Annotated in this window: 431 protein-coding genes, 2 tRNA genes, 1 other RNA gene and 2 riboswitches (1 of these 436 running past the window's edge); of the genes, 157 read left to right on the top strand and 277 right to left on the bottom strand. The window is 68.0% G+C overall.

Going from position 1 to position 447,890, the window contains the following annotated elements; translation table 11 throughout:
* Positions 1-70 carry the final stretch of an OsmC family protein gene (locus tag RALTA_RS02135; RefSeq protein ID WP_012351768.1) on the top strand. 353 nt of this gene lie to the left of the window's left edge, so the window shows 70 of its 423 coding nt (coding positions 354-423); the start codon falls outside the window, past its left edge; the stop codon is at positions 68-70.
* A gap of 55 nt (positions 71-125) precedes the next feature.
* On the opposite strand, the gene rnpB is transcribed toward RALTA_RS02135, so the two are convergent.
* The 5 genes from rnpB to RALTA_RS02115 form a co-directional block, all read right to left on the bottom strand.
* Positions 126-466: RNase P RNA component class A (gene rnpB, locus RALTA_RS28880), an RNA gene on the bottom strand.
* A gap of 23 nt (positions 467-489) precedes the next feature.
* Positions 490-1,329 (bottom strand): DUF3025 domain-containing protein, encoded by an 840-nt coding sequence (locus RALTA_RS02130; RefSeq protein WP_012351767.1) that lies wholly within the window; start codon positions 1,327-1,329, stop codon positions 490-492.
* Positions 1,330-1,333: 4 nt separating this feature from the next.
* Entirely contained in the window at positions 1,334-2,368 is a 1,035-nt protein-coding gene (gene pyrC / locus RALTA_RS02125) for a dihydroorotase (protein WP_012351766.1), read from the bottom strand.
* Between the two features lie 45 nt (positions 2,369-2,413).
* Positions 2,414-3,721: a glycerate kinase type-2 family protein gene (locus RALTA_RS02120; protein WP_012351765.1), complete on the bottom strand. Its 1,308-nt coding sequence runs from the start codon at positions 3,719-3,721 to the stop codon at positions 2,414-2,416.
* Positions 3,718-4,791, bottom strand: coding sequence for a tartrate dehydrogenase (locus RALTA_RS02115; protein ID WP_041232049.1), 1,074 nt, complete (start codon positions 4,789-4,791; stop codon positions 3,718-3,720). The genes RALTA_RS02120 and RALTA_RS02115 overlap by 4 nt, the downstream gene beginning before the upstream one ends.
* 157 nt (positions 4,792-4,948) lie before the next feature.
* Here RALTA_RS02115 and RALTA_RS02110 point away from each other — a divergent pair, with 157 nt between their 5' ends.
* Positions 4,949-5,779 (top strand): class II glutamine amidotransferase, encoded by an 831-nt coding sequence (locus tag RALTA_RS02110; RefSeq protein WP_012351763.1) that lies wholly within the window; start codon positions 4,949-4,951, stop codon positions 5,777-5,779.
* Between the two features lie 81 nt (positions 5,780-5,860).
* Here the strand turns inward: RALTA_RS02110 and RALTA_RS02105 are convergent, their stop codons facing one another.
* From RALTA_RS02105 to RALTA_RS02025, 18 genes are all read right to left on the bottom strand, one after another.
* Positions 5,861-6,595, bottom strand: a complete 735-nt coding sequence (locus RALTA_RS02105) for an amino acid ABC transporter ATP-binding protein (RefSeq protein ID WP_012351762.1) — start codon at positions 6,593-6,595, stop codon at positions 5,861-5,863.
* The gene (gene gltK, locus RALTA_RS02100; RefSeq protein ID WP_012351761.1) at positions 6,592-7,275 is read right to left on the bottom strand and encodes a glutamate/aspartate ABC transporter permease GltK; all 684 of its coding nucleotides are present in this window, start codon (positions 7,273-7,275) and stop codon (positions 6,592-6,594) included. The genes RALTA_RS02105 and gltK overlap by 4 nt, the downstream gene beginning before the upstream one ends.
* Before the next feature lie 9 nt (positions 7,276-7,284).
* Positions 7,285-8,013 carry an amino acid ABC transporter permease gene (locus RALTA_RS02095; RefSeq protein WP_012351760.1) on the bottom strand — a complete coding sequence of 243 codons (729 nt, stop codon included), beginning with the start codon at positions 8,011-8,013 and terminating at the stop codon, positions 7,285-7,287.
* A gap of 62 nt (positions 8,014-8,075) precedes the next feature.
* Positions 8,076-8,975, bottom strand: coding sequence for a glutamate/aspartate ABC transporter substrate-binding protein (locus RALTA_RS02090; RefSeq protein ID WP_012351759.1), 900 nt, complete (start codon positions 8,973-8,975; stop codon positions 8,076-8,078).
* Between the two features lie 266 nt (positions 8,976-9,241).
* Complete coding sequence (locus RALTA_RS02085) at positions 9,242-10,549, bottom strand: Glu/Leu/Phe/Val family dehydrogenase (protein ID WP_012351758.1); 1,308 nt, start codon at positions 10,547-10,549, stop codon at positions 9,242-9,244.
* A gap of 117 nt (positions 10,550-10,666) precedes the next feature.
* Positions 10,667-11,611 (bottom strand): LysR family transcriptional regulator, encoded by a 945-nt coding sequence (locus RALTA_RS02080; RefSeq protein ID WP_012351757.1) that lies wholly within the window; start codon positions 11,609-11,611, stop codon positions 10,667-10,669.
* Between the two features lie 60 nt (positions 11,612-11,671).
* Complete coding sequence (locus RALTA_RS02075) at positions 11,672-12,130, bottom strand: nuclear transport factor 2 family protein (RefSeq protein ID WP_012351756.1); 459 nt, start codon at positions 12,128-12,130, stop codon at positions 11,672-11,674.
* 78 nt (positions 12,131-12,208) lie between these two features.
* Positions 12,209-13,465: a DUF1329 domain-containing protein gene (locus tag RALTA_RS02070; RefSeq protein WP_012351755.1), complete on the bottom strand. Its 1,257-nt coding sequence runs from the start codon at positions 13,463-13,465 to the stop codon at positions 12,209-12,211.
* Between the two features lie 25 nt (positions 13,466-13,490).
* A complete protein-coding gene (locus RALTA_RS02065; RefSeq protein ID WP_242405244.1) occupies positions 13,491-15,077 on the bottom strand; it encodes a DUF1302 family protein in 1,587 nt (528 codons plus the stop codon).
* A gap of 50 nt (positions 15,078-15,127) precedes the next feature.
* A complete protein-coding gene (locus tag RALTA_RS30755) occupies positions 15,128-16,090 on the bottom strand; it encodes an efflux RND transporter permease subunit (protein ID WP_242405243.1) in 963 nt (320 codons plus the stop codon).
* A complete protein-coding gene (locus RALTA_RS30750) occupies positions 16,087-17,505 on the bottom strand; it encodes an MMPL family transporter (RefSeq protein ID WP_242405242.1) in 1,419 nt (472 codons plus the stop codon). The genes RALTA_RS30755 and RALTA_RS30750 overlap by 4 nt, the downstream gene beginning before the upstream one ends.
* Positions 17,506-17,553: 48 nt before the next feature.
* The gene (locus tag RALTA_RS02055; RefSeq protein WP_012351753.1) at positions 17,554-18,519 is read right to left on the bottom strand and encodes a WD40/YVTN/BNR-like repeat-containing protein; all 966 of its coding nucleotides are present in this window, start codon (positions 18,517-18,519) and stop codon (positions 17,554-17,556) included.
* A 114-nt stretch (positions 18,520-18,633) separates the two neighbouring features.
* A complete protein-coding gene (locus RALTA_RS02050) occupies positions 18,634-18,975 on the bottom strand; it encodes a YciI family protein (protein ID WP_012351752.1) in 342 nt (113 codons plus the stop codon).
* Positions 18,976-19,021: 46 nt separating this feature from the next.
* A complete protein-coding gene (locus tag RALTA_RS02045) occupies positions 19,022-20,080 on the bottom strand; it encodes a maleylacetate reductase (protein ID WP_012351751.1) in 1,059 nt (352 codons plus the stop codon).
* Between the two features lie 20 nt (positions 20,081-20,100).
* The gene (locus RALTA_RS02040) at positions 20,101-20,760 is read right to left on the bottom strand and encodes an alpha/beta hydrolase (protein ID WP_012351750.1); all 660 of its coding nucleotides are present in this window, start codon (positions 20,758-20,760) and stop codon (positions 20,101-20,103) included.
* Between the two features lie 51 nt (positions 20,761-20,811).
* Complete coding sequence (locus RALTA_RS02035) at positions 20,812-21,771, bottom strand: VOC family protein (RefSeq protein WP_012351749.1); 960 nt, start codon at positions 21,769-21,771, stop codon at positions 20,812-20,814.
* A 42-nt stretch (positions 21,772-21,813) separates the two neighbouring features.
* Entirely contained in the window at positions 21,814-22,611 is a 798-nt protein-coding gene (locus tag RALTA_RS02030) for a citryl-CoA lyase (RefSeq protein ID WP_041232266.1), read from the bottom strand.
* A gap of 23 nt (positions 22,612-22,634) precedes the next feature.
* Positions 22,635-24,134, bottom strand: a complete 1,500-nt coding sequence (locus tag RALTA_RS02025) for a class I adenylate-forming enzyme family protein (RefSeq protein WP_012351747.1) — start codon at positions 24,132-24,134, stop codon at positions 22,635-22,637.
* A 228-nt stretch (positions 24,135-24,362) separates the two neighbouring features.
* Between RALTA_RS02025 and RALTA_RS02020 the strand changes: the two genes are divergently transcribed.
* Positions 24,363-25,133, top strand: coding sequence for a GntR family transcriptional regulator (locus RALTA_RS02020; RefSeq protein WP_012351746.1), 771 nt, complete (start codon positions 24,363-24,365; stop codon positions 25,131-25,133).
* Positions 25,134-25,151: 18 nt separating this feature from the next.
* Here the strand turns inward: RALTA_RS02020 and RALTA_RS02015 are convergent, their stop codons facing one another.
* The 4 genes from RALTA_RS02015 to RALTA_RS02000 form a co-directional block, all read right to left on the bottom strand.
* Positions 25,152-25,925, bottom strand: a complete 774-nt coding sequence (locus tag RALTA_RS02015; protein WP_172583319.1) for an ABC transporter permease — start codon at positions 25,923-25,925, stop codon at positions 25,152-25,154.
* A gap of 15 nt (positions 25,926-25,940) precedes the next feature.
* Positions 25,941-26,783 (bottom strand): ABC transporter ATP-binding protein, encoded by an 843-nt coding sequence (locus RALTA_RS02010; protein WP_012351744.1) that lies wholly within the window; start codon positions 26,781-26,783, stop codon positions 25,941-25,943.
* Positions 26,780-27,922 carry an ABC transporter substrate-binding protein gene (locus tag RALTA_RS02005; RefSeq protein ID WP_012351743.1) on the bottom strand — a complete coding sequence of 381 codons (1,143 nt, stop codon included), beginning with the start codon at positions 27,920-27,922 and terminating at the stop codon, positions 26,780-26,782. Before RALTA_RS02005 ends, RALTA_RS02010 begins: the two co-directional genes overlap by 4 nt.
* A 200-nt stretch (positions 27,923-28,122) precedes the next feature.
* The gene (locus tag RALTA_RS02000) at positions 28,123-30,021 is read right to left on the bottom strand and encodes an ABCB family ABC transporter ATP-binding protein/permease (RefSeq protein ID WP_012351742.1); all 1,899 of its coding nucleotides are present in this window, start codon (positions 30,019-30,021) and stop codon (positions 28,123-28,125) included.
* Between the two features lie 110 nt (positions 30,022-30,131).
* On the opposite strand from RALTA_RS02000, the gene RALTA_RS01995 reads away from it, so the two are divergent.
* The gene (locus RALTA_RS01995) at positions 30,132-30,536 is read left to right on the top strand and encodes an acyl-CoA thioesterase (protein WP_012351741.1); all 405 of its coding nucleotides are present in this window, start codon (positions 30,132-30,134) and stop codon (positions 30,534-30,536) included.
* A gap of 92 nt (positions 30,537-30,628) precedes the next feature.
* On the opposite strand, the gene RALTA_RS01990 is transcribed toward RALTA_RS01995, so the two are convergent.
* The 7 genes from RALTA_RS01990 to clsB form a co-directional block, all read right to left on the bottom strand.
* Positions 30,629-31,405: an enoyl-CoA hydratase gene (locus tag RALTA_RS01990; protein WP_012351740.1), complete on the bottom strand. Its 777-nt coding sequence runs from the start codon at positions 31,403-31,405 to the stop codon at positions 30,629-30,631.
* A 20-nt stretch (positions 31,406-31,425) separates the two neighbouring features.
* Positions 31,426-32,382, bottom strand: coding sequence for a DegV family protein (locus RALTA_RS01985; protein WP_012351739.1), 957 nt, complete (start codon positions 32,380-32,382; stop codon positions 31,426-31,428).
* A gap of 112 nt (positions 32,383-32,494) precedes the next feature.
* Positions 32,495-33,694, bottom strand: coding sequence for an acetyl-CoA C-acyltransferase (locus tag RALTA_RS01980; protein WP_025583454.1), 1,200 nt, complete (start codon positions 33,692-33,694; stop codon positions 32,495-32,497).
* A gap of 21 nt (positions 33,695-33,715) precedes the next feature.
* The gene (locus tag RALTA_RS01975; RefSeq protein WP_012351737.1) at positions 33,716-36,139 is read right to left on the bottom strand and encodes a 3-hydroxyacyl-CoA dehydrogenase/enoyl-CoA hydratase family protein; all 2,424 of its coding nucleotides are present in this window, start codon (positions 36,137-36,139) and stop codon (positions 33,716-33,718) included.
* Between the two features lie 129 nt (positions 36,140-36,268).
* Entirely contained in the window at positions 36,269-38,056 is a 1,788-nt protein-coding gene (locus RALTA_RS01970; RefSeq protein ID WP_012351736.1) for an acyl-CoA dehydrogenase C-terminal domain-containing protein, read from the bottom strand.
* Between the two features lie 75 nt (positions 38,057-38,131).
* The gene (locus RALTA_RS01965; RefSeq protein WP_025583452.1) at positions 38,132-38,722 is read right to left on the bottom strand and encodes a TetR/AcrR family transcriptional regulator; all 591 of its coding nucleotides are present in this window, start codon (positions 38,720-38,722) and stop codon (positions 38,132-38,134) included.
* A 344-nt stretch (positions 38,723-39,066) separates the two neighbouring features.
* Positions 39,067-40,413, bottom strand: coding sequence for a cardiolipin synthase ClsB (gene clsB / locus RALTA_RS01960; protein WP_012351734.1), 1,347 nt, complete (start codon positions 40,411-40,413; stop codon positions 39,067-39,069).
* 96 nt (positions 40,414-40,509) lie between these two features.
* Between clsB and mobB the strand changes: the two genes are divergently transcribed.
* The gene (gene mobB / locus RALTA_RS01955; RefSeq protein WP_041232263.1) at positions 40,510-41,028 is read left to right on the top strand and encodes a molybdopterin-guanine dinucleotide biosynthesis protein B; all 519 of its coding nucleotides are present in this window, start codon (positions 40,510-40,512) and stop codon (positions 41,026-41,028) included.
* A gap of 66 nt (positions 41,029-41,094) precedes the next feature.
* On the opposite strand, the gene RALTA_RS01950 is transcribed toward mobB, so the two are convergent.
* The 18 genes from RALTA_RS01950 to RALTA_RS01870 all read right to left on the bottom strand — a co-directional run bounded on the left by RALTA_RS01950 (position 41,095) and on the right by RALTA_RS01870 (position 61,227).
* Positions 41,095-41,877 (bottom strand): endonuclease/exonuclease/phosphatase family protein, encoded by a 783-nt coding sequence (locus tag RALTA_RS01950; RefSeq protein WP_012351732.1) that lies wholly within the window; start codon positions 41,875-41,877, stop codon positions 41,095-41,097.
* Positions 41,874-42,383, bottom strand: a complete 510-nt coding sequence (gene nudB, locus RALTA_RS01945) for a dihydroneopterin triphosphate diphosphatase (RefSeq protein WP_012351731.1) — start codon at positions 42,381-42,383, stop codon at positions 41,874-41,876. The genes RALTA_RS01950 and nudB overlap by 4 nt, the downstream gene beginning before the upstream one ends.
* 103 nt (positions 42,384-42,486) lie before the next feature.
* Positions 42,487-43,398 (bottom strand): FliH/SctL family protein, encoded by a 912-nt coding sequence (locus RALTA_RS01940; protein ID WP_025583448.1) that lies wholly within the window; start codon positions 43,396-43,398, stop codon positions 42,487-42,489.
* Between the two features lie 2 nt (positions 43,399-43,400).
* The gene (locus tag RALTA_RS30155; protein WP_145987321.1) at positions 43,401-43,592 is read right to left on the bottom strand and encodes a hypothetical protein; all 192 of its coding nucleotides are present in this window, start codon (positions 43,590-43,592) and stop codon (positions 43,401-43,403) included.
* Positions 43,593-43,607: 15 nt separating this feature from the next.
* Positions 43,608-45,416 carry an aspartate--tRNA ligase gene (gene aspS / locus RALTA_RS01935; RefSeq protein ID WP_012351729.1) on the bottom strand — a complete coding sequence of 603 codons (1,809 nt, stop codon included), beginning with the start codon at positions 45,414-45,416 and terminating at the stop codon, positions 43,608-43,610.
* 65 nt (positions 45,417-45,481) lie between these two features.
* Complete coding sequence (locus RALTA_RS01930) at positions 45,482-46,192, bottom strand: DUF502 domain-containing protein (protein WP_012351728.1); 711 nt, start codon at positions 46,190-46,192, stop codon at positions 45,482-45,484.
* 13 nt (positions 46,193-46,205) lie between these two features.
* On the bottom strand, positions 46,206-46,541 hold the full coding sequence (locus tag RALTA_RS01925) for an FmdB family zinc ribbon protein (protein WP_012351727.1): 336 nt from the start codon (positions 46,539-46,541) through the stop codon (positions 46,206-46,208).
* A 165-nt stretch (positions 46,542-46,706) separates the two neighbouring features.
* Positions 46,707-48,143, bottom strand: a complete 1,437-nt coding sequence (locus tag RALTA_RS01920; RefSeq protein WP_012351726.1) for a sodium:solute symporter family protein — start codon at positions 48,141-48,143, stop codon at positions 46,707-46,709.
* Positions 48,144-48,434: 291 nt separating this feature from the next.
* Positions 48,435-49,055 carry a methyltransferase domain-containing protein gene (locus RALTA_RS01915; RefSeq protein ID WP_012351725.1) on the bottom strand — a complete coding sequence of 207 codons (621 nt, stop codon included), beginning with the start codon at positions 49,053-49,055 and terminating at the stop codon, positions 48,435-48,437.
* Between the two features lie 37 nt (positions 49,056-49,092).
* Positions 49,093-50,670, bottom strand: a complete 1,578-nt coding sequence (gene ubiB / locus RALTA_RS01910) for a ubiquinone biosynthesis regulatory protein kinase UbiB (RefSeq protein ID WP_012351724.1) — start codon at positions 50,668-50,670, stop codon at positions 49,093-49,095.
* Positions 50,671-50,735: 65 nt separating this feature from the next.
* The gene (locus tag RALTA_RS01905; protein ID WP_012351723.1) at positions 50,736-51,428 is read right to left on the bottom strand and encodes a ubiquinone biosynthesis accessory factor UbiJ; all 693 of its coding nucleotides are present in this window, start codon (positions 51,426-51,428) and stop codon (positions 50,736-50,738) included.
* Between the two features lie 126 nt (positions 51,429-51,554).
* Positions 51,555-52,538: a Tim44 domain-containing protein gene (locus RALTA_RS01900; protein WP_012351722.1), complete on the bottom strand. Its 984-nt coding sequence runs from the start codon at positions 52,536-52,538 to the stop codon at positions 51,555-51,557.
* 62 nt (positions 52,539-52,600) lie between these two features.
* Positions 52,601-53,332, bottom strand: coding sequence for a bifunctional demethylmenaquinone methyltransferase/2-methoxy-6-polyprenyl-1,4-benzoquinol methylase UbiE (gene ubiE / locus RALTA_RS01895; protein WP_012351721.1), 732 nt, complete (start codon positions 53,330-53,332; stop codon positions 52,601-52,603).
* 31 nt (positions 53,333-53,363) lie between these two features.
* Complete coding sequence (locus RALTA_RS01890) at positions 53,364-53,780, bottom strand: gamma-butyrobetaine hydroxylase-like domain-containing protein (RefSeq protein WP_012351720.1); 417 nt, start codon at positions 53,778-53,780, stop codon at positions 53,364-53,366.
* An 88-nt stretch (positions 53,781-53,868) separates the two neighbouring features.
* Positions 53,869-55,734 carry an ABC transporter ATP-binding protein/permease gene (locus tag RALTA_RS01885; protein WP_012351719.1) on the bottom strand — a complete coding sequence of 622 codons (1,866 nt, stop codon included), beginning with the start codon at positions 55,732-55,734 and terminating at the stop codon, positions 53,869-53,871.
* A gap of 129 nt (positions 55,735-55,863) precedes the next feature.
* Positions 55,864-56,301, bottom strand: a complete 438-nt coding sequence (locus tag RALTA_RS01880) for an HIT family protein (protein ID WP_012351718.1) — start codon at positions 56,299-56,301, stop codon at positions 55,864-55,866.
* A 189-nt stretch (positions 56,302-56,490) separates the two neighbouring features.
* Positions 56,491-60,465: a DUF3683 domain-containing protein gene (locus RALTA_RS01875; protein WP_012351717.1), complete on the bottom strand. Its 3,975-nt coding sequence runs from the start codon at positions 60,463-60,465 to the stop codon at positions 56,491-56,493.
* Positions 60,466-60,648: 183 nt separating this feature from the next.
* Positions 60,649-61,227: a YqaA family protein gene (locus RALTA_RS01870; RefSeq protein ID WP_012351716.1), complete on the bottom strand. Its 579-nt coding sequence runs from the start codon at positions 61,225-61,227 to the stop codon at positions 60,649-60,651.
* Positions 61,228-61,546: 319 nt separating this feature from the next.
* Between RALTA_RS01870 and RALTA_RS01865 the strand changes: the two genes are divergently transcribed.
* The 8 genes from RALTA_RS01865 (at position 61,547) to RALTA_RS01830 (ending at position 69,877) form a co-directional block, all read left to right on the top strand.
* Positions 61,547-62,050 (top strand): (2Fe-2S)-binding protein, encoded by a 504-nt coding sequence (locus RALTA_RS01865; RefSeq protein ID WP_012351715.1) that lies wholly within the window; start codon positions 61,547-61,549, stop codon positions 62,048-62,050.
* A gap of 12 nt (positions 62,051-62,062) precedes the next feature.
* Positions 62,063-64,441, top strand: coding sequence for a xanthine dehydrogenase family protein molybdopterin-binding subunit (locus RALTA_RS01860; RefSeq protein WP_012351714.1), 2,379 nt, complete (start codon positions 62,063-62,065; stop codon positions 64,439-64,441).
* 105 nt (positions 64,442-64,546) lie between these two features.
* On the top strand, positions 64,547-65,347 hold the full coding sequence (locus RALTA_RS01855; protein WP_012351713.1) for an FAD binding domain-containing protein: 801 nt from the start codon (positions 64,547-64,549) through the stop codon (positions 65,345-65,347).
* Positions 65,348-65,537: 190 nt separating this feature from the next.
* Positions 65,538-66,434 (top strand): AAA family ATPase, encoded by an 897-nt coding sequence (locus RALTA_RS01850; RefSeq protein WP_012351712.1) that lies wholly within the window; start codon positions 65,538-65,540, stop codon positions 66,432-66,434.
* A 9-nt stretch (positions 66,435-66,443) separates the two neighbouring features.
* The gene (locus RALTA_RS01845; RefSeq protein ID WP_012351711.1) at positions 66,444-67,694 is read left to right on the top strand and encodes a vWA domain-containing protein; all 1,251 of its coding nucleotides are present in this window, start codon (positions 66,444-66,446) and stop codon (positions 67,692-67,694) included.
* On the top strand, positions 67,685-68,242 hold the full coding sequence (locus RALTA_RS01840) for a CoxG family protein (protein WP_012351710.1): 558 nt from the start codon (positions 67,685-67,687) through the stop codon (positions 68,240-68,242). The genes RALTA_RS01845 and RALTA_RS01840 overlap by 10 nt, the downstream gene beginning before the upstream one ends.
* Positions 68,215-69,252, top strand: a complete 1,038-nt coding sequence (locus tag RALTA_RS01835) for an XdhC family protein (protein ID WP_012351709.1) — start codon at positions 68,215-68,217, stop codon at positions 69,250-69,252. The genes RALTA_RS01840 and RALTA_RS01835 overlap by 28 nt, the downstream gene beginning before the upstream one ends.
* Positions 69,253-69,271: 19 nt before the next feature.
* Positions 69,272-69,877, top strand: coding sequence for a nucleotidyltransferase family protein (locus RALTA_RS01830; protein WP_012351708.1), 606 nt, complete (start codon positions 69,272-69,274; stop codon positions 69,875-69,877).
* A 217-nt stretch (positions 69,878-70,094) separates the two neighbouring features.
* On the opposite strand, the gene RALTA_RS01825 is transcribed toward RALTA_RS01830, so the two are convergent.
* The 4 genes from RALTA_RS01825 to otsB all read right to left on the bottom strand — a co-directional run bounded on the left by RALTA_RS01825 (position 70,095) and on the right by otsB (position 74,639).
* Positions 70,095-70,448 carry a 4a-hydroxytetrahydrobiopterin dehydratase gene (locus tag RALTA_RS01825; protein WP_041232262.1) on the bottom strand — a complete coding sequence of 118 codons (354 nt, stop codon included), beginning with the start codon at positions 70,446-70,448 and terminating at the stop codon, positions 70,095-70,097.
* Positions 70,449-70,486: 38 nt separating this feature from the next.
* Positions 70,487-71,878, bottom strand: a complete 1,392-nt coding sequence (gene otsA, locus RALTA_RS01820) for an alpha,alpha-trehalose-phosphate synthase (UDP-forming) (protein WP_012351706.1) — start codon at positions 71,876-71,878, stop codon at positions 70,487-70,489.
* A 75-nt stretch (positions 71,879-71,953) separates the two neighbouring features.
* Complete coding sequence (locus RALTA_RS01815; RefSeq protein WP_012351705.1) at positions 71,954-73,819, bottom strand: glycoside hydrolase family 15 protein; 1,866 nt, start codon at positions 73,817-73,819, stop codon at positions 71,954-71,956.
* A gap of 13 nt (positions 73,820-73,832) precedes the next feature.
* Positions 73,833-74,639: a trehalose-phosphatase gene (gene otsB, locus RALTA_RS01810; protein WP_012351704.1), complete on the bottom strand. Its 807-nt coding sequence runs from the start codon at positions 74,637-74,639 to the stop codon at positions 73,833-73,835.
* A gap of 305 nt (positions 74,640-74,944) precedes the next feature.
* Between otsB and ilvA the strand changes: the two genes are divergently transcribed.
* From ilvA to RALTA_RS01775, 7 genes are all read left to right on the top strand, one after another.
* The gene (gene ilvA / locus RALTA_RS01805) at positions 74,945-76,483 is read left to right on the top strand and encodes a threonine ammonia-lyase, biosynthetic (RefSeq protein ID WP_012351703.1); all 1,539 of its coding nucleotides are present in this window, start codon (positions 74,945-74,947) and stop codon (positions 76,481-76,483) included.
* A gap of 29 nt (positions 76,484-76,512) precedes the next feature.
* Positions 76,513-77,346: an NADPH-dependent 7-cyano-7-deazaguanine reductase QueF gene (queF, locus tag RALTA_RS01800; RefSeq protein WP_012351702.1), complete on the top strand. Its 834-nt coding sequence runs from the start codon at positions 76,513-76,515 to the stop codon at positions 77,344-77,346.
* Positions 77,347-77,600: 254 nt separating this feature from the next.
* Positions 77,601-78,332, top strand: coding sequence for a TetR/AcrR family transcriptional regulator (locus RALTA_RS01795; protein ID WP_012351701.1), 732 nt, complete (start codon positions 77,601-77,603; stop codon positions 78,330-78,332).
* Positions 78,329-79,318: an HlyD family secretion protein gene (locus tag RALTA_RS01790; RefSeq protein WP_012351700.1), complete on the top strand. Its 990-nt coding sequence runs from the start codon at positions 78,329-78,331 to the stop codon at positions 79,316-79,318. Before RALTA_RS01795 ends, RALTA_RS01790 begins: the two co-directional genes overlap by 4 nt.
* A complete protein-coding gene (locus RALTA_RS01785; RefSeq protein ID WP_012351699.1) occupies positions 79,315-80,280 on the top strand; it encodes an ABC transporter ATP-binding protein in 966 nt (321 codons plus the stop codon). The genes RALTA_RS01790 and RALTA_RS01785 overlap by 4 nt, the downstream gene beginning before the upstream one ends.
* Positions 80,277-81,434, top strand: coding sequence for an ABC transporter permease (locus RALTA_RS01780; RefSeq protein WP_012351698.1), 1,158 nt, complete (start codon positions 80,277-80,279; stop codon positions 81,432-81,434). Before RALTA_RS01785 ends, RALTA_RS01780 begins: the two co-directional genes overlap by 4 nt.
* Positions 81,435-81,445: 11 nt before the next feature.
* Entirely contained in the window at positions 81,446-82,930 is a 1,485-nt protein-coding gene (locus tag RALTA_RS01775; protein WP_012351697.1) for an efflux transporter outer membrane subunit, read from the top strand.
* Positions 82,931-82,960: 30 nt separating this feature from the next.
* Here the strand turns inward: RALTA_RS01775 and RALTA_RS01770 are convergent, their stop codons facing one another.
* Genes RALTA_RS01770 through RALTA_RS01745 form a run of 6 tightly spaced genes read right to left on the bottom strand, consistent with a single transcriptional unit; the run spans position 82,961 to position 89,463 of the window.
* Positions 82,961-86,230 (bottom strand): pilus assembly protein, encoded by a 3,270-nt coding sequence (locus tag RALTA_RS01770; protein ID WP_012351696.1) that lies wholly within the window; start codon positions 86,228-86,230, stop codon positions 82,961-82,963.
* A gap of 42 nt (positions 86,231-86,272) precedes the next feature.
* A complete protein-coding gene (locus RALTA_RS01765) occupies positions 86,273-86,836 on the bottom strand; it encodes a pilus assembly PilX family protein (RefSeq protein ID WP_085960174.1) in 564 nt (187 codons plus the stop codon).
* Positions 86,837-86,859: 23 nt separating this feature from the next.
* Entirely contained in the window at positions 86,860-87,924 is a 1,065-nt protein-coding gene (locus tag RALTA_RS01760) for a PilW family protein (RefSeq protein WP_012351694.1), read from the bottom strand.
* Positions 87,921-88,553 carry a type IV pilus modification protein PilV gene (pilV, locus tag RALTA_RS01755; RefSeq protein WP_012351693.1) on the bottom strand — a complete coding sequence of 211 codons (633 nt, stop codon included), beginning with the start codon at positions 88,551-88,553 and terminating at the stop codon, positions 87,921-87,923. The genes RALTA_RS01760 and pilV overlap by 4 nt, the downstream gene beginning before the upstream one ends.
* Entirely contained in the window at positions 88,550-89,044 is a 495-nt protein-coding gene (locus RALTA_RS01750; RefSeq protein WP_012351692.1) for a GspH/FimT family pseudopilin, read from the bottom strand. Before RALTA_RS01750 ends, pilV begins: the two co-directional genes overlap by 4 nt.
* Positions 89,045-89,046: 2 nt before the next feature.
* Positions 89,047-89,463 (bottom strand): type IV pilin protein, encoded by a 417-nt coding sequence (locus tag RALTA_RS01745; RefSeq protein WP_012351691.1) that lies wholly within the window; start codon positions 89,461-89,463, stop codon positions 89,047-89,049.
* Between the two features lie 442 nt (positions 89,464-89,905).
* On the opposite strand from RALTA_RS01745, the gene RALTA_RS01740 reads away from it, so the two are divergent.
* The gene (locus RALTA_RS01740) at positions 89,906-90,817 is read left to right on the top strand and encodes a MurR/RpiR family transcriptional regulator (protein WP_050976431.1); all 912 of its coding nucleotides are present in this window, start codon (positions 89,906-89,908) and stop codon (positions 90,815-90,817) included.
* Between the two features lie 43 nt (positions 90,818-90,860).
* Here the strand turns inward: RALTA_RS01740 and RALTA_RS01735 are convergent, their stop codons facing one another.
* The 3 genes from RALTA_RS01735 to RALTA_RS01725 all read right to left on the bottom strand — a co-directional run bounded on the left by RALTA_RS01735 (position 90,861) and on the right by RALTA_RS01725 (position 93,345).
* Positions 90,861-91,220 (bottom strand): hypothetical protein, encoded by a 360-nt coding sequence (locus tag RALTA_RS01735; protein WP_012351689.1) that lies wholly within the window; start codon positions 91,218-91,220, stop codon positions 90,861-90,863.
* 48 nt (positions 91,221-91,268) lie between these two features.
* Entirely contained in the window at positions 91,269-92,741 is a 1,473-nt protein-coding gene (locus RALTA_RS01730) for an HdeD family acid-resistance protein (protein ID WP_012351688.1), read from the bottom strand.
* Between the two features lie 106 nt (positions 92,742-92,847).
* Positions 92,848-93,345: an ion channel gene (locus RALTA_RS01725; protein WP_012351687.1), complete on the bottom strand. Its 498-nt coding sequence runs from the start codon at positions 93,343-93,345 to the stop codon at positions 92,848-92,850.
* Between the two features lie 445 nt (positions 93,346-93,790).
* Between RALTA_RS01725 and RALTA_RS01720 the strand changes: the two genes are divergently transcribed.
* Positions 93,791-94,021 carry a hypothetical protein gene (locus tag RALTA_RS01720; RefSeq protein ID WP_232348008.1) on the top strand — a complete coding sequence of 77 codons (231 nt, stop codon included), beginning with the start codon at positions 93,791-93,793 and terminating at the stop codon, positions 94,019-94,021.
* A gap of 83 nt (positions 94,022-94,104) precedes the next feature.
* Here RALTA_RS01720 and RALTA_RS01715 read toward each other — a convergent pair whose 3' ends face one another.
* Positions 94,105-94,443, bottom strand: a complete 339-nt coding sequence (locus tag RALTA_RS01715) for an RcnB family protein (protein WP_012351685.1) — start codon at positions 94,441-94,443, stop codon at positions 94,105-94,107.
* 396 nt (positions 94,444-94,839) lie between these two features.
* On the opposite strand from RALTA_RS01715, the gene RALTA_RS01710 reads away from it, so the two are divergent.
* Entirely contained in the window at positions 94,840-96,012 is a 1,173-nt protein-coding gene (locus RALTA_RS01710) for a GGDEF domain-containing protein (RefSeq protein ID WP_012351684.1), read from the top strand.
* Between the two features lie 17 nt (positions 96,013-96,029).
* On the opposite strand, the gene RALTA_RS01705 is transcribed toward RALTA_RS01710, so the two are convergent.
* The 5 genes from RALTA_RS01705 to RALTA_RS01685 form a co-directional block, all read right to left on the bottom strand.
* Positions 96,030-96,980, bottom strand: a complete 951-nt coding sequence (locus RALTA_RS01705; protein WP_012351683.1) for a BMP family ABC transporter substrate-binding protein — start codon at positions 96,978-96,980, stop codon at positions 96,030-96,032.
* Entirely contained in the window at positions 96,977-97,948 is a 972-nt protein-coding gene (locus RALTA_RS01700) for a Bug family tripartite tricarboxylate transporter substrate binding protein (RefSeq protein WP_012351682.1), read from the bottom strand. Before RALTA_RS01700 ends, RALTA_RS01705 begins: the two co-directional genes overlap by 4 nt.
* A gap of 36 nt (positions 97,949-97,984) precedes the next feature.
* Positions 97,985-99,031, bottom strand: a complete 1,047-nt coding sequence (locus RALTA_RS01695) for a porin (protein WP_012351681.1) — start codon at positions 99,029-99,031, stop codon at positions 97,985-97,987.
* Between the two features lie 263 nt (positions 99,032-99,294).
* A complete protein-coding gene (locus RALTA_RS01690) occupies positions 99,295-99,831 on the bottom strand; it encodes a single-stranded DNA-binding protein (RefSeq protein ID WP_012351680.1) in 537 nt (178 codons plus the stop codon).
* Between the two features lie 202 nt (positions 99,832-100,033).
* Positions 100,034-101,284, bottom strand: a complete 1,251-nt coding sequence (locus RALTA_RS01685) for an MFS transporter (RefSeq protein WP_012351679.1) — start codon at positions 101,282-101,284, stop codon at positions 100,034-100,036.
* A gap of 228 nt (positions 101,285-101,512) precedes the next feature.
* On the opposite strand from RALTA_RS01685, the gene uvrA reads away from it, so the two are divergent.
* Positions 101,513-104,377, top strand: a complete 2,865-nt coding sequence (gene uvrA, locus RALTA_RS01680) for an excinuclease ABC subunit UvrA (RefSeq protein WP_012351678.1) — start codon at positions 101,513-101,515, stop codon at positions 104,375-104,377.
* A 27-nt stretch (positions 104,378-104,404) separates the two neighbouring features.
* Here the strand turns inward: uvrA and RALTA_RS01675 are convergent, their stop codons facing one another.
* Positions 104,405-104,998 carry a histidine phosphatase family protein gene (locus tag RALTA_RS01675; protein ID WP_012351677.1) on the bottom strand — a complete coding sequence of 198 codons (594 nt, stop codon included), beginning with the start codon at positions 104,996-104,998 and terminating at the stop codon, positions 104,405-104,407.
* Between the two features lie 115 nt (positions 104,999-105,113).
* Between RALTA_RS01675 and RALTA_RS01670 the strand changes: the two genes are divergently transcribed.
* Complete coding sequence (locus RALTA_RS01670; RefSeq protein WP_012351676.1) at positions 105,114-105,599, top strand: adenosine-specific kinase; 486 nt, start codon at positions 105,114-105,116, stop codon at positions 105,597-105,599.
* A gap of 9 nt (positions 105,600-105,608) precedes the next feature.
* Here RALTA_RS01670 and RALTA_RS01665 read toward each other — a convergent pair whose 3' ends face one another.
* The 3 genes from RALTA_RS01665 to RALTA_RS01655 all read right to left on the bottom strand — a co-directional run bounded on the left by RALTA_RS01665 (position 105,609) and on the right by RALTA_RS01655 (position 108,695).
* The gene (locus tag RALTA_RS01665; RefSeq protein WP_012351675.1) at positions 105,609-107,288 is read right to left on the bottom strand and encodes a Na/Pi cotransporter family protein; all 1,680 of its coding nucleotides are present in this window, start codon (positions 107,286-107,288) and stop codon (positions 105,609-105,611) included.
* 182 nt (positions 107,289-107,470) lie between these two features.
* Positions 107,471-108,082 (bottom strand): LysE family translocator, encoded by a 612-nt coding sequence (locus tag RALTA_RS01660; RefSeq protein WP_012351674.1) that lies wholly within the window; start codon positions 108,080-108,082, stop codon positions 107,471-107,473.
* Between the two features lie 40 nt (positions 108,083-108,122).
* A complete protein-coding gene (locus RALTA_RS01655) occupies positions 108,123-108,695 on the bottom strand; it encodes an adenine phosphoribosyltransferase (RefSeq protein ID WP_012351673.1) in 573 nt (190 codons plus the stop codon).
* A 194-nt stretch (positions 108,696-108,889) separates the two neighbouring features.
* Here RALTA_RS01655 and RALTA_RS01650 point away from each other — a divergent pair, with 194 nt between their 5' ends.
* Together RALTA_RS01650 and RALTA_RS01645 are read left to right on the top strand one after the other, a co-directional pair.
* Positions 108,890-109,468: a DJ-1/PfpI family protein gene (locus RALTA_RS01650; RefSeq protein ID WP_012351672.1), complete on the top strand. Its 579-nt coding sequence runs from the start codon at positions 108,890-108,892 to the stop codon at positions 109,466-109,468.
* 99 nt (positions 109,469-109,567) lie between these two features.
* Positions 109,568-109,942 carry a ribbon-helix-helix domain-containing protein gene (locus RALTA_RS01645; RefSeq protein WP_012351671.1) on the top strand — a complete coding sequence of 125 codons (375 nt, stop codon included), beginning with the start codon at positions 109,568-109,570 and terminating at the stop codon, positions 109,940-109,942.
* Positions 109,943-109,989: 47 nt separating this feature from the next.
* On the opposite strand, the gene RALTA_RS01640 is transcribed toward RALTA_RS01645, so the two are convergent.
* Entirely contained in the window at positions 109,990-111,969 is a 1,980-nt protein-coding gene (locus RALTA_RS01640) for a cation:proton antiporter domain-containing protein (protein ID WP_012351670.1), read from the bottom strand.
* The gene (locus RALTA_RS30600) at positions 111,969-112,226 is read right to left on the bottom strand and encodes a hypothetical protein (RefSeq protein ID WP_162098831.1); all 258 of its coding nucleotides are present in this window, start codon (positions 112,224-112,226) and stop codon (positions 111,969-111,971) included. Before RALTA_RS30600 ends, RALTA_RS01640 begins: the two co-directional genes overlap by 1 nt.
* On the opposite strand from RALTA_RS30600, the gene RALTA_RS01635 reads away from it, so the two are divergent.
* From RALTA_RS01635 to RALTA_RS01585, 11 genes are all read left to right on the top strand, one after another.
* Entirely contained in the window at positions 112,113-113,096 is a 984-nt protein-coding gene (locus tag RALTA_RS01635; RefSeq protein ID WP_041232257.1) for a KpsF/GutQ family sugar-phosphate isomerase, read from the top strand. The two genes, RALTA_RS30600 and RALTA_RS01635, sit on opposite strands and share 114 nt — an antisense overlap.
* A gap of 64 nt (positions 113,097-113,160) precedes the next feature.
* Positions 113,161-113,790, top strand: a complete 630-nt coding sequence (gene lptC, locus RALTA_RS01630) for an LPS export ABC transporter periplasmic protein LptC (RefSeq protein ID WP_012351668.1) — start codon at positions 113,161-113,163, stop codon at positions 113,788-113,790.
* A 119-nt stretch (positions 113,791-113,909) separates the two neighbouring features.
* Complete coding sequence (lptA, locus tag RALTA_RS01625; RefSeq protein WP_012351667.1) at positions 113,910-114,554, top strand: lipopolysaccharide transport periplasmic protein LptA; 645 nt, start codon at positions 113,910-113,912, stop codon at positions 114,552-114,554.
* An 8-nt stretch (positions 114,555-114,562) separates the two neighbouring features.
* Positions 114,563-115,363: an LPS export ABC transporter ATP-binding protein gene (lptB, locus tag RALTA_RS01620; protein WP_012351666.1), complete on the top strand. Its 801-nt coding sequence runs from the start codon at positions 114,563-114,565 to the stop codon at positions 115,361-115,363.
* Between the two features lie 125 nt (positions 115,364-115,488).
* Complete coding sequence (locus tag RALTA_RS01615) at positions 115,489-116,967, top strand: RNA polymerase factor sigma-54 (protein WP_012351665.1); 1,479 nt, start codon at positions 115,489-115,491, stop codon at positions 116,965-116,967.
* 48 nt (positions 116,968-117,015) lie between these two features.
* Entirely contained in the window at positions 117,016-117,366 is a 351-nt protein-coding gene (gene hpf, locus RALTA_RS01610; RefSeq protein ID WP_010814386.1) for a ribosome hibernation-promoting factor, HPF/YfiA family, read from the top strand.
* A gap of 351 nt (positions 117,367-117,717) precedes the next feature.
* A complete protein-coding gene (gene ptsN / locus RALTA_RS01605) occupies positions 117,718-118,173 on the top strand; it encodes a PTS IIA-like nitrogen regulatory protein PtsN (protein ID WP_010814385.1) in 456 nt (151 codons plus the stop codon).
* A gap of 81 nt (positions 118,174-118,254) precedes the next feature.
* Entirely contained in the window at positions 118,255-119,226 is a 972-nt protein-coding gene (hprK, locus tag RALTA_RS01600) for an HPr(Ser) kinase/phosphatase (protein ID WP_012351664.1), read from the top strand.
* 171 nt (positions 119,227-119,397) lie between these two features.
* Positions 119,398-119,790: a PsiF family protein gene (locus RALTA_RS01595; RefSeq protein WP_012351663.1), complete on the top strand. Its 393-nt coding sequence runs from the start codon at positions 119,398-119,400 to the stop codon at positions 119,788-119,790.
* Positions 119,791-119,901: 111 nt separating this feature from the next.
* The gene (gene rapZ / locus RALTA_RS01590) at positions 119,902-120,777 is read left to right on the top strand and encodes an RNase adapter RapZ (protein WP_012351662.1); all 876 of its coding nucleotides are present in this window, start codon (positions 119,902-119,904) and stop codon (positions 120,775-120,777) included.
* A gap of 92 nt (positions 120,778-120,869) precedes the next feature.
* On the top strand, positions 120,870-121,529 hold the full coding sequence (locus tag RALTA_RS01585; RefSeq protein WP_012351661.1) for an LON peptidase substrate-binding domain-containing protein: 660 nt from the start codon (positions 120,870-120,872) through the stop codon (positions 121,527-121,529).
* A gap of 42 nt (positions 121,530-121,571) precedes the next feature.
* Here RALTA_RS01585 and mutY read toward each other — a convergent pair whose 3' ends face one another.
* The 3 genes from mutY to mutM all read right to left on the bottom strand — a co-directional run bounded on the left by mutY (position 121,572) and on the right by mutM (position 125,961).
* A complete protein-coding gene (mutY, locus tag RALTA_RS01580) occupies positions 121,572-122,747 on the bottom strand; it encodes an A/G-specific adenine glycosylase (RefSeq protein ID WP_012351660.1) in 1,176 nt (391 codons plus the stop codon).
* 125 nt (positions 122,748-122,872) lie between these two features.
* Positions 122,873-124,825, bottom strand: a complete 1,953-nt coding sequence (locus RALTA_RS01575) for a dynamin family protein (protein WP_012351659.1) — start codon at positions 124,823-124,825, stop codon at positions 122,873-122,875.
* Between the two features lie 263 nt (positions 124,826-125,088).
* Positions 125,089-125,961 (bottom strand): bifunctional DNA-formamidopyrimidine glycosylase/DNA-(apurinic or apyrimidinic site) lyase, encoded by an 873-nt coding sequence (gene mutM / locus RALTA_RS01570; protein WP_012351658.1) that lies wholly within the window; start codon positions 125,959-125,961, stop codon positions 125,089-125,091.
* 155 nt (positions 125,962-126,116) lie between these two features.
* Here mutM and RALTA_RS30955 point away from each other — a divergent pair, with 155 nt between their 5' ends.
* From RALTA_RS30955 to RALTA_RS01530, 8 genes are all read left to right on the top strand, one after another.
* Positions 126,117-128,060, top strand: coding sequence for a tetratricopeptide repeat protein (locus tag RALTA_RS30955; protein ID WP_012351657.1), 1,944 nt, complete (start codon positions 126,117-126,119; stop codon positions 128,058-128,060).
* A gap of 89 nt (positions 128,061-128,149) precedes the next feature.
* Positions 128,150-128,761 (top strand): outer membrane lipoprotein LolB, encoded by a 612-nt coding sequence (locus RALTA_RS01560; RefSeq protein ID WP_012351656.1) that lies wholly within the window; start codon positions 128,150-128,152, stop codon positions 128,759-128,761.
* 31 nt (positions 128,762-128,792) lie between these two features.
* Entirely contained in the window at positions 128,793-129,671 is an 879-nt protein-coding gene (gene ispE, locus RALTA_RS01555; RefSeq protein WP_012351655.1) for a 4-(cytidine 5'-diphospho)-2-C-methyl-D-erythritol kinase, read from the top strand.
* A gap of 59 nt (positions 129,672-129,730) precedes the next feature.
* Positions 129,731-129,807: transfer RNA gene (locus RALTA_RS01550), tRNA-Gln, on the top strand.
* 97 nt (positions 129,808-129,904) lie between these two features.
* Positions 129,905-130,858 carry a ribose-phosphate pyrophosphokinase gene (locus RALTA_RS01545; protein WP_012351654.1) on the top strand — a complete coding sequence of 318 codons (954 nt, stop codon included), beginning with the start codon at positions 129,905-129,907 and terminating at the stop codon, positions 130,856-130,858.
* A gap of 133 nt (positions 130,859-130,991) precedes the next feature.
* Positions 130,992-131,609, top strand: a complete 618-nt coding sequence (locus RALTA_RS01540; RefSeq protein WP_012351653.1) for a 50S ribosomal protein L25/general stress protein Ctc — start codon at positions 130,992-130,994, stop codon at positions 131,607-131,609.
* Between the two features lie 174 nt (positions 131,610-131,783).
* Positions 131,784-132,380 carry an aminoacyl-tRNA hydrolase gene (pth, locus tag RALTA_RS01535; RefSeq protein WP_012351652.1) on the top strand — a complete coding sequence of 199 codons (597 nt, stop codon included), beginning with the start codon at positions 131,784-131,786 and terminating at the stop codon, positions 132,378-132,380.
* Between the two features lie 207 nt (positions 132,381-132,587).
* Positions 132,588-134,447, top strand: a complete 1,860-nt coding sequence (locus RALTA_RS01530; protein ID WP_012351651.1) for a PhoX family protein — start codon at positions 132,588-132,590, stop codon at positions 134,445-134,447.
* 143 nt (positions 134,448-134,590) lie between these two features.
* Here RALTA_RS01530 and RALTA_RS01525 read toward each other — a convergent pair whose 3' ends face one another.
* The 5 genes from RALTA_RS01525 to RALTA_RS01505 form a co-directional block, all read right to left on the bottom strand.
* A complete protein-coding gene (locus tag RALTA_RS01525) occupies positions 134,591-134,851 on the bottom strand; it encodes a YfhL family 4Fe-4S dicluster ferredoxin (RefSeq protein WP_012351650.1) in 261 nt (86 codons plus the stop codon).
* A gap of 67 nt (positions 134,852-134,918) precedes the next feature.
* Positions 134,919-135,404 carry a pantetheine-phosphate adenylyltransferase gene (gene coaD, locus RALTA_RS01520; RefSeq protein ID WP_012351649.1) on the bottom strand — a complete coding sequence of 162 codons (486 nt, stop codon included), beginning with the start codon at positions 135,402-135,404 and terminating at the stop codon, positions 134,919-134,921.
* Positions 135,405-135,644: 240 nt separating this feature from the next.
* Positions 135,645-136,292: a 16S rRNA (guanine(966)-N(2))-methyltransferase RsmD gene (rsmD, locus tag RALTA_RS01515; protein ID WP_012351648.1), complete on the bottom strand. Its 648-nt coding sequence runs from the start codon at positions 136,290-136,292 to the stop codon at positions 135,645-135,647.
* A 61-nt stretch (positions 136,293-136,353) separates the two neighbouring features.
* The gene (locus RALTA_RS01510; RefSeq protein WP_012351647.1) at positions 136,354-137,736 is read right to left on the bottom strand and encodes a M16 family metallopeptidase; all 1,383 of its coding nucleotides are present in this window, start codon (positions 137,734-137,736) and stop codon (positions 136,354-136,356) included.
* A gap of 10 nt (positions 137,737-137,746) precedes the next feature.
* The gene (locus RALTA_RS01505) at positions 137,747-139,294 is read right to left on the bottom strand and encodes a M16 family metallopeptidase (protein WP_041232044.1); all 1,548 of its coding nucleotides are present in this window, start codon (positions 139,292-139,294) and stop codon (positions 137,747-137,749) included.
* Between the two features lie 228 nt (positions 139,295-139,522).
* Between RALTA_RS01505 and ftsY the strand changes: the two genes are divergently transcribed.
* Positions 139,523-140,680, top strand: coding sequence for a signal recognition particle-docking protein FtsY (gene ftsY, locus RALTA_RS01500; RefSeq protein WP_012351645.1), 1,158 nt, complete (start codon positions 139,523-139,525; stop codon positions 140,678-140,680).
* A 69-nt stretch (positions 140,681-140,749) separates the two neighbouring features.
* Here the strand turns inward: ftsY and maiA are convergent, their stop codons facing one another.
* The gene (maiA, locus tag RALTA_RS01495) at positions 140,750-141,397 is read right to left on the bottom strand and encodes a maleylacetoacetate isomerase (protein ID WP_012351644.1); all 648 of its coding nucleotides are present in this window, start codon (positions 141,395-141,397) and stop codon (positions 140,750-140,752) included.
* Positions 141,398-141,401: 4 nt separating this feature from the next.
* Positions 141,402-142,103: a fumarylacetoacetate hydrolase family protein gene (locus RALTA_RS01490; RefSeq protein WP_012351643.1), complete on the bottom strand. Its 702-nt coding sequence runs from the start codon at positions 142,101-142,103 to the stop codon at positions 141,402-141,404.
* A 208-nt stretch (positions 142,104-142,311) separates the two neighbouring features.
* On the opposite strand from RALTA_RS01490, the gene RALTA_RS01485 reads away from it, so the two are divergent.
* The 5 genes from RALTA_RS01485 (at position 142,312) to ybiB (ending at position 147,491) form a co-directional block, all read left to right on the top strand.
* Complete coding sequence (locus RALTA_RS01485; RefSeq protein ID WP_012351642.1) at positions 142,312-142,956, top strand: ANTAR domain-containing response regulator; 645 nt, start codon at positions 142,312-142,314, stop codon at positions 142,954-142,956.
* 376 nt (positions 142,957-143,332) lie between these two features.
* Positions 143,333-144,667: a CmpA/NrtA family ABC transporter substrate-binding protein gene (locus RALTA_RS01480; protein WP_012351641.1), complete on the top strand. Its 1,335-nt coding sequence runs from the start codon at positions 143,333-143,335 to the stop codon at positions 144,665-144,667.
* A 31-nt stretch (positions 144,668-144,698) separates the two neighbouring features.
* The gene (gene ntrB / locus RALTA_RS01475; RefSeq protein WP_012351640.1) at positions 144,699-145,589 is read left to right on the top strand and encodes a nitrate ABC transporter permease; all 891 of its coding nucleotides are present in this window, start codon (positions 144,699-144,701) and stop codon (positions 145,587-145,589) included.
* A 19-nt stretch (positions 145,590-145,608) separates the two neighbouring features.
* The gene (locus tag RALTA_RS01470) at positions 145,609-146,412 is read left to right on the top strand and encodes an ABC transporter ATP-binding protein (RefSeq protein WP_012351639.1); all 804 of its coding nucleotides are present in this window, start codon (positions 145,609-145,611) and stop codon (positions 146,410-146,412) included.
* Positions 146,413-146,498: 86 nt separating this feature from the next.
* Complete coding sequence (gene ybiB, locus RALTA_RS01465) at positions 146,499-147,491, top strand: DNA-binding protein YbiB (RefSeq protein ID WP_025583396.1); 993 nt, start codon at positions 146,499-146,501, stop codon at positions 147,489-147,491.
* A gap of 18 nt (positions 147,492-147,509) precedes the next feature.
* Here ybiB and RALTA_RS01460 read toward each other — a convergent pair whose 3' ends face one another.
* Positions 147,510-148,385, bottom strand: coding sequence for a pirin family protein (locus tag RALTA_RS01460; protein WP_012351637.1), 876 nt, complete (start codon positions 148,383-148,385; stop codon positions 147,510-147,512).
* 344 nt (positions 148,386-148,729) lie between these two features.
* Between RALTA_RS01460 and rpoH the strand changes: the two genes are divergently transcribed.
* Positions 148,730-149,659, top strand: coding sequence for an RNA polymerase sigma factor RpoH (gene rpoH / locus RALTA_RS01455; protein WP_012351636.1), 930 nt, complete (start codon positions 148,730-148,732; stop codon positions 149,657-149,659).
* A gap of 104 nt (positions 149,660-149,763) precedes the next feature.
* On the opposite strand, the gene RALTA_RS01450 is transcribed toward rpoH, so the two are convergent.
* From RALTA_RS01450 to RALTA_RS01430, 5 genes are all read right to left on the bottom strand, one after another.
* Positions 149,764-150,384 (bottom strand): SCO family protein, encoded by a 621-nt coding sequence (locus RALTA_RS01450; RefSeq protein WP_012351635.1) that lies wholly within the window; start codon positions 150,382-150,384, stop codon positions 149,764-149,766.
* A gap of 111 nt (positions 150,385-150,495) precedes the next feature.
* Positions 150,496-151,440 (bottom strand): heme o synthase, encoded by a 945-nt coding sequence (gene cyoE / locus RALTA_RS01445; RefSeq protein ID WP_012351634.1) that lies wholly within the window; start codon positions 151,438-151,440, stop codon positions 150,496-150,498.
* The gene (locus tag RALTA_RS01440) at positions 151,437-152,540 is read right to left on the bottom strand and encodes a COX15/CtaA family protein (protein WP_012351633.1); all 1,104 of its coding nucleotides are present in this window, start codon (positions 152,538-152,540) and stop codon (positions 151,437-151,439) included. Before RALTA_RS01440 ends, cyoE begins: the two co-directional genes overlap by 4 nt.
* Positions 152,541-152,549: 9 nt before the next feature.
* Complete coding sequence (locus RALTA_RS01435) at positions 152,550-153,200, bottom strand: SCO family protein (RefSeq protein ID WP_041232256.1); 651 nt, start codon at positions 153,198-153,200, stop codon at positions 152,550-152,552.
* A 71-nt stretch (positions 153,201-153,271) separates the two neighbouring features.
* Entirely contained in the window at positions 153,272-154,027 is a 756-nt protein-coding gene (locus RALTA_RS01430; RefSeq protein WP_012351631.1) for an SURF1 family protein, read from the bottom strand.
* A 90-nt stretch (positions 154,028-154,117) separates the two neighbouring features.
* On the opposite strand from RALTA_RS01430, the gene RALTA_RS01425 reads away from it, so the two are divergent.
* A complete protein-coding gene (locus tag RALTA_RS01425; RefSeq protein WP_012351630.1) occupies positions 154,118-154,327 on the top strand; it encodes a twin transmembrane helix small protein in 210 nt (69 codons plus the stop codon).
* Between the two features lie 144 nt (positions 154,328-154,471).
* Here the strand turns inward: RALTA_RS01425 and RALTA_RS01420 are convergent, their stop codons facing one another.
* The 8 genes from RALTA_RS01420 to RALTA_RS01390 form a co-directional block, all read right to left on the bottom strand.
* Positions 154,472-155,332: a cytochrome c oxidase subunit 3 gene (locus tag RALTA_RS01420; protein ID WP_012351629.1), complete on the bottom strand. Its 861-nt coding sequence runs from the start codon at positions 155,330-155,332 to the stop codon at positions 154,472-154,474.
* A gap of 144 nt (positions 155,333-155,476) precedes the next feature.
* Positions 155,477-155,701, bottom strand: a complete 225-nt coding sequence (locus tag RALTA_RS01415) for a DUF2970 domain-containing protein (RefSeq protein ID WP_012351628.1) — start codon at positions 155,699-155,701, stop codon at positions 155,477-155,479.
* A 42-nt stretch (positions 155,702-155,743) separates the two neighbouring features.
* Positions 155,744-156,379: a cytochrome c oxidase assembly protein gene (locus tag RALTA_RS01410; protein WP_012351627.1), complete on the bottom strand. Its 636-nt coding sequence runs from the start codon at positions 156,377-156,379 to the stop codon at positions 155,744-155,746.
* Between the two features lie 17 nt (positions 156,380-156,396).
* The gene (locus tag RALTA_RS30735; protein WP_242405241.1) at positions 156,397-156,528 is read right to left on the bottom strand and encodes a cytochrome oxidase small assembly protein; all 132 of its coding nucleotides are present in this window, start codon (positions 156,526-156,528) and stop codon (positions 156,397-156,399) included.
* Between the two features lie 77 nt (positions 156,529-156,605).
* Positions 156,606-158,213: a cytochrome c oxidase subunit I gene (gene ctaD / locus RALTA_RS01405; protein ID WP_012351625.1), complete on the bottom strand. Its 1,608-nt coding sequence runs from the start codon at positions 158,211-158,213 to the stop codon at positions 156,606-156,608.
* Positions 158,214-158,251: 38 nt separating this feature from the next.
* On the bottom strand, positions 158,252-159,514 hold the full coding sequence (coxB, locus tag RALTA_RS01400) for a cytochrome c oxidase subunit II (RefSeq protein WP_012351624.1): 1,263 nt from the start codon (positions 159,512-159,514) through the stop codon (positions 158,252-158,254).
* Between the two features lie 58 nt (positions 159,515-159,572).
* Positions 159,573-160,082, bottom strand: coding sequence for a DUF2244 domain-containing protein (locus RALTA_RS01395; RefSeq protein ID WP_012351623.1), 510 nt, complete (start codon positions 160,080-160,082; stop codon positions 159,573-159,575).
* Positions 160,083-160,351: 269 nt separating this feature from the next.
* Entirely contained in the window at positions 160,352-161,305 is a 954-nt protein-coding gene (locus RALTA_RS01390; RefSeq protein WP_012351621.1) for a methyltransferase domain-containing protein, read from the bottom strand.
* Here RALTA_RS01390 and RALTA_RS01385 point away from each other — a divergent pair.
* A complete protein-coding gene (locus RALTA_RS01385) occupies positions 161,294-162,151 on the top strand; it encodes a ComF family protein (protein WP_012351620.1) in 858 nt (285 codons plus the stop codon). The two genes, RALTA_RS01390 and RALTA_RS01385, sit on opposite strands and share 12 nt — an antisense overlap.
* Positions 162,152-162,236: 85 nt before the next feature.
* The gene (gene trmL, locus RALTA_RS01380; protein ID WP_012351619.1) at positions 162,237-162,707 is read left to right on the top strand and encodes a tRNA (uridine(34)/cytosine(34)/5-carboxymethylaminomethyluridine(34)-2'-O)-methyltransferase TrmL; all 471 of its coding nucleotides are present in this window, start codon (positions 162,237-162,239) and stop codon (positions 162,705-162,707) included.
* 24 nt (positions 162,708-162,731) lie between these two features.
* On the opposite strand, the gene RALTA_RS01375 is transcribed toward trmL, so the two are convergent.
* The 5 genes from RALTA_RS01375 to RALTA_RS01355 form a co-directional block, all read right to left on the bottom strand.
* Complete coding sequence (locus RALTA_RS01375) at positions 162,732-163,709, bottom strand: Bug family tripartite tricarboxylate transporter substrate binding protein (RefSeq protein ID WP_012351618.1); 978 nt, start codon at positions 163,707-163,709, stop codon at positions 162,732-162,734.
* A 38-nt stretch (positions 163,710-163,747) separates the two neighbouring features.
* Positions 163,748-164,764 (bottom strand): NAD(P)H-dependent glycerol-3-phosphate dehydrogenase, encoded by a 1,017-nt coding sequence (locus RALTA_RS01370; RefSeq protein ID WP_012351617.1) that lies wholly within the window; start codon positions 164,762-164,764, stop codon positions 163,748-163,750.
* 114 nt (positions 164,765-164,878) lie between these two features.
* Positions 164,879-165,397 carry a protein-export chaperone SecB gene (gene secB, locus RALTA_RS01365; RefSeq protein ID WP_012351616.1) on the bottom strand — a complete coding sequence of 173 codons (519 nt, stop codon included), beginning with the start codon at positions 165,395-165,397 and terminating at the stop codon, positions 164,879-164,881.
* 196 nt (positions 165,398-165,593) lie between these two features.
* Positions 165,594-165,851, bottom strand: coding sequence for a glutaredoxin 3 (gene grxC, locus RALTA_RS01360; protein ID WP_012351615.1), 258 nt, complete (start codon positions 165,849-165,851; stop codon positions 165,594-165,596).
* Positions 165,852-165,929: 78 nt separating this feature from the next.
* A complete protein-coding gene (locus RALTA_RS01355) occupies positions 165,930-166,343 on the bottom strand; it encodes a rhodanese-like domain-containing protein (protein WP_012351614.1) in 414 nt (137 codons plus the stop codon).
* A gap of 201 nt (positions 166,344-166,544) precedes the next feature.
* Here RALTA_RS01355 and gpmA point away from each other — a divergent pair, with 201 nt between their 5' ends.
* From gpmA to RALTA_RS01325, 7 genes are all read left to right on the top strand, one after another.
* Positions 166,545-167,291: a 2,3-diphosphoglycerate-dependent phosphoglycerate mutase gene (gpmA, locus tag RALTA_RS01350; RefSeq protein ID WP_012351613.1), complete on the top strand. Its 747-nt coding sequence runs from the start codon at positions 166,545-166,547 to the stop codon at positions 167,289-167,291.
* Positions 167,292-167,470: 179 nt separating this feature from the next.
* Positions 167,471-169,078, top strand: coding sequence for a S41 family peptidase (locus RALTA_RS01345; RefSeq protein ID WP_012351612.1), 1,608 nt, complete (start codon positions 167,471-167,473; stop codon positions 169,076-169,078).
* 86 nt (positions 169,079-169,164) lie between these two features.
* Positions 169,165-169,950, top strand: a complete 786-nt coding sequence (locus RALTA_RS01340; protein WP_012351611.1) for a HesA/MoeB/ThiF family protein — start codon at positions 169,165-169,167, stop codon at positions 169,948-169,950.
* 301 nt (positions 169,951-170,251) lie between these two features.
* A complete protein-coding gene (locus RALTA_RS01335) occupies positions 170,252-173,305 on the top strand; it encodes a type VI secretion system Vgr family protein (protein ID WP_012351610.1) in 3,054 nt (1,017 codons plus the stop codon).
* Positions 173,306-173,312: 7 nt separating this feature from the next.
* Positions 173,313-174,974, top strand: coding sequence for an esterase/lipase family protein (locus RALTA_RS28965; RefSeq protein ID WP_012351609.1), 1,662 nt, complete (start codon positions 173,313-173,315; stop codon positions 174,972-174,974).
* Positions 174,971-175,987 (top strand): T6SS immunity protein Tli4 family protein, encoded by a 1,017-nt coding sequence (locus tag RALTA_RS01330; protein ID WP_012351608.1) that lies wholly within the window; start codon positions 174,971-174,973, stop codon positions 175,985-175,987. The genes RALTA_RS28965 and RALTA_RS01330 overlap by 4 nt, the downstream gene beginning before the upstream one ends.
* Before the next feature lie 74 nt (positions 175,988-176,061).
* Positions 176,062-177,042, top strand: coding sequence for a T6SS immunity protein Tli4 family protein (locus RALTA_RS01325; protein WP_242405240.1), 981 nt, complete (start codon positions 176,062-176,064; stop codon positions 177,040-177,042).
* Between the two features lie 7 nt (positions 177,043-177,049).
* Here RALTA_RS01325 and mnmH read toward each other — a convergent pair whose 3' ends face one another.
* From mnmH to RALTA_RS01265, 12 genes are all read right to left on the bottom strand, one after another.
* Positions 177,050-178,156 (bottom strand): tRNA 2-selenouridine(34) synthase MnmH, encoded by a 1,107-nt coding sequence (mnmH, locus tag RALTA_RS01320; RefSeq protein WP_012351606.1) that lies wholly within the window; start codon positions 178,154-178,156, stop codon positions 177,050-177,052.
* Positions 178,156-179,199: a selenide, water dikinase SelD gene (gene selD / locus RALTA_RS01315; protein ID WP_012351605.1), complete on the bottom strand. Its 1,044-nt coding sequence runs from the start codon at positions 179,197-179,199 to the stop codon at positions 178,156-178,158. The genes mnmH and selD overlap by 1 nt, the downstream gene beginning before the upstream one ends.
* Before the next feature lie 184 nt (positions 179,200-179,383).
* Positions 179,384-179,863, bottom strand: coding sequence for a bacterioferritin (gene bfr, locus RALTA_RS01310; RefSeq protein WP_012351604.1), 480 nt, complete (start codon positions 179,861-179,863; stop codon positions 179,384-179,386).
* Between the two features lie 122 nt (positions 179,864-179,985).
* Positions 179,986-180,291, bottom strand: coding sequence for a (2Fe-2S)-binding protein (locus RALTA_RS01305; RefSeq protein WP_025583380.1), 306 nt, complete (start codon positions 180,289-180,291; stop codon positions 179,986-179,988).
* 213 nt (positions 180,292-180,504) lie between these two features.
* On the bottom strand, positions 180,505-182,277 hold the full coding sequence (gene ptsP, locus RALTA_RS01300; protein WP_012351602.1) for a phosphoenolpyruvate--protein phosphotransferase: 1,773 nt from the start codon (positions 182,275-182,277) through the stop codon (positions 180,505-180,507).
* 49 nt (positions 182,278-182,326) lie between these two features.
* Entirely contained in the window at positions 182,327-182,596 is a 270-nt protein-coding gene (locus RALTA_RS01295) for an HPr family phosphocarrier protein (protein WP_012351601.1), read from the bottom strand.
* Positions 182,565-183,020, bottom strand: coding sequence for a PTS sugar transporter subunit IIA (locus RALTA_RS01290; RefSeq protein WP_012351600.1), 456 nt, complete (start codon positions 183,018-183,020; stop codon positions 182,565-182,567). Before RALTA_RS01290 ends, RALTA_RS01295 begins: the two co-directional genes overlap by 32 nt.
* A 78-nt stretch (positions 183,021-183,098) precedes the next feature.
* Positions 183,099-184,064, bottom strand: a complete 966-nt coding sequence (gene gshB / locus RALTA_RS01285; protein ID WP_012351599.1) for a glutathione synthase — start codon at positions 184,062-184,064, stop codon at positions 183,099-183,101.
* Between the two features lie 8 nt (positions 184,065-184,072).
* Positions 184,073-185,368, bottom strand: coding sequence for a glutamate--cysteine ligase (gene gshA / locus RALTA_RS01280; protein WP_012351598.1), 1,296 nt, complete (start codon positions 185,366-185,368; stop codon positions 184,073-184,075).
* A gap of 558 nt (positions 185,369-185,926) precedes the next feature.
* On the bottom strand, positions 185,927-187,474 hold the full coding sequence (gene amt, locus RALTA_RS01275) for an ammonium transporter (RefSeq protein WP_041232043.1): 1,548 nt from the start codon (positions 187,472-187,474) through the stop codon (positions 185,927-185,929).
* A 32-nt stretch (positions 187,475-187,506) separates the two neighbouring features.
* Positions 187,507-187,845 (bottom strand): P-II family nitrogen regulator, encoded by a 339-nt coding sequence (locus RALTA_RS01270; protein ID WP_010814843.1) that lies wholly within the window; start codon positions 187,843-187,845, stop codon positions 187,507-187,509.
* A 52-nt stretch (positions 187,846-187,897) separates the two neighbouring features.
* Positions 187,898-188,680: a TorF family putative porin gene (locus RALTA_RS01265; RefSeq protein ID WP_012351596.1), complete on the bottom strand. Its 783-nt coding sequence runs from the start codon at positions 188,678-188,680 to the stop codon at positions 187,898-187,900.
* 388 nt (positions 188,681-189,068) lie between these two features.
* On the opposite strand from RALTA_RS01265, the gene RALTA_RS01260 reads away from it, so the two are divergent.
* Both RALTA_RS01260 and RALTA_RS01255 read left to right on the top strand, forming a co-directional pair.
* Positions 189,069-189,347 (top strand): accessory factor UbiK family protein, encoded by a 279-nt coding sequence (locus RALTA_RS01260; protein WP_012351595.1) that lies wholly within the window; start codon positions 189,069-189,071, stop codon positions 189,345-189,347.
* 88 nt (positions 189,348-189,435) lie between these two features.
* Entirely contained in the window at positions 189,436-190,977 is a 1,542-nt protein-coding gene (locus RALTA_RS01255) for a YifB family Mg chelatase-like AAA ATPase (RefSeq protein ID WP_012351594.1), read from the top strand.
* Between the two features lie 13 nt (positions 190,978-190,990).
* Here the strand turns inward: RALTA_RS01255 and zwf are convergent, their stop codons facing one another.
* Entirely contained in the window at positions 190,991-192,478 is a 1,488-nt protein-coding gene (gene zwf, locus RALTA_RS01250) for a glucose-6-phosphate dehydrogenase (protein WP_012351593.1), read from the bottom strand.
* Between the two features lie 677 nt (positions 192,479-193,155).
* On the opposite strand from zwf, the gene RALTA_RS01245 reads away from it, so the two are divergent.
* Entirely contained in the window at positions 193,156-193,878 is a 723-nt protein-coding gene (locus RALTA_RS01245; protein ID WP_012351591.1) for a GntR family transcriptional regulator, read from the top strand.
* On the opposite strand, the gene RALTA_RS01240 is transcribed toward RALTA_RS01245, so the two are convergent.
* The 3 genes from RALTA_RS01240 to RALTA_RS01230 form a co-directional block, all read right to left on the bottom strand.
* Entirely contained in the window at positions 193,860-194,051 is a 192-nt protein-coding gene (locus RALTA_RS01240) for a hypothetical protein (protein WP_025583373.1), read from the bottom strand. The genes RALTA_RS01245 and RALTA_RS01240 overlap by 19 nt on opposite strands.
* Positions 194,052-194,128: 77 nt before the next feature.
* Positions 194,129-194,770, bottom strand: a complete 642-nt coding sequence (locus RALTA_RS01235; protein ID WP_012351589.1) for a LysE family transporter — start codon at positions 194,768-194,770, stop codon at positions 194,129-194,131.
* Positions 194,771-194,852: 82 nt separating this feature from the next.
* Positions 194,853-195,455, bottom strand: a complete 603-nt coding sequence (locus tag RALTA_RS01230; RefSeq protein ID WP_012351588.1) for a hypothetical protein — start codon at positions 195,453-195,455, stop codon at positions 194,853-194,855.
* 295 nt (positions 195,456-195,750) lie between these two features.
* On the opposite strand from RALTA_RS01230, the gene RALTA_RS01225 reads away from it, so the two are divergent.
* The 3 genes from RALTA_RS01225 (at position 195,751) to RALTA_RS01215 (ending at position 199,193) form a co-directional block, all read left to right on the top strand.
* Positions 195,751-196,263, top strand: coding sequence for a thioredoxin domain-containing protein (locus tag RALTA_RS01225; RefSeq protein WP_041232252.1), 513 nt, complete (start codon positions 195,751-195,753; stop codon positions 196,261-196,263).
* A 134-nt stretch (positions 196,264-196,397) separates the two neighbouring features.
* A complete protein-coding gene (locus tag RALTA_RS01220) occupies positions 196,398-196,931 on the top strand; it encodes a TlpA disulfide reductase family protein (RefSeq protein ID WP_012351586.1) in 534 nt (177 codons plus the stop codon).
* A gap of 153 nt (positions 196,932-197,084) precedes the next feature.
* Positions 197,085-199,193, top strand: coding sequence for an ATP-dependent helicase (locus RALTA_RS01215; RefSeq protein ID WP_012351585.1), 2,109 nt, complete (start codon positions 197,085-197,087; stop codon positions 199,191-199,193).
* 15 nt (positions 199,194-199,208) lie between these two features.
* Here RALTA_RS01215 and RALTA_RS01210 read toward each other — a convergent pair whose 3' ends face one another.
* From RALTA_RS01210 to RALTA_RS01190, 5 genes are all read right to left on the bottom strand, one after another.
* The gene (locus tag RALTA_RS01210) at positions 199,209-200,405 is read right to left on the bottom strand and encodes a class I SAM-dependent rRNA methyltransferase (RefSeq protein ID WP_041232042.1); all 1,197 of its coding nucleotides are present in this window, start codon (positions 200,403-200,405) and stop codon (positions 199,209-199,211) included.
* Between the two features lie 211 nt (positions 200,406-200,616).
* Positions 200,617-200,925, bottom strand: coding sequence for a YbeD family protein (locus RALTA_RS01205; RefSeq protein ID WP_012351583.1), 309 nt, complete (start codon positions 200,923-200,925; stop codon positions 200,617-200,619).
* A gap of 60 nt (positions 200,926-200,985) precedes the next feature.
* Positions 200,986-202,185 carry a D-alanyl-D-alanine carboxypeptidase family protein gene (locus RALTA_RS01200; RefSeq protein ID WP_012351582.1) on the bottom strand — a complete coding sequence of 400 codons (1,200 nt, stop codon included), beginning with the start codon at positions 202,183-202,185 and terminating at the stop codon, positions 200,986-200,988.
* Positions 202,186-202,247: 62 nt separating this feature from the next.
* On the bottom strand, positions 202,248-202,889 hold the full coding sequence (locus RALTA_RS01195; protein WP_012351581.1) for an alpha/beta hydrolase: 642 nt from the start codon (positions 202,887-202,889) through the stop codon (positions 202,248-202,250).
* A 167-nt stretch (positions 202,890-203,056) separates the two neighbouring features.
* Positions 203,057-203,377, bottom strand: coding sequence for a (2Fe-2S) ferredoxin domain-containing protein (locus RALTA_RS01190; RefSeq protein ID WP_012351580.1), 321 nt, complete (start codon positions 203,375-203,377; stop codon positions 203,057-203,059).
* 390 nt (positions 203,378-203,767) lie between these two features.
* Here RALTA_RS01190 and RALTA_RS01185 point away from each other — a divergent pair, with 390 nt between their 5' ends.
* The 8 genes from RALTA_RS01185 to RALTA_RS01150 all read left to right on the top strand — a co-directional run bounded on the left by RALTA_RS01185 (position 203,768) and on the right by RALTA_RS01150 (position 213,634).
* Positions 203,768-205,069, top strand: a complete 1,302-nt coding sequence (locus tag RALTA_RS01185; protein WP_012351579.1) for a dicarboxylate/amino acid:cation symporter — start codon at positions 203,768-203,770, stop codon at positions 205,067-205,069.
* A 103-nt stretch (positions 205,070-205,172) separates the two neighbouring features.
* Entirely contained in the window at positions 205,173-207,170 is a 1,998-nt protein-coding gene (locus RALTA_RS01180) for a sensor histidine kinase (protein WP_012351578.1), read from the top strand.
* Positions 207,171-207,178: 8 nt separating this feature from the next.
* The gene (locus tag RALTA_RS01175; RefSeq protein WP_041232041.1) at positions 207,179-208,504 is read left to right on the top strand and encodes a sigma-54-dependent transcriptional regulator; all 1,326 of its coding nucleotides are present in this window, start codon (positions 207,179-207,181) and stop codon (positions 208,502-208,504) included.
* A 250-nt stretch (positions 208,505-208,754) separates the two neighbouring features.
* Positions 208,755-209,888 carry an NAD(P)/FAD-dependent oxidoreductase gene (locus tag RALTA_RS01170; protein WP_012351576.1) on the top strand — a complete coding sequence of 378 codons (1,134 nt, stop codon included), beginning with the start codon at positions 208,755-208,757 and terminating at the stop codon, positions 209,886-209,888.
* Between the two features lie 9 nt (positions 209,889-209,897).
* Positions 209,898-210,593 carry a two-component system response regulator CreB gene (gene creB, locus RALTA_RS01165; protein WP_012351575.1) on the top strand — a complete coding sequence of 232 codons (696 nt, stop codon included), beginning with the start codon at positions 209,898-209,900 and terminating at the stop codon, positions 210,591-210,593.
* A gap of 9 nt (positions 210,594-210,602) precedes the next feature.
* The gene (gene creC, locus RALTA_RS01160; RefSeq protein WP_012351574.1) at positions 210,603-212,045 is read left to right on the top strand and encodes a two-component system sensor histidine kinase CreC; all 1,443 of its coding nucleotides are present in this window, start codon (positions 210,603-210,605) and stop codon (positions 212,043-212,045) included.
* A gap of 125 nt (positions 212,046-212,170) precedes the next feature.
* Complete coding sequence (locus RALTA_RS01155; RefSeq protein ID WP_012351573.1) at positions 212,171-213,148, top strand: NAD(P)H-dependent flavin oxidoreductase; 978 nt, start codon at positions 212,171-212,173, stop codon at positions 213,146-213,148.
* A gap of 42 nt (positions 213,149-213,190) precedes the next feature.
* Positions 213,191-213,634: a YbaN family protein gene (locus RALTA_RS01150; protein WP_167330445.1), complete on the top strand. Its 444-nt coding sequence runs from the start codon at positions 213,191-213,193 to the stop codon at positions 213,632-213,634.
* Between the two features lie 220 nt (positions 213,635-213,854).
* Here RALTA_RS01150 and RALTA_RS01145 read toward each other — a convergent pair whose 3' ends face one another.
* The 7 genes from RALTA_RS01145 to RALTA_RS01115 all read right to left on the bottom strand — a co-directional run bounded on the left by RALTA_RS01145 (position 213,855) and on the right by RALTA_RS01115 (position 222,610).
* Entirely contained in the window at positions 213,855-215,105 is a 1,251-nt protein-coding gene (locus RALTA_RS01145; protein WP_012351571.1) for a phenylacetate--CoA ligase family protein, read from the bottom strand.
* Between the two features lie 173 nt (positions 215,106-215,278).
* On the bottom strand, positions 215,279-216,094 hold the full coding sequence (locus RALTA_RS01140) for an ABC transporter ATP-binding protein (protein ID WP_041232039.1): 816 nt from the start codon (positions 216,092-216,094) through the stop codon (positions 215,279-215,281).
* Between the two features lie 107 nt (positions 216,095-216,201).
* Complete coding sequence (locus RALTA_RS01135; protein WP_025583357.1) at positions 216,202-217,539, bottom strand: ABC transporter substrate-binding protein; 1,338 nt, start codon at positions 217,537-217,539, stop codon at positions 216,202-216,204.
* 91 nt (positions 217,540-217,630) lie between these two features.
* Positions 217,631-218,707: a branched-chain amino acid ABC transporter permease gene (locus RALTA_RS01130; RefSeq protein WP_012351568.1), complete on the bottom strand. Its 1,077-nt coding sequence runs from the start codon at positions 218,705-218,707 to the stop codon at positions 217,631-217,633.
* A gap of 26 nt (positions 218,708-218,733) precedes the next feature.
* Complete coding sequence (locus RALTA_RS01125; RefSeq protein ID WP_012351567.1) at positions 218,734-219,648, bottom strand: branched-chain amino acid ABC transporter permease; 915 nt, start codon at positions 219,646-219,648, stop codon at positions 218,734-218,736.
* Between the two features lie 11 nt (positions 219,649-219,659).
* The gene (locus tag RALTA_RS01120) at positions 219,660-220,622 is read right to left on the bottom strand and encodes an ABC transporter ATP-binding protein (protein ID WP_012351566.1); all 963 of its coding nucleotides are present in this window, start codon (positions 220,620-220,622) and stop codon (positions 219,660-219,662) included.
* Between the two features lie 29 nt (positions 220,623-220,651).
* Positions 220,652-222,610: an AMP-dependent synthetase/ligase gene (locus RALTA_RS01115; RefSeq protein ID WP_012351565.1), complete on the bottom strand. Its 1,959-nt coding sequence runs from the start codon at positions 222,608-222,610 to the stop codon at positions 220,652-220,654.
* A 280-nt stretch (positions 222,611-222,890) separates the two neighbouring features.
* On the opposite strand from RALTA_RS01115, the gene RALTA_RS01110 reads away from it, so the two are divergent.
* Both RALTA_RS01110 and RALTA_RS01105 read left to right on the top strand, forming a co-directional pair.
* Positions 222,891-223,559: a Crp/Fnr family transcriptional regulator gene (locus tag RALTA_RS01110; protein ID WP_012351564.1), complete on the top strand. Its 669-nt coding sequence runs from the start codon at positions 222,891-222,893 to the stop codon at positions 223,557-223,559.
* Between the two features lie 25 nt (positions 223,560-223,584).
* Positions 223,585-224,007 (top strand): DUF3293 domain-containing protein, encoded by a 423-nt coding sequence (locus RALTA_RS01105; RefSeq protein WP_041232038.1) that lies wholly within the window; start codon positions 223,585-223,587, stop codon positions 224,005-224,007.
* A 39-nt stretch (positions 224,008-224,046) separates the two neighbouring features.
* On the opposite strand, the gene RALTA_RS30730 is transcribed toward RALTA_RS01105, so the two are convergent.
* The 5 genes from RALTA_RS30730 to RALTA_RS01080 all read right to left on the bottom strand — a co-directional run bounded on the left by RALTA_RS30730 (position 224,047) and on the right by RALTA_RS01080 (position 230,103).
* The gene (locus RALTA_RS30730) at positions 224,047-224,382 is read right to left on the bottom strand and encodes a hypothetical protein (protein ID WP_081479461.1); all 336 of its coding nucleotides are present in this window, start codon (positions 224,380-224,382) and stop codon (positions 224,047-224,049) included.
* 337 nt (positions 224,383-224,719) lie between these two features.
* On the bottom strand, positions 224,720-225,622 hold the full coding sequence (locus tag RALTA_RS01095) for a 3-hydroxybutyryl-CoA dehydrogenase (protein WP_167330451.1): 903 nt from the start codon (positions 225,620-225,622) through the stop codon (positions 224,720-224,722).
* Positions 225,619-226,056 carry an HIT family protein gene (locus RALTA_RS01090; RefSeq protein WP_012351560.1) on the bottom strand — a complete coding sequence of 146 codons (438 nt, stop codon included), beginning with the start codon at positions 226,054-226,056 and terminating at the stop codon, positions 225,619-225,621. Before RALTA_RS01090 ends, RALTA_RS01095 begins: the two co-directional genes overlap by 4 nt.
* 144 nt (positions 226,057-226,200) lie before the next feature.
* Positions 226,201-229,491: a fused isobutyryl-CoA mutase/GTPase IcmF gene (gene icmF, locus RALTA_RS01085; protein ID WP_012351559.1), complete on the bottom strand. Its 3,291-nt coding sequence runs from the start codon at positions 229,489-229,491 to the stop codon at positions 226,201-226,203.
* Between the two features lie 264 nt (positions 229,492-229,755).
* Positions 229,756-230,103 (bottom strand): DUF2917 domain-containing protein, encoded by a 348-nt coding sequence (locus RALTA_RS01080; protein ID WP_012351558.1) that lies wholly within the window; start codon positions 230,101-230,103, stop codon positions 229,756-229,758.
* A gap of 202 nt (positions 230,104-230,305) precedes the next feature.
* Between RALTA_RS01080 and RALTA_RS01075 the strand changes: the two genes are divergently transcribed.
* A complete protein-coding gene (locus tag RALTA_RS01075) occupies positions 230,306-231,715 on the top strand; it encodes an aminotransferase-like domain-containing protein (RefSeq protein WP_012351557.1) in 1,410 nt (469 codons plus the stop codon).
* A gap of 3 nt (positions 231,716-231,718) precedes the next feature.
* On the opposite strand, the gene RALTA_RS01070 is transcribed toward RALTA_RS01075, so the two are convergent.
* The 4 genes from RALTA_RS01070 to RALTA_RS01055 all read right to left on the bottom strand — a co-directional run bounded on the left by RALTA_RS01070 (position 231,719) and on the right by RALTA_RS01055 (position 236,637).
* Entirely contained in the window at positions 231,719-233,116 is a 1,398-nt protein-coding gene (locus RALTA_RS01070) for an amino acid permease (RefSeq protein WP_012351556.1), read from the bottom strand.
* Between the two features lie 176 nt (positions 233,117-233,292).
* On the bottom strand, positions 233,293-233,643 hold the full coding sequence (locus RALTA_RS01065; RefSeq protein WP_012351555.1) for a VOC family protein: 351 nt from the start codon (positions 233,641-233,643) through the stop codon (positions 233,293-233,295).
* A 23-nt stretch (positions 233,644-233,666) separates the two neighbouring features.
* The gene (locus RALTA_RS01060) at positions 233,667-235,184 is read right to left on the bottom strand and encodes a CoA-acylating methylmalonate-semialdehyde dehydrogenase (RefSeq protein ID WP_012351554.1); all 1,518 of its coding nucleotides are present in this window, start codon (positions 235,182-235,184) and stop codon (positions 233,667-233,669) included.
* A 121-nt stretch (positions 235,185-235,305) separates the two neighbouring features.
* A complete protein-coding gene (locus RALTA_RS01055; protein WP_012351553.1) occupies positions 235,306-236,637 on the bottom strand; it encodes an aspartate aminotransferase family protein in 1,332 nt (443 codons plus the stop codon).
* 323 nt (positions 236,638-236,960) lie between these two features.
* Between RALTA_RS01055 and RALTA_RS01050 the strand changes: the two genes are divergently transcribed.
* Positions 236,961-238,421 carry an aminotransferase-like domain-containing protein gene (locus tag RALTA_RS01050; RefSeq protein WP_012351552.1) on the top strand — a complete coding sequence of 487 codons (1,461 nt, stop codon included), beginning with the start codon at positions 236,961-236,963 and terminating at the stop codon, positions 238,419-238,421.
* A 431-nt stretch (positions 238,422-238,852) separates the two neighbouring features.
* Entirely contained in the window at positions 238,853-239,830 is a 978-nt protein-coding gene (gene dmeF, locus RALTA_RS01045) for a CDF family Co(II)/Ni(II) efflux transporter DmeF (RefSeq protein ID WP_012351551.1), read from the top strand.
* Between the two features lie 60 nt (positions 239,831-239,890).
* On the opposite strand, the gene RALTA_RS01040 is transcribed toward dmeF, so the two are convergent.
* From RALTA_RS01040 to RALTA_RS01025, 4 genes are all read right to left on the bottom strand, one after another.
* Positions 239,891-240,334 (bottom strand): GNAT family N-acetyltransferase, encoded by a 444-nt coding sequence (locus RALTA_RS01040; RefSeq protein WP_012351550.1) that lies wholly within the window; start codon positions 240,332-240,334, stop codon positions 239,891-239,893.
* A gap of 315 nt (positions 240,335-240,649) precedes the next feature.
* A tRNA-Cys gene (locus tag RALTA_RS01035) sits at positions 240,650-240,724 on the bottom strand.
* Positions 240,725-240,820: 96 nt separating this feature from the next.
* Positions 240,821-241,300: a bacterioferritin gene (gene bfr, locus RALTA_RS01030; RefSeq protein WP_012351549.1), complete on the bottom strand. Its 480-nt coding sequence runs from the start codon at positions 241,298-241,300 to the stop codon at positions 240,821-240,823.
* Positions 241,301-241,608: 308 nt separating this feature from the next.
* Positions 241,609-242,601 carry a Bug family tripartite tricarboxylate transporter substrate binding protein gene (locus RALTA_RS01025; protein ID WP_012351548.1) on the bottom strand — a complete coding sequence of 331 codons (993 nt, stop codon included), beginning with the start codon at positions 242,599-242,601 and terminating at the stop codon, positions 241,609-241,611.
* 105 nt (positions 242,602-242,706) lie between these two features.
* Here RALTA_RS01025 and RALTA_RS01020 point away from each other — a divergent pair, with 105 nt between their 5' ends.
* Positions 242,707-243,654, top strand: a complete 948-nt coding sequence (locus RALTA_RS01020) for a LysR family transcriptional regulator (protein ID WP_012351547.1) — start codon at positions 242,707-242,709, stop codon at positions 243,652-243,654.
* Between the two features lie 52 nt (positions 243,655-243,706).
* Here RALTA_RS01020 and glmS read toward each other — a convergent pair whose 3' ends face one another.
* Together glmS and glmU are read right to left on the bottom strand one after the other, a co-directional pair.
* Positions 243,707-245,545: a glutamine--fructose-6-phosphate transaminase (isomerizing) gene (gene glmS / locus RALTA_RS01015; RefSeq protein ID WP_012351546.1), complete on the bottom strand. Its 1,839-nt coding sequence runs from the start codon at positions 245,543-245,545 to the stop codon at positions 243,707-243,709.
* A gap of 90 nt (positions 245,546-245,635) precedes the next feature.
* Positions 245,636-247,000 carry a bifunctional UDP-N-acetylglucosamine diphosphorylase/glucosamine-1-phosphate N-acetyltransferase GlmU gene (gene glmU / locus RALTA_RS01010; protein WP_012351545.1) on the bottom strand — a complete coding sequence of 455 codons (1,365 nt, stop codon included), beginning with the start codon at positions 246,998-247,000 and terminating at the stop codon, positions 245,636-245,638.
* A gap of 302 nt (positions 247,001-247,302) precedes the next feature.
* Here glmU and RALTA_RS01005 point away from each other — a divergent pair, with 302 nt between their 5' ends.
* Positions 247,303-248,130: a DUF6279 family lipoprotein gene (locus RALTA_RS01005; protein WP_041232249.1), complete on the top strand. Its 828-nt coding sequence runs from the start codon at positions 247,303-247,305 to the stop codon at positions 248,128-248,130.
* A 69-nt stretch (positions 248,131-248,199) separates the two neighbouring features.
* On the opposite strand, the gene ttcA is transcribed toward RALTA_RS01005, so the two are convergent.
* The 3 genes from ttcA to RALTA_RS00990 all read right to left on the bottom strand — a co-directional run bounded on the left by ttcA (position 248,200) and on the right by RALTA_RS00990 (position 250,565).
* A complete protein-coding gene (gene ttcA, locus RALTA_RS01000) occupies positions 248,200-249,126 on the bottom strand; it encodes a tRNA 2-thiocytidine(32) synthetase TtcA (protein WP_012351543.1) in 927 nt (308 codons plus the stop codon).
* A 108-nt stretch (positions 249,127-249,234) separates the two neighbouring features.
* Entirely contained in the window at positions 249,235-249,636 is a 402-nt protein-coding gene (locus tag RALTA_RS00995; protein WP_012351542.1) for a dihydroneopterin aldolase, read from the bottom strand.
* Positions 249,637-249,707: 71 nt separating this feature from the next.
* Positions 249,708-250,565, bottom strand: a complete 858-nt coding sequence (locus RALTA_RS00990) for an SDR family oxidoreductase (protein ID WP_012351541.1) — start codon at positions 250,563-250,565, stop codon at positions 249,708-249,710.
* 15 nt (positions 250,566-250,580) lie between these two features.
* On the opposite strand from RALTA_RS00990, the gene RALTA_RS00985 reads away from it, so the two are divergent.
* Both RALTA_RS00985 and RALTA_RS00980 read left to right on the top strand, forming a co-directional pair.
* Positions 250,581-251,792: a class I SAM-dependent methyltransferase gene (locus tag RALTA_RS00985; RefSeq protein ID WP_012351540.1), complete on the top strand. Its 1,212-nt coding sequence runs from the start codon at positions 250,581-250,583 to the stop codon at positions 251,790-251,792.
* A 16-nt stretch (positions 251,793-251,808) separates the two neighbouring features.
* Positions 251,809-252,003, top strand: a complete 195-nt coding sequence (locus RALTA_RS00980; RefSeq protein WP_012351539.1) for a DUF2905 domain-containing protein — start codon at positions 251,809-251,811, stop codon at positions 252,001-252,003.
* 46 nt (positions 252,004-252,049) lie between these two features.
* On the opposite strand, the gene RALTA_RS00975 is transcribed toward RALTA_RS00980, so the two are convergent.
* The 4 genes from RALTA_RS00975 to RALTA_RS00960 all read right to left on the bottom strand — a co-directional run bounded on the left by RALTA_RS00975 (position 252,050) and on the right by RALTA_RS00960 (position 257,357).
* Positions 252,050-253,297 (bottom strand): multifunctional CCA addition/repair protein, encoded by a 1,248-nt coding sequence (locus tag RALTA_RS00975; RefSeq protein ID WP_012351538.1) that lies wholly within the window; start codon positions 253,295-253,297, stop codon positions 252,050-252,052.
* A gap of 62 nt (positions 253,298-253,359) precedes the next feature.
* A complete protein-coding gene (locus RALTA_RS00970; protein WP_012351537.1) occupies positions 253,360-254,058 on the bottom strand; it encodes a glutathione S-transferase family protein in 699 nt (232 codons plus the stop codon).
* A 198-nt stretch (positions 254,059-254,256) separates the two neighbouring features.
* A complete protein-coding gene (locus RALTA_RS00965) occupies positions 254,257-255,279 on the bottom strand; it encodes a complex I NDUFA9 subunit family protein (RefSeq protein WP_012351536.1) in 1,023 nt (340 codons plus the stop codon).
* 125 nt (positions 255,280-255,404) lie between these two features.
* Complete coding sequence (locus tag RALTA_RS00960; RefSeq protein WP_012351535.1) at positions 255,405-257,357, bottom strand: lytic transglycosylase domain-containing protein; 1,953 nt, start codon at positions 257,355-257,357, stop codon at positions 255,405-255,407.
* 104 nt (positions 257,358-257,461) lie between these two features.
* On the opposite strand from RALTA_RS00960, the gene RALTA_RS00955 reads away from it, so the two are divergent.
* Positions 257,462-258,049, top strand: a complete 588-nt coding sequence (locus RALTA_RS00955; protein ID WP_012351534.1) for a 5-formyltetrahydrofolate cyclo-ligase — start codon at positions 257,462-257,464, stop codon at positions 258,047-258,049.
* On the opposite strand, the gene RALTA_RS00950 is transcribed toward RALTA_RS00955, so the two are convergent.
* The 5 genes from RALTA_RS00950 to ahcY form a co-directional block, all read right to left on the bottom strand.
* Positions 258,046-258,804, bottom strand: coding sequence for a Mut7-C RNAse domain-containing protein (locus RALTA_RS00950; protein WP_012351533.1), 759 nt, complete (start codon positions 258,802-258,804; stop codon positions 258,046-258,048). The genes RALTA_RS00955 and RALTA_RS00950 overlap by 4 nt on opposite strands.
* Positions 258,805-259,010: 206 nt before the next feature.
* The gene (locus tag RALTA_RS00945; RefSeq protein ID WP_012351532.1) at positions 259,011-259,370 is read right to left on the bottom strand and encodes a TfoX/Sxy family protein; all 360 of its coding nucleotides are present in this window, start codon (positions 259,368-259,370) and stop codon (positions 259,011-259,013) included.
* A 7-nt stretch (positions 259,371-259,377) separates the two neighbouring features.
* Complete coding sequence (gene metF, locus RALTA_RS00940; RefSeq protein ID WP_012351531.1) at positions 259,378-260,208, bottom strand: methylenetetrahydrofolate reductase [NAD(P)H]; 831 nt, start codon at positions 260,206-260,208, stop codon at positions 259,378-259,380.
* Between the two features lie 40 nt (positions 260,209-260,248).
* Positions 260,249-260,599 carry a phage holin family protein gene (locus RALTA_RS00935; protein ID WP_012351530.1) on the bottom strand — a complete coding sequence of 117 codons (351 nt, stop codon included), beginning with the start codon at positions 260,597-260,599 and terminating at the stop codon, positions 260,249-260,251.
* 74 nt (positions 260,600-260,673) lie between these two features.
* Positions 260,674-262,092 carry an adenosylhomocysteinase gene (ahcY, locus tag RALTA_RS00930; RefSeq protein ID WP_012351529.1) on the bottom strand — a complete coding sequence of 473 codons (1,419 nt, stop codon included), beginning with the start codon at positions 262,090-262,092 and terminating at the stop codon, positions 260,674-260,676.
* A gap of 118 nt (positions 262,093-262,210) precedes the next feature.
* Positions 262,211-262,304, bottom strand: a riboswitch (S-adenosyl-L-homocysteine riboswitch).
* Positions 262,305-262,362: 58 nt separating this feature from the next.
* Between ahcY and thiD the strand changes: the two genes are divergently transcribed.
* Both thiD and RALTA_RS00920 read left to right on the top strand, forming a co-directional pair.
* Positions 262,363-263,199: a bifunctional hydroxymethylpyrimidine kinase/phosphomethylpyrimidine kinase gene (gene thiD, locus RALTA_RS00925; RefSeq protein ID WP_050976430.1), complete on the top strand. Its 837-nt coding sequence runs from the start codon at positions 262,363-262,365 to the stop codon at positions 263,197-263,199.
* 8 nt (positions 263,200-263,207) lie between these two features.
* Positions 263,208-263,642: a PGDYG domain-containing protein gene (locus tag RALTA_RS00920; RefSeq protein WP_012351527.1), complete on the top strand. Its 435-nt coding sequence runs from the start codon at positions 263,208-263,210 to the stop codon at positions 263,640-263,642.
* Positions 263,643-263,667: 25 nt separating this feature from the next.
* Here RALTA_RS00920 and RALTA_RS00915 read toward each other — a convergent pair whose 3' ends face one another.
* The 7 genes from RALTA_RS00915 to thiC form a co-directional block, all read right to left on the bottom strand.
* A complete protein-coding gene (locus RALTA_RS00915; protein WP_012351526.1) occupies positions 263,668-264,117 on the bottom strand; it encodes a PaaI family thioesterase in 450 nt (149 codons plus the stop codon).
* Between the two features lie 175 nt (positions 264,118-264,292).
* Positions 264,293-264,799 carry a GNAT family N-acetyltransferase gene (locus RALTA_RS00910; RefSeq protein WP_012351525.1) on the bottom strand — a complete coding sequence of 169 codons (507 nt, stop codon included), beginning with the start codon at positions 264,797-264,799 and terminating at the stop codon, positions 264,293-264,295.
* Positions 264,800-264,806: 7 nt separating this feature from the next.
* The gene (locus RALTA_RS00905; RefSeq protein WP_012351524.1) at positions 264,807-265,940 is read right to left on the bottom strand and encodes a thiamine phosphate synthase; all 1,134 of its coding nucleotides are present in this window, start codon (positions 265,938-265,940) and stop codon (positions 264,807-264,809) included.
* On the bottom strand, positions 265,937-266,773 hold the full coding sequence (locus tag RALTA_RS00900; protein ID WP_012351523.1) for a thiazole synthase: 837 nt from the start codon (positions 266,771-266,773) through the stop codon (positions 265,937-265,939). The genes RALTA_RS00905 and RALTA_RS00900 overlap by 4 nt, the downstream gene beginning before the upstream one ends.
* A 3-nt stretch (positions 266,774-266,776) precedes the next feature.
* Positions 266,777-266,974: a sulfur carrier protein ThiS gene (thiS, locus tag RALTA_RS00895; protein ID WP_012351522.1), complete on the bottom strand. Its 198-nt coding sequence runs from the start codon at positions 266,972-266,974 to the stop codon at positions 266,777-266,779.
* Between the two features lie 12 nt (positions 266,975-266,986).
* Positions 266,987-268,177 (bottom strand): FAD-dependent oxidoreductase, encoded by a 1,191-nt coding sequence (locus RALTA_RS00890; RefSeq protein ID WP_012351521.1) that lies wholly within the window; start codon positions 268,175-268,177, stop codon positions 266,987-266,989.
* A gap of 156 nt (positions 268,178-268,333) precedes the next feature.
* On the bottom strand, positions 268,334-270,214 hold the full coding sequence (gene thiC, locus RALTA_RS00885) for a phosphomethylpyrimidine synthase ThiC (RefSeq protein ID WP_012351520.1): 1,881 nt from the start codon (positions 270,212-270,214) through the stop codon (positions 268,334-268,336).
* A gap of 100 nt (positions 270,215-270,314) precedes the next feature.
* A riboswitch (TPP riboswitch) is annotated at positions 270,315-270,416 on the bottom strand.
* A gap of 201 nt (positions 270,417-270,617) precedes the next feature.
* On the opposite strand from thiC, the gene RALTA_RS00880 reads away from it, so the two are divergent.
* Positions 270,618-272,288, top strand: coding sequence for an acyl-CoA dehydrogenase family protein (locus RALTA_RS00880; protein ID WP_012351519.1), 1,671 nt, complete (start codon positions 270,618-270,620; stop codon positions 272,286-272,288).
* On the opposite strand, the gene RALTA_RS00875 is transcribed toward RALTA_RS00880, so the two are convergent.
* The gene (locus tag RALTA_RS00875; protein ID WP_041232036.1) at positions 272,285-273,964 is read right to left on the bottom strand and encodes a GMC family oxidoreductase; all 1,680 of its coding nucleotides are present in this window, start codon (positions 273,962-273,964) and stop codon (positions 272,285-272,287) included. The two genes, RALTA_RS00880 and RALTA_RS00875, sit on opposite strands and share 4 nt — an antisense overlap.
* Before the next feature lie 298 nt (positions 273,965-274,262).
* Between RALTA_RS00875 and RALTA_RS00870 the strand changes: the two genes are divergently transcribed.
* The gene (locus tag RALTA_RS00870) at positions 274,263-275,666 is read left to right on the top strand and encodes a coniferyl aldehyde dehydrogenase (protein WP_012351517.1); all 1,404 of its coding nucleotides are present in this window, start codon (positions 274,263-274,265) and stop codon (positions 275,664-275,666) included.
* Positions 275,667-275,689: 23 nt separating this feature from the next.
* Here RALTA_RS00870 and RALTA_RS00865 read toward each other — a convergent pair whose 3' ends face one another.
* Complete coding sequence (locus RALTA_RS00865; protein WP_012351516.1) at positions 275,690-276,631, bottom strand: Kdo hydroxylase family protein; 942 nt, start codon at positions 276,629-276,631, stop codon at positions 275,690-275,692.
* A gap of 203 nt (positions 276,632-276,834) precedes the next feature.
* Positions 276,835-277,998: a methionine adenosyltransferase gene (metK, locus tag RALTA_RS00860; RefSeq protein ID WP_025586391.1), complete on the bottom strand. Its 1,164-nt coding sequence runs from the start codon at positions 277,996-277,998 to the stop codon at positions 276,835-276,837.
* 278 nt (positions 277,999-278,276) lie between these two features.
* Between metK and RALTA_RS00855 the strand changes: the two genes are divergently transcribed.
* The 4 genes from RALTA_RS00855 (at position 278,277) to RALTA_RS00840 (ending at position 281,906) form a co-directional block, all read left to right on the top strand.
* On the top strand, positions 278,277-279,191 hold the full coding sequence (locus tag RALTA_RS00855) for a lysophospholipid acyltransferase family protein (RefSeq protein ID WP_012351514.1): 915 nt from the start codon (positions 278,277-278,279) through the stop codon (positions 279,189-279,191).
* The gene (locus tag RALTA_RS00850) at positions 279,188-280,081 is read left to right on the top strand and encodes a lipid A biosynthesis lauroyl acyltransferase (protein ID WP_012351513.1); all 894 of its coding nucleotides are present in this window, start codon (positions 279,188-279,190) and stop codon (positions 280,079-280,081) included. The genes RALTA_RS00855 and RALTA_RS00850 overlap by 4 nt, the downstream gene beginning before the upstream one ends.
* A gap of 52 nt (positions 280,082-280,133) precedes the next feature.
* Positions 280,134-281,000, top strand: coding sequence for a diaminopimelate epimerase (dapF, locus tag RALTA_RS00845; protein WP_012351512.1), 867 nt, complete (start codon positions 280,134-280,136; stop codon positions 280,998-281,000).
* Positions 281,001-281,096: 96 nt separating this feature from the next.
* Complete coding sequence (locus RALTA_RS00840) at positions 281,097-281,906, top strand: polyphosphate kinase 2 family protein (protein WP_012351511.1); 810 nt, start codon at positions 281,097-281,099, stop codon at positions 281,904-281,906.
* Between the two features lie 21 nt (positions 281,907-281,927).
* Here the strand turns inward: RALTA_RS00840 and RALTA_RS00835 are convergent, their stop codons facing one another.
* Complete coding sequence (locus RALTA_RS00835) at positions 281,928-283,235, bottom strand: patatin-like phospholipase family protein (protein WP_041232035.1); 1,308 nt, start codon at positions 283,233-283,235, stop codon at positions 281,928-281,930.
* 90 nt (positions 283,236-283,325) lie between these two features.
* Complete coding sequence (pyrE, locus tag RALTA_RS00830) at positions 283,326-284,018, bottom strand: orotate phosphoribosyltransferase (protein WP_041232247.1); 693 nt, start codon at positions 284,016-284,018, stop codon at positions 283,326-283,328.
* Between the two features lie 30 nt (positions 284,019-284,048).
* On the opposite strand from pyrE, the gene RALTA_RS00825 reads away from it, so the two are divergent.
* Positions 284,049-284,825 carry an exodeoxyribonuclease III gene (locus tag RALTA_RS00825; RefSeq protein WP_012351508.1) on the top strand — a complete coding sequence of 259 codons (777 nt, stop codon included), beginning with the start codon at positions 284,049-284,051 and terminating at the stop codon, positions 284,823-284,825.
* 8 nt (positions 284,826-284,833) lie between these two features.
* Here the strand turns inward: RALTA_RS00825 and RALTA_RS00820 are convergent, their stop codons facing one another.
* Both RALTA_RS00820 and RALTA_RS00815 read right to left on the bottom strand, forming a co-directional pair.
* A complete protein-coding gene (locus RALTA_RS00820) occupies positions 284,834-285,232 on the bottom strand; it encodes a type II TA system antitoxin MqsA family protein (protein ID WP_012351507.1) in 399 nt (132 codons plus the stop codon).
* Positions 285,233-285,264: 32 nt separating this feature from the next.
* Entirely contained in the window at positions 285,265-285,561 is a 297-nt protein-coding gene (locus tag RALTA_RS00815) for a type II toxin-antitoxin system MqsR family toxin (RefSeq protein WP_012351506.1), read from the bottom strand.
* Between the two features lie 171 nt (positions 285,562-285,732).
* Here RALTA_RS00815 and argC point away from each other — a divergent pair, with 171 nt between their 5' ends.
* Positions 285,733-286,680: an N-acetyl-gamma-glutamyl-phosphate reductase gene (gene argC / locus RALTA_RS00810; RefSeq protein WP_012351505.1), complete on the top strand. Its 948-nt coding sequence runs from the start codon at positions 285,733-285,735 to the stop codon at positions 286,678-286,680.
* A gap of 69 nt (positions 286,681-286,749) precedes the next feature.
* Here argC and RALTA_RS00805 read toward each other — a convergent pair whose 3' ends face one another.
* Together RALTA_RS00805 and RALTA_RS00800 are read right to left on the bottom strand one after the other, a co-directional pair.
* Positions 286,750-288,828, bottom strand: coding sequence for a S8 family peptidase (locus RALTA_RS00805; protein ID WP_012351504.1), 2,079 nt, complete (start codon positions 288,826-288,828; stop codon positions 286,750-286,752).
* A 91-nt stretch (positions 288,829-288,919) separates the two neighbouring features.
* Entirely contained in the window at positions 288,920-289,888 is a 969-nt protein-coding gene (locus tag RALTA_RS00800; RefSeq protein ID WP_012351503.1) for a M48 family metallopeptidase, read from the bottom strand.
* 100 nt (positions 289,889-289,988) lie between these two features.
* Here RALTA_RS00800 and RALTA_RS00795 point away from each other — a divergent pair, with 100 nt between their 5' ends.
* Positions 289,989-291,248 (top strand): muropeptide transporter, encoded by a 1,260-nt coding sequence (locus RALTA_RS00795; protein ID WP_012351502.1) that lies wholly within the window; start codon positions 289,989-289,991, stop codon positions 291,246-291,248.
* A gap of 10 nt (positions 291,249-291,258) precedes the next feature.
* Here RALTA_RS00795 and RALTA_RS00790 read toward each other — a convergent pair whose 3' ends face one another.
* Both RALTA_RS00790 and RALTA_RS00785 read right to left on the bottom strand, forming a co-directional pair.
* A complete protein-coding gene (locus tag RALTA_RS00790; protein WP_012351501.1) occupies positions 291,259-292,107 on the bottom strand; it encodes an acyl-CoA thioesterase in 849 nt (282 codons plus the stop codon).
* Between the two features lie 120 nt (positions 292,108-292,227).
* A complete protein-coding gene (locus RALTA_RS00785; protein WP_012351500.1) occupies positions 292,228-293,115 on the bottom strand; it encodes a DMT family transporter in 888 nt (295 codons plus the stop codon).
* Positions 293,116-293,226: 111 nt separating this feature from the next.
* Between RALTA_RS00785 and RALTA_RS00780 the strand changes: the two genes are divergently transcribed.
* On the top strand, positions 293,227-294,141 hold the full coding sequence (locus RALTA_RS00780) for a LysR family transcriptional regulator (protein ID WP_012351499.1): 915 nt from the start codon (positions 293,227-293,229) through the stop codon (positions 294,139-294,141).
* Positions 294,142-294,162: 21 nt separating this feature from the next.
* Here the strand turns inward: RALTA_RS00780 and RALTA_RS00775 are convergent, their stop codons facing one another.
* Positions 294,163-294,750, bottom strand: a complete 588-nt coding sequence (locus RALTA_RS00775; RefSeq protein ID WP_012351498.1) for a TetR/AcrR family transcriptional regulator — start codon at positions 294,748-294,750, stop codon at positions 294,163-294,165.
* A 64-nt stretch (positions 294,751-294,814) separates the two neighbouring features.
* Between RALTA_RS00775 and RALTA_RS00770 the strand changes: the two genes are divergently transcribed.
* Positions 294,815-295,243 carry a VOC family protein gene (locus tag RALTA_RS00770; RefSeq protein WP_012351497.1) on the top strand — a complete coding sequence of 143 codons (429 nt, stop codon included), beginning with the start codon at positions 294,815-294,817 and terminating at the stop codon, positions 295,241-295,243.
* Positions 295,244-295,256: 13 nt separating this feature from the next.
* On the opposite strand, the gene metW is transcribed toward RALTA_RS00770, so the two are convergent.
* The 5 genes from metW to argB form a co-directional block, all read right to left on the bottom strand.
* The gene (metW, locus tag RALTA_RS00765; RefSeq protein WP_012351496.1) at positions 295,257-295,868 is read right to left on the bottom strand and encodes a methionine biosynthesis protein MetW; all 612 of its coding nucleotides are present in this window, start codon (positions 295,866-295,868) and stop codon (positions 295,257-295,259) included.
* Positions 295,865-297,046, bottom strand: a complete 1,182-nt coding sequence (gene metX, locus RALTA_RS00760; RefSeq protein WP_012351495.1) for a homoserine O-succinyltransferase MetX — start codon at positions 297,044-297,046, stop codon at positions 295,865-295,867. The genes metW and metX overlap by 4 nt, the downstream gene beginning before the upstream one ends.
* Before the next feature lie 275 nt (positions 297,047-297,321).
* A complete protein-coding gene (gene slmA, locus RALTA_RS00755; RefSeq protein ID WP_012351494.1) occupies positions 297,322-297,996 on the bottom strand; it encodes a nucleoid occlusion factor SlmA in 675 nt (224 codons plus the stop codon).
* On the bottom strand, positions 297,993-298,943 hold the full coding sequence (locus RALTA_RS00750) for a pyrimidine 5'-nucleotidase (RefSeq protein WP_041232245.1): 951 nt from the start codon (positions 298,941-298,943) through the stop codon (positions 297,993-297,995). The genes slmA and RALTA_RS00750 overlap by 4 nt, the downstream gene beginning before the upstream one ends.
* Before the next feature lie 72 nt (positions 298,944-299,015).
* On the bottom strand, positions 299,016-299,933 hold the full coding sequence (argB, locus tag RALTA_RS00745; RefSeq protein WP_039008462.1) for an acetylglutamate kinase: 918 nt from the start codon (positions 299,931-299,933) through the stop codon (positions 299,016-299,018).
* 336 nt (positions 299,934-300,269) lie between these two features.
* On the opposite strand from argB, the gene RALTA_RS28955 reads away from it, so the two are divergent.
* Positions 300,270-300,530, top strand: coding sequence for a cysteine-rich CWC family protein (locus RALTA_RS28955; RefSeq protein ID WP_012351491.1), 261 nt, complete (start codon positions 300,270-300,272; stop codon positions 300,528-300,530).
* Here RALTA_RS28955 and RALTA_RS00740 read toward each other — a convergent pair.
* Complete coding sequence (locus RALTA_RS00740; protein WP_012351490.1) at positions 300,473-301,033, bottom strand: DMT family transporter; 561 nt, start codon at positions 301,031-301,033, stop codon at positions 300,473-300,475. The genes RALTA_RS28955 and RALTA_RS00740 overlap by 58 nt on opposite strands.
* 93 nt (positions 301,034-301,126) lie before the next feature.
* Between RALTA_RS00740 and RALTA_RS00735 the strand changes: the two genes are divergently transcribed.
* Positions 301,127-302,062, top strand: a complete 936-nt coding sequence (locus tag RALTA_RS00735; RefSeq protein WP_012351489.1) for a LysR family transcriptional regulator — start codon at positions 301,127-301,129, stop codon at positions 302,060-302,062.
* A 25-nt stretch (positions 302,063-302,087) separates the two neighbouring features.
* Here RALTA_RS00735 and RALTA_RS00730 read toward each other — a convergent pair whose 3' ends face one another.
* Complete coding sequence (locus RALTA_RS00730; RefSeq protein ID WP_012351488.1) at positions 302,088-302,579, bottom strand: copper chaperone PCu(A)C; 492 nt, start codon at positions 302,577-302,579, stop codon at positions 302,088-302,090.
* 186 nt (positions 302,580-302,765) lie between these two features.
* Between RALTA_RS00730 and RALTA_RS00725 the strand changes: the two genes are divergently transcribed.
* Positions 302,766-304,160 (top strand): ATP-binding protein, encoded by a 1,395-nt coding sequence (locus RALTA_RS00725; protein WP_012351487.1) that lies wholly within the window; start codon positions 302,766-302,768, stop codon positions 304,158-304,160.
* The gene (locus tag RALTA_RS00720; RefSeq protein ID WP_012351486.1) at positions 304,157-304,768 is read left to right on the top strand and encodes a response regulator transcription factor; all 612 of its coding nucleotides are present in this window, start codon (positions 304,157-304,159) and stop codon (positions 304,766-304,768) included. Before RALTA_RS00725 ends, RALTA_RS00720 begins: the two co-directional genes overlap by 4 nt.
* A 77-nt stretch (positions 304,769-304,845) precedes the next feature.
* Here the strand turns inward: RALTA_RS00720 and RALTA_RS00715 are convergent, their stop codons facing one another.
* The 5 genes from RALTA_RS00715 to RALTA_RS00695 all read right to left on the bottom strand — a co-directional run bounded on the left by RALTA_RS00715 (position 304,846) and on the right by RALTA_RS00695 (position 309,678).
* Positions 304,846-305,139, bottom strand: a complete 294-nt coding sequence (locus RALTA_RS00715) for a hypothetical protein (RefSeq protein WP_012351485.1) — start codon at positions 305,137-305,139, stop codon at positions 304,846-304,848.
* A 211-nt stretch (positions 305,140-305,350) separates the two neighbouring features.
* The gene (gene hslU, locus RALTA_RS00710; RefSeq protein ID WP_012351484.1) at positions 305,351-306,682 is read right to left on the bottom strand and encodes an ATP-dependent protease ATPase subunit HslU; all 1,332 of its coding nucleotides are present in this window, start codon (positions 306,680-306,682) and stop codon (positions 305,351-305,353) included.
* 68 nt (positions 306,683-306,750) lie between these two features.
* Positions 306,751-307,287 (bottom strand): ATP-dependent protease subunit HslV, encoded by a 537-nt coding sequence (gene hslV, locus RALTA_RS00705; protein ID WP_012351483.1) that lies wholly within the window; start codon positions 307,285-307,287, stop codon positions 306,751-306,753.
* Between the two features lie 222 nt (positions 307,288-307,509).
* Positions 307,510-308,496: a tripartite tricarboxylate transporter substrate-binding protein gene (locus RALTA_RS00700; protein ID WP_012351482.1), complete on the bottom strand. Its 987-nt coding sequence runs from the start codon at positions 308,494-308,496 to the stop codon at positions 307,510-307,512.
* A 282-nt stretch (positions 308,497-308,778) separates the two neighbouring features.
* Positions 308,779-309,678, bottom strand: coding sequence for an alpha/beta fold hydrolase (locus RALTA_RS00695; protein ID WP_012351481.1), 900 nt, complete (start codon positions 309,676-309,678; stop codon positions 308,779-308,781).
* A 105-nt stretch (positions 309,679-309,783) separates the two neighbouring features.
* Between RALTA_RS00695 and RALTA_RS00690 the strand changes: the two genes are divergently transcribed.
* From RALTA_RS00690 to RALTA_RS00665, 6 genes are all read left to right on the top strand, one after another.
* Complete coding sequence (locus RALTA_RS00690; RefSeq protein WP_012351480.1) at positions 309,784-310,305, top strand: Fur family transcriptional regulator; 522 nt, start codon at positions 309,784-309,786, stop codon at positions 310,303-310,305.
* A 28-nt stretch (positions 310,306-310,333) separates the two neighbouring features.
* Positions 310,334-311,431 carry a CobW family GTP-binding protein gene (locus tag RALTA_RS00685; RefSeq protein WP_012351479.1) on the top strand — a complete coding sequence of 366 codons (1,098 nt, stop codon included), beginning with the start codon at positions 310,334-310,336 and terminating at the stop codon, positions 311,429-311,431.
* Between the two features lie 610 nt (positions 311,432-312,041).
* Complete coding sequence (gene dksA / locus RALTA_RS00680; protein WP_010813282.1) at positions 312,042-312,461, top strand: RNA polymerase-binding protein DksA; 420 nt, start codon at positions 312,042-312,044, stop codon at positions 312,459-312,461.
* 234 nt (positions 312,462-312,695) lie between these two features.
* The gene (locus tag RALTA_RS00675; protein WP_012351477.1) at positions 312,696-313,985 is read left to right on the top strand and encodes a GTP-binding protein; all 1,290 of its coding nucleotides are present in this window, start codon (positions 312,696-312,698) and stop codon (positions 313,983-313,985) included.
* Positions 313,975-314,388, top strand: coding sequence for a hypothetical protein (locus tag RALTA_RS00670; RefSeq protein ID WP_012351476.1), 414 nt, complete (start codon positions 313,975-313,977; stop codon positions 314,386-314,388). Before RALTA_RS00675 ends, RALTA_RS00670 begins: the two co-directional genes overlap by 11 nt.
* A 157-nt stretch (positions 314,389-314,545) precedes the next feature.
* Entirely contained in the window at positions 314,546-316,741 is a 2,196-nt protein-coding gene (locus RALTA_RS00665; RefSeq protein WP_012351475.1) for a TonB-dependent receptor, read from the top strand.
* A 216-nt stretch (positions 316,742-316,957) separates the two neighbouring features.
* Here RALTA_RS00665 and RALTA_RS00660 read toward each other — a convergent pair whose 3' ends face one another.
* The 26 genes from RALTA_RS00660 to RALTA_RS00535 all read right to left on the bottom strand — a co-directional run bounded on the left by RALTA_RS00660 (position 316,958) and on the right by RALTA_RS00535 (position 342,181).
* Positions 316,958-317,914, bottom strand: a complete 957-nt coding sequence (locus tag RALTA_RS00660) for an MBL fold metallo-hydrolase (RefSeq protein WP_050976429.1) — start codon at positions 317,912-317,914, stop codon at positions 316,958-316,960.
* On the bottom strand, positions 317,884-318,126 hold the full coding sequence (locus RALTA_RS00655) for a DUF1289 domain-containing protein (RefSeq protein WP_085960184.1): 243 nt from the start codon (positions 318,124-318,126) through the stop codon (positions 317,884-317,886). The genes RALTA_RS00660 and RALTA_RS00655 overlap by 31 nt, the downstream gene beginning before the upstream one ends.
* Before the next feature lie 21 nt (positions 318,127-318,147).
* Entirely contained in the window at positions 318,148-318,576 is a 429-nt protein-coding gene (locus RALTA_RS00650; protein ID WP_012351472.1) for a thioesterase family protein, read from the bottom strand.
* Positions 318,573-319,091, bottom strand: coding sequence for a YbaK/EbsC family protein (locus RALTA_RS00645; protein ID WP_012351471.1), 519 nt, complete (start codon positions 319,089-319,091; stop codon positions 318,573-318,575). Before RALTA_RS00645 ends, RALTA_RS00650 begins: the two co-directional genes overlap by 4 nt.
* A 25-nt stretch (positions 319,092-319,116) precedes the next feature.
* A complete protein-coding gene (locus RALTA_RS00640) occupies positions 319,117-320,052 on the bottom strand; it encodes a hydroxymethylglutaryl-CoA lyase (RefSeq protein ID WP_012351470.1) in 936 nt (311 codons plus the stop codon).
* Positions 320,053-320,101: 49 nt separating this feature from the next.
* Entirely contained in the window at positions 320,102-321,043 is a 942-nt protein-coding gene (locus RALTA_RS00635) for a 2-hydroxyacid dehydrogenase (RefSeq protein ID WP_012351469.1), read from the bottom strand.
* Positions 321,044-321,235: 192 nt separating this feature from the next.
* Positions 321,236-323,254 carry an acetyl/propionyl/methylcrotonyl-CoA carboxylase subunit alpha gene (locus RALTA_RS00630; protein ID WP_012351468.1) on the bottom strand — a complete coding sequence of 673 codons (2,019 nt, stop codon included), beginning with the start codon at positions 323,252-323,254 and terminating at the stop codon, positions 321,236-321,238.
* 70 nt (positions 323,255-323,324) lie between these two features.
* Entirely contained in the window at positions 323,325-324,347 is a 1,023-nt protein-coding gene (gene bioB / locus RALTA_RS00625; RefSeq protein WP_012351467.1) for a biotin synthase BioB, read from the bottom strand.
* 19 nt (positions 324,348-324,366) lie between these two features.
* Positions 324,367-325,122 (bottom strand): dethiobiotin synthase, encoded by a 756-nt coding sequence (gene bioD / locus RALTA_RS00620; RefSeq protein ID WP_012351466.1) that lies wholly within the window; start codon positions 325,120-325,122, stop codon positions 324,367-324,369.
* Positions 325,119-326,333: an 8-amino-7-oxononanoate synthase gene (bioF, locus tag RALTA_RS00615; RefSeq protein ID WP_012351465.1), complete on the bottom strand. Its 1,215-nt coding sequence runs from the start codon at positions 326,331-326,333 to the stop codon at positions 325,119-325,121. The genes bioD and bioF overlap by 4 nt, the downstream gene beginning before the upstream one ends.
* Positions 326,323-327,741, bottom strand: coding sequence for an adenosylmethionine--8-amino-7-oxononanoate transaminase (gene bioA, locus RALTA_RS00610; RefSeq protein WP_012351464.1), 1,419 nt, complete (start codon positions 327,739-327,741; stop codon positions 326,323-326,325). The genes bioF and bioA overlap by 11 nt, the downstream gene beginning before the upstream one ends.
* Positions 327,742-327,981: 240 nt before the next feature.
* Positions 327,982-328,770 carry an enoyl-CoA hydratase/isomerase family protein gene (locus tag RALTA_RS00605; RefSeq protein ID WP_012351463.1) on the bottom strand — a complete coding sequence of 263 codons (789 nt, stop codon included), beginning with the start codon at positions 328,768-328,770 and terminating at the stop codon, positions 327,982-327,984.
* A 52-nt stretch (positions 328,771-328,822) separates the two neighbouring features.
* A complete protein-coding gene (locus tag RALTA_RS00600; protein ID WP_012351462.1) occupies positions 328,823-329,719 on the bottom strand; it encodes a dienelactone hydrolase family protein in 897 nt (298 codons plus the stop codon).
* A gap of 31 nt (positions 329,720-329,750) precedes the next feature.
* Positions 329,751-331,358 (bottom strand): carboxyl transferase domain-containing protein, encoded by a 1,608-nt coding sequence (locus tag RALTA_RS00595; RefSeq protein WP_012351461.1) that lies wholly within the window; start codon positions 331,356-331,358, stop codon positions 329,751-329,753.
* Between the two features lie 64 nt (positions 331,359-331,422).
* Positions 331,423-332,100: a glutathione S-transferase family protein gene (locus RALTA_RS00590; RefSeq protein WP_012351460.1), complete on the bottom strand. Its 678-nt coding sequence runs from the start codon at positions 332,098-332,100 to the stop codon at positions 331,423-331,425.
* The gene (locus RALTA_RS00585) at positions 332,097-332,555 is read right to left on the bottom strand and encodes a YchJ family protein (protein ID WP_012351459.1); all 459 of its coding nucleotides are present in this window, start codon (positions 332,553-332,555) and stop codon (positions 332,097-332,099) included. Before RALTA_RS00585 ends, RALTA_RS00590 begins: the two co-directional genes overlap by 4 nt.
* Positions 332,552-333,238 (bottom strand): HAD family hydrolase, encoded by a 687-nt coding sequence (locus RALTA_RS00580; protein WP_012351458.1) that lies wholly within the window; start codon positions 333,236-333,238, stop codon positions 332,552-332,554. Before RALTA_RS00580 ends, RALTA_RS00585 begins: the two co-directional genes overlap by 4 nt.
* Positions 333,235-333,891, bottom strand: a complete 657-nt coding sequence (locus RALTA_RS00575) for a 2-hydroxychromene-2-carboxylate isomerase (protein ID WP_012351457.1) — start codon at positions 333,889-333,891, stop codon at positions 333,235-333,237. The genes RALTA_RS00580 and RALTA_RS00575 overlap by 4 nt, the downstream gene beginning before the upstream one ends.
* A 101-nt stretch (positions 333,892-333,992) precedes the next feature.
* Positions 333,993-335,123, bottom strand: coding sequence for an acyl-CoA dehydrogenase family protein (locus RALTA_RS00570; protein ID WP_012351456.1), 1,131 nt, complete (start codon positions 335,121-335,123; stop codon positions 333,993-333,995).
* A gap of 30 nt (positions 335,124-335,153) precedes the next feature.
* The gene (locus tag RALTA_RS00565) at positions 335,154-335,834 is read right to left on the bottom strand and encodes an SDR family oxidoreductase (protein WP_012351455.1); all 681 of its coding nucleotides are present in this window, start codon (positions 335,832-335,834) and stop codon (positions 335,154-335,156) included.
* Positions 335,835-336,008: 174 nt separating this feature from the next.
* On the bottom strand, positions 336,009-337,187 hold the full coding sequence (locus RALTA_RS00560; RefSeq protein WP_012351454.1) for an acetyl-CoA C-acetyltransferase: 1,179 nt from the start codon (positions 337,185-337,187) through the stop codon (positions 336,009-336,011).
* A gap of 54 nt (positions 337,188-337,241) precedes the next feature.
* Entirely contained in the window at positions 337,242-337,913 is a 672-nt protein-coding gene (gene can, locus RALTA_RS00555) for a carbonate dehydratase (RefSeq protein WP_012351453.1), read from the bottom strand.
* Positions 337,910-339,757 (bottom strand): bifunctional isocitrate dehydrogenase kinase/phosphatase, encoded by a 1,848-nt coding sequence (gene aceK, locus RALTA_RS00550; protein WP_012351452.1) that lies wholly within the window; start codon positions 339,755-339,757, stop codon positions 337,910-337,912. The genes can and aceK overlap by 4 nt, the downstream gene beginning before the upstream one ends.
* A gap of 126 nt (positions 339,758-339,883) precedes the next feature.
* On the bottom strand, positions 339,884-341,065 hold the full coding sequence (locus tag RALTA_RS00545) for an isovaleryl-CoA dehydrogenase (protein ID WP_012351451.1): 1,182 nt from the start codon (positions 341,063-341,065) through the stop codon (positions 339,884-339,886).
* 75 nt (positions 341,066-341,140) lie between these two features.
* Entirely contained in the window at positions 341,141-341,617 is a 477-nt protein-coding gene (locus RALTA_RS00540) for a PaaI family thioesterase (protein ID WP_012351450.1), read from the bottom strand.
* A 123-nt stretch (positions 341,618-341,740) separates the two neighbouring features.
* Positions 341,741-342,181, bottom strand: a complete 441-nt coding sequence (locus tag RALTA_RS00535) for a MerR family transcriptional regulator (protein ID WP_012351449.1) — start codon at positions 342,179-342,181, stop codon at positions 341,741-341,743.
* Positions 342,182-342,387: 206 nt separating this feature from the next.
* Between RALTA_RS00535 and RALTA_RS00530 the strand changes: the two genes are divergently transcribed.
* Positions 342,388-343,464, top strand: coding sequence for an MBL fold metallo-hydrolase (locus RALTA_RS00530; protein ID WP_012351448.1), 1,077 nt, complete (start codon positions 342,388-342,390; stop codon positions 343,462-343,464).
* A gap of 146 nt (positions 343,465-343,610) precedes the next feature.
* Here RALTA_RS00530 and RALTA_RS00525 read toward each other — a convergent pair whose 3' ends face one another.
* From RALTA_RS00525 to argS, 5 genes are all read right to left on the bottom strand, one after another.
* Positions 343,611-344,444, bottom strand: coding sequence for a helical backbone metal receptor (locus RALTA_RS00525; RefSeq protein WP_012351447.1), 834 nt, complete (start codon positions 344,442-344,444; stop codon positions 343,611-343,613).
* Between the two features lie 2 nt (positions 344,445-344,446).
* Positions 344,447-345,250 carry an SDR family oxidoreductase gene (locus RALTA_RS00520; protein WP_012351446.1) on the bottom strand — a complete coding sequence of 268 codons (804 nt, stop codon included), beginning with the start codon at positions 345,248-345,250 and terminating at the stop codon, positions 344,447-344,449.
* A gap of 116 nt (positions 345,251-345,366) precedes the next feature.
* On the bottom strand, positions 345,367-346,002 hold the full coding sequence (locus RALTA_RS00515; RefSeq protein WP_012351445.1) for a thiol:disulfide interchange protein DsbA/DsbL: 636 nt from the start codon (positions 346,000-346,002) through the stop codon (positions 345,367-345,369).
* 138 nt (positions 346,003-346,140) lie between these two features.
* The gene (locus RALTA_RS00510; RefSeq protein WP_012351444.1) at positions 346,141-346,857 is read right to left on the bottom strand and encodes an SPOR domain-containing protein; all 717 of its coding nucleotides are present in this window, start codon (positions 346,855-346,857) and stop codon (positions 346,141-346,143) included.
* Positions 346,858-346,981: 124 nt separating this feature from the next.
* A complete protein-coding gene (gene argS, locus RALTA_RS00505) occupies positions 346,982-348,769 on the bottom strand; it encodes an arginine--tRNA ligase (RefSeq protein ID WP_012351443.1) in 1,788 nt (595 codons plus the stop codon).
* 277 nt (positions 348,770-349,046) lie between these two features.
* On the opposite strand from argS, the gene RALTA_RS00500 reads away from it, so the two are divergent.
* On the top strand, positions 349,047-349,370 hold the full coding sequence (locus RALTA_RS00500; protein ID WP_012351442.1) for a DUF1840 domain-containing protein: 324 nt from the start codon (positions 349,047-349,049) through the stop codon (positions 349,368-349,370).
* 177 nt (positions 349,371-349,547) lie between these two features.
* Here RALTA_RS00500 and RALTA_RS00495 read toward each other — a convergent pair whose 3' ends face one another.
* Both RALTA_RS00495 and RALTA_RS28950 read right to left on the bottom strand, forming a co-directional pair.
* Complete coding sequence (locus RALTA_RS00495) at positions 349,548-349,976, bottom strand: DUF883 family protein (protein WP_012351441.1); 429 nt, start codon at positions 349,974-349,976, stop codon at positions 349,548-349,550.
* A gap of 52 nt (positions 349,977-350,028) precedes the next feature.
* A complete protein-coding gene (locus tag RALTA_RS28950; protein ID WP_010812883.1) occupies positions 350,029-350,196 on the bottom strand; it encodes a DUF1328 domain-containing protein in 168 nt (55 codons plus the stop codon).
* 321 nt (positions 350,197-350,517) lie between these two features.
* Here RALTA_RS28950 and RALTA_RS00485 point away from each other — a divergent pair, with 321 nt between their 5' ends.
* Positions 350,518-351,921, top strand: a complete 1,404-nt coding sequence (locus tag RALTA_RS00485) for a sensor histidine kinase (RefSeq protein WP_012351440.1) — start codon at positions 350,518-350,520, stop codon at positions 351,919-351,921.
* Positions 351,922-351,925: 4 nt separating this feature from the next.
* On the opposite strand, the gene RALTA_RS00480 is transcribed toward RALTA_RS00485, so the two are convergent.
* The 5 genes from RALTA_RS00480 to RALTA_RS00460 form a co-directional block, all read right to left on the bottom strand.
* Positions 351,926-352,333: a response regulator gene (locus RALTA_RS00480; protein WP_012351439.1), complete on the bottom strand. Its 408-nt coding sequence runs from the start codon at positions 352,331-352,333 to the stop codon at positions 351,926-351,928.
* A 55-nt stretch (positions 352,334-352,388) separates the two neighbouring features.
* The gene (locus RALTA_RS00475) at positions 352,389-353,021 is read right to left on the bottom strand and encodes a response regulator (protein WP_012351438.1); all 633 of its coding nucleotides are present in this window, start codon (positions 353,019-353,021) and stop codon (positions 352,389-352,391) included.
* Positions 353,022-353,340: 319 nt separating this feature from the next.
* A complete protein-coding gene (locus RALTA_RS00470) occupies positions 353,341-353,802 on the bottom strand; it encodes a hypothetical protein (RefSeq protein ID WP_012351437.1) in 462 nt (153 codons plus the stop codon).
* A gap of 262 nt (positions 353,803-354,064) precedes the next feature.
* Positions 354,065-356,812, bottom strand: coding sequence for a methionine synthase (gene metH, locus RALTA_RS00465; RefSeq protein WP_012351436.1), 2,748 nt, complete (start codon positions 356,810-356,812; stop codon positions 354,065-354,067).
* Between the two features lie 17 nt (positions 356,813-356,829).
* A complete protein-coding gene (locus tag RALTA_RS00460; RefSeq protein WP_012351435.1) occupies positions 356,830-357,891 on the bottom strand; it encodes a homocysteine S-methyltransferase family protein in 1,062 nt (353 codons plus the stop codon).
* Between the two features lie 196 nt (positions 357,892-358,087).
* Here RALTA_RS00460 and RALTA_RS00455 point away from each other — a divergent pair, with 196 nt between their 5' ends.
* Positions 358,088-358,480: a rhodanese-like domain-containing protein gene (locus RALTA_RS00455; RefSeq protein WP_012351434.1), complete on the top strand. Its 393-nt coding sequence runs from the start codon at positions 358,088-358,090 to the stop codon at positions 358,478-358,480.
* 105 nt (positions 358,481-358,585) lie between these two features.
* On the opposite strand, the gene RALTA_RS00450 is transcribed toward RALTA_RS00455, so the two are convergent.
* The 4 genes from RALTA_RS00450 to RALTA_RS00435 form a co-directional block, all read right to left on the bottom strand.
* Positions 358,586-358,843, bottom strand: a complete 258-nt coding sequence (locus RALTA_RS00450) for a BTH_I0359 family protein (protein ID WP_012351433.1) — start codon at positions 358,841-358,843, stop codon at positions 358,586-358,588.
* 238 nt (positions 358,844-359,081) lie between these two features.
* Complete coding sequence (locus tag RALTA_RS00445; RefSeq protein ID WP_012351432.1) at positions 359,082-359,924, bottom strand: alpha/beta fold hydrolase; 843 nt, start codon at positions 359,922-359,924, stop codon at positions 359,082-359,084.
* A 50-nt stretch (positions 359,925-359,974) separates the two neighbouring features.
* Positions 359,975-360,982: a DUF3108 domain-containing protein gene (locus RALTA_RS00440; RefSeq protein WP_242405238.1), complete on the bottom strand. Its 1,008-nt coding sequence runs from the start codon at positions 360,980-360,982 to the stop codon at positions 359,975-359,977.
* Positions 360,983-361,040: 58 nt separating this feature from the next.
* Positions 361,041-361,874 carry an IclR family transcriptional regulator gene (locus tag RALTA_RS00435; protein WP_012351430.1) on the bottom strand — a complete coding sequence of 278 codons (834 nt, stop codon included), beginning with the start codon at positions 361,872-361,874 and terminating at the stop codon, positions 361,041-361,043.
* Between the two features lie 179 nt (positions 361,875-362,053).
* Here RALTA_RS00435 and RALTA_RS00430 point away from each other — a divergent pair, with 179 nt between their 5' ends.
* The 7 genes from RALTA_RS00430 to rfaE2 all read left to right on the top strand — a co-directional run bounded on the left by RALTA_RS00430 (position 362,054) and on the right by rfaE2 (position 369,178).
* Positions 362,054-363,052 (top strand): Bug family tripartite tricarboxylate transporter substrate binding protein, encoded by a 999-nt coding sequence (locus tag RALTA_RS00430; protein ID WP_012351429.1) that lies wholly within the window; start codon positions 362,054-362,056, stop codon positions 363,050-363,052.
* A gap of 76 nt (positions 363,053-363,128) precedes the next feature.
* Positions 363,129-364,109 carry a fumarylacetoacetate hydrolase family protein gene (locus RALTA_RS00425; protein ID WP_012351428.1) on the top strand — a complete coding sequence of 327 codons (981 nt, stop codon included), beginning with the start codon at positions 363,129-363,131 and terminating at the stop codon, positions 364,107-364,109.
* A gap of 118 nt (positions 364,110-364,227) precedes the next feature.
* Complete coding sequence (locus RALTA_RS00420; RefSeq protein ID WP_041232034.1) at positions 364,228-365,061, top strand: enoyl-CoA hydratase/isomerase family protein; 834 nt, start codon at positions 364,228-364,230, stop codon at positions 365,059-365,061.
* Between the two features lie 65 nt (positions 365,062-365,126).
* The gene (locus tag RALTA_RS00415; protein WP_012351426.1) at positions 365,127-365,936 is read left to right on the top strand and encodes a PhaM family polyhydroxyalkanoate granule multifunctional regulatory protein; all 810 of its coding nucleotides are present in this window, start codon (positions 365,127-365,129) and stop codon (positions 365,934-365,936) included.
* Positions 365,937-365,973: 37 nt separating this feature from the next.
* Positions 365,974-367,251, top strand: a complete 1,278-nt coding sequence (locus RALTA_RS00410) for a patatin-like phospholipase family protein (RefSeq protein ID WP_012351425.1) — start codon at positions 365,974-365,976, stop codon at positions 367,249-367,251.
* Positions 367,252-367,452: 201 nt separating this feature from the next.
* Entirely contained in the window at positions 367,453-368,316 is an 864-nt protein-coding gene (locus RALTA_RS00405; protein WP_012351424.1) for a ferritin family protein, read from the top strand.
* Between the two features lie 367 nt (positions 368,317-368,683).
* Complete coding sequence (gene rfaE2 / locus RALTA_RS00400) at positions 368,684-369,178, top strand: D-glycero-beta-D-manno-heptose 1-phosphate adenylyltransferase (RefSeq protein ID WP_012351422.1); 495 nt, start codon at positions 368,684-368,686, stop codon at positions 369,176-369,178.
* A gap of 16 nt (positions 369,179-369,194) precedes the next feature.
* Here the strand turns inward: rfaE2 and RALTA_RS00395 are convergent, their stop codons facing one another.
* From RALTA_RS00395 to RALTA_RS00385, 3 genes are read right to left on the bottom strand one after another with little or no spacing between them, the layout of a single operon-like run.
* The gene (locus tag RALTA_RS00395; RefSeq protein WP_012351421.1) at positions 369,195-369,407 is read right to left on the bottom strand and encodes a hypothetical protein; all 213 of its coding nucleotides are present in this window, start codon (positions 369,405-369,407) and stop codon (positions 369,195-369,197) included.
* A gap of 33 nt (positions 369,408-369,440) precedes the next feature.
* Positions 369,441-370,292 (bottom strand): type III pantothenate kinase, encoded by an 852-nt coding sequence (locus RALTA_RS00390; RefSeq protein ID WP_012351420.1) that lies wholly within the window; start codon positions 370,290-370,292, stop codon positions 369,441-369,443.
* Positions 370,289-371,122 (bottom strand): biotin--[acetyl-CoA-carboxylase] ligase, encoded by an 834-nt coding sequence (locus RALTA_RS00385; RefSeq protein WP_012351419.1) that lies wholly within the window; start codon positions 371,120-371,122, stop codon positions 370,289-370,291. The genes RALTA_RS00390 and RALTA_RS00385 overlap by 4 nt, the downstream gene beginning before the upstream one ends.
* Before the next feature lie 231 nt (positions 371,123-371,353).
* On the opposite strand from RALTA_RS00385, the gene RALTA_RS00380 reads away from it, so the two are divergent.
* The 5 genes from RALTA_RS00380 to RALTA_RS00360 all read left to right on the top strand — a co-directional run bounded on the left by RALTA_RS00380 (position 371,354) and on the right by RALTA_RS00360 (position 376,270).
* Positions 371,354-372,484 carry an MlaE family ABC transporter permease gene (locus tag RALTA_RS00380; protein ID WP_012351418.1) on the top strand — a complete coding sequence of 377 codons (1,131 nt, stop codon included), beginning with the start codon at positions 371,354-371,356 and terminating at the stop codon, positions 372,482-372,484.
* Positions 372,481-373,341 carry an ABC transporter ATP-binding protein gene (locus tag RALTA_RS00375; protein ID WP_012351417.1) on the top strand — a complete coding sequence of 287 codons (861 nt, stop codon included), beginning with the start codon at positions 372,481-372,483 and terminating at the stop codon, positions 373,339-373,341. Before RALTA_RS00380 ends, RALTA_RS00375 begins: the two co-directional genes overlap by 4 nt.
* On the top strand, positions 373,338-374,282 hold the full coding sequence (locus RALTA_RS00370; protein ID WP_012351416.1) for an MlaD family protein: 945 nt from the start codon (positions 373,338-373,340) through the stop codon (positions 374,280-374,282). The genes RALTA_RS00375 and RALTA_RS00370 overlap by 4 nt, the downstream gene beginning before the upstream one ends.
* A gap of 65 nt (positions 374,283-374,347) precedes the next feature.
* Complete coding sequence (locus tag RALTA_RS00365) at positions 374,348-375,001, top strand: ABC-type transport auxiliary lipoprotein family protein (protein ID WP_012351415.1); 654 nt, start codon at positions 374,348-374,350, stop codon at positions 374,999-375,001.
* Positions 375,002-375,019: 18 nt separating this feature from the next.
* Complete coding sequence (locus RALTA_RS00360) at positions 375,020-376,270, top strand: VanZ family protein (RefSeq protein ID WP_012351414.1); 1,251 nt, start codon at positions 375,020-375,022, stop codon at positions 376,268-376,270.
* A 26-nt stretch (positions 376,271-376,296) separates the two neighbouring features.
* Here the strand turns inward: RALTA_RS00360 and pcp are convergent, their stop codons facing one another.
* The 6 genes from pcp to pxpB form a co-directional block, all read right to left on the bottom strand.
* Entirely contained in the window at positions 376,297-376,947 is a 651-nt protein-coding gene (gene pcp / locus RALTA_RS00355) for a pyroglutamyl-peptidase I (protein WP_012351413.1), read from the bottom strand.
* Positions 376,948-376,963: 16 nt separating this feature from the next.
* Positions 376,964-377,914 carry a DUF979 domain-containing protein gene (locus tag RALTA_RS00350; RefSeq protein WP_012351412.1) on the bottom strand — a complete coding sequence of 317 codons (951 nt, stop codon included), beginning with the start codon at positions 377,912-377,914 and terminating at the stop codon, positions 376,964-376,966.
* A 10-nt stretch (positions 377,915-377,924) separates the two neighbouring features.
* Positions 377,925-378,653 (bottom strand): DUF969 domain-containing protein, encoded by a 729-nt coding sequence (locus tag RALTA_RS00345; protein WP_012351411.1) that lies wholly within the window; start codon positions 378,651-378,653, stop codon positions 377,925-377,927.
* A gap of 107 nt (positions 378,654-378,760) precedes the next feature.
* Positions 378,761-379,501 (bottom strand): 5-oxoprolinase subunit PxpA, encoded by a 741-nt coding sequence (pxpA, locus tag RALTA_RS00340; protein ID WP_012351410.1) that lies wholly within the window; start codon positions 379,499-379,501, stop codon positions 378,761-378,763.
* Between the two features lie 39 nt (positions 379,502-379,540).
* On the bottom strand, positions 379,541-380,560 hold the full coding sequence (locus RALTA_RS00335) for a 5-oxoprolinase subunit C family protein (protein WP_012351409.1): 1,020 nt from the start codon (positions 380,558-380,560) through the stop codon (positions 379,541-379,543).
* Entirely contained in the window at positions 380,557-381,204 is a 648-nt protein-coding gene (gene pxpB, locus RALTA_RS00330; protein WP_012351408.1) for a 5-oxoprolinase subunit PxpB, read from the bottom strand. Before pxpB ends, RALTA_RS00335 begins: the two co-directional genes overlap by 4 nt.
* Before the next feature lie 211 nt (positions 381,205-381,415).
* Here pxpB and RALTA_RS00325 point away from each other — a divergent pair, with 211 nt between their 5' ends.
* Positions 381,416-381,694, top strand: a complete 279-nt coding sequence (locus RALTA_RS00325) for a ribbon-helix-helix domain-containing protein (protein WP_012351407.1) — start codon at positions 381,416-381,418, stop codon at positions 381,692-381,694.
* A 6-nt stretch (positions 381,695-381,700) separates the two neighbouring features.
* Positions 381,701-382,003, top strand: a complete 303-nt coding sequence (locus RALTA_RS00320; protein WP_041232031.1) for a type II toxin-antitoxin system RelE/ParE family toxin — start codon at positions 381,701-381,703, stop codon at positions 382,001-382,003.
* A 101-nt stretch (positions 382,004-382,104) separates the two neighbouring features.
* Here RALTA_RS00320 and lipA read toward each other — a convergent pair whose 3' ends face one another.
* The 3 genes from lipA to RALTA_RS00305 all read right to left on the bottom strand — a co-directional run bounded on the left by lipA (position 382,105) and on the right by RALTA_RS00305 (position 384,401).
* Positions 382,105-383,109, bottom strand: coding sequence for a lipoyl synthase (gene lipA, locus RALTA_RS00315; protein WP_012351405.1), 1,005 nt, complete (start codon positions 383,107-383,109; stop codon positions 382,105-382,107).
* Positions 383,110-383,149: 40 nt separating this feature from the next.
* A complete protein-coding gene (lipB, locus tag RALTA_RS00310) occupies positions 383,150-383,878 on the bottom strand; it encodes a lipoyl(octanoyl) transferase LipB (RefSeq protein ID WP_012351404.1) in 729 nt (242 codons plus the stop codon).
* Between the two features lie 154 nt (positions 383,879-384,032).
* Positions 384,033-384,401 carry a DUF2917 domain-containing protein gene (locus RALTA_RS00305; protein ID WP_012351403.1) on the bottom strand — a complete coding sequence of 123 codons (369 nt, stop codon included), beginning with the start codon at positions 384,399-384,401 and terminating at the stop codon, positions 384,033-384,035.
* A 247-nt stretch (positions 384,402-384,648) separates the two neighbouring features.
* Between RALTA_RS00305 and RALTA_RS00300 the strand changes: the two genes are divergently transcribed.
* Positions 384,649-385,605 carry a transcriptional regulator GcvA gene (locus tag RALTA_RS00300; protein ID WP_050976428.1) on the top strand — a complete coding sequence of 319 codons (957 nt, stop codon included), beginning with the start codon at positions 384,649-384,651 and terminating at the stop codon, positions 385,603-385,605.
* A 1-nt stretch (position 385,606) separates the two neighbouring features.
* Here the strand turns inward: RALTA_RS00300 and RALTA_RS00295 are convergent, their stop codons facing one another.
* The 7 genes from RALTA_RS00295 to RALTA_RS00265 all read right to left on the bottom strand — a co-directional run bounded on the left by RALTA_RS00295 (position 385,607) and on the right by RALTA_RS00265 (position 393,782).
* Positions 385,607-386,683: a tyrosine recombinase XerC gene (locus RALTA_RS00295; RefSeq protein ID WP_041232030.1), complete on the bottom strand. Its 1,077-nt coding sequence runs from the start codon at positions 386,681-386,683 to the stop codon at positions 385,607-385,609.
* Positions 386,684-386,706: 23 nt separating this feature from the next.
* Positions 386,707-387,393 carry a DUF484 family protein gene (locus tag RALTA_RS00290; RefSeq protein WP_012351400.1) on the bottom strand — a complete coding sequence of 229 codons (687 nt, stop codon included), beginning with the start codon at positions 387,391-387,393 and terminating at the stop codon, positions 386,707-386,709.
* A 141-nt stretch (positions 387,394-387,534) separates the two neighbouring features.
* On the bottom strand, positions 387,535-388,677 hold the full coding sequence (rodA, locus tag RALTA_RS00285; protein ID WP_025585497.1) for a rod shape-determining protein RodA: 1,143 nt from the start codon (positions 388,675-388,677) through the stop codon (positions 387,535-387,537).
* An 11-nt stretch (positions 388,678-388,688) separates the two neighbouring features.
* Entirely contained in the window at positions 388,689-390,995 is a 2,307-nt protein-coding gene (mrdA, locus tag RALTA_RS00280; RefSeq protein WP_012351398.1) for a penicillin-binding protein 2, read from the bottom strand.
* Between the two features lie 72 nt (positions 390,996-391,067).
* On the bottom strand, positions 391,068-391,580 hold the full coding sequence (mreD, locus tag RALTA_RS00275; protein ID WP_012351397.1) for a rod shape-determining protein MreD: 513 nt from the start codon (positions 391,578-391,580) through the stop codon (positions 391,068-391,070).
* The gene (mreC, locus tag RALTA_RS00270; protein WP_012351396.1) at positions 391,577-392,542 is read right to left on the bottom strand and encodes a rod shape-determining protein MreC; all 966 of its coding nucleotides are present in this window, start codon (positions 392,540-392,542) and stop codon (positions 391,577-391,579) included. The genes mreD and mreC overlap by 4 nt, the downstream gene beginning before the upstream one ends.
* A gap of 196 nt (positions 392,543-392,738) precedes the next feature.
* Positions 392,739-393,782 carry a rod shape-determining protein gene (locus RALTA_RS00265; RefSeq protein WP_008648066.1) on the bottom strand — a complete coding sequence of 348 codons (1,044 nt, stop codon included), beginning with the start codon at positions 393,780-393,782 and terminating at the stop codon, positions 392,739-392,741.
* 623 nt (positions 393,783-394,405) lie between these two features.
* Here RALTA_RS00265 and gatC point away from each other — a divergent pair.
* The 5 genes from gatC to gatB all read left to right on the top strand — a co-directional run bounded on the left by gatC (position 394,406) and on the right by gatB (position 399,433).
* Positions 394,406-394,705, top strand: a complete 300-nt coding sequence (gene gatC / locus RALTA_RS00260) for an Asp-tRNA(Asn)/Glu-tRNA(Gln) amidotransferase subunit GatC (RefSeq protein ID WP_012351395.1) — start codon at positions 394,406-394,408, stop codon at positions 394,703-394,705.
* 72 nt (positions 394,706-394,777) lie between these two features.
* Positions 394,778-396,283 (top strand): Asp-tRNA(Asn)/Glu-tRNA(Gln) amidotransferase subunit GatA, encoded by a 1,506-nt coding sequence (gatA, locus tag RALTA_RS00255; RefSeq protein ID WP_012351394.1) that lies wholly within the window; start codon positions 394,778-394,780, stop codon positions 396,281-396,283.
* A 2-nt stretch (positions 396,284-396,285) separates the two neighbouring features.
* Positions 396,286-396,744 carry a hypothetical protein gene (locus RALTA_RS00250; protein ID WP_012351393.1) on the top strand — a complete coding sequence of 153 codons (459 nt, stop codon included), beginning with the start codon at positions 396,286-396,288 and terminating at the stop codon, positions 396,742-396,744.
* 26 nt (positions 396,745-396,770) lie between these two features.
* Positions 396,771-397,886 (top strand): dienelactone hydrolase family protein, encoded by a 1,116-nt coding sequence (locus RALTA_RS00245; protein WP_012351392.1) that lies wholly within the window; start codon positions 396,771-396,773, stop codon positions 397,884-397,886.
* An 89-nt stretch (positions 397,887-397,975) separates the two neighbouring features.
* Positions 397,976-399,433, top strand: a complete 1,458-nt coding sequence (gatB, locus tag RALTA_RS00240; protein WP_012351391.1) for an Asp-tRNA(Asn)/Glu-tRNA(Gln) amidotransferase subunit GatB — start codon at positions 397,976-397,978, stop codon at positions 399,431-399,433.
* 199 nt (positions 399,434-399,632) lie between these two features.
* Here the strand turns inward: gatB and RALTA_RS00235 are convergent, their stop codons facing one another.
* Both RALTA_RS00235 and RALTA_RS00230 read right to left on the bottom strand, forming a co-directional pair.
* Positions 399,633-400,334 carry a tetratricopeptide repeat protein gene (locus RALTA_RS00235; protein WP_012351390.1) on the bottom strand — a complete coding sequence of 234 codons (702 nt, stop codon included), beginning with the start codon at positions 400,332-400,334 and terminating at the stop codon, positions 399,633-399,635.
* A gap of 145 nt (positions 400,335-400,479) precedes the next feature.
* A complete protein-coding gene (locus tag RALTA_RS00230) occupies positions 400,480-401,451 on the bottom strand; it encodes a magnesium and cobalt transport protein CorA (RefSeq protein ID WP_025585506.1) in 972 nt (323 codons plus the stop codon).
* A gap of 218 nt (positions 401,452-401,669) precedes the next feature.
* Here RALTA_RS00230 and minC point away from each other — a divergent pair, with 218 nt between their 5' ends.
* The 4 genes from minC to RALTA_RS00210 all read left to right on the top strand — a co-directional run bounded on the left by minC (position 401,670) and on the right by RALTA_RS00210 (position 405,064).
* Complete coding sequence (gene minC / locus RALTA_RS00225) at positions 401,670-402,470, top strand: septum site-determining protein MinC (RefSeq protein WP_041232029.1); 801 nt, start codon at positions 401,670-401,672, stop codon at positions 402,468-402,470.
* A 66-nt stretch (positions 402,471-402,536) separates the two neighbouring features.
* The gene (minD, locus tag RALTA_RS00220) at positions 402,537-403,352 is read left to right on the top strand and encodes a septum site-determining protein MinD (RefSeq protein WP_012351387.1); all 816 of its coding nucleotides are present in this window, start codon (positions 402,537-402,539) and stop codon (positions 403,350-403,352) included.
* Positions 403,353-403,373: 21 nt separating this feature from the next.
* On the top strand, positions 403,374-403,628 hold the full coding sequence (gene minE, locus RALTA_RS00215; protein ID WP_012351386.1) for a cell division topological specificity factor MinE: 255 nt from the start codon (positions 403,374-403,376) through the stop codon (positions 403,626-403,628).
* Between the two features lie 338 nt (positions 403,629-403,966).
* The gene (locus RALTA_RS00210; RefSeq protein WP_012351385.1) at positions 403,967-405,064 is read left to right on the top strand and encodes a porin; all 1,098 of its coding nucleotides are present in this window, start codon (positions 403,967-403,969) and stop codon (positions 405,062-405,064) included.
* 51 nt (positions 405,065-405,115) lie between these two features.
* Here the strand turns inward: RALTA_RS00210 and RALTA_RS00205 are convergent, their stop codons facing one another.
* Together RALTA_RS00205 and RALTA_RS00200 are read right to left on the bottom strand one after the other, a co-directional pair.
* Positions 405,116-405,883, bottom strand: a complete 768-nt coding sequence (locus RALTA_RS00205) for a sensor histidine kinase (RefSeq protein ID WP_012351384.1) — start codon at positions 405,881-405,883, stop codon at positions 405,116-405,118.
* Entirely contained in the window at positions 405,880-406,608 is a 729-nt protein-coding gene (locus RALTA_RS00200) for a response regulator transcription factor (RefSeq protein ID WP_012351383.1), read from the bottom strand. The genes RALTA_RS00205 and RALTA_RS00200 overlap by 4 nt, the downstream gene beginning before the upstream one ends.
* A gap of 230 nt (positions 406,609-406,838) precedes the next feature.
* Between RALTA_RS00200 and RALTA_RS00195 the strand changes: the two genes are divergently transcribed.
* Positions 406,839-407,519: a response regulator transcription factor gene (locus tag RALTA_RS00195; protein WP_012351382.1), complete on the top strand. Its 681-nt coding sequence runs from the start codon at positions 406,839-406,841 to the stop codon at positions 407,517-407,519.
* A 32-nt stretch (positions 407,520-407,551) separates the two neighbouring features.
* On the opposite strand, the gene RALTA_RS00190 is transcribed toward RALTA_RS00195, so the two are convergent.
* From RALTA_RS00190 to RALTA_RS00180, 3 genes are all read right to left on the bottom strand, one after another.
* Entirely contained in the window at positions 407,552-408,535 is a 984-nt protein-coding gene (locus RALTA_RS00190) for a Bug family tripartite tricarboxylate transporter substrate binding protein (protein WP_012351381.1), read from the bottom strand.
* A gap of 113 nt (positions 408,536-408,648) precedes the next feature.
* Positions 408,649-408,912, bottom strand: coding sequence for a hypothetical protein (locus RALTA_RS00185; protein WP_012351380.1), 264 nt, complete (start codon positions 408,910-408,912; stop codon positions 408,649-408,651).
* A 97-nt stretch (positions 408,913-409,009) separates the two neighbouring features.
* Positions 409,010-409,921 carry an EamA family transporter gene (locus RALTA_RS00180; protein WP_012351379.1) on the bottom strand — a complete coding sequence of 304 codons (912 nt, stop codon included), beginning with the start codon at positions 409,919-409,921 and terminating at the stop codon, positions 409,010-409,012.
* Positions 409,922-410,011: 90 nt separating this feature from the next.
* Here RALTA_RS00180 and RALTA_RS00175 point away from each other — a divergent pair, with 90 nt between their 5' ends.
* Positions 410,012-410,563 carry a MarR family winged helix-turn-helix transcriptional regulator gene (locus tag RALTA_RS00175; RefSeq protein ID WP_012351378.1) on the top strand — a complete coding sequence of 184 codons (552 nt, stop codon included), beginning with the start codon at positions 410,012-410,014 and terminating at the stop codon, positions 410,561-410,563.
* 36 nt (positions 410,564-410,599) lie between these two features.
* On the opposite strand, the gene RALTA_RS00170 is transcribed toward RALTA_RS00175, so the two are convergent.
* The gene (locus tag RALTA_RS00170) at positions 410,600-411,847 is read right to left on the bottom strand and encodes an MFS transporter (protein ID WP_012351377.1); all 1,248 of its coding nucleotides are present in this window, start codon (positions 411,845-411,847) and stop codon (positions 410,600-410,602) included.
* Positions 411,848-411,974: 127 nt separating this feature from the next.
* Here RALTA_RS00170 and RALTA_RS00165 point away from each other — a divergent pair, with 127 nt between their 5' ends.
* Entirely contained in the window at positions 411,975-412,847 is an 873-nt protein-coding gene (locus RALTA_RS00165) for an AraC family transcriptional regulator (protein ID WP_012351376.1), read from the top strand.
* Between the two features lie 24 nt (positions 412,848-412,871).
* Here RALTA_RS00165 and RALTA_RS00160 read toward each other — a convergent pair whose 3' ends face one another.
* From RALTA_RS00160 to RALTA_RS00150, 3 genes are all read right to left on the bottom strand, one after another.
* Positions 412,872-414,116, bottom strand: coding sequence for a M20 aminoacylase family protein (locus tag RALTA_RS00160; RefSeq protein ID WP_012351375.1), 1,245 nt, complete (start codon positions 414,114-414,116; stop codon positions 412,872-412,874).
* A gap of 204 nt (positions 414,117-414,320) precedes the next feature.
* Positions 414,321-415,169 carry a fumarylacetoacetate hydrolase family protein gene (locus RALTA_RS00155; RefSeq protein WP_012351374.1) on the bottom strand — a complete coding sequence of 283 codons (849 nt, stop codon included), beginning with the start codon at positions 415,167-415,169 and terminating at the stop codon, positions 414,321-414,323.
* A gap of 32 nt (positions 415,170-415,201) precedes the next feature.
* Positions 415,202-415,921, bottom strand: a complete 720-nt coding sequence (locus RALTA_RS00150; protein ID WP_012351373.1) for a GntR family transcriptional regulator — start codon at positions 415,919-415,921, stop codon at positions 415,202-415,204.
* 190 nt (positions 415,922-416,111) lie between these two features.
* Here RALTA_RS00150 and RALTA_RS00145 point away from each other — a divergent pair, with 190 nt between their 5' ends.
* The 3 genes from RALTA_RS00145 (at position 416,112) to gstA (ending at position 419,004) form a co-directional block, all read left to right on the top strand.
* A complete protein-coding gene (locus RALTA_RS00145) occupies positions 416,112-417,410 on the top strand; it encodes an MFS transporter (RefSeq protein ID WP_012351372.1) in 1,299 nt (432 codons plus the stop codon).
* A 97-nt stretch (positions 417,411-417,507) separates the two neighbouring features.
* Positions 417,508-418,236, top strand: coding sequence for a maleate cis-trans isomerase family protein (locus RALTA_RS00140; protein WP_012351371.1), 729 nt, complete (start codon positions 417,508-417,510; stop codon positions 418,234-418,236).
* Between the two features lie 141 nt (positions 418,237-418,377).
* Complete coding sequence (gstA, locus tag RALTA_RS00135; protein ID WP_012351370.1) at positions 418,378-419,004, top strand: glutathione transferase GstA; 627 nt, start codon at positions 418,378-418,380, stop codon at positions 419,002-419,004.
* A 28-nt stretch (positions 419,005-419,032) separates the two neighbouring features.
* On the opposite strand, the gene RALTA_RS00130 is transcribed toward gstA, so the two are convergent.
* From RALTA_RS00130 to RALTA_RS00105, 6 genes are all read right to left on the bottom strand, one after another.
* The gene (locus RALTA_RS00130; protein ID WP_012351369.1) at positions 419,033-419,662 is read right to left on the bottom strand and encodes a glutathione peroxidase; all 630 of its coding nucleotides are present in this window, start codon (positions 419,660-419,662) and stop codon (positions 419,033-419,035) included.
* Between the two features lie 82 nt (positions 419,663-419,744).
* Positions 419,745-421,331 carry an MDR family MFS transporter gene (locus tag RALTA_RS00125; protein ID WP_407637498.1) on the bottom strand — a complete coding sequence of 529 codons (1,587 nt, stop codon included), beginning with the start codon at positions 421,329-421,331 and terminating at the stop codon, positions 419,745-419,747.
* 211 nt (positions 421,332-421,542) lie between these two features.
* Complete coding sequence (locus RALTA_RS00120; protein WP_012351367.1) at positions 421,543-421,983, bottom strand: CBS domain-containing protein; 441 nt, start codon at positions 421,981-421,983, stop codon at positions 421,543-421,545.
* Positions 421,984-422,137: 154 nt separating this feature from the next.
* Positions 422,138-423,547 carry an ATP-dependent RNA helicase DbpA gene (gene dbpA, locus RALTA_RS00115; protein ID WP_012351366.1) on the bottom strand — a complete coding sequence of 470 codons (1,410 nt, stop codon included), beginning with the start codon at positions 423,545-423,547 and terminating at the stop codon, positions 422,138-422,140.
* A gap of 22 nt (positions 423,548-423,569) precedes the next feature.
* Positions 423,570-424,505 carry a DUF72 domain-containing protein gene (locus tag RALTA_RS00110; RefSeq protein WP_012351365.1) on the bottom strand — a complete coding sequence of 312 codons (936 nt, stop codon included), beginning with the start codon at positions 424,503-424,505 and terminating at the stop codon, positions 423,570-423,572.
* Positions 424,506-424,646: 141 nt separating this feature from the next.
* Positions 424,647-425,855 (bottom strand): DUF4382 domain-containing protein, encoded by a 1,209-nt coding sequence (locus tag RALTA_RS00105; protein ID WP_050976427.1) that lies wholly within the window; start codon positions 425,853-425,855, stop codon positions 424,647-424,649.
* A gap of 301 nt (positions 425,856-426,156) precedes the next feature.
* Between RALTA_RS00105 and RALTA_RS00100 the strand changes: the two genes are divergently transcribed.
* Positions 426,157-427,956 (top strand): methyl-accepting chemotaxis protein, encoded by a 1,800-nt coding sequence (locus RALTA_RS00100; protein WP_012351363.1) that lies wholly within the window; start codon positions 426,157-426,159, stop codon positions 427,954-427,956.
* A gap of 12 nt (positions 427,957-427,968) precedes the next feature.
* Here RALTA_RS00100 and RALTA_RS00095 read toward each other — a convergent pair whose 3' ends face one another.
* Positions 427,969-428,412, bottom strand: a complete 444-nt coding sequence (locus RALTA_RS00095) for a helix-turn-helix domain-containing protein (RefSeq protein ID WP_012351362.1) — start codon at positions 428,410-428,412, stop codon at positions 427,969-427,971.
* A gap of 64 nt (positions 428,413-428,476) precedes the next feature.
* On the opposite strand from RALTA_RS00095, the gene RALTA_RS00090 reads away from it, so the two are divergent.
* Complete coding sequence (locus RALTA_RS00090) at positions 428,477-429,370, top strand: class I SAM-dependent methyltransferase (protein WP_012351361.1); 894 nt, start codon at positions 428,477-428,479, stop codon at positions 429,368-429,370.
* Complete coding sequence (locus RALTA_RS00085) at positions 429,363-429,884, top strand: DUF2938 domain-containing protein (RefSeq protein WP_041232027.1); 522 nt, start codon at positions 429,363-429,365, stop codon at positions 429,882-429,884. Before RALTA_RS00090 ends, RALTA_RS00085 begins: the two co-directional genes overlap by 8 nt.
* A gap of 19 nt (positions 429,885-429,903) precedes the next feature.
* Here RALTA_RS00085 and RALTA_RS00080 read toward each other — a convergent pair whose 3' ends face one another.
* Positions 429,904-430,227, bottom strand: a complete 324-nt coding sequence (locus RALTA_RS00080) for a nucleotide pyrophosphohydrolase (RefSeq protein ID WP_012351359.1) — start codon at positions 430,225-430,227, stop codon at positions 429,904-429,906.
* Between the two features lie 145 nt (positions 430,228-430,372).
* Between RALTA_RS00080 and RALTA_RS00075 the strand changes: the two genes are divergently transcribed.
* From RALTA_RS00075 to RALTA_RS00030, 10 genes are all read left to right on the top strand, one after another.
* Positions 430,373-431,032, top strand: a complete 660-nt coding sequence (locus RALTA_RS00075) for a methyltransferase family protein (protein WP_012351358.1) — start codon at positions 430,373-430,375, stop codon at positions 431,030-431,032.
* A 134-nt stretch (positions 431,033-431,166) separates the two neighbouring features.
* Positions 431,167-431,961 carry an IclR family transcriptional regulator gene (locus tag RALTA_RS00070; protein ID WP_012351357.1) on the top strand — a complete coding sequence of 265 codons (795 nt, stop codon included), beginning with the start codon at positions 431,167-431,169 and terminating at the stop codon, positions 431,959-431,961.
* Between the two features lie 80 nt (positions 431,962-432,041).
* Complete coding sequence (locus RALTA_RS00065) at positions 432,042-432,797, top strand: glutamine ABC transporter substrate-binding protein (RefSeq protein WP_012351356.1); 756 nt, start codon at positions 432,042-432,044, stop codon at positions 432,795-432,797.
* An 18-nt stretch (positions 432,798-432,815) separates the two neighbouring features.
* On the top strand, positions 432,816-433,484 hold the full coding sequence (locus RALTA_RS00060; RefSeq protein ID WP_012351355.1) for an amino acid ABC transporter permease: 669 nt from the start codon (positions 432,816-432,818) through the stop codon (positions 433,482-433,484).
* The gene (locus RALTA_RS00055) at positions 433,481-434,242 is read left to right on the top strand and encodes an amino acid ABC transporter ATP-binding protein (RefSeq protein ID WP_012351354.1); all 762 of its coding nucleotides are present in this window, start codon (positions 433,481-433,483) and stop codon (positions 434,240-434,242) included. Before RALTA_RS00060 ends, RALTA_RS00055 begins: the two co-directional genes overlap by 4 nt.
* Positions 434,239-435,189 carry a formimidoylglutamase gene (gene hutG / locus RALTA_RS00050; RefSeq protein WP_012351353.1) on the top strand — a complete coding sequence of 317 codons (951 nt, stop codon included), beginning with the start codon at positions 434,239-434,241 and terminating at the stop codon, positions 435,187-435,189. The genes RALTA_RS00055 and hutG overlap by 4 nt, the downstream gene beginning before the upstream one ends.
* Before the next feature lie 175 nt (positions 435,190-435,364).
* Positions 435,365-436,759 carry a saccharopine dehydrogenase NADP-binding domain-containing protein gene (locus RALTA_RS00045; RefSeq protein WP_041232026.1) on the top strand — a complete coding sequence of 465 codons (1,395 nt, stop codon included), beginning with the start codon at positions 435,365-435,367 and terminating at the stop codon, positions 436,757-436,759.
* Positions 436,759-437,934 carry a glutathionylspermidine synthase family protein gene (locus tag RALTA_RS00040; RefSeq protein ID WP_012351351.1) on the top strand — a complete coding sequence of 392 codons (1,176 nt, stop codon included), beginning with the start codon at positions 436,759-436,761 and terminating at the stop codon, positions 437,932-437,934. The genes RALTA_RS00045 and RALTA_RS00040 overlap by 1 nt, the downstream gene beginning before the upstream one ends.
* 3 nt (positions 437,935-437,937) lie before the next feature.
* A complete protein-coding gene (locus tag RALTA_RS00035) occupies positions 437,938-438,660 on the top strand; it encodes a hypothetical protein (protein ID WP_012351350.1) in 723 nt (240 codons plus the stop codon).
* 59 nt (positions 438,661-438,719) lie between these two features.
* Entirely contained in the window at positions 438,720-439,118 is a 399-nt protein-coding gene (locus tag RALTA_RS00030) for a DUF350 domain-containing protein (RefSeq protein WP_081479459.1), read from the top strand.
* Between the two features lie 91 nt (positions 439,119-439,209).
* Here RALTA_RS00030 and RALTA_RS00025 read toward each other — a convergent pair whose 3' ends face one another.
* The 5 genes from RALTA_RS00025 to dnaA all read right to left on the bottom strand — a co-directional run bounded on the left by RALTA_RS00025 (position 439,210) and on the right by dnaA (position 447,184).
* Entirely contained in the window at positions 439,210-440,469 is a 1,260-nt protein-coding gene (locus RALTA_RS00025; RefSeq protein WP_012351348.1) for an IS256-like element ISRta2 family transposase, read from the bottom strand.
* A gap of 20 nt (positions 440,470-440,489) precedes the next feature.
* Positions 440,490-440,858 carry a hypothetical protein gene (locus RALTA_RS00020; protein ID WP_012351347.1) on the bottom strand — a complete coding sequence of 123 codons (369 nt, stop codon included), beginning with the start codon at positions 440,856-440,858 and terminating at the stop codon, positions 440,490-440,492.
* A 237-nt stretch (positions 440,859-441,095) separates the two neighbouring features.
* Positions 441,096-443,621: a DNA topoisomerase (ATP-hydrolyzing) subunit B gene (gene gyrB, locus RALTA_RS00015; protein WP_012351346.1), complete on the bottom strand. Its 2,526-nt coding sequence runs from the start codon at positions 443,619-443,621 to the stop codon at positions 441,096-441,098.
* 253 nt (positions 443,622-443,874) lie between these two features.
* Positions 443,875-444,990 carry a DNA polymerase III subunit beta gene (gene dnaN, locus RALTA_RS00010; protein ID WP_012351345.1) on the bottom strand — a complete coding sequence of 372 codons (1,116 nt, stop codon included), beginning with the start codon at positions 444,988-444,990 and terminating at the stop codon, positions 443,875-443,877.
* A gap of 424 nt (positions 444,991-445,414) precedes the next feature.
* Entirely contained in the window at positions 445,415-447,184 is a 1,770-nt protein-coding gene (dnaA, locus tag RALTA_RS00005; RefSeq protein WP_012351344.1) for a chromosomal replication initiator protein DnaA, read from the bottom strand.
* Positions 447,185-447,890 lie beyond the last annotated feature (706 nt).

The following is a 447,890-nucleotide window of genomic DNA, read 5'->3' as shown; positions in this document are numbered from 1 at the left end:
CTGCTCGGCGTCGATCATGCTGGCCAAGACAGCCGAGATCACGCACACGCTGGAAATCGTCGAAGGCTGAGGGAAATTTGGCCGGCCCGGTGCGCCGCGCGGGCGCCGGGTCGTGCCGATGACTGAAGCAAAGCAGGCCGATAAGCCGGATTCTGTGCGCCCCGCCCGCCTTGCGGCGCGCGGCGCGTGACAACCATTCCTCTAGGCCGGCTGTTACCAGCCGGCTCCAGCTCCCTACCCGCAGACTCAGCGGGCCGCTTCATCGCCTGCCTATTTGGGATTGCTCCAGGTGGAGGTTACCGCGTTTCACCCTTCCCGCCGGGCGAACCCGGCGGCAAGACTCGTCTCTGTGGCCCTATTCCGCACGTTGCCGTGGATGGCTGTTAGCCAACACCCTGCCCTGTGGAGTCCGGACTTTCCTCCCCCTGCACCTTGCGGTGCAGGCAGCGGTTGCCTGGCCTGCTTTGCGGGCCGCAGTCTAACACCGATTCAATCGGGTTGCCGCTGTAAATCCCGCATGCGCCCGGGCCGGAACACCGTGATGTCGGCATAGAAATCAGGCGAGGCGTTGTCGTCACACCATCCCGGAATTCCCATGACGGGCAGCGGCGCGAAGCAGCGGCCGCCGCGCAGCGTGCCGTCAGCAGCCGCCTCCTGCAGCGACAATGCCACCGCCTTGTCCAGCGCGCCACCCGCCACCAGCGGCAGCGTCCAGGCATGCGCGGTCACGGCCTTGTACGGCTGCACTAGCTTTTCCAGCAGGGCATGGCCGAACGGCACGACCCTGCAGGCAGTGCCCCATGCGTGGCGCTGCGCGACAAAAAGCTGCTGCCAGGCGAAGCCTCGCAGCGCCTCGGCATGTTCGTCGCCCTCGCTCAGGAACAGCACCGCGTTCTCGTCGAACAGCGTGGCCGCGTCGCGCACGCCGCCGCGCGCGGTCCGCACGCCTTCGCGCGCGATCACGGCCGCCTGGATCTGGTTGAGCACGCGCTTGGCCCGGGGGAAATGCAGCCAGACCAGCGCGTTGAAGAAATCATGGAGATTGTCGCGCGTCGGGACTTCGCCCGTGGCGTCGATATGCGCTTCGTAGGCGCGCCCCTCGGGCAAGGCCTGCTGGGGGACAAAGCGCAGCGGCAGGCCGCGCGCGTTGTGCAGGCCCGACGCAACGGACTGGGCATCGAGCAGTGCGCGCAGGTCTGCCCCGCCTTGCACCGCCTCGGCCAGCGCTGCGCCGCGCGGCGCAAAGGGTTGAAACCACGGCCGGGACCAGTCGATCCCGGCCAGTGCGGCGGCGAAAGGCTCGCCGGCCGCTGTCTGCTGGGTGCGCAAGGCGTCAGCGTGCCTTCCAGCGCAGCGTTTCGCCGCCGCGCAGCGGCACCAGCGTGGTGTCGCCGTAGGGCAGCTCGGCCGGCAGTTCCCAGTCTTCGCGCTCCAGCGTCAGCGTGCCGGTGTTGCGCGGCAGGCCGTAGAAGGCCGGGCCGTTGAAGCTGGCGAAGGCCTCCAGCTTGTCGAGTGCGCCGGCGGCATCGAAGGCTTCGGCATACAGCTCCATCGCATGCAGCGCGGTATAGCAGCCGGCGCAGCCGCAGGCATGTTCCTTCAGCCCGCGCGCGTGCGGCGCGCTGTCGGTTCCCAGGAAAAAGCGCTCGCTGCCCGAGGTGGCGGCCGCCACCAGCGCCTCGCGGTGGGTTTCGCGCTTGAGCACCGGCAGGCAGTAATAGTGCGGGCGGATGCCGCCGGTGAAGATGGCGTTGCGGTTGTAGAGCAGGTGGTGGGCGGTGATGGTGGCGCCGACCGGGCCGCTGGCGTCGCGCACATACTGCGCCGCATCCTTGGTGGTGATGTGCTCGAACACCACTTTCAGTTCAGGCATGTCGCGGCGCAGCGGCGTCATCACGCGCTCGATGAAGACGGCCTCGCGGTCGAAGATATCGATCGCGGGATCGGTCACTTCGCCGTGCACCAGCAGCGGCAGGCCGGCGCGCTGCATCGCTTCCAGCGCGGGATAGCAGCGGCGGATATCGGTCACGCCGGCGTCGCTGTTGGTGGTGGCACCCGCCGGATACAGCTTCACGCCGTGCACGAAGCCGCTGGCCCTGGCCGCGGCGATTTCCTCGGGGCCGGTGTTGTCGGTCAGGTACAGCGTCATCAGCGGCTCGAACTGCATGCCGGCCGGCAGCGCCGCCAGGATGCGGGCGCGATAGGCCTGCGCCTGCGCCACCGTGGTCACCGGCGGCTTCAGGTTGGGCATGACGATGGCGCGGGCAAACTGGCGGGCGGTATCGGGCAGCACGGCGGCCAGCGCCGCGCCGTCGCGCAGGTGCAGGTGCCAGTCGTCCGGGCGGGTGATGGTGAGCTTCTGGGTCATGGCTAGCTTGGGCCTGCCGCGGGCGGCGGCTGGCGTTCGTCGAAATCAGAGAATCAGGATGGCGCGGTAATCGTTGACATTGGTGCGCTTCGGGCCGGTGACCACGAGGTCGCCGATGGCATCGAACAAGGCCCAGGCGTCGTGCGCGTCCAGCTGGCGCTGGCCGGGCATGCCGGCGGCCTCGGCGCGCGCCAGCGTGGTCGGGTCGGCCAGCGCGCCGGCGTTGTCCTCGGAGCCGTCGATGCCGTCGGTGTCGGCGGCGATCGCGTACACATCGGGCATCCCGGCCAGTTCGACCGCCAGCGACAGCAGGAACTCCGAGCAGCGCCCGCCGCGCGCCTTGCTGGCGCCGCCGCCGGCCGGCAAAGTGACCGTGCACTCACCTCCGGAAATCAGCGCCACGGGCGTGGCGAACGGGGCATTGTACGCGCGAATCTCGCGCACCAGCGCGGCATAGACGCGGGCGACTTCGCGCGCCTCGCCGGTCACCGTGTCGCCCAGCACCACCGGCGTGATGCCGCGCTGGCGGAACAGCGCGGCGGCGGCCTCGAGGCTGCCGTGGGCGGTGGCGATCATGATGTTGTCGACGCGATCGAACAACGCATCGCCAGGCTTGGGCGTTTCCGGCACCTCGCCGCGCGCGCCGCGTTCCAGGTGCGACTGCACGCTGGCCGGCACCTCGGCGCCATAGCGGCGCAGTATCTGCAGCGCGTCATCGAAAGTGCTGGGATCGGCCACGGTCGGGCCCGAGGCGATCGCGCTGGGATCGTCGCCGGCCACGTCCGAGACGATCAGCGTGGTCACCGGCGCCTGGCTCGCCTGCGCCAGCCGGCCGCCCTGGATGCGCGAGATGTGCTTGCGCACGATATTCATGTCGGTGATCGGCGCGCCACAGCGCAGCAATTCCCGGGTGGTCGCCTTTAGGTCGGCCATCGGGATGCCCTCGGCCGGCAGCGACAGCAGGCTCGAGCCGCCGCCCGAAACCAGCACCAGCAGCCGGTCCTGCGGCGTCAGCGACTGCACCGCGGCCAGGATCTCCGCCGCGGCCTGCTCGCCTGACTCATCGGGCACCGGGTGGCCGGCCTCGATCACGCGGATATGGTCGGTCGGCATGCCGTGCGCGTAGCGCGTGACCACCAGTCCTTCCAGCGTGGCCTTGCCGGCGTAGGCGCGCTCGACCGCCGCGGCCATCGAAGCGGCCGCCTTGCCCGCGCCGACCACCAGCGTGCGGCCACCGGCGTGCGGCGCCGGCAGGTGCTGCGCGACGATCTGCAGCGGATCGGCCGCCGCCACGGCGGCCTGGAAGGTTTCGAGCAGCAGTGCGCGGGCGTCCCCCGCGAACGCGGCGCTCACAGCGCCTCCGCTATGGCGCGGCCCAGGTCGGCGGTACCGGCCTTGCCGCCGATGTCGCGCGTCAGCGGCGCGTGCTCCGGCCCGGCGGCCAGAACGTTCTCGATCGCGCCCAGCACCGCGGCGCCGGCTTCGTCATGGCCGAGGTGTTCCAGCATCATGGCGCCGCACCAGATCTGGCCGATCGGGTTGGCCACGCCGCGGCCGGCGATGTCCGGGGCCGAGCCGTGCACCGGCTCGAACAGGCTGGGGAAGGTGCGGTCCGGATTGATGTTGCCCGACGGCGCGATGCCGATGGTGCCAGTGCAGGCCGGGCCCAGGTCGGACAGGATATCGCCGAACAGGTTGCTCGCCACCACCACGTCGAACCAGTCCGGATGCTGGACGAAATGCGCGGTGAGGATGTCGATGTGGTACTTGTCGACCTTGATGCCAGGATAATTCGCCGCCATCGCCTCGACCCGCTCGTCCCAGTACGGCATCGTGATCGAGATGCCGTTGGACTTGGTCGCCGAGGTCAGGTGCTTTTTCGGACGCTTCTGGGCCAGTTCAAAGGCGAACTTCAGGATGCGGTCGACGCCGGTGCGGCTCATCACCGTTTCCTGCACCACGATCTCGCGCTCGGTGCCGGGGAACATGCGCCCGCCGATGCTGGAATACTCGCCCTCGGTGTTCTCCCGCACCACGTAGAAATCGATGTCGCCGGGCTGGCGGCCGGCCAGCGGGCTGCGGATGCCCGGCATCAGCCGCACCGGGCGCAGGTTCACGTACTGGTCGAACGAGCGGCGGAACTGCAGCAGCGAACCCCACAGCGAGACATGGTCGGGCACCGCGTCAGGCCAGCCGACCGCGCCGAAATAGATGGCGTCGTACTTGACCAGCGTGTCGAACCAGTCGTCCGGCAGCATCTTGCCGTGGCGGGCGTAATAGTCGCAGCTGGAAAAATCGAAATGATCCCACTGGAAGTCGATGCCGAAGCGGCGCGCCGCGGCGTCCATCACCCGGATGCCCTCGGGCATGACTTCCGTGCCGATTCCGTCTCCGGGAATTACGGCAATCTTGTATTGACTCATCGTTCTCGGGATTGCTAGCAGGTATGGCGACGCCCATGGCTGGCCCATTGGCACCGCACGGGAGCGCCCGCGGGTTGCTTGGCAGCGGCGCGGGGGCGCGGGATAATGTCTGCATTTTATTGCAAAGCGGCAGCCCGCTGCCGACCGGTGCCCCGATATGTGCCAGTTGCTAGGCATGAACTGCGCCACGCCGACCGACGTGACGTTCTCCTTCACCGGCTTCGCCGCCCGCGGCGGCGTGACCGACCACCACGCCGACGGCTTCGGCGTCGCCTTCTTCGAGGACAAGGCCTGCCGCCTGTTCATCGACAACCAGTCCGCCGGCACGTCGCCGGTGGCCGACCTGATCAAGCGCTATCCGATCAAGTCGAAGAACGTCATCTCGCATATCCGCAAGGCCACGCAGGGCACTGTGCTGCTGGAGAACTGCCACCCGTTCATGCGCGAGCTGTGGGGCCGGCACTGGATCTTTGCCCACAACGGCGACCTGCACGGCTTCACCCCGTTCCTGTCCGGCGTCTACCAGCCGGTGGGCGATACCGACAGCGAGCTGGCCTTCTGCACACTGATGCAGGGCCTGCGCAAGCGTTTCCCGGGCTCGCAGCCGCCGCTGAACGAGCTGGGGCATGCGCTGGCCGACATCACCCGCGAAATCACGCTGCACGGCGTGTTCAACTACCTGCTGTGCAACGGGCAGGCGCTGTTCGCCCACTGCTCGACCCGCCTCTACTACATCGTGCGGCAATGGCCGTTCTCGACCGCGCACCTGATCGACGCCGACCTGTCGATCGATTTCGCCCAGGTCACCACGCCGGACGACCGCGTCGCCGTGATCGCCACCGCGCCGCTGACCGACAACGAGACCTGGACCCAGTTCGCCCCGGGCGAGCTGATCATGTTCGAGGACGGGCGCCCGACCATGACGCTGAGCGTGCCGATCCCGCCCGAGGTGCAGGCCAAGAACGCGGCCAATACTGCCTGTACCTGAGCGGCCTGCACCGGAGCAGATCCGCGCCAGGAAAAAAGGGACGCCGAAGCGTCCCTTTTTTTTCATGAGTGGGCAATCCGCTCAGTGATGCAGGATCTTCGACAGGAACTGGCGCGCGCGCTCCGAACGGGCGTCGATATTGCCGAAGAACTCTTCCTTGTCGGCGTCCTCGACGATCTTGCCCTGGTCCATGAAGATCACGCGGTTGGCCACCTTGCGCGCGAAGCCCATTTCGTGGGTCACGCACATCATGGTCATGCCTTCCTGCGCCAGCTGAACCATCACGTCCAGCACTTCGTTGACCATTTCCGGGTCCAGCGCGGAGGTGGGCTCGTCGAACAGCATGCAGATCGGGTCCATCGACAGCGCACGTGCAATTGCCACGCGCTGCTGCTGGCCGCCCGACAGCTGGCCGGGGTACTTGTCGGCCTGGCTCTTCAGGCCCACGCGCTCGAGGTACTTCAGGCCCTTGGCCATGGCCTCGTCCTTCGAACGGCCAAGTACCTTCATCTGCGCGATGGTCAGGTTCTCGGTGATCGACAGGTGCGGGAACAGCTCGAAGTTCTGGAACACCATGCCCACGCGCGAACGCAGCTTGGGCAGGTTGGTCTTGGGATTGCCCACCGAAGTGCCGTCGACCAGGATGTCGCCCTTCTGGAACGGCTCCAGCGCGTTGACGGTCTTGATCAGCGTGGACTTGCCCGAACCCGACGGGCCGCACACCACCACCACTTCACCCTTGGCAACCTTGGTGGTGCAATCGGTCAGCACCTGGAAGGAGCCGTACCACTTGGAAACGTTATTGATTTCGATCATACAGCCACCTTTTTCTGGTAACGCTTGACCAGCAGCGAAGCGGAAAAACAAATGATGAAGTACACCAGGCCGGCGAACAGCAGCATCTCGACGATACGGCCGTCGCGCTCGCCGATGCCGTAGGCCTGGCCGAAGAAGTCCGCCAGCGCGCTCACGTACACCAGCGACGTATCCTGGAACAGGATGATGCCCTGGGTCAGCAGCAGCGGCACCATGTTGCGGAACGCCTGCGGCAGGATCACCAGCCGCATCGACTGCCCATAGGTCATGCCCAGGGCCTGCGCGGCAAACATCTGTCCGCGCGACACGCTCTGGATGCCCGCCCGGATGATCTCGGAGTAGTACGCCGCCTCGAACAGCGCGAACGCCACCAGCGCCGAGGTCATGCGCAGGTCCGTCGCCGGCGACAAATTGAAGATGCTCTGCAAGACCTGCGGGATAATCAGGAAGAACCACAGCAGCACCATCACCAGCGGGATGGAGCGGAAGATGGTCACGTACCCCTGCGCGAACCAGTTCAGCAGCCGGAACGACGACAGCCGCATCATCGCCAGGATGGTGCCCCAGATGATGCCGACCACCACCGCGGTGACGGTGATTTTCAGCGAGACCATCATGCCCTCGCCCAGCACGTGCAGCGTGGCCGGGTTGATCGAGGTGAAATCGAAGGAATAAGCCATGGCGCCCCCTTACTTGCCGCCGATGAAGCCGGGCACGCGCGTGCGGGCCTCGACCCAGCGCATCAGCAGCATCACCGTGACGTTGATCAGCGCGTACATCAGCGTGACCGCGATGAACGACTCATACGGACGCGCGGTGTAGTCCACCAGCTGGCGCCCCTGCGCGGCCAGCTCCAGCAGGCCGATGGTCGACGCCACCGCCGAGTTCTTGAAGATGTTCAGGAACTCCGAGGTCAGCGGCGGCACGATCACGCGGAACGCCATCGGCAGCAGCACGTGGCGGTACGTCTGCGGCAGCGTGAAGCCCATCGCCAGGCCCGCGTTCTTCTGCCCGCGCGCCAGCGAGTTGATGCCCGAGCGCACCTGCTCGCAGACCCGCGCGGCGGTAAACGTCCCCAGGCACAGCATGGCGGCCAGGAACTGCTGCGCGAACGGGTTCATCTGCTTGATCGCCTCGCCGCCGGGCAGCAGCTCGGGCATGACGAAATACCAGATGAACAGCTGCACCAGCAGCGGGATGTTGCGGAAAATCTCGACATAGGTGGCGGCAATGCCGGCCAGCCATTTGTTCGGCACCGTGCGCAGCACGCCGAGCACCGAGCCGATGACCAGGGCAATGACCCAGGACGAAAGCCCCAGCGCGAGCGTGACCTTCAGGCCGGAGATCATCCAGTCCAGGTAGGTCTCGTTCTGGGCGGCCTGTTCGAGGAAAACTCCCCAATGCCAGTTGTAGTTCATATTGCGTCCTCAAAAAGAAACGGAAGGACATGCCTTCCGTTTCGCTCGCTGTCCCGGTCAGATCAGTCCAGCGCCTTGTCGTTGGGCGCCTTGATCAGCGCCTTCATGTCTTCGGACAGCGGGAAGTCCAGGTTCAGGCCCTTCGGCGGCACCGGTTGCATGAACCACTTGGTGTACAGCGTATTGATCGAGCCGTCCTTCATCATGCCGGAGATGACGGTGTCGGACAGCTTCTTGAATTGCGGATCGTCCTTGCGGATCATGCAGCCGTAGGACTCGCGCGATTGCGGCTTGCCCACGACGATCCAGTCGGCCGGGTTCTTGGCCTTGGCGCGCTCGCCGTACAGCAGCGCGTCGTCCATCATGAAAGCGACCGCACGGCCCGATTCCAGCGTCAGGAACGACTGGCCATGGTCCTTGGTGCTGATGATGTTCATGCCCAGCTTCTGGTCGTCGTTCATCTTGCGCAGCAGGCGCTCCGACGTGGTGCCGGCGGTGGTGACGACGTTCTTGCCCTTCAGGTCGGCCCAGTCCTTGATGCCGGCATCCTTCTTCACCATGATGCGCGTGCCGATGATGAAGATGGAATTGGTGAAGGCAACCTGCTTCTGGCGTTCCAGGTTATTGGTGGTCGAGCCGCATTCGATATCGATGGTGCCGTTCTGCAGCAGCGTGATGCGGTTCTGCGAGGTAATCGGAATTTCCTTGACCTGCAGGTTCGGCAGCTTCAGCTGGTCCTTGATGGCTTCCACGATTTTCATGTTGATATCGTAGGAATAGCCGACCTGGCGCACGCCGCCCAGGTTGTAGTTGAACGGAATCGACGACTCGCGCACGCCGAGCGTGATGACGCCCGTGTCCTTAATCTTCTTCAGCGTGCCCGTCAGTTGTTCGGCTGCCTGTGCCGTCCCGCACATTACGCCCCCGGCAATCATCAGGGCAGCCAACTTGGCGAAATTCATAACATCTCCTTGACCATGAAGAGAAAGCGGGATTCCAGAAACAAAACCCCCACTGGTGAAACAGTATTGCGCAGCATCCGGCGCAATACAACTGGGTTTTCTCCTAGAACCTCACTTCGGGGCAATCCGTGCGCACCGCGTCCGGATACGACAACGCGGCCTCCGGCGCTTGCCGGAGACCGCGTCTGACGGTCATGAAGCCGTGGACCGGGACGATTATTGCACTGCACCATACCAGTGCCTCGCCCCAGGCCTGCCTGCCCCGATCAGGGGTACAGGCCGCGCATCTCGCGCGCCTGCAGGATCCGCGTACAGGCCACGATAAACGCCGCCGTGCGCAGCGTCACCTTGTTCTCCTGTGCCACCTGCCAGATTGCCCGGAAGGCTTCTTGCATGATCCGTACCAGGCGCTGGTTGATCTCTTCCTCGGTCCAGAAGAAGCTGGAGAAGTCCTGCACCCACTCGAAGTAGGACACGGTCACGCCGCCGGCGTTGGCGATCACGTCCGGGCAGACCAGGATATTGCGCTCGCGCAGGATATCGTCGGCCTGCGGCGTGGTCGGGCCGTTGGCGCCCTCGATCACCAGCTTTGCCGTGATCTTCGGCGCGTTTTCGGCGGTAATCTGGCCTTCCAGCGCGGCCGGGATCAGGATGTCGCAATCGACTTCCCAGAACTGCTCGCTGCGCAGGACTTCGCCGCGGAAGCCGTCGATGGTGCCGCTGTGCGAGGCGTGTTCCATCATCGCCGGCACGTCCAGGCCGGCCGGGTCGAACAGCGTGGTGCGATGGTCCTGCACCGCCACCACCTTGGCGCCGGCCTCATGGAACAGCTTGGCGGCGACCGCGCCGACGTTGCCGAAGCCCTGCACCGCCACGCGCGCGCCCTTGACCTCGAGGCCGATATTGCGCGCGGCCTCGGAGCCGACCACGAACACGCCGCGGCCGGTGGCCTCGTGGCGGCCCAGCGAGCCGCCCAGCGAGATCGGCTTGCCGGTCACGACGCCGGTCGAGGTGCTGCCCGAGTTCATCGAATAGGTGTCCATCATCCACGCCATCACCTGTGCGTTGGTGTTGACGTCCGGCGCCGGGATGTCCTTGCTCGGCCCGATGATGATGTTGATTTCGCTGGTGTAGCGGCGCGTCAGGCGTTCCAGCTCGGCCTGCGACAGCGTGCGCGGGTCGACGCGGATGCCGCCCTTGGCACCGCCGTACGGCACGTTGACCGCGGCGTTCTTCACCGACATCCAGGCCGACAGGGCCATCACCTCGGACAGCGTCACGTCCTGGTGGAAGCGCACGCCGCCCTTGCCCGGACCGCGCGACAGGTTGTGCTGCACCCGGTAGCCCTCGAAATGGGCGATGGTGCCGTTGTCCAGTTCGATGGGAACGTCGACGACCAGGGCGCGCTTGGGGCGCTTCAGGGTTTCGACCCAGCGCGCCAGCGAACCCAGGTAGGGCGTGACGCGGTCGACTTGCTGCAGGTAGATGCCCCAGGGGCCGAGGTTGTCGGCGTTGAGGTAGGACGGGAGTGCGTGCTTTTGGCCAGCAGTGTTGGTCGGTGCTGCGGAAGACATCGGGTGGATTCCGGGGTGGAAGATGGGCGCAAGCTTAGGCTTGGCGGCCGCCAGGAATCCAATGCCGTTTGTTCATCGGGTTATGCAAGACACGCATAACGTTGGAGAAAACCGCCGCTACGCCGAGGTCAGGGTCCCCCACACCTGGTCCACCAGTTGCCGCTTGCGCCGTGCCCCGGCGCGCCGCTCTCCGCCGTTCTCGCCCGGCTTCTCGCGATACAAGCGGATCTCCATGTCGATCGACAGCGGCAGGCTGCGCGCGGACTCGGCCCGCACCAGCCGCCCCGCCGCGACCTCGTCGCGTACCGCGCTTTCGGGCAGGAAGGCCATGCCGTGGCCGGACAGCGCCATCACCTTCAGCGCCTCGGCCATGTCGGTCTCGTAGCATTTGTCGAGCTTGAGCGCCTCGGCGGTTTCGGCCAGCAGCAGGTCGACCATGCGGCCGAGGAAGGCGTTGGGCGTATAGCTGAGGAACGGCACCGGCTTCTTGTCGGTGCCCGGCAGCCGGAACAGGGGCTTGCCGGCGGCATCTGGCACGCTGTAGGGCGACAGCCGTTCGGTGCCGAGCACCAGCATGTCGTACCGCGCCGGATCCAGCTGGATGGCCTGGCGCGCGTGGTGGTAGACCATCACCAGGTCGCAGCCGCCCTCGACCAGCATCAGCACCGCGTCGTGGACATTGAGCGCTCGCAGCCGGCACGGCAGCGTGCCGAGCTTGCGTTCCAGCGCCTTGAGCCACTCCGGAAAGAAGGTCAGCGACAGCGTATGCGGCACCGCGAATTCCAGCACCTGCGCGTTGGCCGAGCGCTGGCCGCGCATCAGCGCGCGGGTCTCGCTGACCTGCGCCAGCATGGCCAGCGCCTGCTCGTAGAACACCTTGCCGGCCGGGGTCAGGCTGGTGGGATAGCTCGAGCGGTCGATCAGCTCGGTGCCGACCCACGCCTCCAGCGACTGGATCCGGCGCGAAAACGCCGGCTGCGTGACGTGGCGCAGTTCGGCCGAGCGCGAGAAGCTGTGCGTCTCGGCCAGGCTGACGAAGTCTTCAAGCCATTTGATTTCCATGGCGCGCATTATCCACCGGCGCGCGGTGCTTCGTCACCTGGCCCCGGTGAGCCGCCGCCACTAGGCGAAGCCGGCCTTGCCTCCGTGCCGCTGGCGCAGCCAGGGATAGCGCCCGACATCCTGCCCGCCGTAATCGGGGTCCAGGTAGACGTAGCAGCGCTGGATGCGGAAGTTGCGGATCTCGAACACGTCGCACCAGCGCCCGGCGTGGCTGATGTCAGCACGCCAGGTTTCGCCGCTGACGAGGCTGCCCGCGGAGGTCCCTTCCACCACCAGCAGATCGCCCTGCTGGATGTAGTTGGCATGGGCGATATCGTGGCGCACCGATGCCACGATCCCCATCAGGTCGCCGAACAGTTGTTCGATCTGCGCGCGCCCGCGCGCCACGCCCCATTTGGGAAAGCAGAACTCGGCGTGCTCGTCGAACAGGTCGAGCACGCTCTCGCCCCGGTCCATGCGCCTGAAGTACTCCAGCGCCACGGCCTTGCGCTGCTCATCCGTCATTGTCTTGATTTCCATGATCCTCCTCGCCCGGGCCAGCCCGCCAAGCAGGCCGAGCCCGGAAAACGCGCGGTCGTACCGCGCTTGCGAATGGCACTACTTGGCGATGGACTCCAGCGCGCTGTAGTTCATGTCGGCCTCCTTGATCTTCGCCTCGTTGAGCTTGTAGCCGCGGAACAGGTAGATCGAGGCGTGGCGGGCCTTGAAGTCGATGATGTCGCCCTGGATCGAGGAAGAGTACTTGGTACCGTCCTCTCCGGTCGACGGCGTCATATGGAAGTTGATGAACTTCCAGAATTCGCCCTTCTTGTCATAGGCCTCGCCCATGTAGACGCGCGGGTAGTTCACGTCCATATAGACCACCTTCTTGCCGTAGGGGTGCTCGCCCGGCGGCGTGCCTTCGATCACCCACACCTCGCGCGGCTGCCAGGTCTGCACCGGGTTCCAGTACGGCGCGTTCTTCAGGTCCACGGTCTTCCACTCGTCCGGCGTGCCCTTCTTGGACGGCGTGTAGCCCAGCTTCGCGTCCGAGATCGCCAGGATCCAGCGCTTGCCCACCAGCCTGATCTTCGGGTACCAGGACGGCCTGGCGTTCCAGACATAGATGTCGTCGTTGAGCACGTCCAGCCCGCCGACCGGGTCCATCCACGCGCCGCCAGACAGCCGCCGCGTGCGCCGGGCCGACTTGATATAGGCCCAGCTGTCTTCCAGCTTGGGGCTGTCGTAGCGGATGGTGAAGGTGCCCAGCCCGCGGATGTCCTCCGGCGCGGTCGCGGCGAACAAGGTCTTGCTGAGCACGCTGCCGTCGCCCAGCACGGGCTTGTCGCCGCTGAGCCGGCCCTTCATGTAGTAGCGCTGGAACACCCAGTCCTGCGTCGACTCCAGGCCCTTGTCGCCGCTGATCATCAGGAAGGTGACCTTGTTGTTGATGACGTCGCCTTCCGGCGAGGCGTAATAGAAGTTCCAGATCAGCTTGTCGCCGGCGAAGGGATCGTTCTGGCTGACCTGCGGGAACGGAATGCCGGCCTCCCAGCCGGTCACCTCGCGGGTCTTCTCGTCGAACTGCGCCTTGCCGGCGTTCTTGCGCGTCGCCTCCAGGTACTTGGGATCGAGCTGCACCGGCTTGGCGTGGCCCAGCGGGATCTTCAGGCCGGTATTGCGGATCTGCCACTCCAGCTTTTCGGTAAGCAGGCTGGCGATGGTATGGCCGTCGAAGGTGTCGCTTTTGATCTTGTCTAGGTTGTCCTTGTCGATCACGGTGCCGGCCGGCAACTCGGCCGCCAGGCTGGCGGCGCTGGCGCTGCCGAGCACCGCCAGCAGGCACAGCGCGATGGTCTTGCGGATGCGAATCATGTGGTGTCTCCTCACTTGGGATGCATCAGAACTGGCGCGTCAGCCGCGCCAGGAACTGACTGTTGTTGGCAAAGGTGCCGAACAGGCGCGTGGATCCTTCCACCTGGCCGGCGCTGCGCTTGTTCTTGGCAAAGAACAGGTCCGCTTCCAGCACCAGGCGCCAGTGGTCGCCGTAGACGAATTCCACGCTCGGGATCAGGAAGCCGCCGCGGCCCTGCAGGTCCACGCCCGCCGCCAGCTGCGGATTGATCTTGTCGTTGCGGTAGTTCAGCCCGAGGATCACCGTGGCGATGGTCGAATGCTCCTTCGCCGCGGCGCCATAGCCGACGAGATTGACGATATCGTCGGAACGCCTGAAGTTCTGGATCCACTTGTCGAACACCTGCACCGAGAAGAACGACGGCCGGCTGGTCCCCAGCAGGCGGCTCAGGTTCAGGTTCTTGTCCATGCGGAACATGGTGGTGACCACGTCCTTCTTGATGATGCCGCCGAAGCCCGGCAACGCGCCGCCAAAGAAGTTGGTGCCGATGTTGTAGGGCGCGTTGCGCGTGTAGACCAGTTCGGTGCTCAGCACGGCATCGATGGCGGGGACATAGCCGCTGGCGGTCGCGCCGAACAGGTCGAGCTTGGGGAAGATGAAGTCGCCCAGCGTGCCGGTCGGCGCCTGTCCCGACGGCGCGAAGGCCGAGTTCACCACCGGGTCGTTGCTGAACGTCTTCAGGTAGGCCAGCGAATAGTTAACCGGGCCGGCGATGCCCTCCCAGCGCACGCCGCCGGTCTGGTCGCTGACATTGGCGCCGGGCTGCCGGTAGTTGTAGTTGAGCGCGCCGGGCGCGAGGAAGTCGACGCCCTTGTACGGCTGGCCCGCCCAGCGGCCGCCGTACAGGTCGTAGCTGTTGCCGATGTCGCGATTGCGGTCGAGGCCCGGCCGGTACAGCAGCTGCAGGCTGCCGTCGGCTTCGGGCACGTTGACCTTGGCCTTGACCAGGAACAGCGGCTTGCGCAACTCGTCGCCCTCGCGTTCCAGGAACGAGCGCCAGCGGTAATCGAAGCCATGCACCAGGTCGAGCGCGCGGAAGAAGTCGGTCTCGCCCCAGACCACCTGCTGCTTGCCGATGCGCAGGTTGACCCGCTCCACCGGCGAGAAGTCCATGTAGTACTCGCGCAGGTCGGCGTTGTCGTACTGGTCCATCAGCCGGCTGCCCGGGCCGCCCGGCGAGTTGGTGCGGTTCAGTTGCTCGAGGTCCTTCAGGTAGCGCGTCTTGTATTCACCATCGGCCCGGCCCACCACCTTCCATGTCACCGGCCCGGTCTTGGCATCGGCATTGAGCAGCAGCGAGCCGCGCAGCATGGACGGCGCGAACCTGTCGTCGCGGCCGGTCTCCGGCGGATTCTGCAGGTTGAACGAGGCCCACGTGCGCGCATAGCCGCCCACGCGGAAGCTGTAGTCCTCGCCTTTCGCGTCGCCGCCGGCGTCTTGCGCGGCGGGCGCCGCCGCATTCTCGGCCTCCGCGGCCTCCGCGGCCAGCAGCTGCGGCGTGGCCGCCAGCAGCGCCAGCGCCAGGCCCGCGGCGCTGGTGCGCCGGCGCCGCCCCCTCCAATGCATTGTCATGGTCTCCTCCTGTTGGTCTTGTCTGTCTGGCTCTTTTCGATATCTGGCCGCTATGCCTCGGGCACCGGATGCATCGGGATGTCGCGCTCGCCGGCGGCGTGGCCCGCGCCCGCCCGCTTCACGATGAACGCCGGCCGGAACACCAACACCATCGCAGGCATGATGAACAGCGCACTCAGTGCCGACACGAACAGCCAGATCGCCATCAGCACGCCCATGTCGGCCTGGAAGCGCAGCGACGAGGCGCACCACAGCACCACGCTGGTGGTCAGCGTCAGCGCCGTCACCACCACGCCGCGGCCCGCGCCCAGCAGCGATGCCACCGTGGCCGTGCGCAGATCCTTGCCCTCGGCGATCTTTTCCTTGATGCCGTCGACGATGTAGAAGGCGTAGTCGACGCCGAGGCCGATGCCCAGCGCCGCCACCGGCAGCGTGCTGAGGTTCATGCCGATGCCCTTCCACGCCATGTAGCTGAAGGTGATGGTGTTGGACAGGATCACCGGCACCATGAAGAAGATGCCGGCCGTGACCGAGCGGTACGCGACCGCGCAGCACAGCACCAGCACCAGCAGCGCCAGCGCGATGCTCTCGATCTGGCCGGCGAGGATCACCTCGTTGACCGCGGCCAGCACCCCGACCAGGCCGCCGGCGAGCTGGTACGTGCCCTGTGCCAGCGGATGGGCGTCGACATATTCCTTGAGGCGCGCCATCGCGGTGCGGATGCTGTCGCCCTGGTGGTCGCGGAAGTAGAACGTCACCGAGGCATTGCGCGCCTGCGCATCGGTGAAGCGGGCCATGTCGCCGGGATCGGAGCCCGACACGAACATGTACATGAGCTCGCCGTTCTCCTGCGCGGTGCCGCCGAGTTCCTGGTAGCGCGGGTTGTTCTCGTTGAGCACGCGCCGGACCATCGGGATGACGTCGGCGATCGAGGCGCTGCCGCCAATCTCCGGCTGCGCCGCCATATAGCGCTGCATTCCCGCCATGCTTGCCAGCACTTCGGGCGACTTCACCGCATTGGGCTGGTGTCCCGCAAACACCGCATAGAGTCGGTCGGCTCCCTGGAACTGGCGGTTGATGGCGGCGGCATCCCGGTTGTAGGTCGAATCGGGCCAGAGGATGGGCGAGCCCGGCTGCGCGTCGCCGACCTGGATCCGGGTTGCGTACCAGGCCGAGACGGCGAACACCGCCAGCGCGACGGCCAGCGCGACGTCGCGCTGCGCACGCACACGCCGAGGATGCGGTCCAGCGCCGGGCCCAGGTCCAGCCGGTGCGCGTGGCCGCGCGGATCGCGCACCCACGACAGCATCACCGGCGTCATCACGCATGCGCTCAGCGCGATGGTCATCACCCATATCGTGCCGATGATCGACACCTTGTGCATCAGCGGGATCGGCGTCAGCACTACCACCACCATGCAGCCGGCGTCGGCGACCACGCCCAGCATGCCGGGCTTGAACAGCTGCAGCATGCTGGCCCGCGCCGCCGCGCGCGGGGTGTCGGCGCCCGCGGCCAGCTCCTCGTCGAAGCGCGACACCAGCTGCACCGAATGCGAGATCGCGCGCGCGGTGATCAGGAACGCAATCACGATCACCAGCGGGTCGAGGTTATAGCCGAGCAGCCGCGCCGCGCCCAGCGCCCAGATTGCGCTGCTCAGCCCCGCCAGCAAGGGCAGCAGCGTGCCGCGCCAGGTGCGCGCGACGATAAACAGCAGCAGCACCAGGCAGCCGACCGTCAGCATGAAGATGTGCAGCGTCTCGGGCAGGAAGTGGCTGACCCAGCCATACAGGATGGGCTCGCCGGTCACGCGCACGCGCACGCCGTCGCCGCGCGCGGCGTCGGCAATCGCCTGCACCTGCGGGAAGATCTTGTTGTAGTCGGCCGAGCCCTCGTAGAAGTCGACAGTCACCAGCGCGGCGCGCAGGTCCTTCGAGACATAGGCGCCATAGACCAGCGGGTTGTTGAGCACCGCCTGCTTCAGCGCGTTCAGCCCGGCTGCGTCCTGCGGCACGTCGGGCCACATCAGCGGCGACGAGTCGATGGCCTCGGTGGAGCCGCGGATGTCCTTGAGCTTGCGCGACGCCAGCGAGACGATCTGGAACTGGTTGGCACCGTCGACGCGCTGCAGCGCCGACGTGACCGTCTTGACCTTGGTCAGGAAGGCCGTGTTGAAGATATCGCCCTGTTCGGCCTCGAGCACGAGGCTGACCACGTTGGAGCCGCCGAAGGCTTGCTTGTACTGCTCGTGGACCTGGATATACGGATGGCTGCGCGGCAGCAGGTCGTCGAAGACGGTCCTGACCTCCACCCGCAGCGCGGCCACCAGCATCAACGCGGTGACCAGCAGGAATATGCCTGCCACATAGGCCCGTTGCCGTATGCAGGCCTCGGCAAAGCGTTCGAGCCTGCCCGGTTGTGTCGTGTTCATGATCTCCTCCAGATTCTTCTTGTGCGCGCCGCCGGGCCATCCCGGCGCTTACAGCGCCTTGGCCGCGCCGGCCGCCAGCCGCGAGCCCGCGGCGTAGTACTTGCCGCCATGCGCGAGCACGCGCGTGTACCAGCCGCGGTCCATCGCATCGAAGCGCGTCGCGCGCCAGGCGGCGCCGTCTGAGCCGCCCAGTAGCACCACGCCCTTGTCGCCCACGGCAACCCACTGGCTGCCGTCCCAGGCCACGTCGAACAGGTCTTCCTGCGTCGCGCTGGCGACGGCTCTCCAGCTGGTGCCCGCATCGCTGCTGACCAGCACGGTGCCGCGCAAGCCCACCGCCACCGCGTGGCCGTCGTCGCGCATGCGCACCGACATCAGGCTCTGCCGGGCCGGGCTGGTGACGGTGGTCCAGTGTTCGCCGGCATCGCGCGTCACGCGGATGCGGCCGAACTCGCCCACCACGCAGCCACGGGCGCCGTCGAAGGCAACGCCGTTCCAGGCGGTGTCCTCGACCGGCGCGGCGGACTCCCAGCTGTTGCCGTAATCGAGCGAACGCAGCAGCACGCCGCCGCTGCCCACCGCCCAGGCACGTCCATCCTGGCCCGCCTGCACCCGCATCAGCTTGTTGCTGATCGAGGAGCGCGGCGCGCGCGCGGCCTGCCAGTTCACGCCGCCGTCGGCGGTGGCCAGGATGACGCCGTCGTTGCCGACCGCGACGGCACGGCGCGCATCCCAGGCGGCGATGTCCTGCAGGGTTGCGCGCTGCGCGGCGCGCTGCAGGCGCCAGGCCTGTCCGGCGTCGTCGCTGTGGAGGATCTTGCCGTTGGTGCCGACGGCCCACATGCGGCCGTCGGGCAGCACGGCCATGCCGTAGAACGCGTCGCCGCGTTCCACCAGCGGCTGCGGCAGCGCCTTGCCGGCCGGCTTCGGCTTGATGAACAGGCCCGCGTACAGCAGGCCGCCGATCACTGCCACGGCCGAACCGGACAGCAGGTAGCGTTTGATGCGTTGCATGTTGTGGTCCTTCTTGGAATGTCGCGCTGCGCCGGCCGCGGGCGCACGGCGCCCTGCAGGGTTTCACTGCGAGACAGGTTCAGGCGGGCTTGCCGGCTGCCGCCGGCGGCGGCTTTATGTGGCGGCTGCGGCGGCGCTCTGCAGCGCGCGCTCCAGTTCCTCGTCGAGCAGGCGCGGATTGGCGTGCGGAACGAACTGCAGGAAGGGCTCGGTCTCGACGCGCTCGAACAGGCCGGCGCGGTGGTACGGGTCCGATTCGATCAGCGCGCGCGCCTGCGCGCTGTCGCCCTGCACGGCAAGGAACAGGCCCCGCGGCGCCTGCGCTTCGTCGCACAGCGCGCCGGCACAGACGATTTCCGGCAGGTGCGCGGCGATGTGGCGGATATGGTCCGGACGGTGCTGCAGGCGCGCGGCGGCGATGCCGGTGCGGAAGTAGGCGCGAATGACTGTTGGCATGATGGGGGCCTCGTTTGGCGGAAGCGCTACCGGTTGCGGCGCGCGCTCAGGCGGGAGCGGCACCGTCGTAGGCGCGCTGCAGCAGGTCGCGGACCGCTGCGCGCTCGAGCGGCCGCGGATTCGGGTACGGCGCCGCGACCACCAGGTCGGCCGCATGGTCGAGGCCATGCGCCGGCATGCCGATCTCGCGCAGCGAGCGCGGCACGCCGAGCGCGGCGCCGAGCTCGCGCAGCCCTTCGGGCGCGGTGGCGCTGCCCAGCGCGCGCGCAATGCGCACCATCGCCTGCGGCGCCGCCGCGGCGTTGTAGGCCATGGCATAGGGCAGCACCACGGTGTGGACTTCCGCATGCGGCAGGTTGAAGCTGCCGCCCAGGGTATGGCACAGCTTGTGGTGGATGCCCATCTGCAGGTTGCCCAGCACCATGCCGCACAGCCAGGCGCCGTACAACGCATCGCCGCGCGCCTCGGCGTGGCAGGCATCGCGCTTCAGGCATCGCAGCGCGCCGGCCAGCGCGCGGATGCCTTCTTCGGCCATCAGCGCGTAGACCGGGTTGCCGTCGCTGGCGTAAAGGCCCTCGGCGGCGTGCGCGATCGCGTTCATGCCGCTGGTCATGGCCAGCCCCGGCGGCAGCGACAGCGTCAGCTCGGGGTCGTAGATCACGGTGCGCGGCGCCACGCGCCAGTCTCGGCCGGTGTGCTTGAGGCCGCCTTCGGTGATGGCGTACAGCGGCGTCATCTCCGAGCCGGCGTAGGTGGTCGGCACGGCGATGAACGGCAGTCCGGCCTCGAGCGCGATGGCCTTGGCCAGGCCCATGGCCGAGCCGCCGCCTGCCGCCACGCAGCCATCGGCGCCGGCACGCCGCACCGCGTCGACGGCGTTTCGCACCACATCGGCCGGTACATGCATCACGGCATGGCCGTAGACGCCGACGCTGCGCTCGCCGATCAGCTCGGCCATCTGCCGGCCCAGCGCGAACTGCTCCGGCGAGGTCAGCACCAGCACGCGCCGCAGGCCGAGCTGTTCCACTTCGCGCAGCAGGTGCTCGCGCGCACCGGTGCCGAACACGATGCGCGATTGGCGTGTTTCATGGATAAAGGGTTGCATGCCGCAAGACTCCTTGGCGTTCAACTGGCATCTGGCACGCAGGCGGCCAGGAAAGAATTGGCGTAAGCGATCTCGCGGTCGCGGATGCCATGCTCGGTGCCCGGCTCGACCCGGATGCTGACGTCGGCGCCGGCGGCTCGGAACCAGTGCGCCGACTCGCGCACGCTGTCGGCGGGCACATGCGGATCCTCGTCCCATGTCGACAGCAGCACCGGCATGCCGGCCAGCCACGGCCGCGCGCACTCGCGCGGCGCGCCCGGCGGGCCGATCAGCCCGCCGGTAAAGGCGATCAGGCCCGCATACCGGCGCCGCTGGCGCCAGAGGTATTCACTGCAGAGGCAGGCGCCCTGCGAGAACCCCACCAGCACCTGCGAGGTGTAGGGAAAGCCCATCGCCAGCAACGCCTCAGACAGCACCTCGATGCGCGCCAGCGCCTGTGAGAGGCGCGGCTCGTTGGCCTCGAGCGGAGCGATGAAGCGCGCCGGATACCAGGTGTTTTCCGCGGCCAGCGGGGCGAACCATGCCACCTGGGGGCAGTCGAGCCGGTCGACCAGCAGTTCGCGCATCAGTGCCGGCGATTGGCCGCGGCCATGGACCAGGATCGCGGCCAGCCGGGCGTTGCCCGCCGGCGCGTCGAACACGCTCAGCGGCGTGTGCAGGTGGGGATTGAGGACAGGCATGATGTTTCCGGCTTCGGGCCAGGCAGGGTCATACGGTGCGACGCGATCGCTTCAGTAGTGCAGGCTTTCCAGCGATTGCAGGATGGTTGCGCGCTGGCTCTCGAACTGCGGCGCGATCTGCAGCGTCGAGCCCAGGCTTTCATAGGGCTCGTCGACCAGGAACGCCTGCGGCTTCGACACGGTCGCCTCGAACATCGCGCCGCTGGGAGTACGCACGTAGATCGATTCAAAGTAGCCGCGATCCTTGCGTTCGGAGGTGTCGGTCAAACCCAGCCCCTCGAGCCGCGCCTTCACCATGTCCTGCACCACGCGGTCTTCGACCTGGAATGCGCAGTGGTGCACGGTGCCCTCGCCGTAGGTCCAGCTCGCCTGGGGCAGGCCGGGCTCGAGCGCAAAATCGACCAGCTTGCCGGAGGCGCCGTCGCCGAAGGCATAGCGCAGGTACTTGCCATCGCGCCCGACTTCGCGCCCCGACCATCCTTCCTGCATGAATTGCTGCGACGATTCCATCTCGCGCACGTTCACCGCGATGGTATGCAGGCCGCGGATCGCGAACTCGGCCGGCACCTCGCCGTTGGAATAAGGCGTGCGCGCGTCGTCGGCGATGCCGATCAGCTCGTACTCGACTCCGCACGGGTGGGCGAAGGCCAGCACGACTTCGCCGAAGCGCTCGGTACGGCGCACCTCAAAGCCGTGGTCGGTCAGGCGCTTGTGCCAGAACGGAATCGCCGAGACCGGCACCGACAGCGCCAGGCTGCCGATCTGGCCCGTGCCCCGGGTGCCCTTGCGGCCGAAGTGCGCGACCGGGAAGCAGGTGATCAGCGTGCTTTCCTCACCCAGGTCGTTGCCGTAGTACAGGTGATAGAACGGCGTGCCGCCGTCATAGATCAGGGTCTTCTTGACGCTCTTCAGCGAGAGCACCCTGGTATGGAAGTCATAGTCCTGCTGCGCGGTTCCCACGCTGAGGGTGATGTGGTGGTGCCGCTGGATGGCTCGGTCGGCTGTTGTCATGGCGTCTCCTTGTCTATTCTGTTAATCGATTTGCGGCGGGGGTCAGTCCGGCCCGCCTGCGCTGCGCGCAGGTGTCATGGCCTCGTCAACGAGGCGCCACACGAAGCGCCCCGAAGGTTCGCGCTGTTCCTCGGCGATATGGGCAATCAGCCCGGCGGCGCGGCTCAGCACCGCAAAGCCGCGCATCAGGCGGGCCGGGATGCCGATGTCGCCCAGCACCGCCGCCACCGCGCCGGTGGCGTTGATGGTGATATGGCGGCCGGCGGCGGCGTCGACCTCGGCGGCCAGCTGCTCCAGCGCGGCACAGCGCGCGCCATGGGTGCCCAGTTCGCGCGCCAGCGCCAGCAGTGCCAGCGCGCGCGGATCGTCGGGACGGTGCAGGTGATGGCCGAAGCCGGGCACGGGCTCGCGCCGCGCGCGATATTCGCGCGCGATGCGCCGTGCCTCGGCTGCGCCGTCGGCGCCCGCCGCCGCGATCTGGTCGAGCAGCCCGGCCGCCGGTTCCATGGTGCCGATGAACTGGCTGGCCACCGCCAGCAGGCCCGCCGCCACACCGGCCTGCAGGTTTTCCGGCGAACTCGAATAGATCATGCGCGTGGCGATGGCGCTGGGCGTCATGCCATGCTCCATCAGCGTCACCAGTACCGCTTCGGCGATGCGGCGCTGCGCGGGGCCGGGCACGCTGCCGAAGGTCTGCTTCATGAAGACATCGATGAAGCTGGCCTGGCCGAGCAGGTCCGCCACCAGGTCGTCCTCGCCGTAGTAGACCGCTTGCTCGGTGTAGCGGCACAGCCGCGTGCGCGGGGTGGCGGAGGGATTGGGCGAGATATCGGGCGCCATATCGGGCGAGATATCGGGCGAATTCATGTCGCGCTCCAGGTGGACAGGATCGACTCGCGCACCGCCGGCTTCAGCACCTTGCCGACCGCGCTGCGCGGCAAGGCCTGGAACACGTGGATGTGCTTGGGCGTCTTGACCGAGCCCAGTTCGCGCTTGACCAGCGCGATCAGCTCGTCGGCGGCTACCTGCATGCCGGGGCGCAACTGCACCGCGGCGTGCACGGCCTCGCCCCACTTGGCGTCTGGAATGCCGACCACCGAACAGTCGGCCACCGCGGGGTGGGCGGACAGCACCACCTCGACGTCGCCGGGATAGACGTTGAAGCCGCCGGTGATGATCACATCGCGGATGCGGTCGCGCAGGAACAGGAAGCCGTGCTCGTCTAAGACGCCGGCGTCGCCGGTGCGCAGCCAGCCGTCGACCAGCGTCTTGCGGGTTTCTGTCTCCGCCTTCAGGTAGCCGCTCATGACCAGGTCGCCGCGCACCGCGATCTCGCCCTCTTCCCCGGCGCCGAGCACGTTGCCGGACTTGTCGACGATGGCTACCCGGGTCAGCAGCGACGGCCTGCCAACCGAAGCGAGCCGCTCGCCGTGCATCTCGCCCGGCGGCAGGAAGGTGATGATCTGCGGCGCTTCGGTCTGGCCGAACGAGGTGCACAGCACCGGGCCGAACACCGCCTGCGCGTCGCGGATCTGCTCAGGGCGCATCGGCGCGCCGCCATAGACCAGGTAGCGCAGCGCCGGCAACGCGCGCGGGGCACGGCGCTGCTCTTCGACCAGCGCCAGGATCAGCGTCGGCGGCGCAAAGAAGAGCGTCGCGCCGTGGGCCTGGGCCGCGTCGAGCAGCCCGGCAGGCTTGGCCGATTCCGGGAACACCAGCGCCCCGCCGGCACCGAGCAGCGGCAGCATGTAGGTGGAGGTGCCATGCGTGATGGGCGCCGCCACCAGATAGCGGTCCGCCGGCGTCAGGCCAAGTTCGTGGATCTGGGTGGCGATATTGGCGTTCCATGCCCGCAGCGGCTGGATCACGCCCTTGGGAAAACCGGTCGAACCGCCGGTGAACTTGACGGCCTGCGCCGCCTCCAGCGGCACGCCACCGCGGCCGCGCGGGCCCATCACCACCGCCGCGGGATCGCCGCCATCGGCGCCGAGATCGGACAGCAGGCGCAACGGCGGCGCGATGCCGGCGAGGCGACCGGCCATGCCGGCATCGGCCAGCACCAGCGAGGGCTCGACGAAATCGACGATGCGGCGCAACTCGGGATCGCCGTTGCGCGGATTCAGCGGCACCCAGACCTTGCCGGCGGCCAGGATCGCCAGGATCGCCACCAGGTGGTCGACCGTGTTGGCGGCGCCGACGCAGACGCGGCTGCGCGGCACCGGATCGAGCGCCACCAGGGCCGCGGCGCGACGCAGCACCGTGTCGGCAAGCACCCGGTACGACAACTGGCCATCGGGGCTGAAGATGGCGGTCCGCTCGGGATGGCGGTGGGCGGCGCGCCACAGGAAATCAATGGGATACATGCGGGAGGCTTCTCCGGAATCGAGGAAAGATGCGTGGTTGCCGGATGCGCCGGATGCAGGCAGCGGGGCAGGTCAGGCATCGCCATGGCTCGAACTATATGAGTTTGTTCGAACATTCGAATATTAGGAAAAACCCTGCGCGCAATGCTAAAATCCGATCCGCGTCGCGGCGGATGTCACGGGCACCGGCCGCGGCGCCGACGCCGTTGCTGCAGACCTTCCCACTCCATGCAAAGAGACATCGACCCCGTTTCCGCCGCCCTGGGCGCGACCTCGCCGCGCCATCTGGACCTGGCGCGCACGCTGATGCAGGAAATCGTCAACGGCAACCCGCCCGTCGGCGCGCTGCTGCCGACCGAGGCGGAGTTGTGCGAAACCTGGAACCTGAGCCGGTATGCGGTGCGCCAGGCGGTGCAGAAGCTGACCAACCTGGGCATGGTCTCGCGCCAGGCCGGCGTCGGCACGCGCGTGATCTCGGATCGTCCGCAAAGCCGCTTCACGCAGCTGATGGATTCACCGGCCGATCTGGTCAGCTATGCCAAGGGAACGACGCTGCGCACCTCGGCGTTCGGCACGGTGGAGGCCGATGACACGCTGGCTGCATTGCTGCGCTGCGCGCCCGGCGCGAGCTGGCTGCATATCGGCGGCACCCGCTTCGACAGTGCGCCCGGCCACGAGCCGATCGCGCTGGTCGACATCTATGTCGACCGCGCTTACGGCGACCTGCCCCCGCCCGGCGAGACGCTCGACGTGCCGGTGTACACGATGGTGGAGAAGCAATACGGGATCAAGATCACCCGCGTGGAGCAGGAGGTGCAGGGGTGGCTGGTCGAAGGCGCGCAGGCCGCTGCCTTGCAGGTGCCGGACAAGTCAGCGGGCCTGCGCATCATCCGCACCTACTTCCTGCGCGACCAGGCGATCATCGTGACCACCGGCGTGCATCCGGCCAGCCGCTTCAGCTACTGCTCGACTTACCAGCTGCAGCAGGCCGGCGGCTAGCGCGGCGCTGAACCCGGCTCAGCCCCGGTGGGCCCAGCCGGTCATGCGCTTCTCGACCACCGCGAACAGTTCGTACATCGCCATCGCCATCACCGCGATCACCACCAGCCCGGCAAAGGCCAGCGGCATCTTCATGGCGGAGCCCGCCGACACCAGCAGGTAGCCGATGCCCTCGTTGGCGGCATTCATCTCCGACACCGTGGTGCCGACAAAGGCCAGCGTGATCGCGACCTTCAGCGAGGCGAAGAAATATGGCAGCGCGCGCGGCAGGCCGACCTTGAACAGCACGTCGCGCCGTTTGGCGCCGAGCACGCGCAGCACGTCTTCCAGTTCCGGCTCGAGCGTGGCCAGTCCGGTGGCGATATTGACCATGATCGGGAAGAACGAGATCAGGAACGCGGTCAGGATCGCCGGGCCAGCGCCCAGCCCGAACCACACCACCAGGATCGGCACGAAGGCGGCCTTGGGCAGCGCGTTGAAGGCGGTCATCAGCGGGTAGCTGGCGGCGTAGAGCAGCCGCGACGAGCCCATCGCCAGCCCGAGCAGCACGCCCACGCCGATGGCCACGCCAAAGCCCACCATGGTGGTCCAGAAGGTGCGCCACGCATGGCCGGCGATCACGTCCGCATAGTCCGCCAGCGCGGCCACGATGGCGGACGGCGTCGGCAGGATGAAGTCGGATACGTCAAAGGCCATGCACGCGCCCTGCCACAGCAGCAGCACCGCGGCCAGCAGCAGCCACGGCGCCACGCGCTGCACGCGGCGCTCCTGCGCGGAAGTCAGGGTCATCATCATCGTCAGGTTGTCTCAGTGTTGGCGCACATGGCCGATCTTCTCGCGCAGCGCGTGCACCAGCCCGGCAAAGGGCTCGGTATAGGTCAGCTCCAGATCGCGCGGGCGCGGCAGGTGAATTTCCTTGCGCAGCAGGATGCGGCCGGGGCGCTGGCTCATCACGTAGACGGTGTCGGCCAGGAACACGGCCTCGCGCAGGTCGTGCGTGACCAGGATCACGTTGAAGCGCTGCGCCTGCCACAGGTCGCGCAGCACGCACCACAGTTCCTCGCGGGTAAAGGCGTCGAGCGCGCCGAAGGGCTCGTCGAGCAGCAGCATGCGCGGCTGGTGGATCAGCGCGCGGCAGATCGAAGCGCGCTGCTGCATGCCGCCGGAGAGCTGCCACGGGTACTTGTCCTCGTAGCCGCCCAGGCCCACGGTATGCAACAGCCGGCGGGCCCGGTCGACGTACTCGTCGCGCCTGGCACGCAGCGTCGAACGGTAAGGCTCGACGATCTCCAGCGGCAGCATGACGTTGTCGAGCGTGGTGCGCCACGGCAGCAGCGTGGGCGCCTGGAACGCCATGCCGACCTGCTTGAGCGGCCCGCTCACCTTCTGCCCGGCCACCTTCACGGTACCGTGCGTGGCGGGCCTGAGCCCGGTCGCCAGCTTCATGAAGGTGGACTTGCCGCAACCGGACGGGCCGACGATAGCGATGAACTCTCCGGGCGCGGCCTGCAGCGACAGGTCTTCCACGGCAAACTCGCCCTGGCGCGCGAGCGCGTCGTCATAGGCCAGCCAGACCCGGTTGAAATCGACGAAGGGCTCGACGGGCGCGGTCGCGGCGGCCGGCATGGATTCAGCCAGGTGCGCCATCATCGCAGCACATCCAGTTCGGCCGCGCTCGGCAGGTACGCGTCGGTCCACAGCGCATCGGCGTTGATGCGGCCCTTGGTGCCGAAGGCATCGGCCACCTGCGAGGCCATCAGCGACAGGCGCGGCTTGCTGACGCGGCCAAAGCCCTCGGCCTTCGCGTCGGGGGAACGTACCACGCTGTCCAGCGCCAGCTTCAGCCGGCGCGTTTCCAGCTTCTCGTCAATGATGCCGTCGCGCGCCTTGAGCGCGCGGATGCCCTCTTCCGGACGGGCGATCACGTCGCGCGCCGACTTGCTGAAGGCGCGCAGGAACGCCTTCACCGCCTCGGGGTTCTGCCTGATGAAGGCCTCGGACGCGATCACCGCGTTGCCGTACAGCTTCACGCCAAACTGCGGGTACGGCAGCACCACGATGTCCTCGTCCTTCACGCCGCGCGCGTTCAGGTTCAGGATCGACGTGAACGAAAACCCGGTGATGGCATCGAGGTCGCCGCGCACCAGCATGGTTTCGCGCAGCGTCGGGTCCATCGCCTGCCAGTTGAAGGACGACGCCTGCAGGCCGTTGGCCTTCGCGAAGATCGGGAAGGCGCGGCGGCCGGCGTCGAATACCGGCGCGCCCATGCGCTTGCCGGCCAGGTCCTTGGGTGCGCGGATGCCCGACTTCTTCAGCGCCAGGATGGCCGCGGGCGTGTTGTTGTAGACCATCATCACGGCCACCGGCTTGTTCTTCGCGTCCGGGTTGTTGCCGTAGAACTCCATCACCGACGACATGTCGGCGAAGCCCATGTCATAGGTGCCCGAGGCCACGCGATTGACCACGTTGCCCGAGCCGTTGCCGGCATCGATCGCGACCTCCAGCTTCTCGGCCTTGTAGTAGCCCTTCTGCTCGCCGAGCAGGAACAGCGCCGCCGGCCCTTCGAAGCGCCAGTCGAGCTGGAACCGGACCCTGGTGGACGCAGCCTGCGCGTGGGCCGCGCCGGCGAATGATGTCGACAGCACCAGGCTGGTGCCGAGCATGGCGCCCAGCTTCAGCAGGCGGCGGCGTGCCGCGGCGGGGGCCGGACGCGCACCGGCATGGCCAGCGCCTTCGGTGGCAGCCGTGAAAACGCCGGGCAACACTTGCGCAGCGCGGGATTTGGGCATGGCATCTCTCCGTGGATCGTGATTTCGGAGGGATTCGTCCGCAAGGGACATGCCAGCCTTGCGGGCCCTGTTTCAGGGCGTGTCCGCACGCGATTGTCGAACCAGAAATGGGCGCGGCGATTGCCGCAGCGGCATCGTCGTCGGCGATTGCCGACAATCCGCGCCGCGCGCTGGTGCAGGCCGGCGCCGCCGATGGCGGCTCAGGCGTCCTGCGTGGCGTCGCCCACGTCGAGCGCCAGCGCGTCCGCGCCGATGGCATCGCCGCCCCTGGCGGCGGCGCGCGCCTGGATGTCCCACATCCCGGCATAGCGCCCGCCCGCGCGCATCAGCTGCGCATGCGTGCCGCGCTCGACGATGCGGCCGTGGTCCATCACCAGGATCTGGTCGGCATGGACCACGGTGGAGAGCCGGTGCGCGATCAGCAGCGTGGTGCGGTTCTGCGCCAGGCGCATCAGCTCGGCCTGGATCGCCTGCTCGGTGCGCGAATCCAGCGCGGAAGTCGCCTCGTCGAACACCAGCACCGGCGGGTTCTTCAGCAGCGTGCGCGCGATCGCCACGCGCTGCTTCTCGCCGCCGGACAGCTTCAGGCCGCGCTCGCCCACGGGCGTGTCATAGCCCTGCGGCAGCTCGCGGATAAAGGCATCGATCTGCGCCGCCTGCGCCGCGGCGATGACTTCGTCGCGGGTCGCGTCCGGGCGGCCGTAGGCGATGTTGTAGTAGATGCTGTCGTTGAACAGCACGGTGTCCTGCGGCACGATGCCGATGGCGCGACGCAGGCTGTCCTGGGTGATGGCGCGGATATCCTGGCCGTCGATCTCGATCGCGCCCCCGCCCACGTCGTAGAAGCGGAACAGCAGCCGCGCCAGCGTCGACTTGCCCGAGCCGCTGTGGCCCACCACCGCGGTGGTGGTGCCGGCGGCGATGGTGAAGTCGACCCCGTCCAGGATGGTGCGGTCCGGCTCGTAGCCGAAACGCACGTCGCGGAAGCGCACCTGCGCCCCGCTGACCCGCAGCGGCGGCGCGCCCGGCGCGTCGGCCACCTCCTGGTGCGTGCCCAGCAGCACGAACATGCGGTCCATGTCGGTGGTGGCCTGCTTGATCTCGCGGTAGATCACGCCGAGGAAGTTCAGCGGGATATAGAGCTGGATCATCAGCGTGTTGACCAGCACCAGGTCGCCCAGCGTGAGCTTGCCGTCGACCACGCCCACCGTGGCGCGCCACAGGATCAGGATCAGGCCGATGGCGATGATGGCCTGCTGGCCGAAGTTCAGGAACGACAGCGAGTTCTGCGAGCGGATCGCCGCGGTGCGGTACTTGCGCAGGTTCTCGTCATAGCGTTGCGCCTCGTAGGCTTCGTTGCCGAAGTACTTGACGGTTTCGAAGTTCAGCAGCGAATCGATCGCCTTCTGGTTGGCGCGCGAATCGAGTTCGTTCATGCGGCGGCGGAAGTGCGTGCGCCATTCCGTCACCACGATGGTGAAGACGATATAGCCCACCAGCGCGCAACCAGTGATGGCGGCGAACCAGATGTCGTAGTGCAGGATGAAGAAGCCGATCACCAGCGCCATCTCCACCAGCGTGGGCAGGATGCTGTACAGCGAATACGAAATCAGAGACTGGATGCCGCGCGTGCCGCGCTCGATGTCCCGGCTCATGCCGCCGGTCTGGCGGTCCAGGTGGAAGCGCAGCGACAGCGCATGCAGGTGCCGGAACACCTGCAGCGCAATCTCGCGCACGGCGCTCTGCGTGACCTTGGAAAAGAGGATTTCGCGCAACTCGGTGAACAGCGTCGCGGACAGGCGCAACATGCCGTAGGCGACGATCAGCCCGACCGGCACCGCCAGCAACGCGCGCGGATCGCCGGCCGTGATGTTCATGCTGTCGATCAGCCGCTTCATCAGCACCGGCACGCCCAGGTTGGCCACCTTGGCCGCCACCAGGCAGGCCAGCGCCAGCATCACCCGCCACTTGTAGTGCCAGACATAGGGCAGCAGGTTGCGTACGGTCTGCCAGTCGCTGCGGGGGGCGCGCTGGCCGGGAAAGAGCTTCACCGAGGCCGGGTCGGGGGCCTGCTCGGCGGTCGTGGAATAGCGGCGCATACGTTAGAATCCGGGCCAATGCGCGATTGTCGCAGAGATCGCGTTGCGCGGCTGGCGAAGGGTTTTTCGCCGCCACGCCCCACCCTTCAGCAGTCCACCCGCATACCGCCATGAACGCTCCCCATACCGTCCCCGCCCTGCCCGCCGGCAAGAACCCCGCGCTGCGCGTGGTGCCGATGCCCGCCGACGCCAACGTGCACGGCGATGTGTTCGGCGGCTGGATCATGTCGCAGGTGGATATCGCCGGCTCGATCCCGGCGGTCGAGCGCGCCCAGGGACGCGTGGCGACCGTGGCGGTGAATTCCTTCCTGTTCAAGCACCCGGTGTTCGTCGGCGACCTGGTGAGTTTCTACGCCGATATCGTCAAGACCGGGCGTACCTCGATCACCGTTGCGGTGGAGGTCTATGCGCAGCGCATGCGGCATAGCAATGAGATCGTCAAGGTGACGGAGGCGACCCTGACGTATGTGGCGACGGATGAGTCGCGGCAGCCCCGGGTGTTGCCGACGGCTTGAGCGGCACGGTCGAGCTTGCTGGCTGTTTGCTCCCCTCTCCCGCTTGCGGGAGAGGGGCGAAAACAAGCGGTAGACGAAAGTCTGCCGTCCCCTCACACAAACTTCATAAAGTCCGGCTTCCGCTTTTCAAAGAACGCGCTGAACGCCTCCTTCGCCTCCGGCGCCACCAGCATGCGCCGGAACACCGCGCCCTCGTCGGCCATCTGCTTCTCCACCTCGGCCATCGCGCCGGCCTTCATCAGGAGCTTGGTCTCGCGCAGCGAAGACGCCGGCAGGGCCGCCAGCTTGCGCGCCTGCGCCAGCGCAAAGTCATGCAGCTCGGCCACCGGCAGCACCCGTGTCACCAGCCCGATCTCCAGCGCCTCCTGCGCGCTGAACGCCTCGCCCAGCATCAGCTTCTCGGCCGCGCGCTGGTAGCCGACCAGCCGCGGCAGCAGCAGGCTGGATGCTGCCTCGGGGCACAGCCCGAGCTGCACGAACGGCAGCGACAGCTTGGCGGTGTCGGATGCATAGACCAGGTCGCAGTGCAGCAGCATGGTGGTGCCCACGCCCACCGCGGCGCCGCTGACCGCGGCGACCACCGGCTTGCTGGCATGGCTGATCTGGTACAGGAACTGGAACACCGGGGCGGCTTCGGCGCCCTCGCCCCCGCTGGGCGGGCGCTGCATGAAATCTTCGAGGTCATTGCCGGCAGTGAAGACTTTAGGTTTGCCGCGCAACAGGATGGCGCGCACGGCCGGATCGGTCTGGGCCGCGCGCAGCGCGTCGGCCAGCGACTGGTACATCGCCGCGGTGATGGCGTTCTTCTTGTCGATGCGGTCGAATTCGAGCGTCAGGATGCCCTGCTCGATGCTGGTACGGATGCTCATGGTGTCCTCGTCTGTGGGAGTTATTCGAAAGGCGGCGGCGACTCGGCGAGATAGCTGAGCCCGAACGCGCGCGCGCCGACATTCAGTGCCACCGTCAGGCTCATCGGCGCCAGCATCAGCTCGACGCCCTGGTCGCGCGCGGTGCGCGCCAGCGACTGGAATGCCGGCATCGCGCGCACGGCGTCGAGCGGGCCGGCATGGCAGACCGAGATCGTTGGCACCATCAGGTCGCCGCCGCGGATGCACTGCTCGGCATGCTGCAGCACGCGGCGCGCGCCCTCCTCGGAGCCGCGTGCCTTGGCGATGGCCTCGGTGTGCCCGCGGTGCATGCGCACCACCGGGCGAATATTGAACGCGCTGCCCATCGCATAGCGGCCCCAGGTGATGCTGCCCTCGCCCTTCTGGCGCGCGCGCGTGTACAGGTAGAGCAGCTCGTCGGGCACCAGGAACATGTGGGCGGCATCGCGCAGGCGCGTCTCGACCGCTTCCCGCACCGCTTGCGGGCTGGCGCCCGCGGCGGCCATCCGCGCGGCCTCGCGCACGATCAGCGCCTGGCCCGGACCGATCGCGCCGGTGTCGACCACGGTCAGGTCGAACAGTCCCGAGCGTCCCGCTTCCTTGCGCAGGCGCACGCTGCGCGCCACGGTGCCGATCACCGCGCCGCTCGCATGCGCATACAGCTTGCTGCGCGAACTGGCGATGGTGAACAGGATGGCGCGGTCGCAGTGGGCCACCACGTTGCGCAGCAGGTGTTCTTCCAGCTCGCGTTCCAGCAGCGGGATCGATTCGGCGTAGTGGTCCTGGCGGCCGACCAGGTATTGCTGGTAGAGCGTGGGCAGCGCGTCCTCGTCGCGCGTATCGGCGACGAAATGCTCGCCCGCGCGGATGCGGAACGGAATCGTGTGGACCTTCAGCTGGGCCATGACGTCGCGAGGCAAATCGCACGCGGCATCGGCCAGGATGGCTGTCTCCTGCATATTATTGTCTCCCCTACCTGGTGACCCGCGTCGCGGGCGGCAGCCCCCGGTACTGCTTTCTTCACCTGACAGAAGGGCGGGACAGTTCCGAAGAACCGTCCCGCAGGCGCGTTTAGACGCGCTCGAAAATACCTGCGGCGCCCATGCCCGTGCCGACGCACATGGTGACCATGCCGTACTTCAGGTTGTGGCGGCGCAGCGCGTGCACCACCGTGGCCGAGCGGATCGCACCGGTGGCCCCCAGCGGATGGCCCAGCGCGATCGCGCCGCCCATGCGGTTGACCCGGGCCGGATCGAGATCCAGGTCTCGCATCACCGCCAGCGACTGCGCGGCGAACGCTTCGTTCAGCTCGATCCAGTCGATCTGGTCCTGCGTCAGGCCTGCCGCCTTCAGCGCCGCTGGGATCGCTTCCTTCGGGCCGATGCCCATGATCTCGGGCGGCACGCCGCGCACCGCGAACGAGACGAAGCGCGCCAGCGGCACAAGGTTGAACTGCTTGAGGATCTTCTCCGAGACCAGGATCAGCGCGCCGGCGCCGTCCGAGGTCTGCGAGCTGTTGCCGGCGGTCACGCTGCCCTTGTTGGCAAACACCGGGCGCAGCTTGCCCAGGCCTTCCAGCGAGGTTTCGGGGCGCGGACCTTCGTCCAGCGAGATCGTGCGCGTCTTCACGCTGACCTGGCCGCTGGCGAGGTCGGGGAAGCGCTCGACGATCTCGATCGGTGTGATCTCGTCCTTGAACTCACCGGCCTGCTGCGCCGCGATGGCCTTCTGGTGCGAGGCCAGCGAGAACGCATCTTGGTCCTCGCGGCTGACCTTCCACTGCTGCGCCACCTTCTCGGCGGTCAGGCCCATGCCGTAGGCAATGCCCACGTTCTCGTCGCGGGTGAAGATCTCCGGCGACATCGACGGCGAGTTGCCCATCATCGGCACCATGCTCATCGATTCCACGCCGGCGGCGATCATCACGTCGGACTCGCCCACGCGGATGCGGTCGGCCGCCATCGCCACCGCGCTCACGCCCGAAGCGCAGAAGCGGTTGACGGTGATGCCGCCCACGGTATTCGGCAGGCCCGACAGCAGCGCGCCGATGCGCGCCACGTTCAGGCCTTGCTGCGCCTCGGGAATGGCGCAGCCGACGATGGCGTCCTCGATCAGCTTCGGGTCCAGGTTCGGCACCTGTGCCACCGCGGCCTTCAGGATGGTGGCCAGCAGGTCGTCCGGGCGCGTGTTCTTGAACGCGCCCTTGGGCGCCTTGCCGATCGGCGAGCGGGTGGCCGCAACGATATATGCGTCTTGCAGTTGTTTCATGATGTCGGTTCCTCGCTTGCCCTGTTAGTTACGCACCGGCTTGCCGGTCTGCAGCATGCCCATGATGCGCTCCTGCGTCTTGGCGGTGCCGAGCAGGTCGACGAAGGCCTTGCGCTCCAGCGCCAGCAGCCAGTCTTCGCTGACCAGCGAGCCGGCCTCGACGTCGCCGCCGCACACCACTTCCGCGATGCGGGTGGCGATCAGGAAGTCATGCGCCGAGATAAAGCCGCCGTCGCGCATATTGACCAGCGACGCCTTGATGGTGGCGATGCCCGAGCGGCCAGCCACCGGGATCAGTGCCGGCAGCGGCGCACGGTAGCCGGCATCGGCCAGCGCGCGCACTTCGTTCTGCGCCACGTGCAGCAGTTCGTGCACGTTGAAGACGATCCGGTCGGACGGCTGCAGGTAGCCCATCTGGCGCGCTTCTAGCGCCGATGCGGAGACCTTGGCCATGGCCGCGCTCTGGAAGCGGCCGGTCAGGAATTGCAGGTAGTTGGTGCTGCCTGCCGCCTGCGCGGCGCGTGCCGCGGCCAGCGCGGCTTCCTTCAGGCCGCCGCCGGCGGGGACCAGCCCCACGCCGACCTCGACCAGGCCCACGTACGTTTCCAGCGCAGCCACGCGCGCGGCCGAATGCAGCATCAGTTCGCAACCGCCGCCCAGCGCGATGCCGGACGCCGCCGACACCACCGGCACCGAGGCGTACTTCACGCGCATCATGCCGTCCTGGAATTTCTTCACGAAGGGCTCGATGCCCTTGGCACCGCCCATCATGAAGGCCGGCATCGCCGCTTCCAGGTTGGCGCCGGCGGAGAACGGGCCGCCCGGCGCGCCGAGCTGCAGCGAAGTCGGCTGCCACACCACCAGGCCCTTGTACTGGGCTTCGGCAAGGTCGATGGCACGGGTCAGGCCGTCGATCACGTCCGGGCCGATGGTGTTCATCTTGCTCTTGAACGAGACCACCAGCACGTCGTCCTGGCCTTCGCTGACCCAGATGCGCACGGCATCGTTTTCCTCGACGGTGCGCCCCGCCTTGCGCGGATCGACGGCTTCGGTGCCCTTCAACGCGGCACGGAACACCTGGCGCCGGTACACCGGCAGCGTGCTGCGCGCGACGAACGACTGCGTCGCGGGCGACCACGAGCCTTCTGCGGCATGCACGCCCTGGCGCTCGGCGACGGGGCCGTCAAAGACCCATGCCGGCAGCGGCGCGGCCGACAGCGCCTTGCCGCTTTCCACGTCTTCCTTCACCCACTCGGCCACCTGCTTCCAGCCCGCAGACTGCCAGTCCTCGAACGGACCCGAGTTCCAGCCGAAACCCCAGCGGATCGCCAGGTCGATATCGGCGGCGGAACCGGCGATCTGCTCCAGGTACACGGCGATGTAGTGGAACACGTCGCGGAACACCGCCCACAGGAACTGCGCCTGCGGGTTGGTCGATTCACGCAGCAGCTTGATGCGCTCGGCCGGTTCCTTCTTCAGCATGCGCACGACGATTTCGTCGGCCTTCTTGCCTGCGTCGACATACTGGCCGGTCTTGGCGTCGAGCACCTTGATGGCCTTGCCTTCCTTCTTGTAGAAACCGGCGCCGGTCTTCTGGCCCAGCGCGCCCGCGTCGACCAGGCCCTTGAGCACGGCCGGGGTCTTGTACACCGGCGCGAACGGGTCGTCGTGCAGGTTGTCCTGCATGGTCTTGATCACGTGCGCCATGGTGTCCAGGCCGACCACGTCAGCGGTGCGGAAGGTGGCGGACTTGGCTCGGCCCAGCTTGGACCCGGTCAGGTCGTCGACCACGTCGAACGGGATGCCGAACTTCTCGGCCTCGGCGAACACCGCCAGGATCGAGAAGATGCCGACGCGGTTGGCGATGAAGTTGGGCGTGTCCTTGGCGCGCACCACGCCCTTGCCGAGCGTGGTGGTCAGGAAGGCTTCCAGCTGGTCGAGGATCTCCGGCTGCGTGGTCGCGGTCGGGATCAGCTCGACCAGGTGCATGTAGCGCGGCGGATTGAAGAAGTGCACGCCGCAGAAGCGGGACTTCAGGCTATCGTCAAACCCGTCGGACAGCGCGGTGATCGATAGCCCCGACGTGTTGGTCGCGAAGATCGCGTGCGAGGCCAGGTGCGGCGCGACCTTCTTGTACAGGTCATGCTTCCAGTCCATGCGCTCGGCGATCGCCTCGATCACCAGGTCGCACTCCTTGAGCAGCGCGATATCGTCTTCGTAGTTGGCCGCCTGGATCAGGCCGGCCTCGTCCTTGATGCCCAGCGGCGCGGGCGACAGCTTCTTCAGGTTCTCGATGGCGCGCAGCGCGATGCCGTTCTTGGGGCCTTCCTTGGCGGGAAGGTCGAACAGCACCACGGGCACGCGCGCGTTGATCAGGTGGGCGGCGATCTGCGCCCCCATGACGCCGGCACCCAGCACGGCGACTTTCTTGACGATGAAATTGGACATGCTCGCTCCTGGATTAGTGAGCGTTGAGGTGAGAGTTTCTGTGGGCGCTTCCGTGGGCCGTCGGTTTTCTCCCCTCTCCCTCTGGGAGAGGGGAGCAAACCGGCGGCAACGGAAGCCGCCCGCGGCAGATCAGAACAGATCCGCGTCCAGCGCCATCAGCGACGCCGACCCCGCGCGCGCCTTGCGGATCTCTGCGGCCGTCTCGGGCAGCAGCTTGGCAAAGTAGAAGCGCGCCGTGGCCAGCTTGGCGGTATAGAACTTGTCGCCACTGCCCTGCTTCTCCAGCGCGATCTTGGCCATGCGGGCCCAGAAGTACGCGAACACCAGGTGGCCTACCACACGCAGGTACGGCACCGCGGCGGCGCCGACTTCGTCGGCGTTGCCCATCGCCTTCATGCCGATTTCCATGGTCAGCTTCTGCACCTTGTCGCCCAGGTCGGCCAGCGGGTTGATGAATTCCTGCATGGCTTCGTTGGTGCCTTCGGCTTCGACGAACTCCTGAACGATCTTGCCGAAGGCCTTCATCTTCGCGCCCATGTCGCCCAGGATCTTGCGGCCCAGCAGGTCCAGCGCCTGGATGGTGTTGGTGCCTTCGTAGATCATGTTGATGCGGGCGTCGCGCACGTATTGCTCCATGCCCCATTCGGAGATGTAGCCGTGGCCGCCGAACACCTGCATGCCCTCGTTGGTCGAGGTGAAGGCGTTGTCGGTCAGGAAGGCCTTGATCACCGGCGTCAGCAGCGCGACCAGGTCGCCGGCCTGCTTGCGCACCGCCTCGTCCGGGTGCGACAGCTCGCGGTCGATCTGCAGCGCGGTCCAGTAGCTGAAGGCGCGGCCGCCTTCGGCGTAGGCGCGCTGGGTCAGCAGCATGCGGCGCACGTCGGGATGCACGATGATCGGGTCGGCGGCCTTCTCGGGCGCCTTCGGGCCGGTCAGCGACCGCATCTGCAGGCGGTCCTTGGCGTAGGCGACCGAGTTCTGGTACGCCACCTCGGTCAGGCCCAGGCCCTGAGCGCCGACACCCAGGCGCGCGGCGTTCATCATCACGAACATGGCGTTCAGGCCCTTGTTGGGCTCGCCCACCATCCAGCCGCGCGCGCCGTCCAGGTTCATCACGCAGGTGGCGTTGCCGTGGATGCCCATCTTGTGCTCGATCGAGCCGCACTGGATGCCGTTGCGCTCGCCCGGGTTGCCGCTGGCATCGGGAATGAACTTCGGCACCACGAACAGCGAGATGCCCTTGGTGCCGGCGGGCGCGTCCGGCAGGCGCGCCAGCACCAGGTGGATGATGTTCTCGGCCAGGTCGTGCTCGCCGGCGGAGATGAAAATCTTGGTGCCGGTGATCCGGTACGAGCCGTCGGCCTGCGGCTCGGCCTTGCTGCGCAGGATGCCCAGGTCGGTGCCGCAATGCGGCTCGGTCAGGCACATGGTGCCGGTCCACACGCCGGACACCAGCTTGGGCAGGTAGGTCTGCTGCAGCTCGGGCGTGCCGTGTGCGTGCAGGGCCTCATAGGCGCCGTGCGACAGGCCGGGGTACATGGTCCAGGCCTGGTTGGCCGAGTTCAGCATCTCGTAGACCACGTTGTTGACCACGATCGGCAGGCCCTGGCCGCCAAAGGCCGGATCGCACGCCAGCGCCGGCCAGCCGGCCTCGACGTACTGCTGGTAGGCTTCCTTGAAGCCGGTGGGGGCCTTGACCACGCCGTCGCCGACGTAGGTGCAGCCTTCGCGGTCGCCCACCTGGTTGAGCGGGAACACCACGTCCGAGCAGAACTTGCCGGCTTCCTCGATGACCTGGTTGATGGTGTCCGCGTCGATGTCCGCGTGCGGCGGCATCGCCTTGAGTTCGGCTTCGGCGCCGAGCAGTTCATGGAGCACGAACTGCATGTCGCGCAACGGTGCGGTGTACTGGCCCATCAGAGACTCCTTGGAGTTGTGCGATGCCGCCACGCCGCCCGCCTCGCTCGCGCGAACCGGCCCGACCCGACGGCCTCAGGTACGGTAAGACTGAATCAGTTTGTTGAGCGCGACCATGGCAAGCTCGGCGCTGTCAGGCAGGCGCAGGAAACGGGCGTCATGATGCAAGCCTAGTTCAAGGCTGTACATCTCGAACAGCATCAGGCGCGGATCGCAGTCCGCGCGCAAATGCCCCTCTTCCTTGGCCTGGTTGATGGCGCGGGTCAGCGCTGCCCGCCAGATGGTGACGCTCTTGACCAGCTCGTCACGCACCAGGCTGCCGGCACGGTCGTCGTACTCCACGGCGCCGCTGATGTAGATGCATCCCGTCGTGACTTCCTGGATGCGCTTTTCCATCCAGCGCCGCACCATCGACCATAGCCGGGGCAGTCCGCGCGGCTCCTGCAGCGAGGGATAGAACACCTCCTGCTCGAACCGGCGGTGATACTCCCGCACCACCTCCACCTGCAGGTCTTCGCGCGAACCAAAATGCGCGAAGACGCCGCTCTTGCTCATCTGCATGCGTTCCGCGAGCAGGCCGATGGTCAGACCTTCAAGCCCGTCGCGGGACGACAATTCCAGTGCGGCATCCAGAATCGCCACGCGCGTCATCTCGCCCTTGCGCATGGGCGAGGGCGACGAGGCGGCGGATTCGAGACGGGCTGACTGGTGTCGCATGTTTTTTCTCCGTTCTGCGGCGCCTGCTGTGGCGCCGCGTATGACCCTGACGTTGCATTCATTGCTTGCGGGCGGCCGGCGGATTTGCCGGTGCATACCGCGAATGCACGCAGTCTAAGCCAAAAAAGAACGGTCGTTCAGATTATTCTGGCGCGGCACCTGCCCATCAAGCTTTTAATTAGACCGCTGTTTCTAAACGGACTGCATTGCAGCATGTCCGCCAGCCGCGATGCTGCAACCGGTTTCAGCGCTGGCGTTGCCGCATGGCAGCAAACGCACACCGGCAGGCGGTTTCAGTAGCGGCCTGTGACGCCGGCGATGATTACACCCAGCCGCAGCAGCATATAGGCGGTCCAGTTGCCCAGCCGGTGCAGCGGCGAGCGCCGCGCGTGCACGTCCGGCAGCACGCGCACGCTGCGGTGCGCAATGGCCCGCTCCAGCGCTTCGCGCAGCTCCGCGGCAAAGGCCGCATCATAAACGGCAACGTTGGCCTCGCGCGCGAGCAGCAGGCTGAACGGGTCCATGTTGCTGGAGCCGACCGTGGCCCAGGCCTCGTCCACCACGCCGACCTTGGCGTGCAGGAAGCTCTCGGCGTACTCGTAGATCTCGACGCCGGCCTCGAGCAACGAGGCATAGAGCGCATGGGTGGCGTAGTGCTGCAGCCGGTATTCGACCATGCCCTGCAGCAGCAGCCGCACGCGCACGCCGCGTTGGCGGCAGGCCAGCAACGCGCGCCGCATCTTGTGGCCGGGCAGGAAGTAGGCGTTGGCCAGGATCACGTCGTGGCGCGCCGCGCCCAGCGCGCGCAGGTATTCGCGCTCGATGGTGCGGCGGTTGCGCAGGTTGTCGCGCAGCAGCAGCGCGGCGCGGATGCCGCCGGTGGCTTCCGGGCGCGGCGGCAGGTCGGTCACCAGCGGGTAATCGGCAACCGCCGCGGCACGCTCGCTGCCGCGCGCCTCGCGCAGCGACAGCCGCCACCACAGCCGCTCGGCGGACAGCGCGATGCGGTCCACCAGCGGCCCGCTGACCTGCACCGCGAAGTCGTAGCGCGGCCCCAGGTTGGCGCCTTCGAAGGGACCGTGGTTGTGGTCGTCGATGATATTGATGCCGCCGACGAACGCGATGTGGCGGTCGATCACCGCGATCTTGCGGTGCAGCCGGCGCAGGTGGCGCCGCGCCAGGCGAAAGCCGCGCAAGGCGCGGTAGACGCGCAGCCGCACGCCGCCCGCGCGCAGCCGCTCGGCCAGTTCGGCCGGCATGTCGCCGGCGCCGAAACCGTCCACCGTCACGCGCACCGCGACCCCGCGCGCGGCGGCACGGATCAGCGCGTCGGCGACGGCGCGGCCGACCTCGTCGTCGGCATAGATGTAGGTTTCCAGCATGACCTGGAACGCGGCCTGGTCGATGGCGGCGATCAGCGCCGGAAAGAAGTCCTGGCCGCCGTGCAAGAGCCGCACCGTGTTGCCGGTGGTGGGCTTGCCGCGGCGCCAGGCCCAGCGCAGCATGTGGTGGCGATATAGCGGCTCGCCGGTGGTGGCCGTGTCGCGCACCGGGGCATCCTCGGCCTGGGCGGAGTGAGAGATCCGTGACATGCCGTGATTATCGGACAGATTGCGGCGGGCAAGGCGCCGCCTGCACATTGGCGCGCGGAACTCTGCTATCGTCGATGCCGAAGCCCGCCCGCCGGTACCGCCGGTGCGCGCGGGCAACTCCCGACGCCCCCTACGGAAACCATGGTGAAGGTATTCGGCATTACCGGTTCGTCCGGCAGCGGCAAGACCACGCTGCTGGACCAGCTCATTCCCTGCTTTGTCAGCGCCGGCCTGCGCGTGGCCGGCGTCAAGCACACCCACCACGGCTTCGACCCCGATACGCCGGGCAAGGATTCGTGGCGCATGCGCGCGGCCGGCTGCGCCAACGTCGTGCTGGTCGGCGCGCGCCACCTGACGCTGATGCGCCATTACCCCGAAGCGGTGCCCTCACCCGAGCTCGACGACGCGCTGGCGGTGCTGCCGCCCGACACCGACCTGGTGCTGGTGGAAGGCTACAAGCGCAGCGATTTCCCCAAGCTGGAGGTGTTCCGCCCCGCGCTGGGCCGTGCGCCGCTGTGGGACGAGGTGCCGGGCGTGGTGGCGGTGGCGAGCGATGATCCTGCCGCGGTCGCGGCCATGACCGCGCTGCCGGTGCTGGACCTGAACGATGCGCAGGCGGTGTTCGCCTTTATCCGCGATTACTCCGTGCCCGGCCGCGACTGACCCGGGCGGCCCTGAGGCCGCCCTCAGGCCGCCCTCAAGGCGCACTCAAGCCGCGCCCAAGCCGCCTCACGCGGCCTGGTCCGCGGGCACGTCCCGCTCCACCATCCCGCCCAGCGGATGGCCCAGTTCCGCCACCAGCGGCACGTGGTCGGAACGTTGCGCCCAGTCGCGCCCGGTCAGCGCGTGGGCGCGCTCGATCTCGTAGCCGCGCACATAGATGCGGTCGAGCTGCCACCACGGCATGTGGCTGGGAAAGGTATGCAGGCGCGCGCCGCGCGCGTGCGAGGCTTCGACCGCGCCCAGCGTATTGCAGATCTGCGCGTCGAGCCGGTGGTTCCAGTCGTTGAAGTCGCCGGCGATCACCAGCGGCACGTCGGCCGGCACCACGTTCTTCACCCGTTCCACCAGCGCCTCGGCCTGGCGCGCGCGGCTGCGCGCGAACAGGCCGAAATGCACGCAGATCAGGTGGGTCTCGACGCCATGCACGTCCGCCACCGCGTGCAGCAGCCCGCGCTGCTCGAAGCGGTGGTCGGAGATGTCGAGGTTCTCGGACATCAGGATCGGATGGCGCGACAGGATCGCGTTGCCGTGATGGCCGTAGTCGTAGACCGCATTGCGGCCATAGACCGAATGCGGATAGGCGTCGGTGGCGAGGTAGTTGAGCTGGGTGTGCTCCGGGTCGAACAGCGCCGCGGCCACCAGCCGGTCGTTGCGGTCCTGCACTTCCTGCAGGAAGACGATGTCCGCGTCCATCGCGTGCAGGCCGGCACGCACGTTCTGGATGCGAGGGCGCCGAGCGATGCCGGTCACTCCCTTGTGGATGTTGTAGGTGACCACGCGCAGCTTCATGGCCGCCCTCCGACGGTCGCCTCATGGCCGGCATCGGCATCTGCCGCGGCCGGCGCGCCGGCCTTGCCTGCGCGCCACGCCAGCTGGCGGATGGCTTCGGCATTGCTGCTGGAAAAGCACTGCTGCGCCGCCTGCTGCCATGGCAGCCACTTGTATTGCAAATGTTCGCGTGGCGCCAGCGTCACCGGCAGTGCCGCGGCGACGCGCAGGCCGAACCAATGCTCGGTGTTGCGCGTGACCCCTTCGGCGTAGCGGTGGCGCCACTGCGGGTAGATGTCGTACTGGATGGCATGGCCCCAGTCGGTCAGCTGGTGCTCGCCGGCGATGATGCCGGTTTCCTCGGCGACTTCGCGCGCCGCGGTCAGGGCCAGGGGTTCGTCCAGGGTGTCGAGGCTGCCGGTGACGGACTGCCAGAAGCCGGGGCGATCGGCGCGTTCCAGCAGCAAGACTTGAAGATCTGGCGTGTAAATCACCACCAGCACGGATTCCGGGATCTTGTATGACATGGGTCTGGGCCAAGGAACAAACCCAAGGATAGCGCAGCCGCGCGCGCTTGCCACGGGAAAGCGCCGCGGCGGCTGCGCGCGGGGCGCCGCAGGCGCTGGCCGATCAGGCGGCGCTGCGCGCGCCCGCCATGCTGTGCGGGGCCAGGTAGGGTTCGGTGTTGCCGTGGCGCTGCCAGGTGTCGAACACCTGCGGCGATTCGCCATGGCCCCAGGCCGCGCGCAGCTGCTCCATCAGCGGCGCCAGCGCGTGGCGGTAACGCCTGGAGGCGGCATGCGCGTGCGTGGCCAGGGCCTCGGCGCGCTGCCGCGCTTCGCCCTGCAGCCGCGCGCGCTCCTGCGCGATTTCCTTCTCGCGCTGGCCCAGCGTGTTGTACTTCTGGATCAGGAAGCGCTGGTAATCGCCGCCATCCATGCCCTGCGCCGCCTGCGCGTTGACCTGTTCGAAGCGCAGCACGATGCTGCCGGTTTCCTGTTCGATATGGGCAGCCTCGGCATCCAGCGCCTGCAGCGCTTCCTGCACGCGCTGGGCGTCGCGGCGCAGCGCCTGCACCTGCGCGGCCTCGTCCTCGAATATGCGCTGCGCATCGAGGTAAGCCTGCACCACCGGTTGCGGCGCCACCACCAGCAGCGGATCGGCGCCATCGGCGCGCTGGCCGGCAAGCAGGGCATCGTCGGCCAGGCGCAGGTTGCCGAGCTCGTCCAGCCAGCGCCCGCGCGTCATCACCACGCCGACGGTGTCCAGCGCCAACCGGCGCAGGGCTTCGGCGCGCTGCATCTCGACCGGCTCGGCCACCGCCTGGGGCGACGCCGCCTGCACCGCGTGGGCGATGTCCGGCACGCATGCGGCCACGGTGGTGGCCACCGATTCGGACATGGCCTGCGCCGCGCGGCGTTGGGCGCGGCGCAGCTCGAAACGGGCCAGCAGCATCATGATCAGTCCCGCCGCCAGCCAGGTCAGGATGGTTTCCTGGTGGGCCAGCAGGAACTGGCGGATCAGTTCGGTATCCAGGTTCAGGTTCACGAATTTCCTCCCGAGCGCCGGGAACCTTCATGACAGGGCCCCTCGGCAAATTGCGTGTCAAAGGAAGAAGACCTGACCGCCGCCGGCTTCGTTCCGACCGGTAACAAATCGAAACCAATCGCCGGGCCGCCGATGTTGCGCAAAAAGCAAAAAAGCCGCGCAATCGCGCGGCTTTTCTTGCGGATCATGCGACCCGAAACCGGTCAGGCGTTGGGCTTCGGTTCGGCGGTGCGCAGGCGGATATGCAGCTCGCGCAGCTGCTTCTCGTCGACCGAGCTCGGCGCCTGCGTCAGCAGGTCCTGGGCGCGCTGGGTCTTGGGGAAGGCGATCACGTCGCGGATCGAGTCGGCGCCGGCCATCATGGTGACGATGCGGTCCAGGCCGAAGGCCAGGCCGCCGTGCGGGGGCGCGCCGTACTGCAGCGCGTCGAGCAGGTAGCCGAACTTGGCGCGGGCTTCCTCGTCGTTGATCTTGAGCGCGCGGAACACCTTGCTCTGGATGTCCGAGCGGAAGATCCGCACCGAGCCGCCGCCCATTTCCCAGCCGTTCAGCACCATGTCGTAGGCCTTGGCCAGGCACTTGCCCGGGTCGGTCTCCAGGTATTCCAGGTGCTCGTCCTTGGGGCTGGTGAACGGATGGTGCATCGCCACCCAGCGGGCGTCTTCCTCGTCGTACTCGAACATCGGGAAGTCCACCACCCACAACGGCTTCCAGGCGTCCTCGAACAGGCCGTTGGCCTTGCCGAAGTCCGAATGGCCGATCTTCAGGCGCAGCGCGCCGATCGAGTCGTTGACCACCTTGGCCTTGTCGGCGCCGAAGAAGATGATGTCGCCGTCCTGGGCGCCGGTGCGCTTCAGGATCTCGGCAATGGCGGCGTCGTGCAGGTTCTTGACGATCGGCGATTGCAGCCCGTCGCGGCCCTTGGCCACTTCGTTGACCTTGATCCAGGCCAGGCCCTTGGCGCCGTAGATGCCGACGAACTGGGTGTAGGCATCGATCTCGCCGCGCGAGATGGCGCCGCCGCCCGGCACGCGCAGGCCGACCACGCGGCCGTTGTCGCTGTTGGCCGGGCCCGAGAACACCTTGAAGTCGACGTCCTTCATCACCTCGGTCAGCTCGGTGAATTCCAGCTTGACGCGCAGGTCGGGCTTGTCCGAGCCGAAGCGGGCCATGGCCTCGCGGAACTCCATCACCGGGAATTTCGCGTCGAGGTCGACGTCGATGGCGTTCTTGAACACCGTGCGCATCATGTCCTCGAACAGGTCGCGGATCTCCTGCTCGGTCAGGAACGAGGTTTCGCAGTCGATCTGCGTGAATTCCGGCTGGCGGTCGGCGCGCAGGTCTTCGTCGCGGAAGCACTTGGTGATCTGGTAGTAGCGGTCGAAGCCCGACACCATCAGCATCTGCTTGAAGATCTGCGGCGACTGCGGCAGCGCGAAGAAGTGGCCCGGGTTCACGCGCGACGGCACCAGGTAGTCGCGCGCGCCTTCGGGCGTGCTCTTGCCGAGCATCGGGGTCTCGATGTCGATGAAGCCCTGCGCATCCAGGAACTTGCGCACTTCCATCGCCACCTTGTAGCGCAGGCGCAGGTTGTACTGCATCTGCGGGCGGCGCAGGTCCAGCACGCGGTGCGTCAGGCGCGTGGTTTCCGACAGGTTGTCGTCGTCGAGCTGGAACGGGGGCGTCACCGACGGGTTCAGCACGGTCAGCTCGTGGCACAGCACCTCGATCTTGCCCGAGGTCAGGTTGGCGTTTTCCGTGCCGGCCGGGCGCGGGCGCACCTTGCCGGTGACGCGGATGCAGAACTCGTTGCGGATCTCTTCCGCGGCCTTGAACATCTCGGGGCGGTCCGGATCGCAGACCACCTGCACCAGGCCCTCGCGGTCGCGCAGGTCGATGAAGATCACGCCGCCATGGTCGCGGCGGCGCTGGACCCAGCCGGTCAGGGCTACTTCCTGGCCCGAGAATTGTTCGGTCACCAGACCGCAGTAGTGAGTACGCATGGAGGACATAAGGAGATTCCCGGTAAAACGCGGCTGCCCGACAGCATCGGGCAGCCCGTGATCAGTTTGGAGGCTCAAGGATCGGTGGTCTGGACCGGTTCCTCGTTGCTGGACCTGCCGGCCGGGCTGGTGGCTACCGGCCGGGGCGCGCTGCCGTTCTTGCGCGGCAATTCCGCCGGTGCCACGACGCCCATCGAGACGATGTACTTGAGCGCGGCGTCGACGGTCATGTCGAGTTCGATGGTGTCGGCCTTGGGCATCATCAGGAAGAAACCCGAGGTCGGATTGGGCGTGGTCGGCACGTAGACGCTGACGTACTCGCCCTGCAGGTGGTTCTGCACGTCGCCGCCCGGGCGCCCTGTCAGAAAGGCGATGGTCCACGAGCCCTCGCGCGGGTACTGCACCAGCAGCGCCTTGCGGAAGGCATTGCCCGACGACGACAGCAGCGTGTCCGACACCTGCTTGACGCTGGTGTAGATCGGGCCCACCACCGGGATATGGCCCAGCAGCGCTTCCCACCAGCGCACCAGGCGCTGGCCGATGAAGTTATGCGCGAGCAGCCCGACCAGCAGGATGAACAGCAGCGTCAGAATCGCGCCCAGGCCGGTCACGCGCTTGCCGAACATCAGCCGGTCCGGCCGCCAGGCTTCCGGCAGCAGCGCCAGGCTCTGGTCCATCGTGCCGATGATCAGGCTGAGCACCCACAGCGTGATGCCCAGCGGCACCAGCACCAGCAGGCCGGTCAGGAACCAGGTCTTGAGGGCGGAAGTCTTCTTGGCGACCACGTGGCGATCCGGATCAGTGGCAGGCGCAGGCGCTGCCGCAACCGCCGGCGGCCGGCGCGGCCGCGGTGGTGCTTGCGGCAGGCGATTCGGCGGCGGCCGGGGCGCTGGCCGCTGCCGCGCCCGCCGCCGCGCCGCCCGCGGCCGGCGCGCTGGTGCCGCCGCTGCCGCCGCGGAAGTCAGTCACGTACCAGCCCGAGCCCTTGAGCTGGAACCCGGCAGCGGTCAGCTGCTTCTTGAACGCGCCGGCGGCGCCGCAGGACGGGCAGTCCGTCAGCGGGGCATCGCTCATTTTCTGCAGCACATCGCGCCCGTGGCCGCAGGCGTCGCAACGGTAGGCATAGATCGGCATGGTGTTATTTCGCGAGAAAAACTTGGGAATCGGTTCCGGGGCGGACATCGCCGCCGGCCATGGCGGCCGCGGGAATCTCCCGCGCGGCGATGCAAAGCCTTGAATTATAAACCGTTCCGGGGCTGCCTGATCGGCGGAAATAAGGGGGTGGGCGCCCCCGCGCCGTCAGGCGATATGGACTTCCTTGACCGGCGCGTGATCTGCAATCCACTGCGGTAGCAGCGAGCCGACCACCATGCCGCTGACCGAGAACAGCAGGCCCACCATCTGCGGCGGCACCACGGCATCGGCAAAGGCGATCTCGCAGGTCAGCCAGGACGACAGCCCCAGCAGGATCGCGGCCAGGCCGCCCTGGCGGGTGGCGTGCTTCCAGAACATGCCGAAGGCCAGCGGCACGAACGACGACACCAGCGTGACCTTGTAGGCATTTTCGACCATATGGAAGATCGACAGGTGCGAGTTCAGCGCGAACAGCGTCACCAGCGTGGTGAACACCAGCACCACGCTCTGCATCACGCGCAGGAACTGCTTGTCGTCGAGATGGCGGAAGTACGGCCGCAGGATGTTCTCGGCAAACGTCACCGACGGCGCCAGCAGCGTCGCCGAGGCGCAGCTCTTGATCGCCGACAGCAGCGCGCCGAAGAACATCACCTGGGCAAACATCGGCGCGTGCTGCAGGATCAGCTGCGGCAGGATCAGCTGCGAGTCGGTGTCGATGTATCTGGCCACCATGCCCGGGTCGATCAGGGTGGCCGAATACGCCAGGAACATCGGGATAAAGGCGAAGCAGAAGTACAGCACGCCGCCCAGCACCGAGGCGCGGCCCGCGATCAGCTCGGTGCGCGACGAAGTCACCCGCTGGAACACGTCCTGCTGCGGGATCGAGCCCAGCATCATGGTGAACAGCGCGGCGGCGAAGCCGATGATCTGCACGAAATCCAGCGACGGCAGGAACTCGAACTTGCCCGCCGCGGCCGCGTGCGACACCACCGCGGTCACGCCGCCCGCCTGGCCGCTGACCTCGTAGCCGATATACATCATGCCGATCACGATGATGATCATCTGGATGAAGTCGGTGATCGCCACCGACCACATGCCGCCGAACAGCGTATAGACCAGCACGCTGGCCGCGCCGATCATCATGCCGGCCTCCTGCGACAGAGCGCCGTCCGACACGGTATAGAACACCAGCCCCAGCGCCTTGATCTGCGCTGCCACCCAGCCCAGGTACGAGACCACGATGCAGAGCGTGGTCAGCACCTCGGCCAGCCGCCCGTAGCGGTTGTGGTAGTAGTCGCCGATGGTCAGCAGGTTCATCCGGTACAGCGGCCGGGCGAAGAACAGGCCCACCAGGATCAGGCACAGCGACGACCCGAAGGGGTCCGACACCACGCCCGACAGGCCTTCCTTCAGGAACACGGCGGGGATGCCCAGCACCGTCTCCGAGCCGAACCAGGTGGCGAAGACGGTGGCGGTGACGATATGGAACGGCAGGCTGCGCCCGGCGACGGCGAAATCGGTGGTGTTGCGCACGCGCAGCGCCGCCCACAGGCCGATGCCGACCGAGATTACCCAGTAGATGATGACAAACCAGATCAGCATGCCGCTGCCCTATGCAGAAGGTGCCCTTGTGGCGAAAAACCGAATGCCGGGCGGCTGGGCGCTGGTGCGCGCGCGGGGCCCGGAGTCCAATTCATCGGTCGGGGCCGCATATCGGGGTGCCTGGCGCGTCCCGACGAGGCGGGCAACGCGGCGGGGGCCCGCGGTCGTAGCCGAATCAAAACGCGGATTATAGCGACGCAGACCGGCGCGGGCGAAAAAAATTCCCCGCTGGCGCGAATGCGCCACGCAAGGCACCGGCTTCGCCACAAGCCGGATGTCCGGACGGCAGGTTCAGCCGCCGCGCCGGCGCCATACCTGCCAGCGCTCCTGACCCTGGAACACCGGCAGCGGCGCGGCCGAGGGCCGGTCCTCGATGCGCTCGAAGCCCGGCCCGAGCAGCGCATCCAGCTCCGCCTCCGGCATCGCGAACGGCGGCCCGCCGCGGTTCTCGCCCAGGTAGAAGTAGCCCGCCAGCAGCCCGCCCGGCGGCAGCAGCTCGGCCACGCGAGCGCCATAGGCCGCCCGCAGCGCCGGCGGCAGCGCGCACAGGAAGGCGCGCTCGTAGATCAGTTCGCACGCCGGCTGCGGCGTGAAGGCAAAGAAGTCGCCCTGCTGCACCACCGCCCCGGCCGGCCCCAGCGCGCGCCGCGCCGACGCCACCGCCTGCGCAGAGAAGTCGATCGCCGTCACCGGCCAGCCGCGCTCGAACAGCCACGCCGCCTCCCAGCCGTTGCCGCAGCCGGGCACCAGCGTGGGACACGGCTGGCGGCCTTCGACAAAGCGGCGGAATTCCTCGGGCACGCCGCCCAGGTCCCAGGGCGTGAAGCCCTCCTTGAAGCGCTCATCCCAGAACGCCGGGTCGCCGGCATTGCGCGTGGTGAAGCTTGGCACCGGCCTGGTGGTATCGCCCATGGGTCTGCCTCCGTCCCGTTGTGATCGCGGCATGCGCCTACCAGTATCCCGCCCAGCCCAGCACGTGGGTCAGCACGATGCCGGCGACAAAGCCGCCCGCCAGCAGCACCGCGGTGCCGAGCAGCCGGTTGGTGCGGCGCTGCTCCAGCACCAGCATCGCCAGCAGCTTGTCCTGCTCGCCATTGGTGGTGAGCGCGCGCCGCTCCAGGAACTGGTGCGCCAGGCGCGGGAAGTCGGGCAGCATCTTGGCCCACAGCGGCGCCTCCACCTTGATCCGCTCCCACGCGCCCTGCCAGCCCACCTGCTCGTGCATCCAGCGCTCCAGGAACGGCTTGGCGGTCTTCCACAGGTCCAGGTCCGGGTCGAGCTGGCGGCCCAGCCCTTCGATATTGAGCAGGGTCTTCTGCAGCAGCACCAGTTGCGGCTGGATCTCGACGTTGAAGCGGCGCGAAGTCTGGAACAGCCGCATCAGCACCATGCCCAGCGAGATTTCCTTCAGCGGCTTGTCGAAGTACGGCTCGCAGCAGGCGCGCACCGCGCTTTCCAGTTCCTCGACGCGGGTCTCCGGCGGGACCCAGCCCGATTCCACGTGCAGCAGCGCCACGCGGTGGTAGTCGCGGCGGAAGAAGGCGATGAAGTTCTGCGCCAGGTAGTTCTTGTCGAATTCGGACAGCGCGCCGACGATGCCGAAGTCGAGCGCGATATAGCGGCCGAAGGTCTCGGGCTGCACCGACACCAGGATGTTGCCCGGGTGCATGTCGGCATGGAAAAAGCCGTCGCGGAACACCTGGGTGAAGAAGATCTCGACGCCCTCCTCCGCGAGCTGGTGCATGTCGACGCCGGCGGCCTTGAGCGAGTCGGTGCGCGAGATCGGGATGCCGTGCATGCGCTCCATCACGAACACCGTGCTGCTGCACCAGTCCCAGAACACCTCGGGCACCAGCAGCAGGTTGGTGTCGGCAAAGTTGCGGCGCAGCTGGCTGGCGTTGGCCGCCTCGATCATCAGGTCGAGCTCGTCGTGCAGGTATTTGTCGAACTCGGCCACCACCTCGCGCGGCTTCAGGCGCTTGCCGTCGGCCCAGAAGCGCTCCAGCCAGGTGGCCATGTCGCGCATCAGCGCCAGGTCGCTGTCGATCACCGGCAGCATGCCCGGGCGCAGCACCTTTACCGCGACCTCGCGCCCGTGGCAGGGGCCGCCCTTGAGCGTGGCGAAGTGCACCTGCGCGATCGAGGCGCTGGCCACCGGCTGGTGCTCGAAGGTTTCGAACAGCTGGTCCAGCGGCCGCCCGAGCGAGCGCTCGATGATCCTGACCGCCACCGCCGAATCGAATGGCGGCACCTGGTCCTGCAGCTTGGCCAGCTCGTCGGCAATATCCGGCGGCATCAGGTCGCGCCGGGTCGACAGCACCTGGCCGAACTTGACGAAGATCGGGCCCAGCCGCGTCAGCGCCAGCCGCAGCCGCACGCCGCGCGGCATGTCGAGCTTGCGGCCGATGGTGATGACCCGTACCAGGAAACGGATCCTGCGGCTGCTGAAGCCCGAGAGCACCAGCTCGTCCAGGCCGTAGTAGAGGATGACGAAAAGGATCTTGCCAAGGCGCAGGAGGCGGGTCATTCGGGAGTCTTCACGGGGCCGGGCAGGCAGTCAGTGGATGAGCGGGGGAGCGGGGCGTGGCCGGCTCAGCGGTGCGGCGACGGCAGCTTGCCGGAGGGGCCGGATGACGCGCCCGGCGCGGGCGCTGTGCCGCCCCGCTCCAGGCGCTCCAGCCGCTTCTCCAGCCGCGCCAGGCGGTCGCGCAGATGGCCCACGTCGGCGCCGAATTCGTCCAGCGCGGCGTGGCGCACCAGGGTTGGCTGTTCGTCGAGCAGGTAGTCGGTGACGTTGTCCACCAGCGCCCGGCCCACGCGCGTGGCCTGTTCATGGACCTGGCGCACGCCGTCGACCACGCGCTGGGCCACGCTGTCGCTGACCGGCCCGCCGAGGATGCCGCGCAGCGCGCGCGACAGGTCCTCGGCGGCATCCCAGCGCAGGTTGCGCGCCAGCGTCGACACCGTATTGGCCAGCTCGGCGTCGCCCTCGATGCGCACATGGCGCATGGCGGCGGCCTGGCCGCCTTCGGCCACGTCGGCGGCCACCAGCGGCCACTGCTGCACCGGCACGCGCAGCGTCACCGCGGGCGCCTCGGCCGCGGGCGCCAGTTCCGTGCAGCCGTGTTCGGTCACCTTCAGCGACAACTCGAAGGCGGCGGCATCGAAACGGATCACGCGTCCGGCAAACGGCGCCAGCTGGTTGCGGGCCCACGGCTCCTGCTCGAGCAGGTGGTTCAGTGCCGAGATGGCGGGCGTGGCCAGGGCGGAAGGCAGAGTATTCATGACAGCGCGGTTGGCGGGCAGGCGGCGAGGCGCGGGCCGGCGTCCCAAACAAAAAGGCCCACGCTTTCACGTGGGCCTCCATTCTAAGCTACTCCCCCCGGCGCATCACCGCCGCGGGGTGCGGCATCAGGACTCTTGCTGGATGCCGGCCAGCAGCCAGCCGCCGTTGCCGGAGACCGGCTTGGCCAGGTTCCAGACCTCGCCGAAAGGCTGGGCCGCCTCGCCCGCCTTCTCGCGGATCATGCCGGAGAAACGCACGCTGGCCAGGTGCTGGGCCGGCGACGACTCGATGCCCAGCAGCTGGGCTTCCAGCGTGACCACGTCGGTCTTGTTGACCTCGGCGCCGCGCTCGGCCAGGTCCATCTTGATCTCGGCGAACATCTCCGGCGTAGTGAACTCGCGGATATCGTCCAGGTTGCCGGCGTCCCACGCGGCCTGCAGGCGCACGAAGTGGACCTTGGCGTTACGCAGGAAGGACTCGGTATCGAAATCGGCCGGCACGCCCCACGGCTGCTGCGCCACGGCCCCGGCTGCCACCGGCGCTGCCGATGCCGGCAGCACCGGGCTGGCGGACTGGCTACCGGACGACACCGGCGTCGGCTCGCCGCGGAACATCGGCTCCGCGTTGCGGCCGAGGTTCGGCGCGCCGCCGGCACCGGCGTAGGCCGGCTGGGCCGCGCGCTTGCTGCCGCGGAACTTGCGGATCAGCCAGATCGCGGCAAACGCCACCAGCGCGATGAGGATCAGGTTGGACAGGAAGCTCAGTGCCGCGCCGCCCAGGCCAAAGTGCGACAGCAGCCAGCCGATGCCCAGGCCGGCGGCAATGCCGCCCAGGATCCCGCCCCAGTTGCGCTTGGGCGCGGCGGCGGCCGCGCCGGCGGCACCGGCGGCACCGGCGGTGGCCGGGGCTGCCTGGGTCGGCTGCTGCGCCGGCTGCTGGGTCGGCGAAGTGGGCTGCGGCGCCTGCTGGCGCTGCTGCGTCACCGTCGACGATTGCTTGCCGATGCTGCGCGAACCGCCCATGCGCTTGGCATTGGCGTCGAACACCATCCCGAAGGCAATCGCGGTAATCAGCGACCCAACCAGGAATTTTCCACGAAATGACGACATATTCTGCTATTCCCTGTCAGTTTCACCCCATTTTGGGGCGAGGCATGGCGATTTCAATGCTTCTAATACTTGCGCCCGACGTGGAGCGCCACCACTCCGGCCGTCAGATTGAAGTATTCGACATTCTCCAGGCCCGCATGTTCCATTAAGCGTACAAGCGAAACCTGGTCTGGATGCATTCTGATCGATTCCGCGAGATAGCGATAGCTGGGGGCATCCCCTGCCACGCGCTGGCCCAGCCACGGCAGTACCTTGAAAGAATAGACGTCGTACGCCTTTTCCAGGGGTTTCCACACCTTGGAGAACTCCAGCACCATAACCTTGCCGCCGGGCTTGACCACGCGGCGCATCTCGGCCAGCGCGGCTTCCTTGTGCGTCATGTTGCGCAGGCCGAAGGCCACCGTGACCAGATCGAAGTAGTTGTCGGGGAACGGGATCTTCTCGGCGTCGCACAGCGCCACCGGCGTGACGATGCCCTTGTTCAGCAGCCGGTCGCGGCCCACGCGCAGCATCGACTCGTTGATATCGGTCAGCCAGACCTGGCCGGTCGGGCCGGCCTGCTTCGCGAATGCCTTGGCCAGGTCGCCGGTGCCGCCGGCAATGTCCAGCACCTTGTGGCCCGGGCGCACCCCGGCCTGCGCGATGGTGAACATCTTCCACAGCCGGTGCATGCCGCCCGACATCAGGTCGTTCATCACGTCGTACTTGCTGGCCACCGAATGGAATACGCCGGCAACCTTGCCGGCCTTTTCCGTTTCGTCGACCTTTTCGAACCCGAAGTGGGTTTCACTCATCTTTCAAGACTCCAGGATTGTCGGGGGCGGCTCAGTGATGGCCGCAGGCGTGCCCGCCGCCGGCGGCGGGCATCGGGGTGTCGCGGTCCGCGCCGGCGGCTTCCAGGCGCTGCAGGTAGTCCTGCCACAGCGCGTCCTGGTTGTCGCCCAGGCGGTACAGCAGGTCCCACGAATAGATGCCGGTGTCGTGCCCGTCGGAAAAGCGGATCTGGATGGCGTAGTTGCCGACCGGCTCGACCGCGTCGACGCCGACCTCGCGCTTGCCGGTCTGCAGCACCTCCTGCCCCGGGCCATGGCCCTGGACTTCGGCGGAGGGCGAGTACACGCGCAGCAGCTCGAACGGCAGCCGGAAGCTGCGGCCGTTGTCGAAGCCGATCTCGAGCACGCGCGATTGCGTGTGGACCGTCAGCGCGGTGGGATGGGGAGTGTCTTTTTCCAGGCCTGCCATGGTGATCGCGGCCCGCTGAGGGGCGCCGGTGAGGGTGGTGGTTGCCGCATGATGCCGTGGCCGCGCCGGCTGCCACGGCAGCCCCGCATCACGCTTCGCATACGACCCGATAGCTTACCCCAGGCTCGCCGGCTTGCGCAGCCCGGGCCGCTTCGGCATCCTGCGGCACGTAGCGCAGCCTGCGCTGGTGGAACGCCGCCACGGTGCTGCGGTGCGCAATGCTGACGATGGCCGTTTGCGGCAGCTGCTCCACCATCAGCTGGTACATGGCGCGCTCGGTATCCTCGTCCAGCGCGCTGGTGGCTTCGTCGAGGAACAGGTAATCGGGCTTCTGCAGCAGCGCGCGCGCGAAGGCCAGGCGCTGCTGCTCGCCGGGTGACAACCGCAGCGACCAGTTGTCGAACACGTCGAGCTGGTCCGCCAGCGCGGCCAGGCGGGTCTGGCGCAGGGCCGCCTGCAGGACTTCCTTGCTGTGCTCGGTGCCCGCGTCCGGGTAGGCCAGCGCATCGGCCAGCGTGCCGATCGGCAGGTAGCTGCGCTGCGGCAGGAACAACCGGCGCGCGCCTTCCGGCATGGTCACGGTGCCGCTGCCGTACGGCCAGATCCCGGCGAGCGCGCGGAACAGCACGCTCTTGCCGCAGCCCGACGGGCCGCTGACCAGCCAGCGCTCGCCCGGCGCCACCGTCAGCGAGAACGGCGCCACCAGCGGCCGCTGGCCCACCGCGGCGCCACGCCCGGCACGCACCGGCAGCGCCAGCGCCAGGCTGTCGATGGCGATGCCGTCCTGCGGCTCGCCGTGGTACGCCACCTCGATATCGCGGCTGCCGTCCGGCGACGCTTCCTGGCGCTCGGCCACGCGGATGGCTTCCTGGAAGTCGATCAGGCGGTTGGCCGCCGCCTTCCAGCCCACCAGCGTGGCGTAGTTGTCGACGAACCATGACAACGCACCCTGCACCTGTCCAAACGCGGAACTGATCTGCATCAGCCCGCCCAGCGTCATCTTGCCGGCAAAGTAGCGCGGCGCCGCCACCAGGATGGGGAAGATAATGGCGAACTGCGCGTAGCCCGAGCTGACGAAGTTCAGCCGCCGCGTGTACAGCATCAACTGGTTCCAGTTGGCCCGAATGCGGTCGAAGCGTGCGCGCAAGCCGGCCTTCTCGGTCGGTTCGCCTCGATACAGCGCCACTGGCTCGCTGTTCTCGCGCAGGCGCACCAGCGTGAAACGGAAATCTGCCTCGTACTGTTCTTGCTGGAAGTTCAGGCCGATGAGAGGACGCCCGACGAAGTGCGCCACCAACGACCCCACCACGGCATAGGCCCCTGCAAACCAGACCATGTAGCCCGGGATCACGATCTCGCTACCGCCAAGCGCCAGACTGATCGGGCCAGACAACGCCCAGAGGATCCCGACAAAGGAAATCAGCGTCACCACCGAGTTGAGCAGCCCCAGCGACAACGACAAGCCTCCATCGGTGAACAAGCGCAGGTCGTCCGCGATCCGTTGGTCAGGGTTGTCGGTCGTATGGGTCTGCTCGATACGGTAGTAGGCCTGGTGAGCGAGCCACCGGTCCATGAACCGGCCGGTCATCCAGGTACGCCAGCGCATCTGCAGCATCATCGTGTAGTACTGCCGGGACAGGAAGGCCACGATATAGAAGCCGGCGATCCACGAGAAGCGCAGCAGCAGCACCTTGAACGAGGCATAGTCGCGCTGCTCCAGCGCGTTGTAGAACACGCGGTTCCACTCGTTGAGCAGCACGTTGATATAGACGATGCCCAGGTTGAGCACCACCACCAGCGCCAGCAACCCCAGCCCGGCGACGCGGTCTTCTGATTTCCAGTAGGGCTTGATCAGCGCCCAGGTCGCGGCCATGCGCAGCCGGCTCTGGATCTTGAGGGCCCGGGCGGGAACGGCCGGGCCCGGTACGGTGACGGAGGTCGGGGTCGAGGACATAGCGGCAGCTTTCTGCCCGCCAGCGCGATGCGTGGCCGGGCCTGTTGTTCTGGTGCCGCGGCGCAGGCGCGACCGCGGCGGCATCTGCATTCAGACGGTTGCCGGCGGGCGCGGGTTCCGCGCCCGCCTTCAGGCGTCGCCCGCTTCGACCAGCGCCAGCGCCGTACGCAGCGCCGGCAGCCGGCTGGCCAGTTCCCGCACGCGCACGGCATCCGCCGCGCGCTGCGGCGCGGCCCAGATCGCCTCGGGGAAGTGCGTATCCCAGCGGTAGCGCGGGATGATGTGCCAGTGCAGGTGCGGCACCATATTGCCGAATGCGGCCAGGTTGACCTTGTCGGGCGTCATCACCTCGCGCACCACCCGCTCGACGCGCGCGACCAGCCGCATCAGCCAGGCCTGGTCGCCCTCGTCCAGGTCGCTCAGCTCGGCCACGTGGTCGTTCCAGACGATGCGGCAGAAGCCGGGGAAACGGTCATGCTCGACCAGGATCAGGCGGGCGCGGTCGCCCATCCAGACCAGTTCGCCGCCGTCGGTTTCGCAGAGGGGGCAGTTGGGGCTTTTGATCATGCGGCGCGCTACCTTTCACGCTGAGTGTTGTCCCCCTTTCCCGCCTGCGGGAGAGGGGTTGGGGGAGAGGGCGGGAGCATCCACAAAGTGACCGCCGTCGCCATGCGATGCGCCGGCCCTCTCCCCCGCCCCTCTCCCGCTCGCGGGAGAGGGGAGAAAACCAGCGGCAAGAGTCGGCGCCGTCAGGCCTTACACCAGCACCCGCTCGATACCACCCGCATTGGCCTTCGCCACATACTCGGGCATCCAGTTCTCGCCCAGCAGGTGCTTGGCCATCTCGATCACGATGTAGTCCGCCTGCACCGACGCATCTTCCTTGTAGCGCGACAGGCCCTGCAGGCACGACGGGCAGCTGGTCAGGATCTTGACGTCGCCGGTGAAGCCGTCGGCGCGCAGCTTGTCGGCGCCCCTGGTCATCTCTTCTTCCTTGCGGAAGCGGACCTGCGTCGAAATGTCGGGACGCGTCACCGCCAGCGTGCCCGATTCCCCGCAGCAGCGCTCGTTCTTCTCGATCTTGCCCAGGCCGGCGTTGCCGCCCATCAGGTCGTTGACCAGCTTGGTGGGATCGACGGTCTTGATCGGCGTGTGGCAGGGATCGTGGTACATGTAGCGCGTACCGGTCACGCCTTCCAGCTTGACGCCCTTCTCGAGCAGGTACTCGTGGATGTCGATGATGCGGCAGCCGGGGAAGATCTTGTCGAATTCATACCCGGCGAGCTGGTCGTAGCAGGTGCCGCAGCTGACCACCACGGTCTTGATGTCGAGGTAGTTCAGCGTGTTGGCCACGCGGTGGAACAGCACGCGGTTGTCGGTGACGATCTTCTCGGCCTTGTCGTACTGGCCGTTGCCGCGCTGCGGATAACCGCAGCACAGGTAGCCCGGCGGCAGCACGGTCTGCACGCCCACGTGCCACAGCATCGCCTGCGTGGCCAGCCCGACCTGCGAGAACAGCCGCTCCGAGCCGCAGCCCGGGAAGTAGAACACCGCTTCCGTTTCCGGCGTGGTCGCCTTCGGGTCGCGGATGATCGGCACGATCTCGTTGTCTTCGATGTCGAGCAGCGCGCGCGCGGTCTTCTTGGGCAGGTTGCCCGGCATCTTCTTGTTGATGAAGTGGATCACCTGCTCGCGCACCGGCGGCTTGCCCACCGTCGCGGGCGGATGCGCGGTCTGCTTCTTCGCGATCTTCTTCAGGACGTCGTTGCCCAGGCGCTGCGCCTTGTAACCCCAGTCGATCATGACCTTGCGGGTCAGGTTGATGGTCTCGGGATTGGTGGCGTTGAGGAAGAACATCGACGCCGCAGTGCCGGGGTTGAACTTCTTCTGCCCCATCTTGCGCAGCAGGTTGCGCATGTTCATCGACACGTCGCCGAAGTCGATCTTGACCGGACACGGCGTCACGCACTTGTGGCACACGGTGCAGTGGTCGGCCACGTCGGAGAACTCGTCCCAGTGCTTGACCGAGATGCCGCGGCGGGTCTGCTCTTCATACAGGAAGGCCTCGACCAGCAGCGACGTGGCCAGGATCTTGTTGCGCGGGCTGTACAGCAGGTTGGCGCGCGGCACGTGGGTGGCGCACACCGGCTTGCACTTGCCGCAGCGCAGGCAGTCCTTGACGCTTTCGGCAATGGCGCCGATGTCGCTCTGCTGCATGATCAGCGACTCATGCCCCATCAGCCCGAACGACGGCGTGTAGGCATTGCGCAGGTCGGCGCCCGGCAGCAGCTTGCCCTTGTTGAAGCGGCCCTGCGGATCGACCTTCTGCTTGTAGGCGCGGAAGTCGCCGATCTCTGCCTCGGTCAGGAACTCCAGCTTGGTGATGCCGATGCCGTGCTCGCCCGAGATCACGCCGTCGAGCGAACGCGCCAGGTCCATGATGCGGGCCACCGCGCGGTGCGCGTCCTGCAGCATGTCGTAGTCGTCGGAGTTGACGGGGATGTTGGTGTGCACGTTGCCGTCGCCGGCGTGCATGTGCAGCGCGACGAAGACGCGGCCGCGCAGCACCTGCTTGTGGATCTTCTGCGCTTCGTCCAGGATCGGCTTGAATTCGCCACCGTTGAAGATCTTGCGCAGCTCGGCGCGGATCTCGTTCTTCCACGACACGCGGATGGTGCGGTCCTGCAGCAGGTGGAACACGCTGGCGTCCGGCTGCTGGTGCAGCCGCGCCTCGAATTCCTGGCCCAGCAGGCCCAGACCGTGCCCGATCAGCGAGGCCTTGGCCTGCGCCAGCGGCGTGTCGAGGTGGTCTTGCAGGTAGCGCCAGCGCGCGCGGATCTCGCGCAGCAGCGTCAGCGCGTGCTGCACGCGGTCTTCCAGCAGTTCGGCGCTGGGGATTTCGTTGGCGTCGTCGCTGCGGCCCAGCGGCAGGTTGCCGCGCGCGAAGAACGCTTCCAGCGCGTCGACCAGCTGCAGCTTGCTCTTGATCGACAGCTCGATATTGATGCGCTCGATGCCGTCGGTGTACTCGCCCATGCGGTTGAGCGGGATCACCACGTCTTCGTTGATCTTGAAGGCGTTGGTGTGCTTCGCGATCGCGGCGGTGCGCGAGCGGTCGAGCCAGAACTTCTTGCGCGCCTCCGGGCTGACGGCGATAAAGCCCTCGCCGCTCTTGCCGTTGGCCATGCGGATCACTTCCGAGGTGGCGCGCGCCACGGCGTCTTCATCGTCGCCGACGATATCGCCGATCAGCACCATCTTCGGGAAGGCGTTGCGCTTGCTCTTGGTGGCGTAGCCGACCGCGCGCAGGTAGCGCTCGTCCAGGTGCTCAAGGCCGGCCAGGATGGCGCCGCCGGGCTTTTTGGTCTCGGCGTCGAGGAAGTCCTTGATCTCGACGATGCTGGGGATGGCGTCGCGCGCCTGGCCGAAGAACTCCAGGCACACGGTGCGGATGTGCTTCGGCATGCGGTGCAGGATCCAGCGCGCGCTGGTGATGATGCCATCGCAGCCTTCCTTCTGCACGCCGGGCAGGCCGGCCAGGAACTTGTCGGTGACGTCCTTGCCCAGGCCTTCCTTGCGGAACTTGCGGCCTTCGATGGCGAGCGTCTCGGTGCGCAGCACCTTCTCGCCCGGCGCGCGGTTGCCGTCGGACCACTTCAGCTCGAAGGTGGCCACCGGTACGTCGTGGATCTTGCCCAGGTTGTGGTCCAGCCGGGTAATTTCCAGCCAGTTGCCTTCCGGGTCCACCATGCGCCACCAGGCCAGGTTGTCGAGCGCGGTGCCCCACAGCACGGCCTTCTTGCCGCCGGCGTTCATGGCGACATTGCCGCCGATGCACGAGGCGTCGATCGAGGTCGGGTCGACCGCGAACACCAGGCCCGCCTTGTCGGCGGCATCGGCCACGCGGCGCGTCACCACGCCGGCGCCCGAGAAGATGGTCGCGACCTTGTGCGGCACGCCCGGCAGGTCGGTCTGCTCGACCGGACCCAGCTGCTCCAGCTTCTCGGTATTGATCACCGCGCTCATCGGCGTCAGCGGCACGGCGCCGCCGGTGTAGCCGGTGCCGCCCCCGCGCGGGATGATGGTCAGGCCGAGTTCGAAGCAGCCCTTGACCAGGCCGGCGATCTCTTCCTCGGTGTCCGGCGTCAGCACCACGAACGGGTATTCCACGCGCCAGTCGGTGGCGTCGGTCACGTGCGACACGCGCGACAGCCCGTCGAACTTGATGTTGTCCTTCTGCGTGACGCGGCCCAGCACGCGCTGCGCGCGCTTGCGCAGGTCGTAGGCGGCGGCGAATTCGTTCTTGAAGTCCTCGATCGCCTGCTTGGCGAAGGCGACCAGCTGCTCCACGCGGTGCGAACGGTCCTCGGCGGCGGGCTCGGCGTGCTCGGCACGGTCGGCGGCGCGGCGCTTCTCGATCTCGTTCAGGCGGTGATGCAGCGCGCTGACCAGCATCTGGCGACGCTTGGGATTTTCCAGCAGGTCGTCCTGCAGGTAGGGATTGCGGCGGACCACCCAGATATCGCCCAGCACCTCGTACAGCATGCGGGCGGAGCGGCCGGTGCGGCGCTCGCTGCGCAGCTCGTCCAGTATGCGCCAGGCCTCTTCGCCCAGCAGGCGGATGACAATCTCGCGGTCCGAGAAGGACGTGTAGTTATAAGGAATTTCACGCAGGCGCGGCGGGGCGTCCTGCGCGGCGAGCTTGGCGTCGAGCACGAGTGGGGCGTTCATGGAGGGGACCGCTTCCTGCTGCGCACGGGGACAGTGCGCGAATCGTTCAGTAAAGGGCGATTGTACTGCAAGCCCTGCTTTCGCCGCACCGCAGCATGACGGAATCCTTGTCGGAACAAGGGATTAGCGCCTGTCTGGCGGGTCGGACCCGACGCGCAAGACGGCGCCTGCGCCACGCAGCGATCAGAACCAGGCCTTCACCGTGTGCGCAATGTTCTGCCAAAAAGTGTCCGGAATCCACATCAGGCCGGCAGTCATGACCAGGTAGCGCAGAAACTTGCCGACTGCCATCCAGGCCAGGCTGGGCCAGAACGACAGCCGCAGCCAGCCCGCCAACGTGCACAATGGATCACCCACACCGGGCAGCCACGACAGCAGCAGCGTGGGCGGGCCCAGCCGGCGCATCCAGCGGAAATAGCGGACATCGAGCTTGGGCTTGGGCGGCTTGCGCGCGTGGGCGCGGTGCTCCAGGTGCTCGGCCTCGTGCTCGCGCGCGCGGCGCCGCTTGTGGTAGCGCACCAGCGCCAGCTTGGCGGCGTAGCCCAGCCACCAGTCGATCGCGCCGCCGACGGTGTTGCCTGCGGTGGCCACCACGATCGCCGGCCAGAACATCTGCGGATTGAGCTTGACGTAGCCGAACACGGCCGGCTCGGAGCCGAGCGGCAGCAAGGTGGCCGACACCAGGCTGACCACGAAGATCGCGGGCAGGCCTACCTTGGGCAAGGCAATGGTTTCAAACAGCCAGTCGAAGAAGGCTTCCATGTAAGAGAACAGGGCCGGTGGCGCGGCTCATTCTAGCGGGCCGTGCCCCAAACGGGGCGCGGGCAAACCACATGGCACCTGTGCGGGATTTGTGATTAACTGTTAGAGCCTGTCGCGGCCAAACGTTCGCCGGCCGTGCCGATGCGCCGGCCGCAGCGTTCGCTGGCGCACCTACAGCAGTTGCAGCGGCAGCACCAATATCACGAATTAGCCGTCCTATAGCCGTCTTAAGCGGCAGTACCGCGTCGTGGCCAGTCCCGCGCTTTGCTTTCGGGATCTGGGTATTGGTCATGCGCGTCCACCCCACATGGAGACAAGCATGGCGATTCCGATCCGCCTGACGGTCAACGGCAAGCCCGTTGACGCGCAGGTAGAACCCAACACCCTCCTGGTCCAGTTCCTGCGCGAACAGCTGCGCCTGACCGGCACCCACGTCGGCTGCGACACCGCGCAGTGCGGCGCCTGCACGGTCCACCTGGATGGCCGCGCGGTGAAGTCGTGCAACATCCTGGCGCTGCAGGCGGACGGCGCCACCGTGACCACCATCGAAGGACTGGCCGGCGACCGGGCAGGCAACGCCCTGCACCCAATGCAGGAAGCCTTCCGCGAATGCCACGGACTGCAATGCGGCTTCTGCACGCCGGGCATGGTGATGAGCGCGACCGCGCTGGTCCAGCAGCATCCCGACGCCGACGCCGCCACCATCCGCGCCCACCTTGAAGGCAACCTGTGCCGCTGCACGGGCTACCACAACATCGTGCGTGCGGTGCAGCAGGGCCAGGCGGCCATGCAGGGCACGGCCAGTGCCGCCAGCGCCGAATAAGGGGGATCCGCCATGAACGCACCCGATAACCAGCGCCTGGTGGGCGCTTCCGTCAAGCGCAAGGAAGACTACCGCTACCTGACCGGCAACGGCCAGTACACCGACGACATCGTGCTGCCGCAGCAGAGCTACGCGTATTTCCTGCGCTCGCCGTACGCGCATGCGCGCATCCGCGCGATCGACAAGAGCGCGGCGCTGGCCGCGCCCGGCGTGATCGCCGTGCTGACCGGCGCGGACCTCGCCGCCGACAAGGTGGGCGGCCTGCCCTGCGGCTGGCTGATCCACAGCATCGACGGCTCGCCGATGAAGGAGCCGCCGCACCCGGTGATCGCGCACGACAAGGTACGCCACGTCGGCGACCAGGTGGCTCTGGTGATCGCCGAGACGCTGCAGCAGGCGCGCGACGCCGCCGAACAGATCGACGTCGACTACGAAGAGCTGCCGGCCGTGGTCAGCGCCGCCGACGCCGCGTCGGCCTCGACCCTGGTGCACGACGACGTGCCGGCCAACACCTGCTACACCTGGGGCCATGGCGACAAGGCCGCCACCGATGCGGCCTTCGCCAGGGCCGCGCACGTGACCACGCTGGAGATCGTCAACAACCGGCTGATCCCGAACGCGATCGAGCCGCGCGCGGTCAACGCCAGCTACACGCGCCAGGACGACAGCTACACCGTCTACGTCGCCAACCAGAACCCGCACGTCGAACGCCTGCTGATGGGCGCGTTCGTGCTGGGGCTGCCGGAATCGCGGCTGCGCATCATCGCGCCCGACGTGGGCGGCGGCTTCGGCTCCAAGATCTTCCTGTACCCGGAAGACGTGGCGCTGACCTGGGCATCGAAGAAGGTCGGCCGCCCGGTCAAGTGGACCGCGGACCGCAGCGAATCCTTCCTGACCGACGCGCATGGCCGCGATCATGTGACGCGGGCCGAGCTGGCGCTCGATGCCGACGGCAAGTTCCTGGCGATGCGGGTGCATACGGTCGCCAACATGGGCGCCTACCTGTCGACCTTCGCCAGCAGCGTGCCGACCATCCTGTACGCGACGCTGCTGGCCGGCCAGTACGCCACCCCGGCGATCTATGCCGAGGTGCAGGCGGTGTTCACCAATACCGCGCCGGTGGACGCCTACCGCGGCGCGGGGCGGCCCGAAGCCACCTTCGTGGTCGAGCGCCTGGTGGAGACCGCCGCGCACGAGCTGAACATCGATCCGGCCGAGCTGCGCCGCAAGAACTTCATCCGGCAGTTCCCGTATGCCACCCCGGTGGGTCTGACCTACGACACCGGCGACTACGAGCCCTGCCTGGCGCGCGCGCAGGAACTGGCCGACGTCAAGGGCTTCCCGGCACGGCGCGATGAAGCGAAGCAGCGCGGCAAGCTGCGCGGCCTCGGTTACTCCTGCTATATCGAAGCGTGCGGGCTGGCACCGTCGAACATCGCCGGCGCGCTCGGCGCGCGCGCGGGCCTGTTCGAAGTCGGCGAGATCCGCGTGCATCCGACCGGCACCGTGACGGTCTTCACCGGCTCGCACAGCCACGGCCAGGGCCACGAGACCACCTTCGCCCAGGTGGTGGCCGACCGCCTGGGGCTGCAGCTCGACCAGGTCGAGATCGTGCATGGCGATACCGGGCGGGTGCCGTTCGGCATGGGCACCTACGGCTCGCGCTCGCTGGCCGTGGGCGGCTCGGCCATCGTCAAGGCGCTCGACAAGATCGAGGCCAAGGCCAAGAAGATCGCCGCGCACCTGCTGGAGGCGTCGGACAGCGACATCGAGTTCAGCAACGGCGTGTTCCGCGTGGCGGGCACGGACCGGACCAAGACCTTCGGCGAGGTCGCGCTGAGCGCCTACGTGCCGCACAACTACCCGCTCGACAAGCTCGAGCCGGGCCTGAACGAAAACGCCTTCTACGACCCGACCAACTTCACCTACCCGTCCGGCGCCTATGTGTGCGAGGTCGAAGTCGACCCGGACACGGGCGAGTCGCAGGTGGTCAAGTTCACCGCGGTCGACGACTTCGGCAACATCATCAACCCGATGATCGTCGAAGGCCAGGTGCATGGCGGCATCGGCCAGGGGCTGGGCCAGGCGATGATGGAGCAGTGCGTCTACGACAAAGACAGCGGCCAGCTGCTGACCGGCTCGTACATGGACTACGCCATGCCGCGCGCCGGCGACCTGCCCGACTTCACCGTCGAGACCGCCAGCGGCACGCCGTGCACGCACAACCCGCTGGGCGTCAAGGGCTGCGGCGAGGCCGGCGCGATCGGCTCGCCGCCGGCGTTCATCAACGCGCTGGTCGATGCGCTGTCGCCGCTGGGCGTGAAGGATGTGCAGATGCCCGCCACGCCGCACCGCGTATGGCAGGCGATCCAGGCCGCGCGGACGCCGTGATATGCCGTCGCTCCCGCGAAGGCGGGAGCCCAGCGACTTTTGCAACCGCTGACAAAGACACTGGGTTCCCGCCTGCGCGGGAACGACAAGCAAAAGGAAACCGACATGTACGCATTCAACTTTGAACGCGCCGCGGATGCCAAGGCGGCGGTGGCCAAGCTCAAGGCCGATCCCGACGCCAAGTTCCTCGGCGGCGGCCAGAGCCTGTTGGCGGCAATGAAGCTGCGGCTGGCGTCGCCTTCGACGCTGGTCGACGTGGCGCGTATTCCCGGCATGGCCGAGATCCGCGTCGACGGCAACGAGATCGCCATCGGCGCCGCTGCGCGCCATGCCGACGTGGCCGAGAACGCCACGGTGCGCGAGCGCATCCCCGCGCTGGCCGCGCTGGCCGGCGGCATCGGCGACCGGCAGGTGCGCGCGATGGGCACCATCGGCGGCGCGCTGGCGAACGATGATCCGGCGGCGTGCTACCCCGCGGCGGTGCTGGGGCTGGGCGCCACCGTGGTCACCGACCGGCGCAGCATCGCGGCGGATGACTTCTTCAAGGGCCTCTACGAGACCGCGCTGGAACCCGACGAGCTGATCACCGCGGTGCGGTTCCCGATCCCGGATCAGGCGGCCTATGTGAAGTTCCGCAATCCTGCCTCGCGCTTTGCGCTGGTGGGGGTGATGGTGGCGCGCTCCGGGAATACGGTGCGCGTGGCGGTCACCGGAGCCGCCGACAGCGTGTTCCGGTGCCAGCCGCTGGAGCAGGCGCTGTCGGCCGACTTCAGCGCGCAGGCGGCGCGTGGCGTGAAGGTCGACGCGGGGACGCTGAATACCGACCTGCATGCGTCGGCGGAGTACCGGGCGCATCTGATTCCGGTGCTGGCGGCCAGGGCGGTGGAAGCGGCGGTGAAGGGATAGCGTTTCTCTACTGCCGCATGTTGTCTCCCCTCTCCCGCCTGGCGGGAGAGGGGTTGGGGGAGAGGGCCGGCGCTTGAATCAGGCGTTGTCGCGGGCGAACCTCCTGCCCTCTCCCCCGCCCCTCTCCCGCAAGCGGGAGAGGGGAGCAAACCGACGGCGCGCTGGTTGCGTCGGCACACACAATCGCTTCATGCTCCCAACCTCCATCGACCACACCCTCGCCCAGCTCGCACACCAGCAATACTTCGCCGACCGCGAAACCGCCACGGTGCTCTACCTCGCGCTGCGCATGCAGCGCCCGCTGTTCCTCGAAGGCGAGCCCGGCGTCGGCAAGACCGCGCTGGCGCAAGCCATGGCGGGCGTGCTCGGCACGCGGCTGCTGCGGCTGCAGTGCTATGAGGGCCTCGATGCCGCCAGCGCGCTCTACGAATGGGACTACCCGCGCCAGATCATGGCGCTGCGGCTGGCGGAGGCCCGCGGCGAACGGCCCGAGGCGCAGTCGCTGTACCACGACGACTACCTGCTCAAGCGCCCGCTGCTGGAGTCGCTGCTGCCCGACCCCGCCGCACCGGGCGTGCCGCGCGTGCTGCTGATCGACGAGATCGACCGCGCGGACGAACCGTTCGAGGCCTTCCTGCTCGAGGTGCTGTCCGAATTCCAGGTTTCGATCCCCGAGATCGGCGTGATCCGCGCCGAGCGCCCGCCGCTGATCGTGATCACCTCCAACCGCACGCGCGAAGTCCACGACGCGCTCAAGCGCCGCTGCCTGTACCAGTGGGTGGGCTATCCGGAGCGCGACCGCGAACTGCAGATTGTCGCGGCGCGCGCGCCCGAGGCCGCCGCCGCGCTGCAGGCGCAGGCGATCGACTTCGTGCACCGGTTGCGCGGCATCGACCTGTTCAAGGCGCCCGGCATCGCCGAGGCCATCGACTGGTGCCGTGCGCTGGCGGCGCTGGGCACCACCGAACTCGATCCGCAGTCCGTGCGCGATACGCTGGGCGTGCTGCTCAAGTACCAGGACGACCTGGCGCGCGTCGACGGCCCTACCGTGGCGGAATTGCTGGCGGGCGCCACGCCGGGAGCCTGAGCCGTGCCGATGCTGCACGCCGGCGCGCACGGCGGCGGTCCGCGAACGGCACTGCCGGTGCTGGCGCGCAACGTCACCCACTTCATGCGGCTGCTGCGCGACGGCGGCTTTGCGCTGTCGCCGGCGCACGCGGCCGATGCACTGACCGCGCTGCGACTGGTCGATATCGGCCAGCGCGACGAGGTGCGCGCCGCGCTGGCGGCGCTGGTGCTGTCCGGCCCCGACCAGCGTCCGCTGTTCGATGCGGCCTTCGACCTGTTCTGGCGCGACCCCGACTGGGAAGGCAAGCTGCGTGCGCTGTTGCTGCCGCGCGTGGACGCGGGCACGCCGCCGCCCAAGCGCAGCAACCGACTGGCCGATGCGCTGGCCGCGCGCCAGCCGGAAATGCCATCGCGCCCGGCGCAGGCCGAGGCGGAAAGGATCCACGTGCCGCTGACCTTCTCCGACCAGGAGCGCCTGGCGCAGCGCGATTTCGAGACCCTGAGCGCGCAGGAATGGCGCGCGCTGCAGCACCTGGTGCGCACCCGCCGCGCCCATCTGGCGCTGCAGCGCACGCGCCGGCTGCGCGCCGCCACCTGCGGCACCCACGCCGACCTGCGCGCCAGCGCGCGCCTGGCGGTGCGCCAGCACGGCGAGTGGCTGCGCTGGAAATTCCGCAAGCATGCCGAGCGCAAGCCGCCGGTGGTGCTGCTGCTCGACATCTCCGGCTCGATGAGCCAGTACTCGCGCGCGGTGCTGTACTTCTGCCATGCGCTGATGCAGTCGCGCGAGCGGATGTCGGTGTTCCTGTTCGGCACGCGGCTGACCAACATCACCCGCTCGCTGCGCGAACGCGACCCGGACGAGGCCGTCGCCGTGATCACCGGCCAGGTGCGCGACTGGGCCGGCGGCACCCGCATCGGCGCCGCGCTGGCGAGCTTCAACCGCCACTGGGCGCGGCGCACGCTGTCCGGGCGCGCCACCGTGCTACTGGTCACCGACGGGCTCGACCACGAGCAGATCGACCTGCTCGGCGACGAAATGGCTCGCTTGCGCCGCTTTGCGCACCGCATCGTCTGGCTCAATCCGCTGCTGCGCTACCCTGGATTCACGCCGCAGGCGCGCGGCGTGCAGGCGATCCTGCCGCATGTCGACGCGCTGCGCCCCGCGCACAACCTGGACAGCCTGCTGGCGCTCGAATCCCTGCTGTCCGGCCAGGGCGGCCCCGCGCGGGCCGGTGCCCCCAACCCACCAAGAAAGGAAGCCCCGCCATGGAAATGAACCAGAGCCAGCGCCTGCCGGTCCCGCAGCAGGTGGCATGGGAAGCGCTCAACGACACCGGGCTGCTCAAGCAATGCATCCCGGGATGTGAGAGTATCGAGCCCGACGGCGACCACGCCTACCTGCTGGCCATGACAGCCGCGGTGGGCCCGGTCAAGGCACGCTTCAAGGGCCGCATGGCGCTGGAAGACATCCAGGCGCCCGACAGCTACACCATCCGTTTTGACGGCCAGGGTGGCGCGGCAGGCTTCGGCAAGGGAACCGCCCGCGTGAAGCTGGAACCTGACGGCGACGAGACCGTGCTGACGTACACCGTCGACGCCCATGTGGGGGGCAAGATCGCACAGATCGGCTCGCGGCTGGTGGACGCCGCGGCACGCAAGCTGGCTGACACCTTCTTTGCGCGCTTCACGGAGGCGGTATCACCGGACACCACACAAGAAACGCCAGCGGCCGAGGGCGCCCCCGCCGCAGCCGCAGGCGAGAATGAACAGACAGAGGAACCGAAGCGGAAACGATCATGGACAGCGTGGATCTCGAAGTCCTGAAGAACAGCGTGCAGTGGCAGCAGCAGGGCCACCGCGTGCTGCTGGTGACGGTAGTGCGGACCTGGGGCTCGTCGCCCCGACCCGAGGGTGCGATGCTGGCCGTGCGCGACGACGGCCTGGTGGTCGGTTCGGTCTCGGGCGGCTGCATCGAGGACGACATCATCGACCGCGTGCGCCGGCAGGGCATCACCTCGGACCGCCCCGAGGCGATCAAGTACGGCATCAGCGCCGAGGAGGCCCACCGCTTTGGCCTGCCCTGCGGCGGCACCATCGAGCTGGTCGCCGAGCCGCTCAAGCCGGCCAGCGGCATCGCCGAGCTGCTCGACGCCGTGGAGAACGGCCGCCTGGTCGCGCGCACGCTGGACATGGCCACGGGCGCGGCCACGCTGGGCCCGGCCAATGCCACCGACGGGCTGGCGTTCGACGGCAAGACCCTGCTCACCATCCACGGCCCGCGCTACCGCATGCTGGTGATTGGCGCGGGCCAGCTCTCCAAGTACCTGTGCCAGATTGCCGTTGGCCTGGGCTTCCAGGTCACCGTGTGCGACCCGCGCGAAGAGTACACCGAGACCTGGGACATCCCCGGCGTGACCATGGTGCGCACCATGCCGGACGACACCGTCACCGACATGAAGCTGGACGAGCGCTGCGCCGTGATCGCGCTGACGCACGACCCCAAGCTGGACGACCTGGCCCTGATGGAAGCGCTGCGCACCCGCGCCTTCTATGTGGGCGCGCTGGGGTCGCGCCGCAACAACCAGGCGCGCCGCGAGCGGCTCAAGGAGTTCGACCTGACCGAGCTGCAGCTGGCACGCCTGCACGGCCCGGTGGGCATCTATATCGGCAGCCGCACGCCGCCCGAGATCGCCATCTCGATCCTGGCCGAGGTGATCGCGGCCAAGAACCACGTCTCGCTGCCCGACATCCTGCAGGTGGAAGGCGCCAAGGCCGCGCGCGAGATGGCCGCCAGCACCGGCAGCAGTTGCGACGTGGCGCCCGATCCTGCCTAACGACCCCGCGAGTGCCGCCATGACCGCCGCCCCCAACGCTCCCCTGCTCCGCACCGACCTGCCCACCGGCATCCTGCTGGCCGCCGGCTTCGGCCGCCGCTTCGATGCCGCCGGCCAGCGCAACAAGCTGCTGGAGGTGCTGCCCGGCGGACGCTCCGTCGCCTGGCGCAGCGCCCGCACGCTGGCCGCGGCGCTGCCGGAGTCGATCGCCGTGATCCGCCCCGGCAACCCGGCGCTGGCGGCAGAACTGCGCCGCGGCGGCTGCCGCGTGCTGGAAGCGCCCGAGGCCGAAGCCGGCATGGGCGCGGCGCTGCGCGCCGCCGTGGCGGCGACGCCGGAAGCGCGCGGCTGGGTGGTGGCGCTGGCCGACATGCCGTGGCTGCCGATGGAGCTGATCCGCGCGGTGGCGCTGACCATCACCACGCCCGACACCATCGCCGCGCCGTGGCGCAACGGCCAACGGGGCCATCCGGTGGGCTTCGGCGCGGCCTGGCGCGACGCGCTGCTGGCGCTGGACGGCGACGAAGGCGCGCGCGCGCTGCTGAACGACAAGCCGGTGACGCGAATCCTGACCGAGGACGAGGGCGCGTTCCGGGATATCGATACGCCGGCGGATTTGCGCTGAGCCGCGCGTATATCGCTGTTGCGCTTCGCTGTTCCGCAGGTGTGCTCCCCTCTCCCGCAAGCGGGAGAGGGGCCGGGGGAGAGGGCCGGCGCTGGCAATAGCGACGGCCTTCGCTTCGTTGATGCTCCTGCCCCCCTCTCCCGCAAGCGGGAGAGGGGACCGGCTTGCGGTGGTTCAAGCGCTAACGCCGCGCGCTGTCGTGCAAACAGCGTTGGCCTCAGCCACCGCCCTGCTGCGCCGCGGCCAGCTCTGTAGTCTTCACCGCCATGATGAAATCATTGCGGTGCAAGCCCTTGATCTTCTTGGTGCGCCACGACACCGTCGCATGTCCCCAGCCGAAGCTGATCTCGGGATGATGCCCCTGCGCCTCGGCCAGCTGGCCGACGCCGGTCACAAAGGCCAGCGCCTGCGCGAAATTGCCGAAGCTGAAACGCCGCTCGAGCCGCGTCGCGCCATCGGCCAGTTCCCAGCCGGGCGCCTGCTGCAATAGCGCCTCAGCTTCTTCGGGGGTCAACGGCGGCACACCGCCTCGGCAAGGCGTGCACGATTGCGCTGCCAGGTCTTCACTCATGTCCATGCTATGGCTCCCCGACCGGCAACGCGCCGAACTCACGCGCCCTCGGTCTCGCTCAGTGCGCGCAGGTACTCACGGCTCCACCAGTGCACATCCTGCGCGCGGATGCGCTCCAGCAGTTTCTGGTGACGCTGATGGCGCTCGGCCAGCGGCATGTGCAACGCCTGCTGGATCGCCTGCGCGGTGGCGCGCGTGTCGTAGGGATTGACCAGCAGCGCCTCGCGCAGCTGCTCGGCCGCGCCGGCAAAGCGCGACAGCACCAGCACGCCCGGGTCTTCGGGATCCTGCGCCGCGATGAATTCCTTGGCCACCAGGTTCATGCCGTCGCGCAGCGGCGTCACCAGCGCCACGCGGCTGGCGCGGCACAGGCCGGGCAGCCGCTTGCGCGCGGTGGTGCGGTGGATATAGCGCACCGGCATCCAGTCCAGTTCGCCGAACTCGCCATTGATCGAGCCGCTCAGCTGCTCCATCTCGCGGCGCAGGTCGGCATAGGCGTCGACCGATTCGCGCGAGGGCGCGGCGATCTGCACCAGCGTCGCGCTCGAGCGGTTCTCGGGATACTCGGCCAGCAGCCGGTAGAACGCCTTGAGCCGCTGCGGCAGGCCCTTGGAATAGTCGAGCCGGTCGATGCCCAGCAGCAGCCGGCGGCGCGCATATTGCGCGCACATCATCTCGTAGGTTTCCTGCGCTTCCTCGCCGCGGCCCAGTTCCATGAACTCGTCGACGTCGATGCCGATCGGGAACGCCTGCGCCCGCACCGTGCGATGGAACGCGCGGTAGCGATGCTCGCCCATCGGCTCGGCCTGCGCTTCGGCCTGCACGTAGCGCGAGAAATGCTCCACATCGGCATGGCTCTGGAAACCGAGCAGGTCGTAGGCAAACAGCGCGCGCATCAGCCACTCATGCTGCGGGATCGCGGCCAGGATCAGCGGCGGCGGCAGCGGCACGTGCAGGAAGAAGCCGATCTTCTGGCCGCAGCCGATCGCGCGCAGCTCGGAAGCCAGCGGGATCAGGTGGTAGTCGTGGATCCAGATGATGTCGTCGGGCTGCAGCAGCGGCGCCAGCTTGCGCGCGAACAGCTGGTTCACGCGCCGGTAGCCGTTCAGGAAGTTGGAATCGAAATCCGCGAGGTCCAGCCGGTAGTGGAACACCGGCCACAGCACGCCGTTGCTGTAGCCGAGGTAGTAGGCGTCATGATCTTCGCGGCTCAGGTCGACGGTGGCCAGCGTGACGTTGCCGGCCTGCTGCAGGTGCAGGTCGCCCTCTCCGGGGGTGCCGCCCTGGGCGGTTTGCAGCGCCTTGCCGCTCCAGCCGAACCACAGGCCGCCGGTCTGGCGCAGGGCTTCGGAAAGCGCGACGGCCAGGCCGCCCGCCGCCACGTTGCGGGGATCGGCGACCCGGTTGGATACCGCTACAAGTCTTGGCATAGATTTTCTTCTTCAGTCCTTTGTTCTTTGTGCCGGCCCTGCCGCCGTGCCAGCGTGCCACCCCGCGTTGCGCGATCAGATCACCGTATCCCAGGGCGCCGACAGCCGCATGGCGCCATTGATCAACCCGACCATCGAGTAGGTCTGCGGGAAATTGCCCCACATCTCGCCGGTCACCGGGTGGGTATCCTCGGACAACAGCCCGAGCGGGTTGCGTGCCGCCAGCATGGCCTCGAAGATCTCGCGCGCCTCGTCGCGGCGGCCGATGCGCGCGAGCGCGTCGATGCGCCAGAAGGTACAGATATTGAACGCGGTCTCGGGCTTGCCGAAGTCGTCCGGGGCCTCGTAGCGGCGCATATAGGGACCATCGCACAGCGTGGTCTCCAGCGCCTTGACGGTGGCGATAAAGCGCGGGTCGCGCGGATCGATGAAGTTGACCTCGGCCATCAGCAGCACGCTGGCGTCCAGCTCGCGCCCGCCGAAGCTTTCGGCGAAGGCCTGGCGAGATTCGCTCCACGACTCGGCCAGGATCCGCTCTTTCATGCGGTGGGCGTGGCCGTGCCAGTACGCGGCGCGCTCGGGCAGCACCAGCTTCTCGGCCACCTTCGCAAGCCGGTCGCAGGCGGCCCAGCTCATCAGCGCCGACGAGGTATGCACGCGCGCGCGCGTGCGCAGCTCCCACATGCCGGCGTCGGGCGTGCCGAACACCCGCACCGCCTGCTCGCCCACCGCTTCCAGCCGGCCGAACTCGGCCGGGCCGCCGCGGTGCAGCAGCCGGTGGTCATGGAAGGCCTGCGCCGCCCCCAGCACCACGTTGCCATAGACGTCATGCTGGAAGTGCTCCTGCGCCTGGTTGCCGACGCGCACCGGCCCCATGCCGCGGTAGCCGGGCAGGTGGTCCAGCATGCTTTCGGGCAGCTCGCGCTCCAGGCCGATGCCGTACAGCGGCTGGATATGTCCGTCCTGCGACTGCATCACCACGTTGGAGAGCCAGCGCAGGTAGTCCTCCATGGTGCCGACCTCGGACAGGCTGTTGAGCGCGCGCACCACGAAGAACGCATCGCGCAGCCAGCAGAAGCGGTAGTCCCAGTTGCGGCCGCTGCCCGGCGCTTCCGGAATGCTGGTGGTCATGGCCGCGACGATGGCGCCGGTCTCTTCGTACAGCGACATCTTCAGCGTGATGGCGGCGCGGATCACCGCGTCCTGCCATTCGCGCGGCACCGCCAGCCGGCGGCTCCACAGGCGCCAGTAGGCGGTGGTTTCCTGCTCGAAGTCGCGCGCGGTCTCTTCCACGCCGTGCGCCAGCGTCTCGTCCGGGCCGAGGATGAAGTTATGCCCGCGCGTGACCAGAAACGGCGTGTGCGACAGCACGTAGGCAAGCGGTGCGTCGGTGGTCATGCGCAGGGTCATGTCGTCGCCGATGTAGCGCACGTGGCTGCTGCCGCGCGTGATCTGCGGCGCCTTGCGGCCCCATTCGAAGCGCGGCGCCACCACCACGCGCACGCGCGGGGCGCCGCGCACCGGGCGCATGCGGCGGATCAGCGTGGTCGGGCGGAAATAGCGCCCGAGCCGGAAAAAGCGCGGCGCGAAATCGGTGATCTCCAGGCAGTTGCCATGGATGTCCGTCAGCCGCGTGCGCAGCACCGCGGTATTGGGCTCATACCACTGCCGCGACGAATGGAAGTCCTCGATCTCGATCGAGAAATGGCCGGCGTTCTCGCTCGGGTCCAGCAGCGCATTGAACACCGGGTCGCCGTCGAAGCGCGGCAGGCAGGACCAGACGATGCGGCCGCGGCAGTCGACCAGCGCCGAGATGGCGCAGTTGCCGATCATGCCAAGCGACAGCGACGGGTTGGCGAAGCGCGTGCCGCCGTCCACGGTGCGGTTTACGCCTTCGGTCGGCGGCTTGCCCAGCTCAGCCGGGCTGCTCGGGTTGGTCACGGCAGGTTCTCCCTTACGATGTCGTTGAGCGCCGGCCCGGGCCCGGTCCGGCCTCGTGGGGCACGGCGCGCGGTGCGCCGCCGCTTGCGGACGACGCCAGCGCATGCGCCGAGCGGTGCAGCCAGCTGCGCAGCGCAGCGGGTCCGGGCACGCTCACGGCGGCAACGGACTCGCGCTGGCCGACCAGCACGCCCAGCCCGCCCAGCTTGCGCACCGCGGCGAAGCCGGGCTCGTCGGTCATGTCGTCGCCGGCAAACAGCGGCACGCGCTCGGCAAACGGGGCGGACTTCATGAAGGCGGCGATGGCATCGCCCTTGTCGACACCGGCGGGCTTGATCTCGACCACCATCTTGCCCGGCAGTGCTTCCAGGCCGACGGCATGGCGCAATACGTCAGTGACCGCGGCATCGACGATGCCGGCAAGCTCGGGCGCCTGACGGTAGTGGATCGCGACCGCGACCGACTTGCGCTCCAGCCGCAGCGCCGGGTAGGCGCGCACCAGCGCTTCCAGGTGGGGGATCAGGGGTTCGAGGCCGGGGGCCGGCGTCTTGGACACCATGCCGCCGTCGGTGCGGAATTCGGCGCCGTGGATGCCGGCCGCGGGCAGTTGCAGCGGCTGCAGGAAGTGGTCGAGTTCGATGATCGGCCGCCCCGAGATGACGGCCAGCGCGCCGTCCAGCCGCTGGTACAGCGTGCGTAGCGTGCCGACCAGTTCTGGTTCGACCTGCACCAGTTCGGGCCGCGGGGCCAGGTCGGCCAGCGTGCCGTCGAAGTCGAGAAACAGTGCGGTATTGGGTTCGATTAGCGGTAGCTGTGGCATCGCGTAAAACCGTAACACGTCGTTTTGACCGGCGTCCACCGGGCGCCGTCCTACATGGCGCATGCGCAACCCGGCGCCGATGCAAGCCCGGCGCCGGCCCGGCGGGCCGCCGCGCCATTGCCCGAGTGAATGCCGATCCACTCCACCGGCACGGCATGCGCGTCGCGGCGCCAGCGCCAGGCGGCGGCTGCGTCGCCCCGCCCGGGTGCGCCAGGCCGGCATCCTTTATCATTGACGGTTTCCGCCAGAATTTCCCGGCTTTTTTGCGCGCCTTGCTGCGCGCGCCGCCGGCCAGCCCCGAGACCATGACCCGCCAGTCCGCCGCCCGACCCGATTACCTGAAGAAGATCCTGACCGCCAAGGTCTATGACGTGGCGCAGGAGACCGAACTGACCTATGCGCACCAGCTGTCGGCCCGCACCGGCAACTCGGTCTGGTTCAAGCGCGAGGACACCCAGCCGGTCTTCTCCTTCAAGCTGCGCGGCGCGTACAACAAGATGGCCTCGCTGTCGGCGGAAGAGATCAAGCGCGGCGTGATCGCCGCCTCCGCCGGCAATCACGCCCAGGGCGTGGCGCTGGCGGCGGCCCGGCTGCAATGCAAGGCCATCATCGCCATGCCGGTGACCACGCCGCAGGTGAAGATCGACGCCGTGCGCGAGCGCGGCGGCCAGTGGGTCGAGATCGTGCTGCACGGCGAGTCCTACAGCGACGCGTACAACCACGCCGCGGTGCTGGAGAAAAAGCACAAGCTGACCTTCATCCACCCCTTCGACGACCCCGAGGTGATCGCCGGCCAGGGCACCATCGCCATGGAAATCCTGCGCCAGCATCCGGGCCCGATCCACGCGGTGTTCGTCGCCATCGGCGGCGGCGGGCTGATCTCCGGCATCGCCGCGTACATCAAGGCGGTGCGCCCCGAGATCAAGGTGATCGGCGTGCAGACCGTCGACTCGGACGCGATGAAGCGCTCGGTCGATGCCGGCAAGCGCATCGAGCTGAAGGAAGTGGGCCTGTTCTCGGACGGCACCGCGGTCCGGCTGGTCGGCAAGGAGACCTTCCGCATCACGCGCGAACTGGTCGACGACATCATCCTGTGCGATACCGACGCGATCTGCGCGGGCGTGAAGGACGTGTTCCAGGACACCCGCAGCATCCTCGAGCCGGCCGGCGCGCTGGCGGTAGCGGGCCTGAAGGCGTACGCCGAGCGCGAGAAGCTCAAGGGCCAGCACCTGGTGGCAATCGCCTGCGGCGCCAACATGAACTTCGACCGCCTGCGCTTTGTGGCCGAGCGCGCCGAGGTAGGCGAGGCCCGCGAAGGCGTGTTCGCGGTGACCATCCCGGAAGAGCGCGGCAGCTTCAAGCGCTTCTGCGAGCTGGTGGGCACGCGCAGCGTGACCGAGTTCAACTACCGCATCGCCGACACCAGCATGGCGCATATCTTCGTTGGCGTGCAGATTGCCAGCCGCGCCGAGAACGACAAGATCGCCGCCAGCTTCCGCAAGCATGGCTTCGACACGCTGGACCTGTCCAACGACGAGCTTGCCAAGCAGCATATCCGCTACATGGTTGGCGGGCGCTCGGCGCTGGCGCATGACGAACTGCTGTACCGCTTCGAGTTCCCCGAGCGCCCGGGCGCGCTGATGAAGTTCCTGTCGAGCATGAGCCCGAACTGGAACATCAGCCTGTTCCACTACCGCAACCAGGGTGCCGACACCTCCAACATCCTGGTCGGCATCCAGGTGCCGAAAAACGAGAAGCGCGCCTTCCGCGCCTTCCTTTCGACGCTGGGCTACGTACACTGGGACGAGACCGACAACCCCGTGTACAAGCTGTTCTTGTCCTGATTGCTGTCCCGATTTCCGCCGAGCGTCCCATGAGCCTCCCTGAACACTCGCCGCTGGGCAAGCCCTCGGCCTACAAGACCGAATACGACGCCTCGCTGCTGTTCCCGATCCCGCGCCAGCCCAAGCGCACCGAGATCGGCCTGCCCGAAGGCAAGCCGGTGCCGTTCTTCGGCGTCGACATCTGGAACGCGTACGAGCTGTCGTGGTTGAACCTGAAGGGCAAGCCGCAGGTGGCGCTGGCCACCTTCATCATCCCGTCGGACACGCCCAATATCGTCGAATCCAAGTCGTTCAAGCTCTACCTGAACTCGTTCAACCAGACCCGCATCGCCTCGCCGGAAGCGCTGCAGCAGCTGCTGCACCATGACCTGTCCGAAGCCACCGGCGGCACCGTGCAGGTGCGTCTGGTGACGGAGGCTGACCTCGGCAAGCAGCAGATGGGCGAGCTCGACGGCCTGCTGCTGGACCGCCTCGACATCGAGGTGGACCGCTACGAGCCCGCTCCCGAACTGCTGTTCGCCGACCAGGACGAAACGCCGGTGGAAGAGACGCTGGTGTCGCACCTGCTCAAGTCCAACTGCCTGGTCACGGGGCAGCCCGACTGGGGCAGCGTGCAGATCCGCTACGTCGGCGCGCCGATCAACCAGGAAGCGCTGCTGAAGTACCTGATCTCGTTCCGCAACCACAACGAGTTCCACGAGCAATGCGTCGAGCGCATCTTCATGGACGTGATGCGCCAGTGCAAGCCGGTCAAGCTGGCGGTGTATGCGCGTTACACGCGGCGCGGCGGGCTCGATATCAACCCGTTCCGCACCAACTTCAATACGGCGTGGCCGGATAACAAGAGGAATGCGCGGCAGTAGGAAGCGCTCCCGGTAGTTCTCTCACAGCATCTCCCATCCCCGCTGGTTTGCTCCCCTCTCCCGCTTGCGGGAGAGGGGACCGGCCTTCAGTATTTGGGGCGGCAACGTTGCTTGCTAGCCTCCCTTCGTATCCCCTCAAAACACATTGTCCCTTCGGCCTCCATGACGCAGGCCCAAGTTGTAACCGCCCTTGAATTAATTAACGCGAAAATTAATATTAACTGAACACACCCTGTCCCACCAAGCCATCCGCCATGCCCCGCAAACCCGCCCCCACGAAGCCACCCAGGCGCAGCCCGGGCCGACCCGCGGCGGGCCAGCCCGGACAGCGCGAGCGCATCCTCGACGCGGCCACCGAGCTGTTCTCGCGGCAAGGCGTGGCCGGGACGCCGGTCAAGGCCATCGCGACATCGGCCGGCGTCACCCCGGCACTGGTGCACTACTACTTCGGCGACCGCGACCTGCTGCTCGACGCCGTGATCGAGGAAAAAGTGCAGCCGCTGGTGGCCCGCTTCTTTGCCGGCAGCCCGTCCGACGACGAGCCGCTGGCGATGCTGGTCGGCATCGCGACCCGGCTGATCCACGCCGTCACGGGGGCGCCGTGGTTCCCGGGCCTGTGGATCCGCGAAGTGGCCAGCGATGACGGCGCGCTGCGCGAGCGCGTGCTCAGGCGCTTTGCGCTGGAACGCGCCGGCGCGCTGATGGCGCCGCTGGCGGCAGCGATTGGCCGCGGGCAGCTCAACCCTGGCCTGGAGCCGGCGCTGGTGGTGCCGTCGCTGGTCGGGCTGGCGTTGCTGCCGCTGGCCACCACGCACATCTGGCGCCGGCTGCCCGGCGCCGAGGCGGTCGATACGGACGCGCTGGTGCGCCATGTCACGGCGCTGCTGACCCACGGGCTCTCGCCCGCACCGGCAAGCCCGAAGACGCCCGCAGGCGCCGCCCGACCGAAGGGCCGCACGGCCAGGCATTCTCCGGAGTCCGCATGAACCACGCTGTTTTCCCTGCTTGTCCGCGGCCGCGCGCGGTGCTGCGCGGCACTGCCCTGCTCGGCGCCGCGCTGCTTGCCGCCGCTTGCGGCAACGCGCGCATCGATACCTGGCAGGGCTACGTCGAAGGCGAATTCGTCAGCGTGGCCTCGCCCTTCGCCGGACGCCTGGACACGCTGTCGGTGCAGCGCGGCCAGCAGGTCGCGCAGGGCGCGGCGCTGTTCGCGCTCGAAGCCGACGACGAGCGCGCCGCGCGCCAGCAGGCCGCGGACCAGTTGCGCGCCGCCGAAGCCACGCTGCAGGACCTGAAGACCGGCAAGCGCCCGCTCGAGGTGGAGGTCAGCCGTGCCCAGCTCGCGCAGGCGCAGGCGCAGGCCCAGCGCAGCGCCGCGGCCTGGCGGCGCGACCAGCGCCAGTACGAGATCGGCGGCATCGCCCAGGCGCAGCTCGACGAATCGCGCGCGCAGGCCGGCAGCGACGCCGCGCGCGTGCGCGAACTGCAGCGCGATATCGACGTGGCGCGCCTGCCTGGCCGCGATGCGCAGCAGGCGGCCCAGGCGGCGCAGGTGGCGGCCGCGCGCGCGGCGCTGGCGCAGGCGGAGTGGAAGCTGTCGCGCAAGACCGTGGCGGCGACGCAGGCCGGGCTGGTCTACGACGTGCCGTACCGCCTGGGCGAATGGGTGCCGGCCGGCAGCCCGGTGGTACGCATGCTGCCCCCGGGCAACGTCAAGGTGCGCTTCTATGTGCCGGAAACGGTGGTGGGCGCGCTGCGCAACGGCCAGGCGGTCCAGGTGCGCTGCGACGGCTGCGCCGCGCCGGTGGCCGCCACCATCAGCTATGTCGCCAACGAGGCCGAGTACACGCCGCCGGTGATCTACAGCAACGAGACCCGGCGCAAGCTGGTGTTCCTGGTCGAAGCGCGGCCGTCGGCCGCCGATGCGCCCAGGCTGCGGCCCGGCCAGCCGGTGGAAGTGGTGCGGCAATGAACGCGACCGCCAACGGCACCAGCCTCGGCCTCGCCATCGACGTGCGCGGGCTGAACAAGCACTTCGGCGACAAGCATGTGGTCAACGACCTCAGCATGCAGGTCGCGCGCGGCGAGATCTTCGGCTTCCTCGGGCCCAACGGCAGCGGCAAGACCACCTCGATCCGCATGATGTGCGGACTGCTGACGCCGGACTCCGGCGCGGGCACCTGCCTGGGCTTCGACATCCTGACCGAGTCTGACGAGATCAAGCGCCGCGTCGGCTACATGACGCAGAAGTTCTCGTACTGGGACGACCTGTCGATCCGCGAGAACCTGGATTTCGTCGCGCGCGTGTACGGCATGCCCAACCGGCGCGAGGCCGTCGACCGCGCGCTCGAGGACCTGGGCCTGGCGACGCGCTCGGCGCAACTGGCCGGCGCGCTGTCGGGCGGCTGGAAGCAGCGCCTGGCGCTGGCGGCCTGCCTGCTGCACGAGCCCGAGCTGCTGCTGCTCGACGAACCCACCGCCGGCGTCGATCCCAAGGCGCGGCGCGACTTCTGGGAGCAGCTGCACCAGCTGGCCGCGCGCGGCATCTCGGTGCTGGTCAGCACGCACTACATGGACGAAGCAGAACGCTGCCACAAGCTGGCCTATATCGCCTACGGCAGGCTGCTGGCGCAGGGCACCGCCGATGAAGTGGTGGCAAGCCAGCGGCTCTCGACCTGGAGCGTGGAAGGCGCCGACCTCGCGGCGCTGTCGGCGCAGCTGCAGGGCGCGCCGGGCGTGGAGCAGACCGTGGCCTTCGGCACCGCGCTGCACGTGACCGGGCGCGATGCGCAGGCGCTGGCCGAGACCCTCGCGCGCCTGGCCGGGCCGGGCCGGCGCATCGAGCAGGCGCGGACCAGCCTCGAAGACGTGTTCATCCACATGATGAGCGGCGCCGAGGACAACATGGCGCGCAAGACCAGGGAGGCGCCATGACGCCGGCCACTGCTTCAGCATCGGCGCGCTTCTCGCTGCAGCGCTGGTGGAGCATCGTGCTGAAGGAATTCCTGCAGCTGCGGCGCGACCGCGTCACCTTCGGCATGATCGTCGGCCTGCCGATCATGCAGCTGCTGCTGTTCGGCTTTGCCATCAATACCGACCCGCGCCAGCTGCCGACTGCGGTGATCGCCGCCGACCAGAGCGAGTTCACGCGCTCGTTCATCGCCAGCATGGAGCAGTCGACCTACTTCAAGCTGGTCGGCACGCTGCCCGACGAGCGCGCCGGGCGCGAAGCGCTGATGAAAGGCGAGGTGCAGTTCGTACTGACCATCCCGCCCGACTTCACGCGTCGGCTGCTGCGCGGCGAACGGCCCGCGCTGCTGGTCGAGGCCGACGCCACGGATCCTTCTGCCACCGGCCAGGCCATCGCCGCGCTGCCGCAGCTGCCCTACCGCGTGGCCACGCATGACCTGAAGGGCGCGCTGGCGCCACTGGCGGGTGGCAGGCCGCCTTTCGACGTGCAGGTGCAGCGGCTCTACAACCCGGAAGGCATCACCCAGTACAACATCGTCCCTGGCCTGATGGGCGTGATCCTGACGATGACGATGGTGATGATGACCGGCCTGGCAATGACGCGGGAGCGCGAGCGCGGCACCATGGAGAACCTGCTGGCCACGCCGGTGCGGCCGCTCGAGGTGATGACCGGCAAGATCGTGCCGTACATCTTCATCGGGCTGATCCAGTCCACCATCGTGCTGCTGGCCGCGCGCTGGATCTTCAGCGTGCCCTTTGTCGGCTCGGTGCTGGCGGTGTACCTGGCGGCGCTGCTGTTCATCGCGGCCAACCTGACCGTGGGCATCACGCTGTCGTCGCTGGCGCAGAACCAGCTGCAGGCGATGCAGCTGACGTTTTTCTACTTCCTGCCCAACATCCTGCTGTCCGGCTTCATGTTCCCGTTTGCCGGCATGCCGGGCTGGGCGCAGGCGATCGGCAACATCCTGCCGATGACCTATTTCCACCGCATGGTGCGCGGCATCCTGCTCAAGGGCAACGGCTGGTTCGAGCTGTGGCCCAATCTGTGGCCGATGGCGCTGTTTATCGTGGTGGTGATGGCGATCGCGGTGCGTTTCTACCGGCGCACGCTCGATTGAAGGAGCGGCTCATGCAACGACTGACGTCCCTGTTCGCCGCCGCGCTGCTGTGCGGCTGCGCGGTCGGGCCCGATTTTCGCGTGCCCGCGCCGCCGGACGACGCCGGCTACGTGCCGGGTCCGCAGCCGGTGGCAACCGTTGCCGCGGACGGTGCCGACGCGCCCGGCCAGGCCCACGCGCAGACGCTGGCGGCCGGCGCCGATGTCCCGGCGCAGTGGTGGACGCTGTTCCGCAGCCCGGCGCTGGACGCCACCATCCGCAGCGCGCTCGCGGCCAGCCCGACGCTGGCGCAGGCCCGCGCGCGGCTGCTGGAAGCGCAGGAAAACCTGGCCGCCCGCACCGGCGCGACGCGCTGGCCTGCCATCGACGCGAAGCTGGACACCTCGCGCCAGCAGGTCGATTTCCAGTCGCTGGGCATCACCGCCATTCCCAGCCCCGGCCCGTTCACGCTGTACGGCGCGACGGTGCAGGTGTCGTACGCGCTGGACCTGTTCGGCGGCCAGCGGCGCGAGCTGGAAGGCCTGCAGGCGGTGGTGGACTACCAGCGCTACGAACTCGAGGCCGCGCGCCTGGCGCTGGCCGCCAACGTCGCCACCGCCGCCATCCGCGAAGCCGGCCTGCGCGCGCAGCTGTCCGATACCGCCGCGATGGTCGCGGCGCAGCAGCGCCAGCTCGGCATCACCGAGGCACGCCTGCGCGAAGGCGGCGTCGCGCGCGTCGAGCTGCAGCGCCGGCGCGCCGAGCTGGCGCAAACCCGGGCGCTGGTGCCGGCGCTGCAGCGCCAGCTCGATGCCACCCGGCACCAGCTCGCGGTCTACACGGGCCAGACTCCGGCGTCGGCCGCGCTGCCGGAATTCCATCTCGATGCGCTGCACCTGCCCGACACGTTGCCGGTGAGCCTGCCCGCGACGCTGGCGCGCCGCCGGCCCGATATCCGCGCGGCCGAGGCGCTGCTGCACCAGGCCTCGGCCAATATCGGCGTGGCCACCGCCAACCTCTATCCGCAGGTCACGCTGAGCGCCAGCGGCGGCACGCAGGCCACCGCGGCGCGCGACCTGTTCAGCAGCCTCAACGTCTGGAGCCTGGCCGCGGGACTGGTGCAGCCGGTGTTCCGCGGTGGCGAGCTGCAGGCGCGCAAGCGCGCGGCGGAAGCGGCGTATGAACAGTCGCTGGCCGCGTACCGGCAAGCCGTGCTGCAGGGCCTGCAGGATGTCGCCGATGCGCTGCGCGCGCTCGAGGCCGACGCCGCCGCGCTGCGCGAACGCGCCGACGGCGCGCGGCAGGCGCGCGATACGCTGGCGGTGGTGTCGGAGCAGTACCGGCTCGGCGGCGTCAGCCAGCTGGCGCTGCTGGATGCCGAGCGGCAGTCGCGCCAGGCCGCGCTGGAACTGGCGCAGGCGCGCGCCGACCGGCTGGCGGATTCGGCGGCGCTGCTGCAGGCGCTGGGGGGCGGGTGGTGGGAAGAAGACGCCGCGATGGCGTCAGCGCCACGCTAGCGGCGCGCAGCTTGGCGTCCGGCACCACGCTCAGGTCTTGTCGCTCTGCGTGTACCAGTAGGTGCGCTTGCGCTTGCCGGCGCTGGCGGGTTTCACTTCCTGGCCGCCCAGCGAAGACTTGTCGTCGCCGCCGGTGCCGCCCGCCTTGCCGCCGCCGATCAGCACCGGCACCAGCCGGGTCGAGCCATCGGCCTGCGTGACCGACACCATGCCGAACACCGGAGACGGCGGCAGCCCGCCGTTGTCGAAGGTGACATAGCGCGGCCCGTTGTTCATGCCAAGCCCGGTCAGGAACGACACTGCGTAGCCGCGCGCCACGCCGAGGTCGGGATAGCAGGCGCCGGGCTGGACCTTGGAAGGCGTGTTGGTGCCGAAGTACGTGTAGCCCGCCACGGTCAGCGGCGCATTGACCGCCTTCTCGCCGAATTCCAGCGACAGGTAGAAGCCGCTCGCCACCGCCGAATCGCGATAGGCCACGCTGGTCGCATCGACCAGATCGGCCGCCTTGACCGCCGTCCAGGTCGAAGGCAGCCTGCCGTCGACGTTCGTGTCCTTGACCATGAAGAAGCGGTTGCGCACGTTCTGCGCCGCGCCCGGGGTCTGGCTCAGCGAATACAGCGGCTTCTCGCGGTCGCCCGAGGCGATCATCACGGCATCGTACTTGCCGGTAGCAACCACATCGGGCGGATAGAGGAACTTGCGCGCGTCGTTGGTGTTCACCGCCCCGCCCAGCTGGGCCAGCTTGCCGACGGTCCAGGTCGACGGCACGTCGGTTTCCAGCGCGCCGAAGTCAATGCGCCAGACATTGCCGCCCACGTCGCCGACGTAGGCCTTGTCGGCATAGCCGTCGCCGTTGCGGTCGACCACGGCAACGTCCGAAGGGATCGCGCGGCTGTCGATGGTGACGCAGGTTCCGGTGGTGATGCCGGCGCAACTGCCCAGCGCGGCCCAGACCACGTTGCCCGTGGCGGCGTCGAGCACGAGCACGCCGCGGCCCTGCTTGTTCGCCGCGGTGGGTTCGCCGCCGAGCGCCGGGTCGGAGTCTTCGCCGTCCGGGTCATAGCCCGCTCCCATGATCAGTACCGGCGTGCTGTAGCCGCGCACGCGCATCACGCGCGGCTGAGACCAGGTCTGGCCCAGTTCCGGGATATCGGCACTGGTCTTGCTCCACAGGTACTTCGGCTGCGCCGGATCGCTGACGTCGAGCGCATACACCAGGCGGCCGCCGCGCCGCGCGGTCAGGTAGATGGTCACCTGCGGCGCGGCCGGGTTGCTCAGGTTCTGGTAGACCGTGGTGGTGCCGTCGAAGAAATAGTCGCGCGGCGTGAACTGGACCTCGGCGGTGTCTTGCGGGCTGCCGGTCAGCCGCACCTCGGGCGCGTTGTTGTAAAGGCGTGCCAGCTTGCCGTAGAACTCGGGCGCGACAAAGCCCCACAGCTCGCCGCCGGCGCGCACCTGCCCGGCGCCGGTGGAAATCGCGCCGGTGCGGTTGCCGTTGACGGCATGGAACACGCCGTCATTGGCGCCGTAGAACACTACCACGCCGGTGCTGCCGCCGTAGTCGACCACCACCGGACGCGAATGCAGCACGTCACCGTGGATCGAGCCGCGCACCGTGACGTTGCCGCCGGGGCCGGGCTCGGCTTCCTTTTTCGGATCGGTGCCGGTCAGCGCGGCAAAGACGTCCTTGCCGCGCACCCAGTCGATCATGTTGGCCACGTCGGCCGCCGTGGTTTTCAGCAGCGACGGGCCGTTGCCCTCGGTCAGCGCCTTGTTGGCGGCACTGAAAGCGGCCAGCGGCGTGCCCTTGGTGCATTTGGCGTCGGCACAGGTCAGCAGCCGGCGCGCGCCCTGGCTGGTCAGGTAGTCGGCGCGCAGCATTTCACCGGCACCGCCCTTTTCGACGATCTCGCCATCGGGCGCGTCCTTGGCGTTGCGCAGCTGCGCCGAGGCATTCTTCCAGAAGCCGTCGGCGGGCCAGTCCGTGACGATGCTGGAACTGGCCACCTGCTTCGGCGGATCCTCGGTCCAGTAGCTGCGCGCATTGGGCGAGATAAAGCCGGTGCCGGCATTGCTGATCGCGCTCTTCGACGTCTGATCGGTGCCGCCCGGCACGCCGGCATCGAGCATCACCAGGTTGCCGTTGGTGTCGTAGCCCAGCTTGTATTGCTTGAGGTTGCCGACCCAGCGCGGGCGCGCCTTGCCGTCCGGGCGGAACATGCCGATGTAGACCTGGTTCAGGTACGAGCCCTGCCCGTTCACGCTGACCGGCAGGCTGACCGAGGCGAACACGTTGTTGACCGCCTGCATCTCGTTGAAGATGTCCTTCAGCGCCTTGGCCAGCGCGTCGTCGTCGCCGGCCCGCACCGTGAAGTTGCCACCGCCGCCCTTGGTGGCCATGCTGTTGACGAACTCCAGGTAGTCCAGGCTCTGCTTGCTGCCGTCCGTGACGCCAATGGTGTAGGTGATGATGTTCTGGCGCGTCGCCGTGACCGAACCCGCGTTGTTGGCCGCGTTCAGGTCCATGCCGTTGAGGAAGCGCGCCCACTCATCGCCCCAGTTGTCGATGTTGTTGCCCCGGGACAGCGGAATCGGCGTGAGCTGCGCGGCGGTGGCGCCCGCCTCCCTGAGCTTGTTATAGGCGTCCTGGCCGGTGTCCTGAGGCTTGCCGTTGTTGAGCGCGTTGGCAATGTAGATGATGAAGTTCTTCTGGCACGGATTGCTGATCGGCGACTTGTAGGTGGTGCCAGACAGCCCGGTCTTGCCGGAGAAGAACGCCCAGGCCTCCTGCATGGCACCGCCGACCTGCGAGTTGTTGGAGCTGTCCTTGGTGCGGTCGATGCTCTTGATGAACGCCAGCATCTGCTCGCCGCCCGCCTGGTCCAGCAGCACCAGCCCGGACGGCGCGGTCGGCGGCGTGACGCTGGGGAAGCGGAACTGGGCGCCGGTGTTGTTGCTGCCCCCGAACATCATCACGCCGAGGTTGATCTTGCCGGTGGTATTGGGGTCGCGGATCAGGTCCGACACCGCCTTGTACAGCGCGCACTGCTCGGCGCCGACGTTGTTGTTCAGGTTGTTCGGCCCCACCACGCCCGGGGTTTCGCAATCGACCTGCGCATTGGCGTTCCATGCCGAGGCGTTGTCCAGGATCAGCAGCACATTGGGACGCGCGCCGGCGTTGGCCTGCAGTCCGGTGAACAGGTCGATGTCTTCTGCCTGCGCCGCAGGCGCGGCGGCCAGCCCGAACAGGGCCGTGGCACAGGCAGCATAGGCGCGAAGCCGGCGGGCGGACATGGACATGCTGGTTTTTCCTCTTAAAGATCTGCGGCGCGCCCGTGGCAATCAGGGGCAGGTGGAGCCATACAGCGTGCGCACGGCCACGCCCTGGTGCACCGTCGCGACCGTGCCGGTGTTGGCGTCATTGACTGTGGCGGCGACATCCCACTGCGTATCGTTGCAAAGCGAGCTGACCACGTTGGCGCCGCCCGGGCCCACCACGAGATTGCCGTTGCCGGTACTGCTGCCGAGCGTACATTCGGCATCCTCGGGATGCTTCTCCGGATCGATCACCTTGGCCACCGGCTTGCTGGTCACGCAGGCAGGCACGGCCACCTGCGCCACGTAATCCGCGGTGCCGTCGCCGGTCACGTCGACTGGCACGTCCACCGCCACCGGCGCCTTGGTGAAGTCGTCGCTGATCACCTGCTCGATCGCCTGCTGCGCCACGTCGCGTGCCTCGGCGCTGTGCTGCTGGTTGGATGCCACCTTGACGTTGATCAGGCCGGAATTCACCATGGCCACCGCGATCATCAGGAACATCACCATGAACACCAGCGTCACCACCAGCGTGACCCCGGATTGACTGCGGCGCAGCGCGCCACCGGTTGACTTGATCGTGGTTCTCATCGCAGTGTGGTGCCGGTATGGCGTCATTGCTCGCGCAGGCCGGCCACGTTGACCAGCCGCGCCACCTGGGCGTAGACGTGGCGCTTGTAGCCGTCGTTGAACGGACCCGCGGCCACCGCGCGGCCGATTTCGTAGGTGCGGTTGTCGGTATGGCCGCCGGAAGGCTTCAGCGTGCGCGCCAGCAAGTGCACGCGCACGGTGGTGACATTGGCCAGGTTGTTGATCGCCACGCCCCAGTCATAACCCGGCACGGCGGTGCACACGCCGCTGTTGTTGGCGCGCGGATCGGTCACATAGCAGTCGGCCGAACCGTTGCCGTCCTGGTCCACGCCGTACTGCACATGCATGTCCTGTACGCCCTGTGCCACCGAGCGCGACTGGAACGCGCCGTTGACCAGCTCGGCCATCTTCAGCGTGGGAATGCCGTCGCCGCCGTTGCTGCAGCGGTCGCAGCCGGCCAGGTAGAAGATGCGCACCATGGCCCGGCGCAATTCGGCCGGCTGCGCCGCATCGCAGGCCTTGGTGCGCAGCCCGAAGGCCGCCGCGCCGCTGGCGTCGAAGACGAAGTTCTGCGCGTCCTGCGAACACGCCGACACCTGCAGGTAAGCCGACCCCGGCGCAGGCGCGGCCACCGGCGTGGTCGACACGCGGCGGACCACCAGCACCTCGGAGGTCGCTGCGAGATCCGGCAGGCACGGGGCTGCCACGCCCGGCGCATAGCCGGTCAGCGCCAACGGCACGGTCTCGGCGGTGGGCGAGAAGCCCAGCGCGGCGGGATCGGTCGCGCACAGCGCCGGCTCCGCGGCCTTGTTGCCGCGCGCGATATTGCCCACGCCGAAGAACCCGGCCAGCTCTACTTCGCGCCGGATCTGCTCGAGCGCATAGCGCCCGTTCTCAACCTGTTCGGCAGCCTTGGCGAACTCGGTGCGCGACAGGCTGTTGGCGTAATACAGGCCGGCCAGCGCGGTCAGCAGCACCAGGCCGATGGTGATGCCGATCATCAGCTCGATCAGCGAGATGCCGCGCTGGCGGCGCAGGCGCGTGGCGCCGCGGCGGAAGGCAGGCACAGCGATGCGCGGCGCGGTCATGACACAGTCCCGAGCGTGCCGATGCGGATCTGGGTGCTGACCGCGCGGCGATAGGCGTCGTTGCCATACTGGTCCTTGCCGCATCCCAGCGCCGGTGCGCCCGTGGTGGCCAGGCCCTGCCACGCCACGGTGATGCGGTAGACCTGGTTGACCGCGTCGACGGTCTCGATGCAGCCGCGCGCGCCGATCATGGCGCCCACGGCTTGCGCCGGATCGGCGGCGCTGGCGCCCGGGCGCTTCTCGGCGCTGCCGAGCAAGGCCGCGTTCCAGGCCTGCAGGTCGGCGTCGGCGGTGGCGTTCTGCGCGGCGCTGCCCTGCGTGCACGCGGCCGGCGGCGCGGCCGCGCTGCCCAGCTGCATGCCGGCGGCGCCGTTGGCATAGCACGCCGCCACCTGGCGGTTGGCATTCAGGCGCGCGGCCATGTCCTGCAGCAGCGCCAGCGCCTGCACGCGCTGGTAGGACTCCATCTCGGTCTGCCCCGAGCGCGCCACCAGTCCGGCCGTGCCCAGCAGCGCGACCAGCAGGATCACCACGGCCACCAGCACTTCGATCAGCAGGAAGCCGCCCTGCGCACGGCGCACGGGCAGGCGCCGCCGCGGCGACGGGATGCGCGAAGCGATGCGCGTCATGTGCAGGCTCCGTTGGTGGAGGCGATGCGGCCGGTCTCGCTGACCTGCACGCATACGCGCGCCGTGGCCCCGGTGTCGCCGCTGGGCGCAAGCTCGAAGGTCATCGCCGCGCCGGTCAGCCGGCCGTCGTTGCCAAGCGCCAGGCCGCCGGCCGCACTGGGCGTGATGGTGAGGCCGCCATAGGGCCCGAACGAACGAACCGTCTCGGCGCCCGCGCTGACCGTCCAGCCGGCAGTCCAGGCGGCGCCCGTGGGCGCCAGCGAAACCGTGGCATTGCGCTTGACCGCTTCGCTACGCGCCAGCACCAATGCCGAGGCCAGGTCGAGCGAGGCGCTGCGCACGCGCTGGCCGGCGAGCAGCGCGGCAAAGGACGGCGCCGCCGCGACCGCCAGGATCGCCAGCACCGACAAGGCGCACAGCAGCTCGATCAGCGTAAAGCCGCGCCAGGCGGAAAGCCGCCTGTCATGCGCGTGGGCAGGGGTGGGCCGCATGGTCAGTTCCAGCAGTCGGTGCCGGCGCCCGACGCGGATTTGGCGCCGGCGCTGGTCAGCGTCAGCGTGCCGCAATCGGTGTCGCTGAGCTGGCTGCCCCTGGGCGTGGCCACGATGCGGTAGCCCGGCGGCAGCGCCGCGTTTGGTGTCACCGTGACGTCGTAGCGCGTGGCCAGCCCTGCGGGCACCGACATGCCGAGCGCACCGAGCGTGGCGGCATAGGCGCGGTTGTCGACCAGGAAGCGCTCCTGCGCGCCCGCGACCTCCAGCATGAACGATTCGATCGCCGCGCGGTTCGAGCGCACCACGTAACGGCTGTAGTTGGGAATGGCGACGGCGGCAAGAATGGCGATGACCGCCACGGTGATCATGACTTCGATCAGCGTGAAGCCATGCGGCGGCCTGCCCCGGCATGGCATGCCGGCAGCCCCCTGAGTCCGGCCAGCCTGGACGCCTGTGTGGTATCCGACCCCCGGTTTGACCCTGAATATGACCCGAAACGGCGGGTTGACCCTCCCACCGTGTCGCACTGCCGGGCTTCTATGTCCCATGCTCGCGCTCCGCTACTCATTATGTTCCGGACGACCGAATTCCGGAGGTTATGGCGCGGAGTGTAAGTCACGATGCGTTAAGCGGGTAAGGAAAATACGATGCCGGTTGGCCGGCGTTGTAGCGAAGTGACAGTGGCGCCGCCGGTTGTCGCCAGCGATCAAGAATCCGGCGCGCACGGCCGTTAATCCGCCCGCCCTCGCCACCGACGCGGTGCGCAGGCGGCCGCACCTGTGCAACAATCGTTACAACCTTGAAGCCGGAGCACCCATGCCGTCCGATTCCCACGCCTCATCCCGGCCCGGGCCCCCAATGCCACCGGCGCCACCAGCGCCACCCGGGCCGTCCGCGCCGCCCCACGACCTGGAGGCCTTGCTGGAAATGCTGCGCCGCGGCTTTCCCTCCCTCAGCACGCAATTCCAGGGCGGCGCCCGCTATCTGCTTGACCATCCGCAGGACGTGCCGGTGCTGTCGATGCGCAAGATCGCGGCCAGCGCCGGCGTGCAGCCGGCCACGCTGGTGCGGCTGTCGCAGCATCTGGGCTTCGACGGCTGGCAGGCCATGCGCGAGCTGTTTGTCGACGCGCTGCGCGGCGGCACCCAGCCGTATGCGCGCCGCGCGCGCAAGGTGGTGCGCGAAAGCAGCGCCAGCCGCATGCTGGACGAGATGCTAGAGACCCAGCACCGCAACCTGGACCGGATCGCCGCCAGCAACGAGAAGACGCTGCCGCAAGCCGCAGAGCTGCTGTCGCACGCGGCGTGCGTGCATGTGGCGGGGTTCCGCTCGTGCTTCCCGATCGCCTTCACCTTCCACTATGTCTACCGGCTGTTCCGCAGCACCGTGCACCTGATCCGCGCCGATGCGGGCACGCTGGAGATGGAGCTGCGCGGCCTGGCGCCCAAGGACGCGGTAGTGGTGGTCAGCTTCGCCCCGTACTCGCAGGAGAGCATCCGCGTGGCCGAGGCCGCGCGCGAGTGCGGCTGCAAGGTGATCGCGCTGACCGACAGCACGGTCGCGCCGATCGCGCTGGCCGCCGACTGCACGCTGCTGTTCTCGGTCGAAAGCCCGTCGTTCTTTCCGTCGATTACCGCCGGCGTGGCCGTGGTCGAGGCGCTGGTCGAACAGCTGCTGGCGCGCAAGGGCAAGGGTGCGATCCGCGCACTGGAGCAGGCCGAGGGCGAATTGCACCGCACCGGCGCCTACGTGACGCCCGGCCACAGCTAGGCGCAGCGGCGCGCGCCCGGCCGAAAGCGCGGCCCGGCCGCTATTACTGCGTGCACTTCTCCTGATACGCCTGCTGCAGCGACTTCCGGGGCCGGTCCCGTTCCAGTTCCGGCACCTTGCGGCCCTGCGCGGTTTCGATGGTGGGCTCGGTGGCGCGGTACGTGCGCTTGGGCGCCTGCGCGATCTGTTCGGCCAGCGCACGGCACTCGTCCGAGCGGACGCTGGCCGGCGTTGCCGAAGGGTCGGGCCGGTAAGGGCTGCTGCCCTCCTGCACGGCTTCATTGATGGCGGCGGCGGCGCCGCCCTGGTCCTGCCGCTGCGCATGCGCGCCGCACGCCACCGCCAGGGCGCCAAGGGCGACGAGGGCGGCAATGCGGTTCAGGATTCGCTGGCGTCTTGGCATGATGCGATCTCTCCTCGGGCTCGACGGTTTCATGTAAGTACCGCGAGCTTAATCGTTCCCGCGCGGCCTGGCACTACCGGCATTTGCGGCACCTGCGACCGTACCCGCCGCGGCGCCCTCGCCGGCGCCGGCATCTGCGCCCTGCGCAGTGTGCGCGGCCTCACGCCAGTCCTGCCGCTGGCGCCGCATCTGGCCCAGCGCCATGCGGGTCATGCTGGCCCACCCGGACGGCCGTGGATCGGCCAGCATGCTCAGCGCGCGGGCGTAGTCCAGGGTCAGGCCGGGGGTCCACGCCATGGTCTTGGCGCGCTTGCGGATCTGCGCCGCCACCCATAGCTCCGGCGTGGCGAGCAGGCGCCACAGCGGCCGCCAGCCGCGTGCCTGGCGCCACACCCGGGCCGAAGCGCCTTCCAGCGCCGCCTCGAGCGCGTGCGAAACCGTGCTGGAGCAATTGCGATAGGTCAGGTTGTAGGTGGTGTCCTGCCGGTACGCCTCCCAGAAGCGGCGCAGGCGCTCGGGGTCGTAGTTGCGGATGCGCACCTGTACTGTCGAGGGGCACCAGGCGCGCGCTTCGGTCTCGTAATCCGGCTGGAACTTGCCGGCCACGTCGTTCTCTCGCGTGGCGCGCAGGATGCGGGTGAATTCGTGGGGCGAGCGGTCGATCTCTTCGGCCGGATACAGGCTGATGTAGATGCCCTCGGGCGACTCCAGCGCGGCGTGGCCGGTGGAGATGACCCCGTCGCGGTCCACCGCGGCGATATAGCGGTCGACCAGCGGCTGGCGGCGCGCTTCGCCGCGCGCGGAGCCGACCGGGGTCCAGACGTGCACCGTCAACGCATGCTCGCCGGGCCCGGGCGGACCGTCCCACAGGGTCAGCTCGGGCGCCCCGCCGGCCGCGTGGAGCGCGTGCGCGGTATAGGCGGGCGCCGGGGCCGGCGACGCATCGGCCGGGTCCATGCCGGGGTTATGGTCGAGCCGGCGCAGGCGCGAGGCCAGCAGCAACAGGTTCCAGCCGCCGAAGATCAGCCCCAGCCCAAGGCAATACGGCACGGTGCCGACGTAGTGGGTCGGATACGGCTGATAGAAGAAGATCGCGACCAGGATCTCGAACACGCCGACCGCGACGGCCAGGCGCCAGGTGCGGAAGCGCACCACCCGCGCCGACACGATCTGCAGCAGCCCGTCGGCCAGGAACAGCGTGCCGAAGATCATCGACAGCACGAAATGGCCGTGATGGTGGCCGGCCAGGATCAGCAACGCGGCAAGGCAGAACGACACGCCCTTGACCTGGCGCAGCGTGCGCTGTCCGCCGATGCCGCTGCGCGCCACGACCAGCGTGGCCAGGCCTTCGAGCAGCAGCACCACCGCGAACGGCGTCATCGGGAAATAGATGGCGTTGTCCAGGGCATCGACAAACACCACCAGGCCCAGCAGCACGCTCGCGCAGCCCAGCCACAGCAGGCCGCGCCAGCGCGCGCGCAGGTAGTCAACGCCCAGCAGGATCATTACCAGTCTTGCCATGTCCGGTTATCCCCTCTTGTTGTCGGCCGCGGCGGGCGGCCCTTGGCTTGAGTACAGACGCAATGCCCAGCGCCGCAGCGGCAAGCTGGAACGATGACGCCAGACGCTAGCCGCGGCGATGCCTGCCGCCCTCGTCGTCCAGTTCCCAGTCGCGGCGCATCATGACGTAGGTGAACGAGGTCGACCAGCCGATCAGGATCAGGCCGACCAGCGGCTCGATACTGGCGATCAGTCGGGTCGCGCCCACCGGAACGATATCGCCCAGGCTCTGCGTGGTAAAGGTTTCCAGGGCGAAGTAGGCATAGCGCAGCGCGCCCGGCTGTGCGCGCGCGGCCTCGACACCGGGCACGGCCACGCTGGCCAGCCCGCCCAGCCCCAGCACGCGGTCGGCAAACCAGAAGCCAACGGCGAACACCAGCGCCTCGAGGCAATGGACCAGGATAATGCAGACGATCAGCACGCCGATATTCATGCGCCCGCTCCAGCGCCGCGGGTGCATCGCGGACAGCAGGCGCAACGCCTCGTAGTGGATGCCGACCACCGTCACGGTCAGCACGGCGGTGCACAGCAGGGCCAGCGAGTAATGTTCGGCGGAGGTTTCCATGCGCGGGGCGCTCCCCTCTGGCGTCGATGCAATCGGGATGTACGGACCGGGCCGGTCAAAAAAAAATGACGCCCTCCAAAAATAACACCGGAAGGCGTGGGGGAAAACCAGGACGCGCAGGTGGCCTGCTCGCGTCGTGCGCCGGCGGCCCTGGCAGAGGGTCTGGAAGCGGCATTCATCGATGGGATCCCGGTTCGGTACCGGTTGGCTTCAATCTACAAGGCAAAGCGACGACGAGGAATCGTGCATTCGCATGGGCTGTTTCAACCATGAAGCCCATCCCTGGCAGCATGTATGCCGCGCCGTTGCCGTGCTCGTGCTTGCGGCAGGCCGGCCGAAGGCCTCTTTGCCGTATCGGCCGGCCTGCCGCCGGACGGCGTGCGATGCACTATGCTGAATACTCCAACCGTTCTGCGTGGAGGCTACCGTGCGCAAGTTCCTTCCCATGGTCACGGCGATCGTGCTGTGCGGCGCCACCGGCATGGCATTCGCCCACAATTGTCCCAACGAGATGAAAGCCATCGACGCCAAGCTCTCGACCAAGCCCGCGCTCTCGCCCGAGGATGCCGCCAAGGTTTCCAAGCTGCGCGCCGACGGCGAGGCCTATCACAAGGCCGGCAAGCATGATGAATCGATGAAGTCGCTGCTCGAGGCAAAGAAGATCCTGGGCATCTGACAGACGATGCCGTTCACAAGACAAGACCGCCACGCTTCGAGTGTGGCGGTCTTGCAATACGTGCCGCGGATGCGGCAGCGGCCTCAGGAGCCGGAGCCAACCTGCTGGATCACGCCGTTGGGCGCCACCAGGTAATACTCGGCGCCGATCCCGACCCAGCGCGTACCCTTGCGCGGCGCCGGCAGGTTGTACTGCTTGTAGTCGTCGATCACATACTGGCGGTCGCGGAACTCGGTGGGCAGCCGGTCGCCCTTCTTCCACTGCTGCACCTGCATATACGGCGAGTTCTGCGCCGCCGGCGCGGACGCCGCCATGGGATCGGTCATCGGCTTGGACCTGGCACCGCCCTGCGCCATCGCGAACGGCGCCGCCAGCACGCTTGCCGCCAGCAACAACACTGGCATCGCTTTCTTGGTCTTCATCGTGATCTCCTTGCGTACGGGAAAACCGAACTGCCGGAGGATCCGACAGCATCTACCAGATTAGTCACAAATGCCGGGAAGCGGGCATAAGGAGGCCGCGGCGCCTGGGGCAAGTGCCTGCCCGCGCGTTCACAATTGTTTGCCGGTCCGGCCCCCATTCGGGGGTGCGCCTGCGGCGCCACCCATGTCTAGAATGCTGGCACAGAAACAATTTGTTACCAGCCGGCGCCGTCCAGTCCAATTGCTGCGGGCCGCATTGCGGGACCCGCCGACGGCGCGACATCGTGCAGGCGCGGGGGCATGCCGCTTTCCATGTTCCCTGGCTAGCGCGCTTTGACGCGCTTCGCACGCAGGCTTGATTCCCTGCCAGGGAACACCAAGACAGGGGACGCTTTCGTGTTGCACGATGCCGGTCGATTCCTGGCACTGGTCAATCCCGCCATTGCCTTGCTGCTTGCGCTGTGCTTTCTGTTTGCCTGGCACCACGAGCGCACGCGGCCCCACCTGCTGCAGCTGGGCGCCTGCTATCTGCTGGCCGCGGCGGCCATCGGCCTGCAGGTCTTGTGGCCGCCGCGCGCCGGCGGCGGGCCTGCCACCATCGCCGGCGCGCTCTACCTGGGCAGCGCCGCGCTGCTGTTGCACGGCATGCTGGCCCGCATCGGCGCGCGCCCGGACCGCTGCGCGGGGGTGGCGCTGCCGCTTGCGCTGTTCGGCATGGTGGCGTGGTTCGACCTGGTGCATCCGAGCCTGGTCGCGCGTATCTACGTTCTGAACGTCGGCGTTGCGCTGATCCTGCTGCCGGGGGTGGCGTCGCTGGCACCGCTGCGCACCGGCCGCACAGTGGACCGGGTGCTGCTCTGGGTGTTCGTGGTGTTTGCGCTGCAGTTCCTGCCGCGCACGCTGCTGGCGCTGGCGCCGGGCACCGCGCACGATGCCGCCGCGCTGCTCCCCACTCCCTGCTGGCTGTGGCTGCAGGCCACGCTGGCCTTGCTGCTGCTGGCGCTCGGGCTGGCGCTGCTGGCGGCGACCGCGCAGGACGTGATCGACGACCTGCGCCATGAACGCGATACCGACCCGCTGACCCAGCTGCACACGCGCCGCAGCCTCGAAGCCCTGGCGGCGCGCCAGATCCCGCCGCGCCCGGGCGAGAAGCTCAGCGTGCTGCTGTGCGACCTGGACTACTTCAAGTTCATCAACGACAACTACGGCCACAGCGCGGGCGATGCGGTGCTGACGCAGGTCGGCCGCATCATCGCCGCGGGCATCCGCCGTCGCGATATCGCCGCGCGCCTGGGCGGCGAGGAATTCGTCGTGCTGTTGCCCGACACCCCGCACGAGGCGGCGCTGCAGCTGGCCGAGCGGCTGCGCCAGACGCTGGAGCAGACCAGCATGGACGTGCTGCCCGGCATGGGCAACGTGACCGCCAGTTTTGGCGTGGCCACGCTGCGGCCCGGCGAAGATCTGGAAGCATTGCTGATGCGCGCGGACAACGTGCTGTACGCGGCCAAGAACAACGGCCGGAACTGCGTCGAGTGGGAGCGCGAGGCCGGTGTGCCGGCACTGGTCTGAAGCCTGTGAGCGGCGGCCTACCGGTACTGCGATGCCTGGGCGGACGCTGGCGTGCCGGTCTCGAACTCGGGGCCGGCATAGTCTTCTTCCACGGCCACGCTGCCGTCGAGCAGCCGCTGGCTCCAGTGGTCGAGCGCCACGCGCGCGGCCTGGCTGACATCGCGGCCCAGCGCCAGCCGCACCGCGGCCGGCGTCTCGAGTCCGAACTCGCGCGCCGCCCCCCATGCGATCCGGTCACGCGCAAAATCCGCGATCGCGTGCTCGACGCACAAGCCGCTATCGGCCACGGCCGAAGCCAGGAACACCTCCGGATGCCGGCGCGTCCAGTCCAGCACGTTGCCGATCTGGCGGATGCCGCTGGCACGGCAGGCGGCGATGGCGCCGTCGCGGCCGCCGTCGATCATCGCAAAGACGATATCGGCACCCGCCCGGGCCTGCGCGGTGACCGCGCGGCTGGCGAGTTCGGGATCATGCTGGTTGCCGCAGAAGGTGGTCAGCGCCGTCGCACCTGGCATGGTGCTGCGCACGCCATGGAGGAACGCCGCGCGGCCCTTCAGGCCGGGACGCACCTTCTCGCCGGACAGGTGCGCCACCACCCCGGTGCGTGAATCCGTCGCGGCCAGCACGCCGGCAAGGAACGCGGACTGTTCCTGCAGCACGGCGTAGCTCGCGGTGTTGGCGCACAGCACGCTGCCTTGCGTGACCACGAAGCGGCGCAGCGGATGGCGCGCCGCGGCCACGGCAACCGGATAGTCGCCCTGGCCGCCGTGGGCCACGACCAGGTCCGGTTCGCTTTCGCACAATGCCAGCAGGGCCGCGGCGCGCGCCTGCGGGTCCGGGTCGGCAATCCATGCCACGGCCACGTCATGGCCGGCGTCCCGCGCCCGCACGGCGCCGGCATGTCCGGCTTCGTTGAAGCTGCCGCGTCCCTCCGGCCCGAACAGCACCACCTGGATGCGCGCGCTCATGACAGCGTCGCCCCGGTGGCCGCAACTACCGGCCCCCATGCCTGCACCTGCTGCCGCACATAGGCGGCGAAGGCCTCGGGCCGGCGCTCGGCCAGCACGAAGCCCTGGGCCTCCAGGTGGCCGCGCACGGCGGGTTGTTGCAGGATGCCCTGCAGTGACTGATGCAAGCGTTGCACGATGTCCTCGGGAAGATTGGCCGGCGCCGAGACGCCGACAAAGTTTTCGGCCACCAGGCCGGGATAGCCCGCTTGCCCCACGGTGGGCAGCCGCGGCGCCTGCGGCACCCGCCGGGCCGAGGTCACTGCGAGCAGGCGCAGGTCGCCGGATTGCAGGAACGGCAGGTTCTGCGGCAACGCATCCACCGCGAACGGGATCTGCCCGCCGAGCAGGTCGGTGCGCATGGGCCCCGCGCCCTTGTAGGGCACATGGGTCAGCTTCAGCCCCGCCTGTTGCGCGAACAGTTCACCGACGATATGCGCCACCGACGCCGCGCCGCCGCTGCCGAACGGCACCGGATCGCGCTGCGCGCGGATCCACGCTGCCAGTTCCGCCAGGCTGCGCGCGGGAACCGAGGGGTGCACCGCGAACACCATCGGCACCGCGCCGATGTAATGCACGTGGGTAAAGCTGTGCACGGGATCGTAGCTGGGCCGCCTGAGCAGGAACGGCGAGATGCTCAGCGCCGCCGAGTTCGACATCAGCAGCGTGTAGCCATCGTTCGGCGCGGCGGCGACGGCCGCGGCACCGATGGTGGACCCCGCTCCCGGGCGGTTGTCCGTCACGAACGGCTGTCCCAGCCGCTCCTGCAGCAGCGGCGCCAGCAGGCGCGCGACGATGTCGCTGGACCCGCCGGGCGGGAACGTCACCACCAGCCGCACCGGATGCCGCGGCCATGCCGCGCCGCGCTCCGCCTGCGCCGGCATCGCGGCCAGCGCAGGGAGCGCGGGCAGTGCCAGCAGGCGTGCCATGCATTGTCTTCTGGAAACCACGATGCGCCCTCCGTCTTACAAGCGATGGCGCAGGCCGACACCGCCGCCGAACTTGTTGCCGCGCACGCCCATGAAGGCGGGCAAGGCATAGGCCCCGCTGATGCGGTTGAAGTCGGCTTCGGCGTAGACGCTGGTGCGCCGGGACAGCGCGTACTCGGCCACGCCGGTCAGCATCAGCCGATGGCCGCTGGCCGCGGTCTGCCGGTCATAGCCCGCGGCGAGCGACAGCGCCAGCGCGGGCGTCGCCTGCAGGGTGGCGCCGCCGGTCAGCACATGGTTGCGGGTCGGGGCGAGGCGGTAGCGATGATCCAGGTACCCCAGCGCCAGCTTGACGCGGCCAAGCTGGCTGCTGCCGCCGATGCCCCAGATCGTGCGCGCCTCCGCGGTCGGCAGCGCATCGGTACGCTGCAGCAGCGCCCCGACGTCGATCCGCGCCGTGGTCCAGGCCAGCGCCAGGCCCCGGCTGCTGCCGGCCCTCGCGTCACCAGGCGCTTCGCCGAAGGTGTAGTGCGCGGCCGCCGACAACGCGCCCAGCCTGCCCGCGTACTTGACCATGTTGTCCTGCCGCGGACCGGTGTAGCCGTTCAGGATGGCCACCGCATCCAGGTTGGGATGGCCATAGGGCTGGAAGCGGAATGTGGCATCGTAGGCTGTGGTGAACTGGCGGCCGAAGGTCAGCTTGCCCCACGCCTGGTGCTCGACGCCCAGGTACGACTGCCGGCCGAACAAGCGGCCCGCGCCCTGCGTGCCGACTTGTCCGTAGTTGGAGATCGCCGTCCCCTGCAGCGAGTTGCCGCTGGCAAGATCGAAGCCGCTTTCCAGGGTGAACAGCGCCGCCCATCCCCCGCCCAGCGCCTCGGTGCCGCGCATGCCCCAGCGCGAGCCGCTGAAGTAGCCCTCGCTCAGTTCGGCCAGGCGCTCGTCCCCGCGGTTATTGTCCGAGTACCGCACCATGGTGTCGATCAGTCCATAGACCGAAACCGACGCCGCCGGCTGTGCGCGCACCGGACCGGTGACCCCGCAAGCCATGCCTGCCACCATGCCGGCCATTGCCACGGGCATGGCGTAGCCGCGTCCTGCATTCCACACCCTCACGGGCACCTCCATTTTGCATACAAAATAAGAACGCAAAATATAGGGCTTGCCCGATGCAGCGCATACGAATGTGTGCGCATGAGGTCATGCGGTTTGTGTGGGTTCAGCGCAGCGAGACGGACCTGAATGAAGCTGGCCGCATGGCACGCTTGCATGCGTCGGCTCCAAAAAGCAGAACCCCCGCAGCGCGGGGGTTCGATGGCAATGCTGGCGAGCTAATGTCGCGATACTCAGAACGGAATATCGTCGTCCATATCCTCGAAGCCATTCGAGGCCGGCTGCTGCGGACGGCGTGCCGCGCCGCCCTGCTGGCCGCCGCCGCCCTGGGCACCACGGCCGCCGCCATAGCCGCCGCCCGACGACTCGCGGCTGTAACCGCCGCCGCCGCCGCCGCCGTAGCCGCCTTCATCGCCACCGCCGCCGCCGCCGCCCTGGCGCGAACCCAGCATCTGCATCTGATCGGCAACGATCTCGGTGGAGTACTTGTCCTGGCCGGACTGGTCCTGCCACTTGCGGGTGCGGATGCGGCCCTCGATATAGACCGACGAACCCTTGCGCAGGTACTGGGCAGCAATCTCTGCCAGCTTGCCGAACATCGCCACGCGGTGCCATTCGGTGGCTTCCTTCATCTCGCCGGACTGCTTGTCCTTGTAGCGGTCGGTGGTCGCCAGGCGCAGGTTGGTGACGGCGTCGCCGCTGGGCATGTAGCGCGTTTCCGGGTCTGCGCCGAGGTTGCCGACGAGAATGACTTTGTTGACCGATGCCATGTGAATGTTCTCCAAAAGCCACGCGCGGTGTTGAAAAGCGTGGCAATACGATGACGATGAAAGTAAAGCGGGTGTAGTTTGACGCGATCGTGCCGCGACGTAAACGAACATCGCGCCCCCGCCAGAATGCCGGGTGGCGCGATGATGCTAGGCCTCTTTCCGGCCCGAATGCTTTACGAAATGATGCGAAACCGGCGCCGGCTCAGGCCGCGGTGGCCGGTACGGCTTCCTGTCCGCGCGCCGGCGGCGCCTTCATGCTCCAGGCGATTATAAGCCACAGCAACAGCACCGCCGCGCAGCCCACGAACACGGCGCTGCGGCCCTCGTGCTCGAGCAGCCAGCCGCCGGCGGCACCGCCCAGGAACAGGCCCAGGGCCTGCGTGGTGTTGTAGACGCCGAGCGCCGCGCCGCGCGCGGCCGCGGCGTAGCGTGACACCAGCGACGGCTGCATTGCTTCGAGCACATTGAAGGCAACGAAGAACAGCAGCAAGACGCCGACGATCGCCCACAGCCCGTGCACCGCGGCGAACAGCAGCTGCACCGCGGTCATCAGCGCGACCGCGCCCAGCAGCACCGGGCGCACGCGCCCGTAGCGCTCGGCCGCCATCATCGGCCCGAGCATCAGCACGAAGGACACCAGCACCACCGGCAGGTAGACCTTCCAGTGCTGGTCCAGCGGCATGCCGGCATCGGCCAGCATCGCCGGCACCACCATGAACATCGCCACCTGCGACGCGTGCAGCGCCAGCACGCCGACGTTCAGCCGCGCCAGGTCGCCATTGAGCAGTACCTTGCGGAACGGCAGCCGCACCGGGTGTGGCGGCGGCGGGGTCGGTACCAGGAACACGGTCACGCCGATGGCGACCAGCCCCAGCACCGACATCAGCCCGAAAATGCCGGACATGCCGATGCTGTGCAGCAGCGGCGAGGCAATCACCAGCGACAGCGCAAAGGTCAGCCCGATGCTGCCGCCCACCATCGCCATGGCCTTGGTGCGATGGCGCTCGCGGGTCAGGTCGGCGATGCAGGCGGTGATGGCGGCCGAGATCGCGCCCATGCCCTGCAACGCGCGCCCGGCGATGATGCCGGACAGCGTGTCGGAAAACGCGGCGACCAGGCCGCCCGCGATAAACAGCAGCAGGCCGCCGACCATCACCGGCTTGCGCCCGACGCGGTCGGACAGCCAGCCCAGCGGGATATGAAGGAAGGCCTGCATCAGGCCGTAGATGCCCATGGCCAGGCCCACGCGCTGGGCGTCCTGCCCATCGGCCAGGGTCCGCGCGTATTCGGCGAAGACCGGCAGGATCAGGAACAGGCCCAGCATGCGCAGCGCAAAGATGCTGGCCAGCGAGACCGCGGCACGCAGTTCGGCGCGCGTCATGCGTTCGCGCGCGGGGGCCTGGGATGCGTCGGCGGCACCCGTTTCCGGGGAAGAAGAAGGGATCGACGGCATTGCGATCGTGGGATCGTGTGGATTCGGGGTCGCGCTGATTGCCGCCGGGGCGGCAAGGGTCCTGGGTCCGCTGGTGGCCGGACAACCCCGGAAACCGAAGTTGGGTATATTAACAGGTTTGCTCCTTCGCGCTTCCCGGGTCACCTGGCCATGCCGGTAACCCCCAGGAGGTGCGCCCGGGCGCGCATTCCGGCCGGGGCGGCCTGCCTGGCGACGACTTTTCGGCATATGGAAGAAATCAAGATCCGTGGGGCGCGTACCCACAACCTCAAGAACATCAATCTCGACCTGCCGCGCAATCGGCTGATCGTGATTACAGGGCTGTCCGGCTCGGGCAAGTCCTCGCTGGCCTTCGACACGCTCTATGCCGAGGGCCAGCGCCGCTACGTCGAGTCGCTCTCCGCCTACGCCCGGCAGTTCCTGCAGCTGATGGAAAAGCCGGACGTCGACCTGATCGAGGGGCTGTCGCCGGCGATCTCGATCGAGCAGAAGGCCACCAGCCACAACCCGCGCTCCACCGTCGGCACCGTCACCGAGATCCACGACTACCTGCGCCTGCTGTACGCGCGCGCCGGCACCCCCTACTGCCCCGACCACAACCTGCCGCTGCAGGCGCAGAGCGTGTCGCAGATGGTGGACGCGGCGCTGGCGCTGCCGGAAGACACCAGGCTGATGATCCTGGCGCCGGTGGTGGTCGACCGCAAGGGCGAGCACTCGGACCTGTTCGACAGCATGCAGGCGCAAGGCTTCGTGCGTTTCCGCATCCGCTCGGGCGGCGGCACCGCGCACGAGGCCGAGGCCAAGGTCTACGAGGTCGACCAGCTGCCCAAGCTGAAGAAGACCGAGAAGCACAGCATCGACGTGGTGGTCGACCGCGTGAAGGTGCGCGCCGACATCAAGCAGCGCCTGGCCGAATCGTTCGAAACCGCGCTGCGCCTGGCCGATGGCCGCGCGCTGGCGCTGGAGATGGACAGCGGCAAGGAGCACACCTTCAGCTCGCGCTTTGCCTGCCCGATCTGCTCGTATTCGCTGCAGGAGCTGGAGCCGCGGCTGTTCTCGTTCAACAACCCGATGGGCGCTTGCCCAAGCTGCGACGGACTGGGCCAGATCACGTTCTTCGATCCCAAGCGGGTGGTGGCGTTTCCCAACCTGTCTCTGGCGTCGGGCGCAATCAAGGGCTGGGACCGCCGCAACCAGTTCTACTTCCAGATGCTGCAAAGCCTGGCGGCGTACTACGACTTCGACACCGACACCGCGTTCGAGGACCTGCCCGAAACGGTGCAGCAGGTGGTGCTGCACGGCTCGGGCGAGCAGGAAATCCCGTTCACCTATATCAACGAGCGCGGCCGCGCCACGGTGCGCGAGCATGTGTTCGAAGGGATCATTCCCAACCTGGAACGCCGCTACCGCGAGACCGATTCCGTTGCCGTGCGCGAGGAACTGGCCAAGTACCAGAACAACCAGCCCTGCCCGGCCTGCCACGGCACGCGGCTGCGCACCGAGGCCCGCCACGTCAAGCTGGGCGAGGGCGAGCAGGCGCGTGCGATCTTCGAGATCAACGGCTGGCCGCTGCGCGATGCGCTGACTTACTTCCTGACGCTGGACATGCACGGCGCCAAGCGCGAGATCGCCGACAAGATCGTCAAGGAGATTACCGCGCGGCTGAACTTCCTCAACAACGTGGGGCTGGACTACCTGTCGCTGGAGCGCAGCGCCGATACGCTGTCGGGCGGCGAGGCCCAGCGCATCCGGCTGGCGTCGCAGATCGGCTCGGGCCTGACCGGCGTGATGTACGTGCTGGACGAGCCCTCGATCGGCCTGCACCAGCGCGACAACGACCGGCTGATCGGCACGCTCAAGCACCTGCGCGACATCGGCAACTCGGTGCTGGTGGTCGAGCATGACGAGGACATGATCCGCGCGTGCGACTACGTGGTCGATATCGGCCCGGGCGCGGGCGTGCACGGCGGCATGATCGTGGCCGAGGGCACGCCGCGGCAGATCGAGGCGTCGCCGGCTTCACTGACCGGGCAATACCTGTCCGGCCAGCGCCGCATCGAAGTGCCGAAGCAGCGCACCGCGCCCGACGACGAGCGGCTGCTGCGCATCGTCAATGCCAGCGGCAACAACCTGCGCAACGTCACCGCCGAAGTGCCGGTGGGCCTGCTGACCTGCATCACCGGCGTGTCCGGCTCGGGCAAGTCGACGCTGATCAACGACACGCTTTACCACGCGGTGGCGCGCCACCTGTACGGCTCGACTCCGGAGCCCGCACAGCACGACCGCATCGAGGGGCTGGAGCATTTCGACAAGGTCATCAACGTCGACCAGAGCCCGATCGGCCGCACCCCGCGCTCGAATCCGGCCACCTACACCGGCCTGTTCACGCCGATCCGCGAACTGTTCGCCGGCGTGCCGTCGGCCAAGGAACGCGGCTACGACCCGGGCCGCTTCTCGTTCAACGTCAAGGGCGGGCGCTGCGAGTCATGCCAGGGCGACGGCGTGCTCAAGGTCGAGATGCACTTCCTGCCCGACGTGTACGTGCCCTGCGACGTCTGCCACGGCAAGCGCTACAACCGCGAGACGCTGGAGGTGCTGTACAAGGGCAAGAACATCTCCGAGGTGCTCGACCTGACCGTCGAGCAGGCGCACGAGTTCTTCAGCGCGGTGCCCGTGGTACGGCGCAAGCTGCAGACGCTGCTCGACGTGGGCCTGGGCTATATCCGGCTGGGACAGTCGGCGACCACGCTGTCGGGCGGCGAGGCGCAGCGCGTCAAGCTGTCGCTGGAGCTGTCCAAGCGCGACACCGGGCGCACGCTCTATATCCTGGACGAGCCCACCACGGGCCTGCACTTCCACGACATCGAGCTGCTGCTCAAGGTCATCCACAAGCTGCGCGACCAGGGCAATACCGTCGTCATCATCGAGCACAACCTGGACGTCATCAAGACCGCCGACTGGCTGATCGACATGGGGCCCGAAGGCGGCGCCGGCGGCGGCCAGGTCATCGCGCGCGGCACGCCGGAGGCGGTGGCGAAGAGCAAGGCGAGCTTTACGGGCAAGTATCTGGCGCCGCTGCTCAAGCGCGCGTAACGCGCGCACTGCCCGCCGGGCCGCGGCTCAGTCCAGCCCGGCCGCCGGCAACACCCGCGTGCGCCGCGCCGCACCACCGTGCGGCAACTCGATGACCACGCCGCCACCGCTGTCGGCACCGTGCCCGGTCAGCGCGGTGATCACCACCTGGTGCGTGACCATCAGGTAGGGACCGCCACGCGGGTCTAGACCGTCGATCAGCCGCGACAGCTGCGCGACCTGCGCGTCGCGGCGCTGCGCATCCCCGCCGAAGAATGAATTGAGCAGCGGCTGCACCTGCACCGGTCCCAGCCCGATCAGCCGCGCCGTGTCCTGGCAGCGGCACCAGGCGCTGCTCCACACCTGCGTCGGCCGGAAGCCGGCCGCCTTCCAGCTCGCGCCCAGCCGCGCCGCCTGCTCGCGCCCGCGTGCGTCGAGGTTCCGCTGGGTGGCGCAATCCGCCAGCCGGAACCCCGGCGGATCGCCCACGCCCGGCGCGCTGGCATGGCGCAATACCACCACGACATTGGGGTGCCGCAGTTCGGTCAGCGCGACCTCGTGCTGTGATGCCGGAGCGACCTGTGCGGCGGCAAGCGTCGGGGCGATGGCAAGCACGGCAAGCCATCTGAAAAAGGCGGGCATGTGCGGCTCCGGTGGTGGGCCAACTCGTCCGGTATAGCAGGTGCCGGCTTGCTTTCGCTACCTCGCGCCCTACCATGAAGCGGACGGCGACACACATCGCCACGGGAGCTACGCCATGGAACTGACGGTCGTACCGGTCACCAAGCCGGAAGCCACCAACTTCATCTTTGGCCAGTCGCATTTCATCAAGACCGTTGAAGACCTGCATGAGGCGCTGGTCGGCACGGTGCCCGGCATCCGCTTCGGGCTGGCGTTCTGCGAAGCGTCGGGCAAGCGCCTGGTGCGCTGGTCGGGCACCGACGAGCCACTGATCGACATGGCCTGCGAGAATGCACGCGCCATCGGCGCGGGGCACAGCTTCCTGATCTTCCTGGGCGACGGCTTCTTCCCGGTGAACGTGCTGGGCGCGGTGCGCGCGGTGCCGGAGGTGTGCCGGATCTACTGCGCGACCGCCAACCCGACGCAGGTGATTGTCGCGCAGACCGATGCCGGGCGCGGCGTGGTGGGTGTGATCGACGGCGCCTCGCCGCTGGGGATCGAGACCGAGGCGGATGTGGCCGAGCGCAAGGCGCTGCTGCGCAAGTTCGGCTACAAGCTGTAGCCGTGCCGCTCAGTGCTGCGCCGCCTGCACGCTGGTGACCGGCGCCACATCGTCTTCCTTCATCCGGCTGCGGTTCAGTACGCCGGCCTGCTCCAGCACCGGATAGGCCGTCGCGCAGAACAGCGAATTCAGCCGCTTCAGCTCGCTGATCACGTCCAGGTGCAGCGAGCTGGTCTCGACGCTTTCCGCGGTCTGCACTGCCACGCGCTGCAGATGGGTGCGCGCGTACTTGCGCTCCAGCTCGCGGAAGTTGGCCTTCTCCGCCATCAGCGCCTGTGCGCTCTTGAGGTCGCCGTTGAGAAAGACCGACAAACCCAGCCGCAGGTTGGCGACCAGGCGCGCGTGCATCTCGGCGATCTCCTGCATGCCGGCCTCGGAGAACATCAGGTTGTGGGCGATCTTCTTGTCCTTGGTATCGAGCAGGATGCGCTCGATGATATCGCCGGCATGCTCCAGGTTGATGGTCAGCGAGATGATCTCGGTCCAGCGCTGGCCGTCGCGCTCGTCCAGCGCTTCCAGGCTGATGCGGGTCAGGTAGAGCTTGATCGCGGTGTAGAGGTCGTCGACCTCGTTGTCGATGCGGCAGGTCGCCGTGGCCAGCTTGGCATCGTTGGTGCGCATCACGCGCAGCATGTTGTCGAGCATCTGCTCGACGCGGTCGCCGATGCGCAGCACCTCGCGCGCGGCATTGGACAGCGCCAGCGTGGGCGTCGATAGCGCGGCCGGGTCCAGATGGCGCGGCGTGACCTGGCTGTCGCCGGTATTGCGCCCGGGCAGCACCTTTTCGCACAGGCGCGCCAGCGGCGCCGTGGCGCCGAGCAGCAGCACCGCCAGCGCGACGTTGAACAGCAGGTGGAAATTGACGATCAGCCGTTGCGGCTCATGGTCGACCAGCGCAAGCAGTTCCTCGGCCTGGCCCAGCAGCGGCAGCGCGATCAGGCAGCCCAGCAGGCGCGACAGCAGGTTGCCCAGCGTCACGCGCTTGCCCGGCTGGTTGTTGCCCGAGGTTGTCAGCAGCGCCGAGACGCCCGAGCCCAGGTTGGCCCCCAGCACCAGCGCCAGCGCCACGTGGATCGACACCACGCCGGCGGAGGCCAGCGCGCCGCAGAACAGCACCACCGCCAGGCTCGAATAGCACAGGATGGTCAGGAACGCGCCGACCAGCATGTCCAGCCCCGCATCGCCGGTCAGCGAGGCAAACAGCACCTTGACGCCGGCGGCCTGCACCACCGGGCGGGTCGCGATCGAGATCAGTTCCAGCGCCAGCGTGATCAGGCCCAGGCCGATCAGTACGCGGCCGACGTGGCCGGGCTTGCTGCCCTTCCAGGTCAGGTGGCAGATCACGCCGACGAAGATCAGCAGCGGCGACAGCCACGACAGGTCCAGCGAGAACACCTGCACCATCAGCGCGGTGCCCACGTTGGCGCCCAGCATGATCGCCAGTGCCGGCGCCACGGCGATCAGGCCCTGGCCGACGAAGGAACTGACGATGACCGCGGTGGCGTTGCTGCTCTGGACCAGACCGGTGACGCCCAGGCCGGCAAGGAAGGCGGTGAAGCGGTTGGAGACGCTTGTCGACAGCACATGGCGCAAGTTGGCGCCGTAGACGCGCAGGATGCCGACCTTGACGATGTTGGTGCCCCAGACGAGCAGGGCAACGCCCGATAACAGGTGAAGGAGTACGCCCATGGTGCGCCTTTGCGTGACCGGTGCCGAATACTGAATGGAGGCTCCGCCCGGTCATCATGTCGTTGTCAAGGGCTCATTATGCGCCCGGCCCCCGGTACCGGCAACGGCATGGGCTCGCGCTGCGGGCGGCGGACAACACCGCCATGCGGCCGCACAGGTCGCCGGCTTGCCATCGGCCCGGATCAGGGCAGCGCCACCTTGATCCCGAGCCCGACAAAGATGGCCCCGGCGGCACGGTCCAGCCAGCGCCCGGTGGCCGGCCGGCGGCGCAGCCAGGCGCCCAGCCAGCCCGCGCACAGGCCGAACAGCGAGAACACCACCGCGGTCTGCAGCATGAAGACCACGCCCAGCAGCAGGAACTGCAAGCCCGGATGGGCCGCATCGGCCCGCACGAACTGAGGCAGGAACACCAGGAAGAACAGCGTCACCTTGGGGTTCAGCATGTTGCCCAGCACGCTCTGGCGGAATACGCGCGCGAGCGGCACGGCCTCGACCGCGCCGCCCTGCGCCAGCCCGCCCTTCGCACGCAGCGCCTGGATGCCGATCCAGATCAGATAGGCCGCGCCGGCGTACTTGATCAGTTGGAAGGCCAGCGGCGAAGAACGCAGCACCGCGGCCAGCCCGACCGCGGCAATCACGGTATGGAACAGGCATCCGACCGAAAAGCCCAGCGCCGCCACCAGCCCGGCGCGCCGCCCCTGCGCCATGCCGCGCGCCAGCACCTGCAGGTTGTCGGGCCCCGGGGCCACGGTCACGGCGACCGAGGTCAGCAAGAACAGCAGCAGGTCAGGCATGCACCCTCCTTTGGTGGATCTCCGTGGTGGCCCGCATCGCTCAGTGCCCCTCGAACTTGCACACGGTAAACAGCGGCAGCCCTGCGCCATGCAGCAGCTTCGATCCGCCCAGCTCGGGCAGGTCGACGATGGCGGCGCCCTCCACCACCGTCGCGCCCAGGCGCTCGAGCAGCTTGCGCCCGGCCATCATGGTGCCGCCGGTGGCGATCAGGTCGTCGACCAGCAGCACGCGGTCGCCGGTCTTGCAGGCGTCGGCGTGGATCTCGACGGTGGCGCTGCCGTATTCGAGCTCGTATTCCTCGGCCACGGTCTGGAACGGCAGCTTGCCCTTCTTGCGGATCGGCACGAAGCCCAGGTTCAGCTCGTACGCCACGATCGCGCCCAGAATAAAGCCGCGCGCGTCGATGCCGGCGACCAGGTCCAGCTGCGCGTCCATATAGCGGTGCACGAAGACGTCGATCAGCACGCGCAGGGTCTTGGGATCCTGCAGCAGCGGCGTGATGTCGCGAAACATCACCCCGGGCTGGGGCCAGTCCGGCACGGTCCGGATGCGCTCGCGCAGGTAGCCGGTGACGTCGCCGAGGTCGGGGGACTGGATGATGGAATCTGCCATGGCGGTTAGGGGAGATGGGCGCGCGGCGCGCCGGTCAGAAAGCGGTGGCAGCGGCATGCGGCGGGCGCGGTAGCCAGTTACCACCCGCGCCACCGGGACGCCCAGCACAATGGCCCTGCCGGCCGCACGGGCTGCCGCGCCGGCCTGCCGCGTCCGGCACCCGCCGGACACCCGTAACCATACAGGAGACCACGATGGCGAAAAAGATTCTGATGCTGGTGGGCGACTACGCCGAGGACTACGAAACCATGGTGCCATTCCAGGCGCTGCAGATGGTCGGCCACGCCGTCCACGCGGTGTGCCCCGACAAGCGGGCGGGCGACGCGTGCGCCACCGCGATCCACGATTTCGAGGGCGACCAGACCTACAGCGAGAAGCGCGGCCACAACTTCACCCTCAACGCCACCTTTGCCGAGATCGATCCGGCCAGCTACGACGCGCTGGTCATCCCCGGCGGGCGCGCCCCCGAATACCTGCGCCTGAACGCGCGTGTGCTGGAGATCGTGCGGCACTTCGCCCAGGCCGGCAAGCCGATTGCCGCGGTGTGCCACGGCGCCCAGCTGCTGGCCGCCGCCGGCGTGCTGGAAGGCAAGACCTGCTCGGCCTACCCGGCCTGCGCGCCGGAGGTGAAGCTGGCTGGCGGCACCTATGCCGAGATCCCGGTCGACCAGGCCCACACCGATGGCAACCTCGTCACCGCCCCGGCCTGGCCCGCGCACCCGGCCTGGCTGGCGCAGTTTCTTGCGGTGCTGGGCACGCGGGTCGTACATTAGTGCTTTCCGCACGCGGCGCCCCCACGCGCGATGCATGGCTTGCCGACCCGGCGGGCCATGCACGTCCCGCCGGCCGCGCCGCCCGCCAGGGAGCCCTTGATGTGTGAGATCTTTATCCGCGCCAATCCGGCGTCTTACCAGAGCCAGTCGCGCTCGCTGCGCCTGCATGGCGCAGCCACCAGCATCCGGCTGGAAAGCCTGTTCTGGGAAGTGCTCGAAGAACTGGCGCAGCGCGACGGCATGACCGTCAACCAGTTGATCACGCGGCTGCACGACGAACTGACCGAACACCGCGGCAGCGAAGCCGTGGCCGGCAATTTCTCGTCGTTCCTGCGGGTGTGCTGCCTGCGCTACCTGATGCTGCAGGGCGAGGGCCGCATCCCTGCCGATCGCGACGTGCCAATCCGCTCGCTGGATGCGCGCGCGGTGCTCGACAACCTGCCGGAATCCTGGGTCGAGCCGCGGCCGCACTGAACGCCGTGCCCCCCGGGGCGGCGGCGCGCCCCCTCGCGTTTGAGTGCTCAGCCGTTCAGGATGCGCGTCTCCGCGGCCTCCAGCGCCTCGGGCGGGCCGCGCAGCACGACGATATCGCCGGGCTCCAGCACGGTCTCGGGCTGCGGGTCGAAGGCGCGGATGCCGCGCCGGCGCACCGCGGTCACCTCGACCCCGATGCGCTCCAGCCCCAGCACGCCCAGGCGCCTGCCCACCGCGGTGGATTGCGGCCCGAGCGACACCGAGTGCAGCCGCACCGAGTCGCGCTCGACCATGTCCTCTTCGTCGTCGCGCCCGTGGAAATAGCCGCGCAGCAGGCTGTAGCGCGCGTCGCGCGCCTGCTGCACGCCGCGCACCACGCGCCGCATCGGCACCCCCAGCAGCACCAGCGCGTGCGAGGCCAGCATCAGGCTGCCCTCGATGATCTCCGGCACCACCTCGGTGGCGCCGGCCTTCTGCAGCGTGTCCAGTTCGGAATCGTCGACCGTGCGCACGATCACCGGCAGCGCCGGCGCCAGCTCCTGCACATGGTGCAGCACCTTCAGCGCCGACGGGGTGTTGGCATAGGTAACGATCAGGGCGGCGGCGCGGTGGATGCCGGCGGCGATCAGCGCCTCGCGCCGGCCGGCGTCGCCATAGACCACGGTGTCGCCGGCCGCGGCGGCCTCGCGCACGCGGTCCGGGTCCAGGTCCAGCGCCACGTAGTTGATGCCCTCGCGCTCCAGCATGTGCGCCAGGTTCTGCCCGCTGCGGCCGAAGCCGCAGATGATGGCGTGCTTCTCGGTCTGCAGGCTTTGCGCGGCGATGCGGGTCATGTTCAGCGACTGCATCAGCCATTCGTTGGCGGCGAAGCGCAGCACGATGGCGTCGCTGTACTGGATCAGGAATGGCGCCGCCAGCATCGACAGCAGCATCGACGCCAGGATCACCTGGATCAGCACCGGGTCGACCAGGTTCAGCCCGTCGATCTGGTTGAGCAGCACGAAGCCGAACTCGCCCGCCTGCGCCAGCCCCAGCCCGGTGCGGATGGCCACGCCCTGGCGCGAGCCGAACACGCGCGCCAGCGCCGCGATCAGCACCAGCTTGAACAGCACCGGCACCACCAGCAGCGCCAGCACCAGCCAGAGATGGTCCAGCACCACGCGGATATTGAGCAGCATGCCGATGGTGACAAAGAACAGCCCCAGCAGCACGTCGCGGAACGGCTTGATGTCTTCTTCCACCTGGTGGCGGTAGGGCGTCTCCGAGATCAGCATGCCCGCCATGAAGGCGCCCAGCGCCATCGACAGGCCCAGCCGCTCGGTCAGCGCCGCCATGCCCAGCGTGACCAGCAGCAGGTTCAGCATGAACAGTTCCTGCGAGCGGCGCGCCGCCACCACATGGAACCAGCGGCTCATCAGGCGCTGGCCCAGGAAGAAGATGACACCCAGCGCTACCACGATCTTGAGCGTGGCCAGGCCGAGCGCCATCATCAGGTCACCCGGATCGCGCGACAGCGCCGGGATCACGATCAGCAGCGGCACCACCGCCAGGTCCTGGAACAGCAGGATGCTGATGATGTTGCGCCCGTGCTCGCTTTCCAGCTCCATGCGCTCCGACAGCATCTTGGACACAATGGCGGTGGAGGACATCGCCAGGGCCCCGCCCAGCGCCACCGAGGCCTGCCACGACAACGGGAACAGCCAGTTAAAGGCCCAGCTGGCCGGCACTACCGCCAGCATCGACAGCACCACCTGCGAGCCGCCCAGGCCGAACACCAGCCGCTTCATCGCGCGCAGCTTGGCCAGGCTGAATTCCAGCCCGATCGAGAACATCAGGAAGACCACGCCGAATTCGGCCAGGTACTTGGTCTGCGCGGTGTCGCTGGCCAGCCCGAGCGCATGCGGCCCGATCAGGATGCCGACGGCCAGGTAGCCCAGCATCGGCGGCAGCTGCAGCATGCGGAACCCGACCACGCCGAACACGGCGGCGGCCAGCAGCACCAGGGTCAGTTCCAGCGGAGAATGCATCAGGCGGTCAGGGTGACCGGCGAGGCGCGCGGCCGACCCGGCACGGGCACCCTGCCGGCGCAAATACGGCGAGCACGGGCGAGCACGACGCGCGTCATGGGCCGGCCCAGGTGCGGTCGCATTCGTTGGTATACTTCGTCGCCATGATAGCTAATTTCGATGCGGATCGAGCACTCCGGCTCGCCCGCGACACGCTCCAGACCGAAGCCGATGCGGTTTCCGCACTTTCCGGCCGCCTGAACGGCGACTTTGCCCATGCCGTGCAGCTGATCCTGCAATGCACCGGGCGCGTGGTCGTTTCGGGCATCGGCAAGTCCGGCCATATCGGGCGCAAGGTCGCGGCCACGCTGGCCTCGACCGGCACCCCCGCGTTCTTCGTGCACCCCGCCGAAGCCAGCCATGGCGACCTCGGCATGGTCACGCGCGACGACGTGCTGATCGCCTTCTCCAATTCCGGCGAGACCGGCGAGCTGCTGTCGATCATCCCGATCGTCAAGCGCATCGGCGCGCGCCTGATCTCGGTCACCGGCAATCCGGACTCCAACCTCGCCAAGCTGGCCGACGTCCACCTGGACGCGGCGGTCGAGAAAGAAGCCTGCCCGCTGAACCTTGCGCCGACGGCCAGCACCACCGCCGCGCTGGCGCTGGGCGACGCGCTGGCGGTGGCGGTGCTCGATGCGCGCGGCTTCGGCGAGGAAGACTTCGCCCGCTCGCACCCCGGCGGCGCGCTCGGGCGCAAGCTGCTGACCCATGTGCGCGACGTGATGCGCACCGGCAACGCCGTGCCCGAGGTTCGCGAAAGCACGCCGCTGGCCCAGGCGCTGATGGAAATCACCCGCAAGGGCATGGCCATGACCGCGGTGGTGGATCCCGACGGACGCGCCATCGGCGTGTTCACCGACGGCGACCTGCGCCGCCTGCTGGAAACCCCGCGCGACTGGAAGACCGTGCCGATCGGCGAGGTCATGCACCGCAACCCCCACGTGGTCAACCAGGACCAGCTGGCAGTGGAAGCCGTGCAGGTGATGGAAGCCAACCGCATCAACCAGCTGCTGGTGGTGGACGACGACGGGCGCCTGGCCGGCGCGCTGCATATCCACGACCTGACCCGCGCCAAGGTCATCTGAGCGGGCGCGCCACCGACGTCGCCATCGGCACGAAACCCACACCGGGCACAACGCCAAGGACAACATGCAGGCACTCCTCGCCTCCCTCAGCGGCATCGTCATGCGGCTGCTGCCGCTGCTGCTGATGGCCATCGTGGCGGGCAGCACGTTCTGGCTGGTCCAGATCAACTCCCCCAGGGAAGACCAGGCCGCGCAGACCGCCAAGAAGCACGAGCCCGATTACTTCATGGACCGCTTCTCGGCCACCGAGCTGGCGCCCGACGGCAGCACCAAGATCCGCTTCACCGGCGAGCGCATGATCCATTTCGAGGACGACCAGACCTACGAGGTCACGCGCCCCGCCATGCGCGCCTATGAACCGGACCGCCCGCCGGTGACCGCGCGTGCCGACATCGGCCGCATGAACGCCGAAGGCACGGTGATCGACCTGTACGGCAATGGCTACGTGCTGCGACAGCAGGGCGCGGATCCGTCCAAGGATCCGCAGCTGACCGCGGCGTCGAGCTATTTCCAGCTGCTGGTCAATGACGACATCGTCAAGACCGACAAGCCGGTCAAGCTGACACGCGGCCCGTCGGTCATGACCGCCAACGGCCTGATCTTCAACAACGTCACCCGCGAAGTACAATTGCTCGGCAATGTACGCGGCACCATCATTACCGGGCCGTCCCCCGGCCGCGCGCCGGGGTCCTGAACCCGGTCCGGCGCAGCCCGCGCACGCGGCGCCCGCCCGCGCGGCCCGCAGCGCGCGCGCCGGTGTCCGCGCCAACCGCACCATCACGCATCCCGACGCCCTCAAGCAACCCTGCCAACATGACCGCTTCCCTGACGACTTCGTCCCGTCGACGCACCGCCCCGGCCCTGCTCGCGCTGGCCATGGCCTTCGGCCTGCTGGGCCAGCCTGCCCTTGCCGAGCGGGCGGACCGCGACAAGCCGATGGTGCTCGAGGCGGACAACGCCAGCTATGACGACGTCAAGCAGATCTATACGCTGACCGGCAACGTCGTGCTGACCAAGGGCACCATGATCCTGAAGTCCGACGCCGCCGAGCTGCGCACCGACCCGGAGGGCTACCAGTTCGCCGTGGCCACCTCGAAGCCGGGCCGGCAGGCCTATATCCGCCAGAAGCGCGAAGGCGTCGACGAATATATCGACGGCTGGGGCGACCGCATCGAATACGACGGCAAGCAGGAGTTCTCCAAGCTGATCGGCAATGCCCGCATGGCGCGGCTGCAAGGCGCCAAGCTGCTCGACGAGATCCGCGGCGCGGTGCTGACCTACGACAGCCGCAAGGAACTCTACACCGCTGCCGGCGGCGGCAGCGGCGATGCCGCGGCGGCCAACCCGTCCGGCCGGGTGCGCGCGGTGCTGTCGCCGCGCCAGGACCAGAAGTCCGGCACCGCGGGCGGCTCGCCGCTGGACCTGAAGCCCGCGCCCGCGCCCGCCAACAAACCCTGACCGTACCCATGACCGATACCGCCACCATTGCCGACAAGCCTGTCGTCGAAGCCAACGCCGTCCTGCCCGGCGGCAGCACGCTGGTCGTGCGCCACCTGAAGAAGCGCTATGGCTCGCGCACGGTGGTCAAGGACGTCTCGCTCGACGTGAAGAGCGGCGAGGTGGTCGGGCTGCTCGGGCCGAACGGCGCGGGCAAGACCACGTCGTTCTACATGATCGTCGGCCTGGTGGCGCTGGACGAGGGCGACATCGTGCTCGACGGCGACCACATCAGCGGCCTGCCGATCCACGAGCGCGCGCGCATGGGGCTGTCGTACCTGCCGCAGGAAGCCTCGGTGTTCCGCAAGCTCAACGTCGAGGAAAACATCCGCGCGGTGCTGGAACTGCAGCTGGACAAGGGCAAGCCGCTGGCCAGGGCCGAGATCGAGCGCCGCCTGGACGCCCTGCTCGACGACCTGCAGATCGCGCACCTGCGCAACAACCCGGCGCTGTCGCTGTCAGGCGGCGAGCGTCGCCGCGTGGAAATCGCACGCGCGCTGGCGTCATCGCCGCGCTTTATCCTGCTGGACGAACCGTTCGCCGGCGTCGACCCCATCGCCGTGGGCGAGATCCAGCGTATCGTCAGCTTCCTCAAGGCGCGCAATATCGGCGTGCTGATCACCGACCACAACGTGCGCGAGACGCTGGGCATCTGCGACCACGCCTACATCATCAGCGAAGGCACGGTGCTGGCCGCGGGGCAGCCCGAAGACATCATTGCCAACGACGCCGTGCGGCGGGTCTATCTGGGCGAGAATTTCCGCATGTAACAAGGCGGGCGCCATGCGCGGGCGGCCCATGGCTGCATGGCGGTGAAGAGCCAGCGGCGATCAGAGCGCTTCAGCGATAGCAATTTCCGTTCCAACATCGGAAAGATGCGCATAAAATAGGTCGCATGAAACCGTCGCTACAGCTCCGCCTCTCCCAGCACCTGGCACTGACCCCCCAGCTGCAACAGTCGATCCGGCTGCTGCAGCTTTCCACGCTGGAACTGCAGCAGGAAGTCGAACAGGCGCTGACGGAAAACCCGCTGCTCGAGCGGGAAAACGACTGGATCGAAAGCCCGCTGCGGGTGGCGGCTGACGGCTCGGTCAACGTCCAGAGCGCTCCCGCGCCCGCGCCCGCCGAGCCCCAGGGCAACGGCGATGCGCACGCCGACGGCGCCGCGGAAGACAGCTACGGCGACAACAGCAGCGGCGACGACTACAGCAACGGCGATTGGAGCCTTGACGACTTTGCCCGCCGCCCGCAAGGCGACGAAGACGAAAAGACGCCGATGCAGCTGCGCGATGCCGAGCCCACGCTGCGCGAATACCTGATGGAGCAGCTCACGCCGCTGAAGATCTCGGCGCGGGACAAGGGTCTCGCCATCTTCCTGATCGAGTCCCTCGATGACGACGGCTACCTGAGCGCCTCGCTGGAAGAGATCTGCGCGGAACTGCCGGAAGAGCTCGAATTCGACCCCGACGAAGTCCACGCCATCCTGACGCTGCTGCAGAGCTTCGACCCGCCCGGCGTCGGTGCGCGCAATGCGGCCGAATGCCTGGCCCTGCAATTGCGCCGCCTGACGCACCCGCAGCGCGAGCTGGCGCTGACCATCGTCACCCATCACCTCGAACTGCTTGCGGTACGCGACTACACGCGGCTGAAAAAGGCCTTGCAGGTCGATGAGGTCGCGCTGAAGGCCGCCCATGACCTGATCCGCTCGCTGGCCCCCTACCCGGGCCACGCGTACAGCCGGCCCGAAGCCGATTTCGTCGTGCCGGACGTATTCGTGCGCAAGAGCGGCGGCGGCTGGATCGCGCAGCTCAATCCGGATGTGATGCCAAGGCTGCGCATTAACGACATGTATGCGCAGATTTTGCGCGGCGCCAAGGGCGAGACCGGCACCGCCGGGCTGCAGCAGAAGCTGCAGGAGGCGCGCTGGCTGATCAAGAACATCCAGCAAAGGTTCGACACGATCCTGCGTGTCTCGCAAGCCATTGTCGAGCGTCAAAAGAACTTTTTCACCCACGGTGAAATCGCCATGCGCCCCTTGGTTTTGCGGGAGATTGCCGATACACTGGGTTTACACGAGTCAACCATCTCCCGGGTGACGACCAATAAATACATGGCCACGCCGATGGGTACTTTCGAACTGAAGTACTTCTTCGGCAGCCACGTGTCCACCGAAACCGGTGGCGCGGCTTCATCAACGGCCATCCGCGCCTTGATCAAGCAACTGATAGGAGCCGAAGACCCGAGGAATCCCCTTTCCGACAGTCGCATCGCCGAACTGCTGGGTGAGCAAGGCTTCGTTGTCGCACGCCGCACCGTTGCCAAATATCGCGAAGCCCTGAAGATCCCCGCAGTGAATCTCCGCAAGTCTTTGTAGCCGAGCCCACCGCCTGCCTGGTGAGGCTCTTTCAGAAGGAGAAGCGCTATGAACTTCAAGATCAGTGGACACCACCTGGACATCACGCCCCCTCTGCGTGAGTACGTGGAAACGAAGCTGGAGCGAATCGTCAGGCATTTCGATCAAGTCATTGGCGTTAGCGTGCTGCTCTCTGTCGACAATCACAAGGAAAAGGACCGGCGCCAGTACGCGGAAATCAATCTACATCTCAAGGGCAAGGACATCTTTGTCGAGGCGCATCACGAAGACCTGTATGCGGCGATCGACGCACTCGTCGACAAGCTGGACCGTCAGGTGATTCGCTACAAGGATCGCGTGCAAGGCCACGACCGTGAAGCGGTCAAGTACCAGATGGCCGCAGCGCAGATGCAGCAATAAACCTATGCCCGGCGGCCTCGCAGAAGGCTGCTGAACCAGATTCCACAGGCAAGCCGCGCCGTGAAGCGCGGCTTTTTTGCGCCCTGGCGCCGGCTCGGGCTGTGGCAGCCGAGCCAACGCTGTACACGTGGGGCGGCCCGAAGTGTTCGCAAGCGCAGCGCCAAGGTGTATGCTGCGCCATACAAAGAGAGAGAAATCGTGGCCGCGCCTGCCCGCGCTGCACCGCACAAGGCTCGGGTAGCCGCTGCTCTATAATGGGCCGGGCGTCTCCCCCGCGCCCGCAGTGGTCAGGGAACCAGCCGCTGCCCGGCGGATCGATCCGCCCGCTAACTGAAATCCTGCGCATCGCCCATGAATCGTTTGGCCAAATTGCTGCCACCCGGCAACATCACCCTCGACGTCAGCGTCACCAGCAAGAAGCGTGTGTTCGAGCAGGCCGGGCTCCTCTTCGAGAACAACCATGGCGTGGCGCGCGCCATCGTGACCGACAACCTGTTCGCGCGCGAGTCGCTGGGCTCGACCGGGCTGGGTGCCGGCGTGGCGATCCCGCACGGGCGCATCAAGGGCCTCAAGCAACCCCTGGCTGCCTTCATGCGCCTGGCCGAGCCGATTCCGTTCGAATCGCCGGATGGCAAGCCGGTGTCGCTGCTGATCTTCCTGCTGGTGCCGGAACAGGCCACCCAGCAGCACCTGGAGATCCTGTCCGAGATCGCGCAACTGCTGTCGGATCGCGACATGCGCGAGGGCCTGGCGACCTTGCCCACGCCCGATGCCGTGCATCAATTGCTGATCGCATGGCATCCCTGATCCCCTGATTCCCCAGAGCGGTCCGGCACCAGACCGGGCAGGCGCCACGCGCTTGGCAAACCGCCTTACCAGTCAACCCGCATGGAACTCACCGGCGTCACCTCCCAGTCAATCTTCGACGACAACGCAGCCGACCTGAAACTCTCGTGGGTCGCCGGCCTGGAGGGCGCCGATCGCGCCTTTGACGTCGAATTCGCCCGCGAAGCGACCTCCGCCGCAGACCTGGTGGGCCACCTCAACCTGATCCACCCCAACCGGATCCAGGTACTCGGCAAGCCCGAGATCACGTACTACCAGCGCCTGGACGACGAGACCCGCAAGCGCCAGATGGGCGAGCTGATCCTGCTGGAGCCGCCGTTCCTGGTAATCGCCGACGGCATGGAGCCGCCGCCGGACCTCGAACTGCGCTGCACGCGCTCGTCGACGCCGCTGTTCACCACGCCGGTGTCGTCCGCCGCGGTGATCGACCACCTGCGCCTGTACCTGTCGCGCATCTCGGCGCCGCGCGTCACCATGCACGGCGTGTTTCTCGACATCCTGGGCATGGGCGTGCTGATCATGGGCGAATCGGGCCTGGGCAAGAGCGAACTTGGCCTGGAGCTGATCTCGCGCGGCCACGGACTGGTGGCCGACGACGCCGTCGATTTCGTCCGGCTGGGCCCGGATTTCATCGAAGGACGCTGCCCGCCGCTGCTGCAGAACCTGCTGGAAGTGCGCGGCCTGGGGCTGCTCGATATCAAGACCATCTTCGGCGAGACCGCGGTGCGGCGGAAGATGAAGATCAAGCTGGTGGTGCAGCTGGTGCGGCGCAACGACGGCGAGTTCGAGCGCCTGCCGCTGGACTCGCAGTATCTGGACGTGCTGGGGCTGCCGATCCACATGGTCAAGATCCAGGTGGCGGCCGGCCGCAACCTTGCGGTGCTGGTCGAGGCGGCCGTGCGCAACACCATCCTGCGCCTGCGCGGCATCGACACCCTGCGCGACTTCATGGACCGCCAGCGCGCCGCGATGCAGGCCGACGCCGTCTCGCGCGGTCAGGGGCGGCTGCTGTAGCCGGTCCTGCGCCGCGGCTTTCAATTGCTTACAACGGCGTAGCGAGCTCCCGTCAACGTTTCTCGGGCATGCTTCGTTTTGTGCTGTAATGGGCATCACGTCCGTTACGGCAGCCGCAACGCCGACCCAGGCGCGCGGCGACAAGGTTTTCCACCCCCGAGGAGAGCAAGCATGAAGAGCCTGATTGCAGTGTGCGCGCTGGTTACCCCGTTGTTCGCCGCCAGCGCCTTTGCGCAGACCGCCACGCCGGCCACGCCAGCCACCCCGGCCAAGCCATCGGCAGCAGCCCCGGCCACCCCGGCCGTGCCCGCCACCCCTGCTACCCCGGCCAGCCCTGACAAACCCGCTGCCAACACCCAGCAAGACAAGATGAAGGCCTGCAACGCGCAAGCCTCCGGCAAAAAGGGCGACGAACGCAAGGCGTTCATGAAGGAATGCCTGTCGAAGTCCGGCGTGTCCAAGACCCAGCAGGAAAAGATGGCGTCCTGCAGCAAGTCGGGCAAGGGCAAGAAGGGCGACGAATACAAGGCCCACATGAAGGAATGCCTGTCGAAGGCAGCCTGAGCGCCCCCTGGCACCGCAGCATGGCGAACCGCGAGGTTCGCCATTTTCATTTTGGGTGTGTCAAACAGCTGTCATGACGCAGCCGGCACCTGATGCTATGCTTCAGTTGCTATGCGCATCATCCTCATCACCGGCATATCCGGTTCCGGCAAGTCCGTCGCACTGAACGTCCTCGAAGATGCAGGCTATTACTGCGTGGACAACCTGCCGGCGCAGTTCATCCCTGAACTGACCCGCTACCTCGACGCTCAGGGCTACACGCACCTGGGCGTGGCGACCGACATCCGCAGCCGCGAGTCGCTCGACCAGCTGCCCGACACCGTGCGCGCGCTGGCCGCCGAACACCAGGTCGAGGTCATTTTCCTGACCGCCAGCACCGACGCCCTGGTGCAGCGCTATTCCGAGACGCGCCGCCGCCATCCGCTGTCGGCACGCACCGACGGCGCGGCCGGCGGCGGCGCCTTCAACGACACGGCGCTGATGGAAGCGATCGAGATGGAGCGCTCGCTGCTGAGCCCGCTTGCCGAAGCCGCGCACCGGATCGATACCAGCAATGTGCGCACCAATACGCTGCGCAGCTGGATCAAGGAGCTGATCCGCGACGACAGCCAGCGCCTGACGTTGCTGTTCGAGTCGTTCGGCTTCAAGCATGGCGTGCCCAGCGACGCCGACATGGTGTTCGACGTGCGCTCGCTGCCCAACCCGTACTATGACCTGGCGCTGCGGCCGCTGACCGGCCGCGACACGCCGGTGATCGACTTCCTGCAGGGGCAGCCGATGGTGCTGGCGATGGCCGAGGATATCCGCGCCTATGTGGAAAAGTGGCTGCCAAGCTTCATTGCCGACAACCGCAGCTACCTGACCGTGGCGATCGGCTGCACCGGCGGCCAGCATCGCTCGGTCTATATTGCCGAAAGGCTCGCCAACTATTTCCGGGCACATGGTAATGTGCTGGTCAGACACCGAGAGCTCGCACCGGCGGGCTGACGCACGCGGCATGGCCCCCGGGCTGCACAGGGCATCTGAGCGCGGCGTCGGCCTGGCGGCCCAATGCTGCGCGACCCCCAAGCCTGCACCGCATGTCCTCGACCGACCTCTACCGTCCCACCGGTTCCGCAGATCCGCCACGGACGCTCGATAACCTGCCGCTGTTCCCCCTGCACACGGTGCTGTTTCCCGGTGGACGGCTGCCGTTGCGCGTGTTCGAGGCGCGCTATGTCGACATGGTGCGCAACTGCCTGCGCGACAGCGCACCGTTCGGCGTCTGCCTGATTGCCAGTGGCGACGAGGTCGCCCGGCCCAACCAGCCTACCGTGCCGGAGCTGGTCGGCTGCCTGGCCGAGATCGTCGACTGCAACATGGAACAGCTGGGCGTGCTGCTGATCCGCGCGCGCGGCCGCGACCGCTTCCATATCCTCGGCCACGAGACCCGCGACGACGGCCTGCTGGTGGCACGGGCCGAGGTGCTTCCTCCCGACATCATCGACTGCAAGCTCGAACTGCTGGGCGAATGCCTGGACGCGCTGCGCCGCATCGTCACGCGGCTGCACGCCGAGCAGCCCGACCGCCTGCCCTTCGACGAGCCCTACCTGTGGGACGACCCGAGCTGGGTCGCCAACCGGCTATGCGAACTGCTGCCGGTGCCGCTCAAGGCCAAGCAGATGCTGATGGCCCTGCCCGACGCGGGCATGCGCATCGAGATCGTGCACCGCTACATGCGGCAGAACCACATGCTGTAGGCGCCCTGTTGTCCCGCGCTGTCGTCCTGCACGCGCTTCAGTTCAGAACAAGCCCACCCGCGCCTGGTCTTCCAGCAGCCGGCGCACCGGCGCGGGCGTACCCAGCGCGTCGAGATCGTCGAGCGACAGCCAGCGCTGCCCGGCCGGCGCCGCGCCGTCCTGCTGCAGCACGTTGGCCTGCGCCGCGAGGTCGACCCGGATCGCGCGGATCAGCAGGCGGAAATGCGTGAACACATGGGTCAGTTCGCCGGCCAGCACGGCGCGCGCGGGCGTGCCGAAAGCGCGCGCGTAGTCGAGCGCCCAGGCCTCGGCGTCTTCCGCGTCGAAGGGCACGGTCTCGACCGGCATCTCAGGCAGGCTCCACAGGCCGCCCCAGATGCCGCTGTCGGGACGCAGGCGCAGCAGTACTTCGCGCTCGCGCCGCACCAGCAGCATCACCGTGCTGCGCTCCGGGATCGCCGCACGCGGCCTGGGCGCGGGCAGCACGCCGGTCAGGCCGTCGCGGCGCGCCACGCAATCGGCGGACAGCGGGCACGCGGCGGCATCGGCCAGGCAGGCGGGCTTGCCGCGTGAGCACACCGTCGCGCCCAGGTCCATCAGCCCCTGCGTATAGGCAACCATGTCCTCGCTCTCGCGCGGGCCGGGCGCCGGCAAGGCCAGTTCCGCCAGCTGCCACATGCGCGTCTCCACCGCGCGCTCGCCGGGGTGGCCATGGATGCCGAAGCAGCGCGCGAACACGCGCTTGACGTTGCCATCCAGGATCGGCACACGCACGCCCGCGCTGAATGCGGCAATGGCCGCCGCGGTGGAGCGGCCGATGCCCGGCAACGTGACCAGCACCGCGGGATCGGTAGGGAAGCGTCCGCCATGCTCGCTGACCACTTGCATGGCGCAGCGGTGCAGGTTGCGCGCGCGCGAGTAATAGCCCAGCCCCGCCCACAGCGCCATCACCTGGTCGGCAGGCGCCGCCGCGAGGGCCTGCACCGTGGGCAGCTGCGCCACGAAGCGCTGGAAATAGTCGATCACCGCGCTGACCTGGGTCTGCTGCAGCATGATCTCGGACAGCCAGATGCGGTACGGATCGCGGGTGTTCTGCCACGGCAGGTCGTGCCGGCCGTACCGGCGCTGCCAGTCGACCACGCGCGCGCCGAAATCAGGCGGCACGCAGAGATCGTCAGGCAGGGCGGGAGCGGTACGGGGGGCTGGTTTGCGGGACATCGGTGTGGCAACGGCGTGGCGCGCGAACGGGGCATCGGCGCGCCAAAGAAAAAGGCGCCGCTAGGCGCGGCGCCACATGATATACCGGCCGGCGAGGCCGCAACGCTTGCGAAGCGGCCGGACCGCTACGCTACCGCAAGGCTGGCACTGCCGGCATCGGCCGCCGGCCGCATCAGCCGCTGGGCAAAGCCTTCGATCCGTCCGCTGCGTTCGTCCAGCCCGTTCAGGACCTCCTCCAGCTGCGCGATGCGGCTTTCCAGCGTGTCGGTGGCTTCATGGATGCGCTCGATCGAATCGACACGCCGGCGCAGCTGCTTCTGGTGTTCGCGCACCTGCGCTTCCAGCGGCGTCATCACGGACTTGAGCCAGACTTCGATATCGCGGTTCAGGCCACGGAAATTTTCCAGCACGCGACTGGCCATGGTGTTGAACGCGCTTTGCACCAGCTGCGGGCGCGAACGCGTCAGCATGCTGATCGTGCCGAAATGCGCCTGCACCAGCCGCAGCGTCTCCTGCAGCTCGGCCAGGTAGCGCTCGGCGGTGAACTGCATCGGCGCGGGCAGCGTGAAGCCGTGCTCGGCATTGAAGCGCCGGTACATGCTGTCGATCAGCTGGTGCAGCTGGCCGATCTTGTTGTCGGCATCGCTCACCAGCCCGCTCAGCTGCGCGAACAAGGCGTCCATGTCCTCGCGCAGGCCGCGCGAAAAGAAGCGCTCCTTCATCTGCTCGCGCGCGCTGCGCATGGTGCGGCGCACGTCGCGCAACTGCAGGCTCTTGATGATGTCGGCACTGTGCCGGCCAAACACCAGGCGCAGCGCCTGGAACTTGCTGATGCTCTGCTCGAACTCGTCCTTCTCGCCCTGCACCCGCATCAGCATGTGCTTGACCATCGCATGGTTCTTGCCGCGCAGGCCGCGCAGCTCGAACAGCTGCTCGACGATGTCGCGGCGGCGGCTCTGCAGCAGTTGCTGCGCGGCGCGCGCCATGTCCTGCACCAGCCGGTACACCTGGTCCGAGACGATCTCGCGCCGGCGCGGAATCAGCTGGTCCGACAGCACGTGCTCGAATTCCGGCAGCCCGCTGCGCGCAAGCAGGGCATCGTCGTGCGTGACCTTGGCCACCAGTCCCTTCTGCGCCGACACCGGATACACGCGCGACTGCTCGATGCCCAGCACCTGCGCGGTGGTCGACACCTGCCGCGCGATTTCCTGCGCGATCTCGCCCGGCTGGCGCAGCGGGTCCCACAGCCCGTCGATCTTGTTGAGCACCGCCAGGCAGCCGCGCCGGTGCCCTGCGCCGACATGGCTGCGCCACAACTCCAGGTCGCTCTTGGTCACGCCCGCATCGGCGGCCAGCACGAACACCACCACGTGCGCATCCGGAATCAGCCGCAGCGTCAGCTCGGGTTCGGTGCCGATCGCGTTCAGGCCCGGCGTGTCGAGGATCACCAGGCCCTGGCGCAGCAGCGGATGCGGGAAATTGATGACGGCGTGGCGCCAGCGCGAGATCTCGACCATGCCCTCGGCGTCGACCGCGTAGGCGGCATCGGGGTCGTTCTCGTGGTACAGCCCCAGCGCCTCGGCCTGCTCGGGTGGGACGCGCATGGTCTGCACCACGTGCTGGAACGCCTCGAGCATGCCTTCGGGCGACGACGGGTCGAGCGGCACCGAATGCCAGTGCGATGCCGAAGTGCCGGCCTCGATGAAGTCGGCCGTGGAGGCGTCCTGCAGGCGCGTCTCGATCGGCAGCAGGCGGATGCTGGGCGGCTCGGCCTCGTCGTAGCGCAGCTCGGTCGGGCACATGGTGGTGCGCCCGGCCGACGACGGCAGGATGCGGCGCCCGTAGTCGGCAAAGAAGATGGCGTTGATCAGCTCGCTCTTGCCGCGCGAGAACTCCGCGATGAAGGCGACCTTGAGACGGTCGCTGCGCAGCACGTTCTGGATGCGCTGCACGCGGTCGTCGGCCTGTGCATCGTACAGGTCGTGCTGCTGCAGCCAGGACTGGAATTCGGCCAGTGACTGGAGGACCCCGGTTCTCCAGGCGCCGTATTGTTCGAATTGGTGGGCGAGCGTTGTCATGGACCTGTTGGGCTGACTTGGTTTTGCCTCGGGGCACGCCCCCCTTGGCGGCATGCCCGTGTTCACGCGATGCCGGTCCGCACGCCCCGCCTGCATGGCTCGCGGCCGGCCATTTTGTAACTTTTTATGACTGCGCACACGATACAGGTTTCCACGGCGCTTTTGTGGAATTCGCGTCCCTTGAAGGGCTTCGGCTGCGCCAGTGTTGCGCCGGCCCATCGACCCGCGGCGGCGGGCGTCCCCTCAGGCACTCGGCCTGGAGGTCAGTGCTGGCATTTCGGGCAGTAGAAGGTGGAACGCTGGCCCTGCACGATCTGGCGCACCGGCGTGGCGCACACCCGGCATGGCAGGCCGGCTCGGTCGTAGACAAAGCAATCCAGCTGGAAGTAGCCGCTGGCGCCGTCGCTGCCGACAAAATCGCGCAGCGTGCTGCCGCCCCGCTCGATGGCCTGCGCCAGGGTGTCGCGCACGGCTTGCGCCAGCCGGTCGCAACGCGCGCGGCTCAGGCGCCCGGCCGCGGTGGTCGGACGGATACCCGCGCGAAACAGGCTTTCGGACGCATAGATGTTGCCCACTCCCACCACGATGGCGCCCGACAGCAGCACGGTCTTGATCGCGGCACTGCGCCCGCGCGTGTGGCGGTGCAGCCAGGCGCCGTCGAAGGCGGGATCGAACGGCTCGATGCCGAGGGTACTCAGCAGCGGGTGCGACGCCAGTTCCGCCTCCGGCAGCGTGGTCCAGAGGATGGCGCCGAAGCGGCGTGGATCGCGAAAGCGCAGCACGATGGTGTCCGCCAGCATGCCCGGAGCCGGGCCGGCATCGAGCAGCAGGTCGAAGTGGTCGTGCATGCCCGGCGGCGGTGCTTCGGGCAGCACCCGCAGTGTGCCGGTCATGCCCAGGTGAACCAGCAGCCAGCCGGGGGGCTGCGCCGCGTCGGCACTGATGCATTCCAGCAGCAGGTACTTGCCGCGGCGCTCGATGCGACGCACCAGGCGGTGGGCCAGGCAGGCCTCGAGGCCGGGGTCGACCGGCCAGCGCAGGCCACGGTGGCGCACCGTGACCGCGGCGATGCGCCGCCCCACCACATGCGGCAGCAAGCCGCGCCGGGTCACCTCGACCTCGGGCAATTCAGGCATCGAACCTCTCCGTTGGTTACCGCTCAAAACTCCTGCAGCGCCCGGCCGCGCCGGCCTGCGGCGCCAAGCAGCGCATTGTAGCGGCACGCTACAATGCCCTTATCAATGCGCAATCTCTCACATCCTTCGCCAGCGCGCGCCGGAGCACTCAATACATGTCGGACCTGATGCCGGACCTGATGCCGGACTCCACGTTGCAAGCCACCGCGGGCGGCGGCCTGACCACATCCCCGCGCGCCGGCTCGCGCGCGGCGCGCCGTGCCAGCCTGCTGGCGCGCTGGTGGCGAGCCCCGCGGCGCCATGCGCGCGCGCTGGCCGCCGGCGCGCTGCTGGCGGCGGCGGCGGGCGCTGCCCACGCCGCGCCTCCCGTGGGCGCGGGTTCGCTGCCCATGCTGCAACTGGCCGCGGCCGACACCCCGGCCGCCAAGCCGGCGCGGCCGGCACTGCCGTCGCTGGAGCTGACCGACGATATCGTCTATATGGTGCTGGCCGCCGAGATTTCCATCCAGCGCGGCCTGGTGGGCCCGGCCTACCGCACCTACCTGGAGCTGGCGCGCCAGACCCGCGACCCGCGCTTCGCCCAGCGAGCCACCGAGATTGCCTTCAACGCACGCATCCCGCAGCAGGCGCTTGACGCCGCGCGCCTGTGGAAGGAGATCACCCCGACTTCGCCCGCGGCGGGCCAGGTGCTGTCCACCCTGCTGGTGCTGAACGGCCGCTGGGACGATGCCCGCCCGCTGCTGCAGCAGCAACTGGCCACGGTGCCGGCCAGCCAGCGCGGCGATGCCATCCTGCAGTTGCAGCAGCAACTGTCGCGTACCAGCGATCCGGCCGGCGCGGCCAGGCTGCTGCAGGACCTGACCCGCAATGAAGCCAAGTTGCCGGAAACCCAGCTGGCGCTGGCGCGCGCGCGCGAACTTGCCGGCGACGAGCCCGGCGCGCTGGCCGCGCTAGACCAGGCCTTGCGGTTGCGGCCTGCCTATGAAGCCGCCGCGCTGATGGCAGCGGAACTGCGCGCCGAGAAGCAGCCCGATGAAGCCGTGGCGGTGCTCAAGCGCTTTCTGGAAAAGTCGCCCGAATCGGTCAACGGCCATATCACCCTGGCGCGGCTGTACCTGCTGAAGAACGACATGCCGGCGGCCCGCCAGGAGTTCGAGACGCTGCGCAAGGTCGCCCCCGCCGACCCGCGCGTGCCGCTGGCGCTGGGCCTGACCAGCCTGCAGGCCAAGAACTTCGGCGAGGCCGAGCAGTACTTGCAGGAATACCTGCAACTGGTCGAAAAACAGCCCAGCGCGAATCCCGATATCGCCTACCAGTACCTGGCGCAGATCGCCGAGGAACGCAAGGACTACGCGGGCGCGATCCGCTGGCTCGATCGTATCGAGGACGTCCGCCTGGCGCCGGCGGCCACCGCCAAGCGCGCCCAGCTGCTGGCGCGCATGGGCAAGCTCGACGACGCGCAGGCACTGTTCGGCGAGATGCTTACCGACGCCGAGGACATTCCCGATCCCGGCCAGCGCTCGCAGCGCGTGACCGCCATCCGCCAGGCCGAAGTGGCCACGCTGATGGAGAACAAGGCCTACGACCGCGCCCGCAAGGTGCTGAACGAGCGTGTCGCGGCAGAACCCGACAACGCCGACTGGATCTACGAACTGGCGATGCTGGACGAACGCCAGAAGCGCTACGCCAGCATGGAAACCGGCCTGCGCCGCGTGATCGCGCTGCAGCCGCAGCAGAAGCAGGGCTACAACGCCCTCGGCTATTCGCTGGCGGACCGCAACGAGCGCCTGCCCGAGGCGCTCAAGCTGCTGGAGCGTGCCTCCGAGCTGGGGCCTGACGATCCGTACATCATGGACAGCCTCGCCTGGGTCAAATTCCGCATGGGTGACCTGCAACCCGCGGCCGTCCTGCTGCGCAACGCTTATGCCAAGGCGCCCGAGGCGGAAATCGGCGCGCACCTCGGCGAGGTGCTGTGGCAGCTAGGCGAGCACGACGAGGCCCGCAAGACCTGGACCGAGGCCGTGCGCATCGATCCCGAGAACGAGACCCTGATCGATACGCTGCGCCGTTACCAGTTCAACGCGCAGCCGTCCAGGTAAGCCCGCGCGCCGCGGCCGGCAAGCCGGGCCCGCGGCGCCCGTTTCCCGCAGCCGGCGGCCGCCGCGCCGCCGTCCTCACGACCATGCCCATGAATCGATCCCGACGCCTGGCGCTGCTTTGCCTTGGCGTACCCCTGTTGTTGCAGGCATGCGCCAGCGTGGCGCCGTCGCGCAGCTTTGATGTCGACCAGGACGCGGCCAGCCGGCAGTACACCGGCCGCTTTTCCGCCAACTACGTGCGCTACGGGCGCGACGAGGGCGTGCAGGGCAGCTTCCGTTGGGAGGAACAAGGCCGCAATGTGCGCCTGGACCTGGTCTCGCCGCTCGGCCAGACCCTGGCCGTGGTCACCGCCACGCCGTCGGGCGCCACGCTGGACCTGCCCAACCAGCCGCCACGCAACGCGCCCGAGGTCGATACGCTGATGGAGGAGGCGCTGGGTTTTGCGCTGCCGGTGGCCGGCATGCGCGACTGGCTGCACGGACGCGCCACCCAGGGCAGCCCCGCGCGTGCCACGCGCGACGAGCAGGGCCGGCTGGCGACGCTGGCGCAGAACGGCTGGACCGTGCGCTACGTCGCCTGGCAGGACACTCCCGCCCCAGGCGCTGCCGCCACCCAGGTGCCGCGCCGTATCGACCTGGCGCGCGACGCAGGTAGCAATCCGCTGTCGGTGCGCCTGGTCATCGATCCGCAGACGCCATAACTGCCGCATCAGCGGCCCCCATCAGCGCACCATGCCAAGCAGCCATCCCCTGCCCCCACCCGAACTGCGCGACTGCCCCGCGCCGGCCAAGCTCAACCTGTTCCTGCACGTGACCGGCCGCCGCGCCGACGGCTACCACACGCTGCAGACCGTGTTCCAGCTGGTCGACTGGTGCGACATGCTGCATTTCCGCCGCCGCGACGACGGCGTGGTCGCGCGCGTCACGGAGGTGCCGGGCGTACCCGCCGAGAGCGACCTGGTGGTGCGGGCGGCGCGCGCCCTGCAGGCCGCCACCGGCACCACCTTCGGCGCCGAGATCGCCATCGACAAGGTGCTGCCGATGGGCGGCGGCATCGGCGGCGGCTCGTCCGATGCCGCGACCACGCTGCTGGCGCTGAACCATCTGTGGGGCCTGGGGCTGACGCGCCCCGAGCTGATGCGGATCGGGCTGACGCTGGGCGCAGACGTGCCGGTGTTCGTGCTCGGGCAGAACGCCTTTGCGCAGGGCATCGGCGAGGAGCTCACGCCGGTCGAGCTGCCGGACAGCTGGTTCGTGATCATCCATCCGAAGCAGCACGTGCCGACCGCTGAAATTTTTTCGGACGAGTGCTTGACAAGGGATACGCCCGTCTCCATAATTGCGGTCTTCGCTGCTCGCACAAACAAATTCGATTTCGGTCGCAACGACCTGGAACCGATAGCAACAGCGAAGTTCGGCGAAGTCGCCCGAGCCCTGGCATGGCTGAAGCAACACAATCAGCATGCCCGGATGACCGGTTCCGGAGCCTGCGTGTTTGCGCGTTTTCCCGACGCCAAGACAGCGCAGCAGGTTTTGGAAAGGTTGCCTCCCGAATGGGATGGCAGGTGTGTGAGAAGTCTGGCACATCACCCGCTCGCAGCGTTCGCATAGCAAGTTATCGTTCGGCGCGGTACGGCAGTCTGGTACCACGATGAACGGCCCGGTTGTGTAGGGGAGTCGCCAAGTTGGTCAAGGCACCGGATTTTGATTCCGGCATTCGAAGGTTCGAATCCTTCTTCCCCTGCCATTACTTCCTATAGTGTCCTAACGGAACACGATATCTTCCAAGTCACCGGCTTCGCCGGTGACACCAAGCTCCCCCAGCAGCAAGACAGGTGCCCCGAATGAGCAGCGAAGGCTTGATGGTATTTACCGGCAACGCCAACCCCAAACTCGCGGAGGCTGTCGTACAGCACCTCGGCATTCCGCTGGGCAAGGCACAGGTTGGCCGCTTCTCCGACGGTGAAGTCCAGGTCGAAATCCAGGAAAACGTTCGCGGCAAGCACGTCATCGTGCTGCAGTCCACCTGCGCGCCGACCAACGACAACCTGATGGAACTGATGGTGATGGTCGATGCGCTCAAACGCGCCTCGGCACGCAGCATCACCGCCGCCATGCCCTACTTCGGCTATGCCCGCCAGGACCGCCGCCCGCGTTCGGCGCGCGTGGCGATTTCGGCCAAGGTGGTGGCCAACATGCTGGAAGTCGCCGGGGTCGAGCGCGTGCTGACGATGGACCTGCACGCCGACCAGATCCAGGGCTTCTTCGATATTCCGGTCGACAACATCTACGCCTCGCCGGTGCTGCTGGGCGACCTGCGCGAGAAGAACTACGGCGACCTGCTGGTGGTCTCGCCGGACGTCGGCGGCGTGGTCCGTGCCCGCGCGCTGGCCAAGGAACTGAACTGCGACCTCGCGATCATCGACAAGCGCCGTCCCAAGGCCAACGTGGCCGAGGTGATGAACATCATCGGTGAAGTCGAAGGCCGCAACTGCGTCATCATGGATGACATGATCGACACCGGCGGCACGCTGTGCAAGGCCGCCCAGGTGCTGAAGGAGCGCGGCGCGCTGAAGGTCTTCGCCTACTGCACGCACCCCGTGCTGTCGGGCGGCGCGGCGGCCCGCATCGCGGATTCGGCGCTGGACGAGGTGGTGGTGTGCGACACCATCCCGCTGTCGGAAGAAGCGGCCAAGTGCGGCAAGATCCGCCAGCTCTCGACCGCCCCGCTGCTGGCCGAGACCTTCACCCGCATCGTCAAGGGCGACTCGATCATGTCGCTGTTTGCGGGTTCCTGATAGAATTTAAAGCTTTGCTGCGTTTGCCGCCGTTTTGCGGCGGCAAACGTGACTTGATCGGCGCCGATTCTGTCTTTCGCGCCGCAACGAGGCTGTCTGGTCGCGGACAGCCTTCTTTACTTTTGGAGTCATCATGAAAGTTGTCGCTTTCGAGCGTAGCGTACAGGGAACGGGTGCGAGCCGCCGCCTGCGCAATTCGGGCAAGACCCCCGGCATCATCTACGGCGGCGCCGCCGAGCCGAAGATGATCGAACTGGATCACAACGCCCTGTGGCACGCCCTGAAGAAGGAAGCGTTCCACTCGTCGATCCTGGACCTGGAAGTGGCCGGCAAGAGCGAAAAGGCCCTGCTGCGCGCATTCCAGATGCACCCGTTCAAGCCGCTGGTGCTGCACGTCGACTTCCAGCGCGTGTCGGCCAACGACAAGATCCACGTCAAGGTGCCCCTGCACTTCATGAACCAGGAAACCGCTCCTGGCGTGAAGCTGGGCCATGGCCTGGTCAACCACATCGTCAATGACCTGGAAGTGTCGTGCCTGCCGGCCGACCTGCCCGAGTTCATCGAAGTGGACGTTGGCGCGATGGAGCTGGGCCAGACCCTGCACCTGTCCGACCTGAAGCTGCCGAAGGGCGTGACCGTGATCACCCACGGTGACGACAACCCGGCCATCGCCAGCATCTCGCAACCGGCTGGCGCCGTGTCGGAAGCCGCCGAAGGCGGCGAAGCCGCTGGCGAAACGCCGGCTGCCTAAGCGGCTGCCTAAGCGGCTGCCTGCGCTGCCGCACCGGTGGCGGCCCGCGGGCCGCGCCACGAAGAAACCGCCGCCCTTGCGGCGGTTTTTTTTCGCCCGGCAGCGGACTGCCGGTTTTTCGGTATCCTTGGCGCCTGTGGCGCAGCTCCGCGCGCCAATGACACAGTCAAACGCATGATCAAGCTTATCGTCGGCCTCGGCAATCCCGGCGCGGAATACGAGGCCACCCGACACAACGCCGGCTTCTGGCTGGTGGACCAGCTGGCCCGCATGGGCGGCGCCACGCTGCGCGTGGAGGGCCGCTTCCATGGGCTGGCCGCCCGCGCGCGGCTATGGGACCAGGAGGTCTGGCTGCTCAAGCCGTCGACCTTCATGAACCGTTCAGGGCTGGCGGTGGTGTCGCTGGCGCGCTTCTACAAGATCCTGCCCGACGAGATCGTGGTCGTGCATGACGAGATGGACCTGCCGGCCGGCTCGGCCAAGCTCAAGCGCGGCGGCGGCGCGGGTGGCCACAACGGGCTGAAGGACATCTCGGCCCACCTGGGCACGCAGGACTACTGGCGCCTGCGCCTGGGCGTGGGCCATCCGCGCAATGCGCCCGGCGGTGCCGGGGCGGGCCGCGAGGACGTGGTGAACTTCGTGCTCAAGCCACCGCGGCGCGAAGAGCAGGAAGCCATCGATGCCGCGCTCGACCGCTGCATCGAGCCGCTCGGCCTGCTGGCCCGCGGCGATGCCGAGCGCGCCATGGCGCAACTGCATACCGCGCGCTGAGGGCCGCACGCAGGCGAAGGCATATTCCTGCGACAACAGCATGAAAACGGGCCGCATCGCGGCCCGTCGTCGTTTGCACGCACCGGTCTGCTGTTGCAGACATGGTGTCATCAAAGTGCCATGGGCACCACCTACATTGCGGGGTTTCCAATCGCGTCGGTATCGCATGGTTGCCGATGCGCATGACATCCCACAGGAGGAAAGCCCATGTCGTACCTGACCGACGAAGCGCGCGCCGCAAGCCGCGCCGCCAAGCCCGACGTTGACGTGCCCGGCCAGATGCTCGAGGACATCGTCGCCGCCAACCCGGCCCGCCGCCGGGTGCTGCGCGGCGGCCTCGGCCTGTCGCTGGTGTCGGCCTTCGGCAGCGGCCTGCTGGCCGCCTGCGGCGGTGACGACGATCCCGCCCCGGCTCCAGCGCCCGCACCGGCCCCTGCCCCGGCACCCGCTCCGGCGCCGGCCACGCCGAGCTACGAGGTCACCTTCGAGCCAATCGCCAAGTCCACCGCCGATACCGTGGTCGTCCCCAGCGGCTACAGCGTGGACGTGCTGTTCTCCGCCGGCGACCCGGTCGAAGCCGGCGCTACCGGCTATGCCGGCGCCTTCCAGTCGTCGGCCGAGACCGAGCGCCAGGCCGGCGGCAACCACGACGGCATGCACTACTTCGCGCTGCCCGGCGTCGATCCGCAGAAGGGCGGCCTGCTGGCGATCAACCACGAGCTGCCGGACTACAACATCCTGTTCCCGACCGCCTACAATGCCGCCACCGCGAGCCCGGAGCAGAAGCGCATCGCCCTGTCGGCGGTGGGCATTTCGGTGATCGAAGTGGAACTGGCCGCCAGCGGCAAGTGGCAGGTCAAGCGCGACTCCATCTACAACAAGCGCTACACCGGCAACACGTTGTACCGCGTGGGCGGCCCGGCCGCATCGGTGGTCGGCGCCACCGTGGTCGGCATGCTCAACAACTGCTCGAGCGGCTACACCCCGTGGGGCACCTACCTGACCTGCGAAGAAAGCACCGACAACTACATCGATCCCGATCCGGCCAAGGCCGACAACGGCTATGGCTGGGTGGTGGAGATCGATCCGTACGGCACGCTCAGCGCGCCGGCGAAGCGCACCGCGATGGGCCGCTTCGACCATGAGAACGTCGCCTTCATCACCGACGCCAGCAACAACGTGGCCTTCTACATGGGCGACGACGGCACCCCGGGCTGCATCTACAAGTTCGTGCCGAGCAAGGCGTTCGATCCGAACAACCGCGCCGCCAACGCCAACCTGCTGGACACCGGCACGCTGTACGTGGCGAAGTTCAACGCCGACGGCAGCGGCCAGTGGATCGAACTGACGCAGGGCAAGAACGGCCTGACCGTCGGTGCCTCGGACCCGGGCAACTGGACCCAGTCGGCGGTGTCGCCGGCGCCGACCACGGTCGACTTCGCCACCCAGGCGGACGTGCTGATCAACACCAAGTCGGCCGCGCGCGTGGCTGGCGGCACGCTGATGGACCGCCCCGAGTGGATCACCGCCGCGCCGGACAACACCCTCTACTGCACGCTGACCAACAACAGCGGCCGCCAGCAGACCGACGCCGCCAACCCGCGCAAGAACAACCTGCACGGCCATATCATCAAGTGGAACGAAGCCGGGAATTCGCCGCTGGCCACCACCTTCACGTGGAGCATCCTGCTGCAGGCGGGCGACCCGTCGCTGGCCACCGACAACCTGAAGGGCAACATCAACGGCGACACCTTCTCCAGCCCGGACGGCCTGCGCGTCGATCCCAAGGGCCGCCTGTGGGTGCAGACCGACTCGAGCACCAGCGCCACCTATACCGGCACCTTCGGCAACAACAGCATGTACTACATCTCGCCGACGGGCCAGTCCAAGCGCTTCCTGGCGGGCCCAACCGGCTGCGAGATCACCGGCATCGCCTACACGCCGGACCTGACCACCTGCTTCATCAACATCCAGCACCCCACCGGCAAGTGGCCGGACGCGGCCAAGCCGCCGCGCTCGTCCACCATCGTGGTGCGCCGTGCCGACGGCAAGCCGATCGGTGCCTGACCGCGCAGTGCAGTAGGCAGTAACCGTAGTCATTGGGGAAAGGTTAAGCCCCCGTCACCTTGCGGTGCCGGGGGCTTTTTTTGCGCGACGCAAACCGGAGAAGCCGGATCGGGCGCTTGCCCGTGTCCGTGTCCGGGTCCGTGTCAGGCAGCGTGCCGGGCCGCCGTCAGCAGCCGGTACCGCTGCATCAGGACCTCATGGGTCTCGACGCGGTTCGGATCCTTGGGAATGCACGCGACCGGGCAGACCTGCTGGCATTGCGGCTCGTCGAAGTGCCCGACGCACTCGGTGCACTTGTTGGGGTCGATTTCATAGATCTCGGGCCCCATCGAAATGGCTTCGTTCGGGCACTCGGGTTCACAAACGTCGCAGTTGATGCAGTCGTCGGTGATCATCAGCGCCATGGTGTTTCCTTCCTGCGGACACGCCCGCGCCCGACTGGCCGCGGTCTGACGTGTCTGAAGCCGTATTTTATTCCGGTTTGGCGATTTTCTCTTGCAGCCAGCGTTCCACCGACGGGAACACGAACTTGCTGACATCGCCGCCCAGCACCGCGATCTCGCGCACGAAGGTGCCGGAGATGAACTGGTACTGGTCCGACGGCGTCAGGAACATGGTTTCCACGTCGGGCAGCAGGTAGCGGTTCATGCCCGCCATCTGGAATTCGTACTCGAAGTCGGACACCGCGCGCAGGCCGCGCACGATCACGCGCGCATTGTTCTTGCGCACGAAATCCTTGAGCAGTCCGGAAAAACCCTCGACCCGCACGTTCGGATAGTGCCCGAGCACTTCGCGGGCAATGCTGATGCGCTCTTCGAGCGAAAAGAACGGGCGCTTGTTGGGGCTGTGCGCCACGCCGACCACCAGTTCGTCGAAGATGTTCGACGCACGGCGGACCAGATCCTCGTGTCCCCGGGTCATTGGATCGAAGGTGCCGGGATAGACCGCGCTGACCATACTTCCTCCTTGATCTGCCCGCTGCCGGCCGTGAAAGGGCCGCCTCTTGCGCCGGCCGGGCCGGCGTGGGTGCTGCGTCGCGAGCGTTGTGACAGCGGCGTAGTGTAACCCTAAATGCCCCGCTTGGAAGTCGCCGAAGGCACCGTTTTGCGGCAGTGCACCCAAGAATCGGTTTCGCAATCAGGAAGGCGCCCTTCCTGTTTCCTGAACCACGGCACCGCACCGGGCCGGCCTGGCGGCTCAGGCGGCGCCGTTGCCGGGCGTGCGGTGCTGCAGCAGGTGGAAATGCACCGCGCCGGCCCGCGCGTGCCGCACGATCTCGAGCGATGCCGGCACCGGCGCATCGGCGCCGGTCAGCGGGCGATCGGTCTCGACATAGACCGCCCCGCCCGGCCGCGACAATCGTGCCGCATGCGCGAGCGAGGGGCCGATCCAGTCCTCGGCGAACGGGGGGTCAAGGAACACCACGTCGAAGCTGGCATCCGGCAGCTGCGCGGCAATGGCGAATGCATCGCCCTGCATGACGCGTATTTGGCGCGCGTCGAGCCGGGTCACGTTGTCGCGCAATTGCCTGGCCACGCGCGCATTGGACTCGACCAGCGTCACCACGGCCGCGCCGCGCGAAGCGGCCTCGAAACCCAGCGCGCCGGAACCGGCGAACAGATCCAGGCATTCCAGGCCGGACAGGTCCTGGCCCAGCCAGTTGAAAAGCGTCTCGCGCACGCGGTCGGGGGTCGGGCGCAGCCCCTGGGCGTCGGGCACCGGCAGCAGCGTGCGCTTCCAGCGGCCGCCGATGATGCGGACCTGCGCGGGTGCCTGGCGCGGCACGGGAGAGACGGGAGATCGCCCGCGAGGCGCGGGCGAGGGCAATCGGGAACGCGAATTCATGCCGTGATTGTAGAGCCTGCGGCGCGCCGCGCCGCAGGCAATGCCGGCGTCGCCGCAACGATCACTGCCGGGAAGCCGTCGCCGGGGCCTGCACCGGCCCGCCAACGATCACCGTCGCCATGTTGTCGGGGTGCACATGTCGCTGGAACGCCGCCCTGACCTGTTCGCGCGTGACCTTGCCGATCTGCGCGGTCCAGGTATCGAGGTAATCGAGCGGCAGTCCGTACCAGCCGATATTGGCGACGTTGGTCAGCAGCTTGCGGTTGTTGTCGATGCGCAGCGGAAAGCCGTTGATCAGGTTGTCCTTGGCCGCGCGCAGTTCCTTTTCGCTCGGGCCTTCGGCGACAAAGCGCGCCAGCACCTGGCGCACCAGCGCCAGCGCCTCGTCGGTCTGGGCCTTCTTGGTTTGCAGGCTGATGCCGAACGGCCCCGGCTGCTTGGAAGGCGCGAAGTAGCTGTCCACGCCGTAGGTCAGGCCGCGCTTCTCGCGCACTTCGTCGGTCAGGCGCGAGCTGAAGCCGCCGCCGCCCAGCACATAGTTGCCCACCAGCAGCGCGAAATAGTCGGGGTCGCCGCGCGCGATCGCCGGCTGGCCCAGCGCCACGCTGGACTGCTGCGCCGGGTGCGGCAAGCGCTGCTCGCTGGGCGCGATCTTCAGCTTTACCTGCGGCAGCGCCGGCGCGGCGCGGCCGGCCGGCAGCCCCCGCGTCAGCTGCTCGGCGATGGCCTCGGCCTGCTTGCGGTCGACCGCTCCGATCAGCGTCACCACCGCGCGCTGGGCACCGTAGTTGTCGCGCCAGAACGCGACGATGTCGTCGCGCGTGATCGACGCCACGCTGTCCGGGGTCGCGGCGATGCCATAGGGATGGTCGGGATACATGGCGCGCGCCAGCGCCTTGTCGGCGATCACGCCGGGCTTGGTGTCGGCTTCGCGGATGGCGGTGATCAGGCGCTGTTTCTCGCGACCGACCACGGCGTCCGGATAGGTCGGCGCCTTGATCAGCTGCGCCGCCAGCGCGACCGACTGGTCCAGCTCCGGCTGCGCGGTCAGGGTACGCAGCCCGATGCCGCCGCGGTCGCCCCCGGCCGCGCCGCCGAAGGCGGCACCGGTATCGGCAAAGGCATCGGCGATCCTGGCCTCGTCGCGCGCCGGCTGGCCGTCCTGCGCGGCGGCGCCCTTGTCCAGCAGGGCGGCGGTCAGCGTGGCCAGCCCGGCCTTGCCCGGCGGGTCATAGCGGCTGCCGGCGTCGAAGTCGATATTGATGTCGAGCATCGGAATCGACGGGCTGTGCACGAAGAACACCCGGGCACCGGTGGACGCGGTCCAGTGTTCGATGGGGATCGCCGCCTGCGCCAGTTGCGCGGCCAGCAGCACCACGGCGCCCAGGGCGGCGCCGGCCAGTTTGCGCAGCGGGCGCTGCGCGGAAGTGACGGACTGGGTCATCGCCTTGTTCTCAGTGGCGCAGGCCCGACGGGGCCTGGGACTTGGGCTTGTTCGGGTCGATCGGCTGCGGCACCAGCGTGGCCACGGTCAGGTTGTCGTCGTTGAAATACTTCGCGGCGACGGCCTGTACCTGCGCTGGCGTGACGGCCTTGATCTTGTCCAGCATGCGGTCGATCTGGCGCCACGAGATGTCCGAAATCTCGGATACGCCGATCTCCATGCCCTGCCCGAATACGGAATCGCGCTTGTAGATCTGGCCGGCCACCACCTGCGCCTTGACGCGCTTGAGCTCTTCCGGCGACACGCCTTCGCTGGCGATGCGCTGGATCTCCGCGCGCAGCGCGCGCTCGATCTCGTCCGTGTTGTGGCCAGAGGCCGGCGTGCCATCGAGCACGAACAGCGACTCGCCGCGGTTGATGCTGTCGTAGCCGACATTGACGTCGTCGGCCAGGCGCCGCTCGCGCACCAGTTCGCGGGTCAGGCGCGCGTTGTCGTAGCCGTTGAGCACGGCGGCCAGCACCTCGAGCGCATAGGGGTCGACGTCTTTCTCGACGTCGCGCAGGCGCGGCACCTTGTAGGCCATCACCATGTACTGGTTCTCGGCGGGGGCCTTGACCCAGATGCGCTTGATGCCCTTCTGCGCCGGCTCTTCCTGGTCCTTGCGCACCGGCAGCGCGCGTGGCTTGAGCTTGCCGTAGTAGCGCTCGGCCAGCGCTCGCACTTCGTCGGCCTTGACATCGCCGGTGACGATCACCGTGGCGTTGTTGGGCACATACCAGTGGCGATACCAGTCCTTGACGTCTTCCACGCGCATGTTGACGAGGTCGTCCATCCAGCCGATCACTGGGTGCCGGTAGGCGGCGGCGGTGTAAACCGTGGCCAGCAGCTGCTCATAGACCGTGCCGCGCGCGGAGTCGTCGGTGCGCAGGCGGCGTTCTTCCATCACCACCTTCATCTCGCGCTCGAACTCGTCCTTCGTGATGACCAGGTTGGCCATGCGGTCGGCTTCCAGTTCCATCATCTTCGGCAGGTACTGCTTGCCGATCTGCTGGTAGTACATGGTGAAGTCGCGGTTCGTCATGGCGTTCTCGCGCCCGCCCAGGGCCGCCACCTGCTTCGAGAATTCGCCCACGCCGACCTTGGGCGTGCCCTTGAACATCATGTGCTCGAGCATATGGGCGACGCCGGTGGTGCCGCTGACCTCGTCGATACCGCCCACGCGGTACCAGACCTGGTGGGCGACGGTCGGCGCGCGATGGTCTTCCTTGACGATCAGCCGCAGCCCGTTGGACAGCCGGTACTCGGTCGTGCCCTGGGCGGTGGCGCCGGCCGGCGCGGTCTGGGCGGCGGGCATCGGCGAGGCCACCACGCCCTGTGCCGCCGCGGGCGGCGACCAGGGCAGCAGCGCCAGCAGCAGCGCGGGAATGACACGCCGCGCCAGTCGTGCGGCGCGGGCGGCAGGCGCCTGGAAAGGCGGTGCGTGGCGTTGGATGCGCGTTTGGGCGGCGGCTTTGGTGCCTGGCGCGCCCGCTGCGGTCATGACAGCGCAATGGTTCATGCGACCCCGTCTGCTAGAATTTTGCCGATCGATTCGCGTGCGCGACGCGGCGCGCGAATCTGCCATGAAGTGAACTCATGTAGCGAACTATACGCAATCGCCGGCCGGGACCACAACGGTTTCTCCCCAGCCGTCGCGAAGCCAGCGTAGCGCATTGATTAATCACCGGTTGCCTGCTGGCATTGGCTGCCGCCAGGGTATCGGCCCCGGTATTGACCCCGTTCCCCAATGTTTAGTTTCTGGAAGAAGCGCAAGGCCGAGCCGGCGCCCGTCGAGGCCACCGTCGAGGCGCCCGCGCCCGCCCCGGCCCCCGCGCCGGCGGTGCCCGCCCCGGCCCCGGCACCAGCACCGTCCCCGACGCCCTCGCCCGCCCCTGCCCCCGTCCCGGTTCCCGTGCCCGTGCCGGCGCAAGTGCCCCCGCCCGCGCCGGCGCCGGTGGCGGCCGAGACGCTGGAACTGGTGCCCCCGCCCGCGCCCAGCGCCGAAGCCCGGCAAGGCTGGATGCAGCGCCTGCGCACCGGCCTGTCCAAGACCAGCCGCAACCTGGGGACGCTGTTCGTCGGCGTCAAGGTCGACGAAGACCTGTTCGAGGAGCTGGAAACCGCGCTGCTGATGGCCGACGCCGGCGTCGAGGCCACCGAGTACCTGCTGGGCGAGCTGCGCAAGCGCGTCAAGGCCGAACGCATCGAAACCGCCGAAGGCGTCAAGACGGCGCTGCGCGAGCTGCTGACCAGGCTGCTGCGCCCGCTCGAAAAGACCATGGAGCTGGGCCGCGAGCAGCCTCTGGTGATGATGATCGCTGGCGTCAACGGCGCCGGCAAGACCACCAGCATCGGCAAGCTGTGCAAGCATTTCCAGCGCTATGACCAGAAGGTGCTGCTCGCCGCCGGCGACACCTTCCGCGCCGCCGCGCGCGAGCAGCTGGCGATCTGGGGCGAACGCAACAACGTCACCGTGGTGGCGCAGGAAAGCGGCGACCCCGCGGCGGTGATCTTCGACGCCGTCAACGCCGCCAAGGCGCGCGGCATCGATATCGTCATGGCCGACACCGCCGGGCGCCTGCCGACGCAGCTGCACCTGATGGAAGAGCTGAAAAAGGTCAAGCGCGTGATCAGCAAGGCCATGCCCAGCGCCCCGCACGAGGTTCTGCTGGTGATCGACGCCAATACCGGCCAGAATGCCTTGCAGCAAACCCGTGCCTTCGACGACGCGCTTGGGCTTACCGGCCTGATCGTGACCAAGCTCGACGGCACCGCCAAGGGCGGCATCCTGGCGGCGATCGCGCGCCAGCGCCCGGTGCCGGTGTACTTCATCGGCGTGGGCGAGAAGGTGGAAGACCTGCAGCCATTCAAGGCCGAGGAGTTCGCCGACGCGCTGCTGGGTTGAATTCCGACGTCCTGCAAGACAAGACGCCCCGGCAGTGCCGGGGCGTTTGCGTTTTGCCGGGTCGCAATACTATTCCGCGTCGGGCTGCGACTTCGGCTCTGCCTTCTGGAACGCCGGCAGCGCCATGCAGGTTTCATAGATCTTCGCGATCGCCGGATAGCGCGCCACGTCGATATTGAAACGCTGGGCGTTGAACACCTGCGGCACCAGGCACAGGTCGGCCAGCGTGGGCGTATCGCCAAAGCAGAAGCGCCCGGCCTTGCCGCTGCGCTCCAGGTTCGCTTGCAGCGAGGCGAAGCCCAGCTCGATCCAGTGGCGGTACCACGCGTCCTTGACCTCGTCGGTCACGCCAACCGTGTGCTTCAGGTACTTGAGCACGCGCAGGTTGTTCAGCGGATGGATCTCGCAGGCGATCTCCTGCGCCAGGCCGCGCACATAGGCGCGGTCCAGCGCCGTGCCAGGCAGCAGCTTCGGCTCGGGATGGACCTCGTCGAGATACTCGACGATGGCCAGCGATTGCTGCAGCACGTGCTCGCCATCGACCAGCGCCGGCACCAGGCCGTCGGGGTTCACCGCGCGGAACTCCGGCTTGAGTTGCTGGCCGCCTTCCTTGAGCAGGTGCACCGGCACGTAGTCATAGGACAGGCCCTTCAGTTCCAGCGCGATACGCACGCGGAACGAGGCCGAACTGCGGAAATAGCTGTAAAGCTTGAGCATCGGTTCAGACTACCTTGATGGTGAGATCGCCCACGCCGCCGACGCGGCACTGCATGACATCGCCCTTGACCACCGGGCCCACGCCCTCGGGCGTGCCGCTGAAGATCAGGTCGCCTGGCTGCAGCTCGAACAGCTTCGACAGGTACGACACCATCTCCGGCACCGACCAGATCAGGTCCGACAAGTCGCCGCGCTGCTTTTCCACGCCGTTGACCGACAGCGTGACCTCGCCCTTTTGCGGATGGCCGATGGCCGCGACCGGCACGATCGGCCCGATCGGGGCGGAGTGGTCGAAGGCCTTGCCGGTCTCCCAAGGGCGGCCGGTTTTCTTCGATTCGTTCTGCAGGTCACGGCGCGTCATGTCCAGGCCCACGGCATAGCCGAACACATGGCCGGCGGCCTGCTCGACCGGGATGTCGCGGCCGCCCTTGCCGATCGCCACCACCAGCTCGACTTCATAGTGGCAGTTGCTGGTGCCCGGCGGATAAGGGAAGCTGCCCTCGGTGCCGTCGGCGACATAGCTGACCGCGTCGGACGGCTTGCAGAAGAAGAACGGCGGCTCGCGGTCAGGGTCCGAACCCATTTCCCGGGCATGGGCGGCATAGTTGCGGCCGACGCAGTACACGCGCCGGACCGGAAAGCTGGCATCGCTGCCGCGCACGGGCACGCCAACGGGCGCGGGCGGGGCGAACACGAATTCGGTCATGCATCTCTCCAGATAGTTCTGATCAGTGCTGCGGCGGGGCCCGGTGCCGGGCGCAGCAGGGCAACAGGATACACCGCGCGCTGTGCCCTGCGTACGGCCGCATACAATGAATCCAGGCACGCTCGCAGCGCCGCCGCACCGGATTGGCGCGCCATCCGTGCCCCCGCCCGGCGCGAATCTTGCATGGCGCACTGCAACAGAGCCAGCCATGACAAGACGCCATCCGCCCCCCACGCCCGCGCCAGCGAACCCGGCCACCCCCGCCACCGGCCGGGTGCTGCGTATCCTGCTCGTGCGTGATCCGCTCGACGCCGATCCGCTCAACGTCGAGACCATCCGCAGCGGGCTGGTGAACGCGGGCTTCACCGAGATCCAGGTCGTCGACGCCGACCTGCGGCTTCCCGATGTGATCACCGCCAGCCAGCCGGACATGCTGATCATCGCGTCCGAGTCGGCCGCGCGCGACACCATCGAGCACGTGTGCGTCTCGACCCAGCACGCGCCGCGCCCCATCGTGCTGTTTACCGACAATGACGACAGCCAGCGCATCAAGGCCGCGCTCAGCGCGGGCATTACCGCCTATATCGTCGACGGCTTGCGCGCCGAACGCGTCAAGACCGTGCTCGACGTCGCCTATGCACGCTTCGAACTGGACCAGCAGTTGCGCGCCGAACTCGACGCCACGCGGCTGAAGCTGGCCGAGCGCAAGGTGGTGGAGCGCGCCAAGGGCCTGCTGATGCAGGCGCGCGGGCTCAGCGAGGAAGAGGCCTACAAGCGCCTGCGCAGCATGGCGATGGAACGCGGGCTGAAGCTGGTGGATGCCGCGCAGCGCGTGATCGACGTCATGGGCTGAGCGCCCTGCCATCGCCGCCGCGGTGCAGCGCCGCACGCGGCTGGTGCGCCGCACGCTCGTGGCGCACCCTCCCTTCCCGCCTGGCCGATCCCTCTTCGCGGGAGTGCGGCGGCTGGGTCCGGAGCGCGTCACGTACGCACCGTTCTCGTCCGTTTCGCCCCGTTCCGGGACAACGTTCCCCGAAATGCTGCACCGCACGATGCTGGCACACGGCTTGCGTCATGCTGGTATCGGCCAACGGCGGCCGATCGACAACTCAGGCGGACACGGCCAACGCGGGCCGCGTCACGCCACGGACAACGGCGTCCCCGCAGCGCACCGGTCTTCTGGCGAAGCCGGCTGCGCGAGGGGACGCTTTTTTTCTTGGAGCCAAGCAATGCCCACTCGCCTCAGCCATGCCAGGCCGCTGCACGCAGCCGTCCAGAACTCCGACGCCGCTGCCTCCGCCGACGCGGTACCGGCCAGCAGCGGCCGGCGCCGTGCGCTGGCCACCATCGCCAGTGCCAGCGTGATGACGCTGGTCGATCCGCTGGTGCGCGCCGGCGCCTGGGCGGCCGGCTCCGACGCGCCGGAGAAGACCGAGGTGCGCATCGGCTTTATTCCGCTGACGGACTGCGCCTCGGTGGTCATGGCGGCCACGCTCGGGCTCGACAAGAAATACGGCATCAAGATCACGCCGACCAAGGAAGCCTCATGGGCGGGCGTGCGCGACAAGCTGGTCAATGGCGAGCTGGACGCCGCCCACGTGCTCTACGGCCTGGTCTATGGCGTGCAGCTCGGGATCGGCGGGCCGAAAAAGGACATGGCCGTGCTGATGAGCCTGAACCACAACGGCCAGGCCATCACGCTGTCGTCCAAGCTGGCCGAGAAAGGCGTGCGCGACGGCGCCAGCCTGAAAGCGCTGATGGCAAAGGAAAAGCGTGACTACACCTTCGCCCAGACCTTCCCGACCGGCACGCACGCGATGTGGCTGTACTACTGGCTGGCGGCCAACGGCATCAACCCGATGCAGGACGCCAAGGCCATCACGGTGCCGCCGCCGCAGATGGTGGCCAACATGCGCGTGGGCAATATGGACGGCTTCTGCGTGGGCGAGCCGTGGGGGGCGCGCGCGATCGCCGACAAGATCGGCTTCACCGCCGAGACCACGCAGGCGATCTGGAAGAACCATCCGGAAAAGACCTTGGGCACCACCGCGGAGTTCGTGCAGAAGTATCCGAACACCGCGCGCGCGATGGTGGCGGCGGTGCTGGAGGCATCGAAGTTCATCGATGCCTCGGCGTCAAACCGCCGCAAGACCGCCGAAACCATCGCCGCGAAGTCCTACGTCAACACCGACATGGACATCATCCTCGACCGCATGCTGGGCCGCTACACCAACGGGCTGGGCAAGACCTGGGACGACCCCGACGCGATGAAGTTCTACCAGGACGGCAACGCGAACTTCCCGTTCCTGTCCGACGGCATGTGGTTCCTGACGCAGCACAAGCGCTGGGGCCTGCTCAAGGCCCACCCGGATTACCTCGCCGTGGCCAGGCAGGTCAACCGCATCGACATCTACAAGCAGGCCGCCACCGCCGCGCAGGTGCCGCTGCCCAAGAGCGACATGCGCAGCTCGAAGCTGATCGACGGCGTGGTCTGGGACGGCAAGGACCCGAAAGCCTATGCCGACGGTTTCAAGATCAAGGCCGCCGGCACGCCTTCCGCCTGATCCGCAGTGCCCCTGACCAAAGGAGCCCGACATGAATGCCATTGCCTCCACCACGCCCGATGCCGCAGCCGACCCCGACACCAAGGAACGCACACGCCGGCGCGAACAGGAAATCTCCGCGCAGGCGCTGCGCGCGGCACGCCGCGAGGCCGCTGCCGCGCTGGTGCTCAAGGCGGTGCCGCCGCTGCTGGGCTTCGCCCTGTTCGTACTGGCCTGGCACGGCATCGCCAGCCTGATCCCGGCCATTCCCACACCGGGCGCGACCTGGAACGCCGCGGTGCCGCTGTTTGCCGACCCGTTCTACCGCAACGGGCCCAATGACCAGGGCATCGGCTGGAACGTGCTGGCTTCGCTGGCGCGCGTGGCGGCGGGCTTCGGCCTGGCGGCGCTGGTCGGCATCCCGGCCGGTTTCGTGATCGGGCGCTTCGCCTTCCTGAACGCCATGACCGCACCGGTGATCAGCCTGCTGCGGCCGGTCTCGCCGCTGGCATGGCTGCCGATCGGGCTGCTGCTGTTCAAGGCGGCCAATCCGGCGGCGATCTGGGCGATCTTTATCTGCTCGATCTGGCCGATGGTGATCAACACCGCGGTGGGCGTCACGCGCGTGCCGCAGGACTACCTGAACGTGGCGCGCGTGCTCGACCTGTCGGAATGGAAGGTGTTCACGCGCGTGCTGTTTCCCGCGGTGCTGCCGTACATGCTGACCGGCGTGCGGCTGTCGATCGGCACGGCCTGGCTGGTGATCGTCGCGGCCGAGATGCTCACCGGAGGCACCGGCATCGGCTTCTGGCTGTGGGACGAGTGGAACAACCTGAAGGTCGAGCACATCGTGATCGCCATCTTCGTGATCGGCCTCATCGGCCTGCTGCTGGAACATGCGCTGCTGGCGCTGGCCCGGCGCTTCAGCTACGGCACCCATTGACCCATACGGGAGAGACGCCATGGACAAGTTCGTCAGCATTGAAAACGTCGGCCAGACCTTCAAGACCCGCAAGGGCCCGTTCGTCGCGCTGCGCGACATCGACCTGCAGATCGCCGAGGGCGAGTTCATCACGCTGATCGGCCACTCCGGCTGCGGCAAGTCCACGCTGCTGAACCTGCTGGCGGGGCTGGCCACGCCCACCACGGGCGCGCTGATCTGCGCCGGGCGCGAAATCGCCGGTCCCGGCCCGGAGCGCGCGGTGGTATTCCAGAACCATTCGCTGCTGCCGTGGCTGACCTGCTTCGAAAACGTCTACCTGGGCGTCGAGCGGGTGTTCGCGGGCAGCGAGGACAAGGCGCGGCTCAGGGCGCGCACGCACGACACGCTGGCGCTGGTCGGCCTGAGCCACGCCGAGGGCAAGTATCCGCACGAGATCTCCGGCGGCATGAAGCAGCGCGTCGGCATTGCCCGCGCGCTGGCGATGGCGCCCAAGGTGCTGCTGATGGACGAGCCCTTCGGCGCGCTCGATGCGCTCACGCGCGCGCACCTGCAGGACGAGCTGATCAAGATCGTGGCAGCCACGCGCAGCACGGTGGTAATGGTGACGCACGATGTTGACGAGGCCGTGCTGCTGGCCGACCGCATCGTGATGATGACCAACGGCCCGGCGGCCACCATCGGCGAGATCCTGAAGGTGGACCTGCCGCGCCCGCGCGATCGCGTGGCGCTGGCGGACGATCCGGCCTACCACCGCTGCCGCACCGCGGTGCTCGACTTCCTCTACCGCAAGCAGCGCAATCCGGCGCTGCAGCAAGCGGCGTAGCGGCACAGTGGCAGCGCCAGGCGGCCATGGGCGAGGCCGCCGCGCTCCGCTATCATGAACCCAGAACACACTACCCCCACGCCGCCATGACCACGACCGCCGCCCCATTTCCAGCCGCCCGCTATATCAAGGAGATCGGCCGCGGCGTCAATGGCGCGCGCGCGCTGCCGCGCGAGGACGCGCAGGCCCTGTTCGACGCCATGCTGGCGGGCCGCGTGTCCGACCTGGAGCTGGGCGCCATCCTGATGGCCTATCGCATCAAGGGCGAGGCCCCGCACGAGCTGGCCGGCATGCTGGAGGCGGCCCATGCGCACTGCCAGCCGTTGCCGGCGCCGCCGGACCGGCAGGTGGTGGTGATCCCCAGCTACAACGGCGCGCGCAAGCAGCCCAACCTGGTGCCGCTGCTGGCGCTGCTGCTGGCCCGCGAAGGGATCCCGGTCGTGGTGCACGGCACGCGCGTGTTCGAGGGCCGCGTGACCAGCATGGCGCTGTTCGAGGCCCTGGGCGTGCCCCTGTGCGCGAGCACCGACGAAGCCGCGGCAAGGCTGCGCGATGGGGACCGCGATGGCCCGCTGGCGGTGCTGCCGGTGGATGTGCTGTCGCCCGGGCTGTCGCGGCTGCTGGAGCGGCGCACCGTGATCGGGCTGCGCAATTCCTCGCACACCGTGGCGAAGATGCTGCAGCCGGTGGGCGAGCACACGCCCGCCGAAGGCCTGCGGCTGTATAGCTACACGCACCCTGAATACCGCGAGACGCTGACCGATTACTTCTCCCACGAACCCGCCAACGTGCTGTTGGCACGCGGCACCGAGGGCGAGGTGGTCGCCGACGCCCGGCGCAGCGGCCGTATCGACTGGCTGCATGAAGGCCACCAGCAGACCCTGGTCGGCCAGGCCGGCGGCTCGATCGGCGACGTGCCGGAGTTGCCGCCGGGCAGCGATGCCGGCCTCACCGTGGCCTGGATCCGCCGCGTGCTGGACGGCGCGGTGCCGGTGCCGGCGCCCATCGCCATCCAGATCGAGGCCATCCGCGAATGCCTGCGCCAGGGCACGCGCGTGACCTGGGCCAGTCCGGTCTGAGCTGGCCCGGCACCACCGTCACGGCTTGCGCGGAGGCAGCGGAATGCGCTCGGTCTCGCCGGGCACATGCGGGAACTGGTCGTCCTCCCAGCGCTGGGCCGCGGCCTCGATCGCCACCTTGCTGCTGGCAACGAAATTCCAGTAGATGAAGCGGTGCCCGTCGGTCGGGTCGCCGCCCAGCAGCATCACGCGCGACGGCGCCGTGGCCGTCAGCGTCGCCGGCTGGCCCGGCGTGAGCACCACCATGTGCTCGGCGGGCAGCGGCTCGCCGTCGAGCGCGACCGCGCCGTCCACCGGATAGATGCCGCGCTCGGCGTGGTCGGCGGGAATTTCCACGCTGGCCCCCGCGTCCAGCTCGATCGCCACATACAGCGTGCGGCTGAAGACCTGGACCGGCGAGGTCTGGCCGAACGCATCGCCGGCAATCACCACCATGCGCACGCCGGGCCGCTCGATGCGCGGCAGCGTCGCGGCCGGATGGTGGAAAAACGACGGCTCGGCGCCCTCATGCTCCTGCGGCAGCGCCACCCAGGTCTGGATGCCGTGCAGGCGTGCGCCCTCGGGCCGCACGTGCTCGGGCGATCGCTCCGAGTGCACGATGCCGTGGCCCGCGGTCATCCAGTTGACGTCGCCGGGGCGGATCGCCTGGTCGCTGCCCAGGCTGTCGCGATGGATGATCTCGCCCTCGAACAGATAGGTGACCGTGGCCAGTCCGATATGGGGATGCGGGCGCACATCGGCGCCCTGGCCCGGCGGCAGCTGCACCGGCCCCATATGGTCGAAGAAGATAAACGGCCCGACGGTCTGGGTTGCCGCGGCCGGCAGCAGCCGGCGCACGGTGAAATCGCCCAGGTCGCGCACATGCGGCTTGAGCAAGTGTTCGATAGCAGACATAACTCCTCCGATCCGATAAGAGAGGCTCGCAAGCATGCCAGTGCGCTGCCCGCCGGTCGAGTGTAGCCGGTGCTGGAACAGAGCATTGCAGCGGCGGGAAGAACCCCGTTGCCACCCTGCGCTCTAACTACCAGTGCGCGATGGCAGCGGTATCGTTGCCGTCTCTTTAGGATTTACCTGGCTATCCGAACAGTAAGAGCGATACCCGGGAACTATCGTACGCATCGGAACTCCAATTAGCACTCACCCGGCCAGAGTGCTAAGATGTGTTGCAGTGCCGCCGATTCCCCATGGGGCCGCGGCGCACCGGCAACCAAACCGCCGGACGCGAAAGGAGCCATTGAGTGAACGCAGTCTTGTCTGCCGACCAAACCCTGACCAATAACCGTCTGCCGACGGTGCCCCGGAACACGGGCAGCTTTGCGCTGACCTTTCCGGCGACCGTGGGCAACCTCGACAGCTATATCCAGGCTGTCCACCGCATTCCGCTGCTGACCGCGGAGGAAGAGCAACGCCTCGCGCGCGAACTGCGCGACCACGATTCCGTCGAGGCGGCCCGCCGCCTGGTGATGTCGCACCTGCGGCTGGTGGTGTCGATCGCCCGCCAGTACCTGGGCTACGGCCTGCCCCACGCCGACCTGATCCAGGAAGGCAATATCGGCCTGATGAAGGCAGTGAAGCGTTTCGATCCGGACCAGGGCGTGCGCCTGGTGTCGTACGCAATGCACTGGATCAAGGCAGAAATCCATGAATATGTGCTGAAGAACTGGCGCATGGTCAAGGTGGCCACCACCAAGGCCCAGCGCAAGCTGTTCTTCAACCTGCGCAGCCACAAGCAGGGCGGGCACACCTTCACGCCGGAGCAGGTCGAGGCCGTGGCGCGCGAGCTGAACGTCAAGCCTGAAGAAGTGATGGAGATGGAAACCCGCCTGTCGGGCGGCGATCTGGCGCTGGAAGGCCAGGTCGACGACGGCGAAGAGGAATTCGCCCCCATCGCCTACCTGGCCGACAACCACAACGAGCCGACCCGCGTGATGGAGGCCAAGCGCCAGGACCGCATGCAGGTCGAGGGGCTGGAAGAAGCGCTGGCCAAGCTCGACGAGCGCAGCCGCCGCATCATCGAGGCGCGCTGGCTCAACGTCGAGGACGACGGCTCGGGCGGCGCCACGCTGCATGAGCTGGCCGACGAGTTCGGCGTGTCGGCCGAGCGCATCCGCCAGATCGAGGCGGCGGCGATGAAGAAGATGAAGGGCGCGCTGCAGGCCTTCGCCTGATCCTCACCGCATCCATGCAAAAGGCCGGTCCATGGACCGGCCTTTTTTGTTGCCCGGGGAAGCCATGGTGCGACGTTATGCCGCACCCGTTCGCCCCGGCTGCGTCAGGACAACAGCTGTTTCAGGTCGTGCGCGATGGGTTCCGGACCCTGGCCGTGACGGATGAACAGCCGCAGCTTGCCGTTAGGATCGAACACATAGCTGCCGGCCGAGTGATCCACCGTGTAGTTGTTGGGCGAGCTGCCCGGCACCTTGGCGTAGAACACCTTGAAGTCCTTGGCCAGCTTCTGCAGCGAGGCCTCGTCGGCCGGGCGCAACCCGACGAAGCGCGGATCGAAGGCGGGCACGTACTGCGCCAGCAGGGCCTGCGTATCGCGTTCCGGATCCACCGTGACGAACAGCACCTGTACGCGGTCCGCGTCCGGTCCCAGCTTCTCCATCACCGCCTTCAGTTCGGCCATGGTGGTGGGGCAGACGTCCGGGCAGTGGGTGTAGCCGAAGAACATCACCACGGCCTTGCCCTTGTAGTCGGCCAGGGTGCGCACCTTGCCGGTGTGGTCGGTCAGCGAGAAGTCCTTGCCGAAGTCGGCGGCGCCGGTGATATCGACATTGCGGAACGACGCTTTCTGCTGCCCGCAGGCAGCGACGGCCAGGGCCAGCGCGGCCAGCAGGGAAAAGCGGCGGAAGGCGGCGAACAGGCCGGAAGCGGAGCTGAGGCGTGGCATGCGGGGACGGGTCAGGAATGGGAAGGAAACAGCATGCAGTATCGCCGATCATGCTGCTGCGCTCGCGCCGGCGCGGCAAGATGCCGCAGCCGGGGCGCACGCCGGCGCAGGTCAGACCTGCGGCACGAACTTGAAGTAGTGGTCGACCAGCAGCGCCGCGAACAGCAGCGACAGGTACAGGATCGAGAAGCGGAAGGTGCGCTGCGCCAGTTCGTCCGAATAGTTCCGGTACAGCTTCCAGGCATAGGCGAGGAAGCCAGCGCCCAGCGCCAGCGCGGCCGCCAGGTAGATGTAGCCGCTCATGCCGTAGACGAAGGGCAGCAGCGTCGCCGCGATCATGATCAGCGTGTACAGCAGGATATGCAGCAGCGTGTAGCGCTCGCCGTGCGTGACCGGCAGCATCGGCAGCCCGGACTTGGCGTAGTCGGCGCGGCGGTACAGCGCCAGCGCCCAGAAGTGCGGCGGGGTCCAGGTGAAGATGATCAGCACCAGGAACCATGCCTCGGCCGGCACCTCGCCGGCCACCGCGGCCCAGCCCAGCGCCGGCGGCATCGCCCCGGACAGCCCGCCGATAACGATGTTCTGCGGCGTGGCCGGCTTGAGCAGGATGGTGTAGACCACCGCATAGCCCAGGAACGTGGCAAAGGTCAGCCACATGGTCAGGTCGTTGGCGTAGACATGCAGCAGCCACATGCCCGCGCCGCCCAGGATGGCGGAGAACACCAGCGTCTGGCGCGTGGTGATCTCGCCGGTGGCGGACGGGCGCCAGGCGGTACGGCGCATCAGCGCATCGATCTTCTGCTCGACCAGGCAATTGATGGCGAAGGCCGCGCCGGCCAGCAGCCAGATGCCGGCGGCGCCGCCGATCAGCACCGGCCACGGCACCATGCCGGGCGTGGCGAGGAACATGCCGATGATGGCGCAGAAGACGGCCAGCTGCGTCACGCGCGGCTTTGTCAGGGCGGCATATTGCCGGGCCAGGTGGCGCATGCGGCTCAACCTGCCCAGGGAATGAGGGTGGGTAGCGGTAACCACGGAAGGGGTCTTGTCTTTCATGTGGCGCGGGCGGCAGTCGGCACGGCAGCGGGGGCGCCGGCGGCCCGGGTCGTCAGCCCGATATTGTAGTGGAGACGGACCAGCAGCAGCAGCAGCAGCGCGGCGCCGCCGTTATGCGCGACCGCCGCCACCAGCGGCCAGTCGAACACGATATTCGATAGCCCGGTGGCCAGTTGCAGCACCAGCGTCGCCAGCAGCCAGCCGGCCGCGCGGCTGAGCCCTTCGAGCCGGCGCGCGCGCAGGCCGAACCACGCCAGGTAGCCCAGCACGACGACGGCAAAGCAGCGATGCACCCAGTGGATCGCCACCAGCGCCGCGTGAGGGATGTAGTCGCCATCCGCGGTCATGCCCAGCTGGCGCCACAGCGTAAAGCCATGGCGGAAGTCCATCTCCGGCACCAGCTGGCCATTGCACAGCGGGAAGTCGGTGCAGGCCAGCACCGCGTAATTGGTGCTGACCCAGCCGCCCAGGAAAATCTGGATCACCAGCAGCAGCAGGCCGATGCGCACCGGCCAGCGCAGCCGCGCCGCCTGCGGCGCGACCGGGTGCGGCGGGTCGTTGCGCGAGCCCAGCTGGATCAGCACCGCCAGCAGCGCCATGCCCAGCATCAGGTGCGTGACGACGATAACGGGCTGCAGCTTCAGGGTCACGGTGAAGGCGCCGAAGGCGCCCTGCACGCACACCAGCAGCAGCACGCCAGTGGCGAACCAGGGCGACTGCTTCAGCTCGCGCCGCTTGACCCACGCCAGCACCATCAGCGTGATGATCAGCACGCCGACGGCCATGGCGAAGTAGCGATGGATCATCTCGATCCATGCCTTGGCCAGCGTCACCGGCCCGCTCGGCATGGCGGTCTCGGCCGCGCGGATCGGTTCCATCGCGGCATGCGGGTTGGAATGCCCGTAGCAGCCCGGCCAGTCCGGGCAGCCCAGCCCGGAGTCGGTCAGCCGCGTGAAGCTGCCGAACATGATCAGGTCCAGCGTCAGGAATGCCGTGATCCAGGCAAGCTTGCGGTACTTGTTGCGATCGCCCTTCACCATCACGTAGGACAGCGGGAACAGCGCGATCAGGACGCCGATGATGGCCAGTTGCAGCAGCATGCCGTCCCCTCAACCGATGCGCGAGACCTTGAGCAGCTTCTTCAGGTCGCCGCTCACCTTCTTCGGGTCCGGGTCCTGCGGGAAGCGCATCATCAGGTTGCCCAGCGGGTCGACCAGGAACAGCGTGTCCTCGGCGCGCTTGCCCGGCTCGGCCGGCAGCCACTGCTGCGCGGCCTGGCGGTCGATGCGCAGGAAGCGCACCCCGGCGTAGGGCTCGTTGTAGGCGGCGACCAGGCGCTCGTCGATCTTGCCCGCGTCGGTGACCAGCCAAACCGGCACGATGCGCAGGCGGTCCTGGCCCTGCCCGGCGCGGATCTGGCGGATGGTGAACAGCTTCTTCGCACAGGCCTCGTCGCAGGCCGACGGATCGGCGCTGACCAGCAGCCACTTGCCGCGGAACTGCTCCAGCGGCACGGCCTGGCCCTGCTCGTCGGTGACGCGTACCGGCGGCATCGGCCGCTGCGGGTCGACCAGCGCCCCGTAGTTGGTGGCGCCGCCGCGCGGCTTGATCACGTAGTAGGTGAAATAGGAGGCGATCACCGGCGACGCGCACACCAGCAGCAGCATCAGCATCTGCAGGCGGCCACGGCGCGTGCGCGCGTCGATGCGGGGGTCCCGCGGCGAGGCCGCGGCGGCCGGAGCGGAGTCTTGCTGTGCCATGGAGTACGTCAGTCCTTTGTCTTCGGCAAGCCCCTGCACCCGTGCGGGGCATGGGCAGTCAATTCATTCGATCAGGGTGCGGCCAGCCGCCGCGCGCGGCGCCAGCCCGGCACCACCACCAGCACCACCGTCAGCGCGGCCAGCCCGAACCACTGGAAGGCATAGCCATAGTGCCGGTCGGCGCCCGCGTCCGCGGGCGGCCAGTCGCGCGCCAGGCCGTCGCCGGTATCGTTGCGCTGCTCGACCACCAGCGGATGCAGGGCCAGCCCGGTTTCGGCGGCATACGGCGCGATCTCGAGGTTCTGGCGGATCCTGCTGCCGGCGGCCTCCTGGCCCAGGCTATAGACCCGCGGCACGCCCGCCAGTGCCGTGCCGGTAATGGTCACCTCGCCCTCTGGCGTCGGGAACGGCGCGATCCGGGTGCGGTCCTGCGCATCGCGCGGCAGCCAGCCGCGCAGCACCAGCACCGCCCGTCGGGCGGCGGCCTCATCGGGCGACGCGCCGATCACCAGCGGCGTCAGCACCAGGAAGCCCGCGCGGCTGTCGCCGCTGCGGCCGCCGATGCCGTGGGGGCGATTATCCAGCAATACCGTGCGCGATGCGTCGAAGCGCCCGGTCACGCGCACCGCGCGGTCGGTCACAACTTGTGACAGCGGCGCCGTGCCCAACACCACCGGCGGCTGCGCCGCCAGCGCCTGCAGCCGTGCGGCGCGCGCTTCTTTCTCGTGCGCGCGATCGAGCTGCCAGTTGCCCAGCGCGCAGGTGACCGCGATCACGACCAGCGCAGCGGCCAGCGGCAACGGGCTGGCAAAGCGGCGCCAGCTCATCGACCCGGCGGCACTGCGAAGCGCGCCCCGGTGCGATAATGGGCCTGTGCGCCGCACGTCGCGCCGCGCCCGCCCCCAACCCGCCCCGCCATGCGCTTTGTCATCATCATTGCCTTCATCCTGATCATTGCCAGCCTGGCCTCGGCCTTGTTCTTCATGATGCGCGACCGCGGCAAGACGCCCAACATGATGCGCTCGCTGATGCTGCGCGTGGGCTTCTCGGTGGCGCTGTTCCTGTTCATCCTGTTCTCGAGCTGGATGGGCTGGATCCACAGCACCGGCATCCGCATGGCGCCCTGAACCGGCGCGCCGCGGCAGCCTCGTCGCAGGCCCGCAAAAGACAAACGCCGCAGGCTGGCCAGGCCCCTGCGGCGTTTCTCTTTTGCGTTGGCGCCGGCAGTCCCGCTCGGTCGCGGGAGCCGCCGGCCGGTACGGCAGCCGGATTTACAGCCAGTACACCACGACGTAGAGGAACAGCCACACGACGTCAACGAAGTGCCAGTACCAGGCCGCGCCTTCGAAGGCGAAGTGGTGCTCGGGGGTGAAGTGGCCCTTCAGCACGCGGATCAGCACCACCGTCAGCATGATCGCGCCCATGGTCACGTGGAAGCCGTGGAACCCGGTCAGCAGGAAGAAGGTGGAGCCGTAGATGCCCGAGCTCAGCTTCAGGTTCAGTTCCGAGTAGGCGTGCATGTACTCGTACACCTGGAAGCACATGAAGATCGCGCCCAGCAGGATGGTCAGCACCAAACCCTGGATCAGCTGGCTGCGCTTGCCGGCCAGCAGCGCGTGGTGCGCCCAGGTCAGCGTCAAGCCGGACATCAGCAGCAGCGCGGTGTTGATGGTCGGGATCGGCCACGGGCCCATGGTCTGGAAGTTTTCCACCACGCCGGCCGGGCCGGTGTTGGGCCATACCGCGGCGAAGTCGGGCCACAGGATCTTGTTGTTCAGGTCGCCCAGCCACGGCATGGCGATGGACCGGGCGTAGAACAGCGCGCCGAAGAACGCGGCGAAGAACATCACCTCGGAGAAGATGAACCAGCCCATCGACCAGCGGAACGACAGGTCGATGTTCTTGCCGTACATGCCGCCCTCGGACTCGCTGATGGCGTCGCCAAACCAGCTCTTGAGCACGAACAGGAACCACAGCAGGCCGAAGCCGCACAGGTACGGCGCCCAGGGCTGCCCGTTTACCCAACCGGCGGCGCCGGCGCCCGTCATCAGCAGGCCGAAGCTTGCGGTGATGGGGTGGCGCGACGGGCCCGGTACGAAGTAGTACGGAGCGTTTGCGCGATTCGCACTCATTCTTTTATCTCCAGCTCAGAGTCTTTGATTCAGTATTCGTTGTCCCCGCCTTGGCACTGCAGGCCCCCGCCTCCTCTGGGTTGGCCCCGCCGCCGCGGTTGCTTTGTTCTGCGACTGCTTTTGTTGTCTACCCTTCCTGCCCTGCTACGCCGCCGCCTGGCTCACAACCAGGCGCACGATCACGACCAGGATCGCGATGAACACCGCCGCCGCGATCAGCCCGGCGATCACCACATGCACCGGGTTCAGCCGGGCCATGTCGCGTTCGTGCTCCGCGCCCTTGCGCAAGCCGATGAACGACCACAACACCGCGCGCATGGTCTGCGCAAACGACAGCTTGCGCTTGACCGCGTCCTTCATCTCATCCATCGCCCGTCCTCCGCCTGACTGGCTTGTGGCCAGCCGCTCGCTTCAGATGCCCTTGCCGGCCGGTGCGGGCTGCGGCGCCAGCTGGCCTTCGGGCGCCTGCGCCACCGGCGTGCCCACCTCGAAGAAGGTGTACGACAGCGTAATGCTCTTCACATCCTTGGGCAGCGCGGGATCGATCACGAACACCACCGGCATCTCGCGCGCCTCGTTCGCCTTGAGCGTCTGCTGCTTGAAGCAGAAGCACTCCAGCTTCATGAAATACTGGGTCGCCTGCTTGGGCGCGTAGCTCGGGATGGCCTGCGCCGAGATATCGCGCGGCTGCCCGTTGGCCACCTCGTAGACGATCGTCGCCATCTCGCCGGGATGCACTTCCATGCTGTTCTTCACCGGCCGGAAGGCGAAGGGCCCGCGCGCGTTGGAGTCGAATTCCACCGTGATGGTGCGGCTCTTGTCGATCTGCGTGTTCTTGACCGCGCCATGCAGCTCGCGGGTGGTGATCACGTTGATGCCGGTGATTTCGCAGATCTTCTTGTACAGCGGCACCAGCGCGTAGCCAAAGCCGAACATCACGGCAACGATCACGACCAGGCGCAGCATCATGCCGCGGTTGAAGCGCTTGTCCGCTTCCCTCCCCGCTTCCTTGTGCGCTTCCCTTCGCGACTGCTGCTCGATGCTCATCTCGCTACCCTGCCGCCTCAGCCAAGGAACTTCATCTTGGCGAAGAACCCCAGAAAGAAAACCACCACGATCGACAACAGGATCAGGCCAAGGCGCCGGTTGGCGGCCTTGTGGTCCGGGGGTGACGGGCTTTTGTCTGGAGACTGCATAACGGTCTTGATACCTGCCGGCGCGAAAGGGGCGGACGCTGCCGCCCCTTTCACGGCCTGGTTACGCGGGTACCGCCTTAGCGGACCTGCGGGGGAACTTCAAAGGTGTGGAACGGCGCCGGCGACGGCACGGTCCACTCCAGGCCCTCGGCGCCATCCCAGGGCTTGTCCGCGGCCTGCTGGCCGCCGCGGTACGACGGCAGCACCACGAAGAAGAAGAAATACACCTGCATCAAGCCGAAGCCGAGCGCACCGATCGACGCGATCGCGTTGAAGTCCGCGAACTGGGTCGGGTAGTCGGCATAGCGGCGCGGCATGCCGGCCAGGCCCAGGAAGTGCATCGGGAAGAAGGTCACGTTGAAGAAGATCAGCGAACCCCAGAAGTGGATCTGGCCGCGGGCTTCGTTGTACATGAAGCCGCTCCACTTCGGACCCCAGTAGTAGAAGCCTGCGAACAGCGCGAACAGCGAGCCGGCCACCAGCACATAGTGGAAGTGCGCCACGATGAAGTAGGTGTCCTGCAGCTGGATGTCGATCGGTGCCACCGCCGGCATCAGGCCGGTGAAGCCGCCGATGGTGAACACGAAGATAAAGCCGATCGCGAACAGCATCGGGGTCTCGAAGGTCATCGAGCCGCGCCACATGGTGGCGATCCAGTTGAAGATCTTCACGGCGGTCGGCACCGCGATCAGCATGGTCGCGTACATGAAGAACAGCTGGCCCGTCACCGGCATGCCGGTGGTGAACATGTGGTGCGCCCACACGATGAACGACAGGATGGCGATCGAGGCGGTGGCGTACACCATCGAGCTGTAGCCGAACAGGCGCTTGCGCGCGAACGCCGGCACCACGTGCGAGATGATCCCGAAAGCCGGCAGGATCATGATGTAGACCTCGGGATGGCCGAAGAACCAGAAGATATGCTGGTACATCACCGGGTCGCCGCCGCCGGCGGCCGAGAAGAAGCTGGTGCCGAAGTGGCGGTCGGTCAGCACCATGGTGATGGCGCCGGCCAGCACCGGCATCACGGCGATCAGCAGGTAGGCGGTGATCAGCCAGGTCCAGCAGAACATCGGCATCTTCATCAGCGTCATGCCGGGGGCGCGCATGTTGAGGATGGTCACGATGATGTTGATCGAGCCCATGATCGACGACGCGCCCATGATGTGCATGGCGAAGATGGCCATGTCCATGCCCGGGCCCATCTGCACCGACAGCGGCGCGTACAGGGTCCAGCCCGCGGCGGTAGCGCCGCCCGGGGCGAAGAACGAGCCCGCCAGCAGCAGCGCGGCCGGCGGCATCAGCCAGAAGCTGAAGTTGTTCATGCGCGCGAACGCCATGTCGGACGCGCCGATCTGCAGCGGGATCATCCAGTTGGCGAAGCCGACGAAGGCCGGCATGATCGCGCCGAACACCATCACCAGGCCGTGCATGGTGGTGAACTGGTTGAACAGCTCGGGGCGGAAGAACTGCAGGCCCGGCTCGAACAGTTCCAGGCGGATCAGCAGTGCCAGCACGCCGCCCGACAGCAGCATGATGAACGAGAACAGCAGGTACAGCGTACCGATGTCCTTGTGGTTGGTGGCGAACAGCCAGCGGCGCCAGCCATGCGGGTGATCGTGCGCGTGGTCGTCATGCGCGTGATCGTGCGGATGGGCGAGTGCGTCCGGGGTAGCAGTACTCATCGCAAATGCTCCTCTAATCCTGTTCTGTCTTCAGCGGGTCAGCCTGCGACGCGGTTGCCCGCGAGGCTGGCCTGCTTGTCAGCCTGAGCGGCCGGCTTGGCTTCGGCCTTCGGCGCTTCGCCGCCGGCCGCGCCGCCGCCTTCGGGGAACTTGCCCGCGCGGGCGCCCACGAATTCGCCCGGCTGGATCACTTCACCCGTCTTGTTGCCCCAGGCGTTGCGCGTATAGGTCATGACCGTGGCCAGCTCGGTGTCCGACAGCTGCTTCCACGACGGCATGCCGCCCTTGCCTTCCAGCAGAATGTGCATCTGGCCGGCCTTCGGGCCGTTCACGATCTTGGAGCCGTCCAGCGCCGGGAACGCGCCGGCGCCCTTGCCGTTGGGCTGGTGGCAGACCGCGCAGTTGGCCGCGTAGATCTTCTCGCCGCGCACCTTGGCTTCGTCCAGGGTCCAGGTCTTGTTGGGATCGTCGGCCTTGGCCGCCAGCTCCTTCTTCTTGCCGTCGACCCACTTGGTGTAGTCGGCGTCGGAGACCACGCGCACCACGATCGGCATGAAGGCGTGTTCCTTGCCGCACAGCTCGGCGCACTGGCCGCGGTACACGCCGATCTTCTCGGCCTTGAACCAGGTGTCGCGCACGAAGCCCGGGATCGCATCCTGCTTCACGCCGAAGGCCGGGATCATCCAGGCGTGGATCACGTCGTTGGCGGTGGTGACGATGCGGATCTTCTTGTTGACCGGCACCACCAGCTCGTTGTCCACCTCCATCAGGTAGGTGTTCGACTTGGCCTGCTCGTTGTTGATCTGCTCGCGCGGGGTGGTCAGGGTCGAGACGAAGGAGATGCCCTCGCCTTCGCCCTTCAGGTAGTCATAGCCCCACTTCCACTGGTAGCCGGTGGCCTTGATGGTGACGTCGGAGTTGGTGGTGTCCTTCATCGCGACCACGGTCTTGGTGGCCGGCAGGGCCATGGCGATCACGATCAGGAACGGGACGATGGTCCAGACCACCTCGACGGTGATGCTCTCGTGGAAGGAGGCAGGCTTGGCGCCCTTGGCCTTGCGGTGCGTGAAGATGGAATAGAACATCACGCTGAACACCGCGATGAAGATCACCGTGCAGATGATCAGCATCATCCAGTTCAGCCAGTGAATCTGTTCGGCGATCTTGGTAACCGGCTCGGTCAGGTTGAGCTGGCGCACGGCGGGGCCGCCCGGCATGTCGCTGACCGCGGACGCCGCCTGGCTGGCAAGCAGGGACGCGCCGGCCAGACAAACTGCGGATGCCTTCTTCCACATTTTCATTTGTTATCTACCCAATTTACAGATTCAAATCTGTCCCCGCCGCCGCTTCCGCCGCCTCTCAGAGGCGGCGCAAGGCCGCTGCGAGCTCCTGCGCGAACTTGCGTCGCCGGTACGGGTCCACGTAACACCCCACCTGTACCGCACGCGCGCCCGAGCGCAGCGTCACCAGCGCGCGGAACGATTCACCCAGTTCGATCCGCACCCAGCACGGATTGAATTCCTGGCGCGTCACCCGTCCGGCGCTGGCTGTCTCCACGACCAGCGTGCCGTCGGTGATGCTGACGCGCTCATAGTCCGTCGCATGGCGCGCATACACCAGCAGGGCGATGCCCAGCCCGATCAGCTCGATGCTGGCAAACGGCAGCACGAGCCACGACCCCTGCCAGGCGAAAAACAACGCGATGGCAAGCGAAACCGTGAGGATCGAGAGGTAAAACCAGCCGACCTGGCGGGGACTCAGCGAGCAATTGCGCTTCATCAGCCAGTCGTGGGGCGAGGAGGAAGGTCCGTCGAGATTTCCGCCGGAGTCACCACCTGCCGTCTGGAATGCGATACCCAAGTCTTGCATCGCCAACCACTCTGCATCGGATGCACACCCGGGACGATGGCGTCCGGACCGCACAGTGCGTGCAAACCAGGACGTTCTTGTGCCAGGGGACCACTGCGACAAACTGGCGCATTATAGGGCGCTTCCCATACACGGACAAGGGCGCGACTTGACCGCAAGGCTTGCGCGCCGCCTGATTCTGTGCATGGGCCAGGATGCTGCCATCGCCCTGCCCGCCGCGCCGGCACTATGTTTGCGGCAATCCGCCACCGGCGCAAGTTAACTCAGTTTTAACCTGCGCGACGCGGTTTTGCACGGCCGATCTGGTCCAGCGGCACCACCGCGCGGCCTTCGCCGTCGCGTGCCTGCGCGCCGCGGGGGGCCAGTTTCCAGGCATGGCCGTAGACGATCTCGAAGCTCAGCGGAATCACGCCGTCGGCGTTGCGCCGCCGCTCCAGCGCCTGCGTCAGCGCCTGGTACCAGCCACGCCCGCGCAGGCCCTGCGGCGGCACCCCGGCGTGCGCGCGCAGGCCGCCGAAGGCCTGTACCTCGCGCAGCAGCGTGGCGGGCGACTCGTAGGTCACGGTCAGGGTTTCCATGTCCATCACCGGCGTCGACCAGCCGCTGTGCACCAGCATGTCGCCGATATCGTGCATGTCGACAAAGCGCAACGTATGGGGCGCCTCGTCAACCTCGGCGAAGGCCGCGCGCAGCTCCTTCAGGGTGTCCGGGCCGAACAGCGAGAACAGCACCAGCCCTTCGTCACGCGTCACCCGGTGCCATTCCGGAAACACGCGGTGCGGCTCCGGATGCCAGTGCAGGGCCAGGTTGGACCACAGCAGATCGAAGCTCGCGGGCGCAAAAGGCAGTGTGGCAAGATCGCCCTGGACCAGGTCGAACAGCGGCCGCTTGCCCAGCATGCGGCCGATCCAGCCGGGCCGGCGCTGCGGATCGCGCTGGCCGGCCTCGGCCAGCATCGCGCCGGAGATGTCCAGGCCGGCGATCTGCGCGTCCGGAAAGCGCGCCCGCAATCCGGCCAGGCCCTGGCCATGGCCGCAGCCGATATCCAGCGCGCGTTGCGGCGCCAGGCGGATCACCTCCATGCGCTCCTGCATGCGGCGGCCGATCTCGCCCAGCAGGAAATCGAGCTGGCCGAAGCCGCGGCTGCGCCGGTCGAAGGCGAGCCGGGTCAGGCGCGCGGGCGGCAGGAAGGCATCGGGAGAATCGGCGGCATGCAGGGACACGGGCAGACAAGGCAGCAAGAAAACCAGGAACCGGCGCGCGGGCAGGCACTGCCCCTGGCGCCGGACGAACCCGGCCGCCACGCCCGATGGGCCGCGGCCGGACGGCAAGTATACGCGCGCGCCGCGCGGGCTGCCGGCGCCGCCGGCCGCGCGCTGTCCCGTGCGCGCGAGCAGCTGCTGCCCAGCGCATGCGTGCTGTGCGGGACGGTGCAGCGCCACGTGGTTTGCACGCCCTGCGCCGCCGACCTGCTGCGCCCGGTGCGGCGCTGCACGGTCTGCGCACTGGCGCTCGGGCGGCATCGCCATTGCCCGGCCTGCGCCGCCTCGCCGCGCGCCTTCGACCACGCCCATACGCTCGGCGACTATGCCGCGCCGCAGGACCAGCTGGTGCTGGCGCTCAAGTTCGGCCATGCCCTGCCGCTGGCGGCCTGGCTCGCCGCCAGGCTGGCCGAGGGCCTGCCCGGGGCCTGGGCCGTGGCCCGCCATGCCGCACCCGACCTGATCGCGCCGGTGCCGCTGTCGCCGCAACGGCTGGCCGCGCGCGGTTTCAACCAGGCCTGGGAAATCGCGCGGCCGCTGGCGCGCCGCCTGGGCCTGCACACCGACCCGGTGCTGCTGCAACGCCAACGCGACACCGGCAGCCAGCGCGCCCTGGACCTGGCCGCGCGGCAGGTGAACTTGCAGGGCGCGTTCGCACTCACGCGCGCCATGCGGCTCGACGGCCTGCACGTCGCGCTGGTGGACGATGTGATGACGTCCGGAGCGACCCTGCATGAGGCCGCCGCCGTGCTCAAGGCGCGGGGCGCTTCCCGGGTCAGCGTGATCGTCGCGCTGCGCACGCCGTAGCCGGCGGGATGACAGGGGCACAGGCGCGCGGTAAGCTGCGCACCGTTCTGACGAAGGGCGCCGCGCGCCCGCCATCGCCCGCATCATGTTTAACGTCGTCCTGGTCGAACCGGAAATCCCGCCCAACACCGGCAATGTGATCCGCCTGTGTGCCAACACCGGCGCTCAGCTGCACCTGGTCAAACCGCTGGGGTTTCCGCTGGACGACGCGCGCATGCGCCGCGCGGGGCTGGATTACCACGAGTACGCCACCATGCGCGTGCACGACAGCTGGGATGCGCTGATGGCCAGCGAACAACCCGATCCGACGCGCATGTTCGCCCTGACCACGCGCGGCTCTACGCCGTTCGGCCAGGTGGCGTTCCGGCCCGGCGACTGGTTCGTGTTCGGCTCCGAGACGCGCGGGCTGTCGCCCGAGCGCCGCGAGTGGTTCCCGCCCGCGCAGCGCATCCGGCTGCCGATGCGGCCGGACAACCGCAGCCTGAACCTGTCGAACACGGTGGCCGTGGTGGTGTTCGAGGCCTGGCGCCAGAACGGCTTCGCAGGCGGCAGCTGACGCGCGCCGGAGCGGGCGTGCGGCCTACTCCGGCTGTACGCCGGCCGCCCGGATCACCTTGTCCCAGCGCGTCTTTTCGCTCGCCATGGTCTGCCGCAGCGACGCCGGCGCGGTGCCGGCCGGCACGAAATACTGCGCGCGCATCTTGTCGCGCACGTCAGCGCTGCCGATGATCGCCACCAGTTCGCGATAGAGCCGGTCGATCACCGCCTGCGGCGTGCCCGCGGGCGCCAGCACGGCCTGCCAGGAAATCGCCTCGAAACCGGGGTAGCCCGATTCCGCCACCGTAGGCACCGACGGCAGCACCGCCGTGCGCCCGGTCGTGGTCACCGCCAGCACGCGCAGCTTGCCGGCATTGACCTGCGGCATCGCGATCGCCGGCACCATGAAGGCCGCCTGCACCTGCCCGCCGACCATCGCCGTGGTGACCTGCGGGAAGCCGGGATACGGCACGTGCTGCAGGTCGACGCCCGCCATCGCCTTCAGCTGCTCCATCGCCAGGTGCGAGGCGCTGCCGTTGCCGGGCGAGCCATAGTTCAGTTCACCGGCCCGGGACCGCGCCAGCGCGACGAACTCGCGCAGGTTGTGCGCCGGCAGCCGCGCATCGACCACCAGCACGTTGGGCGAGGTCGCCACCAGCGTCACCGGGGCCAGCTGGCGGAACGGGTCGTAGTTGAGGTTGCGCGACAGCGTGGGCGCGGTCACCAGCGGGCCGTTGATGGTGAATAGCAGCGTGTAGCCGTCCGGCGCGGCGCGCGCCACCATGCCGGTGCCGATGTTGCCGCCGGCGCCCGGGCGGTTTTCCACCACCACCGGCTGGCCCAGCGCGGCGGCCAGCTTTTCGGTCAGGAGGCGCGCGATCAGGTCGGGCGACGAGCCCGGCGGGAACGGCACCACCATGCGGATCGGCCGCGCCGGCCACGGTTGTGCGAACGCGCTGCCGGAGGCTCCGGCGGCGCAGGCGGCAGCGAGCGCGATCAGCGCCTGGCGTCGTGTTGACATGGATGCGTAGGCTCAGAAACAGGTAGGAACGCGGCCACTCATTCGTCGCGCGCGTCGCGTTGCAGCAGCTGCGCCACCGCGTCGGCGGCGCTGAGCCCGTCGAACAGCACCGCGCAGACGGCGCGCGCAATCGGCATTTCGATGCCGTGCGTGGCGGCCAGCTCGGCCACCGCCTGGGCACAGCGCACGCCTTCGGCAACGTGCCCCAGCCCTGCCAGGACCTGCTCCAGGCTCTGCCCCGACGCCAGCTGCTGGCCGACCTTGCGGTTGCGCGACAGGTCGCCCGTGGCGGTCAGGATCAGGTCGCCCACGCCGGCCAGGCCCATGAAGGTCTCGACCCGGCCGCCCAGCGCCAGGCCCAGCCGCGTCATCTCGGCCAGCCCGCGCGTCACCAGCGCGGCGCGCGCGTTCAGCCCCAGGCCCAGCCCGTCGCTGGCGCCGGTGGCGATCGCCAGCACATTCTTGACCGCCCCACCGACTTCGACGCCGGTCAGGTCATCGCTGCCGTAGATGCGCATGGCGTGATGGTGGAAAGCCGCCTGCGCGCGGTCCGCCAGCGAAGGCTCGGTGCCCGCCACGGTCAGCGCGCAGGGCAGGCCCTGGGCCACCTCGCGGGCAAAACTGGGACCGCTCAGCACGCCATAGGCAAAGCCTTCGGTACGCCCGGCGGCGTCCAGCTCGGCCCTCACCATCTGGTGCGGCAGCAGGTGGGTGCCGGCCTCGAAGCCCTTGCACAGCCACAGCATCGACACCGGCCTGGCGCTGCGCGCGGCCAGCCTGCGCGTCATCTCGCGCAGGCCCGCCACCGGCGTGGCCACCACCACGATGCCGTCCGGATCGTCGGCGGCGTGCGCCACCGCCAGCTCGAAATCCGCCTGCACCGCCAGCCGCGCGGACAGCTTCACGCCGGGCAGGTAGGCGGCGTTCTCGTGCGTGGCCGCAATCGCCCCGAGCTGCGCCGGGTCACGTCCCCACAACACCACGTCATTGGTGGCGGCGGCATGGCTGGCAAGGGCCGTGCCCCACGCCCCGGCACCGAGGAAGGTCAGTTTCATGGCAGCTCGAACAGATGATGGCGCAAGCGCTTCGGCGGCTTGCGCCAACGATGGTAGCCCAAAGGCAAAACGGGGCCGCAGCCCCGTTTCAGTGGATGGCGCAGGTTGCCGGGATCAGTGGCGGGCCTGGCTGCCGTCGGGCATCACGATGCCGCTGTTGCCGCCTTCGGCACCCTGGGCTTCTTCCATGGCGGCCTGCAGGCGTTGCTCGTACAGCGCCTGGAAGTTGATTTCCGACAGGTGGATGGCCTGGAAGCCGGCGCGCGTGATCACGTCGGCGATATTGCCGCGCAGGTACGGGTAGAGGATGGTGGGGCACGCAATGCCCAGCAGCGGATCCAGCTGCTCGACCGGCACGTTGCGGATATCGAAGATACCGGCCTGGTGCGCTTCAACCAGGAAGGCAACCTTGTCCTGCACCTTGGTCGTCACGGTACCGGTCACCACCACCTCGAAGATGCCTTCCTGCAGCTGCGAAGCGCCGACGTTGACCTGCACTTCCACCGACGGGGCTTCCGATTCCAGGAAGATGGCCGGCGAGTTGGGCTGCTCCAGCGACATGTCCTTCAGGTAGACACGCTGGATGTTGAAGAAGGGTTGATCGTCCTGCTGGGTGTTTTGCTGGTCGCTCATGAAAGGCTTCCGGGAGGATGGGCTGGATGCGTGTCGGGTACGGCGGCGGCGCCTGCATCGTGCAAGGCAGGCCGGTGCCCGGGGAAAACGCATATGGTACATGACGCGGGTGGCGAATTCACCCGCGCCGCAGGGAATGCCGGGACCGCCCCGCGCGAAATCAGACGATTCTTCGCCGGGACCGTCCCAAGGCGACTCAGGCAGCCAGCAGGGGCACCAGGCCGCCCTGACGGTCGAGCGCCGAAAGGTCGTCGAAGCCGCCCACGTGGGTGTCGTCGATGTAGATTTGCGGCACGGTGCGGCGGCCGGTGCGGCTCATCATCTCTTCACGCTTGCCCGGTTCGCGGTCGATCAGGATCTTCTCGATCGTTTCCACGCCGCGGGACTTGAGCAGGCGTTCAGCCATGACGCAATACGGGCACACCACGGTGCTGTACATGACGACGCGGGCCATGTGGGGTCTCCTTGAATGCAATGGGGCGCGCCCGGCCTGGCCGGGGCGCGCCGTGACGGTTACGACAGGCTGCCGGGCTTACTTCACCAGCGGCAGGCCGGCCTGCTGCCAGGCGGCAATGCCACCCTCGAGCGCGTAGATCTCACTGTAACCGGCTTCCTTCAGCGCTGCCTGGGCCTTGCCCGAGCGCTGGCCGGTCTGGCATACCACGATGATGGGGGCGGCCTTGTCCTTTGCAAGCCCGGCGGCGCGCGAGGCCAGGTCGGCCAGCGGCGCGCTCTTGGCCTGCGGCAGGTGCCCCTTGGCGTACTCGGCGGGTTCGCGGATGTCGACCACGACGGCGCCGCGCTTGTTGATCAGCTGGGTCGCGGTGGCCGTATTGACCGACTTGCCGCCCGCGCTGCGCGAAATCGCGGGCCAGGCCAGCAGGCCGCCCGACACCACGGCGAGGGCGATCAGGGCGAGGTTGTTATAGTCGGCGAAGAAATTCACGTTGGCTTTCCGGTAGGTTGGGTCGGCGGCATTATAAAATACGCGGTTTGGCGTCCAGGCCCTGCCGTTGCACGGCCATCCGCCATTGTCGCCTGTCCGAGACATGGGAGGTTTGCCGAATCCCGTCATGGCCTGTTTTCACGGCCCCTCCAGGTGACGGCGCGGACGCATGCAGGTTACCTACTCTCTGGAAGCAGCAGCATGTACAAGCTCGTCCTCATCCGCCACGGCGAATCCACGTGGAACCTCGAAAACCGCTTTACCGGCTGGGTCGACGTCGACCTGACCGAGACCGGCGCCGCCCAGGCGCGCCAGGCCGGCAAACTGCTCAAGGAAGCCGGCATGGGCTTCGACGTGGCCTACACCTCGGTGCTCAAGCGCGCCATCCGCACACTCTGGCACGTGCAGGATGAAATGGACCTGATGTGGATTCCGGTGCGCAACGAATGGCGCCTGAACGAGCGCCACTACGGCGCCCTGGCCGGCCTGAACAAGTCCGAGACCGCCGCCAAGTTCGGCGACGAACAGGTGCTGGTCTGGCGCCGCAGCTACGACACGCCGCCGCCGGCGCTGGAGCCGACCGATCCGCGCGCCTCGTACGACGATCCGCGCTACGCCAATGTGCCGCGCAACGAGATCCCGCTGACCGAGTGCCTGAAGGACACCGTGGCGCGCGTCATGCCGCTGTGGAACGAATCCATCGCCCCCGACATCCAATCCGGCAAGCGCGTGGTCATTGCCGCCCATGGCAACAGCATCCGCGCGCTGGTGAAATACCTGGACCAGATTTCGGATGACGACATCGTCGGCCTCAACATCCCCAACGGCACCCCCCTTGTCTACGAGCTGGACGCCGACCTGCGCCCCCTGCGCCACTACTACCTGGGTGACCAGGAAGCCATCGCCGCCTCGCTGGCGGCGGTGGCCAGCCAGGGCAAGGCGCGCTGAGACCCGCCCGGGCGGCCGCGCGCAGATGTGCGGCCGCCCACCCTGAGCCGGGACGGGACAGGCCCATTTCTCCACTCGCACTTATACTGTCGGACAAACCGCCCGGCGCCGGGCGGCCGCAGCCGGCATAATCCCCATACCGTACACCCGTACTTCGCGTACAAGTTCAGGCAGCCCTCATGCGCAAGACGCTCAAGAACATCAGCCTAGTTTCTGTCGGCCTCGTCGCCGGCGTGCTCGCCACGCTGCAGATTTCGGCGACCGCGCAGAATTCATCGGGGCCCCTGCCGCTGGACCAGTTGCGGCTGATGGCCGATATCTTCGGGCAGATCAAGCGCGAGTACGTGGAGCCGGTCGATGACAAGAAGCTGCTGACCGAAGCCATCAAGGGCATGGTCGCCAGTCTGGACCCGCACTCGTCCTACCTCGACGAGAAGGATTTCAAGGAACTGCAGGAAGGCACGCGCGGGCGCTTTGCCGGCCTGGGCATCGAGATCTCGCAGGAAGAAGGCCTGGTGAAGGTGATCAACCCGATCGAGGACACGCCCGCCTTCCGCGCCGGCATCCAGCCCGGCGACCTGATCACCCGTATCGACGACAAGCCCGTGCGCGGCCTGCCGCTGGAGCAGGCAGTCAAGCGCATGCGCGGCGAGCCGGGCACGAAGGTCACGCTGACGATCTACCGCAAGAGCGAGGAACGCACCTTCCCGGTCTCGATCACGCGCGCCGAAATCCGCGTGCAGTCGGTCAAGGCCAAGATGCTTGACAACAATATCGGCTGGATCCGCCTGACCAGCTTCCAGGAACGCACCATTTCCGACCTGGCGCGCAAGCTGACCGAGCTGTCGCAGAAGAACCCCAACATGAAGGGCCTGGTGCTGGACCTGCGCAACAACGGCGGCGGCGTGCTGCAGGGCGCGGTCGGCGTGGCCGCGGCGTTCCTGCCGGAAGACGCCACGGTGGTGTCGACTAACGGCCAGGTGCCCGATGCCAAGCGCGTGTACAAGGCAACGTACAACAACTACCGCCTGTCGTCGCTGGAAGACGATCCGCTCAAGGACCTGCCCGCGCTCTTCAAGAAGATCCCGATGGTGGTGCTGACCAACGCCTACTCGGCCTCGGCCTCCGAAATCGTGGCCGGCGCGCTGCAGGACCACCACCGCGCCCAGATCATGGGCAAGACCACCTTTGGCAAGGGCTCGGTGCAGACCGTGCGCCCGCTCACCAACGACACCGGCATCAAGCTGACCATCGCGTACTACTACACGCCGAGCGGCAAGTCGATCCAGGCCAAGGGCATCCGTCCGGATATCCCGGTCGACCAGAACCCCGAAGGCGATCCGGACGACGCGCTGATCACGCGCGAGATCGACACCGAGCGCCACCTGCACAACAAGCAGGAATCGGAAGAACCGGAAATGACCGAGCGCGAACAGCGCCGCGTCGAGGAACTGCGCCGCCTGGAAGAAGAGAACGCGAAGAAGACGCCGGAAGAGCGCGAGAAAGAGCGCCGCAAGAAGCCGGTGGAATTCGGCTCGGCCGACGATTTCATGCTGCAGCAGGCCATCGCCCAGCTCAACGGGCAGCCGGTCAAGCGCTCCAAGTCCAGGCTGGAGACGAACCCGCCGGCCGACAACGGCAAGGCAGCCAAGCCGTCGGGCAAGAGCGGCGCCAAGGGCGCCAGCGTGCCGGCCGCCAAGCCGGCGGCACCGGCTCCCGGCAAGCAGCCGCCGGCCAGCGCGCCGATCGGCGAGCCGCTGGGCACGCCGACGGGCAAGGCACCCTGAGGCCAAGCACGCTACTTGTTTGCCCCCCTTCCGCACGCGGGAGAGGGGGTACCCAATAGGTCAAGCAGAGCCCGAGGGGCATCATCATGAGCGACGCCATCCAAGACGACACCAGCGACGGCCTCGACGACGAACAACTGCTGCGCTATTCGCGCCATATCCTGCTCGACGAGCTGGGGATCGAAGGCCAGCGGCGCCTGCTGGCCGGCCATGCCGTGGTGATCGGCGCGGGCGGCCTGGGCGCCGCCGCCCTGCCCTTCCTCGCCTCGGCCGGCGTCGGCCGCATTACCGTGGTCGACAACGACGAGGTCGACCTGACCAACCTGCAGCGCCAGATCATCCACACCACCGCCAACGTGGGCCGGCCCAAGGTCGACTCGGCCCGCGAAGGCATGCTGCGCATCAACCCCGGCCTGGACATCGTCACCGTGCCGGCGCGCGTGGGCGATGCTGAACTGGACCAGCTGGTGGCATCTGCCAGCGTGGTGCTCGACTGCTGCGACAACTTCGCCACGCGCCAGGCCGTCAACCGCGCCTGCGTGCGCCACAAGGTGCCACTGGTATCCGGCGCCGCGCTACGCTTCGACGGCCAGATCAGCGTATTCGACCGCCGCCAGCCGGACGCGCCCTGCTACGCCTGCCTGTTCCCCCCTGCGGAACCCGCGCCGGAAGTCGCCTGCGCCACCATGGGCGTGTTCGCACCGCTGGTCGGCATGGTCGGCACCGTGCAGGCAGCCGAGGCCCTCAAGCTGCTTGCCAACGTGGGCGACAGCCTCGCCGGCCGGCTGCTGATGGTCAATGCGCTGTCGATGGAATGGACCACCATGCGACTGGCGCGCACGCCGGATTGTCCGGTGTGCGGCGGGCACTGAGCCCGCGATTCCACGCTGGAAGATGCGGCCGGCGCTGACAGGCGCCAGCATGGCCGCGAGAACAATCTCCCGCTTCTCCCTATCCCCCTGCCCGCACGGCCATCGTGCATACGGCAGGCGCGGCTGCTGCATACGCAGAATTTTCCGCTGACCGGCATTAAGCGCCCGGGTCTAGAATACGGCTGACTATTTTTGACATATTTGCCACTTATTCTGCTGGCACGATGTGTTGACGTGATGCGGCGGCGCGCCCAAGGGGAACTCGGCCCGCAGCGATGGACGCAGGGAGTTCGGACAGCGAATGGATGCAGCCACCCTTTACCAGCACCTCTTCAGTGCGGCCCATCGCTTGTATGCACTCGAAGGCGACGGTGCGATCCGCGAACTGGCCGTCGAAGCCTGGATCGGCCGGGAAGGTGTCTCAATGCTGGCGGAATCACGCATCATCGCGCTCAGCGCCAATGCCGGCATCCCGCTCGACAGCTTGCTTGGACAACGAGTCACGCTGGTTACCGCACTGGCGGGTGGAGGGCAGTCACGCCGCACCGGCTTGATCCGCCAGGCCGAGAAGCTTGGTGCCGATGGCAGCCTCGCGCGGTATCGGCTGACTGTGGTGCCGTGGCTGTGGCTGACCACGCAGCAGCGCCACAGCCAGGTATTCCAGAAGCGCGGGCTCGACAACATCATCGAATCCGTTCTGCAGGACTACGCGCCGTATGCGCACTGGCGCTATGCGGCCGGAGCCGAAACCCGCATCGCCGCATTCGGTGAACGCGACCACATCGCGCAGTTTCGCGAGACTGACTACCAATTCCTGTCGCGCCTGCTGGCCGAAGCCGGTCTCGGATATACCGTGGTGGAAGACGAGGAAGCGCCCTCCGGGCATGCCGTGGTCTTCTTTGCCGACAGCGCGCAATTGCCGGAAGACCCTGAGTCCGCGGCCGGCGGTGGTATCCGCTACCACCGTGCGCATAGCCAGGAATCGGCTGACGCCATCCAGCAGTTGATCTGTGAGACGCGTGCCGCGGTTGGCGGCGTGGCAGTGAGCGCCTGGGACCCCGAAGCCAAACGCGCGATCCGTGCGCATGCGCCGGCGCGCTACGGCGTCTTTTCCGGCCGTGCCGTCAGCCCGGATCCCTACTTTTCAGTCAGCTTGTCGCTGGCGCCGGACGCGGCCAGCGCGCAGCGTGTCGCCGGACAGGTGATGGATGCGATCGAGGTCCGCGCGCTGGTCTTCACCGGCAGCGGCTCCGTACGCACGCTGCGCAGCGGCACGCGCCTCACCGTCACGGATTGCCCGCATCTGCCGCCCCAACCGGACGATACGGCGGGGTACCCGCTGCTGCTCGATGCGGTGGAGCACTGCGGCATCAACAACCTCGCGGTGGAAACGCGTGCCGCGCTCGCCGACCGGATCGGGCCGCTGGAAGCGGCATTGTGCTTCGACACGCCGCCGCCGGCGCCGGATACCGTTGCAATGACCGCCGGCCTGATGAACAGCTTCTTCGACGGCGCCGCCGAGCGGCTGGTATCGGCCGACTCCCTGCCCACGGCCGCACGGGAACACGGCTATGCGGCGCTCTTTCGTGCCTTTGATGCGCGCCGCCCATGGCGCGCCGCTGTGCTGGAGGGCGATTGTCCGCGTCTCTATAGCCGAGCTATCCCACTTGGTGCCCACACCGCGATCGTGGTCGGCCCGGAAGGCCAGACCCAGGCCGATGGCAACGCCGAACACCACGCCAGCCCGCGCGGGCAGATCCGTGTGCGCTTCCCCTGGCAGCGCGGAGAGCGCGCCGACGACCGCAGCAGCCGCTGGATCCGCGTCGCGCAACGCCAGGCCGGCGCCGGCATGGGCTGGCAATGGCTGCCGCGTATCGGCCAGGAGGTGCTGGTCAAGTTCACGGACAACGACATCGACCAGCCGTTCGTGATCGGGGCGCTGTACAACGGCCAGGGCGAAGCCGGCATCGTCCCCACGCCGGGCGGCAGGTCCATGAGTGGCACCACGTTCTCCCAGCCCTATGACGCCAGCGGCATCTATGCGATGGGCTCCGACAGCCAGCCGAGCGCGCAGGGTAACCTGGCCGGCGGCAACAGTCCGGCATGGCACGGCATGGGCGCTGACCCGGACGGCCATCGCAACGACGCCGCGCTGAGTGGCTTCAAGAGTCAGGAACACGGCGGCACAGGCTACAACCAGCTGGTGTTCGATGACTCCGATGACCAGCTGCGCACGCAACTCGCCACGACGGAACAGGCTTCCCAGCTCAACCTCGGCCATCTCATCCACCAGCAGGACAACCGCCGTGGCAGCTTTCGGGGTCAGGGGTTCGAACTGCGCACCGATGGCTACGCCGCGGTACGTGGCCAAGCCGGGCTGCTGCTGACGACCTATCGCGATGCCGTCACTGGCCACGTGCTGCCGACCGGCGACAACGCCGCTGGCATCGCACTGTTGCGGCAGGCGGGCGATCTGGTCCGGACGCTGAGCGATGGCGCGACCACGCACCAGACCCAGGCCCTGTCGACCGGGAAGGATGACGATGCACCTCTGGCGAAGCAAGCCAAGGCCGCAGCAGGCATGGTCGATGGGCATTCGCTCGAAGCGGCAAAGGCGGATGCGGCTGGCGGCAATACCAGCACGCCGGGAAAGGTGCCGCACCAAGGCGAGCCGATGGTCCATCTCAGCGGCAGGGCTGGGGTCGCTATGGTGGCGGGACAGGATTTGCAAATCGCCAGTGGGGAAAGCGTCGTGCTCGCGAGCGGCCAGGACAACAATGTCGCCGTCGCGGGGCAGGCGCGAATCCATGCGGGGCAGGCGATCGGCGTGGCGGCAGGATTGTCTTCGGCCGGCGACGGAAACGTTGGCCTGCAACTGACGGCAGGCAAGGGCGATATCGATCTCCAGGCGCAACATGATCTGCTGAAGCTGGCAGCGCGGGAGGACCTGACCATTGTGTCGGCGAATATGAATGTGGACTTTGCTGCGGCGAAGCGCATTCGCATTGCGACGGCTGGTGGGGCGTCCATCACCATCGAGGGCGGCAATATCACCTTCGAATGTCCGGGGCCGATTACCTATAAGGCGGCGCAGAGGAAGTTCGAGGGGCCGACCCATGCCTCAAGAGAGATGAATACGTGGCCGCAAACGCCGTTCGATGACGCCTACCTTTTGAGAGATGAAATCACCGGCGAGCCGCTGCGAAACGTCCAAGTTGAACTGCGCCGGAACGATGGCGCACGCATCAAACTTGTGACAGACAGCGAGGGGCGCTTGCCGAAGCAGCGAGGTATTTCGATGGAGCATGTTCAGCTGCGCGTACTTGGAAAGTACACGCGTGACCAAAAGGACTGAGGAGGCAATGCAAAACGAGCGCAATTCGTCCGATCCAGAAGTCGTGATATCGCGCACGCGCGATATCGATGGGCGACCGGTCTTTGACACACACCTGACACCCACCGAGGACACACGAACCAAGGTTATCGAGACCAAGCTGCCCGCAGTGATCCCGATCGTGTTCCTGCCCGGCATCATGGGGACCAACCTGAAGAACAAAAAGACAGGCAATGCTGTCTGGCGGCCACCGAATATGAGCCTCAACCTGGCCGACATACTCGGCGTCGTCGCCGCCTTGGCGACATGGGGCATACGAGGACCAAAGCAACGGCAGCAAATCCTGAAAGCGGAAGATTTGACTGTGGACGACGGAGGCTCTATTGACGTCGGGGAATCGGGACTAGCAAAGGAAACCGCGCGCAAGCGAGGCTGGGGCAGCGTGCTGCGCACCTCCTATAACCCGGTCATGGGGTTACTGGAGGCGCGCACCAGCCGCATCGTTGCCAACCGCACGCTGCAAGGATGGTGGTCGACTGAAGGCCTGCGTCCGCCCGGTGACTATGGTGAGGAAACCGGACAGCCGCCTTTGACGGAACCGGAACTCATGAAAGCAGCACGCTATGACTTCGATGTCTGGTGCGCCGGCTACAACTGGCTTCAATCCAACCGAAAGTCCGCCGAAGACGTCAGGCAATACATCGAAAACACGGTGCTGAGGCATTACCGCGAACAGAAGCCGCCAGTACCAGCCGACAAGGTCATCCTGGTTACGCATTCCATGGGCGGGCTCGTGGCGCGCGCGCTTACGAATCTTGTCGGTTATGAGAAGGTGCTAGGTGTGGTCCATGGCGTATTGCCGGCGACAGGGGCGCCGGCGATTTACCATCACATGCGTGCGGGCTATGAGGGGCCTGAACAGTTGATTCTGGGCTCCAATGCAGGGGAGGTGACCGCTGTCGTGGCAAATTCAGCTGGCGCCTTGGAGCTATGCCCAACGTTCGATCATCGCGACGGCCAAGCTTGGTTGTTTTTGCAGAACGAACCTGGCGAGGTGGTCATGGATACAGAAGGCTTACCCTGTGCCTTTCCTCGCGCTGGAAACCCTTATGATGAGATTTACAAAAATCCAGCGTGGTATGGGCTTGTGCCGGAGCCGAACACGAAGTTTCTCAATTTGTCGGAGGACCTCTCCAACTACGAATATGCAAAAGCCGCCTCGCGCAGCACCTTCGAAGAACTGATAGATCAAGTCGCTAGGTTTCATCGTGATCTCGCTGGGCAGTACCATCCTGAAACTTACGTACACTATGGTGCGGATGGTTCAAGGCCAATGCATAGCTGGCAGGATATTGTCTGGCGTGGTAATCCAAATGCATTCCCCACATCTGCTTTTCCGGCGAGCGACGATGGCAATGGCAGCTATCGAGCCTCGAATAACGCCCCCGCCCTAACGGCGGCACGCGGTCAAGGTGACGGGACGGTACCCGCGTTCTCTGGCGAGGCCCCACGTGATGCTGGAGTCGTGGCAAGTTTCCGGCACGGTTCGGATGGTGCAGGTTCCGAGAACGCTGATCGCAAAGGCTACGATCACCAAGGTAGCTACAACGACCCCAGGGCGCGCTGGGCCACGCTATATGGCATTGCCAAAATTTCCCAATTGGCCGACTGGCACTCGAGTGAAAAATGAAGACATCCCGCTCGTTCGTTACGGTAATTGCTGTTTTCCTAACGTTGGCATTTGCAAGCATTAGCTACGGGCAATCGATGACACGGAGCCCTTCGATGGATAAACTTGGCTGGAAGACATACTGCTTTGGGCGCTACCTCGTTGAGCTTCCCCCACAGGCGAAAGTCAGCGCAACCTACAAGATCTGGGGCGACGAAATCGCACCGATGCCCGGACAGACCCCAGGCACGCTTCGGTCAATGATCGACCAGCGGGAAAAGGACTTGAAGGCCGCACATCACGAGACGCAGGGCTCCATGTTTGTCGGCAGAACGATGGTTGGCACTGAATCTGAGGTCTTACTGTCATGGTCATTGCCATACAGCAAGGCTATGCTGCGTGACGATACATACCTTGTCGCAGCGAGTCCGTGGCGCGTTTTTCATTATGGCGGGGGTGTCTCCCCTGGTAGAGAGGCGATAGCCCTCCGACTTGCGAAGACCTTGGCCAACAACATCCGTTCCCGTTCCGAAACCGAGATCCCCACCGGCCCTGGCTTCTGCATCGACCAAGGCTTTATCGCCGGCAACGACTACCGTTCGGAGAGCGTGCAGGTGGGCATCACGCTGCCCCAACATCCCAACGCCTTCATCAGCTTTGACGCCAGCACCGGCGCCGAGGAAGACCGGTTGCTCGAACGCGTTGACAACTTCCTAACCAAGGCAATACTCGGTCCGCTCGCCGGCCTGAAGGTATTGCGCAAGCGCGAACGCAATGTCGGTGCGATTCCCGCGGAAGAGTATGCAACCGCCGCGACGGGCAATGGCCAGCGTGTTTATGTATTCGCCTGGGAATCCCAAGGAAAAAACAAGTCCTTGTCCGAGCAAAATGTGTCGGCTGGCCTGCGCGTGCTCGAGCAGCCGGTAGACAGTCCGCAGACACCATATCAGCCGGCATTCCAGTCAGATGACGAGGCGCTGCAGCTATGGGATGCCATCATCGACTCCATTCGGCTACGACCCGGCGCAGCTTAGGGCCCCCTAAGCGACAAATTCGCCCAGTCGCAATGGTCCGCTCTCGAACCAGATCCTGCAGTCTTGCAGCAGCTGTGTTCACGCTTGCATTGTCTGCCTCAATCGCTGGCGCACAAACAACAGCGACACATTTAATCGTCAGCACGGAAGGCTGGAGCACTCACTGTTTTGGTCGCTACTTGATCGATTTACCACCGCAAGCGAACGCTCGCGCCAGCTACAAATTGTGGGGAGCCGATATCGAGCGCTTAACGGTGCCGAACGCGGCATCCCTGCAAGGCAAGGTAGAGCAGAGAACCATCGCATTGCAGTCCATGGCCCATGACACAGCCGGAAGCATGCTGGTGCGCCGTATCGATCATGGCAATGGCTCGACAAGCTTGCTTTCCTGGAGCAGTCCACGCCGCACCATACTGATGTATGAGGAAGCTTATCTGGCAACTACCAGCCCATGGCAAGCGTTCAAGTACAGCGGAGACATCTCGGCTAGCAGGCAGGCCATGGCGGTCGCGTTCCTGAACACGCTCGCCGCCAATATCCGCTCCCGCGCCGATAATGAAATCCCCACGGGCCCCGGCTTCTGCATCGACAAGGGATTCATCGCCGGCAACGACTACCGTTCCGAGAGCGTGCAGGTCGGCATCACGCTGCCCCAGCACCCCAACGCCTTCATCAGCTTTGACGCCAGCACTGGCGCCGAAGAAGACCGTCTGCTTGAACGCGTTGACAACTTCCTGAGCAAGGCAGTACTCGGTCCGCTGGCCGGCCTCAAGGTATTGCGCAAGCGCGAACGCAATGTCGGCACTATTCCTGCCGAAGAGTACGCAACCGCCGCGACCGGCAACGGCCAGCGTGTTTATGTATTCGCCTGGGAATCCCAGGGAAAGAACAAGTCCCTTTCCGAGCAAAACGTGACGGCTGGCCTGCACGTGCTCGAGCAGCCGGTAGACAGTCCGCAGACACCATATCAGCCGGCATTCCAGTCCGATGATGAGGCGCTGCAGCTATGGGATGCCATCATCGACTCCATCCGCCTGCGCCCCGGCGCAGTCTAGCGCCGCCCTATTCCCCTTGCCGCGCCGTGTGTGCCAGCAGCCAGTCCGTCACGGCATCGCGGTCGCCGCGGAATACGATGCGCGCCTCGCGCTGGGCGCGCTGGTAGTCATACATCGGGTCGTAGTAGTCGCGCAGCAGCACTTCGATCCAGCCGCGGTGCAACGCGACCTCGCCGGATTCGGCCTGGCGCGCCAGCGCCTGGTCCAGCAGCGCCGCCAGCTTGCCGTAGCGTGCGCCGCCCAGCCTTGGCGCGATCGCGGCCATGGCTTCGCGCAGGCGTGTGGCGTAGGCGGCGAAGCCTTCCGCGCTGCCCTTCGTATCGATGAATTCCGCCGCCAGTCCCTGCACGTAGTCGCGCAGCACGCGTTCGACGCGGGCGTTGAACGGTGCTTCCAGCCACACCAGCGGACTGGCCTGCATGCGTTGCGACAGCGCCTGCGGTACGTCGCGGCTGCCGATGAAGCGGCCTTCGTCTTCCACCACCAGCGCGCGCCAGCCTGCGTCGAGATGATGCAGCACGTCGATGGCGAGGGCGTTCTCGAAGTCGATCTGCGGCGGCTGCGGCAGCGCGCGGCGGCCGAAGGCGGAGCCGCGGTGGCGCGCATGGCCTTCCAAATCGATCGACGCGGGCACGTCGGCCAGCACGTCGGTCTTGCCGCTGCCGGTGAGCCCGCCGACCACGAACCAGGGCTGCGTAGCCGCCGCGGTATCGATGGTTTCGATCAGGAAGCCGCGCATCGCCTTGTAGCCGCCGCTCACGCGCGGATAGTCGACGCCCGCGTCGCGCAGCCACTGCTGCACCAGCTGCGAGCGCAAGCCGCCGCGGAAGCAATACAGGTAGCCGTCCGGATGGGCGCGCGCAAACTCCGCCCAGGCGGCGATGCGCGCCGCCTTGCGCTGGCCGGATACGAGCTCGTGGCCGAGTTCGATCGCCGCCTGCTGGCCCTTCTGCGCATAGCACAGGCCAACCTCGTGGCGCTCGGCATCGTCCATCAGCGGCAGGTTGACCGCGCCGGGGAAGGCCCCGCGCGCGAACTCCAGCGGCGCGCGCACGTCAAGCATGGCGACGCCACTGAGAAACAGTTCGCGGAAGTCGGAGGTATCTGGACGCATCAGCGGATCTCTACAGCCAATGCGGCGCGCGCCACCATCTCGCCGATCGGGGCGAGCGCCAGTCCCAGGCGCTGGCATTCGGCCAGGAACCCGGCTTCGCCGGCGGGCTCGACCGCGACCAGCAGGCCGCCGCTGGTCTGGGGATCGCACAGCAACGCGCGTTGCGCCTCGGTAAGCGGCGCGATGCGGTGGCCGTAGCTGTCGAAGTTGCGCTGGGTGCCGCCCGGCACGCAGCCCTGGCCGATGTAGTCGGCCACGTCATCCAGCACCGGCACCGCGGCATAGTCGAGGCGCGCGGTCAGGCCGCTGCCGTCGGCCATTTCGACCAGGTGGCCGAGCAGGCCGAAGCCGGTGACGTCGGTCATCGCCCGCACGCCGGGCAAGCGCCCGAAGGCGCTGCCGGGCTTGTTGAGCACGCACATCCAGTCGCGCGCCAGGTGGCGGTTATCGTCGCGCAGCAGCCCTTTTTTCTCAGCCGTGGTCAGCACGCCGATGCCGAGCGGCTTGGTCAGGTAAAGCCGGCAGCCGGGCGTGGCGGTGTCGTTGCGCTTCATGTGCGCGCGCTCGACCAGGCCGGTCACCGCCAGGCCGAAGATGGGCTCGGGCGCGTCGATCGAATGTCCGCCCGCCAGCGGAATGCCTGCGTCGTCGCAAGCCCGGCGCCCGCCCGCCACCACCTCTCGCGCAACCTCGGGCGGCAGCACGTTCACCGGCCAGCCCAGGATGGCGATGGCCATCAGCGGGTCGCCGCCCATGGCGTAGATGTCGCTGATCGCGTTGGTCGCGGCGATGCGCCCGAAGTCGAACGGATCGTCGACGATGGGCATGAAAAAGTCGGTGGTGGACACCACGCCGCGCTGGCCCTCGGCGCCATCCAGCGCGTACACCGCCGCGTCATCGCGCGAGGCATTGCCCACCCACAGGCGCGGGTCCAGATGCTGCGCGCCGCTGCCGGCCAGGATCACGTCGAGCACCTTGGGGGAAATCTTGCAGCCACAGCCGGCACCGTGGCTGTACTGCGTCAGGCGGATGGGACTGGTCATGGAAGCGGGCTCCGCGCGGCGTGCCGGCGGGTCAGGAGCCTTGGCCCCGCCGGCGACGCCTGGATGAAGAAAGGAATTGGAATGAGAAGGGTTACTGCAAGCTGGCGAGCAACGAGGCGGCGCCGATCGGCGCCGCGCGCTGGGGCGGGCCGCCCGTCGGAGCGGCCTCGCCGAAGACGGCGGCTTATTGCTCGCCCGGCTCCATCTGCGACTGCAGGTAGTTCTGCAGCCCGACCTTGTCGATCAGGTCCAGCTGCGTTTCCAGGTATTCGATATGTTCCTCGGTATCGGTGAGGATATCGACCAGAATTTCGCGGCTGACGTAATCGCCGACCGACTCGCAGTAGGCAATGCCTTCCTTGACGGTGGTGTGTGCGGTCTGTTCCAGCTTCAGGTCGCACTTGAGCATCTCGGGGGTGTCTTCGCCGAGCAGCAGCTTGTGCAGGTCCTGCAGGTTGGGCAGGCCGTCCAGCATCAGGATGCGGTCGATCAGGCGGTCGGCGTGCTTCATCTCGCCGATCGATTCCTTGTACTCCACGTCGCCGAGCTTCTTCAGGCCCCAGTGGCGGTACATGCGGGCGTGGAGGAAATACTGGTTGATCGCGGTCAGCTCGTTCTTGAGCTGGGCGTTCAGATGCTGGATGACCTTCTTGTCACCTTTCATTGGCGGCTCCTGTGCATCGGGCCCGCGCAAAAATGCGAAACGGCGCCAATGGCGCCGTGCAGTCAGAAAAAAGAAATGCGCAAAAACGCGCCGTGAACTGACGCTTCAGTTCATGGGCGCGTTCAGGCCACCAGCGCCTTGCGCTGGTCGTTCGCGACTGCCGGGTCCCGAGTGTCCATTATGGTACATGGGCCCGAAGCGGAACAGGAAGAAATCTCCACAATCTGGATGCTGGCGAGGGTCGCCACCGTGACATTGCGTACCGCGGCCACGCCTTCCTGCAACACCTGCTGCGCGCACTCGCGGCAACGGCCACAGCACGTGCCGACGCCTAGCGTTTCGGCCAGTTCGTCGAGGGTTTCGACGCCCAGGTGCGCGGCACCGTGAATCTCACGATCGGTGATCTGGTTGCAGATGCAGACGTACACAAGTCCCTCCGTTGGGGCGCGGGACACCGGCATGTCCCTGCGAATGAACGTCAGAATATCAGAGATCAATAATGATAACAATTCCCATTAAGCCACATCGCCACAGGTCGGCCACACGTCACTGCACGCAAAAAGAAGGCGGCTGGCGCGGCACTTTTCCGTGTCGGAATGTGCCGCGCCAGCCGCCTTTTGCCTCGGAAAACCCTGATCACATCAGGGTCGTGCCATCTGGCGCAGCACCGCGGCCTGTTCCTCGGGATCGTAGGCCTGCAGCAGCTGGTCGACCAGCGGTTCCAGCCGCTGGCAGTCGGCGTGCAGGATTTCCTGCTTGACCCGCAGCAGCTGCGCTGGGTGCATGGAGAATTCGCGCAACCCCATGCCCAGCAGCAGCCGCGTCATCGACGGGTCGCCCGCCATCTCGCCGCACACCGCCACCGGCACGCCGGCGCGGTTGGCTTCTCGGATGGTGCGGGCCACCAGTTGCAGCACCGCCGGATGCAGCGGGTCGAACAGGTGCGCGACGGCGTTGTCGGCGCGGTCGATGGCCAGCGTGTACTGGATCAGGTCATTGGTGCCGATGGATAGGAAATCCATCTTGCGCAGGAATAGCGGCAGCAGCAGCACGGCCGCGGGAATCTCGATCATGGCCCCGACCTTCATGCCGGGGTCGTACGGTTCGCCGCGCTCGTCGAGCTGGCGCTTGGCCTTGGCGATCAGCGCCAGGGTCTGGTCGATCTCGCTGGCATGCGCCAGCATCGGCACCAGCAGCCGCACCGGGCCGAACGCCGAGGCGCGCAGCAGCGCGCGCAGCTGGGTCAGGAACATGCCCGGCTCCGACAGCGACCAGCGGATCGCGCGCAGGCCCAGCGCCGGGTTCAGCGCGGTCTCGAAATCGTCGGCGCGGCCGTCGCCGCGTGCATCGAGCGGCTTGTCGGCACCGATATCGATGGTGCGGATGGTCACCGGCAGCCCGTGCATGGCGTCGACCGCGCCGCGGTACGCCTGAAACTGCTCCTCCTCGCCCGGCAACTCGTCGCGCCGGTTCATGAACAGGAACTCGGAACGGAACAGGCCGACGCCGACCGCGCCGGCGGCCAGCGCGGCGCCGGCGTCCTCGGCCATCTCGATATTGGCCAGCAACTCGATTTCGATCCCATCGAGCGTGACCGCCGGCGTATGCCGCAGGCGCTGCAGGCGCTTTTTCTCCAGCACGCGCTCGCTCTGCCGGTGGCGGTATTCCTCGAGGATGATGGCGGTGGGATCGACGATCACCAGGCCGGCATCGCCATCGATGATGATCCAGTCATCCTGGCGGATCAGCTCGCTCGCGCTCTGCACGCCGACCGCGGCCGGGATGTCGAGGCTGCGCGCGACGATGGCGGTATGCGAGGTGCGCCCGCCCAGGTCGGTAACGAAGCCATGGAACACGGTGTGGCGGAACTGCAGCATGTCGGCCGGCGCGATATCGTGGGCCACCACGATCACGCCGGGCGCGGGCTCTCCGTCGGCGGCCAGCGCGGGCACCGGCGCGGGCACCAGCACCGGGGCACCGGCCAGCGCCTTCAGGATGCGCTCCACCACCTGCTGGATGTCGGCCTTGCGCTCGCGCAGGTATTCGTCCTCGATCTCTTCGAACTGGCGCATCAGCTCTTCGAGGCGCGTCGTCAGCGCCCATTCGGCGTTGTAGCGCCGGCCCCGGATCAGCGCCTCCGGCTCGCGCGCCAGCGCCTCGTCGTCGAGGATCATCGCGTGCACGTCGAGGAAGGCGCCCATCTCTTCGGGCGCGTCGCGCGGCAGGTCGCGCTTGAGCGCGGCCAGCTCGGCGCGCACCGCGGCGCGTGCGGCCCGCAGCCGTTCCACCTCGGCGTCGAGCCGCTCTTCATCGACCAGGTAGTGCGACACGTCCAGCGCCGCGGGCGCAAGCAGGTGCGCGCGCCCGATGGCGACGCCGCGCGAGACCGGGATGCCGTGCAAGGCGAAAGGCATGTACCGCTCCGTCAGGAACGTTGATCAATTCGGGTCAAGGCCGCCGGCCTCACTCCCCTTCACCAAAGCGGTTGGCGATCAGTGCCAGCAAGGCGTCCATCGCCTCTTGCTCGTCCGGCCCCTCGGTTTCGATCGTGACCGTGGAACCGATCCCCGCGGCCAGCATCATCACGCCCATGATGCTCTTGGCATCGACCTGGCGTCCGTTGCGGGACATCTTGACCTGGCTGACGAAGCTGCCGGCGAGCTGGGTCAGCTTGGCGGACGCGCGTGCGTGCAGTCCGAGTTTATTGATGATGGTGGTGTCCCTCTGCAGCATATTTGTCGGGATGATTGGCGGTTTGATTCTGGACGGTGGTGGTGCCGACCTGCAGCACGCCCTGCGAGCCGCCGGCCAGCGCCTTGGTGGCAAGCTGGTCCAGCTTTTCGGCCCGGTAGCAGATGGCACGGACCAGCATGGGAAGGTTGACGCCGGCCAGCACGCGCACGCGGCCCGGCTCTGCCAGGCGCGCGGCGATATTGGCGGGAGTGGCGCCGAAGATGTCGGTCAGGACCAGCGCGCCGTTGTCTTCGCAGATGGCTTCCAGCCGACGCCGGGCCTCGGCCAGCACGGCGGCGGGATCGGCATCGGGAAGGACGTCGATGGCTTCCAGCCGCTGCGGCTGGCCACAGTAGACGTGGGCGGCGCAATCGCGCAGGGCTGACGCCAGCGGGGTGTGCGCGATGATCAGGATGCCTGCCATGATGGTGAATCCGTTGGATTGCCCCGATTGTAGCAGGCGCCCCCCGGCGCTCCCGCTGCCCGCCCGGGCCGGTGGCGCCTAGCTGCCGGCAGCGCCGACCGCGTGCTCGAGCGCGTCGATGAACATCGCCGCCACATGGAAGCCGGTCTGCTGGGTGATCTCCTGGAAACAGGTAGGGCTCGTCACATTGACCTCGGTCAGGTAGTCGCCGATGACGTCCAGGCCGACCAGCAGCAGGCCCTGCTCCCACAGCCCCGGCGCCAGCGCCTCGGCAATCTCGCGATCGCGCCGGCTCAGCTCCTGCGCACGGCCGGTACCGCCCGCGGCAAGGTTGCCGCGCACTTCGCCGGCCATCGGCACGCGCGCGAGCGAATACGGCACGGGCACGCCGCCAATCAGCAGCACCCGCTTGTCGCCGTCCTTGATCGCCGGGATATAGCGCTGCACCATCAGCGAGCGGGCGCCGTCCTGGCCCAGCGTCTCGACGATCGCGGCGAGGTTCATGCCGTCCGCGCCGACCCGGAACACGCCCATGCCGCCCATGCCGTCCAGCGGCTTGACGATAATGTCGCGATGCTCGGCGTGGAAATCGCGGATCCGCGCCAGGTCGCGCGTGACCAGCGTCGGCGTGATGAATTCCGGGTACTGGGCAATCGCCAGCTTCTCGGAATGGTCGCGGATTGCCTGCGGCTTGTTGAATACCCGCGCGCCCTGTGCTTCGGCCAGCTCCAGCAGCCACGTGCTGGTCACGTATTCCATGTCGAAGGGCGGGTCCTTGCGCATCAGCACCGCGTCGAAGGCCGACAGCGGCTCGAGCGCGCTATTGCCTTCGCGGTACCAGGCGCCGTGTTCGCCGCCATCGTCGCCGGTCAGGTGCAGCCGCGTGGCCACGGTCTCGACCGTGCGGCCGGACAGCGCCAGCTGCGGCTGCAGGCACCAGTACAGCTCATGGCCGCGCGCGGCGGCCTCGGCCATCATGGCGAAGGTGGAGTCCTTGTAGGTCTTGAAGGTCTCCAGCGGATCGGTGATGAAGAGGATGCGCATGGTGGCGTTCAGATGATCGGGTTGGGGTCGGTCTTCTCGAGCTCCAGCGACGCCGCCAGCAGGGCCAGCCGCGCCACCACGCCATACATGTAGAAGCGGTTCGGCACCGCCGCGCCAGGCTTGGCGTGGCTGTCCGGGATGCCGTTGGGCGCGAACGCCAGCGGCACGAAATGCATGCCGGGCGCGTTCAGGTTCTCGTCGTTGCCGCGGCCGGTGTGCACGCGGTAGAAGCCGCCCACCACGTAGCGGTCGATCATGTACACCACCGGCTCGGCCACCGCCTCGTTGACCTTCTCGAAGGTATGCACGCCCTCCTGGATGATGACGTCGCTGACCTCCAGGCCCTCCTTGACCACGCTCATCTTGTTGCGCTCTTTCCGGTTCAGGCCCTTGATCTCGGACGGGTCGCGCACGGTCATGATGCCCATGCCGTAGGTGCCGGCATCGGCCTTGACCACCACGTACGGCGTTTCCTTGATGCCGTACTCGCGGTATTTCTTGGCGATCTTCTTGAGCACGCCTTCGACCGCGTCGGCCAGTTCTTCTTCGCCCACGCGCTCGTGGAAATTCACGCCGGTGGTCCGGGCGAAGTACGGGTTGACCATCCACGGGTCGATGTCGATCAGCTTGGCGAACTTCTTCGCCACTTCGTCATACGCGGCAAAGTGGCTGCTCTTGCGGCGCGTGGACCAGCCGGCGTGCAGCGGCGGCAGCAGGTATTGCTCGTTGATGTTTTCCAGGATCGGCGGAATGCCGGCCGACAGGTCGTTGTTGAGCAGGATCGAACAGGGGTCGAAGTCCTTCAGCCCCAGCCGACGGCCCCTGGTGCCCAGGCGCGCCAGCGGCTCGACCACCAGGGTCTGGCCGTCGGGCAGCTCGATCGGGGTCGGTTCGGTGATTTCCTCGGAAAGCGAGCCCAGGCGCACGTTCAGCCCGGCCTGGCGCATGATCAGCGACAGCCTTGCCACGTTCTGCAGGTAGAACATGTTGCGGGTGTGGCGCTCCGGGATCAGCAGCAGGTTCTTGGCGTCCGGGCAGATCTTCTCGATCGCGGCCATCGCCGCCTGCACCGCCAGCGGCAGCATCTCGGGGGCAAGGTTGTTGAAGCCGCCCGGGAACAGGTTGGTATCGACCGGCGCCAGCTTGAAGCCGGCGTTGCGCAGGTCCACCGAGCAATAGAACGGAGGCGTATGCTCCTGCCATTCCAGCCTGAACCAGCGCTCGATGGACGGCGTCGCGTCCAGGATCTTCTTTTCCAGTTCGAGCAGCGGACCGTTCAGCGCGGTGATGAGATGCGGGACCATATCCATCCTATAGATCGTCTTAATCGTTCGCCCCGATTGTAGAGGAACGGCCAACCAGGCGCTGGCAGGCCCTTTATAAGGATATGCAGCGCCTGGCATAAGGGATAACGATATGGGGATGGGCGGCGTGAAATAAAGAGGCCGCGCGGGCGCCGGTGTCCGGGCAAAAAAAAAGCGCGGCGATGCCGCGCTTTTAAATGGCCTGACAGATACGGGGAGCGTTCTGCAGGTGGAGGAAACTGCCTCAATGGCAATGTATGTGCGCCGCACATTAAAGACAATTGAAGCTTTTTAAGATCGGAGTTAAGCACTTTGCGAAAAGCCCGTTTCCGGCGCGGGGGATTGCCGGCTGGCCCGCGCCGGCATTGGCTTCGCGGGTTTCGCTGGCGTTCCGGGCAGGCGTCGCGATGGGCTTGTCCGCGTCACCGCCCCGTGATCGCCGCAGGCTTAATGTCTGCAACCCCGGTCAACGCGACAAGGAAAAAAGCCCGGCACGCGGCCGGGCAAAACTCCTGAGAGCAGATTCCCAATCAGCCCTCCAGCACAACACCTTTGCGGTCAGCCTTCGTAGGCCGTTTCGCCATGCGAGGTGATATCGAGGCCTTCGCGCTCTTCGTCTTCGGGCACGCGCAGCCCGATCAGCATGTCCACCAGCTTGTAGGCGACGAAGGCCACCACGCCGGACCACACCACCGTGGTCAGCACGCCTTCGAACTGAATCCACAGCTGGCCGGCGATCGAGTAGTCCTCGGCGACCTTGTTGGCGACGTAGTCGTAGATGCCGGTGCCGCCCAGGCTGGGCGCGGCGAACACGCCGGTCAGCAGCGCGCCGACGATGCCGCCCACGCCGTGCACGCCGAACACATCCAGCGAGTCGTCCATGCCCAGCATGCGCTTCAGCCCGGTCACGCCCCACAGGCACAGCAGGCCAGCCACCAGGCCCATCACGATCGAGCCCATCGGGCCGACGAAGCCCGCGGCCGGAGTGATTGCCACCAGGCCGGCGACCGCGCCCGAGGCACCGCCCAGCATCGACGGCTTGCCCTTGCCGATCCACTCGCCGAAGGTCCACGACAGCACCGCGGCGCAGGTCGCCAGCAGCGTGTTGACGAAGGCCAGCGCGGCCGAACCGTTGGCTTCCAGCGCCGAACCGGCGTTGAAGCCGAACCAGCCAAACCACAGCAGCGAGGCGCCCACCATGGTGAAAGTCAGGCTGTGCGGACGGATCGCCTCGCGGCCGAAACCGATGCGCTTGCCGAACATGAAGGCACCGACCAGGCCCGCCACGGCGGCATTGATGTGCACCACGGTGCCGCCGGCAAAGTCCAGCGCGCCCTTCTGGAACAGCCAGCCAGCCTTGGCGGTCGCGGCGGTGCCGGCGGCGGCGTCGGTGTAGGCGTCAGGGCCCGGCCAGAACCAGACCATGTGGGCGATCGGCAGGTAGGCGAAGGTGAACCACAGCACCACGAACACCAGCACCGCGGAGAAGCGGGCGCGCTCGGCGAAGGCGCCGATGATCAGGCCGCAGGTGATGCAGGCGAAGGCGCACTGGAAGGCAAAGTAGCCCAGCTCCGGCAGCACCACGCCCTTGCTGAAGGTGGCGGCCACGGCGTCGACCGTCAGCCCCTTCATGAACAGCCGGTCGGTGCCGCCGAAGAAGGCATTGCCCTCGGTGAAGGCAAAGCTGTAGCCGTAGATCGCCCACAGCAGCGCCACCAGCGAGAAGATCACCAGGCACTGCATCAGTACCGACAACATGTTCTTGGAACGCACCAGGCCGCCATAGAACAGCGCCAGGCCGGGCAGGGTCATCAGGATCACGAACGCGGTCGAGACCAGCAGCCAGGCGGTGTCGCCCTTGTTGGGCACGGGCGCAGCCGGCGCGGCGGCGGCTTCAGCCGGCGCGGCCGCGGCAGCCGCTGCTGCGGGGGCGGCAGCGGTAGCTGCCGCAGCCGGCGCGGCGGCCGGCGCGGAAGTGGCGGCGGCCGAGGCCTCGGCTGCCGGCTTGTCCTGCGCGGCGGCCGGGGTCGATACGCCGACGCCGGCGGTGCCGACGGCCAGCGCCATTGCGCCCGCCGCCAGGAATCGCTTGATCCAGGTTTTCATGGAATTCACCTTTGTCTCTATGCTGTCTTGGGTCACAGGGCATCGCCGCCGGTCTCGCCGGTGCGGATGCGGATGACCTGCTCGATCGGGGCCACGAAGATCTTGCCGTCGCCAATCTTGCCGGTGCGGGCCGATTTCTCGACCGCCTCGATGGCGCGCTCGACCACGTCGTCGGGAACCGCCACCTCGATTTTCACCTTGGGCAGGAAGTCGACGATGTATTCGGCGCCGCGGTACAGCTCGGTATGACCCTTCTGGCGGCCGAAGCCTTTCACTTCGGTCACGGTGATGCCGGACACGCCCACGTCCGACAGCGCTTCGCGCACCTCGTCGAGCTTGAACGGCTTGATGACTGCGATGATGAGTTTCATCAGGATTCTCCTGGGAGCGGACCGGCATCAGCCCGCCCGGGCTGCGTCAGAGTTAGAAAGTCTTGGTGATCGAGGCCCAGGCCGCGGCCTTGCCCAGGTAGCGGCCGCGGTTGGCGCTGGTGTAGGCCACTTCCTTGGCGTTGGTGTCGACATAGGCGACCGCCAGCGCAAAGCCCTTGCCCAGGTCCTTGGTCAGGCCGATCTTCCAGTCGGTGTACGAGGCATCGCTGTTGTGCTTTACGCCCTGGTAGCCGACGTGCGCGTTCAGCGTCAGGTCCCAGAAGTTCAGCGGCACGTTGGCGCTCAGGTCGACGTAGTAGCTGTTCTTGCTGTCGGCCCAGCCAAACAGGTTGGTGACCGAGTGCGAGTACTTGAGCATGACCGGGCCCCAGCCGATGCCCGCGTACAGCTCGGTGGTGTACGGCCGCGGATTGTTGTAGCCGCCCGGGTAGTAGTACTCGAGCACGCCCAGGTCATAGGCGAACTCGGTGCCGGCCACCTTGAAGGTGTTCTTGAAGCCGCCGTAGAAGTCCATCTCGACCGGCGCCGAGACCGCCGGGTTGGCGTCTTCCAGCCAGCTGACGCTGGAGTTCCAGTTGCCCAGGTAGAAGCCGCTTTCGTGCGCGTAGTCGAAACCGCCCTGAATGGCCGGTCGCAGGTTGGTCTGGCTGATGCCGCGATAGCGGTAGTCCGTGACCAGCGACACGTTGGCCGTGAACGTATGCGGCGAGGCCGGCTCGGCAGCCGGAGCCGCGGCGTCGGTGCTTTGCGCCAGGGCGCCGCCCGCGGCACTGGCCAGGACCAACGCGCTGACTGCAAGGGCCAACTTCTTCATGGGGTTTTTCTCCTTTTCCTGATGGCTCGGATTTCGTTTATTGGATTTCGGTGAAGCGATGAGGCAGTTCGGCATCACTACTGCAACTGCCGTGCCACCCCGCGAAAAGCGGCGGGCCATACGCTGCGAGTCGCGTCGGACCGGATCGGTGTCAGCCTTGAATCGGCTCCGCAGCCACGCCAGATCGGGTTAAAAGGTGTGAACGGCGCGGTGCCGGTGCTTTCGCCGGCGTGCCGCTGGGGCGATAATTAAGATCTGACGGTGGCGGCCTGCGGCCCGCGCGCACGGGAATCGCCCGCATTCAGGGCGCCCAATTCCTGTGCGAAAGCGCGCCATGCGCCAGATGCCTACCCGGATCGGCACCACTCAGGTGCGCAAAGGAGAAACCATGAAACCGACCGACCTCTTCAACGACCTGCAGAACAAGGTCAGCGAGGCGCTGCGCAATTCGCCGGCAAGGGACATCGAAAAAAACGTGCGCAGCATGATGACCCAGGGCTTTGCCCGGCTGGACCTGGTCACGCGCGAGGAATTCGACGTCCAGTCGCAGGTACTGGCGCGCACCCGCGCCCGCCTCGAGGAACTGGAAAGCCGCGTGGCCGAACTGGAGCGGCGTGCCGGGATCCCGCCCGGCGCCGGCTCGGTGGACTCGACCGGGGGCGCGTGAGCACGCCGTTCGCGCCGCCATCCCGCCTGCCTGAAGGCCGCCAGTCCTGGCGGCCTTTTTCGTTAACAGTTCCGTGCGGTTCAATGCCATGAGCCTTGCCGTCCTGCGCAGCCGGGCACTGACCGGCATCGCCGCGCCGCCGGTGCGGGTCGAGACCCACCTGGCCAACGGCCTGCCAGCCTTCACCATCGTCGGCCTGGCCGACACCGGCGTGCGCGAAAGTCGCGAGCGCGTGCGCGCCGCCATCCTGAACAGCGGCTACGAGTTTCCCAACCGCCGCATCACCGTCAACCTGGCGCCGGCCGACCTGCCCAAGGAGTCCGGCCGCTTCGACCTGGCCATTGCGCTGGGCATCCTGGCCGCCAGCGGCCAGATCCCGGCCGACGCGCTCGACACGCATGAATTTGCCGCCGAGCTGTCGCTATCCGGCGAATTGCGTCCGGTGCGCGGCGCGCTGGCCATGGCAATGGGGCTGGCGCGCGACAATGCCGCCCGTGCCAGCTCCGGCGAAGCGCCGCGCGCCTTCCTGGTGGCCGCCGGCAACGGCGCCGAGGCCGCGCTGATCGAAGACCTGGCCGTACATGCTGCCACCACGCTGCGCCAGGCCTGCGACCACCTCGGCCCGCTGGACGACGCGCGGCTGCCACGCGCCATGCCGCCCCTGCTGCCTCCCGCCGCCGGGCGCGGCGCCGACATGCGCGACGTGCGCGGTCAGGCGCAGGCGCGCCGCGCCATGGAAGTCGCCGCCGCGGGCCAGCATTCCGTATTGCTGGTGGGCCCGCCGGGCACCGGCAAGTCGATGCTGGCACAACGCCTGCCCGGGCTGCTGCCGCCGATGTCGCTGCAGCAGGCGCTGGAAGCCGCCGCCGTGATGAGCCTGACGCCAGGCGGGTTCCGCCCCGAGGCCTGGGGCCTGCGCCCGTGCCGCGCGCCGCACCACACCGCGTCGGGCCCGGCCATGGTCGGGGGCGGCGGCAACCCGCGCCCCGGCGAGATCTCGCTCGCGCACCACGGCGTGCTGTTCCTGGACGAGTTGCCCGAGTTCGACCGCCGCGTGCTCGAAGTCCTGCGCGAGCCGCTGGAATCGGGCCGCATCACGATCGCCCGCGCCAACGGCCACGCCGACTTCCCCGCCTGCTTCCAGTTCGTCGCGGCGATGAACCCCTGCCCGTGCGGCTACCTCGGCCACCCCGACCGGCCGTGCCGCTGCACCCCAGACCAGGTGCGGCGCTACCAGTCGCGGATCTCCGGCCCCATGCTCGACCGCATCGACCTGCAGATCGAGGTGCCCGCGCAGGACCAGGGCGAAATGCTCGACGGCCCGCCCGGCGAAGCCAGCGCCGTGGTGCGCGCGCGCGTGCTGGCCGCGCGCGAACGGCAACTGGCCCGCCAGGGCAAGCCCAACAATGAACTGGGCGGGCGCGAGATCGAGCAGCACTGCGCCATGGACGCGCAGGCGCAGGCCTTGCTGCGCGGGGCGATGACGCGGCTGGCGTGGTCGGCGCGCTCGTACTTCCGTGTGCTGAAGGTGGCGCGCACAATTGCCGACCTCGCCGGGGCCGACGTGCTGAACGCCGCGCACGTAGGCGAGGCAATCCAGTACCGGCGCGCGCTGCGCATGGCCGGCTAGGGCGATTGGCGCCTCAAGCCTCTTCCGACCATTGCACGCCCTCGCGCGCCATGAACGCCGACGATGCCGCCGGGCCCCAGGTGCCGGCGGTATAGGGCCGCGGGCCTTCGTCCTGCGCGCGCCAGGCTTCCAGGATCGGATCGACCCAGGTCCATGCCGCCTGCAGTTCGTCGCGCCGCACGAACAGCGCCAGCCGTCCGCGGATGACGTCCAGCAGCAGGCGCTCGTAGGCTTCGGCCCGGCGCGTGGTGAAGGCCGAGTCGAGGTTCAGCGCCAGGCTCAGCGGCTTGAGCTTCATGCCTTCGCCCGGCTGCTTCACCATCAGCGTCAGCCGCACCGATTCCTCCGGCTGCAACCGGATCACCATGCGGTTGGGCTGAAGTGTGCTGCCCGGGTCGAAGATGGAATGGGGCACCTCGGCGAAGTGGATCACCACCTCGGTGACGCGCTCCTGCATGCGCTTGCCGGTGCGCAGGTAGAACGGCACCTTGTTCCAGCGCCAGGTGCCAAGCTCGGCCCGCATCGCGACAAAGGTCTCGGTGCGGCTGTCGGGCGGAATCCCGTCTTCCTGCAGGTAGCCGCGTACCAGCTCGCCGGCGATGGCGCCGGCGGTGTACTGGCCGCGCACAGTATTGCGGCGCACGTCCTCCGGCGACATCGGCCGCAGCGAGCGCAGCACCTTGAGCTTTTCATCGCGCACCGCGTCGGAGTTGAGCGATGCCGGCGGCTCCATCGCCAGGATGCTGACCAGCTGCAGCAGGTGGTTCTGCACCATGTCGCGCATGGCACCGGCCTCGTCGTAGAAGCCGCCGCGCGTGCCCACGCCCACGGTCTCGGCCACGGTAATCTGCACGCTGCGCACGAACGGCGTGCGCCACAACGGCTCGAAGATCGAATTGCCGAAGCGCAGCGCCATCAGGTTCTGCACCGTCTCCTTGCCCAGGTAGTGGTCGATCCGGTAGGTGCGGTCCTCGCTGAAATAACGGCTGACCACCTCGCCGATGCCGATTGCGGAGGCCAGGTCCACACCCAGCGGTTTTTCCAGCACCAGCCGGGTATCGTCGGCAATCAGCCCATGGCTGGCCAGGTTGTCGCAGGTGGCGGCGAACAGCCCCGGCGGCATCGCCATGTAGTAGATCCGCAGCGCGTCGCTGCGCAACTGCGCCGCCAGCGCGGGGTAGTCCGCCGCCTGCGCGGCATCGAGATGCACGAAGTCCAGCCGCTGCAGGAAGCCCTGCCATTTGGCCGGCTCGATATAGCGCGCATCGACGAACGGTTGTGCGCTCTCGTCGGCAAAATTGACAAAGGCCTCGCGGTCCCAGCGGTGCCGGCCCACGCCGATGATGCGGGTGCCTTCGGGCAGGTTGCCGTCGCGGTGGCACATGTAGAGCGAGGGCAGCAGCTTGCGCGCCGACAGGTCGCCGGCGCCGCCGAAAATGACGAGGTCGAGCGGCCGGGCGTCGGCGGTGCCGAAGGCGGAGACGGTGCGGGAGGTTGGCATGACGGGCTCCTTGCGTGCCGATGGGGCGGATGATGTTGGCCGGCGGACGGGGCAAGCCGGGTATGGTTTGCACGGTTCAGGCAGTCTGTCGGATCAGCATGTCTCGGTCACGTTGCGCACGTATTGCGGCTGTTGCAGGCGCGCCGTTGGCAACGCCATCGGACTCTCCGCATCATCCGTGCCAGTTGACGCGGCCGGGTGGCTTCCGGCATGCGCGACACAGCATTCTCCTTCGACATCACGCTGCGCACCGCTACTGCGCGAGGTACAGCGATACGCGCCGCGAGGCGTCGGCAGCCGTACCCGGCTCCTTGCCCTCGCCCCGGTGGCTGCCGCAATGCGAAAGCGTCGTGATCACGGGCAAGACAGGTTCGTGACCACAACATGGCCATTTCAAGCCAACCGGATCAGGCGGCGCTGGAATGCCATGGATCCACGGCGCAACGGAAGTCGCATCCCGAACTGACCAAATACCAAGGATTTCCCGCGGCTTTATGTCGCGGATGCATGTCTGTGACAAGTAGCAGCCGGCCGTGCATCCCTGGTGAAACTTCTCCATGACAGAAGCGTAGTCCATGGCGCGCGCATCATCGCGCCGCGCGATTTCCACGCAGCGGTCGCTAGATGTCCTAAATTGGTATCACCCCCACCAAAATCTGGTGCCTACGATGATTGGCATGGATCAACGGCTGAAAGCCCTCAAACCAGACGAGGCGGACGCCACGCCGATCTACCTGCAGGTGGCACGCAAGCTGACTGCCGCCATCCAGGCGGGGCAATGGCGCGTGGGGGATGCACTGCCGTCGGAGCGCACGCTGGTGGATTCGCTGGGGATTTCGCGCGTCACCGCGCGGCACGCGCTGCAGGTGCTGGCCGAGGAAGGCACCATCACGCGCAACCGCGGCGCGGGCACCTTTATCGCCCCGCGCGCCGAGCCCAGGCCCGCGCGGCTCGACAACTTCAGCGAGCTGGCGCGCCGGCGCGGCATGACGCCGGCAAGCGAACTGGTGGCCTTCGAGCGCCGCCGCGCCACCGCGCAGGAAAGCGCCGAACTGGCCCTGCCCGATGGCGACGAGATCGTCAGGCTGACGCGGCTGCGCAAGGCCGACGGGCAGATCTACTGGATGGATGTGACCACGCTGGCGCTGGCCGTGCTGCCCGACGCCAGCGCCATCGGCGAATCGCTTTACGCCTACCTGGAGCGGATCGGCAAGCCCGTGCTGCGCGTCACCGAGACGCTGCGCGCGGTCGTTGCCAGCGCGGAAGTGGCCGCGCGCCTGGGCATCGAGCCGGGCGAGCCGCTGCTGCATATCCGCCGCATCGGCTATACCCATGGCGACAAGCCGGTCGAGCTGACCGACGCGTACTGCCTGAACGACTTCTACGAACTGAAGCAATAGCGCCCGGCGACGTGGCCAGCCACCGGCGGCTCTACCGGTGGCGGAGGCGGATCGTCCTCGGGCGACAGCGGCAGGTCGGGCGGCACGCCCGGCGGCGCAGGCTCTTCCACCGGGGGCACGGTATGGCGCGGCTGCAGGCGCGCACCGGCGATCGGGTTCAACGAGGCAGGCATGCGGGGACTCCGTGGCGGGGGTTCCTCCTCATTGAAGCAAACCCCGCCCCCGCGCGCCAGTGCGGATGCCGCGCCGGTCAGGCGTGCTGACGTCGCACGAAGAACAGCGCCGCGCCCACCGCCATCAGCACGCTGCCGAAAAACCGGTTCTGCCACAGCACCGCACGGGCATTGCGGAACAGGCCCTGCATGCGCGAGGCCAGCAGCGCGTAGCCATGCATCACCACCAGGTCGACGGCGCACATGGTGGCCGCCAGGATCGCCAGCTGCAGCGCCAGCGGCCGGTTCGGATCGATGAACTGCGGCAGCACCGCCACCATGAAGATGATGCCCTTGGGATTGGTCACATTGGTCAGCAGGCCGGTGGCAAAGCGCCGGCGCCGGCTCATCACGGCCACGCGCGCGGGCTTGCCGTCCTGCGCCGCATCCGGTTCCACCCGGGCGCGCCATTGCTGGATGCCGAGATAGATCAGGTACAGCGCGCCGATGGTCTTGACCACCATGAAGGCCTGCTCCGAGGCGAGCAGCAGCGCGCCCAGCCCGCCGCCGGCCACCAGCAGCACGATCACCAGCCCTGCCTGCAGGCCGAAGATGGTGGTGGTGGTCCTGCGCAGCCCGTACGACAGGCCATGGCTCATCGACAGCACCGCGCCCGACCCCGGCGACACGGCGATCACCCAGCACGCGGCGAAATAGGCCAACCAGACTTCCCAACGCATCTCAACTCTCCTTTGACGACAACCGTGCCGGGCGGCGCACTGGGCCCCAGGCATCTGTGATCCGCTGCGGTGCCGCGGCGCCTCAGAGCGGGTGGAACCCGCCCAGGAACTGCTCCACCTGCTCGGCCTGGCGCGCATCGCGCGCGGCCTCGCCCGATTCCAGCACCACGGCCTGGAAGGCGCGCGTGCCCACCGCCACCAGCCGCGCGCTGAGCCGGCGCGGCGACTGGTCCTGCGGCGACACGCCGCTGGCCTGCAGTTCCAGCCCGGCCAGCGGGCGGCCCGGCCGGTCCGCGCTCATGATGGTGACCGGCCGCGAGCGCGGCTCGGCCGACAGCGTGCCGAGGTTGGCCAGCAGGCCGGCCTGCATCGCCGCCAGGGCCTCGCGCCGCAGCGCTTCATCGTCGGCGGGCAGCGTGACCACGCCCACGGCGAACAGCGTATCGTCGACGCGTGCGGCCTCCATCGTCATCGGCAGCTTGCGCCCGGCAATGGTGACATCGCGCGCGGCGCTGGTGGGCTTGCCGGGATAGAGCGCGGCGTAGCCGCCCTCGCCCGACTGGATGGTGCGCCAGTCATAGCGCGGCGAACAGGCGCACAGGGCCAGCGCAAGCAGCGCGGCGCAGCATGTCAGGGACCAGCGGGGCGCGGCGGGAAGGCTCAGCGGGAGTGGCACGGGACGCATGAGGAAGCGGGGCGGAAGGACTCATACTGTTCAGTTACGGCATCAAACACTACTGTCATTCCCGCGCAGGCGGGAATCCAGCGTCTTTCACGTCCCCTTCGGGGAAAAAGTCACTGGGTTCCCGCCTGCGCGGGAACGACGGTTGTTAACTGAACGGCATTAGGGCGGAAGGACAGGCTTAGGATCGTCACGCGCGGGCATGGGTCGCCGGCGCGCGGAAACCGGTATTATCCCGGAAGCCGCGCGCCAGTGCTTGCCGCGCCGCCTGTCCCACCTGTGCCGCCCCACATCTGCCATGCCTGTATCCCGCCTCGCCCGAACCGCTGCCGCCCGCACCCGTCTGCATTGGCTGGCCGCGGGCGCGCTATTGGCGGCGATGGCCGGCGTCGCCGGCGTGTGCGCCGCCAGCCCTGCGCACCTGCCGCCGGCCACCGATCTCGCCGCCCATGGCGCCGACGCCGCGCGACGCGGCGAGCCACTGGTGGTGCTGGTGTCGATGCCGGGCTGCAGCTATTGCGACGCGGTGCGCCGCAACTACCTTGGACCGCAGGCGGCCGCCGGCGAAATCGCCGTGCGCGAGGTGGACATGACCGCCGACACCCCGCTGCGCGACGCCGACGGCAGCCTGACCACCGCGCGCGCCTGGGCCGGCGCCCGCCAGGTCCGGGTAGCGCCCACGGTGCTGTTCCTGGACCGCCAGGGCCGCGCCGCCGCCGGCCCGCTGCGCGGCATGCAGCCCGACTTTTACGGCGCCTACCTGGAACAGGCGCTGGCGCAGGCCCGCGCCGCCGTGGCCGCGCGCAAGTGACGGAAGGGTTCCAGCGCAGACCGCACGCGGTTGCGAACACAGCGCGCGAACGCCTGCCGCATTAGAATGTCCCACTGCTGACCGGGCCTTCCGGTCGACCCTGCCCTGTCGTAGCTGTCTCAGCCGGATATCCCATGACCACTAGCCCTGCCTCCAAGACCTCCCGCAAGCCCTGGCCCATCGTCGCCGCCGTGGTGGTGCTGGCGCTGCTGGGCTGGTTTGGCTACCGCGCGCTGTCGCCGTCCGGTACCGCGCCGGCCGCCACCTTCACGCTGCTGTCCGGCGAGAAGGTCAGCACCGCCGACCTCAAGGGCAAGGTCTACCTGGTCAACTTCTGGGCCACCAGCTGCGCCACCTGCATCAAGGAGATGCCGGACATGGTCAAGACCTACGAGCAGTTCAAGGGCAAGGGGCTGGAATTCGTCGCGGTGGCGATGAACTACGACCCGCCCATGTACGTGATGAACTTCGCCAAGACCCGTGGGCTGCCGTTCAAGGTGGCGATGGACAGCGACGGCAGCGCCGCCAAGGCATTTGGCAACGTGGGCCTGACGCCTACGACCTTTGTGATCGACAAGGAAGGCCGGATCCTGAAGCGCTACGTCGGCGAGCCCGAGTGGGACGCGCTGCACAAGCTGCTCGACGGCGCGCTGGCAAAGTCGGCGTAACGTTCGCGCCGCGAACCTACGACAAAAGGTGCTCATCGAGCACCTTTTTTTGTTTCCAGCCGGCTCCCGCACACGGCGGGTTGCGCCGGCGGGCTGTATGGATATACAGTTGGCGCCAGTTTTCTCATCGCGCGTCCTGCCCGCCCCCAACCCGTGACCCTGGACCTTGCCTCCCCGGCTGAATCTGCCGAAGCCGCCACCCCTGACGCCGACGCGGTGCCAGCCTACCTGTCCCGGCTCAACCCGGAGCAGCGCGCCGCGGTCGAACACGGCAGCGAGGCGCCGCTGCTGATCATCGCCGGCGCCGGTTCGGGCAAGACCAATACGCTGGCGCACCGGGTCGCGCACCTGGTGCTGGGCGGCGCCGATCCGCGCCGCATCCTGCTGCTGACGTTCTCGCGCCGCGCGGCCGCCGAGATGGGCCGGCGCGTCGAACGCATCGTCGACCAGGCGCTGGGCACCAGCACCGGCGCCGGGCGCGCGGCGCTGCAGTGGTCCGGCACCTTCCACGCCATCGGCGCGCGGCTGCTGCGCGAATATGCCGAGACCCTGGGCCTGTCGCCGGCCTTCACCATCAGCGACCGCGGCGATTCCGCCGACCTGATGCACGTGGTGCGCCACGACCTGGGCCTGTCCGAGACCGCCAGCCGCTTCCCGAAGAAGGAAACCTGCCTGTCGATCTATTCGCGCGTGGTCAACACCCAGGCGCCGCTGGAAGACGTGCTCAGGCAGCAGTTCCCGCGCTATGCAATGTGGGCCGACGCGCTGCGCACGCTGTTCGCCGGCTATGTCGAAGCCAAGCAGAAGCAGCACGTGCTCGACTACGACGACCTGCTGCTGTACTGGGCGCAGGCCATGGCCGAGCCCGCCATCGCGCAGGACATGGGTGCGCGCTTCGACCATATCCTGGTCGACGAATACCAGGACACCAACGCGCTGCAGGCGTCGATCCTGCTGGCTCTGCGGCCCGATGGCCGCGGCCTGACCGTGGTCGGCGACGACGCGCAGTCGATCTACGCCTTCCGCGGCGCCACCGTGCGCAATATCCTCGATTTCCCCGCGCAGTTCACGCCGGCGGCGCAGCAGGTCACGCTGTCGCAGAACTACCGCTCGACCCAGCCGATCCTGCAGGCCGCCAATGCGGTGATCGGGCTCGCGGCCGAGCGCTATACCAAAGACCTGTGGTCCGAGCGCCAGTCGGCCGAGAAGCCCGGCGTGATCGTGGTCAACGACGAGGCCGACCAGGCACGCTTCGTGGTCGAGCAGGTGCTGGCACGGCGCGAGGCCGGCCTGGCGCTGATGGCGCAGGCGGTGCTGTTCCGCGCCGCCGACCACAGCGCGCAGCTGGAGATCGAGCTGGCGCGGCGCAATATCCCGTTCGTGAAATTCGGCGGGCTCAAGTTCCTGGAATCGACCCACGTCAAGGATGTGCTGGCGGTGGTGCGCTGGCTGGAAAACCCGCGCGACCGCATGGCCGGGTTCCGCACGCTGCAGCTGCTGCCGGGCATCGGCCCGAAGACCGCGGCACGCGTGCTCGATGCCATGGCGCTTGCGACCGAGCCGCTGTTCTCGCTGCAGGAATTCGAGCCGCCGCCGGCCGCCGCGCCCGCGTGGGCCGACCTGCTGACGCTGGCGCGCGCGCTGATGGCGCCGACGTCGCCGTGGCCGTCGGAATTCGAGCAGGTGCTGGCCTGGTACACGCCGCACCTCGAACGCCTGCACGACGATGCCCCCGCGCGCCAGGCCGACCTGCAGCAACTGGAGCGCATCGCCGCCACCTACGGCGCGCGCGAGCGCTTCCTGACCGAGCTGACGCTGGACCCGCCCAGCGCGTCCAGCGACGAATCCGGCGTGCCCTCGCGCGACGAGGATTACCTGATCCTGTCGACCATCCATTCGGCCAAGGGGCAGGAGTGGAAGGCGGTATATGTGCTCAATGCCGTCGACGGCTGCATGCCGAGCGACCTGGCCACCGGCACCACCGAAGAGATCGAGGAAGAGCGGCGGCTGCTGTATGTGGCGATGACGCGGGCGAAGGACCACCTCGATGTCATCGTGCCGCAGCGGTTCTACGTGCACCAGCAGGTGGGCTTCGGCGACCGGCATGTGTATGCGTCGCGCACGCGGTTCTTGCCGAACAAGGTGATGCCTAACTTCTACAGTCGCTCGTGGCCGCCGCCGCCGATGCCGGGGGAAGGCGCGGTCAAACCCGCGCTGGCGCCGGTGGACCTGGCGGGTCGGATGCGGAATATGTGGCGCTGAGCAGCGCCGCCCGGCTTACGCCACCTTCTCCAGCAGCAACCCCTTCAGGTACTCCCCTTCCGGGAACGCCGCCAGCATCGGATGATCCGTGCCCGCGGATAGCCTGCGCAGGATGCGCGCATCCGCCCGCGCATCGGTTACCGCGCCGGCGACGATCTTCTGGAACAGCTCCATGCTGATCGCTCCGGAGCACGAGTACGTGAACAGCAGCCCGCCCGGGCGCAGCAGCTGCGTGCCGACCAGGTTGATCTCCTTGTAGGCGCGCGCAGCACGGTCGATATGCTGCGCCGACGGCGCGAACTTCGGCGGATCCAGCACGATCAGGTCGAACTGGCGGCCCTCGGCGCGAAATTCGCGCAGCGTCTTAAACACGTCGGCATCGAGCCAGGCCGCGCGCCCGGGATCGAAGCCGTTCAGCGTCACGTTGCCCGCGGCGATCTTCAGCGCCTCGCCCGACGAATCGATCGACGTCACCGCTTTCGCCCCGCCGCGCAGCGCGGCCAGCGAGAAGCCGCCGGTATAGCAGAAGCAGTTGAGCACCTCGCGCCCTTCGGCGAGGTCGCCGACCAGCTTGCGGTTGTCGCGCTGGTCGACATAGAAGCCGGTCTTGTGGCCGTTGCGCACATCGACGTAATAACGCACGCCGTGCTCGGTCACCGACAGCGCCGGATCGGGCTCGGCGCCGGCGAGCACGCCGGTCACCAGCTCCAGCCCTTCGCGCTGGCGGACCGCGGCGTCGGAGCGCTCGTAGACGTTGGGACAGCCGGTCTCCTTGATCAGCGCCTGCACGATCGCGGTCTTCCAGTGTTCGACGCCGGCCGAATTGAACTGGCACACCAGCTGGCCCGAGGCGCCGTTGCCGTAGTAGTCGACGATCAGGCCGGGCAGCCGGTCCGATTCGCCGAAGATCAGCCGGACGGCATCGCTGTCCCGCACCCACTGGCGCCGGTAGGCGATGGCCGCCGCCACGCGGCGCTTGAACAACGCATGGTCGACCGGTTCGTTCTCGTCGAAGGTCCACACGCGCGCGCGGATCTGCGATTCGGGGCTGTAGGCGGCCTTGGCCAGGAAACGGCCGTCGGCGGCGCGCACGATCACGGTGGCGCCCGGCTCGCAGCGGCCTTCGGTGGTAGCGATGCCGGTGGCATAGATCCACGGGTGGCGGCGCAGCAGGGATTTTTCCTTGCCGGGTTTCAGGGTGATGGTGTTCATGTTGGTATGGGAGTTGGCATGCCGCAGCGGACACGTTGCCACGGCTGCGGAAGGCTCCCCTCTCCCGCCTGCGGGAGAGGGGTTGGGGGAGAGGGCAGGAGCTTCAGACGAAGTGGAGCGCGTCAGGATGCGCGCGCCTGCCGTCTCCCCCGGCCCCTTTCCCGCGCACGGGAGAGGGGAGCAAACAGAGCGGGAGAGAAACGTCGGCGCGTTACAGCACCACCTTCACCATCGGATGCGAAGTCAGTGCCCGGTACAGGTCATCCAGCTGCTCGCGGCTGGTGACCCAGACCGTCACGGTCAGGCCCAGGTAGTTGCCCTTGCTCGACGGGCGCATTTCCATCTTGCCGGCGTGGAAGTCCGGATCGAATTCCTGCACCAGGGCGACGATGGCTTCGGCAAAGCCGTCCTGCATCGCCCCCATCACCTTGATCGGGAAATGGCTGGGGTATTCGATCAGCGACTGCTCCGGCGGAATATCGCCGGGCTTGTTGCCGCTGCCTTGGTTGTCGGTCGTCATCTCGGATTCTCCGGCGCGAGCAGGCGCGCCGCGTGGCGCACCGGCTCGCGCGCATTCAGGTCACTTGCGCTTGAACCACAGGCGGATGGTGTCCCACAGGCGGCCGAAGAAGCCGGCCTCGGGCACCTCTTCCAGCGCCACCACCGGGAATTCGGCCACCTTGTTGGTGCCGTCCATCAGCTTGACCATGCCCACCTGCTGGCCCGCCGAGATCGGCGCGATCAGCAGTTCCTGGCGCTCCAGCACGGGCTTGAGGCGTCCGCCGGTGCCCTTGGGCACGGTGACGAAGGTCTCGTTCTGCACGCCGATCTTGACCGTGCCGCTCTTGCCCTTGTAGATGTCCGGCGTAGCCAGCACCTGGCCCTTGTCGTACAGGCGCAGGGTGTCGAAGAACTGGAAACCGTAGTTGAGGATCTTCAGGCTTTCCTGGGTGCGCACCTGTTCGGTGGTGGTGCCGATCACGATCGAGATCAGGCGGCGCGAGCCGTCCGGCACGTTGGCCAGCGGCCGCTTGGCCGACGAGATCAGGCAATAGCCGGCGGACTTGGTGTGGCCAGTCTTGACGCCGTCGACGGTCGAGTCGATGTACAGCAGGCGGTTGCGGTTGGGCTGCCTGATCTTGTTATAGGTGAACTCCTTCTGCGAGTACATGCTGTAGTACTCGGGGAAGTCCTTGATCAGGCGCGTGGTCAGCGTCGCCAGGTCGACCGCGGTGGTGTAGTGGTTGGGGTCGGGGATGCCGTCGGTATTGGTGAAGTGGGTGTTCTTCATGCCCATGCGCTGGGCCTCGCGGTTCATCATCGCGACGAAGCCCTCTTCCGAGCCGCCCACGGCCTCGGCCAGCGCCAGCGCGGCGTCGTTGCCCGACTGCACGATCAGGCCCAGCAGCAGGTCCTGCACGGTGACCGGCTTGTTGGGCTCGATGAACATGCGCGACTCGTCGCTTTTGACCTTGAGCACCAGGTTGGTCGGCACCACGGCCTGGTCCAGTGTCAGGCGCTTTTCCTTGAGTGCCTCGAACGCCAGGTAGGCGGTCATCAGCTTGGTCAGCGAGGCCGGCTCGATGCGCGCATCGGCGTTCTGCGAAGCCAGGGCCTGGCCGCTGGTGACGTCATACAGCATCCACGACTTGGCTGCGACCTGCGGCATCGGCACGCCCTGCGCCAGTACGGCGGCGGGCGCGGCGGCCAGCACGACAGCGGCGGCGATGGCGGCGGGAGCAAAGGCGGACGAAAGGCGTGTCGTGGCTCTATTCAGCATGTTTCTGTTTTCCGACAGTAAGAAGGTGGCGCGGGAAGGTCCGGGCGGGCGGCGTGCCGGCCTTACCGGTCCCACGCATTGACGACGAGCTGCTTGATCAGGTGCAGCTTGCGGTGAAAGAAATGGTCGGCACCGGGAATCACGATCACCGGCAGCTCCTGCGGGCGGGCCCAGTCGAACACGCTGGCCAGCGGCACGGTGTCGTCCTGTTCGCCATGGATCACGATGGTGTCGGCAGGCACCTGCGCGACTTCCCAGCGGCTGGCGGCGGTGCCCACCAGCACCAGGCGCTGCACCGGCGTGCCGGCCTCGGCCAGGCGCCGCGCCACATGGGTGCTGACGAAGCTGCCGAACGAGAACCCGCCCAGCGCCAGCGGCAGCGTCGCGGCCTGCGCCGACCACGCGGTCTGCTGGCGCATCCAGGCCGCCACGGCGAGCAGGTCGTCCTGTTCGCCGATGCCGTTGTCATGCTCGCCGGCGGTCGCGCCGACGCCGCGGAAGTTGGGGCGCACGGTGGCATAGCCCAGCTGCACGAAGGCGCGCGCCAGCGTCTGCGCAACCTTGTTGTCCTTGGTGCCGCCGAACAGCGGATGCGGGTGCGCCACCAGCGCCAGCCCGCGGGGCTCGCCTTGCGGCAGGTCCACCGACACGTCGATCGCGCCGACGGGGCCGGCGATGGAAAGTACCTGGGTATGCGCGTTCATAAGGCGTTCTGGAGCGATCAGGAGGCCGGCAGGCTCGGGCGTGAAAGCAGGCGGGAAATCCCGGGGCAAAAATGAAAAAACCGTCCGGCGTGCGGGCGGCGGGGTCTGGCATCGGCGCTGCGGCATCGGCGGCGCCGCGCACTGCGTTCTCGTTCAGCGGTCCACCATCAGCGGTCCACCATCAGCCGCTCGACCGGCTTGCCCTTGAGCAGGTGGCTGTCGATGATTTCATCGATGTCATGCTCGTCGACATAGGTGTACCAGATGGCCTCGGGGTAGACCACCAGCACCGGGCCGAGTTCACAGCGGTTCAGGCATCCGGCCTTGTTGATCCGCACGCGGCCTTCGCCGCCGGCGATGCCCAGTTCCTTGCAGCGCTTCTTGGCGTATTCCTGCATCGCCTTGGCGTTGTAGTTGGCGCAGCAGTTCTCGCCGGCCTCGCGCTGGTTCAGGCAGAAAAAGACGTGGTGCTGGTAGTAGCTGCGCATGCGTACGGTGTGAAGACGGCCCCGGACGGCGGCACGGCCCGGACGGCATTGAACGGAAGCTCGGAATTATACGGCGTTGCGAGCGCCAGGCCGCGATATGCGGCAGGTTCGGGCGCGCCGCCTTTCGCCACCAGCCGCCATCAGGTGGCGCCTCGCGCACCCTGTGCCCGCCCGCCATTCCGGATCGCCGGAGCCGCGCCGTCCGGGATTCCGGAATCCCGGAGGCCCGGCGCCCGGCCGCCGCCGCCCTTTCCTTGTGAATCAACCAGTTAGCGATACCGGTTGGACTGGCATGCCGGTTGCGAATTCCCGCCCCTGAACGCGCCGCAACCGTGACGGCGCGCGCCCGCGCGGACCCGCCCGGGTACGGTCAACACCGAGGACGACATCATGAGGAAACCCTTCTACAAGATCCTGTACGTGCAGGTCCTGTTCGCCATCTGCATCGGCATCCTGCTCGGCCACTTCTGGCCCGACACCGGCGTCGCCATGAAGCCGCTGGGCGATGGCTTCATCAAGCTGATCAAGATGATCATCGGCCCGATCATCTTCTGTACCGTGGTGACCGGCATTGCCGGCATGAGCGATATGAAGAAGGTTGGCCGCGTCGGCGGCAAGGCGCTGCTGTACTTCGAGGTGGTGTCCACCTTCGCGCTGCTGATCGGCCTGGGCGCCGCGCACCTGCTCAAGCCGGGCGTGGGCTTCAATATCGACCCGGCCACGCTCGACACCAAGGCCATCGCCCAGTACGTGTCGAAGGCGCACGGCCAGAGCACGGTCGAGTTCCTGATGCACATCATCCCCGACACCGTGTTCAGCGCCTTCGCCAACGGCGACATCCTGCAGATCCTGCTGGTGTCGCTGTTCTTCGGCGCCGCGCTGGCGGTGCTGGGCGAACGCGCCCGCATCGTGGTGCAGCTGATCGAGCAGGTCTCGAAGGTGTTCTTCCATATCGTGCACGTGATCACCAAGGTGGCCCCGATCGGCGCCTTCGGCGCGATGGCGTTCACCATCGGCAAGTACGGCCTGGGCTCGCTGGTGCCGTTGCTCAAGCTGATCGGCACCTTCTACTTCACCGCCATCGTCTTCGTGCTGGTGGTGCTGGGCACGATCGCACGCATGACCGGCTTCAGCATCGTGCGCTTTATCGCGTACATCAAGGAAGAGCTGCTGATCGTGCTGGGCACCAGCTCGTCCGAGGCGGCGCTGCCGCACATGATGGAAAAGCTGGAGAAACTGGGCTGCTCCAAGTCGGTGGTGGGGCTGGTGGTGCCCACCGGCTACTCGTTCAACCTCGACGGCACCAACATCTACATGACCATGGCGGTGATCTTCATCGCGCAGGCCACCGGCATCGAGCTGACGCTGATGCAGCAGCTGACCATCCTGGCGGTGGCGATGATCACCTCCAAGGGTGCCAGCGGCGTGACCGGCTCGGGCTTCATCACGCTGGCGGCAACGCTGGCCGTGGTGCCGACCATCCCGGTGGCGGGCATGGTGCTGATCCTGGGCATCGACCGCTTCATGAGCGAGTGCCGCGCGCTGACCAACATCATCGGCAACGGCGTGGCCACGGTGGTGGTGTCGGCATGGGAACGCGAGCTCGACCGCAAGCGCCTGGCGCGCGTGCTGCAGCACGGCGCCGGCGACGATGCCGACACGCTTGGCGAAGCCGGCCAGCGCGCCGCCTGAACCGGCCGCGCTCGTGGCCGCACCTGCGGCCGCCCCCGCGCGCGCGGCTGCCCCGGCCGCGCGCCAGCGGGTATCATCGGCGCGACACCCCTCGCGCGCGCCGATGCCACACTCCGACGACTTTCTCGCCGTGCATGACCCCGCCGCCACCCGCCCGGTGCATGCGCCGGCGGCCGGCAGCGGGCGCTGGTGGGGCTTTGCCGTCGCCCTCGCCGCGGGCCTGCTGCTGCTGTGCGCGCTGACCTGGCTGGTCTCGGTCCAGCGCGGCCTGGCCAGCCTGCAGCAAGGCACCGCCACGCGTGCCGACCGCTACGCCGCCACGCTGGAAAGCACCCTCGACCGCTACGAGTTCCTGCCCGCGCTGGTTTCCCTGCATCCCTTCGTGCGCGGACTGCTGGCCGCCCCCGACGACGCGCAGCGCGTCGCCGCCGCCAACCAGTACCTGGCCGAGGTCAACCGCCGCGCGCATGCGTCGGCCACCTATGTGATCGCCGCCAACGGCATTGCGCTGGCGGCCAGCAACCACGGCCAGCCCGGCAGCTTCGTCGGCACCGACTACCGCTTCCGCCCTTACTTCCAGACCGCCGCGAGCGGCAAGATGGGGCGCTTCTACGCCATCGGCATCACCAGCGACGAGCCCGGCTACTACATCGCGCAGCCGATCGAGTCCGGCGGCAGGGTCATCGGCGTGACCGTGGTCAAGCTCAACCTCGAGTGGTTCCAGCGCGCCGGCAGCGGCGCCGAGCCGCTGATGGTCAGCGACGACCACGGCGTGATCTTCCTGTCGTCGGTACCGGCATGGCAGTACCGCACGCTGCGCCCGCTGCCGCCGGCGCTGCGCGCGGAGATGGAGCAGACCCGCCAGTACCACGGCCGCGCGGTGACGCCGCTGCCGCTGGAGCCGCTGGCGTCGCCGGTCACGCGCTGGCTGGCGGACACCACGCTGCCCCGTGGCGCGCGCCTGGTGCGCGTGCGCGACGAGGCCGCGGCTGGCCGCACCACCTTCGCGCCGGACGGTGCCGAACGCGCCGACCGCTACCTCGAACTGAACCGCACCGTGGGCCCGGCCGGCTGGACCATGCAGGTGATGGCGCCGCTGGACCCGGTGCTGGCCAACGCGCGCAACGCCACCGTGGCCGCGGCGCTGGCCTATGCCTGCATCTGCCTGCTGCTGGTCAACTGGCGCCAGCGCCGCCAGCGCGCGCGCGACATGCAGTACAGCCGCCGCTTGCTGGAGGCTGCCTACGACCAGCTGGAGCGTCGCGTCGAGGCCCGCACCGCCGACCTGATGGCGATCAACGAAAAGCTGGAAGACGAAGTGGCCGAACGCACCCGTGCCGAAAGCGAATTGCGCGCGGCCCAGGACGAGCTGGTGCAGGCCAGCAAGCTGGCCGCGCTGGGACAGATGGCGGCAGGCATCACGCATGAGCTGAACCAGCCACTGGCGGCGCTGCGCACGTTTTCTGACAACACTCGCGTGCTGCTGGCGCGCGGCCAGCTGGACGCGGCCGAAGGCAACCTGTCGGCCATCGCCGGCCTGACCGAGCGCATGGGCAAGATCACCGGCCAGCTCAAGCTGTTTGCCGGCAAGGCCCGCCCGGTGCGCCGCCCGGTAGCGCTGCGCGCGGCGGTCGACCACGTGCTGGCGCTGCTGGCGCCGCGGCTGGGCGCGGTCACGGTGAGCGTCGCCGGGCTCGATGACGCGCCCGCGCTGGCGGTGCGCGCCGACGAGCTGAAGCTGGAACAGGTGCTGCTGAACCTGCTCGGCAATGCGCTGGATGCGATCGCCGCGGCCGCGCCGGCACAGGGCCGCATCGATGTCGACGTGCAGGCCGGCGAGCAGGCGGTCACCATCGTCGTGCGCGACAACGGCACCGGCATCGCGCCGGAAGCGCTGCCGCGCCTGTTCGAACCCTTTTTCACCACCAAGGAAACCGGCCAGGGCCTGGGCCTGGGGCTGGCGATCTCGTCGTCGATCGTGCGCGAGTTCGGCGGCCAGCTCAGCGTCGCCAATGTTCCCGGCGGCGGCGCGCAGTTCACGCTGGTGCTCGCGCGCGCGCCCGCCATCGATACCGCGCCCTCGGTTTCCGCGTCACCATGAGTACTGCGATGCAAGACGGTCTGCGTGTCCTGTTTGTCGAAGACGAGCCGCTGGTGCGGCAGGCCACCGCGCAAAGCCTGGAGCTGGCGGGCTTCCGCGTGCTGGCGCTGCCCTCGGCCGAGGCCGCGATCCCGCACCTGCACGGCGCCTTTGCCGGCGTGGTGGTCACCGACGTGCGCCTGCCCGGCGCCAGCGGGCTGGACCTGCTGCAGCACTGCCGCAACGCCGCGCCCGGCGTACCGGTGATCCTGGTGACCGGCCACGGCGACATCACCATGGCGGTACAGGCCATGCGCGAAGGCGCCTATGACTTCATCGAAAAGCCCTTCGGCGCCGACCGCCTTACCGACACCGTGCGCCGCGCGCTGGAACGCCGCGCGCTGGAACTGGAAAACCAGGCGCTGCGCCGCGAACTGGCGGGGCCCGCCGCCGGCACGCGCATCATCGGCCGATCTCCGGCAATCGAGCAGGTGCGCGCGCTGGTGGCCAATGTCGCGCCCACCGACGTGCCGGTGATGATCAACGGCGAAACCGGCACCGGCAAGGAACTGGTGGCGCGCAGCCTGCACGCGCTGTCCGGGCGCGCCGAGGGGCCCTTTATCGCACTGAACTGCGGCGCGGTGCCCGAGGCCATCTTCGAGAGCGAGATGTTCGGACACGAGGCCGGCGCCTTCACCGGTGCCGGCAAGCGCCGCATCGGCAAGCTCGAGCATGCGTCCGGCGGCACGCTGTTCCTCGACGAGATCGAAAGCATGCCGCTGGCGCTGCAGGTCAAGCTGCTGCGCGTGCTGCAGGAAGGCTCGCTGGAGCGGCTGGGGTCGAATGCCTCGGTGAAGATCGACGTGCGCATCGTCGCCGCGGCCAAGGGCGACATGGACGCGCTGGTGGCGCAGGGCTCGTTCCGCGAAGACCTGTACTACCGGCTCAATGTCGTCACCATCGCGCTGCCGCCGCTGCGCGAGCGGCGCGAGGACATCGTGCCGCTGTTCGAGCATTTCTCGCTGGTGTCGGCGGTGCGCTACCAGCGGCCCGCGCCAATCCTGTCCGAGGCGCAGCGCCAGGCGCTGGCCCAGCGGCCGTGGCCGGGCAACGTGCGCGAGCTGCGCAATGCCGCCGACCGCATGGTGCTGGGCGTGCCCGAGGGCGGCCAGGCCGGCGCGCAGGCGGCGGGCCCCGACGAAAGCGCACCGCTGCGCGAGCGCATGGAACACTTCGAGCGCGCCGTGATTGCCGACGCGCTGGCACGCACCGGCGGCGCCGTCAGCCAGGCAGCGGACCTGCTGCAAGTGGGCAAGGCCACCCTCTATGACAAGATCAAGCGCTACGGACTGTGATGTCATGCACGCTTCATCGCGCTGCCACGGCACCGTCACATTGGCGGCCTATGCTTCGTGGGCGGCTGCGGCATTGGCAGGTGCCCGCCGTGTGTATCAGTCTTCGTGGTAATTGATGGCCCCGCGCATGCGGGGCGTTTTTTTGCTGCGTCGAGTTCGGATGCAGCGCCGCCGCGCCGCTTCACACCCGCCACACATTGCCCTCACCCCGGCCGGCCAGACTGGAGCCCTTCGCTCTCCGGGAACCGCCATGCCCTCCTTCGACTACGACCTCGTCATCGCCGGCGCCAGCTTTGCCGGTGCCGCCTGCGCCCTGGCCGCCGCGCGCGCCGGCCTGCGCGTGCTAGTGCTGGAACGCAAGACCGATCCGGGCGACAAGCTCCACACCACCGGCATCCTGGTCAGGGAAGCGATCGAGCAGACCTGGCTGGGCCAGGCGCCGGCCGACTGCGTGCATCGCGTCGAGCAGGTGAAGCTGTACTCGCCGCGGCTGCGCAGCCTGAACCTGAGCGCGCCCGGCTACTACTTCCACACCACCGACACGCCGCGCCTGATGCGCTGGCTGGCCGCGGAACTGGTGCGCCACCGGGTCGAGCTGCGGCTGGGCCAGGCCTTCGTCGGCGCGGTGCCGCGCCACGGCGGCTGGCATGTCACCGGCGTGGGCCATACGCGCTACCTGGTCGGCGCCGATGGCGCGCAGTCGCGCGTGGCGCAATGCGCCGGGCTCGGGCGTGTGCACAGCGTTTTGTATGGCGTGGAATATGAATTCCCCGGACTGGCGCTGCCCGAGCCGGACGCGCTGCACTGCTTCATCACGCGCCGCTTCGCGCCCGGCTATATCGGCTGGATCGCGCAGAACCCCACCGGCGTGCAGGCCGGGCTGGCGCTGCGCTACCGGCCTCGCCGCGGCCGCGCGCCGGACCTGGACGGGCTGCTGGCGCACGTGCGCGAGCGCGCCGGCCTGCCGCAGCTGGCGCAGCCGGCGGCGACGCGCGCCGGGCTGATCCCGTGCGGCGGCCCGGTGTTGCCGCTGGCGCGCGATGGCGTGATCCTGACCGGCGACGCCGCGGGCATCGTGTCGCCGCTGACCGCGGGCGGCATCCACTATGCCTTTGCCCATGGCGAGTCGGTCGGCGACGCCGTGGCCGCGCACCTGCTGCGCGGCGGGCCCGCACCGGAAGCCGTGGCCAGCGCCAGCGCGCCGCGCTTTCGCGCCAAGCGCGCGCTGCGCTGGATGTTCGAGCGCTTCCAGTGCGACTGGCCGTTCGACCTGATGCTGTATTCGCCGCCGCTGCGCCGGGCCGCGGAGCAGATCTACTTCCACCAGCGCGGCGCGCAATCGGCGCAATCGGCGCCGCCGGCGCGCGCAGCGGCCAGCGCCTGAACGGCTAGAATGCCAGGCATGGAACAACCGCGCATCCTGGTGGTGGAAGACGAGCAGGCCATCGCCGACACCATCCTCTATGCCCTGCGCACCGACGGCATGCTGGCCGAGCACTGCACGCTGGGCGGCGACGCGCTCGCTTGCCTGCGCGCCGCGCAAGCCGACCTGCTGATCCTGGACGTGGGGCTGCCGGACCTGAGCGGCTTCGAGGTCTGCCGCACGCTGCGCACCTTCAGCGATGCGCCGGTGATCTTCCTGACCGCGCGCCACGAAGAGATCGACCGCATCGTCGGGCTGGAGATCGGCGCCGACGACTACGTGGTCAAGCCGTTCTCGCCGCGCGAGCTGGCCGCGCGCGTGCGCGCCATCCTGCGCCGCGCCCGCGGCGGCGGCGCCACGGCAAAACCAGGCGAGGCGGCCGGCTTCACCCATGACAAGGACGGCGCCCGACTGGCCTACCACGGCCACTGGCTGGCGCTGACGCGCTACGAATACCTGCTGCTGGCCTGGCTGGTGGCGCATCCCGGGCGGATCTACTCGCGCGCGCAGCTGATGGACGCGGTGTGGGCGGGCGCGCTCGACACCAGCGACCGCACCGTCGACACCCATATCAAGACCCTGCGCGCCAAGCTGCGCGAGGTGTCGGCCGAGGGCGCCGAGCGCATCCGCACCCATCGCGGCATGGGCTATTCGCTGGCGCCCTGAGCGCGCGCCATGCATATCGGCCTGCGCATCTTCTTCGGGTTCTTCCTGATCGTGGGCCTGGCCACGGTGCTGACGCTGCGCGTGTTCGTGCAGGAGGTCAAGCCGGGCGTGCGCCAGGCCATGGAAGACACGCTGATCGATACCGCCCACGTGCTGGCCGCGCTGGCCGCCGACGACCTCAAGGCCGGCCGCATCGCCGACGGTGCTTTCGCCCGGCATATGGCGGCGCTGCGCGAGGTGCCGGTCAATGCCGAGGTCTCGGGGCTGCACAAGGACAGCATCGGCTACCGCGTCTACGTCACCGATGCCAGCGGCATCGTGCGCTTCGACTCCACCGGCACCGACGTGGGTCGCGACTATTCGCGCTGGAACGACGTCTACCTGACGCTGCGCGGCAAGTACGGCGCGCGCAGCACGCGCGCCGACCCCGCCGACGAGGACAGCACGGTGATGCACGTGGCGGCGCCGGTGCGTGACGTCGACAGCAATGGCGAGCGCATCATCGGCGTGCTGACCGTGGCCAAGCCCAATGCGGCGATGGCGCCGTTCATCGCGCGCAGCCAGCGCAAGATCCTGCTCTATGGCGGCCTGCTGATCGGCACCGCCTGCGTGATCGGGCTGGCCTGCACGCTGTGGCTGATGCATGGACTGAGCCGCCTGCGCGGCTACGCGCGCGCGGTGGCGGCCGGCGAGCGCGCCGAGATGCCGCTGCGCGGCGCGGGCGAGCTGGCCGAGCTGGGGCGCGCGGTGCAGGGCATGCGCGAGCGGCTGGAAGACAAGCAGTATGTCGAGCACTACATCCACACGCTGACGCACGAGATGAAGAGCCCGCTGGCCGCCATCGGCGGCGCGGCGGAGTTGCTGCAGGAAGAGATGCCGGCGGCCGACCGCCAGCGCTTCGTCGCCAATATCCGCACCCAGTCCGGACGGCTGGAAACCATGATCCGCAAGCTGCTGGCGCTGGCCGAGGTGGAACAGCGCCAGCGCCTGGAAGTGCGCGAGCCGGTGGCGCTGGCGCCGCTGCTGGCGCAGCTGTGCGCCGAACTGGAGCCGCGCGCGCGGCAGCGCGGCGTCGCGCTGCAGTGCGCCGGCGGGGACGGCCCTGGCCACGTCGCCGGAGACCCGTTCCTGCTGCGCCAGGCCATCGCCAACCTGCTCGACAACGCCATCGACTTCGCCCCGCCAGGCACCGCGGTCACGGTGCTCCTGGAGCGCCGCGGCGACGCACTGGCCATTGCCGTGGCCGACCAGGGCCCCGGCATTCCCGACTACGCGCTGCCGCGCGTGTTCGAGCGCTTCTACTCGCTGCCGCGCCCGCACGGTGCGGACAAGAGCACCGGCCTCGGCCTGTGCTTTGCGCGAGAGGTCGCAACGTTGCATCATGGCGACGTGACGGTGGCCAACCGTCCGGGCGGCGGCGCGCTGGCCGAGCTGGTGCTGCCGGCGGCCTAGCGCCCCGCGCCGGCCGGACCGGCATAGACTGGGGCTTCTAACGTGACCGCGCTGAAACTCCCTATAATCGAACGACCGTTCACTTAGGGCACTTCCCATTGCCCGCCAGTAGTCCAGGAGACACCATGCCCGCCGCCAAGCAACTGCCCCAGGCTCTGCAGAACCTGGCCCTGCCCGTGATTGCCTCGCCCATGTTCATCGTCAGCTATCCCGAGTTGGTGCTGGCGCAGTGCAAGGCCGGCATCGTCGGTTCGTTCCCCGCGCTCAATGCGCGTCCGGCAGAGCTGCTCGACGAGTGGCTGACGCAGATCGAGCAGGAACTGGCCGCGTTCAGGGCCGCCCACCCCGGCGCACCGGTCGGCCCGGTCGCGGTCAACCAGATCGTCCACAGCTCCAACGCGCGCCTGGAGCATGACATCAAGGTCTGCGTCGAACACAAGGTGCCGATCTTCATTACGTCGCTGCGCGCGCCGCCCAGGGAGCTGATCGACGCCGTGCACAGCTACGGCGGCATCGTGCTGCACGACGTGATCAGCCTGCGCCATGCCGAGAAGGCAATCGAATCCGGCGTCGACGGCCTGATCCTGGTCGCGGCCGGCGCCGGCGGCCATGCCGGCATGCTGTCGCCGTTCGCGCTGGTGGGCGAGGTGCGCAAGATCTTCGACGGCCCGATCGCGTTGTCCGGCTCGATCGCCACCGGCGAGGCGGTGCTGGCCGCGCAGGCCATGGGCGCCGACTTCGCCTACGTGGGCACGCGCTTCATCGCCTCGCAGGAAGCCCACGCGGCCGAGTCGTACAAGCAGTCGATCACCAGCTCGGCCGCCGCCGATATCGTCTACACCAACCTGTTCACCGGCGTGCACGGCAACTACATCCGCGAAAGCATCAGCAACGCGGGCCTGGACCCGGACAACCTGCCGGTGGCCGACAAGAGCAAGATGGACTTTTCCAGCGGCAGCTCCAAGGCCAAGGCGTGGAAGGATATCTGGGGCGCCGGCCAGGGCGTGGGCCAGATCCACGACATCCCCAGCGCCGGCGAAATCGTCGCGCGCATGAAGTCGGAGTACGATGCCGCCAAGGCGCGGCTGGGCATCGCGCGCTGACCGATACCTTACCGGGCCGCGTTGCGGCCCTTTGTCCGACCATTGCCCCCTTCCAACTCCGACCTTTCGCCCGATCCTGACGCCGCGCCCAGCCATCGCCAGCGCGTGCTGCGCGCCGCCTGGGTGGCGCTGGGCGGCCTGTGCCTGCTGCTCGGCGTGATCGGCATCTTCCTGCCGGTGCTGCCGACCACGCCCTTCGTGCTGCTGGCCGCGGCATGCTTCGCGCGCGGCTCGCGGCGCTTCCATGAGTGGCTGCTGGGACATCCGCGCTTCGGTCCGCTGGTCGGCGACTGGCAACGGCACCGCAGCATCCCCTTCAAGGCGAAGTGCCTGGCGCTGTCGATGATGTGGCTGTCGATGGGAACCACGGCGTGGCTGCTGCGCGGGCGCCCGCTGGTGTCGGCGGCGTTGCTGGCGTGCGCGGTGGGGGTGAGTGTGTGGATGGTGCGGCTGCCGACGCGGCCGACAGAGGGCGGGAAGACTTGAGGCTTTCCGGACTGGCGACGGCCTTTACTTCGTGGAGGCTCCTGCCCTCTCCCCCGGCCCCTCTCCCGCGCGCGGGAGAGGGGAGCTAATGCCAGGGATATAGGCAAGCTCCACCGTTCTCGGATTCCGGCGGTTTGCTCTCCTCTCCCGCCTGCGGGAGAGGGGCCGGGGGAGAGGGCCAGCGCGTCAACGAAGTCAGGCGCTCGCCTGGCAGGCTCACTCAATCGTACTTGCGCGCATCCTCGATCAGCCGCCCGTCCTGCGGCAACGAGCCCGCCGCCACGAACGCCACCTCGCCGCGCAGCCGCATCACCTCGCGCAGCGACTCCGCCACCGCGCGCTGCAGCTCGGCGTCTTGACGCGTGGCCTCGCAATGCAGCGTCATCACGTCGGCGCCCGGATCGCCCGTCACCACCAGCCGCGCCGCGCGAATTTCCGGATGGCGCCGCAGCACGTCGGCCACCTGGCCCGGATGCACGAACATGCCCTTGACCTTGGTGGCCTGGTCGGCGCGTCCGAGCCAGCCTTTTAGGCGGATATTGGTGCGGCCGCACGGGCTGGGCCGCTGCGACGACGCGGGCACCACCGCCGACAGGTCGCCGGTGCCGAAGCGGATCAGCGGATAGTCGCCGTTGCCCAGCACCGTCACCACCACCTCGCCGGTCTCGCCTTCCGGCATGGGCCGCGAGCCGCCGGGCTCGACGATCTCGACCAGCACGCCCTCGTCCACCACCCAGCCGTCGCCGCCTTCGGTTTCATACGCGATCAGGCCGACATCGGCGGTGCCGTACATCTGCTGCACGCGCACCCCGCGATCCCGGAACCAGTTGCGCAGCGACGGCGGCAGGGCCTCGCCCGAGACCAGCGCCTTGGCCAGGCTGGTGCAAGGCGTGCCGAGTTCATCGCCGCGCTCCAGCAGCAGCTTGAGGAACGACGGCGTGCCGGCATAGGCGGCCGGCTGCAGGCTGGCCAGCGCCTGCACCTGCGAATCGGTCTGGCCGACGCCGGCCGGGAACACGCAGCAGCCCAGCCGGTGGGCGCCGCTTTCCATCATCATGCCGGCCGGCGTGAAGTGGTAGGAGAAGGTGTTGTAAACCAGGTCGCCAGCGCGAAAGCCGGCGGCGTGCATGGCGCGCGCGGTGCGCCACCAGTCCGCGTCATGGCCGTCGGGTTCGTGGATCGGGCCGGGCGACTGGAACACGTGGCGCAGCTTGCCCAGCGGCGTCGCGTTGAGCCCGCCCAGGGGCGGCAACGCGCGCTGGCGCGCGCTCAGGTCCGACTTGCGCGTCACCGGCAGCTCGGCCAGCGCCGCGCGCGAGCTCAGCAGGCGCGGATCGACGCCGCCCAGCAGCTCGGCAAAGTAAGGCGCGTGTTCGCGCGCGTGGGCCACCTGGCGTGCCAGGGCGGCAAGGAGCGCCTGCTCGCGGACTTCCGGCGCGCGGGTTTCGAGCGGATCGAAGTGTTCGGGCATGATCAGTGCTGCCGTGGATGGCAAAGGTTTGCATGAATGGTCGGGCGTTTCCGAGAAGGGCGCAGAGACCGCCGCGAGCGGGCCGTAGCGAGTCCGAGAAGCGCAGCCGTACACCGGTACGGCGAGCATCGCAGGGCTCGATACGGCACGCGCAGCCGGTCTATGCGTCCTTCTCAGGCGAGCCAGCGCTTGCGGCGGCGGTAACTCTTGACGTCGCGGAACGACTTGCGGCCGGCGCCGTCGGCGTCGTTGGCCGCCACGCCGAGGTAGAACTCCTTGACATCCTCGTTGGTGCGCAGCGACTCGGCGTCGCCATCCATCACCACGCGTCCGTTCTCCAGGATGTAGCCGTAGTCGGCGTAGCGCAGCGCCACCATGGTGTTCTGCTCGGCCAGCAGGAAGCTGACGCTTTCGCGCGAGTTCAGGCCGCGCACGATCTCGAAGATCTCCTCGACGATCTGCGGCGCCAGGCCCATCGACGGCTCGTCGAGCAGGATCATCGCGGGCTTGGCCATCATGGCCCGGCCGATCGCGCACATCTGCTGCTCGCCGCCCGAGGTGTAGCCGGCCTGCGACTTGCGGCGCGTCTTCAGGCGCGGGAAGTACTCGTAGATCTTCTCCAGCTCGTCGCGCGTCTGGCCGCGCGACAGGCCGCGCGTGTAGGCGCCGGTGAGCAGGTTTTCCTCGATGGTCAGGTGCGCGAAGCAGTGGCGCCCCTCCATCACCTGGATCACGCCGCGGCGCACCAGGTCGTTGGGCGTGAGCTGGTCGACGCGGTCGCCGCGGTATTCGATCGAACCCTTGGTGACATCGCCGCGCTCGGCCTGCAGCAGGTTGGAAATGGCCTTGAGCGTGGTGGTCTTGCCCGCGCCGTTGGCGCCCAGCAGCGCCACGATCTTGCCCTCGGGCACTTCGAGCGAGACGCCCTTGAGCACCAGGATCACGTGATCGTAGATGACTTCGATGTTGTTGACGGACAGGAGGCTCATGGTGCGGCTCGTGGTGGTGTGACGATAACTTGCGACTTCACAGTCGCGGCGGTTTGCTCCCCTCTCCCAGAGGGAGAGGGGAGAAACCAATCGGGATTGGTACGGCCTCAGCTCTTCGAGCACCCCGGCGTAATGCCCTTCTCCTTCGCGTACTGCGCCGCGGTGGCCTTGAACAGCGGGTGGATCAGACCCTTGTTGCCCTCGATCCAGTCTGACACCACCACCCACTTGCTGCCGTCCCACTGCTGGATCTTCACCTTGCCCGAGCCCTCGTGGTTCTCGCAGCTGGTCTTGATCTCCGGCAGCAGGCCGGTGGCGCCCAGCTGCTGCAGCCGTGCGTTGGTCAGGTTCAGGTTCTCGAAGGCCCAGCGCATCTGCTCGCCGGTCATGGGCTTGCCCTTGCCGAACTTGGCCTGCGCCACACGCACCGCTTCCACCGTCACCACCGCCGCCGAGACGCCGCGGTTGTACAGCACCGAGCCGATCTTGTTCTTGTCCTGCATATTGCCCTTGCCGGCGCCGTAGACCACCTTCTCGATATCGGCAATCAGCGGCACGCTCTTGCCGGCCACGTTCCAGGTCGCGCTCATGTAGCCCTTGGAGGCATCGCCGGCCGGCACCGTGTCTTCCTCGGAGCCCGCCCACCAGGAGCCAATCATCTTCTCGCGCGAGAAGCCCACTTTCTGCGCGGCCTTCAGCGCGGTCTGGTTCATCACGCCCCAGCCCCAGAAGATCACGTAGTCAGGGTTCTCCTGGCGGATCTTCAGCCATTGCGCGCCCTGCTCGTTGCCCGGGTGCGCCACCGGGATCTCGACCAGGTTGAACTTGTTGAGCCTGGCCTCGGCCTGCAGCGCCACGATCGGCTCCTTGCCATAGGCCGAGTCGTGGTACAGGTAGACGATCTTCTTGCCGGCCAGCGAGCCGCCGCTCTTGCTGGCCAGGTACTTGACGATGGCCGAGACCTGCATCTGGTACGTGGTCACCAGCGGAAACGCGTACGGGAACACCGAGCCGTCGACCGCGTCGGTGCGACCGTAGCCCATCATCACCAGCGGCACCTTGTCGGCGGCGGTCTTGTCGACCAGCGCGTACGAGATGCCGGTCGACATCGCGTGGTAGGCCGTGCCCTTGGTGGTGGCGTTCTTGGATTTCAGGCGCTCATAGCACTCCACGCCCTTGGCGTTGTTGTACTCGGTCTCGCACTCTTCCCAGCTCAGCTTGACGCCATTGACGCCGCCATCCTTGAGGTTGACGTAGTTCAGGTAGTCGATGAAGCCGCCATACCACGACTGCCCGTTAGCGCCATATGGCCCCACGCGATAGCTCGGCAGCGCGATGAACTGCTCGTTGCTTTGCGCCAGCGCCGGCACCGCCGGCGCCAGCAGTGCAGCCGCGGCGCTGACCACCAGGGCGGCGCGTTGCACGTTGCGGATCAGGTTGGTCATGACAGTCTCCTTCGCCCTCAAGGGAGCGTTTCGTTATGCGTAAGCTTCAGAACTTCACACAGGAACTGCGGTAGTGCAGGCACCCCTCCCGTCAATGAGGGAACGGCCACAGCCTCAGCTTCTCCTTGGCGATCTGCCACAGCCGGGCCAGCCCGTGCGGCTCGACGATCAGGAAGAAGATGATCAGCCCGCCGAACACCATCAGCTGGATGTGCGACACGGTGGCGTTGGTAAAGGGCAGGTGCAGCAGCGAGGCCAGCGGCGGCAGCACGTTGTCCAGGAAGATCGGCAGCAGCAGGATGAAGGCGGCGCCCAGGAACGAGCCCAGGATGCTGCCCACCCCGCCGATGATGATCATGAACAGCACGCGGAACGACAGGTCCAGCGAGAAGCCGTCCGGCTCCACCGAGCCCAGGTAGCAGAACGCGTACAGCGCGCCGGCCACGCCGCAGTAGAACGAGCTGACCGCGAACGCCAGCAGCTTGGTGCGCATCAGCGGGATGCCGATCACTTCCGCCGCCACGTCCATGTCTCGCACCGACATCCAGGCGCGGCCGGTGGCCGAGCGCACCAGGTTCTTGGCCGCCAGCGCCAGCACCGTGACGATGGCCAGCACGAACAGGTACTTCTTCACCGGCGTATCGATGGCGTAGCCGAACAGGTCCAGCCGTTGCGCGGTGATCACGCCCGACGAGCTGTTGTTGGAGAACCAGGGGAACTTGGTCAGCGCCCACACCACGAAGAACTGCGCCGCGAGCGTGGCCACCGCCAGGTAGAAGCCCTTGATGCGCAGCGACGGCAGCCCGAACGCCACCCCCACCAGGGCCGCCGACAGGCCCGCCAGGATAAAGGTCAGCAGCACCGGCATGCCTTCGATGCGCAGCTGGAAGTTATAGGCCGCATACGCGCCCACCGCCATGAAGGCCGCGGTGCCCAGCGACAGCTGGCCGGCATAGCCGGTCAGGATATTCAGCCCCAGCGCCGCCAGCGAGAAGATCAGGAACGGGATCAGGATGGCCGAGAACCAGTATTCCGAACCGACGAACGGGATCGCCACGAAGGCGACCGCCATCAGTACCGCAAAACCGATGCGGTCCTGGCGGATCGGGAAGATCTGGCTGTCGGCCACATAGCTGGTCTTGAACTGGCCCGCTTCACGATAGAACATCTTTGTCTCCTTCCTGCTCGACGGGCTTAGACGCGATCAATGTGTTTCTCGCCGAACAGCCCCTCGGGCCGCACCAGCAGGAACAACAGCGCAAACACATACGGGAACCACCCTTCGATGCCGCCGAAATTGCCGCCGAACATCGACTGGAACACCGGCGGGATGTAGATCTCGGCCAGCTTCTCCGACGCGCCGATGATCAGCCCGCCGACGATGGCGCCGGGCACCGAGGTAAAGCCGCCCAGGATCAGCACCGGCAGCGCCTTCAGCGCGGTCAGCGTCAGCGCGAACTGCACGCCATTGCGCGATCCCCACAGCATGCCCGCCACCAGCGCGACGAAGCCCGCCACGCCCCATACGATCGCCCAGATGTTCTGCAGCGGGATGCCCAGCGACAGCGCGGCCTGGTGGTCGTCGGCCACCGCGCGCAGTGCGCGCCCGACCTTGGTGTACTGGAAGAACAGCGCCAGCGATCCCACCAGCACGCCGGCAATGGCCGCCGCCGCGAGGTCGAACTTGGAGATGACGATGTTGAAGGTGGTCAGGATCGACTCGATCGGCTCGTCGACGATGCCCAGGTTGATCGGGCGCACTTCATTGCCGAACAAGAGCGGCCCCAGCCCTTCCAGGAAAAACGACAGCCCGATCGTGGCCATGAACAGCGTGATCGGCGGCTGGTTGACCAGCTTGCGCAGCACGAAGCGCTCGGTGCTCATGCCCACCAGGATCATCACCACGAAGGCGCCGATCACCGCCGCCCACATCGGCATGCCCTTGTCCATCAGCCCCACCACCGCCAGCGCGGCAAAGTAGACCATCGCGCCCTGGGCAAAGTTGAACACGCCCGAGGCCTTGTAGATCAGCACGAAGCCCAGCGCCACCAGCGAGTACATCAGTCCCGACAGCAGGCCGCCGAGCAGGATTTCAACGAAGAACGTCATGGTTCAGCCCCTCAGTGCGAAGTGCCCAGGTATGCCTTGATCACGTCAGGGTTGCCCTTGACCTCTTCCGGCGTGCCGTCGCCGATCTTTTTGCCGTAGTCCAGCACCACCACGCGGTCCGAGATATCCATCACCACGCCCATGTCGTGCTCGATCAGCACGATGGTGGTGCCGAACTGCCGGTTCACATCGAGGATGAAGCGGCACATGTCCTGCTTCTCTTCCACGTTCATGCCGGCCATGGGCTCGTCGAGCAGCAGCATCGACGGCTCGGCCGCCAGCGCGCGCGCCAGCTCGACGCGCTTCTGCAGGCCGTACGGCAGGCGCCCGACCGGCGTCTTGCGGATGGACTGGATTTCCAGGAAGTCGATCACCTCCTCGACCTTCTGCCGGTGCCGCATTTCCTCGTTGCGCGCCGGGCCCCACCACAGCGCGTGCGCGAACCACGAGGTGCGGAACTGCGTGTTGCGGCCGGTCATGATGTTGTCCAGCACCGTCATGCCCTTGAACAGCGCGATGTTCTGGAACGTGCGCGCAATGCCCTGGCGCGCCGCGGCGGTCGGGTGCATCTGCTTGCGCTCCTCGCCGCGGAACACGATGCGCCCCTGCTGCGGGTGGTAGACGCCGTTGATCACGTTCAGCATCGAACTCTTGCCGGCGCCGTTCGGGCCGATGATGGCGCGCACCTCGTGCTCGCACACGTCGAACGAGATATCGGTCAGCGCCTTCACCCCGCCGAACGACAGCGAGATATGCTGCAGGTCAAGGATCACCTCGCCGCCGGTGCGCGCCTGCGCACCGGTGCGCTGCGCATGGCGCGTACCGGGATGCACGCCGCTGTCATCCGCCAGCCCCGCGGGGGGCAGCGTTCCTGCCGGCGCCATCGCACCGCCACCGCCGGCACCGCTCGCATCGGTGCGTGCCGCGGCGCTCCATTCGCGCTTGCCGGCGCCTTGCCAGGCCACTTGTGTCATGTTGCTGCCTCCACCTGTGCTGTTATGGCTTATGCCGCGCGCGCCGCTACCGGCAGCCGCCTGGCATCCACCAGCTTCAGCGTGGCCGACACGCTGCCCTCGCGTCCGTCTTCAAACTTGACGCGCGTCTCGATGAACTGCTCCGACTTGCCCGCATAGAGCGCGTCGACCAGCACGCCATACTTCTCCGCGATAAAGCCGCGCCGTACCTTGCGCGTGCGGGTCAGTTCGTCGTCGTCCGGGTCCAGCTCCTTGTGCAGTACCAGGAAGCGCGCGATTTGCGATCCGGCCAGCATCGGGTCGTTGGCAAGGTCCGCATTCACCTGGTTCACGCATTCGCCGATCATCTCCAGCACGTCCGGCTGCGCGGCCAGGTCGACGTAGCCGGCATACGGCAGGTGGCGGCGCTCGGCCCAGTTGCCCACCGCCTCGAAGTCGATGTTGATGAAGGCGCAGACCTGGTCGCGGCCGTTGCCGAAGGCCACCGCTTCCTTGATGTACGGGAAGAACTTGAGCTTGTTCTCGATGTACTTGGGCGCGAACATCGAGCCATCGGCCAGCTTGCCCACGTCCTTGGCGCGGTCGATGATCTTCAGGTGGCCGTCGGCATCGATCACGCCGGCGTCGCCGGTCATGAAGTAGCCCTCGTCGTTGATGGCCTCGCGCGTGGCATCGTCGCGCTTGTAGTAGGACTTGAGCAGGCCCACGCCGCGCACCAGCACCTCGCCGTTGTCGGCGATGCGGATTTCCATGCCCGGCGCGGCCGGCCCCACCGAGTCGAACTTGACCTTGCCGTCGGGCTGCAGGCACACATAGGCGCAAGTCTCGGTCTGGCCGTAGAACTGCTTCAGGTTCACGCCGATCGAGCGGTAGAAGCGGAACAGGTCCGGGCCGATCGCCTCGCCCGCGGTATAGGCCACGCGGATGCGGCTCATGCCCAGCACATTGCGCAGCGGGCCGTAGACCAGTGCTTCGCCCAGCGCGTAGCGCGCGCGCTCCGCGACCGGCACCGGCTGGCCGTCGAGGATGGCGGTGCCGCAGCGGCGCGCCACATCCATGGCCCAGTGGAACAGCTTGCGCTTGATCCAGCCGGCATCCTCCATGCGGATCATCACCTGCGTCAGCAGGCCTTCATAAATCCGCGGCGGCGCAAAGTAGTAGGTGGGGCCGATCTCGCGCAGGTCGGTCATCACCGTCTCGCGCGATTCCGGGCAGTTCACGGTGAAGCCGGCCACCATCGCCTGCGCATACGAGAACAGGTTGTCGCCCACCCACGCCATCGGCAGGTAGGACAGCACGTCGTCATCGGCGTTGAGCTTGTCGAAGGCGCAGCCGTTGCGCGCCGAGCCGATCAGGCCATGGTGCGAATGGCACACGCCCTTTGGCTTGCCGGTGGTGCCGGACGTATAGAGGATGATCGCGGTGTCGTCGGGCTGCCCGGCGGCGATGGCCTCGTCATAGAAGCCCGGGTGGGCCTGGTCGAACTCGCGCCCCAGTTCCTGCAGGCGCTCGTACGACATCAGCGACGGGTGATCGTAGTCGAGCAGGCCGCGCGGATCTTCGAAGATGACGTGGCGCACGGCGCGGCCGGACTCGGCCAGCTGCGCTTCGACTTCCAGCAGCTTGTCGACCTGCTCCTGGTCCTCGACGATGGCGAATTCGATCTCCGCATCGTTGAGCACGTAGACCATCTCGTTGGCGATGGCGTCCTGGTACAGCGGCACCGGCACGCCGCCCAACGCCTGCGCCGCGGTCATGGCCCAGTACAGGCGCGGACGGTTGTCGCCCACCACTGCCAGGTTCATGCCGCGCTTGAAACCAAGCGCGGCCAGACCACATGCCAGCGCCCTCACCTGCTGTGCCGCCTGGGCCCAGCTGTATGTCTGCCAGATGCCGAGATCCTTCTCGCGATACGCCGGATGCTCCGGCCGCTGCTGGGCGTGCGCCAGCAGCCATCGCGGGAAGGTCGTCGCCGACGATTCCTGCATCGCTGTCTCCTGTCCCTCCGGCGTGGGGGTCCACGCCCGGTGTCAAGCGCCGGTCCGGTCGTTATACTTGGCTTGCTTTGCCCGGCGGCATCTGCCGCATCGCATCAAGCCCGTCTGTGCCTTGTCTTCAGGGGCCGGGAGAAGCGTCTTCTGCCTTCCCGGCGTGCCCCTGGTGGCACCCGCGGTTCCGTTGTGATCGTACGATAGCCCATGCCAACACCCCCGGTTGTCACGCCGGTGACAATTCCGGGTTAATCCCTACCGGAGCTTCCGCGAGGCCATGCTGAACGATTTTGTCGACCGCTGCGTGTGGGCAGCAGACCTGAGTCCGGAGCAGCGCGAGCGCGTGCGCCGCGCCATGTTCGTGCACGAGTACAGCCAGGGCGACTACGTCTGCCACAAGGGCGACAAGGCGGAGCACTGGCTGGGCGTGCTCGAAGGGATCGTCAAGATCACCACGGTGTCGCCGTCGGGCAAGTCAGTCACCTTCACCGGCGTGCCCACCGGCGGCTGGTTCGGCGAAGGCGCGGTGCTGAAGTCGGAGATCCGCAAGTACGACGTGATGGCGCTGCGCCGCTCGACCATCGCCTTCCTGCCGCGCGACACTTTTCAGTGGCTGCTGGATACCAGCCTGCCGTTCACGCGCTTCCTGCTGACGCAGTTCAACGAGCGCCTGGGGCAGTTCATTGCGGCGGTGGAATATGAACGGCTGCTCGACATCGATTCGCGCGTGGCGCGCGCGGTGTCGTCACTGTTCAACGAGCACCTGTACCCGGGCATCGGCAAGACGCTGGAGATCTCGCAGGAAGAGATCGGCCTGCTCGCCGGCATCTCGCGCCAGCGCGCCAACCAGGCACTCAAGGTGCTGGAACAGCAGGGACTGGTGCGGGTGGACTACGGCGTGATCGAGGTGCTGGACCTCGACGGACTGCGGCAGTACGGGGAGTAAGGTGGGAAATAAGGTGGGAAATAAGGTGGCCAGCGCCATCGACGCCGACACCCTGCGGGCGTATCGCGAAACGCAGTACCGTGTGCTGGGCGACACGCCGATGACGTTGCGCATCGACCAGCGCAGCGCCGCGCTGGCCGCGCTGCACCGCGCGCTGGGCGTGGACTGCAGCGCCTTCATCACCGCGGCCAACCCGTTCAGCCAGCGCTGCGACGATGCCGCCAACGCGCGCCGGCAACAGGCACTGGCAGAGGATCTCAACGCACTGGGACGGCGCGCGATCGAAGCCGCTGGCGAGCATCCCGACAACGGCTGGCCCGCCGAACCGAGTTTCCTGGTGCCAGGGCTCTCGCTGGCCGAGGCGCGGGCACTTGGAGAGACCTACCAGCAGAACGCCGTGGTCTGGAGCGGCGCCGACGCGGTGCCGCGACTGGTGCTGTTGCGCTAACCGGGCCGACCCGGCCCGTCGGCGCCGTCGTCAGGACGATCAGTGGCCATGGCCGCGATGGCCATGGTGACCATGGCCGTGGTGGCGATCGTGGTGATGCCGGTGGTGATGGTGCCGGTAATGATGATGATGGCGGCCGCGCCATTCATGCCGCCCATACCAGCGCCGTCCGTCCCAGTACCGGTCGCCATGCCAGCCGTGATAGCGCGGCGCATACACCACGGGAGGCGGCGGCGCCACATAAACCGGCGCCGGCGCGGCATAGACCGGTGGGCCGATATGCACCCCCACATCCACATGCGCCATCGCCGAACGCGCCGCCAGCAGGGACATGAGGCCAGCGAGCAGCGCTGCAAAAAGAACCGGGTGAGCCATGATGCGGTGTTGTTGTAAACGGAATGGGTGCACTGTACCGCGCATTCCTGTTACCAGATGCGGCGGATTGTTTCGGTATATAACGCGGTGTAAGCGGGATTACGGGAAGCATGGTCCTGAGGAGTTCTTGCCCTCGGAGGCAGTTGTAGAGTTTTGCTTTACAACTGAATGCTCCGCCAACTCGCCATCCGCCAACACGTTCTTGATGTGCTGGCCATTGTGCCGCTAGCGTGTCGATGGGCACCACAAACGGAAAAGGCCGGCGCTGACCCGAAGTCCAGCCGCCGGCCTCGCTCAGACCAGACCGCCCACTGAAAGTGGCGGGTCCAGGTCCGACTTACTTGCTATACACGTACACCCCACGCCCCGTCTTGCGCCCCAGGTAGCCCGCAGCCACCATCTCGCGCATCAGCATGGCCGGACGGTACTTCGGATCGGCGAACTCGGTGTACAGCACTTCCATCACCGCCAGCATGGTGTCCAGCCCGATCATGTCGGCCAGCGCCAGCGGCCCGATCGGGTGGTTGCAGCCCAGCTTCATGCCTTCGTCGATCTCTTCCGGCGAGGCCAGGCCTTCGCCCAGCACGCAGAAGGCCTCGTTGATCATCGGGCACAGGATGCGATTGACGACGAAGCCCGGGCTGTTCCTGACCGTGATCGGGTACTTGCCCAGTTGCTTCGACAGGGCCTCGACGGCGGCGTGCGTCGCGTCGCTGGTCTGCAGGCCGCGGATCAGTTCGACCAGCGCCATCACCGGCACCGGGTTGAAGAAGTGCATGCCGATGAAGCGGTCCGCGCGCGCGGTCACCGCGGCGAGCTTGGTGATCGAGATCGATGAGGTGTTCGACGCGATGATGACGTTGTCGCCGACGATGCCGTCGATCTGCTTGAGGATCTTGACCTTGAGGTCGTAGTTCTCGGTGGCCGCCTCGATCACGATGTCGGCGGCCTTGAGGTCGTCATATGACGTGCTGCCTTTGATCCGCGCCAGCGCGTCGGCCTTCTGCGCCTCGGTCAGCTTTTCCTTCTTGATCAGCCGGTCCAGGCTGCCCGACACCGTGGCCACGCCCTTCTGCACGGCGGCGTCGCTGATGTCGACCATCACCACGTTCAGTCCCACCACTGCGCAGGCCTGGGCGATGCCATTGCCCATGGTGCCGGCACCGACGATGCCTACAGTCTTGATTGCCATCTTGTCTTCCTCTGCTTGCTTGGTTGAATGCTTGGATGCGTGGTTCAGGGCGCCTGCTCGCGCAGCGCGGCGATGATGCGTTCGGCGTGCCCCTTGAGCACTTCCGGCTCTTGCATGTCGCGCGCGTGGCCGCGCAGCGACTGGTCGTTGTAGCGCGGCACGATGTGGAAATGGACGTGCGGCACGGTCTGGCCCGCCGCGGCGCCGTTGAACTGGCCGATCGAGATGCCGTCGGGGTTGAAGGCCGCGCGCACCGCGCGCGCCACGCGCTGGGTGGCGACGATGGCGGCCTGGGCGCCGCGCTCCGACAGGTCGAACAGGTTGACCGCGGCTTCCTTGGGCACCACCAGCGTATGGCCGTCGGCCTGCGGCATGATGTCCATGAAGGCAATGGTGTCGTCGTCCTCGTACACCTTGATGCACGGCATTTCGCCGCGCAGGATCTTGGCAAAGATGTTGTTCGGGCTGTACTGGGTGTCCATGGTCTTGTGTTGCGGTTGTCTCGGAATTAGTTGCCGCCAGCGCTATGGTGCGGCCAGGGTGCGGCGCAGCATTCGAGTGTAACGCAGGGCGGCCCTTCACCGCGGCCGCCCTGCGCGATTACCGGTCAGCACGTGGATCGGGGTCTACATATTGCGCCGGTATTGCCCGCCGACCTCGAACAGCGCATGCGTGATCTGCCCCAGTGAGCAGACCCGCACCGCGTCCATCAGCACCGCGAACACGTTCTGGTTGTCGATCACCGCCTGGCGCAGCCGCTGCAGCATCGCCGGGGCTTCGTCGGCATGCGCCTGCTGGAACGCCTGCAGGCGCTCGAGCTGGCTCTGCTTCTCGGCCTCGCTCGAACGCGCCAGCTCCAGCTTCTGCGGCACCGGGTCGCCGTCCGGATTGCGGAAGGTGTTCACGCCGATCAGCGGCAGCGTGCCGTCGTGCTTGAGCTGCTCGTAGTAGAGCGATTCCTCCTGGATCTTGCCGCGCTGGTAGCCGGTCTCCATCGCGCCGAGCACGCCGCCGCGCTCGGCGATGCGCTCGAACTCCTGCAGCACCGCTTCTTCCACCAGATCGGTCAGCTCCTCGATCAGGAAGCTGCCCTGGTTGGGGTTTTCGCACTTGGCGACGCCCCACTCGCGGTTGATGATCAGCTGGATCGCCAGCGCGCGGCGCACCGATTCGCCGGTGGGCGTGGTGATGGCCTCGTCGTAGGCGTTGGTGTGCAGCGAATTGCAGTTGTCGTAGATCGCGATCAACGCCTGCAGCGTGGTGCGGATATCGTTGAAGTCGATCTCCTGCGCATGCAGCGAGCGGCCCGAGGTCTGGATGTGGTACTTCAGCTTCTGGCTGCGCTCGTTGGCGCCGTACTTGTCGCGCATGGTCACCGCCCAGATGCGGCGCGCGACGCGGCCCAGCACGCTGTATTCGGGGTCCATGCCGTTGGAGAAGAAGAACGACAGGTTGGGCGCGAAATCGTCGATATGCATGCCGCGCGCCAGATACGCCTCCACATAGGTAAAGCCGTTGGACAGCGTGAAGGCCAGCTGCGAGATCGGGTTGGCGCCGGCCTCGGCGATGTGGTAGCCCGAGATCGACACCGAATAGAAGTTGCGCACCTGGTGGTGCACGAAGTACTCCTGGATATCGCCCATCACCTTGAGCGAAAACTCGGTGGAGAAGATGCAGGTGTTCTGGCCCTGGTCTTCCTTCAGGATATCGGCCTGCACCGTGCCGCGCACGTTCTGCAGTACCCAGGCGCGGATCTTGGCCTCTTCGTCGGCGGTGGGATCGCGGCCGTTGTCGGCGCGGAACTTGTCGAGCTGCTGGTCGATGGCGGTGTTCATGAACATCGCCAGGATGGTCGGGGCCGGGCCGTTGATGGTCATCGACACCGAGGTGCTCGGGCTGGTCAGGTCGAAGCCGTCGTACAGCACCTTCATGTCGTCGAGCGTGGCGATCGACACGCCCGAGTTGCCGACCTTGCCGTAGATATCGGGACGCACGTGCGGGTCTTCGCCGTACAGCGTGACCGAGTCGAACGCGGTCGACAGGCGCTTGGCCTCCATGCCCTGGGACACCAGCTTGAAGCGCCGGTTGGTGCGGAAGGCATCGCCCTCGCCGGCGAACATGCGCGTCGGGTCTTCGTTCTCGCGCTTGAAGGCGAACACGCCGGCGGTGTACGGGAAGCTGCCGGGCACGTTTTCGCGCATCAGCCACTTCAGCACCTCGCCGTCGTCCTCGAAGCGCGGCAGCACCACCTTGCGCACCTTGGTGCCTGACAGCGTGGTGGTAACCAGGCCGGTGCGGATCTCCTTGTCGCGGATCTTCACCACGTATTCGTCGCCGCTGTAGGCCTCGCGCATCTGCGGCCACATCGCCAGCAGCTTGCGCTCGACCTGGCCCAGCGCAGTGTCGCGCTCTGCGGCCAGCGCGTCCAGCGCTGTGCCATCGCCTTGCGCGGCCTGCAGTATGCGGCTGGATTCGCGCAGCTGCTGGCGCTCGCGCGCGATGCGGCTCTGCTCCGCCACGCGGCGGTGGTAGGCGCGCACGGTGTCGGCCAGCTCGGCCAGGTAGCGGCTGCGCGCCGGCGGCACGATCACGTTCTGGCCGGTGGAGATGCGCCCCGACAGGACCGGCAGCGTGCCCGCACCCACCTTCAGGCCATGACCGGCCAGCGCCTCGCGCAGGCCCTGGTACAGCATGGTGACGCCATCGTCGTTGAAGCGCGACGCCTGGGTGCCGTACACCGGCATGTCCTCGGGCTTGCCGTGCCATTGCTCGCGGTTGCGCTGCACCTGCTTGGCCACGTCGCGCCAGGCATCCTGCGCGCCCTTGCGGTCGAACTTGTTGATGGCGACGAAGTCGGCGAAGTCCAGCATGTCGATCTTCTCGAGCTGGCTCGCCGCGCCGAACTCCGGCGTCATCACGTACAGCGACAGGTCCACGTGCGGCACGATCGCGGCGTCGCCCTGGCCGATGCCGGAGGTCTCGACGATCACCAGGTCGAAGCCCGCGACCTTGCACGCGGCGATCGCATCGGGCAGCGCCTGCGAGATCTCGGAGCCCGCCTCGCGCGTCGCCATCGAGCGCATGAAGATGTTCGGGTGGTTGATCGCATTCATGCGGATGCGGTCGCCCAGCAGCGCGCCGCCGGACTTGCGCCGCGACGGGTCGATCGAGATCACGGCGATCGACAGCGCATCCTGCTGGTCCAGCCGGAAACGGCGGATCAGCTCGTCGGTCAGCGACGACTTGCCGGCACCGCCCGTGCCGGTGATGCCGAGCACGGGAACCGAGGCCTGCTGCGCCTGCGCATGCATCGCCGCCATCAGCGCCGCATCGGCCTTGCCGTTTTCGAGCGCGGTGATCAGCTGCGCCAGCGCGCGGCGGTCGCCGGCGGCGACGGGGTCGAGCGAGGTCGGCGCGTAGCGGCTCAGGTCCAGGTCGCAGCGCTGCACCATGTCGGCAATCATGCCGGCCAGGCCCATGCGCTGGCCGTCCTCGGGGCTGTAGATGCGGGCCACGCCGTAGGCCTGCAGCTCGCGGATCTCGTCGGGCACGATCACGCCGCCGCCGCCGCCGAACACCTGCACATGCTCGCCGCCCTTGTCGCGCAGCAGGTCGACCATGTACTTGAAGTACTCGACATGGCCGCCCTGGTAGCTGGAGATCGCAATGCCCTGCGCGTCTTCCTGCAGTGCCGCGGTCACGATCTCTTCGACGGAGCGGTTGTGGCCGAGGTGGACCACCTCGCAGCCATGCGACTGCAGGATGCGGCGCATGATGTTGATCGAGGCGTCGTGGCCGTCGAACAGGGATGCCGCGGTGACGAAGCGGACCTTGTTTGCCGGGCCGGTGCCGGGCTGCACCGGCTTGGGCTGGGGCGCGCCGCGGCGCACATCATGGACATCGGAAAGGTCGGTCATTGTCTCCACCGTGTCGGGTGTTGGCTGCGACCGCGGCGTCCGCCGGCGCCGTTCTGTGCCGGCTTGGCTGGAAACGCGCGGGCTGCGCCCCGGGGTTGGGGCGGATCGATTGTATGACGTTGACGTTAACGTAAATCAATGGGGCGGAACCCGGACGGCGGGGCGCCGGCGTCCTTCTAGAGTAGGTGTCCGCGGGCTACGGACAAACAAAAGGCCACCGTGTCGGTGGCCTTTGCGACGCATCCTGATTGACTGCCTGCCGATTCACCGGCACAGCGCTCCTATCCGCGGGCACTCGCCGAATGCATCGGTGCTGTGCTCGTCCACCCGATGCCGCAGCGCGCGCAGCCACGCGGCCAGCCGCTGCATCGACCACGGCGCCGGCGTCTGCGCCAGCGTGAAGCGCGCTCCCGCACCATCGCCGGACAGCCAGACCCGATAGCCCTCCGGCAGCGCCAGCTCCTGGCCTGGTTCCAGCCAGATATCGTTGGGGTTGCCCTCGATCGTCACCCACAGCTTGCCCGCCACCGCGCAGACGGTCTGCCCATAACCGGCGCGCCAGCTCACCGGCAGCCCCGGTTGGTCCAGTTCGAAAGTCCGTAGTTCGCGCATGTTGCACTCCTTGTCAGCCCGGCGGTCATCGCGGGGGCCGGAGCATCCTGGATGCGGATGCCGGCGCCTTCGTCCGCCATGCTTCCATTATTCGCATCCCTCACTACAATCCCATGTACAGTTGTGAACAGTTTTCGATGGACTGTTCAGTAGTTTTTCCTGACAGTTGCGCCCCCGCGGCCCTTGGCCGGCAGACCCGCCCATGAAACTCATCTTAGATGCTTCCACCGGAATTCCACTGACCGAGCAGATCGTCGAAGGCGTGAAGGCGTGGATCGGCAACCGCGAGGCGCGCCCGGGGGCGCGGCTGCCGTCGATCCGGCAGCTGGCCGCCGAGAATGGCATCAGCCGCTTTCCGGTGATCGAGGCCTATGACCGGCTGGTGTCGCAGGGGTTGCTCGATTCGCGGCAGGGCTCGGGGTTCTATGTGGCGGACAGTCCGCTGGCGGGGCGCTCGGCGCGCGGCTGGTCGGATCCCAGCCTGGCCGAGGACCTGTCCGACCATATTCTCGAGCAGTTCAACCACCCCAGCGGCACGCTCAAGCTGGCGGGCGGCTTTGTCCCGGAGACCTGGCGCGACGTGGAGGGCCTGACGCAGGCGATCCGCGCGATTTCGCGCAACGAGATCGACAGCGTGATCCACTACGCCACGCCGATGGGCCATCCGGAGCTGCGCCGGCAGGTGCTGCTGCGCGTGCGCCAGCTGGGTATCGCGGCGGAGCTGCCGCAAGTGCTGATCACCACCGGCGCCAGCCAGGCGCTGGACCTGGTGGTGCGCCACCTGCTCAAGCCGGGCGACACGGTGTTCGTCGAAGACCCCGGCTACTACAATCTGTTCGGCCTGCTGCGCCTGCACGGGGTGCAGCTGGTGGGCGTGCCGCACACGCCCGACGGCCCCGACCCCGACGCCACCGAGGCGCTGCTGCGCCAGCACAAGCCCAAGCTGTTCTTCACCAACAGCGTGCTGCAGAACCCGACCGGCTCGACGCTGGCGCCGCCGGTGGCGTTCCGGTTGCTGGAGCTGGCGCGCCGCCATGGCTTCCGCTTTGTCGAGGACGATATCTTCTCGGACTTCCAGACGCACTTCACCGACCGGCTGGCCACGCTGGACCAGCTCGAGCACGTGATCTATATCGGCGGCTTTTCCAAGACGGTGTCGGCGTCGCTGCGGATCGGCTACCTGGTGGCCGACAAGGCGCTGGTCAAGGACCTGGTCGATGTAAAGGTGCTGACCAGCGTGGCCGGCTCGCACTTTGCCGAAGCGGTGACCGCGGCGCTGCTGGAGCGCGGCGGCTATCGCAAGTACGTGGAGCGGCTGCGGCTGCGCGTGCGCGAGGCCGTCGCCAACGCGGTGCGGCAGCTGCATGGCAACGGCTGGGAAGTGTTCTGCCAGCCTTCGGGCGGCAACTTCCTGTGGGCGCGGCCGCCGGGCATCGAGGATTCGCGCGAGCTGGTGACGCTGGGCGAGCAATTCGGCGTGACGCTGGCGCCAGGCAACTACTTTCGCCCGGGCGGTGAGACCTCGGCCTGGATCCGCATCAACGCCGCCTATGCCAACGAGCCGCGCGCGGTGGCGTTCATGAAGGCGGCCGCGGAGCGCGGCGCGCGCTGACGCTCAGCCGCCGTGGTTATGCAGCACGGCATTGCGCCGCGCATAGGCGAAGTAGATCACCAGCCCCAGCGCCAGCCACACCAGGAAGGCGGCCCAGGTCAGCGCCTGCAGATGCGCCATCAGGAACAGGCAGAAGCCGATCGACAGCAGCGGCACCACCGGCACGCCCGGGCAACGGAATGCGCGCGGCAGTTCGGGCCGGGTCTTGCGCAGCACCAGCACCGCCACCGAGATCAGCGTAAACGCGGCCAGCGTGCCGATATTGATCAGCTCCGCCAGCACGTTCAGCGGCACGAAGGCGGCAATTGCGGCAAACACCAGGCCGACGGTCCAGGTGGCGAAGTACGGCGTGGCGTGCACCGGGTGCACCGATGACAGGCGCTCGGGCAGCAGCCCGTCGCGCGACATGGCGAAGATCACGCGGGTCTGGCCGTAGGTCATCACCAGGATCACCGTGGTCATGCCAAGGATCGCGCCCAGGTCGACAAAGCCCGCCACCCAGTTCTGCCCGGCGAATTGCAGCGCCAGCGAGACCGGGTGGTCGACGCCGGCAAACTTCGCGAACGGCACGATGCCGGTCATGATCGCCGCGACCACCACGTACAGCACGGTGCAGACCGCGAGCGAGCCGATGATGCCGATCGGCAGGTCGCGGCGCGGGTTGCGCACCTCTTCCGCCGCCGACGTCACGGCATCGAAGCCGATAAACGCGAAGAACACCAGCGCCGCCGCATTGAAGATGCCGGTGAAGCCGAACGGCGCGAACGGCTGCCAGTTGGCCGGCTGCACGTGCCATACGCCCACCGCGATAAACAGCAGCACCACGCCGATCTTCACCGCCACCATCAGGTTATTGACGCGCGCGGACTCGCGCACGCCGTAGGACACCACCCAGGTGATGGCCAGCATGATCAGGCACGCCGGCAGGTTCAGCACGGTCTGCACGCCCGGCACCAAGCCGGGCGCCGCGGTCAGCGCCGCCGGCAGCTTCATGCCGAAGCCCGCCATCAGCGACTGGAAATAGCCCGACCAGCCCACCGACACCGCGGACGTCGCCAGCCCGTATTCCAGCAGCAGGTCCCAGCCGATCATCCATGCCACGATCTCGCCCAGCGTGGCGTAGCTGTAGGTATAGATCGAGCCCGACACCGGGATCGCCGAAGCGAACTCCGCGTAGCACAGCGCGGCAAAGCCGCAGGCCAGCGCCGCGATCACGAACGACACCGTCAGCGCCGGCCCCGCGGTCAGCGCCCCGGTGCCGGTCAGCACGAAGATGCCGGTGCCGATGATGGCGCCGATGCCCATCAGCACCAGGTCGACCGGACCCAGCACCTTTTTCAGGCCGTCATCGCGCGCGACGGCCAGCATCGCGTCGATGTCCTTGGTGCGGAACAAGCTCATTCAAACTCCCTGCAACGGTGGCCCGGGCCCGCGCCGGCAACGCGCGGGGGCCCGGAAAAAGGGCGCTAGTGTACGCCGCTGGCCGGGCGCTTACATCACTTGCGCCCGGTCAGCAGCTTGCAGGAATGATAGGAAAGCCGGGCCAGGCCGGCACTGACGGCAGACAAGGCACGCCCTCAGGCGTGCGCGAGGATGTTGACGAGCTGCCCGAACGGATCGCGCACAAAGAAGCGCCGTACGCCCCACGGCTCGTCGGCCGGGCCGTATTCCACCGCAAAGCCGGCAGCAAGCATGCGGCGGTGGGCCTCGTCGACATCGTCGACCTCGATCGACAGCGCCGGCACGGGCGTGCCGTTGCCGCCTTCCACGGCAAAGCTGACCTGGGTCCGCGCCGCGGCATCGCTGCCGTAGGTGCGGATCCAGCCGTGGTCCATCAGCAGCTCCAGGCCCAGCACATCCTGGTAGAAGACGCGGGCCTGTGCGGGGTCGGCGGTGCCGATGTTGGCAACGATGCGGTTAACCTTCATGCCCGCGTTCCGCTTGTTGCTTGTTACTTCGCCACCGGCATGGTGAACTCGGCGCCCTTGGCGATCGCGTCCGGCCAGCGCTGCATCACGCTCTTGTAGCGCGTGTAGAAGCGCACGCCCTCTTCGCCATAGGCATGGTGGTCGCCGAACAGCGAGCGCTTCCAGCCGCCGAACGAATGCCACGCCATCGGCACCGGGATCGGCACGTTGATGCCGACCATGCCTACCTGGATCTGCCGCGCGAACGCGCGCGCGATGCCGCCGTCGCTGGTGTAGCACGATACGCCGTTGCCGTACTCGTGCGCGTTGATCAGCGCCACCGCCTCGGCAAAGTCGTGCACGCGCACCACGGACAGCACCGGCCCGAAGATCTCTTCCTTGTAGATCGTCATCTCCGGCGTGACATGGTCGAACAGCGTGCCACCGACGTAGAAGCCGTTCTCGTGGCCATCGACCTTGTGGCCGCGGCCATCGGTCACCAGTGTCGCGCCTTCGGCCACGCCCTGGGCGATATACCCCTCGACCTTGGCCTTGTGCGCGCCGGTCACCAGCGGGCCCATCTCGGCATCGGCCTCCATGCCGTTGCGGATCTTCAGCGCGCGGGCGCGTTCGGCCAGCCGCGGCACCAGTTTGTCGGCCACGTCGCCGACCGCTACCGCCACCGAGATCGCCATGCAGCGCTCGCCGGCCGAGCCATAGGCCGCGCCGATCAGCGCGTCGACGGCCTGGTCCAGATCCGCATCGGGCATCACCACCAGGTGGTTCTTGGCGCCGCCCAGCGCCTGCACGCGCTTGCCGTGCTTCATCCCTTCGGTGTAGATGTACTCGGCAATCGGCGTCGAGCCGACGAACGACAGCGCCTGCACGTCGGGGTGCGCCAGCAGCGCGTCGACCGCTTCCTTGTCGCCCTGCACCACGTTGAACACGCCGTCGGGCAGGCCCGCCTGGCGCAGCAAATCTGCAATCAACAGGCTGGGGGACGGGTCGCGCTCGGACGGCTTGAGCACGAAGGTATTGCCGCACGCCAGCGCCACCGGGAACATCCACATCGGCACCATCACCGGGAAGTTGAACGGCGTGATGCCGGCCACCACGCCCAGCGGCTGGCGCAGGTTCCAGTTGTCGATGCCGCCGCCGATGTTGTCGGTGAAATCGGTCTTGAGCAGGTTGGGGATGCCGCAGGCGAACTCCACCACCTCGATGCCGCGCGTGACCTCGCCCTTCGCGTCCGAGAACACCTTGCCGTGCTCGCGCGTGATCAGCGCGGCGAGGTCGTCGTGGTGCTGGTCCAGCAGCTCCTTGAACTTGAACAGGATGCGCGCACGGCGCAGCGGCGGGGTGTCGGCCCACGCCGGGAACGCGGCCCGGGCGGCGGCCACGGCATCGGCCACGTCTTGGGCGGTGCCCAGCGCGACGCGCGCGGCCACTTCGCCGGTGGCGGGATTGAACACATCCGCCTGGCGCTGGCCGCCGGCGCGGCGCACGGTGCCGCCGATGAAATGATGGACTTCGGCCAGTTGCCGGTTTTCTGCGATGCTCACTTGGGTTTTCCTTCGATGGCCGCGGCGCGCCACACAGCGCGCCCCGGCGTGCAATCCGGGAGGCCGGGCCCGCGGGCCCGGCGGCAATGGGAGGCGGCGCGGGCCGCTAGCTCGATGTCCCTTACTTGATGTCCCGCAGCGCCTGCTTCACGGTGTCGAACATCTCGCCGATCTGCGCTTCCGAGATGATCAGCGGCGGCGAGAACGCCAGAATGTCGCCGGTGTAGCGCACCAGCACGCCCAGCTCCAGGCACTTGAGGAAGGCCTCGTAGGCGCGCGCGCCCGGCTGGCCCGGACGCGACTCCAGCTCGATGCCGGCCACCAGCCCGTAGTTGCGGATGTCCTTCACGTGCGGCGCGCCGCGCACGCCGTGCGCCGCGGCCTCGAATACCGGCGCCAGCTCGGCGGCGCGGCCGAACAGGTTTTCGCGCTGGTACAGGTCGAGCGTGGCGATCGCCGCGGCGGCGGCCAGCGGGTGGCCCGAGTAGGTATAGCCGTGCAGCAGCTCGATCGCGCCCGGCGCGGCCGAGTTGACCACGGCGTCATGCACCTCGCGGCGCACGGCGACGGCGCCCATCGGCACCGCGGCGTTGTTGATCGCCTTGGCCATGGTGATCAGGTCCGGCGTCACGTTGAAGCGCTCGGCAGCGGTGGCCGCGCCCAGGCGGCCGAAGGCGGTGATGACCTCGTCGAAGATCAGCAGGATGCCGTGGCGGCTGGTGATCTCGCGCAGCTTTTCCAGGTAGCCGACCGGCGGCACCAGCACGCCGGCGGAGCCCGCCAGCGGCTCGACGATCACCGCGGCGACGTTGGCCGGGTCATGCAGCGCCAGGATGCGCTCCAGCTCGTCGGCCAGGTGCGCGCCCCATTGCGGCTGGCCCTTGGAGAAGGCAGCCTCGGCAAGATTGAACGTGGCCGGCAGGTGGTCGGTGCCCGGCATCAGGTTGGCCGAGAAGGCCTTGCGGTTCGGCCCGATGCCGCCCACTGCCATGCCGCCGAAGCCGACGCCGTGGTAGCCGCGCTCGCGGCCGATAAAGCGCGTGCGCTGGCCTTCGCCGCGCGCGCGGTGATACGCCAGCGCGATCTTCAGCGCGGTGTCGACCGACTCCGAGCCCGAGTTGGTGAAGAAGATGCGGTCCAGCCCCTGCGGCATGATCGCCGCCAGCTTGGTGGCGGCCTCGAACGACAGCGGATGGCCCATCTGGAACGGCGGCGCATAGTCCAGCGTGGCCGCCTGCCGCGCCACCGCCTCGACGATTTCCTTGCGGCAATGGCCGGCCGCGACGCACCACAGCCCGGCGCAACCGTCCAGGATCCGGCGGCCGTCGTGGGTGGTGTAGTACATGCCGCTGGCCGACGCCAGCAGGCGCGGCGCCGCCTTGTACTGGCGGTTGGCGGTAAAGGGCATCCACAGGGCATCGAGATCGGGAATCACGGTCTTGGCGGCGTCCATATGTCCTCCTGGGGGGAAATCGGGTCGGTTGGGGCGGCGCGCTGGCTGGCAGCGCGGCAATGAGGGCCACTCTACCGGCGGCGACTGGCCGACAAAATATACAGTCCGGACAACCATGCCTTACCGTACAGTTTGATCACGCCTGACCGTACAGGCAAGCCACGCGGCCGCAGTAGTCCCCGGCCAGTCTTCGGCGCGTCGCCAGTGGCACGGCATGGCGCGCCACGTTGCACTGCGGCATTTTTCGCGTGACGGGACAGCATCGGCCGCGAGCGCGCCGGCAGCCGCTAAACTGTACAGGTAGACGCCCGCCCGAGTGCCTGATGCTGACCCTGAACCTGACCCGCAGCCGCCGCGACGGCGACACCCTGACCGAGCAGATCGTCGCCGGCATCGCCGCGCTGGTGGAGCAGCGCGCGCTGCGGCCCGGCACGGCGCTGCCATCGGTGCGGCGCTTTGCCCAGCACCACCACGTCAGCACCTTCACCGTGGCCGAGGCCTACGGCCGGTTGACCGCGCTCGGCTACCTCGCCTCGCGGCCGGGCTCCGGCTACACCGTGGCGCACCGCCATGCACCGGCCGGGCATGCGCGCGCCCCGCACTGGGAAGCACCGGGGCTGAATGCCGCCTGGCTGCTGTCGGATGTGTTTGCCGACCATTCGGTCCCGATCAAGGCCGGCGCGGGCTGGCTGCCGGGCGACTGGCTCAACGAGGAAGGCTTGCACCAGGCCATGCGCGCGTCGGCCCGCGTGCCGGCGGCGCAGCTGTCGGGCTACGGCCATCCGTACGGCTTTGCGCCGCTGCGCGAGCACATCGCGGCGGGGCTGGGCCAGTACGGCATCCCGCTGCAGGCCCGGCAGGTGGTGCTGACCCAGGGGGCGACGCAGGCGCTGGACCTGGTGGTGCGCACGCTGCTGCGCGCCGGCGATACCGTGCTGGTGGAATCGCCCTGCTACTGCAACCTGCTGCAGATCCTGCGGCTGGCCGGACTGCGCGTGGTCGGCGTGCCGCGCACGGCGGCGGGGCTGGACACCGATGCGCTGGAGGATGCGCTGCGCGCCCACGCCCCGCGCGCGCTGTTCATCAACACCGTGTTGCAGAATCCGACCGGCGCCAGCCTGACCAGCATGAACGCCTTCCGCGTGCTGCAACTGGCCGAGCAGCACCGGCTTCTGGTGGTCGAGGACGATATCTACCGCGAGCTGGCGCCGGCCGGCTCGCCGATGCTGGCGGCCATGGACGGGCTGTCGCAGGTGGTCTACATCAACGGCTTTTCCAAGACCATCACACCGTCGCTGCGGGTCGGTTACCTCGCCGCCAGTCCGGACCTGGCCAAGGCCTTTGCGCGCACCAAGATGGCGGTCGGCCTGACCTCATCGGAGGTAACGGAACGGCTGGTGTATTCGGTGCTGACCAGCGGCCACTACGGCCGCCACGTGGCGGCCTTGTCCGAACGGCTGCGCGCGCAGCAGGACCGCGTCACGGAAAAGATGGAGGCCCACGGACTGGAGGTGCTGCTGCGCCCGGAAGGCGGGATGTTCGCCTGGGCGCGGCTGAGCGAGGCGGTTCAGGCGCGCTGGCTGGCCAGTCGCCGCGGCGGTCCGCTGCTCGGCAACCGGCTCGCCACGCTGGCGCTGGAGCATGGCATCTGGCTGGCGCCGGGATCGTATTTCGAGCCGGACGAAACCGACTCGCCGTGGATTCGCTTCAACGTGGCCACCGGCGATGCGCCGCAGTTGTGGCAGTTCTTTGACAGCCTTGCGCAGGCACGGCAGGCGGCTTGAGGTGGAGGAAGGCGGAGCGAGGCGAAGGGAGGCAACCGGGCCGGCGCTCAGCTCCAGAGACGCTCGACCAGCCAGCCGGCGGTGGCGCAAACGCCTACCCAGGCGGCAAGACAGGTGGCAATAAAGCGATAGCTCATCTCGGTACGGTCAACAAAGATATGACGGGGGCGTGAATTTTTGGCTGGATCATACATCCATTCATGAATGTATGTAAGCAAAAGAATAGATTCCTTACGACTCGCGCGGGAATCTTGTTGTGTATAAGGCACACGTACGCCATGCCGCCCCACCGTCCCCTGACGCAGCCCAAGTCCGCCCCTGATGGCGTCGGGGGATGTCCGACACAAGCACGGGTCTCTGCTACCCTTGGGCGGCCCCGGCCCCATGCCGGACGATCCACCAGGATTTCAAGCGCAACGCACGTATTCCCCATGCATACCCAAGACCTGTCCGCCTGGACCCACAGCCATGCCTTCGACGCCGGCAACCGCGCCGCCGAACGCGGCACGCGCCTCGTCATGGTGATCACCGCCGTCACCATGGTGGCCGAGATCGCCGCCGGGCTCTGGTTCAACTCGATGGCGCTGCTGGCCGATGGCTGGCACATGAGCTCGCACGCGCTGGCCATCGGCCTGTCCGCCTTCGCCTACGCCGCCGCCCGGCGCTACGCCGGCGACTGGCGCTTTGCCTTCGGCACCTGGAAGATCGAAGTGCTGGCGGGCTTTGCCAGCGCGGTGTTCCTGCTATGCATTGCCGCGCTGATGGCGGCGGGCTCGCTCGAGCGGCTGTTCACGCCGCAGGCCATCCACTATCGCGAAGCGATGGGCGTGACCGCGCTGGGGCTGCTGGTCAACCTGGGCTGCGCGCTGATCCTCGGCGGCCACGCGCATGGCCACGCGCATGGCCACGATCACGGCCATGACCATGGTCACCATCACGGCCACGACCATGGCCATCACCACCATGACCTCAACTTGCGTGCCGCCTATGTGCACGTGCTGGCCGATGCCGCGACCTCCGTGCTGGCGATCGTCGCGCTGGCCGGCGGCTGGTGGCTGGGCTGGGCCTGGCTGGACCCGGTGATGGGGCTGGTGGGCGCGGTGCTGGTCGGCCGCTGGGCCATCGGCCTGATGCGCCAGAGCGGCACAGTGCTGCTGGACCGCGAGATGGACCACCCGGTGGTGGACGAAGTGCGCGAGGTGCTGGCCGGCCTGGATCACGGCGACGAAAGCACCCGCGTGTCCGACCTGCATGTGTGGCGCGTGGGCCGTCAGCACTTTGCCTGCATCGTCTGCCTGGTCACGCATGATGCCGCGCTGACGCCGCAGCGCGTGCGCGAGGCGCTGTCGGTGCACGAGGAACTGGTACACGTGACGGTGGAGATCAGCCGCTGCGCCAGCGATCACTGAGTCGATGACTGAGGCGATCACCGGGGCGAGCGCGGCGGCTCGCCATCCGCTGTCAGGGAATCAGCTCAGCTCGCACCACATGCACAGCGGCGGCGTGTCCGCGGCGCGGTGGAATTCGCTCGACGACATGACCTCGGGCGGCAGCTTGGCGGCCGGCACCAGCGTAAAGCCGTAGCGCGCGAAGTAGCTGGGGCAGCTGGACGCCAGCAGCACGGCGCGCCGTGCGCCGTTGGCGCGGGCGCGCATCAGCGCGGCACGCACCACGTGGGTGGCCACGCCCTGGTCGCGATGTTCGGGCAGCACGGCCACGGAACGGATCACCACGGTCTCGCCGCAGCGCTCGCCGGCGGCGCAGCCGATGATCTGCGCACCAAGGATGGCAACGTGGAAATGCTCAAGCAGGCGCGGCACACCGTCCACCGACAGCCCGCATCGTTCCAGCACTTCTCCCACGGCTGGGGCATCCGTCGGCACGGCCACGCGGATGCGCAGGTCTTTCATCATCTGGAGCCTCTCTGTTTCACACTGCCTCGCGGGGAAACGCCATGGAAGCCCGGACATGGCGGTGCCGCCAACTGGCGGCACGGGGTTGCACGCAGGCCGGCGGCCTGTCGGGCAACATTACCCGATTCGCTGTCGCTGATCCATTGGGGATAAACGGGTGTCCGGAACCGTTGCGGCATACCGGTCAGGGCGCGTCCGGCACAGTCCGGCGCATTCATGGCGCAGGCCGATGACAGGCGCGTGAAAAAAGAAAAGAGAGAGAACGTCGCGCGAATGCGCCGGGGATGACGGGCGCACGGCGCCCGGCCGGAAATATGGAGGCGGGGATCCGGAATCGAACCGTCGTACACGGCTTTGCAGGCCGTTGCATAACCACTCTGCCACCCCGCCGCTGACATCGCGCCGGAGCGGCGCGACGTGCTGCGGGCCGCAGTGTAGCGGGAAATGGAAATCTTTGCAGGAGACCGCGCGAAGCGCCGCGCCGCCTCAGTCCTCCACCCCGCCCATGGCCGACTGGATGTAGTTCTGCAAGCCGACCTTGCGCACCAGTTCCAGCTGCGCCTCGAGCCAGTCGATATGTTCCTCGGTGTCCTCGAGGATATCGACCACCAGCTGGCGCGAGACATAGTCGCCGACTGATTCGAAATACTTGATCGCGTCCTTGCAGCTGGCCTGCGACACCAGTTCCAGCTTCAGGTCGCAGCCGAGCATTTCTTCGGTGTTCTCGCCGACCAGCAGCTTGTCGAGGTCCTGCAGGTTGGGCAAGCCATCGAGCAGCAGGATGCGCTCGATCAGCTTGTCGGCGTGCTTCATTTCCTCGATCGATTCGTCGTACTCGTGCTTGCCCAGCGCGCGCAGCCCCCAGTGCCGGTACATGCGGGCATGCAGGAAATACTGGTTGATCGCGGTCAGCTCATGCCGCAACTGCGCGTTCAGCAACTGGATCACCTTCTTGTCAGTCTTCATGGCAGCCCCCAGTGCCCCTGTGACAGGGACATGCGATGTCGCGATGGCACGGCCACAGCAACGCCACGGCGATTCATCCGCCGTGACTTCATGGTAGTCCCGCGCAAGCGGACATCAAGCAATGCCGCCCTCGCGCGCGGCGTTCATGTCGCACGGATCGATTTTTCGGCGACTGCTTGCGGATGCGAATGCCTATGGTTTTTATTCGGTTTTCAGATGCGCCCTGCACGGCATCGCGACCATCAAAAGAAACGGGCGCCGCGGCCTTCGCCACGGCGCCCGCGATGGGCCTGTACCCCCAGTGAAGTTCAGTCCAGCTTCGCGCCCGAATCCGCCACCAGCGTCTTCAGCACCGGCCAGTCGCGCGCGTACAGCGCCTGCGCCTCGGCCGGCGAACTGCCCACCGTGCGCAGCCCCAGCGCGACCATGCGCTCTTGCATGTCGGGGGTCTGCAGAATCGCGCGCACCTCGCTTTCGAGGCGTGCCAGGATCGGTGCGGGCACGCCTACGGGTGCCACCAGCCCGATCCAGCCGACGGTCTTGAAGGCGCTGTCCTGCATGCCGGACTCGGCAAAGGTGGGCATGTCGGGCAACGCGCTGCTGCGCTGGGTGCCGGTCACCGCCAGTGCCTTGAGCTTGCCGCTCTGGATGTAGGGCTTGGCGGTGAGGATGCTGGCGAAGCCAAACTGCACCTGGCCGCCAAGCAGGTCCTGCAGCATCGGTGCTTCGCCCTTGTAGGGCACGTGCGTGGCCTGGCCGTGCACCAGCTTGCTGTAGTAGGCGCCGCTCAGGTGCGACAGCGACCCCACGCCCCACGAGGCATAGCTCAGCTTGCCCGGCCGGCTGCGCGCGTATTCGCCCAGTTCGCGCACGGTGCGCGCCGGCACCGACGGATGGGTCACCAGCACCAGCTGCGCGTCGGCCAGCACGCTGATCATGGTCAGATCCTTGCGCGGATCGTAAGGCAGCTTCTGGAACAGGAACTGGTTGGTCAGCACCGACTGCGTCAGCGTCATCAGCAGCGTGTAGCCATCCGGCGCGGCCTTGGCCACGGCATCGGTGCCGATGATGCCGGAAGCGCCGGCCTTGTTGTCGACCACCACCGGCTGGCCCAGCCGCTTGCTGAGCTTCTCGCCCATGGCGCGGGCAATGGTGTCAGTGCCGCCGCCGGCCACGTAGGGCACGACGATGCGGATGGGCTTGGCGGGATAGGCCTGCGCCGCGGCAGGCACGGCCGCGCCGAGCGTAAGCCCGGCCACGAGGCCGCCCGTGGCCAGCGTCAGCCATGCGCGTCTGTTCATGTTGTCTCCAGATCGGGTTTTGGTTTTGGAAGACAACCTTAGAGGGCTTGAGAACTTACGTCCAATGCAATATTTTTCAGTTTTTGATGCATAAACAGTTAATTTATGGGCCTGAGGCAGCTGCATCACTTCGTCACGCTGGTCGAGCAAGGCAGCTTCGCCCGCGCCGCGGCCGCGCTGCACCTGTCGCAGCCGGCGCTGACGCGCAGCATCCAGGCGCTGGAATCGGAGCTGGGCACGCTGATCGACCGCAGCTACGGCAAGGTGCGGCCGACCGCCGCCGGGATGCTGGCGCTGGCGCGCGCACGCCGCATGCTGCGCGAGCAGCGCGAGCTGCGTCGCGACCTGCAATTGCTGGAGGACGTGGAAATCGGCACGATCCGCGCCGGCTTCGGGCCGTTTGCAGCGTCGTTCCTGCTGGACCCGGTGCTGGAGGCGCTGGTGCGCCGCTATCCGCGGCTACGCATCGACCTCGAGACCGCCGACACGTCCGCCATGCGGCGTTCGCTGGAAGCCGAGCAGCTCGACATCTTTGTCGGCGAGAGCCGCAGCCTGGCGGAACTGGCACACCTGCAGATCGACCGGCTGCCGGCCCTGGAGACCGCCTTCTTCGTGCGCAGCGGCCATCCGCTGACACGGCAGCGCGAAGTCACGCTGGCCGACCTGCGCGGCTATCCCGTGGCCGGGACCCGGCTGCCGCCGCATATCATGCGCTTCTTCCGCCAGGCCCTGCACGAGGCCAGCGGCGGCAGCGGACCAGTGCCCGAGGAGGAGCCGGGGCTGATGACCGTCACCTGCAACGACATGCATGCATTGCGCGCACTGCTGCTGGCCGTCGATGCCGTGGCACTGGTGCCGGTCGCGATGATGGCCGACGCCTGCGCACAGCGGCAGGCCGTGGCCCTGCCGATGCACCCGCCCACCGCGCTGAAGGCGCAGTACGGCATCGTCACGCTGGCCGGGCGCACGCCATCACCCGCCATGCGCGTGTTCGCGGCGCTGGTGCATGAGGCAGTGGCGCAGACCGGCGCCGGCTCCGAACCGGCGCCCTAGCCTGGCGTGAGGCAAGGCGTTCAGCCCGCGCGTCGCGCCGGCATCGCCCGCCTTACTCCACCGTCACTGACTTCGCCAGGTTGCGCGGCTTGTCCACGTCGGTCCCCCGCGCACACGCGGTGTGGTACGCCAGCAGCTGCAGCGGCACCACGTGCAGGATCGGCGAGAGGTCGCCGTAGTGCTCGGGCATGCGGATCACCTGGATGCCGTCGGACGACTGGATCTGCGTATCGCTGTCGGCAAACACGTACAGGCGGCCGCCGCGGGCGCGCACTTCCTGGATGTTGGACTTGAGCTTCTCCAGCAGTGCGTCGTTGGGTGCGACCGTGACCACCGGCATGGCTTCGGTGACCAGCGCCAACGGGCCGTGCTTGAGCTCGCCGGCGGGGTAGGCCTCGGCGTGGATATACGAGATTTCCTTGAGCTTGAGCGCTCCCTCCAGCGCGATCGGGTAGTGCAGGCCGCGGCCGAGGAACAGTGCGTTCTCGCGGCGGGCGAAGTCCTCGGACCAGGCGATGATCTGCGGCTCCAGCGCCAGCACGCCGTGCAGCGCGGCCGGCAGGTGGCGCAGGTTGGTCAGGGCCTTGGCCTCGGCCTCTTCGGTCAGCAGGCCGCGGGTCTTGGCCAGCGACAGCGTCAGCATGTAGAGCGCGGCCAGCTGCGTGGTGAAGGCCTTGGTCGACGCCACGCCGATCTCGGTGCCGGCGCGGGTCAGGAAGCGCAGTTCGGTCTCGCGCACCATGGCGCTGGTGGCAACGTTGCAGACCGCCAGCGTATGGACGTGGCCGAGCGCGCGCGCATGGCGCAGCGCGGCCATGGTGTCGGCGGTTTCGCCCGATTGCGAGATCACCACCACCAGCGCGCGCGGGTTGGGCACGGTGTCGCGGTAGCGGTATTCGCTGGCCACTTCGACCTGGGTCGGGATCTTGGCGATGCTTTCGAGCCAGTACTTGGCGGTGCAGCCGGAATAGTAGCTGGTGCCGCAGGCCAGGATCAGCACGCTGTCGATGCCGGCGAAGACCTCGGCGGCGTTGTCGCCGAACAGGTCCGGCGACAGGCCCTCGACGCCCTCGAGCGTGTCGCCCAGCGCGCGCGGCTGCTCGAAGATTTCCTTCTGCATGAAGTGGCGGTACGGTCCCAGGTCCACCGACGCGGCGTGGGCTTCGACCACGCGCGCTTCGCGCTCGACCGGGTGGTCGCTGGCGTCGTGGATGGTCACGCCGTCCAGCGTGATCTCGACCACATCGCCCTCTTCCAGGTAGATGATGCGGTTGGCGGTGCCGGCCACTGCCAGCGCGTCGGACGCGAGGAAGGACTCGTTCTCGCCCAGCGCCACCACCAGCGGCGAGCCGGCGCGCGCACCGACCACGCGGCCGGGCTGGTCCTTGGCGAACACCGCGATGGCGTAGGCGCCGTGCAGGCGCTTGGTGACCGCGCGCACCGAGGCGAACAGGTCGCCGCGGGTGGCGCTGCTGGGATAGCTGTAGGCCTGGTGGATCAGGTGGGCGACCACCTCGGTATCGGTCTGCGACTCGAAGCCGTAGCCGACCGCGCGCAGCTCTTCGCGCAGCGGCTCGTAGTTCTCGATGATGCCGTTGTGCACCAGCGCGATGGTCTCGCCCGACAGGTGCGGGTGGGCGTTGACGGTATCGGGCTTGCCATGCGTGGCCCAGCGCGTATGCGCCACGCCGGTGAAGCCGGACAGGCCGGACGCCTGCGTCTGTGCGTCGAGATCGGCGACACGCGACACGGTGCGGGCGCGCTCGACCGCATCGTCGCGCACGACGGCGACGCCGCACGAGTCATAGCCGCGATACTCCAGGCGGCGCAGCCCTTCGATCAGGACCGGAACGATGTTGCGCGTGGAAACCGCGCCGACGATGCCACACATGCTGAACCCCCGTTTGCTGGCGCCTGCCCTCTGGCCACTGGCGCCGGTATGAATCCTGTGGCGCCGCCCGGTGCAGGCGGCGCGTGGTGCTTACTGCTTCGGCTGCTTGACCGGACGCTGCCAGGCGTCGATGGTCAGCTGCTTGGCCCGCGACAGCGTCAGCTTGTCGGCCGGGGCCTCCTTGGTGAGCGTGGTGCCGGCGCCCAGCGTGGCGCCGCGTCGCACCGTCACGGGTGCCACCAGCTGCGTGTCGGAGCCGATGAAGACATCGTCCTCGATCACGGTGCGGTGCTTGTTCACCCCGTCATAGTTGCAGGTGATGGTACCCGCGCCAATATTGACGCGCGACCCCACCGTGGCGTCGCCCACATAAGCCAGGTGGTTGGCCTTGCTATGTGCCGCCACCTGTGCATTCTTGACCTCGACGAAGTTGCCGATATGCACGTCCTCGCCCAGCTCGGTGCCGGGGCGCAGGCGCGCGTACGGCCCGATGCGGCCGGCGGGCCCGACTTTGGCCTCGTCGATATGGCAGAACGGATGGACCTGCGCGCCGGCGCCGACGGTACTGTTGCGGATCACGCAATGGGCGCCGATGCGCACGCCGTCTTCCAGGTGCACGCGGCCCTCGAACACGCAGCCGACGTCGATCGTGACATCGCGCCCGCAGGTCAGCTCGCCGCGCACGTCGATGCGGGCCGGGTCCAGCAGCGTCACGCCGGCTTCGAGCAGGCGCCGGGCCTGGTTGCCCTGGTGGATGCGCTCGACCTCGGCCAGCTGCAGTTTGCTGTTGACGCCCAGCGTCTCCCACACCGCCGCCGGTTGGGCCGAGACCGTCTCGACGCCGTCCGCGACGGCGCGCTCGACGGTATCGGTCAGGTAGTACTCGCCCTGGGCATTGTCGTTGCGCAGTGTCGACAGCCACTTGCGCAGGTGGCCGGTCGGGCACACGATGATGCCGGTGTTGATTTCGCGGATGGCTTTTTCGGCTTCGGTCGCGTCCTTTTGCTCGACGATGCGGACGATGCTGCCCGCCGCGTCGCGCACGATGCGGCCATAGCCGGTCGGGTCGGGCATTTCCACCGTGAGCACGCCAAAGCGCTGCGCGCCGGCCTCGGCTACCAGTGCCTGAAGCGTCGCCGCGCTGGTGAGCGGCACGTCACCGTAGAGAACCAACGTAGGCTGGTTGTCGTCCAACAAGGGAAGTGCCTGCATCACCGCATGGCCCGTGCCCAGTTGCTGGGCCTGCTCGGCGAAGGCGACATCGTCAGCAGCCACCGCCTCGCGCACGCGCGCGGCCCCGTGGCCGACCACGACCACCAGCCGGGACGGCGACAGCGCACGCGCCGTGTCGAGGACATGCGCGAGCATGGGCCGCCCGGCGACCGGGTGCAGCACCTTGGGCAAATCGGAATACATCCGCTTGCCCATGCCCGCGGCGAGAATGACGATATTCACAAGGAGACCCCTAAGTGAGTGTGTCCGAAAATATTCTGGAAAACGCCGGCCGGATATTGGGCCCGGTGTTTGGCACGGGGCGCCGCCGGGGCTGGCAAAAGCTTGCCGCCAGGCCTGCGCAACTTCCCGCAAACCCTTGCCAGGACTCGGCTGGCGGGCAGCGGGCGAGCCCGGTTCCAATGCGCGGCGATTTTAACATGGCGCTTTCTGCCCAACCGACCGAGGTTTCCGAATTTCACAATTGCTGGGCGCGGCGCATTTTGGTGATTCTGGGCGCAGCGGTGCTGTGCGCGTGCAGCGCCATGAAGCTCGGTTACCAGCAGGGCGACCGCCTGGCGTACTGGTGGATCGACAATTATGTCGACGTCACCTCGGCCCAGGAACCGCTCACGCGCGAGGCAATCGCGCGCTTCTTTGCCTGGCACCGCAAGGCGCAGCTGCCGGAAATCGCCAGCCTGCTGGAGGAAGCCAAGGCTGACGTGCGCCAGCCGGTCACCCCGGCGATGGTCGCGCACTTCCAGGACGCCTCGCAGCAACTGGCACGCCGTTCCTTCGAACAGGCCATGCCCGACATGGCCGACTTCCTGCTGACGCTGACGCCCGATCAGATCGCGCGCATGGAAAAGAAGTTTGCCGAGGGCAACGCCAAGTACCGCAAGAAGTTCCTCAACGCGAACCCGGCCGAGCGCGAAGAAGCGCGCTTCGACAAGGTGATGGAGTACGCGCGCCTGGTCTACGGCGGCTTCTCTCCCGAGCAGGAGAAGGCGATCCGCGTCAAGGTGGGGCCGGTGGTGCAGAACGCCGAGGCGCGCTATGCCGAGCGCGTCGCGCGTCAGCAGGAATGGATCAAGATGGTGCGCTTCGTGCAGGCCACGCAGCCGCCCAAGGCGCAGGTCATCGACCTGCTGCGCCGCTTCCGCGAATACTGGCAGAACCCGCCCGCCCGGCACGCCGCCAGCCATGAAGCCAGCAACAACGCCGGCATCGCGCTCACCGTGGCGATCGCCAACCTGACCACGCCGCAGCAGAAGACGCACGCGCAGGAGCGCTTCCAGAAGTGGATCGACGACACGCATGCATTGATGCGCGAGAAGGCGAACCCGCCGGTGCAGTCGGCGCAGGCGAACTAAACCCGCGTCGGCCCCGGTGCCATGAAAAACGCCCGCGCGAGCGGGCGTCCTGGCATCCGCCGCAACGGCTTACGGCGTACCCGCCGGCTCCGCCGCGGGCGCGCGCTCGAAGCGCACAAACTCCATGCGGTTCTCGTCCAGGCTGCCGGCAAAGGTCAGCGGCTGCTGCTGGAACGTGGTTTCACCGAACAGCGAGGCCTCGTCCACCTTGGCCAGGCCAGTCGCCAGACCGGTGAACGGGAACAGCTCGGTATCGGCCAGGTGCGACGGCACCACGTTGCGCAGCGCCGAGAAGATATTGTCGATGCGGCCCGGGTTCTGCCGCTCCCACTCCTGCAGCATCTCGCTGACCTTCTTGCGCTGCAGGTTTTCCTGCGAGCCGCACAGGTTGCACGGGATGATCGGGAATTCCATCGCGCGCGCGTACGACGCGATGTCCTTCTCCGAGCAGTACGCCAGCGGGCGGATCACGATATGCGCGCCGTCGTCGGTGGCCAGCTTGGGCGGCATCGCCTTCATCTTGCCGCCGAAGAACATGTTCAGGAAGAAGGTGTTGACGATGTCGTCGCGGTGGTGCCCCAGCGCAATCTTGTTGGCCCCCAGCTCCTTGGCGGTGCGGTAGATCACGCCGCGGCGCAGGCGCGAGCACAGCGAGCAGGTGGTCTTGCCCTCGGGCACCTTCTCCTTGACGATCGAGTAGGTGTCCGCCTCGACGATCACGTATTCCACGCCGACCGACTTCAGGTATTCCGGCAGGATGTGTTCCGGGAAGCCGGGCTGCTTCTGGTCCAGGTTCATCGCGATCAGCTTGAACTTGATGGGCGCGCGCTTCTGCAGCGCCATCAGGACCGACAGCATGGTGTACGAGTCCTTGCCGCCACTCATGCAGACCAGCACGGTGTCGCCGTCCTCGATCATGCCGAAGTCGCCGATGGCCTTGCCGGTTTGCGATTGCAGCCTCGTTTCGAGGCGATAGAAGTTGTTCGAGTGGCTCATGGAGCATCCTGTTGCGTGGCGCCCGCCGGATGGAATGGCCGGCGCGGCGCGAGGGGCAACATTTTACTTTAGGCGCCCGTCAGCTGCAGCGGGCGCCGGCAGGACTGCTCAGCCCTGCTTGATATGGAATACCTCGACACCGACCGAATCGCAATCCGGGTACACGTCGGGCTTCTCCGTGGACACGCGCACGGCGCGCACCTTGGGATGCTTCAGCATGGCGCGCGCGACGTCGTCGCACAGCGTTTCCTGCAGGTGCACGTGGCCCTGCGCCATGCGCGCGGCCACGGTGTTGCGCATGAAGTCGTAGTCGACCACTTCGTCGAGCTTGTCGGCCTGCGGCGTGCATTCCTCCAGCGGCACGAACAGGTCGATATTGATCAGCACGCGCTGCTCGCCCTTCTTCTCGAATTCATGCACGCCGATATTGATCTGGACTTCGTAGTTGCGCAGGAACATGCGTCGGCAGTCCTGCAGGCTGGGGTGGGAAAGAGCGGCGAGCATGGTCATGGGCGGGAAACGAAAAGGGGGCAGTGTAAGGCAGGGGTGCCGCGCCGGTCAGGCGCGGCCGGTGATGCAGGTCATTCGGTCAGGAACATCACGTCGCGCGCCAGCGGCATCAGGTGCTGGCCACCATCGACGTACAGCGTGGTGCCGGTCACGGCGCGCGCCTGCGCCAGATAGGCCACCGCCTGGGCGATGTCCTCGGGCGTGGACGACTGGCCCAGCGGCGTCACGCGATGCGCGCGGCGGAAGCTCTGCTCCGACTGCTCGCCCGACACCAGCGTGATGCCGGGGGCCACGCCCACCACGCGCAGGCGCGGTGCCAGCGCCTGTGCCAGCTGCACCGTGGCGGTCTGCAGCGCGGCCTTGGAGAGCGTGTACGACAGGAAATCCGGGTTCAGGTTGTCGAGCTTCTGGTCCAGCAGGTTGATCACCACGCCGCGCGGCTCGGCGGCCTTCTCGGCGGCCTTGCCGGCGCCATCCGGGCCCGCGGCCGCGGCCAGTGCCTTGTGCAGTTCGCGCGCCAGCAGCAGCGGCGCGGCCACGTTGGTGCGCATATGCGTATCGAGCGACGCATACGAGAAGCTGGTCGCGACGTCGTACTGGAACAGCGAGGCATTGTTGACCAGGCAGGTCGGCACGCCGAGCGCGGCGGTGCAGTCGGCCACCAGCCGGCTGGTGGCGGCCTCGTCGGCCAGGTCCGCGCGCAGCACCGCGGCGCGGCGGCCCAGCGCGCGGATCTGCGTGGCGAGGGCTTCGGCCTCATCGACCGAGCGATGGCAGTGCACGGCCACGTCCCAGCCCTGCGCCGCCAGTTCCAGCGCGATGGCGCGGCCCAGGCGGCGCGCGCCGCCGGTCACGAGGGCCACGCCGCGGGCGGCGGGCTGGCCAGCCTTGTCGCCAGCCTGGCTGGCGGAAGTATCGGATGCGGGCATTGCTACAATCGCAGGATGCAGAAAGCCGCTAGTTTACCCCTTCCCCCCGCCGACGCGCAGGCCGCCTCCGATACCCTTACGGCCCGTATTGGCGAATCGATCGATGCGGCCGGCGGCTGGATCGGCTTCGACCGCTACATGGCGCTGGCGCTGTATGCGCCCGGCCTGGGCTATTACAGCGGCGGCTCGGCCAAGTTCGGCCGCGATGCCCGCGACGGCAGCGACTTCATCACCGCGCCCGAACTCAGCCCGTTCTTCGCCCGCACGCTGGCACGCCAGTTCGCGCCGCTGCTGGCGCAGGGGCTGCCGCGCCTGCTGGAATTCGGCGCCGGCACCGGCCGGCTCGCCGCGGACCTGCTGCTGGGGCTGGAACAGGAAGGCCAGTTGCCGGACACCTACGCCATCGTCGAACTGTCGGGCGAGCTGCGCGCGCGCCAGCAGGACACCTTGGCCCGGCGCGCGCCGCACCTGGCCGAACGCGTCACCTGGCTCGATACCCTGCCTGCCGCCTTCGAAGGCGTGATCGTCGGCAATGAAGTGCTGGATGCGATGCCGGTGCAGCTGTATGCGCGCCGCGGCGGCAGCTGGCATGAGCGCGGCGTGGCGCGCGCCGCGGTGCCGCCCGAAGGGGGCGCGCCCGCCTTCCGCTTCGAAGACCGCGCACTGGCCGCCGCCGACGTGCCCGAGGCGCTGCGCGCCATCCCCGGCGAGCACGACCTGGTCACAGAGACCCATGCCGAGGCCGAGGGCTTCACCCGCGCGGTCGGCGCCATGCTGGCGCGCGGCGCGGCATTTTTCATCGACTACGGCTTTCCCGGCGGCGAGTATTACCACCCGCAGCGCGCCGGCGGCACGCTGATGTGCCACTACCGCCACCATGCGCACCCGGATCCGTTCCTGTATCCCGGCCTGCAGGACATCACCGCGCACGTCAACTTCAGCGGTATCGCGCATGCCGCGGTCGAGTCGGGGCTGACCGTGGCGGGCTTTGCCTCGCAGGCGCGCTTCCTGATGAACGCCGGCATTACCGACCTGCTGATGGCGCTGGACCCGTCCGACGCGCGCACCTTCCTGCCGCAGGCCAATGCGGTGCAGAAACTGCTGTCCGAAGCCGAGATGGGCGAACTGTTCAAGGTGATCGCGCTCACGCGCGGATTCGACCGCGGACTGGAAGACAGCGAGCCGCTGGCCGGCTTTGCCCGCGGCGACCGCAGCCACGCCCTGTAACGGCACCGGAGCCGCCATGCTGCGCTGGACCCTGACCATCTTCCTGAGCGTGATCATCCTGTCCGCGGCACTGCCGTGGCTGCAGAAGGTCGGGCTGGGCCGGCTGCCCGGCGATGTGCGCTTTCGCGTATTCGGGCGCGAGTTCGTGCTGCCGTTCGCGTCGACGATCCTGATCTCGCTGATCGCGCTGGTCATCGGCAAGCTGCTGTAGGGCCACAGTCGCTCCCGCGCAGGCGGGAATGACGCTGGTGCCCAGCTCACTCGCCCGGCTGCGCACCGAGCCGCTGCGCCACCGCCTCCACCCGCGCGGCATGGACGCGATCCTTGATCTGCGCCACGTTGTCGGCGCAGGCGCGCGCGATGGCCCCCGCATCGACGGAAGCCGCCGCCTCGCGCGCCGCCAGCAGGCGGGCGGCCTGCGGGTAGTCGCTGTGCTCGAAGCCCTTGCGCCCGCGCTTGTCGGCCTCGCAGGCCTGCAGCGCCTGCGCGAAGCGCGCGGGCTTGCGCAGCGCATCGCAACGCTCCAGCAGCCGCACCACGGCGGCGGCGCCGAGCTCCAGCGAGCGGTGGATATGGCCATGCTCGCGCGCCACCACCACCGCCAGGTCGCGGCATTCGTTGGGCACGCGCAGGCGCGCACAGACCTCTTCCAGCAGCCTGACGCTGCGCAGCTCATGGCCGATATGGCGCGGCAGCACGTCTTCGGGCGTGGTGCCCTTGCCCAGGTCATGCACCAGCGCGGCAAAGCGCACCGGCAGCGGCGCGCCCAGCGCCGCGGCGCAGTCGATCACCATCATCACGTGCACGCCGGTATCGACTTCGGGATGGAAGTCGGCGCGCTGCGGCACGCCCCACAAGCGCTCCAGTTCGGGCAGCAGCCGCGCCAGCGCGCCGCATTCGCGCAGCACCTCGAACATGCGCGACGGCCGTGCCTCCATCAGCCCGCGCGCCAGTTCCTGCCACACGCGCTCGGGCACCAGCGCATCGACCTCGCCCGCGGCGACCATCTCGCGCATCAGGCGCATGGTCTCGGCGGCGACGTTGAAGTCGTGGAAGCGCGCGGCAAAGCGCGCCAGCCGCAGGATCCGCACCGGGTCTTCGGCAAAGGCGTCGGAGACATGGCGGAACAGGCGCGCGGCCAGGTCGCGCTGGCCGCCGTGCGGGTCGATCACCGGGCCGGTCAGGTTGCCATCCGCATCGACCGCGCGCGCCATCGCGTTGATGGTCAGGTCGCGCCGGACCAGGTCGTCCTCCAGCGTGACATCGGGCTCGCAGTAGAAGGCGAAGCCCTTGTAGCCCATCGCGGTCTTGCGCTCGGTGCGGGCCAGCGCGTACTCCTCCTGGGTGCGCGGATGGAGGAACACCGGGAAATCCTTGCCGACCGGGCGATACCCGGCGGCCTCCATCTCGGCCGGGGTCGCGCCGACGACTACGTAGTCGCGGTCCTGGCTGGGCTTGCCCAGCAGTTCGTCGCGGATCGCGCCGCCCACGGCATACACCTGCATGGTTGTGGCCTTTTCATGCGCCGGCACGGGGCGGTACCCGCCGCCGGCGCTGTTCGCTATGGCTAGTGGGTGACGATTATCGCATCGGCACGGTCCGGGGCCAGCCGGTACGGCTCGTCGTCGGCGAGGAAGTCGCGTTCCTCGCGCGCGCCGGCAATCCATTGCTGCATCGCCGGCAGGCCCAGCATGAAATCAGCATAGGCCTTGGCGTCTTCACGATCGTCCGGCAGGTGGATGCCATAGGTGGCGAAGCGGCTCACCACCGGCGCATAGAACGCGTCGGCGACGGTGAAGGTGCCGAACAGGAACGGCCCGCGCGCGCCATGCTGCTTGCGCAGCCCGTCCCAGATCGCGGCGATCCGCTCGACCTCGCGCTGCACCGCCACGTTCCAGCCGCGTCCCGGCAGGACCGCCGTCACGTTCATCGGCAACTGGTTGCGCACGTTGGCAAAGCCCGAGTGCATCTCGGCGCAGATCGCGCGCGCGACCGCGCGCTCGGCGGGGTCGGCCGGCCACAGCTGCTTGTCGGGGAAGCGCTCGGCCACGTATTCGGAGATCGCCAGCGAATCCCATACGGTGACGTCGCCGTCGACCAGCACCGGCACCTTGCCCGCGGGCGAATAGCGCGCGATCTCGGCGGCAAAGCTGCCGGTGAACAGGCGCACCTGCACTTCCTCGAAATCAATGCCGGCCTGGCGCAGCAGCAGCCAGGGGCGCAGCGACCAGGAGGAATAGTTCTTGTTGCCGATGACGAGCTTCATCGTAGGATCCTTGGGGGAGGAAACGGAGGGAGAGGCGGCACGTTGGCGGGCCGGAACCCAAGCGCCGCGGCCGGCGTGACGGCGAGGCAGCCGCGCGCCGGACCAGTCATTCTGCCAGCGCAGCGGCTCGCCTCAAAGTGAATTGCGCTCGCAACCGTTATGAAATCCGGTCACATAGCCGCCTTCACGGCCGGCGTTTCAGCGGTGCACGCTGGCGCGCATGTGGGTCAGCGCGGCATCGCGGTTGCGCCCGGACAGCGCGTCGGTCATCACGGATTCCAGGTGCACGGGATGCAGGTTCAGCTCCGGCGCCATCGGGCGCGCCAGCACATTGTCGAGCTGCATCGAATCGAGGTTGTCGCGCGACAGCAGCGGTGCGCCCGGCATATGCTCCATGACCGCCGCCTGCACCCGCGCCAGCGCATCGGGCAGCGCGATCACCGGGCGCGGATGGCCCGAGGCGCGTCCGGCAAAGCGCACCAGCTCCTCCAGCGTGTAGACCTGCGGGCCGCCCAGCTCATAGCCGTGGCCGATGGTGGCCGGGTTAACCATGGCGTTCAGGAAGGCCTGCACCACGTCCTGCACGAACACCGGCTGGAAGCGCGCATGTGCGCACGCCAGCGGCACTACTGGCGCCAGCTGCTGCATGTGGGCGAACAGGTTCAGGAAGTGGTCGTCGGGGCCGAATACCACCGAGGGCCGGAAGATGGTCCAGTCGAGCCCGCTGGCGCGCACGATGCGCTCGCCGTCGCCCTTGCTGCGCAGATACATCGACGGCCCGTTGCTGTCGGCGCCGAGCGCGCTCATATGCAACAGCCGGCGCACGCCCGTGGACAGGCATGACGCCACAATCTGCCGCACCAGTTCCACATGCGCGCTGGCAAACGCCTCGCCGTAGGGGTCGGCGCGCTCGCCGTGCAGCACGCCTACCAGGTTGACGACGATGCCGTCGACGCCCAGAGAGCCGATCGCGTCGTCCAGCGCGGCATTGTCGGCCAGGCCAAGCTCCACCACCTCGACGCGCGGCAGCAGCAGCAGGTGCTGCGCATGCTCGACATTGCGCGTGCCGACCACGATGCGGTCCGGGGCGATGGGGGAATCGGGATTGGCGCCGGCTTCCAGCGGCGCGCCGGAGGCCGAGGCGGCGCCGGCCAGGCGCGAGACGAGATGGCTGCCGATAAAGCCGGCGCCACCGATGACGAGGACGTTGCTGGTCTGCATGATGCCTCCGTGCCAGGAAAGAACTGCACGCCGCGGCACCCGCGCCAGCCCGGGCCCGCGGCGCCACGCCGCAGGCCCGTCGTGCCCGCCCCGTTACAGGGCAGGCGGACCAGGCAAGACGCCCTTCAGGGCAGGCTGGTGGTGGTCACCGCCGACGGCGTGACCGTGCCCAGGCGCGACTTCAGCGACTGCGGCCGGCCACTCATCAATGCAGCATAGTACGTAGCGTTGGAAAGCACATTCTTCACATAGCCGCGCGTTTCATTGAACGGGATGGTCTCTGCAAAGATCGCGCCTTCCACCGGCCGCGCCAGCGTGCTGCGCCAGGCCTTGGGCCGGCCCGGGCCGGCGTTGTAAGCGGCCGAGGCCAGCGTCCAGGAGCTGTCCAGGTCGGTCAGCACCATGTTCAGGTAGTTGGTGCCAAGCTGGATGTTGATGGTGGGATCGCCCATCATCGACGGCGAAAAGTCGCTCATGCCGATCTTGCGCGCCACGTACTTTGCCGTCGCCGGCATCACCTGCATCAGGCCATGCGCCCCCGCCGACGAACGCGCATTCATGATGAAGCGGGACTCCTGGCGGATCAGGCCGTACACCCACGCCATGTCGAGACCGACCTCGTCGGTGGCGCGCTGCATGATGTCGCGATACGGCATCAGGAAGCGCAGCGCGAAGTCATGCTCGTTGCGGGTGCGGTCGGCCGAGTTGACGGTGCGGTCGAGCAATTCGAGGCGGCGCGCATACTCGGCGGCGGCCAGCAGTTCGCGGTCGCTCATGTTGCGCAGTTCCCAGTTCCATTCGCGGTTGCCCTCGAAACGCAGGTTCATCGCGTAGAACTTCTGCGCGCGCTGAAAGCCGGGGCGTGCGCGCATCGCCATGGCCTCGGCGTCGCTGACGGCGGTGCGCGGCGGCAGCGTGATGCGGTTGCCCAGTTCCTCGCTGGCCAGCTGGCCGTAGAAATTGAACTGGCCGGCGATCTGCTGGAAGTTCTGCTGGGCCTCGGTGTCGCGGCCGTCGACCTTGAGCGCGCGGCCGTACCAGTAGATCCAGGCCGGATCCTTGGCGCGCAGCTCCGGACGCATCAGCTCGACCGCCTGGCGCACCTGCTTCCAGTCGCCCTGGCGCAGCGCGGCGCGCACGCGCCATTCCTGGGTGTCGTCGGACAGCCACTGGTTGCCGCCCAGGTCCATCTGGCGGCGGTAGTAGCCGGCCGCCTCGGGCAGCAGTTTCTTGGCGGCGAACTGGCCGATCACGCCCCAGGCCGCGCCCTGCTCGTCGCGCGACAGCGTGCCCTGGGCGGTGGCCAGGTAGGCCGCCGCCTGCGACGGGTCGTTGCGCGCCATCTTGACGATGGTGGCCAGGGTGTCGCCGTCGACGCGCGCGTCGGGCAACAGCGCGGCGATCTTGCCGGCCAGCGTGACGTAGTTCTGCTCGAGCGCCAGGCGCGCCTGGAAGGCCACGTCGCTGCGCTGGATCTGCTGGCTCTGCACCAGGTAGCCGATCAGGTCGACGCAGCCCTCGCCGTAGTACCTGGGATCGCTGAGCACGTTGCGCGCCTCGGCAGCAACGTTCTGTCCCTTGAGCGCGCGCGACAGCAGCGCATAGCACTCGACCTGGGTATCGTCCTTGAGCACGAACTGCGGATACTCCGCGTCGAAATTGGCCCAGTCGCGCTTCTTGCCCAGCACCAGAAGCCAGTCATTGCGCATGCGGTCGGCAATCGCGTCGCCCTTGTAGCGCTGCAGGAACACGCGCACCTGGTCGTCCGGCGCATCGACGCGGGCCAGGCCGCTGGCGTCGAACAGTTGCGGCTTGATGCGGAAATACTCGACGTAGGACGGCACCGGATAATCCACCAGCGTGGCCGAGATCGCGTAGGCGCGCTCCACGTCATTCTTGCGCGCGGCCTCGCGCAGCGCGGCAAAGGCTTCGTCGGGATCGCTGGGGATCACCGTCGGCGCCGCGCGCGTGACCGCCTGCGGGCGCTTCTGCGCGTGAACGGGCGTGACAAGCAGTGCACATGCCAGGGCGATCCAGGCGGCCCGCCCTGCACGCTGCAGATATACTCCCTTCAGCATTCTTCTTCCTTGTCGATGACGGCGGCGCCGTCGCTCGCATCCGTTGTGCCGGAGCCGCGACGCCGCCGTCCATGTTGGTTCGGACGAGCGCATTATCCCACGCCATGTCTTCCATTCCTGCCCAGACCGCACCCTCCCCCGCCGCCGACGACGACCGACGCGCGTTGCGCGCGCGCTTGCTGGCGCAGAGAGCCGCCCTGCCCGCCCGCGCCGAAGCCGACACGCGCATCGCCGCCGCGCTGTCTGAACTGCTGGCAGGCCTGGCCGTGCGCTGCCTGGGCTTTTACTGGCCGATCCAGCAGGAGTTCGACGCGCGCGCCGCGGTGGCGCAGTGGCTCGCCGCCGTGCCCGGCCGCCATGCCGCGCTGCCGTCGGTCAGCCGCCCCGGCGCGCCGCTGGACTTCCACCTGTGGACGCCGGATGCGCCCATGGCCACCGGCCACTACGGCATCCCGGTGCCCGACGGCACCGAGGCGGCCACGCCGGATGCGCTGCTCATTCCCTGTGTCGGTTTCAGCCCGGACAAGTTCCGCCTGGGCTATGGCGGCGGCTTCTACGACCGCACGCTGGCGGCGATGGCGCAGCGGCCGGTCGCCATCGGCATCGGCTACGACGCGTGCCGCATTGCGCTGCAGGCGCAGCCGCACGACATCGCCATGGACTGGATCGTGACGGAGTCGGGCGCGTTCTAGCCCGGATCGGTCCCGGCGCCCTGCACCAGCTCTTCGACCAGCGCGCGCATGCAGCGCCAGTGCGAGCCTTCCCAGAACACGCGCCGGCAACGGTCGCAGGTGACGAAGCTGCGATGGCGCGCCAGCACGCCGTCCGGCACGCGCCCCGCCGCGCCGGCCGGATCCAGCGCGCGCAGCGGCGCATTGCAGTCCAGGCACAGCGAAAACGGCCGGGCGCTGCCCGCCAGGTCCAGCCGCGCGAAGATCTCGCGCACCTGCTGGCGCGACTTGAGCGCGCGCACATAGCAGCCGTGCGTGATGCCGCGCCGCTTGAGCAGCTCGCGGTCGCGCGTCAGCACGATGCGGCCTTCGTCGACCGCGATGCGCTCGATCTCGCTGTCTTCGAAATGGTTGTCGTAGAGCGTGTCGAAGCCGGTCATGCGCAGCAGATGCGCCAGCCCGCCCAGGTGGGCATCGGCGACAAAGCGCATCACGCGCAGCGGCTGCCCGCGTACCCGCAGCAGCGGCGACACGTCGATCCGTTCGAACTTGGGATAGACCGAGACCCGGTCGCCTTCGCACAGCTGCCGGTCGAAACCGCTCGACTCGCCGTTGACCAGGATCAGCTCGACCTCGGTATGCGGCACGCCCAGCGCCTCGATCATGTGCTTGACCGTGGCCGCGCGCGCGCACACGCACGACAGGTCGCGCCGGCGCTGGTCCGGCGCGAGGAAGTCGTTCAGTTCCTCGTAGAAACGGAAGGTGGCGGTGACCATGGCGCGAGTATGGCACCGATTGAGGCGGGCGTGGCTGGGGCCTGAAGCTTGCTGCCTACGCCCGCAGCAAGCTCCCCTCGCCCGCTTGCGGGAGAGGGGTGGGGGAGAGGGCCGGCGCCTGACGCAGCCCACATCGTTTCACATCGTAGAAGCTCCTGCCCTCTCCCCCGGCCCCTCTCCCGCGCGCGGGAGAGGGGAGCAAACACTCAGCCAGCATTCCCCAATCTCAATGCCGCCTCCACCGCCAGCTTGGCCCACGGCGTCATCGCCGCCGGCGATTCCAGCGCCGCGGGCGGCAGGCTGAGGTAGTGGCGCATGGTGACCTCGCGCTTCGCCGACTGGTAGCGGAAGGGTTCGCTGCCCTCGGCTTCAAACTTGCCCCGCGTGGCGTCATCCGCCTTCAGGTAGCAGGTGCCGCCCGATACCAGCGCGAACATCAGGCCGTCGTAGAACAGGCCGTGGCCGCCGAACATCCGTTTCGCGGTGACCGGCCCGATACGCGCCGCCAGCGGCCCCATCAGCTCGAGCAGGTGTTCGATGAAAGGATCGGGGCGGCGCGTGGCCATTGCCGGATTACAGCTTCAGCCGCTGCCAGATCGCCTTGGTCGCGCCGGCCGCGTTGAGGGTATAGAAATGCAGCCCCGGCACGCCGGCGGCCAGCAGGCGCTCGCACAGCGCGGTGACCACGTCCAGCCCGAAGGCGCGGATCGATTCGCGGTCGTCGCCGAAGCTCTCCAGCCGCTTGGCTACCCAGCGCGGCACCTCGGCGCCGCACATCTCGGAGAAGCGCATCAGCTGCGAGTAGTTGGTGATCGGCATGATGCCCGGCACGATCGGCACCTCGACGCCGAGCGCGCGCACGTCGTCGACAAAGCGGAAGTACGCGTCGGCGTTGTAGAAGTACTGCGTGATCGCCGAGTCGGCGCCGGCCTTCACCTTGCGCACGAAGTTGTCGAGGTCATGGCGCGGCGACTTCGCCTGCGGGTGGTACTCCGGGTAGGCCGCGACTTCGATATTGAACCAGTCGCCGGTCTCGGCGCGGATGAACTCGACCAGCTCGTTGGCGTAGCGGAACTCGCCGATCTCGCCCATGCCCGACGGCATGTCGCCGCGCAGCGCGACGATATGGCGGATGCCGCCGTCGCGGTACTGCTGCAGGATCGCGCGGATGCTCTCGCGCGACGAGCCAACGCACGACAGGTGCGGCGCGGCCTCGATGCCGTCGCGCTGGATTTCCAGCACGGCGTCGAGCGTGCCCTGCTGCGTGGTGCCGCCGGCGCCGAACGTCACCGAGATGTACTTGGGCTTGAGCGGGGCCAGCTGCGCGCGCGTATTGCGCAGCTTCTCCGTGCCCTCCGCCGTCTTGGGCGGGAAGAATTCAAAGCTGAAGTAGCGGTCTTGCATGATGGTGGCGCGCCGCGTTGGCGCGGCGCGCGAAATGAGATCAGTCGTCGCGGTTGCCCAGCAGCAGGCTGGCCAGCAGCCACGAGATCACGCTGTACAGGATGGAGCCCAGCAAGGCCGCCCAGAAGCCGCCCACGGTAAAGCCGGACAGCAGGTTGCCGACGAACAGGAACAGCAGCGCGTTGATGACGAAGATAAACAGCCCCAGCGTCAGCAGCGTGACCGGCAGAGTCAGGATGACCAGGATCGGACGGATCAGCGTATTGACCAGGCCCAGCACCAGCGCCGCCAGCATCGCCGAGCCGAAGCTCTTGATGTGGATCGACGGGATGATGTACGGCAGTACGAACAGCGCGACAGCGTTGATGATCCAGACGACCAGTAGTCTCATGACGGCTCCTTGGTTGGTGGTTTTCTCCCCTCTCCCGCAAGCGGGAGAGGGGAGTTGCTACCTCGCTGCACGCATCAATAGCGGTAGTGATCCGCCTTGTACGGGCCTTCCTTCTTCACGCCGATATAAGCGGCCTGCTGGTCGGTCAGCTCGGTCAGCTGCGCGTTCAGCTTGCGCAGCTGCAGGCGCGCGACCTTCTCGTCCAGGTGCTTCGGCAGCGTGTACACGCCCACCGGATACTTGCCGCTGTCGCGCTCTTGCCAGAGTTCGATCTGCGCAATGGTCTGGTTGGCGAACGACGAGCTCATCACGTACGACGGATGGCCCGTGGCGCAGCCCAGGTTCACCAGGCGGCCCTTGGCCAGGATGATCAGCTTCTTGCCGTCGGGGAACTTGACGTGGTCGACCTGCGGCTTGATCTCGTCCCACTCGTACTTCTCGATCGAGGCGATGTCGATCTCGTTGTCGAAGTGGCCGATGTTGCAGACGATGGCCTGGTCCTTCATCTTGGCCATGTGCTCATGCGTGATGACGTGGTAGTTGCCGGTGCAGGTGACGAAGATATCGCCATGCTCGGCGGCGTAGTCCATGGTGACCACGCGATAGCCTTCCATCGCGGCCTGCAGCGCGCAGATCGGGTCGATCTCGGTGACCCACACCTGCGCCGACAGCGCGCGCAGCGCCTGCGCGCTGCCCTTGCCCACGTCGCCGTAGCCGGCGACCACGGCGATCTTGCCGGCGATCATCACGTCGGTGGCGCGCTTGATGCCGTCCACCAGCGACTCGCGGCAGCCGTACAGGTTGTCGAACTTGCTCTTGGTGACCGAGTCGTTGACGTTGATCGCGGGGAAGCGCAGCTCGCCCTTCTGCGCCATCTGGTACAGGCGGTGCACGCCGGTGGTGGTTTCCTCGGTCACGCCGCGGATGGCTGCCAGGTTGCGGCTGTACCAGCTCGGGTCCTTCGCCAGCTTTTCCTTGATCGCGGCGAACAGGAAGGTTTCTTCCTCGCTGCCCGGGTTGGCGATCACCGACTGGTCCTTCTCGGCGCGCGCGCCCAGGTGCAGCAGCAGCGTGGCGTCACCGCCGTCGTCGAGGATCATGTTCGGCGTGCCGCCGTCGGCCCAGTCGAAGATGCGGTGCGTGAAGTCCCAGTATTCCTTCAGCGATTCGCCCTTGAAGGCGAACACCGGCGTGCCGCCGGCGGCGATGGCGGCGGCGGCGTGGTCCTGGGTCGAGAAGATGTTGCACGAGGCCCAGCGCACGTCGGCGCCCAGCGCCTTGAGCGTCTCGATCAGCACCGCGGTCTGGATCGTCATGTGCAGCGAGCCGGCGATGCGCGCGCCCTTGAGCGGCTGCGCGGCGGCGAATTCGTCGCGGATCGCCATCAGGCCGGGCATCTCGGTCTCGGCAATGGCGATTTCCTTGCGGCCCCAGCCGGCCAGGTTGATGTCGGCGACGAGGTAGTCTTGCTTCAGGTCGGTCACGGCGTTCATGTATCACTCCGGTGAAGAGTGGCACGCAGGTGACGAGATCGGGGAATCAGGCGGCGGCATGGCAGCGGGCACATGCGCAGCGGGCGGATAGGTCGACTCGCCTCCGTGCGAAACCACGGATCAGCGAGCGCCGTTGAGACAGTCCGAGCCTGGCGGATGCATGGGGTGGCACTGAACTGCCTACCGCATCCGTTGCAACGCTCCTCGGAGTGGCGGTATTGTAGCGTGCCCGGCCGCCTTGCGCACCGGCCCTCCTTGATTTCCTCTCAGATGATCCCTACGCCACCCCGCACCCTGACCATCGCCGGCTCCGACTCCGGCGGCGGCGCCGGCATCCAGGCCGACCTGAAGACCTTTTCCGCGCTGGGCTGCTTCGGCATGAGCGCCATCACCGCGATCACCGCGCAGAACACGCTGGGCGTGACCGGCGTGCATGCGATCCCGGCCGACATGGTGGCCGCGCAGATCGACGCGGTGGCCGGCGATATCGGCGTGGACGCGGCCAAGACGGGCATGCTGGGTACTGCCGCCATCGTCGAGGCCGTGGCCGCGGCGGCGGACCGGCATGGCATCCGCAAGCTGGTGGTGGACCCGGTGATGATCTCGACCTCGGGCGCGACGCTGTCCGACGACGCCACCACGCAGGCCATGGTGCGGCTGCTGTTCCCGCGCGCGCTGCTGGTCACGCCCAACCTGCCCGAGGCCTCTTACCTGCTTGGGCGCAGGATCGCGCGCCGCGCCGACATGGAACAGGCCGCCGCCGACCTGATCGCGATGGGCTGCCGGGCCGTGCTGCTCAAGGGTGGCCACCTGGAAGACGATGGCGCGGCCGGCATCGCGGGCGGGCTGGACGACCTGCTGATGCTGAAGGACGGCACCGTGCGCGTGTTCACGCACCCGCGCGTCGATACCCGCAACCTGCACGGCACCGGCTGCACGCTGGCGGCGGCGATCGCGTCGCAGCTGGCGCGTGGCGATGCGCTGGAAGATGCGGCGGGCAAGGCCCTGGACTATGTGGCGCAGGCCATCGCGGCCGGCGCGGGATTGCGGCTGGGCAGCGGCAACGGCCCGCTGAACCACGCCTTCGCGCCGCGTGCGCTGGGTTGAGGGGCAAGATGCCGATGCTCACCCATATCGATCTGCGCAGCGACCCCGACGCCGCCTTCTACCTCAAGCATGAAGTCGTCGAGGTGGCGTTCGCCACCGAGGCTGGCGAGTTGATCAGCCGCGAAGGCCCCAACCGCTACCAGCCCGGCGATGCGCTCATCACCAGCCGCAGCGGCGACCGCTGGTGCGTGTCGCGCGACCGCTTCGACCCCAAGTACGAAGCCATCCCGCCGCTGGCGCACGGCCAGGATGGCGCCTATCGCAACAAACCGATCCCGGTGCTGGCGCGCGAGATGCATGAGGCCTTCAGCATCGAACGCAGCGCCGGCGGCGACGTGCTGCACGGCAAGCCGGGCGACTGGCTGATGCAATACGCGCCCGGTGACTATGGCATCACCGAGCGCGCGAGGTTCGAACAGGTGTACCGGCCGCTGCAGGACTGAGCGGCCGGGGTTTTTCAGGCAGGGATCAATTGCCGCCGCTGGACAGCGGCACCAGCTTGAACGCGGCCCGCGCCACGCACACCACGGTGCCGGCCGCGTCCTTCACTTCTCCTTCGCAGAACGCGATGCGCGCGCCGCGGCGCAGGCAGCGCGCTTCCAGCGTCAGCTCGCCGCGCGCGGCGGCCAGGAAATGGGTCGACATGTCGATGGTGATCACGCCCGTTTCCGTGGGCGCGTGCGAGCGTGCCGCGCCGCTCAGCGTGAAGTCCAGCGTCGCCATCAGCGTGCCGCCATGCACGTCGCCGCGGCTGTTCACCAGTTGCGGGTGCGCCGGCAGGCGCGTGCGGCAGTAGCCCTCTTCGATCAGCTCCGGCTGCAGGCCGAAATAGCGCATCAGCGGCACGTCGATGCCGAAATAGGGCTTTTCGGGCGTGCCGGGAGCGGCGGGAATGATCTCGGGGAGCTGGGTCGACATGGTGCGCGATGCGGGATGGTTGGCGGGGAAATGCTGCCCGCCATCATAGCGGCGGGGTCCGTTCGGTTTGCGCGGCTGGGCGAATGTCGCACAAATCTTTGGAAACGCGATGGCCGTCGCCAGCGCCGGTTTGCTTCCCTCTCCCGCTTGCGGGAGAGGAGAGACAACAACTGGCTCAGAAGGTCTGCCGCATCGCGATCCGTTGCCGCAAACCCGCTGCCCGCTGCGCCGCGAGCGCCTCCGACAGCAACGGGCACAGCTCGCGGTCCTCCAGCCGCCGAAACCCCATCGAGGCATAGAACGGCGCATTCCACGGCAAATGCGCGAACGTGGTCAGGTTCAGGGAGCGCAGTCCGCTTGCCCGCGCCCAGTCCTGCACGGCCCCGACCAGCGCGCGCCCGAGACCGCGCCGGCCATGGTCGGGATGCACGTCCATTTCATCGAGATAGCCGCATTCACGATTGCGGCTGGCCAGCGCGAAGCCGGCGACTGCGCCGCCATGCTCGGCCACCCACAGCCGCCCTTCGCGCTGCGCCGCGACCAGCGCTGAATCCGGCGTGCTGACCAGGCGCAGCAGCGCGGGCAGATCGCCCTCCGGGAACAGCGCCGCGGCGGCCAGCTCGATGTCCGGCAGCCGCGGCAGGTCATCCACGGCCGCCAGGCGAATGCGCGGGGCGGCCACGGCGCGCTCAGCCGGCCGGGAACAGGCTGACGAGGCGGGCCACCGCGGCCGGCACGTCGTCGGCCTCGGTGACCGCGCGCACCACGGCAGCGCTGCCGACGCCCACGGCCAGCACCTCGCGCATATTGGTCGCGTTGACGCCGCCGATGCCGACCAGCGACGGGATCACCGGCTGCATCAGCTTTACATAAGCGCGGAAGCGGCCCATGCCCTGCGGCTGGGTCGGCATGGTTTTGGTGGTGGTCGGGAAGATCGCGCCCAGCGCCAGGTAGCTGGGGCGGATCGCGGCCACGCGCAGCATCTCGGCGTACCCGTGCGTGGACACGCCCAGCCGCAGCCCGGAGGCGCGGATCGCGTCGAGGTCGGCATCGTCCAGGTCTTCCTGGCCCAGGTGGATGCCGTAGATGCCGCTGTGCGCGCCATGGGCGGCGTGATGCTCGATCGCCGCCTGCCAGTGGTCATTGATGAACAGGCGCGACGACGAGCCCTGCATGGCCCTGGCCGCGCGCGCAATCTCCGCGCGCACCGCGGCCGCATCGCCGGACTTGAAGCGCAGCTGCAGCGTGGGCACGTTCAGCGGCGCCAGGCGCTCGATCCATTCGGCGCTCGGCACCACCACGTACAGGCCCAGCGCGGGGCATGGCGCGAACGGCGCGACGGTGTGCTCGGGCGCCACCAGCGCGGCGTGGCGCACGTGCGGGAAGCGCGCGAAGTCGGACGGCCAGTCGGCCGAGCCCGGCGCCCAGGCGCGCGCCAGGCACAGCGCATCGTGGGCCGGGAAATGCAGCGACAGGCAGGCCAGCAGCACCGCGACGAAGGCCGGCGAATGCGGCTGGTCGGTATCCGCGGCGACCGAGAATACCCAGGTGCCCATCGGCGAGCGCACGGTGTCGACCCACTGGCCGCCCTCGCGCTCGGTCTCGATCAGCGTGGCGCCTGCGGCGGCCACGCGCGCGATGGTGTCGGCGTCGGCTTCGCCGTCGGACAGCAGCACGTCGTGCGCGCCGGGCTGCGCCGGCGCATCTTCCAGGCGCCACGCCTGCCACGGCTTGTCGTCGACGCCGAAGGTATCGCCATAGTGTTCCAGCACCGCCTGGCGCAGCGGGCCGTCGCTGGGGACGTGCACGGGGCGGCGGGTCATGCGCGCTGCTCCGTGTTGTCGGCGTGCCAGAACGGCATGCCGACCACCGGGGTGCTGGCCTGCGCGACTTCGCGCTCGGGCATCGGCCCGGCCAGATAGGCGGTGCGGCCCGCGGCCACGGCCTGCGCGAAGGCGCGCGCCATGTCGACCGGGTAGGCGGCCTGCGCCACCGCGGTGTTGAGCAGCACGCCGTCGTAACCCCATTCCAGCACCTGGGCCGCGTGCGACGGCAGGCCCAGGCCGGCATCGACGATCAGCGGGGTATCGGGCAGGCGCTCGCGCAGCACGCGCATCGCGTGCGGGTTGACCGCTCCGCGGCCGGTGCCGATCGGCGCGGCCCACGGCATCAGCGCCTGGCAACCGACGTCGAGCAAGCGGCGGCACAGCACCAGGTCCTCGGTGCAGTACGGCAGCACCTTGAAGCCCTCCTTGAGCAGGGTCTCGGCCACGGCCGGCAGGTTCAGGGTGTCGGGCTGCAGGGTGTAGTCGTCGCCGATCAGTTCGAGCTTGATCCACGGCGTCTCGAATACCTCGCGCGCCATCATCGCGGTGGTGATGACCTCCTGCGCGGTGAAGCAGCCGGCGGTGTTGGGCAGCACCGGCACGTTTAGCGCCTTGAGCATCTGCCAGAACGCCTGGCCGCCCTCGCCGTCGCCCACCGCGCCCTGGCGGCGCAGCGCGACGGTGATCATGGCCGGCGCGGAGGCCTGCACGGCGGCTTCAAGCGTGGCCGGCGACGGATAGCGCGCGGTACCCAGCAGCAGGCGCGAGCCGAACGACTCGCCATACAGCACGAACGGGTCGCGCAGGGTTGCGGAAGGTTCGAAGGTCATGGGTCAGCCTCCCGTCACGGGTTGCACGAGGTCGATGCGGTCGCCGGCCGCAAGAGGGGTGTTGGCGTGCGCGGCGCGCGGCACGAACTGGCCGTTGACCGCCGCGGCAAAGGGGGGCGCGATCTGCGCAGCGCTCACCGCGTCCGCCAGCGTGGCGGATTCGGCAAGGGCGAGCGGTCGGCCGTTGAGCAGGATATCCATGTCAGTCTTGCATTAATGCAGCGTGCCGGAGCGCGCGCCAACGGTGGGCGCGGGCGCCTCGGTCACCGCCTCGATCATACCGGGCCAGCGCAGTGCGGCAGGCACGGCATGCGCGGCGGGATCGCCGTTGAGCAGCGCGCCCACCACCGCGCACGCCGCCTCGGTCACCGCCGGGGCGATCAGGAAGCCGTGGCGGTACAGGCCGTTCACACGCACCACGCGCGCGCGCTGGTCCACGCGGATCGCCGGCAGGTGGTCGGGCCGCGTGGGGCGGCGCTGCACGTTCAGTTCCAGCACGCGCGCCTCGCCGAAGGCGGGATGCAGCGAATGCGCCGCCGACAGCAGCTCCAGCGCGGAGCGCACGCTCATCGGCGAATCGTCCTCGCTTTCCAGCTCGGTGGCGCCGATCACGTACAGGTCGTTGGGCTTGGGCGCGATATAGATCGGATAGCGCGGGTGCAGCAGGCGCACCGGCCGGTGCAGCCTGACGTCGGGCGCATGCACGCGCACCACTTCGCCGCGCAGTCCACGCAGGCCGGGCTGGCTGCCTCCGGGCTGCGCCGGCCACGCGCTGCGTGCGCCCAGGCCGCGGCAGTCCAGCACCACGTCGGCGTGGATGCCAAGCTGGGGCAGCGAGCCGGCATCGACCTCGCCCGCCTCCCAGACGCAATGCACGCCTTCGCTGACCGCGCACGACAGCAGCGCGCGCAGCGCGCCGCGGTTGTCGAGCTGGCCTTCGCCGGCCAGCAGCAGTCCTTGCGGAAAGCGGCCCGCCAGCGCCGGCTCGACCTCGCCCACGCCCTTGCCGTCGAGCGCGCGCAGCCGCTGCGCCACCAGCTCCGGCGGCGCCACCGCGCGCACGCGGCTGGTGAACAGCGACATCTCGGCGCGGTCGCGCGCATGCCAGACCACCAGCGTGCCGTCTTCCTGGAAGAAGACCGGTTCCGGCAATTCGACCAGCCACGCGCGCCACAGGTCGACACTGGCGATGCCAAGGTCGACGATGCGGCGCTCGGCGATGGCCGACTCGGCCAGCGGCGCCAGCATGGCCGCGGCCACATAGGCGGCCGAGCCCGCGCCGTCCGGGCCGGCCCGCTCCACCAGCGCCACGCGGGCGCCGCCGCGGACCAGCAACCAGGCGGCCAGGCGGCCGGCAAGGCCGGCCCCGAGGATGGCGACGTCAAACGACTGCACTGCTGTCATGAGGGTGTTGTGCCGGGCGCGCCATGCGGCCGCGTCCGGCCTCCTTGTAATCGGTGCCGCCGCGCGGGGCGCTGCGCGGCGGCGGATCTTGCGCGGGCATGGCTTGCGAGGCCATGCCCGTCCTGCCTTGACTTCGGCAGGTGTTCAGCGACGGCCTTACGAGTAGATCTTGCTGCCCTTCTTCAGGAACTCGATCGACTTCTCTTCCATGCCCTGCTGCGCTTCCTTGGGCAGCGAGGCCGCGTAGTCGCGCACTTCCTGCGTGATCTTCATCGAGCAGAACTTCGGCCCGCACATCGAGCAGAAGTGGGCGATCTTGGCGCCTTCGGCCGGCAGCGTCGCGTCGTGGTACGAGCGCGCGCGTTCCGGGTCGAGGCCCAGGTTGAACTGGTCTTCCCAGCGGAACTCGAAGCGTGCCTTGGACAGCGCGTTGTCGCGCAGCTGCGCGCCCGGCCAGCCCTTGGCCAGATCGGCGGCGTGAGCGGCGATCTTGTAGGTGATGATGCCTTCGCGCACGTCTTCCTTGTCCGGCAGGCCCAGGTGCTCCTTCGGCGTGACGTAGCACAGCATGGCCGTGCCCATCCAGCCGATATTGGCCGCGCCGATGCCGCTGGTGATGTGGTCATAGCCGGGGGCGATGTCGGTCACCAGCGGTCCCAGGGTGTAGAACGGCGCCTCGTAGCAATGCTTGAGTTCTTCGTCCATGTTGGCCTGGATGCGCTGCAGCGGCACGTGGCCCGGGCCTTCGATCATCACCTGCACGTCGTGCTTCCACGCCTTGGCGGTCAGCTCGCCCAGCGTGCGCAGCTCGCCGAACTGCGCGTCGTCGTTGGAGTCGGCGATGCAGCCCGGACGCAGGCCGTCGCCGAGGCTGAACGACACGTCATAGGCCTTCATGATTTCGCAGATCTCGTCGAAGTGCGTGTACAGGAAGTTTTCCTTGTGATGCGCCAGGCACCACTTGGCCATGATCGAGCCGCCGCGCGAGACGATGCCCGTGACGCGATCCGCCGTCAGCGGCACGTAGCGCAGCAGCACGCCGGCGTGGATGGTGAAGTAGTCCACGCCCTGCTCGGCCTGCTCGATCAGCGTGTCGCGGAACATCTCCCAGGTCAGGTCCTCGGCGATGCCGCCGGTCTTGTCGAGCGCCTGGTAGATCGGCACCGTGCCGATCGGCACCGGCGAATTGCGCAGGATCCACTCGCGCGTTTCATGGATGTGCTTGCCGGTCGACAGGTCCATGATGGTGTCGGCGCCCCAGCGGATCGACCACACCATCTTTTCCACTTCCTCGGCCAGCGACGACGTCACCGCCGAATTGCCGAGGTTGCCGTTGATCTTGACGCGGAAGTTGCGCCCGATCGCCATCGGCTCCAGCTCGGTGTGGTTGATGTTGGCGGGGATGATCGCGCGGCCCGAGGCGATTTCCTGGCGCACGAATTCCGGTGTGATGTCCTCGGGACGCAGCGGCAGGCCCGCGCCCAGCGCGTTGCCCGGATGCTGGCGCAGCAGCGCCTTGTATTCGGGCTTGTCGTACAGGGCCTGCAGGTTCAGCGACTCGCGCAGCGCCACGTATTCCATCTCGGGAGTAATGATGCCCTTGCGTGCATAGTGCATCTGCGACACGTTGGCGCCGGCCTTGGCGCGGCGCGGGTTGGTCAGCTGGGCGAAGCGCAGGTGCGCGGTGGCGGGGTCGTTGGCGCGGTCGCGGCCGTATTCCGACGACAGGCCGGGCAGCACTTCGGTGTCGCCGCGCTCTTCGATCCACTTGGCGCGCACCGGCGGCAGGCCGGCCTTCAGGTCGATATGCACATCGGGATCGCTGTACGGGCCCGAGGTGTCGTAGACCGGGATCGGCGGGTTGGGCATTTCGCCCTTTTCCGTGCGCGTCGACGTCTGCAGGATGGTGCGCAGCGGCACGCGGATATCGGGGCGGCTGCCGGTCAGGTAGGTCTTGCTCGAAGCCGGATAGGCGAATTTCTGGTCGAGGTCGCTCTCGAGCGATTCGAAGGATGCAGCGGGGGCAGTACGGGCCATGGGTGTCGTCCTCTCTCTCTTGCGGGGTGGACGAAACCAGGAGCCCTGTGAGCGCCGCCCGGCCGGTGGCGAGATGACGAGTCCCGATCGGGACCAGAGGCTTGGTCTTGCTGAAACTTCCCACGCCGGTACTAACCGGATCGGGTTCGAAGGGACTCTCTCAGCCGCACGGCCCATCCGTACGGCACCCCTGTTTCATCCAACGGGGTGAATTTAAGCACAGAGCACCGGTGGGCGCCAGTGCCAGTTCACCATCGCCGATGGTGCCACTGCCGTGCAAAAAGGTATCGAATCGCGCATGCTGCGGCGCAAAAAGACAGCGCAAGGGTACGACCAGGCACTCAAACGAGCGTGACGTGCTCTACCATGCAAGCAAACGCCCAGCCCCGATCCAGGAGACATCATGACCGACGCCGCCACCCACCGCGTCTTCAACCAGGTGCCGGATCTTGCGCACTACAACCTGTTCGACAGCGATCCCATGGTGCGTGCCGCGCTGGAACGCCTCGGCGGCGGCTGGCATGCCGATGCGCTGCGGCAGTTCGGCGCGCGGCTGGGCGAGCCGGAAGTGCAGCAATGGGCGGCGGACGCCAACCGCCATACGCCGGAGCTGCACACCCACAGCCGCACCGGCGAGCGCATCGATATGGTCGAGTTCCACCCGGGATGGCACGCCTTGCTGGGGCTGCTGCGAAGCCAGCAGCTGCAGGCGCTGCCCTTCGCCCAGCCGCGCGCGGGCGCCTGGGCCGCGCGCACGGCCGGGTACTTCCTGCAGGCACAGGTGGAATCGGGCTCGCTGTGTCCGCCCACCATGACCTTTGCCAGCATCCCCGTGCTGCGCAAGGAAGCCGCGCTGTTTGCCGAGCTGGAGCCGCGGCTCTATGCGACCGGGCATGATGCGCGCGACCTGCCCTGGCGCGACAAGAGCGCGATCATGATCGGCATGGGCATGACCGAGAAGCAGGGCGGTTCCGACGTGCGCGCCAACACCACGGTGGCGCGCCCGGTGCGCGGCGAAGGCCGCGGCGCGGAATACGCGCTGACCGGCCACAAGTGGTTTTTCTCCGCGCCGATGTGCGATGCGCACCTGGTGGTGGCGCGCATGGGCGCCGAAGACGGTCCGCTGTCGTGCTTCTTCGTGCCGCGCTTTCGCGACGACGGCAGCCGCAACGCGGTGCAGATCCAGCGGCTCAAGGACAAGCTCGGCAACCGCTCCAACGCCAGCAGCGAAGTCGAGTTCCGCGACGCCGCCGGCATCCTGATCGGCGAGGAGGGCCGCGGCATCCCGACCATCATCGAAATGGCCACCAGCACGCGGCTGGACTGCGTGATCGGCAGCGCCGCGATCCTGCGCGCGGCCTTCGTGCAGGCGCTCCACCATACGCGCCACCGCAGCGCCTTCGGGCGCCTGCTGTGCGACCAGCCGCTGATGCGCAACGTGCTGGCGGACCTGGCGCTGGAATCCGAGGCGGCCACGCTGCTGATGATGGAACTGGGCCACGCCTTCGCGCACGCCGAGGGCGACAACCCCGACCCGCTCGCCGCCGCCTGGAAGCGCGTGGTCACGCCGGCGGCCAAGTTCTGGGTCTGCAAGCGCACGCTCGAAGCCACCGGCGAAGCGATGGAAGTCTGGGGCGGCAACGGCTATGTCGAGGAAGGCCCGATGGCGCGGCTGTACCGCGAGGCGCCGGTCAATTCGATCTGGGAAGGCTCCGGCAACATCATGTGCCTGGACGTGCTGCGTGCGCTCCAGCGCAATCCCGACGATGGCGCACGGCTGTTGCAGGACCTGTCGCGGCGGGCCGGCGGCCATCCGTCGGTGCGCGCGGAACTGGCCTCGCTGCAGGCCATGCTGCGCGAGCCCGCGGAACAGCAGGAGGCCAATGCGCGCCGCTTTGCACAGGGCCTGGTCTTGACCGCGCAGGCCGCGCTGATGCTGGCGCATGCCGACCCCGAGAACGCGGAGCTGTTCGTCGCCAGCCGGCTCGGACGGCAGCACGGGCGCGTGTTCGGCACGCTCGACGCCGAAGCCGGCGCGCTCGGCCGGGTGGCGTCGCGCGGCTTCGAAGGCTAGGCCTCCATCGACTCCAGCACCCGCAGCATCACGCGCGGCGCATAGCGGATCAGGTCGTGCGCGCGTTCGCCGATCATGATCGCGGGCGCATTGGTATTGCCGCCGATCAGCGTGGGCATCACCGACGCATCGACCACGCGCAGCCCTTCCACGCCGCGCACGCGCAATTGCGGATCCACCACCGCCATCGCATCCATGCCCATGCGGCAGGTGCCGACCGGGTGGTAGATGGTGTCGGCGCGCGCGCGGATCAGTGCGCGCACGGCGGCATCGTCGCTGCCATCGGCACGCAGCCCGGCCGTATAGAGCTCCCGCCCGCCGAAGCAGGCCAGCTGCGGCTGCGACAGGATGCTGCGCACGATGCGCACGCCGGCCACCATGTCGTCGAGGTCGCGCGCGTCGCTCAGGTAGTTCGGGTCGATCAGCGGCGCGCGTCGGATATCGGCCGTGGCCAGCCGGACCTCGCCGCGGCTGCGCGGGCGCAGCAGGCAGACATGGCAGGAATAGCCATGACCGAGATTCAGCTTGCGCATATGGTCGTCCGCCAGGCCCACCACGAAATGCAGCTGCAAGTCGGGCTCGGGCAGCGCCGGGTGGCTGCGCACGAAGCCGCCGGCCTCGGCGAAGTTGCTCGACATCATGCCGGCGCGCTCGCGCCGATAGCGCAGCATTTCGGACAGCAGCCTCGCGACGCCGCCGAACGACACGCCGAACAGCTCGGGCACGGCGGTGCGCTTGTGCAGCACCACGTCGAGATGGTCCTGCAGGTTGGCGCCCACGCCGGGCAGGTCATGGACCACGTCGATGCCGTGTTCGCGCAGGTGCGCGGCAGGACCGACGCCCGAGACCATCAGCAGCTGCGGCGAGCCGAACGTGCCCGCGCACACGATCACGTCGCGACGCGCGCGCAGCAGCTGCTGGCGGCCGTCACGCTGTACCAGCACCCCGGCGGCGTGACGGCCTTCGAAGACGATGCGCAGGGCCTGCGTGTCGGTCAGCACGTGCAGCCGCGCACGGCCGCCATTGCAGGCGCGGTCGCGCGGGTTGCCGCCATGCAGGTACGCACGCGCGGCGTTCCAGCGTTCGCCCGCGTGCTGCGTGACCTGGTACCAGCCGATGCCCTCCTGCTCTTCCCCGTTGAAATCGTCGTTGCGCGGAAAGCCCGCCTGCTGCGCTGCCTCGATAAAGCGCTCGGCGAACGGGTTGGGCGTACGCAGGTCGCTGACATGCAGCGGGCCGTTGCCGCCGTGCAGCGGATCGTCGTCGCTGCCGGCCAGGCGCTCGTTGCATTCGGCGCGGCGGAAGTACGGCAGCACGTCGTCCCAGGACCAGCCATCGCAGCCGGCGTCGGCCCAGGCATCGTAGTCCGCGGGCCGGCCGCGCGTGTAGATCATGGCGTTGATCGATGAGCAGCCGCCCAGCCCGCGCCCGCGCGGCTGGTAGCCGCGGCGGCCGTTCAGGCCCGGCTGCGGCACGGTCTGGTAGCCGTAGTTGCGCGCCCCCGCATGCGGCAGCATCGCGGCCAGCCCGGCGGGTGTGCGCACCAGCACATGGTGGTCGTGGTGTCCGGCCTCGACCAGCGCGATGGTGTCGTCGCCGCTGTCGGCCAGGCGCCCCGCCAGCGCACAGCCGGCCGACCCCGCGCCGACGATGACGTAGTCATAGGTGGTTTCCATCTGTCTCCCCGCGATTCCGCAGGCGGCGCGCATGCGTGAGCCGGGCCGCGCCGGCGCGCGCCCTGTCCGTCCAGCGGATGGCAAGCCGTGAGATTCAGTGTAGGCGCTGGCTGCGCCGGCTCAAGCCCGGAGCGGGCGGCGGCAATCAAAGGCACGGGCTTGACGGAGAGGCGCGCGAGCGCGCCGGACGGGCGTTTGAATCGGCTTGCTGGTAGCAAGCTTCCATTGTCTTGGCCGGCGCGCTGCCTTATCTTGCGCGATGGTGCGCGAATGTGCGCGGAAATCCTGGAGCGCAGCCATGCGAGAAGTTCCCGACCTGTCGTCCGTCTTCGGTGCCATGCATGCCGCTTCGCGGCGCGACCAGCTGCCCGCCTGGCCTGTGCGTGCCGACCGGCTGCAGCGCCTGCGGCGCCTGGTGACCGAAAACCAGGCCGAAATTGCCGCCGCGATCCATGCGGATTTCACCAACCGTCCGCGCCAGGAGACCGCGCTGCTGGAGGTGTTCCCCAGCCTCGCCGGCGTCGACGACGCCCTGCGGCATGGCAAGCGCTGGATGCGCGTGCGGCGCGCACCCACGGGGTTCTGGTTCCGCCCGGGAAGCTCGCGCCTGGTGCCGCAGCCGCTTGGCGTGGTCGGCATCGTGGTGCCCTGGAATTACCCGCTGTACCTGACGGTCGGCCCTCTGGCCGGCGCGCTGGCGGCAGGCAATCGGGCCATGGTCAAGCTGTCGGAATACACGCCGCGCTTCGCGGCGCTGTTCGCGCGGCTGGTGCCGCAGCACTTCGCCCCGGACGAAATCGTCGTGATCAACGGCGATGCCGACGTGGCCAGCGCGTTCACCGCGCTGCCGTTCGACCACCTGCTGTTCACGGGTTCGACCGCGGTCGGCCACCATGTGATGCGCGCGGCGGCCGCCAACCTGACCCCGGTAACCCTGGAGCTGGGTGGCAAGTCCCCCGCCATCATCGGGGCCGGGGCCGACCTCGAGCGCGCCGTGGAGCGCATCCTGGTCGGCAAGCTGATGAACGCGGGCCAGACCTGCATCGCGCCGGATTATGTACTGGTGCCGGAGGACCTGCGCGGGCAGATGGTGGACGCGGCGCGCCGCTGCGTAGTCCGGCTCTATCCCGACCTGGCGCACAACCCGGACTACACCAGCATCATCAGCCCGCGGCACTTCGCACGGCTGGCAGCGCTGGTCGACGAGGCCGCCGCGCAAGGCGCGACCGTGGTGCCGCTGTCCGATGCGCAGCCGGATGCGCAGGCGCGGCGCCTGCCGCCGGTGCTGCTGCTGGATGTGCCACAGGGCGTAACCGCCCTGCGCGAGGAGATCTTCGGGCCGGTGCTGCCGGTGGTGACCTACCGCACCCTCGACGAGGCGGTGGACTACATCAACGCGCGTCCGCGCCCGCTGGCGTTATACGTGTTCGAGCGCGACCGCGGCGCCATCGCCCATGTGATGCAGCAGACCGTCGCCGGCGGCGTCACGGTCAACGACACCCTGTTCCATATCGCCCAGGACGGCCTGCCGTTCGGCGGCGTCGGCGCCAGCGGCATGGGCGCGTACCATGGGCAGGCGGGCTTCGACACCTTTTCGAAGGTGAAGCCGGTGTTCCACCAGGCCAGCCTGAACGGCGCCGGACTGCTCAAGCCGCCTTACGGCAAGACCTTCGACACCATGCTGCGCCTGCTGCTGCGTTGAGCTCTGGCCTGCACAGGCCGCGCTTACGACACCAGCATCGGCCGCCCGAGCATGCGCGACAGCACTGCCTCCGGCGAATGCGTGTGGTCGGAAATCGCCTGCGGCGCCAGGTAGATGGTCTGCTCCATCATCGCGCGCCCGCGCATGGCCGCGTGCAGCAGCTGGTCGCTGAAGACGATCCAGGTTGCACCCGGCGGGAAGTGGAATTCCTGCTGCGGCACGTTGGCCTGGTAGTCCAGGTCGGCCTTGGCCAGGTCATGCAGCTGCAGCATGCGGTGGTCGTATTCCGAGCGGCGGCGCTTGGTGATATGCAGCAGCTTCATCAGCGCCGCCTGCCCCGGCCACATGCCGTGGGTCTTGGGCACGAACTTCTGCGCAAAGTCGCCGAACGGCTCGCCTACGCGCCACACGCGCGGCGCGGCCGGGTCGATATTGTGAAACACGCGCAACAGGCGCTTGCCCAGCATCGGGTTCGACGGGAAGGAATCGACGTGCAGGCGGGTGTCGTCCTTGCGCCAGCTGACCGGGCGCCCGGCGATCTCGCTGGGCCGCAGCGAGGTGCCGGCGCGGGTCATGTGCGGGATGTATTCCGGGAACAGCGTGCGGATCAGCGACTCGCTGCTGTCGGCGTAGCGGCGGATCAGCGTGTACAGGTCGGCCAGGTCCTGCGGGCTGCCCTGCGCGCCGCGCACCGCGGTGTCGTCGGCACGCAGGTTGATGTTCTTGGACTTGCCGTCGGAATAACGGGCGTCGAGGAAGCGCTCTTCACCCCGCTGGAACTGAAACTTCAGGTTGGGGAAGTACAGTACCGCGCCCTGCTCCAGTTCGCGGCGCAGCGTGGCGCGTTCTTCGGCGCTGACCTCGGGCGCCCACTCCGTATAGGGCTGCGGACGGATCAGGTCGAGCTGGCCGGCAGTTGACGGCCGGGCTGGGGGCGACGGGGCAAGGACAGGCGCTTCGGACATGGCATCCTCTGGGAACGGTTACCAGTGTTGAGGGTGGCCGCCGCAGCGGCGGCAGGCGAGTGGCGGAATTTTACTCCGTGCGCCGGCCGTGGCGCCTGCGTCACGCGTCAGCTGAACCTGGATCAAAGCCACGCAAAAAAACCCCGCGAGCCCTTGCGGGCCGGCGGGGCTTGTCGTCAGGATTGCCGACGCGAGCGCGGCGCTTACAGGCCGGCCGCGGCGCGCAGCGCAGCCGCCTTGTCGGTGGCTTCCCACGAGAATTCCGGCTCTTCGCGGCCGAAGTGGCCATAGGCCGCGGTCTTCTCGTAGATCGGCCGCAGCAGGTCCAGCATCTGCACGATGCCCTTCGGGCGCAGGTCGAAATGTTCCTGCACCAGTTCCGCGATCTTGGCGTCCGGAATCTTGCCGGTGCCTTCGGTATAGACCGTCACGTTGATCGGCCGCGCCACGCCGATGGCGTAGCTGACCTGCACCTGGCACTGCCGCGCCAGGCCCGCGGCCACCACGTTCTTGGCGACGTAGCGCGCGGCGTAGGCAGCCGAGCGGTCGACCTTGGACGGGTCCTTGCCCGAGAACGCGCCGCCGCCGTGCGGCGAGGCGCCGCCGTAGGTGTCGACAATGATCTTGCGCCCGGTCAGGCCGCAGTCGCCTTGCGGCCCGCCGATCACGAAGCGGCCGGTCGGGTTCACCAGGTACTTGGTTTCCTTGAGCATCTCTGCCGGCAGCACCGGCTTGATGATCTCCTCGATCACGGCCTCGCGGATCTGCGCCTGGGTGATGTCCGGCGCGTGCTGGGTCGACAGCACCACGGTATCCACGCTGTGCGGCTTGCCGTCGACATAGCGCACCGTGACCTGGGACTTGGCATCCGGGCGCAGCCACGGCAGGCGGCCGTCGCGGCGCAGCAGCGACTGGCGCTCGACCAGGCGGTGCGCGTAGTAGATCGGGAACGGCATCAGTTCCGGGGTCTCGTCGCAGGCGTAGCCGAACATCAGGCCCTGGTCGCCGGCGCCCTGGTTCAGGTAGTCGTCCGAGGCACGGTCGACGCCCTGGGCGATGTCGGGCGACTGCTTGTCATAGGCGACCAGCACCGCGCAGCCCTTGTAGTCGATGCCGTAATCGGTGTTGTCGTACCCGATGCGCTTGATGGTGTCGCGCGCGATCTGGATATAGTCGACGTTGGCGGTCGTGGTGATTTCCCCGGCCAGCACCACCAGACCGGTGTTGCAAAGCGTCTCGGCTGCCACACGCGCGTACTTGTCCTGCGCCAGGATGGCGTCCAGGACGGCGTCGGAAATCTGGTCGGCGACCTTGTCGGGATGGCCTTCGGAGACGGATTCCGAAGTAAAAAGGAAGTCGTTTGCCACGAACTTATTCTCCAGGTTGGCTATTGCGTGCCAGCCTGTTCGGTCCATGGCGGCGACGCTTTAGCGGTATTTCAGGCAGCCCGGTTAGAGCCGCATCGCCCCGCAAGTTGTCAGTTAACTCGGCGATACACGCTATTATACGCGCCTGCAGGCGTCGTTGCAGCGCCACAGGGGTGCGGTACGACACCTTGCCGGCATGCCGGACCCACGCCTGCCTGCCCGTCTGATCCCGGTCACAGTCCCGCGGCGGACTTGCCTGGACCCGTTTTCCACGCCTGATGACTTTTTTATTCTGGCTGATCTCCCGTTTCCCGCTGCGGCTGCTGCAGGCCGCGGGCGGCGCGCTGGGCCTGCTGATCGCACGGCTGCCGGGCCGCTATGGCCAGCGCCTGCGGGAGAATTTCCGCCTCGCCTTCCCCGACGCCACCGAGGCGATGATCGACGAGGCCGCCCGCTCGGCCGGGCGCATGATCATCGAGATGCCCTACTTCTGGAGCCGCCGCAGGATCGGCGCCAGGCTGTACGGCTTTGACGACCACCTGTGGCCTGAACTGGGCGCCCTGCAGGCGCGCGGCAAGGGCATCATCATCCTGACCCCGCACCTGGGCTGCTTTGAAGTGCTGCCCCAATCCCATGCCCTGCATCGCCCGGTGACGGCGCTGTTCAAGCCGCCGCACCAGCCGTGGCTGCGCGACTGGATCGAAAAAATGCGCACCCGGCCCAACATGCACATGGCGCCGGCCACGCCGCGCGGCGTGCGCATGCTGGTCAAGGCACTCAAGCGCGGCCAGGCGGTGGGCATCCTGCCCGACCAGGTGCCCAGCGGCGGCGAAGGCAACTGGGCGCCCTTCTTCGGCAAGCCCGCCTACACCATGGCGCTGGTGCACCGGCTGCAGCAACTGACCGGCGCGCCGGTGGTGGCGGTCTTTGCCGAGCGGCTGCCGCGCGGTGCCGGCTACCGCGGTCATCTGCGCGTGATCGAGGACGGCGGGATGCTGCCCGACGATCCCGCCGCCGCCGCCGCGGTCATCAACCGCACCATCGAAGAACTGGTGCGTCTGTGCCCGACGCAATACCTGTGGGGCTACAACCGCTACAAGCAACCCGCCGGAGCGGGCACCCCTGGCACCCCGGACACACCCGCTACCGAGGGCACGGATTCCGCGCCGGCGACTGACCGATCGATCTCATGAGCCGTGTGTTCACGTGGCTCGGCATCGGCCTGCTGACCGTGCTGGGCAAACTGCCCTATCCCTTCGTCGCGCGCTTCGGCGAGGCGCTCGGCAGCCTGCTGTACCGGATTCCGAGCGAGCGGCGCAAGGTGGTGCAGGCCAACCTGCGCCTGTGCTTTCCGGACCGGACCGAGGCCGAGATCGACGCGCTGTCGCGCCAGAGCTTCCGCCTGCTGTTCCGCAGCTTTGCCGAGCGCGGCATCTTCTGGACCGGCAGCGAGGCGCAGATGCGCCGCTGGGTGCAGATCGACGACCAGGCGGGGCTGGTGGCGCTGGACGGCACGCCGCACATCCTGGTGACGCTGCACCTGTCGGGCGTCGAAGCCGGCGCGATCCGGCTCACCATCCACCTGCGCGAGCATGTCGGCCGCTCCGGCGCCTCGCTCTATACGAAGCAGAAGAACGCGCTGTTCGACGGCTTCCTCAAGCAGGCGCGCGGGCGCTTCGGCGCCAACATGATCTCTCGCAACGACAGCGCGCGCGACATCCTGCGCTGCCTGAAGAAGGGCGAGGCGCTGCAGCTGATCGCCGACATGGACTTCGGTGAGCGCGATTCGGAATTCGTGCCGTTCTTCGGCGTGCAGGCGCTGACGCTGACCTCGGTATCGCGGCTGGCGCGCCTGACCGGCGCCAGAGTGGTGCCGATCTACACCGAGATGCTGCCCGACTACCAGGGCTACGTGCTGCGCGTGCTGCCGGCCTGGGAAGACTACCCCGGCGCCAGCGTCACCGACGACACGCGCCGCATGAACGCCTTTTTCGAGGATTGCATCCGCCCGCGGGTGCCCGAGTACTATTGGGTGCACAAGCGCTTCAAGCACCGCCTGCCGGGCGAGCCCGAGATTTACTGAGCGCTACTGAGCGCGCCGGCACAGCCGGCGCCGCGCCGCTACAATCGCCACCATGAAACTCAAGTTCACCAAGATGCATGGCGCGGGCAACGACTTTGTCGTGCTCGACGGCATCCACCAGCAGATCGACCTGACTCCGGCCCAGTGGCGCGCGCTGGCCAGCCGGCATTTCGGCGTGGGCGCGGACCAGATCCTGATCGTCGAGAAACCGACGCGCCCGGATGTCGATTTCCGCTACCGCATCGTCAATGCCGACGGCAGCGAGGTCGAGCACTGCGGCAATGGCGCGCGCTGCTTCGTGCGCTTCGTCACCGAGCAGGGCATGACCGACAAGCGTTCGGTGCGCGTCGAGGTGATGAACGGCGTGATCACGCTGACGCTACAGGACGATGGCCAGGTCACGGTCGACATGGGCGCGCCCGAGCTGGAACCGGCGCGCGTGCCGTTCCGTGCGCAGGGCCTGCCCACGCATGCCGAGGGCGCGGACGCGCTGTACGGCCTCGAAGTCAACGGCCGCACCGAATGGATCTCGGCGGTGTCGATGGGCAACCCGCATGCGGTGCAGGTGGTGGACGACGTCGAGAACTTCCCCGTGCTGCAGGACGGCCCGGTGATCGAACACCATCCGGCCTTCCCGAACCGCGTCAATGCCGGCTTCATGCAGGTGGTTGACCGCCACGCCATCCGGCTGCGCGTCTACGAGCGCGGCGCCGGCGAGACTTTGGCCTGCGGCACCGGTGCCTGCGCGGCCGTGGTCGCCGGCATCCGGCGCGGCCTGCTGGATTCGCCGGTGCGGGTCCACACCCATGGCGGCGAGCTGACCATTGCCTGGGACGGCGGCGCCGAACCGGTGCGCATGACCGGCCCGGCCACCACCGTGTTCGAAGGCAGCATTGACCTGGCGGCCCTGCCGGCCTGACCATAGGGGCTGCGCGCCCCTTGTTCCCTCCCCTGCAGCGCAGTCCCCGGGGCGCCCGATTCCCTGATCCCGCAGATCATCGCGAATGGAGCGCCTATGCCGCTGGACGATTTCCGCATCACCTCGGGCAAGCGATTCCGCCTTGCCGACTTCGACCCGGGCAGCAAGCCGCTGTCATGCGGCAAGAAAGAGGAAGACCTGGCCCGCATCATCGAGCTGAGCAACGCGCTCGACGCGCAGCAGGACATCTTCTATGCCGAGCACCGCCGCAAGCTGCTGGTGGTGCTGCAGGGCATGGACACCAGCGGCAAGGACGGCACCGTGCGCGGCGTGTTCCGCAGCTTCGATCCGCTGGGCATCCGCGTGGTGGGCTTCAAGGCGCCGTCGCCCGAGGAGCTGGCGCGGGATTTCCTGTGGCGCATCCACCTGCAGGTGCCGAAGTCGGGCGAGATCGTGGTGTTCAACCGCAGCCACTACGAAGATGTGCTGATCACGCGCGTGCACGACTGGATCGACGCCGCCGAATGCGAACGGCGCTACCGCCAGATCCGCGAATTCGAGTCGATGCTGACCGAGACCGGCACCACCATCATCAAGTGCTTCCTGCATATTTCGCGCGACGAACAAAAGTCGCGGCTCGAGGCGCGCCTGGCCGACCCGGAAAAACACTGGAAATTCGACACCCAGGACCTTGCAGAGCGCAAGCACTGGAAGGCCTACATGGACGCCTACGAGGCCGCCATCACGGCCACCAGCACGCCCGAGTGCCCCTGGTACGTGGTGCCGGCCGATTCCAAGACCCACCGCAACCTGATGGTGGCCGAGATCATGACCAAGGTCTTCGCGGACCTGAAGCCGGCTTATCCGCCGGCGCGTCCGGAACTGGCCGGGATCAAGGTCGACTGAGCCAGCGCGCGCCGGCGGCGCTCAGCCGCCGTTGCCGCGATGCACGTCGTGCGTGACGAAGGGCTGCTCGCGGCTGGGCATGGCCAGCCATTGCGGATGGCGCAGCGTCTGGCGGATATCCTCCAGCCCGCTGGTCCAGTGCTCGTGCATGGTCAGCGGGCCGAACTGGTAGTCCTTGGCCAGGTTCTCGAACGACTTGTCGCGGTAGATCAGCTGGATCACGTTGCGGCGCGCATCGCACGACTGCTCTGCCGCGCGGCGGTACCAGTCGTTGTCGCGCTTCGACTGCGGCACCAGCGCCATTACCTCGTTGAGCATGCGGCGCAGGTTCTGCTGCTCGCGCATGTAGTCGGTGATGGCCCGGGTGCGGCTGGAATACTGGATGTCCTTCTGGCGCTCGGCCACGTCGATCAGGTCGTGCGGCAGCTTGCCGCGCGCGCTCCACAGGTCGACCTGGAAGATCAGCGCGTCGCGCCGCGGCTGCGCGGTCAGCACCTCGGCCAGCGGCGTGTTCGAGACCAGCCCGCCGTCCCAGTAGTATTCGCCATCGATCTCCACCGCCGGAAAGCCCGGGGGCAGCGCGCCCGATGCCATGAAATGCTCGGCGCAGAGCTTGTCGCGGGTATTGTCGAAGTAGGCAAAGTTGCCGGTGCGCACATTGACCGCGCCCACCGAGACCCGCATCAGGTCGGGACGATGGTTGATCAGGTCGAAGTCGGCAAAGCGCTCCAGCGTGGCCTTCAGCGGCTTGGTGTCGTAGAAGCTGGCATGGGTCGGGTCCGAGTAGCGCGACATCAGCGCCGCCCAGCTGCGCGGCTGGAAGAAGCCGCGCTGGCCCTCCAGCATGGCGCGCGCCGCATGCAGTCCGTCGAACCAGATCCGCATCGGCTCGGGCCAGCTTGCCGCTTCATCGGCAAACCAGGTGTAGGACAGGCTGGGCAGCCACGGCTGCGCGCAGATGTGTTCCCAGAACGCCCGCAGCTGCTCCACCCTGCGACGCGGCGGATTGCCGGCGATGATGGCCGCGTTCAACGCACCGATCGAAATGCCGGCGACCCAGTTGGGGAAGATGCCGCCGTCGGCCAGCCCCTGGTACACGCCGGCCTGGTAGGCGCCCAGCGCGCCGCCGCCCTGCAGCACCAGTGCGCGCACGGCATACGCCTCGTGCGCGGGCCGGTCGGGGGCCTTGGCCGCCTTGCGCACCGGCTTGCGCGGCCGCACCTGGGCGCCGCGCTCGGCCAGCGACTCGCCGTTGCCGGCGGACTCCGCCGTCGGGGACGGCGTTGCCGCCTGCCGCACTGCCCGTTCCTGCCGCTCCTTTGCCGCCACGCCGCGCTCCCTCCCAGTCTGAAAGTCAGCCGTGTGCCTACCGGCCACGCCTCGGGCGCTGGCTGCCAGCGCCCGCCCTCTTCAACGGTTTCAGACGCCGTAGCGCTGACGATAGGCAGCCACGGCCTCGCGCGAAGCGCCCAGCGCCGGATCCTGCGAGGCATCGAGATAGGCCAGCAGGTCCTTCAGGCTGGCGATGGCGATCACCGGGATACCGAATTCGCGCTGCACGTCCTGCACCGCCGAATGAGTGCCGACCTGCTCGGCGGTGCCGCTCTTCTCCATGCGGTCCAGCGCGATCAGCACCGCGGCGGGCTCGGCGCCGGCGGCGCGGATCAGGTTCACCGATTCGCGCACCGAGGTGCCGGCGGAGATCACGTCGTCGACGATCACCACCTTGCCCTGCAGCTTGGCTCCGACCAGCGTGCCGCCTTCGCCGTGGTCCTTGGCTTCCTTGCGGTTGTACGCGAAGCCGACATCACGTCCCATGCCCGCCAGCGCCACCGCCGTGGCCGAAGCCAGCGTGATGCCCTTGTACGCCGGCCCGAACAGCACGTCGAACTGCACGCCCGAGGCCAGCAGGGTTTTCGCATAGAATTGCGCCACCTGGCCCAGCATCCCGCCCTGGTTGAACAGGCCGGCATTGAAGAAGTAAGGCGACTTGCGGCCGGCCTTGGTGACGAACTCGCCGAACGACAGCACGCCAGCGTCGAGCGCAAAGCGGATAAAGGTCTGGCTGAGGTCATTACCCGCGGTACCCGGGGCCGGAGTCTGCTGCGTCATCATTTCTCTCTGAATTCAAAATTTCCCCGAATGTTACGGATTATCAGCGCCAACCTCAACGGCATCCGCTCCGCTTCGAAGAAGGGCTTTTTCGACTGGATGGGCAAGCAGGACGCAGACATGGTCTGTGTGCAGGAACTGAAGGCGCAGGCCGCCGACATGACGGAAGCGTTCCTGGCGCCACACGGCTACCACGGCTTTTTCCATTACGCCGAGAAGAAGGGCTATAGCGGCGTGGGCCTTTACACGCGCCACAAGCCCGAGCGCGTCATCACAGGCTTCGGCAATGCCGAATTCGACAACGAGGGCCGCTATGTGGAAGTGCAGTACCCGCACCTGGCGGTGATTTCGGTGTACGTGCCGTCCGGGTCGAGCGGCGAGGAACGCCAGCTCGCCAAGTTCCGCTTTCTGGAAGCGTTCCTGCCGCACCTGCTGCAGCTCAAGGCCAGCGGGCGCGAGATCGTGCTGTGCGGCGACGTCAACATCGCCCATAAGGAAATCGATATCAAGAACTGGAAGGGCAACCTGAAGAACTCAGGCTTCCTGCCGGAAGAGCGCGCCTGGATCGGCGAGCTGTTCGACGTGCACGGCTATGTCGACGTGTTCCGCAAGCTGGACCCGCGGCCGGACCAGTACACCTGGTGGAGCAACCGCGGCCAGGCCTATGCGAAAAACGTGGGATGGCGGATCGACTACCACCTCGCCACGCCGAAGATCGCCGACACCGCGCAGTTGTGCTCGATCTACAAAGACGAGAAATTCAGCGACCACGCGCCGTTGTCGATCGATTATAACTTTCCGCTGTGACAGCGGGCTCAGGCCGCCCGGATCTCGTCCAGCAGTTCCGGGTGGCGGTCCAGCAGCCGTAGCAGCTTTACCAATGCGAGTGGCGGCTTGGTGCGCCCCGTTTCGTACCGTGAGAACGCATTGACGCCACCGCCGAAGATTTCAGCGGCCTCGCGCTGGTCCAGGCGCAGCTTCCTGCGGACTTGGGTGATATAGGCCGGATCGACGAGGGCAGCATTGACTTGCCTGTTGAAGGCAAGCATCGCCTCGCTCACCCAATCGCTGTCACGGGGCAGCACGCCCTCGCCGCACTTGGGGCACCATTGCCCGGACACATTCGGGATCACCGTGGTTTCCCCGCGGTACGTATAGGGCATGTCGCGCATCCCCCCCACCAGCTCCGCGCCACCGCACTCGGGACACTTCATCTTGCCTTCTCCGGCTGTTCGTCTAGTCGCTGTTACCTTGTCTTGAAGGAAACGACCAACACCTCGTTGGCAACGGTGAGCTTCACATACAAGGCGCCATGCGGCGTGACGGGCCGGTAGACGTCCTGCCAGATCCGATGGTCTTCGTACGTTGTCATGCTCTTGTAGAAATCCGCCGGCTCAAGGCGGGCAAGTATGTCACGTACCCCGGTCCAGCGCAGGCCCATCATCGCGGCGTGGGAATACGCCGCAAACGTCATATCCATCTTGCCCGCCAGCAACAGGGCCTTCACATGCCGCAGTTTGTAATGCGCCGTTCCCTTCTCCATGTAAACTAACCTAGTAGGTTAAATCCCGCAAGCCGCGAACTGTGCCAACGCGCAGGACTCCAATCGGTACAAACCCCTGCGACAGGCCCCCATCCCCGCTACAATGCGGGTTCGCCCCTGCGCCCGGCAGGAGAGGTTTCGCATTCCCGCATTTCAAAGAGCGAGTCAGCCATGGTTTTCAAAGTGTTCGTCGATGGTCAGGAAGGCACCACCGGTCTCCGGCTGCTTGACTATCTTTCCGGTCGTTCCGACGTGGAACTGCTGCGCATTGCCGAAGACAAGCGCAAGGACCCGGCCGAACGAGCACGCTTCCTGAATGCCGCCGACGTCGCCTTCCTGTGCCTGCCCGACGTGGCCTCGCGCGAGGCGGTGTCGCTGGTGACCAACCCGGACACCTGCGTGATCGACGCCAGCACGGCGTTCCGCACCGCCGACAACTGGGCCTATGGCCTGCCCGAACTTGTGCGCGGCCAGCGCGACAAGATCCGCGCCAGCAAGCGCATCGCGGTGCCGGGCTGCCACGCCAGTGCCTTCGTGCTGGCGGTGCGCCCGCTGGTGGATGCCGGCGTGCTGCCGGCCGACTACCCGCTGTCGGCGTTTTCGCTGACCGGCTACAGCGGCGGCGGCAAGTCGATGATCGCCGAGTTCGAAGCCGGCGGTAACCCGAAGCTGAACAGCCCGCGTCCTTACGCGCTGGGCCTGGAGCACAAGCACCTGCCGGAAATGCGCGTGCAGGCCGGCCTGGCGCAGGCGCCGATCTTCAACCCCATCGTCGGCAACTTCCTGAAGGGCCTGGCGGTGACGGTGCCGGTGTTCGCCGAGCGGCTGGCGCGCAAGGTCAGCCCCGAGCAGATCGTCGAGATCTATCGGCAGCACTATGAAGGCGAGCAGTTCGTGCGCGTGATGCCGTACAACGGCGACGACAACCTCGACCGCGGTTTCTTCGACGTGCAGGCCAACAACGACACCAACCGGGTCGACCTGTTCGTGTTCGGCAATGCCGAGCGCCTGAACCTGGTGGCGCGCCTGGACAACCTGGGCAAGGGTGCGGCCGGCGCGGCGGTGCAATGCATGAACGTGCATGTGGGCGCCGACGAGGCCAGCGGACTGCGCGCCTGAGGCCTGCCGTTCCCGCACATCAAAAAAGCCGGCACTGCCGGCTTTTTTGTTGCACCTTGCGGCCGCGCCCTACACGCGTTGCAGCGCGCGCAGCGCATCGACCAGCCCCGCCCCCTGGAAGGCGCGCTCGCGCCCAAGGTCAGTGGCCGCGGCGCACAGGATGGTCTTGACGGTCTCGGGCTGGCCCATCAGTTCATTGTTGCGCGACAGCAGCAGCGCCGCGACCCCGGACACATGCGGTGCCGCCATGCTGGTGCCGTCCATCGACGCCAGCGTGCCGCCGGGCACGGTCGAGGTGATCTTCTCCCCCGGCGCGACCAGGTCGGGCTTGATGCGGCCATCGCCGGTGGGACCGTGGCTGGAAAAGTAGGAGATGCCGAAGCGGTAGGGATCGGTGCGATGGGTCGCGCCCACCGTGATCACGGCGCGCGCATTGCCGGGATCGGTGATGGTCTGTCCGCGGAACCCCGCGCCCATGTGTTCGGCCGCGAAGGCCTCGTCGTAGCCATAGTTGCCGGCTGCCGCCACCACGATCACGCCGCTGGCCACCAGGCGGTCGCACTCGACGCATACCGGCGTGCTGCCGCAGGCATAGCTGCGCACGTCGTGGCGCAGCGCCACGCTCAGGTTGATGCCATGCACCGACTGCCGGTCGCGGCTCTGGTTAAGCCAGCGCACGTACTGCAGCGCGCCCAGGATGCCGAACTCGTCGCCCCGGCCCTGCGCATCGAAAATGCGCAGGTCGAGCAGCTCGATGCGCGGGCAGATGCCGCTGACATCGCCGGATTCCGCCAGCTCGGACGGCAACGGCATGGGATCAGGCCGCGCCAGGTACACCGACGACGGCCAGCCGGCACCAATGATGCCCGCCACATGCGTGCCGTGGCTGCCGCCAGGGGGCACGTATTGCGCCGGATCGTCATGGCTGATGTCGAGCAGCGGCTCGATCACGGACCAGTCGATGATGCGGCCATGCGACAGGTCGTCGGCAATCGCGGCGACCCGCTGCCGCAGCTCGGCCTCGCCGGGGCCGCGCTTGCCCTTGGGCATGGGCGGCAGGCGGCCGCTGGTGATGGCCGACAGGCGCGTGAAGTCCAGCGTCCTGACCACGCGCGACAGGCGCGGTGCGATCAGCCCGTCGCGCACCGGCAGCGGCCCGTCCAGCTTGAGCGGATCGAAGAAGGCCGGATGGCGCGCGTCGACGCCGGAATCGATCACTGCCCAGCGCACGCCCTGCCCGCCGGTATCGAACACGCGGATGGCCGCATCGGCCTTGACGGTCTTGCGCGAGGCGAACACGGCGTGCTCGGCCGGCCGGTTGACCGAGATGCGCCATAGCGGCGAAATGGCGGCGGCAGCAGCGACGTCGCCGGCAGTCATTCCCGCAGTCGTTCCCGCTACCGGCGCGGCGGCCTCCGCATGATCGTCCCGAACGCAGTCCCACAGCGTCTCCAGCACCTTGCGGCTCTCCTGCGCGACACGCCGCATCAGCCCACCGGGCGGGAAGCTGTCGTCGTGCAGGCCCAGCAGCGTCAGCGCGACGTACTGCGCGGCCACATTGACCAGCCGCCCCAGGGCCTGCCCGGCCGGCGCGGCGAGGCCGCCGAAGCGGGTGCGCGCCGCGGTGTAGCCGATGTCCTTGAAGCGCGCCAGCGCCGCCTCGCTGCCGACATGGGCCAGCACCGACTCCCCGAGCCAGCGCACCAGCGCATCGCCGGTCAGGCTCAGCGCCAGCGCCCTGCGCGCCGCGGGCGTCCATGGCATGCCGGCCATCGGCATGCGCACCTCGCGATGCCACCAGGCGGTGAGCGGCAGCAGGCGCAGCATGTCGAAGAAATCGATCTGCGCCAGCAGGTGCGATTCATTGGCGGCAAGAAAGCGCGGGCCGGCTTGGTCCGCTGCCGGCCCCGCCAGCGCCGGCAGCCGCCGCAGCACCGCGGCGCGCAGCGCGGCAATGCCGGCGCCATGGTGCGGGGTCAGCAGCAAGCCGCGCGGCACCTCGAACGATTCGCCGGACGCATACAGCAGCCAGACTTCGGAGCTGACCGGCAGGTCGCTGGTGAAGCGGTCGGGCTCGGCCTCGCAGCCGGCGAAGATCAGCTTGTACGCAGCCCGCTGCTCCGACGGGCTCATGCGGTTCAGGCTCATGCGGGTCCCCCTGCGGTTGTCGCATTGTCCTCCGAGGCCTTTGGGCGCTGCCCGGCATACCGTGACGGGCGGCGCGGAGCCGCGGCGCCGTTCAGCGCTTCAGCGGCTTCTGCCGGTCCTCGTCGCCGGCATCCACCGGCGCATCGCCAAGCCCCGTCATATTCGGACGGTAGGGCGGCAGCTTGTCGACCGTGGTGTGGATCGCGCGTGCATACAGCGGCAGCACCTCGGGCAAGTGCTTTTCCAGGTCGGCGATGCGGCTGCGCCCGGACGGATGGGTCGACAGGAACTCGGCGCCGGACTGCGAGACCTTGCCCATCTTCTGCCACAGCGACACCGCCGCGCGCGGATCGTAACCGGCGCGCGCGGCCACATCCATGCCGATCAGGTCGGCCTCGGACTCGTCCGAGCGCGAAAAGCGCAGCGTCAGCAGGTGCGCGCCGGTGCCCAGCGCCATATTGCCGAGGTTGCCGAAGCCGAACAGCTGCGAGATCACGTTAGCGCCGAGGTTGGTGATCTCGGACTTGGCGGCGCGCTCGCGCGCGTGCTCCTGCAACGCGTGCGCGATCTCGTGTCCCATCACCATGGCGACTTCGTCGTCGGTCAGCTTGAGCTGGTCGAGCAGCCCGGTATAGACCGCGATCTTGCCGCCCGGCATGCAGAAGGCGTTGACCTGCTTCGAGCCGATCAGGTTGATCTCCCACTGCCATTGCCGCGCGCGCTCGTTCCAGCGCGCGGTCTGCGGCAGCAGCCGCTTGCCGATGGCGCGCAGGCGCACCAGCTGCGGGTGGTTGTCCGGGGCCAGGGCGCGCTTGGCGATGGCCTCCTGCTTGAGTTGCTCGTACTCCTGCACCGCCTGCTGCTCGATCACCTCGGCCGGCACGATGTTGCGCACCGCCGAGCCGCCCGGGTTCAGCCGGATGCCGCCGGCACCGCCGTCCTGTGGCTGCGCCGGCGCCGGCTGGCTCCAGCCGAGCGGCAGCACAACCGCGGCCAGCGCCAGCGCACGGGCCAGCCGCAGTCGATAGGGACGCTGAACACCTTGCAGGCGGCGACGCATGGGGCGATTCCTCGGGCGCAATCGGAGAGTGGGCAAACAGGTGGTGCAATAATACACGGCGCCCGCGCAGCCGCGCGGGCGGCACACGGCTGCCCCATCCATGAATTTCCAGACCTATCTCGATATCTTCCGCAACCGCCGCATCGGCGCCATGCTGATGCTTGGCTTCGCCTCCGGCCTGCCGCTGGCGCTGACCTCCGGCACCCTGCAGGCGTGGATGACGGTCGAAGGGCTGGACATCAAGACCATCGGCTTTTTCTCGCTGGTGGGCCAGGCCTATATCTTCAAGTTCCTGTGGGCGCCGCTGATGGACCGCTACACCCCACCGCTGATGGGGCGCCGGCGCGGCTGGCTGCTGCTGACCCAGGTCGGGCTGGTGCTCGGCATCGCCGGCATGGCGTTCTGCCCGCCGCAGCAGGCGCTGTGGATGCTGGCGGCGCTGGCCACGCTGGTGGCGTTCCTGTCGGCCTCGCAGGACATCGTCTTCGACGCCTACAGCACCGACGTGCTGCGCCCGGCGGAGCGCGGTGCCGGCGCCGCGGTCAAGGTGCTGGGCTACCGGCTGGCGATGCTGGTCTCGGGCGGCCTCGCGCTGTGGCTGGCCGATCGCGTGCTGGGCTGGCAGCAAACCTACCTGCTGATGGCGGCGCTGATGGGCGTGGGCATCCTGACCCTGCTGTGGGCGCCGGAGCCCGACGTGCCCGCGCGCGCGCCGCGCTCGCTGGAAGAGGCGGTGGTGGGCCCGCTGCGCGACTTTTTCGCGCGGCCCGGGGCGTGGTGGCTGCTGCTGCTGATCGTGCTGTACAAGCTCGGCGACGCCTTTGCCGGCAGCCTGTCGACCACCTTCCTGATCCGCGGCGCCGGCTTCTCGGCGGGCGAGGTGGGCATCGTCAACAAGACCCTGGGGCTGGCCGCGACCATCCTTGGCGCGCTGTTCGGCGGCACGCTGATGGTGCGCCTGGGCCTGTACCGCTCGCTGATGCTGTTCGGCGTGCTGCAGGCGGTGTCGAACCTGGGCTACTGGATCCTGGCGGTGACTCCGCCGCACTTGTGGACCATGGGCGCGACCATTGCGGTCGAGAACCTGTGCGGCGGCATGGGCACTGCGGCCTTCGTCGCGCTGCTGATGACGCTGTGCAACCGCTCGTTCTCGGCCACGCAGTACGCGCTGCTGTCGGCGCTGGCGTCGGTGGGCAGGGTCTACGTCGGGCCGACGTCGGGCTATATGGTCGAGGCCTGGGGCTGGGCGCCGTTCTATCTCGGCACCGTGGCGGTGGCGCTGCCCGGCGTGATGCTGCTCTGGGCGATGCGCCACACCGTGCACCGCTACGAGGCCCAGGCGCGCGAAGCGATAGCCTGAGCGGCCTGACTTACTCCTTGTAGTAGACGATCTGGTGCGAGCTGGCGATCAGCTCGCCCGCGGCGCTCCACAGCTGCGCGCGCTGGTCGAAGAAACCCTGCCGGAACACCTGCGCCTGCGCGCTGGCCAGCACATGGGTGTCGCCCAGCGCGGCCAGCGTGGCGGCGTCGGCATGGAAATACGTGGTCATCGACACCGTGCCGGCCGGCACGAAGCCGGCGCGCTTGAGGAAGATGCGCGGATAGAAGCTGTCGGCCCAGGCCGCGACCGCGGCAAAGTCCGGCGTGCGCGCCGGCGCGTCGCGCAGCCAGAACTGGGTCAGGCTGTCCGGGTGCTCGGTGCCGGCCTCGGCGAGGGGCTTGGCGCCGCGCACCGGCCTCATGTCGTAAGCCTTTAGCCAGCGCACCGGCGCAAACCCGCCCATCGCCGGCAGCGCGTCGGCGGCTGGCACGTCCGGCATCACCGCTTCGCCGCAGGCCCAGGTGTCGCGCCGCACCGCGAACATCGCGGTGGCAGTGGTGGCGACGGCATCGCCCTGGCGCAGTTCCAGGGTCCAGTGCTGGGTCGAGCGGTTGGTGCGGACCGGGCGCGCCTCGATCTCGAACGGACCCTCCGCGATCGGACCGGCAAAGTTGACGGTCAGCGAGACCGGCTCGCCCAGGCGCTGCGGATGGTTCATCGCCGCCTGCAGCAGCGTGGCGGCCGTGATGCCGCCAAACGGGCCGATCATGTTCCAGTATGCCGGCGTGGTGCGGCCCTGGAAACGGTGCTCGCCGGCGGGCACCAGCGCCAGCGCGTCGTCGAAGGGATGGAGCTGGCTGGCGGCAGCGGCGGCGTGGATCTGGGGCGCAGTGGACATGGCGGAAGCAGGCTGGTCTCGATGGAATAGAACGATCGTTCGCTATCTGCCTACACTAACCGTAGTCAGCATTCCGGTCAAGCGCGGCGGTATGACCGCCCACGCCCGCGACGCCGCGCTTCATCCCCGCGCCCGCCGCCGCAATGGCAACGCCCAGCCGAGCTGGTTTGCGACCACGCCCAGCAGCACCAGCGCCATGCCGGCCACCTGCAGCGGCCCCAGCACCACGCCGAACACCATCACGTCGATGACGATCGCCACCAGCGGATAGATGAACGACAGCGTGGCGATCGACACCACCGACAGCCGCTGGAAGGCCCCGTACAGCAGCGTGTACATCACGCCGGTATGCACCAGCCCCAGTGCCAGCAGTGCGCCCCAGGTGCCTCCGCCATAGCTGCCCGCCGCCGGATGCGCCAGCGGCGCCAGCATCAGCACGCCCAGCACCATCTGCAGCCCGGCGATCTGGCCAGGCGGGATGGCCTGCAGCCGCCGCGTCGCCAGCGTCGTCACGGCGTACAGCAGCGCGGCGAGCAGGCCCAGGCCGATGCCGGCCAGCATCGACGCGCCCCCGGCGCCATGCTCCAGCCCGGTGATCAGCATGACGCCGGCAAAGGCCAGCACCAGCCATGGCAGCCGCGCGAACGGGAAGGGCTCGCGCTGCAGCACCGAGGTCAGCATCAGCAGGAAAAAGGGCTGGGTGTGGTAGACCACCGTGGCAATGGCGATGCCGCTGTACGCGTACGCCGAGAACAGTGCCAGCCAGTTCAGCACCAGCGTGACGCCGCCCAGCACCAGCCAGCCGGCCTGGGCGCGGGTCATGCGCACCCAGCCCCGCTGCAGGGTCAGCACGCCCAGCAGCGCGGCGCCGCCGAACAGGCAGCGGAAGAACACCACATCCAGCGGCGGCTGGCCGCTGGTTACCACGAACCAGCCGATGGTGCCCGACAGCACCATGGCTGCCACCATGCGCCAGGCGCCGCCGCGCTGGGGTTGTTGCGAAGGCATGAGGAACTCCGGTCAAGCGAATGCCCGCATTGTTTCACTCGTCACGCAAGTCAACAATGCAGCCACGGATCAATTAGTATTTGACTACTGGTCAAAGACAGGACATCAGCCATGCTGGATACGCCACTCAATGCGATGGCGGTGTTCGCGCGTGTAGTCGAGTGCGGCAGTTTCTCGGCCGCCGCGCAGGACCTCGGCATGACGCCGTCGGCGGTCAGCCGCCATGTCTCCCGGCTTGAAGGCAGGCTCGGCGCAAGCCTGCTGCAGCGGACCACGCGCGCGTTCGCGCTGACCGAGCTGGGCCAGTCGGTCTACGCCGCCTGCGCGCGCATGACCGCGGCCGCGCGCGAGGTCACTGCGCTCGCCGGCGAACATGGCGGTGCGCCGCATGGCGTGCTGCGCGTGAGCGCGCCGGTGTCGTTCGGCCAGGCCTGGCTGGCGCCCCGGCTGCCGCCGCTGCTGGCGAAATATCCGGGACTGGACCTGCAGCTGACCCTGGCCGACCGCATGGTCGACCTGGTCGAAGAGGGCCTCGACGTGGCCGTGCGCATCGCGCGCGAACTGGCCCCCGGCCTCGCGGCGCGGCCGCTGCGCGAGGTGCGCTACCGGCTGGTAGCCTCCCCCGCTTATCTGGCGCGGCACGGCGCGCCGGCCACGCCGGCCGACCTGCCGGCCGCGCGCTGCCTGTACCTGGGCTACGGCAATTTCGGCGAGCGCTGGACCCTGCGCCACCACGCCGGCGGCGACAAGGTGGAGGTGCGCATCCCGCCGCGCCTGACGCTGAACAACAGCCTGGCGATCATGAGCATGGTCGAGCGCGATGCCGGCATCGGACTGGTGCCGGATTTCTCGCTGGGCGATGCGCTGGAACGGGGGCGCGTCGTCACCGTGCTGGGGGACTGGGACATCCTGGAACCCTACATCGGCACGGCATACGCGGTGTACACGCCGACGCGGCATGTCCCGCCCAAGGTGCGGGCCTTTGTCGACCACCTGGCTGCCAGCGCGGGTGACGCGCCGCGTTAAGGTTCCGGGGGGCGCGGGGTGCTAGCCCTCGGCCTGCCCCAGCACCCGGCGCAGCAGCCACAGCATCGCGTCGCGCACCTGGCCGGCATTGGCGCCGGCTTCGATCTCCAGCGCGGCACGGTCGAAGGCGGCCGACAGCAGCGGCGCCACGCCGCCGGCATCGATGCCCGCCGCCTCCAGCCCCTCGCGCAAGGTGCGAGCCGCGTTGGCCTCGTCGAGCGCCAGCATCTCTCGCAATCCCAGTACCGCCGGCCCTTCCACCAGCAGCAGGCGGGTGCGTCCGGGTACCGTCATCGCCTGCAGGTAGGCTTGCGCCCCATCGAGCAGGGCCTCGGCCGCGTCTTGCCCCGCCGGCGTGGCGGCTTCGATGTCGGCGGCGACGGCGGCGGCTTCCTCGGCCAGCACGTGGCGGAACAGGTCGCGCTTGTCGGCGAAGTGGTGGTACAGCGCGCCGCGCGTGATGCCGGCGGCGGCGCAGACGTCAGGCGTCGAAGTCTCGGCGTAGCCGCGGCTGACGAACAGGGCGCGGGCGGCCTCCGTCAGCGCCTGACGCGTGGTTTCGGTACGTTCGCGGTTGGTGCGGGCCACGTTCGGGCTCCTTGCAAACATGCAGCCTGTATCTTAATATGGATTTACATACAGACTGCATGTATTTTAAACCAGGAGTCACCGCATGAAAGTCACCAGCTATAACCCGGTCATCATGACCGCCGACGTGGCCGGGACGGCCGCGTTCTATCAACAGCATTTCGGTTTCACAGCGTTGTTCACCAGCGATTGGTACGTGCACCTGCAGCTGGCGGACGATCCCACGGTCAACATCGCCGTGCTCGACGGCAGCCACGAGACCATCCCCGCGCCGGCGCGCGGCCAGCGCGCGCAGGGGCTGCTGCTGAACTTCGAGGTGGAAGATCCGGATGCCATCCATGACCGGCTGCGCACGGCAGGGCTGCCGATCGTGCAGCCGCTGCGCGACGAAGCCTTCGGCCAGCGGCACTTCATTACCGCGGATCCCAACGGCGTGCTGATCGACATCATCAAGCCAATCCCGCCGTCGGCGGAATTCGCGGCGCAGTACCGGGCCGGCGCGCTGCCGGGGTAGGCCGCGATTCCGTTCAGGCCGCGCAGACCCGGTACACCGCCAGGCTGCCGCGCCAGTTGACGCCCCAGCTGACGGTCACGCCCTCGTGCATCACGACGCGATCGATCACGCGCAGGCCGACCTTGGGCGCCAGCGCCTCGAAGTCGCTGATCGTCAGCACGCGCACGTTGGGGGTGTTGTACCACTGGTAAGGCAGAGACTCCGACACCGGCATGCGGCCGCGGAACACCGACAGCCGGTGCGGCCAGTAGCCGAAGTTGGGGAACGAGACGATGCATTCGCGCCCCACCCGCAGCGTGTCGCGCAGCACCTGCGCGGTGTTGTGGATGGTCTGCAGCGTCTGCGACAGGATCACCGTGTCGAAGCTCTTGTCCTCGAACAGCGCCAGCCCGCCCTCCAGGTTCTGCTGGATGACATGCACGCCTTTCTGCGCGCAGGCCAGCACGCCTTCGTCGCGGATCTCGATGCCGTAGGCCTGCACGTCGAGCTCGTCCTGCAGCACGCGCAGCAGGCTGCCATCGCCGCAGCCCAGGTCGAGCACGGTGGAGTTGGGTTCGATCCAGCGCGCAATCGCGCGGAAGTCGGGGCGCAGCGCCAGGATATTGGGATTGGCCAGGGCGTTCATGCGCCGATCTCCTCCGCGATGCGGTCGTAGTAGGCGCGCATCAGGTTGTGGTAGCGCGGGTCGTCGAGCAGGAAGGCATCGTGGCCGTGCGGCGCGTCGATCTCGGCGTACGAGACCGGGCGCTTGTTGTCCAGCAGCGCCTTGACCAGCTCGCGGCTGCGGCTGGGGGCGAAACGCCAGTCGGTGCCGAAGCTCGCCACCAGGAAGCTGGCCTGGGTCTGCGCCATCGCACGCGTCAGGTCGCCGCCATGGGCCAGCGCGGGATCGAAGTAGTCGAGCGCGCGCGTGATCAGCAAGTAGGTGTTGGCGTCGAAGTACTCGGCAAACTTGTCGCCCTGGTAGCGCAGGTAGCTCTCGACCTGGAACTCGACGTCGAACGAGAAGCGGATGTCCTCGCTCTTGAGCTCGCGGCCGAATTTCTCGGCCATGTCCTCGTCGGACAGATAGGTGATATGGCCGATCATGCGTGCCACGCGCAAGCCGCGCTTGGGCTTGACCCCATGCGCGTAGTAGTTGCCGCCGTGGAAATCCGGGTCCGACAGGATGGCGCTGCGCGCCACTTCGTTGAAGGCGATATTCTGCGCCGACAGCTTGGGCGTGGACGCGATCACGATGCAATGGCGCAGGCGGTCGGGGTACATCAGGCTCCAGGCCACCGCCTGCATGCCGCCCAGGCTGCCGCCCATCACCGCGGCAAATTGCGTGATGCCGAACGCGTCGGCCACGCGCGCCTGCGCATTGACCCAGTCTTCCACCGTGACCACCGGGAACGCCGCGCCATACGGGGCGCCGGTGGCCGGGTTCAGGCTCATCGGCCCGGTCGAGCCGAAGCACGAGCCCAGGTTGTTGATGCCGATGACGAAGAAGCGGTTGGTATCGAGCGGCTTGCCGGGGCCAACCATGTTGTCCCACCAGCCCACGTTGCGCCGGTCGTCGGCATAGACCCCGGCGACATGGTGCGAGGCGTTCAGCGCATGGCAGACCAGCACCGCGTTGGAGCGGTCCGCATTGAGCGTGCCGTAGGTCTCGACCATCAGGTCGTAGCCGGCGATGGACGAGCCATTGCGCAGCTTCAGCGGCTCGGCAAAGTGCATGCGCTGCGGTGCGACCACGCCGACCGAATCGGGCGGCAGGTCGAACGCGGCAGGCGCGGCGGTCGGCAGGGCGACATCAGTCATGGAATCCGGCCCGTGGCGAACGGGCATAAAAAAACCCGACCGGCATTTGCGTATCAAGCGTCGCAGCCAAGTCGGGATTCGCTGGATTCCTTGCGGGATTCCGCTGCCGGCGCCATCCACTGCCGTGGTGGCATGGGGCGCCGACCCAACCTCTTTAGCCGCATTTATAGTGGCAGGCCCCAGGACCCAGGTCCGTGGCCGCCGCGCGCCCGCAAGCCAGTCATCAAATCGGCGCGACCGGGCAATTATAGAGCAATCGGCCCGGCAGGTTGCATTCAGGCCAGCAGCACGCGCAGATGCGACTCGGCATGGTCCGACGGCGACTTGCGGAAACCGCTCTTGGCATAACGGTGCCACTGGCCCTGCACCGCCGCCATGATCAGCGCTGCGCGCGCGGGAATATCGGCATCGGCCGGAAAGGCAGCCTGGGTCACCGCCACCTTCAGGCACTGGCGCAGCGAAGCCTCGATGCGGTCCACTACCTGGTTGATGCGTTCCTGCAGCCGCTCGTGCTCGCCCACCAGCGCCTCGCCGGTCAGCACGCGCGTCATGCCCGGGTTTTTTTCCGCGAAGGACAACAGCATGCGCACGATGGCGTGGGCCTGGCGCAGGCCGTGCTCTTCCTTGTCGGTGATCTGGTTGATCAGGCCGAACACGGTCTGCTCGATAAAGCCGATCAGCCCCTCGTACATCTGCGCCTTGCTGGCGAAATGGCGGTACAGCGCCGCCTCGGACACGCTCAGGCGCGCGGCCAGCGCCGCGGTGGTGATCTTTTCCCCGCGCGGGTGTTCCAGCATGGTGGCCAGCGTCTGCAGGATCTGCACGCGGCGCTCGCCGGGCCGCGGACGCTTGCGCGCCGGCATGGCCGGCTGCTGGTCGGCGTCCGGTTCGCTGCCCTGCGCGCTGCCCGTGATGACCGCCTCTGGTTCGCGCCCGTTGCTTTGCGTCATGACCCGGTTCTCCGCATTCGTCGTTGGAGTTGATGCATCGATTGTACTTTTATGTCCACATAGGCAGGCCGGTTCGGCACGCGGGCACGCACCCGCGGCACATTGTCGGGCTGCGCCTGCGGCGCCTGGGTCTCGGCGGCCACCAGCGTCACCGAGCGCTCCTGCACGGCGTGGGCGGCGTGGCTGCGGTCCTCGGCCTGCAGCGTCGAGCGCACCGCGGCGTCGCGGCGGCTGCCGTCGTCATGTCCGGCGGCCGGCGCGGCCGGCACCACGTGCGGACGCGAGGGCGCGACCGTGCGCAGGTAGCCCGTCACCCATGCGGTGCGGATGCCGGTGCCGGCGTAGCGCTTGAGATGCGACACGGTGTCTTCCACCAGCACCGCGCGATGCGGCGCGATGCGCGCCTGCGCCAGCAGCCGGCGCAGCATGCGGCGGTCCGGCTTGGGCCGCAGGTGGCCGTGCACCCACATCTGCTCGATCGCCACCACGCGCTCGAAGCAATGCCGGATGCCGGCGATTTCGAGCACGGCGCGGGCGTAGTCCTGCGGCGCATTGGTGACCAGGATCTTGCGCCCGGGCAGGCGCCGCAGGTGCGCGGCCAGCCCGCGCCGGACCCGCACCATGTCGGCCAGCGCCGGGAATTCATGGGCGGCGCGCAGGAAATCCGCCGGATCCACGCCGTGGTGGCGGATCATGCCGAGCAGCGTGGCGCCGTAGCGCTGCCAGTAGTCCACGCGCACGCGGCTGGCGGTGGCCTCGTCGCAGCCGAGCACGCGCGCGACGTAGGCGGTCATCAGCCGGTTGATCGCCGGGAAGATCGCATGCGAGGCGTCGTGCAGCGTGTTGTCGAGATCGAACAGCCAGACCGTGCCGCCCGAGGTATTCCCCGCGGGACGGCGGCAGAGGCGAGCGCGGACACGGCGCGGAGCGGGAAGACTGGAAGGCACGCCGGACAACTCGGAGGGTGATGGGATATGCCGGGACGTCCGGCCGTGGCCGGCGCCGCCCCGGGGCTCCGCTCAGTGCGAGCGGATCATGGTGCCGAAGGCCTGCTCGGTCAGGATTTCCAGCAGCAGCGAATGCTCGATGCGGCCATCGATGATGTGCACCGAATGCACGCCGCTCTTGGCCGCGTCCAGCGCCGACGAAATCTTCGGCAGCATGCCGCCCGAGATGGTGCCGTCGGCGAACAGTTCTTCGATCTCGCGCGCGGACAGGTCGGTCAGCAGGTTGCCCTTCTTGTCCATCACGCCCGGGATGTTGGTCATCATCACCAGCTTCTCGGCCTTCAGGATCTCGGCCATCTTGCCGGCGACCACGTCGGCGTTGATGTTGTAGGCCTGGCCGTCGTCGGAGAAGCCGATCGGCGAGATCACCGGGATGAATGCGTCGTCCTGCAGCGCCTTGACCACCGCCGGGTTGATCGCCTCGATGTCGCCGACGTAGCCGATGTCGATGAACGCGCCCGGGTTCTCGCGGTCCGGCATTTGCAGCCGCTTGGCGCGGATCAGGCCGCCGTCCTTGCCGGTCAGGCCGACGGCCTGGCCGCCGTACTGGTTGATCAGCATCACGATGTCCTGCTGGACCTCACCGCCCAGCACCCATTCGACCACTTCCATGGTCTCTTCGTCGGTGACGCGCATGCCCTGCACGAAGGTGCCGACCTTGCCGACCTTCTTCAGCGCCTCGTCGATCTGCGGGCCGCCGCCGTGCACCACCACCGGGTTCATGCCGACCAGCTTGAGCAGGATCACGTCGCGCGCGAAGCCGTGCTTGAGCTTTTCTTCGGTCATGGCATTGCCGCCGTACTTCACCACGATTGTCTTGCCGTGGAACTTGCGGATATACGGCAGGGCCTCGGCGAGGATCTCGGCCTTCAGTGCGGGAGCGATGGCGGCCACCGCGGTCGCGGCAGGCCCAGGGTTGTCGGCGTTCATGGGGGACATCCGTGAGAATCAACAGGTATGATGGCTAAGCCGCCGCGTCCCCGGGGGGAAGCCCGACGGATCGCCCCCGGGGATCGCCCGAAAGTGCGCCATCCGGCCACGGCAGGCGCCGATTTTACAAGAAACCGCGCGGGGCGCGAGCGCGCCGGCCCAACGCGGCGCGGTGAACCGGCTGCAAGCGGCCTGCGGGGCACCGGCGCGTTCCGTCGATGCAACAAGCACACCGCTTCGTAGCGGTTTGGCCCGCGCCGCGGCACAGTGTTCCCGAATCGCTTCGATCATGCCTGACCGAAATTTCCGCGCCGCCTCCCCAATGCGGAGGCAACCATGAGCGACGCCGCAGCGGTGCTGACCGGCCAGCTGCGCCCGGTCGAACATTGCAGCCGCTGCGGCGCCGGCTTCGTCTGCGGTTATGTGGCGGGGTTGCCCGAGTGCTGGTGCGCCAGCCAGCCGCTGCTGCCTGCGCGGCAGATCGTGCCGGGCCAGCACTGCCTGTGCCCGGCCTGCCTGGCAGACCGGAGACAGGCCAGTCAGGCGCCGGATTCCGCGCCCGTTCCCGCTTCCGCCCCCGATCCAGCGGTCGGCTGACGCGCCGGCGCAGCCGCCGCGCCGCTGTCCCACTGCATCGCCAGCATCCCGGCCACGATCAGCGCGGCGCCGGCGATCCGCGCCGGCGTCAGCGCACGCACCGCAAACCCGGCCAGGCCGAACTGGTCGACCAGCAGCGCGGCCAGCACCTGCCCGGCCACCACCGCGGCGATGAAGCCGGCGGCGCCCAGCCGGGGCGCCATGATCAGCGCGGCGGAGATATAAAACACCCCCAGCACGCCCCCGCTCCACAGCCAGGCAGGCGCCTGGGCCAGTGCTGCCGGCGACGGCAGCGGCACCCGCATCAGCCACAGCACGGGCAGCAGCGCCACCAGGCTCACCAGCAGCGACACCAGCGTGGCGGAGAGCGGATGTCCAAGCATGCGCCCCAGCGTGGCGTTGGCCCCGGCCTGGAACGGGATCGCGGCGCCGGCCAGCACGGCGGTGCCAAGCGGCAGCCAGAGCGATGCCGGGATCGAAAACGACAGCTGGGTGCCTGACATGGCGCGCTCCATCGGGCAAGATGCGATGCCAGCAGTTTGAAATATCGCTTTGCGAATTTCCAATTCTGCTTTCATACGTTTAATATTCGCCGAATGAATAGCCTACGCGGAATCGACCTCAACCTGCTGGTGGTGCTGGAAGCACTGCTGGCGGAGCGCCATATCTCCCGCGCCGCGCTGCGGCTGCACCTGAGCCAGCCGGCGGTCAGCCACGCGCTCGGGCGGCTGCGGCAGCTGCTCGACGACCCGATCCTGGTGCGCGGCAAGGGCGGCCTGGTGCTGAGCGCGCGCGCGCACGAGCTGTCTGGCCCGCTGGCCGAGGCGCTGGCGCAGGTGCGCATCCTGCTGGGGCCGAGCGGCTTCCAGCCCGCGACCGCGCGGCGCAGCTTCCGGCTGGCGATGTCGGACTACGGCGCGCTGGTGGTGCTGCCGCGCCTGCTGCGCGCGGTGCGCAAGGCCGCGCCCAATATCGACCTGGTGGTGTCGCAGGCCAGCCGCGAGGGCATGACCGCGCAGGTGGCCGACGGCGAGATCGACATGGCGCTGGGGGTGTTCAGCCACCAGCCCGAAGGCGTGCAGTCGGCCGAGCTGTTCCGCGAAAGCTATGCCTGCGCAGTCGATGCCGCCACGGTGCGCGATACCGGCCGGCTCGACCAGGTGGCCTATCTGGCGCGCTCGCACGTGCTGGTCGCCACCCACAGCGAACGCATGGATGCGATCGACACGGCCGTGGCCAAACTGGGGGGCCGGCGCAAGATCGCCTGCGTGGTGCCGCACTGGAGCGTGGCGCCGGCGCTGATCGCCGGGACCAACCTGGTGCTGACCACCGCGCGGCGCAGCCTGGCCGCGCTGGAAGACGACCCGCGCTACGCCGTGTTCGCGCCGCCGTTCGCGCTCGACGACTTCACCTTCAGCATGATCTGGCATGAACGCACCGAGGCCGATCCGGCCCACGCCTGGCTGCGCGAGCGCGTGCTGGCGGCGGCGTCGAGCCCCGAAGCGGACGAGCCGATCAGCTTGCGTGGCTGAGGGCCCGCGGCTGGCCCGGCGCCGATCAGTGCTTGTGGTCGCCGTGGCCGGCGTGGCCGCCGCTGGCCGCGCCCGGCACCATGCTGCGCACTTCGGCCGTGACCTTCTGCTCGATCACCTTGCCGCCCTGCTCGATCTTCAGCGTGATGGGCACGGTATCGCCGGGCTTGAGCTGCGCTTTCAGGTCCATCAGCATCACGTGGTAGCCGCCCGGCTTCAGTTCGACGTTCTGCATCTTGGGCAGGTCCAGCGACTTGAGCTGGCGCATGCGCATCACGTTGCCTTCCATCTTCATTTCATGCAGTTCGGCCGACGCCACCGGCGACGAGACGCCGACCAGCTTTGCGTTCTCGTGCGCGTGCAGCACCATGAAGGCGCCCGAAGCGGTCTGGGTCGGCACCGTGCCGCGCACCCAGGCGTTGCTGACATCGACCTGCGCCAGCGCGGCGCCGGATGCCAGCGCGGCGGCCAGGGCAAAGGTGGCGGCCAGCGTGGCCGGGCGGAATTTCGCTTGCATCAAAGGCTCTCCTGAAAGCAGACATTAGACCATGGCGAGGACCGCCCTGCCTGCGCCCGGCATGGCCGCCGGGCGCGCGCGATCGACCACGCAACCAGCCAGTCTGGCAGCCGCCGCGGGGGCAAGCCAATGCGGCAAGGTGTCGCACGCGCCGGCGCCCCGCGGCGGCATTGATACACTCGCGCCATGCGCCCCGCCCCAGCCCTGACCCGCCTGCCTGACTTCCCGTTCCTGTCGCCCTTGCCGGCCGGCAGTTCGGCGCGCCATGGCCAGGTGACGCTGCGCCGGCTGTTCTGGCTGCGCTGGGCGCTGCTGGGCGGACAGGCGCTGACCGTGCTGGTGTGCGAGCCCATTGCCGGCATCCGCCTGCCTTACGCGCCGCTGCTGGTGGTGCTGGGGCTGCAGGCGCTGTTCAACCTGCTCACCGGCCTGCGGCTGCGCCAGCACACGCGGCGCAACAGCGCGCCCGGCGAGGCCGAGCTGATGGGCCAGTTGCTGGTGGACCTGACCGCGCTGTCGGCGATCCTGTTCTATACCGGTGGCGCGACCAACCCGTTCGTCTCGTTCTACCTGCCGGGGCTGGCGATCGCCGCGGCCATCCTGCCGTGGCGCCAGGTGATAGCGCTGGCGCTGTATGCGCTGGCCTGCTACACGGTGCTGCTGATCGAATACGTGCCGCTGGACCTGCACAACCCGGACAACGCGGTGAACTACCACCTGGCCGGCATGTGGCTGAATTTTGTCGCCAGCGCGGTGATGATCGCGCTGTTCGTGGCGCGCCTGTCGGGCGTGCTGCGCCAGCGCGAGGCGCAGCTGAACCTGGCGCGCGAGCAGCTGCTGCGCGAAGCGCGCGTCGAAGACCTGAACGGCCAGGCCGCCGCGGTCGCGCATGAAATCGGCACGCCCCTGGCCACGCTGGCGGTCATTGCCGGCGAACTGCGCGCCGATGCCTCGGCCCCCGGCCGCGGCGCCACCGCCATCAGCGGCTATCTGGCCGACCTGCAGACCATGGAACAGCAGCTGGCGCTGTGCCGTTCGATCCTGGCGCGGCTGCGCGAAGACCCGGCCACGCTGGCGCCGCAGCGCATCGACGGGTGGCTGCCGGCCTTTGCCGAGCGCTGGCAGCTGCGCCATCCCAACGCCAGCCTGCAGGCCGTGGCCACCCCGGGCGCCGGCGCACAGGCGGTGGAAACCGCGCGCGTGGGCCAGATCCTGACCATCCTGCTGGACAATGCCGCGCGCAGCCAGCAGGCCGCCGGACGCGGCGCGCAGCCGCTGCAGCTGCAGATCGCCATGGCGCCGGGCAACACCGCGCCGTGGCTGTCGTTCCGTGTCGCCGACCACGGCGACGGCATCCCCGAAGCGCTGCGCGGCCAGCTCGGCGAGACCCCGGTGGCCAGCCAGCATGGCGGCCAGGGCATCGGGCTGTACCTGGCACAAAGCGCCGCCCGTCAGATGGGCGGCGAACTTGCCTGGCATGACCGCCCGGGCGGCGGCACCGTCGCCGAACTGCGCCTGCCAGCGCTCTCCACGCTTTCCGCATCGGCGGCCCCTGCCGCCACCGCGCCCTCTGCCTTATGACCGAAGCCCTCACCCCGGTACCCGAAGCCACCGCACCAGCGGGCACGCCTTTCCTGGTGATCGACGATGACGAAGTCTTTGCCGGCACGCTGGCGCGCGCGCTGACGCGGCGCGGCTATGCCGTGGCGGTGGCGCACGACGGCCGCACCGCGCTGGCGCTGGCCGCGCGCACCGACTTTGCCTACGTCACGCTGGACCTGCACCTGGAGCCGCCGCCCGAAGCCGGCAGCACCGCGCCCGCCGAGTCCGGGCTGCAGCTGGTGGCGCCGCTGCGCCAGGCCCTGCCCGACGCGCGCATCCTGATCCTGACCGGCTACGCCAGCATCGCCACCGCGGTGGCGGCGGTCAAGCAGGGCGCCGACGAATACCTGGCCAAGCCGGCCAATGTCGATTCGATCCTGACCGCGCTGATGGCGGGCGTGTCGGAAGACGCGGCGCAGGCCGCGCTGGAAGAGCCGGTGCCGCTGTCAGTGGCGCGGCTGGAATGGGAACACATCCAGCGCGTGCTGGCCGAGCATGGCGGCAATATCTCCGCCACCGCGCGCGCGCTGAACATGCACCGGCGCACCTTGCAGCGCAAGCTGGGCAAGCGGCCGGTATCACGCTGAACGCGCTGAACGCGCCCCCCAATGCAAAAGGCCGCGCACGTGCGCGGCCTTTTGCATTGGCGAGGCATGGCGCCGCCTTACAGGCGCAGCTGGACGTAGTCCCAGTCGAGGCCGTCGGCGCCGTCCGGCGGCGTGCCGCTGTCGGCAATGCGCATGGCGTCGCCGGCATGGCGGTCCGCCAGCGTAAACAGCGCGCCCGAATCCAGCGCCAGTGTCGCCGCCGCGGCGGCCGCCGCGCCGATGGTGCCCGATTGCGCGGCTTCGGCCGCCGGCGTGGCCGGACGGATGCAAAGGAAGGCCGTGGCCGCGGCCAGCGCGGCGAGCAGGCCGCCCGTGGCGAGCACCACCCGGCGGGTCTTGTAATGGACCATGTGATTTCTCCTGCCAGTGGGTTGAGGGGGATGCGGTGGCTCCCGCACCGGTCAATCGACCGTCAAGGTGCGCAAGGGTCGCATTGCCCGGCCACGCCGGCCAGCGGGCTTACCAATGCTTACGAGCCTTACCGGGATGTGGCAGGTGGAAACGCACGGACATGAAAAAAGGCGCACCGTGGTGCGCCTTTCGCTTGCCATGCTGCGGGCTTTACAGCACGTAGCGCGACAGGTCCTCGTTGCCGGCGAGGTCGCCCAGGCGTTCCTCGACATACGCCGCATCGATGGTCACGGTCTCGCCGGACGACTTGCTGGCGTGGAACGACAGGTCTTCCAGCAGCCGCTCCATCACCGTATAGAGCCGGCGCGCGCCAATGTTCTCGACCTTCTCGTTGACCGAGAACGCGATTTCGGCAAGCCGGCGGATGCCGTCCGGCGCGAACACCAGGTTGACCTCTTCGGTGTTCAGCAGCGCCTGGTATTGCTTGGTCAGGCTGGCATCGGTCTGCGTCAGGATGGCCTCGAAGTCCTGCACCGACAGCGATTCCAGTTCGACGCGGATCGGGAAGCGGCCCTGCAGCTCGGGGATCAGGTCGCTCGGCTTGGACAGGTGGAACGCGCCCGAGGCAATGAACAGGATGTGGTCGGTCTTGATCATGCCGTACTTGGTGTTCACCGTGGTGCCTTCGACCAGCGGCAGCAGGTCGCGCTGCACGCCCTGGCGCGACACCTCGCCGCCGCCGATGTCGCTGCGGCTGGCGATCTTGTCGATCTCGTCCAGGAACACGATGCCGTTCTGCTCGACATTGGCGATGGCCTTGTGCTTCAGCTCCTCGTCATTGACCAGCTTGGCGGCCTCTTCGTCGATCAGCAGCTTGAAGGCTTCCTTGACCTTCATCTTGCGGCGCGCCTTCTTGCCCTGGCCCAGGCCGGCAAACATGGTGCGGATCTGCTCGGTCATGTCTTCCATGCCCGGCGGGCCCATGATGTCCATGCTCGGCATGCCGGCGGAAACCTCGAGCTCGATGTCCTTGTCGTCGAGCTGGCCTTCGCGCAGCTTCTTGCGGAACACCTGGCGCGTGTTGGAATCCTTCTCTTCCGGCTGCGAGAAGCCGATATCGCGCGGGGGCGGCAGCAGCACGTCGAGCAGCCGGTCCTCGGCCGCGTCCTCGGCCTTGGTGCGCACCTTCTTCATCTCGGATTCGCGCGTCTGCTTGATCGCCATCTCGGCGAGGTCGCGCACGATGGTGTCGACGTCGCGGCCGACATAGCCCACCTCGGTGAACTTGGTCGCCTCGATCTTGATGAAGGGCGCGTCGGCCAGCTTGGCCAGGCGCCGTGCGATCTCGGTCTTGCCGACGCCGGTCGGGCCGATCATCAGGATGTTCTTGGGGGTGATTTCCTGGCGCAGGGGCTCGGCCACCTGCTGGCGACGCCAGCGGTTGCGCAGCGCCACCGCCACGGCCTTCTTGGCCTTGTTCTGGCCGATGATGTGCTTGTCGAGTTCGGAAACGATTTCCGACGGGGTCATGGTGTGCGACATGGTATCCGTTCAGTTGGGGCGCGGTGCGGGGGGGGGGGCGTACGCCGGCCCCCGCTGGTGCCAGCGGCTTATTCCAGCGTCTCGATGACGAAATTGGTGTTGGTGTAGATGCAGAGCTCGCCGGCGATGGTCAGCGCCTTTTCGACCACGTCCTTCGGCGCCATCTCGGTGTTCTCCATCAGCGCCTTGGCCGCCGACTGCGCATACGCGCCGCCCGAGCCGATCGCGGCGATGCCGCCCTCGGGGTCCAGCACGTCGCCGTTGCCGGTGATGACCAGCGTGGTGTCGCGGTCGGCGGTGATCAGCATGGCCTCGAGCCGGCGCAGCGCGCGGTCCGAGCGCCAGTCCTTGGCAAGGTCGACCGCGGCGCGCGTCAGGTTGCCCTGGTATTTCTCGAGCTTGGCCTCGAAGCGGTCCAGCAGCGAGAAGGCGTCGGCGGTGCTGCCGGCAAACCCGACCAGCACCTTGCCGTTGTAGATGCGGCGCACCTTGCGGGCGGTGCCCTTCATCACGATATTGCCGAGCGTGACCTGACCATCACCGCCCAACGCGACCTGGTTGCCGCGGCGGACGCTGACGATGGTAGTGCCGTGATACTGTTCCATGGTGGCTTCCGTGAATATGTCAGGACCGTAGTTGGCGACGCTCCCGCACGGTTTCAAGGCCTGCCGCGCACCTCGCCGGTGGCGGCAGTCTGACCAATATAGGACGCCCGCCAACACGGGTCGCGCCGACCCGCAAACAAAAAGGGCCATGCGCAACGCATGGCCCTTCGGCACAACGCACCGGCCGGCAGGCCAGCGCGCCGCATGGATCACTCCACCGAATCAATCCGCATAGACACCAGCCTTCTTGATGACCGGGGTCCACTTGTTGATTTCGGCGCTCAGGTAGGTGCGCAGCGATTCAGGCGTGGCGCGCTGTGCAGGCACCGCTTCGGCGCCGAGCTCGGCCATCTTGGCGCGGAACGCCGGGTCGGCCACGGCCTTCTGCAGGGCGGCCGACAGCTTGTCGATCACCGGCTTGGGCGTGCCCTTGGGCGCGTACATGGCGTGCCAGACCTTCACTTCCACGTTCGGCATGCCCTGCTCGGCTGCCGTCGGGACGTCCTTGAACGCTTCCACGCGTTTTGCCTGCATGGCAGCGTACGGCTTGACCGAGTGCGCCTTCAGGTGGCCAGCCAGGTTGGTGGTCTGGTCGCACAGCAGGTTGACCTGGCCGCCCAGGATATCCGTCAGCGCCGGCGCCGCGCCCTTGTACGGCACGGTGGTCAGTTCGGTCTGGATCGCGCTCTGGAACAGCAGGCCGCACAGGTGCGAGGCCGAGCCGATGCCAGCGTTGGCCAGCGACAGCTTGGCGGCGTTGGCCTTGATGTACGGCAGCAGTTCCTTGAACGTGTTCGGCGGCAGCTGCTTGTTGCCGACCAGGATCATCGGCACGTCGGCGATCTCGCCGACCATCTCGAAGTCTTTCAGCGGATCGAAGCCCAGGTTGCGGTACAGCGCCGGGGCCGTGGCCATGCCGATATGGTGGATCAGCACGGTGTGGCCGTCGTTCTTGGCCTGGGCCACCTTCTTGGCGCCGATGGTGCCACCGGCGCCGCCCAGGTTTTCGATGACGATGGTCGAGCCCAGGTGCTTGGACATGATCGCGGTCAGCTCGCGCGACACCTTGTCGGTCGGGCCGCCGGCCGAGAACGGCACCACGGCCGAAATGGGCTTGCCGCCCGGGAATTCCTGCGCGTACGCGCCCGCCGCAACGCCCATCACGCCGACTGCCAGCGCGGCCGCGATCGTCTTTGCCACTCGTTTCATGCTCTCTTCTCCTGATTCCTTCGATACCCGTCAAGCAATGCCTTGCCGCCGGCCAGGCCCCCTGCTCGCGCGGGGCGCTCTACCGCGGTCTCACTAGCCGCGTTTGGACCAAGGCCGGCTGGCGCCGCTGCCCCTGCCGTAAACCGCAAGGGCGGGGGATGATGTTAGCAACACCAGACAATGCACAGGTATAGGGGCTAACCCGCCTGCAATCGACGTCATATGGCGCAAGAAATGGCAGCAATCGCCCGCAAAGTCCGCGTTTCGCAACACCGCCGCCGGCTAGCGGAAGAATCCGAGCATTTCCTCCAGCAGCGGCTCAGGAGCTTCCTCGGGGATGTAATGGCCGCAGGGCAGCGCGCGCCCGCTCACGTCGGCCGCCACTTCCTGCCACAGCGCCAGCGGCTCGAAGCAGCGCGCCACTACGCCGTGCTCGCCCCACAGCACGCGCAGCGGCAGCGCCAGGCGGCGCCCGGCCTCGCGGTCGGCGCGGTCGTGCTCGAGGTCAATGGTGGCGGCGGCGCGGTAGTCCTCGCACATGGCGTGCACGCGGGCCGGGTCGCGCATCGCCGCGGTGTAGGCGGCCATCGCGTCGGGGGCGAACGCGGCCAGGCCGGCGTGGCGCAAGCCCATCAGCTTCTGGATATAAAAATCCGGCTCGGCGTTGATCAAGGTCTCGGGGAACGGCGCCGGCTGGATCAGGAAGAACCAGTGCCAGTAGGCGGCGGCGAACGCCATGCTGGTGCGCTCGTACATGGCCAGCGTGGGCGCGATGTCGAGCAGCATGGCGCGGCTGACCGCATCGGGATGGTCCATGCAGAGCCGGTGCGAGACGCGCGCGCCGCGGTCATGGCCGCACAGCGCAAAGCGCCGGTACCCGAGCGCGGCCATCAGCGCGACCTGGTCCTGCGCCATGGTGCGCTTGCTGTAGCGCTCGTGGCCGGCATTGCCGGGCGGCGCCGAACTGCTGCCGTAGCCGCGCAGGTCGGTGGCGATCACGGTGAAGTGGTCGGCCAGCGCGGGCGCCACCCGGTGCCAGATCAGGTGGCTTTGCGGATGGCCGTGCAACAGCAGCAACGGCGGCCCCGAGCCGCCCCGCACCCCCGCGATCTCGACCTCGCCGACCTGCTGCCGGAACGGTTCGAAATTCGGGAACAGCAGCGCGCTCGCGTCATTCAGCATGGGGGTCTCCGCTCAGGTGGTCCTGTGCCGATCATAGGCGCAATCCGCGCTCGCGGCTGACGCAACTGAATTGCAACAACCGGATGGCTATGGTTAAATCCGGCCATGACCCGTCCCAGTCCGGACCGGCCGGCCGTGGCGCCGGAACCGGCAATCCCGACCCAGGCGGCCCTGGAGGCCGCCCACGAGCGCCTGCGCCGGCTGGGCGCGCGCGTGACCCAGCCGCGGCTGTGCATCCTGGCGTGCCTGATTGGCAGCGATGACGCGCTGACCCACCAGGCCGTGATCGACCGGTTGCCCGAGGCCGGCGAAACCATCGACCGTGTCACCGTCTACCGCGTGCTGGACTGGCTGGTGGACCAGGGCGTGGCGCAGAAGCGCGCCGGCAACGACCGCGTGTTCCGCTTCAGCCTGGTCGAGCACGAGGCCGCGCGCGCGCAGGAACATCGCCAGCACAGCCATTTCCACTGCACCCGCTGCGACCGCACCTTCTGCCTGGACGATGCCGGCGCGCCGGCGCAGCCGGCGGCGCCGCGCGTGCCCAGCGGCTTTGCCATCGAACATGTCGAGCTGACCGTGAACGGCGTCTGCGCCGAGTGCGGCAAGCGTACGCGCGCCGCCCACTGACCGGCACTCATTTCCCGGAGAACCAACAATGTCCAAACTGATCCCGGTCACGATCCTGACCGGCTTCCTCGGCAGCGGCAAGACCACCCTGCTCAAGCGCATCCTGAACGAGCAGCACGGCATGAAGATCGCCGTGATCGAGAACGAGTTCGGCGAAGAAAACATCGACAACGAAATCCTGGTGCAGGACGGCCGCGAGCAGATCGTGCAGATGAGCAACGGCTGCATCTGCTGCACCATCCGCGGTGACCTGGTGCAGGCGCTGTCGACGCTGCTGACGCGCCGCGACGCCGGCGAGATCGAATTCGACCGCGTGGTGATCGAGACCACCGGCGTGGCGAACCCGGGCCCGGTGGCGCAGACCTTCTTCATGGACGAGGAAATCGCCTCGCGCTACCTGCTCGACGCGGTGATCACGCTGGTCGACGCCAAGCACGCCCACCTGCAGCTCGACAAGCAGGAAGAGGCGCAGCGCCAGGTCGGCTTTGCCGACGCCATCTTCATCACCAAGTCTGACCTGGTCGGCGAAGGCGACGTGGCCGAGCTGCGCCACCGCCTGCTGCATATGAACCCGCGCGCGCCCATCCGCCAGGTCAATTTCGGCGAGGCGCCGATCGACGCCATCTTCGACCTGCGCGGCTTCAACCTGAACGCCAAGCTCGAGATCGACCCGGAATTCCTGCGCGCCGAGGAACACGACCACGCGCATGACCATGAACACGACCATGAGCACGGCGACCATTGCGGCAACGATTGTGGCCACGATCACGACCACGATCACGGGCATGCCCATGGCCATGCGCACGACCACCATCATCACCACCACCACACCGACCGCATCGCGTCGTTCGTGTTCCGCAGCGACAAGCCCTTCCACTACGGCAAGCTGGAAGAATTCCTGTCCGGAATCCTGGCGGTCTACGGCGAAAAACTGTTGCGCTACAAGGGCGTACTATATATGGAGGGGGTGGACCGCAAAGTGGTGTTCCAGGGCGTTCACCAGCTGATGGGCAGCGACATCGGTGCCAAGTGGGAAGACGAGACCCCGGGCACGCGCATGGTGTTCATCGGCGTGGACCTGCCCCGCGACGCCATCCTCAAGGGCCTGGAGAACTGCCTGGCCTGAGTGCGCCTGCCGTCCCTTGGGCGGCACCCCATCCGACACCGCCCCGCGGCTGCCCCCCGTTCGGGGTACCGGGGAAATACCGAAGCGCCAGCCGGTTTTCCCCGTATCTCCGAAAAATTTGTTCAAGTACAATAGGCCGGATTTGATACCGGTGGCGCACCTTTTTCCCGCCACCGGTGTCCGGTCCACCGCTTGCCGGTGGACTTGCAGGGCGGCGGTTGTCGTCAGCATGAGGCAGGCCGCCAGCAGGTGCGGTCGCAGTGCTTCGTGCGGAGACCGCCTGTTCCGCTTGGGGTACCCCGACGCGCGCCGTCACTGACTGACGCGAGAGAGAGGTGCCCCCATGACAGCCGCAACGAAGACCAAAGAAAGCCGCAGCAAGACTGGTAGTGCCGCGGCAGAGACGCTCAAGGCGCAGCCTGTGAAGGCCGCGCCCGCTCCCCGCGGCAGTACGGCGAACGCCGAAGCGGGCGCAAGGAAGGGAGGCCCGCGAAGCAGCAAGACTGCAGCCAGCCAGAGTGAAACAACCGTGGCGCGCAAGCGCTCGGACAGCGCACCCGCGCGGACTGAGACGCCGCCGGCCGCATCAACAAGAGAATCAGCAGCAACCATGAGCAGCAACAAACTTCTGACTGAAGCTGAAATCCTGAAGATGAGCGACAAGGATTACATGAACGAAGCGCAGCTCGCCTTCTTCAAGCACCGCCTTGAACAGCTGCGCGACGAAATCCTGAAGAACGCTGACCAGACCACGGAACACCTGCGCGAAACCGTGATCGTGCCGGATCCGGCCGACCGCGCCACCATCGAGGAAGAACACGCGCTGGAACTGCGCACGCGTGACCGCGAGCGCAAGCTGCTGAAGAAGGTCGAACAGTCGCTGCAGCGCATCGAGTCCGGCGACTACGGCTGGTGCGAGGAAACCGGCGAGCCGATCGGCGTGCCGCGCCTGCTGGCGCGCCCGACCGCGACGCTGTCGCTGGAAGCGCAGCAACGCCGCGAACTGCGCCAGAAGCTGTTCGGCGACTGAAGCACCGCGCGCCGGCCAGCCGGCGCCAGCGTGAGCAACATTGACGGCCCGGGTCCCCGGGCCGTTTGTTTTGGGTCCCCGCACCAGCCCTTGTCGCGCCAGGGCCACGGGCTACCATTGAGAATCATCCGGCTGTTGCCGCCGCGGCCTTTCTGGTAAATTCGCAACCTTGTTGCAACAGCGCCCGCGACCTTTGCGCGTTGCGTTGCCTCCTCCACATTCCCTGCTGCTGCCATGGCTGATCGCCTGCCCGTCACCGTGCTGTCCGGTTTTCCCGGCGCCGGCAAGACCTCGCTGCTGAACCACCTGCTCGCGCATGGCGTGGGCGGGCGTGTCGGCGTGCTGGTCTGCGGTGCGCAGGACGGGCAAGCCCTGGCGCCCTTGCCGCCAGGTTGCGAGGCCACGCTGCTGCCTTCGGGCGAGCCGCTGCTTGCCGAGGCCGCAAGGCTGGCCGCCACGGGCCGTTTCGACACGCTGCTGGTGGAAGCCGACGGCCTGGACGAGCCGCTGGCCATCGCCGAAGGCTTCCTGTTCGAGGCCGAACATGGCGCCGGGCCGGACGCGGCCGTGCAGCCCGACACGCTGGTGACCGTGGTCGATGCCGCCACCGTGCTGCGCGACCTCAACGAAGCCGAGTTCCTCGCCGACCGTGGCCTGGCGCAGGGCCAGGACGACGACCGCACGGTGGCCGAGGTACTGGTCGCGCAGATCGAAGCCTGCGACGTGATCGTGCTGAACAAGGCCGACCTTGTCGGCGCCGCCGAGCTGGCGCGGCTGCGCGCGGCGCTGCAGGCGCTGAACCCGCGCGCCGACATCGTCGAGGCCAGCTTCGGCAAGGTGCCGCCCGGGCGCGTGCAGGGCACCGGCCGCTTTGATTTCGAAGCCGTCGCCGATGGCGCCGGCTGGCTCGCCGCACTGCGTGGCCAAGTGCCCGCGGCGGACGCCGCCAGCGGCGTCTCCACGCTGGTCTACCGCCGCCGCCGCCCGTTCCATCCGCAACGCTTCGCCGACCTGATCCATACCGAATGGCTGCGCGAGCACGGCAGCGTGCTGCGCTCGAAGGGCCTGTTCTGGCTGGCGGGCCGCATGGAGACCGCTGGCGACTGGAGCCAGTCCGGCGGTGTCTGCCGCCATGGCGGCGCCGGCGCCTGGTGGGTCGCGCTGGACCCGGCGGAATGGCCGGCCGACGCCGCCGAGCGTGCCGAAGTCGAGGCCGACATGCAAGACGGCGGCGTCCCGGCACCGTTCGGCGACCGCCGCCAGGAACTGGTGCTGATCGGCCTGGACCTGGACCATGCCGCGCTACAGGCCCGTCTCGACGCCTGCCTGCTGAGCGATGCCGAGATGGCCGCCGGCGTGGAGGCATGGGCCGCCTACCCCGACCCCTTCCCGGCCTGGGTCGACGATTTCGACGACGATCACGATCACAGCCATGACCACGGCCACCGCCACGGCGATGACTGCGGCTGCGGCGATCCCGGCCACGATCACGGCCACCCGCACGGCCATCCCCATGCGCACTGACTGGTTGGCCCGCCTGCGCGTGCACGGCCCGGGCCTCTGGTCCGCGCTGTGGCTGGCGCTGTGCCTGCTGCTGGCGCAGCATGCCGGGCTGACCCACCGCATCGTCCACGGCGGCCTGCCGGCTCCGGCTGGGGCTGCGGCGGTAGTCGACACCACCGCCAGCACCACCGCCGCGTCCGACCCTGACCCGCATCCGCTGGCTCAGGTTTTCGGCGCGCACTCGTGCGTGCTGTTCGATGGCGCCACCGTCGCCGATATGCATAGCGGCAAGCTGCCGCCGCTGCAGCTTGCCTTCGGCAAACCGGTCAAGCCGGCGAGCCTCGCCTGGCGCTGGCCCGACCTGCCCACTGCCCATCCCTTCCAATCGCGCGCGCCACCGGCGCTGGCCATCGTCCTCGCCTGACCGGGACGCGGCCATTGCCGCGCACCCGCCGCCTTACGCATTCCGACTGAACACGCGCCCTTCCGGCCGCGCCGCCACGCCCCTCGCGGGCGCGCCGCGCCTGGCCGGACGCCGCCGTGCCAGCCGGGCCGATCGCCACTGCATTGCTCCGCGCGCCATGTCGAAGAACCGTTACACCGCCCGCCGTTACACCCGATCCGTCGCCCCGCGCCTGACCCCGCTGGCGGCACTTGCCGCCTCCCTGACCACCACGCTGGCCACAGCTTTCGTGGCACCCGCCGCGCTGGCGCAGACCGCCACGGCGCCTGCCGCCGATGCCGCGCCGGCCACGCCCGCCTCGGCCCCCGCGGCCGCCACGCTGCGCGAGGTGGTGGTCACCGCCAACCCGCTGGGCAGCGACCTGAACGACATGGTGGCGCCGGTCTCGACGCTGGGCGGCGACGCGCTGACCGTGCGCCAGGCCAGCACGCTGGGCGAGACCCTGGACAAGCTGCCGGGGGTGTCGTCCACCTACTTCGGCCCCAATGCCAGCCGGCCGGTCATCCGCGGCCTGGACGGCGACCGTATCAAGGTGCTGCAGAACGGCGGCACCACGGTGGACGCCTCGACGCTGTCCTACGACCACGCCGTGCCGGTGGATCCGCTGGTGGCCGAGCGCATCGAAGTCGTGCGCGGCCCGGCGGCGCTGATGTACGGCGGCAATGCCATCGGCGGCGTGGTCAACGTGATCGACAACCGCATTCCGAAGGAGCCGATCGAAGGCGTCGGCGGCGCGGTCGATGCCAGCGCCACCGCCGGCGGCGACCAGGCGCGCAACGCCAGCGCGCTGATCGAGGCGGGCAACGGCAAGTTTGCCGTCCACGCCGATGCCTTTGCCCGCAAAACCAGCGACCTGCGCATCCCCGGCTACGCGCGCAGCGACCGCCTGCGCAACGCCGAGCCGCTGCCCGAAGGCGAGGCCGAACCCTACGGTCGCCTGCCCAACACCAGCGCAGACCAGCAGGGCGGCTCGCTGGGCGGCTCCTACACCTGGGCCGATGGCTTCCTCGGCGCCAACTACAGCGCCTACCGCAACGACTACGGCACGCCCGCCGAGGACGCGGTGCGGCTGAAGATGAAGCAGGACCGCTTCGCGCTGGAAGGCGAGGCGCGCAACCTCGCCGGCAATACCGGCGGCTGGTTCGAGTCGGTCAAGGGCAAGGTCAGCTTTACCGACTACGAGCACCGCGAAATCGAGGACGGCGAGACCGGCACGATCTTCAAGAACCGCGGCTGGGATGCGCGCTTCGAGGCGCGCCATGCAAAGATCGGCAACATGACGGGCGTGGTCGGCACGCAGTTCGGCCACACCAACTTCTCGGCGCTGGGCGAAGAGGCCTTCGTGCCCAGCACCAACACCGACAACGCCGCGCTGTTCCTGTTCGAAGAACTGCCCCTCACGGCCGGCGGCGACCTGAAGCTGAACTTCGGCGGCCGGCTCGACCACAGCAGCGTCAAGGCCAGTGCCAACGGCAATGACCGCTTCGCCGACGCCAGCCGCAGCTTCAACGCCACCAGCGCCTCGGCCGGCCTGCTGTACAAGATGAACCCCGCATGGTCGCTGACCAGCAACCTGTCCTACACGGAGCGCGCGCCGACCTTCTACGAGCTGTACGCCAACGGCCCCCATGTCGCCACCGGCGCCTGGGAAGTGGGCGACCCCAATGCCAACAAGGAGCGCGCGACCTCGATCGACCTGGGCGTGCGCTTCAAGTCCGGCGCGCACAGCGCCGGCGTGTCGGGCTACTACAGCCGCTTTGCCAACTACCTCGCGCTCAGCGCCACCGGCCGCGCGCGCGACGAGGCGGGCGACGTGGTCGCGGCCGGCAGCCCGGACGCGCTGCCCGAGTTCCAGTACCTGGGCGTGCCGGCCACGCTGTACGGCTTCGAGGCGGAAGGCAAGACACGCCTGCTGCAGAAGATGCTGACCAGCAGCGACACGCTGGACTTCGAGGCGCGTGCCGACTACGTGCGCGGCGAAAACCGCGACACCGGCGAACCGCTGCCGCGCCTCGCACCGCTGCGCCTGGGCGGCGCCCTGGTGTATGGCGCCGGGCCATGGGGCGCGCGCGTGGACGTCACCTACGCGGCCAAGCAGACGCGCGTGCCGTCCAACGACACGCCGACCGATGCCTACACGCTGCTGAGCCTGGCGCTGACCTACAAGTTCAAGGCGGCGGGGACGCAGACGCTGGTGTACCTGCGCGGCGACAACCTGACCAACCAGGACGCGCGCAACGCGGCGTCGATCCTGCGGGATATCGCGCCGATGGCGGGCAGGAGTGTGAAGGTTGGGTTCAGGACGTCGTTCTGAAGACAAGACTGCGGTGCGAGCGGGGGCGGTACTTCGTGGAGGCACCGGCCCTCTCCCCCGGCCCCTCTCCCGCGCGCGGGATAGGGGAGCAAACCAGCGAAAGTTTGATGCCGTGGCCATGGTCCAAAGGCCAGCGGGGTTCTCCCCTCTCCCGCTTGCGGGAGAGGGGCGGGGGAGAGGGCAGGCGCGTCGATCCCCAACACACTTCAGACAAACCTAATCCCGATTCACCACCCACTCCCCCTCGATCTGCGCCGCCCCCACCCGCGCCAGCGCCCCCACCGTCTGCGCGCAGATCTCGGCCATCTGCTGCTCCGGCATAAAGCGCTCGCGCATGTGCGCCATCAGCGGTGCCGCCTCCATCCAGGCGGCCAATGCCGCCAGCGTCATCCGCTGCGCCTCCAGCAGCTTGAATTTCACCAGCACCTTGACCGCGTGCGCGGCATTGCGCGACGGGTCGGCGCTCAGGTACGCCAGGCGCCCCTGCGCGCGTTCGACCGCCGCGGCGACGTCGGTGAACATGCTGCCGTGGCCCGGGATCACCACGCGTACATCGAGTTGCGCGATGCGCGCCAGCACGGCCGCCTGTTCGGCAAAGCCGCTCTCGCCTTCGAGCTCGGGAAAGATCACGCCGAAGCCGTTCTCCCAGAGCGCGTCGCCGGAGATCAGGATGCGCTCGGCCGGCGCGAACAGCATCACCGCGTGCGGGTCATGGCCGGGGGCCGCCACCACCTGCCAGTCGATGCCGCCCAGGCGCAGCGTGTCGCCGTCGCTGAGCACGCTGTCGAAGCTGAAGCGGTCGCACTGCTGGCCGGTGGCCTTGTAGCTGAGCGCTTCCGTATCCCACGCGGCAACGGCCGCGGCCTCGGCCGCGGGGATCGCGGTGCGCGGCTGCCAACGCGCCTGCAGCGCGGCGTTGCCGCCGCAGTGGTCGGAGTGGAGATGGGTATTGATCACGCGTGCGAGCGGCCGGCCCTGCAAGGCGGTCGCCACCAGCGCCACCGTCTGCGGCGCGTGGGTGACGTAGCCGGTATCGACCAGCACCGTATCGTCGCCCTCAGCGAACAGGATATTGTTTGCCGACAGCCAGCCGCGCTCGAACACGCGCATGGTGGCCGGCAACTGCGGGACCGGGCGTTCGCTCAAGGGGATGTCTCCTCGCCTGCCAGCCATGCGGCGCGCTGCGGCAGTTGCGCCCAGATGCGGCGCTTGTCTTCATCGCCGGCGGACGACCAGCCGGCAATCTCTTCGATGGTGCGCAGGCAGCCTGCGCAGTAGCCGGTGGCCGGATCCATGCGGCAGACGTTGCGGCATGGCGACGGCACCGGCGAGGCCCGCTGTGCGGCGTCGGCCTGAGCGGCCAGCTCGGCAGGTGTGAGGGCCATGGCGTTGCGCGCGCTCGCCACTCAGCCCGCCGCGCGCGCGGCCTTGGCCGCGACCTTCTGGTTGAAGCGGCCGGCGTCGATCAGGTGGCGCTCGTGCACGCCCTCGGAGATCTTGTCCTCGCCGTCCCATGCGCTCAGCTGGAAACGCAGGCGGCGCCCGTCCACTTCGACCAGTTCGCCCTTGACCGTCACGGTCATGCCCGGCGGTGTCGGCGCCAGGTGCGAGAAACTGACCAGCGTGCCGAGCGACTGCTCGCGCGGCCAGTCCAGGTGCTCGCGCAGCATCTGCAGGCAGGCGCACTCCATGATGCCGACCAGGTAGCCGGTGGCCAGCACGTCGGGCATCTCCGGGCAGCCCGGGATATCGTCATACAGGCGCGGCACCGTGGCCTTGGGCGGCACCGTGTACTGCCAGCTGAACGCCAGCCCGGGGCGCAGGTCCGGGCTCATGCCGCCGCTCCGGGAGTGCCCGCGGCCGCGATCGCGACATCGGCCACTTCGGCCCCGGTCATCTGCTGCAGCTGGTGCGGCGTCAGGTTGAACACCGCATGCGGATGGCCCGCCGCGGCCCACAGGCTGTCGTAGCGGAACAGGTCCTGGTCCAGCAGCATCACCGGCGCCACCGCATGGCCGATCGGGCAGACGCCGCCGATGGCATAGCCGGTCTTCTCGCGCACGAAGCGCGCGTCGGCCTTGCCCAGCGCGCCCACGCGCGCGGCAACCTTGGCCTCGTCGACGCGGTTGCTGCCGCTGGCGATCACCAGCACCGGCGCATCGTCGGCGACGCGGCGGAAGATGATGGACTTGGCGATCTCCGCCACGCTGCAGCCCAGCCCCGCCGCGGCCTCGGCCGAGGTCTTGCCGGTCGCGGGCAGCATCACCACCGGCCGGTCGTGGCCGATCCCGGCGAGCAGGTCCGCGACGCGCTGCGCGGATTCGGGCAGCGCCTGGTCAGGCATCGTCATGCTTGCTCCTGTTTGCCGCCGCGCATTACACGCACGCCGGTGCCGCGTCGCTGGCGGCGGCCCATTTGGTCAGCAGGGCGCGGCCCACGCGCGAACTGTTGGCGCGGCCGATCGCCTGCGAGATGTAGTCGCCGGCGCGGACCACCGCTTCCAGGTCGATGCCGGTGTGGATGCCCATGCCGTGCAGCATGTAGAGCACGTCTTCGGTGGCAACGTTGCCGGTGGCGCCCTTGGCATAGGGGCAGCCGCCCAGGCCCGCGACCGAGGCGTGGAAGATCGCGACGCCCACTTCCAGGCTGGCCAGGATGTTGGACAGGGCCTGGCCGTAGGTGTCGTGGAAATGGCCGGAGATCCGGTCCAGCGCAAATTCCGCCGCGGCGGCGCGCATCACTTCCTGCACGCGCCCGGGCGTGCCCACGCCGATGGTGTCGGCGATGTCGATCTCGTCGCAGCCCAGCTCGCGCATGCGCCGCACCACGTCGACCACCGAACTGACCGGCACCTCGCCCTGGTAGGGGCAGCCGAGCGCGCACGAGATGCTGCCGCGCAGGCGCACGCCCTGCTCTTTGGCCGCCGCCGCCACCGGCGCGAAGCGCGCGATCGACTCGGCGATCGAGCAGTTGATGTTCTTCTGCGAGAACGCCTCGCTGGCCGCGCCGAAGATCACCACCTCGTCGGCGCCGGCCGCGATCGCGCCCTCGAAGCCCTTCATGTTCGGCGTCAGCGCCGAATACAGCGTGCCCGCGCGGCGCTGGATGCGCGCCATCACCTCGGCGCCGTCGGCCATCTGCGGCACCCATTTGGGCGACACGAACGAGGCGGCCTCGATATTGACAAAGCCGGCGTCGGTCAGCTGGTTGATCAGCGCGACCTTCACGTCCGTCGGCACCATTGCCTTCTCGTTCTGCAGGCCGTCGCGCGGGCCCACTTCAACGATCTTCACGTAGTTAGGCATGGTCATGGCTGTCTCCTGTCGATTATCCGGTGGGGTATGGGGCGGGTATGGCTGGTCAGTAGCCGCGCTGCAGGTCGACCACGCCCGCGATCGGCTGGCCGGCGCGCAGCGCGCGGATCTTGCCGGCAATCTGCGCGATGCTGTCCTCGCGCAGCGTCAGCGCGGAGATATGCGGCGTCATGGTGATGCGCGGCTCCTGCCAGAACGGGTGTTCGGCGGGCAGCGGCTCGGTGCGGAACACGTCCAGCGTGGCGCCCGCGATCTGGCCCGCCTGCACCGCCGCGAGCAGGTCGGCTTCGACCAGGTGCTGGCCGCGCGCGACATTGATCACGTAGGCGCCCTGCGCCAGCTTGCCGAACAGTTCGCCATTCAGGATGTTCTCGGTCTGCGGCGTCAGCGGCAGCACGTTGACCAGCACGCGCAGGCCGTCCAGGAACGGCGCGCGGCCGGCATCGCCGTGGAATCCCACCACGCCCTCGACGGCGCGCGCGGTGCGGCTCCAGCCGCGCACCGGGAAGCCGAAGCCGGCCAGCGTGCGGGCGATATGGGTGCCGAGCGTGCCGATGCCCATCACGCCGATAGTGAAGTCAGAGCGGCGATGCGGCTTGAGGAATTTCCACTTGCCCGCCTGCGCCTGTGCGGCGTACTCGTCCAGCCGGCGGAAATAGCGCAGCACGGCAGAGGTGACGTATTCGGCCATCTGCGCCGCCATGCCGGCGTCGTCCAGCCGCACGATCGGCACGCCGGCCGGCAGCGCCTGCGGATCCTCGTCGCGCAGGCGCAGGATGCCATCGACCCCGGCGCCCAGGTTGAATACCGCCTTCAGGTCGGTGCGGCCGCGCAGCATGTCGGCGGGAGGGCGCCAGACCACCGCGTAATCGGCAGATTCGCCGCGGCTGTCGTCCCAGGTCACGCATGTGGCTTCGGGCAGCGCCTCGGCGAAGCCTTCGATCCACGGTTGGTAACGGCCATCGGGAACGTACAACTGCAACTTCATGATGTCTCCAGCGACTCTGGTGGTGCAAAGGGCTATTTTGGCAGAGGAATGCGTCGCGGGGGCGAATGGCGGGCGGCATCGTGGGCACGCCCGCCATGTGCCGGGCGGCGTGGCGGCGGCTATTGGTCCTTCCTGTTCCGCGTCGCGACAGCGCCGGCCCGTGATACGTGACGCCGGACCGGCAGCCGCCGCCTATTTTCCCGCGAAGGCGAGCAGTTGCGCCCCTTCTGCCACCTGTTCGCCCACGCCGTACAGGATTTCGCTGACCACCCCGTCGGCCGGCGCGCTGATGGTGTGCTCCATCTTCATCGCCTCCATCACCAGCAGCGGCGTGCCGCGCGTGACCGTGCTGCCGGCCTCGACCATCACGGCGATGACCTTGCCCGGCATCGGCGCGGTCAGCTTGCCGCCCTCGCCCTCGGTTTCGCCCGCGTGGGCGAGCGGGTCGAGCCAGGCCAGGCTCACATGCCGCCCGGCGTAGAAGACGTGGAAGGTATCGCCATCGGCATGCACCTGTCCGTGCGTGCGCCGCGTGCCGAGGTTGACGCGAAGATCGTCCGCCTGGCAGGTATAGGCAAAGGGCGCGGCCTGGTCGGCGTAGATCAGCGTGCTGCCGCGCGCATTGCTGTCCAGCTTCACGTCGAGCACCTGCTCGCCATAGCCGAAGCGCAGCGTGCGCGACATGCCGCCGTTCAGCCGCCACGCGCCGGCGCGGGTCCACGGCGAGTGCGGATCGGCGGCATCGACGCGCAATTCGCGCGCCTCGCGATCCAGCAGCGCCGCCACCGCCAGCGCGATCACTTCCATGCCGACCGGCGCGGGCGGCGGGAACAGGACCGCCTCGTTGCGCGCGATCAGGCCGGTGTCGAGGTCGGCGGTGCGGAACGCCTCCGACTTCACCAGCCGCTGCAGAAAGGCCACATTGGTCGACAGCCCCACCACGTGGTAAGCCGCCAGCGCCTGGCGCATGCGCGCCAGCGCCTCGTCGCGGTCCTTGCCCCAGACGATCAGCTTGGCGATCATCGGGTCGTAGAACGGGCTGATGGTGTCGCCCTCGCGCACGCCGGCGTCGATGCGCACGCCGGCCGGACCGTGGGCATCCTCGCCACGCATGAACTGCACCGCCGGCGGCGTGCGCAGGAAGCGCAGCGTGCCGGTGGACGGCAGGAACTGCTTGTCGGGATTCTCGGCGTAGATGCGCGCCTCCAGCGCGTGGCCGTCGATGCGCAGCTGCTCCTGCGCCAGCGGCAACGGCTCGCCGGCGGCAACGCGCAGCTGCCATTCGACCAGGTCCTGCCCGGTGATCATCTCGGTCACCGGATGCTCGACCTGCAGGCGCGTGTTCATCTCCATGAAGTAGAACGAGCCGTTCTGGTTGGCGATGAACTCGACCGTGCCCGCCCCGACGTAACCCACCGCCTTGGCCGCGGCCACCGCCGCTTCGCCCATGGCGCGGCGGCGTTCCTCGGTCATGCCCGGCGCCGGCGCTTCCTCCAGCACCTTCTGGTGGCGCCGCTGCACCGAGCAGTCGCGCTCGAACAGGTAGACGCAGTTGCCGTGGGTGTCGGCGAACACCTGGATCTCGATATGGCGCGGGCGCGTCAGGTACTTCTCGACCAGCACCTTGTCGTCGCCGAAGCTGGCAGACGCCTCGCGCTTGACCGACGCCAGCGCGGCCTCGAAGCCGTCGCCGGACTCGACCACGCGCATGCCCTTGCCGCCGCCGCCCGCGCTGGCCTTGAGCAGCACCGGGTAGCCGATGCGGTCGGCCTCGCGGCGCAGCAGCGCCGGGTCCTGGTCCTCGCCGTGGTAGCCGGGCACCAGCGGCACCGACGCCTTTTCCATCAGCTGCTTGGCCGCGCTCTTGCTGCCCATCGCGTGGATGGCGGACGCCGGCGGGCCGATAAAGACCAGCCCCGCCGCGGCGCAGGCCTCGGCGAAGGCTTCGTTCTCGGACAGGAAGCCGTAGCCCGGGTGGATGGCCTGGGCGCCGGTCTCCTTCGCCATCTCGATGATATGGTCGGCGCGCAGGTAGCTGTCGCGCGCGGCGGCGCCGCCGATATGCACGGCCTCGTCGCAGAAGGCGACGTGGCGCGCCTCCGCGTCGGCATCGGAATACACCGCGACGGTGCGGATGCCCAGCCGGCGGCAGGTGGCGGCCACGCGGCAGGCGATTTCACCGCGGTTGGCGATCAGGATCTTGTTGAACATGCGCCCTCCTTGTTATCCCTAACCGGGATATTACGGCGGCGCGCCGTCCAGCGGGCACTTTCCTGTCACATCATCCCGCGTAGCCCTCGGCGCGGATGTCGAGGCGGGCCAGCAGCGCGCGGTCGCGGTCGGCCTGCGGGTTGCCGGTGGTCAGCAGCTTTTCGCCGTAGAAGATCGAATTGGCGCCGGCCATGAAGCACAGCGCCTGCAGCGCTTCGTCCATGGCCTCGCGGCCGGCCGACAGGCGCACCATGGCGCGCGGCATGGTGATGCGCGCCACGGCAATGGTGCGCACGAATTCGAACGGGTCCAGCGCCTCGGTGCCGGCCAGCGGCGTGCCCTCGACCTGCACCAGGTTGTTGATCGGCACCGATTCCGGATACGGGTCCATGTTGGCGAGCTGCGCGATCAGGCCCGCGCGCGCCTCGCGCGACTCGCCCATGCCGACGATGCCGCCGCAGCAGACGTTGATGCCGGCGTCGCGCACATAGCCGATGGTGTCGAGCCGGTCCTGGTAGGTACGCGTGGTGATGATCTTGCCGTAGAACTCGGGCGAGGTATCGAGGTTGTGGTTGTAGTAGTCCAGGCCGGCTTCCTTGAGCTGCTGCGCCTGCTCTGCCTTGAGCATGCCCAGCGTGACGCAGGTCTCCAGGCCCATCGCCTTGACCTCGCGCACCATGTCCATCACCGGCTCCAGGTGGCGGTCCTTGGGGCTGCGCCAGGCCGCGCCCATGCAGAAGCGCGTGGCGCCATTGGCCTTGGCCGCGCGCGCGGCGTCGAGCACCTCCTCCAGCGCCATCAGCTTTTCGGCTTTCACGCCGGCGTCGTGGTGCGCGCTCTGCGGGCAGTAGCCGCAATCCTCCTCGCAGCCGCCGGTCTTGATCGACAGCAGCGTCGACAGCTGCACGGTGTTGGCATCGAAGTGTTCGCGGTGCACCTGCTGGGCGCGGAACAGCAGGTCGTTGAACGGCAGCGCGAACAGCGCGGCCACGTCATCGACGCGCCACTTGGCGTCGTCGGGCAAGGCATGCGGGCGCGCGGTCTGGCGCAGCGATTCGGCGGAGATGGTGGTAACGGTGTGGGCTTGGGTCATGATCGATGAAATGTTGTGTTCAGGCAGCGAGGCCGGCGGCCTCGGCCTGGTATCGGGTGGCGGCGGCCAGCAGCGGCGCAAGGTCGAGCCGGTCGGCGGCGGCGGCGGGCCCCAGTTGCCAGGGCAGCTCGCCCAGGCATGGCGCGTCCAGCGCGGCATGGAGCGTGGCGATGTTCTCGTCGGCCAGCAGCATGTCCGGGTCGACCCGGTTGGCGATCCAGCCGGCCAGCGGCAGGCCGCGCGCGCGGATGGCTTCGGCGGTCAGCATGGCGTGGTTCAGGCAGCCGAGCCGGATGCCGACCACCAGTACCACCGGCACGCTCAGCATCACGGCGAGATCGGCGGTGTTCCAGCGCACCGCGCCGGCGTCGAGCGGCACGTTGAAGCCACCCACGCCCTCGACCACCACGGCATCGGCCTGGCGGCGCAGCGCGTCGAAGGCATCGCGGATCGGCGCGCGCGTGATGCGCACGCCTTCCTGCGCGGCGGCCAGGTGCGGCGCGCATGGCGTGCGCAGCAGGAACGGGCAGGTCTGGCCCAGCGGCACCGCGACCGAGCTGGCGGCGCGCAGCTGCGCCACGTCGTCGTTGTGCCAGTGGCCGTCACGCCATTCGCTGCCGCTGGCGACCGGCTTCATGCCGGCGGTGCGGTAGCCCGCGGCATGGAGCGCATGCAGCAGCGTGGCGCTGGCGTGGGTCTTGCCGACGCCGGTATCGGTGCCGGTGACAAAGCAGGCGAAGGGCGCCACGAGAGAGGCGGGCGCGCGCGGGTTCATGCGGCCTCCCGCTGCGCCACCGCGGCGCTCAGCGCCTCGAGCAGGCGGCGCACATCGGCCTCGGTGTGCGCCGCCGACAGCGTGATGCGCAGCCGCGCCGTGCCCTCCGGCACGGTCGGCGGACGGATCGCGCCGACGCGGATGCCGTCGGCCTCCAGCGCGGCCGACAGCGCCAGCGCGGCCCCGTTGTCGCCGACGATCAGCGGCTGCACCGCGGTCTGGCTGTCGCCCAGGGTCCAGCCCGCGCTCGCGGCCAGCTGGGCCAGCCCCTCGCGCAGCGTGGCGATGCAGCGCGCCAGCTGCGCGCGGCGCTGCCGGCCCTCGTCGCCCTCGATGATGGCCAGGCTGGCCAGCAGCGCATGCGCGACCGCGGGCGGCGCGGCCGTGGTGTAGATATACGGCCGCGCGGTGTTGACCAGGTGTTCGATGATGGTCGCGTGCGCGGCGACAAAGGCGCCGGCCACGCCGGCAGCCTTGCCGAGCGTGCCGATATAGATCAGGCGTTCGGACGACAGTCCGAGCGCTTCCAGCACGCCGTGCCCCTGCTCGCCCAGCACGCCGAAGCCGTGGGCATCGTCGACGACGATCCAGGCGTCATGGCGCTCGGCCAGTTCCAGCAGCCTGCGCAGCGGCGCGACGTTGCCGTCCATGCTGAACACGCTGTCGGTGACGATCAGCTTGCGCGCACTGGTGCTGGCCGCGAGCAGCGCCTGCAGCGCATCGGTGTCGCAATGCGGGTAGCGCTGCACGTCGGCACGCGCCAGCCGTGCGCCGTCGATCAGCGAGGCGTGGTTGAGCGACTCGCAGAACAGCGTCGCCCCGGCCGCGCCGAGCGCGGTCAGCACCGCCATGTTGGCCATGTAGCCGGTGCAGAAGTACAGCGTGCGCGCCTGCGCGATGTGCGGCGCGAACCAGCGTGCCAGTTCGGCCTCCAGCTGCGCGTGCGCGAGCGAATGGCCGCTGACCAGGTGCGAGGCGCCGCTGCCGGCACCATAGCGCTGCGCGCCTTCCACCAATGCGGCGATCACTTGCGGGTGGTTGGCCAGTCCGAGGTAGTCGTTGCTGCAGAAGGTCAGCAGCGATTCCGACTCGGTCCCCTCCTCGCCCACGGCCTGGTGCGGCGCGCACGCGGTGTGGGCGATGCGGCGGCGGCGCGTCAGCGCCAGCGCGTGGCGCTGCTCCGCGGCCTGCTTCAGTTGTTCAAGCAGCATGGCGCACCTCCTTGCCCGCGGTATCGATGGCGTTCGTGGTCACGTCGTCGAGCGTGGCCAGCAATTGCTGGCCCAGCCAGCGTGCCTGCGCGGCGTCGAAGACGTAGGGCGGCATCACGTAGAGCGTATTGCCGATCGGGCGCACCAGCAGCTCGCGCGCCCGCGCGGCATGGTGGAAGCGCGCGGCAAAGTCGGCGCCGGCAACGTCGTCGCAAACATCGGCGGCCCAGATCAGGCCCCGCTGGCGTACATGCCGCACGCGCGCGTCGGCGGCCAGCGCGGCCATGCCGTCGGCGAGCCACTGCGCGCGCTCGCGGTTGCGCGCCAGCACATCGTCCTGCGCGAACAGGTCCAGCGTGGCCAGGGCCGCGCGGCAGGCAAGCGGGTTGCCGGTGTACGAGTGCGAATGCAGGAAGCTGCGCGCCAGCTCGTCGGCGACGAAGGCGCGCTGGATGTCCGGGCGCGACAGCACCAGCGACAGCGGCAGGTAGCCGCCGCTGATGCCTTTGGACAGGCACAGGAAATCGGGCCAGGCATGCGCGGGCAGCGGCGCCTCGGTGCCGCGCGACTGCTCCCACGCGAAGAAGGTGCCGGTGCGCCCGCACCCCACCGCGATCTCGTCGGCGATCAGGTGGACGCGATAGCGGTCGCACAGCGCGCGCACGCCGTCGAGATAGGACGGGTCATGCATCGCCATGCCGGCGGCGCCCTGCACCAGCGGCTCGACGATCAGCGCGGCAATGGCGCCGGCGCGCTCGCGCAGCAGCGCCTCGAGCTCCGCCAGCGCGCGCGCCGCCACGTCGGCGGCGGACTCGCCGCGCCGGGCCTGCCGCGCATCGGGGGACATCACCACATGCGCGCGGCGGATCAGCGCGTCGTAGGCATCGCGGAAGATCTCCATGTCGGTCACGGCGAGCGCGCCCACGGTTTCGCCGTGGTAGCCGTGGCGCAGGCAGACGAACTCGCGCTTGGCCGGCAGGCCGGTGTTGCGCCAGTAGTGGAAGCTCATCTTCAGCGCGATTTCGACCGCCGAGGCGCCGTCCGAGGCGTAGAAGACGTTGCCGAGCGCGCCGCCGGTCAGCGCCGACAGGCGCTCGGCCAGCTCCACCGCGGGCGCATGCGTGCAGCCCGCCAGCATCACGTGCTCGAGCGCCTCGAGCTGGCTTGCCAGCGCGGCGTTGATGCGCGGGTTGGCATGGCCGAACAGGTTGACCCACCAGGAACTGGTGGCGTCGAAGTAGCGCTGGCCGTCGGCATCGTGCAGCCACGGGCCTTCGCCGCGCACGATCGCCAGCGGCACGGCGTCATCGTCGGGACGCAGGCGCGTGCACGGATGCCAGACGGCGGCGCGGCTGCGCTCGCCGAGGCCGGCCGCGCCGCTGCCTGGGGAAAGGGACAGGTGGTCCAAGATAACCCTCCTTGGTTGGCCGTCCGCTCTGGCGCCGCCGGCAGGGCCGGTCGGCGAGATGGTGGCGGACGGATTGGGAGGGTCATGGTAGGGAGGACTTCCGCGGCTTGGCAATGCCGCAAGATTTTCCCTGTTAGCGCAGCTTTAACGGGATTTGACGAACGTTGCCGGCAAGAAGCGCTGCGCTTGCAGCTAGCGTGCCGCCATCTCCACGCAACCGCACGCAGCCTTTATTTGAACTCAGGCCGGCCGCCACGACGGCGTGCGCTTCTCCAGGAACGACTTCACCCCTTCGCGCCCCTCTTCCGACGCCCGGATCTTCGCGATGCGCTCGGCCGTATCGGCCAGCAGGTCGTTGTCGATCGCGCGCCCGGCGATGTCCTGCACCAGCCGCTTGCTCTCGCGCACGGCATTGGGGCTGTTGGCCACCAGCGCGGCGGTCAGTTCGGCGACCTTGGCGTCGAGCGCCTCGGCCGGCACCACCGCATGCAGCAGGCCCAGGCGCAGCGCCTCGGCCGCGTCGAAGCGCTCGGCGGTGATGAAGTAGCGGCGTGCGGCCTGCTCGCCCATGGCGCGGATCACGTACGGGCTGATGGTGGCGGGCAGCAGGCCCAGGCGCGCCTCGGACAGGCAGAAATGCGCATGCTCGGCCGCCACCGCGATATCGCACGCGGCCACCAGCCCCATGCCGCCGGCATAGGTGTCGCCCTGGATGCGCGCGATCACCGGGCGCGGACAGGACCAGATGGTGTGCAGCATCTGCGCCAGCGTCAGCGCGTCGGCACGGTTCTGGTCGTCGGAGTAGCCCGCCATCTTCTTCATCCAGTTCAGGTCGGCGCCGGCGCAGAAGGCCGGGCCGTTGCCGGCCAGCACGATGGCGCGCACCTCGTCCATGTCGCCCAGCGCGCGGAAGGCGCCGGTCAGTTCGGCGATCACGGTCTCGTTGAAGGCGTTGCGCACGTCGGGCCGGTTCAGCGTGACGGTGGCGACGTGGTTGGCGATGTTGACGGTCAGGGCAGTGAATTCCATGGTTCGCTCCGTTGGCGGATATGGCGCATATAGCGGATAGGGATGATGCGGCTCAGGTGCCCGGATCGAAGGGCAGCCCCAGCGAGCGAAAGAAGTCGCCCACCTCCGGCAGCCACACCGGGATGCCTTCGCGCGCGCTGAACAGGCGGTGCGAGTCCGCGCCGAACTCGCCCACGTCGACCAGCCGGGCCTGTGCCGCGGGGCCGGTGGCGCGCGCCTTGAAGGCGTTGAACATGCGGCCGGGCAAGGGCACCGGCCAGTAGCTGTCATTCTCGCCATAGATCCACAGCGAGGGGTAGCGCGCCACGCTGCCGTAGCTGGCGAAGGCATCGACCAGGCGCTCTTCCCAGTCCGGGCAGTTCAGGTTGCGCAGTCCGCCGGCGAAATTGACCACGCCGCGCACGCCGGGATAGGCGATGGTGCTGAACGCCATGGTGGTCAGCCCCCCGTGAGACTGGCCGATCACGACGATGCGATCCATGTCGACATAGGGCTGCGTGGCCATGTAGTCGAGCGTGGCGACGACGTCGTCGGCCTGCATCATGCCGTTGGTCTCGATGTCGCAGCTGCCGCCCACATAGGCGCCGCCCGAGCGCGCAAAGCCCTGCCGCATCGGCAGCACCACCGCGTAGCCGCGACGCAGGAACTCCACGCTCTGCGCCGGGAAGCGCGCGCGCCCCTGCATGGCGGGGCGGCCCGGCGCCTTGCCGTGGTTGATCACCACCAGCGGGAACGGCCCGGCGCCGGCCGGCTTGAACACCGTGGCCTCCAGGTCGATGCGCGACGGGATCGCCGCCTTGGGCAGCATCACCACCTGCTCCTGGAAGCGCACGCGCGCCGCCGACTGGCCGTTGCCGTCCGCCATCTGCGCATGCCCGCACAGCGGTGCCAGCATGGCAAGCACCGTGGCCAGGGCAAGGCGGCGAAACAGGCAGGCGGTGCGACGCATCAGGAGTCAGGCAGTATCCGTATGGCGCGATCTACATGCGGAACACGCCGAACTTCATCTCGTCGATCGGCGCGTTGAGGCTGGCAGACAGGCCCAGCCCCAGCACCGTGCGCGTCTGCGCGGGATCGATCACGCCGTCGTCCCACAGCCGCGCGCTGGCGTAGTACGGGTGGCCCTGGTGCTCGTACTGGTCGCGGATCGGCTGCTTGAAGGCCTCCTCTTCCTCCGCGCTCCACTGGCCGCCCTTCGCTTCGATGCCATCGCGGCGCACCGTCGCCAGCACGCTCGCGGCCTGCTCGCCGCCCATCACCGAGATGCGCGCGTTCGGCCACATCCACAGGAAGCGCGGCGAATACGCGCGCCCGCACATGCCGTAGTTGCCCGCGCCGAACGAGCCGCCGATGATCACCGTAAACTTCGGCACCTGCGCGGTCGCCACCGCGGTCACCATCTTGGCGCCGTTGCGCGCGATGCCCTCGTTCTCGTACTTGCGCCCGACCATGAAGCCGGTGATGTTCTGCAGGAACACCAGCGGGATCTTGCGCTGGCAGCACAGCTCGATAAAGTGCGCGCCCTTCAGCGCCGACTCCGAGAACAGGATGCCGTTGTTGGCGACGATCCCCACCGGATAGCCCCAGATGCGCGCGAAGCCGCACACCAGCGTGGTGCCGTAGCGTGCCTTGAACTCGTCGAACTCGGAGCCGTCGACGATGCGCGCAATCACCTCGCGCACGTCATAGGGCTTGCGCGTGTCGGTCGGGATCACGCCATACAGCTCTTCCACCGGATACAGCGGCTCGACCGGCTCGTGCAGGCGGATCTGGTCCGGCTTGCGGCGGTTCAGGTGCTGCACGATATTGCGCGCCAGGCTGAGCGCATGGTGGTCGTTCTGCGCGAAGTAGTCGGCCACGCCGGACAGGCGCGTATGCACGTCGGCGCCGCCCAGGTCCTCGGCGCTGACTTCCTCGCCGGTGGCCGCCTTCACCAGCGGCGGGCCACCGAGGAAGATGGTCCCCTGGTTCTTGACGATGATCGACTCGTCGCTCATCGCCGGCACGTAGGCGCCGCCCGCGGTGCACGAGCCCATCACCACCGCGATCTGCGGGATGCCGCGCTTGGACAAATTGGCCTGGTTGTAGAAGATGCGGCCGAAGTGGTCGCGGTCGGGGAAGACCTCGTCCTGGTTGGGCAGGTTGGCGCCGCCGGAATCGACCAGGTAGATGCACGGCAGGTGGTTCTCTTCGGCGATCTCCTGCGCGCGCACATGCTTCTTGACCGTCATCGGGTAATACGTGCCGCCCTTGACGGTGGCGTCATTGCAGACGATCACGCATTCCTGCCCGGCCACGCGGCCGATGCCGGTGATGATGCCGGCGCCGGGCGCGGCATCGTCGTACATGTCGTACGCGGCCAGCTGCGACAGCTCCAGGAACGGCGTGCCCGGATCGAGCAGTTGCTGCACGCGCTCGCGCGGCAGCAGCTTGCCGCGCGCCAGGTGCTTGGCGCGCGCGTCGGCGCCGCCGCCTTCGGCCAGCTTCGCGATCTTCGCCTTCAGGTCGGCCACCAGCGCGCGCATGGCCTCGGCATTGGCCTTGAAGGATTCGGAGCGGGCGTTGAGTTTGCTTTCGAGCGTGGGCATCTCGGAGTCTCTTGCTGGCAGATAAGGTTGGGTGCCGCGTGATGCCGTGCCGTGGCGGCCGGGCTCAGCCGGCTGCCTTCGGCAACGGATGCCCGGGCATCAGCTCGTAGGGATGCTTCCAGCCCGGCAACGCGCGCATGCGCTCGGTCCATGCGTGGATATGCGGATACTCCTTGCGCCAGTGCACGCCGATTTCATCGTCGAAGAAGACGTAGCCCGCCAGCGAGAAATCGGCAATGGTGGTGCGCTCGCCCAGCACGAAATCGCGTCCGGCCAGGTGCGCGTTGAGCACGTTCCATGCGCCTTCGCAGCGCGCGCGGAAGAAATCCAGCACGGCGGGATCGGGCGACCTGGCGAAGGTACGCATGAAGCGGTAGGTGGCGGTGTACGAGGTGAACTTGTGGTTGTCGAACAGCAGCCAGCGCAGCACCTCGGCGCGCTCGGCTTCGTTGCGCGGGCCGAACGCATCCAGGCGGGCGGCCAGCGTCTCGAGGATGGCGCCGGACTGCGACAGGCGCTGGCCGCCGAACTCCAGCACCGGCACTTCGCCCATCACGTTGATGGCGCGGTATTCCGGGGTGCGGGTCTCGCCGTTGAAGAAATCGACAAAGCGCGCCTGCCACAAAGGCTGGCCGCGCTGCACGCCGACGGTTTCCAGCAGCTGCGCTACCTTGTAGGCGTTGCCGGACTGGGCAAAGCAATACAGCAGGTACTCCGGCTCGTGCCGCTTGTCAGTGCTCATGGTGCCTCCCCGATGATATCGCCATCCACATACAGCCAGCGCGGCGCCTCGCCGGGCGCGCGCGCCTCGCACACAAAGCGGCTGCGCTCATGCAGCCGCCAGGCGCGCCCGCCTACCTTGTAGCGCGCCACGAATTCCACTTCGGCATGCGTGTCGTCCTGCTGCGCATGCCCCTTGACCGCCAGGCCGAGCCACCGCGTGGCGGTGTCCGGCACCAGGTCGGCCGGGCAGGTGGAGGCATGCCAGGTCTGGCGCAGCCAGTCCATGTCGTTCAGCACATAGGCGCTGTAGCGCGAGCGCATCAGCGCCTCGGCATTGGGCGGCAGCGCCTCGCCGCGGTGAAAGCGGCCGCAGCAGGCGTCATAGTCAGCGCTGCCGCAGGGGCACGGCACGGGACCGGCCTTTGGCAGGCGCTGCGCCGCCCTGGTTGCCCTGGCCGCCTTCATGCCCGTCATCCCACCAGCTCCGGCAGCTCGCGCATATCGGTGAAGATGGTGCGCGCGCCGGCCTCGCGCAACTGCGCGGCATCGTTGCGCGCGGCGTAGCCGAACACCGTCATGCCGGCCGCCACGCCCGCGGTCACGCCGGTCGGGCTGTCTTCCACCACGGCACAGCGCGCCGGTTCGACGCCCATGGTGCGCGCGGCCAGCAGGTACACGTCCGGCGCCGGCTTGCTGCGCGCCACTTCGGTGGCCGAGAAGATATGCTCGCGCTCGTCCTGCTGGAACAGCTCGACCAGCCCGGTCTTGGTCAGCTGCAGCTTGACCTTGACGCGGTCCGCGCCCGACGCCACGCACACCGGCATGCCGGTGGCGGCGACAGCGCGGATGGCCTCGCGCACATGCGCCACCGCCGCGACCTCTTCTTCCAGCACCGCATTACGGCGCGCCAGCCAGGTCGACAGCCAGTTCTCGGGCAGCGGCGCACCGCGCATGCGTTCGATCATGTCCAGCTCCTCGCGCACCGCGCGGCCCAGGAACAGGCGCGTGGAGTCTTCCAGCGAGATCTCGATGCCGAGCTCGTTCAGCATCTGGTTGAGCACGCGGTTGACGATGGGCTCGCTGTCGACGAGCACGCCGTCGCAATCGAAGATCACACAATCGAAGCGGCCGGAATGGCCGGGGGTTGCTGCAGTCATGCGGGTTTCTTTTCCTTGGTATCGGGGTTGGGCACGGCCCGGAGTTCGGTCTGGCGGCGGCTCTTCAGGTGGGCCTCGATCTGGTCGAAGCGGTCGAAGCCCCAGAACGGCTCGCCGTCGACGATGACGAAGGGCGAGCCGAACACACCCTTGGCCATCGCCACCTCGATCTCGGCCTTGAGCTGGTCCTTGATCTGGTAGCTGGTGGCGCCGGCATCGAGCGCCTGCACGTCCACGCCCAGCGGCTCGGCCAGCTTCATGATTTCGGCCGGCTCGGCGATGTTGATGTCGTCGACGAACAGCGCGCGGTACACCGAGCGGGCGAAGGCCGCGGCGAGGTCGTCCCCATGATGGTTCTGCAGCCACAGCATGGCGCGCGCGGCATGCGTGGTGGGCAGCGGGAAATGCGTGGGGCGCTTGTATTCGATGCCGTGGAAGCGCGCGGTGCGCTCGAAGTCGCGCCAGCTGTAGTCGCCCTTGAGCGGCAGCTGCGGCAGCGGCGACGCGCCGGTGGTCTTGAACACCACGCCCAGCAGGATCGGATGCCAGGCCACGTTGCGCCCGTACTTCTGCGCCAGGTCGTCGATACGGGTGCTGGCGAAGTAGCCGTACGGCGAAGAAAAATCAAAGTAGAAGTCGATCGCTGCGGTCATGTCGGGGGCCCTATTCTTGTGGTTGCAGGTCCGGTTGCGGGAAGGCGTGGCGCGCACGCCGCACGCCGCACGCCTGCTCATCGTACGCGCAAATGCCGGGGCTAGGCCAGTGCGCGCGCGATCAGGATCTTCTGGATGTCGCTGGTGCCCTCGTAGATCTGGCACACGCGCACGTCGCGGTAGATGCGCTCGACCGGGAAGTCGCTGACGTAGCCATAGCCGCCGAACACCTGGATCGCGTCGGAGCAGACCCGCTCGGCCATCTCGCTGGCGAACAGCTTGGCCATCGCCGCCTCCTTCAGGCACTGGCGCCCGGCATCGCGCAGCGCGGCGGCGTGCCACACCATCTGGCGCGCGACGTCGATGCGCGTTGCCATCTCGGCCAGGCGGAACTGCACCGCCTGGTGCTGGAACAGCGGCTGGCCGAAACTCTCCCGTTCCTTCGCATACGCAAGCGCCGCTTCAAACGCGGCACGCGCCATGCCGATGCTCTGCGAGGCGATGCCGATGCGGCCTCCCTCCAGCCCCGACAGCGCCATCTTGTAGCCGCCGCCCTCGTCGCCGAGCAGGTTGGCGGCAGGCACGCGGCAATCCTCGAACAGGATCTGGGCAGTGTCCGAGGAGTGCTGGCCGAGCTTGTCCTCGAGCCGCGCCACCACGTAGCCCGGGGTCGAGGTCGGCACGATGAAGGCGCTGATGCCGCGCTTGCCGGCGGCCTTGTCGGTCACCGCCAGCACGATCGCCACGTCGGCATTCTGGCCGCTGGTGATGAACTGCTTGACGCCGTTGAGCACGTAGTGGTCGCCGTCGCGGACCGCGCTGGTACGCAGCGCCGCGGCATCGGAGCCCACGTGCGGCTCGGTCAGGCAGAACGCGCCCAGCATCTCGCCGCGCGCCAGCGGCACCAGCCACTGCTGCTTCTGCGCCTCGCTGGCGAACGACATCAGCATGCTGCACACCGGGCAGTTGTTGACGCTGATGACGGTGGAGGTGCCGCCGTCGCCCGCGGCGATCTCCTCCAGGATCAGCGCCAGCGACAGATAATCGAGCCCGGCGCCGCCATACTGCTCCGGCACCGCCACGCCGTAGGCGCCCAGCGCCGCCAGTTCGCGGTGCACGTCCTTGGGAAAGGTCTTGTCGCGGTCCCATTGCGCGGCCTGCGGCGCGATCACTTCCTGCGCGAACTGCCGCACGGCGTCGCGGATCATTTCCTGTTCGGGGGTCAGCAGCATGTCGGTTCGGGATCAGGTGTGCGGGCGCCCTTACCAGGGAATGGGCGTGCCGTCGTAGTTGTGGAAGGTGCCGTTGTCGCGGCGCTTGACGCTGGCCAGCACCTGGCGCATGCCCTTGACGCTCTGCTGCACGGTCAGGTCGGCTTCCTGGCCGCCCATGTCGGTCTTGACCCAGCCCGGGTGCAGCGCGATGCAGGTGGCGTGGCGCGCATCCAGCGACACCGCGCGCAGCGCGGCATTGGCGCCCGCCTTGCTGACGCGGTACAGCCAGCTGGTGCTGTGCTCCATCGCGCCGATGCTGCCCATGCGCGAGGACAGCACCGCCAGCACGCCGCCATGGCCGGACTGCCCGGCCTCGACATAGGGCAGCAGCAACGGCAGCGCCATCATCGGCCCGAGCACGTTGACATGCATGACCCGGTCGAACTCCGGCGGCGTGACCGGCTGCGCGCTGTCGGTGCGCGGCCCCATCACGCCGGCGTTGTAGACCGCCACGTCAAGCGCCTCGCCGTCGAGCTTCCAGCCGAGACCGGCGACCGCGCCGGCATCGGACAGGTCGGCCTGGTGCGCCTCGGCACCAAGCGCCTGCAGCGCGCCCACGCCCTCGGGCGTGCGCGCCGCCGCGATGACGCGCCAGCCGTCGGCACGGTACTGGCGCACGAACTCAAGGCCGATGCCGCGCGAGGCACCGAGGATAAGGGCAGTTGGCAAGGGTGGGCTCCTTGGTCGGGTTTTTGCTCCCCTCTCCCATTGATGGGAGAGGGGTTGGGGGAGAGGGCCGGCGCTGGCTCGAAGTGGGGCACTCGGTCTGCCAGTGCCTGCCCCCTCCCCCGGCCCCTCTCCCGCAAGCGGGAGAGGGGAGAAAACAAGCGGGAGGAGAGCGTCTTACAGGATCTCGATCCCCACCGCCGTCGCTTCGCCGCCGCCGATGCACAAGCTCGCCACGCCGCGCTTGCCCCCGGTCTTGCGCAGCGCGCCGATCAGCGTGGTCATGATGCGCGCGCCCGAGGCGCCGATCGGGTGGCCCAGCGCGCAGGCGCCGCCGTGGATGTTGACCTTGTCGCGCGGGATCTTCAGGTCGTGCATGGCCGCCATCGGCACCACGGCAAAGGCCTCGTTGATCTCGAACAGGTCGACGCTGCCGGTGTTCCAGTCCAGCTTGCGGTACAGCTTGGCGATGGCCTCGACCGGTGCGGTGGTGAACCAGCCCGGCGCCTGCGCGTGCGTGGTGTGGCCCAGCATGCGGGCGATCGGCTGCAGGCCCAGCTTTTTCGCCGTGGAAGCGCGCATCATCACCAGCGCCGAGGCGCCGTCGTTGATCGACGACGACGAGGCCGCGGTGATGGTGCCGTCCTTGGCAAAGGCCGGCTTGAGCGACGGGATCTTGTCGAGCTTGATGCGGCGCGGGCCTTCGTCGGTGTCGATCACCGTGTCGCCGCCCTTGCCCGACACCGTCACCGGTGCGATCTCCCAGCGGAAGTCGCCGTTCTCGGTGGCCTGCTGCGCGCGGCGCACGCTTTCCATCGCGAACTCGTCCTGCTGCTGGCGCGTAAAGCCGTACTTGGCGGCGCAGTCCTCGCCGAAGGTGCCCATGGCGCGGCCCTTGTCGTAGGCATCTTCCAGGCCGTCCAGCATCATGTGGTCGTAGATCATGCCGTGGCCGATGCGGTAGCCGCCGCGGCCCTTCGGGATCAGGTATGGCGCGTTGGTCATGCTCTCCATGCCGCCGGCGACGGCGATCTCGAACGAGCCCGCGACCAGGCCGTCATAGACCGTCATGGCCGCGCGCATGCCCGAGCCGCACATCTTGTTGACGGTGGTGCAGCCCGTGCCCAGCGGCAGGCCCGCGCCGAGCGCGGCCTGCCGTGCCGGGGCCTGGCCCTGGCCGGCCGGCAGCACGCAGCCGAACACCACTTCCTCTACCTGCTCGGGCTTGAGCCCGGCGCGCTCGACCGCTGCGCGGATGGCCACGGCGCCGAGTTGCGGCGCGGTGACGCTGGCGAATTCTCCCTGGAACGCAGCCATCGGCGTGCGGGCGGCTGAAACGATGACGATCTCTTCCATGTCGGGTCTCCTGGATCGGTGTCTGTATGCGGGAAGTGGTATCGGGCCGATGCGTCAGCGGATCGACGCCTGCGGCGGCTCGCCGTACTGGCGGTAGGCCGCGGCCAGCTGCTCGTGCAGCTCGTCGTTGTTGCTGGCGGCCATGCCGAGGTCGCGCAGCAGGCCGTCGGACACGCCGTAGATCCAGCCGTGCACGGTGATGGCCTGGCCGCGGGCCCAGGCGTCCTGGATCACGGTGGTCTGGCAGACGTTGTTGACCTGCTCGATCACGTTGAGCTCGCACAGCCGGGTGTGGGCGTCTTCCTCGCGCAGGATGGTGCCGAGGTAGGACTCATGCTTGTCGGCCACGTCGCGCACATGGCGCAGCCAGTTGTCGGCCAGGCCGATGCGTTCGCGCTTGAGCGCGACCTTGACGCCGCCGCAGCCATAGTGGCCCACCACGGTGATATGGCGCACCTTGAGCACCTCCACCGCGAACTGGATCACCGACAGCGCGTTCAGGTCGCTGTGCGCGATCACGTTGGCGATATTGCGGTGGACGAACACCTCGCCCGGCGCCAGGCCCAGGATCTGGTTGGCCGGCACGCGCGAATCGGAGCAGCCGATCCACAGGTACTCCGGCGCCTGCTGGTTGGCCAGCCGGGTGAAGAAGGCCGGATCTTCCGCGTTGACACGGTCGACCCAGTCGCGGTTGTTGCGGAACAGCTGGGCGATGGCGTCATTCATGCGACTCTCCTTGCAGGGCCGGCATCGGGCTGCTTGACGGGCGGTGTGGCAGGCGGCTCGGCGGCAGCGCCATAGCGGTGGATAAATCGGTCTGAAGCGTGATAGGCAAAGAAGTCATGGACATGTCCGGCCAGCAGCCGGTCCTTGTGGCTCTGCCACATGGCAGGGTCAAAAAAATCCGCATGGTGCCGCAGGAACGCCGCGCCGACGCGCGGATCGCCCAGCAGGAAGGTGCGGAAGGTCTCGGGAAAAATGTCGTGCGGACGCACCGTGTACCAGACCTCGCCAGACATCTCCTCTTCCTCGTTGCGCGGCTGCGGCACGTGGCGGATGTTGCAGTCGGTGAGGTACTCGATCTCGTCGTAGTCGTAGAACACCACGCGCCCATGGCGCGTGACGCCGAAGTTCTTGTACAGCATGTCGCCCGGGAAGATGTTCGCGGCGATCAGCTCCTTGATCGCGTTGCCGTACTCGATCACGCCGTGCTCGACCTGCGCGTCGGAACCCTCCTGCAGGTAGATGTTCAGCGGCGTCATGCGGCGTTCGATATAGACGTGGCGCACCACGATCTCTTCGCCACCGTCCTTGGCGCGCTGGTATTCGATCATCGACGGCGCGTGCTGCTCGAACTCGCGCACCAGCGCCTCGTCGAAGCGCGACAGCGGGAAGGCCACGTCGGAGTATTCCAGCGTATCGGCCATGCGGCCGACGCGATCGTGCTGCTTGACCAGCTGGTACTTCGACTTGACCAGCTCGCGCGTGGTTTCCTTGGGCGCCGGAAAAACATCCCGGATCACCTTGAACACGTACGGGTACGACGGCAGCGTGAACACCAGCATCACCAGCCCGCGGATGCCGGGCGCGACGATGAACTTGTCCGACGAATGCTGCAGATGGTGCAGGAAATCGCGGTAAAACAGGTTCTTGCCCTGCTTTTGCAGACCCAGCGAGGTATAGATCTCCGCGCGCGGCTTGCGCGGCATGATGTCGCGCAGGAAGGTCACGTAGGCCGACGGGATCTCCATGTCGACCATGAAGTAGGAGTGCGTGAACGAGAACAGGATCAGCAGCTGCTCTTTCTTCAGCAGCACGGTGTCGAGCACCAGCTTGCCCGACGGCCCGTGCAGGATCGGGATCGCCAGCGGGAAGGTACGGTCGCCGTTCAGGATGCGGCCGATGATGAAGGCCGCCTTGTTGCGGAAGAACAGCGACGACAGCGTATGGATCTGGAAATTCGGCGCGATGCGCAGGTCGCCGAAATGTTCGCCGACGGCACGCACCACATAGCCGATATCGCGCTGCAGGTCCTCGAACGGGCGCTCGAGCTGGAAGTTGTGGACGATGCGCTCGAAGCAAGCGGCCATGCCCTCGCGGCTGCCCGGGTAGTAGGCGCGGAAGGTCGGGCGCGTGGGCGATTCTTCGTTCTCGATGTACTCGGTCGAGATCGCCGGGCGCACAAAGATAAAGTCGTTGTTGAAGTACGAGCGGTGCAGGATGCGCGTGCAGACCGAGTTGAAGAAGGTCTCGGCCAGCTCGGGCTGGTGATGGTTGGTCAGCAGCCCGATGTAGTGCAGCTTGATCTGCTGCCAGATCTCGTCTTCGATGTTCTCGGCGTCGTACTCGTCTTCCAGGATCACGCTGGATTCGCGCACGCGCTCGTTGTAGAACGCGATGCGGTCGCGCTGGATCTGCTGCAGCCCGTGCCAGTCGCCGGCCTCGAACTTCAGCTTGGCCTGGTGGCTGACCTCGCGGAACAGGCGGTAATGCTTGTCGAACCCGTCGAGCATCGTTCTCGCCACATCGTAGGCAATCTGCGAGGAGAGCAGTTTGGGGAAGTGGGACATGGGTCGACGGGAGGGGCCAGAGGGGGCAGTACTGCGTGCGGGTTGCGACGGTATTGAGATTGTAATGGGGTTCGGGCGAGGGCTCCGGGTGATTTCGGCGCCCCGCCCCGGGGTGGCGACTGCCGCTTACATGGTTTCCGCGAACAGCTCGCGGCCGATCAGCATGCGCCGGATCTCCGAGGTGCCTGCGCCGATCTCGTACAGCTTGGCGTCACGCCACAGGCGCCCGGCCGGATACTCGTTGATATAGCCGTTGCCGCCCAGGATCTGCACGGTTTCGCCAGCCATCCAGGTGGCCTTCTCGGCGGTGTACAGGATCACGGCGGCGCAGTCCTTGCGCACCTGGCGCACGTGGTCGCTGCCGAGCGCGTCCAGGTTCTTGCCGACCGTGTACAGGTAGCTGCGCGCCGCCTGCAGCGTGGTGTACATGTCCGCCACCTTGCCCTGGATCAGCTGGAATTCGCCAATGCTCTGGCCGAACTGCTTGCGGTCGTGGATGTAGGGCGTGACCACGTCCATGCAGGCCTGCATGATGCCGACCGGGCCGCCCGACAGCACCGCGCGCTCGTAGTCCAGCCCGCTCATCAGCACCTTCGCACCGCCGTTCTCGGCACCGAGGATATTTTCCACCGGCACTTCCACGTCCTCGAACACCAGCTCGCCGGTGTGCGAGCCGCGCATGCCCAGCTTGTCGAGCTTCTGCGCCACCGAAAAACCCTTCATGCCCTTCTCGACGATGAAGGCGGTCATGCCGCGCGCGCCCAGCTCGGGCTCGGTCTTGGCGTAGACCACCAGCACGTCGCAGTCCGGGCCGTTGGTGATCCACATCTTGGTGCCGTTAAGCACGTAGCGGTCGCCCTTCAGCTGCGCGCGCAGCTTCATGCTGACCACGTCGGAGCCGGCGTTGGGCTCGCTCATCGCCAGCGCGCCGATCCAGTCGCCCGACACCAGCTTGGGCAGGTATTTGGCCTTCTGCGCGGCCGTGCCGTTGCGGTGGATCTGGTTCACGCACAGGTTCGAGTGCGCACCGTACGACAGGCCCACCGACGCCGAGGCGCGGCTGATCTCTTCCATCGCGATCATGTGCGCCAGATAGCCCATGTTGGCGCCGCCGTATTCCTCGGCCACGGTGATGCCGAGCACGCCGAGGTCGCCCATCTTCTTCCAGGCGTCCATCGGGAACTGGTCGGTGCGGTCGATCTCGCCCGCGCGCGGGGCCAGTTCGGCCTGGGCCCAGTCGCGCACGGCGCCGCGCAGCATTTCGATGTCTTCGCCCAGATCGAATTTCAGGCCTGGCAGTTCAGTCATGATGGTCTCCTGTAGGAATCGGTGTGTCGGTGTGTCGGTGTGTCGGTGGGTTCCGGGGTTGCCGGATCGATCGGTTCAGACGTGGCCCAGCGTTTTGACCACGCACAGCGTCATCAGCATGGTCGCCACCGGCTTGCGGCGGCCGTCCTGCTCGACGTAGACATCGCCCTGCGCCACGATCAGCGTGCGCCCGGGCTTGAGCACCCGCCCCACCGCCACCAGGCGTTCGCCCTGGGCGGGGGACAGCAGGTTGATCTTGTATTCGGCGGTCAGCCCTGCCTCCTCCTCGCCCACCAGCGTCAGCGCGGCATAGCCGCAGGCGCTGTCGGCCAGCGCGCCGACCACGCCGCCGTGGAAAAAGCCGTGCTGCTGGGTCACGCCCTCGGACCACGGCATGGCCAGCTCCACCTCGCCGCGCTGCACACGCGCCAGCTCGGCGCCGAAGGTGCGCATCAGCCCCTGGCGCGAGAAGCTGGTGGCAATGGCGCCGGCCCGCGCGGCGGACAGCGGTTCCGGTTCAGCGGGCACGGCATGGGCGAGAGAGGCGGTCATGGCGGGTTCCGGTGTGGGGCCTGTCTGGACGGACAGCGCACGGCCAACGCGCTGTCCGGCTATTCTATTTACGTTTACGTAAACGTCAATGCCGGATCGCACTGAGGCGTGCCCAAGTGCCGCTCAGGCGGCATGGGTCTTGTCCGGGGCATCGTCGCCGCTCTGCGCCGCCAGCAAGGCCCTGCACTGGCGCTCGTGCTGGTCGATCTCGGCCAGCTGGGCCTGCAGGTCTTCCATCTGGCGCTCGAGTGTGCGGCGGTGGGCGGCGAGCGCGACGAGGAAGCGGTCCAGTTGCGGCGCGGTATCGCGCGGCGATTCATACAGATCAAGGATCTCGCGGATCTCGTTGAGAGTAAGCCCCAACCTCTTGCCGCGTAGCGTCAGCTTCAGGCGGGTCCGCTCGCGGCCGTTGTAGACGCGCTTGCGCCCGCCCGGCCCCTCGCGCTGCGGCGACAGCAGGCCCTGGTCCTCATAGAAGCGGATGGCGCGCGGCGTGACGTCGAACTCACGCGCGAGATCGGTAATGGTGTAGGTGGCGGTAGCCGCCGCTGGCGTCGCTGACATGGCCTGCCCAAAGAAAGTGAACGGTCGTTCGTTGCGAAGTCAAGTTTTCGCTTAAGATGGAAACGAACCGCAGGGTTGACGTTTACGTTAGCGTCAACCAGATCGGCTGGCAACCGGTGCTTGCACGCCCTCGCGCAGGACCGGGACGTGCCGGCAGCACAAGAAAGCCCGCGCCCCATCGCCAGGCTTCGACCACGAGACTCCTCATGAACGCACTCGAACACCAGCTCCAATATCCGTTCGGCGACACCATGCCCGCGCCCGGCGCCAAACAGGAAGTCGCTCCCGGCGTCTACTGGCTGCGCATGCCGCTGCCGTTCGCCCTCGACCATATCAACCTGTGGCTGCTGCGTGACCGCCTCGACGGGCGCGACGGCTGGACCATCATCGACTGCGGCATCACCAACGACACCATCAAGGCGCACTGGGAGACCATCTTCGCCAACGAGCTGGAAGGCCTGCCGGTGGTGCGGGTGCTGGTCACGCACAGCCATCCGGACCATGTCGGCCTGGCGCACTGGCTGTGCCGGCGCTTCGGCGTGCGGCTGTGGATGAGCCTGGGCGACTACATGAGCGCGCGCGTGATGGGCAGCGGCACCGGGGCCGGGTCGAGCGCCGGCGGCGAAGCCGCCGCCGCGCATTTCGCACTGCATGGCCTCACCGATGCCGACAGCCAGGAGAAGCTGCGCGCGCGCAAGACCTACTACCCGTCGCTGGTGCCCGACCTGCCGGCCCAGTACCGCCGCCTGATGGAAGGCGACACGGTGCGCATCGGCACCGACGCAGCCACCTCCGGCTGGCGCGTGATCACCGGCTTCGGCCATTCGCCCGAGCACGTGGCGCTGTATAACGCCGCCACCAATGTGCTGATCTCCGGCGACATGGTGCTGCCGCGCATCTCGACCAATGTCAGCGTGTTCGACATGGAGCCCGAGGGGAATTCGCTGCAGCTCTACCTGGACTCGCTCGGCAAGTACGAGCCGCTGCCGCAGGACGTGCTGATCCTGCCGTCGCACGGCCGCCCGTTCCGCAACCTGCATACCCGCATCATGCAGCTGCGCGAACACCATGCCGACCGCCTCGCCGAGACGCTGCAGGCGTGCCGCGAGAAACCCTGCAGCGCGCACGACATCGTCAGCGTGATCTTCAAGCGCCAGTTCGACATCCACCAGATGACCTTCGCCATGGGCGAGTCGCTGGCCCACCTGCACTGCCTGTGGCATCGCGGCGAGCTGGTGCGGCAGTTGGATGACGACGGCGTATACCGTTTCCGGGCGGCTTGATTTCACCCCAAGCTTTTGCCCGTCGTTCCCGCGAAGGCGGGAACCCAGTGACTTTTTTGCTCGCCGGGAAACGGCAAGACGCTGGATTCCCGCCTACGCGGGAATGACAGTGGCTATGCGGTGCGTTCCCGCGAGCAAGGACTGCCTCAGTTGGCGGCCGCCAGCGCCGCCAGGTAGCGCACGCCGTCCACCGCGCGGCTGCCGTACCACGACAGCATCTCGCCGTCGACCAGCAGCACCGGCTTGCCGAGCTGGCGCTCGAGCGCGTCGGCGTGGTCTTCGGTGAAGCGATAGGGCTCGGTCGACAGCAGCACCAGGTCGAGTTCGCGCACCAGCGCATCGCTCCAGCGGAAGGTGGGATAGCGTTCGCCGGGCGCGTTGGGGCGGCTGCAGTCGCCGCCCTCGCACGCCTGCACGGCGCCTGCGCCGCCCGGCCAGGTCTGCCAGTTGGCCAGCGCCAGCATGCGGCTGATATAGGTGTCGCGCGACACCGTCATCCACGGGTCCTGCCAGATCGCGTAGAGCACGTGGCGCGCCGGCCAGGCACGCGCGCGGATGGCATCCAGCTCGGCCTGCAAGGCCGCGCACAGCGATTCGGCCTCGGCATGGCGGCCAAAAATGCCGCCCAGCAGCCGGTACAGCGGCAAGTTATCATCCGGCGCGCACGGATGCGTGACGATCACGTTGGGCACGAAGGCGCGGATCTCGTCGACGGTCTCGCGCCGGTTCTCGTCGATATTGACCACCACATGCGTGGGCGCCAGCTCGCGCAGCCGCGCCACCCTGACGTCCTTGGTGCCGCCGACCTTGGGCACCGCGCGCACGGCCGGTTCCGGGTGGATGCAGAAGCCGGTGCGCGCCACCAACTGCGATTCAAGCCCTAGCGCGAACAGCAGTTCGGTCACCGATGGCACCAGCGAGGCGATGCGCACCTCGCCGCTTGCGGCGGCGTGCTGCTGGCCAATGGCATCGGTCCACATGGTCAGGGCTCCTTGCTGTCCCCGCGCCGCGGCTTGCGCGGCGCGCCGGTCGCCAGCATGTCGTACAGCCAGCGCGGCATCACATGCATCAGCCCCGCCACCACGCCCATCTGCCACGGGATCACGCGGAAGCGCCGGCCGGCGGCGATCACGCGCGCGGCCTTGCGCGCGAACACGTCGGCATCGGTCAGGAACGGCATCCGGTACGGGTTCTTCGCGGTCATCGGCGTGCGGATATAGCCCGGCGCGATCGTGACCACGCGGATGCCAAGCGGGCGCTGCTCCAGCCGCAGGCTCTCCAGCAGCTTGATCACCGCCGACTTCGACGCGCTGTATGCACCGGCGCCCGGCAGCCCGCGCACGCCGGCGACGCTGGCGATGCCGACCAGCGTGCCGCGCCGCCCGCCGGGCCCGGGCTCGCGCTGCTGCATCGCGTGCATGAAAGGCTGGAACGTGGTCAGCACGCCGAACCAGTTGGTATCCATCACCTGCCGGAACGCATCCAGGTCCTCGCGTTCGCTGGCGACGGTGCCGACCGAGACGCCGGCATTGGCGATCACCACGTCGGGGCAGCCGAAATGGCCGAGGAAGTCCTCCGCCGCGCGCGCCATCGCGTCGGCATCGCGCACATCGGCGCCGTAGACGCGCACCGCGCCCGGGTTGGGCAGCGTCGCCACGAATTCGCGCAGCGCGTCTTCACGCCGGGCCACCAGCCCGAGGATGGCGCCCTGCGACGCGTATTCGCGCGCCAGCGCCTGGCCGAGTCCGCTGGAGGCGCCGGTGAGGAAGACTTTGAGGGGACGCATCGTCGGGGTGCGGAAGGAAGTTGCGGATACCCTGACAATACCACTGGCGGGCTCCCTCTCCCGCAAGCGGGAGAGGGGAGAAAACCGGCGGCTTAAAGGAAGGCCGCCAGTCGGATTTACATCTTCTTCGCCTTGATCTGCTCCACCAGGTAATCCATGGTCTGCACCGCGCCCTGCTTGTTGCCGGCGATCGACGGCGAGGTCACGTACTTGCCCTGCACCACCACGGTCGGCACGCCGTCGATCTTGTACGCGTCGGCGATCTTGTTGGCGCGCTGCGAGTTGGTCGTCACCGTGAACGAGTTGTACGCATCGAGGAAGGCCTTGCGGTCGACGCCGTTCTTGGCCATGAAGTCGGCGATCTCGTTGGTGTCGGTCAGGCGCTTGCGGTCCACATGGATGGCGTTGAAGACCTTCATGTGCATGGCGTCGAGCTTGCCGATGGCTTCCAGCGCGTAGAAGATCTTGGTGTGCGGCAGCAGGTCGTCGCGGAAGGCGACCGGCACGCGCTTGAACACCACATTGCCGCCCTGCTTCTTGACCCAGGCTTCCAGGTCCGGCTCGAAGTCATAGCAGTGCGGGCAGCCATACCAGAAGAACTCGGTCACTTCGATCTTGCCCGCCGCGACCGGCTGGGGCGTCTTCAGAACCTGGTACTCCTTGCCCTCGGTGGGCGCCGCCTGGGACGGGGCGGACATCAGCAGGCCGCCCACGGCGGCGAACATGGCGAAGAGTGCGGCGAGTTTTTTCATTTCAGAACGGCCTTGCGGTTTGGACGATGAGCGTATGACAGCGGCGGCGGCACCCGGTTCATCGGCGCGCCCGCCGCTTCTGGCGGGAACCTGTTGCTGCGGTGTTGCGGCGGTTACCGGGTATTAGGCGTGTGCCGCCTACTGCTTGGTAAAGCGGATCACCGAGGCCTCGAAACCGGACGACTGCAGCCGGTCGCGTGCCTTGTTCATGTCTTCGATGCGGTTGAACGGCCCCAGGCGCACCCGGTACATCTTGACCCCGTTGACGTCGCGCTCGGTGATGCGGGCCTCGAAGCCCTGCATCGCCAGGTTGGCCTTCTGGCGGTCGGCGTCGTCCGACGAGCGGAACGCGCCCACCTGCAGCAGGTAGCCCACCTTGTGCGCGTCGGCCTGGGCAATCTCGGCGATCGGGTCGGACACCGGCTTCTCGGCCGGCTTGCTGGCGAGCGGCTTGTCAGCCGGCTTTTCGACCGGTTTTTCCATCGGCTTGTCGAGCGGCTTCTCCGCCGGGCGGGTCGTCGCGACCGGGGGCTGGCCGTTCTGCCTGGGCTCCGGCTCCGGTGCCTGGCCCACCGGCTTGGCCGGGGTCTTGCTCCAGAGCGGCTTGTTCGGGTCGCTCGGGCCCTCGTCGGGGCGCTGGGCCGGGGCCGGCAGCTGGCTGGCGACGTTGCCGGGCTCGCTCGGCCGGGGGGCGTGCTTCTGCTGGAACGGCGTGGGCGACTTGGTGATGTACAGGGCGACCACCACGGCGATGGCCAGCCCGACGATCAGCCCGAGCACCAGGCCCAGGAACGTACCGCCGCGTTGCTGGCTGCGGCGGACATTGCGCGACTCGCGCTTGCGTTGCTGTTGCATGAAGTCCTCTTCGGTGATGCCGGGATTATAGAGCCAGTGCCGCCCGCGGCCGCACTGGTTCGTCCCCGGGGCTGGCTGGCCCCGTGCGTCGCCTGGCGGCCCGGGCCGGGCGCCGGCTGCCTGCCTACATGCGGCGCGGGGCGGACACCCCGATCACCGCCAGGCCGTTGCGCAGCACCTGGCGCGTGGCGGCCAGCAGCGCCAGGCGGGCGCGCTTGACGGCTTCGTCGTCGACCAGCACGCGGTCGGCGTTGTAGAAGGCGTGGAAGTCGCCGGCCAGGTCGCGCAGGTAGAAGGCCACCGCGTGCGGCGCCAGCTCGGCCGCGGCGGCGGCCAGCATGTCGGGGAACTCGGCCAGGCGGCGGCCCAGTGCCAGCGCCTGCGCGCTGGCGTCGGCGCCGGTCACCGCGGACAGGTCGGCCCCGGCCAGCTCGGCCAGCCGGCTTTCCCAGTCCGCGCCACCCCACGACTCGAAGATCGAGCAGATGCGGGCGTGGGCGTACTGGACGTAGTACACCGGGTTCTCGTCGTTCTGCTTGAGCGCCAGGTCGACATCGAAGACGAACTCGGTATCGGCCTTGCGCGACAGCAGGAAGAAGCGCACCGCGTCGCGCCCGCGCGTGAAGTGCGCGGGCCAGTCGGCCACGCCCTGTTCCAGGCAGCCGCGGATGGTCTCGTCACCGCCGTTGGACCATTCGATCAGGTCGCGCACGGTGACGTAGGAGCCGGCGCGCTTGGAGATCTTGACCTCCTCGCCGTTCTTCATCACGGTCACCATCTTGTGCAGCACGTAGTCGGGATAGCCCTGCGGGATGCCGATGTCCAGGCCCTGCAGGCCGGCGCGCACGCGCGCGATGGTGCCGTGGTGGTCGCTGCCCTGCACGTTGATGACCTTGGTGAAGCCGCGCTCCCACTTGGTGGTGTGGTAGGCCACGTCCGGCACGAAGTACGTATAGGTGCCGTCGCTCTTCTTCATCACGCGGTCCTTGTCGTCGCCGTCGTCGGTGGTGCGCAGCCACAGCGCGCCCTCGCTTTCGTAGGTCTTGCCCTTGTCGATCAGCGACTGCACCGCGGCGTCGACGCGGCCGTCGCTGTACAGCGACGACTCCAGGTAATAGCGGTCGAACTTCACGCCGAAGGCCTGCAGGTCGATGTCCTGCTCGTTGCGCAGGTAGGTCACGGCGAACTTGCGGATCGAGTCGATGTCCTCGACGTTGCCCGACGCGGTCACCGGCTCGCCGTCCGAGGCGCTGACGGTCTTGCCGGCGAGGAAGTCGGCGGCGATGTCGGCGATGTAATCGCCGTTGTAGGCGGCCTCCGGCCAGCTGGCATCGCCCGGCTTGAGGCCGCGCGCGCGCGCCTGCACTGACAGCGCCAGGGTCTGGATCTGCACGCCGGCGTCGTTGTAGTAGAACTCGCGGTGCACGTGCCAGCCCTGCCACGACAGCAGGTTGGCGAGCGCATCGCCCAGCGCCGCCTGGCGGCCGTGGCCGACGTGCAGGGGACCGGTCGGGTTGGCCGAGACGAATTCCACCAGCACCTGGCCATGCACGCCGCGCTCGCGCGCGCCGTAGTGGTCGCCCTCGTTCAGCACCGCGCGCAGCACGTCGGCCTTGGCCGACGGCGTCAGGCGCAGGTTGATGAAGCCGGGACCGGCGATGTCCATGCCCGCGACCAGGCCTTGCGCGCGGGCATCGGCCTCGACGGCGGCGACGATGCGCTGCGCCAGCTCGCGCGGATTGCTCTTGAGTGCGCGCGCGACCTGCATGGCCACATTGCAGGCAAGGTCGCCATGGGCGGCTACCTTGGGCCGCTCGAAGGTGACGGCGGGCAAGGTGGCGTCGGCCGGGGCGAGCGCGCGCACGGCATCGGTGAACGCGGCGGCAAGATTGGAGGTCTGAACAGGCAGCATGGATGTCGGAAGCCCTGTGGGCTGGTATTCAGGCGCGGTCCCTGCGGGCCGCGCCGGTGCCACGAACGCGGCAAGTGACGGCGAATCAACGCCGCGCCGCGTGACAGGCATGGGAATCGGGAACGCGCAATTTTATCAGGTGCTATGCTGACATCATGCGCAAGGACGGCCACGGACCACAATCCGCTCCGGCGGCCGCGCCAGACCGTGCCCGAACCGGCGCGGCCTCCCGCCCCGGGGACGCCGCTAACCGTTCTCCGTGAAAGGAAAAACCATCATGCTGATCACCTTCAAATCCCACGCCGCGCAGGACCTGATCATGATGAAGGATCTGGCCGTGACGCTCCTGGGCATCATCGGCAAGCATCTCGGGGAACGGGGGGTGATCACCGTCGAAGAACTGCCGCAGGCGATCCACAAGCTCGAAGCGGCCGTGGCCGACGCCCGCCGCGTCCACCCGGCCGACACGGCGGTCGAAGCCCGGCCCGATGCCGAGGAAGACGAGGAAGAACCGCTGCACCTGGGACAGCGCGCCTATCCCTTCCTCGACATGCTGCGTGCCTCGCAGCGCGAAGGGGCCAATGTTCTCTGGGGGGTCTGAGCGCCGCTGGCCGGCCGCCACGCGCTGAGCGCGCGGCCCGACGGTCCATCTGCGGACAAAAAAACACCCGGCGCCACAGCTGGCGGCCGGGCTTCCGGACGAGGGTTCCGGAAAGGGGGGAATTCCGGCGGAGCCCGCGCGGGTCTCCGCATCAGGTTCTGGCGTGGATCCGCGCGGCTATTCCTCGTCGGCATGGTGCCGGCCGTTGGCCAGCAGCAATCCGATCAGCGCGCCGACGGCCGCGGCAATCGCCACCGCCTTCAGCGGGGATTCGGCCACGCGGTGCTGGGCCTGCACCACCGCGCCGTCCACGCGCTCGCGGGCGCGCATCATGCCGTCGGCAGTCTGCGCGCGCAGCCGGTGCGCCATGTCGCTGGCGCGCTCACGCAGGCGGTGGCCCGCCTGCAGGCTCTCGGCGGAGCCCTCGCGCGCGAGCACCTGGATTGTGTGCTCGAGCTGCGAGATCAACGACTTGACTTCGCTGGACACCGGCGCTGCCGCCTCGCGCGTATCGCGTGCGGCATGCTTGATATGCCGGATCGCGCTGTCGGCACTGTCGGACAGGTGGTTCAGTTCCTTCCGGACTTTCGGGTTCTGCGTCAGCATACGGTCTCCTCAGGGTCGGTCGGTCGAGTGGGTCGCCCGGCTTGCGCCGGGTTCATCGTCCTCTGCGGACGAGGCCCATCACTGCGGCGACCAGCGCCACGACCAGGAAGATGAAGAACAGGATCTTGGCGATTTCCACGGCGCCGGCGGCAATGCCGCCGAAGCCAAAGATCGCCGCGATCAGGGCGATGACGAAAAATACGAGTGCATATTGCAGCATGGCTAGGCTCCCGAAGATTCGGACCAGGCCAGGCGCACTGGCTGGGCCCATGTGAGGCTTGCGCCGAGCGGTGCAAGCTCATAGCCTCATCGTAGAAAGCCACGCTTCGTGCCAATACCGACAGGCAGCCGATTCCGCTGTCAGCCAAGTCCTACAACGCCTGCCGGGCGCCTGCGCAGCGCGCGCGACAGGGCGGTCGCGCTGGCGCGAAGCGCGCACCGGAAGCCGGCTCCGGGTTGACCCATGGCGATCGATGTGATTCCATGGGCCCTCCCTTGGCGCCGCGGCGGGCGAGCGCGCCTTCATGATAGGAATTGCCCCATGTTCAAGCAGTCATTTCTCCCTCACACGCTGTTGCTCGCGGGCGGCATCCTGCTGACCCTGGCGGTGCTGGTGGCGTCGGAAACCGGCAATATCCGCCTGCGCGAAAGCTATACCGACGTGATCCGTTCGCAGCGCCTGCAAACCGAGCTGGCCGCGCTCAACGGCGAGCTGGTCAATGCCGAGGCTGGCCAGCGCGGCTTCCTGCTGACCGGCAAGGAAAGCTACCTCGAGCCGTACTACAAGGCGCTGCCCCGCATCGCCGAGCTGATGGCGCAGATCCGCGCGGGCTACGCCAACGACCCCGAAGGGCTGAAGCAGTTCGGCGACACGTCCAAGCTGGTCAACAGCAAGCTCAACGAGATGGCGCTGACGCTGGTGTACGGCAAGCGCGACCTGGAAGTGGCGCTGGACCTGATCCGCACCGACTACGGCAAGCAGACCATGGACAACGCGCGCCGCGGGCTCGACCAGCTGCAGGCGCGCGAGGCCGGCGCGGTCTCGCACCGGCTCGAGGGCGCCGAGAACGACGTGCAGCTGTCGCGCTACGGCATCGGCCTGCTCACCGCCATCAACATCATCCTGCTGATGGCCGTCGGCATCGGCCACGCCAAGCGGCTGGCGATGGCCGAGGCGGTGCGCACCCAGCTGGAAGAGGAAAGCGTGCGGCTGGACCGCAAGGTACGCGCGCGCACGCGCCAGCTGTCGGCGCTTGCGGGCCACCTGCAGCGCGTGACCGAAGACGAGAAGACCCGGCTCGCGCGCGAACTGCATGACGAGCTCGGCGCCATCCTGACCGCGATCAAGCTGGACCTGCACTGGGTGCGCCGCAAGGTGCAGGCGGACCACCCGGTGGCGGCGGAGCGCCTGACGCGCGTGATGCTGCACGTGGACCAGGGCATCCAGATCAAGCGCCGCCTGATCGAGGACCTGCGCCCCACCGTGCTGCTCAACCTGGGCCTGCGCGCGGCGGTGTGCCAGCTGGTCGAGGAAGTGGGTGCGCGCAACAACTGGGAAACCGAAGTCAGCGTGCCGGAGGACCTGCCGGCGCTGCGCGACGAAGCCGCGATCGCGCTGTACCGGATCGTGCAGGAATCGCTGACCAATGCCAGCAAGTACTCCCAGGCCAGGCACGTCGAGGTGTCGCTGGACTGCGAGGGCGAACTGCTGACGCTGACGGTGCGCGACGACGGCAAGGGACTGCCGCCGGACTTCGACGCCAGCAGCCAGGCCGGGCACCACGGGTTGCTGGGAATGGAGCAGCGCGTCACGGCGCTGGGCGGCAGCATGCGGATCGATTCGTCGCCGGATGCCGGCGTGCGCATCCGCATCGAGGTACCGTTGACCGCCTCGGTGCTGGCGCCGGCCGAAGAACCGGAGAGCCCCGAACCGGCGCGCGCCTGATGCGTCAGCCCTGCGGCGCAGCGTGCTCCTCGATCACGCGGAACACCTGCTCCAGCTCCAGGGATTTGTCGAAGAAGTAGTCGGCGCCCGCCTCGGCGCACTGGCGCCGGTACATCTCGAGCTGGGCATGGTTGGTGTAGACGATGCGCACGGTGTCGGAGCCGTCGCGCTGCATCGCGCGCAGCACGTTGATGCCGTTACCCTGGCGCAGTTGCAGGTCGACGATGGCCACATCGTAGCTTCCGGCGGCGAGCAGGCGCAGCGCCAGCGCTTCGGTATCCGCCCAGTCGACGTTCTCGATAAACGGGAAATCCTTCAGGTATTCGAGCAGCATGCCGCGCAGGACCGCCGAATCTTCAATCAGCAGCACGTTCAGCGCCCGGTAGGAAGTGTTCGAATCCTGCTCCGACATATTGTGTATTGCGGGTCCCTTCCGGGGCGGCCCGCGCGGGGCCGCGATTGAACTGCTATTCCACCAGGCCGTTCTTGATCGCGTAATAGGTCAGGTCGGCGTTGGTCTTCATGCCCATTTTCTCCAGGATGCGCGAACGGTAAGTGCTGACTGTCTTGACGCTGAGGAACAGTTCGTCGGCGATCACCGACACCGACTGGCCGCGCGAGAGCTTGCAGAAGATCTGGAATTCGCGCTCGGACAGCATCTGGTGCACCGGCTGCTCGGTTGGCTTGTCGAGCCCGCCGATCAGCAAGTCCGCCACGGTGGCGCTCACATAGCGGCGGCCCTGCGCCACCGTGCGGATCGCCTTGACCAGGTCGTCGGGTGCGCTTTCCTTGGTCAGGTAGCCCGACGCGCCGGCACGGATCAGGTTGATCGCGTACTGGTCTTCCGGGTAGGTCGACAGGATCAGCACCGGCAGGTCAGGCTTGCGCTGCCGGATCAGCTTGAGCACGTCGATGCCGTTGCGGTCGGGCATCGAGATGTCCAGCACCAGTACGTCGAACTCGCCATCGCGCAGCTGCGCCATGACTTCGTCGCCACTGCCGGCCTCGCCGGTTACCTGGATATCGGGTTCTTCGGAAATAAACTGACGCAGCCCGGCACGCACAATCTCGTGGTCGTCGGCGATCAGGACGCGGATCATGTGAGGCTCCACGGTTTAACGGACCGGCACTTTGGCCCGGTGCACGTCGGGTGCAGGCGGAACCGCTTGCGATGTTGTCATTGTAGTGCCGCGCGCGGGCTCGGGCTGTCGGTGTCAGGCTGACAATGCGGCGGGGCGACAAGGCCGGCGGCGGGCACGCCGCGGGCACGCTTCGGCAGCCGTAAAAGCAAAGCGGGACGGATAAGATCCGTCCCGCTTTGCTGCGGCGCGTCAGGCCCGTGAACTTCCCGGGAGGGGGCCCGGCGCGGCCTGCACCGGTAGAGGCTGTGGCTAGTACTGCAAGCGACTACTTGGGTGCTTACTGCGCTTTCGCGCCAGCTTCCGCGCCGGCGCTGACGCCCACGTTCGCGTCTGCCTTCGACTTCTTGGTCGACTTGGCGGCGTGCTTGCCATGCCTGGCCTTGCTGCCGGCCTCTGCCTTGGCCGAGCCGGTGGCGTCGGCGGCGGTGCCCACGCCCTTGTCGACCGCGGCACCCGCCGTCGACAGGCCCTTGTCAGCCGCCGTGCCCGCTGCCGACAGGCCCTTGTCGGTCGCCGCGCCGGCGGTCGACAGGCCCTTCTCGGCCGCGCCGGCGGCACCCGTTGCGGCACCGCCGACGGCGTTCAGGCCGCCCTGTGCCGCCGCGGCGGGCGAGGGCGTGGTCACCGAGGCACCGACATCGGCCTTGGCGCCGACAGCAGCGCCGGTGCCCTGGGCCATGGCCAGCGAGGAAGCCGCGGCGATCGACAGTGCGGACAGGGAGAGCAGCAGTTTCTTCATGGACAGACTCCTTTCAGGATGCCCCACGGCGAACAATTCGCCGCGGTGATCACGCTGGGGATTGCGTGTATCGAGCCCTCAGTCTAGGGAGCCGGACTGCGCCGGTCTGTGAGCAGTTGAAAGGCACTGTAAGGAGTTGTGAGGCGGCCCGTACACCACCCCGCAGGCGCCGCGCGGGCCGTCCGCTACGCTTTTCCTGCTGGATCAACGGGCTGGCGGCGGCGCACCGCATGCACCGCCGCCGCCCTGGCGTCGCACCCGGTTACAGGTTGGGAGCGAGCGCGCGCGCCAGCGTGGCGCGGTCCTCGTGGCGGCGGGCCGCCATGTCGTCGAGCTGGTCCTGGCCGATCTTGCCGATGGTGAAGTAGGTGGACTCGGGATGCGCCAGGTAGAAGCCGCTGACCGAGGCCGCCGGCGTCATCGCCAGCGACTCGGTGATGCCCATGCCGATCTCCGCCGCGTCGAGGAATTCGAACATCGGGCCCTTGACGGTGTGCTCCGGGCACGCCGGATACCCCGGCGCGGGGCGGATGCCGCGGTATTGCTCGGCGATCAGCTCGTCGTTGCTCAGGGCCTCGGCGGCGTCATAGCCCCACAGGTCCTTGCGCACGCGCTCGTGCAGGCATTCGGCGAAGCCCTCGGCCAGGCGGTCGGCCAGCGCCTTGAGCATGATCGCGCTGTAGTCGTCGTGGTCGGCCTCGAACTGGGCTTCCTTCTTGTCGACGCCCAGGCCCGCGGTCACGGCGAACAGGCCGACATAGTCGGCGATGCCGCTGTCCTTCGGCGCTACGAAGTCGGCCAGGCAGCGGTTGGGACGGCGCACGCCATCGACCACCGGCCGCTCGCTCTGCTGGCGCAGGTTGTGCCAGGTCAGCGCGACCTTGCTGCGGGTCTCATCGGTGTAGATCTCGATATCGTCGTCGTTGACGGTATTGGCCGGCAGCAGCGCGATCACGCCGTTGGCGCTCAGCCAGCGGCCCTGGATCAGGCGCGACAGCATGGCCTTGCCGTCCGAGAACACCTTGCGCGCCGACTCGCCGACGATCTCGTCATTGAGGATGTCGGGGAATTTGCCGGCGAGGTCCCAGGTCTGGAAAAACGGGCCCCAGTCGATGTAGTTGGCCAGCTCGGCCAGGTCGTAGTTGCGGAACACGCGCCGTCCGATGAACTTGGGCTTAGGCGGCACGTACCCGCTCCAGTCGATCGGCGTCTTGTTGGCGCGCGCCTGCGCCAGCGTCACCATCGGCGTAGCCTTCTTGTTCGCGTGCTGGGTACGGATGCGCTCGTAGTCGGACTTCAGTTCGTCCAGGTACTTCGCCGCGCCTTCGTCCGACAACAGGCTCGATGCCACGCTGACCGAGCGCGAGGCGTCGGGCACGTACACCACCGGGCCTTCGTAGTTGGGCGCGATCTTGACTGCGGTATGCACGCGCGAGGTGGTGGCGCCGCCGATCAGCAGCGGGATCTTCTTCACGCGGAAGTAGTCGTCGCGCTGCATCTCCGATGCGACATACGCCATTTCCTCCAGCGACGGCGTGATCAGGCCGGACAGCCCGACGATATCCGCGCCCTCGACCTTGGCCTTGGCCAGGATCTCGTTGCACGGGACCATCACGCCCATGTTGACCACTTCGAAGTTATTGCACTGGAGCACCACCGACACGATGTTCTTGCCGATGTCGTGCACGTCGCCCTTGACCGTTGCAATCACGATCTTGCCGCGGGCCTTGACATCGCCGCCGGCCTCGGCCAGCAGGCGCTTCTCTTCCTCGATGAAGGGCAGCAGGTGCGCCACCGCCTGCTTCATCACGCGCGCGCTCTTGACCACCTGCGGCAGGAACATCTTGCCGGCGCCGAACAGGTCGCCGACGATGTTCATGCCGTCCATCAGCGGGCCTTCGATCACCTCGATCGGACGGCCGCCGCGCGCGGCGATCTGCTGGCGGACTTCCTCGGTGTCTTCGACGATGAAGGTGGTGATGCCATGTACCAGCGCATGCGCGAGGCGTTCGCCCACGGGCACCGGCTGCTCGGGCGTGCCGCGCCAGGCCAGGTTTTCTTCCTTCTTCGCGCCGCCGCCCTTGAACTTGTCGGCAATCTCCAGCAGGCGGTCGGTGGCATCGTCGCGGCGGTTCAGCACCACGTCTTCCACGCGCTCGCGCAACTCGGGATCGAGCTGGTCGTACACGCCGAGCTGGCCGGCATTGACAATGCCCATGTCCATGCCCGCCGCGATGGCGTGGTACAGGAACACGGTGTGGATCGCCTCGCGCACCACGTCGTTACCGCGGAACGAGAACGACACGTTGGAGACGCCGCCGCTGACCTTGGCGTACGGCAGGTTCTGCTTGATCCAGCGCGTGGCCTCGATGAAGTCCACCGCGTAGTTGTTGTGTTCCTCGATGCCGGTCGCGACCGCGAAGATATTCGGGTCGAAGATGATGTCTTCCGGCGGGAAGCCGACTTCATTGACCAGGATGTCGTAGCTGCGCTGGCAGATCTCGGTCTTGCGCGCGAAGGTATCGGCCTGGCCCTTCTCGTCGAAGGCCATCACCACGCTGGCCGCGCCGTAGCGGCGGATCAGCTCGGCGTGGTGGCGGAACTGTTCCTCGCCTTCCTTCAGCGAGATCGAGTTCACCACCGGCTTGCCCTGCACGCACTGCAGGCCGGCCTCGATCACCTCCCACTTGGACGAGTCGATCATGATCGGCACGCGCGCGATATCGGGCTCGGAGGCGATCAGGTTCAGGAAGCGAACCATCGCGGCCTTCGAGTCCAGCATGGCCTCGTCCATGTTGATGTCGATGATCTGCGCGCCGTTCTCGACCTGCTGGCGGGCCACCGCCAGCGCCTCGTCGAACTGGCCGTTCAGGATCATCCGCGCGAAGGCCTTGGAGCCGGTTACGTTGGTGCGCTCGCCGACGTTGACGAACAGCGTGTCGTCGTCGATGGTGAAGGGCTCGAGGCCGGACAGGCGCATCGGGCGCGGGGGCAGTTTGTTCTCGCTCATGTTTCTCGGGCTCCGGCTCAGGCGGCGTCGCGGTACTGGCCGGGCCAGGTGCGGGGTTTCTTGTCGGCCACGCGCTGGGCGATGGCGGCGATGTGCTCGGGCGTGGTGCCGCAGCAGCCGCCCACCAGGTTCACCAGGCCGGAGGCGGCGAACTCTTCGACCAGCGCCGAGGTGACCTCGGGGGTTTCGTCGAAGCCCGTATCGCTCATCGGGTTCGGCAAACCCGCGTTCGGATAGCATGACACCGCGGCGTCGCACACCTTGGCCAGCTCGGCGATATACGGGCGCATCAGCGTCGCGCCGAGGGCGCAGTTCAGGCCGAAGGTGACCGGGCGCGCGTGGCGCAGGCTGTTCCAGAACGCCTCGACGGTCTGCCCCGACAGGATCCGGCCCGAGGCATCGGTGACGGTGCCCGAGATCATCACCGGCACGCGCTCGCCGGTGTCCTCGAACAGCTGGTCGATGGCGAACAGCGCGGCCTTGGCGTTGAGCGTGTCGAAGATGGTCTCGACCAGGAACACGTCGGCACCGCCTTCGAGCAGCGCCTTGCCCTGCTCGTAGTAAGACTGGCGCAGTTCCTCGAAGGTGACATTGCGTGCGCCGGGGTCGTTGACGTCGGGCGAGATGCTGGCGGTCTTGGGCGTCGGGCCGAAGGCGCCGGCAACGAAGCGCGGCTTGTCGGGCGTGCTGTACTTGTCGCAGGCAGCGCGCGCCAGGCGCGCGGCCTCGACGTTCATCTCGTACGCCAGATCCGCCATCTTGTAGTCTTCCTGCGCCACGCGCGTGGCGCCGAAGGTATTGGTCTCGATCAGGTCGGCGCCGGCGGCCAGGTACTGCTCGTGGATCTCGCTGATGACCTGCGGGCGTGTCAGCAGCAGCAGTTCGTTGTTGCCCTTCACGTCCACCTTGTGTTCGGCGAAGCGCGTGCCGCGGTAGTCGGCCTCGCTCAGCTTGTAGCGCTGGATCATGGTGCCCATGGCGCCATCCAGGATCAGGATGCGTTCTTGCAGCAGCCGGGGCAGCTCGGCAGCCCGGGTGTAGGGGCGCGGTGCGGCCGCGCGGGATTCAGGGGCACTCATGGCGGGGAACTCTGGAAAGGCGGGCCGGCGGAGCTTCGACGGTAGGCCGCGGTGGCCGATGGCGGCCAGGGAGGTGCGATTTTATCAGGTGTATCAAGGCCTTGCGGCCGCCGTCGGTTGCCTGCCGGACGCTCCGGCGCCTACACTGAGAGACGTAAACGTCACCGTCCGGCGGCCTGCGCCGCGTTCCCCGACCATGCAACACTTGTCCCCGACCGACGCCAACGCCTTGCTGGCCCAATCGCCCGAGACGCTCTTCATCGACTGCCGCAGCGAGATGGAATACCTGTTCGTCGGCCATCCCAAGGGCGCGCACAACGTGCCCTGGAACGACGGCCCCGACTGGGAGGTCAACCCGCATTTCGTGCAGATGGTGAAGAAGCTCGCCGGGCAGGCATCGGCACGGCCGGTGCTGCTGATCTGCCGCAGCGGCAATCGCTCGTCCGCCGCGGCACGCGCGCTGGAGGGAGCGGGGTTCTCCAACGTCCAGTACGTGCTGCACGGCTTCGAGGGCGACCTCGATGCGCAGCGCCACCGCAATACGCTCAACGGCTGGCGCCACGACGGGCTGCCGTGGGAGCAGTACTGAGCCATCCTGCCGGGCCAAAAAAACAAAAGCCCGCCGAAGCGGGCATGGCTCGTTGTCGCGACACCGGGCCGGCGGCGGCGCGGAAGCACCGGCCGGCCCGGCCGCTCAGTGCATGACCAGCGGGTGCGTCATGACGTTGTCGAACTTGCCGAGGAAGTCATCGACCTCCTCCACCGAAGGCTCGCTTTCGATCAGCCGCTTCACATCCGCGCGGAAGCTCTCGGCGAGCTGGCCGCCAAGGAAAATCTCGCGCTTCAGGTTCTTGTCGACGATTTCGTAGCCGCCGAATTCCAGCGGCGCTTGCTCGACATCCGCACCGAATTCGACGATGCAGTAGTTGTCGCTGTTGTAGATCATTTGCATGGCACACCTCCTGGGCGTCATGGATGGGCGGCTCGCCCTTGTGGTTCTTGCCTCAGTTGTTGCCATGAGGGGGGCGCCGCGGCTTTACCTCCAAACTTGGGGTGACCGGCGGGATATCAAGCTATTCGCCAGTTATTGGGTGCCTGTCACCACGTTGCCACGATTTTCTGCCTTACATGAATTGGGCATCGGCCAATGCAACAAGTTTCTTGAGCCCGGAGCATCAGTGTGTTGCGTCTCACGGAACGTCGCACTGGCCCCCGCACGCGGCGCTCCCCAGGAAGGCGTCCAGAGCGGCATGGAAGCGTTCCGGCTGCTCCACGTGCACCAGGTGCGCCGCTTGCGGCACCACCTCGAGCCTGGACCCGGCAATCGCCGCGGCAATGCTTTGCGCCATCGCCACGGTGGCGCCCTGGTCCTGCTCGCCCGCTACTACCAGCGTAGGACAATGAATGCGAGAAAGCGCGCCCGCGAGGTCGAAAGCCATGATGGCTTCGGCCACACCCACGTATCCGCGTATCGGCGTCGCCACCAACATGTCGCGGATACGCAACACCTCGTCCGGATGTGACGCATGGAACGCAGGCGTCAGCCAGCGGCCAAGAGTGGCGTCGGCCAGGCTCGCCATGCCGTGGGCCTCGGCCTGGCCGATGCGGTTGTGCCACATCGGGTGGGCTTCCATCGGCGTCTGGCTATTCGTCGCCACCAGCGTCAGCGACAGCAGCCGCTCCGGATGGCGCAGCCCCATGCTCTGCCCCACCATGCCGCCCACCGAGATGCCGCAGAAATGCGCCTGCGGAATCTGCAGCGCGTCCATCACGGCGACCACGTCGTCGGCCAGCCGCGTCATGGTGTAGGGACCGAGCGGGGCATCGCTGGCGCCGTGGCCGCGCAGGTCCGGGCGCACAACGCGATAGCGGCCCGCCAGGTGCCTGGCGGTGATATCCCACAGGGTGTGGTCAGCCGCCAGGGCGTGGGCCAGGATCACCCATGGGCCGTCGGCGCCGTCCAGGCGCACATGCAGTTCGGCGCCATCGGCGTGGATGCGGCGGGTTTCGGTGGGCGGCGTGGCAACGGTCATGGCTGGGACTCCTTTCGGTCAAGCCTGCATGGGAATGCGCAAACCGGCGGCTACGGTCCTTCCTTGCCGCGGTACACCAGGTCGATCTGCGTGCCGTCGGGCTCGGTCTGGCGCAACCGCACCGGCATCCAGCCCAGCGACTGTGCCAGCCAGACCTCGACGCGGCGCCTGTCGTTGGCGCGGCGCGGCAGCCGCACGAAGTGCTTGGCGCGGACCACGCCCTGGCCGGTGTCGAGTTCGACCTCTCCAACATACTGCACTTGCATGGGTTCGACATCCCGGGTGTCCGCCACCTGGAACGATTCCGTCACACCGGGCGTGACATAGCGCTGCGGATTGCCGCGCACCAGCCCCACCAGTTGCAGGAAAACGCTGAAGCGGTCCTGCGCGCCGGGCGGGAACGGCGCCTGCGCGCCCGAGGCAAAGGCCACGGTACCCGCCGCGGCGTCGATGCGCGAGGCCTCGACCTTGTTGCGGCGGCGCTCTTCGTAGCGCTCCGGCAGCAGCCCCTGCTCGGCCAGCGCGCCGCTGCTCTGGAAGGCGAAGCGGAACCACAGCACGCGGGTCTCGACGGCCAGGCGGTAGCGGCTGCCGTCCTGCTCCCAGCGGATCAGGCCGTCCGGGTTCTGCACGCCGTTGACGAAGCTGGCGTAGTGCATGGTTGCCGACGGGGGCGCGCTGTAGCGCACGCCGTTGACGCCGCCCTGCGGCCCGCCGGACGGAGCCGGCGCGGCGGCGGCGGGCGCTGCCGCGCTGCCTTCGCCGCCGCTACCGGCAGCCATCGCGGCAGTGCCCTGCGGGCTGGTGGCGAGCGGCGGCGCCGGCTCGGGGGCCGGGGCCGGCACTTCGGGTTCGGCGCGCGGCGCCGCGGGCTTGGGCTGCGGACGCGGCGCGCGGGCGATCGGCCTCGGCTTCGGTGGGGCCGGTGGCGCCGGCGGCGGCAGCAGCACGGCTTCCAGCGTGGGCGTGTTGCTGACGTCGACCGGGATCAGCGGACCGGGCATGCGCACCAGCCCCACCACCGCCAGCAGGTGGACCAGCAGCACCAGCGCAATCACAAAGATCCAGCGGCGCCGGCGCCAGACGCGCGGATCCGCGCCGCGCCGGGCGTCTGGTTCAGGCGGGGCCGGTTTGTCCGGCCAGGGTGGCGGCACCAAGGTAGCCGAGTTCCGATGAGAGCTGTTGGGCGATGGCGCGCACGCGGCGATCCATCGTACCGCCCCATTCTGCATCGAATATGCTTTGCGCGCCCAGCACGATCAGTCCCATGGCGAGATGGCCGTTGGCGTCGAACACCGGCATCGAGAACGCATTGATGCCCGGCAGCACGCCGCCGAGCGTGCGCGCGGCACCGTGCTTGCGCACCTCGGCGCAGATTGCGTCGTAGTCGGCCAGCGTGCGCGGCATGTCAGGCATGACGTCATGGCCGCGCGCGCCCAGCTCGCGCTCGATCAGCGGCAGCGTCTGCTTGCGCGGCAGGTAGGCGCCGTAAAGCCGGCCGGTGGCCGAGTTCAGCATCGGCATCACGTCGCCCAGGCGCAAACTGACCGTGACCGGATGGCTGGATTCTTCCCAGTGCACTACCGTGGGACCGTGGTTGCCCCACACGGCAATGCCGGCGGTCAGGTCCAGTTCGTCGCGCAGCTGCGACAGGATCGGGCGCGCCTTCTTGACCGGATCGAGTCGGTTCAGGCCCGCCAGCCCGAGTTGCAAGGCGAACGGCCCGAGGTCATAGCGCCCGCTCACCGGATCCTGCGCCACCGCGCCCAGCCGCATGAAGCTGACCAGGTAGCGATGGGCCTTGGCCGGGTTCATGTCGGCGGCGGCGGCCAGGTCGCGCAGCATCATGGCGCGCGGCGATGCCGCCAGCGCCTGCAGCAGCCTGAAGCCCACCTCGATGGACTGGATGCCGGAACGCAGCTTGGCGTCTTCTTCTTCGATCTCTGACATGCGGGTGGCAGGGCGTCTGGTTGCGGGCTGGGGAGGGAAAAATCCTAGGTAAATTTACTATAGCGAAATCGATTTACCAATTTTTAAGCGCTCGGTAGACTTTCTTCGCCACAGACCTGTCCGGCGCGGCGCATGTGCTGCCCGCCGAGCCGGGCCCCGTTTTACCATGGAGACCACCGATGCGCCCCCCTGGCTACTTCCGCCCCGTCCTTGCCGCCCTGAGCGCCGTTCCCCTGCTCGCCCTGCTGGGCACCGCCAGCGCGCCCGCGCGCGCCGACAACTGGCCGTCGCAGCCGATCCGCTGGGTGGTGCCCTACCCCGCCGGCGGCGGCACCGACGTGGTGGCGCGCACCGTGGCCCAGGCAATCACGCCGGGGCTGGGCAAGCAGGTGGTGATCGACAACCGGCCGGGCGCCGCCACCATCGTGGGCGCCGATGCGGTGGCGCATGCCAAGCCCGACGGCTACACCGTGCTGACCGCCGATACCGCCACGCTCGCCGCCAATCCGTCGCTGTACAAGAAGCTGCCGTACAACGCCGACAAGGACTTCGTCTACATCGGCCAGCTGGCGCGCTTTCCGCTGGTGCTGGTGGCCAACCCGAACTTCCCCGCGCGCACGCTGAAAGAAGCGATCGACTATGCGCAGAAGCATCCGGGCAAGGTCAATTTTGCCTCGCCGGGCGCGGGCAGCCCGCACCATCTGGCGATGGAACTGTTCATGGACCAGACCCGGGTAAAGATGACGCATGTGCCCTACAAGGGCGCCGCGCCCGCGGTGCAGGACCTGCTGGCGGGCCAGGTCGACCTGATGTTCCTGGACCTGGCCTCGGGCCAGCAGAACGTGCAGGCCGGCAAGCTGCGCGCGCTGGGCGTGGCCACGCCCAGACGGCTCACCGTGCTGCCGAGCGTGCCGACGGTCGCCGAAGGCGGCGTGGCCGGCTTCGAGGCCTACGCCTGGCAAGGCATGGTGGCGCCGGCGGGCACGCCCAAGGCGGTGGTCACGCGGCTGAACGCCGAGCTGGTCAAGGCGCTGAAGACGCCCGAGGTACAGAAAAAGCTGGAAGGCGTGGGCGTGGAAGCGGTGTCGAGCACGCCCGAGGAATTCGCCAGCTATGCGCGCGCCGAGGCCGAGCGCTGGGGCAAGCTGATCAAGGCCAAGGGCATCACCGTCGACTGAACCGCGCGCGGCGCCGCGTTAGACTAGCGGCCATTGCGCCTGCCCGGCAGGCGCCCCTGCTCCCATACCGTACCCCATGAAACTCGCAACCCTGAAGGACGGTTCGCGCGACGGCCAGCTGGTGGTCGTGTCGCGCGACCTGAAGACCGCGCACTACGCCACCGACATCGCCGGCAAGCTGCAGACCGTGCTCGACGACTGGCAGTTCTACGCACCGCAGCTGCAGGACCTGTACGACGCGCTCAACGGCGGCCGCGCGCGCCATCCGTTCCCGTTCGTGCCGAAGGATTGCATGGCGCCGCTGCCGCGCGCCTACCAGTGGGCCGACGGCTCGGCCTACGTCAACCATGTCGAGCTGGTGCGCAAGGCGCGCGGCGCCGAGATGCCGCCCGAGTTCTGGACCGATCCGCTGATGTACCAGGGCGGCTCCGACGATTTCCTGGGCCCGCATGACGACATCGTCTGCGCCAGCGAGGCCTTCGGCATCGACTTCGAGGCCGAAGTGGCGGTGATTACCGGCGACGTGAAGATGGGCGCCACCCCGGAACAGGCCGGCGAGGCCATCCGGCTGGTGATGCTGGCCAACGACGTCTCGCTGCGCAACCTGATCCCGGCCGAGCTGGGCAAGGGCTTCGGCTTCTTCCAGAGCAAGCCGGCCACCGCGTTCTCGCCGGTGGCGGTCACCCCGGACGAGCTCGGCGAGGCCTGGCGCGAGCGCAAGGTCCACCTGCCGATGACAGTGCACTGGAACAGCAAGAAGGTCGGCCAGCCCGACTGCGGCACCGACATGGTGTTCGACTTCGGCCAGTTGATCGCCCATATCTGCAAGACCCGCAATGTGCGCGCCGGCAGCATCGTCGGCTCGGGCACGATCTCCAACGTCGACCGCAAGAAGGGCTACTGCTGCATCGCCGAGAAACGCATGCTCGAGACCATCGACGAAGGCAAGCCGGTCACCGAATTCATGAAGTTCGGCGACGCGGTCAAGATCGAGATGTTCGATGCGCAAGGGCATTCGGTATTCGGCGCGATCGACCAGGTGGTGGCCGCGCCCTGAGGCCCGCGGGGCCGGGGACGCAAGCGGGCGCCGGATTTGCATATAATTAACCGACCGATCGGTTGGTAAATTAACCATGCTTGCGGCGCCAGCGCTGGCGTCCACTGAAAAGGCCCCCATGACCACTTCCACCGCTGATACCGCCGCCCTGTCCCCGCGCTACGCGCGCTACCGCGCGCTGACCCTGCGCCGCCACGGCCCGATCCTCGAAATCGTCATGGGCGCGGCCCAGTCGGCCAACCAGAAGCTGGCCACCGCGGACGCCAACATGCACCGCGAGCTGGCCGAAATCTGGCGCGACGTCTCCGCCGATCCCGACGTGCGCGTGGCGCTGATCCGCGGCGAGGGCAAGGGCTTTTCCGCCGGCGGCGACCTGGCGCTGGTCGAGGACATGGCCAACGACTTCGACACCCGCACCCGGGTCTGGCACGAGGCGCGCGACCTGGTCTACAACGTCATCAATTGCGACAAGCCGGTGGTCTCGGCGATGCACGGCCCGGCCGTCGGCGCCGGGCTGGTGGCGGGCCTGCTGGCCGATATCTCGATCGCGGCGAAGACCGCGCGCATCGTCGACGGCCATACCCGGCTGGGCGTGGCCGCGGGCGACCATGCCGCGATCGTGTGGCCGCTGCTGTGCGGAATGGCCAAGGCCAAGTACTATCTGATGCTGTGCGAGTCGGTCAGCGGCGAAGAGGCCGAGCGGATCGGCCTGGTCTCGCTGGCGGTGGATGAGGACGAACTGGTGGCGCGCGCCTTCGAGGTGGCCAACCGGCTGGCCGCGGGATCGCAGAGCGCGATCCGCTGGACCAAGTACGCCCTCAACAACTGGCTGCGCATGGCCGGCCCCGCTTTCGATACCTCGCTGGCGCTCGAATTCATGGGTTTTGCCGGCCCCGACGTGCACGAAGGCATGGCGAGCCTGCGCGAAAAGCGGCCGCCTCAGTTCAGGTAACGACGGCGCAGCCGCGCTCCCGGAGGTCCGGGCACCGGGCTGCGCCGCACACGGAGCGCGCGACCATGTTCGGACAGATTCCCGATTTCACCAACGGCTTCGACTTCATGCGCAGGCTCTGGGGCGGCGGCGCCGGCATGCCCGCCGGCCTGATGCCCGGTCTGCAGGCCATGACGCCGCCGATGGACCTGGAAGACCTCGACAAGCGCATCGCCGACCTGAAGGCGGTGGAAAGCTGGCTGCAGCTCAATACCAACCTGCTGCGCACCACCATCCAGGGCCTGGAAGTGCAGCGCGCCACGCTGGTGGCGCTGCAGACCTTCGGCAACGCCCTGTCGCCCGAGGCGATGCAGTCGGCGATGGAAAACGTCGCGCGCGCGGCCAACGCGCCCAGCGCCGAGGCGCCGCAACGCACCGGCGCCGATACCGGCAGCGGCGGCGGCGCGCCGGCCGAGCCGCCGGCGGCCGAGCCCGCCCAGGCGGCTGCCGATGAAGGCGATGCGGCCGATGCCGCCCCGGCGCCCAACGCCGCGCTGTGGTGGGACATGCTGCAACAGCAGTTCAACCAGATTGCCAGCAGTGCCGCCGCGGCCAGCATGGTGCCGTTCGGCATGGGCGGCTTTGGCGCTACCGGTGCTGCCGCCGCTGCCGCGCCAGCGGGCGCCGCGCAGGCCGCCCCAGAGACACCGAAACCCGCCGCAGCAGGCAAGGCGCCTTCGGCCGGCACCGCCAGGCCTGCCGCGAAGAAGGCGCCGGCGAAGAAGGCGGCTGCCCGGAAATCGGCCAATGCCAAACCGGCCCGGAAGGACAGCGAGGGCGGCGAGGGCAGCGGCAACGGCAGCAACAACGGCGCCGGGGGCAGCGTCACCAACTGATCCCGCGGTGCCCGACGCCCCCTTCCCGAAACCACCCATGCATCGCGATTCCCTGCCGCTGCCCCCCGCGGCGCCCGCCTCCGGTCCCAACCCCGCGGCCACCGCCCTGATCATGATGGGCGGCGGCGCCCGCGCCGCCTACCAGGCCGGCGTGCTCAACGGCGTGGCGCGCATCGCCGCGCGCCTCGGCAAGGTGCAGGCGGCGCTGCCGTTCGGCATCATCGCGGGCACCTCGGCCGGGGCCATCAACGGCGCGGGGCTGGCCATCCACGCGGGCGACTTCCAGGCCGCCACGCAGAGCCTCGGCGCGCTCTGGCACAGCATCCATGCCGACGAGGTCTACCGCACCGATGTGCTGCGCGTGGGGGTGTCGGGGGCGCGCTGGCTGTCGACGCTGGCCCTGGGCTGGGTCACGCAGCGGCGCGCGCCGCGCGCCCTGTTCGACAACACCCCGCTGGGCAGCATGCTGGGCGAGCTGTTCGAGCCAGCGCGGGTGCAGGCAAGCCTGGACAGCGGCGCGCTGCAGGCGTTCGCGGTCACGGCGCTGTCGTACAGCACCGGGCGCCATGTGACCTTCTACCAGTCGCACCACCGCATCCATCCGTGGCACCGCAGCCAGCGCATCGCGGTGCCGGCGCAGATCACGGTGGACCACCTGCTGGCATCGTCATCGATTCCGTTCCTGTTCCCGGCCATGCCGCTGGAGCTGGACGGCCACCACGAGTGGTTCGGCGACGGGACCATGCGCCAGATGTCGCCGCTGTCGCCGGCGATCCACCTGGGCGCCTCGCGCATCCTGGCGATCGGCGCGGCCTCGCGGCAGCGCTCGGGCTGGTTCGACACCATGCCCGGCGGCGGCTATCCGTCGCTGGCGCAGGTGGGCGGGCAGGCGCTGGCCAGCATCTTCCTCGACGGCCTGAACGCCGACCTCGAACGGCTGCAGCATATCAACCGGCTGCTCGCACGCATGCCCGAGGTCGCCGGCGACCGCGAAGGCTGGCGCCCGGTGCAGGTCATGACGGTAGCGCCCAGCGAGCCGATCGAGGCCATTGCCGCCGAACACCAGAAGCAGTTGCCCCGCACCGTGCGCGCGCTGCTGGCGCCGCTGGGCGGCACCGAGGCGCGCGGCGCCGCCTTCGCCAGCTACCTGCTGTTCGAGCCGGCCTTCACGCAGGCGCTGATCGCGCTGGGCGAGCGCGACGCCGCGGCCCAGGCCGACGAGCTGGCGGCCTTCCTCTACGGCGTCGTGCCGGGCACGGCGCCCGCGGCCCCGGGGGCGGGAGACCGGGCCGCCGAGCAAGCCGTTTCCCCCTGAGCCGCCGCCGTCACATGCAGCCATCCCGGGCGCGCCTGCGCCGGCGCTTTGCCGCGCCGCCGCGGCGCTGATCGCCCGGAAAATGCAAAAGCGGGCCGCCAACCCCCTCCAAGCCGTTGCATTTGCCCCGATCCCGCCTAAAAAAGGAGAAGAGAATAATTCGCATCTGGTAGAATCTGCCCGTAATTTCAAAGGCTTACCATGCTCTACCCCGAACTGTTCAAATCGTTGGAAGCCGTCCGCTGGCACATGGACAAGGACATCCCCTGGGAGTCCTTCGACGCCACCATGCTGACGGACGACCAGGCCAAGACCATTCGCATGAATGCGATCACGGAATGGTCCGCCCTGCCCGCGACCGAGATGTTCCTGCGCGACAACCGCCACGACTCTGACTTTTCGGCGTTCATGAGCATCTGGTTCTTCGAGGAACAGAAGCACTCGCTGGTGCTGATGGAGTACCTGCGCCGCTTCCGGCCGGACCTGGTACCGACCGAGGAAGAACTGCACGCGGTGCGCTTCGAGTTCGATCCGGCGCCGCCGCTGGAAACGCTGATGCTGCATTTCTGCGGCGAGATCCGCCTGAACCACTGGTACCGCCGTGCCGCCGAATGGCACACCGAACCGGTGATCAAGCACATCTACCGCACCCTGTCGCAGGACGAAGCCCGCCACGGCGGCGCGTACCTGCGCTACATGAAGAAGTACCTGGCGCAGTTCGGCGACAGCGCGCGCGCGGCCTTCGCCAAGATCGGCGTGCTGATGGCATCGGCGCGCCGCACCGAGAAGCCGCTGCACCCGACCAACCTGCACGTCAACAAGGCGCTGTTCCCCAACGACACGGTACAGTCGCGCCTGCCTGACCCGGACTGGCTCGAGCACTGGCTGGACGAGCAGATCCGCTTCGACGAAGGCTGGGAGAAGAAGGTCATCGAACGGATCCTGCACAACATGTCGCTGCTGTTCGAACGCACCTTTGAAACCGTGCAAGACCTGAACCGCTACCGCAAGGAGCTGAACGCGAGCCTGCAAGGCGCCGGCGCGGCCCGGCCGGCGCAAGCCTGAGCGGTCCGGCCCGGACACCAAAAAAATGCCCCGCCGAAGCGGGGCTTTTTTTGTCTTCTTTTTCTACCTTCACGCATTCCCGACAAATGCGGCCCGCTGCGGCGCGCCGGATCCGGTCCGGCCCTGGCGGGTAGGGTGCAACGCCGTTTTCCTGTTCCCGGAAATACGGTGCCGCGGATGATAAGCGCGCCAGCGGACCCGCAGGTAGTAGCCGGTTACTACATCCGTGCCGTGCCCGCGCCAGTGCGGTGGCGCGGGGGCGTCGGCCGCCACGGTCCCCGGGGCGAGCCGCAAGAACAGGTACCATTCGGGCAAGCACGCCGGCTCCGCCACGATGCCGGCCTTTACCTATCCCACGTCCTCATCCATGTCCGTACCCGCCTTCGAATCCAAGCTGACTCCCGCCGACGATCCCGCCGTGCTGGCCGCGCGCATCGCCGCGCTGCCGCGCCCGCTGGTGTTTACCAACGGCGTCTTCGACATCCTGCATCGCGGCCATGCCACCTACCTGGCGCAGGCGCGCGCGCTCGGCGCCAGCCTGGTGGTCGGCGTCAACAGCGATGCCTCGGTGAAGATGCTGGGCAAGGGCGACGACCGTCCGCTCAACCATGAATCTGACCGCATGGCGCTGCTGGCCGCGCTGGCGTCGGTCGACCTGGTGGCGATGTTCCGCGAACAGACGCCGGTGGAGCTGATCCGCCTGGTGCGCCCCGACATCTACGTCAAGGGCGGCGACTACGATATCGACACGCTGGAAGAAACCCGGCTGGTGCGCAGCTGGGGCGGCCAGGCCTACGCCATCCCCTTCCTGCACGACCGCTCGACCACCAAGCTGCTGACCAAGGTGCGCCAGGCCGGCTGAGCCCGCCGCGGCTGCGCTACGCCGCCGGCGCCGACGCCGGCGTGGCCGGATGGGGCTGCAGCCGCATCCGCTCGCCCCGCACCTGTTGCTCCAGCCGGTGCGGCTCGCGCGGCGATTCGAACCACCCTGACAGCGGCTCGGCGCCGAACGCGCCGAGCACCGCCGCCAGCAGCATGGCGTTGGCGAACAGCAGCAACAGCAATGCGATGCGCAGGGAGCGGGGGGTCATGGGGAATCGGATGGAGGTGGAGACGTAGCGTCGTTACGCGTCGGCCATGGCCATCGCATGCAGGCCGAGCAGCACCAGATTATCGTGCATCTCGAAGGGCACCGCGAGCGCCCCGGCCAGCGCGCCACGGGCCCCGCCTGACAGCAGGCAGCGCGGCGGGCGCGCAGCATCGCCGCGCTCGCCCAGCGCGCGCCAGGTGCGCTCGATCGCGCCGGCCTGCGCCGCCAGGCAGCCGGCGGCAATGGCGTCGTGGGTGTTGTCGGCCCAGCGCCGCTGCGCGCCCGCCACGCTGCCGGCCTCGCCGACATCCAGCGCCGGCAGCTGCGCCGTATTGCGTGCCAGCGTGCCCAGCATCAGCGCCAGCCCCGGCAGGATCAGCCCGCCTTCGAAGCGCGCGCCGCCTTCCGCCGCCACGGTGACGATATCCAGCGTGGTAGCGGTGCCGGCGGTCACCACCAGCAGCGTGTCGCGCGGCAGCCAGCGGTGCGCGCCGACGGCGCCGACCCAGCGGTCGACGCCCAGTTGGGTAGGTTCGCGATAGCCGTTGACGAGATCGCCATGCGCGGCGGCGCTGCGCACCCATTGCACCGGCGCGCAGCCGCCGAAGGCGTCGGCCAGCGCGGCGTCGACGGCGGCGGCGATCACCGGCCCCGCCACGTTGCTGATCCACACCGACGGCATCGGCCCGCCGGCGCGCAGCGCGCGAAGCTCGGCGGCCAGGGTCCGCAGCGCACCGTCCGCGGCATGCGCCACCGCGCCGGCGTGCTGCCACGGCGTGGGCAGCACCGTGGTGCCGGTGCTGGCGGGCAGCGGCGCACCGGCTTCGCACCATGCCCACTTGAGCCGGGTATTGCCGATATCGACCAGCAGGCGTGGCGCGTTCATGCGCCCCCTTCCTGGCCCGGAGCGGGCCGCAGCGACAACTCGCCGCTGGCGATGCGTTCCAGACCGGCGGGCGTTTCGAGCAGCAGGTGGCCGGCCTCGTCGACACCGCGCGCCATGCCTTCGGCGATCACCTGGCCGTCGTGCAGCAGCCGCACCGGCTGGTCGCGGTAGGCATCGGCGGCGGACCAGCGCCGCGCCATCGGCCCGAAGCCATGCGCGAGGAAGTCCGCGCGCATCGCCGCCAGCCGCTCCAGCACCGCGGCCAGCAGGCGCGGCGCATCGCGTCCGGCGTCGAAGCCCGGCATGGCCTCGGCCACCCCCGCCAGCTCGCGGCCGAGCGCGGCTTCCATCTGCGCATCGCGCACCAGGTTCAGGCCGATGCCGATCACCGCCCAGACCCGCTGCGGTCCCGCCGGCACCGATTCGATCAGGATGCCGGCCAGCTTGCGGCCGTCGATCTGCAGGTCGTTGGGCCACTTCAGCCCCACCCGCGCGCCCAGCGCCGGCGCGACGTCGCGCAGGGCCTCGGCCAGCGCCAGGCCCACTGCCAGGCTCAGCCCGCTCAGCCTCGCCGGCGCCAACGCCAGCGGCAGCGCCACCGAGAAGGTCATGCCGGCCTGCCCCTGCCACGGCCGGCCCTGGCGTCCCCGCCCGGCGGTCTGGCGATAGGCCAGGCGCAGCTTGCCGGCATCGGACCACGGCGCCTGGCGGCACCGCGCGGTGAGGTCGGCATTGGTCGAGCCGGTTTCCTCGACCAGCTCCAGGCTCCAGTCGCGCAGCGCCGGCGACAGCATGGCGCGCAGCGCGCCGGCATCGATGCGCCAGGACATGGCAATGGCGGTATCGGGAGGATTCGGAGGAACGGCGGACATGCGCGGCAATGAATGGGGATGGGCGGGATCGCGGTCGGCACAGGCAGGATCCAGGTCGGAAGCCAGGCCTGCGGCAGATGCCGCATTGTAGCTTCGCCGCGCTGCCGGGCATGCCCCGGGGCGCGGCGCGGGTCGCGCCAGCGGGGCGCGTGGCTTAGAATCGAGACTCGGCCATCACATCGCTAGCCCTTGGAACGCCAGACGACGCCAGACTTCCAGATCACGCGCGGGGACGGAACCGTCAGCGTACAGCTGCGTGGCGACTGGACCGCGCTTGCGCTGGCCGGCTGCCACCAGGCGCGGCAGCTGCGCGCGCAACTGCACGAGCTGGCGCAGGCGCCGGACCACGCGCAATGGTCGCTGGCCGGGGTCGAACGGCTCGACCATATCGGCGGGCAGCTGCTGTGGCAGGCCTGGAACGGCGCGCTGCCGCAACGGCTCGAGGCCAGCGAGGGCCAGCGCCGCGTGTTCGCGCGCATCGCGGCGGTGCAGGACGAGGGCTGGAAAAAGCACATGGTGGACCGCTTCAACCCGGTCACCCTGCTCGGCGCCAACGTGATGTCGTTCGGCGTGCAACTGGGCAACGGCATCACCATGCTGGGCCAGCTGGCGTTCGACCTGCTGCGCTTCGCGCGCATGCCGCAGCGCGGCCCGTGGCGCGAAATCTCGGCCAACATCTACAACGTGGGCTACAAGGCGCTGGGGATCACGGCGCTGGTCGGCTTCCTGATCGGCATCGTGCTGTCGTACCTGTCGGCCAACCAGTTGCGCACCTTCGGCGCCAGCACCTTTATCGTCAACATCCTGGGCATGGCGGTGATCCGCGAGCTGGGGCCGGTGCTCGCCGCGATCCTGATCGCGGGGCGCTCGGGCTCGGCCATCACCGCGCAGATCGGCGTGATGCGCGTGACCGAAGAGCTCGACGCGATGCGCGTGATGGGGATCTCGCACGGCTTCCGGCTGATCATGCCGCGCGTGATCGCGCTGGCCATCGCCATGCCGCTGCTGGTGGCGTGGACCGACGTGATGGCGCTGGCCGGCGGCATGCTGGCCGCGCGCATGCAGCTGGGCATCAGCGCCACCTTCTTCCTGCGCGAGCTGCCCGACGCGGTGCCGGTAGCCAACCTGTGGCTGGGGCTGGGCAAGGGCGTGGTGTTCGGCATCCTGATCGCGCTGACCGCGTGCCACTTCGGGCTGCGCATCAAGCCCAACACCCAGAGCCTGGGCGAAGGCACCACGGCCTCGGTGGTGACCGCGATCACCATCGTGATCCTGGCCGACGCGGTGTTCGCCATCCTGTTCAAGGACGTGGGCCTGTGAGCGCGGCGCCAGCGAACGCGAACCCGCCGGGCGCGCCGCAGCACGCGCCGCAGCGCACGCCGGTGATCGAGGTGCGAGACCTGGTCAAGCGCTTCGGCAAGGCAGTGGTGCACGACCACGTGAACCTGGACGTCTACCGCGGCGAGGTGCTGTCGATCGTCGGCGGCTCGGGCAGCGGCAAGACCGTGCTGCTGCGCCAGATCGTCGGGCTGGAGCGCCCCACCTCGGGCACCATCAAGGTGTTCGGCGAAGACCCGGCGCGGCTGCGCCCGGCACAGCTGCAGGCGCTGCGCAGCCGCTGGGGCCTGCAGTTCCAGCGCGGCGCGCTGTTCTCGGCGCTGTCGGTGATCGACAATATCGCGCTGCCGCTGCGCGAACTGCGCGCGCTGCCCGACAACCTGATCTGCCAGGCGGCGCTGCTCAAGCTGCAGCTGGTGGGGCTGTCCGCGCGCGATGCCGACAAGATGCCTTCGGACCTGTCCGGCGGCATGATCAAGCGCGTGGCGCTGGCGCGCGCGCTGTCGCTGGAACCCGAACTGCTGTTCCTGGACGAACCCACTGCCGGCCTGGACCCGATGGCGTCCGACGACTACGTCGCGCTGATCCGCGAGCTGCGCCGCGAACTGGGCCTGACCGTGGTCATGATCACGCACGACCTCGACACGCTGGTGGCCCTGTCCGACCGCGTCGCGGTGCTGGCCGACCACAAGGTGATCGCGGCCGCGCCGATCCCGCAAGTGGTGAAGGTGGACCACCCCTTCATCCGCGAGTATTTCCTGGGCGAGCGCGCCCAGCGCGCCCTGCAGGCGCTGCCCCGGCCCGGGCAGCCCGCGGCGCCGCCCCCTGGAGAAGCATGATGGAAAACAAGTCCCACGCCTTTCTCGCCGGCGTGTTCACCATCGGCCTGGCCGTGCTGGTGCTGTTCGCGATCTTCTGGTTCAGCAGCGACCACGCGGTGCGCGTGCCGTACGACCTGATCACCCGCTCGACCGTCAACGGCCTGGGCCCGCAGGCCGACGTCAAGTACCGCGGGCTGGCGGTGGGCAAGGTCGAGTCGATCAAGTTCGATCCGCAGGTGCCCGGCCAGATCATCGTGCGCGTCAACGTCAACCGCGAAACGCCGATCACCCGCACCACGTACGCCACGCTCGGCTTCCAGGGCGTGACCGGGATCGCATACGTGCAGCTCGATGACTCCGCCGCGCACGATGGCGCCGGCGCCTCGCCGCCGCTGCCGACCTCGCCCCGCGCGGTGGCGCGCATCGCCATGCGGCCCGGCTTCTTCGAGGAACTGGAAAAGCGCGGCGATTCGCTGCTGACCCAGGCCGAGACCCTGATGGGCTCGCTCAACGACATGTTCCGGGGCGCCAACCGCGACGAGCTGATGGCGGCGATCCGCTCGGTGCGCAAGACCGCCGAAGACTATTCGCGCCTGTCCGATTCGCTCGCGCCGGCGGCGCAGCGCCTGCCGAAAGTGGCCGAGAACCTGAACGCGACGCTGGAATCGACCCGGCGCCTGACGCAGGAACTGGCCAACCCCAACGGCACCGTGATGCGCACTGTCGACAGCGTCGGGCGCGACCTGCAGGGCGCGGCCGCGTCGGTGCAGTCGGCGGCGGGCACCTTCCACGAAGAGACCCTGCCGCAGCTCAACGGCCTCGCCCGCGACGCGCGCCAGACCGCGCGCAGCTTCGAGCGCGCCGCCGGCCAGTTCAACGAGAGCCCGAGCAGCGTGCTGTTCGGCGCGCCCGCGCCCACGCCAGGCCCGGGCGAGCCGGGCTTCAGCGCCGCACCGTAGCGCGGCCGGCATGTGGCCCAGCCCCAGCTCCCGCCCATCGATCACGCCAACCGCGAGAATCCGCCGTGAACCCTGCGACCGAGATGCCACGCTTCCTGCGCCCCGCGCCCGCCCGCCTGCGCGCGGCCCTGCTGCTCGCCGCGGCCGGGCTGGCACTACTGTCGGGCTGCGCGCTGACGCGCGGCGAGCCCACCATTACCTATGACCTCGGCCCGGCCTTGGCGGGCCCCGCGGCATCCGCCACCGGGAACCCCGCGCCCGCACCGCTGCCCAAACTTCGCGTGGCGCAGACCGACGGGCCCAACTGGCTGGAAGGCAATGCGCTGTTCTACCGGCTGCAGTACGCCCAGGCGCAGCGCCTGCAGGCGTACGCCACGCAGCGCTGGGTGATGTCGCCCACGCGCCTGTTCGACGAGCGCCTGCGCGACGCCGTCGCCGCGCGCGGCACGCTGGGCTGGTCCGGCGACGGCAGCGTGCCGGCGCTGAAGGTGGACCTGCTCGAATTCGACCAGGTGTTCCACAGCGCCACCGCCAGCGAGGGCGTGGTGCGGCTGCGCGCCACGGTGTACCGGCACGGCATGCTCGGCCAGCAGACCTTCGAGGTGCGCCGGCCCGCGCCCAGCGCCGACGGCGCCGGCGGCGTCAAGGCGCTGGCCGAAGCCAGCGATGCCGCGATTGCGGCGCTGCTCGACTGGATCGGCACGCTGCAGCTAAAGTAAAGCCACAGGAGAATTGCCATGGAGCCGGCTCCCCCGCCGCTCTCCGCGCCGCCGCCGGCGGCTCCGCCCGCACCACCCGACACCGCCCCGCTGCACTCGCCGCTGGCGCGCGTGGGGCTGCTCTGCTTCACGCTGCTGGTGGTGTACGCCAGCCTGTACCCGTTCTCGGGCTGGGTCGACAACGGCATCTCGCCCTTTGCCTTTGTCAGCGCGCCCAAGCCGCGCTACATCACCGACTTCGACCTGCTGACCAACGTGCTGGGGTACTTCCCGTTCGGCGCGCTGGTGGTGCTGTCGCTGCATCCGCGCCTGTCGGGCGGACGCGCCACGCTGGTGGCGCTGGTGGCCGGCGCCTTGCTGTCGGCGTGCATGGAGGCCTTCCAGACCTGGCTGCCCAGCCGGATCTCGTCCAACATCGACCTGATCACCAACGCGCTGGGCGCACTGCTCGGCGGCGCCGTGGTGGCGCCGTTCACGCGCGCGCTGATCGACGACGGCCGCCTGACGCGGCTGCGCCATGCGTGGTTCGAGCCGCATGCCAGCTTTGCCATCATCCTGCTGCTGCTGTGGCCGTTCGCGCAGGTGTTTCCGCAGGAGCACCTGTTCGGCATGGGCGGCATCGTGCGCGAATGGCTGACCGACCCGGAATCCTGGCCGATGCAGGTGCTGCAGATGGTGTTCCCGCAGCTGGAGAGCTGGCAGGACCATATCGGCTTGCGGCCCGAGGACATGCAGAGCCAGCAGTTGCTGGAATCGCTGGTGACGGCCAGCAGCTGGATCGGCACCGGCCTGTTCGCCTCGATCGCAATGCGGCGCAGCGCGCCGATGCTGCGCATCCTGGCGGGGCTGCTGGCGGCGGCGCTGCTGCTCAAGGCCACCGCGGCCGAGCTGCAGTTCCCGACCGAAAGCGCCTTCGTCTGGCTGTCCGAAGGCGGGCGCTTCGCGCTGCTGACCAGCTCGCTGGTGCTGGCGCTGCTGCTGTACCTGCCGCGCTGGCTGCGCGCGGTGCTGGCGATGGCGGCGCTGGTCGTGCTGGTGGGGCTGACCAACGTGCTGCCGTCCAACCCCTATGCCTGGATTTCGGAGCAGGGCTGGCGCATGGGCCGCTTCATCCACTTCAACAGCCTGGCGCAGTGGCTGGGCTGGCTGTGGCCGTTCCTGGCGTTCTGCTATGTGATCTGGCGCTTCGAGCAGGTCAGCCTGCGCCGCCATGCGATGAAGAAAGCCGCGGCGCGCCGTGAGGCGGCCGCGGCCAACCTGCAGGAGTAAGCCGGCGCGGACATGCGCGCCGACACTTAGTGCAGCTGCCCGCCCTGCTCGCGCACATCGGCGCGGGTCGACAGCGCCGTCGCCACCGCGGTACGCAGGCCCTTCACCAGGGTCTCGAGCGCCAGGCTCGGCTGGCCCGGATGGCGCGCGGCCTGCTCGGGCAAATAGGGAATGTGGATAAACCCGCCGCGCACCGTGCCGGCCGGGTGCCGCGCCAGCCGGTGCATCAGCCCGTAGAACACATGGTTGCAGACGAAGGTGCCGGCGGTCTGCGATACCGACGCCGGCACGCCGGCCGCGCGCATGTCGCGCACCATCGCCTTGATCGGCAGCGTGGCAAAGTACGCGGCCGGGCCGTCGGCGACGATGGCGGTGTCGATCGGCTGCGCGCCGGCGTTGTCGGCAATGCGCGCATCGTCGACATTGATCGCCACGCGCTCGACCGACATCTCGGCGCGCCCGCCGGCCTGGCCGACGGCGATCACCAGCGCTGGCCGCAGCGTGTCGAGCAGTTCGCCGATCGCATCGATCGCCGCGCCGAATACGCACGGCAGCTGCCGCGCGACGATCACGGCGTCGCCGACGCGTTCGCCGTCGAGCGCGCGCACGGCTTCCCAGGAGGGGTTGATCGGTTCGTCCTCGAACGGCTCGAAGCCGGTCAGCAGCACGGTAGGCATGGCGGGTCTCCTGCGCTTACATCAGCCAGTACAGCAGCACGATATTGGCCGCCAGGATCGCCAGCGCGGTCGGCACCTGCGCGCGGATCACGGCGTTCTTGTCGTCGAGTTCCAGCAGCGCCGCGGGCACGATATTGAAGTTGGCCGCCATCGGCGTCATCAGCGTTCCGCAATAGCCGGAGAACATGCCGATTGCCGCCATTACCGCCGGATTGCCGCCGAACATGCCGACCAGGATGGGCACGCCGACACCGCCGGTCATCACCGGGAAGGCGGCGAAGCCGTTGCCCATGATCACCGTGAACAGCGCCATGCCGACGCAGTAGACTGCCACCGCCACCAACTTGTAGTCCAGGTTGATGTAAGCGGTGGTCAGGTGCGCCACGGCCTTGCCCACGCCCGCGTCGGCAAACACCAGCCCCAGCATGGCCAGCATCTGCGGCAGCACCAGCGCCCAGCCCAGCGACTCGGTCAGCCGGCGCGATTCGCGCAGGCCCTGCGCCACGGTGTCGCGCGTGAGCCAGCACACCACCGCCAGCGAGATCAGGCAGCCGATCCCGAGCGAGACGAAGGTCACGTTCTTGGGATCGAGCAGCGGCACGCCGGCGATCCTGACATCCTTGAACAGCATGGTGCCGATCACGGTGACCAGCGGGATCAGCAGCGCCGGGATGAACAGCTTGTTGCCGAGGCGGCTCGCGCTGGCGCGGCGCTCGGCCTCGGGCAGGCTCTCGTGCTTGCCGTGGCCGACGCCGCCGAATCCCGCGATCAGCGCCATCACCACTGCACCGATGCCGACCGCTGCAGGCGGCAGCCGGTCGCCGGCCAGGAACACGATCGCGTACAGCAGCCAGAACAGGCCGGTGCTGAGGCGGCGCGGATGCGCGCGGTCGGTGAAGGTCATCAGCGCGGTGATGGCCAGCACCAGGCCGGCGAGCCAGTAGAGGTATTCGATCGAAATGATCATGGCGTGCTCCTTATTCGGCGCTCTGCGCAGGCACGGCGGCGCGGGCAGCTTTGCCGCCCAGCTCGCGCTCCAGCCAGCCGTCCAGGCGCTTGAGGCGCACGGCATGGATCAGGAAGGCGCAGATCGCGGTGGGGATGCCCCAGACAGCGATATGCAGCGGCTCGACCTCGATGTTCGACGACAGCAGAAAGGTATGCATCAGCGCGATCGCGCCGAACGCCACGAAGATGTCCTCGCCGAAAAACAGGCCGACGTTGTCGGTGGCGGCGCAGAAGGCCAGCACGCGCTGGCGCACCGGCTCCGGCAGGTGGCCGAAGCGGTTCTCGGCCGCGCCCTCCGCCATCGGCGCCAGCAGCGGGCGCACCATCTGCGGATGGCCGCCCAGGCTGGTCAGGCCGATCGCCGCGGTCAGTTCGCGCACGCCCAGGTAGACGATCAGCAGGCGCCCGACCGTGGCCGAGGCAATGCGCGCGATCCACGCCTGCGCATGCTCGCGCAGCCCGTGGCGCTCCAGCAGGCCGATCACGGCCAGCGGCAGCAGGATGATCAGCGGCAGGTTGCGCGCCTTGACGAAGGCGGTGCCGATCGCGGAGAAGATCTGCATCAGTGGCATCGGCGCGGCCAGCCCGGTGGCCAGCGCGGCGAGCACCACCACCAGCATGGGATTGAAGCGCAGCACGAAGCCGACGACGATGACGCCGACCCCGACAAGGGGCCAGAGATTGACTGCCTGTTCCATGGAAACACCAAACGAAGATAACGAAGGCGCGCGGACGGCAGCCGTCGTGACGCGTGACGGGGCAGGCCGCGTGGGGAAAATGCCGGCGTGAAGGCGGATGAACGCGCTCAGTCGCCGGCGCGGATCGCGATGCCCTCTGCGCCCAGCCGTTCCCGGATGCGGCGCGCAAAGGCCAGCGCGTGGGCGCCGTCGCCGTGCAGACACACGGTTTCGGCCCGAATCGGTACCCAGGTGCCATCGATGGCGCGCACGCGCTGCTCGCGCACCATGGTCAGGGTCTGGTCCAGGGCAACTTCCTCGTCCTCATGCAGCGCGCCCGGCGTGCCGCGCCTGACCAGCGTGCCGTCGGCGTTGTAGCCGCGGTCGGCAAAGACCTCCTGCTTGACGCGCAGGCCGGCTTCCTTCGCCACGTCGATCATCTGGCTGCCGGCCAGGCCGAAGAACACCAGGTCGGCGTCGAAGTCGCGCACCGCGCGTACGATCGCGCGCGCCAGCGCCGGGTCGCGCACCGCCTGGTTGTACAGCGCCCCATGCGGCTTGACGTGGTGCAGCACGCCACCCTGCGCGCGCACGATCGCGTCGAGCGCGCCGATCTGGTACAGCACGTCGGCGTAGACGTGCTCCGGGTCGCGCTGCATCTCGGTGCGGCCGAAGTTCTCGCGGTCCGGGTAGCTCGGGTGCGCGCCGATCGCCACGCCGCGCGCCAGCGCCCACTTCACCGTCTGCACCATGGTGGCGGCGTCGCCCGCGTGCCAGCCGCAAGCGATATTGGCCGAGCTGATCAGCGCCAGCAGCGCCTCGTCATTGCCACAGCCTTCGCCGAGATCCGCGTTCAAATCGATCTGCATTGCCATTCTCCTGTGAGGCCGCATCGGAGGCGGCCAACCTCATGCTGCCGCCCGGGTGCGGGTACGCCGGCGCGCGGCGATGGGCATGCCATCGCCCTGCCACCGCAGCGCCTGCTCGATCTGGCGCAGGTAGCGTGCCAGTTCCTCCTGCGCCGCCCGGGCCTGCGCCAGCGAGACCTGCACGAAGCGCACCGGGGCGCCCAGCGGCACCTGCGCCAGCCGCCACAGGTCCGCGCCGATCACCACGCCGATCTTGGGATAGCCGCCGGTGGTCTGCGCGTCGGCCATCAGCGCGATCGGCTGGCCCGCCGGCGGCACCTGCATCACGCCCGGCATCACGCCGTGCGAGAGCAGGTCGGCACTGCGCTCGGGCCGCCGCGCCAGCGCCGGCCCGGCCAGGCGCAGGCCCATGCGGTTGCTGTTGGGCGTGACGGTCCAGTCGGCCTGCCACAGCGCGGCCTGCGAGGCCGCATCGAAATCCTCGTATTCCGGCCCCGGCAGCATGCGGATCGCCGTGGCCTTGCCATCCACCGCAACGGGCAGCGCCCACGCCGGCGCCTGCACGCCGATCCAGTCGGTCTCGGCGCCCAGGCCCGGGCATCCCGCGGGCAGGCGGTCGCCCTCCTGCAGCGCGCGTCCGCCCAGTCCGCCGAAACCGGACTTCAGGTCGGTGCTGCGCGAACCCATCACCGGCTCGACCGCGATGCCGCCCGCCACGCACAGGTACACGCGCGTGCCGCCGCGCGTCGACGGCAGCGTCAGGGTCTCGCCCTTGTGCGCGTCGAACGCGTGCCAGGACCACACCGGCATGCCGTCCAGGTTGGCGCCGCATTCGGCGCCGGCCAGCGCCACGCGCATATCGGCATGGAAGCGCACCGCGGCGCGGCCCAGCGTGAATTCAATGGCGGCGCAGCCGGGTGCATTGCCAAGCAGGCGGTTGCCGACTTCCACCGCCAGCATGTCCATGGCACCGCAGCGGCCCACGCCAAAACGGCGGAAGCCGGTACGGCCCAGGTCCTGCACCGAGGCGAGCGCGCCGGGACGAAGGATCTCGATCACGCGATGATTTCCTCGGCGACAAAGCGCACGGTATCGCCGGGCGCGAACAGGGACGGCGGATCGCGGTCCGCCACGAAGAGTTCGGCGTCGGTGCGCCCGATCAGTTGCCAGCCGCCCGGCAGCACCGCCGGATAAATCCCGGTCTGCTCGCCGCCGATGCCGACCGACCCGGCCGGCACTGCCAACCGCGGCTCGCGCCGGCGCGGCGTCGCCAGTTCCGGGGCCAGCCCGCCCATGTAGGCAAAGCCGGGCTGGAAGCCGAGGAAGTAGACCACGTACTCGCCCGCCGCATGACGGCGCACCACTTCCTGCGGCGTCAGGCCGGTATGCGCGGCGACGTCACCCAGGTCCGGGCCATGCTCGCCGCCGTAGCGCACCGGGATCTCGACCAGCTTGCCGGTGGCATTGCTCGCCTCGCCCGAGGCCCATGCCAGCTTCAGGTTGCGCTCCAGCGCGTCCGCGTCGGCACTCTCATCGAAGATCACGGTGAGGTTGTTCATGCCCGGCACCACGTCCACCACGCCGCGCCAGTCCGCGGCGCGCGCGGCCATGGCCCAGATGCGCCGCTGGACTGCCAGCGAGGCGGGCGGCGCGACGCTGTACAGCAGCGCCTGCTCGGCAAGTCGGTGGACGGTGCAGTTCATGAGAGTCCCGGTAGCGCACTTGCTACCCAGTGTAGGCAGACAAGCGGGAATGTGACGTCTTGGTATTTCATCGATAATTTATCGATGAATTCATCATATCGAAATGGACCAAGCGGGGACAGTCGGGGTTGACCCTAGGAGGGCGCAGGTCGGCGGGTGGATGGCGCTAATCGGCGGGAGTAGGATTAAATCCTACCGATGGGAGATCGTCATGCGAACCACGCAACAATTGAGCGTCACGCTGCCGACCGAAATGGCTCAGGCGGTCAAGGACAAGGTGCGGTCTGGCGAATATGCCAGTGAGAGCGAGGTCATCCGCGATGGCCTGCGTGCATTGCTGGCACGTGACCGGGCCGTGGACGCGTGGCTGCTGCAGCAAGTTGGCCCTGCCTACGATGCGCTCCAGACCGATCCGTCCCGTGCCGTGACCGCAGATGACGTTCGCGCTCGTCTGGCTGCCAGACAGGCAGGGAAAGCCAAAGGGCGATGAGAACCTATCCCGTCGTCCTTTGCGCCGGAGTTTGTGGAGCAGCTTGAGAGCTTGTACGACTATATCGCCGAAGAAGCCTCGCCCTACATCGCGGCGCGGTACACCGACGCGATCGTAGAATATTGCGAGTCGCTCAGTACGTTTCCGCATCGCGGCACTCAGCGCGATGACGTGCGGCCAGGGCTGCCGATTACCCATTACAAGAAGCGCGCCGTGATCGCGTTCGCCGTGGATACCGACAAGGTCTCCATCATTGGCTTGTTCTATGGCGGTCGGGACTACGAGACGATGCTGAACGAGTCGGATTGAATCGACGGTGGCCAGTGGCGCCTGGCCAAGAGGCGGGCACGAGCCAAAACAAAAACGGCCGGGGAAACCCCCGGCCGTTTTCTTATGCCCAACCAACCCGCTCAGGCAAACCCCGCCTGATGCGCCTGCTGGTCGGCATGGTAGGAGCTGCGCACCATCGCGCCCACGGCGGCGTGGGTGAAGCCCATCTTGTAGGCCTCTTCCTCGAACATCTTGAAGGTGTCGGGATGCACGTAGCGCAGCACCGGCAGATGGTGGTTCGACGGCGCCAGGTACTGGCCGATGGTGAGCATGTCGATGTCGTGCGCGCGCATGTCGCGCATGACTTCCAGGATTTCCTCGTCGGTCTCGCCCAGGCCGACCATCAGGCCGGACTTGGTCGGCACGTTGGGGTTGCGGCGCTTGAACTCCTGCAGCAGCTTGAGCGAGTGCGCGTAGTCGGCGCCCGGGCGCGCCTGCTTGTACAGGCGCGGCACGGTTTCCATGTTGTGGTTCATCACGTCGGGCGGGCACGCCTGCAGGATGTCCAGCGCCTTGTCCAGGCGGCCGCGGAAGTCGGGCACCAGCACTTCGATGCGGGTAGCGGGCGACAGCTCGCGCGTCTGCGAGATGCAGTCGACATAGTGCTGGGCGCCGCCGTCGCGCAGGTCGTCGCGGTCGACGCTGGTGATCACCACGTAGTTCAGCTTGAGCTGGGCGATAGTGCGGGCCAGGTTGCCGGGCTCGTTCACATCGAGCGGATCGGGGCGGCCGTGGCCGACGTCGCAGAACGGGCAGCGGCGCGTGCACTTGTCGCCCATGATCATGAAGGTGGCCGTGCCCTTGCCGAAGCATTCGCCGATATTGGGGCAGCTGGCTTCCTCGCACACCGTCACCAGGTTGTTGGCGCGCAGGATGTCCTTGATCTCATAGAAACGCGAATTGCCGGTGGCGGCCTTCACGCGGATCCAGTCCGGCTTCTTCAGCTTCTCGGCCGGCACGATCTTGATGGGGATGCGCGCGGTCTTGTCGGCCGACTTCTGCTTGCGGGTCGGATCGTAGTGCTCCGCGGGGGACTGCGGGGCTTCGCTGGAAGAGGCGTTCGGGGCGATCAGTGCGTCGCTCATACATTTCTCCGCACGCGCTCGGCGTGCATTTCGCTTTTGACTAGGAGGCCAGGGCCGGGGCGGCAGGTTCTTCGGCCGCCAGCACGCGAGCCTCGTGCGCTGCCAGCACCTCGCACAATGCAGCCGCCAGGCGCTGTGCGATCTCGGGTTGTGTTGCCGCGGTCACGGGCACCGGCGCGCCATCGGCATCGGCCACCGGACAAGTGGCACCCGCGGTGGCCATGTCGACCGTTTCCAGTCCGGCATAGCCGCAGGGATTGATGCGCAGGAACGGCGACAGGTCCATCTGCACGTTGAGGCTGACGCCGTGGTAGCTGCAGCCGTTGCGGATCTTGAGGCCGAGCGCGGCAATCTTGGCGCCCCTGTGCGGCCCGCCTGACAGGTAGATGCCGGGGGCGCCGGCCTTGCGTTCGGCTGCGAGATTATACGCCGCCAGCGTGTCCAGCACGGCCTGCTCGATGCCGTGCACCAGCTCGCGCACCATCAGGCGGCGGCGGCGCAAATCCAGCAGCAGATAGGCCACTACCTGGCCCGGGCCGTGATAAGTGATCTGGCCGCCACGGTCGATCTGCACCACCGGAATCCGCTCGTCCGGAGCCAGCAGGTGCGCGGGATCGCCCGCCTGGCCCAGCGTGTAGACCGGCGGATGCTCGACCAGCCAGACCTGGTCGGGCGTCTCGGGGGTGCGTGCGGCGGTGAAGGCGCGCATCGCGTCGAAACACGGCTGATAGTCCTCGCGGCCGCGTTCGATGACTTGAATCGGATGCATGGCGAGAGTGTAACGAAAAGGGCCGGCTTGCGCCGGCCCTGCCTGCCCCGTTCAGGGGGTGGAAGACGCGGAACCGTCCGAAGCGTCACGCGACCAGACCAGGCGCAGATGGCCCCGGGCCCCAGGCGACGCGGACGGTGCGCCGTCCTGCCCTTCAGGATGCGGTGACCCGGTCCTGGTTCGGCGTCCATTCGGTGCCTCGAACCAGCCGGCGCAGGCTGCGGTACACCAGGTGCGGCAGGTCGGCCAGCGCCAGCACCGGACGGCGGGCTTCGGCAATCAGCGCCAGGCGCACCGGATGCACAGCTCGCGGGTCGATGCTGATCACCACCTCGTCCCCGGCGCGCAGCAGCAGGCTGCCGCCACAACGCAGCCAGTAGTCCTCCGAATCGTTTTCGCGGGTCAGCCACACGTCGGTGCCACGGGCGTCTGCAACATGCAGGCGCTGCGCGGCGTGCACCGACAGCGCGGTGACTTCGCCAGGATTCAGGGTGAACTCGGTCGTTGTGAGCACGGTTTTCATGGTGGTTCTCCGTTCAGCCGGCCCTGGCGGGGATACGCCAGACGCAGTACGGATTCTCGGCGGGCCGCAGGAACTGGCCCGGCAAGGGGACCAGGCCAGTTAAATCCTGCGAATATCGCCGTGAAGAAGTGTGCAAAGCGGGGGCCGGTGATGAAATATTAGTGATTGCCCGACCACTATCAAAACGATATATTTTCTTTGTTCTTGTTAGCGAATCTCACATAACCCCGATCGTCTGGAGACGGCCATGGCCTGGAAGAGCGCCTGGGAGAAAGACATGCCGCGCGGCTGGCACCGCGAATTGCCGCGCCTGCCGGCCCTGACCGCGCTGCGCGCGTTCGAAGCCGCGGCGCGGCACGAGAGCTTTTCGCGCGCGGCAACCGAGCTGTTCGTCACCCACGGCGCGGTCAGCCACCAGATCCGCGCGCTGGAAGACGAACTGGGCATGCCGCTGTTCGAGCGGCACGGCAAGCGCGTAGCGCTGACCCCGGCCGGCCGGCTCTATGCCGAGCGCGTGCGCGACGCGCTGCTGCAGATCGCCGATGCCACGCGCGCGCTGCAGGCCGGCAACCGCGACAAGCGCCTGACCATCAGCACCATGCCGTCGTTTGCCGCGCGCTGGCTGACGCCGCGCATCGGCAGCTTTATCGAGCGCCATCCCGAACTGGATGTCGAGCTGCTGTCGTCGAACACGCTGGTCAACTTTGCGCACGAGGAAGTCGATATCGCGCTGCGCATGGGCAGTGGCGACTATCCCGGCCTGTATGTCGAGCGGCTGCTCGACGATGTATTCTTCCCGGTCTGCAGCCCCGCCTTCAACGGCGGACGCCTGCCCGGACGGCCGCAGGACATGGCGGGCATGCCGCTGCTGCGCGGCGAGGGCGATCCGTGGAAGCCGTGGTTCGACGCCGCCGGGCTCGACTGGCCCGAGCCCCGCAAGGGCCTGCTGCTGGAAGATTCGTCGCTGCTGCTGCAGGCCGCCTCGGAAGGCCAGGGCATCGCCCTGATCCGCTCTTCGCTGGCCTGCAACGACCTGCTGTCCGGGCGCGTGGTGCGGCTGTTCGACGTCAGCATCCCGTGTCCGTGGCTGCTGTATTTCGTGTGCGCGCCGGGCTCGCTGAACCTGCCCAAGGTGCAGGCATTCCGCGGCTGGCTGCTGCCGGAAATCGAGCGCTTCCGCGAGGTGCTGGCGCAGTGGGAGTGAGTCAGTCTTCCGGGGTGTCGTCGACGCGCGCCGCACTTGCAGCGGCATCGGCTGCCGGCTTTGCGCGCGCCCGGCCGGCGCGCGGGTGGGCCTTGTCGTAGACCTTGGCCAGGTGCTGGAAATCCAGCGCGGTGTAGACCTGCGTGGTCGAGATGCTGGCATGGCCCAGCATCTCCTGCACCGCGCGCAGGTCGCCGGAAGACTGCAGCATGTGGGTGGCAAAGGAATGCCGCAGCATATGCGGATGCACGTCGGCCGGCACCCCGGCGCGCAGCGCCTGCTGCTTGAGCCGCAACTGCACCGTGCGCATCGACAGGCGCCGCCCGCGCGGCCCCAGGAACAGGGCATGGGCATCCTCGGGCGCGGCGCCCGGCCGCAGCAAGCCGTCGCGCACCGCCAGCCACGCCTGCAGCGCGGCGATGGCCCTGCCGCCTACCGGCACCGTGCGCCGGCGCGAGCCCTTGCCGGTCACGGTGACCTCGGCGCCGGCCAGGTCGAGCCAGCCGCTGGAGCGGTAGCCGTCGGCTTCGGCATAGCGCAGATCGAGCTGCACCAGCTCGGACAGCCGCAGCCCGCTCGAGTAGAACAGCTCGTAGACAGCCTGGTCGCGCAGCGCCTCGGCATCGGTGCCGGCAGGGTGTGCGACCAGCGCCACCGCGTGCTCGACCGACAGCGCCTTGGGCAGCGCGTGCCCGGAGCGCGGCGCGCGCACGCCGTCGACCGGATTCACGCTCACGCCATGGCCATGGCGCGCCGCCCACAGATAGAAGCCGCGCCATGCCGACAGCGCGCGCCCGATACTGGTGCCGACCAGCCCGGCGGCATGCAGCCGTGCGGCGAAATTGCGGATATGGTGCGTCTGCAGCGCCAGCAGCGCGACACCCGGCGCATGCTGCGCCGCGTGCGCCTGCAGCACGCGCAGTTCGCGGGCATAGCCCGACAGCGTGTGCTCGGCCAGCTTGCGGCTGCCGCGCAGCCAGTCGAGATAGCGCGTGACCAGCGGATCTGGCGGCGGCGCCTCGCCGTCCGCGGGCGCGGACGATGGGACCACAGCGCGCGGCGGCCGGCGTGCAGTCATGGCGTTATCGCAAGGCCGCGGCTTCAGTCGCGCAGCCGGTTCAGCGCAGCGCCCGCCACTGCGCCGATCTGCGACAGGTAGGCGGTGCCCATGCCGTCGTGGAAGCGGCGCGGATCGGGCGAGCCCAGCACCAGCAAGCCAAAGGCCGCGCCACGCACGTCGGCGCCGGCCTCGGCCTCGCCGGCGCGCACCGGCACGCGCAGCGTCACCATCGCCAGCGAGGTGACATCGTCGCGCTCCAGCAGGCTGGCCGCCTCGAAGCCGCTGTTGCTGCCGCAATACGGTGCGCGCAGGCCTTCGGCAAAGATGCGCAGGTCTTCGCTGGCGCCCTGCGCCACTTCCATGTGCGCGTACTGCTCGGCGACATCCCAAAGCCTGAGCGCCACCGCCGGCACGTCGAAGACCTGCTGCAGGCCGTCCTGCACCGCATATGGCAGCGCATGCGAATCGGCCTCGGCCAGCAGCCGCAGTTGCCAGTCATGCAGGCGCTGCTGGGTGCGGTCGTTCTCGTGGCCATGGCGGACCAGGTCCGCCAGGCGCAGCTCCAGGCCCTTGTTCTTCTCGCGCAGGATTTCCATCTGGCGCTCCTGCAGCGACACAGCACGATGGCTGTGCGGGCTGGTCAGCTGCACCGCGGCCAGCAGCTCGGCATGCTCTTCGAAGAACTCGGGATGGCTCTGCAGGTAGGCGGCAACGTCTTGGGCGTTCATGGGGCGTGGACCGGTAGAGATAAAGTGGGTGGCAGTTTAGCAAAGCGGTCGTGACGGGCGCGGCGAAAACGCTCGATCCCACGCTGGCGGCTCCCTCTCCCGCTTGGGGGAGAGGGGAGCAAACCGCAGGCATGCCCCAGCCTACGTCTGGATCAGCCGCTTCTGCCGCGAAATGCTCATCAGGATGCCGATGCCAGCGCCCAGCGTCACCAGCGCGGTGCCGCCGTAGCTCAGCAGCGGCAGCGGCACGCCCACCACCGGCAGGATGCCGCTGACCATGCCCATGTTGACGAAGGCATAGGTGAAGAAGATCAGCGTGATCGAACCCGCCAGCAGCCGCGAGAACAGCGTCGGCGCATTGGCCGCGATAAAGAGCCCGCGGAAGATCAGCAGCAGGTACAGCACCAGCAGCACCGCGTTGCCGATCAGGCCGAACTCTTCCGAGTACACGGCGAAGATGAAGTCGGTGTGCTTTTCCGGGATGAACTCCAGGTGGGTCTGCGTCCCCTTGAGCCAGCCCTTGCCCTGGACACCGCCCGAGCCGATCGCGATGATCGACTGGATCGTGTGGAAGCCCTTGCCGAGCGGATCGCTAGTCGGATCCAGCAGCGTGCAGACGCGGTGCTGCTGGTAGTCGTGCAGCACCGGCCAGTTCACGCCGGGCGCGCATATGTCGTTCTGGAACGTGATCAGCAGCGTGATGGCGACCACCAGGATGCCCATCAGCGGCAGGATCAGCTTCCACGACAGCCCCGCGAAGTAGATCACGTAGAGGCCCGCGGCCATCACCAGCAGCGCGGTGCCCAGGTCGGGCTGCTTGGCGATCAGGCCCACCGGGATCAGCAGCAGGCCCAGCGCGACAATGAAGTCGAACCACCGGATCACGCCCTCGCGCTTCTGGAAGTACCACGCCAGCATCAACGGCATCGAGATCTTCATGATCTCGGACGGCTGGATCACCATGCCGACATAGAGCCAGCGGCGCGCGCCCTTGCGGATCAGGCCGAACATGGCCACCGCGATCAGCAGCGCCACCCCCACCGTATAGATCGGCACCGCCACCCGCATCAGGGTCTGCGTCGGCAGGTAGGCAATCACGAACATCACCACGTACGACAGCAGGATGTTGCGCAGCTGGTCCTCGACCCGGCCGGGCATGTCGATGGCGGCCGAGTACAGCGCCACGATGCCGGTGGCGAACAGCAGGAACACGATCAGCGAGAGCGGCTTGTCAAAACCGGTCAGCGCGGTCTTGACCAGGGACATGACGCGGCGTCGATCCATGCGCGTCTCCTTCAGCGGGTGGCGTCGGCACCGCTGGCTGCCTTGGCAGCGACCGGCTTGACACGTGGTTTGGGCGCGGGCGCCTTGGCCGGCACGACCGTCGCGGAGGCCGGCGCCGGGGTCTGCGGCTTGCTGTGGCCAAGCGCCTGCAGCATGCGCTGGTCCAGCGTCTGCACCGCCGAGGCCGGGGCAATCGCATCGGGATCCAGCGTCGCGGCGATCGCCTCGGGCGTCGGCAACTGCGCGGCCGAGGCCGCCGCCACCGCACTGGCGGCCGCGCCGCTGGCCGGGGCGCCGCCGCCGGACATCACCGTGGCGCTGGCAATACTGGCGGTCTGGCCGGTGGTGAACACGCTCGGCGTATCCACCGGCGCGCGGCCGGCGAGGCGCTCGCCGGCGGGCGGCGCGATCGCCTCCAGCTCGGCGGGCCACTTGCCGGTCAGGTAGTAGTCCATCACCTTGCGCGCGATCGGCGCGGCCACCGCGGCGCCGAAGCCGGCGTTCTCGACGATCAGCGCAATCGCGATCCTGGGGTTGTCGGCCGGCGCGAACGCCGTGTACAGCGAGTGGTCGCGCTTGTGCTCGGCGAGCGCGTGGTGGTTGTACTTCTCGCCCTTGGACAGGCTGTAGGTCTGCGCCGTGCCGGTCTTGCCCGCGGACTCGTAGGCGGCGCCGGCAAACACGCGCGCGGCCGTGCCCGAGTGCGTCACCGCCACCATGGCGCGCTTGATCACGTTGATGTCGGACTGCTTGAGCGGGATGGTGTAGCTTTCCTTGGGCACGGTCAGCGTGCGCTTGCGCGTGACCGCGTCTTCGATGGCCTTGACCAGGTGCGGCTTCATCACCTTGCCGTCGTTGACGATCACCGAGGTCGCCTGCGCCAGCTGCAGGATGGTAAAGCTGTTGTAGCCCTGGCCGATGCCCAGCGAGATGGTCTCGCCGTCATACCACTTCTGCTGCTCCGGCTTGCGGTAGGCCTTGCGCTTCCAGTCGGTCGACGGCAGGATGCCGCGGCTTTCGCCCTCGATGTCGATGCCCGTGATCTGGCCGAAGCCCAGCGGCTTCATGAAGTCGTGGATGCCGTTGACGCCCATGTCGCGCGCCAGCGCGTAGTAATAGGTGTCGCATGAATGCACGATCGAGCTGTGCATGTCGACCCAGCCATGGCCGCCCGGCTTGTCGTCGCGGAAGGTGTGGTTGCCCAGCGTGAAGTAGCCCGGGTCGGACATGCCCCATGCCGCGGTGCGCTTGCCGGTGGTGAGCGCCGCCAGCGCCATGAAAGGCTTGTAGGTCGATCCCGGCGGATAGGTGCCCCTGAGGGGCCGGTTCAGCAGCGGCTTGTCGGGCGAGCCGTTGAGCTCGTTCCAGGTAGTGGTGTCGATGCCCTCGACGAACAGGTTGGGGTCGAAGGTCGGCTTGGAGACGAAGGCCAGGATGTCGCCGGTGGACGGCTCGATCGCCACCAGTGCGCCGCGGCGGTTGCCATAGAGCGCCTCGGCCAGCTGCTGCAGGCGGATGTCGAGCGACAGGATCAGGTTGTTGCCGGGCGTGGCGGGCGAAGTGGACAGCGTGCGGATGGGTCGGCCGCCCGCGCTGACTTCCACTTCCTCGAAGCCGGTCAGCCCGTGCAGCTCGCTTTCGTAGCTCTGCTCCAGGCCGATCTTGCCGATGTAGTTGGTGCCCTTGTAGTTGTCGGCATCCTTGCGCGGGTCATACTTCGCGCCGTCGGCATCGTTGGCCTCGTCCATGGCCTCGATGCGCTCCTGGTCGCGCTGCGAGATCCGGCCCAGGTAGCCGATCACGTGCGAGGCCGACTCGCCCAGCGGGTACTGGCGGAACAGCCGCGCGCGCACGTCGACGCCGGGGAAGCGGAAGCGCTGCGCCGAAAAGCGCGCCACCTCTTCGTCGGTCAGCTGGCTGCGGATCGGCAGGCTTTCGAAGCTGCGCGATTCCTCCATCAGACGCTTGAAGCGGCGCCGGTCGCGCGGCTGGATCTCGACCAGCGCCGACAGGCCTTCGATGGTGTTTTCCAGCGTATCGGTCAGCTTGGACGGGGTGATCTCCAGCGTGTACGCCGAATAGTTGCGCGCCAGCACGATCCCGTTGCGGTCCATGATGATGCCGCGGTTGGGCTCGATCGGCGCCACCGAAATCCGGTTGTCCTCGGCCTTGGCCGAGTACTGGTCATGCTTGTACCACTGCAGCCACAGGAAGCGCGAGAACAGCAGGCCGAAGCAGATCACCGTAAACAGCGCCGCCGCCGCCACGCGGATGCGGAAGCGGCCGATTTCCAGTTCGACGTTGCGGATTTCGGTCATGATACTGCGTGGCCTGGAGGCATCGGTGGTGGGCGATGATGGCGATAGTGGCGATGGCGGGCGATGGCGGCGTCAGATCGGCCGGGTCTCGTCGACATCGGTCGAGCGGCGCTGTGGCGCCAGCAGCAGGCTGGTGGCCAGCGGCCACAGCAGCGCCTCGATCGCCGGCGCCAGCAGCAGCGGCCAGCCCGGCAGCGGCGCGCCCATGGCCAGCCGGATCAGCACCGGCACCGCGTGCGCGATAAACAGCAGCGGCAGCACGTGCAGCGCCTGGGTATAGACGGTGAACCACAGCACGCGGCGGTGGATGGTGATGGCGAAGTAGGCCAGCAGCGTGTAGGCCAGCGCATGCTCGCCCAGCAGGCGCGCATCGTGCACGTCCATCAGCAGGCCCAGCAGGAAGGCCACGCCCATGCCCACCTTGCGCGGCTGGTGGATGTTCCAGAACACCAGCACCAGCGCCACCATGTCCGGGATCCACAGCGTGGTGCCCCACGGCATCAGGTTGAACAGGAACGCCAGCACGAAGCTGAAGGCGATAAAGGCCGGATTGACCGGCCGCAGCAGGTATTGGGGATTGGTCACCGTGGTGCCTCCTTGGCGGGCGAGGCCTTGGCGGCCGCGGCGCTGTCGGCGGCGGCGCGTGCCGCGGCCGACTTGGCGCCCTTAACCGGCGCTTCCGGCCGGGCCTCGACCGCTTCGCGCGCCGGGATGTTGGCGTCGTAGCGCACCACCAGCAGCTGGCGGTGCGCGCGCACGCCGGCGACCGGCTCGCAATAGACGCGCGAGAACGCGGTATCGGCCTTGCGCTCGATCTGCACGATCTTCGCCACCGGCAGGCCCGGCGGATAGGTGCCATCCAGGCCCGAGGTCACCAGCAGGTCGCCCTGCTGCAGGTCGGCGGCGGCGGCCATGAAGCGCAGATCCAGGTGGCCCGCGCGGGCGCCGCCGAAGGCGACGCTGCGCAGCCCGTTGCGCACCACCTGCACCGGAATCGCCTGGTCCTTGTCGGTCAGCAGCGTCACCTCGGACTGGAACGGCGACACGCGCGTCACCTGCCCGACCACGCCGCGCTCGTCGATCACCGGATAGCCGGCGCGCAGGCCGTGCTGGCTGCCCTTGTCGATGACGATGCGCTGGCTGTACGGGTCGCGCGCGTCATACAGGATCTCGGCCGCCGTCACCGGCGTGGCCGACTGCTGTGCCAGGCCCAGCAGCTTGCGCAGCTGGTTGTTCTCGGCCTCGAGCTGAGCCTGGCGCACCGAGGCCTGGGCTTGCTGCACGGCGTTCTGGCGCAGCTCGCGGTTCTCGGTGGCGAGCGTCGCCGACGACTGCGCATAGTCGAACATGGTGCGCAACGCGTCGCGCGGCGCCAGCACCAGGCGCTCGACCGGCATCAGCACGGTGGCGGCGACCTGCCGCCCTACGCGCAGCGCGTCGAAACGGGCATCGACCACCAGCAGCGCCAGCGCGATGCCCACGTACAGGACCAGCCTGGCGACGGCCGAGGTGCCTTGCTTGAAGAGCGGCGGAGGGGAGTAATCCATTTACCCGAACAAAGGCCGGAGGCCACGCGGAAACGCCCCGCCGCCCGCCGTGCCGCGCCCCGGCCCCTGGCGGGGACAGGCGCGGCACGGTCGGGCGGCGGGAGCTGCCAGGGCCCGGCCCCGGCGGATGAGGCGCCGCGACGCCGCCATGATCGGTCGATCCGGCAGGCCGCGCATCGCCACGTGAGCGTCCTTCTTACTCGTAGGAGAAGATGCTGCCGAGCTTGTCCATGCGTTCCAGCGCCATGCCGGAGCCGCGCACCACGCAGGTCAGCGGGTCTTCGGCGACCAGCACCGGCAGGCCGGTTTCCTCGGCCAGCAGGCGGTCCAGGTCGCGCAGCAGCGCGCCGCCGCCGGTCAGCATCATGCCGCGCTCGGCGATGTCGGCGCCCAGTTCGGGCGGGGTCTGTTCCAGCGCGATCTTCACCGCGGACACGATCTGGTTCAGCGGATCGGTCAGGGCTTCCAGGATTTCGTTGGACGACACGGTGAAGGCGCGCGGGATGCCTTCGGACAGGTTGCGGCCCTTGACTTCCATCTCGCGGACTTCGGAGCCCGGGAAGGCCGAGCCGATTTCCTTCTTGATCGCCTCGGCGGTCTGCTCGCCGATCAGCATGCCGTAGTTGCGGCGGATGTAGTTGACGATGGCCTCGTCGAACTTGTCGCCGCCGACGCGCACCGAGCCCTTGTAGACCATGCCGCCCAGCGAGATGATGCCCACCTCGGTGGTGCCGCCGCCGATATCCACCACCATCGAGCCCGACGGCTCCGACACCGGCAGACCGGCGCCGATCGCCGCCGACATCGGCTCCTCGATCAGGTAGACCTGGCTGGCACCGGCGCCCAGCGCCGATTCGCGGATGGCGCGGCGCTCGACCTGGGTCGAGCCGCACGGCACGCAGATGATGATGCGCGGGCTCGGGCGCAGCAGCTTGCTGTCATGCACCATCTTGATGAATTGCTTGAGCATCTGCTCGGTCACGGTGAAGTCGGCGATCACGCCGTCCTTCATCGGGCGGATCGCCTCGATGTTGCCCGGGACCTTGCCCAGCATCTGCTTGGCTTCCTTGCCCACCGCCGTGATGGTCTTCTTGGCGTTGGGGCCGCCTTCCTGGCGGATCGCAACGACCGAGGGCTCGTCCAGCACGATGCCCTTGTCGCGCATGTAGATCAGCGTGTTGGCGGTGCCGAGGTCGATCGCCAGGTCGTTGGAGAAGTAGCTGCGGAGAAATCCGAACATCAGGAATCCTGTCTGTGATGGTGTTCGCGGGTAGGCGAAGTGGCCGGCGCCGCGAGCGGCCCGGCCACGCATGGCTTGGGTGTTGAATACGGAATGGTTCTCGGCTTCCCGGCCCGCCCACGCTCCGGCGCGGGGGACCCGCGGGATGCTGGATGGGAGTCGGGTTCGGCACCGCCGCGTCTTGCCAGGCAGGCTGGCCCTACGGGAACCTTTGATTAGACCTCGCGAGAAAGTTCGCGACAATGCGCACAAAAATGTGCAGGCACCGGCGCGTCGCGGCCCGTGGCATTGGGGCGTGTCGCGGCCGGCGGCAAAGGCCTAATCAGAGGACCCAGGTTTCCCTTCGGGCACCTTCGGCCGCCGGGCACGGCGGGCCAGCGGGGGGCGGGCGCGCGGCAAAGTGACGAAGGCGTTGCCAAAGGTCGGGAGCACGCAATGATACCTTATAATTCCTGCTGCTTCGGGCGTTTACGGCCTGAAAAACCCTGTAATTCCGACGACTCCGTTGCGCCGTTGCAGCGCTCCCGGAGCCGCCCTGCCCGACCGCGCGGCGCCACCGCCGCACGGCTGGCCGCCGGCCGCTGCCGGCACCTTCCGCATACGAGCATCCGACCCACCACGCCATGGCCCTCGACCTATCCGACGTCAAGCGCATTGCCCACCTCGCCCGCATCGAAACCAGCGATGACGAGGCCGCCCAGACGCTTGCGCAGCTGAACAACTTTTTCTCGCTGGTCGAGCAGATGCAGGCGGTCGACACCACCGGCATCGAACCGCAGGCGCACCCGCTGTCGGCAGTGCGCGACATGGTTCAGCGCCTGCGCGAGGACGTGGTCACCGAAACCGACCGCCGCGCAGACTATCAGCGCCCCGCGCCCGCCACCGAAAACGGCCTGTACCTGGTGCCCAAGGTCATCGAATGACCCTTGTCCGGCCGTGCCGCCACGCGCCACGTGCCGCCGCCAGTACAACACCCCTGATGCCAACCGACTGTCATGCCCTTTTCCGCTGATTCCGTGACCTCCCTGCGCCAGCTAGCCGACGCCCTGGCCGCGCGCACCGTCTCCGCCGAGGAACTCGCGCGCGAGTACCTGGCCCGCATCGAGCAGGCCGCCGCGCTCAACGCCTTTATCCATGTCGATGCCGAGCTGACCCTGGCCCAGGCCCGCGCCGCGGACGAACGCCGCGCGCGCGGCGAGGCCGCGCCGCTGACCGGCGTGCCGGTCGCGCACAAGGACGTGTTCGTCACGCGCGGCTGGCGCGCCACCGCCGGCTCGAAGATGCTCGGCAACTATGAAAGCCCGTTCGACGCCACCGTGGTCGAGCGCATGGCCGCCGCCGGCATGGTCACGCTGGGCAAGACCAACATGGACGAGTTCGCGATGGGCTCGTCCAACGAGAACTCGCATTTCGGCCCGGTGCGCAACCCGTGGGACGCCGGCCGCGTGCCCGGCGGCTCGTCGGGCGGCTCGGCCGCGGCCGTCGCCGCCGGCCTCGCGCCCGCCGCCACCGGCACCGACACCGGCGGCTCGATCCGCCAGCCGGCATCGTTCTCGGGCATCACCGGCATCAAGCCGACCTACGGCCGCGTGTCGCGCTACGGCATGATTGCCTTCGCCTCGTCGCTGGACCAGGGCGGCCCGATGGCCCACACCGCCGAGGACTGCGCGCTGCTGCTCAACGCCATGGCCGGCTTCGACCCGAAGGACTCGACCAGCATCCCGCCCGCGCAGGGCGGCGTGGACGAGGACTACACCCGCCTGCTGGGGCAGCCGCGCGCCGGCGCTACGGCCGAGCGCCCGCTGGCGGGCCTGCGCATCGGCCTGCCCCGGGAGTACTTTGGCAAGGGCCTGTCGGCCGACGTGGAACAGGCCGTGCGCGCCGCGCTGGCCGAATATGAAAAGCTGGGCGCCACGCTGGTCGAGGTGTCGCTGCCCAAGACCGAGCTGTCGATCCCGGTGTACTACGTGATCGCGCCGGCCGAGGCCTCGTCGAACCTGTCGCGCTTCGACGGCGTGCGCTACGGCCACCGCGCCGCCGAGTACCGCGACCTGCTCGACATGTACAAGAAGACCCGCGCCGAAGGCTTCGGCGCCGAGGTCAAGCGCCGCATCCTGGTCGGCACCTACGTGCTGTCGCACGGCTACTACGACGCCTACTACCTGCAGGCGCAGAAGATCCGCCGCATCATCGCCGACGACTTCCAGCGCGCCTTTGCCCAGTGCGACGTGATCATGGGCCCGGTGGCGCCGACGGTGGCGTGGAAGCTGGGCGAGAAGACCTCGGACCCGGTGCAGATGTACCTGGCCGACATCTTCACGCTGTCGACCAGCCTGGCCGGCCTGCCCGGCATGAGCGTGCCGTGCGGCTTCGGCGAGGGCAACATGCCGGTGGGCCTGCAGCTGATCGGCAATTACTTCGACGAAGCGCGCCTGCTGCAGGCCGCGCACGCGTTCCAGCAGGCGACCGACTGGCACCTGCGCCGCCCGGCCAAGGCCTGACCATGAACCCGACCTTCCTCCGGCTGCTCGCCGCCCTGGTATTCGCCACGCTGGCGGCAGGCTGTATCCAGCTGCCGATCATCGGCAAGCCCACGCCGATCGCCAGCCGCGACATCGACCTGGCCGGCGACTGCCGCCGCACCGAGGAGGACGGCTTCCGCGAAGACGCGCAGCTGCGCATCTCGGACAACAGCGTGCAGCAGTTGTCGTGGAAGCTGTGGGTCGGCAAGCGCGGCTCGTGCAGCTTCAACCTGGCCGAGTTCCGACAGGTCCAGAAGAAGCCGCATATCGAACTGCGCGCCAACGACGGCAGCGGCTGCAAGCTGATGGTCTGGCAGGACCCGCGCCGCGTCACGCTGGCGCATGCCAACTGCCAGCAGCGCTGCACGCCCGGTATCTATGAACAGGCCTGGCCGGTGATGTTCGAGCCCGGCAGCGGCGGCTGTGCCGCCACGCGCTGAAGTCGCCTAAGCCACAGCAACCGTCCATGGTCCACGCACCCGTCACTCCGCAACACGCGCCGCGCCCCGCACGTCCGGCGGGCGCGTGGCTGAGCGCCGCGGTGGCGCTGGGATGCAGCGCATGGCTGGCCGGCGCCGCGGCGCATACGCCGGACCTGCCGGCACCCGCGCTGGACGCACCGGCACCGCTGACGCCGGCGGGCGTGCTGGCGCCCAACGCGGTGAGCCGGGCCGCGCCCGCTTCTTCGGCGGCGGCCAGGGCTGCCGTCGCGCCCGTGCCCGCGCAGCGGGTCCAGCTGCGCGGCGATGCCGCCACGCCGGCGCTGACCGCCTACTGGTTCCTGCCGCGCGAAGGCGCCACGCCGCGGGCGTTGCCCGTGGTGGTGGCGCTGCACGGCTGCGGCGGCCTGCTGGCCCAGGGCGCGCGGCGCGACGGCACGACGGCCGCCACGAGCACCGTCGCCGGCACGACGGATGTTTCCGCACTGCTGCAGCAACGCTACCGCGAATACGCGCACTGGCTCACCGAACGCGGCTATGCGGTGCTGATGCCCGACAGCTTCAGCGCGCGCGGCAAGCCCCACGGCATTTGCGCCGAGCCCATCGATAACCGCGCCATCGACGAGCGCACCCGCCGCGCCGACGCGCTCGCCGCGCTGCGCTGGGTGGCGCAGCAGCCCGCGGTCGACGCCTCGCGCATCGTGCTGCTGGGCTGGTCGAACGGCGCGCAGGCAGTGCTGGCCACCGTCGATGCCAGCCGCCCGTGGCCGGCCGGCACGCCGCCGGTCGAGCGCGCGGTGGCGTTCTACCCGGGCTGCAAGCGCGCGGTGCAGCAGCACAGCTTCCGCCTGCGCTCGCCGCTGCTGCTGATGATCGGCGGCGCCGACGACTGGACCCCGGCAACCCGCTGCGCCATGCTGCAGAGCGCAGTGCAGGCGCGCCAGCCGGGGGCGCGCTTCCGGCTTGAAATCTACCCGGGCGCCTATCACGGCTTCGATGGCACCAGCGAGCTGCATCGGCGCACCGACGTGCCCGCCGCCGCCATGCGCAAGAGCCAGAGCGTCACCGTTGGCGGCGACGCGGTGGCGCGCGTGGCCGCGCTGGCACAGCTCGACTCCTGGCTGGCCAGTCCCGACCCCTGACCGGCACGCAAGACCAGACAGAACACCAGGGCGGCGCTGCCGCTCCCCCGCAACAGACAACACCCAAAGAACCGAACAGGAATACCGCCATGCAATGGGAAGTGGTGATCGGCCTCGAAACGCACGCGCAGCTGTCGACGGCCTCCAAGATTTTTTCCGGCACCTCCACCGCCTTCGGCGCCGAGGCCAACACGCAGGCGTCGCCGGTGGACCTGGCGCTGCCGGGCGTGCTGCCGGTGCTCAACCAGGGCGCGGTCGAGCGCGCCATCCAGTTCGGCCTGGCGATCGGCGCCACCATCGCGCCGCGCAGCATCTTCGCACGCAAGAATTACTTTTACCCGGACCTGCCCAAGGGTTACCAGATCAGCCAGTACGAGATCCCGGTGGTCCAGGGCGGCACCATCACCATCCAGGTCGAAGGCAGGAAGGGCGAGTTCTACGAGAAGACCGTCAACCTGACGCGCGCGCACCTGGAAGAAGACGCGGGCAAGTCGCTGCACGAAGACTTTGCCGGCATGACCGGCATCGACCTGAACCGCGCCGGTACGCCGCTGCTGGAAATCGTCACCGAGCCCGACATGCGCAGCGCCGCCGAAGCGGTGGCCTACGCCAAGGCGCTGCACTCGCTGGTGGTGTGGCTGGGCATCTGCGACGGCAATATGCAGGAAGGCAGCTTCCGCTGCGACGCCAACGTGTCGGTGCGCCCGGTCGGCCAGAAGGAATTCGGCACGCGCCGCGAGATCAAGAACCTGAACTCGTTCCGCTTCCTGCAGCAGGCCATCGAATATGAAGTGCAGTGGCAGATCGCCGAGATCGAGGACGGCCGCAAGATCCAGCAGGCGACCGTGCTGTTCGACCCGGACACCGGCGAGACCCGCGCCATGCGCACCAAGGAAGACGCGCACGACTACCGCTACTTCCCCGACCCCGACCTGATGCCGCTGGAGATCGAGCCGGCCTGGGTCGAGCGCGTGCGCGATGCGCTGCCGGAGCTGCCGGCCGCGATGCAGGCGCGCTTCGTGTCGCAATACGGCCTGTCGGCGTATGACGCGACCACGCTGACCGCGACCAAGGCCTTCGCCGCCTACTACGAGGCCGTGGTTGCCGACGCCGGCGCCGCCAACGCCAAGCCCGCCGCCAACTGGCTGATGGGCGACGTGTCGTCGCAGCTGAACCGCGAAGGCATCGCCATCGACGACGCACCGGTCCGGCCGGCGCAGCTGGCAAAGCTGCTGGCGCGCATCGCCGACGGTACGGTGTCGAACAACACCGCCAAGAAGGACGTGTTCCCGGCCATGTGGGCGGGCGAGCACGACGGCGACGCCGACGCCATCATCGCGGCCAAGGGCCTGAAGCAGATGTCCGACAGCGGCGAGCTGGAGAAGATCATCGACGACGTGCTGGCCGCCAATGCCAAGTCGGTCGAGGAATTCCGCTCGGGCAAGGAAAAGGCGTTCAACGCGCTGGTCGGCCAGGCAATGAAGGCGACCAGGGGCAAGGCCAATCCGGCGCAGGTGAATGAGTTGCTGAGGAAGAAGCTGGGGTAAGGCCGCCTAGTCCTTTCCAACCCGCCGGTTTGCTACCCTTTTGCCAGTAACCGGTGGTTGTCGTCCCCGCGCAGGCGGGGACCCAGTGGCTTTTAGTTCCCCTTCGGGACTTCAAAGACGCTGGATTCCCGCCTGCGCGGGAATGACGGGAGTTTGAGGCTTCAGTGGATGTCGAGCAGCTTGCATGGGCAATTCCTCCCTACATCCCCGCCCTCCCCTTCACCGTCTCCTCCAGCAGCGACCTCAGCTTCGCCAGCGCCCCCGTGTCCCCGCGCGCCGCGGCGCGCGCGTACCAGATCTTCGCCTGCTCGATATCCTGGTCGACCACGCCGGGCTCGCCACGCTCATAGAAGCTGCCGACGATGTACTGCGCGCCACCGTCTCCCGCGCTCGCCGCGCGCTGGTACCACGCAAACGCCTGCCCGTAGTCGCGCGGCACGCCGCGTCCGGTGAAATAGTTCGTCGCCAGTTCCATCTGCGCCTGCACGTGGCCGCCCTGCGCCGCGCGCTCATACCAGCGGTTCGCCTCTTCCAGCGATTTCGGCACCAGCTGGCCGCGCTCGTAAAGATCGCCCCAGGTGTATTGCGCATGGGTCATGCCGTTGTCGGCCGCCTTGCGCAGCCATACCAACGCCTCTTGCGGCCGCGCGGCGGTGCCTTCGCCGCGCAGCAGCATCATCGCGTAGTTGAATTGTGCGAGTCGGTTGCCCTGGCGCGCGGCGCCGGCAAAACCCCGCAAGGCCTCGTCGAAGCGGCCAGATTCGTAAGCCGCTACCGCATCGCGGGTCTGCGCCTGCGCGGGCGGAGGCGGCTGGGGGGCGCCGGCGGCGGTTGGCACAAGCAGCCATGCGCAAAGCATGCCGGCCAGCATGGCGGCACGCGAGGGATGGGCTTTCGACATGGCGGACTCCGGGCGCGAGGCCTTCTTTGCTCCAGTGTAGGAGTCCGCAGGGGCAGCAGGTAGCGGCTGGATTATTGGCGCGAATAATCGACAAGAAAGAAATCACGACCCGATCATTCGTCGCGCCAATAAATCGAACCGAGGCTCAGATCCACCCCGCACGGTGCAGACGCCGCCACAGCGCGCCACAGGCCAGCGCGGTGACGCCGATCACGGCCGGATAGGCATAGTGCACCTTCAGCTCCGGCATGAAATCGAAGTTCATGCCGTACAGGCTGAACACCACGGTCGGAATCGCCAGGATCGCGCCCCAGCCGGCCAGCCGCTTGACCACTTCGTTCTGGCCCACGGTCACCAGCGCCAGGTTGACCTGCACCGCCGTGGTCAGCATCTCGCGCACCACGTCGAGCGTGCGCACCAGCCGGCTGGCGTGGTCCTCGATATCGCGGAAATAGGCGCGCAGCTCCTTCGGCACCAGCTCTTCGTGCAGCCGGATCAGCTGGCCGCACATGTCCTCGACCGGGCTGACCGCATTGCGCAGGCGCAGCACCTGGCGCTTGATCTGGTACAGGCGCTCGATCGCGGCGCGGTCGAATTCGTCGCGGAAGATGCCCTGCTCCAGCGCCTCGAAGGTGTCCTCCAGGCGCGTGACGATGGGCAGGTAATGGTCGACGACAAAGTCCATCAGCGCATACAGCACATAGCCGGGCCCGTTCGCCAGGCCCTGCGGGTCGTGCTCGCAGCGCTCGCGCACCGGCGCATAGGTGCTGCTCGCGCCGTGGCGGACCGATACCACGTAGTTGGGTCCGACGAACAGATGGGTCTCGCCGACCACCACTTCATCCTGCACCAGTTGCGCGGTGTTGAGCACCACGAACACGGAATCGCCGTAGGCCTCGAGCTTGGGCCGCTGGTGCGCATTGGTCGCGTCTTCGACCGCGAGGTCGTGCAGGCCGAAGGCCTGCTGGGCCTGCCGCAGGAGCGCCAGCTCGGGCTCGTGCAGGCCCAGCCAGACGAAGGTGCCAGGCACGGCCAGCACCGCCGGGATTTCTTCCATGCTTACCGTGCCGAGCCGCTTGCCCTGCCGGTAAGCCACGCAATTGACGATGGCGCCCATGGAAACTCCGCTGATCAGATGGCGCAATCGTAACAAGGCTTTGCATGGTGCCGGGACCGCGCGGTGCCGATGCCGCGCAAGCCGCCCCGGCCACACTTGCGGCGGGCCATGGGCATGCACATGGAGCCCACGCGCCACCTGCGGTACATATCGATCCAATTGTTACAGTTCGCGACAGATACAACGTTAGAATGTGGCATTTCCACGGTCACCCGGCTATGTCCCAGAAGAAATCGCCACGCTTCGAGCTGCGCAGTGGCAACGTCGACGCCCTCCTTCTCGCCCTCCAGACCGCCGACATGGCTGCGCTGCGGGATGACCTCCTCACCCGCTTCGAAGCCACTCCCGACTTCTTCTCCAATGACGTGATCGCGCTGGACCTGCGCGCGCTCGACGATGACGGTGAAGTCGCGCTCGGCACCGTGATCGACACGCTCGCCACGCTCAAGGCCCGCGCCATCGGCGTGGTGGCCCGTGCCGGCCAGCGCGAGTGGGCCGAGCGCTTCGGCCTGCCGCTGCTCGACAGCCAGGCCCGCCGCAACGGCGCCGCCGAGCGTGCCGCCGAGGCCAGGGCCGCCGCCGCCGCGGAACAGGCCGCCGCGGAACAGGCGGCGCGCGAGGAAGCCGCCCGCGCCGCGGCGCAGGCGGCCACCGACGCGGCCGTGGCCGCCGCCGTGCGCCAGCACCAGACCCTGCTGATCGACAAGCCGCTGCGTTCGGGCCAGCAGGTCTACGCGCAGGGCGACGTGGTCATCATGGACGTGGTCAGCTACGGTGCCGAGGTCATCGCCGAAGGCAACATCCATATCTATGCCCCGCTGCGCGGCCGCGCGCTGGCGGGTGTCAAGGGCAACACCGCCGCGCGCATCTTCAGCACGTGCATGGAGCCCGAACTGATTTCCATCGCCGGCATCTACCGGACCGCGGAGCAGACGCTCCCGGCCGACGTGCACGGCAAGACCGCCCAGGTGCGCCTGGCCGATGAAAAACTGATCCTCGAAGCGCTGCGGCTCAAGTAACCGCGGCGTTCCCGGAACCGGATCATAGAGAGCGCAAGCTTCAACTTATTACTGGACCAAAGAGCCATGGCAAAAATCATCGTTGTGACCTCCGGCAAGGGAGGCGTCGGCAAGACCACCACCAGCGCCAGCTTTGCCGCCGGCCTGGCCCTGCGCGGCCACAAGACAGCCGTGATCGACTTCGACGTCGGCCTGCGCAACCTCGACCTGATCATGGGTTGCGAGCGCCGCGTGGTGTATGACCTGATCAACGTGGTGCAGGGCGAAGCCAACCTGCGCCAGGCGCTGATCAAGGACAAGAAGTGCGAGAACCTGTTCATCCTGCCCGCCTCGCAGACGCGCGACAAGGACGCGCTCACGCGCGAGGGCGTCGAGAAGGTGATCAACGGCCTGATCGAGATGGATTTCGAATACATCGTCTGCGACTCGCCCGCCGGCATCGAGTCGGGCGCGCTGATGGCCATGTACTTCGCCGACGAGGCGCTGATCGTCACCAACCCCGAAGTGTCGTCGGTGCGCGATTCGGACCGTATCCTCGGCATCCTGGCGTCCAAGACCAAGCGCGCCACCGAGGGCGGCGAGCCGATCAAGGAACACCTGCTGATCACCCGCTACAACCCCAAGCGCGTGCACGGCGGCGAGATGCTGTCGCTGACCGACATCCAGGAGATCCTGCGCATCAAGCTGATCGGCGTGGTGCCGGAATCGGAAGCGGTGCTGCACGCCTCCAACCAGGGCACGCCCGCCATCCACCTGGAAGGCAGCGATGTATCTGACGCCTACAGCGACGTGGTGGACCGCTTCCTCGGCAAGGACAAGCCGATGCGTTTCACCGACTACCAGAAGCCGGGGCTGTTCTCGCGCATCTTCGGCAACAAGTAACGGTCCAGGAGGGCTCACCCCATGTCGATCCTTTCCTTCCTGCTGGGAGAGAAGAAGAAGTCAGCGTCGGTCGCCAAGGAGCGGCTGCAGATCATCCTGGCGCACGAGCGCACGGGCCATTCCGCCCCCGCCGACTACCTGCCCGCGCTGCAGCGCGAGCTGGTGGCGGTGATTTCCAAGTACGTCAAGATCGGCGACCAGGACCTGCGCGTCAGCCTGGAACGCCAGGACAACCTCGAGGTGCTCGAGGTCAAGATCGAGATCCCGCAGCACTGAGGACAGGACCCGGCAACGCCGGGTCCATGTGCCCACGGGGCTCGACGCCCCGTTCCCTTCTTTCACCCTCCCGCCCCCGGCGCTTCCTGCGCCCCGCTGCTCCGCTCCGCGCTGCTTCTATGCGGTGCCGCAACGCTGCCGCAGCCCCCAAATGCAGAATTCTGTAGCGGCCAGACAACGGAATTGCACCAATTTCCTGCTTGAAAGCGCGGCTCCACGGAGTTTTGTGTCCTTGTTCCTTACGTTTTGTTAAATTTTCGCGGCGTTTACAGGAAACGTAGACCTTATGCCCGCCGTGATCCGGCGAAAGGCACAGTACAAGACAGAAAAGGAGCACCATGAAGAAATCGGCCATCGTCCTCGCAGCCGGCAGCCTGTTGGCAGGTTCGGCTTTCGCACAATCCTCCGTCACCCTGTACGGCATCGTCGACCAGAGCATCCGCTTCCAGACGAACGCGAACGCCAACAATGACAACTCGTGGGAACTGACCAACGGCGCCGTCACCAACAGCCGCTGGGGCCTGAAGGGCAGCGAAGCCCTCGGCAATAACCTGAAGGCGATCTTCCAGCTGGAAGGCGGCTTTGACCCGGATACCGGCCGTTCCAACCAGGCCAGCGCCACCAACCCTAACGGCCGTCTGTTTGGTCGTCAGGCTTACGTTGGCCTGTCGGGTGACTTCGGCACGATCAAGCTGGGCCGCCAGTACACCGAAGGCTTTAATTTCTTCGGCGACTTTGATCCGCTGACCATCGGCAACTACACCAACAACGCCTGGCCGTTCTTCCTGACCAACTTCCGTAACGACAACGTGGTCAGCTACGGCGGCAAGTTCGGCGGCCTGGACGTGGGCGCCAGCTACGGCTTCGGCGAGCAGCCGGGCAGCATGAGCCAGAACCAGTACTGGGGCACCCGTGCCGCTTACACCTTTGGTCCGTTCGGCATCGGCGGCGTGTACCAGGAAGTTCGTAACACCACCGGCGAGAAGCAGCAGATGTGGGGCGCTGCCGGTAAGTACTCGATTGGCCCGGCCAAGATCTTCCTGGGCTATATCGGCGGCAAGGACCGCACCGGTTCGGTTGATGCTTCGCTGAACTTCACGGGCGGCGCCACGCTGAACCCGATCCCGGCTGGCGGCAACGCCGCAGCCAACCCGCGCAAGGACACCATCGGCTACATCGGCGTGACCTACCAGGCCACCCCGGCGCTGGCCCTGACCGGCGTGTTCTACGGCGACTACGTCGAAAACGTCAACGGCGTGAACGACAACAACGGCCGCCGCTACACCGGCGTGCTGCTGGCCGAGTACTCGCTGTCCAAGCGCACCCAGGTTTACGGCACGGTTGACTTCAACAAGGTTTCGGGCGGCACCATCACCGAAATGCCGGGTCGCAACAACCAGACCGGCGCTGCCCTGGGTATCCGCCACATCTTCTGATCGATTCCCGATCAGCAGTTCCTGGCCAAAGGCACCTTCGGGTGCCTTTTTTCATGGGCGCGGCCGGCGCCGCAGCCACAGGTACCAGCCGGCCTGCGCAGCCGGGCCGTGCATGGGCTGCAGCGGCACCAGCAGCCCGCCATGGCGGGCCACCACGCGCTGCGCGCACAGCAGCGCGGGTCCGGGCCGCGCCAGGTGCGCCGCGCCCGCGTCATCGGCGGGCCGGAACACGATCGACAGCGCCACGCCACCGGCGTGGCCTCGGCACGCGGTGCGCACGGCCGTGCCAGGCGCGGCCGCGCCGATGGCGCTGGTCAGCAGCCACTCCAGCGTGGCGGCCAGCATCGCCGCGTCGCCGCCGAGGCGCGGCAGGCGCCCCGCCGGGCGTTCCAGCCGGATCCCGGCCTCGCCGGCTTCGGTCCAGACGCGGTCGAGCGCTTCATCGAGCAGGGTGTCCATGGCGAGCCGCCGCATCCGATAGGCATGCCGCGTTTCGCGCAGCAGCCGGTTCAGGTCGTCGATATGGCGCAGCGAGCGGCGCGCATGGCCTTCCACCTGCGCCAGCAGCGCCGCATCGGCCTGCGAGCGGGTCTGGCGCAGCGCCAGCCACGCCAGCAGCGAGGCATTGGGTTCGCGCAGGTCGTGGCCCAGCACATGCAACAGCATGTCGCGCACGGCATCCGGATCGCGCACGTCGCCGCGGCCTTCGCTGGCCGGCGCCGGCACGGCAGCGGCGCCGCGCGAGCGCCGTGCCAGCCAGCAGCCGCCCAGGCACAAGGCCGCGGCAACCAGCGCGTGGCGCAGCGGGCGTGCCGTCATGCGGCGGCCCGCTCGGCATGTGCCATGCGCTCCAGCCGGTAGCCATGCGTGTAGACCGGGGTCAGGCGCATGCCGTGCTCGGCCTGCAGTCCGAGCTTGCTGCGCACGCGCGACACATGGGTATCGATGGTGCGCGACATCGGCGAAATCTCGCGGCCCCAGACCGCGGCGGTGATGTGGTCGCGCGTGACGATGCGGCCTTCGTGGCGGAACAGCAGCACCGCGAGGTCGAACTCCTTGGGCGTCAGGCCGATCGGCTGGCCGTTGCACGTGACCTTGCGCAGCGCGCAGTCGAAGGCGTAATCGCCCAGCCGCAGCGGCGCGTGCGGCGACGCCTGCGCGGGATAGGCGCGCCGCAGCAGGGCCTCGATGCGCGCGGCCAGCTCCGCCGGACGGATCGGCTTGACCATGTAGTCATCGGCGCCTGCGGCAAGCGCGCTGACGATATCGTGCTCGGCATCGCGGCAGCTCAGGAACATGACCGGGATGCGCCGGTCCAGGTGGGTGCGCACCCAGGCCAGCACCTCGCGTCCGGACAGGTCGGGCATCTGCCAGTCCAGCAGCAGCAGGTCGAAGCCGGCGTCGCGCAGCGCCAGCAGCAGGCGCCGGCTTTCGCCGAAGCTCACGCATTCGAATCCCGCGCTGGCGACGACCTGGCGGATCAGCGCCGCATCCGCGGGCGCGTCCTCCAGCGATGCAATGCGCGATGCCGTTTTCTTTCCCATGTTGCCTCCGACGTAGCTGGCCATTAGCGGGACATTTAATCCGGCGCCGCGGCCCGCCCGAATAGGAAAGCGCTCAATCTCGCCTTTCAACAATCTTTTACTTCTCGCCTCAGCAGGCCGCTCCTACCATGGCCTTCGCCGCGGGCAACCGTGCCCGCGCCGACCCTGTTGTCAAGCTGTGTCCCACTCAGCGGGCGCATTGCGGTGCGTCCGCGCACAGGAGCCACGACGTGAAGATCGCCGCGCTGCAGGCGGACCCTACCCTCGCCGTCAGCATCGAACAGACCCTGCGCCTGAACGGCCACCAGTGCACGCGCTACCTCAACGGGCGCGCGCTGATCGGCGCGCTGCGCGGCAAGTCGTTCGATCTGCTGATGCTGGATTGCGATACGCCGGGCATCCCGGCGCTGGAAGTGCTGGCGTGGGTGCGCCGCACGCTGGGCCACGAGATGCCGGTGATGCTGACCGGCACCTCCAACGAAGAAGGCTTTGTCGCCGCCTGCCTGGCGCAGGGCGCGGACAGCTACGTGCCCAAGCCGCTGCGCACCGCGGAGCTGGGCGCGCGCGTGCTGGCGCTGCTGCGCCGCGCACGGCCGGCCAGCGCGGACTGCGACCTGGAACACGGCCCGTTCCGCTTTGCCACCGCCGAGCGGCAGGTGTGGGTCAAGGGCAAGCCAGTGCTGCTGGCCCCGAAGGAATTCGACCTGGCGGTGCTGCTGTTCCGCAACCTGGGCTCGCTGGTGCTGCGCCAGACCATGGTCGACCACGTCTGGCGCTACCACATGGACGCGGCCTCGCGCACAGTGGACAGCCACCTGTCGCGCGTGCGCACCAAGCTGGCGCTGTGGCCGCACAACGGCGTGCGGCTGTCGTCGGTGTACGGGCTGGGCAGCCGGCTCGATGCGGCCTAGCGCGGCACCGGGGGCGCAGCCGGCCCGGCCATTCAGTCAGCCTTGATGCCGGCTTCCCTGACGATGCGCGCGTTCTCCGCGGACTCTTCGCGGATGGCCTTGGCAAACTGCGCCGGCGTGCCGCCGGTGGGCACTTCGCCGCCCTTGAGCAGGCGCTCATGGACTTCCGGCTCGGCCAGCGCCTTGTTCAGCTCGGCGTTCAAGCGGTTGATGATGGCCGCGGGGGTCTTGCCCGGCGCGAAGATGCCGAAGGTGGAAGTCAGGTTGGCCTTGGGGTAGCCCAGCTCGGCCAGCGTCGGCACGGCGGGCAGGCTCTCCAGGCGCTTGGGCGCGCCCACCGCCAGCGCGCGCAGGCGGCCGGCCTGCATATGCTGGCTCAGCACCGGGCTAGCGTTGGTGCTCATCACCTCGAACTGGCCGCCAAGCGCATCGTTCATCTGCTGGCCCGCGCCCTTGTACGGGATCAGCACGATGTCGGCCTTCGACTTCTGCTTGATCTGTTCCAGCACCACGTGGCCGACCGTGCCCAGGCCCGACGTGGCCCAGCGTACCGAACCCGGTTTGGCGCTCGCCTGGCCGACCACGTCGGCAAAGCTCTTGCCGCTGAACGCGGAAGTCGCGACCACCAGCACCGGCGAGTACATCACGCTCATGACCGGCGCCACGTCCTTCTGCGGATCGTAGTTGACGCGGCCGACATGCGGATTGAGCGTGAGCGGGCTGGTGGCGGCGAAGCCGAGCGTGTAACCGTCCGGCGCTGCCTTGGCCACCGCATCGATGCCGATGCTGCCGCCCGCGCCGGCCTTGTTCTCCACCACGACCGACGTACCCATCTGCGCCGACAGGCGCTCGCCGAGCGCGCGCGCGACGGTGTCGCTGATGCCGCCGGTGGGATAGGCGACGATCAGGCGGATCGGGCGGCTGGGATAGGCGTCCGCCGCGGCGGCGGGGGCGGATGCGGCGGCACTGACGACGCACGCTGCAGCCAGCAGCGACGTGCGGAAGGGGAAGGCCATGATGGAAAAGCGGGAGAAATTCGCGGGAGAGATTCGACGGAAGCGGCCAGGCGGCGGCAACGGGCCGGCCCGGCGTGGAACAGCCGCTATCTTAGCCGATCCATGCGGCGTGCTCAGCGCTCCAGCGCCCGCTCCGGCACCCAGGAGACAAAGAGTTCGTTGGCGCGGTCATAGAGCCGCCAGCCCGTGCCGCAGTCGCGGCAGCAGAACGAAAGCATGCTGTACGGCACGCCGGCGGCACTCTGGGTCACCACCGGCGCGGTGCCGCGCAAGGCCAGGCAGGCCGGCGGCTCGCGCCGGCGGGGGTCGTCGGCCAGCGCCAGGCAGCGCTCGCAGGGCGGCGTGGCGGGGGCGGAAGGGTCTGGGGCGGCTGGCATCGTCGGCGGCGTCGGCGGAAACGGGGCACGTCTGTCTCGAGTGCCCGCCATGATGCCGCAAAATTCCGCGCGGCAGCAGCACCCTTCGCGGATGACATCAGGCCGCCTGCGTGCGCGCCGCCGTGGCGGGTGCCGTCGCGCGCTGGCCAAGCCACACGCTGGCCAGCACCAGCAGCGCACCCGCGGCCTGCACTGCCGTCAGTGACTGCCCGAGCACCAGGAAGCCGAGCACGGTGGCGCTGACCGGACTGAGCAGGCCCAGCGCCGCCACCGCCGCCGGCGCCATGCGCGCTACCCCGCGGAACCACAGCGCATAGCTGAAACCGGCGCCGACAACGCTGAGCCACGCGTAGCCCAGCCAGTTGACCGGCGTGAAATGCCCCGGCAGCGGTTCCAGCACCAGCGCGAACGGCAGCAGGAACAGCCCGCCCGCGCACAACTGCCATGCCGTCAGCACCAGCGGCGACACCGGCGGCCGCCAGTGCCGCGTCAGCACCGTGCCCACCGCCATCGACACCGCTCCCGCGGCCGCCGCCGCGACGCCCACCGCATCCAGCCGGGCGGCCGGCCCGAGCACCAGCAGGGCCACGCCCAGCAGGCCGCCCGCGCCGGCCATCCACGCGGCGGGGCGCGGCCGCGCACCCAGCCAGGCCCACGCCAGCACCACCACGATCAACGGCTGGATCGCGCCGACCGTTGCCGCCACGCCGCCCGGCAACCGGTAAGCGGCGATGAACAGCATCGCCTGGAAGAAGCCGATATTGAGCACGCCCAGCACCGCTGCGCGCCACCACCAGCCGCCCCGCGGCAGCTGCCTGCCGAAGGCCAGCATCGCCAGCCCGGCCGGCAGCGCCCGGATTACGCCGGAAAGCAAGGGCTGTCCCGGCGGCAGCCACTGGCTGGTGACAAGGTAGGTGCTGCCCCAGATTGCGGGGGCCAGGCCGGTCAGCAGGATGTCCTTCAGGCTTGAGCCGGCGATCCCAGTCGTGGAATTGGCATTCGCCTTCATGTCGATATTCTTGATGTCAAGATAAATCACTTTACGAAGGCGATTGATTGATGTCAAGATACTTCGATCCGCTTCGTCCTGCCTGCCCTGATGACCTCCCGCCGCAAACCCGAAGACGCGCCCGACCATGTCGACGGCATCCTCGCCCAATGGGCGCGCGAACGGCCTGACCTCGATACTTCGCCGATGGGCATCCTGGGGCGTCTGGGCCGGCTTAACCGCCATACCGGCCGGGCGATCGAGGCCGCGCTGGGCGCAACCGGGCTGCAGCCGTGGGAGTTCGATGTGCTGGCGACGCTGCGGCGGGCCGGGCCGCCCTATGCGCTGTCGCCGGGGGCGCTGATCGGTTCGCTGATGATCACCTCGGGCACCATGACCAACCGGCTCGACCACCTCGAGCGGGCCGGACTGGTGCGGCGCGAACCCAAGCCGGACGACCGGCGCGGGCTGCTGGTGGCGCTCACCGACGCCGGCCGCGCGCGCGTCGACCATGCGCTGGCACTGCACGTGGCCAACGAGCACCGCCTGCTGGAAGGATTGACCGCGACGGAGCGCGCGCAGCTGGCCGCGCTGCTGCGCCGCTGGCTGCGCATGTTCGAGCCGCCACCGGGCGATGGCGGCGAAGGCAAGTCAGGCGACTGAGCGCCGCGCGCTCGCCTGGCCCGCTTCAGGCCCGCTTCAGGCGCGCTGCGGCCCTTCGCGCAGATCCGGCAGGAACACCGTCAGCAGCCCCAGCAGCGGCAGGTAGGCGCAGTACTCGTACACCGCGCGGATGCCGTGGGTATCGGCCATGCCGCCCAGCACCGCGGCGCCGATGCCGCCCATGCCGAAGGCAAAGCCGAAGAACAGCCCCGACACCATGCCGACCTTGCCGGGGATCAGCTCCTGCGCAAACACCAGGATCGCCGAGAACGCCGAGGCCAGGATAAAGCCGATGATGAAGGTCAGCACCGTGGTCCAGAACAGGCCCACGTGCGGCAGCAGCAGCGTGAACGGCGCCACGCCCAGGATCGAGGCCCAGATCACGCGCTTGCGGCCGATGCGGTCGCCGATCGGGCCGCCCAGGATGGTGCCGGCCGCGACCGCGAACAGGAACAGGAACAGGTGCAGCTGCGCGTCCTGGCGCGCCAGCGCGAAGCGCTCCATCAGATAGAAGGTGTAGTACGAGGTCAGGCTGGCCATGTAGAAGTACTTGGAGAACACCAGCACCATCAGCACCACCATGGCCCGCACCACCACGCGCGTCGCCACCGGGCTGGCGGTCGCACCGGCCGCCTTGCGCTTGCGCGCCCCCTGCGCCAGCTGGCGCGCGTACCAGCCGCCGATGCGCCACAGCACCACGATGCCCACCAGCGCGGCCAGCGAGAACCACGCCAGGCTGGCTTGCTGGTGCACGATCAGCGCGGCCAGCAGCGGGCCCATGGCGCTGCCGCCATTGCCGCCGACCTGGAAGATCGACTGCGCCAGCCCGTGCTGGCCGCCCGATGCCATGCGCGCCACACGTGATGACTCCGGATGGAAGATCGACGAACCGGTACCGACCAGCGCCGCGGCCACCAGCAGCACGCCATAGCTGGGCGCGACCGACAGCAGCAGCAGGCCGGCCAGCGTAAAGCCCATCGCCACCGACAGCGAATGCGGCTTGGGATGCTTGTCGGTGTACAGGCCCACCACCGGCTGCAGCAGCGACGCAGTGACCTGGTAGGTCATGGTCAGCAGCCCGATCTGGGTGAAGCTGAGATTGAAGCCGCCCTTCAGCATCGGATAGATCGCCAGGATCAACGACTGGATCATGTCGTTGAGGAAGTGGGCGAAGCTGATCGCGGACAGCACGCGGAAGCCGGTGCGTTCCGCCTGCGGGGACGGGGAAAGCGAGGGGGTCGCGGGGGCTGCGCCAGCCGGCGCGGAGTCGATGGTTGTGCTCATTGGCGGCTCTCGACAAACGGAAAGCGGCCGACGGGGGCGCCGGCCATGAAGGATCTGAGCACCGATGCTAGCTGGCACGCCGGCGCCTGTCCTGCGAGAATAGGTTCGCAACCTTGGAGAAAAGGACATGGCGCGCGCCCCCCGCCCTCTTTCCGCCGCGGCCCCCGACAGCCGCCGATCCCGCCAGCCGCTTCCCGATCCCACGCCCGAGACGCTGGCGCTGGGCGATACCTACGCCGATCCGCCGCCCTATTTCCGCTTCGACCGCAGCCCGCTGCCGGTCACGGCGATGGCGGCCGACTACCTGCCGGGCCACGTGACCCAGCCGCATCAGCATCCGCATGCGCAGCTGATCCACGCCGTGCATGGCGTGATGGTGGTGGCCACCGCCGAAGGCCAGTGGATCGTGCCGCCCACGCGCGGCATGTGGATGCCGGGCGGCACCACGCACTGGATCCGCATGGTAGGGCGGGTGCAGATGCGCACCGCCTATATCCGCCCCGATGCCGCGCCCGACCTGCCGCAGCGCTGCACGGTGCTGGGCATCTCGCCGCTGCTGCGCGAGCTGATCCTGGCCGCGGTGGAGATCGCCCTGCCCTACGCGCCCGACACGCGCGACGCGCGCCTGATGCGGCTGCTGCTCGATGAAGTGATGCTGGTGCCGTCGCTGCCGCTGCACCTGCCGCGCCCGGCCGACGCCAGCCTGCGGCAGATCTGCGAGGCCATCGCCGACGCCCCCGACACCGCGCTGACCCTGGCGGACTGGGGCGCGCGGCTGGGACTGGACCCCAAGACCATCCAGCGCCGCTTTGCGCGCGAAACCGGCATGACCTTCGGCCAATGGCGCCAGCAGGCGCGCCTGCTGGCCGCGCTGGAAAAGCTGGCGGCCGGCAGCAAGGTGGTGGATGTGGCGCTGGACCTCGGCTACGACAGCCCGAGCGCGTTCGCGACCATGTTCCGGCGGCAGTTCGGCGTGCCGCCGAGCGCGTTCTTCCGTTGAGGCCCCGTAGCGCGGAACCCGGGCTCAGTGGCCCAGGTAGCGCTCCACCAGCCGCGTCCAGTACGCCGCGCCGACGGTCAGGTTGTCGTCGTTGAAGTCGTAGCCGGCGTTGTGCAGCAGCGGCTGGTTGGCGCCATTGCCCAGCCGCACGAAGCAGCCCGGGCGCTGCTGCAGGAAGTAGGCAAAGTCCTCGCTGCCGGCGATGCGCGCGGCCTGGTCCACCACCTTGCCGGTGCCGACCAGCTCCTCGGCCACCTGCCGCGCGAATTCGGTCTCGCGCTCGCTGTTGACCAGCACCGGGTAGCCGCGCACGTAGTCGATCTCGGCCACCGCGCCGTAGCCTTCGGCGTGCGCCGTGGCGAGCTGGCGGATGCGGTGCTCCAGCGAGGCGCGCACGTCGGGGCTGAACGAGCGCACGCTGAGTTCCATGCGGGCGCTGTCCGGAATCACGTTGGGGGCGTGGCCGGCGTGCAGCGTGCCGATCGTCACCACCGCGGTTTCGTTCGGATCGACATAGCGCGACACCACCGATTGCAGCGCCATCACCAGGCTGCCCGCCACCAGGATGGGATCGACCGACTGGTGCGGGCGTGCGGCGTGGCCGCCCTTGCCGCGAATGGTGATGGTGACAGTATCGCAGGCCGCCATGAACGGGCCGGAACGGAACAGGAAAGTGCCCTGCTCCACGCCCGGATGGTTGTGCAGGCCGAAGATGGCGTCGCAGGGAAAGCGCTCGAACAGCCCGTCGGTCAGCATGCGCTCGGCCCCGCCGCCGGCGCCGATTTCCTCGGCCGGCTGGAAGATCAGATGCACGGTGCCGTTGAAGTTGCGCGTGCGCGCCAGTTGCCTGGCCGCGCCCAGCAGGATCGCGGTATGGCCGTCGTGGCCGCAGGCGTGCATGCGGCCCGCATTGACGCTGGCGTACGGCAGCGCGGTGCGCTCGTGGATCGGCAGGGCGTCCATGTCGGCGCGGATGCCCACGCTGTGGCCGCTCTCGCCGCAGCGCAGCGTACCCACCACCCCGGTTCCGCCCACGCCGCGCGTGACCGCGTAGCCCCACCCTTCGAGCAAGGTGGCGACAAGGCCGGCGGTGCGGACCTCGTCGAAGGCCAGTTCGGGGTGCTGGTGGATATTGCGCCGGATGGCTTCGAGTTCGGCGCGGCTGTCGAGGGTATCGGCCAGCGCGCAGTATCGGTGCTTCAGTGGCGACGCGGGGGACTGGAGTGTGGCGCCGAGATAAGACTCGATTTCGGGGGCGTGCTCGGACATGACGTTTTGCTCTCTGGCGAAACCTGTATAACCAGTATTTCACGCAGAAAAGCCCAGCGAAACGTCATGCCCGGTATTTCCTGTAAAACCATGTAATCCGGCTGCTTTCTGCGCCAGAACTGTTGCCCTAATCGTACGCTTTGTATGGAAACCCAACGCTTTGTATGAAAGCGTATCGATGGGGAACCCTTTTGGCGTCCAGGATCAGCGCTCGCCGTACGCCACCACGCGCTGCACCTGCTCGCCCAGTCCATCCACGCCCAGCCGCATGGTGTCGCCAGCTTTCAGGAAGCGCGGCGGCTTGCAGCCCATGCCCACCCCGGGCGGGGTGCCGGTCGCGATCAGGTCGCCGGGCAGCAGCGTCATGAAGCGGCTGACATAGCTGACCAGCGTGGCGACGTCGAACACCATGGTCGCGGTGGTGCCCTGCTGCACGCGCTCGCCGTTGACCTCCAGCCACAGCCCCAGCGCCTGCGCGTCCGGCACTTCGTCGCGGGTCACCAGCCACGGGCCGGCCGGGCAGAAGGTGTCGCAGCCCTTGCCCTTGTCCCAGGTGCCGCCGCGCTCGATCTGGAACTCGCGCTCCGAGACGTCGTTGACCACGCAGTAGCCGGCCACGTGCTCCAGCGCCTGCTCGCGCGAGACATTGCGCGCGGTGGTGCCGATGACCACGCCCAGCTCCACTTCCCAGTCGGTCTTGTGCGAGCCGAACGGCAGCATCACCGCATCGTTGGGGCCATTGAGCGAGCTATTGGCCTTGAGAAATACGATCGGCTCGGCCGGCAGCGGCATGCCGGCTTCGGCGGCGTGGTCGGCATAGTTCAGGCCGATCGCCACGATCTTGCCGATACCGGTCCAGGGCACGCCAAAGCGCGCGCCTTCGATGACAGGCAGCGTCTGCGGGTCGAGCCGCGCCAGCGCTTCCAGCGCCGCTGGCGCCAGCTGCGCCGCATCGACATCGGGGATCACGCCGGACAGGTCGCGCACGCGGCCTGCCGCATCGATCAGTCCGGGGCGCTCGGCGCCGGGGTTGCCTACTCGAACCAGTTTCATCGTCGTCGTTGTGGGTGGAGGGTTAAGGGGGTTCAGGCGGATTGCTTGAGCGCGCCGTTGCGCGCGGTGCCTTCGGCCAGCGTTTGCGCCACCACGGTCAGCACTTCCCGGGCGGTGTTCTCGGAGTGGCTGCGCAGCACCTGGGCCAGCCGCGGCCGGCCGGGCTCGCGCAACGCGGCCATGATGGCCTCGTGTTCTTCGTGCGACTCCTGCCAGCGCAGGGTATCGGCGTTGGCGGCGCCGCGCGCGCGGTGGACCTTGCTCATCAGCGCGGCGTAGACGCCGGCCAGCACCGGGTTGGCGGCCCCGTCGATGATGAGCTGGTGGATCTCCTGGTTGATGCGGAAATAGTCGGTGCGCCGGCCGGCGGCATGGGCATCGATCATGGCCTGGTGGCGCCGCTCCAGCTTGGCCATCGCCGCCGGGCCCAGCCGCTGCGCCGCCAGCTCGCCCGCCAGCGCCTCCAGCCCGTGCAGGGTTTCGAAGGTGGCGCGCAGTTCTTCCAGGTCCAGCGGCGCCACCCGGTAGCCGATGTACTGCCGGTGCAGCACCAGCCCCTCGGACACCAGCACCTTCAGCGCCTCGCGCAGCGGCGTCTTGGACACATCGAAGGTCTCGCAGAAGGCGCGTTCGTCGATGCGCGCGCCGGGCGGAAGTTCGCCCTCTTCGATCATGGTGCGCAGCCGCGCGGCGATCTCGGCCGACATGCCAAGCGTGCGCAGGCGCGCGGAGGGGGAAAGCGTTTGTGTCACAGACGTCACCAAAATGGGGAAATGCACCACAGCAAGGCTACCACACCCTGAAATTGTGCATCCGCAACATCGTAAAATCAATAACTTACACGCGTTGTAATTACAGATTACGTATCCTATACTCCGGCCTGTTGCGCGACACCCCCATCAGAACTGCCTCAACCGAAGGACGAAAACAGGAGACGCCGTCATGCAGACGACAACGCGGGCAACAGTGATGACCGAGGCCAGAACCTCGGTGCGCTGGAAGATTTTTTTGATGATGCTGTTTCTTATCGCGATCAACTACATCGATCGCGCCTCGCTGTCGGTGGCCATGCCGCTGATCGCCAAGGAGTTCGACCTCAGCCCCACCATGCAGGGCCTGATCCTCAGCTCCTTCTTCTGGACCTACGCGCTGATGCAGGTGCCGGGCGGCATGCTGGCCGACAAGTACAAGCCGCGCATCGTGATCGCGTGCGCCACCGTGTTCTGGGGCATCGCCCAGGCCGTGGCTGCCTTCACGACCAACTCCACGCAGCTGCTGCTGACGCGCCTGGGCCTGGGTGCGGCCGAGGCGCCGATCTACCCGGCCGGCGGCAAGCTCAACGCGATCTGGATGACGCAGAACGAGCGCGGCCGCGGCGCCACCTTGCTGGACGGCGGCGCCCCGCTGGGCGCGGCCCTGGGCGCGATCATCATCACCTGGCTGATCGCCTCGCTGGGTTCATGGCGCCTCGCCTTTATCGTCGCCGGCGTGGGCACGGTGCTGGCCGGCGTGCTGGCCTGGTACTACGTGCGCAACTCCCCGCGCGAGCACCGCGGCGTCAACGAGCTGGAAGCGCGCTACATCGAAGACGCCCTGGCCAATGAACACCGCGCCGAGCCGGCCAACCTGTCGGGCCGCTCGCTCGACTTCTTCAAGTACCGCTCGGTGTGGTGCATGGCGATCGGCTGGATGTGCTTCAACACCGTGTTCTACGGACTGCTGACCTGGATGCCCAACTACCTGAACAAGGTGCACGGCTTCGACATCAAGCAGATGGGCGGCGCCAGCTTCATCATCTTCTTCAGCGGCTTCGTCGGCGAACTGATCGGCGGCTGGATCGCCGACAAATGGAAGGAAGCCGGCGGCCGGCCCAACGTGGTGATGCGCACGCTGTTCGGCATCGCCGCGGTGGTGGCGACGGCGTCGATCTTCTCGGTGGCCTATGTCACCGACCCGGTGGTGGTGGTCGTGCTGCTGTCTTCCACGCTGTTCTTCCTGCGCTGGTGTGGCCTGTTCTGGTGCGTGCCGTCGATGCTGGGCACGCGCAACAAGGTGGGCTTCCTGGGCGGCGTGATGAACCTGGGCGGCAACATCGGCGGCATCTCGGTGCCGATCATCGTCGGCATGATCGTGCAGTTCACCGGCTCGTACTTCCTGGCGCTGATGTTCTTCGCCGCGGCCGGCGTGGGCCTGCTGCTGGCTTCCACCGCGATCGACTACGAGACTAAGATTCCCGTCTAAGACCCGTCGGATCACCGAGCTCCGCAAACAGAAGACATCCCGCGACAGGCGCCGGCAACGTCCCGGCGCCCGCACTCACTCCTGAGACAGAACCACAATGACCAAGCAAATCCGACTCGGCATGCTGACGCCGTCTTCCAACACTGCGCTCGAGCCCATCACCAGCGCAATGGTCGCCGGCCTGCCCCATGTCAGCGCGCATTTCTCGCGTTTCACCGTGACCGAGATCTCGCTGCGTGACCAGGCCCTGGGCCAGTTCAACCTCGACAAGATCCTGGCCGCCGCCAGCCTGCTGGCCGACGCGCGCGTCGATGTCATCGCGTGGAACGGCACCTCGTCCGGCTGGCTCGGCTTCGACAAGGACGAAGCACTGTGCAAGCAGATCACCGAAGCCACCGGCATCCCGGCCACCACCTCGGTGCTGGCGCTCAACGAGATCCTGGAAAAGACCGGCGCGCGCAACTTCGGCCTGGCCACGCCGTACCTGGACGACGTGCAGCAGCGCATCATCGCCAACTATGAGCGCAGCGGATTCCATTGCGTGGCCGAGAGCCACCTGGACCTGCACGTGAACTACAGCTTCGCCGAGGTCGAGGAAGACACCATCCGCGAGATGGTGCTCGGTCTGGCGCAGCACCAGCCCCAGGCCATCACCACGTTCTGCACCAACCTGCGCGCCGCGCACCTGGCCGAAGCACTGGAAGCGGAAACCGGCATCCCGCTGTACGACACCATCTCCACGGTGGTTTGGAAGTCGCTGCGCCTGTGCGGCGTGGATACGCGCGAACTGCGCGGCTGGGGCCGCCTGTTCCGCGAAGTCGAGTAAGCCAGGGCGACGTCCCCAGTCCTGTGCAGATCTGCAATGCGCGTCCGCAAGGACGCGCATTGCCGCATAAGGGCCCCGATCCTAGACTGCCTCCACGGCCGCCGCATGGCGTGGCGGCCAGGCAACCACCACAGGATCGCGATGAAGCTCTACTACACTCCGGGCGTCTGCTCGATGGCCGTCCATATCGCCCTGCGCGAAGCCGGCCTGCCGGTCACGCTGGCCAAAGTCGACCTGCACACGCACAAGCTGGCCGTGCCCGAGAACGGCACCGACGACTACTACACCATCAACCCGCGCGGCTACGTGCCGCTGCTGCAGCTGGACGACGGCTCGCGCCATACCGAGGTGGCGTCGCTGCTGCAGTACGTTGCCGATCTCGTTCCCGAACGCAAGCTGCTGCCGGCGGCCGGCACCCGCGAGCGCCTCGAAGCCACCGGCTGGATCACGCTGGTGTCGACGGAATTGCACAAGGTCTTCAGCCCGTGGCTGTGGCACAAGGAAACCGCGCAAAGCACGCAGGACGAGTGCAAGGCGAAGCTGCAGCGCCGCTTTGCCGAACTTGACCAGCACCTGCAAACCCGCCAGTACCTGACCGGCGACACCTTCACGGTGGCCGATGCGTACTGCTTCACCATCGTCGGCTGGGCCCGCATCCTGAAGCTGCCGCTGAACGACTACCCGGCGCTGCAGCAATACCTGTCGCGCGTTGCGGCGCGGCCCGCGGTGCAGGAAGCGATGCGGGCCGAAGGGCTGGTGCGCGACTGAGCGCAGCCGCGCGGCACAGGATCGCTGCTCAGCGCGGCGCGGCGAGCAGCGATTCGATCTTCGCCACCAGCTCCTTGTCGTCCGGGGTGGTGCGGCTGCCGTAGCTGGCCACCACCTTGCCGTCGCGGCCGATCAGGTACTTGTAGAAATTCCATTTCGGCGCGGTGCCGGTCTGCTTTGCCAGCAGCGCATACATCGGGTTGGCCTCGCTGCCGCGCACATGCGACTTGCCCAGCATCGGAAACTTGACGCCGTAGGTGTTGTAGCAGAAGTCCGCGATCTCTTTCTGCGAGCCTGGCTCCTGCGAGAAGTCGTTGGACGGGAAGCCCAGCACCACCAGCCCGCGCGCGTTGTACTTGGCGTACAGCGCCTCCAGCCCCTCGTACTGCGGCGTGAAGCCGCAATAGCTCGCGGTATTGACCACCAGCACCACCTTGCCCGCGTACTGGCACAGGTTCTGCGGCGCGTCGTCCTGCAGGCGCGGGAAGGTGAAGTTGAGCGATGCCGGGCAGGCGCCCGCAGCGGCAGGGACCGTGGACGTGGCGGGCTTGTCGGCGGCGCGCAGCGGTGCCGGCAACAGGGCCCCGCTGGCGGCTGCCAGGGTGAGGGCGGCAGCCAGGGGAACGGACAGGCGGAAAGGCAGAGGGCGACGGCTCATGGCGACGGGGCTCCGGTGGTCGGCTCGCTGGTTCGGGTACGCGTAGTCTACGCCGATGGGGGCCTGTCGGATGCGCCCCGCGTCAGTCCATCGCCAGCGTGGCGGCGTGCTCGGTGACGCTGCTGCGCAGCTCGACGTCCGGCATGCGCCGCACGATCAGCAGCGCCAGTACCGCCGCCGCCGCGCCCACCGCAAAGATCAGGTGGAAGCCGGACTCCACGCCACCGGCCAGCACCGCGCGCACCGACGGCGACAGCTGCGCGAAGGCCTCGCTGCCATGGCGCAGCGCGCCCAGGTCCAGCGCCTGCGTGACCCCGGAAGCCGCCAGCGCATGGCGGAACTCCAGTGTCAGCAGCGTGCCGGCCACCGCGCCGCCCAGCGCGCTGCCGAGCGAGCGCAGCACCAGCAGCGCGCCGGTGCCGGCGCCGGTATCGCGCCGCTCCAGCGCGTTCTGCACGCTCATCAGCGTCGCCACCATGGTGATGCCCAGGCCCACGCCCGCCAGCGTCATCGCCGCCAGCACCACGGCCAGCGGCACGGCCGGGGTCACCAGTGCCAGCACGATCAGGCCCAGCGCGCCGGCGATATAGCCCGCGGTCAGGATGCCGCGCAGGCGGCCCACGCGCGGCGCCAGCCACGCCACGATGAAGTTGCCCGCCACCGTCGCCAGCAGGAACGGCATCACCAGCAGACCGGAGGTCGACGCATCGGCGCCGCGCACCAGCTGGAAGTGCAGGGGCAGGGCGAAGATGCACAGGAAGATGTCCAGCGCGGCCAGCGCCGACGCGGCCACGCCGAGCACATAGGCGCGGTTGGCGAACAGGCGCGGCGGCAGCATCGGGTCGGCCGCGCGGCGCTCCTGCCAGGTCAGCAGCAGCACGGCAGCGACGGCGGCCAGCAGCAGCGCGCCCAGTTCCGGCGAGAGCCAGTCATAGACGTCGCCGCCCCAGCTCATCGCCAGCAGGAAGGCGACGATGGCCACCGCCAGCAGCAGCGCGCCGAGCCAGTCCACGCGCGCGCGCCCGCCGCGCGCGGGCAGCATGGCCAGGCCGCGGTAGCACATGAACATCGCCAGCAGGCCCAGCGGCACATTGACCCAGAACAGCCAGCGCCACGACATGTGGTCCGAGACCCAGCCGCCCACCAGCGGCCCGGCGATCGACGCCACCGCCCATACCGTGGCCAGGTAGCCCTGATAGCGCCCGCGCTGGCGCGGCGCCACCACGTCGGCGATGGCGGCCTGCGCCAGCGACATCAGCCCGCCGCCGCCCACGCCCTGCAGCGCGCGGAACAGGATCAGCTGCCCCAGCGTCTGTGCCAGCGCGCACGCCACCGAGGCGCCGATAAACAGCGTGATCGCCACCATCAGCAGTCGCCGCCGCCCGAAGCTGTCGGACAGCTTGCCGTACAGCGGCGTGGTCACCGTCGACACGATCAGGTAGGCCGTGACGATCCACGACAGGTGGCCGAAGCCGTTCAGGTCATTGGCAATCGCCGGCACCGCCGGGATCACCACGGTCTGGTCGAGCGCGGCCAGCAGGATGCACAGCACGATGCCGCCGATCACGCGCATCACCGCCCGGTGGTCATGGACGGGCAGGGCGGACGCGGGATCGGGCCTGGAAGAGACAGCGGGCGCGGTGGAACCGGCGGAGGCGGGCGAAGACATGGGCAAGCACAGGGCCGCAGCAATGTGCGGCGAAAGCAACGTCGAAAGCAGGGAATCTGGGCCGGGAACCGCGCGAGGGGGGCGTGACGCCGGAGCGGGTGGCCTAATTCAGCGAACGCATAATTATATGCGTCCAGCGAATATCGTGCTTGCAGCGGGATCGAGTCATTCCCGCGCCGGCGGGAATGACGGTGGTGTTCGGAGGCAACCGCTAGCGGCCACCGCCCGTGATGTAATGCTCGAGCTGCTCGATGATGAACTGCTGCTCGGAGATGATGTCCTTGACCAGGTCGCCGATCGACAGCATGCCGATCAGCTGGTTGCCCTCCATCACGGGCAGGTGGCGCAGGCGGTGCCGGGTCATCAGCGCCATGCATTCGTCGGTGGTCTGGTTGGCGCTGACGTAGATCACCGCGGTGGTCATGATGTCGCGCACCAGCGTCTCGCGCGAGGTGCGCTGCATCAGGATCACCTTGCGCGCGTAGTCGCGCTCGCTGAGGATGCCCTTGATCTCGCCATGCTCGATGACCAGCAGCGCGCCGATGCCTTTCTCGGCCATCAGCTGCAGCGCGGCGTAGACGGTCGCCGTGGGCGGAATGCTGTAGATGGCCTGACTCGGCTTGGACTCCAGAACCTGGCGTGCGGTTTTCATCACCAACTCCTTTTCCGTCGAGAAAGATGCGGCTGGCGCTACCTGGCTTGCTGCCAATGGAACCAGAGTAGCAAAGGAATGCGCGACCTTACAGGGTGACTTACGCTAATCTTTGTAAGCAAGCGTGTGGCGCTCCCCATACCGGGCGCCCGCACTACTCCGTCAGCATCCGCACCTTCACCTTCTTGCCCTTGACCTTGCCGGCATTGAGCCGCTTCACCGCCTCGCGCCCGATGCTGCGCTCGACGGCGATATAGGTCGACATTTCCAGCACGTTGATCTTGCCGATCTGCTCCTTGGCAAAGCCGGCCTCGCCCGTCAGCGCGCCGAGGATGTCGCCGGGACGGATCTTTTCCTTGCGGCCGCCCAGCATCTGCAGCGTCACCATCGGCGCCAGCAGGCGTTCGGAACTGGCCGGCGTCAGCTCGGCCAGCGGGTGCCATTCGAACTCACCACCGTGGTGCTGCTCCAGGTTGCCCACGCGCCCCATCTCGTCCATGCTGACCAGGCTGAAGGCCCAGCCCTCCTGGTCGGCACGCCCGGTGCGGCCGATGCGGTGCACGTGGACCTCCGGGTCCGGCGTGATCTCGACATTGATCACCGCCTCGAGCTGGGCGATATCGAGCCCGCGCGCGGCCACGTCGGTGGCGACCAGCACCGAGCAGCTGCGGTTGGCGAACTGCACCAGCACCTGGTCGCGTTCGCGCTGCTCCAGCTCGCCATGCAGCGCCAGCGCCTGGTAGCCCTGCGCGCGCAGCAACTCCACCAGGTCGCGGCAGCGCGCCTTGGTATTGCAGAAGGCCAGCGTGCTGGCCGGGCGGAAGTGGTCCAGCAGCCGTCCCACGGCGTTGAGGCGCTCGCTCTCTTCCACCTCGTAGAAGCGCTGGCGGATGGTGGTGTTGTCGTGCGTGGCTTCCAGCTTGAGCGACTGCGGATTGCGCAGGAAACGGTGGCTCAGCTTGTCGATGCCGGGCGGGTAGGTCGCCGAAAACAGCAGCGTCTGCCGGTCCCTGGGGCAGCGGCTGGCCACATAGGCGATATCGTCGAAGAAGCCCATGTCGAGCATGCGGTCGGCCTCGTCGAGCACCAGCGTGTTGATGGCCGCCAGGTCCAGGCTGCCGCGGTCGATGTGGTCGAGGATGCGGCCCGGCGTGCCGACCACGATATGCGCGCCATGGATCAGGCTGTCGACCTGCGGGCGCATCGGCGAGCCGCCGCACAGCGTCAGCACCTTGACGTTCTCTTCGGCGCGCGCCAGGCGGCGGATTTCCTGCGTGACCTGGTCGGCCAGCTCGCGCGTGGGACACAGCACCATGGCCTGTACGTCGAAGCGGCGCGGATCGAGCCGGTGCAGCAGCGCCAGCCCGAACGCCGCGGTCTTGCCGCTGCCGGTCTTGGCCTGCGCCACCAGGTCCTGGCCGGCCAATGTGATCGGCAGGCTGGCCGCCTGGATCGGCGTCATTTCGTCGTAGCCGAGCTGCGCCAGGGTGGCGAGCATGGCGGGCGACAAGGGCAGGGCGGAGAAAGCGGGGCCGGCTGGCGGCTGGGCGGGGGTCGAGTTCATGCGGGATTATAGCGAGCCGACGTCAGGCAGCCGCATCGGCGGGCGGCGTCCAGCCCAGCCGCTCCAGCAGCGCCTGGGCCGCGGCCGGCGCGCGTTCCTTGGCACCGTTGATGAAGAAGAGAAAGACCTCGCGCTGGCGCGCCGTGGGCTGACGATCACCAAGCACCGGCAGGTCGTCCGGCTGCGCGCCCTGCGCCCACGACCGCGCGCGTGCGGCCCATTGGTCGAGCGCCTTCGGACCATAGCCGGTCTTCAGCTTCTCGCTGCTTTCCATCAGCCGCGCGTAGACGAAATCGGCGGTCAGGTCCGCCATCGAAGGGAATTTCCGCGAATCGGTGAAGACCGTGGCGGCCTTGTACTTGCGCGCCAGAGCCAGGTAGTCCGGCGACAGGAAACTGTCGTGCCGCACCTCGAGCACGTGACGCAGCGACACGCCTTCCACGGAGGCCGGCAGCAATTGCAGGAAGGCCTCGAAGTCCTCCGCATCGAACTGCTTGGTCGGCGCGAACTGCCACACCACCGGCCCCAGCTTGCGGCCCAGCTCGGCAATGCCGCTGTCGATAAAGCGCGCGATCGAGTCGCCGGCCTCGGCCAGCACGCGGCGGTTGGTGGCAAAGCGCGAGGCCTTCACCGCAAAGACAAAGTCATCGGGCGTCTCGTCACGCCACTTGGCGAACGAGGTGCGCTTCTGCGTGCCGTGATAGGTGCTGTTGATCTCGATCGCGCTCAGGTGCCGGCTGGCGTAGGCCAGTTCGCGCGACTGCGGCAGCTTCGCCGGATAGAAATTGTCGCGCCACGGCGCGTAGTTCCAGCCGCCGATGCCGACGCGCACCAGCCCGGCCGGCGCTGCGGCCTTGCGCGATGGCGCGGCCGATGGAGTTTTGGACGGGGCCCCGGACGCGGCCGCAGAGGCTGCGGCTGGCGTGGATGCGGCCTTCGCGGCGGTGCGTGCAGGCATGGCGCGGTCTCCCGAAGCGCGAGACTGGCAGTCTAGCGGGAAACCGCGCCGCGTGGTGGCGTCATCGCCGGAGGCCGTCGCCCATGAAAAAACCGGAAGAGGGCATTGCCCCCTTCCGGCCCGCTCCCCGATCCCCCGGGTTCAGAACGAGAAATTGAGCAGCACGTCCGCGATATTGACGTCCGCGGGCTGCGTCTGCACGGCCCCGCTGACGCTGGTGGCCTGGATGCTGTACTTGCCAGCCGCGGCGCCGTCCGCCGACAGCGGGATCGGCAGCGCGGCCTGGTAGGTGCCTACCACCGGCGCGGCCACCGGCAGCGCGGGTTCGGTCGCAAACAGGCTGTAGGCGCCGGTATCGCTGGCCGCCGCCGTCGCGGCGATTTCAAAGGTACCGCCGCTGACCAGCTGCAGCGCGCGCAGCGTGGCTTCGGCCGAGGCCGGCGCCACCGTGCCCGAGACCCGGCGATAGGTCGAAGCCGGCAGCGTCATCGGCGCCGCGGCGGTCGAGATCGCCGTGGGCGTACCCACCACCACCGGCACGCCGCGCACGATGCCCGCCGCCTTGGCGTTGGCCGCGCCCGGCACCACCACCACGTCGACCGGACCTGCCGTGCTGCTTTGTTCGATCGGCGACAGGCGGAAGCTGCCGTTGGCATCCGCCACGGTCGACTTCACCACCACGCCGTTGCGTTCGGCATAGACGCGCGCACCCGGGGCCGCGGCCACCACGCCGTTGACTTCGCCGCTGACGGTCATCGGGATCGCGGTCACCACCGGCTTCAGGCCAAAGGTGCCATTGCCCCGCCGCACCACCGACTTGCACGCGTCGAAGTCCAGCACCAGGTCGGTCAACGTGCCGCGCGCCACCGAGAACGAACGATTGATCTTGATGCCCGACTGCACCGCGCTGGGGGTATCGAGCGGCTGCTCGGCGCCGCCCACGGGCACCACCGAATTGGCCAGGGCCGAAGCGCCGCCACCGCGGTTGGCATCCAGCACCAGGCGTACCTGCTGGTAGTTGCCGGCCGGCAGTGCGGTCTGGCCCAGCACCGTCATCACGCCGTTGGTCAGCGACAGCAGGTCGATCTTGCGCGCGGGCACGACGTCGATGTCGACCCAGCCCCCGGCGCTGGTGTCGGCGCTGGCGCTGCTGTGCACGCGCACCTTGTTGACCGTCACAAAGACATTGCTGAAGCCGCAGGCAGGCGCATCCGTCATCGACACCTGCAGCGTGCCGCGCCCGGCATCGCCGCCATCATCACCGCCGCCACCGCCGCAGGCGGCCAGCGCAAGGACGCCGCTCAGGGCAAGCAGGCGCAACGGTGCAGAAGTCTTGGCAAGGAATGACACGGTGATATCTCCGCTTATTGTGTATGGGTTGATCGCAGCATATGTGCCGGTTCGCATAACCGGTGTAAATCTTTGTAATACGTTGTGAAAAAGTCCGGCCCCTTGTCTGCATGACTGATCAGGAGGTCTTGCGCGATCGCAACGATTCTCGCTGCATTGTTTCGTCAACTGCGGCGAACGTAAGCGCATGCATCACTTTGCTCAAGTCGGCCCGGCGCGCTCCGTATACAGCGGGGTGGAAATCCCACGCTGCAGATTCCTGCAAACGCCCCCAACGATTCCTTACGAAGGATTCCCCTTGATGTTCACTACCATCCGCGCGCGGATCGTGGCCCTGTGCGTTGCCATCGTGGTCGCCGCGCTCGCCATCAACACGGCACTGAACCAGTTCGTTGCCAATCGCCATAACGAAGACGCCATCGACAGCAGCCTGGCCGCGGTGCAGAGCGGCCATGCCAGCGCCATCGTCGACTGGGTGGCCTCGCACAGCCGCATGATCGAGTCGCTGCAGGACGCCGTGCTGCAGCCCGAACCCGATGCCGCGCTCCGGCAGATTGCCCAGGCCGGCGGCTTTACCAACGTCTACGTCGGCTACGCCGACAAGACCGCGAAGTTTTCCAACCCGCAAGGCATCCCGCCCGGCTACGACCCCACCGGCCGTCCGTGGTACCAACAGGCCGCCGCGGCCGGCAAACCGGTGGTCACGCCGCCTTACGTCGATGCCGGCACCGGCAAGCTGGTGGTGGCGTTCGCCGCGCCGGTGGTGCGCGACGGCAGCGTGCAAGCCGTGGTCTCCGGCGATGTCGCCATGGATACGGTGATCACCAACGTCAAGGCGATCCACCCGTCGCCGGCGAGCTTCGGCATGCTCGTGGCCCGGAACGGAGACATCGTCGCCCATACCGACGACAAGCTCACGCTCAAGCCGGTCACTGACCTCGTGCCCGCGCTCGGCGCCGACAAGCTCGCCGCGCTGGCGGGCGCGAAGACGCCACTGGAAGTCGACGTGCGCGGCAGCGCCAAGCTGCTCGGCGCGCGCGCCATCCCCGGCACCGACTGGCTGGTCATCGTCGCGCTGGACAAGGCCGAGGCCACCGCCGGCATGCGCTCCGTGCTGATCGCCTCGGTCATCGCGCTGGTGCTGATCGCCGGCGTGGCTGCCGCGGTGGTGTGGGGCGTGGCAACGATGTCGCTGCGCGGCCTGTCCACCGTGCGCGACGCCATGGACGCGATCGGCTCGGGCGACGGCGACCTGACCCAGCGCCTGCCCGCAAACGGGAACGACGAGGTGGCCCAGATCGCGCGTGCCTTCAACACCTTCGCCGACAAGCTCTGCACGATCATGCGGCAGATCCGCGATGCCAGCGCATCGGTGCGCGCCGCCGCCGACGAGATCGCCGCCGGCAACATGGACCTGTCGCGCCGCACCGAGTCAGCCGCCGCCAGCCTGCAGCAGACCGCCGCGTCGATGGAAGAGATCACCGCCACCGTCGGCCAGTCGGCCAACTCGGCGCAGCACGCCAACGACTCGGTCGCCGCCGCCTCGCGCGTCGCCGCCGACGGCGGCGTGGTGATCGGCGATGTGATCAGCACCATGGGCCAGATCGAGACCGCGTCGGTCAAGGTGTCGGACATCATCGGCGTGATCGAGGGCATCGCCTTCCAGACCAACATCCTGGCGCTGAACGCCGCCGTCGAAGCCGCGCGCGCCGGCGACCAGGGCCGGGGCTTCGCCGTGGTTGCCGGCGAGGTGCGCGCGCTGGCCCAGCGCAGCGCCCAGGCCGCGCGGGAGATCAAGACCCTGATCGAGACCACCGTAGGCAGCGTCGCCTCGGGCTCCGAGCAGGTTCGCCGTGCCGGCGACACCATGGGCGAGATCGTCAGCAACGTCTCGAAAGTCACCGGCATTATTAGCGAGATCACTCACGCAGCGATGGAACAGACCCGCGGCATTCAAGAAGTGAATATGGCTGTGAGCCAGCTGGACCAGATGGTGCAGCAGAACGCGGCGCTGGTGGAGCAGTCGACCGCGGCGGCTGCGGCGCTGCAGACGCAGGCGGGCAGCCTTGCGGGGGCGGTGGGCCAGTTCAGGCTGGACTGAGATCCCAGGCAGTCATCGCGCCTTGGCCGGCGGCACGGCGGGACGCTCGCGCCGCCCGCCGATGGCGCCGGTGCTGGCGGCCCGCACGATCCTCTGGAAGGTCGGACACTCCATATGGCTCGGCGCCGGGCACACCGCCGCATGCCGCAACCCGTCGCGCATCGCCGTCAGCTTGCGGATGGTCCGGTCCAGCTCGTCCGCCTTGGCGGCCAGCATCTGCCGGTCGATGCGCGGCTGGCCCTGCGGCGAGAACATCTGCGCAATATCGTCCAGCGAGAAGCCCGCCGCGCGCCCCAGCGCGATCAGCGCCAGCCGCTCCAGCACCCCTGCATCGAACACACGCCGCATGCCGCGCCGGCCGATCGACACGATCAGCCCCTTTTCCTCGTAGTACCGCAGCGTCGAGGCCGGCACGCCGGCCTGCCGCGCCACTTCCGCAATATCCAGGCTTCTCACCGCTTGACCTCAAGTCGACTTGAACTGGCACAGTGTAGCTTCCAGCCAGGCAAGGGATAAGACCATGGGTGAACAACAGCAAATCAGCGGCAACGGCGGCGAGCAGGCCGCACTGTGGAACGGCGTCTCCGGCCAGGCCTGGGTCGAGCACCAGGGCCTGCTGGACGACATGTTCCGGCCAATGGAAGCGCAACTGGTGCAGGCCGCCCGCAACGCCGCGGCGCAGCGCATCCTCGACGTCGGCTGCGGCACCGGCAGCACCACGCTCGCGCTGGCGCGGCACATCGGTGCGCAAGGCCACTGCACCGGCGTCGATATTTCCGGGCCGATGCTCGCCGTCGCGCGGACCCGCGCGCAACGCGAGGGCATCAACGCAAGCTTCATCCACGCCGATGCGCAGGAACATGCCTTCGCTGCAGCGAGCTTCGACATGATCGTGTCGCGCCTGGGGGTGATGTTCTTCAGCGATCCGGTGCGCGCCTTCGCCAACCTGCGCCGGGCCGCGACATCTGATGCCACGCTGCACTGCATCGCCTGGCGCAGCGCCGCCGAAAACCCCTTCATGACCACCGCCGAACGCGCGGCCGCCCCGCTGCTGCCGAACCTGCCGCCGCGCCAGCCCGGCGCGCCGGGCCAGTTTGCCTTCGGTAACCGCGAGCGCGTGTTGTCGATCCTGCAAACGAGCGGCTGGGGCGATATCGATATCCGCCCGACCGACGTGACTTGCACATTGCCGGAGCCGGCGCTGGCCGGCTACCTGTCGCGACTTGGTCCGGTCGGGCTGGCGCTGCAAGGCGCCGACCCGACCACGCGCGAGCGCGTCGCCGCAACCGTCCGCGCCGCGTTCGATCCCTACGTGCAGGGCGACACCGTGCGCTACACCGCAGCGTGCTGGACCATCACGGCCCGCGCGACCGCGGCCGCTACGCCCAGGCGCCAGGACACGAACCATGCCTGATCACGCCACCGCGATGCTGCTCCACGCCACGGTCATCGGCACCGGCGCCACATTGGTCATGGATGCCTGGGCCATCGTGCGCAAACGGCTGCTCGGCGTACCCGCGCTGAACTATGGCCTGGTCGGACGTTGGCTCGCGTGGCTGCCACGCGGACGCTTCCATCATCACGCCATCGCCGCCACGCACCCTGTGCGCGGCGAACAGGCCATCGGCTGGATCGCGCATTACCTGACCGGCATCGCGTTTGCGGGAATACTGCTGGGGTTATGGGGCCTGGACTGGGCGCGCCAGCCGACGCTGGCACCGGCCCTGATCGTAGGCATCGGCAGCGTCGCCGCGCCCTTCCTGCTGATGCAGCCCGCGATGGGCGCAGGTATCGCGGCCAGCCGCACGCCACAGCCGTATGTGGCGCGGATGCATAGCTTGGTGACGCATGCGGTGTTCGGGATGGGGTTGTATGGGGCGGGTTGGCTGGCGCGGCTGATCGCCGATCCCAACTGGTCATTGGCGTAAGCGCACCCGCCTGTGCGACTCACTCCGGCACCGGATACTTCCTCGCATTGATTTCCATCTTCGCCCGCACCGCGGCGTCGAGATCCACGCCGAGCGCCGTCACCAGCTGGGCCAGATAGATGGTGATGTCCGCAAGCTCCTGCTCCACGTGCTCGCGCTTGGGCGTGGACATGATGGCGCGCGATTCGTCCTCGGTCTGCCACTGGAAGATCTCGACCAGTTCCGAGACCTCGACGCTCAGTGCCATCGCGAGGTTCTTGGGGCTGTGGTACTTGCCCCAGTGACGGGCTTCGCCGAAGTCGTAGGCGGCTTGCTGGAGGTTCTTGATATCGATCAGGGGCATGGAGGTGTGGCGATAGTGTTTCGCTGCGCGCAGCTATCCGGCGGGCGCAAAACGCTGATTTAAGCACGAGCCGGCCACCCTCGACATGCACGCCGCCCGCGGCTTACCCTTCGCTTGTGCATCTACCGTCGCCACGGAGGTTTCCATGCGCCCGACTCCCGGCCTGACCATGGCCACGCTGGCCGGCACGCTTGCCTACCTGGCCATCGCCATTGCCGGCTGGGGCGGCCCGGGGCCCTTTTTTGCCCACCCGGCGCGCATCGCGCTGGCGCTGGTCCTTTTTGCGCTCGCCATTGCCGCAGTCTTTTCCGGCGGCAACGTCAGCAGCGGCATGCGCGAGGACCGCGGCAACCGCTGGGTACTGGCCGTGTTCGGCGTGCTGGGGCTGCTGGCGGCCTACCTGCCGCCCTTTACCGACCGCCTCGGCGTCTGGACGATCGACGGCGACACCATGCGCTGGGCCGGCGTGGCCATGTTCGCCGGCGGCGGCGTGCTGCGGCTGTGGCCGGTGTTCGTGCTGGGCAACCGCTTCAGCGGGCTGGTGGCGATCCAGCCCGGGCACACGCTCGTGACCACCGGCATCTACGGCGTGATCCGGCATCCCAGCTACCTCGGCTTCCTGACCAGTTCGCTGGGATGGGGGCTGGCCTTCCGCTCCGGCGTGGGGGTAGTGCTGACGTTGCTGATGGTGCCGCCGCTGCTGGCGCGCATCCGGGCGGAAGAAGCGCTGCTGCGCGACCAGTTCGGCGAGGCGTATGCGTCCTATTGCGCGCGTACCTGGCGGATGCTGCCCGGGATTTACTGACCATCACGAAGCGGCGCCGCGCGCACCCCACCCATCAAATTGCGACCCACCAAGGGTTATCCCTAGGCACGCATTCCCATTTTCCGGGACTGGCGGTTTTGTTTTCCGGGAATCCGGTCCTATTCTTGGGCCCCATGTTGAATGCTGTCGACCCAACCATTGCCCCGCAACCGGCGTCTCCCACGTCCACCGAATCGGCCCAGCCTGCCGGCGGCGCCGATCGCGTGCTGTTCGTGCTGGCCGCGCTGGCGCACCACGGCGCGCCGATCACGGTGCGCGAACTGGTGGCCCGGACCGGCCTGCCCAAGAGCACGCTCTACCGCCAGCTGATGCTGCTCAAGCGCTGGGGCTTCGTGCTCGAGTCCGACGGCGAATACGCGCCGGGCCCGATCAGCCTGCAGCTGGCGCTCGGGTTCGACATGGCCTCGCACCTGGCCCGCGAAGCGCTGCCCGATATGCGGCTGCTGGCGCAGCAGTCGGATGAAAGCGTCGGCCTGGTGGTCGCGGTCAAGGATCACGCGGTATGCCTGGAGATGGTGGAGAGCCGCCAGTCGCTGCGCTGCTCGTTCGAGAAGGGCCGCGGCGTGCCGCTGCGCGCGGGCGCGTCGGCCAAGTCGCTGCTGGCCTTCATGCGCGACGATGCGCGCGAGCGCGTGGTCCGGGCCCAGTGCGAGCCGGCCGAAGCGGAACAGCTGCTGGCGGAACTCGCCGCGATCCGCGCGACCGGCTATGCCGTCAGCGAGGGCGAAGTGGACCCCGGCGTGTGGGGCGTGAGCGCACCGCTGTTCTCGCGGCGGGCCAAGGCCGACGCGCTGGGCTCCATCACGCTGATGGTGCCGGCCACGCGCAGGCAAGGCCGCGAAAGCGCGCTGATCGACATGACCGTGGCGGCAGCCATGCGGATTTCCGCGCGGCTGCAGTCTTACTGAAAACCTGAAGCAATCGTTACCGCACCGTCCGCAAGCCTGCGCGACGGCAGATTTCCCGTTCCCGGAAAAAGGAGACCCCCATGAACCTTCGTCGCAAATGCCTGATCGCCGCCCTCTCGGCCGTGGCCGGACTGACCTTCGGCGCATCCGCGCACGCGCAGGACAGCAACGTGCTGCGCGTCGCCACCGACGCCACCTTCCCGCCGATGGAATTCATCGAGAACGGCAAGCGCACCGGCTTTGACGTCGAGCTGGTGGAGGCCATGGCCAAGACCATGGGCAAGCAGGTGGAATGGACCAACATCGACTTCAAGGGCCTGATCCCGGGCCTGGTCTCGCGCCGCTTCGACATGGCCGTGTCCGGCATCTACATCACCCCGGAGCGCCGCAAGGTGGTGGACTTTACCGAGCCGTACTACACAGGCGGCCTGGTGGCGCTGGTCAAGAGCGGCAACACCGCCATCAACAAGCCGGAAGACCTGAACGGCAAGAAGGTCAGCGTGCAGGTGGGGACCAAGTCGGTCAGCTTCCTGCGCGACACCTATCCGCAGGTGACGCGCGTGGAAGTCGAGAAGAACCAGGAAATGTTCAACCTGGTGGAGATCGGCCGCGCCGATGCCGCCGTGACCGGCAAGCCGGCCGCGATGCAGTACGTCAAGACCCGCGGCGGCCTGCGCGTGGTGGAACAGCAGCTGACCACCGAGGAATACGGCATGGCCGTGCGCAAGGACACGCCCGAACTGACCCGCGCGCTGAATGCCGCGCTGGCCAAGGTCAAGGCCGATGGCACTTACGCGAAGCTGACTCAGAAGTGGTTCGGCAGCGCCGCCAAGTAAGCCACGCGGACCGACACCATGGAACTGGATTTTTCTCCCGTCTTCGCCGGGTGGCCTGACATCCTGCACGGCGCCGTCATCACCGTGCAGGTAACGGCTTGCGCGCTGGTGCTGGGCTGCGTGATGGGCCTGCTGGTCGGCATCGGCCGGCTGGACCCGAAGCGCCGCGTCATCTACGGCATCTGCACCGCCTATGTCACCTTCATCCGCGGCACGCCGCTGCTGGTGCAGCTGTTTCTGCTGTTCTTCGGGCTGCCGCAGTTCAACATCCTGCTGCCGGCCTTCGTGTGCGGCGTGATCGGGCTGGGCATCTATTCCGGCGCCTATGTCTCGGAGATCGTGCGCGGCGCGATCCAGTCCGTCGACAAGGGCCAGATGGAAGCCGCGCGCTCGATCGGCATGTCGTCCGGCCAGGCCATGCGCGCGATCATCCTGCCGCAGGCCATCGTGCGCATGATCCCGCCGCTGGGCAACGAGTTCATCGCGCTGATCAAGAATTCGGCGCTGGTGTCGCTGCTGACCATTGCCGACCTGATGCACGAGGGCCAGAAGATCATCAGCGTGTCGTACCGGTCGCTGGAGGTCTACCTGGCGATCGCGCTGGTGTATCTGATCCTGACTAGCGCGGCCGGGCTGATCCTGCGCCGCGCCGAACAACGGCTGCGCATGGGAGGCATGGTGCAATGAGCGATTCCGCAATCATCCGGATCCGCAACCTGGGCAAATCGTTCGGCAGCCACACGGTGCTGCGCGGCATCGACTTTGACGTGGAACCGTCGCAGGTGGTGGTGGTGATCGGCCCCAGCGGCTCGGGCAAGAGCACCTTCCTGCGCTGCTGCAACGGGCTGGAGCAGCCCGAGGCGGGCACCATCGACATCGTCGGCAAGCGCCTGGTGACCGATGGCCAGCTGATCGACGAGCAGGGGCTGAACCAGCTGCGCACCGAAGTGGGCATGGTGTTCCAGTCGTTCAACCTGTTCCCGCACTTGTCTGTGCTGCATAACGTCACGGTGGGACCGCGCATGCTGCGCGGCGTCTCGCGCGACGACGCCGAGCGCAAGGCAATCAGCCTGCTGGAGAAAGTCGGCCTGGCGCACAAGGCGCACGCCATGCCGGCCAGCCTGTCCGGCGGCCAGAAGCAGCGCGTGGCCATTGCCCGCGCGCTGGCGATGGAGCCGCGCGTGATGCTGTTCGACGAGCCGACCTCCGCGCTGGACCCCGAGCTGGTGGGCGAAGTGCTGCAGGTAATGAAGGTGCTGGCCGCCGAAGGCATGACCATGGTCGTGGTCACCCATGAAATGGGCTTCGCCCGCGAAGTGGCCGATGTGGTGGTGGTCATGGACGGCGGCGGCATTATCGAGGCCGGGCCGCCGTCGGTGATCTTCTCCGCGCCGACGCAGGAACGCACGCGCGGCTTCCTGCAGGCGGTGCTGACACGGGCATGAGGATGGCAGTGACGCAAAACCCCTGGCAGGGCCGTGTCGATCACGGCGAGCAGGGCGACACCACGCGGCTGTTCCGCATCGTGCAGGCGCTGGACACCGCGGACACCGCGCCGCTGGACCACGCGCCGGTCTTGCTCGGCTTCCGCTGCGATGCCGGCGTGCTGCGCAACCAGGGCCGCCCCGGCGCCGCCCACGGCCCCGACGCCATCCGCCAGGCGCTGGCCAACGTGCCGGCGCACGGCCTGCAAGCGCTGTACGACGCAGGCAATGTCAGCTGCGACGACGGCGACCTGGAATCCGCCCAGCAGGCGCTGGCGGACGCCGTCCACGCAGTGCTGGCGCGTGGCGGCTTTCCCCTGGTACTAGGCGGCGGCCATGAAGTGGCCTGGGGCACATGGCAGGGCCTGCGCGCGCACCTGGATGCGCAGCACGATGATGGCCGCGTGCTGATCGTCAATATCGACGCCCACTTCGACCTGCGCACCAGCCGGCCCGCCAGTTCCGGCACGCCGTTCGACCAGATCGCCCATGCCTGCGCGGAGCGCGGCCAGCCGTTCGACTATGTCTGCCTGGGCGTCAGCCGCCTCGCCAATACGCCAGCGCTGTTCGGCCGTGCAGAGGCGCTGGGCGTGTGCTATGTGGAAGACGTCGACATGCAGGAGCGCCACCTGGCTGCGCGGCTGGCGGAGCTGTCCGCGCGCATCGATGCGGCCGACCATGTCTACCTGACCATCGACCTCGACGCGCTGCCGGGCGCGGTGATGCCGGGCGTGTCGGCGCCCGCCGCCTACGGCGTGCCGTTGCCGGTGGTGGAGGAAGTCGTGGGGCTGGTCCGCCGCAGCGGCAAGCTGCGCGTGGCCGACCTGGCGGAGTACAACCCCCAGTACGACCGTGACCACCTGGGCGCGCGCGTGGCGGCGCGGCTGGCCTGGCGCCTGCTGCGCTGAAGCGCGGGCCAGGGACCCTGCCGGCAGTTGGCAGCCGCCGCGCGCGGCGATAGTATTGCCCTTCGCTAGATTTAGCGATTCTGATCAGAATTGATAAAGCCAGGCGAAGGCAGTCCTGTGCCGGCGTGGCCGCGTCCGGGACCGCCCTTGCCGTTTCTCGGGCGGAAGGGTCTGCGTGATCGAACAAATCGTCATCGTTGGTTTCGGCTGCATCGGCCAGGCCGTGCTGCCGCTGCTGGAGCTGGCCTGGCCGCGGGCAGCGATCACCGTGGTCGACCGCGTGCTGGACCGCGCGCGCCAGGAACTGGTCGCCCGCCACAAGCTGCAAGCCATCCAGGCCACCATCACCGCGGGCAACTACGAAACCATGCTGGTCCCGCTGCTGCGGCCCGGGGCCTTCCTGCTGAACCTGGCCCCGTCCGTCTGCAGCCGCGACCTGATCGCACTGGCGCAGGCGCACGGCGCGTTCTATGTCGATGCCGGCATCGAACCCTGGGACTACACAGCCGATCCGCGGGCCTCGCACCTGAGCAACTACGCGCTGCGCCACGAGATGCTGGCCTTCGCCCGCGGCCGCGAGGCGCTGCCGACCGCCCTGGTCGCGCATGGCGCCAATCCCGGGTTGGTCTCGGTGCTGGTCAAGGCCGCGCTGATGGCACTGGCCGGCAAGGCCGGATTGAATCAGCCGGAGCCCGGCGATCGCGCCGCTTGGGCCGCGCTGGCGCGCGCGCTGGACGTGCGCGTGATCCAGGTCGCCGAATACGACAGCCAGCAGGCGCCCGGCTATCCGCGCGACGGCGAGTTCGCCAACACCTGGTCCGCCGAAGGCTTTATCACCGAATGCCTGCAGGACGCCGAACTCGGCTGGGGCAGCCATGAGCCCGCGCTGCCGCCAGATGGCTATCGCCACAGCTACGGCAGCGGCGCGGCGATCGCGCTGGACCGGCCGGGCCATCGCACGCGCGTGCGCTCGTGGTCGCCGGTGCACGGTCCGTTCGACGCCTGCCTGATCACGCACAACGAATCGATCTCGATCGCCGAATACCTGACCGACACCCGCGCCGGCCAGCCGCTGTATCGCCCCACCGTCTACTACGCCTACCGCCCCACCGCCGCCACGCAGGCCTCGATGCAATGGCTGGATGACCGCGCCGCCCCGCGCGTGCGCGGCGAACGCATCCTGCGCGACGAGATCCAGTGCGGCGAAGACGAACTCGGCGTGCTGCTGATGAGCGGGCGGCACGGCGCGGTCTGGCATGGCTCGCGCCTGTCGGTGCAGCGCGCGCGCTCGCTGGCGCCGTACAACACCGCCACCAGCCTGCAGGTGGCATCGAGCCTGGTCGCCGGCATGCAATGGATGCTGGCCCATCCGTCTCGCGGCGTGGTGGAATCCGATGCGCTCGACTTCGGCCCCGTGCTGGCCGATGCCGCGCACTGGTGGGCGCCGCTCGGCATCGCATTTACCGACTGGCTGCCGCACCCCGGCGCCGCTGCGCTCGCCTTTACCGACTTCCTGCTGGACGACACCCAGGTCCAGCCCGATTCCTCCCTGCTGACCCTCGCCTGCTGATGCAACGCATCCCGCAAACCCCGCGCCGCAACTGGCCGCGCGAACTCGAGAAGGTGGGCTTCCACTTCCATTCGCTGGACGAGTTCAACGTCCCGCGCGAAGTCGATGACCACACCTTCTTCTACTGGCGCGAAGACGCTGCCTACGCCTTCAGCAAGCAGGAGGTGGAAACGCTCTATGCCGCCGCGTACGACCTGAACCAGCGTTGCCTGGAAGCCGTGCAGCATGTGATCGACCACGACCTGTTCGCGCGCCTGGCCATCGACGCGGACTTCGCCCAACTGATCCGCACCTCGTGGGACCGCGACGAGCCCACGCTGTTCGGCCGCTTCGACATGACGCTGGACCCGCACGGCGTGCCCAAGCTGTACGAGTTCAACGCCGACACCCCGACATCGCTGATCGAATCCGCCGTTGCCCAGTGGTACTGGAAAGACGCCGTGCAGCCGCAGGCCGACCAGTTCAACAGCCTGCACGACGCACTGGTGGCGCGCTGGCAATGGCTGCGCAACCACTACCGCAACGCCAGCCTGCTGCACCTTGCCTGCATGTTCGACAGCCAGGAAGACGTCTGCAATACCGAGTACCTGATGGACACCGCGCTCCAGGCCGGCTGGTCCGTCAAGCTGATCGACCTGCAAGACATCGGCACCGACGGCCGCGGCAACTTCTACGATGCCGACAACGTGCCGATGGAAGTCGTGTTCAAGCTCTACCCTTGGGAATGGATGGCCACCTCCGACTACCGCGACCAGCTGGCGCACAGCCCCGTGCGCTGGGTCGAGCCACCGTGGAAGGCGGTGCTGTCCAACAAGGCCATCCTGCCGATCCTGTGGGACCTGTTCCCGGGCCATCCCAACCTGATCGAAGCCAGCTTCGACCCCGGCCACTTCGCCGGCAAGCCGCACGCGAAAAAGCCCTTCCTGTCGCGCGAGGGCGAAAGCGTAACGCTACTCACCCCCGAGGGCGACCGCGTCCACAACCCCGGCGAGTATGGCGAGGAAGGCTTCATCTACCAGGCCTACGAACCGGCGCGGCGCTTTGACGGGCGCTACACCACGCTGGGCGTCTGGATCGTCGACGACGTGCCCAGCGGCCTGTGCGTGCGCGAAGAATCCGGGCCCATCGCGAAGAACACCAGCTTCTTCGTCCCCCATTACTTCACTCACGCGTAAGCCATGGCCAACAAGAAGAAGGGCACCAAACGCTCCAAGTACGGCAGCCCATACATGCCCGGCCGGGGCGGCTCAGGCGGCCCGTCGCCGCGCATCGCCGCCTACCAGGCCGAACAGAAAAAGCAGGGCAGCTCGCCCGCACTGTGGATCGTTGGCGCCTGCGCCGTGGTCGCCGGCGTGGCCGTGCTCGGCTCCTGCAGCGACGACGCCGACGACGACCCCGGCGTCACCGTGCGCCGCGCCAGCTACGCCACGCTGGAGGACTGCGAGGCCGACTGGAACACGCCCAACGACTGCGAAAGCGTGCCGATCGACGACCCCAGCACCATCTACAGCTCCAGCCTCAACGCCCCCGCCAGCGAAACGGCAGGCTCCGGCACCACGCACGGCAGCAGCGCGTACTACGCGCGCTGGTACGGCCCGTACTACACCGCCAGCGGCACCGTCTACCACCCCAACGGCACCCAGACCCAGCGCGATATGACGTCCGGCCCGCTGCGCCCGATGCAGGTTTACGATCGCAACGGCACGCCCACGCAATCGTTCACCACCGCCACCCCACGCGCCGCCATGGTGGAAGAAGCCACCGTACGCCGCAGCACGCTCGGCGGCGGACGCTCCATCGGCCTGACCATGCGCTCCGCCGCCGTATCGCGCGCACCGGTGGTATCGCGCGGCGGCTTCACCAGCCGCTTCGGCAGCTCCGGGCGCTCCGGCGGCGGCTGAATGCCCCTGCCGAACGCCATCCGCACGCAAACCCAGACAACCGACAACGAGTCCATCCAATGGTCAATACCATGCACCCGGCGCTTGCCTACCTGATCTACATCGCCACCAGCTTTGCCATGCTGGGGTTGTTCCTATTGGTCTATACGCGCGTCACGCCGCATCGGGAATTCACGCTGATCCGCGAGGGCAATATCGCCGCGGCGTTGTCGCTGGGCGGGGCGGTGCTGGGGTTCTCTCTGACGTTGTCGTCGAGCATTCAGCACAACGCCACGTTTGCGATGTTCTTGCTGTGGGCGTTTGGGGCGTTTGCAGTGCAGGTGGTGGCTTACCTGGTGGCGGCGCGGGCGCTGGGGGGCGTCAGTGAGGCGATCTCAAGCGACAATCGCGGGATGGGGGCGGTGATGGGGGTGATTTCGTTGTCGGTGGGGGTGGTGAATGCGGCTTGTTTGACGTGAGGCGGAACTGAGAGAAGTTGGGCCTGTCAGTTTTTTTGTGTGCAGGGCAGGTAAAGGCTCACCGCTAATTCGACGGTGAGCCAGCATTATCTCAGCGATGCGGATGGGCGAAGCGTTCCTCATAGAGGATCGCAAACTGGTTCATGGCAGCCTTCCAATCGTGCGTGGAGCTGCCCCACTTACCGGTGATGTTGCGCAGGGCCAGCCACAGCAGCTTAGTTGCTGCCTCATCACTGGGGAAGTGTCCCCGCGTCTTGATGATCTTGCGCAGCTGCGCATTGATACTCTCGATCGCATTTGTTGTGTAGATGATCTTGCGGATCGCCGGCGGGAACGTAAAGAATGGGATCACTTGATCCCAGGCGCGATGCCAGGACGCGGCGATCGGCTTGTACTGCTGCCCCCATTTTCCTTGCTCGAAGGCCGCCAGCTCGGCCAGCGCTGCCTCCACGGTGGGCGCCGTGTACACGGGCTTAAGCGCCGCGGCTACCTCCCGGCGCTCCTTCCAGCTGACGTACTCCAGGCTGTTCCGGATCAGATGCACGATGCAGGTCTGCAGCGTCGTGTGCGGGAACACCGCGTTCAGGGCTTGCTCCATGCCCTTGAGGCCATCTGTTACCGCGATCAGAATGTCCTGCGTGCCGCGGGTCTTCAGGTCATTGAACACCTTCATCCAGAACTTGGCGCCTTCGGTGTTCTCGATCCACAGGCCCAGGATGTCGCGGGTGCCGTCCGGTAACACGCCCAGCGCCAGGTAGACGGCCTTGTTGCGTACCACCCCATCCTCACGCATCTTGACGCGCAGCGCATCGAAGAACACCACCGGGTACATCACCTCCAGCGGGCGGGCCTGCCAAGTGGTGACCTCGTCCATGACCGCATCGGTGACCGAACTGATGAACTCGGGCGAGACCTCGGTGCCGTACTGTTCGGCCAGAAACGCCTGGATCTCGCGCACGGTCATGCCGCGGGCGTACATGGCGATGATCTTGTCGTCGAACCCGGTGAAGCGCCGCTCGTGCTTGGGAATCAGGATCGGATCGAAGCTGCCGTCTCGATCGCGCGGGATGTCTACCCGCAGCGGCCCGTCCTCGGTCAAGACGGTCTTGGCGCTCTTGCCATTGCGCTGATTGGCTGTGCCGGCTGGGCGCTCAGCGCCAGGCGGGTAGCCCAGATGATGGCCGAGCTCAGCGCCCAGCGCCCGCTCGATCAGGGCCTTCTTGAATGCCATTGAGGCGTCCTGCACGGCCTCAGCGGTCATCGGCCCCTTGACGAAATGGGCGATCAGGTCCTCGGGGATGGTCGGCAGCTCACGGTCGGCGGCTAGACTGGTCTTGGTTTTGCGTGGCATACATGCTCCTTGGCGACATGTTATGCCCTAAACACAAAATTTCTGACAGATCCGGTGATGATGCCGGTACTCTCGTAGAGAAAGGGCAAGGGCTCCTTGTTGTTCACCCACTTTAGCTTGGCAGCAGCGTAACCTTCAGTTTGCTGTTCGACTTCGGTGATTTTGTGGCCAAGGTCTTCCTTCTTTGCCTCAATCACCCCCACTGCCTTTTTGTCGACCAATAAGACATAATCCGCCGGACCGACGTCGGTTTGGTATTCCCTGACAGCGATGCCGAGCCCCGCGCCGAAGTCGATCCTCTTCGCTGATTGAACGACCCAACCCGCTTGCTTAAGCAGCGCGTCGATATTGTCTCGAGCTTTCTGTTCTGGGTTCTGGTTCTCGGTCATACGCGAGGTCGCTCTTGGCCCTGGTTGGGCGTCATGCGAATGATAAAGGAAGTAAGTAGCGTGGGTGACAGAAGTGCCTTGGCTACGCCCCTCCGTAAGCCGGCGGCACGTGGGAAGGCTATTGGCACCAATGTCCGTCAATCTCGCGTCAGGTTGGGCTGCTAATAAAAAAGACCCACAAGCCTCTTAGCTTATGGGTCCTTAATTCTCAGGTCTTGCGGCTATCTATACACTTGATCAAACGTCAATGTTTCTCGCCACCAACGCATTACTCTCAATAAAGTTCCTTCGCGGCTCCACCTCATCACCCATAAGGGTGGTAAAGATCTGATCCGCCGCGATAGCATCCTCAATCTGCACCTTCAGCAAACGGCGTTGGGTCACATCAAGCGTCGTCTCAAACAGCTGCTCAGGGTTCATCTCACCAAGACCCTTATAGCGCTGACGCGACACACCGCGTTCGGCTTCGGCAAGCAGCCATTGCATAGCCCCGTGGAAATCATTCACGGTCTGATCCCGAAGCTTATCCCCTTCACCCCGCTGCACCTTAGTCCCTTCCGGCGTCAGCCCTTGGAAAGTCTTGGCAGCATTGGAGAGGGCAGCGTAATCCGCCCCATGAACAAAATCCGCATCCAAATGCGACAACCGCACGTTGCCATGATGACGCCGCGCAATCATCAGCCGATGCTTGTCAGTCTTCTCATCAAACTGCGCATACACATCAGCCGTACCATCATCATTCACGGCAGCCCCAATCAAAGTCTTTGCATGCATCTCCGCCAGCTTAGCCTTCAACGCCACCGCTGAAGCCTCCGCCGCCGCCGCACTATCCAGATCCAGCGTCACCCCATCCGCAATAGCACGCAGCGCGTCGGTATCCACAACCCGCGACAAGCGACCAATCACGCCTTCGGTCAGTTGGTACTGACGAGCCAGCTCGGTAAGCGCATCCCCACTGATTTCCGACCCATCCGGCCGCACCAGCGACGCCTTCTCCATCGCCAGCTTCAGCAGGTAGGCATTCAGCTCGACATCATCCTTGATATACCGCTCTTCCTTCCCATGCTTGATCTTGTACAGCGGCGGCTGCGCGATATACACATAGCCGCGCTCGATGATGTCAGGCATCTGCCGATAGAAGAACGTCAGCAGCAGCGTGCGGATGTGCGAGCCGTCCACGTCCGCGTCGGTCATGATGATGATGCGGTGGTAGCGCAGCTTGTCCAGGTTGTAGTCGTCCTTGCCGATGCCGGTGCCCAGCGCGGTGATCAGCGTCAGCACTTCCTGGCTGGACAGCATCTTGTCGAAGCGGGCGCGCTCTACGTTCAGGATCTTGCCCTTGAGCGGCAGGATGGCCTGGAACTTACGGTCGCGGCCCTGCTTGGCGGAGCCGCCTGCGGAGTCGCCCTCGACCAGGAAGAGTTCGGACTGGGCGGGGTCTTTTTCCTGGCAGTCGGCCAGCTTGCCGGGCAGGCCCATGCCGTCCATCACGCCCTTGCGGCGGGTCATTTCGCGGGCCTTGCGGGCGGCTTCGCGGGCGCGGGCGGCGTCGACGATCTTGCCGCAGATGGTCTTGGCGTCGGCGGGCGTTTCCAGCAGGAAGTCGGTCAGGGCCTTGCTGACGAGTTCTTCCACGGGCAGGCGCACTTCGGACGAGACCAGCTTGTCCTTGGTCTGCGAGCTGAACTTGGGCTCGGGCACCTTCACGGAGAGCACGCAGGCCAGGCCTTCGCGCATGTCGTCGCCGCTGGTTTCTACCTTGGCCTTCTTGGCGATCTCGTTTTCTTCGATGTACTTGTTGATGACGCGCGTCATCGCGGCGCGCAGGCCGGTCAGGTGGGTGCCGCCATCCCGCTGTGGGATGTTGTTGGTGAAGCAGAGCACCTGCTCGTTGTAGCCGTCGTTCCACTGCATGGCCACTTCCACGGCGATGCCGTCTTTTTCGGCGTTGGCGTAGAAGATGTTGGGGTGCAGGGTGGTCTTGGCGCGGTTGATGTACTCGACAAAGCCCTTCACGCCGCCGGAGAAGGCAAAGTCTTCTTCCTTGCCGGTGCGCTGGTCGGTCAGCTTGATGTGGACGCCGTTGTTCAGGAACGAGAGTTCGCGGATGCGCTTGGACAGCACCTCGTAGTGGAACTCGACGTTGGTGAAGATTTCTTCGTCGGCCAGGAAGTGGACTTCGGTGCCGCGCTTGTCGGTGGCGCCGGTGATTTTCATCGGCGAGACTTCAACGGGCTGGCCATCCGGGCCGTCCACGGTCTCGATGATGCGGTTCTGCACTTCGCCCTTGGCGAATTCGATCAGGTGGACCTGGCCGTCGCGGCGCACGGTCAGGCGCAGCCACTTGGACAGCGCGTTCACGCACGATACGCCCACGCCGTGCAGGCCGCCGGAGACCTTGTAGCTGTTCTGGTTGAACTTGCCGCCGGCGTGCAGCTCGGTCATGGCGATTTCGGCCGCGCTGCGCTTGGGTTCGTGCTTGTCGTCGAATTTGACCAGGGGCGGGATGCCGCGGCCGTTGTCGACGATGGAGATCGAGTTGTCGCTGTGGATGGTGACCTGGATCTCGGTGCAGTAGCCGGCCAGCGCTTCGTCGATGGAGTTGTCCAGCACCTCGAACACGAGGTGGTGCAGGCCGGTGCCGTCGGAGGTGTCGCCGATATACATGCCCGGGCGCTTGCGCACCGCCTCCAGGCCTTCCAGGATCTGGATCGAGGAGGCTCCGTAGGTGTTTTCCTGTTGCGGATTCTGCTGTTCGGTCATGTCTTTCCTACTTGCGGCGAATGCGGAATTCGGGCCGGGCGGGCATGGCTGGCATGCCGGCGGCGGGGCGCGATGGGTCCGCATGGCGGGTTACTAAAAACGGCAAAAGGGGCGGATCGTCGTAACGATCCTGCCCCCGCGGCGGGATATTCATCCCCTGGACGTACCGGCCGGGGCCGGGTGTCGTAGCGTGCCGTTTGCTGCTCCGGTTGCTGTCTGCGCTGGTTGTGGCACAGGTCCTGTCACCGGATCATCAGATGCGCATCGGCATGACGACGTACTTGAAGTTGTCGTCGTCCGGCACGGTGATCAGCGCGCTCGAATTCGAGTCGCCGAGGCTGACCTGCACCTGCTCGGTCTTCAGGTTGGCAAGCACGTCGAGCAGGTAGGTCACGTTGAAGCCGATATCGAGCGCGTCGCCCGAGTAATCGAGTTCCAGCTCTTCCTGCGCCTCTTCCTGGTCGGCGTTGGTGGAGCTGATCTTGAGCATGTGCGTGTCGAGGATGCAGCGAACGCCCTTGAATTTGTCGGTGGTCAGGATCGCGGTGCGTTGCAGCGCCTGCTGCAGCTGCACGCGGTCGATCGCGAAGGCGTTCTTGTAGCCCTTGGGGATCACGCGCTGGAAGTCGGGGAACTTGCCTTCGACCAGCTTGGAGATCAGTTCGATATTGGCGAACGTGAACTTGACCTGGTTGGCGGCCAGCTGCACCGTGACCGGATCGTCGTTGTCTTCCAGCAGGCGCTGCAGTTCCAGGATGGTCTTGCGCGGGATGATGACTTCCTGGCGCGAGCCGACACCAGCCGCTTCGTTTTCCAGCTCGACGCCGCAGTACGCCAGGCGGTGGCCGTCGGTGGCGACTGCCATGACCTTCTTGCCTTCCACCACCAGCAGCATGCCGTTCAGGTAGTAGCGGATGTCCTGCTGCGCCATGGCGAAATGGACCATCGCCAGCAGGTGCTTGAAGGTCTTCTGCGGCAGGCTGACGCTGGCGTTGAATTCGCTGGCTTCGGCCACGGTCGGGAATTCTTCGGCGGCCAGCGTCTGCAGGGCAAAGCGGCTCTTGCCGGATTGCACGGTCATGCGCTTGTCGTTGAGCGACAGGGCGACGTCGCCGTCGGGCATGGCGCGCAGGATGTCCAGCAGCTTGCGCGCGGCCACGGTGGTGGCGACGCTGTCATTGCCGACGCCGCATTCGGCATGCGTGGTGATCTGGATTTCGATGTCGGTCGACAGGAAGGATACGTTCGACCCGGACTTGCGAATCAGCAGGTTGGCCAGGATCGGGAGGGTGTGGCGGCGCTCCACGATGCCGCTCACGATTTGCAGCGGACGCAGCAGATTGTCTCGCGAGGTTTTGACCAATTGCATTGAATTTATCCTTCGTCGTTTGTAGTCGGCGACCGCAGAACGCAAACAACTCCAAATTCACTTAGGAATCAAGGAGTTAATGTGCCATTGTACCAAGGATAAGCCGCTGCGGTGAAGCGGGGCGGGACCGGCCGGCGGGCCAGCTGTGCCCAAAAAGCCACGCTAGCGCCAACCGTTCTTGCCATCCCGTCCCGACTCACCGCAAAGCCTTATCAGTGGCCACTTTCCGGACACTTGCCCCGGCGTCGCTGACGTTAATTCCCCAGGCGCCACGGGATGTCCGTGGCGCGCACCCTACAGTATGCCAGCCCGGCGGGCTGGCCCTTCAAAACCGCCTGCCTGTCGTTCCCGCGCAGGCGGGAACCCAGCGTCTTCAAAAGTCACTGGATTCCCGCCTGCGCGGGAATGACTTGGAAACCATGCATCAGCCCTTGAGCGTCTGCTCCAGCACGTGCAGCTCATGGTTGAGCTGCGCATCCTTGCTGCGTTCGTCGGCGATCTTGCGCACGGCGTGCAGCACGGTGGTGTGGTCGCGGCCGCCGAAGAGCTCGCCGATCTCGGGCAGGCTCTTCTGCGTCAGCTCCTTGGCCAGGTACATCGCAATCTGGCGCGGCCGGGCAATATTGGCAGGCCGCTTTTTCGAATACATGTCAGCGACCTTGATGTTGTAAAAGTCCGCGCAGGTCTTCTGGATGTTCTCGACCGAGATCTGGCGGTTCTGCACGGTCAGCAGGTCCTTCAGCGCTTCGCGCGTCACCTCGATGGTGATGTCCTTGCCGTGGAAGTTGCTGAACGCCAGGATCTTGCGCAACGCGCCTTCCAGCTCGCGCACGTTGGAGCGCAGGTGCTTGGCAACGAAGAAGGCGACTTCTTCCGGAACGTTGACGTTCTCGGCGGCGGCCTTCTTCATCAGGATCGCCACGCGCATTTCCAGCTCGGGCGGCTCGATCGCCACGGTCAGGCCGGAATCGAAGCGCGAGATCAGGCGATCGTCGATGCCGGTGATTTCCTTGGGGTAGGTATCGCTGGTGATGATCACCTGCGCCCGGTTGGCGATCAGGGCCTCGAAGGCGTAGAAGAACTCTTCCTGCGTGCGGTTCTTGCCGGAGAAGAACTGGATATCGTCGATCAGCAGCAGGTCGAGCGAGTGGTAGTAGCGCTTGAACTCGTCGAAGGCCTTGCGCTGGTACGCCTTGACCACGTCGGACACGTACTGCTCGGCGTGGATGTAGCGGATGCGCGCGCGCGGGTTCTCCATCAGCATGTGGTTGCCGATGGAGTGGATCAGGTGGGTCTTGCCCAGGCCCACGCCGCCGTAGAGATACAGCGGGTTGTAGGACTTGCCCGGGTTGTTGGCGACCTGGATGGCGGCGGCGCGCGCCAGTTGGTTGGCTTTACCGGTGACGAAATTGTCGAAGGTCAGGATCGGGTTCAGGCGCGAGCGCTCGTGGACCGTGTCGCTGGGCTGGTGGCCGGGCATCTGCGCGGCGCCGTTGCCCATCGCGGCATGCGGATGCTGGCCCTGCTGCGGCGCGCGGTAGGAGCGGGCGCTGGCTTCGGCGGGGTCCATCTGGACCACGTCGATCTCGCCCAGCTCGGCGTTGTGCTGCGGGTGGTGCTGGCCGGGATGCTGGCCCATGCCCTGGCCACGCGCGCCGGCCGGAACCGGGGCCGCGGACGGCATGCCGGCCGGGTTACCGGTCGGGTGGCCATATTGCGGCTGGCCCAGGCCGTACGCGGCTGCGGTGGGGTATTCGCCATAGCCGGGCTGCGCCGGCTGGCCAGGCATGGCAAACGGGGCCTGGCCGCCCATCGTCTGGGCGGGTTGGGCGCCGGGATAGCCGCCCATGCCCGTACCCGGCGCTGCGTGATGATCCATGCGGTCCATGCCGCCCGCGCCCATGCCGGGCTGGGCCGGCTGCATATAGGCAGCGGCGCGGCCGGACGCGGCGGGATCGAGCACAAACTGGACGCTGACCTGCGCTTCCCAGTATTCGCAGGCCAGGGCGGTGATGCGCCCCGAAAACTGACTCTTGACCCAGTCGAGCTTGAAACGGTTGGGCGCAGCAATCCGCAGCGCATGCGTTTCTTCATCGAACGCAACGGGCGCCAGCGGCTTGATCCACGTTTTGAACTGTTGCGGCGTCAGCTCGCGCTCGAGTTGCGCGGCTGCCGCCTGCCAGAAATCTTGCATTGTTTGTTGTTGAGTAATCGCACCCGGCGCCGCCTTGCCAGCGGCACCGGGTACGCCACGGGCGGCGTATGCGCCGCGTGATCCGGGCCGCCTCGGCTGTATTGGGAATCAGTTCCCGCAGCCGAAGCCCCCGCGGCATGCCATGCCGCCGCCAGCGAGCCTTGTGGTTCGCCGCACTGGCGTGCGTAAAGTCATGCGTTGCCGCGGTGGGGGCCCGGGTTGCGCCTGCGCCACGCAGCCCGTGTTGTGTTTGGATCCGGATTGTACCCCCGCCCCTGAGTTATCCACAAAGGATAAGTCTGTGGACAACTTGTGCAAATGCAGTGGATTGATGTGCACAACCCTTGCTGCGATGCGGGTTTCCGGGGTGCGGTAAGGGGCAAACTTTCAGGAAAAACAGGGACTTCGCCTGTGGATGGCGGCCCTGCAGGTGCCCTTCGGGGCACTAGTGGTTACGCACTGGCTGTTGTGGACAATGGCGCACCACGGGCCGCGCGGTGGTGTGGTGATTGTGCCGTCGCACACAGAACGTCGCCTTGACACCGTCGCGGAAAATCGTTTAAATGGCGGGTTCTGCGATGCGGCAGGGGATCACGTATGCGCATCGCCGGGTCTGGCCTGTCCGTGCCGTCCGCGCCCACAGGCTACCTGCCTGCAGCGCGCGCCCTTCGGCCGGCAGCTAAGACAGAACCAGAATCGTCGGACA

It is taken from the genome of Cupriavidus taiwanensis LMG 19424 (assembly GCF_000069785.1).
In the GTDB taxonomy this organism is placed as follows: domain Bacteria; phylum Pseudomonadota; class Gammaproteobacteria; order Burkholderiales; family Burkholderiaceae; genus Cupriavidus; species Cupriavidus taiwanensis.
This window is presented reverse-complemented; position numbering and strand designations above follow the sequence as displayed.

Coding starts and splice junctions, on each gene's coding strand:
- pyrC (WP_012351766.1), bottom strand. CDS start 2,368: ATGACCCAGAAGCTCACCATCACCCGCCCGGACGACTGGCACCTGCAC.
- RALTA_RS02115 (WP_041232049.1), bottom strand. CDS start 4,791: ATGAGTCAATACAAGATTGCCGTAATTCCCGGAGACGGAATCGGCACG.
- RALTA_RS02110 (WP_012351763.1), top strand. CDS start 4,949: ATGTGCCAGTTGCTAGGCATGAACTGCGCCACGCCGACCGACGTGACG.
- RALTA_RS02105 (WP_012351762.1), bottom strand. CDS start 6,595: ATGATCGAAATCAATAACGTTTCCAAGTGGTACGGCTCCTTCCAGGTG.
- gltK (WP_012351761.1), bottom strand. CDS start 7,275: ATGGCTTATTCCTTCGATTTCACCTCGATCAACCCGGCCACGCTGCAC.
- RALTA_RS02095 (WP_012351760.1), bottom strand. CDS start 8,013: ATGAACTACAACTGGCATTGGGGAGTTTTCCTCGAACAGGCCGCCCAG.
- RALTA_RS02090 (WP_012351759.1), bottom strand. CDS start 8,975: ATGAATTTCGCCAAGTTGGCTGCCCTGATGATTGCCGGGGGCGTAATG.
- RALTA_RS02085 (WP_012351758.1), bottom strand. CDS start 10,549: ATGTCTTCCGCAGCACCGACCAACACTGCTGGCCAAAAGCACGCACTC.
- RALTA_RS02080 (WP_012351757.1), bottom strand. CDS start 11,611: ATGGAAATCAAATGGCTTGAAGACTTCGTCAGCCTGGCCGAGACGCAC.
- RALTA_RS02075 (WP_012351756.1), bottom strand. CDS start 12,130: ATGGAAATCAAGACAATGACGGATGAGCAGCGCAAGGCCGTGGCGCTG.
- RALTA_RS02070 (WP_012351755.1), bottom strand. CDS start 13,465: ATGATTCGCATCCGCAAGACCATCGCGCTGTGCCTGCTGGCGGTGCTC.
- RALTA_RS02065 (WP_242405244.1), bottom strand. CDS start 15,077: ATGACAATGCATTGGAGGGGGCGGCGCCGGCGCACCAGCGCCGCGGGC.
- RALTA_RS30750 (WP_242405242.1), bottom strand. CDS start 17,505: ATGAACACGACACAACCGGGCAGGCTCGAACGCTTTGCCGAGGCCTGC.
- RALTA_RS02055 (WP_012351753.1), bottom strand. CDS start 18,519: ATGCAACGCATCAAACGCTACCTGCTGTCCGGTTCGGCCGTGGCAGTG.
- RALTA_RS02050 (WP_012351752.1), bottom strand. CDS start 18,975: ATGCCAACAGTCATTCGCGCCTACTTCCGCACCGGCATCGCCGCCGCG.
- RALTA_RS02045 (WP_012351751.1), bottom strand. CDS start 20,080: ATGCAACCCTTTATCCATGAAACACGCCAATCGCGCATCGTGTTCGGC.
- RALTA_RS02040 (WP_012351750.1), bottom strand. CDS start 20,760: ATGCCTGTCCTCAATCCCCACCTGCACACGCCGCTGAGCGTGTTCGAC.
- RALTA_RS02035 (WP_012351749.1), bottom strand. CDS start 21,771: ATGACAACAGCCGACCGAGCCATCCAGCGGCACCACCACATCACCCTC.
- RALTA_RS02030 (WP_041232266.1), bottom strand. CDS start 22,611: ATGGCGCCCGATATCTCGCCCAATCCCTCCGCCACCCCGCGCACGCGG.
- RALTA_RS02025 (WP_012351747.1), bottom strand. CDS start 24,134: ATGTATCCCATTGATTTCCTGTGGCGCGCCGCCCACCGCCATCCCGAG.
- RALTA_RS02020 (WP_012351746.1), top strand. CDS start 24,363: ATGCAAAGAGACATCGACCCCGTTTCCGCCGCCCTGGGCGCGACCTCG.
- RALTA_RS02015 (WP_172583319.1), bottom strand. CDS start 25,925: ATGATGACCCTGACTTCCGCGCAGGAGCGCCGCGTGCAGCGCGTGGCG.
- RALTA_RS02010 (WP_012351744.1), bottom strand. CDS start 26,783: ATGATGGCGCACCTGGCTGAATCCATGCCGGCCGCCGCGACCGCGCCC.
- RALTA_RS02005 (WP_012351743.1), bottom strand. CDS start 27,922: ATGCCCAAATCCCGCGCTGCGCAAGTGTTGCCCGGCGTTTTCACGGCT.
- RALTA_RS02000 (WP_012351742.1), bottom strand. CDS start 30,021: ATGCGCCGCTATTCCACGACCGCCGAGCAGGCCCCCGACCCGGCCTCG.
- RALTA_RS01995 (WP_012351741.1), top strand. CDS start 30,132: ATGAACGCTCCCCATACCGTCCCCGCCCTGCCCGCCGGCAAGAACCCC.
- RALTA_RS01990 (WP_012351740.1), bottom strand. CDS start 31,405: ATGAGCATCCGTACCAGCATCGAGCAGGGCATCCTGACGCTCGAATTC.
- RALTA_RS01985 (WP_012351739.1), bottom strand. CDS start 32,382: ATGCAGGAGACAGCCATCCTGGCCGATGCCGCGTGCGATTTGCCTCGC.
- RALTA_RS01975 (WP_012351737.1), bottom strand. CDS start 36,139: ATGTCCAATTTCATCGTCAAGAAAGTCGCCGTGCTGGGTGCCGGCGTC.
- RALTA_RS01970 (WP_012351736.1), bottom strand. CDS start 38,056: ATGGGCCAGTACACCGCACCGTTGCGCGACATGCAGTTCGTGCTCCAT.
- RALTA_RS01965 (WP_025583452.1), bottom strand. CDS start 38,722: ATGCGCAAGGGCGAGATGACGCGCGTGGCGATTCTGGATGCCGCACTG.
- clsB (WP_012351734.1), bottom strand. CDS start 40,413: ATGTGCAGGCGGCGCCTTGCCCGCCGCAATCTGTCCGATAATCACGGC.
- RALTA_RS01950 (WP_012351732.1), bottom strand. CDS start 41,877: ATGAAGCTGCGCGTGGTCACCTACAACATCCACAAGGGAGTGACCGGC.
- nudB (WP_012351731.1), bottom strand. CDS start 42,383: ATGTCATACAAGATCCCGGAATCCGTGCTGGTGGTGATTTACACGCCA.
- RALTA_RS30155 (WP_145987321.1), bottom strand. CDS start 43,592: ATGATCCGCAAGAAAAGCCGCGCGATTGCGCGGCTTTTTTGCTTTTTG.
- aspS (WP_012351729.1), bottom strand. CDS start 45,416: ATGTCCTCCATGCGTACTCACTACTGCGGTCTGGTGACCGAACAATTC.
- RALTA_RS01925 (WP_012351727.1), bottom strand. CDS start 46,541: ATGCCGATCTATGCCTACCGTTGCGACGCCTGCGGCCACGGGCGCGAT.
- RALTA_RS01920 (WP_012351726.1), bottom strand. CDS start 48,143: ATGCTGATCTGGTTTGTCATCATCTACTGGGTAATCTCGGTCGGCATC.
- RALTA_RS01915 (WP_012351725.1), bottom strand. CDS start 49,055: ATGGGCGATACCACCAGGCCGGTGCCAAGCTTCACCACGCGCAATGCC.
- ubiB (WP_012351724.1), bottom strand. CDS start 50,670: ATGACCCGCCTCCTGCGCCTTGGCAAGATCCTTTTCGTCATCCTCTAC.
- RALTA_RS01905 (WP_012351723.1), bottom strand. CDS start 51,428: ATGAATACTCTGCCTTCCGCCCTGGCCACGCCCGCCATCTCGGCACTG.
- RALTA_RS01900 (WP_012351722.1), bottom strand. CDS start 52,538: ATGTCGTCATTTCGTGGAAAATTCCTGGTTGGGTCGCTGATTACCGCG.
- ubiE (WP_012351721.1), bottom strand. CDS start 53,332: ATGAGTGAAACCCACTTCGGGTTCGAAAAGGTCGACGAAACGGAAAAG.
- RALTA_RS01890 (WP_012351720.1), bottom strand. CDS start 53,780: ATGGCAGGCCTGGAAAAAGACACTCCCCATCCCACCGCGCTGACGGTC.
- RALTA_RS01885 (WP_012351719.1), bottom strand. CDS start 55,734: ATGTCCTCGACCCCGACCTCCGTCACCGTACCGGGCCCGGCCGTTCCC.
- RALTA_RS01880 (WP_012351718.1), bottom strand. CDS start 56,301: ATGATCAAAAGCCCCAACTGCCCCCTCTGCGAAACCGACGGCGGCGAA.
- RALTA_RS01875 (WP_012351717.1), bottom strand. CDS start 60,465: ATGAACGCCCCACTCGTGCTCGACGCCAAGCTCGCCGCGCAGGACGCC.
- RALTA_RS01870 (WP_012351716.1), bottom strand. CDS start 61,227: ATGGAAGCCTTCTTCGACTGGCTGTTTGAAACCATTGCCTTGCCCAAG.
- RALTA_RS01865 (WP_012351715.1), top strand. CDS start 61,547: ATGGCGATTCCGATCCGCCTGACGGTCAACGGCAAGCCCGTTGACGCG.
- RALTA_RS01860 (WP_012351714.1), top strand. CDS start 62,063: ATGAACGCACCCGATAACCAGCGCCTGGTGGGCGCTTCCGTCAAGCGC.
- RALTA_RS01855 (WP_012351713.1), top strand. CDS start 64,547: ATGTACGCATTCAACTTTGAACGCGCCGCGGATGCCAAGGCGGCGGTG.
- RALTA_RS01850 (WP_012351712.1), top strand. CDS start 65,538: ATGCTCCCAACCTCCATCGACCACACCCTCGCCCAGCTCGCACACCAG.
- RALTA_RS01845 (WP_012351711.1), top strand. CDS start 66,444: ATGCTGCACGCCGGCGCGCACGGCGGCGGTCCGCGAACGGCACTGCCG.
- RALTA_RS01840 (WP_012351710.1), top strand. CDS start 67,685: ATGGAAATGAACCAGAGCCAGCGCCTGCCGGTCCCGCAGCAGGTGGCA.
- RALTA_RS01835 (WP_012351709.1), top strand. CDS start 68,215: ATGGACAGCGTGGATCTCGAAGTCCTGAAGAACAGCGTGCAGTGGCAG.
- RALTA_RS01830 (WP_012351708.1), top strand. CDS start 69,272: ATGACCGCCGCCCCCAACGCTCCCCTGCTCCGCACCGACCTGCCCACC.
- RALTA_RS01825 (WP_041232262.1), bottom strand. CDS start 70,448: ATGAGTGAAGACCTGGCAGCGCAATCGTGCACGCCTTGCCGAGGCGGT.
- otsA (WP_012351706.1), bottom strand. CDS start 71,878: ATGCCAAGACTTGTAGCGGTATCCAACCGGGTCGCCGATCCCCGCAAC.
- otsB (WP_012351704.1), bottom strand. CDS start 74,639: ATGCCACAGCTACCGCTAATCGAACCCAATACCGCACTGTTTCTCGAC.
- ilvA (WP_012351703.1), top strand. CDS start 74,945: ATGACCCGCCAGTCCGCCGCCCGACCCGATTACCTGAAGAAGATCCTG.
- queF (WP_012351702.1), top strand. CDS start 76,513: ATGAGCCTCCCTGAACACTCGCCGCTGGGCAAGCCCTCGGCCTACAAG.
- RALTA_RS01795 (WP_012351701.1), top strand. CDS start 77,601: ATGCCCCGCAAACCCGCCCCCACGAAGCCACCCAGGCGCAGCCCGGGC.
- RALTA_RS01790 (WP_012351700.1), top strand. CDS start 78,329: ATGAACCACGCTGTTTTCCCTGCTTGTCCGCGGCCGCGCGCGGTGCTG.
- RALTA_RS01785 (WP_012351699.1), top strand. CDS start 79,315: ATGAACGCGACCGCCAACGGCACCAGCCTCGGCCTCGCCATCGACGTG.
- RALTA_RS01780 (WP_012351698.1), top strand. CDS start 80,277: ATGACGCCGGCCACTGCTTCAGCATCGGCGCGCTTCTCGCTGCAGCGC.
- RALTA_RS01775 (WP_012351697.1), top strand. CDS start 81,446: ATGCAACGACTGACGTCCCTGTTCGCCGCCGCGCTGCTGTGCGGCTGC.
- RALTA_RS01770 (WP_012351696.1), bottom strand. CDS start 86,230: ATGTCCATGTCCGCCCGCCGGCTTCGCGCCTATGCTGCCTGTGCCACG.
- RALTA_RS01765 (WP_085960174.1), bottom strand. CDS start 86,836: ATGAGAACCACGATCAAGTCAACCGGTGGCGCGCTGCGCCGCAGTCAA.
- RALTA_RS01760 (WP_012351694.1), bottom strand. CDS start 87,924: ATGACCGCGCCGCGCATCGCTGTGCCTGCCTTCCGCCGCGGCGCCACG.
- pilV (WP_012351693.1), bottom strand. CDS start 88,553: ATGACGCGCATCGCTTCGCGCATCCCGTCGCCGCGGCGGCGCCTGCCC.
- RALTA_RS01750 (WP_012351692.1), bottom strand. CDS start 89,044: ATGCGGCCCACCCCTGCCCACGCGCATGACAGGCGGCTTTCCGCCTGG.
- RALTA_RS01745 (WP_012351691.1), bottom strand. CDS start 89,463: ATGCCATGCCGGGGCAGGCCGCCGCATGGCTTCACGCTGATCGAAGTC.
- RALTA_RS01740 (WP_050976431.1), top strand. CDS start 89,906: ATGCCACCGGCGCCACCAGCGCCACCCGGGCCGTCCGCGCCGCCCCAC.
- RALTA_RS01735 (WP_012351689.1), bottom strand. CDS start 91,220: ATGCCAAGACGCCAGCGAATCCTGAACCGCATTGCCGCCCTCGTCGCC.
- RALTA_RS01730 (WP_012351688.1), bottom strand. CDS start 92,741: ATGGCAAGACTGGTAATGATCCTGCTGGGCGTTGACTACCTGCGCGCG.
- RALTA_RS01725 (WP_012351687.1), bottom strand. CDS start 93,345: ATGGAAACCTCCGCCGAACATTACTCGCTGGCCCTGCTGTGCACCGCC.
- RALTA_RS01720 (WP_232348008.1), top strand. CDS start 93,791: ATGGTCACGGCGATCGTGCTGTGCGGCGCCACCGGCATGGCATTCGCC.
- RALTA_RS01715 (WP_012351685.1), bottom strand. CDS start 94,443: ATGAAGACCAAGAAAGCGATGCCAGTGTTGTTGCTGGCGGCAAGCGTG.
- RALTA_RS01705 (WP_012351683.1), bottom strand. CDS start 96,980: ATGAGCGCGCGCATCCAGGTGGTGCTGTTCGGGCCGGAGGGACGCGGC.
- RALTA_RS01700 (WP_012351682.1), bottom strand. CDS start 97,948: ATGGCACGCCTGCTGGCACTGCCCGCGCTCCCTGCGCTGGCCGCGATG.
- RALTA_RS01695 (WP_012351681.1), bottom strand. CDS start 99,031: ATGCCCGTGGCAATGGCCGGCATGGTGGCAGGCATGGCTTGCGGGGTC.
- RALTA_RS01690 (WP_012351680.1), bottom strand. CDS start 99,831: ATGGCATCGGTCAACAAAGTCATTCTCGTCGGCAACCTCGGCGCAGAC.
- RALTA_RS01685 (WP_012351679.1), bottom strand. CDS start 101,284: ATGCCGTCGATCCCTTCTTCTTCCCCGGAAACGGGTGCCGCCGACGCA.
- uvrA (WP_012351678.1), top strand. CDS start 101,513: ATGGAAGAAATCAAGATCCGTGGGGCGCGTACCCACAACCTCAAGAAC.
- RALTA_RS01675 (WP_012351677.1), bottom strand. CDS start 104,998: ATGCCCGCCTTTTTCAGATGGCTTGCCGTGCTTGCCATCGCCCCGACG.
- RALTA_RS01670 (WP_012351676.1), top strand. CDS start 105,114: ATGGAACTGACGGTCGTACCGGTCACCAAGCCGGAAGCCACCAACTTC.
- RALTA_RS01665 (WP_012351675.1), bottom strand. CDS start 107,288: ATGGGCGTACTCCTTCACCTGTTATCGGGCGTTGCCCTGCTCGTCTGG.
- RALTA_RS01660 (WP_012351674.1), bottom strand. CDS start 108,082: ATGCCTGACCTGCTGCTGTTCTTGCTGACCTCGGTCGCCGTGACCGTG.
- RALTA_RS01655 (WP_012351673.1), bottom strand. CDS start 108,695: ATGGCAGATTCCATCATCCAGTCCCCCGACCTCGGCGACGTCACCGGC.
- RALTA_RS01650 (WP_012351672.1), top strand. CDS start 108,890: ATGGCGAAAAAGATTCTGATGCTGGTGGGCGACTACGCCGAGGACTAC.
- RALTA_RS01645 (WP_012351671.1), top strand. CDS start 109,568: ATGTGTGAGATCTTTATCCGCGCCAATCCGGCGTCTTACCAGAGCCAG.
- RALTA_RS01640 (WP_012351670.1), bottom strand. CDS start 111,969: ATGCATTCTCCGCTGGAACTGACCCTGGTGCTGCTGGCCGCCGCCGTG.
- RALTA_RS01635 (WP_041232257.1), top strand. CDS start 112,113: ATGATAGCTAATTTCGATGCGGATCGAGCACTCCGGCTCGCCCGCGAC.
- RALTA_RS30600 (WP_162098831.1), bottom strand. CDS start 112,226: ATGGGCAAAGTCGCCGTTCAGGCGGCCGGAAAGTGCGGAAACCGCATC.
- lptC (WP_012351668.1), top strand. CDS start 113,161: ATGCAGGCACTCCTCGCCTCCCTCAGCGGCATCGTCATGCGGCTGCTG.
- lptA (WP_012351667.1), top strand. CDS start 113,910: ATGACCGCTTCCCTGACGACTTCGTCCCGTCGACGCACCGCCCCGGCC.
- lptB (WP_012351666.1), top strand. CDS start 114,563: ATGACCGATACCGCCACCATTGCCGACAAGCCTGTCGTCGAAGCCAAC.
- RALTA_RS01615 (WP_012351665.1), top strand. CDS start 115,489: ATGAAACCGTCGCTACAGCTCCGCCTCTCCCAGCACCTGGCACTGACC.
- hpf (WP_010814386.1), top strand. CDS start 117,016: ATGAACTTCAAGATCAGTGGACACCACCTGGACATCACGCCCCCTCTG.
- ptsN (WP_010814385.1), top strand. CDS start 117,718: ATGAATCGTTTGGCCAAATTGCTGCCACCCGGCAACATCACCCTCGAC.
- hprK (WP_012351664.1), top strand. CDS start 118,255: ATGGAACTCACCGGCGTCACCTCCCAGTCAATCTTCGACGACAACGCA.
- RALTA_RS01595 (WP_012351663.1), top strand. CDS start 119,398: ATGAAGAGCCTGATTGCAGTGTGCGCGCTGGTTACCCCGTTGTTCGCC.
- rapZ (WP_012351662.1), top strand. CDS start 119,902: ATGCGCATCATCCTCATCACCGGCATATCCGGTTCCGGCAAGTCCGTC.
- RALTA_RS01585 (WP_012351661.1), top strand. CDS start 120,870: ATGTCCTCGACCGACCTCTACCGTCCCACCGGTTCCGCAGATCCGCCA.
- mutY (WP_012351660.1), bottom strand. CDS start 122,747: ATGTCCCGCAAACCAGCCCCCCGTACCGCTCCCGCCCTGCCTGACGAT.
- RALTA_RS01575 (WP_012351659.1), bottom strand. CDS start 124,825: ATGACAACGCTCGCCCACCAATTCGAACAATACGGCGCCTGGAGAACC.
- mutM (WP_012351658.1), bottom strand. CDS start 125,961: ATGCCTGAATTGCCCGAGGTCGAGGTGACCCGGCGCGGCTTGCTGCCG.
- RALTA_RS30955 (WP_012351657.1), top strand. CDS start 126,117: ATGTCGGACCTGATGCCGGACCTGATGCCGGACTCCACGTTGCAAGCC.
- RALTA_RS01560 (WP_012351656.1), top strand. CDS start 128,150: ATGAATCGATCCCGACGCCTGGCGCTGCTTTGCCTTGGCGTACCCCTG.
- ispE (WP_012351655.1), top strand. CDS start 128,793: ATGCCAAGCAGCCATCCCCTGCCCCCACCCGAACTGCGCGACTGCCCC.
- RALTA_RS01545 (WP_012351654.1), top strand. CDS start 129,905: ATGAGCAGCGAAGGCTTGATGGTATTTACCGGCAACGCCAACCCCAAA.
- RALTA_RS01540 (WP_012351653.1), top strand. CDS start 130,992: ATGAAAGTTGTCGCTTTCGAGCGTAGCGTACAGGGAACGGGTGCGAGC.
- pth (WP_012351652.1), top strand. CDS start 131,784: ATGATCAAGCTTATCGTCGGCCTCGGCAATCCCGGCGCGGAATACGAG.
- RALTA_RS01530 (WP_012351651.1), top strand. CDS start 132,588: ATGTCGTACCTGACCGACGAAGCGCGCGCCGCAAGCCGCGCCGCCAAG.
- RALTA_RS01525 (WP_012351650.1), bottom strand. CDS start 134,851: ATGGCGCTGATGATCACCGACGACTGCATCAACTGCGACGTTTGTGAA.
- coaD (WP_012351649.1), bottom strand. CDS start 135,404: ATGGTCAGCGCGGTCTATCCCGGCACCTTCGATCCAATGACCCGGGGA.
- rsmD (WP_012351648.1), bottom strand. CDS start 136,292: ATGAATTCGCGTTCCCGATTGCCCTCGCCCGCGCCTCGCGGGCGATCT.
- RALTA_RS01510 (WP_012351647.1), bottom strand. CDS start 137,736: ATGACCCAGTCCGTCACTTCCGCGCAGCGCCCGCTGCGCAAACTGGCC.
- RALTA_RS01505 (WP_041232044.1), bottom strand. CDS start 139,294: ATGAACCATTGCGCTGTCATGACCGCAGCGGGCGCGCCAGGCACCAAA.
- ftsY (WP_012351645.1), top strand. CDS start 139,523: ATGTTTAGTTTCTGGAAGAAGCGCAAGGCCGAGCCGGCGCCCGTCGAG.
- maiA (WP_012351644.1), bottom strand. CDS start 141,397: ATGCTCAAGCTTTACAGCTATTTCCGCAGTTCGGCCTCGTTCCGCGTG.
- RALTA_RS01490 (WP_012351643.1), bottom strand. CDS start 142,103: ATGACCGAATTCGTGTTCGCCCCGCCCGCGCCCGTTGGCGTGCCCGTG.
- RALTA_RS01485 (WP_012351642.1), top strand. CDS start 142,312: ATGACAAGACGCCATCCGCCCCCCACGCCCGCGCCAGCGAACCCGGCC.
- RALTA_RS01480 (WP_012351641.1), top strand. CDS start 143,333: ATGCCCACTCGCCTCAGCCATGCCAGGCCGCTGCACGCAGCCGTCCAG.
- ntrB (WP_012351640.1), top strand. CDS start 144,699: ATGAATGCCATTGCCTCCACCACGCCCGATGCCGCAGCCGACCCCGAC.
- RALTA_RS01470 (WP_012351639.1), top strand. CDS start 145,609: ATGGACAAGTTCGTCAGCATTGAAAACGTCGGCCAGACCTTCAAGACC.
- ybiB (WP_025583396.1), top strand. CDS start 146,499: ATGACCACGACCGCCGCCCCATTTCCAGCCGCCCGCTATATCAAGGAG.
- RALTA_RS01460 (WP_012351637.1), bottom strand. CDS start 148,385: ATGTCTGCTATCGAACACTTGCTCAAGCCGCATGTGCGCGACCTGGGC.
- RALTA_RS01450 (WP_012351635.1), bottom strand. CDS start 150,384: ATGCCACGCCTCAGCTCCGCTTCCGGCCTGTTCGCCGCCTTCCGCCGC.
- cyoE (WP_012351634.1), bottom strand. CDS start 151,440: ATGAAAGACAAGACCCCTTCCGTGGTTACCGCTACCCACCCTCATTCC.
- RALTA_RS01440 (WP_012351633.1), bottom strand. CDS start 152,540: ATGCTGCTGCAACTGGCCATCATCGGCGTCCTGATCGCGCTGTTCCCG.
- RALTA_RS01435 (WP_041232256.1), bottom strand. CDS start 153,200: ATGGCACAGCAAGACTCCGCTCCGGCCGCCGCGGCCTCGCCGCGGGAC.
- RALTA_RS01430 (WP_012351631.1), bottom strand. CDS start 154,027: ATGAGCTGGCGCCGCTTTGCCAGCCCGTTGCCGCTGGCCGCTGCGCTG.
- RALTA_RS01425 (WP_012351630.1), top strand. CDS start 154,118: ATGCGCTTTGTCATCATCATTGCCTTCATCCTGATCATTGCCAGCCTG.
- RALTA_RS01420 (WP_012351629.1), bottom strand. CDS start 155,332: ATGAGTGCGAATCGCGCAAACGCTCCGTACTACTTCGTACCGGGCCCG.
- RALTA_RS01415 (WP_012351628.1), bottom strand. CDS start 155,701: ATGGATGAGATGAAGGACGCGGTCAAGCGCAAGCTGTCGTTTGCGCAG.
- RALTA_RS01410 (WP_012351627.1), bottom strand. CDS start 156,379: ATGAGCATCGAGCAGCAGTCGCGAAGGGAAGCGCACAAGGAAGCGGGG.
- RALTA_RS30735 (WP_242405241.1), bottom strand. CDS start 156,528: ATGCAGTCTCCAGACAAAAGCCCGTCACCCCCGGACCACAAGGCCGCC.
- ctaD (WP_012351625.1), bottom strand. CDS start 158,213: ATGAGTACTGCTACCCCGGACGCACTCGCCCATCCGCACGATCACGCG.
- coxB (WP_012351624.1), bottom strand. CDS start 159,514: ATGAAAATGTGGAAGAAGGCATCCGCAGTTTGTCTGGCCGGCGCGTCC.
- RALTA_RS01395 (WP_012351623.1), bottom strand. CDS start 160,082: ATGCAAGACTTGGGTATCGCATTCCAGACGGCAGGTGGTGACTCCGGC.
- RALTA_RS01385 (WP_012351620.1), top strand. CDS start 161,294: ATGCAGGGACACGGGCAGACAAGGCAGCAAGAAAACCAGGAACCGGCG.
- trmL (WP_012351619.1), top strand. CDS start 162,237: ATGTTTAACGTCGTCCTGGTCGAACCGGAAATCCCGCCCAACACCGGC.
- RALTA_RS01375 (WP_012351618.1), bottom strand. CDS start 163,709: ATGTCAACACGACGCCAGGCGCTGATCGCGCTCGCTGCCGCCTGCGCC.
- RALTA_RS01370 (WP_012351617.1), bottom strand. CDS start 164,764: ATGAAACTGACCTTCCTCGGTGCCGGGGCGTGGGGCACGGCCCTTGCC.
- secB (WP_012351616.1), bottom strand. CDS start 165,397: ATGAGCGACCAGCAAAACACCCAGCAGGACGATCAACCCTTCTTCAAC.
- grxC (WP_012351615.1), bottom strand. CDS start 165,851: ATGGCCCGCGTCGTCATGTACAGCACCGTGGTGTGCCCGTATTGCGTC.
- gpmA (WP_012351613.1), top strand. CDS start 166,545: ATGTACAAGCTCGTCCTCATCCGCCACGGCGAATCCACGTGGAACCTC.
- RALTA_RS01345 (WP_012351612.1), top strand. CDS start 167,471: ATGCGCAAGACGCTCAAGAACATCAGCCTAGTTTCTGTCGGCCTCGTC.
- RALTA_RS01340 (WP_012351611.1), top strand. CDS start 169,165: ATGAGCGACGCCATCCAAGACGACACCAGCGACGGCCTCGACGACGAA.
- RALTA_RS01335 (WP_012351610.1), top strand. CDS start 170,252: ATGGATGCAGCCACCCTTTACCAGCACCTCTTCAGTGCGGCCCATCGC.
- RALTA_RS28965 (WP_012351609.1), top strand. CDS start 173,313: ATGCAAAACGAGCGCAATTCGTCCGATCCAGAAGTCGTGATATCGCGC.
- RALTA_RS01330 (WP_012351608.1), top strand. CDS start 174,971: ATGAAGACATCCCGCTCGTTCGTTACGGTAATTGCTGTTTTCCTAACG.
- mnmH (WP_012351606.1), bottom strand. CDS start 178,156: ATGCGTCCAGATACCTCCGACTTCCGCGAACTGTTTCTCAGTGGCGTC.
- selD (WP_012351605.1), bottom strand. CDS start 179,199: ATGACCAGTCCCATCCGCCTGACGCAGTACAGCCACGGTGCCGGCTGT.
- bfr (WP_012351604.1), bottom strand. CDS start 179,863: ATGAAAGGTGACAAGAAGGTCATCCAGCATCTGAACGCCCAGCTCAAG.
- ptsP (WP_012351602.1), bottom strand. CDS start 182,277: ATGCCTTTCGCCTTGCACGGCATCCCGGTCTCGCGCGGCGTCGCCATC.
- RALTA_RS01295 (WP_012351601.1), bottom strand. CDS start 182,596: ATGCTGCAGAGGGACACCACCATCATCAATAAACTCGGACTGCACGCA.
- RALTA_RS01290 (WP_012351600.1), bottom strand. CDS start 183,020: ATGGCAGGCATCCTGATCATCGCGCACACCCCGCTGGCGTCAGCCCTG.
- gshB (WP_012351599.1), bottom strand. CDS start 184,064: ATGCGCATCCTCTTCATCACCGATCCGCTGGAGACCTTCAAGACCTAC.
- gshA (WP_012351598.1), bottom strand. CDS start 185,368: ATGGTCCCGCATCTCATCACCGCGCTGAACGGTCCGCTGCTCGAACTG.
- amt (WP_041232043.1), bottom strand. CDS start 187,474: ATGAAAACCTGGATCAAGCGATTCCTGGCGGCGGGCGCAATGGCGCTG.
- RALTA_RS01270 (WP_010814843.1), bottom strand. CDS start 187,845: ATGAAACTCATCATCGCAGTCATCAAGCCGTTCAAGCTCGACGAGGTG.
- RALTA_RS01265 (WP_012351596.1), bottom strand. CDS start 188,680: ATGAAGAAGTTGGCCCTTGCAGTCAGCGCGTTGGTCCTGGCCAGTGCC.
- RALTA_RS01260 (WP_012351595.1), top strand. CDS start 189,069: ATGAAACCGACCGACCTCTTCAACGACCTGCAGAACAAGGTCAGCGAG.
- RALTA_RS01255 (WP_012351594.1), top strand. CDS start 189,436: ATGAGCCTTGCCGTCCTGCGCAGCCGGGCACTGACCGGCATCGCCGCG.
- zwf (WP_012351593.1), bottom strand. CDS start 192,478: ATGCCAACCTCCCGCACCGTCTCCGCCTTCGGCACCGCCGACGCCCGG.
- RALTA_RS01245 (WP_012351591.1), top strand. CDS start 193,156: ATGGATCAACGGCTGAAAGCCCTCAAACCAGACGAGGCGGACGCCACG.
- RALTA_RS01240 (WP_025583373.1), bottom strand. CDS start 194,051: ATGCCTGCCTCGTTGAACCCGATCGCCGGTGCGCGCCTGCAGCCGCGC.
- RALTA_RS01235 (WP_012351589.1), bottom strand. CDS start 194,770: ATGCGTTGGGAAGTCTGGTTGGCCTATTTCGCCGCGTGCTGGGTGATC.
- RALTA_RS01230 (WP_012351588.1), bottom strand. CDS start 195,455: ATGCGTCCCGTGCCACTCCCGCTGAGCCTTCCCGCCGCGCCCCGCTGG.
- RALTA_RS01225 (WP_041232252.1), top strand. CDS start 195,751: ATGCCTGTATCCCGCCTCGCCCGAACCGCTGCCGCCCGCACCCGTCTG.
- RALTA_RS01220 (WP_012351586.1), top strand. CDS start 196,398: ATGACCACTAGCCCTGCCTCCAAGACCTCCCGCAAGCCCTGGCCCATC.
- RALTA_RS01210 (WP_041232042.1), bottom strand. CDS start 200,405: ATGAACACCATCACCCTGAAACCCGGCAAGGAAAAATCCCTGCTGCGC.
- RALTA_RS01205 (WP_012351583.1), bottom strand. CDS start 200,925: ATGACGACCGACAACCAAGGCAGCGGCAACAAGCCCGGCGATATTCCG.
- RALTA_RS01200 (WP_012351582.1), bottom strand. CDS start 202,185: ATGCTGAATAGAGCCACGACACGCCTTTCGTCCGCCTTTGCTCCCGCC.
- RALTA_RS01195 (WP_012351581.1), bottom strand. CDS start 202,889: ATGAACGCGCATACCCAGGTACTTTCCATCGCCGGCCCCGTCGGCGCG.
- RALTA_RS01190 (WP_012351580.1), bottom strand. CDS start 203,377: ATGCGCAGCTACTACCAGCACCACGTCTTTTTCTGCCTGAACCAGCGC.
- RALTA_RS01185 (WP_012351579.1), top strand. CDS start 203,768: ATGAGGAAACCCTTCTACAAGATCCTGTACGTGCAGGTCCTGTTCGCC.
- RALTA_RS01180 (WP_012351578.1), top strand. CDS start 205,173: ATGCCACACTCCGACGACTTTCTCGCCGTGCATGACCCCGCCGCCACC.
- RALTA_RS01175 (WP_041232041.1), top strand. CDS start 207,179: ATGCAAGACGGTCTGCGTGTCCTGTTTGTCGAAGACGAGCCGCTGGTG.
- RALTA_RS01170 (WP_012351576.1), top strand. CDS start 208,755: ATGCCCTCCTTCGACTACGACCTCGTCATCGCCGGCGCCAGCTTTGCC.
- creB (WP_012351575.1), top strand. CDS start 209,898: ATGCCAGGCATGGAACAACCGCGCATCCTGGTGGTGGAAGACGAGCAG.
- creC (WP_012351574.1), top strand. CDS start 210,603: ATGCATATCGGCCTGCGCATCTTCTTCGGGTTCTTCCTGATCGTGGGC.
- RALTA_RS01155 (WP_012351573.1), top strand. CDS start 212,171: ATGCCCGCCGCCAAGCAACTGCCCCAGGCTCTGCAGAACCTGGCCCTG.
- RALTA_RS01145 (WP_012351571.1), bottom strand. CDS start 215,105: ATGCCCGAACACTTCGATCCGCTCGAAACCCGCGCGCCGGAAGTCCGC.
- RALTA_RS01140 (WP_041232039.1), bottom strand. CDS start 216,094: ATGAGCCTCCTGTCCGTCAACAACATCGAAGTCATCTACGATCACGTG.
- RALTA_RS01135 (WP_025583357.1), bottom strand. CDS start 217,539: ATGACCAACCTGATCCGCAACGTGCAACGCGCCGCCCTGGTGGTCAGC.
- RALTA_RS01130 (WP_012351568.1), bottom strand. CDS start 218,707: ATGTTCTATCGTGAAGCGGGCCAGTTCAAGACCAGCTATGTGGCCGAC.
- RALTA_RS01125 (WP_012351567.1), bottom strand. CDS start 219,648: ATGACGTTCTTCGTTGAAATCCTGCTCGGCGGCCTGCTGTCGGGACTG.
- RALTA_RS01120 (WP_012351566.1), bottom strand. CDS start 220,622: ATGACACAAGTGGCCTGGCAAGGCGCCGGCAAGCGCGAATGGAGCGCC.
- RALTA_RS01115 (WP_012351565.1), bottom strand. CDS start 222,610: ATGCAGGAATCGTCGGCGACGACCTTCCCGCGATGGCTGCTGGCGCAC.
- RALTA_RS01110 (WP_012351564.1), top strand. CDS start 222,891: ATGCTGAACGATTTTGTCGACCGCTGCGTGTGGGCAGCAGACCTGAGT.
- RALTA_RS30730 (WP_081479461.1), bottom strand. CDS start 224,382: ATGGCTCACCCGGTTCTTTTTGCAGCGCTGCTCGCTGGCCTCATGTCC.
- RALTA_RS01090 (WP_012351560.1), bottom strand. CDS start 226,056: ATGGACACCCAGTACAGCCCGAACAACATCTTTGCCAAGATCCTGCGC.
- icmF (WP_012351559.1), bottom strand. CDS start 229,491: ATGACCGACCTTTCCGATGTCCATGATGTGCGCCGCGGCGCGCCCCAG.
- RALTA_RS01080 (WP_012351558.1), bottom strand. CDS start 230,103: ATGCGCGAACTACGGACTTTCGAACTGGACCAACCGGGGCTGCCGGTG.
- RALTA_RS01075 (WP_012351557.1), top strand. CDS start 230,306: ATGAAACTCATCTTAGATGCTTCCACCGGAATTCCACTGACCGAGCAG.
- RALTA_RS01070 (WP_012351556.1), bottom strand. CDS start 233,116: ATGAGCTTGTTCCGCACCAAGGACATCGACGCGATGCTGGCCGTCGCG.
- RALTA_RS01065 (WP_012351555.1), bottom strand. CDS start 233,643: ATGAAGGTTAACCGCATCGTTGCCAACATCGGCACCGCCGACCCCGCA.
- RALTA_RS01055 (WP_012351553.1), bottom strand. CDS start 236,637: ATGGACGCCGCCAAGACCGTGATTCCCGATCTCGATGCCCTGTGGATG.
- RALTA_RS01050 (WP_012351552.1), top strand. CDS start 236,961: ATGCTGACCCTGAACCTGACCCGCAGCCGCCGCGACGGCGACACCCTG.
- dmeF (WP_012351551.1), top strand. CDS start 238,853: ATGCATACCCAAGACCTGTCCGCCTGGACCCACAGCCATGCCTTCGAC.
- RALTA_RS01040 (WP_012351550.1), bottom strand. CDS start 240,334: ATGATGAAAGACCTGCGCATCCGCGTGGCCGTGCCGACGGATGCCCCA.
- bfr (WP_012351549.1), bottom strand. CDS start 241,300: ATGAAGACTGACAAGAAGGTGATCCAGTTGCTGAACGCGCAGTTGCGG.
- RALTA_RS01025 (WP_012351548.1), bottom strand. CDS start 242,601: ATGAACAGACGCGCATGGCTGACGCTGGCCACGGGCGGCCTCGTGGCC.
- RALTA_RS01020 (WP_012351547.1), top strand. CDS start 242,707: ATGGGCCTGAGGCAGCTGCATCACTTCGTCACGCTGGTCGAGCAAGGC.
- glmS (WP_012351546.1), bottom strand. CDS start 245,545: ATGTGTGGCATCGTCGGCGCGGTTTCCACGCGCAACATCGTTCCGGTC.
- RALTA_RS01005 (WP_041232249.1), top strand. CDS start 247,303: ATGAAGCTCGGTTACCAGCAGGGCGACCGCCTGGCGTACTGGTGGATC.
- ttcA (WP_012351543.1), bottom strand. CDS start 249,126: ATGAGCCACTCGAACAACTTCTATCGCCTCGAAACGAGGCTGCAATCG.
- RALTA_RS00995 (WP_012351542.1), bottom strand. CDS start 249,636: ATGACCATGCTCGCCGCTCTTTCCCACCCCAGCCTGCAGGACTGCCGA.
- RALTA_RS00990 (WP_012351541.1), bottom strand. CDS start 250,565: ATGCCCGCATCCGATACTTCCGCCAGCCAGGCTGGCGACAAGGCTGGC.
- RALTA_RS00985 (WP_012351540.1), top strand. CDS start 250,581: ATGCAGAAAGCCGCTAGTTTACCCCTTCCCCCCGCCGACGCGCAGGCC.
- RALTA_RS00980 (WP_012351539.1), top strand. CDS start 251,809: ATGCTGCGCTGGACCCTGACCATCTTCCTGAGCGTGATCATCCTGTCC.
- RALTA_RS00975 (WP_012351538.1), bottom strand. CDS start 253,297: ATGCAGGTGTATGCCGTGGGCGGCGCGATCCGCGACGAACTGCTGGGC.
- RALTA_RS00970 (WP_012351537.1), bottom strand. CDS start 254,058: ATGAAGCTCGTCATCGGCAACAAGAACTATTCCTCCTGGTCGCTGCGC.
- RALTA_RS00965 (WP_012351536.1), bottom strand. CDS start 255,279: ATGCAGACCAGCAACGTCCTCGTCATCGGTGGCGCCGGCTTTATCGGC.
- RALTA_RS00960 (WP_012351535.1), bottom strand. CDS start 257,357: ATGCTGAAGGGAGTATATCTGCAGCGTGCAGGGCGGGCCGCCTGGATC.
- RALTA_RS00955 (WP_012351534.1), top strand. CDS start 257,462: ATGTCTTCCATTCCTGCCCAGACCGCACCCTCCCCCGCCGCCGACGAC.
- RALTA_RS00950 (WP_012351533.1), bottom strand. CDS start 258,804: ATGGTCACCGCCACCTTCCGTTTCTACGAGGAACTGAACGACTTCCTC.
- RALTA_RS00945 (WP_012351532.1), bottom strand. CDS start 259,370: ATGGCCACGCGCCGCCCCGATCCTTTCATCGAACACCTGCTCGAGCTG.
- metF (WP_012351531.1), bottom strand. CDS start 260,208: ATGCAAGACCGCTACTTCAGCTTTGAATTCTTCCCGCCCAAGACGGCG.
- RALTA_RS00935 (WP_012351530.1), bottom strand. CDS start 260,599: ATGAGACTACTGGTCGTCTGGATCATCAACGCTGTCGCGCTGTTCGTA.
- ahcY (WP_012351529.1), bottom strand. CDS start 262,092: ATGAACGCCGTGACCGACCTGAAGCAAGACTACCTCGTCGCCGACATC.
- thiD (WP_050976430.1), top strand. CDS start 262,363: ATGATCCCTACGCCACCCCGCACCCTGACCATCGCCGGCTCCGACTCC.
- RALTA_RS00920 (WP_012351527.1), top strand. CDS start 263,208: ATGCCGATGCTCACCCATATCGATCTGCGCAGCGACCCCGACGCCGCC.
- RALTA_RS00915 (WP_012351526.1), bottom strand. CDS start 264,117: ATGTCGACCCAGCTCCCCGAGATCATTCCCGCCGCTCCCGGCACGCCC.
- RALTA_RS00905 (WP_012351524.1), bottom strand. CDS start 265,940: ATGACCCGCCGCCCCGTGCACGTCCCCAGCGACGGCCCGCTGCGCCAG.
- RALTA_RS00900 (WP_012351523.1), bottom strand. CDS start 266,773: ATGACCTTCGAACCTTCCGCAACCCTGCGCGACCCGTTCGTGCTGTAT.
- thiS (WP_012351522.1), bottom strand. CDS start 266,974: ATGGATATCCTGCTCAACGGCCGACCGCTCGCCCTTGCCGAATCCGCC.
- RALTA_RS00890 (WP_012351521.1), bottom strand. CDS start 268,177: ATGACAGCAGTGCAGTCGTTTGACGTCGCCATCCTCGGGGCCGGCCTT.
- thiC (WP_012351520.1), bottom strand. CDS start 270,214: ATGGCCCGTACTGCCCCCGCTGCATCCTTCGAATCGCTCGAGAGCGAC.
- RALTA_RS00880 (WP_012351519.1), top strand. CDS start 270,618: ATGACCGACGCCGCCACCCACCGCGTCTTCAACCAGGTGCCGGATCTT.
- RALTA_RS00875 (WP_041232036.1), bottom strand. CDS start 273,964: ATGGAAACCACCTATGACTACGTCATCGTCGGCGCGGGGTCGGCCGGC.
- RALTA_RS00870 (WP_012351517.1), top strand. CDS start 274,263: ATGCGAGAAGTTCCCGACCTGTCGTCCGTCTTCGGTGCCATGCATGCC.
- RALTA_RS00865 (WP_012351516.1), bottom strand. CDS start 276,631: ATGTCCGAAGCGCCTGTCCTTGCCCCGTCGCCCCCAGCCCGGCCGTCA.
- RALTA_RS00855 (WP_012351514.1), top strand. CDS start 278,277: ATGACTTTTTTATTCTGGCTGATCTCCCGTTTCCCGCTGCGGCTGCTG.
- RALTA_RS00850 (WP_012351513.1), top strand. CDS start 279,188: ATGAGCCGTGTGTTCACGTGGCTCGGCATCGGCCTGCTGACCGTGCTG.
- dapF (WP_012351512.1), top strand. CDS start 280,134: ATGAAACTCAAGTTCACCAAGATGCATGGCGCGGGCAACGACTTTGTC.
- RALTA_RS00840 (WP_012351511.1), top strand. CDS start 281,097: ATGCCGCTGGACGATTTCCGCATCACCTCGGGCAAGCGATTCCGCCTT.
- pyrE (WP_041232247.1), bottom strand. CDS start 284,018: ATGACGCAGCAGACTCCGGCCCCGGGTACCGCGGGTAATGACCTCAGC.
- RALTA_RS00825 (WP_012351508.1), top strand. CDS start 284,049: ATGTTACGGATTATCAGCGCCAACCTCAACGGCATCCGCTCCGCTTCG.
- RALTA_RS00820 (WP_012351507.1), bottom strand. CDS start 285,232: ATGAAGTGTCCCGAGTGCGGTGGCGCGGAGCTGGTGGGGGGGATGCGC.
- RALTA_RS00815 (WP_012351506.1), bottom strand. CDS start 285,561: ATGGAGAAGGGAACGGCGCATTACAAACTGCGGCATGTGAAGGCCCTG.
- argC (WP_012351505.1), top strand. CDS start 285,733: ATGGTTTTCAAAGTGTTCGTCGATGGTCAGGAAGGCACCACCGGTCTC.
- RALTA_RS00805 (WP_012351504.1), bottom strand. CDS start 288,828: ATGAGCCTGAACCGCATGAGCCCGTCGGAGCAGCGGGCTGCGTACAAG.
- RALTA_RS00800 (WP_012351503.1), bottom strand. CDS start 289,888: ATGCGTCGCCGCCTGCAAGGTGTTCAGCGTCCCTATCGACTGCGGCTG.
- RALTA_RS00795 (WP_012351502.1), top strand. CDS start 289,989: ATGAATTTCCAGACCTATCTCGATATCTTCCGCAACCGCCGCATCGGC.
- RALTA_RS00790 (WP_012351501.1), bottom strand. CDS start 292,107: ATGTCCACTGCGCCCCAGATCCACGCCGCCGCTGCCGCCAGCCAGCTC.
- RALTA_RS00785 (WP_012351500.1), bottom strand. CDS start 293,115: ATGCCTTCGCAACAACCCCAGCGCGGCGGCGCCTGGCGCATGGTGGCA.
- RALTA_RS00780 (WP_012351499.1), top strand. CDS start 293,227: ATGCTGGATACGCCACTCAATGCGATGGCGGTGTTCGCGCGTGTAGTC.
- RALTA_RS00775 (WP_012351498.1), bottom strand. CDS start 294,750: ATGTTTGCAAGGAGCCCGAACGTGGCCCGCACCAACCGCGAACGTACC.
- RALTA_RS00770 (WP_012351497.1), top strand. CDS start 294,815: ATGAAAGTCACCAGCTATAACCCGGTCATCATGACCGCCGACGTGGCC.
- metW (WP_012351496.1), bottom strand. CDS start 295,868: ATGAACGCCCTGGCCAATCCCAATATCCTGGCGCTGCGCCCCGACTTC.
- metX (WP_012351495.1), bottom strand. CDS start 297,046: ATGACTGATGTCGCCCTGCCGACCGCCGCGCCTGCCGCGTTCGACCTG.
- slmA (WP_012351494.1), bottom strand. CDS start 297,996: ATGACGCAAAGCAACGGGCGCGAACCAGAGGCGGTCATCACGGGCAGC.
- argB (WP_039008462.1), bottom strand. CDS start 299,933: ATGAACGCCGACAACCCTGGGCCTGCCGCGACCGCGGTGGCCGCCATC.
- RALTA_RS28955 (WP_012351491.1), top strand. CDS start 300,270: ATGAGCGACGCCGCAGCGGTGCTGACCGGCCAGCTGCGCCCGGTCGAA.
- RALTA_RS00740 (WP_012351490.1), bottom strand. CDS start 301,033: ATGTCAGGCACCCAGCTGTCGTTTTCGATCCCGGCATCGCTCTGGCTG.
- RALTA_RS00735 (WP_012351489.1), top strand. CDS start 301,127: ATGAATAGCCTACGCGGAATCGACCTCAACCTGCTGGTGGTGCTGGAA.
- RALTA_RS00730 (WP_012351488.1), bottom strand. CDS start 302,579: ATGCAAGCGAAATTCCGCCCGGCCACGCTGGCCGCCACCTTTGCCCTG.
- RALTA_RS00725 (WP_012351487.1), top strand. CDS start 302,766: ATGCGCCCCGCCCCAGCCCTGACCCGCCTGCCTGACTTCCCGTTCCTG.
- RALTA_RS00720 (WP_012351486.1), top strand. CDS start 304,157: ATGACCGAAGCCCTCACCCCGGTACCCGAAGCCACCGCACCAGCGGGC.
- RALTA_RS00715 (WP_012351485.1), bottom strand. CDS start 305,139: ATGGTCCATTACAAGACCCGCCGGGTGGTGCTCGCCACGGGCGGCCTG.
- hslU (WP_012351484.1), bottom strand. CDS start 306,682: ATGTCGCACACCATGACCCCGTCGGAAATCGTTTCCGAACTCGACAAG.
- hslV (WP_012351483.1), bottom strand. CDS start 307,287: ATGGAACAGTATCACGGCACTACCATCGTCAGCGTCCGCCGCGGCAAC.
- RALTA_RS00700 (WP_012351482.1), bottom strand. CDS start 308,496: ATGAAACGAGTGGCAAAGACGATCGCGGCCGCGCTGGCAGTCGGCGTG.
- RALTA_RS00695 (WP_012351481.1), bottom strand. CDS start 309,678: ATGCTGAATGACGCGAGCGCGCTGCTGTTCCCGAATTTCGAACCGTTC.
- RALTA_RS00690 (WP_012351480.1), top strand. CDS start 309,784: ATGACCCGTCCCAGTCCGGACCGGCCGGCCGTGGCGCCGGAACCGGCA.
- RALTA_RS00685 (WP_012351479.1), top strand. CDS start 310,334: ATGTCCAAACTGATCCCGGTCACGATCCTGACCGGCTTCCTCGGCAGC.
- dksA (WP_010813282.1), top strand. CDS start 312,042: ATGAGCAGCAACAAACTTCTGACTGAAGCTGAAATCCTGAAGATGAGC.
- RALTA_RS00675 (WP_012351477.1), top strand. CDS start 312,696: ATGGCTGATCGCCTGCCCGTCACCGTGCTGTCCGGTTTTCCCGGCGCC.
- RALTA_RS00670 (WP_012351476.1), top strand. CDS start 313,975: ATGCGCACTGACTGGTTGGCCCGCCTGCGCGTGCACGGCCCGGGCCTC.
- RALTA_RS00665 (WP_012351475.1), top strand. CDS start 314,546: ATGTCGAAGAACCGTTACACCGCCCGCCGTTACACCCGATCCGTCGCC.
- RALTA_RS00660 (WP_050976429.1), bottom strand. CDS start 317,914: ATGGCTGGCAGGCGAGGAGACATCCCCTTGAGCGAACGCCCGGTCCCG.
- RALTA_RS00655 (WP_085960184.1), bottom strand. CDS start 318,126: ATGGCCCTCACACCTGCCGAGCTGGCCGCTCAGGCCGACGCCGCACAG.
- RALTA_RS00650 (WP_012351472.1), bottom strand. CDS start 318,576: ATGAGCCCGGACCTGCGCCCCGGGCTGGCGTTCAGCTGGCAGTACACG.
- RALTA_RS00645 (WP_012351471.1), bottom strand. CDS start 319,091: ATGACGATGCCTGACCAGGCGCTGCCCGAATCCGCGCAGCGCGTCGCG.
- RALTA_RS00640 (WP_012351470.1), bottom strand. CDS start 320,052: ATGACCATGCCTAACTACGTGAAGATCGTTGAAGTGGGCCCGCGCGAC.
- RALTA_RS00635 (WP_012351469.1), bottom strand. CDS start 321,043: ATGAAGTTGCAGTTGTACGTTCCCGATGGCCGTTACCAACCGTGGATC.
- RALTA_RS00630 (WP_012351468.1), bottom strand. CDS start 323,254: ATGTTCAACAAGATCCTGATCGCCAACCGCGGTGAAATCGCCTGCCGC.
- bioB (WP_012351467.1), bottom strand. CDS start 324,347: ATGACCCAAGCCCACACCGTTACCACCATCTCCGCCGAATCGCTGCGC.
- bioD (WP_012351466.1), bottom strand. CDS start 325,122: ATGAACCCGCGCGCGCCCGCCTCTCTCGTGGCGCCCTTCGCCTGCTTT.
- bioF (WP_012351465.1), bottom strand. CDS start 326,333: ATGCTGCTTGAACAACTGAAGCAGGCCGCGGAGCAGCGCCACGCGCTG.
- RALTA_RS00605 (WP_012351463.1), bottom strand. CDS start 328,770: ATGGAATTCACTGCCCTGACCGTCAACATCGCCAACCACGTCGCCACC.
- RALTA_RS00600 (WP_012351462.1), bottom strand. CDS start 329,719: ATGCGTCGCACCGCCTGCCTGTTTCGCCGCCTTGCCCTGGCCACGGTG.
- RALTA_RS00595 (WP_012351461.1), bottom strand. CDS start 331,358: ATGCCCACGCTCGAAAGCAAACTCAACGCCCGCTCCGAATCCTTCAAG.
- RALTA_RS00590 (WP_012351460.1), bottom strand. CDS start 332,100: ATGAGCACTGACAAGCGGCACGAGCCGGAGTACCTGCTGTATTGCTTT.
- RALTA_RS00585 (WP_012351459.1), bottom strand. CDS start 332,555: ATGACGGGCATGAAGGCGGCCAGGGCAACCAGGGCGGCGCAGCGCCTG.
- RALTA_RS00580 (WP_012351458.1), bottom strand. CDS start 333,238: ATGACTGCAGCAACCCCCGGCCATTCCGGCCGCTTCGATTGTGTGATC.
- RALTA_RS00575 (WP_012351457.1), bottom strand. CDS start 333,891: ATGACCGCAGCGATCGACTTCTACTTTGATTTTTCTTCGCCGTACGGC.
- RALTA_RS00570 (WP_012351456.1), bottom strand. CDS start 335,123: ATGCTGCTGACCCCCGAACAGGAAATGATCCGCGACGCCGTGCGGCAG.
- RALTA_RS00560 (WP_012351454.1), bottom strand. CDS start 337,187: ATGGAAGAGATCGTCATCGTTTCAGCCGCCCGCACGCCGATGGCTGCG.
- can (WP_012351453.1), bottom strand. CDS start 337,913: ATGAATGACGCCATCGCCCAGCTGTTCCGCAACAACCGCGACTGGGTC.
- aceK (WP_012351452.1), bottom strand. CDS start 339,757: ATGTCCCACTTCCCCAAACTGCTCTCCTCGCAGATTGCCTACGATGTG.
- RALTA_RS00545 (WP_012351451.1), bottom strand. CDS start 341,065: ATGACTGAACTGCCAGGCCTGAAATTCGATCTGGGCGAAGACATCGAA.
- RALTA_RS00540 (WP_012351450.1), bottom strand. CDS start 341,617: ATGACCGCCTCTCTCGCCCATGCCGTGCCCGCTGAACCGGAACCGCTG.
- RALTA_RS00535 (WP_012351449.1), bottom strand. CDS start 342,181: ATGTCAGCGACGCCAGCGGCGGCTACCGCCACCTACACCATTACCGAT.
- RALTA_RS00530 (WP_012351448.1), top strand. CDS start 342,388: ATGAACGCACTCGAACACCAGCTCCAATATCCGTTCGGCGACACCATG.
- RALTA_RS00525 (WP_012351447.1), bottom strand. CDS start 344,444: ATGTGGACCGATGCCATTGGCCAGCAGCACGCCGCCGCAAGCGGCGAG.
- RALTA_RS00520 (WP_012351446.1), bottom strand. CDS start 345,250: ATGCGTCCCCTCAAAGTCTTCCTCACCGGCGCCTCCAGCGGACTCGGC.
- RALTA_RS00515 (WP_012351445.1), bottom strand. CDS start 346,002: ATGAAAAAACTCGCCGCACTCTTCGCCATGTTCGCCGCCGTGGGCGGC.
- RALTA_RS00510 (WP_012351444.1), bottom strand. CDS start 346,857: ATGCAACAGCAACGCAAGCGCGAGTCGCGCAATGTCCGCCGCAGCCAG.
- argS (WP_012351443.1), bottom strand. CDS start 348,769: ATGCTGCCTGTTCAGACCTCCAATCTTGCCGCCGCGTTCACCGATGCC.
- RALTA_RS00500 (WP_012351442.1), top strand. CDS start 349,047: ATGCTGATCACCTTCAAATCCCACGCCGCGCAGGACCTGATCATGATG.
- RALTA_RS00495 (WP_012351441.1), bottom strand. CDS start 349,976: ATGCTGACGCAGAACCCGAAAGTCCGGAAGGAACTGAACCACCTGTCC.
- RALTA_RS28950 (WP_010812883.1), bottom strand. CDS start 350,196: ATGCTGCAATATGCACTCGTATTTTTCGTCATCGCCCTGATCGCGGCG.
- RALTA_RS00485 (WP_012351440.1), top strand. CDS start 350,518: ATGTTCAAGCAGTCATTTCTCCCTCACACGCTGTTGCTCGCGGGCGGC.
- RALTA_RS00480 (WP_012351439.1), bottom strand. CDS start 352,333: ATGTCGGAGCAGGATTCGAACACTTCCTACCGGGCGCTGAACGTGCTG.
- RALTA_RS00475 (WP_012351438.1), bottom strand. CDS start 353,021: ATGATCCGCGTCCTGATCGCCGACGACCACGAGATTGTGCGTGCCGGG.
- RALTA_RS00470 (WP_012351437.1), bottom strand. CDS start 353,802: ATGAAGAAACTGCTGCTCTCCCTGTCCGCACTGTCGATCGCCGCGGCT.
- metH (WP_012351436.1), bottom strand. CDS start 356,812: ATGAGCGAGAACAAACTGCCCCCGCGCCCGATGCGCCTGTCCGGCCTC.
- RALTA_RS00460 (WP_012351435.1), bottom strand. CDS start 357,891: ATGAGTGCCCCTGAATCCCGCGCGGCCGCACCGCGCCCCTACACCCGG.
- RALTA_RS00455 (WP_012351434.1), top strand. CDS start 358,088: ATGCAACACTTGTCCCCGACCGACGCCAACGCCTTGCTGGCCCAATCG.
- RALTA_RS00450 (WP_012351433.1), bottom strand. CDS start 358,843: ATGCAAATGATCTACAACAGCGACAACTACTGCATCGTCGAATTCGGT.
- RALTA_RS00445 (WP_012351432.1), bottom strand. CDS start 359,924: ATGACCGTTGCCACGCCGCCCACCGAAACCCGCCGCATCCACGCCGAT.
- RALTA_RS00435 (WP_012351430.1), bottom strand. CDS start 361,874: ATGTCAGAGATCGAAGAAGAAGACGCCAAGCTGCGTTCCGGCATCCAG.
- RALTA_RS00430 (WP_012351429.1), top strand. CDS start 362,054: ATGCGCCCCCCTGGCTACTTCCGCCCCGTCCTTGCCGCCCTGAGCGCC.
- RALTA_RS00425 (WP_012351428.1), top strand. CDS start 363,129: ATGAAACTCGCAACCCTGAAGGACGGTTCGCGCGACGGCCAGCTGGTG.
- RALTA_RS00420 (WP_041232034.1), top strand. CDS start 364,228: ATGACCACTTCCACCGCTGATACCGCCGCCCTGTCCCCGCGCTACGCG.
- RALTA_RS00415 (WP_012351426.1), top strand. CDS start 365,127: ATGTTCGGACAGATTCCCGATTTCACCAACGGCTTCGACTTCATGCGC.
- RALTA_RS00410 (WP_012351425.1), top strand. CDS start 365,974: ATGCATCGCGATTCCCTGCCGCTGCCCCCCGCGGCGCCCGCCTCCGGT.
- RALTA_RS00405 (WP_012351424.1), top strand. CDS start 367,453: ATGCTCTACCCCGAACTGTTCAAATCGTTGGAAGCCGTCCGCTGGCAC.
- rfaE2 (WP_012351422.1), top strand. CDS start 368,684: ATGTCCGTACCCGCCTTCGAATCCAAGCTGACTCCCGCCGACGATCCC.
- RALTA_RS00395 (WP_012351421.1), bottom strand. CDS start 369,407: ATGACCCCCCGCTCCCTGCGCATCGCATTGCTGTTGCTGCTGTTCGCC.
- RALTA_RS00390 (WP_012351420.1), bottom strand. CDS start 370,292: ATGAACGCGCCACGCCTGCTGGTCGATATCGGCAATACCCGGCTCAAG.
- RALTA_RS00385 (WP_012351419.1), bottom strand. CDS start 371,122: ATGTCCTGGCGCATCGATGCCGGCGCGCTGCGCGCCATGCTGTCGCCG.
- RALTA_RS00370 (WP_012351416.1), top strand. CDS start 373,338: ATGATGGAAAACAAGTCCCACGCCTTTCTCGCCGGCGTGTTCACCATC.
- RALTA_RS00360 (WP_012351414.1), top strand. CDS start 375,020: ATGGAGCCGGCTCCCCCGCCGCTCTCCGCGCCGCCGCCGGCGGCTCCG.
- pcp (WP_012351413.1), bottom strand. CDS start 376,947: ATGCCTACCGTGCTGCTGACCGGCTTCGAGCCGTTCGAGGACGAACCG.
- RALTA_RS00350 (WP_012351412.1), bottom strand. CDS start 377,914: ATGATCATTTCGATCGAATACCTCTACTGGCTCGCCGGCCTGGTGCTG.
- RALTA_RS00345 (WP_012351411.1), bottom strand. CDS start 378,653: ATGGAACAGGCAGTCAATCTCTGGCCCCTTGTCGGGGTCGGCGTCATC.
- pxpA (WP_012351410.1), bottom strand. CDS start 379,501: ATGCAGATCGATTTGAACGCGGATCTCGGCGAAGGCTGTGGCAATGAC.
- pxpB (WP_012351408.1), bottom strand. CDS start 381,204: ATGAACTGCACCGTCCACCGACTTGCCGAGCAGGCGCTGCTGTACAGC.
- RALTA_RS00325 (WP_012351407.1), top strand. CDS start 381,416: ATGCGAACCACGCAACAATTGAGCGTCACGCTGCCGACCGAAATGGCT.
- lipA (WP_012351405.1), bottom strand. CDS start 383,109: ATGAGCGACGCACTGATCGCCCCGAACGCCTCTTCCAGCGAAGCCCCG.
- lipB (WP_012351404.1), bottom strand. CDS start 383,878: ATGCATCCGATTCAAGTCATCGAACGCGGCCGCGAGGACTATCAGCCG.
- RALTA_RS00305 (WP_012351403.1), bottom strand. CDS start 384,401: ATGAAAACCGTGCTCACAACGACCGAGTTCACCCTGAATCCTGGCGAA.
- RALTA_RS00300 (WP_050976428.1), top strand. CDS start 384,649: ATGGCCTGGAAGAGCGCCTGGGAGAAAGACATGCCGCGCGGCTGGCAC.
- RALTA_RS00295 (WP_041232030.1), bottom strand. CDS start 386,683: ATGACTGCACGCCGGCCGCCGCGCGCTGTGGTCCCATCGTCCGCGCCC.
- RALTA_RS00290 (WP_012351400.1), bottom strand. CDS start 387,393: ATGAACGCCCAAGACGTTGCCGCCTACCTGCAGAGCCATCCCGAGTTC.
- rodA (WP_025585497.1), bottom strand. CDS start 388,677: ATGGATCGACGCCGCGTCATGTCCCTGGTCAAGACCGCGCTGACCGGT.
- mrdA (WP_012351398.1), bottom strand. CDS start 390,995: ATGACCGAAATCCGCAACGTCGAACTGGAAATCGGCCGCTTCCGCATC.
- mreC (WP_012351396.1), bottom strand. CDS start 392,542: ATGGATTACTCCCCTCCGCCGCTCTTCAAGCAAGGCACCTCGGCCGTC.
- RALTA_RS00265 (WP_008648066.1), bottom strand. CDS start 393,782: ATGTTCGGATTTCTCCGCAGCTACTTCTCCAACGACCTGGCGATCGAC.
- gatC (WP_012351395.1), top strand. CDS start 394,406: ATGGCCCTCGACCTATCCGACGTCAAGCGCATTGCCCACCTCGCCCGC.
- gatA (WP_012351394.1), top strand. CDS start 394,778: ATGCCCTTTTCCGCTGATTCCGTGACCTCCCTGCGCCAGCTAGCCGAC.
- RALTA_RS00250 (WP_012351393.1), top strand. CDS start 396,286: ATGAACCCGACCTTCCTCCGGCTGCTCGCCGCCCTGGTATTCGCCACG.
- RALTA_RS00245 (WP_012351392.1), top strand. CDS start 396,771: ATGGTCCACGCACCCGTCACTCCGCAACACGCGCCGCGCCCCGCACGT.
- gatB (WP_012351391.1), top strand. CDS start 397,976: ATGCAATGGGAAGTGGTGATCGGCCTCGAAACGCACGCGCAGCTGTCG.
- RALTA_RS00235 (WP_012351390.1), bottom strand. CDS start 400,334: ATGTCGAAAGCCCATCCCTCGCGTGCCGCCATGCTGGCCGGCATGCTT.
- RALTA_RS00230 (WP_025585506.1), bottom strand. CDS start 401,451: ATGGGCGCCATCGTCAATTGCGTGGCTTACCGGCAGGGCAAGCGGCTC.
- minC (WP_041232029.1), top strand. CDS start 401,670: ATGTCCCAGAAGAAATCGCCACGCTTCGAGCTGCGCAGTGGCAACGTC.
- minD (WP_012351387.1), top strand. CDS start 402,537: ATGGCAAAAATCATCGTTGTGACCTCCGGCAAGGGAGGCGTCGGCAAG.
- minE (WP_012351386.1), top strand. CDS start 403,374: ATGTCGATCCTTTCCTTCCTGCTGGGAGAGAAGAAGAAGTCAGCGTCG.
- RALTA_RS00210 (WP_012351385.1), top strand. CDS start 403,967: ATGAAGAAATCGGCCATCGTCCTCGCAGCCGGCAGCCTGTTGGCAGGT.
- RALTA_RS00205 (WP_012351384.1), bottom strand. CDS start 405,883: ATGACGGCACGCCCGCTGCGCCACGCGCTGGTTGCCGCGGCCTTGTGC.
- RALTA_RS00200 (WP_012351383.1), bottom strand. CDS start 406,608: ATGGGAAAGAAAACGGCATCGCGCATTGCATCGCTGGAGGACGCGCCC.
- RALTA_RS00190 (WP_012351381.1), bottom strand. CDS start 408,535: ATGGCCTTCCCCTTCCGCACGTCGCTGCTGGCTGCAGCGTGCGTCGTC.
- RALTA_RS00185 (WP_012351380.1), bottom strand. CDS start 408,912: ATGCCAGCCGCCCCAGACCCTTCCGCCCCCGCCACGCCGCCCTGCGAG.
- RALTA_RS00180 (WP_012351379.1), bottom strand. CDS start 409,921: ATGAAGGCGAATGCCAATTCCACGACTGGGATCGCCGGCTCAAGCCTG.
- RALTA_RS00175 (WP_012351378.1), top strand. CDS start 410,012: ATGACCTCCCGCCGCAAACCCGAAGACGCGCCCGACCATGTCGACGGC.
- RALTA_RS00170 (WP_012351377.1), bottom strand. CDS start 411,847: ATGAGCACAACCATCGACTCCGCGCCGGCTGGCGCAGCCCCCGCGACC.
- RALTA_RS00165 (WP_012351376.1), top strand. CDS start 411,975: ATGGCGCGCGCCCCCCGCCCTCTTTCCGCCGCGGCCCCCGACAGCCGC.
- RALTA_RS00160 (WP_012351375.1), bottom strand. CDS start 414,116: ATGTCCGAGCACGCCCCCGAAATCGAGTCTTATCTCGGCGCCACACTC.
- RALTA_RS00155 (WP_012351374.1), bottom strand. CDS start 415,169: ATGAAACTGGTTCGAGTAGGCAACCCCGGCGCCGAGCGCCCCGGACTG.
- RALTA_RS00145 (WP_012351372.1), top strand. CDS start 416,112: ATGCAGACGACAACGCGGGCAACAGTGATGACCGAGGCCAGAACCTCG.
- RALTA_RS00140 (WP_012351371.1), top strand. CDS start 417,508: ATGACCAAGCAAATCCGACTCGGCATGCTGACGCCGTCTTCCAACACT.
- gstA (WP_012351370.1), top strand. CDS start 418,378: ATGAAGCTCTACTACACTCCGGGCGTCTGCTCGATGGCCGTCCATATC.
- RALTA_RS00130 (WP_012351369.1), bottom strand. CDS start 419,662: ATGAGCCGTCGCCCTCTGCCTTTCCGCCTGTCCGTTCCCCTGGCTGCC.
- RALTA_RS00125 (WP_407637498.1), bottom strand. CDS start 421,331: ATGTCTTCGCCCGCCTCCGCCGGTTCCACCGCGCCCGCTGTCTCTTCC.
- RALTA_RS00120 (WP_012351367.1), bottom strand. CDS start 421,983: ATGAAAACCGCACGCCAGGTTCTGGAGTCCAAGCCGAGTCAGGCCATC.
- dbpA (WP_012351366.1), bottom strand. CDS start 423,547: ATGAACTCGACCCCCGCCCAGCCGCCAGCCGGCCCCGCTTTCTCCGCC.
- RALTA_RS00110 (WP_012351365.1), bottom strand. CDS start 424,505: ATGCCTGCACGCACCGCCGCGAAGGCCGCATCCACGCCAGCCGCAGCC.
- RALTA_RS00100 (WP_012351363.1), top strand. CDS start 426,157: ATGTTCACTACCATCCGCGCGCGGATCGTGGCCCTGTGCGTTGCCATC.
- RALTA_RS00090 (WP_012351361.1), top strand. CDS start 428,477: ATGGGTGAACAACAGCAAATCAGCGGCAACGGCGGCGAGCAGGCCGCA.
- RALTA_RS00085 (WP_041232027.1), top strand. CDS start 429,363: ATGCCTGATCACGCCACCGCGATGCTGCTCCACGCCACGGTCATCGGC.
- RALTA_RS00080 (WP_012351359.1), bottom strand. CDS start 430,227: ATGCCCCTGATCGATATCAAGAACCTCCAGCAAGCCGCCTACGACTTC.
- RALTA_RS00075 (WP_012351358.1), top strand. CDS start 430,373: ATGCGCCCGACTCCCGGCCTGACCATGGCCACGCTGGCCGGCACGCTT.
- RALTA_RS00070 (WP_012351357.1), top strand. CDS start 431,167: ATGTTGAATGCTGTCGACCCAACCATTGCCCCGCAACCGGCGTCTCCC.
- RALTA_RS00065 (WP_012351356.1), top strand. CDS start 432,042: ATGAACCTTCGTCGCAAATGCCTGATCGCCGCCCTCTCGGCCGTGGCC.
- RALTA_RS00060 (WP_012351355.1), top strand. CDS start 432,816: ATGGAACTGGATTTTTCTCCCGTCTTCGCCGGGTGGCCTGACATCCTG.
- RALTA_RS00055 (WP_012351354.1), top strand. CDS start 433,481: ATGAGCGATTCCGCAATCATCCGGATCCGCAACCTGGGCAAATCGTTC.
- hutG (WP_012351353.1), top strand. CDS start 434,239: ATGAGGATGGCAGTGACGCAAAACCCCTGGCAGGGCCGTGTCGATCAC.
- RALTA_RS00040 (WP_012351351.1), top strand. CDS start 436,759: ATGCAACGCATCCCGCAAACCCCGCGCCGCAACTGGCCGCGCGAACTC.
- RALTA_RS00035 (WP_012351350.1), top strand. CDS start 437,938: ATGGCCAACAAGAAGAAGGGCACCAAACGCTCCAAGTACGGCAGCCCA.
- RALTA_RS00030 (WP_081479459.1), top strand. CDS start 438,720: ATGGTCAATACCATGCACCCGGCGCTTGCCTACCTGATCTACATCGCC.
- RALTA_RS00025 (WP_012351348.1), bottom strand. CDS start 440,469: ATGCCACGCAAAACCAAGACCAGTCTAGCCGCCGACCGTGAGCTGCCG.
- RALTA_RS00020 (WP_012351347.1), bottom strand. CDS start 440,858: ATGACCGAGAACCAGAACCCAGAACAGAAAGCTCGAGACAATATCGAC.
- gyrB (WP_012351346.1), bottom strand. CDS start 443,621: ATGACCGAACAGCAGAATCCGCAACAGGAAAACACCTACGGAGCCTCC.
- dnaN (WP_012351345.1), bottom strand. CDS start 444,990: ATGCAATTGGTCAAAACCTCGCGAGACAATCTGCTGCGTCCGCTGCAA.
- dnaA (WP_012351344.1), bottom strand. CDS start 447,184: ATGCAAGATTTCTGGCAGGCGGCAGCCGCGCAACTCGAGCGCGAGCTG.